Source organism: Thiomonas sp. DCM-2 (assembly GCF_056820905.1).
In genome coordinates this window covers 1,234,003-1,682,816 of record NZ_CM165962.1, presented here as the reverse complement: position 1 = coordinate 1,682,816, position 448,814 = coordinate 1,234,003, and the positions used below count along the sequence as shown (strand labels likewise).

Genomic DNA, 448,814 nt, shown 5'->3' with positions numbered 1-448,814 from the left:
CCCGAAGGCGCGTCGAGACGGGCAAAGCCGTGATCGGGCAGCACGCCGCGCGCCACCAGCGCGGCGCCGACGGTGATGTCGAAAGTCCCCATGCTCGCGCGCGACAGCGCCAACGCCTTGCGCAGCAGGTCCCAGGTCAGCGGATCGACCGCCTGCGGCTCGCGGTAAGCGTACAGGTTGATGCGGGTGAGCACGCTGTCCGGCGCATGAAAGCTCATGCGCTGCTGCACCCGCGCGATGCGCAAAAACGCGCAGCGCACCGCGCGCTCGACCCGCGCGGCGCGACCGGTTGCGCGAATTTCCACCCAAGTGCCCAGCAGCGGCTGCATGCGGCGGACGGTGATGGTCTCGCCCGCGCTCATTTGTGATCTTGCAGCGCGACCTGCTGCAGCACGAGCAACCGCTTGACCCCGTTCATCACATTGCGGCACGACAGCGTCGCACCGCTGATGTTGGGCACGTCCTGGTCGAGCTTGAACGGATCGGCCAGGGTCTTGCCCACCAGGGTCTTGCGCCAGTCGTCGCGGCGGATTTCATCGCCATAAGTTTCGCGAAAAATCAACACCTCCACCCCACGCACCTTGCCCTCGGGCTGCAGGCCGACCGCGTAGTGGATGAACTCGTGCTTGCCGACCACGTCATCGACGATGAACCAGCCGAGCAGCCTGCCGGCCTTTTCCGCACGCCAGACCTCCTGCTTGTCCCAGCGCTGCTTGACTCCAGATGTGTCCTCGATCGCCGCCTTTTGCTGCGCGGTGAGCTGCAGCGGCGCGGCGACGAAGCGGTCGGCGTCGGGGAAGATCGCTTTTTGCGCCTGCGCGACCGTCAGGTATTCGGTGGCGTAAGCCGGTGAGGCCACCAATACCGCCAGCGGCAGCAGTGCGTGTGCCTGCCAGTTGGTCATTGCCGCCCCCTTCAAAAGTTGTAGCCGACCTTGAGCCGCAGCTCACGCTTGGCGTGGTCGGCCAGGTGCAGCCCGGCGCGGTTGCCCTCGGCCTCGTTGGAGCCGCGCAGCTGCTCGGCCCAGGTGAAGGTCGCCCACCAGCGCTTGCCGCCGTAGTGGATCGACGGGCCGGCGAACGCGTCCCAGTGGTCGAACTCCCACGAACCGTCCGCCGGGCGCAGCACTTCCATATCGACCCAGCCCTCCAGCCCGATGAACCAGTTGGGCGCGAAGCGGTACGCGACCCCGGTGCGCAACCGCGGCGCGATCGCCACTTCGGTGGCGCCGCCCGCGTCAGGACGCCAGGTCTCGGCCTCGAGCTCCAGATTGGTCAGCCACTGCAGCTGGCCGTCGAGATAGGGTTTTTGCAGGATCAGCTTGGTCTCGAGTTCCCAGCCGCGCCCCTTCTCGCCGGTGATCGCATCGACCGTGTCGTAGCTCACCTCGCCGTAGAGCGCCACACCCAGATCGTCCTTGTAAGGTGATGCGAGCATTTTTTTCAGCTCGAACGACACGCCGCTGAACTGGGTGCCGTGCCTGCTGCCGGTGATTTCGGGCGCATCCAGCGGCCCGGCGCAGCCGGCCGCGCCGCAGTCGTAGCTGTGGCGATAGCCGTTGAGATAGACCGAGCCGCTCAGACTGTTGGTGATGCCGTACTCCGCCTCGGCGCGAAACTGCTGTGCCGAATAGCTGCCACGGCGCTTGCCCTGGTAGTCGGTGATCCAGAAATACGCCTCGGACTTGCCCTGCGGCAGGGTTTCGGCGCCGATGGTGTAACCCAGAAGGTTCTCGTCCGCCTGTGCGGTCAACGGCGCAGAGGTGCCGAACAGGCCCAGAAGCAATGCGAGAAAGACAGATTGGCTGCGTTTCAAAATGATCTCCGTTGTTGATAACGGTTCGCATTCTTGTTTTTATTTCAAAATGTGTCAAGCGTGTATCGGTCTGTGTGGAATGGGATTGAAGAGTGGGCACGCTGACGCTGCGCCGTGGCTGGACGCAGGCAGGAGGAATGCACGGAAATCCACCGCTGCGACATGCGCGCCGTGCGGCGGCTAGGGCCTGTTCACGCTATTGGTGCACCCGCGCAAGAAACGGGCGAGCGCCGAAATGTGAGTCGATCAGTGCGGGGGGCTCAGGCCCTGACGCAATCGACGAAGTAACGCCGGGTTCCGCCCGCGTCGGTCTCCGTCACCAGCCCGTGCACGTCCGTGGCAAATCCGGGAAACCGCAGATTGAAGTCGCGGGCGAACTGCAGGTAACGCATGATGGGCGCGTTGAAACGCTCCCCTGGAATGAGCAGCGGAATGCCCGGCGGATACGGCGTGACCAGCGCCGCCGTGATGCGGCCTTCGAGCTGGTCAATCTCCACGCGCTCGATCTCGCGGTGCGCCATCCTGGCGTAGGCCTCGGTCGGCGTCATGGCCGGTTGCAGATCGGACAGGTACATCTCGGTGGTCAGCCGCGCCACATCTTTTTCGCGGTAGGCCTCGTGAATCTGCTGGCACAGATCGCGCAGTCCGATGCGCTCGTAGCGAGGATTCTGCGCCACGAATTCGGGCAGGATGCGCCACAGCGGCTGGTTGCGGTCGTAGTCGTCCTTGAACTGCTGCAGCGCCGTGACCAGGGTGTTCCATCGCCCCTTGGTGATGCCGATGGTGAACATGATGAAAAAGCTGTAGAGCCCGGTTTTCTCGACGATCACGCCGTGCTCGGCCAGAAAGCGGGTGACGATGGCCGCTGGAATGCCGGTGGCATCGAAATCGCCGTTGATGTTCAGTCCCGGCGTGACGATGGTGGACTTGATCGGATCGAGCATGTTGAAGCCATCGGCCACGGCGCCGAAGCCGTGCCAGCCATCCTCGGCGTGCAGCAGCCAGTCGTCGCGTTCGCCTGTACCCTCTTCCGCCAGCGTGTCCGGCCCCCAGACCTTGAACCACCAGTCCCGGCCATAGTCGGCATCGACCTTGCGCATGGCACGGCGGAAATTCATGGCCTCCAGAATGCTTTCCTCCACCAGCGCGGTGCCGCCCGGCGGCTCCATCATGGCCGCGGCCACATCGCACGAGGCGATGATGGCGTACTGCGGCGAGGTGGAGCTGTGCATCAGATAGGCCTCGTTGAAGCGGTGAAAATCGAGTTGCTGGTTCTGCGCGTTCTGCACAAGAATCTGCGAGGCCTGGCTCAGACCCGCAAGCAACTTGTGGGTGGACTGGGTGGAAAACACCATCGCTTCCTTGGTGCGCTCGCGGTTCGGGCCGATGGCGTGCATGCCGCGATAGAAATCGTGAAAGCACGCGTGCGGCAGCCAGGCTTCGTCGAAATGCAGGGTGTCGATATGGCCGTCGAGCATCTGCTTGATGGTGTCCACGTTGTAGAGCACGCCGTCGTAAGTGGACTGGGTGATGGTGAGCACGCGCGGCTTGACCTTGCCCGCCAGGTGGCGGGTGAGCGGGTTCTCGGCAATCTTGCGGGCGATGTTCTCCGGCTTGAACGCCTCGCGCGGGATCGGGCCGATGATGCCGTAATGGTTGCGTGTGGGGGTGAGGAACACTGGCAGCGCCCCGGTCATGATGATGGCGTGCAGGATGGACTTGTGGCAGTTGCGGTCCACCACCACCACATCACCCGGCGCGACCGTGGAATGCCACACCATCTTGTTCGAGGTGGAGGTGCCGTTGGTCACGAAAAACAGATGGTCGGCGTGAAAGATGCGCGCCGCATTGCGCTCGCTTGCCGCCACAGGGCCGGTGTGGTCGAGCAACTGGCCGAGTTCGTCCACCGAGTTGCAGACGTCAGCGCGCAGCAGGTTTTCACCGAAGAACTGGTGAAACATCTGCCCCACCGGGCTCTTCAGGAAGGCCACGCCGCCGGAATGCCCGGGGCAGTGCCAGGAATAGGAGCCGTCGGCGGCATAACCCACCAGCGCCCGGAAGAACGGCGGCGGCAGCGAATCCATGTAAGCACGCGCCTCGCGGATGATGTGCCGCGCAACGAACTCCGGCGTGTCCTCGAACATGTGGATGAAGCCGTGCAGTTCGCGCAGGATGTCGTTCGGAATATGCCCCGAGGTGCGCGTCTCGCCGTAGAGGTAGATGGGGATTTCGGCGTTGCGGAAACGGATTTCTTCAATGAAGGCGCGCAGCGAGTGCAGCGCCGCGGGCTCGACACCCTCCTCGGCAGTCGCGAATTCTTCATCGTCGATCGACAGAATGAACGCACTCACCCGGCTTTGCTGCTGGGCGAAGCTGGACAGGTCGCCGTAGCTGGTCACGCCGAGCACCTCCATGCCCTCCTTCTCGATGGCCTGCGCCAGCGCGCGGATGCCGAGGCCGGAGGAGTTTTCCGAGCGGAAGTCCTCGTCGATGATGACAATGGGAAAGCGAAAATGCATGACGGCTCCGGCACGGAAGGGATAAAGTGCGAGAGTGTAGGAAATCCCGATGACCCAATGAAGAACGACGTTGCAACCCGGAAGGCGCACTGATGGACAACCCGACTGCCTGGTGGATACTGGCCGGATTTTTTGTCGCCATGGAATTGGCGAGCGGCACGTTCTACCTCCTCATGCTCGCCATCGGCGCGGTGGCTGGTGCGCTGGCCGCGCATGCCGGTCTGCAGCCCCCGCTGCACTGGGTGGCATTCACCGTGGTGGGCGGCGGTGCGGTGATTGCGCTCTACCTCAGCCGTCGTCTTCTGGGCAAACGCACTGCGGACGATGTACGGCACGACAACCTCGATCTCGGCGCCACCGTGGACGTGTCCGGCTGGTCTGCAGACGGCGTGGCGCGGGTGCATTACCGCGGGTCTGACTGGAGCGCCCGCCCGGTGCGGCGCGGGCCGCTGCACACCGGCCCGCACCGCATTGCCGGGCAGGATGGCAATGTGCTGCTGGTTGAACCTCTGCCCGCCGCGCTCAACCCCGCACCGGCCGACAGCAAGGCGCAACACCATCCGGGCTGAAGCACGCAGCAGCCCCCATCCTGATTCAACCCGAGGGAAACTCTCATGGAAATCGCCATCATTCTGGCCGTCATCGCCGTGCTGTTCGTCAGCCGAGGCATCAAGATCGTGCCGCAGCAAAACGCCTGGATTCTGGAGCGCCTCGGGCGCTACCACGCCACCCTGCAACCGGGTCTGAACATCATCATTCCCTTCATCGACAGCGTGGCCTACAAGCACTCGCTCAAAGAAATCCCGCTCGACGTGCCCAGCCAGATCTGCATCACCAAGGACAACACCCAGCTCACCGTGGATGGCGTGCTGTACTTCCAGGTGACCGACGCCATGCGGGCCAGCTATGGCTCGTCGAACTACATCGTCGCCATCACCCAGCTGGCGCAGACCACCCTGCGTTCGGTAGTCGGCAAGCTCGAACTCGACAAAACCTTCGAGGAGCGCGAATTCATCAACCACAGCGTGGTGAACTCCCTCGACGAGGCCGCCGCCACCTGGGGTGTGAAGGTGCTGCGTTACGAAATCAAGGACCTGACCCCGCCCAACGAAATCCTCCACGCCATGCAGCGCCAGATCACCGCCGAGCGGGAGAAGCGCGCCGTGATCGCCACCTCGGAAGGCGCACGCCAGCAGGCGATCAACGTGGCGGAAGGCGAGCGTCAGGCCTTCATTGCCCGCTCGGAGGGGCAGAAGCAGGCGGCCATCAACCATGCCCAAGGTGAGGCGGCGGCGATCGAGGCGGTCGCCAGCGCCACGGCGCACGCACTGGAAGTTGTTGCTGCGGCGATTCAGAAACCAGGCGGAACGGAGGCGGTGCAGCTCAAGGTCGCGCAGCAAGGGCTGGAGACCTACGCCAATCTGGCCAAGACCAGCACCACACTCATCGTACCGGGCGACATGAGCCAGGCGGCCGGCCTCATCGCATCGGCCATGACCGTGCTGAAGAAGACGCAGTGAGTGCAACCGTTTCTGCCGCGTCGCTCTCTGCCCGGGCCGTGGCCCTGGCTGCGCTGATCGAGCCCGATCCGTTGCGCAAGGCCCGGCTTGCTTCGACCTTGCGCGCCGAACTGGACGCGGGGCGAGCGTCCATCGACCCGGCGGCAGACGTGCAACCCGCAGCGGGCATCGCCCTGCCTGGCCGCCCGGAGAGACCCGAGCTGATTCCCGCGCAGCAAATGCCACGCCGCAATCCGCGCGACCCCAGAGGCCATGCCGCGCTGCTGCACTCCATTGCGCATATCGAATTCAACGCCATCAATCTGGCACTCGATGCCGTGTGGCGTTTCCCGCACGTGCCCGAGGATTTTTACCGCGACTGGATTCGCGTGGCCGCCGAGGAGGCCGAGCACTTCAGCCTGCTGCGCGAGCATCTGCAAGGCATCGGCGCTGAATACGGCGACTTTCCCGCCCACAACGGACTGTGGGACATGGCAGAGAAAACCCGCGCTGACCTGCTCGCCCGCATGGCGCTGGTCCCGCGCACACTGGAGGCACGCGGGCTGGATGTGAACCCGAGCATCCGGGCCAAGCTCGCCGCTGCAGGAGACCAACGCGGCGCGGAAATTCTCGACCGTATCCTGGCCGACGAGATCGGCCACGTCGCCATCGGCAACCGGTGGTACCACTGGGCCTGCGCGCGTGCGGGACGACCGCCGATCACCACTTATGACGAACTCGCTGCCACTTTCGGCGCACCGCGCATCAAACCGCCATTCAACCGCGACGCCCGCCTCAAAGCGGGTTTCAGCGCGGAAGAAATGGACTGGCTGGAGCGGGAGTCACATTGAGCAATCCGGCTTGAAATTCAGCCGTTCCGCCTGGAACCATGCTTTTCAGCGGCATATCGGCGGGGATTCATGGATTGACACCAGGGAGGTCCGATCCTTCAAACCCGCCCGCGTCAAATCCGCATCATCCGTACTGTCGTTGCCGCAGCGCGAAAATGCTGCCGTCATGGTTGTAATCTCGACAGGCAGATTCGCCAGGAGCAAACAGATGGGTTCCACGACTTTTCGTTCCCGATTCATGCATCTCGCCCTGGGCGCATGGCTGGGAACCCTGTTGCTTGCAGGCACTGCGCAGGCGCAGACGCTCAATCGGTCTCTTGCCGACCCAGCTTTGCTCAACGTCCTGAACCAGCCCTTGCGGGCCTGCAGTCATGCGCCGCTGACGGGATATTTGCGCGATGGCTCCTGCGCCGTGAGCGCACAGGACGCCGGCATGCATGGCGTGTGCGCGGTGATGAACGCGAAATTTCTGGCGTACACCAAGGCACAGGGCAATGACCTGTCCACTCCCAATCCCGCAACGCGATTTCCCGGCCTGAAGCCCGGCGATCACTGGTGCGTCTGCACCGGCCGCTGGCAGCAGGCGCTCGATGGCGGCGCCGCTCCCAAGGTTGTATTGGCAGCAACCAGCAAGGCCGTGCTGAACTCCCTGTTTCTGGACGACCTGGCCAAGCATGCGGTCGACCCACCCGCACACCTGCCGCCGCAGCCGATGCCGGGTCGCTGAGCCTGCGGGTTCAGCGCCCGGTGCGGTGGATGTAGCGATTGAGTTGCGCCATGTCGGACGAGGTGCGGCGATAGAGGTGATCCAGGCTGATGATGGCCACTTCCAGCAACAGCACGGCCAGCAGGGGGCGCTCCAGGCGCAGGCGGTTGTACATGGACCGACTGATGCGCAGCAGGCGGGTATCTTCGCCGGCGCGCAGGCGCACTTCGCGCGGCTTGCGGTCGAAAAAGCTCATTTCTCCCAGCATTTCGCCCGGCATGATCTTGCCGAGCTCCATTTCGCTCTCGGGCAGTTGCGCCATCAGGCAGCCTTGCCCCTCGAGGACGAAGAACAGGCTTTCGCCGACCTGACCGATGTCGGCAATGACTTCGCCCTTTTTCGGCGCCATCAGATCGCAGTAATCGAGAAAGTCGTGGATTTCTCGCCGTGTGAGAATGGTGGTGTCGACGAGTTGTCCGAGAAAGTGGGCCAGGGATTCGCGATCTTCGGAGGTGATGGTCAGGCGGTCCATGATGGGATTTCTAGAGTGGAAACAAGGATCGGGAAAGAATCAGAAACGCATCGTATCGACCACTGACCTGTTTTCATAGCATCTTGCTCACAGTCCAAAGTAGCTGCGGATGCCCGACAGCAGCATGTTGACCGCGATCGCGGTCAGAATCAGGCCCATGAGCTTCTCGGCGGCGTTCATCACCGAATCGCCCAGCCACTTGAGCAGGGTTTCGCTCATCAGCAACAACCCGCCGGTCACGGCCACTGCCGAGCTGAGCGCGCCCACCCAGGTCCAGATTTCGCCAGGCTGGCGCGAGGCCAGCAGCAGCACCGTGGCCAGAGCCGAAGGCCCGGCCAGCAGAGGGACCGCCAGCGGGAAGATCAGCGGCTCGCGCCCGCCTTCGCCACCGAAGATTTCGGACGTCGTGGAAAAGATCATTTTGATCGCCACGAGCAGCAGGATGACCCCGCCAGCCACCTCGATCGACGGCTGACTGAGGTTCATCAGCTTCAGAAAGCCGTGTCCGCCAAACATGAAGGCCAGCAACACGGTGTAGGCGATGCCGATTTCGCGCAGTGCCACCGGCAGTCGGCGCTTGGGTGGCAACTTGCGCATCACCGCGATGAAGAACGGCGTATTGCCGAACGGGTCGAGAATCAGCAGCAGCAATACAAAGGCGGACCAGAAATCGTCGTGTGCCATGTCGAGAGGCGCGTTTCAGGCGCGGGGGTGATGACGGGCGTGCAGCGTCTTCAGCCGCTCCCGCGCAATATGGGTGTAGATCTGAGTGGTGGAAATGTCGACGTGGCCGAGCAGCAATTGCACCACACGCAGATCGGCGCCGTGATTGAGCAGATGGGTGGCAAAGGCATGGCGCAGGGTATGGGGCGAGAGCGGGATGTCGATGCCGGCCTTGCGTGCGTGAGTCTTGATCAAGGTCCAGAACATCTGCCGCGTCATGCCCACGGACTCGCGTGCGCTGTGCCCGCTGCGCGCGGTGACGAACACGAAGGGGCTGTCGCGGCCCTGCAGCAAGGCATGCCGGGCGGTGTGCAGATAGCGCTGCAGCCATTCCTGCGCGGCGTCGCCGAAGGGCACCAGCCGTTCCTTGCCACCCTTGCCCGCAATCTGCACCACGCCCTGATCGAGCGACAGGCGGACCACCGGCAGCGCGACCAGCTCGCTGACGCGCAGTCCGCTGGCGTAAAGCAGTTCGAGCATGGCGCGGTCGCGCAGGCCCAGCGGGGTGTCCACATCGGGAGCGGCGAGCAGGGCTTCGACCTGCGCCTCGCTCAGGGTGTTGGGACGCCGGGCGGGTTGACGCGCCATGTCGAGCTGCAAGGTGGGATCATCGTGGCGAAGATGCTCGCGCAGCGCCCAGCGAAAGAAGCGCCGCAGCACCACCAGCCGCCGATTCGAGGAGGTGGCCTTGCTCTGTGCAAAGCGGGCGGCGATATAGCCCTGCACATCGCGCAGTTCAGCCTGCGCCAGCGCGGGCCGAGCCGTCTGCGCAAGCCAGCGGGCAAACAGGGTGAGGTCGCGGCGATAGGCCGCGAGCGTGTTGGGCGACAGGCCGTCCTCCAGCCACAGGGCGTCGCAGAATCGGTCGATCACTGCGGCACTCGCACCGGATGCTGGCGGCCAGTGCGCTGATGCCTGATCTTCAGGCATGGTGGCATGTCCCTTCATGCCGCAACAGCCAGCGCTTGATGCCCAGAAGGTGTCCGTTGCCATCGCTTGAATGCGCAAAACCGCCCAGGCCATGACGTGCCACAATGCGGTGACAGGGAACGACAGGTGCAAAAGGATTCGCAGCACACGCCTGCCCCACGGCCCGCGCGGCGCTGCGCAGTTCGACTGCGGCGTCACCATAGGTGCGGGTCTGGCCGCAAGGGATCTGTTGCAGCAAAGCCCAGACACGGCGCTGAAACGCGGTGCCGCTATCCGCCAGGGGCAGACTGAAAACATGCGACGGATCGGCGCAATAGGCATGTAACTGACTGGCAACCTCGCGGCAAAGAGCAGACTGTGGTGGGATAAGCGGCGCATCAGGCGCCAGATAGTCCAGCAGCAGAACCGCGTCCGCAGTGCAGGTCAGCCGCATGCGTCCAAATGGCAGGGCAATGACGGCACGCTGTGCATCGGGATATGACAAAACATCTGTGGAGCGCATGATGGCATGTTGAACGACAGATCAGGCAGACAGGATACCCCGGCGCCCTCTGGGGAACCGTCTTTGTTCGAAAATGTTCCGATGCTTTCGTCTTCTCCCGATGTTTCCAATGCGCTCCCACGCGTCGCAGCGGGTTGGCCCGCGCTCGATCAGTCCTATGCCGAATTGGGCGCAGCCTTCAGTGTGCCTGTGGCGGTCAACGCCCTCCCCGACCCTGTGCTGGTCGCCAGCAGCGCCGAGGCCGCGGCGCTGGTCGGCCTGACGCCGCCGCGCACTGCAGCGGAAGAACACGATTGGGCGCTAGCCTTTGGCGGCCATGTCGGGGCCATCAGTGGCCACAGCCGAGCCACGGTGTACGCCGGGCACCAGTTCGGCAACTGGGCTGGACAGTTGGGCGACGGTCGGGCCTTGCTGCTGGGCGACTGGCCCGACCGCAGCGGCGGCGTGCACAGCGGCGGCTACGCGAGCTGGGAAATCCAGTTCAAGGGCAGCGGCCTCACCCCGTTTTCACGCATGGGCGACGGCTGGGCGGTGCTGCGTTCATCCATCCGCGAGTTCCTTTGCTCCGAAGCGATGGCGGCACTGGGCGTGCCCACCACGCGGGCACTGTGTCTGGTTGGGTCGAGCCGACCTGTGCGGCGCGAGCGCATGGAAACCGCTGCCATGGTGACGCGGCTGTCGCCGAGCTTTGTGCGCTTCGGCCATTTCGAGCACTTCAGCTACAGCAGCCAGACCGCGCAGTTGCGCCAGCTGGTCGACTGGGTGATTGCGCGGTACTGCCCCCAGTGCGCGGCCGCCCCGCAACCTGCTCTTGCCCTGCTGGAATGGGTGGTGGCGCGCACTGCGCATCTCATCGCGCAATGGCAGGCGGTGGGTTTCATCCACGGCGTGATGAATACCGACAATATGTCCATCCTGGGCTGGACCATCGATTACGGCCCCTTTGCCTTCCTCGATGGGTACGACCCGCTGCACACACCCAACACCACCGACCGCGGCGGGCGGTACGCGTATGGCCGCCAGCCCGCAATCGCGCACTGGAATCTGCTGGCGCTCGGTCAATCGCTGCTGCCGCTGATCGACAAGCCCGAGCGTGCGCTCGAGGCGGTCGATGCCTTCCGCCCGCACTATGTGCAGGCGATGCAGCAGCGGCTCGCCGCCAAGCTGGGGCTGGAACGGCTGCTGCCTGACGATGGCGATCTGTTTCAGGATCTGCTCGATGTCATGGCCGCCAACCGCAGCGACTGGACGCTGACCTTCCGACTGCTTGCTGATCTGCCTGCCGATCCGCAGGCCCAGATTCCCGGCCCGCTGGCGGCGCAGTTCGCACGCAACCCCTTGGGGTTCTCTCAGTGGGTGGCCCGCTACCGCGCCCGCCTGCAGGCCGAGGCCCGCGACGCTGCCACCCGTGCGCGGGCCATGCATGCGGTAAACCCCGCCATGGTGTTGCGCCATCATCTTGCGCAGGCCGCCATCGTCCAGGCCGAGGGCGGCGATTTTTCCGAGGTCAGACGCTTGCTGGAGGCATTGCGCCGCCCTTTCGACGCGCAGGCCCTGCCCGCACACTACACCGCAACGCCGACGGACGAGACTCCACCGGCGCGCCTGTCCTGTTCCTCCTGAAAGGAAGCACCATGTCCAAGCCGACCACCGAAGACCCGAACGACGCCGTCTGGCGCAGCAAACTCAGCGCAGAGCAGTACCGCGTCACCCGCTGCAGTGCCACCGAGCCGCCGTTCACCGGCCTTTACTGGGATCATCATGGCGACGGCATCTACCGCTGCGTGTGCTGCGGCGCGCCCCTGTTCGACTCGCGGACCAAGTTCGAGTCGGGCAGCGGCTGGCCCAGTTTCTGGCAACCCACGGCGCAGGCGCTCATCCGTGAGGTGCGCGACACCACCCACGGCATGGTGCGTACCGAAGTGCAGTGCGCGCAGTGCGGCGCCCACCTCGGCCACGTCTTCCCCGACGGCCCCAATCCGACTGGCCTGCGGTACTGCATCAACTCCGCCGCGCTGGACTTCGCCGACCGCGCGTCGTCTGCCGACTGAGGCACCGCAACATCCGGGAACTGTTGCGGCCCGGGCGCACTCCATCCTTCAGCTGCAACGGCCGCCGCCTTGCGGCTTTTGCAAGAAAGGAGAAGGCGATGTCTCTGGCAGTCCTGGTGCTGTATCTGCTCGTTGTCGGCGTGATTGGCCTCGGGGTGGGTCTGGCGGTGCAATTCTGGCGCGATGCCCGTTCCACCCCGCCGTCTGCACCCAGGTGAATCAGGCGAGGTTGGTTGCCCCCATGGCTTGCGCCAGTCTGCGCGTCTGGGCAAGCGCCGCCGGATCGGGCTGGGCCTCGGTGTTCCAGCCCTGCAGATGCGTTTCAAGCAGACCGCTGAACGCCTGCGCCCAATGCGGGTCGGCGTTCAGGCAGTCGATGTAGCGGAAGGTCTTGCCGCCGCTGGACAGAAAGGCCTGCTTGCCCTCCATGGCGATTTCCTCCAGGGTTTCCAGGCAATCCACGCTGAACCCGGGACACACCACATCCACCCGGCCGACGCCGTCCTGCGCCAGCTTGCGCAAAGTGGGTTCGGTGTAGGGCTGCAACCATTCCTGCTTGCCGAAGCGCGACTGAAACGTCACCTGGTAGTCCGAGGCAGGCAGACCCAGTCGCTCGGCGAGCAGGCGGCCTGTCTGGTGGCATTCACAGTGATACGGATCACCGAGTTTGAGGGTGCGTGCGGGCATGCCGTGAAAACTCATCACCAGCTTGTCCGGCCTGCCGTTTTGCCGCCAGTCGGCGTCGATCTTGTGCGCCAGGGCATCGATGTAGGCAGGAACATCATGAAAGTGATTGAGCACGCGCAGCTCTGGCACGCGGCGGCTGCGACGCGTCCAGGCGGTCACTGCATCGAGCGTGGAGGCTGTTGTGGCGGCGCAGTATTGCGGGTAGAGCGGCACGAGCAGGAGGCGGGTGACGTTCTGCTGGGCCAGATCGTCCAGCACGCTGCTGACGGATGGATTTCCGTAGCGCATGGCATAGCGCACCTGAAGGTGATGTCCGCGTGCGGCCAGTTCTGCGGCGACGGCCTGCGTCAGGTCTGCGGTACCCGTCTGCAGAGGAGATCCACGCTCGGTCCAGACGGTCGCGTATTTCGCGGCGGACTTGGAGGACCGGATCGGAAGAATGATGCCGTTGAGAATCAGCCACCAGATGGGCTTGGGAATTTCCACCACACGGGGATCGCTCAAAAACTCGCCCAGGTAGCGACGCAGTGCCGACGTGGTAGGAGCGTCCGGGGTGCCGAGATTGACAAGCAGGATGGCGGTTGTTTTGGGCGCGCCGTGGAGGTAACCGGTCGGGTCGGAAAGGGGCATGGGCAGCGGATCAGTGCGGATGAATCTGGAACATGACGGTCGGCGCGGTCGGGTCGGTGGGTTTGGCGCCGAGGGTGATTTCGCCCTGCCCGTGCAGCACGCATTCGTTGCGACGCAAGGCCAGAGTGGTGTCGTTGCCGGTATAGCGCACCCAGGTGCCGTTGCTGCTGAGGTCGGTCAGCATGAAATAACTGCCGCGCCAGTCGATGCGGGCGTGCTGGCGCGATACCCGAAGGTCGTTCACCAGAAAATCTGCGCCTGTCGTGCGCCCGATGACGATGGGCATCTGGTCGGCTGCATAGTCCACGGCAAAATCGAGCCACGACAGGTTGAGCAACTGGCTGCTGTAGTCGATGCGCGAGGGGACCTGTGGCATGGTCTGTCCCATGTCGACCTGCGCCTCCCAGTCCACTTGATGCACCGGAACTGGAACGTCATAGCCGCGCAAGAAAATCGCCCCCAGGCTGCGCAGGCGCCCCAGCAATTCGAGCGGAAGCGCCTCCATCACGGCGTCGCCGATCAGAATCTGCCCGGCTCCAGCGGAGTCGGACAGGCGTGATGCGGCATTGACCGGGTCACCGAAGCAATCGCCCGGCGCCAGCACGACGAAGCCCCGAGAGATGCCGATTTTGAGTGGAAGCTTTTGTCGGGCCCCAGTGGCATCGACGGCGCCCGCCGCGGAACAGGTGCGCTGGATGTCGATGCAGGCATTGAGTGCCGGGGTGTTGTGCTCGAAGGTGGCGAGGATGCCGTCGCCCAGGGTCTTGACCACCTCGCCGCCCGCCGTTCTGAAACTGCGGGCCATGCTTGACACCACCTGGGTGACCAGCGCTGTGGCCTCGGTGTTGCCCAGGGATTGGAAAAGCGCGGTACTGCCAGCGACGTCGGCAAAGACGATGGTGCGGACAGCAGTTTTTCGCGCTTGAGTCATTCCTGAAGTCTAGCGTGTGCGCCCGCTGACTGTCCGGCCAGCGGGACGACGCGATCAGAGCGTGTCGAGGAAGCTGCGCAGCTTGTCGGAGCGCGTGGGATGCTTGAGCTTGCGCAGCGCCTTGGCCTCGATCTGGCGGATGCGCTCGCGCGTCACGTCGAACTGCTTGCCCACTTCTTCCAGTGTGTGGTCGTTGGCCATCTCGATGCCGAAGCGCATGCGCAGCACCTTGGCTTCGCGCGGGGTGAGCGAGTCGAGGATTTCCTTGACCACGTCGCGCAGACCCGCCTGCATGGCCGCCTCAGTAGGAGCCAGGGTGCCGGAGTCTTCGATGAAATCGCCGAGATGCGAATCGTCGTCGTCGCCGATGGGCGTCTCCATGGAGATCGGCTCGCGTGCGATCTTGAGGATCTTGCGCACCTTGTCCTCGGGCATTTCCATCTTCTCGGCCAGCACGGCGGCGTCCGGCTCGGTCCCTGTCTCCTGCAGGTGCTGACGCGAGATGCGGTTGACCTTGTTGATGGTCTCGATCATGTGCACCGGAATGCGGATGGTGCGCGCCTGATCGGCAATCGAACGCGTGATCGCCTGACGGATCCACCAGGTGGCGTAGGTGGAGAACTTGTAGCCACGACGGTATTCGAACTTGTCCACCGCCTTCATCAGGCCCACATTGCCCTCCTGGATCAGGTCGAGGAACTGCAGGCCGCGATTGGTGTACTTCTTGGCAATGGAGATCACCAGCCGCAGGTTGGCCTCGATCATCTCGCGCTTGGCTTCCCGGGCGGCCTGCTCGCCCAGACTCATCTGGGTGTTGATTTCCTTCAGGTCGTCCAGCGGCACCACGACACGGGTCTGGATGTCGATGAGCTTTTGCTGCAGTTCCTTGATGGCCGGCACATTGCGGCTGAGGATGACGGAGTAAGGCTTGTTCGCCGCGACATGCCTGTCCACCCACTTCAGGTCGAGCTGATGGCCTGGGAAGGACTTGATGAACTCTTCCTGTGGCATGCCGCAGCGATCGACCGCGTAACGGCGAATTTCGCGCTCGTAACGGCGCACCTCGTCCACCTGGGCACGCAGCAGGTTGCACAGCTTTTCGACGGTGCGGGCGGTGAAGCGCACTTCCATCAGGGCGTTGGAGATGGCCTCCTGCGCCTTGAGATAGCTGGCCGAGCGATAGCCGTCCTTGTCATAGGCACGGCGCATTTTCATGAACGCATCATGCACCTCGGCAAAGGCCTCGAGTGCCTTGCCCTTGAGCTCTTCGAGCTTCATCGACGTGGCACCGGCGCCGCCGTCCTCGTCTTCCTCGCCGCTTTCATCCAGCGAGTAGTCGACGTCTTCCTCGGCAACGTAGTCGTCGGACTCGTCGTCGGAGACCATGCCATCCACCACTTCATCGACCGGCAGTTCGCCGTTGTGAATCCGTGCGGCCATGGCCAGGATTTCTGCCACAGTGGTCGGCGAGGCCGAGATGGCCAGCATCATCTGGCGCAGACCGTCCTCGATACGCTTGGCGATCACGATTTCGCCCTCGCGGGTCAGCAGCTCGACCGTGCCCATTTCACGCATGTACATGCGCACGGGGTCGGTGGTGCGTCCAAATTCGGAATCGACGTTGGACAGCGCCGCCTCGGCTTCTTCTTCCGCCTCCTCTTCGCTCGACGCGGTGGGGCCGTGCTGGTTGAGCAGCAGGGTTTGCGCGTCCGGCGTGGTTTCATACACCGCAATGCCCACGTCGTTGAGCATGGACACAATGGTTTCCATCAACTCGGGGTCGGCCAGGTTGTCGGGAATGTGATCGTTGATCTCACCGTAGGTCAGGAACCCACGGGTCTTGCCCATCTTGATGAGACTTTTCAAGCGTGCGCGCCGACGCCCCAGTTCCTCGTCGGTGATGTTGGAGTCGTCATAGCCGAACTCCTTGAGCAACTGCTTTTCCCGGGCGCGAGAGGCCTTGCGGGTCTTGGGCGCGGGGACCGCAGCCACCTCCTCGACCACCTCGACCGCAGCGACTTCCACGTCAACCTCGGCAACGTCGGCATCCTCAGCCACGTCATCGGGCAGATCCTCTTCCGCCTCCACGATCTTGGCCTTGCGGCCACGACGCGCAGCGGGCTCCTCGACAACCGCAGGCGCGGCCACCTTGGCCGGGCGGCCACGCTTGGGCGCTGCGCTCACGGCGACGGCTGACGCGTCCGCAACCACAGCATTTGCTGCCGAGCGCTTGGCAGGCTTGGTCTCAACCACCGTGGACTTCCCCGCCACGGTACGGCTCTTGCCGTGCGGCTTTTCCGCAACAGCGCTCGCTTCGGTTTCGACCGCCGCCTTGCGGGATGCAGACTCCTTGTTGGGAGCCTGAGTTTTGGATTGCGCTTTCGTCATGGTGGACCTCAACCTGCTGTGATCGATCGGCAGGAAAAAAAGAAAGGAAAATCAGGTGCAGTATGTAGGGTGAAACGACAAAATTCAAAGTGCAATCAACCCGGCGCGCGCAAGAAAATCTCCAGTGCACCATCGACATGTCTTGCTGCGCATTGCTCGGTGCCCGATGTCGCGGTTGCTGAACATCCTGCGCTCCGGGGACTGAACAAGCCAAACGCGCATTGTCCCAACCGACGAACGAATGACATTCAAGTGCATGTTATAAATGCTGTTGAGGGTGCGCTTCCAAGGGGATGGTGCGGAGTTTCGGTCGGCAGGCACGCCAGTTTCTCATGCAACAGACTCGTTGCGTGCCTGGTTAGAGCGCGACCTGCGCACGCGGTTCTGGTTCTCTATCGCACAACACTTGTTTCAGATCGCTGACTTGCTCGCTGTGTTCATCGGCTGGCCTGTACGCTGCCCGCGTGGTGCTCGTATTTGTGCCAGTATCGGTGCCAGTATTGTTGCCCGTACGGCGACGCCGATGCTTGCTAAACGTGGATTTTACAAAAAACCCATCATTGTCTGCTGGCCCAGCCCCGGCGTCAACGTGCAATGGCCTGCTCTGATCTCCTTCCCTGAATTCGTCTGTCAAACGGGCAAGACGAAAGCGCATCGAACATCTGCAACAACGAACAGGACGCGCATTTGAAATCCCTCTCTTCCGGCTCCATGGTCTGGAGTGTCAGCGCATTGGTGCGGGCGTTTTCCGACGCACTCAATGCAAGGTTCAACAGCCTCACCATCAGGGGTGAAGTCTCGGGTCTGGTGCGCGCTTCCAGCGGACATCAGTACTTCAATCTCAAGGATGGCGTGGCGCAATTGCGTTGCGTGTTGTTTCGCCAGCGTGCGGGCGCCAGCGCGTTTGCACTGCGCGACGGGATCAGTGTGCGGCTTCGCGCCACCGTGGCGATCTACGAGCCGCGGGGCGACTTGCAGCTCATCGTCGAGAGTGTGCAGGCCGATGGCGAAGGTGCACTGCTTGAGGCGTTTTTGCGCCTCAAGGAAAAATTGCAAGCCGAAGGGCTGTTCGCGGTTGAGCGCAAGCGCGCCATGCCGTCCATGCCGCGCGCGATCGGCATCATCACGTCCCTGCAGGCCGCGGCACTGCACGATGTGCTGACTGCACTGCGCCGCCGGAGTCCACATGTCCGCGTGGTGGTTTACGCCGCGAGCGTGCAGGGTGCTCAGGCGCCGGGCGAATTGGTGGCCGCGCTGCAGCGTGCACAGGCCCGACGCGAGGTCGATCTGCTTCTGCTGGTGCGCGGTGGCGGCAGTCTGGACGATCTGTGGGCGTTCAACGACGAAGGCCTGGTTCGCGCAATTGCCGCCAGCATCCTGCCTGTTGTCAGCGGGGTTGGCCACGAGACCGATTTCACCCTGGCCGATTTTGCCGCCGACCTGCGCGCTCCCACCCCCACGGCCGCCGCCGAACTGGGCGTGCCCTCGCAAGCGGCGCTGTCTGGCGCACTCGATCATCTGGCGCACCGTCTGCACACCGCAGCGCGGCGTCATCTTCAGCGCGAACAGCAGCGCTGCGACCGCCTGGCCTTGCGCTGGCCCCAGCGGGCCGCCCTGCTCGCCGCACCGTTGAGCCGACTGGCGCAATGGCAGTGGCGGCTGCGACAAGGGCTGATCGGTCTGCCTCGCCTGCACGCGCAGCGCCTGCAACTGATGCAGAGTCAACTTGTGCAGGCGCTGCAACGCCGCCTGCCGCTGGAGCGCGAGCGGCTGAATCAACTGACGCTGAATCTGTCCAATGCCAAAAGTCGCCACCTACGCGAAACCGGGCACCGGCTCGACCAGGCCGCGCAACACCTGCAATTGCTCAGCCCCCGCGCCACGCTGGCGCGCGGTTATCTGCTTGGCATGGACGCAAGCGGCCGGGTGCTGCGCGACCTGTCGCAACTGCATGCTGGCGAGGCGCTGCAACTCGCCGACGCCCGGCGTGCCGTCCACCTGGACATCCAGCACATCCGTGAGCTGCCCCATCCGCTTGACTCGGAATGAGAGCCCGCGCGGGGATCCGGGCCAGATCCTTTGATGGAGAGAATGGAGCCGTCACGCAAACGCCCCGGGTGCTTGCACCGGGGTGATCGACCGCGCTGCGTGCAGTTCCATGGGCACTCTGGACAGAACGATCAGCCTGCGCGTAGCGCAAAAAAATCCCCCGTGTACCTGAGATATCGGGGGACTTTCGCAAAAAACAGGCTGCCGCATGAAGTGGCGGAGGCATCAGACTGGTAGGCGGTATTGGAATCGAACCAACGACCTCTTGCATGTCAAGCAAGCGCTCTAACCATCTGAGCTAACCGCCTACGAAGCCGCACATCATAGCATCATTTTTTGTGAACTCGAGCGATTACTTTCGCGACGCTTTGAGTACGCCGGGGACGTTGGCAATCAGGGTCAAGGCGTGCTTGAGCTTGGCACTGCTGGCAAGTTGCACAGTGAATCGCATCTGCGCCAGATCGCCGACCGAGCGGGTGTTCACCCCGATGACGTTGATGCGCTCCTTGGTCAACACATCGGAAATGTCGCGCAGCAGGCCCTGGCGATCACTGGCACTCACTTCCAGATCAATGGGATAGAGAGCGGCGCCAGCGTCCTGTCCGGCCCAGGTCACGGCAATCACGCGCTCGGGATGTTGCTGGGCGATGTTGCGGAAATTTGCACAGCTTGCACGATGCACCGTCACGCCCTTTTCGCGCGTGACAAAACCGCCAATGGCGTCTGGTGGCGCGGGCTTGCAGCACGCCGCCAGTTGGGTCAGCAGCGATCCCATGCCGACCACCAGAACCTGCCCAGCGGATTTTTTCTGCAAGGCGGCGCCACTGGCCAGTTGAATGGACTCCTCGGATGCAGGCGCAGACGGGTCAGCCCGCAGGTAGGCCTCGATCTGACGCTGGGAAAATTCGTCCTTGCCAACGCGTTCAAACAATTCATCGGCTGTGCGAAAGCCCAGTCCTTCCGCGAGAGCCTGCAGGCTGAAACTGGTCTTTCCCTCGCGCTGCAACAGCCGCTCCACCTGGGAGCGCCCTTTGGCGACGGTTTCCTGCTGCGCAATCTGGTTGAACCAGGCGCGAACCTTGGCGCGAGCTCGCGGGCTGCGCAGGTAGCCCAGTTCGGCGTTGAGCCAGTCTCGAGACGGCCCTCCCTCCTTGGCGGCGACGATCTCCACGGTCTGCCCGCTGCGCAGCGGTGTGGTCAGTGGAACGAGCGCACCGTCAACCCGCGCTCCGCGACAGCGATGCCCCAGATCGGTGTGCAGGGCGTAGGCAAAATCCACCGGCGTCGCGCCCTGTGCAAGCTCGACAATGCGGGCCTGTGGTGTCAGGACGAAGATGCGGTCTTCCGCGTCCTGTTTTGCAGAGGTTTCGGCGAGCGCGGCCGATGCCGATTCATGCGTTCCCGCAAGTTCTTGCTGCAAGGCCAGGAGTTGCCGCGCCAGCGCGATGCGCGATTGATAATCCCCGGCCTGCGACTGGCCCTGATAGCCCTTGGCCCCGGCCTCCTTGTAGGCCCAGTGCGCCGCGCTGCCCTGTTCAGCATAGGCATGCATGGCTTCGGTGCGGATCTGGATTTCAAACACCTGCCCGGCCTCGGTTCGCACCACCGTGTGCAGGGATTGGTAGCCATTCGGCTTTGGCTTGGCGATGTAATCGTCGAATTCTTCGGGCAAGGCAGTCCACATGGCATGCACCGTGCTGAGCGCGGCGTAACACGCGCTGACGTCGGCGACGATGATCCGCAGGGCGCGCAGGTCCATGACCTGCTCGAATGCGAGTTGCTTGCCTTGCATCTTGCGCCAGATGCTGTAGATGTGCTTGGGCCTGCCCACCACTTGCGCCGCAATGTGCTGGTGCTGCAATTCCGTCTGCAGACGGCCGATGGCCGCGGCAATGCCCTGCTCACGCTCGACGCGGCGCTCATCGAGCTTGCGGGCAATCTCCTTGTAGATGGTGGGCTGCGACAGACGGAAGGAGAGATCTTCGAGCTCCCACTTCACCTGCCAGATCCCCAGGCGATTGGCCAGCGGAGCGTAGACCTCCATGCTTTCCGCCAGAAAAGCTGCAGGCGCCATTTGTTTTGTGCGGGTGTAAAACCGCAGGGACTGCAAACGCGAGGCCAGTCGCAGCAAGGCAACGCGCAGATCGCGCGAGAACCCCAGCAGCAGGCGCCGCAGCAACTCGGTATGCCGACGCCGGAGTTCGGCCTCATCCGGCCCGCCGCGCGCCATGCGCGACACCTCGACCAATTTGCGGGTCTCGACAGCCAGGTCGGCCAGCGCATCGCCAAAATGCTTGCGCAACTGATCTTGCGGATGCGCCAGATGCGGCACGACGAGGTTGAGATAGGCAGTCGCCTGGGCTTCGGCATCTGCGCCCATATCGGCAAGGATGCTGCGCACGCCATCGGCATGCTCCAGCGCGGGCTCGCCGGTTTCGAGCACGACGGTGTCGATCAGCGCGACCGAGTAGGCGCGCGCCTGCACCACGCGCGCATCGGCGCAGGCGTGATGCGCAGCGGTGTCCAGCGGTTCGGGCGGGTTCGGAATCACGACAGCAGAAAATCGCGCACGATGCGCACCTGATCGTCCTGCACCAGAGTGGGCGCGTGGCCGACACCCGGCAGTTCCACCACGCGCGCCTTCGGGCCGCGCTGTGCCATGGCCTGCGCTGTCTGGCGGTTGAGAATGTCGGAGTCCGCGCCGCGCAGCACCAACGTGGGCGCGGTGATCTGATCAAAAGCCTGCCACAGGGCAACTTCGCCTGCGGCGATGGCCTGCGCGGTCGACGCGGTGAAGGGTTGGGACAGCGCCGGGTCGTAATGCAGCCGCCAGCCCTGCGCCTCGGGGCGGAGCATGGGCCGGGTCAATGCCATCCACTGCTCGGGGGTGTGAGGGCCAAAGCCCTCGGAGATCTCGCGTAGGGACGCGGCAGCCTGCTCAGGCGTGTTGAAATGCATTTTCCGCCCCACGTAACTGGCGATGCGCATCAGCCCACGCGGGTCCAGTGCAGGACCAACGTCGTTGAGCACCAAGCGTTCGATCGGGCTGTGCCGCAGGCCCGCAAGGCCAATGCCGATGAGTCCGCCCAGCGAGGTGCCCACCCAGGCGAGTCTGCGCGCACGCAAGCGGGCCAGCAGGGTGACCAGATCCGCCATGTATTGCGGCACCTGGTACAGCGCCGGGTTGTCGAGCCAGTCAGATTCACCGCGGCCAGGCAGATCCGGGCAGACCACGCGGCGGCCTGCTTGCAGCGCCTGCGCCAGCACATCGAAATCCCGTCCCTGCCGGGTCAGACCGTGGACGCAGACGACCACATCGTCACAGTCGGGGTCGCCCCATTCCCAATAGGCCAGACGATGCAGACCGCCGGGATGCAGGCATTGCACAGAGGCGAGACGGGGCTGGTTTTCCACGGCGATCAGGAGGGGCAAGACGATCGGGCCATCATACAGACTCACCCCGGCGACGCATGGGGCGCCCGCAATGCCTGATCGATTTCCTTGAGCCGCAGTGTCAGACCGCGGTACTCTGCACGGTCGGCCTCGTCCACCAATCCCCCGGCCACGAGCGCGTCCTGACGACGCAACAGGCCGGTGCGCTCCAGGCGCAGCAGCATGGCAAAGAGATCGTGCCGCGCGGTGGATTCATCCACTTCCAGCGGGTCGGGCGATTGGGCGAGGACCTCTTCGGGCGCGTGCCCCGCCCCCCGCAGCGTCTCCCATAGCGCGGCGGCAGAGATCCCGGGTTGATCTTCCAGAATGGACTCCAGCGCCATCACGAAGCCCCGCAGGGGGCTGGGCTCCTGGGACAGCAGCGCGTGTTGCGCCGGGCTGATCTCCCACCACAAGGCGGGCTGCGACAACAGCAAGGGCAGCAACATGCGCAGCAGGTCAGGCGGGGCGGCGAACGCGCGCAGGGCGTGGCGCCCCCCGCGCTGGCGCTGCTCCAGACGGTGCGGCGGGCTGCCGAATGTCTCGGCAGGCGCCGCCGGTTTGCGTGCGGGCGTGGACAGCCGCAGTACCTCACGCAATTCCGCGGTCGGCATGTCGAGTTGCCGGGCAAAATCGGTGAGCAACTGGCCCAGCAGCGCCGGAGCGGCGATCTGGGAAAACAGCGGCCCAGCATCATGAATCGCCTGGGCGCGTCCTTCGGCGGTCGCCATTGCGACGCCGTCGAACAGGCTGGCAAACAGAAACTCGGACAGGGGCTGCGCCCGGCCGATTTCGCGCTCGAAAGCCTCTGCGCCCTTTTCCCGCACATACGAGTCGGGATCATGCTCAGGCGGCAGGAACAGGAACTTCACCACCCGGGTGTCACTGAGCAGCGGCAAGGCGTTTTCCATCGCGCGGCGCGCAGCGCGGCGGCCCGCAGCGTCGCCGTCGAAGCTGAACACCACCTGCCCGGTATGCCGGAAGAGCTTTTGCAACTGCTGCACGGTGCATGCGGTGCCCAGTGTGGCCACCGCGTGCTCGACGCCGAACTGCGCCAGCGCCACCACGTCCATATAGCCTTCGACCACCAGCGCATAACCAGCGCGGGAGATGGCCGAGCGCGCCTCGAACAGACCATACAGTTCCTCGCCCTTGTGGAAGACCGCAGTTTCCGGCGAGTTGAGGTACTTGGGTTCACCCTGATCGATGATGCGCCCGCCAAAGCCGATGACCTCCCCGCGCAGGTTGCGGATCGGAAAGGTGATGCGGTCACGCAGGCGGTCGTAGCGGCGCTGCGCGCTGGCGAAGGATTCGGCCTGGGGATCGAGCGTGTCGCCCTGTGCGTCGCGCGCCACGACCAGCCCGGACTGCACCAGCGCATCGGCGTTGTAATTGGCGAACGCTCCGGCCAGCGGCTGCCAGTCATCCGGCGCGTAGCCCAGGCCAAAGCGCTTGGCGACCTGGCCTTGCAGACCGCGGGTGATGAGATAGTTCTTTGCCCGATCGCTGTGGCGCAGACGGTGCTGATAGAAGCTGTCTGCGGTCTGCAGCGCGTCGATCAGGGTGGCCTGCAGGCTGCGCTGCTGCTGCATCTGCCGCAACTGTTGCGGATCGAGGTCGGGCTCAGGCACGGTGAGGCCACAGCGACCGGCCAGATCCTTGACCGCATCGACAAATCCCATGCCCGCATAGTCCATCAGGAAGCCGATGGCCGTGCCGTGGGCGCCGCAGCCAAAGCAGTGATAGAACTGCTTGCTCGCGCTGACCGTGAAAGACGGCGTCTTCTCGCCGTGAAACGGACACAGCCCCTTGTAATTGCTTCCGGTCTTTTTCAGCTCGACATGCTGGCCGATGACTTCAACGATATCGGCGCGCGCCAGCAGATCCTGAATGAAACCGGGGGGAATGCGCTGCTGCATGATTCGGAACGGTGCGGCAGACCACCGCAGCACAACGTCTTATTTGGGCTGCATGCGAATGGCGCCATCGAGCCGGATGACTTCGCCATTGAGCATCGGGTTGGTCAGGATGGCTTCGACCAGTGCGGCATATTCCTGCGGCTTGCCCAGGCGTTGCGGAAACGGCACCATCTGCCCCAGCGCCGATTGCACCTCGGGCGGCATGCCCATGAGCATGGGCGTCTCGAAAATGCCGGGCGCAATGGTCATCACCCGGATGCCATCGCGCGACAGATCACGCGCCAGCGGCAGCGTCATGCCCGCGATGCCAGCCTTGGACGCGGCATAGGCAACCTGCCCGATCTGTCCGTCGAAGGCGGCCACCGACGCAGTGTGAATGATCACCCCGCGCTCGCCATCGGCAAGCGGCGCTTGCTGCGCCATCACGGCGGCGGCCAGCCGCGCCAGATTGAAACTGCCGATCAGATTGATGCGGATCACGCGCTCGAACAGATCGAGCGCATGCGGGCCCTGCTTGCCCAGGGTGCGTGCTGCCGGCGCAATGCCCGCGCAGCTCACCGCCACCCGCAGCGGCGCCAGTGCTTGCGCAGCATCGACCGCAGCCTGCACGTCTGTCTCGCTGGTGACGTCGCAATGCACGAAATGGGCGCCGATGTCTGCGGCAAGTGACTGACCGGCTGCGTCTTGCACATCGGCGATGACCACGTGCATACCGCGCTCAGCGAGCAAGGCAGCCGTTGCGGCGCCGAGTCCTGAGGCGCCGCCACTGATGACGGCGCTATGGCCTGAGAGTTGCATGATGGCGATCAGAAGGGAAATCAGCCCCGCAGGGCGGCAAAAATGCGCTGCTGCACTTCAGCCACTGGACCCACGCCGGAAATCGTGATCAGGCGAGGCGCATTCGGACGCCCCTGTGCCATGCGCTCGGCGTAGAACTTCACCAGCGGCAGGGTCTGGGCGTGATAGACCTCCAGACGCTTGCGCACGGTGTCTTCCTGATCGTCGGCACGCTGGACCAGCGGCTCACCCGTGGCATCGTCCACACCAGCGACCCGAGGCGGGTTGAACTTGACGTGGTAAGTGCGCCCCGAGGCGGGATGCACGCGGCGACCGCTCAGGCGTTCGATGATGTCGGCATCGGGCACGTCGAACTCAAGCACCACGTCGATGCCGATTCCCGCGTGCTCCAGACCCTCGGCCTGTGCGATGGTGCGCGGGAAGCCGTCGAGCAGAAAGCCCCTGGCGCAATCGGGTGCGGTCAGACGCTCACGCACCACGCCGAGCATGATGTCGTCCGGCACGAGCTGTCCAGACTCCATGATTTTCTGCGCCTGCTGCCCCAGGGGCGTGCCGGCCTTCACGGCGGCGCGCAGCATGTCTCCGGTGGAAATCTGCGGGATGCCGAAATGCTCGGTAATGAAGGCTGCTTGCGTGCCCTTGCCCGCGCCGGGCGCGCCCAAAAGAATCAATCGCATGAAGGTCTCTCAATCGTAAAAACGCAGCGTTTCAGAATAGCAGACCGCCCTGCCCCGGCGCTGACGCGCCGATGACTGCAGCCCGTTCAGCTCGTCCAGAGGGCGCGCACGCGTTCCAGATCGGCGGGGGTATCAACGCCCGGCCCCGGGGCGTGATCGGTGAGGTGCACCGCGATGGCATGTCCATGCCACAGCGCACGCAGCTGTTCCAGCGCCTCGGCCTGTTCCAGCGGCGCAGCGGGCAGAGCCGCGTAGCGGCGCAGAAATCTGTGGCGATAGGCGTAAAGACCGATGTGACGATAGACCGGATGAAGAGCCTGCCCATGGCGCTGCCAGCCGCCTGGGCGCTGCACATAGGTGTCGCGCTGCCAGGGGATCGGGGCACGCGAAAAGTACAGCGCACGGCCCTGGGCATCGAGGACCACCTTGACCACATGGGGATTGAAGATTTCCGCTTCGTCGGTGATGCGGTGGGCGCAGGTGGACATCTCGACCTGCGGCTGGGTCTGCAGCAAGGCGGCGCAGGCCGCGGGCAGTTCCGGATCGATCAGCGGCTCATCGCCCTGCACATTGACCACGATGGCATCGTCGGGCAGGCCCAGCAGCGTGGCAGCCTGGGCCAGCCTGTCGGTGCCGCTGGCGTGTTCAACCGCTGTGAGCACAGCCTGCACGCCATGTGCGGCACAGGCCTGCGCAATGGCTGGACTGTCGCAGGCGACCACAACACCCTGCGCTCCGCTGCGCTGCACGCGCTGCGCCACGCGCACCACCATGGGCGCGCCGCCGATGTCGGCCAGGGGCTTGTCGGGCAGACGGGTCGAGGCCAGACGCGCCGGGATCAGCACCCAGAAGGGCGCAACACTGCTCACGCCGGAGCGTCTGCGTTGCTGGCCTGCGCGGCAGCGGGGGCTTCGGGCGCGGGCAATGTCATGTCGCGCGCCAGATCGACCAGCATGAGCGGAATGTCGTCCCGCACCGGATAGGCCAGTTTGTCGCGCGGGCAGACGAGTTCCTGCGCCTCGCGGTCGAACTGCAGCGAACCCTTGCAAATCGGGCAGACAAGCAGATCAAGAAGTCGGGTGTCCACGCGCACTCTCCAGTTTTTGGTGTAGCCAGGGCAGCAGATCGTCGGGCAGTTCGAGCCGCAATCCGACAACCCAGAGACGCTCGCGCAGGGCGGGCGACAGATGCGCCGATTTTATGGCGTCTTTTTCCGTGATCAGAACCGGGCAGCTGGCGTCGAACGCGGCGAAATCGGTTTCGGCCAGAGGTTTGTGATCCCCCACCGCCACGCCGCTGACCTGCAGCCCGGCGGCGCGCAGCATGGAAAAAAACTGTCCGGGATGTCCGATGCCCGCCAGCGCGCCCAGAGGCTGGCCGGAAAAGCGCTGCGCGAACTGGGCCGGTGAAAGTCTTTCGTCGCCAACCACGCGGTGGAACGCACCCAGTGCGCGCGTCAGAACGACATGGCGCCCTCCCCCGTCGATGCGTTGCAGCGCCTCGGCCGGGCCAAGGGTGGCATCACGCCGCCGCCCGGGCAACTCGCGCAGAGGACCGGCGGGCAGCAGCAGACCATTGCCCCACAGGCGTTGATCGACCACAACCAGTTCCACATCGCGCGCCAGGGCGAGATGCTGCAGACCGTCATCACTGAGCAGGACATCGACTGCGGGATGCGCCGCCAGCAGGTCGCGGGCAGCCTGTACGCGCCTGCGTCCGACCTGGACTGGGCAGCCGGTGAACCGGGCCAGCAGCACGGGTTCGTCCCCGCACAGCGCGGGGTCGCTGTTCTCCTGAACTGCAAGGCTTGCTGCATCTGTCGGGTTGCGCCCATAGCCCCGTGAAATGATGCCTGGATGCCAGCCCATCTGCTGCAACCCGCGGGCCAGCGCCGCGATCAAGGGTGTCTTTCCCGAGCCGCCGACGGTGAGGTTGCCCACCACCACGACGGGCACGGCAACCCGCACCGTCTTGAGCAGACCGAGGTGATAGAGCGCGCGGCGAAAACCCGTCAGCGCGAAAAACAGAAGTGAGAGTGGCCAGAGGACCCAGGTCAGCAGACCGCGGCGCAGCCACCACGCAGGCCAGCCGCTGGGTGACGCGGGCTGCGCCATCAGGAGCCGGGAGACTTTTGCGTGGCGAAAGTCAGACGGCTCAGACCCGCTGCCCGTGCGGCTTCCATCACGTTCACCACCGATTGCTGCGTTGCCTGTGCATCCGCGCTGATGACCACCATGGACTCGGGCTTGCCCTTGGCGGCGTCGAGCAGAGACTGGGTCAGCGCCGCCACGGTGCGGCTGGGGAGGATCTGTTTGTTGATCGCGTATTCCCCGCTGCTGCTGACCGCCACGATGATTTCCTGCGGATTGTTCTGCAGCTTTTCGGCGTCGGCGGTAGGCAGGGTGATCTTCAGCTCGGTGAACTTGGAGTAGGTCGTGCTGATCATCAGAAAAATCAGAATGACCAGCAGCACGTCGATGAGCGGGATGAGGTTGACCTCGGGATCCTCGGAGTTCAGGCGCTTGAAATTCATGGCGGCAGGCGCGGCTCAGCGACGCGGAAGATAGGTCTGCAGGTGCGTGGCCAGACGCCGCGCAGCCTGTTCCAGATCGACGGTGTAGTCGTCCACCCGGCTGCGGAAATAGCGGTAGAAAATCAGCGAGGGCACGGCCACGATCAGGCCGAGCGCCGTGTTATAGAGCGCCACGGAAATGCCGTGTGCCAGCACAGTCGGGTCGGTGCCCGCAGTGGACTGCGAGCCGAAGATCTCGATCATGCCCACCACGGTACCCAACAGCCCGAGCAGTGGCGCGGCCGAGGCCACGGTGGCGAGAACGTTGAGATACTTCTGCAGACGGTAGACCTCGTGTCGGCCGGCGTTTTCGAGATCTTCCTGCAAGCCCGCTGCACTGGCATGCGGGCGTGCCACGGAGCGAAAGCCGCTGGCCAGCACAGCACCCAGTGGCGAATTGCGCTCCAGCTTGTCGATCACATCGGGCGCGGGCAACTGCTTGGACGACACGTTCAGCGCCTCGTCGAGCAGTTTGGGCGGCAGAATGCGGGCACGCCGCAAGGCGGTGAGCCGTTCAAAGATCACGGCCAGCGCCACGATCGAGCACAGGATCAGCGGCCAGATCGGCCAGCCTGCGGCTTGCACCATGTGAAACATGCGGTTGTCCTTTGCGTCTGCTCCGTCACCAGACGGAAATGGTCTCTCCGAACCCCAGCGCCGCATTATGCCGGGTGGCAAAAGCGGCACACAACCCGGGCACGCAACACGCGGGCAGAGGGCGATCCAGTTATCCCACCAAACTGTGGACAACTCTGTGGGCAAGCGCTGAATGGCGTGGCCAAATCCCGCAAAATCAAGACGTCCGCTTAATGTGACGCTTTTTTAAGCATCGATTTATCATTGAAAATCAATGGGTTGTCATGCACGCGCAGCATTTGGCGACATCTGCGCCGCGTGCCTGCCTGTTCGTCTGTACTGTGCACATCCCACGGCCACCAAGGCCGATTGCCGGGTCGTTTCAGTTGGATGATGCGCTTGGCGCAGGCTGCGGCTGGGGCAAATTGCCGGATGCCGTGCTTTGAATCTGCTCACGCAAGATCTGGCGATCCTGCGGGGTCATGACATGCGGCACAACGGGTGCGGAGGCGTCCGGGCTGAGGAAGTGCGTGCCGTGCTGTTTGCCTGCGGCAAACAGGCCGCCCTGCTGCTGGTGCAGCACGGTTTCGCTCGCCACGGGCATGCGTCGCGTCTGGCTCTGGAAAACGGCCGCGGCCGACGCGGATGTCGCAAGCGCCATCGCCACAACACACAGGTTCAGAGCAGGTAAGTTGCGCATTTGCGGCGGGGGCGTATCCAAAGTTTGCAATTGAAATTATCAAGGCGAACCGGCGCGAACCGGCCCGGTCTCGCAGTAAACTCTGTAACAAGCCTTAAGCTGACACATCGCTGCAAGGAAGGATGGCAGTTGCAACTGCCTCGTTTTTCATTTCGATAAGACGCTTCTATGGACCACGAAAAACCGAAAAAGCTGATGGTTGTCGATGATGACGCGCGCATCCGCGATCTGCTGCGTCGCTATCTCTCGCAGGAGGGCTATGAAGTCTTCGTGGCCGAAGATTCCAAGGCCATGTCGCGCATCATGGTCAAGGAGCGTTTCGACCTGATCGTGCTCGACCTGATGCTTCCGGGTGAAGACGGTCTGTCCATCTGCAAGCGCCTGCGCGCCTCCAAGGACCAGACCCCCATCATCATGCTCACGGCCAAGGGCGAGGATGTCGATCGCATCATCGGCCTGGAAGTGGGTGCCGACGACTACCTGCCCAAGCCGTTCAACCCACGCGAACTGCTGGCGCGCATCAGCGCGGTGCTGCGTCGCCAGCCTTCTCCAGAGCTGCCCGGCGCGCCGTCGCGCGAGGACGAAACCGTGGTGTTCGGCCCGTTCAGCCTCGATCTGGCACGGCGCGAGCTCAGCAAGAACGGCGAGGTCATCAGCCTGACCACGGGCGAGTTCGCGATGCTCAAGGCGCTGGTGCGTCACCCGCGCCAGCCGCTGTCGCGCGACCGTCTGGCCGAACTGGCCCGCGGCCGCGACTACGAGGCATTCGACCGCAGTCTGGACGTCGCCATTTCGCGACTGCGCAAGATCATCGAGACCGACGCGGCGCATCCGCGCTACATCCAGACCGTCTGGGGCGTGGGCTATGTCTTCGTCCCCGACAACGCCGAAGGCTGACACGCAGGACGGTTGCGCGGCGCCTCCCGCTCCAGCATCGGGTGTTGGTGTGCTCACCCGGCTGAAACGCTGGATCGGCGGCCTGTTCGGTCGCCTGTATTGGCGCACTTTCCTGCTCATCGTGCTGCTGGTCAGTGCCAGTCTGGCGACCTGGTTCCAGAGCTTTCGCCTGCTTGAGCTCGGGCCGCAGGTCACGCAGACCGCGCGCCAGATCACCAGTCTGATCGACCTCACCCGACTGGCGCTGATTCACTCCGCGCCGCAGTACCGCGTCTCCCTGCTGGAGGATCTGGCGAAAAAGGAGGGCATCTACATCTATCCGCGCAATGCCGCCGATCAGTGGATGCCGATGAACCATACCGACTTCACCAGGCGGCTCGAAACGGCCGTCGATTCGCGCCTGAACGAGCAACTCGACTTTGCCGATGTGGTCAACGACCGCCCAGGCCTGTGGATCGGTTTTCAGATCCAGGGCGACCCGTACTGGCTGCTGCTCGACCGTTCCCGCATCGACCCCTCGCTCAGCGAAACCTGGGCAAGCTGGGGCGTGATCGCTACCCTGCTGGCGCTCATTGGCGCTGCGGTGATCGCCAGCTTTGTCAACAAGCCACTGCGCGACCTTCGTCTCGCAACGGCGCGTGTGGGCGCCGGCAACTACTCGCAGATGCTGGACGAGCAATCCGGCATGCGCGAAATCCGCGAGGTCAACCGCGGCTTCAACCGCATGGCACGCAGCCTGCAGGAGGTGGAAGAGGAACGCGCACTGATGCTGGCCGGCATCTCGCATGACATCCGCACCCCGCTGGCGCGGCTGCGGCTCGAGGCCGAGCTCAGTGTGCCGGATGAGCAGTCGCGCGAGAACATCATCGACGACATCGAGCAGGCCGACCGCATCATCAGCAAGTTTCTCGAATACGCGCGCAGCATCACACCAAAGCTGGAGACGGTGGATCTCAACGCCCTGATCGACTTCGTCCGCGACCGCTACCAGAAAGATGAAACCGTGGTGCTGCATCTGCACACGCCGACAGTGCCTCTCGTGCAGGCCAACACACTGGAACTGCAGCGTGTCGTGGTCAACCTGGTGGAAAACGCCAAGCGCTACGCCCTGACCCCCGGTGAAGTGCATACCGATCTCGACATCAGCCTTCAGCCAGGCATTGATACGGTGCAGCTCACCGTACGCGACCACGGTCCCGGCGTTCCACAGGAACAGCTCGCTCAGCTCACGCGGCCCTTTTTCCGCGGGGATGCTGCGCGCACGTCCGCCAAGGGGACGGGACTCGGCTTGTCGATCGTGGACAAGACCATCGCTGCGATGGGCGGGCGGCTGGAACTCAGCCACGCCGAGGGCGGCGGGCTGCAGGTGCGCATCTGGCTGCCGCAGAAACCACAACATTCACCGTGAGTTGGCCAGCTCCACAAGCATGCGGACGCGCAGCTTCACCGCGTTGAGTCCGTCCTCGGCTCCGCCACGCAGCGGGCCGACACGCGACGCAATCGCCACGCGGACTCCTTGCTCTTCCGCCCATTGCAAGGCCTCCTGCAAGCGTTGATGCACGGTGCCGCCCCCCGTCCCCGCGACCACCAGTCCGCTCAGCGCGGGCTGCAGTGCGGAGTTCGCAACCAGACAACGCACCAGGGCACCGTCCGCACTGGCGTGACTGAGCACGATCTCGACCCGCGGCCAGGCATCGGCGGGCGGAATGGCAAAGGGTGCTCCCGGCTCGGTGTCAGGCCGACGCCAAAGCCGCAGGCTATCGCCATCGACCTCGCCCAACGGACCGCGCTCTCCTGATGTGAACGCATCCATCCGGTGCGTGCTGACCTTGGTGACATCGCGCGCGGCGTGAACCCGGCCATGCAGCACACACACCACACCGAGTCCGAGTGCCTGCGGCTGCACCGCAACCCGAACCGCGTCGAGCAGATTCTGCGGGCCGTCGGCGTCCAATGCGGTGGCCGGGCGCATGGCGGCAGTCAGCACGACCGGCTTGTGACTGCGCTGCACGAGCTGCAGAAAGTAGGCGGTCTCCTCCAGGGTGTCGGTCCCGTGGGTGATCACGCAGGCCGCGATCTCCGGCTGGGCCAGCCAGTGCGCCACCCGCTCGGCCAGGCGCGTCCAGACCGCGACCTCCATATCCTTGCTGTCCAGATTGGCGACCTGCTCGGCATGAATCTGCGCCAGCCGGGACAGGGACGGGATGCCCTCCAGCAAGGCGTCCACGCGCAACACCCCGGCTGTGTAGCCCGGCAGGGTGGGGTCGCCGGTTGCCGTTCCTGCAATCGTGCCGCCGGTGCCAAGCACCACGATCCGGGGGCGTGTGCCAGGTCCTGATGGGTTGTGCATCTCGAAATTCCTTTGCATTGTGGCTGTTATGAATTACAGTGCTGTGCAAATAACCAAGCTGATCAATCGCTCAGTGTGTCAGCAGCCTGCAGGGCTTGCGTCGTTTGTGCGCGTTGGTTTCATTGTGCATTTGCCGGGAGCCCCATCTCATGCGCCGACTCATTTCAAAACTGACCCCCCGCCAGCAGGAAATCCTCGACCTGATCAACGCGTCTGTGCGTGAACTGGGTTATCCACCCACGCGCGCCGAGATTGCGGCACGTCTCGGGTTTCGGTCCGCCAATGCTGCAGAAGATCATTTGCAGGCCCTGGCACGCAAAGGCGTGATCGAGCTCACTCCCGGCGCGTCGCGCGGCATCCGCATCACGGAACCGCACCGCGAGCGTGCGGGCCACGATCGTGCGGGTCAGCCAGCGCGCGCTCAGGGGATGTCGGGATTGCAACTCGCCTTGCCGGGCGCAGAGCAACTCTGTTTGCCGCTCGTCGGTCGGGTGGCAGCCGGCCATCCCATCCTGGCGCAGGAGCACATCGAGCAGACGCTCACGGTCGATCCGGCGGCGTTCTCGGTCCGCCCGGACTATCTGCTCAAGGTACGTGGCATGAGCATGCGCGACGTGGGCATCCTCGATGGCGATCTGCTGGCGGTCAAGAGCAGCAGCACAGCGCAGAACGGCCAGATCGTGGTGGCGCGCATCGGTGACGAAGTCACTGTCAAGCGACTGCGTACCCTGGCCGACCACATCGAACTGCTGCCGGCCAACCCGGAGTTCGAACCCATTCGAGTCTCCGCCGATCAGCCCTTCGCCATCGAGGGACTGGCTGTGGGATTGCTGCGCGGTGCGCTCAATTGACCGCTGATCATACCGCAGGCGTCTGCTGCCGCGACTTCCACCAGCCCCACACTGCAGGCAGCAGGGACAGCACGATGATGCCGACGGTCATCATGCCCAGATTGTGTTTGATCCATGGAATATTGCCGAACAGATAGCCCGCCATCACCAGCAGCCCGACCCACAGGGTTGCTCCCAGCATGTTGTAGGCGAGAAACTTGGCATACGACATCTCCGCAACCCCGGCGACAAACGGCGCAAACGTGCGAATGAAGGGCATGAAGCGCGCAGCAACGATGGTGATGCCGCCATACTTTTCATAGAACGCATGCGCCTTGTCGAAGGCTCGGCGGTTGAACCAGCGCGAATCCTGCCAGGAAAACACCTTGTGCCCGATCGCCTTGCCGATCTGGTAATTGAGGCTATCCCCAAGCACAGCTCCGAGCCACAGCACCGCCATGACCCCAGGCAAGCTGAGCGCGCCCGTGGCGGCAAAGGCCCCCACGACAAACAGCATGGAGTCGCCCGGCAGGAACGGCATGATCACCAGACCGGTTTCGATAAACACGATGCCGAACAACAGGCCATACACCCAGGGCCCGTACGACGAGATGAACTGTGCCAGATGCACGTCGAAGTGCAGGATGAGATCGATGAGCGAGTGAAGGTCCATGCGGCGAGTGCGAGGGGGCGAAATGGGCGACCAGGGTAGTCAGCAAAGGCAGAGAGACCGACCCGGAGGATGACCAGGCGGACTGCACCAGTTGCATGCTGCCGCCGGAAACTGAGCAGTGGCTGAGCAAGCCCGATTCTGGCCGCTGGGAGACGCGCTGAAAACAGCCTGAAAAGTATACTGAGCCCAGTTGTCCATTCGTCTGCGTGCGCCGGGTGACTGACCGCGCGCTCCTCCTGCCTTGCCGCAACCCCAACGTCCGATTCGTCCATTGCCGGACGTGCTCATCAGCCAGATTGCCGCCGGCGAGGTCATCGAGCGCCCGGCCTCTGCGCTGCGCGAACTGCTCGACAACGCCATCGACTCCGGAGCCAGCGCCATCACCGTGCGGCTGGAGCAAGGCGGCCTGGGCAGCATCCAGGTGGAGGATGATGGCTGCGGCATTCCTCCTGACGAGCTGCCGCTGGCTCTGCTGCGGCACGCCACCAGCAAGATCGCCGATCTCGACGAACTGCATCACGCCGCACATCTCGGGTTTCGCGGCGAGGCCCTGGCGGCCATGGCGGCAGTGGCCGAGGTCGAGATCATCAGTCGCCGTGCGGATGCCCGGGGTGCGGCCATCAGCGCCAGCGGCGGCCAGGTCAGCGGTGTGCAGCCGGCCGCAGCGCAGCCCGGTACACGCGTCACCTTGCGGCAACTGTTTTTCAATCTGCCGGCACGGCGCAAATTTCTCAAGTCGCCCAGCACCGAATATGCCTGGTGCGCCGAGGTGTTCAGACGCACCGCCATCGCTCACCCGCAGATTGCCCTGCGGCTCTGGCATGACGGCCAGCTCAAGCTGCAATTCGAGCGCGACAACTCCGCGCAGGGACTTGATCGCCTCGCTGCCGTGCTGGGGGATGCCTTCAGCGCCCACGCGCTGCCCGTGGTCACACAGGTCGGCCCGCTCACGCTGCGCGGTCTGGTGTGCAAGCCGACCGCTGCCCGCGCCCGTGCCGATGTTCAGCACATTCTGGTCAACAGGCGTTGGGTGCGCGACCGCACCGTAGCGCATGGCGTGCGTGCGGCCTACGCGGATGTGCTGCATGGCGCGCTGCAGCCGCAGTTCGCCCTGTTGATCGATCTTCCGGCCGAACTGGTCGACGTGAATGTGCATCCGGCCAAGTCGGAAGTGCGATTCCGCGACGGCTCCGCCGTGCATCAGGCGGTGCGCCATGCCGTCGAACAGGCGCTTGCCAGGGTCGGCGGCGCGACGCAACTTGAGCAAGACGCAGCGCATGCGGCCCGCGCCGAACTGCGGGCGCCATCCCCGCTGCCGACAACGACTCCCCTGCCCTTAAGCTATGCCCGCCCCAGCCCGCCGCCCTGGGATGCGGTCGCCCGTGCCCATGCGCCGCTCGGCCCTGCCACGACATGGCAGGCGCAGGACAGTGCCCTCGCAGGCGCCTATGCCAGCGAGTCCAGACCGCCTGCGTCCGAGCCAGATCAGCGCACCGATTTCCCCCTCGGCTTCGCGCTGGCGCAGCTTCTCGGCATCTACATCCTGGCGCAAAACCGGCAGGGGCTGGTGATCGTGGACATGCATGCCGCACATGAACGCATCGTCTACGAGCGCCTGAAGGCTGCGGAACAGGGCGGCGCACCCGTTGCCGTGCAGCCCCTGCTGATTCCCGCCGCCTTTGCCGCAAGCGATGCCGAAATCGGCGCCGTCGAAGACCATGCCGATGCCCTGCTCAGCCTGGGCATCGAACTCGACCGCGCCGGGCCCGGCAGCCTGGTGGTACGCGCCACCCCAGCGCTGCTCGCACATGCCGATCCCATCCGGCTCGCGCGGGGCGTGCTGGCCGATCTGATCGCACAAGGCACCAGCGCGCGTCTGCAGGAGCGGCGCAATGCCCTGCTTTCCAGCATGGCCTGCCACGGCGCCATCCGTGCCAACCGTCAGCTCACCCTGGCCGAGATGAACGCGCTGCTGCGCGACATGGAGCACACCGAACGCGCCGACCAGTGCAACCACGGACGCCCGACCTGGCGGCAGATCGGCCTGGCCGATCTGGACGCCCTGTTCCTGCGCGGGCGCTGACCATGACCCCGCTGCACGACAAACGGCCGGTCGCCTGCATCGTCGGGCCGACAGCAAGCGGCAAGACCGCCGCCGCGCTGCATCTCGCCCAGCAGGCGCAGACGCGAGGCCAGAGGGTCGAACTCATCAGCATGGATTCCGCGCTGGTCTATCGCGGCATGGACATCGGCACCGCCAAGCCGAGTGCCGAGGAGCGCGCCGCGTGCGCGCACCATCTGCTCGACATCCTCGACCCGGCGCAGGCCTACAGCGCCGCGCAGTTCGTGGCCGATGCACGTCGGCTGATCGACGACATCCGCCGACGCGGGGCGCAGCCGCTCATCGTCGGCGGCACCATGCTCTACCTCAAGGCGTTGCAGTCGGGCCTGTCCGCGCTGCCGCAGGCCGATGCGCAACTGCGCGCCCAGCTCGACGCCGACGCCGCGCGGCTCGGCTGGCCCGCGCTGCACGCGCGTCTGGCTGCGGTGGATGCACCCACTGCCGCTCGCCTCGCCCCGAACGATGCCCAGCGCATCCAGCGCGCGCTCGAAGTCTGGCTGCTCAGCGGCCGGCCACTGTCGGCGCATTTCGCTCCGCCCGCGCACCCGGAGCAAGCCCTTCCCCTGCGCATCCTGTCGCTCGAACCCTCGGACCGGAGTGTGCTGCATGCACGCATCGCTGACCGTTTTGACGCCATGCTGGCCGCGGGCTTTCTCGACGAGGTACGCGCCCTGCGCCAACGCGGCGACCTCAGCCCCGCGCTGCCGTCCATCCGTGCCGTGGGCTACCGGCAGGCGTGGAATCATCTCGATGGCATGACCTCGTCTGCCGAGTTTCGCGAACAGGCCATCTCCGCCACCCGGCAGCTGGCCAAGCGTCAGCTCACCTGGCTGCGCTCCCTGCCCCAGCGCGAGGTGTTCGACTGTCTCGCTCCGCTCAGTGACACCCTGGCCCGCATCGAGAAGTTTTGACCCCGCAGGCACGCCAGCAGGCCCGCGCCACGCCGGACAGATTCAAGTTTTCCCCGATCGGGCCGTTAGGTGGACTGTCAAACGCATTCCACGCCGCCCGCCAGTGCCAACGCCCCTGCCCCCCTCGCCGCCTGTTCAAGAGACCCCGTTGTGCAATGCGCAGTGGGCGGCGCACCCACTCTCAGGCTTTGGCCTTGTGTTTCAGCTCCAACAACGCGGCGGGCAGCTGCAATTCACTCAGGCCAGCGAATCGGCGCACATGGTGTGCGGCCTCAGTGCCGAGGCGCTGCTGCGCTCCAGCCTTTCCTTCATCGGTCGCATTCACGCAGAGGATCAGGCCGATTTCCACGCCTCGCTCCAGGCCAGCGCGCTGCATGGCGAGCCCTGGAACTGGGAGGGACGCATTCTGACGGAGGGCGAGATCAAGTGGATCAACATCCGCGCTGCCGTCACCCGCGCGGGCGCTGCGCAGGCGCAGTGGGACGGCATCATGATCAACATCAGCCATGCGCGCCGCCGCGAGTCCGATCTGCGCGACATGGCCGCGCACATGGAACATGCCCGCGAGCAGGAACGCGCCCGCCTCGCGCGCGACATGCACGACGAACTCGGCCAGTTGCTCACCGCGCTGAAAATGGACATCAGCCTGCTGCGCAGGCGGCTGGGCCCGGACGACGCGCAACTCAACAGCATGGCCAGCCTGGTGGACGCCGCCACGGCCGCGGGTCGGCGGGTGGCAGCACAGCTTCGTCCCGCCGTGCTCGACCTGGGCCTGACCGAAGGGCTGACCTGGCTGGCCGAGCAATTCACACAGCGCTATGGCGTCCCCGTTGTGCTCGATCTCGACAACGCGGGAACCCTGGACGACATGACGGCCATCCAGATTTTCCGCATTGCGCAGGAAGCCTTCACCAACATCGCCCGCCATGCGCAGGCCAGCTCGGTGCAATTCGCCCTCGCCCGCATGCCCGGGCTGATCGCACTGGACATCATGGACGATGGACGGGGCTTCGACAGCCAGACGCAGTCCAGCCAGACATCCTTCGGTCTGCGCGGCATGCGCGAGCGCGCGCACCTGCTGGGCGGCGCGCTGGAGTGCATCAGCGCGCCAGACCAGGGCACCAGCATCCGCCTGCGCGTGCCCTGCGCGGACTGATCGCCCATGGAAGCCATTCGCGTACTCATCGTGGACGACCATGCCCTGTTCGGCGCCGGGCTGGCCCGTGTGCTGGAGGCGGATGGTCTGCAAACGCAGTGGTGCGGCGATGCCGCACGCGCGCTGGACGCCATCCGCAACAGCAGCTGGAGCGTGGTGTTGCTCGATGTCTCCATGCCAGGCAGCGACGGTCTCGATCTGCTCAAGCGCACCAAAGCCGGCCATCCCAGCCTGCCCGTGCTCATGCTGAGCATGCACGCCGAACACCTGTTTGCCATGCGCGCCCTGCGCCATGGCGCGGCCGGCTATCTCACCAAGGACAGCGCCCCCGAAGTTCTGATCGACGCCATTCGCACCGCAGCCCATGGCAAACGCTATCTCACCGGGCCCGTGGCCGAGCAGCTCGCCAACCATTTCCAGGATGGTGAAGCCGCTCATGCCTTGCCGCACCAAACTTTGAGCGACCGTGAATTGCAGGTCCTGCTGCGCATCGGCGCCGGACGCACTGTGGGCGAAGTGGCGCGTGAACTGCACCTGAGCGTCAAGACCATCAGCACGCACAAGACCCATCTGATGCGAAAAATGGCCCTCGTGCGCGATGCCGATCTGGTGCGCTACGCGCTGGACCACAAACTGGTATGAAGCTGTCAGATGTCGGAATTTTCTGACAGCGCAAAGCGTCCCAGTCCGATGTTCCCTCGCGCCTGCGACCGATGGCTGTGAACCCACCAGCCCCGAACAATGGGTACACAATTCCTTTCTGAAGGCGGGCGCATGCAACTGATGGTGGTCGACGATTCCGCGCTGGTGCGCGAGCGCCTGGCGAATCTGCTGTGCGGCATTGCCGGAGTGCATGGTGTGTTGCAGGCCGACAGCGGTCAGCACGCCTTGGACCTTCTGGACGTTGACACCGCCGGAACCGTGCGTTTCATCGTGCTCGACATCGAGATGCCGGGCGAAAACGGGCTGCAGCTTCTTCAACGCATCAAGGCCAGCCGCAGCGATGTGCGCATCGCCATGTTCACCCAGCATGCCAACTCGCAGCACCGCGCTCGCAGCCTGGATGGCGGCGCGGATTACTTCTTCGACAAAGGCTCCGAAATCGAGCAACTCGAAACCGTCGTGCGCCAACTGGCCGCGCAATTCCACAGTCCCGCCCCTTGACCCCGCCATGACCGACTCCAACACCACACATCAGGTTGACGCCGCAGCACAAATCGACACCCTGTGCGCACAGGCGCTGCCCGTCCTTGGTCAGCAGATCGACGCTGGGCGAGCGCAGATGGAAACCGCCATCCTCGCGCTCAGCCAACGCTTTTCCAGTCTGTACACCAGGCTGGAAAACGCGGTCAAGGCGTCGCAGCAGGCAGCGGCCGGCATGGACGGCGGCGAAGGCGTCGTGGCGGTGTTCCAGCGCAGCGAAGGCGAACTCGGCGATGTGCTCGATCAGTTGCGCGCCGCGCTGGCCAAACGCGCCGCCATGGTGAGCGAAGTGCTGGGCATGTCGCGCTATACCGAGGCACTGGAAAAGATGTCCGCCGAAGTGGCCGCACTGGCGGCCAAGACCAATCTGCTCGCGCTCAATGCCGCCATCGAGGCCGCACGGGCCGGAGAAAACGGCCGCGGCTTCGCCGTGGTGGCCGACGAAGTGCGCAAGCTCTCGGCACAGTCGCGCGATACCGGCCGCAAGATGGGCGAGCAGGTGCAGATCATCACGGGCGCCATTCAGACCCTCACCCGCTCCGCTGAGCAGTCCCAGAAGGAGGAGCAGCAGTTCCTCAGCCGGTCCGAGTCGTCGATCGACCAGGTGCTCACCCGGCTGCGCAATGTCGCCACGGGGTTGTCCGAATCGAGTGATCTGCTGCAGCGCGAGAGCAGTGGCATCCGCGAGGAAATCGGTGACGTTCTCGTTTCGCTCCAGTTCCAGGACCGGGTCAGCCAGATCCTCACCCACAGCCGCGACAGTCTCGATGCATTGGTGGTGGAACTGCAGAGCTATCAGTCACGCCGCGCCGGCAATGCCACAGCGCCGCTGGACACCGCCGGATTCATGCAGCGCATCGCCAGCGGCTACACCACGCAGGAGCAGCGCCTGAATCACGGCGGCCTGTCAACGGTGGATGCGCAGGACGGCGGCGACATCACCTTTTTCTGAAGCACGTCATCGCTCAATTTCGTTCAACTCCATTCACTCGCACATTGCCATGGCCAAAACCATTCTCATCGTCGACGACTCCGCCTCACTGCGCCAGGTGGTCAACATCGCCCTCGCCAGCGCTGGCTACGAGGTCATCGAAGCCTGCGACGGCATGGACGCGCTGACCAAGCTCGATGGCCGCAAAATCCACCTCATCATCAGCGACGTGAACATGCCCAATATGGACGGCATCACCCTGGTGAAGGAGATCAAGCAAAAGCCCGAATACAAGTTCACCCCGATCATCATGCTCACCACCGAGAGCCAGAATGACATGAAGGCGCAGGGCCAGGCCGCCGGTGCCCGTGCCTGGGTGGTCAAGCCCTTTCAGCCTGCGCAGATGCTGGCTGCGGTGTCCAAACTCATTGCACCCTGAGCCCGCCGAAGGAGACACCGTGGACTTCATCGAACAACAGGCAGGGCCGGTCTGCAGTGTTGCACTGCAGGGAGCTCTGGACATCTATGCCGCCGCGCAGGTGCGCGAGCGACTCGCCAATCTGATCGCCCAGCATCCGCTCATTGAATTGCAACTGGCCGAAGTCGACGAGATCGACACCTCCGGCGTGCAGATCCTGCTTGCCGCCAAGCAGCAAGCCAGCACTCTGGAGCACAGCCTCAAACTCACTGCGCACAGCCCGGCTGTCATCGACGCGCTCGAACTCTGCGGCCTGCTGGCGTATTTCGGCGATCCGGTGATCGAGTTCGGCCGCAGTCCCCAGTCACAGGAGCGCACATGAACTTTGAACAGCAAATGCACCAGGCGATGCGCTCGTTCATCGTCGAAGCCCAGGAACTGCTCGAAGGCATGGAGCAGGGGCTGATGGAGCTGGAAACGCAGGCGCAAGGAGATGGCAGCGAACGCATCAACGCTCTGTTCCGCGCGGCGCACACCATCAAGGGCTCGGCCGGTCTGTTCGGGCTGGACGGTATCGTGCGTTTCACCCACCATCTGGAAAGCGTGCTCGATCTGATGCGCGACGAAAAACTGGCCGTCAGCTCCGAGATCGTGGCCGTGCTGTTGCAGGGCCGCGATCATCTTGCCCAGCTGATCGAGCAGGTGGACCAGCAAGGCGAATGCGTCAGCGGCACGACCGAAGAGCAGGCGCTGGTGGCCCGTCTCCTGGCCGCGCAGCAACCGGCTGGCGGAACGTTGGCGGTGGTCGCTTCGACTGAGGCGCTGGGGCCACCAGCCGCAGCCGCGGACCCAGTTACCGTCCTGCCTCACGGCGCTGCACTCACCGCCACCTGGCATCTGTCGCTGCGCTTTGGCCCAGACAGCCTGCGCAACGGCATGGACCCTCTGGCCTTCATCCGCTATCTGCGGGGTCTCGGCGAGATCGTCGGACTGGTCACGCTCACCGACGCGCTGCCCGCACTGGACATGATGGATGCCGAAACCAGCTACCTCGGCTTCGAGATCAATTTCAAGAGCGCGGCCAGCAAGGAAGAGATCGAGGCGGTGTTCGAGTTCGTGCGCGAAGACAGCACCATCCGCATCCTGCCAGCGCACAGCCGCATTGCCGACTATGTGCAGCTCATCCGCAGCATGCCGGAAGATGATCTGCGATTGGGCGACATCCTGGTGCAGGTCGGCACGCTGACGCAGAAAGAACTTGCAGACGCACTGAGCGCCCAGCATGACGCGCAGACTGGCGGTGCCGCCGTCGCCCCGTTGGGGGAAATTCTGGTGCGCGAAGGCGCCACCCATCAGCCCATCGTGCAGGCTGCGCTCGACAAGCAAAAGCAGGTCAAGGACAAGCGCAGCCGCGATAGCCAGATGCTGCGCGTTGCCGCCGACAAGCTCGACGCATTGATCAACCTTGTGGGCGAATTGGTGATTGCCAGCGCGGGCAACGCCCTGCATGCGCAAGGCGCCGCACAGCGCGAGGCGGCTGCGCAAATTACCCGGCTGGTGGAAGACATTCGCGAGCGCGCATTGAAATTGCGCATGGTGGAAATCGGCGAGACCTTCGCACGCTTCCAGCGCGTGGTGCGTGACGTGTCGAAAGAGTTAGGCAAGGACATCGCGCTGGTCATCGAAGGCGCCGACACCGAGATGGACAAGACCCTGGTCGAGCGCATCGCCGATCCGCTGATGCACCTGGTGCGCAATTCGATGGATCACGGCATCGAAGCGCCCGATATCCGCGTTGCGCGCGGCAAACCCGCGCAAGGCACGCTCAAGCTGTCGGCATGCCACGACTCGGGCAGCATCCTCATCACAGTGGCGGATGACGGCGGCGGGCTCAACCGCGAACGCATTCTGTCCAAGGCGGTGGAGCGCGGCCTGATCAAATCCGAACTGGCCGCCACCCTGCCCGACCATGAGGTCTGGACTCTGATTTTCGAACCTGGCTTTTCCACCGCCGACGCCATTACCGACCTATCGGGTCGCGGCGTGGGCATGGATGTGGTCAAACGCAATATCGAAGCCATCCGTGGCAGCATCGACATCCAGAGCGCAGCCGGCCAGGGTACCCAGATGCGCCTGCGCCTGCCGCTCACTCTTGCCATCATCGACGGCTTTCTGGTGCGCAGCGCTGCGCACACCTATGTGCTGCCGCTGGATGCGGTGGTGGAGTGCATGGAGTTCCACCCAGCTCAGCAGAAGCCGGGCTACATCAACCTGCGCGGGGAAGTACTGCCGCTGCTTTATCTGCGGGAGGCGCTGGGCGTTGGTGCAGATGACGACCTCCATACGAACCTTGGCGGCGATCACCAGCCCCCCAATGCCTTGCCCCGCAGCAACGTCGTGGTGACCCAGACCGCGGGCCAACGCGCTGGGCTTGTAGTCGACGCCCTGCTGGGGGAATACCAGACCGTCATCAAGCCGCTGGGCGCGCTGTTCACCCATCTGCAAGGCATCAGCGGCTCGACCATTCTGGGTAACGGTGAGGTGGCCTTGATCCTGGATGTTCCGGCCCTGGTGGGCCGTGCCTCCCGTCAGCCCCTCGAACTGAAACAAACGGCGGTGACGTCCTGAGACGACGTTATTTCCGAACTCTCTGAAAAGCGATCTCCATCATGTTCAACCATCTCAAAATCGGCGTCCGGCTCGGGCTGGGCTTTGGCACGGTTCTGCTCCTGCTCATTGCCACGGCGGTCATCGGACTGGTGCAGGCCGCACGCATCGACGCCAATCTGAACACCATCACCGAAAACAGACTGCTCAAAGAGCGCGCGGTGCACACCATGGAGCTCAACCAGTCGGCTGCCAACCGCATGCTGTTTCGCATCCTGCTGCAGCAGCGCCTGGAGTCAGACGATCTGCAGCACCTGCAAGCCACCAAAACCAGCAGTGATGCAGCGTACCAAGCCATCCTGGATCTCAAACCCAGCCCCGAGTTGCAGTCCATGTTGAGCAAGATGCACAACGCCATTCTGCAAGGGCGTGCCCTTCAGCAAGCCGCCATGGCGCAGATCAAGCTGGGCAATTTCGGCCAGGCGCAGGCCGACTATCTGAAGGTCGGGCTGGAAAACTCTCGCGCGGTGCGTGCTCAGTCTGAGCGCATCAGTCAACTGCTGCGCGAGCAGACCGACACCCTGACTGCGAAGAGCGCCGCCGACTATCGCGCGGCCCGCACGCTCAGCATTGGCCTAGCCGTGACCGCCGCACTTCTGGCGTCTCTAGCCGCGTGGCTCATCACCCGCTCCATTACTCGTCCTTTATCCGAAGCCGTCTCTGTGGCGCAGCGGGTGGCCGCAGGGGATCTGTCGGTGCAGGTGAGCTCACGTTCCCGGGACGAGACCGGTGCGTTGTTGCGGGCGCTGGAGGACATGGTGCAGCGCCTGACCGGGGTCATTGGCGCGGTGCGCTCCTCTGCCGAGCAGTTGCTCTCGGCCTCCACCCAGGTGTCGGCCACCTCGCAGAGCCTGTCGCAGTCATCCTCCGAGCAGGCGGCCTCGGTGGAGGAAACCTCCGCCACGCTGGAGCAGGCCACGGCCTCCATCCGCCAGAACGCCGACAACGCCCGGCTGACCGATGGCATGGCGCAGCAGGCGGCTTCTCAGGCTCGTGCAGGCGGTGAGGCGGTGCAAGGCACGGTCACGGCGATGCAGGCCATTGCCGAGCGCATCTCCATCATCGATGACATTGCGTATCAGACCAATATGCTGGCCTTGAACGCCGCCATTGAAGCCGCCCGTGCCGGAGAACATGGGAAGGGCTTTGCGGTGGTGGCTGCCGAGGTGCGCAAGCTGGCTGAGCGCTCTCAGGTGGCGGCCAAGGAGATCGGCGATCTGGCCGCCTCCACGGTCAAGCAGGCCGACGCCGCAGGGGCCTTGCTGGCGCAGATGGTGCCCGCCATCTCCAAGACCTCCGATCTGGTGCAGGAGATCACCGCCGCCTCGGAAGAACAGTCCATCGGCATGCAGCAGATCAATCAGGCGGTCTCGCAGCTCAATGCGGTGACCCAACAAAATGCCTCGGCCTCGGAAGAGCTGGCTGCCACGGCAGAAGAGATGAATGCGCAGGCCACTTCACTGCAAGACCTGATCGGCCAGTTCAGGATCGACGCCGAACCGACGCAAGTGGCCGCAGCCCACCGCGCACCGCCCTCCCCCGCGCCTCAGCCGCGGCGCATGCCCGGCCCGGCACTCGCTACCGCTGGTGCTGGCGACTTTGTGAAATTCTGACCACAGCCTAGACCTGAGGAATCCACCATGACGACCGCCCTAGCGAACCCGTCCCAAGCGACATCCGCTCCTCTGAGCCTGGCTGGAAAAACCCAGCCGGCCAGCGGCCAATACCTGACCTTCACCCTGCAGAACGAGGTCTATGGCCTGGACATCCTGCGGGTGCGGGAAATTCTGGAATACAGCCGCCCGACCATCGTGCCGATGATGCCGGCCTTCGTGCATGGCGTGATCAACCTGCGCGGCAATGTGGTGCCGGTCATCGATCTGGCGCAGCGCTTCGGCCGCGCGGCCACCACGCTGCAGCCACGCACCTGTGTGGTCATCATCGAGATCGACGGCGAAGACGGCCCGCTGGCCATCGGCATCCTGGTGGACGCGGTCAACGCCGTGCTCGACATGGACGCCGCGCAGATCGAACCCACCCCGAGCTTCGGCACCGGGCTGCGGCAAGACTTCATCCGCGGCATGGCCCGCACCGATGCCGGCTTCATCATCCTGCTGGATGTGGGCCGCGTGCTCTCGGTCGACGACATGGCAGCGATGGCGGAATGCCAGCCTTGATGCTTCCCCCTCCAAAAAAATTGTCACTCATTTATTCCTAAGTTTCTTTTATTGAGATTTACATAAAACATGACAACCAATAGCATACTCAAACGTTATCCGATCATCAGCGTGATTGGAGGTTGGTTGCATGAGAAAGAAGATGGACGAGGCAACACGCAAACGGGTGCGAGCTGGTCGATTGCTGCTGGCAGGCAAGACGCCCGCACAGGCAGCGGCGGCGGTTGGGGTGGCGCGCCAGACCGTGTACACCTGGAAGGCCCGGCTCGATGAAGGCGGCATCGATGCGCTGCGCGCCATGTCGCCAGGACGCCCGGCGCAACTGGATGCGCAGCAACTGGAGGGGTTGCGCCGCGCGCTGTTGCAGCGGCCCACCGAGCACGGATTTGGAACCGAGTGATGGACGCTCAAGCGGGTGCGTCTGCTCATCGAGCGTCTGTACGGCGTGTCCTTCAGCGAAGTGCATGTCTGGCGCATTCTGGGCGCACTGGGCTTTAGCCCGCAAAAGCCCGAGAAGCGCGCCATCGAGCGAGACGAAGAGGCTGTGCGCAGTTGGAAGCGCAGCACCTGGCCGGCGCTTAAAAAAAAGCCCAGCGAGAAGGTCGCCTGATCGTCTTCGTGGACGAATCGGGCATCAGCGAGCGCCCGACCCGGGTGCGCACTTGGGCGCCCAGGGGGCACACACCCATCATCCAGTTCCACTTCAACTGGAACCACGTCTCGGTGATCGCCGGCTTGACGCGCACCAACTGTCTGTTTCGGCTGCACGAGGGCAGCATCAAGAAGGAGGAGATCGTCGAATTCCTCAAAGCGCTCAAGGCCCATCTGAAGCAGCCGCTGCTGGTGATCTGGGATGGTCTCAAGGCGCATCGCAGTCGGCTCGTGCGCGAATACCTCGACAGCCTGGATGGGTACATCCAGATCGCGTTCCTGCCGCCCTACGCGCCGGACCTGAACCCGGTGGAGTACCTGTGGGCCTGGCTGAAGCGACACGCATTGGCCAACTACTGCCCCGCCGACCTGAGCGAGCTGCACACGACCGCGCGCAACAAGCTCAAGAGCGCTCAGAAACGCCCCTCGATCATTGCCGCATGCTGGATGCAGGCTACGCTCTGGTAGTGTCATTGATTAAGTAAAGATCAATAGTTTCATTTGTTTCTCCAAAAAACCCTGAAAAACATGCCGCTCGTATAACTTCCACGCGGCCACTTGCACACAAGGAGTTCTCATGTTCAGCCAGATCAAGATCGGTGCCCGCATGACGCTGAGTTTCGGCGCGCTGTTGCTGTTGCTGTTTGGATTGGGGTTGATCGCCCTGCTGTCTCTGGAGTCCATGAAGTCGGCCACGCAGGAAGCCACCCGGCAGGCCTGGCCCGAGGCGCATGCAGTGGCCGAGCTGCGCACCACGGTCATTGAAATCAGCGCCGACTGCCGCGACGTGCTGCTCAGTAACGACCCGGCGCAGCAACAACGCCAGATCGCCGCTCTGCGTGTCAGCCAGCAGTCCGCTGGCGAACTGCTGGCCCAATTGACGCATCTGGTGCGCGCTCCGGCCAACATCCCGCTGGTGCAGCGCATTGCGAGCGGGCTCCAGAGTTATACCCAGGCGCAGTCCGTGTGCTTTACCCAACTCGGCAGCAATGGAAGCGGGCAGGCCCTGGCGCAATTCAACCAACAGGTCGTTCCTGTGGAACACGCCTTGCGCGCAGATCTGAATGCATTGAATGGACGCCTGGTGCAGCGCTTCTCGGAAGCGACGACTCAGGCGGACAGCGCCTTCGCCACGGCGCGTAGTCTGATTGCCGCTCTGGGTCTGGCCGCCCTGGTGTTTGGCGCCGCGCTGGCCTGGCTCATCACCCGCTCCATCACCCGCCCCCTGAGCGAAGCCGTCGCGGTGGCGCAGCGCGTGGCCGAAGGAGACTTGTCCGTGCAGGTGGGACCAACGACGCGCGATGAAACCGGCCAACTTCTCGCAGCTCTGGCCGAGATGGTGCGCCGCCTCACGGCGACCATTGCCTCGGTTCGCTCCTCCGCCGAGCAGTTGCTCTCGGCTTCCACCCAGGTGTCTGCCACTTCGCAGAGCATCGCCCAATCCACCTCGGAACAAGCCGCCTCGGTGGAAGAAACCTCCGCCACACTGGAACAAGCCACCGCGTCGATTCGTCAGAATGCGGATAACTCGCGCCTTGCCGACTCCACCGCGCAACAGGCCGCGCAGCAGGCCAGGGACGGTGGCGCGGCTGTACAGCAAACTGTCGCCGCCATGCAGAGCATTGCCGAGCGCATTTCGATCATCGATGACATCGCCTATCAGACCAATATGCTGGCGCTCAATGCGGCAATCGAGGCGGCCCGTGCCGGCGAGCATGGCAAGGGCTTTGCGGTGGTGGCCGCAGAGGTGCGCAAGCTCGCCGAGCGCTCTCAGGTGGCGGCCAAGGAGATCGGGGATCTGGCGGCTTCCAGTGTGCGCCAGGCGAATACCGCGGGCGATCTGCTGGCCCAGATCGTTCCTGTGGCGAGCAAGAATTCCGAGCTCGTTCAGGAGATTTCCGCCGCGTCCGATGAACTTTCCACGGGTGTGCAGCAGATCAATCAGGCGGTGTCGCAGCTCAATACGGTGACGCAGCAGAACGCCTCGGCCTCGGAAGAACTGGCTGCAACGGCGGAAGAGATGAATGCGCAGGCGCAGGCCCTCCAAGACAGCATGGCGGGGTTCAAACTGGCGGCAGAGAGCGTCAGGGCGAACGCAGGGGAAGCGCAGCGCAGTTTCTCCCCCATGCAGCAAACTCTGCGCGGGGGGGTCCGCAAAACGGCTGATTTTTCAGCCGACTCATCCATAGAACTAATACATAGCGAAATTTTAATCTAACTTTCATTCAAATTTCTGAGAAATCGACGAAAGGCAGGCTCTCTGAGTACGGATCATCGCGATGCAAGTCTGGTCTCCCCTCCTGCTCGATCTGCTGATCGTCGCCCTGGCGCTGGCGGGGGTGCTGCTGCTTGGGCTGCATCTCCTCACCCACGTCTGGACGGCTGGTGGTGGCGTTCCCTACGCGCCGCTGGCCATGCTGTTTTCCTCCGCCACCGCGGCGGCACTGCGCAACAGGGTGCCGTGGCATCGGCGGGCCTATTGGCAGCGTGAGGACAGGCGGGTTCTGCTGGTTTCCGCCGTCACCCTCATGGTCGGCAGCGTGCTGGTGGCGCTGTTCAGCATCGGGGTGATGGCGGACGCCCACCGCCGCGGGCTGATCAACGATCTGCAGGTGCATCGCAACGCCATCATCGGCGGAATGGACGGCGCGGTGCGCGTGCGCAGCGGCGAAGTGGCGGCGCTCAGCAGCAGCCCGCAACTGCGCGCGCTGCTGGCCGACGCCACGCATGTTCCGCAACCCAACATCAGCGACTTCGTCGCCGCCCTGCATGTGCTGCAGCCCGCCGACTGGCGCGTCACCGACGTCAGCGGGCAGGTGGTCTACGGCGAGTCTGCCCCGCTGCCCCCACTGGTTGCGCTACCCGCTGTTGGCACCTCGCGGCTCGGCATCACCCTGGGGCGGCCACCGCGGAGCGCGAACCTGGAGCTGCGAGTACGCGCCGCCGTGCAGCAGAACGCGCGGCTGCTCGGCCATCTCACCGTCGATCTGCCGCTGCCCGCAGTCACCGGGCTGCTGCGCGGCCTGCAGCGCGAACACCCCGGCTCCTATATCCGGCTGTGCAGCAAGGCACCGGACGGCGCTGCGCAATGCATCGAAGACCGCGCCAACCGCCCGATGATCCAGCTTCCTGCCCCCGGGCCCGCGGCCTCTGCGCCCGAGCAGTTGAGCCTGTTGGGCCGCCACGCCTCGGCCGTGCTGGCGCAGGGAAGCGAGGTGCGCGCGGTGAGCTACGGCCAATTACCGACGTCAAGGCTCGGCCCGGTGGTCAGTACCCCGGCCAGCGCGCTGTTCAGCCCTGTGCTGCGCACCGCGCTGCTTCTCATCCCCGGGCTGGTGCTGCTCGGGCTGCTCGCGCTGGCCTGGCAGTTGCGCCCTCTGGTGCGCGACCTGCACCGCCAGCGCAATATGTTCAAGACCGTGTTCGACCACTCGGGCATGGGCATTGAGCTGGTCGACGCCAAGGGCCGCATCCTCGACTGCAACCCGGCGCTGGCGCATATGCTGGGCTACAGCCGGGAGGAGGTGCTGGCGTTGCCGGACGTCTACGCGCTGATTCCAGAAACCGAGCGCGACAAGGCGCGCGCCAACATCAGCCAGATGGCGCAGCACGAGGTTGGCGCGTACTGCACAGACCGCCCCTACCTGCACAGGAACGGGAACAGCCGCACCCTGCGCTGGCACGTCTCGCCAGTTCACGACGAGGCAGGGGCGATCCAGTTCATCGCCAGCTTCTGCGTGGATGTCACCGAAGCCAACGCCCGCGCGCAGGCGTTGGCTTTCCATACCGCGTTTCTCAATGCCGCGCTGGACGAACTGCACGACGCCATCTATGCCGTCAACGAGCGCGGGCTGGTGATCTATGCCAACCAGGCGGCGCACCGCGTGGGCGTGCCGTCTCAAATGAGCCTGAGCCGCGAGGAGCTGTTCCGGCTGTCTCCGGTGTACACCCTGCTGCACGAGCCCGCCGACATGAACACCCTGCCGCTCGCCTGCGCATTGCGTGGCGAACAGGTGCGCGAGCAAGACTATGCGATCCGCAACCCGGCGGGCGAGTGGCGGCAGCACCAGATCTCGGCCTACCCGCTGCGCAACCGCAATGGGGATCTGCTGGGCGCCGTTGGCGTGGCGCACGACGTCACCGCGCAGCGCGTCGCCGAGACCCGTCTGCGCTGGCTGGTCGAGCACGACGAGCTCACCCGCCTGCCCAACCGCTTCCAGGCGCAGCAAGTGGTGACGCGGCTGCTCGATGAGAATGGGCGTGGCGGCAACGACACCACGCTCGGTCTGATGCTGATCGACATCGACCGTTTCAAGCACATCAACGACAGCTACGGTCATGCCTTCGGCGACCAGCTCCTGCGGGCCGTGGCCGAGCGACTGAAAAGAGACTTCGAGCCTGAGGCCACGGTCTTCCGCCTGGGCAGCGACGAGTTCGCCATCGTCACCACCTGTCCGCGGCAGGGCATCGAGGGCTTGCTGGCGCACGAGGCACAGCGTGCCTTCGCCCAGCCCTTCATCGTTGCCGGGCAGACACTGTTCATCTCGGCGACCACGGGGCTGGCGTGCGCCCCGGAGGACGGACAGAATGCCGACACCCTGTTCGCCCGCGTCGATGTGGCGCTGTACCGCGCCAAAGCCATGCAGCCCGGCAGCGCGCTGCGCTGGCGTGCCGACATGGGCTGGCAGGGACGCCGTCTGGTGGAACTCGAAACCGATCTGCGCAGTGCGCTCGCGCAGGAACAATTCATCGTCTACTACCAGCCCAAGGTCTGCCTGCGGACCGGCGTGCTGCTCGGTGCCGAGGCCCTGCTGCGCTGGCGGCACCCGCAACGCGGCCTGGTTTCGCCGACGGACTTCATTCCGCTGCTGGAACAAACTGGGCTGATCGTTTCCGTGGGCGCCTGGGTACTGCGCACCGTGTGCCAGCAAGTGCGGCAGTGGCGCGATGGCGGGTTGACTGCCGTACCGGTCGCTGTGAACTGCTCGGTGCGGCAACTGCAGGGCGACCTGCTGCTGCGCCAGGTGCGCGAAGCGCTGGCGGCAAGCGGCATTCCAGCCGATCTGCTGGAACTCGAAGTCACCGAAAGCATGATGCTGGACGATCCGCAGCATGTCAGCGGTCTGATCGCGCAGTTGCGCGCATCCGGGGTGAAAACCTCCATCGACGATTTCGGCACCGGCTACTCATCGCTCGCCACCTTGAAGCGCCTGCCAGTGGCCGCGCTCAAACTCGACCGCGCCTTCGTCAAAGATCTGCCTGACGACCCCGACGACGCTGCGATCACCCGCGCCGTGCTGTCCATGGCGCAGGCGCTGCACCTGGACGTCATCGCCGAAGGCGTGGAAACCCTGGAGCAGGCTGCTTTCCTTGGCGCGCTGGGCTGCGCGTCCTACCAGGGCTATCTGTTCAGCCCGCCCGTGCCAGCGGAGCAGTTCGCCCGCTTCCTGTAACGCCAACGTCCGACCCATGACTTCCCTGAACGATACCGAACTCTCCGCCTTCTCCCGTCTAATGTTCGACGCCGCCGGCATCAACCTGGCCCCATCGAAAAAGGCGCTGGTCGAAGGCCGCCTGTCCAAGCGACTGCATGCGCTTGGGTTACCCAGTTTTACCGCTTACCTCCAGCATCTGCGCACCGATGCCGCGGAACGCCAGCAAGCGATCGACCTGCTCACCACCAACGAGACCTACTTCTTTCGCGAGCCGCGGCACTTCGCCTACCTGTCGGAAAACATCGTTCCTGCGATGGATACTTCGACTGCGTTGAGGGTCTGGAGCGCCGCCTGTTCCAGCGGGGAGGAGCCCTACAGCATCGCCATGGTGCTGGCCGAACGCATGGGTCAACAGCCCTGGGAGATCGTGGCCTCAGACATCTCCACCCGCATCCTGGATCAGGCGCGTCGTGCCATCTACCCGATGGAGCGCGCCGAGAAAATCCCCCAGTCCTACCTCAAGGCGTTCTGCCTCAAGGGCGTCGGGGCGCAGGCTGGCAGCTTCACCCTGCAACCGGCCATCCGTGAGCGCGTTCGGTTTCAGGCGATCAATCTCAATACCACCTTGCCTGACAACGGCTTGTTCGACCTGATTGTGCTGCGCAATGTGATGATCTACTTTGACGCCGATACCAAGCGCGCCGTGTGCCGCCGGCTGCTGGATGTGCTGCGCCCCGGCGGGCATCTGTTCATCGGTCATTCGGAGAGCCTCAACGGACTGGATCTGCCCGTGCACGCCGTTCAACCTGCGGTGTACCGCAAACCCGGATGAACACGGCAACTCCTCCGCAATCCCTCTCTCCCGAATCGGCCGAAGCCGAGCCGCTGGAGATCTTCCTTCAGCCGGGCGAACTGTATTTCGGCGAAGGTCGAACAAGGGTACGCACGCTGCTGGGCTCCTGTGTGGCCATCGCGGTCTGGCACCCCTGGCTGAAGGTCGGCGGGCTCTGCCACTACATGCTGCCGGGGCGCGGAACGCATCGCGCCGGTCACGGTGCCCTCGATGGTCGGTATGGCGACGAAGCAATGCTGCTTTTCCTGCGCGACATGCGCTCAGCCGGAACGCGACCTGAAGAGTATGAAGCCAAACTGTTCGGCGGCGGGCGGATGTTCGCGCACCATCACCCGCTGCGTGCAGGCCACTCAGATGTGTCGTGCAAGAACGTGCTGCGAGGTCGTGAACTGGTGCAGCAATACGGCCTACGCCTCAAGGCCGAGCATCTTGGCGGTGAGGGACATCGCAATCTGCTGTTCGAAATCTGGAGCGGCGATGCCTATCTGAAATTCTGGGGTCAGAACGCCCAGCAGTCTGCTGCCTGAACGCATCACACAACAAAGCACATTCGGGGAGATCAATCCGTGATCCGGACAGACAAGGTCAAAGTATTCATCGTCGACGATTCAGCCGTGGTGCGGCAAGTGCTGCAGGCCGTGCTGCTGCGCGACCCCGGTATTGCGGTCATCGGCACTGCGCCGGACCCACTGTTTGCGTTGCAGCGAATGCAGCAAGACGAGTGGCCCGACGTGCTGGTGCTCGATGTGGAAATGCCGCGCATGGACGGCATCACCTTTCTCAAAAAACTCATGGCCGATCATCCGCTTCCCGTGGTGATCTGCTCCACTCTCACCGAGAAGGGTGCGCAGATCACCCTGGACGCGCTGGCTGCAGGCGCTGTGAGTGTGGTCACCAAGCCGCGGGTGGGCCTGAAGGATTTCTTGCTAGAGCAGACAGCGGAGCTAACACAGACCATCAAGGCTGCAGCGCGAGCCAATCCGCGCAGCCTGAGCGTCATGTCCCGAGCGACAGTCACCACAAAAAACATTGCGCCCAGCGCGCATGTGCTCACCGACACAACGGAGAAGATCATCGCCATGGGCATGTCCACCGGCGGCACCGTGGCGCTGGAGCGCGTGCTCACTACCCTGCCCCGCACCCTGCCGGGCATCGCGGTGGTGCAGCACATGCCGGAAAAATTCACCGCAACCTTTGCCGAGCGCCTGAATACGGTCTGCGCTCTGGAAGTTCGCGAGGCGTGCGATGGCGACCGGCTGATTCCAGGACTTGTGCTCATCGCGCCTGGGGGACGTCACATGCAGGTGCGGCGCAGCGGCGCGCAGTATCACGTCGAAGTGCGCGATGGCCCGCCCGTCAACCGCCACCGACCATCGGTGGATGTGTTGTTCCGCTCGGTTGCGCAATGCGCAGGACGCAACGCCCTGGGCATCATCCTCACCGGCATGGGCGATGACGGCGCGCGCGGTCTCAAGGAGATGCACGACGCCGGCGCCCGCACCGTGGCCCAAGATGAAGCCACCAGCGTGGTCTACGGCATGCCCAAGGAAGCGGTGAAGCTCGGCGCCGCCGATCGCAGCCTGCCGCTGAGCGAGGTGGGGGCAGCCATGGTGGAGTATGGGCGTGGCTGAAGCAAAGTGCCGCGCAATCAGGGCAATTGCCTATGCCGACAGGCGCCTGATGTGCCGTTCGTTCATCATGCTTTCATCCACAAGACATCCATGAAATCGATCAACAATCTTCGCATTCGCACCCGTATGACCCTGGGTCTTATCGGCATGCTCGCAGTCATCGTCTTCAACGCAGTGCTTGCGCAACAGCAACTGGAGAAGTCGAATGCCAGGCTCGACACCATCATCCATGTCCAGAGCCAACGCATTCAATTACTCGACGCGTTCTTCGGGAATTTTCAAAACACGACCAGTGCGCTGTACCAGGCGCTGCTCAACCCGGTCAGAGACCAGGCTCAGCAGCACCTGCTGACTGAACAACTGGCCAGCAACCGCAAGGACACAGCGGAAATTTTCAAAACCTTGCAAACCTTGCCGCCCGATGCCGAAGTCAACGCGGAAATGGCAAAGATCAAAGGGTTGATGGAGCGGAACCGCGCGGTGCAACAACAGGTGATCGGACTGATGCATCAAGGTCTCTACCCCCAAGCGAGCACCATCTACACCCAGCTGGCCGCCCCGATCGTCGCTGCAATGCGTGAGCACATCCGCACCCTGATAGCGCACCAGAAAGCCGGCATGCAAAGTGCGTATGTGCAAAGCCAGGTCGACTACGCGCGTTCGATACGTGACACCGTGCTGATCACTCTGGGGTTCATCGTTGTGGCGATGGTTGGCGGCATTCTCATCACCCGCTCCATTACTCGTCCTTTATCCGAAGCCGTCTCTGTGGCGCAGCGGGTGGCCGCAGGGGATCTGTCGGTGCAGGTGAGCTCACGTTCCCGGGACGAGACCGGTGCGTTGTTGCGGGCGCTGGAGGACATGGTGCAGCGCCTGACCGGGGTCATTGGCGCGGTGCGCTCCTCTGCCGAGCAGTTGCTCTCGGCCTCCACCCAGGTGTCGGCCACCTCGCAGAGCCTGTCGCAGTCATCCTCCGAGCAGGCGGCCTCGGTGGAGGAAACCTCCGCCACGCTGGAGCAGGCCACGGCCTCCATCCGCCAGAACGCCGACAACGCCCGGCTGACCGATGGCATGGCGCAGCAGGCGGCTTCTCAGGCTCGTGCAGGCGGTGAGGCGGTGCAAGGCACGGTCACGGCGATGCAGGCCATTGCCGAGCGCATCTCCATCATCGATGACATTGCGTATCAGACCAATATGCTGGCCTTGAACGCCGCCATTGAAGCCGCCCGTGCCGGAGAACATGGGAAGGGCTTTGCGGTGGTGGCTGCCGAGGTGCGCAAGCTGGCTGAGCGCTCTCAGGTGGCGGCCAAGGAGATCGGCGATCTGGCCGCCTCCACGGTCAAGCAGGCCGACGCCGCAGGGGCCTTGCTGGCGCAGATGGTGCCCGCCATCTCCAAGACCTCCGATCTGGTGCAGGAGATCACCGCCGCCTCGGAAGAACAGTCCATCGGCATGCAGCAGATCAATCAGGCGGTCTCGCAGCTCAATGCGGTGACCCAACAAAATGCCTCGGCCTCGGAAGAGCTGGCTGCCACGGCAGAAGAGATGAATGCGCAGGCACAGGCGCTGCAAGAGAGCATGGCAGGGTTCAAACTGGCGCAGGAAACAAACGCACCCCAGCAGATGGCTCCCGTTGCGCCTCAGCCGCGGCGTATGCCCAGACAAGCCACCGCAGATGACCTGCCTGTGCTCACCACCGCTCAGCCGGAATTCGTGCGGTTTTGAGCCGTTCCTGTTCAGAAAACTCCAGAGACAACTTGAGCCTCCCAGGAGCCTGTCAAATTCGTAAAGGGCCCGTGCAGAAAGACCGCTCGGTGCCAAGCATCTCGCGTGCGCTGCAGCACCAGGGACTTTTGTTTGACGCTGCGCGCGAATTTTGCTACCTTTACTTCATGTTGATCGCGAGCGCGCCCGTTCTCCACCGCATTTTCAGTAATGCGCAAAGCGCTTTGCTGCTGGGTTCTCTCCTACTGGCACTGCCGTCCCGGACCGCGCGCGACTGATTCATTTTTGCAACCGACATCAAGCGCCCGCGGCCTCGCCCCAGGGCGCTTTTTTCTATGCGACTCTTCGCCATGAACCTGTTTTCCGATGCAAAACGACTACCCATCGGTTGCCGGGCCCTGCGCCTGCGACAGTCCGGCCGCCTTGTCGTCGCCTTCCTGTTCTGAACATTCGCATTCGTTTTCTGGAGATTGATTCATGTTGAAGCATCCGCAAACCAAATATCAGGCCTTCCCCCCCATCGGCTTGAAAGACCGCACCTGGCCCGATCAGGTCATTACCCGGCCGCCGATCTGGATGAGCACCGATCTGCGCGACGGCAACCAGGCGCTGTTCGAGCCCATGGATGCGCAACGCAAGATGCGCATGTTCAAGACGCTCTGCGCCGTGGGCGTGAAGCAAATCGAAGTGGCGTTCCCTTCGGCATCGCAAACCGATTTCGACTTTGTGCGCGAACTCATCGAAGGCGGGCATATTCCTGACGACGTCACCATCGAGGTGCTCACCCAGGCGCGTGAGGACCTGATCCGCCGCACCTTCGAGTCGCTGCGTGGCGCCAAGCGGGCCATCGTGCATGTGTACAACGCCACTGCGCCCAATTTCCGCCGCATTGTGTTCAACGTGGATGAGGCGGGTTGCACCCAGATTGCGGTCAATGCGGCCAAGCTCATCAAGCAGTTCGCAGCCGAGCAACCCGACACGCAATGGACCTTTCAGTACAGCCCGGAAGTGTTCAGCGGTACCGAGCTGCCCTTCGCCGTCTCGGTGTGCAATGCCGTCACCGAAGTCTGGCAGCCCACGCCCGAGAACAAGATCATTTTCAACCTCCCGGCCACGGTGGAAATGAGCACGCCGAACATCTATGCCGATCAGATCGAGTGGATGCACCGCCACCTCGACCGGCGCGACAGCATCATTCTCTCGCTGCATCCGCACAACGACCGTGGCTGCGCCGTGGCCGCTGCCGAACTGGGCGTGATGGCCGGTGCGGACCGCGTGGAGGGCTGCCTGTTCGGCAACGGCGAGCGCACAGGCAATGTCGACCTCGTCACCCTGGCGCTCAACCTGTATTCGCAGGGTGTGCATCCGGGGCTGGACTTCTCGAATATCAACGCCATCGCCCGCACGGTGGAGGAATGCACCCAGCTTCCGGTGCATCCGCGTCACCCCTACGCGGGTGATCTAGTGTTCACCGCATTCTCCGGCTCGCACCAGGACGCGATCAAGAAGGGGTTGGCCGCGCAGCGTCCGGACGCCCTCTGGGAAGTGCCTTACCTGCCGGTCGATCCGGCTGATCTGGGGCGCACCTACGACTCGGTGATTCGCGTCAACAGCCAGTCCGGCAAGGGCGGCATCGCCTATCTGCTCGAAGCGACTTACGGCCTGATCATGCCGCGCCGGCTGCAGGTCGAGTTCAGCGGCGTGGTGCAGAAGCACACCGACGCCACCGGCAGCGAAGTCACTGCGCAGCAACTCTGGAAGATGTTCAACGACGAATATGTCGCCGTGGCGCGTCCGCTCCACCTGATTTCCTATCACCTCACCGATCACGGCGAACGTCAGGGCATCCGGCTGGAGATCGATGTCGATGGCAAACGCCTGAGCCTCTCCGGCGAAGGCAACGGCCCGATCGACGCCGCGATCCACGCCCTGCGCCTGCCGCTGGCGGTGCACAGTTACGAGGAGCGCGCGCTGGGCCTCGGCGCGGATGCCAAGGCATCGGCCATCGTCGAAATGGCGATCGACGGACTGCCCACCAGCACGTATGGCGTCGGCATGGACGCCAACATCGTCACCGCATCGGTACGGGCGCTGGTTTCCGGCGCCAACCGTCTGCTGCATCGGCTGCCGACAGACGCCGCCGAACAGCGTCTCGACGCGCTGCGCGCTCCGCTGCGCGCCGTGGCCTGAAACGCGCAGCGCACGCGGCGCAGCGCCGCCCAGCAGCCGACAGCCGCCCGTCAGGGCGGTTTTTTTGTGATCGCGCGCGTGATGACCGCCTCCAGCGGGTTTCTAGAATCCGGCTCATCACGCTCTTGCGCCACCACATCCATGCAAAACCGCCAGTCCAGCATCCATCTCGCACCGCGCACGACCGAGGGCTGGCGCGGCTATTGGTACCGCGTGATGTACTTTCACGACACACGCGACGAAAAGCTGTTCGATCTGCTGCTGATCGGCTTCATTCTGCTGAGCGTGCTGATCACCATTCTGGATTCGGTGCAGGCGGTGCATGCACAGGCGCATGGTGTGTTCTACGTGCTGGAGTGGATTTTCACCGTGGCGTTCACGCTGGAGTATGTGGTGCGGCTTTCCGTGGTGCAGAACCCGTGGCGCTACGCTCTCAGCTTTTTCGGCATCATCGATCTGCTCGCCTTTCTGCCGGCGTATCTGGAATTGCTGTTTCTCGGCTCGGTCCATCTGAGCGTGATCCGCACCCTGCGGGTCCTGCGCATCTTCCGGATTCTCAAGCTGATGGAGTACACCAGCGCATCCAGCCAGATGCTCGATGCGCTGGCGCGCAGCAGGAACAAAATCTTCGTCTTCGTGCTCAGCGTGCTGACCCTGACCACCATTTTCGGTTCGATCATGTATGTGGTCGAAGGGCCGAGCAACGGCTTCACCAGCATTCCGCGCGGCATTTACTGGGCCATCGTCACCATGGCGACCGTCGGCTTTGGCGATATCACGCCCAAGACCACGCTGGGGCAGATCATCACCTCGGGCATCATCATCGTGGGCTACGGCATCATCGCGGTGCCCACGGGAATCTACTCGGCCGAACTGATCAATTCCTACCGCACCCAGCGCCGGGTCGAGGAACACCGGCAGGCGCAGGCGCTCGATGACGCGATCTGCCCGCGCTGCGGCCTGGTCGGGCACATGAGCGATGCCCGCTACTGCCGCCGCTGCGGCGAGCCGCTTGGGGGCATCAAGCCCCAGGACGATCGGGCAACACCTTCCCTGGATTCATCAGGTTCTGCGGATCGAGCGCCTGCTTGATCGCCCGCATCTGCGCCACCGCGACCGCATCGCCGTAGCGTGCGAGCTCGTCGCGCTTGAGCTGACCGATGCCGTGCTCGGCGGAGAAGGTGCCGCCGCAGGCCGTCGCGGCATCGAACACGATGCGGTTGCACGTGGCCTCATGTGCCCGGAGAAAACGTGCCGGGTCCATGTCCAGCGGCGCCTGCACGTTGTAATGCAGATTGCCATCGCCCAGATGGCCGAACACCACCAGCCGCGCACCCGGAATTGCCTGCTGCACCAGCTCGGCGGTGGATTCGACGAACGCGGCCATGTGCGACAGCGGCACGCCGATGTCGTGCTTGATGTTGAGTCCCTCCTGCGCCTGCGCCAGCGGAATCGATTCGCGCAAACGCCACAGCGCACGGCTTTGCGCAAGGCTCTGCGCCACCGCGGCATCTACCACCAGCCCGGCCTCCAGCGCCGCCGCAAGCAGGCCTTCCAGACGCGCCCTGCCCTGCATTTCGCCCTCGGCGTCGCTGGTCTCGAGCAGCACGCACCACGGGCTGGGCAGCGCAAACGGCAGCGTTTGCTGCGGGAAATGCTGCTGCACCAATTGCAGACTGTGTGCGCTCATCAGCTCGAAACCGGTCAGGCCACAGCCCAGCCGAGCCTGCGCCAGATCGAGCAGGCTGATGGCAGCGGCCATGTCGCGCACCGCGGCCAGCGCGGTGATCTGCGCTGCAGGCTGCGGAAACAGCTTGAGCGCCGCCGCGGTGATGATGCCCAGCGTACCCTCTGCGCCGATATACAGATCGCGCAGGCTGTAGCCGGTGTTGTTCTTGCGCAGAGTGTTGAGTGCATCCACCACTTCGCCCTGGGGCGTGACCACCTCCAACCCCAGGCAGAGATCGCGCGCATTGCCGTAGCGCAGCACCGCCGTGCCGCCGGCATTGGTCGACAGATTGCCGCCGATGGTGCAACTGCCCTCGGCGGCCAGCGACAGCGGGAACAGCTTGCCAACGTCGGCTGCGGCCTGCTGCACCACGGCCAGCACACAGCCGGCCTCGGCGATCAGGCTGCCGCCCGCCGCATCGATCGCGCGGATACGCTGCAGGCGACGGGTGCTGAGCACGAGTTGCTCACCACTGGCATCTGGCGTGGCGCCGCCTACCAACCCGGTATTGCCGCCCTGCGGCACGATGCGCACACTGTGCAGCGCGCACAGTTGCACCACCTCGGCCACCTGCGCGGTATCGCCCGGCAGCACCACGGCCAGCGCCTGCCCGCAATAGCGCTTGCGCCAGTCGGTGAGGTAGGAAGCGCAGTCCTGCGCATCCGTGAGCACATGCGACGCGCCGAGCAGCGCGCGCAGGGCATCGACAAAACGGGTGCGCTCAGCGGGCGTCATGGCGCGGAGCTCCAGACCGCAGGAATCCGGCAATGCAGACGAACAGCGCGAGCGACAGCAACAACTCGATCCATCCCAGGCCTCTGGACGCGGCGTGAGGATCGGTCAACGCGCGGGTCACGCCCTCGGCCGCGTAGAACCACAGCAGCAGACTCAGCCAGCGCAGCGTGAACGCCCTGCCGCGCAACACCCCAGGAACCGCCGGCAGCAGCGGCAAGACCTTGAGCACCAGCAGCGAGCCGCCCGGATGCAGCGGCGCAATCCAGATTTCCCACAGCACACAGAGCAGGATGAGCGCGAGCAGGCTGAGCACTGCACCACGGTGCCAGAGGTGCTGCCGGGATAGAGAGGAGGCCGACATGATCGATCGGATCAGTTGACCGCGAGCTTGAGTGCCGCCTGCGCCAGGCGCTGCCCCAAGGCAATCGCCAGGCGCCTTTCCTCCTCGCTGACCGCGAGCGAAGCGTCCGGCGCCGCATGATGACTCGCCCCATAGGGCGTGCCGCCGCTGCGCGTGGTCATCAGCTCGGGCTGGCCCGCATAGGGCAGGCCGACGATGAGCATGCCGTGATGCAGCAGCGGCAGCATCATCGACAGCAGCGTGCTTTCCTGCCCGCCGTGCAGGCTGCCGGTGGAGGTGAACACGGCAGCCGGCTTGCCCGCCAAGGCGCCGGAGAGCCACAGCGCAGACGTCTGATCGAGAAAATGCTTCAGCGGCGCAGCCATGTTGCCAAAGCGGGTGGGCGAGCCCAGCGCCAGTCCGGCACATTCCTGCAGATCGCTCAGTTCCGCATAGGGCGGCCCATCGTCGGGAATCGTGGGCGCGGTTTGCTCGGCCACGGTGCTGACCCGCGGCACGGTGCGCACCCGCGGCAGCGCTCCCGGCACGCTGGCCACACCCTGCGCAATGCACTCGGCCAGGGTGCGCGTGCCGCCGTGTACGCTGTAATACAGAACCAGAATGTCTTTCATGTCGCTATCGTATTGCCATGTCCCGTCCGCGCACCTCCGAAACGCACGCAAGCCAGCGCCGGGCCGCCCCAGGCTGGCTTGTTTCCCGTGGAGAGTCGGCCCGGGGGGCGCTCCTCCCTGTGCTGCGCACCCTGGCAAGACGCTTTGCACAGGACAATCTGGCGCAGACTGCGGGCAGCCTGACCTTCACCACCCTGATCTCTCTGGTACCGCTTCTGACCGTGGTGCTGGCGGTGTTTACCGCGTTCCCCGCCTTCGACCGGCTGCAGGGGCAGGTGCAGTCGCATCTGGCGCAGTCGATGCTGCCCGAGGCGCTGTCGGACAAGGTTTCTCACTATCTGAGCGATTTCGCCGCGCGGGCCAAGGGGCTGGGCGTGGTCAGCGTGCTCTTTCTGATCGTCACGGCCACCTCGATGATGCTCACGGTCGACCGCGCGCTCAACGCCATCTGGCGCACCCCGCGGCCCCGTCCGCTGGCGCAGCGGGTGCTGCTGTACTGGGCCGGTTTCACCCTCGGGCCGCTGGTCCTGGGCGCGAGCATCGGGCTGATGAGCTATGTCGCCGGGGCACACCGTGGGCTGTTGCATCACTTGCCCGGCGTCGCCAGTGTGTTGCTGAGCCTGGCTTCCTGGGCGGTGATGGCCACTGCGCTGGCGGCCATGTTTCGCTTCATCCCCAACACCGAGGTGCAGTGGCGCGACGCGCTGATCGGCGGCGTGGTCGCCGCAATGGCATTTAGCCTGGGCGGACGGGCGCTGGCGTGGTATTTCTCCTCGGTGACCACCTACACCGCGGTGTACGGCACGTTCGCCACCCTGCCCCTGCTGTTGCTGTGGATCGACTTCAGCTGGATCGCCGTGCTGGTGGGCGCGATGATTGCGGCCTATCTGCCCTCGCTGCGGGGGCGGGCGATCCGGCACGATGGCTACGCCGGGGCCGAATTTCTCGGCGCGATGCAGGTGCTCGAGCAGCTTCACCACGCGCAGCAGGCGCCGGATTGCGGGCTGTCGGCTGCTGCGCTGTCGCGGCGGCTGCAACTCGATCCGCTGCAGTTGCAGGACTTGCTCACCGTGCTGGAACGCCTGGGCTGGGTGGGCAAGATCGCACCAGGAGCCCGCGGGCCGTCGCGCTGGGCGCTGCTGTGCAATCCGAAGACCACCACGGTCGGGCCATTGATCGACGCGCTGTTGCTCGACAAGCAGCATGCGATGCGCACCTCGCCACTGCTCGGTCACCTGCTCAGCGACGACGAACGCGACTGGAGCCTGGATCGGCTGCTGACCGACCCCGCAGTCACAGCCGGTTCGTCAGCGTCTGCCACCACATCACCCAGTCCCCCATCAGACTGAACAGCGGGCGCTTGAAGGTGGCCGGGCGGTTGTGCTCGACGAAGAAATGCCCCGCCCAGGCAAAGGCATAACCGCAGACCACCGCCGCGAGCAGCCACCACGGGTTGCCTGTGAACACGAAAAAGAACAGGCAGATCAGCGCCAGCGTGGAGCCGATGAAATGCAGCCTGCGGTTGAGCGGGTGGCGATGCTCGGCCAGATAGAGCGGATAGAACTCGGCAAAGTGGCGCGCTGCGGCCAGTCGGGTTGGGTCGGGCGGTTGCTGCGCCGCAGGCAGGTCGTGGGGATGGTGACGTGCGCGCATGGTGCATCTCCGGTCGCGGTGATGCTGCAACTCTAGGCGATTTGGCAGCGATCAGCCGCCGCACAGCCGCAGCCGCGCGGCGCGGTATTCGGCGGACAACTGCTCCACCAGCGCCGCTGCACCCTGCACCTTGCGGACCGCGCCTATGCCCTGACCACAACCCCAGATGTCTTTCCACGCCTTGGCGCCGCCCAGCGCCGCCGCGAAATCCATCTTGCTCGGGTCGCCTTCGGGCAGGTGGTCGGGGTCGAGACCAGCGGAAGCGATCGAGCCGCGCAGGTAGTTGCCGTGCACCCCGGTGAACAGGCTGGAATACACGATGTCCTGCGCGCTGCTGGCGACGATCATCTGCTTGTAGGCGTCCACCGCGCGAGCTTCGTCGGTGGCGATGAACGCACTGCCGATGTAGGCCAGGTCTGCGCCCATCGCCTGTGCCGAAAGGATGGCGTTGCCGCTGGCGATCGCGCCAGACAGCACGATGGGCCCGTCGAACCAGGCGCGGGTTTCCTGCACCAGCGCAAACGGCGACTGCGTGCCGGCATGCCCACCCGCACCCGCAGCGACCACGATCAGGCCGTCGGCGCCCTTGTCGATCGCCTTGTGCGCAAAGGTCTGGTTGATCACGTCGTGCAACACCATGCCGCCCCAGGAATGCACCCCCTGGTTGACCTCGGGCCGCGCGCCCAGCGAGGTGATGACGATGGGCACCTTGTATTTCGCGCACAGCAGCATGTCGTGTTCCAGCCTGTCGTTGCTGCGATGCACGATCTGGTTGACCGCAAACGGCGCAGCCGGCTGGTCGGGATGCGCCGCGTTCCATGCCGCCAGCGCCTCGGTGATTTCGGCCAGCCATTCGTCGAGCTGCGACGCCGGCCGGGCGTTGAGCGCCGGAAAGCTGCCGACAATGCCCGCGGTGCACTGCGCGATCACCAGCTTGGGGTTGGAAATGATGAACAGCGGCGAGCCGATGACCGGCAGCCGCAAGGAGGACAAAAGTTGGGGCAGCGCCATGTCAGTTCCCCAATGCCGTTCGGAAGGAACTGACACCCCCCTCGGGGGGAAGCGAGCGCAGCGAGTCAGGGGACCTTTTCATCTCAGAACGCCTCCACCGGCAGGGTCATCACACTGTCTGCGCCGTGCAGCACCGCATCGCGCAACGCGCTGCAGCGGGGCAGGAGATGCGCGCAGTAAAACGCCGCCGTGGCACGCTTGGCCTTGGCAAATGCTGCATCCTCGGCGCCGAGCTGTGCGGTGGCCAGCCAGCTCTGCGCCAGTTGCCAGCCGGCAAGCAACGTTCCCGCGAGCAGCAGGTACGGCACGCTGCCGGCGTACGCGGCGTTCGGGTCGGTCTTGCCGTTGGCCGCGATGAAGGCAACGACCTGTGCGTAGGCCTGCCGCGCCTGCGCCAGTTGCTCCGCCATCGCCACCGCCTGCGCATCGCCGGTGGCCTTGAGCGCGTCCTCGGTCTTGCCCACGCGGCTGGCGAAGTTCATCGCCAGCGCGCCGCCGTCGCGCACGGTCTTGCGACCGACCAGGTCGTTGGCCTGGATCGCCGTCGTGCCTTCGTAGATGGTGAGAATGCGCGCGTCGCGGTAATACTGTGCGGCGCCGGTGTCTTCGATATAGCCCATGCCGCCATGCACCTGCACCCCCAGGCTGGCGACCTCGATGCTCATTTCGGTGGAAAAACCTTTCACCAGCGGCACCAGAAATTCATACGCCGCCTCGTGCGCCGCGCGCTGCTGCGCGTCGGGGTGCGCGCGGCCGACATCGTGCAGGCTGGCTGCCACCAGCGCAAGCGCCCGCGCGCCCTCGGTGAGAGCGCGCATGGTCATGAGCATGCGGCGCACATCGGGGTGGTGGACGATGGGCACCGCCTGCGCCGCGCTGCCATCGACCGGACGCGACTGCACCCGGTCCTTGGCGTAGGCCGCGGCCTTCTGGTAGGCCGCTTCCGCCACCGCCACACCCTGCAGACCCACGGCATAGCGCGCGGCGTTCATCATGATGAACATGTATTCGAGACCGCGGTTGGGTTCGCCGACCAACTCGCCGATGGCGCCTGGCCCCACCTCGCCCTTGCCGTCGCCGTACACCAGCACCGCGGTCGGGCTGGCCTTGATGCCCAGCTTGTGTTCGATCGAGGCGCACCACACATCGTTGCGCCGCCCGTCTTCCAGCATCTTGGGCACGATGAACAGCGAAATGCCCTTGACCCCCGGCGGCGCGTCGGGCAGGCGCGCGAGCACCAGGTGGACGATGTTCTCGGCCATGTCGTGTTCGCCGTAGGTGATATAGATCTTCTGTCCGAAGATCCGGTAGGTGCCGTCGCCCTGTGGCTCGGCGCGGGTGCGCACCAGCGCCAGGTCGGAGCCGGCCTGCGGCTCGGTGAGGTTCATCGTGCCGGTCCACTGGCCCGAGATCAGCCGCGGAATGTAGCGGCGTTTTTGCTCGTCGCTGCCAGCGGTGAGCAACGCCTCGATCGCGCCATCCGACAGCAGCGGGCACAGCGCAAAGCTCAGATTGGCGCCGTTGAGCATTTCGGTGCAGGCAGCGGAAATGCTCTTGGGCAGGCCCTGGCCGTCGAACTGCACCGGATGCTGCAAGCCCTGCCAGCCGCCTTCGGCAAATTGCTGGAACGCCTGCCTGAAGCCAGGGGTTGTCGTCACCACGCCGTTGTTCCAACTGCTGGGTTGCAGGTCGCCGGTGCGATTGAGTGGAGCGATCACTTCCTGGTTGAACCTGGCACATTCTTCCAGCACGGCGCGAGCGGTGTCGGGCGTGGCGTCCTCGAAGCCGGGGAGTTGGGAAATGGACGCCAGACCTGCGAGATGTTCAAGGTCGAACATCATGTCGCGGACGGGTGCGGTGTAGGCCATGCGAGTCTCCGGTTTGGGGCTGCTGATTCCGGCTGTTGACCGGTGCGGGCTGTTCTGTGCAGCCTCTGCGGTTGTGAACGGGCTGTAGCGCGGGTGTCAGATCTGCTTGACCATTTCCGGCACCGCGGTGAACAGATCGGCCACCAGGCCGTAATCGGCCACGCCAAAAATCGGTGCTTCCTCGTCCTTGTTGATGGCGACGATGACCTTGCTGTCCTTCATGCCGGCCAGATGCTGGATGGCGCCGGAAATGCCCACCGCCACATACAGCTGCGGCGCGACGATCTTTCCGGTCTGCCCCACCTGCCAGTCGTTCGGCGCGTAGCCCGCGTCCACCGCAGCGCGGCTGGCGCCCATGGCTGCACCGAGCTTGTCGGCCAGCGGGGTCATCACCGCCTCGAAGTTTTCCTTGCTGCCCAGACCGCGCCCGCCGGAGACGATGATCTTGGCCGCCGTGAGTTCGGGGCGCTCGCTCTTGGTGGTTTCGCGTCCGACCAGGCTGGACAGGCCCGCATCGGCCACGGCGGGAATGGTGTTGACCGTGGCGCTGCCACCACTGGCAGCCACCGGGTCGAAACCGGTGGTGCGCACGGTGATGACCTTGATCTTGTCGCTGCTCTGCACCGTGGCGATGGCGTTGCCGGCGTAGATCGGGCGATCGAAGGTGTCGGGGGCGAGCACGTGGATGATGTCGGACACCTGCGCCACATCGAGCAGAGCCGCCACGCGCGGCGCGATGTTCTTGCCGAAGGCGGTGGCCGGTGCCAGGATGTGGCTGTAACCCGGCGCCAGGGCAATCACCTGCGCCGCCGTGGTTTCCGCCAGCCCGTCAGCGAGCTGCGGCGCATCAGCGCACAGCACCTTGGCAACGCCTGCCGCCTGCGCGGCAGCCTGTGCCACCCCGGCGCAGCCCGCGCCTGCAACCAGCACATGCACCTGGGGATCGCACAGCAGCGCTGCAGCAATGGTGTTGAGGGTGGAGGGTTTGAGAGCCTGGTTATCGTGTTCGGCAATGACGAGTGCGGTCATGGATCATCCTTGAATGGTGGCAGATCGGCGGATCGGTCAAATGACCTTGGCCTCGGTCTTGAGACGGGCGATCAACGTGGCCACATCGGGCACCTTCACCCCGGCGCCGCGCTTGGGCGGCTCGACGACCTTGAGGGTCTTGAGGCGCGGCGCAACATCCACGCCGAGTTCCTCGGGCTTGAGGGTGTCGAGCGGCTTTTTCTTGGCCTTCATGATGTTGGGCAAGGTGACATAGCGCGGTTCGTTCAGCCGCAGGTCGGTGGTGATGACCGCGGGCAGCTTGACCGCAATGGTCTCCAGCCCGCCATCCACCTCGCGGGTGACCTGGGCCGAGTCACCACGCAGTTCCACCCTGGACGCAAATGTCGCCTGCGACCAGCCCAGCAAGGCCGCCAGCATCTGCCCGGTCTGGTTGCTGTCGTCGTCGATCGCCTGCTTGCCGAGGATGACGAGTTGCGCGCCTTCCTTGTCGATGACCGCCTTGAGCAGCTTGGCCACGGCCAGCGGCTGCAAGTCGGCATCGCTCTCCACCAGCACGCCACGGTCGGCGCCGAGCGCCAGGGCGGTGCGCAGGGTTTCGCCGCTGGCTGCAGTGCCGCAACTCACGGCGACGATCTCGGTCGCTGCGCCCTTTTCCTTGAGACGCACCGCCTCTTCCACGGCGATTTCGTCAAAGGGATTCATGCTCATCTTCACGCCAGCGGTATCAATGCCACTGCCGTCAGACTTGACCCGGATCTTGACGTTGTAATCGACCACGCGCTTGACCGCGACCAGCACTTTCATGCCCTGCTCCTGTGAATTTGGACTATGCGCTCAGTATAGGAAGCACCCCACCGGCATCCGGCGAAGCACCCATCATAATAGAACGACCGTTCGTTTTTGTCAGTGTAACGAGGGACGCATTCGCAGATCAAGCCCTTTCAGCGAACCTGCCGCGCCGACGTGATAGATTGCTGTCCGCATTGGGGAGTAGCCGCCCGCCGCAGCAATCGGTGGGGCTTGCGTCAACACACTTGGCCGTCAACGTCGCACAGCGACAGACGGCCGTGGCGCCTGCAGCGATCGCCTGGCAAGACCGATGCATCACGTCCGCTGGCTGCGGGGTCGTGATGCGTCTTGGATTTGCCGCAGCCGCTTTGCCTACCCACGCATGTCAGCTTTCCTCCTCAGCACTGGACTGGTCGCCCTGGCCGAAATCGGCGACAAGACCCAGCTTCTTTCCCTCACTCTGGCTGCACGTTACCGCAGGCCGTGGCCAATCATCTTTGGCGTGCTTGTCGCCACGCTCCTGAACCATGGCGTTGCGGCCGCGCTCGGCGATGCGCTGGCGCATGTGCTGACACCGCGCATCCTCGACTGGGTGGTCGTGTTCTCCTTCCTGATCATGGGCTTGTGGATTCTGGTTCCCGACAAGGCCGATGAGGACGACAACATGCCGCGCGGCTTGGGCATTTTTGCCACCACGATCGTGGTGTTCTTTCTTGCGGAAATGGGCGACAAGACCCAGGTGGCCACAGTCGCACTGGCTGCGCGCTATCAGGAATGGTTCGCGGTGGTGGCGGGGACGACGCTAGGCATGATGCTGGCCAACGTTCCCGCAATCCTGTTCGGTCATCGTTTTGCGGACCGGCTGCCCACGCGCCTGGTGCATGGCATCGCTGCCCTGATTTTCGTCGTGATGGGCGCCTATTCCCTGCACAAGGCCCTCACTGCGTGAGGCCACGCGCATCGGGCGGCCGCAGGCTGCTGTCAATCGCCGTCGTGGTCAGGCTCTGGCCGGTGTGCGGCCCCGGTTGCGTCTGCCTGAGGCCGCGTCACAGCGGGCGGCGGATTGTCCCCCGCCCATTGCACCACCCGCTGCGGAAACGGAATCTCGATGCCGTGTGCCTTCAAGGTGTGCCAGATGGCGAGGTTGACCTGCCCGCGCACGCCCAGAGTGCCATTTTCGGGGTCGGCGATCCAGTAGCCCACGGTGATGTTGAGCGCGCTGTCGCCAAAGGCGTCGAGCACTGCACTCGGAGCCGGGCTGTGCAGAACGCGCGGGACGGACTGCGCCGCCTCCTTGATGAGCGCGAGCGCCTGTTCCACATCGGTGTCGTAGGACACGCCTACGGTGGTGGACAGCCACACGTTCGGATCGTTGTAGGAAAGATTCTCGATGCGATTGGCGATCAGCAGTTCATTGGGCACGATGGAGTCGGTCCCCCCCGCGCTGCGCACCAGGGTGTAGCGGGTCTTGATGTCGATGATCTGGCCCTGAAACGCTTCGACTCGCACGTTGTCGCCGACGCGCAGACTGCGCTCGAGCAGGATGACAAAGCCGGACACATAGTTGGCCGCGATTTTCTGCAGACCCAGCCCCAGTCCAACACCCAAGGCGCCGCCGAACACACTGAGCACGGTGAGGTCGATCCCAACCATCTGCAGCGCCGTGAGCACGGCGACGAGCAGCACCACCGAGCGCAGCAGCCGCGTGAACACCAGCCGCAGGCTGGCGTCCAGCGGCGATCGCATCAGGCGCGACTCCAGCAGCGACGAGACCCACAGCGCCAGCAGCAGCGTCACCGCGATCGAGGCCACCCCCTTGAGCAGCGTCCAGCCAGACAGGCGTTGTTTGCCCAGGGTGATGGACAGGGCGTCCAGCGCCTCGCGAATTTCGGGCAGGATGCCCGCCAGATGCAGCGCCAGAGTGATCCACAAGCCGGTGTTGACCACCCGCACCAAATAAGGGATGCCACTGTCCCTGGAGAACCGGTGCCGCGACACCGAAGCGGCCAGCCGCACGAGCAGCAGCACCCCGAGCACCGGCAACGCCAGCTTGAGCAGAGGCAGATTGAGCAGAATGTGCGACCCATGGCGCACCAGAACCAGGGCGAGCAGGGCAACAAACGGAAACCCCAGGCCGTAACGCCAGCTCGCCTGAAATGCCTCGCGCCAACTCGGCAACTTGCGCGCCTGTTTTTCAAGTGCAGTGCCCAGCAGCGCACCGAGCAGGACAACGCCCAGCAGAATGCCGGCCTGCAAGCGCAATTGCTCCGGGGTCTGGTGGTAGAACGCTTCGATCAGGGGAGATTCAATCAACATGCGCGCGACAGCAAATGAGCAGGCGGGCATGGTAGCCCGCAACATCCCCGGGCAGGCTTGGACAGATCAATGCAGGGGCGCGCTGGGTGACGGCACCGGCAAGGGCGCGGCCTGCTTTTGCGCTGCGCTCTGGCGTGCCTGCGCCGCCTGCTTGTCGGCATATGCCTTCTGCTTTGCAGCGTAGTCTGCCTGCGCCTGGGCTGCCTGTGCGGCACGCTGGGCCGGCGTCAGCGCGGCTTGCGGCGCGGGAGCGGCAAACAGCCGGGGCGCAGGCGGAGCGGTCCTGGGGCGGGGGGACGGCGGCACGGCTCCTTGCGCTGCATCCGCTGCGGCTTGCCGGGCACGCTCGGCGGCTTGCTTCTCACGCTGAGCCAGAGCGGCCGCGCGCGCCGCGCTCTGGCGCTCGGCCGGGGCACTGTCGGGCTGTCCAGCCTGCGCTGCGGCGATGTTGGCCTGCACCTGCCGCAGCTCGGCTTCGGCGGCGCGCATCCGCGCGCGCAGCGCGATCGCCTGCAAGTCGGCATCGATGGGCGCAAGCGCTTTGCGTTCCTGTTGACGCGAAGCATCCAGACAGTCATTGACAAAGAACCGGTGCATGCACGCGGCCTGCTCGGCCTGATGACGTGCCTGCACCTGGGCGCGCTGGGCTTGCAGCGCAAGCTGCTGCGCTGCGTCTTGTTCGGGTGTGGGCTGCTGCGCCGCAAAAACCGGGACCCGCGTGAAGCAGGCCGACACGGCGAGCGCGCACAGCAGACGCGTGGTGTCGCGCAAGGTCATACCAGTTCCGCCTCGCCTTGACGCCGGCCTGCGCGCAGGTAATCGGCACTCTGCATTTCATGCAGACGCGAGACCGTGCGGGTGAATTCATAATCCAGCGGGCCGTGCTCATAGAGCTGCTCCGGCGGGACCGCAGCAGAGAGGATGAGCTTGATGCGCCGGTCGTACAGCACGTCGATCAGCAGGGTGAAGCGACGCGCGGCGCTGGCCATGTCCTCGGTCATCCGTGGCACATCGGACAGCAGCACGGTATGGAAGCGGCTGGCGATTTCGAGGTAGTCGTTCTGGGAGCGCGCGGTTTCGCACAGCTCGTGAAAACTGAACCACACCACGCCGCCCGCGCGCTGCAGCGCCATCACCTCGCGTCCCTCGATGGTCAGCACCGGGTCTTCCTCGGCGCTCGACGCCATGCGCTCGAATGCCTGCTCCATGCGGGATTGCGCTTGCTCGCCCAGCGGTGTGATGTAGAGGTCGAGTTCGCACAGCGCCTGATGGCGATAGTCCACGCCGGAGTCGATTTTGACCACGTCCATTTTCTGTTTGATGAGCGCGATGGCGGGAAGGATGCGGTCGCGGTGCAGGCCGTCGGGGTAAAGGTCGTCAGGGTGAAAGTTGGAGGTCGCCACCATCTGCACGCCATTGTCGAACAGACCGCCAAGCAGCCGGTGCAGGATCATGGCATCGGTCACATCGCTGATGTGAAACTCGTCAAAGCAGATCAGCCGGAAGCGCCGCGCGATACGGCGCGACAGCTCCGTGAGGGGATCCACCGTGCCCTGCAGCAAGGCCATTTCCCGTTGCACTTCGCGCATGAACTCGTGAAAGTGCAGCCGGGTCTTGCGCAGCAGCGGCACGGTGACAAAGAACGCATCCATCAACATGGACTTGCCCCGCCCCACACCGCCATACAGATACACCCCGCGCGGCAGCTCCGGATGAATGAGCGCCCGGCGGATGGCGCTGGAGCGGCGCGACTTGTACTCGACCCATTCGTCGTAGCACTGCTGCAGGCGAGCCACCCCGGCCAGTTGGGCCGCGTCTGCGGTGAAGCCGCGTTCCTGCAGCGACTGCTCGACGTATTCGGTGACGTTCATGCGCGCCTCAGAAGTTCAGCGTGCGGCCTGCCACGCCAAGCGCCGCTTCCTTCAGCGACTCCGACAGGGTGGGATGTGCGTGGCAGATGCGCGCAATGTCCTCGCTCGACGCCTTGAACTCCATCGCCACCGCAGCCTCGGCAATCAGCTCCGACGCCATGGGGCCGATGATATGCACGCCGAGAATCTCGTCGGTCCTGGCATCGGCCAGCATTTTGACAAAGCCAGTGGTGTCGCCCAGGGCGCGCGCGCGCCCGTTGGCCATGAAGGGGAAACTGCCCACCTTGTAGTCGCGGCCGGCCGCCTTGAGCTGCTGCTCGGTCTGCCCGACCCAGGCGATTTCCGGCGTGGTGTAGATCACCCACGGCACGGTGTTGAAGTCCACATGCGGCTTCTGACCTGCGATGCGCTCGGCCACGGCACTGCCCTCTTCCTCGGCCTTGTGCGCCAGCATGGGCCCGCGCACCACGTCGCCCACGGCCCAGATGCCCGGCAGATTGGTGCGGCAGTCGGCGTCCACCGCAATGAAGCCCCGCGCATCCAGTGTCAGGCCCACGGCCTCGGCGCCCAGGCAATCGGTATTGGGCTTGCGCCCAACAGAGACGATGAGTTTGTCCACCTTGAGGATCTGCGCCACGCCCTTGTTGTCTGTCCACTCGACGGTCACGCCGGACTTGCCCGCTTTGGTCGCGGTGATTCTGGCCCCGAGATGAATGGTCAGTCCCTGCCTGGTGAACTGCTTGAGTGCCTCCCTGGCCACCTGTGCGTCGGCCGCAGCAAGAAACTCCGGCTGCGCTTCGAGCAGCGTGACCTGCGCACCCAGACGGCGCCAGACACTGCCCATCTCCAGCCCGATCACCCCGGCGCCGATCACGCCCAGCGTCTCGGGTACCGCGTCGATGGACAGCGCGCCGTCGTTGGAGAGCACCTGTTTCTCGTCGAACTCCAGCCCCGGCAGGCTGCGCGGCACCGAGCCGGTGGCGAGGAGGATCTGGTTGCCCACCAGCGTCTGCTCGCCGTCCTTGCCCGTCACCGCAACCTGCCAGCCCTCCGTGCCACTGCCGCCCTTGAGCGTGCCCATGCCATGAAAAAAGGTGACCTTGTTTTTCTTGAACAGGTAGAGGATGCCTTCGTTGTTCTGCTTGACCACCAGGGCCTTGCGCTGTTGCATGGTGGGCACGTCGATGGACAGGCCGCTGACGCCGATGCCATGGGCGGCAAAGGCATGCCCTGCCTGCTCGAAATGCTCGCTCGACTGCAGCAGGGCCTTGGACGGGATGCAGCCCACATTCGTACAGGTGCCGCCAGGCGCCGGACCGCCCTGGGCGTTGCGCCAGGCGTCGATGCAGGCGACCTTCATGCCGAGTTGGGCAGCGCGAATGGCCGCGATATAGCCGCCGGGTCCGGCGCCGAGAACGATGAGATCAAAAGCCGATGACATGATGAGTTTCCTTGCAGCAGCGCGGCGCGAGCGCGCCCTCGCCTGGGGTGCGTTGGGTCAGGACGGGAGCCGGATCAGAGATCGAGCAGCAGGCGCGCCGGGTCTTCCAGCGCCTCTTTCATGGCGACAAGCCCGAGCACGGCTTCGCGGCCGTCGATCAGACGGTGGTCGTAGCTGAGCGCCAGATAGTTCATCGGGCGGATGACGATCTGGCCATCCTCGACCACAGGCCTGTCCTTGGTGGCATGAATGCCCAGGATGGCCGACTGCGGCGGATTGATGATGGGTGTGGAGAGCATGGAGCCGAACACCCCGCCGTTGCTGATGGAAAAGGTGCCGCCGGTGAGTTCTTCGAGGGTGAGCTTGCCGTCGCGCGCCTTGGCGCCAAAGTCGGCAATCGCCTTCTCAATGTCGGCGAAGCTCATCTGATCGGCGTTGCGCAGGATGGGCACCACCAGACCGCGCGGGCTGCCCACGGCGATGCCGATGTCGAAGTACCCGTGATAGACGATGTCATTGCCATCGATGGACGCATTGAGCAACGGAAACTTGCGCAGCGCATGCACCGCAGCGCGCACGAAAAAGCTCATGAACCCGAGCTTCACCCCGTGCTGCTTCTCGAACTTGTCCTTGTACAGATTGCGCAGATCCATCACCGGCTTCATGTTCACTTCATTGAAGGTGGTGAGGATGGCGTTGGTCGCCTGCGACTGCAGCAGCCGCTCGGCGATCCGGGCGCGCAAGCGGCTCATGGGGACGCGCTGCTCGGGCCGGTCGGTGTAGGCGGCCAGATCGAGATCGGCGTCGACCGGCTGCAGTGCCGGAATGGTGAGGCTCGGCATGCCCGCCGCAGAGGCGGCTGGATTCGGCGCAATGACAGGTGCTGGCGCAGCCTGCGGCCGGGGCGCACCCGCTGCCTGCAGAGCGTCGGCCTTGGTGATGCGGCCGCCGCGTCCGGTGCCCGTCACATCGGCCGGATGGACGCCCTGCTCCGCCAGGATCTTCGCAGCGGCCGGCATTGCCACTGGCGTGCCGGTCGGTGCCGTGGCGGCGGCAGGCGGTGGCGCAACAGGCGCTGCGGCCGCCGCAGAGGCAACAGGCGCGACGGCCAGCGGGCTGGTCTGCGCCACGGCCTCGGTGTCGATCCGGGCGATGACTTCGTCACTGGTGACCGATGCCCCTTCGTCTTTCACGATCTGTGCCATGACGCCTGCGGCGGGCGAGGGCACTTCGAGCACGACCTTGTCGGTCTCGATTTCAATCAGGATGTCGTCTTGCGCGACGGCCTCGCCGGGCTTTTTCTTCCAGGTCAGCAAGGTGGCCTCGGCCACGGATTCGGAGAGTTGGGGAACTTTGATGTCGATCAGCGCCATGATGGAGTCCAGTGTCTTTTTGGGATGCGCGCAATGGCTTGCCTGCGCGATGAGTGAACGGTTGTCTGAGGATCGTCGTGGAAACGGCCGGGCGGGCACGAAACCTGCCCGGCGTTGCATCAGCGGGTCAGCACGAAACCCTTGAGCTTGCCGAATGCCGCAGCCAGCAAATCCTTTTGCTGCTCCGCATGTTTGGCGTAATAGCCTACCGCGGTGGATGCGGAAGCCGCCCGCCCGGCATAGCCGAGCTTCTGGCCCTCGAGCATGTTTTCGTGGATGTGGTGCTGCACGAAAAACCAGGCGCCCTGATTCTGCGGCTCGTCCTGACACCAGACGATGTCGCGCGCATTGGGATAGCGCTTGACCTCGGCAGCGAAGGCCTTGTGCGGAAAGGGATAGAGCTGTTCCAGACGGATGATGGCCACATCGTCGATCTTGCGCTCCGCACGCGCCGCAATCAGGTCGTAGTACACCCGCCCTGTGCAGGCAATGACGCGCTTGACCTTGCTGGCCTCGATGTCCTCGGCTTCGGGCAGCACCACTTCAAAGCGGCTGTTCGCCAGATCCGACAGCGGCGACTTGGCCTGCGGGTGCCGCAGCAGCGACTTGGGCGTCATGATGATGAGGGGCTTGCGGAACGGCCGCAGCATCTGCCGGCGCAGCAGGTGGAAAATCTGCGCAGGATTGGTGGGCTGGCAGACCTGCATGTTCGTTTCGGCGCAGAGCTGCAGATAGCGCTCCAGCCGCGCCGACGAGTGCTCCGGCCCCTGCCCTTCGTAGCCGTGCGGCAGCATGAGGGTGAGGCCGGAGGCACGGCCCCATTTCACTTCGCCCGCCGAGATGAACTGATCGATCAGCACCTGCGCGCCATTGGCAAAGTCGCCGAACTGCGCCTCCCAGATGACCAGGGTGCGCGGATCGGCAGTGGAGTAGCCGTACTCGAAACCCAGCACCGCCTCCTCCGACAGAATGGAGTCGATGACAACGAACGGTGCCTGCCCCTCCGCCACGTTCTGCAAGGGGATGTAGGTGCCCACATCCCACTTTTCACGGCTCTGGTCGTGCAGCACGCTGTGGCGGTGGCTGAAGGTGCCGCGGCCGCTGTCCTCACCGGACAGACGCACCGGAAAACCGTTGGACACCAGCGAGGCGAAGGCCATGTGCTCGCCCATGCCCCAATCGAGCGGCATGTCGCCGCGGCCCATTTTCGCGCGGTCGGCAATCACCTTTTCCACCAGCGGGTGCAGCTTGAAATCTGGCGGAACGGTGGTGATGCGTTCGGCCAGGCGCTTGAGCTCGGTCAAGGGCAAGGCGGTATCGGCGTTGTCCGTCCAGCGGCGGTTGAGATACGGAGTCCAGTCGACCGCATACTTGCTCTTGTAGTTGGTCAGCACTGGCTCCAGACTGACCCCGGATTCCATCTCGGCGCGGAAGGCGTGCATCATCTGCTCGGCATCCGCCGCAGTGATCACGCCCTGACTGACCAGGCGATCGGCGTAGACCTTGCGCGTGCCCGGGTGCGCAGCGATCTTCTTGTACATCAGCGGCTGGGTGACGGCCGGGGTGTCCTGCTCGTTGTGGCCCAGCTTGCGAAAGCACACGATGTCCACCACCACGTCGTGATGGAACTGCTTGCGGTAGTCCAGTGCCAGACTGGTGGCGAAGGCCACGCTCTCGGGGTCGTCGCCGTTCACGTGCAGGATGGGCGCCTCGATCATTTTCGCCACGTCGGTGCAGTACAGCGTGGAGCGGGCATCGCGCGGATCGGAGGTGGTGAAGCCGATCTGGTTGTTGATGACGATGTGCACCGTGCCGCCCGTGGTGTAGCCGCGCGTCTGTGCCAGCGCCAGGGTTTCCATCACCACGCCCTGCCCGGCAAAGGACGCATCGCCGTGCACCAGCACAGGCAGCACGGTTTCGCCCCTCGGGTCGCCGCGGCGGTCGATCCGCGCACGGGTCGATCCCTCGACCACCGGATTGACGATTTCCAGATGCGACGGATTGAACGCCAGGCTCAGATGCACCGGGCCGCCAGGCGTGGACACGTCACTGGAAAAACCCTGGTGATATTTCACATCGCCCGATGGCAGGTCGTCGGCATGCTTGCCCTCGAACTCGTCGAACAAATCCTGCGGACGTTTGCCCAGGGTGTTCACCAGCACGTTCAGCCGCCCGCGGTGTGCCATGCCGATGACCAGCTCCTGGATTCCCAGCGTACCCGCGCGCTGCACCAGCGTGTCCATCGAGACAATGAAGCTCTCGCCGCCCTCGAGCGAAAACCGCTTCTGCCCGACATACTTGGTGGCCAGATAACGTTCCAGCCCTTCGGCCGCGGTCAACCGTTCGAGCAGATGTCTTTTCGCATCGGCATCGACATCCGGGCGGGTTCGGGTGGACTCCAGCCGTTGCTGCCACCAGCGCTTCTGATCCTGATCGCTGATGTACATGAACTCCGCGCCGATCGAGCCGCAATAGGTCTCGTGCAGGTTGTTGAGCAGCTCGCGCAGCGACAGGTTTTCGCGGTCGAAAAAGGTGTTGCTGACGTTGAACACCGTTTCCAGATCGGCGTCGGTGAAGCCGTAGAACGAAGGCTCCAGATCGGGAATGTTCGGTCGTTCGGTGCGCTTGAGCGGATCGAGGTCGGCCCAGCGCACCCCCACATTGCGGTAGGCGGCAATCAGTTGCTGCGCCGCGACGCGCTTGCGCGCCAATTCGCCATCGGCAACGGCCTGCAGGGTGCGGATCGGGCCGGATTTGGCGCGTTCTGCAAAGGCGGACACCACCGGTGCATGCGGCACGTCGCGGGCATTGCTGCCATCGAGCGCCGGCACATGCTGCAGCGCGTCGAAATACTCGCGCCAATGATCGGGAACCGAGCCGGGATTGGAGAGGTAGCTCTCGTACATCTCTTCGACATACGGGGCATTGCCGCCAAACAGATAGGAGTTGGCTTTGAATTTCTGCATCAACATATGCGCTCACAGTCTGCCGGGTACCCCGGCGCTCAGTGGGAAAACATCCTTCCGCGGCTCGGGCTGCCCGATTGGCGGATTGCGGCGGCTTCAGAAGGGCCTGAGCAGCACTCTAGCACGCAGAATTGATGCAGCGCAAAAGAATCTTGTAAGGCAGTTTTGCCGACACTGCGATCGCGCCGGTGCGCTCACAGCCCGGCAGCGGCATCCTGCTGCGCCTGCAGCGCTCGGCGCATGACGGCAATCTGCCGCTCGAACGCCTCGCGATCGTGCAGATAATCACGCAGCGGCACGATCAGACACAACTCCGGGCGCAACGTGCCGAACTGGCGACTTTGGCCGTAGCCTTCGATGCAGAAAAAGTAACGCAGGGCATCTTGCGCGTCTTTCGCCTGCGGAATGAAGAACAGGTGATCGCTGTCGCCGTAGTGCAAGACAAAGTCGATCGGCGCGTCCATCTTCAGCCTCCCCGCAGATGTGCTGCCAGCCATACCAGGCCGACGAACACCGGCTGGTGCAACAGGTAAACCCTCAGCGGCCAGCGCCCGAGAAACGACAGCGGCCTGACCACAGGCAGATGCCGCAGTGGGCGAAATTCCACCCGCTCCAGCAGCCAGCCCATCCCGGCGCCGATCCACAGCACCCCGATCCAGGGCAGCAGCGGCGCGTAGTCTTCGGTGATGGGTTTTTGCGTGATCAGCCCAGTCCAGTTCCACCACGGCGGGTTGAAAAACGCATGGCCCCAGAGCTGCGGCGCGGCAATCGCCACGGGCGCGAGCAGCAGAACCCAGGCGCGCAAGTGGCGGAACACCAGGCGGTGCAGCAACAGCATTGCCGCGATGCCCTGCAGAATGCCGAAATAGATGAAACTGTGCGGAAACGCGGCGTAGCTGCCGGCGGTGACCAGCAGCGAGGCGCCTGCGATCTGCGCCCAGCGCGTCCAGAACTGCCGTGCGGAGCGGCCGCTGAGATCGGTGAAGGTCTGTGTCAGCCCGGCGGTGAACACGAACAGGCTGACGATGGCGATGCGTTGGTCCAGCCACCACGGGCTGGTGTAGAAATCGGTATGGATGAAGCCGAACCAGTTCAGGTCGAAGCTGAAGTGAAACGCCATCATCCAGACGATGGCCAACCCGCGCAGGGTATCGACCCCACCGTAGCGCTGAGCCCCCACGGTCGGGCTCCGCCCTCCCTGCCCCCCGAGGGGGCTGCCGCCACCTTGAGGCGGCTCAGCGGTGAACACACGCGCCCCCACGGTCGGGCTCCGCCCTCCCTGCCCCCCGAGGGGGCTGCCGCCACCTTGAGGCGGCTCAGCGGTGGCGGCGCGGGCCTCCTTGCGCTGCTCAGCCACACCACACCCGCGCGTTGCGGAACATGCGCATCCACGGGCTGTCCTCGCCCTGCCCCGGCGCGGTCCAGCTCATCTGCACACTGCGGAACACCCGCTCGGGATGCGGCATCAGCGCGGTGAAACGGCCGTCTGGCGTGGTGACCGCGGTGATGCCGTCGGGGCTGCCGTTGGGGTTGAACGGATAGCGTTCGGTGGGCTTGCCGTGATGATCGACAAAGCGCATCGCCACCTGCAACAAAGCAGCGTCGCCCTGCTGCGAAAAGTCGGCCCGGCCTTCGCCGTGCGCGACCGCAATCGGCGCGCGGCTGCCGGTCATGCCCTGGAAAAAGATCGACGGCGAGTCGGTCACTTCCACCAGCGACAGCCGTGCCTCGAACTGCTCGGAGCGGTTGCGGGTGAAGCGCGGCCAGGCGCGGGCGCCCGGAATCATCGGCGCGAGCGCGGCCAGCATCTGGCAGCCGTTGCACACCCCCAGCGCGAAGGTGTCGGCGCGGCCGAAGAACCGTGCGAACTGGTCGGCCAGCTCCGGGTTGAACAGGATGGAACGCGCCCAGCCTTCTCCGGCGCCGAGCACGTCGCCATAGCTGAAGCCGCCGCAGGCGACGACGCCGCGGAAGTCGGCCAGCCGCGCACGTCCCGCCATCAGGTCGCTCATGTGCACGTCCACCGCATCGAATCCGGCGCGGTGCATCGCATACGCCATCTCGAGCTGCGAGTTGACGCCTTGTTCGCGCAGGATGGCCACCTGCGGCCGCGCGCCGTTGGCGATGAACGGCGCAGCAATGTCTTGCTGCGGATCGAAGGTCAAATGCAGATGCAGCCCGGGATCGTCGGCATCGGCCAGTGCGTCATGCTCGGCCTGCGCGCATGTGGGGTTGTCGCGCAGCTGGGCGATGCGCCAGGACACGCTGTCCCAGGTTTGCTGCAACTGCATGCGGGCAGCGGAGTAGACGCACTGCGTGTCGCGCCAGATCTCGATGACCTCACGGTCGTTGACCGAGCCGATGACGTGGATGTGCGCGGACAGGCCGTGCTGCCGCAGGGTCTGCAGCACCGCGTCGCGCTGCGCTGCCGCAACCTGCAGCACGACGCCGGGCTCCTCGTTGAACAGCGCCTTGAGCGTCTGCGCATGGCGCCGCGGGCCGACCTGCTTGGCCCAGTCCTTGGCATCGCCCCAGTCGTCGGCTTCGCCGCCGTCCATCGTGAGAATGTCGAGGTTCAGACTCACGCCACAATGTCCGGCGAAGGCCATTTCGCAAACTGCGGCCCACAGCCCACCATCGGACCGGTCGTGATAGGCCCACACCTGCCCGGCAGCGCGCAGCGCGGCCAGCGCCGCTGCGAAGGATGTCAGCAATTGCGGGCTGTCGAGATCGGGCGTGCGGTCGCCGATCGCGCCCAGGGTCTGCGCCAGAATGCTGGCGCCCATGCGCTTCTTTCCCTGGCCAAGATCGACCAGAATGAGGCTGCTCGGCGCATCAAGGCGCAGTTGCGGCGTGAGCGTGCCGCGCACGTCCGTCAGGGTGGCGAAGGCCGAGACCACCAGCGATACCGGCGCGGTCACGCTGCGCGGCTGCCCGTCCTGCTCCCAGCGGGTGTGCATCGACAGCGAGTCCTTGCCCACCGGCACGGCAATGCCCAGGTCCGGGCAGAGCTCGATGCCGATGGCATGCACCGCGTCGTACAGCGCTGCGTCCTGCCCTGGCTGTCCGGCGGCGGCCATCCAGTTGCACGACAGCTTGATGTCACCGAGCCGTTGCACCGGCGCGGCCAGCAGGTTGAGCACCGCTTCGCAGACCGCCAGCCGGCTCGATGCGGCGGGATCGAGCACCGCGACCGGCGCGCGTTCGGCCACGCTCATCGCCTCGCCGCGGTAGCCGGCGTAATCGGCCAAGGTCACGGCGCAATCGGCCACGGGCACCTGCCATGGGCCGACCATTGGGTCGCGGTGGCTCAGACCGCCGACGGTGCGGTCGCCGATGGTGATGAGAAAGCGCTTGCTCGCCACGGTGGGGTGGCGCAGCACGGCGTCGCAGGCCTGCGCGAGATCGACCGTGCTCAGATCCAGTGCCTCGCCCCGCACCGGCAAACGCTGTGCCTGCCGGTGCAGCCGCGGCGGCTTGCCCAGCAGCACTTCCAGCGGCAAGTCCACTGGACGGGCCTGGTCGGGCTGATCGGCGTGCAACGCATCTTCGACGATCAGGGTCTGTTCCTGCGTCGCCACGCCGACCACGGCGAACGGGCAGCGCTCACGGGCGCACAGCGCGGCAAACGCCTCGCGCTGCTCGGGAGCAATTGCCAGAACGTAGCGCTCCTGGCTTTCGTTGCTCCATATTTCACGCGGACTCAGGCCAGATTCCTCAAGCGGGACATCACGCAACTGGAACACCGCACCGCGTCCCGCGCCCTCCACCAATTCCGGAAAGGCGTTCGACAGCCCACCGGCGCCCACGTCGTGGATCGACAAAATGGGATTGGCCTCGCCCAGCGCACAGCAGGCGTTGATCACTTCCTGCGCGCGGCGCTGGATTTCCGGATTGCCGCGCTGCACCGAATCGAAGTCCAGATGCGCGGCGTTGCTGCCGGTGGCGAGGCTGGAGGCCGCGCCGCCGCCCAGGCCGATGCGCATGCCCGGCCCGCCAAGCTGCACCAGCAGCGTGCCGGCAGGGAACTGCTGCTTGTGGGTCAGACGGGCGTCGATCGAGCCCAGCCCGCCGGCGAGCATGATGGGCTTGTGATAGCCCCAGACCCTGCCGTCCACCGGTTGCTCGAACACGCGAAAATAGCCCGCCAGATTGGGCCGGCCGAATTCGTTGTTGAAGGCGGCGCCGCCCAGCGGGCCGTCGAGCATGATCTGCAAGGGGCTGGCGATGTGCCCGGGTCTGCCCAATTCTGCCGTGGCCGCCTCCCACGGTTCGGCCGCGCCGGGCAGCCGCAGGTTGGACACCGAGAACCCGGTAAGCCCGGCCTTGGGGCGCGAACCGCGACCGGTGGCACCCTCATCGCGGATTTCACCGCCTGCCCCCGTGGCCGCGCCGGGAAAGGGCGAGATGGCCGTGGGGTGGTTGTGTGTTTCCACCTTCATCAGCACATGCCGGAGCGCCTGCTGCGCGCCGTAGCGATGGGTGGCCGGATCGGGCTGCCACGCCTGCACCATGCCGCCTTCCATCACCGAGGCGTTGTCGGAGTAGGCCACCACCGTGCCCTGCGGCGCGCGCGCGTGGGTGTTGCGGATCATCTGGAACAGGGTGTGCGGCTGATCGACGCCGTCGATGGTGAAGCGGGCGTTGAAAATCTTGTGGCGGCAATGTTCGCTGTTGGCCTGCGCGAACATCATCAGCTCGACATCGGTGGGATTGCGCGCCAGCTTGCGATAGGCGTCGAGCAGATAGTCGATCTCGTCGTCCGACAACGCCAAGCCCTGCTCCACATTGGCGCGCGCCAGCGCCGCGCGCCCAGCGTCTGCGCTACCCGAGAGCACATCGACATGCTGCAGCGGCTGCGGCGGCAGTTCGGCGAACAGGCGCTGCAGTTCGTCGCGCTGGAACCCCACCGATTCTGTCATGCGGTCGTGCAGCAGCACGGCAAGCTGACGCAACGCGTCTTCGCTCAGCGGCTTGGCTGCACGCAGCAGGCCGCTGTCGAGCTCCAGGCGGTATTCCACCGCGCGTTCCACGCGGTGCACCGGCGCGCCGCACAGCCGGGCGATATCGGTGGCCTTGGAGGCCCACGGCGAAATCGTGCCCAGCCGGGGCATGACCAGCAGCGCCTGCCCCGCCGTCGGTCCGGTGTAGGGATCGCCGTAGCGCAGCAGGCCGTCCAGCTTGTCGCGAAGCGCCGCATCGGGGGCGGTGTCCAGCGCCACGGCGTGCAGGAACCGGGCATGGAGGCGGCGCACACGCGGCGCAAGCTCCGGAAACGACTGGCGCAACCGCGCCAGCAGCGCGTCCTGACGGAAGGCAGACAAGGCGCTGGCGCCTTCGAAAATAAGGATGTGCATGCAGGAACCCTGGACGGGTGGGCGAAGGTGGGGGACAGCGGCAAATTATAGGAAGCACACACTCCGGCCTTGCGCACCCCGTGCGGTCGCAGGGCACGACCACAGATTGCGGCAGTGAGATAATTGCATCATGAGCATCACCATCAAAACCCCTGAAGAGATCGAGAAAATGCGCGTGGCCGGGCGACTGGCCTCTGAACTGCTCGACTACCTCACCCCGCATGTTCAGCCCGGCGTGACCACCAAGGCGATCGACAAGCTGGCCTTTGATTACATCACCCAGGTGCAGCAGGCCATTCCCGCCCCGCTGAATTACGCGCCGCCGGGCTACACGCCCTACCCCGCCTCCATCTGCACTTCGGTCAACAACGTCATCTGTCACGGCATTCCGAACGACAAGCCGCTCAAGAGCGGCGATGTGGTGAACATCGACGTCACCGTGATCAAGGACGGATTTCACGGCGACTGCAGCCGCATGTTCAGCATCGGCACCGTGCCCAAGCACGTGCAACGGCTGGTGGACATCACCTTCGAGGCCATGTGGCACGGGATCGCGCTGGTCAAGCCCGGCGCGCGCCTGGGCGACATCGGCCATGTCATCCAGACCTTCGCCGAGAACGCGGGTTACAGCATCGTGCGCGAGTTCTGCGGGCACGGCATTGGCCGCAACTTTCACGAAGACCCGCAGGTGCTGCACTACGGCAAGGCCGGCACGGGCGAGGTGCTGCGCGAGGGCATGACCTTCACCATCGAGCCGATGATCAACGCAGGCCGCCGCGACATCCGCGAAATGTCCGACGGCTGGACCATCGTCACCAAGGACCGCTCGCTGTCGGCGCAGTGGGAACACACCGTGCTGGTCACGCCCTCGGGCTTCGAGGTGCTGACCACATCGGCCGGCTGCCAGGCGCCGCCGGCTTTCGTGCGCCAGGCTGCAGTGGCCGCCTGAGCCTGCGCCCTCAGCGCACGCGCGCCGTCACGCATATTTTCCACCCCGTCGCGCGTCCATGCCCCTCGCTCTCGCCAACCGTCCCGACAACGCGGCTCAAGTTTCCGCGATCGCCGAGATCCGTCAGAACTGGAAATCCGGGCGCGCGGCCCTGCTCGACACCTATACCCGCAATCCGCGTCTGATCGCTCCGCTGCTGCACGGCCTCACCCGCCTTGCCGACAGCACGCTGCAGGCGCTGTGGACGGCGACCGGTGTGCCGCAGCACGCCGCGCTGATGGCGGTGGGCGGCTTTGGCCGCGGCGAGCTGTTCCCGCACTCGGACATCGACCTGCTGCTGTTGCTGCCCGAGGCGCAGGGCAGCGACGCGGCCACCGACGCAGCGGCCGAGCGTTTCATCACTGCCTGCTGGGACTGCGGCCTGGAGATCGGTGCCAGCGTGCGCACGCCCAAGGCCTGCATCGACGAGGCTGCCAAGGACATCACCGTCCAGACTGCATTGCTGGAGTCGCGCGTCCTGTGTGGCAACCGCGCACTGGCGCAGACCATGCAGGCCAGTTTCTTTGCGCATCTCGATGCCCGCGCCTTTTTTCAGGCCAAGATGCGCGAGCAACAGCAGCGCCACATCAAGTTCGAGGACACCCCCTACGCGCTCGAACCGAATTGCAAGGAAAGCCCGGGTGGGCTGCGCGATCTGCAGGTGCTGCTGTGGGTGGCGCACGCCAGCGGCTTTGGGCGCACCTGGAAGGAACTCGCGGCCAGCGGGATCATCAACGCAAATGTCGTGCGGCAGATCCAGCGCAACGAGACCGTGATCAAGCGCATTCGCGCCCATCTGCACATTCTGGCCGGGCGGCGCGAAGACCGTCTGGTGTTCGATCAGCAATCGGCCGTGGCCAAGGTGCTGGGGTTTACCGCCACGCCAACCAAGCGCGCGGGCGAGTTGCTGATGCAGCGCTACTACTGGGCGGCCAAGGCCATCGAGCAGATCAACCAGATCGTGCTGCTCGACATCGAAGGCAGGTTGTGGCCGCAGTCCGTGGCACAGGCCCAGCCGCTGATCGGTATCGACGGCGTGCAAGACGGCCGTTACCTGCTGCGCGACGGCATGATCGAGCCGGCCGACCCCAACCTGTTCCAGCGTGAACCCTGGGCGCTGCTGGAAATCTTTGCGGCCTTTCAGCGTGCTCCAGGTGCGCGCGGCCTGTCGCCCAATGCACTGCGCGCCATCTACCTGGCGCGCAACCGCATGGACGGCGCCTTTCGCCACGATCCGCGCAGCCGTGCGCAGTTTCTGCGCATCCTGCAATCGCCGCAGGGCATTGTTCACGCCCTGCGGCTGATGAACCGCACCAGCGTGCTGGGTCGCTATCTGTGGGCGTTTCGCCGCATCGTCGGACAAATGCAGCACGACCTGTTCCACGTCTATACCGTCGACCAGCACATCCTGATGGTGGTGCGCAACATGCGCCGCTTTTTCATGCCCGAACATGCGCATGAATATCCGCTGTGCTCGCAGCTGGCGGCCAATTTCGATCCGCCCTGGGTCCTCATCCTGGCCGCGCTGTTCCACGACATCGCCAAGGGCCGCGGCGGTGACCACTCCGACCTCGGCGCCATCGAGACCCGCAAATTCTGCAAGGCCCACGGCATCGGCGCCGAGCACACCGAGCTGGCCGTCTTTCTGGTGCGCGAGCATCTGCAGATGTCGCGCGTGGCGCAGAAGGAAGATTTGAGCGACCCGGATGTCATTGCCGCATTCGCCCGGCGTGTGGGCGACGAGCGCCACCTCGTCGCTCTTTATCTGCTCACCGTGGCCGACATCCGCGGCACCAGCCCCAGGGTCTGGAACGCGTGGAAGGGCAAGCTGCTGGAAAACCTCTACCGCGCCACCCTGCGTGCACTGGGTGGGCAGACGCCGCAGCCGCATGCCGAGCTGCAGCTCCGCCAGCAGGAAGCGCAGCGCATCCTCAATCTTTACGCCCTGCCGGACGGCGCGCAAAAGCCGCTCTGGGACACACTCGACATGGGCTACTTCCTGCGCAACGATCCGCAGGACATCGCCTGGCACACGCGCAAGCTCTATGCCCGCGTCGCCAGTGAAACGCCGGTGGTGAGCGCCCGCCTGGCGCCCGAGGGCGAAGGGCTTGAAGTGCTGGTCTACGCGCCCGATCAGCCCGATCTGTTCGCCCGCATCTGCGGCTATTTCGATAGCCAGAATTTCAACATTCTGGACGCCAAGATCCATACCACCAACAACGGCTGGGCACTCGACAGCTTTGTCGTGGTCTCGCCGCATACCAAGGTGCATGACCGCGCGATGATCGGTGTGATCGAAACCTCGCTGCTCGAGGCCCTGCGCAGCACTGCGCCGTTGCCCGTCCCGCACCACGGGCGCCTGTCCCGCCGGGTGCGCAATTTCCCGGTCAGTCCGCGCGTTAGCCTGCGCCCGGACGAACGCGGTCAGCGCTGGATCTTGAGCATCACCGCACATGACCGCGCCGGATTGCTGTTCGGCATCGCCCAAGTACTGGCCCGGCACCGCATCGATCTGCAACTGGCGAAGGTCACCACGCTCGGCGAGCGCGTGGAAGACACTTTTCTCGTCTCCGGTCCCGGCCTGGGCGACGCCAGGGTCCAGAATGCCATCGAAAGCGAGTTGCTGCAGGCCATTTCCGATTGACCGCACGCCCGACGCCGCGCTCGTGAAACAATCCAGCCTTGGGAATTTTTACCGGCGCGCCGCCTCCCAGTAAAACGCCGTGGCGCTCCACCTCGACACCTCATCCCACTGACATCTTGAAACTCCTGTTCGATTTTTTCCCCATCATCCTGTTTTTCATCGTGTTCAAGCTGGCGGGCATTTACGCCGCGACGGCGGTGACCATCGCCGCCACCTTTGCCCAGATCGGCTGGGTGTGGTTCAGGCATCGCAAGGTCGAACCCATGTTGTGGATGAGCCTGGGCGTGGTGGTGGTGTTCGGTGGCGCCACCCTTCTTTTCCACAACGACACCTTCATCAAATGGAAGCCCACCGTGCTGTACTGGCTGTTTGCCGCCATCCTGTCGGGCGCGCAACTGCTGCAGGGCAAGAACCTGATGCGCGCGCTCATGGGCAAGCAAATGCAGTTGCCTGACGCCATCTGGACCAAGGTGAACTGGTCATGGGTTGCCTTCTTCGCGTTGATGGGCGTGCTCAATATTGCGATTGCCTACAACTTCTCCACCGATCTCTGGGTGGATTTCAAGCTGTTCGGCAGCCTGATCCTGACCCTGGTCTTTGTCGTCGGGCAGTCCCTGCTGCTGTCCCGACACATGAAGCTCGACGACAGCCTCTGATGTCCGCTCCGCCCCTGTCCCGCGCCGCGCGCATTCACGCCCTGCTGCTGCAGGCGCTTGAACCCGAAGTGCTCGACGTGACCGACGACTCCGCTGCCCACGCCGGACATGGCGGTTTCGACGCGCAGGGCAGCCATTTTCGGGTGCGCATCGTCAGCGCGCGCTTTGCCGGGCTGAGCCGTCTGGCGCGCCATCGCCTCGTGTATGATGCCCTGGCTTCGATGATGCACCGCGACATCCATGCGCTGGTGCTCGATTGCCAGGCCCCCGAAGATCCTTTGACCGCCAGTTCCCCTTGAGGACTGAGGCCCCGGTCTGGCAGGTTGTCCCCTCCCCCTTCTGGATGATTCCATGCTGAAACTCTCCCGCATTCTGGCTGCCACCGCGTTGAGCTGTGCGTTTGCCGCCCCCGTCTGGGCACAAAACATTGCCACGGTGAATGGCAAGCCCATTCCCCAATCCCTGGCCGACTCGGTTGCCAGCAGCATGGCCAAGCAACAGGGCCAGCCGGTCACACCTCAGCTCAAGGACATGGTCAAGAACGAATTGATCAGCCGCGAAGTGATGGTGCAGGAAGCCGACAAGCTCGGCCTGGATAAAGAGCCCGCCGTGCAGGATGAAATCCGCATCGCGCGCCAGAACATCCTGATCCGCTCCCTGTTCAACGCCTACCTGCAAAAGCATCCCATCACCGACGCGCAGATCAAGGCCAAGTACGACGAATTCGCCAAATCCTTCGGCACCACCGAATACAAGGCGCAGCACATCCTGGTGCCGAGCGAAAAGGAAGCGCAGGACATCATCGCCCAGCTCAAGAAAGGCGCCAAGTTCTCCGAACTCGCCAAGAAAGACTCCAAGGACACCGGCAGCGCGGCCAATGGCGGCGATCTGGGCTGGTCGTCCCCCGCCAACTACGTGCCGCCCTTCGCCAAGGCCCTCGAAGCCCTGAAACCCGGCCAGTACACCCAGACCCCGGTGCAGAGCCAGTTCGGCTGGCACATCATCAAGCTCGACGCCACCCGCCCGGCCAAGCCGCCCACCCTGGAGCAGCTCAAGCCGCAGATCCAGGCCGAACTGCAGCGCGAAGAAATCACCAAATACCAGAACGAACTGCGCGCCAAGGCCAAGATCAGCGAGTGAGCTGATCCGCATTCAGGACGGTTCGCCGCTGCAAAACGCCCGCCATCGCGGGCGTCTTCTTTGAGCAGGCCACGCTGAAAAACGTCGCGAGGATGGCCAGATGCAAGGCGCACGCAGCGCAGCGACCGCGACATAACAAAATAGACAGGCGAGGGAGCGAGCACCGCGAAACGCCGCAGATCGCCCGCCGCAGTCGTTTTTCAACGGACTGCGAGACACCTGCGCAGGTGGATTGCCGCTCAGGCCGGGTTTTCTCCCGCGTGCACGATCAGCACCGGCACGGTGCTGCGCTGCGCCACGCCCTCGGCGACGCTGCCCAGAATCATGCGGCGCACGCCGCTGCGGCCGTGACTGCCGATGACGATGAGATCGGCGCCCCACCGCCGTGCCTCGGACAGAATGGCATCTGCCACGCGCGGCATGGCCTGCGAGGTTTCAACCACTGCGGAACTCACATCCTGACCGGGCGCTTGCGCCTTGTTGACCCAGGTGTCGAGCAACAGCCGGGCATCGTTGCCCATGACGGTGAGCAGCTCCGGCGCAGAGGCCATCAGACCGTGCGCCTCGATGACCACGACAAAGCGGATGGCTGCCGCCTGATCGTGCGCCAGCGCCGTGGCCTGCGCGGCAGCGGTTTGCGCGGTCTGGCTGGCATCGATGGGAACCAGGATTTTTTTGTAAGTGGACATGATGGGCGGTAGGAATCGGGATGGTTGCGGGAAGAACTGGAGCGCACAACTCAGATGCCAAGCATCTGATCCTTGGCCTTGAAGTAGTGGCGGGCATGCGCGACCAGTTGGCCATCGCTCGGATGGTCGGCCGATTCGATGCCCAGCACATGCTCGGCCACCGCGGGGTCGTGGCGCTGCAGATGCTTGAACAGCGCCAGCTTGGCCTGTCCCGGCCCGGTAATCAGGATCTCGGGGACCGAGGCCAGCGCTTCGGCGACTGCGTGGTAGTAATGCTGGTCCTCGGGCGCCTTGCCGCTGCCGATGGTGCCGCTCATGATGTGCAGATGCGGATGCTCCTTGGGCATGATGATGGATTTTTCGATATCCGCGGTGTCGATGAACAGCACGCGCGCTTGCGAATGATCGACCCAGACGATGGCATGACGGTGTGACATGATGAACCTCCCAGTGAAAGATGAAAAACAACAAAATGCCCGCACCCATCAGGCGCCGGCGGAATGGTGGGGTTTGAACACGCGCTGCTTGAGCAGGCGCAGGAAATCGCGGTGACGCGGCGCTGTATGGTCGAGATGCTGGTGCACCAGCCGCTTGGCCCAGTCGGTCAGCAAAGACCACGCGATGGAATAGACCCAGATGATCGCGATCTCGCCCCAGGAAATCGGCGTGATCAGCCCGAGGCCCCAGGCGCATAGCAGCGTGGCCGCGACCTTGGTGAGAACCGCAGACCACACCATGATCGGCGCCGGATACGGCTTTTGCCAATACTTGCCCTTGGTGCGCGAGACGAACAGCGTCAAGTGCCCGGCCACCGCCATTTTCAGAAAGATGTAAGTCTGCACCTTGGCGATCGGCAGGTGCAGCCAGTCGAGCGCAAGCGCGAGCATCAGAAAGCTGCCTGCGGTGCCTGTCAGACCCATCACGGTCGCGACGGTGAGCACCCGCCGCATGTCCCAGCGCACCGGCTGCGGGTCGACTGCGGTGCGGTCGTAAGCGATGGTCATGATCGGCACGTCGTTGAAAAACGCCAGCAGGATGATCATCACCGCGGTAATCGGGTAGAAGTTGTAGATCAGCATCGCCAGCACGACGAACACCATGATGCGGATGGTCTCCGTGATGCGGTAGATGGCGTAGCTGTTCATGCGCTCGAAAATGCGCCGCGCCTCCTCCACCGCCTTGACGATGGTCGACAGTCCCGGCGCGGTGAGGATGAGCGCGGCGGCCGCGCGCGCCGCGTCTGTCGCGCCAGAGACCGCGATGCCCACGTCCGCCTGCTTGAGCGCCGGGGCATCGTTGACGCCGTCGCCCGTCATCGCCACCCGGTGCCCGGCCTCCTGCAGCGCCTTGACGATGCCGTACTTGTGCTCAGGGAACACCTCGGCAAAGCCGTCGGCGGCGTCGATGCGATCGGCCAGCGTCACGCCCGGCGGCTGCGTGGCCGCGCCGAACACTGCGCCAGCAGCGAGGATGTTGCGACCGATGCCGAGCTGCTCGCCGATTTCCCGCGCGATCGCGACGTTGTCGCCGGTCACCATTTTCACGGCCAGGCCATGCGCGCGCGCGTCGGCAATGGTCTGCTTGGAGTCGGGTCGCGGCGGGTCGAACAGCGACAGCAGGCCGTCGAGCTGCCAGGCGCCCTCGTCCAGCCTGCTTGCCACACCGAGGGTGCGCAGACCCTTGGCTGCTTGAGCCTCGATCCAGGCCTTGGCCTTGCCGCGGGCGGTGGCGTCGACCTGGTACAGGTCGAGAATGACTTGCGGCGCGCCTTTGGTGGCAGCGAACTTCTGACCTTGCGCGGTCGTCCAGCGGCCTTCGCTGCGCTTGCCTACCGGGTCGAAGGGTATGAAGCCCGCTGCGGTATAGCCCGCAGGCAGCGCGTTGCCGGGCAGCGCCGCATACACCGCCTGGTCGATGGCGTCGCCATTGTCGGACTGGCTGGCGAGAGCGGCGTGCAGGTTCAGCGTGGCCGCATCGGGCGCAGCGACCAGCAGCGGCTCGCCGAGGGTGAGCTTGTTTTGCGTGAGCGTGCCGGTCTTGTCCGAACACAACACATCCACCGCAGCCAGCTCCTCGATCGACTCCAGCCGCGAGACGATGGCCTTTTCCCTCGACAGCGCCAGCGCCCCAAGCGCCATGGTCACTGACAGCACCGCGGGCATGGCCACGGGAATCGAGGCCACCGTGAGGATGAGGGCGAACTGCAGCAGTTCGATCCACGGTAGTCCGCGCTGCAACTCGACCAGCACCAAAATGACCACCAGCCCCAGGCTGACGTAGATGAGATAGTCGCCGATGTTCAACACCGCCTTCTGGAAGTGCGACACGGCGCCAGCTTTCTGCACCAACTGCGCGGTCTTGCCCAGATAGGTGTTCACACCCGTGGCATAGACCACGCCGACCATCTCGCCCTGCTTGGCGATCGAGCCGGAATACACCACCTCGCCCACCCTGCGGCTGACCGGCAACGACTCGCCGGTCAGCGCCGATTGATCGACGCTGAGATAGTCGCCTTCGAGCAGTTTGATGTCCGCGGGCAGGATGTCGCCCAGGCGCACGCGCACGATGTCGCCCGGCACGAGCTGCGCGGTGTCGATCTGCAGCCACTGGCCGCCGCGTCTGACGCGGCACTTGAGCGCAAGCTGCTTCTTGAGAGCATCGAGCGCACTGCTCGCCTTGTATTCCTGCCAGAAACCGATGCCCGCGTTGAACAGCAGCAGCAGGGCGATGATGGTGAAGTCCGGCCAATGCCGCACCAGCGCCGACAGCAGCGCGGCCCCTTCGATCATCCACGGAATCGGCCCCCAAAAGTCATGCGCCAGACGCATGAACAGGCTGATGTGCTGCTCCGGCAGACTGTTGGGGCCGCCCTGCGCCAGGCGCTGCGCAGCTTCGCTTGCGGTCAGGCCGTTCGCTGTGCTGTGCAGGGTTTGCAGCAGCACCTCCGGCGCCATTGCGGCAACCGATTTCGCATCGGGTATGGGCGGTGCCTGGTTCATGTCGTTTCCTCCGGATGCGCCGCCAGCAGCGCGGCCTGCGCGTGGCGGGTGGGCAGACGCTGGGTTTGATGCTGTTCCAGCGTGAGGCCCTGGCCGTACATGCTGAACATCCAGGTAGTGAGCAGGCCCAGCATGCTGATGACGACCATCAGCGCCAGCACCGCGGGCACGCCGAAAACAGACTTGACCAGCGGCAGGGCAAACACGCCCAGCGTCGCCCCGACCTTGGCCACTGCCGCGGCGAAGCCGGACCCGGTGGCGCGCAACTGGGTGGGGTAGAGCTCGGTGGGCAGGATGTAGGTGGTGCTGTTCGGCCCCATGTTCATGAGCAGGTTGAACACCACGAAACCAGCAAAGACCAGCGGAAGATGCGCGGCTGAATCGCCGGGCAGTGTCGTGCTCAGCCACAGCAGCGCCATGCCCAGTGCCATGCCGGCAAAGCCGACGAGTTGCATGCGGATGCGGCCAAAGCGGCTCACTGCCCACAGGCCGAGCACAAAGCCCATCAGCAGGAACAGGTCGATCAGCCCAGTGCCACGGGCCAATGCCGCCACCTGCGGCACCAGCGGCAGATCGTGGCGCGTGAAGTGCATCTCGGCAAGCAGCACCGCGGTGAACAAGCCCACGCCGTAGGTCGCGATGTCCATCAAAAACCAGGGCACAGTGCTCAGCAGGGTGCTGCGCAGATACTCCGGCCGGAACAGCATGGCGTAACCAGGCGGCTTGGCCGTCTGCGGCACACGGGCCACATAGTGCACCGTGTCGCCCAAGCGTGAAGCCATGCGTTCGAGCTGGCGACGGTCTGACGGCACGAACCGTTCCAGCGTGTGCACCGCCTCGCGGTTGCGGCCCTGCCCCATCAGCCAGCGCGGGCTCTCGGGCAAGTTCAGCCGGCCCAGCAGGAACAGCAGCGCGGCCAGCATCTCCGTGGCGAAGAACCAGCGCCAGACCGACTGTTGGGGAGAAAGATGCAGCAGGGCCAGAGACAGCAGTGCGGCGAGCAGCAAGCCCACCGACTGGCAGGCGATGGTCGCCACCATCATGCGGCTGCGCTTTTGATGCGGCATGCATTCGGCCACATAGCTGCCGCTGACCGGAAAGTCCATGCCGATGCCCACGCCGACCACACACTGCGCCGCGATCAAGCCCCAGGCGCTCCAGGTCAGCGCGCTGAAGGCTGCAGCCGCGGCCAGCAAGGCCATGTCGAGCAGAAAGACGGATTTGCGGCCGATGCGGTCTGCCAGACGCCCCCCGGAAGCCGCGCCCAGGATGGCTCCTGCCACCAGCGCGGCACCGAGCAGGCCGGTCTGCAGTGGCGACAGCCCCAGGTTCTGCGTGAGCAGCGGAATGGCCATGCCGAGCATGAACACCGAGAGGCCATCGATCAGGGTGCCGCCGCTGGACAGCGCCCAGGCCAGATAGTGCGGCAGGCGCATGGGGGCGTCGTCGAGCAGCGCAATGATCTGCGCATGGTCGGGATGGACGGCGCCCGCTGCCGGGCTGCCGCTTGTCGCTGGAACGGAGGCCACCATGTTCCCGTTCCTCGCTGCGCTCAAGCCGCCACGCGGCCCTGGGTCACGGCATCATGGGTATAGCTGAACACCACATCGGGATCGGGGCAGAGCAAGCCGTGATCCTTGCCCGCGTAGTCGAGCCGGGTGAGCAAGTCCATGACGAGATGGATCCGCGCCAGCTTCTTGTCATTGGCGCGCACCACGGTCCACGGGGCGGTCGGCGTGTGGGTGCGGGCGAACATGGCGTTGCGTGCAACGCTGTAGTCCTTCCAGTGCTTCTGTGCCGCAGCGTCGATCGGGCTCATCTTCCACTGCTTGAGCGGATCGGTCAGCCGCGCCTTCAGGCGCCTGCGTTGCTCGGCCTTGTCGATGTCGAGGTAATACTTGAACAACTGAATGCCCGAGCGCACCAGCATCTGCTCGAACACCGGCACCGTTTCCATGAACTCCTCGTACTGCGCCTCGGTGCAGAAACCCATCACCCACTCCACCCCGGCGCGGTTGTACCAGCTGCGGTTGAACAGCACGAAGTCCTGCGCGGCGGGCAGATGGGGAACATAGCGCTGGAAATACCACTCCGATTCGTCGCGCGTGGACGGCTTGCCCAGCGCCACCACGCGCGTCTCGCGCGGCGAGAGGTGCTCGACGATGCGCTTGATGGTGCCATCCTTTCCGGCGCTGTCGCGCCCTTCGAGAATGATCAGGATGCGGTCGCCGTGCGCGATGAGGTGCTTCTGGAATTTCACCAGCTCGATCAGCAGCGCGCGCAGGGTCTTGCCGTAGCCCTGATCCGGATGGGATGCTGCCCGTTGTGGTTCGTTCTTTTTGCCCATTTCAGTCTCCCAGTGCCAGATCGGATTTCAGCGGTGAATCTTCGGGCCGATGTTCCGGCAAGGCATCGCTGCCGACGGGGGTGAGGTAATCGACCATGGCGTCCCAGGGTTTGCCTTCAGCCAGCTCCTCGTAGTAGGCGCGCGCCATCTGGCCGAGTTCGCTTTTTGGATCGAGCAGATCGCGCGACTGGGTGCCCTCCAGTCGCCCCATGGCCCGCCAGATGAACTCCTCGAACTCCCGCATCTTCACGGGCGACAGTGGTGCCTGATTCATGGATCAAACCTGAGCGGCCGCAGGCGGGCCGAATTCATCGATTGCCTTGAGCAGCGGTGTCATGTACATCATCGCCGGGCCGCCGTGCATCAGCACAGCAAGAAACCCAGCCTCGATCAGCTCATCGCGCTTCGCCCCGGCATGCATGGCCTGCTTGACGTGAAGGGCGATGCACCACTCGCACTGCGCCGCGACCGACAGCGCCACATTGGCGATTTCCTTCTGCTTGAGCGACAACGCGGGCCCGGCCTCGGCCTTGCCCATGAAATTCATGAAGGCCTGGACTTCGTTGGGATGGCTCTTGCCGAGGGTGGACAGCAGCGACTCGATCTCGTGCAACTTGTCGCGCATGGGGGTGTTCTTCATGACGCTCTCCTGTCTGAGGATGGTGGGTTCAATTGCTGCGCTTGCGCGCTGCAGAGGAGGTTTTCTTTGCAGCAGGCGCAAGGCTCTGCAACGGAGCGCTCATCAAGCCGCTGGCTTGTTGCTGCGCGTTCTGCATGGCCTCGACCGCCTGATTGGTGAACTGCATCGCACTCTGGAACAGCGCCTGCACCGGTTCGGCCCCGGCGGGCAACGCGGTCATGCCCTGCCCGACACTGTCCTGCAGGCTGGTCTGCAGACGGTTCAGGCTGGACTGCAGGGTCTCGGCCATTTCTGCCTGCGTGGCAGAGACGATCTGCGCCAGCTTCTGGACATAGGCCATTGCCGCCTCTCCCCCCGCCTGTGGCGCGTTTTGCGCCTGGGTGCTCAGCAAGGTCTGCACGTCCTGCGCGGACAGGGTGGACTCAACCGCCTGCGCAGCATGTTGCGCCATGTCGCGCATCATCTGCATCTGCAGCTGGGTCATCTGTTCAAACCCGCGAAACAGGGTCTGGCTCAGGGCAAAAGCAGACTCCAGCTCGGCTTTCTGAATGGCTTGCAACTGCTCGGTCGGGTTCATGGCACACCTCCGGAATTGTGAATCGATGTTTGCAGTGTGCTTGCTGCGCTGCCGCAAGCACTTGACTTACATCATGCCAACCGAATGTGTGTGAACTCTGCCTGTAAGCAGGTTTTGCAGCTCGCTCAATCGTGGGGGAACAGCAGCTTGTGGACCGTCTCGTTGTCGATGGGCTCGTCGAACAGATCGCGCACCAGAAGCTGGCTGCCGAGGAGTTGGGGCGCAAACAGCACGTCGGGCTGCACCCGGCGGATTTTGTTGACGTGCCGCACATCGTTGACGCCGGCAATCGTCTTCACACCGGGCGCAAGTTCCTTCACGGCGAGCACGGCGAAGGCGTTTTCGGCGTCGTCTTCGCGCAGGGTCAGCACCGCCTTGGCGTGCGGCACACCGGCCAGTTCGAGGGTCTCGTTGCGCGTGGCGTCTGCGGTGATCACGTCGGCAGAGTCTGGATAGGGGGAGGGATGCCCCGTCGGTGCAATCACCGTCACCGGCACGCCGCGGCTGATGAGTTCCTTCCACATGGCATAGGCCAGGCTGGACACGCCGATGATGACGTAATGGTTCTTGCGCTGTTCTTTTTGCATCTTGCCCTCCAGAGCCCGTTTGAGACTGCCCCCCACCAGCGGGCCAATCACCACCGACAGGGTGGTGGCAAACACCGAAATGCCCAGCACGATCATCGACACCGTGAACATGCGTCCCTGCGTGGTGTGCGGAACGATGTCGCCATAGCCCACCGTGGACATGGTCTCGATGGTGTAATAAAACGCGGTGGGCAGGCTCTTGATCGGCGGGGTGTAATCCTCTCCGAACCACAAGCTGCCCAGCGTGCCATAGATCAGCAGGCTCCCCACGCCGAGCAGCGCAAACAGCGAACTGGCCGCCAGGCTGCTGCGGGTGAAATGCCGCGAATAGACCAGCAGCACCAGCAGCAGCGCCGCAGACAGGATGACGATGCCGTCGGGTCGGCGGGCCGCCCAATAGGCCAGTCCGGCGGACAACAGGCTCAGCAACAGGCTGAGCACCCAGGCCACCCGGGCGCGCAGCAACAGGCCCGGCACCATCAGAATGAGCCCGGCGCCGATCATCACATGCGGAAAGGCCGCCAGGTCGGCCAACCCGGAAATGCCGTCGGCCCCGTGCTGCACGATGCCCACCACAGCCTGCCGGAGGTGGCCGAACTGCGGGCTGATCTGAAACGCACCGCCGAGCAGCGCGAGAAGCGCAGCCAGCAGCGACGGTCCGTAGGCTCTCCAGTCCTTCGCGGTCACTCGGGCGGAGGTGTCCAGCGCGGCCTTGAGCACGCGCCAGCGGCTGGCCTTGGGCAGCGGATCAGGCACTTTGGGTGGAGCGACAGAGGAAGGCATGCCGTAAGTATCGGCGATCTTGTCGCCTCGGGGCGCGCGCGCGTTCTACAAGGCGATCCAGGCGCGATGACCACTGCCGTCTTGAATCTGCGTCCAGCGGCAGTCGTACAGACCTTGCAGACGCTCGGCCTGCAGGGCGCTGTCGCACGGCGCGGCAAACCAGCCCCGCGCATCCCCCTGGACGCCCAGCCCCAGCACATGGGTCGCATGGCGCGCCACCCAGTTCACATCATGCGCGCAGAACACCACGATGCGGTCGGTCAGCTCTTCGAGCAGCGCGCCCACCAGGCGCTGATGCCCCGGGTCCTGAAACGCGACCGGTTCATCCAGCAGCAAAAGAGGGCAGCCCTGCACCAGGGCCTGCGCCAGCGCGACGCGCTGACGCTCTCCGGCAGACAGCGCCAGCACATCGCGATCGCGCAGTGCCCACCCATCCAGCCGCCGCAGCGCCTCGTGCGCCGACGCGGCGTCCACCCGGGGCTGCGCCAGTTCAAGCAAGGCCAGCACAGACAGATTGAAGCGATCGCGCGGCTGGGAGGGCATCAGCGTGCGCAGTGCAGCCAGACGCTCGGGACCGATGCTGTGCAGTGCCTGCCCGTCCAGTTGCACCTGCGCTGCCGCGCCGGACAGCGGCAGCAGCCCGGCGATCTGGCGCAACAAGGTGGACTTGCCGGTACCATTGCGGCCAATCAGCCCCAGCCTGTCCCCCGGCTGCAGGCGCAGTGCCACGCCGCGCGCCAGCGGTGGCAGATGCGGCGCGGCCACCACGTCCAGGCCATCGACCTGCAGCCAGGCTTCGCGCATCACCGGGCCCGCCGCAGCATGAGAATGAACACTGGCGCGCCCACCAGCGCGGTGACCGCGCCCACCGGCAATTCATACGGCATGGCCACGCCGCGTGCCAGCGTGTCGGCTGCCACCACCAGTGCGGCACCGGCCAGCGGAGCGGTCCAGGCCAGATCGCGCAGGCGCTGCAGGCCGACCAGCCGCAAGGCCTGCGGCACGACCAGTCCGACAAAGCCCACCGCGCCGGCCACCGCAACCGACACTCCGGTGGCCAATGCCGCAAGCAGCACCAGTTCCAGCCGCGCCCGCAGCACCGGCTCACCGAGCAGCCAGGCCACTTCGCTGCCCAGCATCAGCCGGTCATAGCGACGCTGACGCCACAGCAGCCAGCCCGCCAGCAAAGCGGCCAGGCCACAGAGCCAGTACCCATGCGTGGCGCCCGACAGATTGCCCACCAGCCAGAACATGGCACCGCGCAATTGCTGATCAGGCACCAGACTGAGCAGCAGAGTGGACAGCGCCCCCGCCAGCGCGGCCAGCATGGCGCCGATCAGAATGAGCTGGGCAGACGCCTCATCGTCCCGACTGGCCAGGATACGGCGACCAATGAGCAGCAACAGCAGCAGCGCGGCTGCGGCGCCCAGCACACTGCCCAGCCACAACGCCGCGCCGAGCAGCAAGGCCACGATCGCTCCCAGGCCCGCCCCGCCAGACGCCCCCAGCACATAGGGATCGGCCAGCGGATTGCGCAGCAGAATCTGCATCGCCAGTCCGGCCTGCGCGAGCAAGGCGCCCACGCCCACGCCGGCGAGGACCCGCGGCAAGCGGAGCTGCCAGACGATGGCCGCATCCCACCCGCCCTCGCCCACCGACAAGGCCACCGCCACCACCACAAGCAGCAGCAGCGGCAGGCCCCAGCGCCACAGACGCGTGCGCGGCACGGCCTTGCGCGGGGCGAGTTCAGCGTTCATGGCGTGCGCGTTTCGGCGACACTGCGCGAGCAAGTTCAGAGCGCCGGCCGCCAGGTCAGACCGACAAACACGCCCAGCGGCTCGCGGTTGTAGCCATAGACCGTCTGATACTTCTTGTTGAACAGATTCTGCACTCGGGCATTCCAGCTCCAGTCTTTCGACACTGCACCGCTGGCGGTCAGATCGACCGTGGTGTAGCTGCCCAATGTGACGCGGCCGCTGCTGCCATTGTCCCAGCGCGGGCCGCTGTAGTGCACTGTGGCGCCATACAGCACGCCCCCGAACTCGCGGTTCACCGACACATTGGCCAGGCTGCGCGCGAGACGCTGCAGCGTGGGGTCACCAGGCAGACTGGTGTCCACCGGCTGCTGCAGAGTGAGGTTGGCGTCATAGGCCCAGCCATTCCAGGCGCCACGGCCGGTTAGTTCCAGCCCCCGTGTACGGCTGCTGACGATGTTCTGGAAGGTGCTGGTGGTGAGGTCGTATTTCCACTGGTCGGTCATCTTGGTCTGGAACAGCGTGGCGCGCACGAGGTTGGTCCCCTGCGCCCACTGCAGACCGGCCTCGGCGGAATGCGCCTTTTCAGGCTTGAGGTTCGGGTTGCCGTAGTACGGCGCGTACAGATAGCCCAGTGGCGCGGCGTTGAACGCTGTGGAATAACTGGCAATCGCCTTGAAGCCGCCGCCAAGTTCGCGACCGTAGCCCAGGTAGCCCGTGTTCTGGCCCGAATAACCGTCGATCGCATCATGGCGCAGGTTCAACTGCAGTTCATTCGCGCTGAAGGTGCCGTTCAATCCTACGAAGGCAGCCTTCGCATTGCGCTCCTTGGCGGAGATCGAACCCGTGATCGAGCCGATGGACTGGCGCTGAAACTCCAGACCACCTGTCGCCGTCCAACCGCCACCCAGGTCCACCACATTGCGCCACAGCAGTTGCTGTACCCGGGTACGGTAGGTACTAGTGTAAGGATAGGAGCCGAAGCTTTGCGCGGTGTTGGTCGTGCTTTGTTGCGACGCGCTCAGGTGCGACTTCCATGCCGCAGTCAACTGGTTGTCGCTGAGCAGTTGATAAAGGTCTTGCGTCGTGCTGCTCAGATAGGTGTCGGTCGGGCTGGCGTAAGGGTTGTCGTAGCTGGCACGGCCTTCGCTGCGGAAGGCGCGCAAACCCAGTGACTGCCCCGGCGCGAGCGTCTGCACGATGGCGCCGTTCATCGTGGTGTTGCGGTAGCCGTTGGCATTTGGGTTGGCATTGGCCAGTTGTGCCGGGTTGATCGCGCTGATGCCCTGCGTGGTGTAACGGCTCACTCCCGCCTGCAGCGCGGTATTGCCCACCTGGCCGCTGGCGTTGGCCGAGACGGTTGCGGTGTTGCGGCTGCCCGCGCTCACGGAGAGCGACGCCTGCGGGGTTTTGCTGCCCTCCCGCGTGGTGATCAGCACCACACCCCCAATCGCGCCCGAACCGTAGATCGCCGAGACATTCCCGCGGATGATCTCGATGCGCTCGATCTGATCGGTGGTGAAGTTGTTGAGGTAGGCGGTTCCGGTCGTGTCCTGCGCGTTCATCGGCACACCGTCGAGCAGCACCAGCACATCCGTGCCGCCGAAGCCGCGCACGTACACATTGCCGGACTGTCCCGGCCCGCCGTTGCTCGTGACCTGAACGCCTGCCACCTGTTGCAGCAGGGTCGTGAGGTTCTGCGCGCCGGATTCCTCGATCTGTTCGCGGGTGATCACACTCACGCTGGGCAAGGCGCTGGCCAGCGGCTGCGGATAGCCCGTGGCCGACACGACCACAGGCGCGAGTGTCGCGGCATCGGATGGCTGTGCGGTCTGCGCCTGCGCGCTCAGGCCGATGAGACCGATGGACAGCGCCAGAAGCGTGCGCGCCCGAGGTGCGGCACGTCGTGCAGATGAGAGGGATGCGGGCTGACAGGACGCCATGGGCGCCGGAGCGGCGGCCCGTGCTGCGCCGCTTGCAAGGAACTGCTGAGACATGAAGGTTTTTCCGGTTCGATGAGCGCCGCCGTGTTCCCCCGCACGGCTGGCGCGGCTGAAGCACGCAACATCGGGGGCACCTGAACCCATCGCGACGGCACGGAGCGCATGCGCCACAGCGCAGTGCTCTGCGAGGTCGTGATGCGCCCCATCCACCCGAAGCTGCGCGTCTTCCCGTCGTTGGCCGGTATCCGGGCTGGCGACGCGATCCGGACCTCCTTCCCAAACCCGTGGGTTCAGTGGATTGCGTGTCCGAACGGAAGGCATGTGCCTTCGGTCGCTGACCGTTGCGGGGGCAGCACAGGCTGGAGCGTCTGCCGTGGGCATGGCTCTTCCTGTTTCCCGTTTAACTGCACGGCGTGAACCGCCGCGCGAGCACCAACGGACGCCATGTTACAAGGTGCGCTGCCCGCCAGACGACTGGCCCTAGAATCGGGCGGATGGACGAACGCCAGCTCTCCCCCGCCATTGCCCAGTTGCGCGAGCGCGTCGAGCGCCTGCTGCTGCGCCACGCTGAACTGCAGCGCACCAACGCGCTGCTCGCCGAGCGCCTGCAAGGCATGGAAGCCGAGCACGCCCAGTTGCGCCAGCGCCTGCACGACGCCACACAGCGCATCGACAAGCTGTTGCTGCGGCTCGATCAGACCCACTCGATACCGGGCACGCCCGACAACCAAGCATGAGCACGACCACTCTGGATGTGAACATCATGGGCCAGATCTACACCCTGGCCTGCCCCGCAGACGAGCAGGCCGCGCTCAAGGCCGCGGTGCGTGAGGTGGACACCGAAATGTGCGCCATCCGCGACATGGGCAAGGTGCGCGCCCGCGAACGCATTGCCGTGCTCGCCGCGCTCAACCTGGCGCACAGCCTGATCGAGGCGCGCCAGACCGCCAGCGCATCCCCCGCCGCTCACGCCGAGACGCAGACCACGCTGGCGCTGGGGACCGACGACGCCCAGGTTTTGAACCAGCTCACCCGTCAGCTCGATGAAGCCCTGGGTGCAGAGGGAAAATTGCTCTGAACTTTCCCCGATCGAGCAGGCACGCCCTACAATGCAGAGCGTCTGTCGGGCTCGGCTGAGTCGGCATTTCCTGAACCGATAAATTTGTGCCTCGGGCTTGGAAATTCTGTGTGTGCGCGTGACGTCTCGCGCAGACGTCCCCAAAGCGCAGTGACCTTGCCCACCTGTCCCACCAGGGTTCAGGGATCAACACTCAGTCGGGTTCCGGCAGACACCTCTCCCGCATGACCCTCCCCCTGCATCGCCCTGCCCTCTGCGTTCTCGACACGCAGGTGCTGCTGGACTGGGCGCTGTTCAACGATCCGCGTGTGCAACCCTGGGTACAGGCCCTGCAGAACCAGACCGTGCGCTGGATCTACAGCGCCGCGATGCAGGACGAAGCCCTGCGCGTGGTGCATTATCCGGCGCTGGCCAAGCGGCATGATCCTGCGTTGTCTGCGCAAAGCGTGACCGCCTGTTTTGCCCGCTGGGGCCAACTCTGCGCCACGCCTGCTGCGCAACGGCAACTGGTGTGCCGCGATCCCGATGATCAGATGTTTCTCGATCTTGCGCTGGCACAGCGGGCAACCCATCTGCTCAGCCGCGATCGCGCCGTGCTGCAACTCGCGCGGCGCGCCGGCCCGCTGGGTCTGCACATCAGCGCGCCCGAAGGGACGCCCGCGCCAATCTGAACTCAGGACGCCGACTGTCCCAAGGCCTGCAGCCGCGCCTGCCGCCGCAGCGCCCACCAGATCATGCCGCTGCCCAGCAGGATGAGCGGGATCGAGAGCAACTGCCCCATGGTGAGGTGAAACCACAGATAGCCGAGAAACGCGTCGGGCTGACGGAAGAACTCGGCGGTGAAACGTGCCAGTCCGTAGCCAAGGGCAAAGCACCCGGCGATGAAGCCGCGCGGACGTTCCTTGCGCGACAGCCACCACAGCACCGTGAACAGCACGATGCCTTCCAGAAACATTTCGTATAGCTCGGAAGGAAAGCGCGGCACCATGCTGCCGGACTCGGGATAGATCATCGCCCCCGGCCACCAGGCCGGCGCGGCACGGCCCCACAGCTCGCCGTTGATGAAGTTGCCGATGCGGCCAAACGCCAGCCCGGGCGGGATGAGCGGCGCGACAAAGTCCATGATCTGCAGCCAGGAGTAACGCCGCGTGCGCGCAAACCAGTAGGCCGCCACCATCACCCCCAGCAGCCCGCCGTGGAAGGACATGCCGCCGTCCCAGACCGCGATGATCTGGCTCGGATGCGAAAAGTAATAGTCCGGCTGATAGAACAGCACGTAGCCGGTGCGCCCCCCGAGAATCACACCCAGCACACCGGCGAACAGCAGGTCTTCGATGTCGCGCGAGGTCCAGCCCTGCCGCGCGTAAGGCTGATCCTTGAGGCGCTTTTGCGCCAGCAGCCAGAAGGTAATGAAGCCCAGCAGGTACATGATGCCGTACCAGTGCACCTTGATGGGCCCGAGCTGCAGGGCGATGGGATTGAAGTCGGGATGAACGAGCATGGGCGTGAAGTGTACGGGGTGAATCCGGAGTTTCCTCTCCGACCCAGCTGGCGCACGCCAAGATTTACCTTTCGATACCACTCCAGTCAGGCCCAGATGCGGCCGCCTTGCCGCTGCGGCGCGACAATGCAGGGCCTGTCGCCACAACCTCTCTGCCAGCCATGACCGAAACACTGCGTTCCGAACACATCACCGTCGGCGCGGAGCGCGCGCCCAACCGCTCCATGTTCTATGCCATGGGCTACAGCAAGTCCGACTTCCGCAACCCGATGATCGGCATTGCCAATGCGCACTCCACCATCACGCCGTGCAATTCGGGCCTGCAGCGTCTGGCCGACGCAGCCATCGAGGGCGTGCGCGCCGCGGGCGGCAACCCGCAGATGTTCGGCACACCCACCATTGCCGACGGCATGTCCATGGGCACCGAGGGCATGAAATATTCGCTGGTGTCGCGCGAGGTCATTGCCGACTGCGTGGAGACCTGCGTGCAGGGTCAGTGGATGGACGGCGTGGTCACCATCGGCGGTTGCGACAAGAACATGCCCGGCGCGATGATCGGCATGCTGCGCTGCAATGTGCCGGGCATCTTTGTCTACGGCGGCACCATCCTGCCCGGTCACTACAAGGGCCGCGATCTCAACATCGTCTCGGTGTTCGAGGCCGTGGGCGAGCACGCCGCCGGACGCATGAGCGACGCCGACTTCGACGCCATCGAACAATGCTCGGTGCCCACCAGCGGCTCCTGCGGCGGCATGTACACCGCCAACACCATGTCCAGCGCGATCGAGGCGATGGGCATGTCGCTGCCCTACTCCAGCACCATGGCCAATGTGCACGAAGAGAAGCTGCAGTCCGCACGCGACTCGGGCCAGGCGCTGCTGGCCGCGGTGCGCGCCGGTGGCCTCAAGCCGCGCGACATCGTCACCCGCAAGGCGCTGGAAAACGCCATTGCCGTGGTCATGGCCACCGGCGGCTCCACCAACGCCGTGCTGCACCTGCTGGCCATTGCCCACGCGGCCGAAGTGCCGCTGGCCATCGAGGATTTCGAGATCATCCGAAAGCGAACCCCTGTGCTTTGCGATCTCAAGCCCTCGGGCAAGTATGTCGCCACCGACCTGCACCGCGCCGGCGGCATTCCCCAGGTGATGAAAATCCTGCTCGAAGCCGGCTTGCTGCACGGCGACTGCATCACCATCAACGGCAGAACCGTGGCGGACAACCTCAAGGACGTGCCCGCCCAGCCCAGTGCCGAGCAGGACGTGATCCGGCCGATCGACAGGCCGATGTATGCCCACGGCCACCTGGCCATCCTCAAGGGCAACCTCGCCGAAGACGGCTGCGTGGCCAAGATCACCGGCCTGAAAAAATCCACCATGACCGGCCCGGCACGGGTATTCGACGATGAGCAGAGCGCGCTCGAAGCCATTCTGGCGGGCAAGATCGCGGCGGGCGACATCATGGTGCTGCGCTACCTCGGCCCGAAGGGCGGCCCCGGCATGCCGGAAATGCTCGCGCCCACGTCTGCGTTGGTGGGTGCCGGGCTGGGCGAATCGGTCGGCCTGATCACCGACGGACGCTTTTCCGGCGGCACCTGGGGCATGGTGGTCGGCCATGTGGCGCCAGAAGCAATGGTGGGTGGCACCATTGCCCTGGTGCACGAGGGCGACACCATCACCATCGACGCGCCCAGCCTGAACCTCACGCTGCATGTGAGCGACGCGGAGCTGGCCCGGCGCCGCGCCGCGTGGGCGCCGCCCGCCAAACGCTACACCCGCGGCGTGCTCGCCAAGTTTGGGGCACTGGTGGGGAGCGCCCATCAGGGCGCGGTGCTCGACGCCAATCTGCCCTGAACGGCCTGACTGGTGCCCACAAAATCGCCCGGAGTCCGGGCGATTTTTTTCGTGTCACAGAACCTAGGCCTTCATCGCGGCGATGCGATTGTGCGCGTCGAGCAGTGCGATGCGCGGGCGAAAGGTGCGGGCGGTGGCGTCGTCCATCGGCGCATAGGTGCAGATGATCAGCAGATCGCCCAACGCCGCGTGGCGCGCCGCCGAGCCGTTGAGCGTGACTTTGCCGCTGCCCGGCGCCTCGGCGATGGCGTAGGTGCTCAGGCGCGCGCCGTTGGTCACGTTGTAGATCTCGATCTGCTCGCCCGGCAGGATGTCGCAGGCATCGAGCAATTCCTGATCGATGCCACAGGAGCCTTCGTAGTACAGATCGGCGCCGGTGAGCGTGGCGCGGTGCAATTTGGCGCGCAGCATCACGCGCGCTGGCAAGGTGTGTGCAGGAAAACCGGGGGTGTGCGACTGGGTCATGGAAAGTCAGGGAAAACGCTGCAGTGCTGCGGAGGACAAGTCCGGCATCGTAAAAGACCGCCTGCCTCAAGCGCGAGCCTGACCCTCCCGCAACCGCTTCCAGCCGTGGGCGGCCAGATAGAGCGCGAAGCTCAGCGAGGCAATCCAGGTGCTTGCCGGGTAGCCGATGGCATACGCCGCAGCCAGTCCGGCCCAGGTGATCGCCAGCCCGAGCAGCATTGCCAGGCCAATGCCGCCGGCCACGCTGCGGCTGAGCGTCTGCGCGGCCGCTGCCGGACCGATGAGCAGCGCGAAAATGAGCAGCGCGCCGATCACCGGCACGGCAATCGCCACGGTGGCGGCCACCAGCAGGATGAACAGCAGATCGATCTGGCGGGTAGTGACACCGCGGGCTTGCGCGCCTTCTGGGTTGAAGCTGGCAAAGCACAGCGGGCGATACAACACCGCGAGCCCGCCCAGCCCAGCGAGACAAACCGCCAGCGACAGCGCGGCCTGACCCGCGGTGACGCCGACGATGCTGCCGAACAGAATGCTCATGGCCGACTGCGCGTTGGCGGTGTAGAGATTGAGGAACAGCACCCCCAGTCCGAGCGCAAACATCAGCACCATGCCGATGCCGATGTCGCGCTGGCGCAGGCGCTCGCCAGTCAACGCAAGAAGAACACCGCTGGCCAGGGTGAAGGCGAACAGCCCCAGATACGGACTCAGGCCCAGCAGAATCGCCCCCGCCGCGCCCGTGAAGCCCACATGCGACAAGGCATGCGCGGCAAATGCCTGCCGCCGCAGGGTGATGAAATAACCCACCGCCGCGCTGAGCACCGCAATCGCGCTGCCGGCCAGCAGCGCATGGCGCATGAAGCCGTATTCGAGGCCGAGGATCATGCGCTGCCTCCGTCTGTGGCGTGGGTGTGGTCATGGCCGCAGTGCGCCGCCTCCTCGGCCATGAAGCCCCCGGCCGGGTGAATGAACACATAACCCCCATCGCGCGCCACGGCCATCGGCAGGCCATAGAGTGCGGACAGCGCCGGGCCGTTGACCACCGCGTCCACCGTGCCCAGCCGTCCCTTGCCACCGGCCAGATAGAGCACCTGATCCATGTGCGGCAGCAGCGGGTTGAGATCGTGCGCGGTCATCAGCACGGTGATGCCCTGCTCACGGCAGAGGCGGTGTGCGGTCTGCAGAATGCGCTGCTGCGCCTGCGGGTCGAGATTGGCCAGCGGCTCGTCGAGCAGCAGCATGCGCACCGGGTTGACCAGCGCCTGTGCGATGCGCACCCGCTGCCGCTGCCCGCCCGAGAGTGCATCCAGGGGGCGCTCGGCCAGATCGAGCGCATCCACAGCGCGCAGCGCTGCCTCGACCGCCTGCGCCCGCTGTGCCCTTTGCCGCAGCCCCAGCCCCCAGCGCTCGCCCTGCCAGGCGGTGGCCACATAGCTGCGCACACGCACAAAACTGTCCGCTCCCACCGGGTCGCGCTGCGACACATAGCCCGCCTCGGTCCGCAGCGCCACGCCGTCGCGCCCGAGAAGACGCAGTCTGCCGGACTGCAGCGGCTGCAGCCCCAGCAAGGCGCGCAGCAGCGTGGTCTTGCCCGCGCCATTGGCGCCGAACACGCCGACGAACTGACCGGCGCCGATGCGCAGGTCGATGCCGTCAAGCACGACGCGCTGGCCGAGCACGCAGCGCAGACCCAGTGCCTCGATCGCCCAGTCGTCCGTCGGCTTGTCGGCTTTATCTGCTGGTGTTTGCACGGCAGCGCTCAAAGTCCCGCCCATTTCTCTCGCTAACGCGCAGGATGCGCCTCCACCCCACTTGTGGAGGAGGTCGGAAGGAGGGATGCGTGCAACCCCTCGCGTGCCAGGTCGCTCGCATCGCTCACCTGGACTTGCCCAGCGCCTGTTGGATGGCGCGCACGGTCTGCAGTTGCCACTGCACATAGCCTGTACCCGGCGGGACGAATTCATCGACCCCGACCACCGGCACGCCCGACGCCTGCGCCAGCGCGCGCAGGCGGTTGGTCAGCGGATCGTTGACCTGACGGTTGTAGAACAGCAGCGCCACCTTGTGCTGTCGCAGATTGTCCTCATACCGTGCCACCTCGACGGGAGACGGTTCGGTGTCGTTCATCACATCGAACTGGAACTTCTCGCCCAGGCTGGTCCAGCCCAGTTGCCGCAGCAGATAGCCGACCACCGGTTCGGTCGCGGTGACCCTGAGCCCCGGGTAGGCCTTGCGCAGCGCGGCCTGCGCCTGAGTCAGGCGGGCCAGATCGGCCTTGAACGCCTGCAGATTGCGCGCAAACAGCACCGCGTCCGCCGGGGCGATGCGCTGCAACACCGCGGCCAGGCGCTGCGCGACCAGCAACGCCATCTGCGGGTCGTAGAACACATGCGGGTTTTTGTCGGGCAGGATCAGTGCCGGGTCGAGCTGCGCCACATGGATCACCTGCCGGTTTGGCGCCGAGCTGGCAGCGAGCATCTTGTCCATCCAGTCGTCATAGCCCAGTCCGTTGAGGAGCACGATCTGGGCCCGCGCCACCTTGCGCGCCACTGCGGGCGTGGCCTCGAAGCTGTGCGGATCGACATTGGGGTTGCGGATGATGCTGTCCACCGCAACCTTGTCCCCGCCGATCGCCTGCGCGATCACCCCGTAGGTGCTCTCGGCGGCGACGATGGACACCGGCGCAGCCCGTGCCACGCCAGCGAGCAGCAGACCGAACACAAGGGCTTGGACAACGCGAACAAGAGGATGGCGCATGGCGGGTATCGGCAAGGGACAGGTTCGTTACTTTATAACATCCTGGTGTGCCGCACTGTATCCAGATGCAAGCACCGGTTCATGTCCGGCGCCACAGCCACGCCGCACCGCGCACCCCGGAGGAGTCGCCATGCCGCGACGGCAGCAGGCGCGTGGACACGGTGTCGGAAAACACCCACGCGTCCCAGCGCAGCGGCACTTCGGTAAACAGCTCGGCCACATTGCTCATGCCGCCGCCGAGCACGATGACCTCGGGGTCGAGCAGGTTGATCACATGCGCCAGCGCCCGCGCGAGGCGGTCGCTATAGCGGATGAAACTCGCGCGCGCCGCAGCGTCCCCGGCGCGCATCGACGCGATGATGTCCTGCGGGATGCACTTCCGGCCGGTGTGCCCGGCATGGTCTGCCGCAAAGCCCGGGCCGCTGAGCCAGGTTTCGATGCAGCCGTGCTGTCCGCACCAGCATCGCGGCCCCGGCACCTCGCCCCAGGCCGCTGCGCGCGGCCACGGCAGCGGGTTGTGTCCCCACTCGCCAGCCACCGCGTTGCACCCCAGCCAGTCGCTGCGGTCGATCGCAATGCCCGCGCCCACCCCGGTGCCGAGGATCACCCCGAACACCACGCGCGCGCCCTGCCCCGCGCCATCCACCGCCTCGCTGATCGCCAGGCAGTTGGCGTCGTTGTGCAGCCGCACCGGGCGGCCCAGCCGCTGCTGCAGGTCTTGCAGCAGCGCGCGGCCGTTGAGTATGGTCGAGTTGGCGTTGCGGATCAGGCCGGTGCGCGGCGACACCGACCCCGGAATCGCCACCCCGAGCGGCAGCCGCTGGCCGATCGCGGCATCGGCCTGCGCCACCAGCGCGGCGATCGCCTCGATGGTGCCGGCATAGTCGCCCTGCGGCGTGGCGCGGCGCGCGCGCAGCACAAAGCCGCCGCTCGCATCGAGCACCGCGACCTCGATCTTGGTACCGCCGAGGTCGATGCCGAGCAACGGCCCTTCAGCCATCGCCGAGCAGCGCCTTCAGCGCGGCCTCGTCGATCACGGTCACGCCCAGTTCCTGCGCCTTGGCGAGTTTGCTGCCGGGATCGGCGCCGGCAACCACGTAGTCGGTTTTTTTCGACACCGAGCCGGTCACCTTGCCGCCGGCGGCTTCGATTCGCGCCTTGGCCTCGTCGCGGCTCCAGTGCGGCAGCGTGCCAGTGAGCACGAAGGTCTTGCCCGCGAGCGGCTTGGGCGCCGCCGCGTCTGCCGACGCGGATTCATCCCAATGCACGCCGCAGGCGCGCAGTTGCTCGACCACCTCGCGGTTGTGCGGCTGGTCGAAAAAGGTGCGGATGCTCTGCGCGACCACCGGCCCGATGTCGGGCACGGCCTGCAGTTGTTCGAGGCTGGCGTGCATCAGCGCGTCCAGGCTGCCGAAATGCTGGGCGAGCACTCTGGCAGTGGCCTCGCCGACATGGCGGATGCCCAGCGCGTAAATGAAGCGCGGCAAGGTGGTGGACTTGCTGCACTCGAGCGCGGCGATCAGGTTGGCAGCGCTCTTGTCGGCCATGCGGTCGAGCGCGGCGAGTTTCATCAGTCCCAGCCGGTACAGATCGGGCAGGGTGCGCACGATGCCGCCATCGACCAGCTGATCGACCAGCTTTTCGCCCAGCCCCTCGATGTCCATCGCGCGGCGGCTGGCGTAGTGCAGGATCGCCTGCTTGCGCTGCGCCGGGCAGTACAGCCCGCCGGTGCAGCGCCAGTCGGCCTCGCCTTCCTCGCGCACGATGGCCGATCCACACACCGGGCAGCGGCCGCCGAGCTGCTTGTACAGATCGAACGGCGCGCCGACGTCGGCAGGGCGGCGGTCGAGCACCACGGCGACGACCTCGGGGATCACGTCACCGGCGCGGCGCACGATCACGGTGTCGCCCACGCGCACGTCCTTGCGCCGCACCTCGTCTTCGTTGTGCAGTGTGGCGTGGGTCACGGTCACGCCGCCGACGAACACCGGCTCGAGCTTGGCCACCGGGGTGAGCTTGCCGGTGCGACCGACCTGGATGTCGATCGCCAGCACGCGGGTGCTGCGCTCCTGCGCCGGGTATTTGTGCGCCACGGCCCACACCGGCTCGCGGTTGCGATAGCCCAGCCGCTGCTGCAGCGCGAGGCTGTCGACCTTGTACACCACGCCGTCGATGTCGAACGGCAGGCTGTCGCGCTGCGCGGCGATGCGCGCGTGAAAGTCGATCAGCGTCTGCGCGCCGGGGCCGTGCACCCGCTCTTTGGCCACGGGCAGGCCGAAAGTCTCGAGGGCATCGAGCATGGCGTGGTGGGTGTCGGGCTGGTCGTCCCAGCCGACGATCTCACCCCAGCCGTAGGCGTAGAACGCCAGCGGGCGCTGCGCCGCCACTGCAGGGTCGAGCTGGCGGATGCTGCCGGCGGCGCCGTTGCGCGGGTTGACCAGGGTGGGCAGACCCCTGGCGCGCTGGCGGTCGTTGTAGCGCTCGAAATCGGCGCGGTGCATCAGCGCCTCGCCGCGCACCTCGAGCACGGCCGGCGCGCTGCCTTGCAGCCGCAGCGGCACGCGGCGGATGGTGCGCACGTTTTGTGTCACGTCCTCGCCGGTTTCGCCGTCGCCGCGGGTGCTGGCCTGCACCAGCACGCCGTGCTCGTAGCGCAGATTGATCGCCAGCCCGTCGAACTTGAGCTCGGCGCTGTAGTGCACCGGCGGGTCGTCGGCATTGAGTCCAAGTTTGTTGCGCACACGCTGGTCGAACGCCACCGCACCCTGCGGCGTGGTGTCGGTTTCGGTCTGGATGGACAGCATCGGCACCGCATGCCGCACCGGGGCGAACTGCGGCAGCGGCGCGCCGCCGACGCGCTGCGTGGGCGAGTCGGGGGTGCGCAGCTCGGGGTGCGCTGCCTCGAGCTGCTGCAACTCACGGAACAGCGCGTCGTAGTCGGCATCGGGCACCAGCGGGGCGTCGAGCACGTAGTAGGCGTGATCGAGACGCTGGATTTCGGCGCGCAGCGCAGCCGCGCGCTCTGCAGGCGGAACGGCAGGCATGCCGATCCTCAGGAAAACAGGCGCTGCGCCGCGGCGGAACCCGCAGACAGGCCGTGTTGATCGAGCACCCCGTAGAGCACGTCGAGCTGCTTTTCGATGTGGTCGAGCGCGGCGTCGGTCAGCGGTGCGTTGTTGTCATCGACCACGGCGGCGTCGAGCGCAGCGCTCAGATCGCGCGCGGCCTGGCGCATGCGGGCAAAGGGCTTCTGCGCTGCCGGAGCCTGCGGCACTTCGAGCAGCAGCGTGGCATGGCTGACGGCTGCTGCACTGTCGGCCAGATCGGCGCGGGCGTCGAACTGCAGGTGCACCAGCGGGGTGGGAGGCTGATCGACGTCCTGGTACAGCAGCACCATGCGCCCGGCCTCGACGCCCGGAACGAAGCCCGCCGCCTGCGCACGCTGGCGCAGAAAGTCGATCCCCCAAGGCACGCTGCGGGCACGCAGGGTGATGGAGAGCTGCGCGTCGTTGGCGCCGGCAAAGGTGTCGAGCTGCCGCGCCTGCTCCAGCGCCTCGGCCATGTCGGGAAGGTCGGGCGGCACGCCCAGTGCATCGCCGAGTTCATGGCATTTGGCAATGAATTCCGAGAACTCGATGGCGTTGATCGGCCCGGCACGATTGCTCAATTGCACTGCGGCCTGCAGCTCTGCATAGTGGTTTTGCGGCTGCAGCGGTTCCCATTGACCGGTCTCGGCATGGCGGCCCTCGAACAACATGCGCTTGGCGCCGGCACGCGCGGCCTTGGGCAGGCGCGGCAACAGCACGTCGCCAGAGCGCACCGGATCGAGCAGATAGCTGGCAATGGCGTCGATCAGCGGGTCGATCTGCAGCGGCAGCAGGCGCGGGCGCGGACCGACTTCCGGGGACAGCGGCACGGGCTCCAGTGGCTCGCCGTCCACGCTCAGGGCATCGAGGCCGCCGGGCTCGACCGGTTCGCCGCGTCCTGCCGCATCGGCATCGATCGCGGCACGCTGGCGCTTGAACTTGCCCGACTGCCAGGTGTTGTAGGCGATGACGGCGCCGATGATGATGGCACCGATGACGATCAAGGCTATTTGCAACTGTCCCATCCAGGAATCCTCGGGGTGTGAGTGTGTGCGGTGCGTTTGTGCGAATCAGGCGGCTTGGGCAAAGCGTAGCGCCGCGTCCATTTCGACGGCAACGGTGCGCGAGACGCCCTGCTCCTGCATGGTCACGCCGATGAGCTGGTCGGCCATTTCCATCGCGATCTTGTTGTGCGAGATGAACAGGAACTGGGTGCTGGCCGACATGTCCTTGACCAGCCGGGCGTAGCGTTCGGTGTTGGCGTCGTCGAGCGGCGCGTCCACCTCGTCGAGCAGGCAGAACGGCGCGGGATTGAGCTGAAAGATGGCAAACACCAGCGCGATGGCCACCAGCGCCTTTTCCCCGCCGGACAGTAGGTGGATGGAGCTGTTCTTCTTGCCCGGCGGCTGCGCCATGACCTGCACCCCGGCATCGAGAATTTCCTCGCCGGTGATGATGAGCCGCGCATTGCCACCGCCGAACAGCAGCGGGAACATGCGGCCGAAATGCGCGTTGATCTGCTCGAACGTGCTGGCCAGCAGATCGCGGGTTTCGGCGTCGATCTTGCGGATCGCGTCCTCCAGGGTGGTGATCGCGGTCTGCAGGTCATCGTGCTGCGCATCGAGAAACTGCTTGCGTTCGCGCGCCTGCCCCAGCTCGTCGAGCGCGGCGAGGTTGACCGCACCGAGCGCTGCGATGTCGCGCTGCAGACGATCGAGCTCGCGCGCCAGCGCCGGAATTTGTGCGTCGCTCGGCAGGCTCGCGCGCACCGCATCCATGTCGGCCTGGGCCTCGCCAAGCTGCTGCGCGAACTGCTCGGCCTGCAGGCGGAATTCCTGCTCCTTGAGCTGCAGTTCGGTGATGCGCTGGCGCAGCGGATCGAGGTCGCGGTCCAGCGTCAGCCGGGCCTCCTCGCGCTGGCGCAGTTGCAGGGCGATGTCGTCGGCTTCACTGCGGCGAGCGCCCAGCACGGCCTGCGCCGTTTCCTGCTCGGTCAGTGCCGATTGCAGGCCGGTCTGCGCGCCCTCCGCACTGAGTCGGGCCAGCTCGGCCTGCGCGGCCTCGCGCGCGCTGTCCTGACGGGCAATCTGCTCCAGCGCCATTTGCGCCTCGCGCTGCAGATCGGCCAGCTTTTGCTGCAGGCTGCGCACTGCATAGCCACTCTCGGCGGCCTGCGACTCGAGCTGGCGCTGCTGCGCCCGCGCATCGGCCAGCGCCTGCTGTGCCGCGATCACCTCGGTTTCGAGGTCAGCCTGCAGTTGCTGCTGGTCAGCCAGACGCGCGTCGAGTTCCTCGAAGCGCGCCTCGCTCTCGGCCTGCTGCGCCTGCAACTCTTCCATCTGGGCGTCGATGTCGCCCAGATCGGCGGCGATCTGACTGTTGCGCGCAGCGCTCTGTTCGGCCTGCTGGGTGAGCTTGAGCAATTCCACCTGCACGGTGTGCAGTTGCTGCGTGTCCTGCTGCTGGCGGCGTTGCAGCGCGGCGATCTGCTCCTGCGCCTGGCCGAGATCGTGCTCGGCCTGGTGCAACTGCGCGCGGCTTTGCTCCGCGATGAGCTGTTCGGCCTTGATCTGACGCTCCAGGTTGTCGATCTCCTGCTGCCGCGCCAGCACGCCGGACTGCTCGGAATCGGGCGCGTAAAAACTCACGCTTTGGCGCGACACGGCATGACCTTCCGCTGTGACCAGGAGGGCCTGCTGCGGCAGGTCGTGGCGCAGGGCAAGCGCCTGCTGCAGCGAGGGAGCGATGAACACATGAACCAGCCAGTCGTCGAGCAGACTGCCCAGCGCGGCGTCGCCGCAGCGCACCGCGTCGCGCAGCGGGCGACAACCCACAGGCGCCGAGGCTTGCGTTACTACAGAGGTTTGCACCGACGCCGAATAAAACGCCAGCTTGGCCGGTGGCGCCGCACTGGCAAAGCCAGCGGCCATGTCGAGCTGGCGCAGCTCCAGCGCGGACAGACGCTCGCGCAGCACGGCTTCGAGCGCGGTTTCCAGACCGTTTTCCACCTGCAGACGAGGCCAGAGTTGGGGCAGTCCATCCAGCCCGTGCTTGGCCAGCCAGGGCCGCAGCTTGCCCTCGGTCAGGACCCGCTCCTGCAGCGCCTTGAGGGCGGCACTGCGCGCGGTGGTGGCCGCAAGCTGGGCAGCGGCCGCCTGCTGCGCCTGCTGCGCCTGCTGACGGGCCTGCTGCAGCACAGGCAGGGTGTCGTCGAGATGCGCGCGTTGGGCGCGGGCGGTATCAAGCGCGTCACTGAGCATGTCTTGCTGGCGCTGCAGATCGGCCAGACGCAGGCTGTCGGGCGCGACAACCGTGCGCTGCTCGGCGCGCAGGCGCTCGGCGCGCTGCTGCAGCTGCTGAATCTGCTGTCCCATGCTGCGCTGGCGCGCGGCCTCGGCCTGCAAGGCCTGTTGCGCACCGGCAGCCTGGGCGCGTTCGTCTGCGGCGCGCAACTGCGTCTCGCTCCAGGCGGCTTCGAGAGCCGGCAGTCTTTCTCCGTGATCCTGTGCGCGGGCCTGCGCCACCTCGGCCTGCACCTCGGCATCGGCCAGTTGCGTGTGGGTGCGATCCGCCTGCTCCACTGCTGCAGCGTGCCGCTGCTGCCATTCCTGCGTCTGGATGTCGATGGCCTGCAGCGTGGCTTCGGCGCGTTGGCGTGCCTCGAGCACGAAGCGGATTTCTGCTTCCAGCTGGCTGACGCGCGACTGCGCCGCGTAGAACGCCGCCTGTGCGCGGTTGAGGGTGTCGCCGCTGGCGAACTGCGCCTGCCGCAGCGCCTCGATCTCGGCCTCGATGCCGCGCTGTTCGGCGATGCGGGCTTCGAGCGCATTCATCGCCTCGCCACCGGCCAGGGTGATCTGCTGGCGGCGGGCCTGCGCCTCGTCATGACGCAGCACCCACAGTTGGTGCTGCACGCTCGTGGCATCGGCCTGCAGCGTCTGGTAGCGCGTGGCAACCTCGGCCTGCTGCTCCAGCCGACCCAGATTGCTGCCGAGTTCGCGCAGGATGTCCTGCACCCGGGTGAGGTTCTCGCGGGTGTCGTGCAGGCGGTTCTCGGTTTCGCGGCGGCGCTCCTTGTACTTGGACACGCCGGCGGCTTCCTCGAGCATCATGCGCAGGTCTTCGGGACGCGATTCGAGGATGCGGGTGATGGTGCCCTGACTGATGATGGCGTACGAGCGCGGCCCCAGGCCGGTGCCGAGAAAAATGTCGTGCACATCGCGGCGGCGCACTGCCTGGTTGTTGATGAAATAGCTCGACGTGCCGTCGCGGGTGAGCACGCGCTTGATCGCGATTTCGGTGAACTGCCCCCACTGGCCGCCGATGCGGTGGTCACTGTTGTCGAACACCATTTCCACGCTGCAGCGGCTGGCCTGTTTGCGCTGCGCGCTGCCGTTGAAAATGACATCCTGCATGGACTCGCCGCGCAACTCGCTGGCCTTGCTCTCGCCCAGCACCCAGCGCACGGCGTCGATCACATTCGATTTTCCGCAGCCGTTGGGGCCGACGATGCCGCTGATGCGGCCGGGAAACGGCAGCGTCACGGGCTCGGCAAACGACTTGAAACCGGCCAGGCGAAGGGAGGTCAAACGCATCGAAAGTGTCTAACTCTATGATTTAAAAAAGAAATTGTGAATTTCGCAGCAGACGGAAATCATACCATCGCCACCCTGCCCCGCCACCGCAGCGCCGCGTGGCGCAACGCCGCGCGCCTATCATCGTGCCGCATGAAATCCGCCCAGATCCAGACCCTGTTCGAGCGCTTCGCCGCCGCCAACCCCGCGCCGCGCACCGAACTGGACTATCGCACCCCATTCGAGCTGCTGGTGGCCGTGATGCTGTCTGCGCAGGCCACGGATGTCAGTGTGAACAAGGCCACCCGCCCCCTGTTTGCCGTGGCCAACACCCCGCAAGCCCTGCTTGACCTCGGCGAAGACCGGCTGCGCGAGGCCATCCGCACCATCGGCCTGTACAAGACCAAGGCGAAGAACGTCATCGCCACCTGCCGCATCCTGCTGGACCAGTACGGCGGCGAGGTGCCGCGCACGCGCGAGGCGCTGGAAGCCCTTCCCGGTGTGGGGCGCAAGACCGCCAATGTGGTGCTCAATGTCGCGTTTGGGCAGGACACCATCGCAGTGGACACCCATATTTTCCGCGTGGCCAATCGCCTGGGCCTCGCCCGTGGCAAGACGCCGCTGGAGGTGGAAACCAAGCTGGAGAAAGTGATTCCACCGCAGTTTCGGCAGCATGCGCACCACTGGCTGATCCTGCACGGCCGCTATGTCTGCAAGGCGCGCAAGCCGGAGTGCTGGCGCTGCGGTGTGGCCGATCTGTGCGCCTTCAAACCCAAGACGGCCGCACCGCAATGAGCCGCCGGCTGTTTCTGGCCGTCTGCGCCACCCTGCTGCTGGTCTGGGCGGCCCCGAGCCAGGCGGCGGTGCAGGTGACGGACGACGCAGGCCATGCGCTCACCTTGCCGCAGCCCGCCCAGCGCATCATCGCACTGTCTCCGCAGCTGCTCGAACTCAGCGCGGCGGCCGGGGCGAGCAATCGGGTCATTGCCACCATTCGCGGCGCGGACAATGTGCGCTGGGCGCGCAAGCTGCCGCTGGTGGGAGATGCGTTCGCGCTCAACCTCGAAGCCATCGCCCGGCTCAAGCCCGACCTGATCCTGGCCTGGGAATCGGGCACGCCGCCCCGCGAGGTCGCCCGGCTGAAGTCACTGGGCATCCCGGTGTACTGGAGCCAGGCCAACACCTTTGCCACCCTCGCCTCGACGGTGCAGCGCATCGGCCAACTGGCGGGCACGCCCGCCCCAGCCGGGCGCTGGGTGCGCGATTTCGACACCCGGCTCGCCGCGTTGCGCGAGCGCTACGCCGCACTGCGGCCACAGGTTCGCGTGTTCTACCAAGTCTGGAACCGGCCGCTGATCACGGTGGGCGGGCCGCAACTGATCAATCAGGCCATCACCCTGTGTGGCGGTCGCAACGTGTTCGGCAATCTGTCGGTGCTGTCGCCCACCATCAGCACCGAGGCCGTCCTCCAGGCCGATCCGCAACTCATCGTCACCGCCAGCCCGCGCGGTGCGACGTGGCTGCAGGACTGGAAGCGCTACCCCGGGATCAGCGCCGTGAAGCACGACCAACTGGTGGCGCTGTCGCCCAACACCCTGCCGCGCATGGGTGTGGATGTGCTCGACGGCGTGCAGCAGCTCTGCAGCGCAATGGCCACCGCGCGCAAAGCCATGCATTGAAAGCAACCGGCGGCGACACGCCGCCCATGAGTGCCCCCAGGATCGGCTCGCCGACCCGCCCCCCAAGGGGGTCAAGGAAACCTGGGGCGGCCCGGCGTTTCCTTGATCGCCACGGTCTCTGCGCAGGTATTGCGCAAAACTGTGCATTTGTTGTCATGCCAGCCGGGGTTTGCCTGCCTATGATGCGACGACAAAAGACAGGCCATGTTGCGCAGTTGAACCGGCGCGCCCCCGTTTGGCGGGATTGTCCGCAGAGGGTCCACGCCCGCATCATGCGGCCTGGAAATGCCCTTGCGCGCGCCCTTGCCAATCAACCGCATCCCTCGCCCACACAACACGCTGATGGCCCCGCCACTGGAACTGCTGCCCCCGGAGCAGGACGCGATGCCCCTGAACCGGATTGCTGCGCCACCCATGCCGCAGACCCAGGCACTGGAGCGCCCGCGGGCGCGCGATGTGCATGTCTGGGAACTGAACCTGGATGAGCCGCCGCCGGGCGCCGTTCACTTGCTCGACACGACCGAGCGCACCCGCGCGCAGCGTTTCGTCCATGACCTGCACCGCAACCGGTACATTGCCGCGCATGCCGGGATGCGCCTCATCCTGGGGCGCTATCTGAACCATGCGCCGCACGCGCTGCAGTTTGTCATCGGCCCGTACGGCAAGCCGGAACTGAGCCCGTCGCAGCAGCCCTGTGCCGACGCCGCCCCGCTGCGGTTCAACCTGAGCCACAGCAACGACATCGCCCTGCTCGCGGTGAGCACGGACGTGGCGATCGGCGTGGACATCGAAGCCCTCCGCCCCGGCCTGCCCGACGCCGCGCTCGCCACTGGGGTGCTGACCGCAACCGAACTTGCGGAACTGGAGCAACTGCCAGCGGGGCAGCGCACCGAGGCGTTCTTTGCCTGCTGGGCGCGCAAGGAAGCCTGCATGAAGGCCCTCGGACTGGGTCTGGCGCTCGAGCCCAGGCACCTGCATGTCGGCATGGCAGCGCAACGTCAATGGGTGCAGCACCGACAGGGCCATGCTCCGCTTGATCTCGCCCCGCTGCCCTGCCGAGCCGGTCATGCCGCGGCACTCGCCGCGGTGGGCGGCTTCGGCCGCGTGACCCTGCACGCGTCGGGCGAACTTTCCCGGAGCCTGCATTGACCCCATTGCGCATCCTCAACGGCAGCCGCGAGCTGGTGGGCATCTATCTCGAGCCGGCAGCCGACATGCCGCCGCAGCACCATGCGGTTCTGCTGTGCAATCCGTTCGGGCAGGAAGCCATCCGCGCGCACCGGCTGTACCGGGTCATGGCCGATCGGCTCGCTGCGGCCGGTTACCCGGTGCTGCGCTTCGACTATTACGGCAGCGGCGACTCCGCTGGCGAGGACGAGGACTGGGACCTTCTCGGCAGCATCAGCGATGCCCAGGCCGCGCTCGCGGAGTTGCTGCGCCGCAGCCATGCGCCGCGCTGGTCGGCTGTCGGTCTGCGCCTGGGCGGCACCATCGCGCTGGAAACCGCGCGGCGTGCCGCGCAACCGGCCCAGGTTCTGCTGCTGATCGAACCCGTGCTCGATGGGCGAAGCTATCTGGACAGTCTCGCCGCCTCCAATCTGGTGGCGCTCAACCGCGGCTACGGCGTGCGCTGGCCGCTGAGCGCCCGCCTGCGGCACACCATGCTGCCTGCGCCGCAGAGCGAGGCGCTCGGCTTCGTTCTCACTGCGGCCTGCCGTGCGCAGATCGAAGCGGTTGCGCCCGCCAGATTGCTGCCAGTCCCGGCCGCGCACCTGAGCCTGCTCGCGCCCAGCGCGCAGACCACCATGCAGACCCTCGCGCAAGCTGGCGTGCACCTGCCGGCACATGCGACCATCGCCGACAGCGAAGCAAATATCGACTGGGCCACGGACAGCGCCGCTGCCACCGCCATCGTGCCGATGCACTGGATTCGCCATCTGATCGGGGCGCTTGCCCTGCCCGAGCATGCTTGAGACCACCATGACCTTCGGTCCGCAAGGCGACCTGCTCGGAACGGTCTCGTTCCCGGCAACGGGGTCGGCGTCGACGCCGCCCTTCGGCGTGCTGCTGTTCAATGCCGGCGTGATCCACCGCGTGGGCTCGCACCGGCTCAACGTCAAGCTGGCGCGGGTGCTGGCCGCAGACGGCGTTGCCACGCTGCGATTCGATCTGCACGGCATGGGCGACAGCGTCCGCGCCGATGGTCGACTGTCTTACAAGGAGCAGGTCGTGGCCGATCTGCGCGCCGGCATGGATCTGCTGCAGAACCTCACCGGCACACGGCACTTCGCGCTGGTCGGGTTCTGCTCCGGGGCCATGCCCAGCTACTGGGCCGCGCAGGCGGATGCCCGCGTGAGCGCCATCGTGCTGTACGACGCGCTGTATTTCGCGACCGCTCGCAGCGTGCTGCGCTACGCGGGTGTGCGCCTGATGCGCCATGGCTTCGGGCCGAAGGCCTGGGCGGTATGGTCGCGCGTTGCGCTGCGTGGTGCCATGGGCGCATGGGGCCGAATCGGTCGGCTGTTCCGCCGCAACAGCACGACCGGCTGGGTGGAGACGGCCAACGCCGATTCGGACGCCGATGCCCGCATCGATCCCCAGGCGCTCGGGCAGAACCTGCTGGCCCTGGCTCAGCGCGGCACGGGAGTCATGGTGTTCAGCGCCGGAACCGATTTCAGCGCAGTCAACTACGCCGGGCAGTTGCGCGAGTCCCTGGGCCTTGCGCAGACCGAGCATGAGCGTCTGCTGTTCACCCACCTGCCCGACATCGACCACGCCGTCACCACCCGCGTGGCGCAGCAGCAGTGGATCGACACCGTGCATCGTGGCCTGCTGCGGCTTGCCCCCACGGCGCAGGAACCCACGTCATGATGACTGTCGCGCTGTTCTGGGCCGCCGCCCTGTTCATCCTCTACACCTACGTCGGCTACCCGGTGCTCATCGGCCTGCTGGCCAGGCGCCGCCCGCTGCCCGATTGCCCCCTGCTCGACGATGCCAGCCTGCCCCACCTGACCGTGGTCATGGCCGGGTACAACGAGGCTGCACGCCTGCCCGGCAAGATCGCGAATCTGCGCGCCCTCGACTATCCGCAGCACAAGGTGGACATCCTCGTCGTCTCCGACGGCTCCACCGACGCCAGTGCCCAGGTGCTGTCCAGCATGCCCGGGGTGCGCACCCTGAGTTACGCCCAGCGTCAAGGCAAGGCCTACGCCCTCAACCTCGCGCTCACCGAGGTGCGGAGCGAATTCGTGGTGTTCTGCGATGTGCGCCAGGACCTCGAACCCGGCGCAGCGCGGCGTCTGATGTCCGACTTCTGCGACCCTGCAGTCGGCGCCGTCAGCGGAGAACTGGTGCACCGCCCCAGCGGCTCGCAGACCGGGCAGAACATCGGCCTGTACTGGCGCTACGAAAAGGCCATCCGCAAGGCCGAGAGTCGGTTTCACTCCACCGTCGGCGCCACCGGCGCGCTCTACGCCATTCGCACCCGCGACTTTGTCCCCATTCCGCCCGACACCATCCTCGACGATTTCGAAATCCCCATGCGCATCACCCGCATGGGCAAGCGCACCCTGATCGAGCCACGCGCCCATGTCTATGACGTGCTGCAGACCGAGTCCGCAGCAGAAAAAAAGCGCAAGGTCCGTACCCTGACCGGAAATTTTCAGACTTTTTCGAGAAATTTTTGGCTGTTCAGCCCGGTGCAGAACCCGGTATGGTTCCAGTTCCTGTCACACAAAGTGTTCAGACTGATCGTGCCCTACGCCCTCATCCTGACCTTGCTCACCAGTGCGCTCATTCCTGCTGCCTTCTATCGCGCAGTCTTCGCGCTGCAACTGGCGTTTTACCTGCTGGCCGCTGCAGGCCAATGGATTCCCTCGACCCGCCGCAACAGATTCGTCAGCTTCGCCCATGTCTTTTTCGACATGAACGCCGCCGCCATCCTTGCCCTGATGACCTTCCTGTCCGGACGCGCCGACGCCAAATGGGAAAAGACATGAAACGGCTGAGCATCCTGATGTACCACGCCCTGTACGCCACCGAGGCGCAGCGTCTGGCCATCGATCCAGAGGACCGGCCCTACGCCATCTCCACCGACACCTTCGCCCGGCAACTCGACCTGCTGTCCAAGGCCGACATCCCGGTGATTTCCCCGCACGCGCTGGAACAACCCGCCGCGCCTGCACCCGGTGGTGTTCTGCTCACATTCGACGACGGCCACGCCAGCAATGCCGAACTCGCCCTGCCGCTGCTCAGGCAGCGAGGCCTTGCCGCCCTGTTTTTTGTCACCTCCGACTTCATCGGTGAACGCCCTGGCTTCTGCACCTGGGATCAGGTGCGCGCGCTCTCCCGTGCAGGCATGACCATCGGCGGCCACGGACAGACCCACCGTTTTCTGAGCGATCTGCCCGACCCCGAACTCCGCCGCGAACTGGAGCAGTCGCACAATCGCATTGCGCAGGAGTTGCAGGTCCCGGTGATGCAGATGTCCTTCCCTGGCGGTCGCTACGACGCCCGATGCCTGCGGATTGCCCATGAGGTCGGTTACCGCGTGCTGCATGGCTCGGACATCGGCACCCTGCCGACCCAGCACGCGGCGCCCCAGCATCGGCCGCTGCCGCGTCTGGCCATCCGGACCAACACACCGGACTCCGTGTTTCTGGAATTTGCTCGGGCTGCGCCAGCGCGGATGCTGCAGGCACAGGCCACTTCGCGAGCCAAGGCCTGGGCCAAACGCCTGATCGGAAACCAGCGCTACCACCGCCTGTACGCGCGGCTCAAGGGCGCTCCGAGCGCGTGACCATGAGTGCAGCCAGCCCCCATCCCCGCCAGAAGCCCGGAGTGCAGAGCAACCGCATCGTGGCTGCATCGCCCGCTGCGGCCCAGGCACTGCCGGTCCAGGCCGACGCCAACTGGGTCGGCACCGAGTTGCGCTCCACCCTGCGGCTTCTCGCGGTACCGGCCCTCTTCGTCCTGAGCATCATCGTGTTCAAGCTGCACCCCGGCAAAATCGGGCTGTACGGCTTTGCCCTGTTTTTCGGTGTTCTGCTGCTGGTGCAGTTGCGCAAGGGCCCCGAGGCGCTGCTGGCCCTGATGGTGATCTATTACCCGTTGAGCAAGCTGTATCCGGTGCTGCTTGCGCCCGGACTCAACGGCACAAACCTGCTTGAGCTGTTTCTCATCTCGGTGTGGGTCGGTCTGTCCATCAAACACAAGAAAAAGTTATTTCAACCGTTTCCCTTCACCCGCCTGGTTGGAGTCTGGTTCTGGCTGGCTGTGATTTCCGTCATCACGGCAATTGTCAACATCGGACTGCATCCTTTCATCTGGAATTACCTTTTGTCTGTGCGCGGATTCTTCGACCAGTTCATCGTCTTCTTTCTGGTGATCAATCTGATTCAAGATAAAAACATGGCCCGTCGGATTGTCATTTACATGATGTTTTCAGCTGCGGTCATTTTTCTTTACGGCATTCAGGAATGGTGGTTTACCCGTGGCGCGAGCAGTATTGAGAAATCGCGTCTGCTCGGCCCTGTTGGCCAGCCCAACGAATTTGCGGCGCAGATCATCTACGCCTTTGCTCCACTGCTGGCATATGGCGCCTATTATTTCCCGCGCTGGAAATCTCTGCGGCTCGCGCCCATTGTGCTGATCGGGTTGCGGGTGCTGCTGGCCGCGTTTTCTCGCGGCGCCTATCTGGCTTTCGCGATGGAGGTGTTCACGCTCTCGTTCGTCAAGAGCAAGAAATTTTTCGTTCTGGTGCTGCTGGTCGTCGGCTCGATCTACTTTTTCATCCCCTCGCTGGTGCCCAATTCGATGAAGGCGCGTGTGGCACAGACCTATGAAGACCGCGAATCAGGTGCAACCATCGACAAAAGCGCAGACTCTCGCATTTTGCTGTGGTATGCCGCGCTCGACATGACCAAGGAATCGCCCATTTTCGGCAAAGGCTTCGACCAATTCCACAGCCTGGTGCCAAATTATGTTCCTGGTTTTTACGACGGTTCGACCGGCGACGCCACGGACAATCAAAACATGTTTCTGTATGCCGCCTCCAATATGGGCGTGCCTAGCCTCATGACTCTGCTGCTGATCATCGGTCTGCTGGCGTGGCGCGGCTGGGCCATCTACCGCAAGGCAGCGCTGGACATCGATCGCATCATCGGCCTGGGCGCCGTCACCATGGTGGCCGGATTTGTTGGGGTCAATATGTTTGGCACCCATCTGATCGATACTGCGGTGGATATTTTTGTCTGGATTTACCTCGCTGTGGTTGCCCGGCTTTACGCCCCCGCACAGAATTCCCCTGCAGAAACCCAACATGGCCGCCCGCAATAAATCCCAGCCCCTGATCGTCCACATGATCGACGAGCTCCCCCGCGATGGCGCGGAGATGCTGCTGGTCGACCTGATGCGTTTGCGCATGCCTGGTTATCGCTACCAGATCGTCTGCCTTGTCCGCGGCGGTCCGCTGGAGCAGGAGTTCGAGCAGCTGGGCATCCCCGTGAAGATTTTCGGGCGCAGCAGCAGGTTCGATCTGAGCCTGATCTTTCGTGTCGCCGCCTGGCTGCGAGAGCAGAAGGTCGACGTGGTGCATACCCATTTGTTCACCGCAGACACCTATGGCCGTCTGGCTGCGCGTCTTGCGGGTGTGCCTGCGGTTTTTTCCACCGTGCACAACATCGTCAATCCATGGAAAGGCGCGGGTCGCAAGGCGATCGACCGGTTGTTCGCCACGCTGAGCACTGCGGTGATCGGCTGCAGTGAGGAAGTCACGCAGACATTGGCCTCGCGCGACAAGATTCCGGCCGACAAGCTGGTCTCCATCCCCAACGGGATCGATCTGCAGAAGTTTTCCAGCTTTTCCGGCGACGGGGTCCGCGAGGAGTTCGGTCTGCCTGCGGATCATGGGCTCATCGGGGTGGTGGGTCGCCTGCATGAACAAAAGGCGCATGGCGACCTGTTTCGTGCGCTGGCCTTGTTGCCTCAGGCGCGCGCCGGGCAGTTGAACTGTCTTGTCGTCGGCACGGGAGACCTGCTCGACCCGCTGAAACAGAAGGTGAAGGAGCTAGGCCTGGAGCAGTGCGTGATCTTCACCGGCATGCGCAAGGATGTCCCCCGGCTGGTTGCTGCGCTGGACGCATTTGTCATGTCATCCCACTGGGAGGGCTTGCCAATTGCCCTGCTGGAAGCCATGGCGAGTTCCAAGGCCGTGCTGTGCACGCGTGTCGGGGGAATTCCCGACGTCGTGATCGATGGGGACAACGGACTGCTGGTCGACGCCGGAGATGTTCCCCACTTTGCGCAGCAACTCGACCGTCTGCTTCAGGACGCCACGCTGCGGCAGCGGCTCGGCCAGCGCGCGCGTGAAACAGTGATTGCGCGCTTTGACGTATCGCGCACTGCCGCGGCCTACAACCAGTTGCACAGCCAGGCCCTCGGGTTGCCGCCAGTACCCAATGCAGCGTTCGTCGCCCCCACGGAATAAGCCATGCGCAAACTGCTCGCCACCTCCCTGCTGCCCTACGCCAAGCTGCGCAATGCCTTGCGTCCTGGCCTGCGCATTCTGATGTATCACCGTGTCGCGCAACTTGCCGCCTACGACCAGCTCACGGTGTCTCCTGCCCGCTTCGCACAGCAGATGGAGGAGCTGGCACGGCACGAAGTGGTCAGCCTGGAAGACGGCTTGCGCGCGCTGCAATCCGGCCCCTTGCGCAAGCCACTGTTTGCCGTGACATTCGACGACGGCTACCTGGACAATCTGACCGAAGCGCTGCCGGTGCTGCAGCGCTACCAGATTCCCGCCACAATCTTTGTCACCACCCAGTTCTGTGACCAAGCCATCAGCCATCCCCGCTATGGCAGCCAGAGCGCACAGCGCCTGCATCTCGACTGGGACGACGTGGCCGCACTCGCCCGCGCACCGGGCATCACCATCGGCTCGCACACGCTCACCCACCCTTACCTGCCAACCATCAGCGACACGCTGGCGCAGCAGGAAATCGCCACCAGCCGCACCGTGATCGCCTCGCACCTGAACCGGGCCGTCGATTATTTCTGCTATCCATCGGGCGACCTGAGCGCGCGAGAGCTGCGGCTCGTGCGACAGGCCGGCTATTGCGCCGCAGTCAGCGTGGCGCCCGGGGTCAATGACCAGCACGCCGATCGGTATCAGCTCAGGCGCACCGAGATCACCGACCGGGATGACGTCGCCCAGTTTCGTCTCAAGCTCGCCGGGGCGTTCGATCCCATGCATCAACTCCTGCATGCGCGGCGCACCCGGCGCTTTGCGCAAAGACACCGCAAGCCCAGCGCTTCCTTTGAGGCCACGACACTATGAGAATCCTGTATCTGATGACCGAGCCCTTTGGCATCGGTGGCGTGCAATCCGATGTGCTCACCCTGACGGAAGATCTCACCGCCAAGGGCCACATCGTCTATGTGGCCACCACGGAAGGCGTGCTGCTGCAAGAGTTGATCGGCAAGGGTGCGATTCATGTGGACATCGACTTTCATTTCAGCGGAGCCGTGCAGTTTGTCCGTGCGCTCAAGCAGCTTCGTCAGGTGGTTGCGCGCGAGGGCATCGAACTGGTGGCGCCGCAATCGGTGCGCTCGTCCATGGTGGCCTATGCGGCGCTGCGGGTCATGCCGTTTGGCTACCGCGTGGCGGCCACGTCCATGCGCGTGCCCATCGTCACCACCATCCACAACATCCACAACCCGAAAAACTTCAAATGGGCTGGCCGCATCCTGCGGCAAAGCGCCGACTTCATCATTTTTGAATCGAATTACGAGCGCAACCGCCTGCTGGCCCACGGCTTGCCCGCCGCGCAGTCCACGGTCATCCACAGCGGCATCGACCTCGATCGCTTTTCCACCGCCCCGCGCACCGCCGAATTCGCGCGGCAGTACGGTCTGGAGCCGGGACGCCATCTCGTCTTCGGCATCGTCGCCCGCCTTTCCGAGGAGAAGGGCCACAACTATCTCGTGGACGCTTTCGCCAAAGTCGCGCAGGCCAAACCTGAGACCCGCCTGCTGATCGTCGGCGACGGCCCGCTGCTGGAGCAGACGCAGGCGCAGGTCGCCCGCCTCGGCCTGCAGAAGCAGGTGATCTTCGCCGGCATGCAGCGCGACATCCCCTCCCATCTGGGCCTGTTCGACGTGTTCGTGCTGTCGTCCACCCGCGAGTCGTTTCCGCTCTCCGCGCGCGAAGCCATGGCAGCTGGTCGCTGCGTGATTGCACCGCGCATCGGCGGCTGCGGCGAAGTGGTGGAAGACGGTGTCACCGGCCTGCTGTTCACGGCAGCCGATGTGGACGATCTCGCTGCGAAGATGCTCACCTTGAGCGATCGCGCCACGGTGGCCGCCATGGGTGCCGCCGGACGGCAACGCGCCGAGCGCCTTTTCTCCCGCCATGTCTGGGTGGATGGCGATGAACAGGTCTATCTCGACTGGGCTGGCCTGGGCTCCCGCGCCGCACCCTCGGTCGCACTGTCCTGACCGCATTGAAACTGACCCTCGAACTCCTGCTGTCTCCGGTTGGCCTGACTGCATGCGGCCTGATTCTGCTGACCGTCCTGGTGAGCTGGCGTCCTCACCGCCCGGCGGTGCGGTTGCTGATCTATGCCAGCACCTTGTTGTTCATCTGTGCAAGCATGCCGCTGACCGCCAACATGGCGCTCGGCGCGCTGGAACAGAAAGCGACCCAGGAAAGAGTCTGTCCACCTCCGCCGCCCGCCAGCGTGATTGTGGTGCTGGCCGGCGGCATCAATGGCAACCCGGCGAGCGATGCGGACGTCGCCGCGCTGAAGGCAGCCAGCCTGCGCAGACTGCTTTCCGCCGTGCAACTCGCCCAACAAGTGCCGGACAGCACTCTGCTCATCTCGGGGGGCTGGGGCAAATCGGTGCGCGAAGCCGATCTCATGGGCGCCCTGGCTGAGAAAATGGGATTTCCAGCAGCGAGAATCGTGCTCGACACCCAATCCCGAACGACATTCCAGACCGCACAGAACATCCGGCAACGCCTCTCCCATGTTCCGCCTGGGCAGCGCTATCTGGTCACGTCGGCCGATCACATGCCGCGCGCCATGATGGCCTTCGCGCACGAAAATCTATCGATCTGCGCCTGGCCGGTGGACTATGAGGCCCTGCCCCTCCAGCCACTTGACATGCTGACACCGCAAATCAGCGCCTTGGAAAAGTCCACACGGGTGGTGCATGAACTGCTGGGAATGCTCTACTACCGGCTTGTCAAGTTTCAATGACCCTCACGTCACACACGTCATGACCTCGCTCGATCACAACGTCGAAACGGCAGAAATCGACAAATTCAGTGCCCTGGCGCATCGCTGGTGGGACGAACACGGCGAATTCCGTCCGCTGCATCAACTCAATCCGCACCGCCTGCAGTGGGTCCAGCGCCACGTCGATCTCAAGGGCAAGGCCGTGCTCGACATTGGCTGCGGCGGTGGCATTCTGTCGGAATCCCTGGCTGCCGCGGGCGCCAGGGTGACCGGGATCGATCTGGCCGAGCCCTCGCTGCAGATCGCCCGGCTGCATGCGCTCGACGCCCATCTCGACATCGATTACCGCCTGGTCAGCGCCGAGCGCCTCGCAACCGAATCGCCCCAGACATTCGATGTGATTACCTGCATGGAAATGCTGGAACACGTCCCCGACCCGGCTTCCATCATCAAGGCCGTAGCCAAGCTGGTTCGGCCCGGGGGCTGGGTGTTCGTCTCTACCATCAACCGCACGCCAAAGGCCTATCTAGCCGCCATTCTTGGCGCCGAGTATGTGCTGCGTCTGCTGCCCAAGGGCACGCATGACTACGCCAAATTCCTGCAACCTGCAGAGATTTCCGCAATGGGCCGGGCCTGCGGCCTGGACACTGCCGACATCGCCGGTCTGCACTATCAGCCCCTCTCCCAGCGCTTTCGGCTGACTTCGGATCCGAGCGTCAACTACCTCCTGGCCCTGCGCCAGGCCGCCTGATGACGCCCTCCCAACCAGTACAGGCCTGCCTGTTCGACCTGGACGGCACGCTCGCCGACACGGCCCCGGATCTCGCAGCAGCGCTCAACCATGTTCGCGCGCAACATGGCCTTGAGGCGCTGCCCCTCGAAGTCCTGCGCCCCATGGCCTCCCACGGGGCACGCGGACTCCTCGCCGTGGGCATGCAAGTCGCAGTGGATGATCCTCGTTACCCCGCCCTGAAGGATGCCTTTCTCGCGCGGTATCTCGCGATGATCCGCGTGCAGACCGTGCTGTTCGACGGCGTGAATGCGCTGATCGAGCATCTCCACAGAGCCGCCATTCCCTGGGGCATCGTGACCAACAAGCTCAGCACTTACACCAATCCGCTCGTCGCCCAACTCCCCTGGCCCCACCCGCCTGGATGCGTTGTCAGCGGAGACACCGCTGCACACCCCAAACCCGCCCCGGATCCCCTGCTCTACGCGGCCAGCCAGCTGCAGGTCGCGCCTGAGCACTGCGTCTATGTGGGAGACGATCTTCGCGACATGCAGTCCGCCCGCGCCGCAGGCATGCGCGCCATCGCCGCCGCATACGGCTATTGCGGCCACTCCGAGCCCAGGAACTGGGACGCGGATGCCATCATCACCCACCCCCTTGATTTGCTCTCACTCGACCTCATCTCCTAACTACGAAAGCACTGAACAAGGTGCGGACGTACAATCGCTTAGAGATTGGGGCCGACCCGGTTTCGACGTGGATAGCAAAACAGACAGGTGCATGCCGAGCCCCAGTACGCTCGATAAACCACTGGAAACAAAGTAACTGCGAACGATTCTTCGTACGCCCTCGCCGCTTAAACCCGGCGAGCCTCGCAACGGTTGGCCGATGGGCCGGGGTGGCAACACCTGCGAGGTCATACACATTGGCTCGAGTTGAATTTCGCCACGCGATTCAGCCCTAAACTCAGTGGATCGCCCCAAATGAAGCGCGTACACCCGCGTCATCGGGGTTAAAACCAAATGGTGTTACTAAGTATGTAGATCCTGCTGTGGAGTGTTCGCGGACGGGGGTTCAATTCCCCCCGGCTCCACCACCGCCTTGTCTTTTGGGTTTCAAAGATGCTCAAAAACGCCTTTGAGATCAACAATTTAGGGCTGATTCAGCCCGCCAGATGTTCAATGGTTGTCAGTAACTTTCATTGCTTTTCGGCGCACACTTCCAGTAACCTTGCCAGTAAGCCCGATGTGGGCGTTACCGGTTACTGGAAATGGCTTCTCACTTACTGACAGACGCGGCCTTGCGCCGCGCCAAGCCCGCTGACAAGCGGCAACGCTTGAACGATGGCGACGGCCTCTATCTCCTGCTCCTGCCCGATGGAAAGCGCTGGTGGCGGTTCGATTACCGCTGGCATGGTCGCGACAAGACCCTGAGCCTGGGCGTTTACCCCGACGTGAGCTTGTCTCGTGCGCGTGCGCGCGCAGATGAGATCAGGCAGCAGCTGCTGGACGGTATAGACCCCAGCGCTGCGCGCAAGGCGGCCAAGGTTGCGGGCGCTGCTCCAGAAGGCACGCCGCCCGATGCATTCGAGAACGTCGCGCGGGAATGGTTGGCGCGTGTGCATGCTTTGAAAGTGTCGCCCGGTCATGCGGAGCGCACCCGGCTTCGGCTGGAGCAGAACGTCTTTCCTTGGCTTGGCCAGCGCCCCATCAGCTCGATCAAGCCTCCCGAGCTACTGGCCTGCCTGCGCCGTGTCGCAGATCGCGGCGCGCTCGAAACCGCACACAGGGTTAAGCAGGCCGCCGGGCAAGTCTTCCGTTACGGAGTCCCCCCTGCAAAACCCCTGCACCCCGCATGAATGCTGGCTTTTTTGTGTTTTTCGGTGCACCGAATCCCTTGAGAAACGTTATGGTGGAGGCGATTTTCTGAGGGATTTCTGGATGGCAACGCCCGACTTTTTCCGCAGCCGCATCGACGCGATGATCAACCTGGGCGACCCGCTGGCGGTGCTGGCCACACGACTGCCCTGGGCGCAACTGGAGGCGGCCATTGCCGAGAAGTTTGCGCGCCAAGTGCGCGCAGGCACCGTGGTCGAAGGCATGGACCTGTTCGGCCCCAATCAGGCACTTGTGGGTGCAGGCGCCAGTGCTGCGGGTCGTCCACGGCTGCCCCTGCGGCTGATGATCAGCCTGCTGTATCTGAAGCACACCTTCAACGTCAGCGATGAGGAACTGGTCGTGCGCTGGAGCGAGAACGTGCTGTGGCAGTTCTTCTCGGGCCAGGCGTACTTTGAACACCGCCTGCCGTGCGACGCGACCCAGGTCGGGAGGTTTCGCTGCGCCTTGGGGGAAGACGGCCTGGAAGAACTCCTCAAGGCCACCATCGACACGGCTGTGGCCACCCGCGCCGTGCAGCCCCAGGAGCTGCAGCGGGTGATCGTCGACACCACCGTGCAGGAGAAGGCCATCGCCCACCCCACCGACAGCCGCCTGCTGGAGATCGCCCGCCACAAGGTGGTGCGCAGCGCCAAACAAGCAGGCATCCCCCTCAAGCAGACCTACGCCAAGGAAGGCAAGGCCTTGCGCTTCAAGGCGGCAGGCTATGCCCACGCCAAGCAATTGCGGCGTCTGCAGCGCGTGATCAAACGCCAGCGCACGATCCTGGGGATTGTGCTGCGCGCGGTGCAGCGCACGCTTCAGGCGGCGGACTTTGTCCCGTCTTCCCCCAAAGCGCTGGCTGCGCTCCAGGAGTGGATGGCCCGGGCTGAAGCCGTGCGCACGCAGCAACCCAAAGACAAGAACAAACTCTACGCCCTGCATGCCCCGGAGGTGGAGTGCATCGGCAAGGGCAAGGCGCGCAAGCCCTACGAGTTTGGGGTGAAGACGGCCGTGGTGGTCTCGCACCAGCAGGGGCTGATGCTGGGGGCGCGCACCTTCCCCGGCAATCCCTATGACGGCCACATCCTGCATGCGGCACTGGAACAGGCCACCATTCTGATGCAGGACTGGGCCGTGACCATCCAACATGTCGTCGTCGATCTGGGCTTTCGCGGGGTGGATGCCGACAACCCGGGCCGGCACATCCTGCACCGCGGCAAGTTCAAGCGCCTGACTGCACAGCAGCGCACCTGGCTGCGCCGCCGCTCGGCGGTAGAGCCGGCCATCGGACACTTGAAGGCCGATCACCGCCTGGATCGCTGCTGGCTCAAGGGGGCGCTGGGCGATGCGCTGCACGCCCTGAGCTGCGCGGCGGGCTACAACATCAAATGGCTGCTGCGCGCCATCGTCCGTCTGGGCCTGGGCCCGGTTTTTTTGCGCCTGCTGCGCCAGGCGCTGGGGGGTGCGCGGGCGATGGGCGCCTCACCGCCCGCCCGCGGCCCCGCTTGGGCACTGGCCTGAGACTGTGGGCTCGCCGCCCCAATCCCGACGCGGCCGTCTCATGGGGTGGCGTTCCGTCCGGTTGGGGAACGGAAAACGAATTTTGCAGGGGCGACTACATGTGGGTCTATCGCAGCGCCCAGCAGCCGCTGGTGGTCTACGACTACCGCAGCAGCCGCGGCGGTGTGCACGCGCGTGAATTCCTGTGCGGCTGGTCAGGCACGCTGGTGGTGGACGACTTCAGCGGCTACAAGGCGCTGTTCGCCGACGGCGCCATCCGTGAAGCGGGATGCTGGGCGCACGCGCGGCGCAAGTTCTTCGAGGCGCACAAGCTCACCGGCAGCGCCCTGGCCGCCCAGGCCCTGGAGCGCATTGGCGAGCTCTACCGCATCGAGCAGGACATCCGCGACCTCGATCCCGACGAGCGATTGCGGCGACGCCGCCAGGAGACCCGGCCGCGGTTGGACGCGTTGCATGTCTGGATGATCGAACAGCGGCCGCGGCTGGCCCGGGCTGACGCCACCGCGCGGGCGATCGACTACGCCCTGGGGCGGTGGACGGCACTGGGCGTGTTCGCCACCGACGCCCTGGTGCCCATCGACAATAACGCTGCCGAGCGCGCCGTGCGGCCGATTGCGCTGGGTCGCAAGAACTGGCTGTTCGTCGGATCGCGCCAAGCTGGCGAGCGCGCCGCAGCGCTCATGACCCTGATCGAATCGGCCAAGCTGTGCGGCCTCGATCCCTGGGCCTACCTGCGCGACGTGTTCGCCAAATTACCGACCTGGCCAAATCGTCGGCTCCAGGAACTGCTGCCACATCGATGGGTCGGGGCCTCCTCGGCCCCGACGTCGCACACCGCCTGATACACAACCTCGCGGGCCGGATCGACGTCAAGACGGGTTCGCTAGCCGCTTACTGAGATCGACCTGGACGGCGCTCTGTGGACGATCCCGCCTGATCGCATGAAGCGCACCAAGCAAGAGAAGATCAGCGGTCAGCCGCACCTTGTACCGCTGGCCAGGCAGGCCGTGGAGTTGCTGCGGGAGATTTACCCGCTATCGGGGCGCAGCGAATGGGTGTTTCCCTCTCCGCGCAGCTATCACCGCCCGATCTCTGAAATGTAACCGGTAAGCCAGCGGCGTTCTTTCGTTCGTTTCGGATCCCACGAAGAATGTTTCCCATCGCAGGGATGAGGAGACATTCGAGATGGAGAACGACGCGGCAGAGGTGGCCGAGGTCAAGCGGCGGCGGCACCTGGACGAGGCGTGCTGGCGCGACGTGATTGAGCGTTTCCCGGCCTCGGGGCTGACGCTCAAGAGCTTTTGTCGGCAGGAGCGAGTGTGTGTGAGCAGCTATCGGCGCTGGCGTGAGCGGCTGTCGGGCAAGGTGAAGGCTGCGCCCGTGACGGCCAAGACTGGGCGTATGGAGCAGCGTGCCGCGGGGTTCATCGAGTTGGGCGAAGTCGGTACCGGCGGCATGCATGCGCCCATGGAGTTGCGGCTGGACCTGGGCGGCGGCATGAGCCTGCATCTGGTGCGCCGCTGATGTTCTTTCCTGAGGGGCGCATCCGGGTCTTCTTGTATGGGCAGCCTGCCGACATGCGCAAGTCCTACGACGGGCTGTACGCGCTGGCGCGCCAGGGCTTTGAGGTCGACCCGCTGGGCGGGCATCTGTTCGTGTTCGCGAACCGTCGGGCTGACCAGATCAAGGTGCTGTACTTCGATCGCAGCGGCTGGTGCGTGTGGAGCAAACGGCTGGAGGCCGGCCGCTTTGTGCGCGACTGGGGCGGGCAGCGCAGCGCCGAGATCGACTTCACCGCGCTCAAGCTCCTGCTCGAGGGGCTGCAGGTGACGCGGCAGTTCAAGCGGCATCGACACGTGGAGTGGCGATAACGGGTTTTGCAATGTGGCAAAGCCCGATTCCCTTCGGGCTTTGCCATGGGCACAATGCTTTCATGCGTGCAGACCCCGCTCAAGTGCAGACCTATACCGCCCAGATCGTGGCGGGCATGGCGGTTGAGGCTCTCGTGCGGTTGCTGCAATCGCAAGCGCAGACCATCGTTGAGCAGCAGCGGCAACTGGCGTGGTTCAGGCGACAGATCTTCGGCAGCAAGAGCGAACGGCTGCAGAGCGTGGCCGATGCGCAGCAACTTCATCTCGGCCAGATTCTGGGTGATCTGCCGATCCCGCCACAAGCCCCCGAGGCTGGACGCCAAGTGGCCGGGCACACGCGGCGCGCACGCACGACAGATTGTGCTGGCGACCAGGACGCGACGGCGTTCTTCGACGCCGAGCGGGTCGAGGTGCAGGTCATCCACCTGCCGTGCGCCCAGGCGCAGGGGTTGCGTGCCGAGGAGTACGAGGTCATCGGCGAGAAGGTCAGCTACCGCCTGGCGCAGCGCCCGGGCGCCTATGTGGCGCTCAAGTACGTGCGCCCGGTGATCAAGCGGCTCGACACCGCGACCCTGCACTGCGCGCCGGCGCCGGCCAGCGTGTTCGAGGGCAGCCGCGCCGACGTGAGTTTCGTCGCCGGCATGGCGGTGGACAAGTTCCGCTACCACCTGCCGCTGTACCGCCAGCATCAGCGGCTGGCCGATGCCGGCTTCAAGCTCAGCCGGGCCTGGTTGACCCAGCTCATGCAGCAGACTGCGGCGCTGCTCGAGCCCATCGTGGATGCGCAGCTGGCCTCGATCCTGGGCGGGCATGTGATCACGATGGACGAGACCCCGATCAAGGCCGGCCGCGCCGGGCCGGGGAAGATGAAGGGCACGTACTTCTGGCCGGTGTATGGCGAGCACGACGAGGTGTGCTTCCCCCACTTCGCCTCGCGCCGCCATGAGCATGTGAGCCAAGTTCTTGGACAGTTGCCCAGTGGCACGGTGCTGCTGAGCGATGGCTACGCGGCCTATGCCCGCTATGCGAGGCAGACCGGAGTCACCCACGCGCAGTGCTGGGCGCACGCGCGGCGCCTGTTCTTCGAGGCGCAAGACGCCGAGCCGCGGGCGGCCACGCAAGCCTTGCAGCACATCACCGCGCTGTACCGTATCGAGGCCGAGATCCGCGCCGCCGGGTGGGAGGGTGCGGCCAAGCTGGCGCATCGCGCCACCCACAGCCGGGCGCGGGTGCAGGCGTTCTTCGCCTGGGTCGAGCAGCAGTTCGCGCAGCAGGGCCTGCTGCCGAGCAATCCGTTGACCAAAGCGCTGGCCTACGTGCGAGAGCGACGGGCAGCGCTGTCAGTGTTCATCGATGACCCGGCGGTGCCCATCGACACGAACCACATCGAGCGCGCGCTGCGTCCGATCCCGATGGGGCGGCGCAACTGGCTGTTCTGCTGGAGCGAGGTCGGCGCACGCCATGTGGGCATCCTGCAAAGCCTCATCGCCACCTGCGTGCTGCAGGGTATCGACCCGTACACCTATCTGGTCGACGTGTTGCAGCGCGTGGGCCGACATCCCCAGTCCCGGGTGGTCGAACTCACCCCCAGGCTGTGGACGCAGCACTTCGGGCAGGACCCGCTGTGCTCGGACCTGGACAGGGCCGCGCCCCGATGACGCAGCGGATCTCCACGCGCATTGTTGCCCAGGCGATCCTCACCGTCGACCGCATGGATCTGCGCGCGCGCGAGGCGCTCGCCGACGAGATCCATGCGCACCAGCCCACGCTGCTTGCCAGTGTGCTGGTCCTGCCGCGCCTGGGCGCCAGGCTGGAGCAGGTCGAGATTATCCTCAACATCCTCTTCGTGGTGTACCAGGCGATGAAGATCAGCGGACATGCATGGCCGATGGTCTGCGAGGATCTGCAAGATCGCTGCCTCGACCGCCTCGTGGCGAAGATGCTCTTCCTCGACGGCTTGACCACGCTGCAGCAGGCGCAGGCGCTGCAGCAGCAGATCGACTCCCACGCCGAGCCCAACCTGCTGGCGTTCGTCTACAGCCGCCTGCAGGATCACGACCTGCTGGACGTGAAAACCGATGCGATCAAGTTCATGCTTCTGGCAGCGGTGAACCTCACCGAGTGCGTCGCAGCAGTATGCCCATCGCACACCACCAAGGCGGTGCAGCGGCGCACTGCCCGACGCGTGAAGACTGCTGCCTGATGCTGCTGCATCTACCCACCCAATAGCTCGAGCGCAATCACGCCGCTGGCTGAACGCTTACTCTGAAATCGCCGTGCTGTCCGCGCTCAAGCGCATGGGGTTTGAGGCAACGGCGCACGGATTCCGGGCATCGGCTCGCACGATGCTTGCCGAGCGCTTGGGGTTTGATGATCGGGTCATCGAGGCCCAGCTGGCGCACAGCGTTCCTGATGCACTCGGCCGCGCCTACAACAGAACCGAGTTTGTGCAGCAGCGCCGGGAGATGATGCAGGCATGGGCGGACTACCTGGACAAGCTCAAGGCGGGATCAATCATCGTCAAGTTGCGGGCCTGACAAGTGTACCGGCTCGGATTGATTGGACACGGTTTTGCAACTCAGGCCGCCTTGAGCGCAGCATAAGCCTGACGGGCTTCGAGGGGTGACATGAAGCCCAGTTTTTCAAGACGCCAATGGCGGTTGTAGTGGTCTCTGAACGCGGTCACGGCGGCACGCACCGCCTCGACGTTTTTGAAGACGCGACCGTGAATGACCTGCTCCTTGAGTGTGCGGTTGAAGCGCTCGGCAACACCATTGGTCTGGGGTTGGGCGACAAACGCGAAGCTTGGCGCAATACCCCAGAACTTGACCTGGTTGAGGAAGTCCTCGGCGGTGTATTGCGTGCCATTGTCCATGCGTAGGGTCAGCCCGCGTCCGGCATCGGCGCCGGTGGTGCCAAACTCGGCCAGCAGACCCTGGGAGATGGGCTGCAAGGCCGCGAAGCGGCTGCCGATCTTCGCCACATGGATGCCCACGCAGCAGGCATCGAAATGATCGACCGCCGAGAACACCCAGGCCCAGCCCTCATCCATGGTCTGGATACGAATGCCGTCGGTGCCCCACATCTGATTCGGGCGATTCGTGGTGATGGTGCCGTCATGCAGATTCGGTGTGCCTCGGGGCTGGCGATGCGGCGAGAGCAACTGGTTCTCGCGCATGAGGCGCAGCACCCGCGCTCGCGATACACGAATGCTGCACAGAACGCGCAGCCGCGCCCAGACCTTGCGGTGCCCCTCGCCGGTGAAAGGCGAGGTGGCCAGATCGGCCCGGATAGCGGCCAAAAGATCGGCATCCGACACCTTGGGCCTGGTCCCGCGTCGCGCCGGATGCAGCGGCACAAGCTTGGCCGTTTGCCGCCTGTGCTGGGCATAGATCGTCGAGCGGGGGAATTCGAGCACACGGCAGACGCGTTGCAGGCCGTAGGGCTTGCCGGTGCCCGCGCAGGTCTGGCGGCTCATCGCGACGACCTCCTGCCGACCAAAGGGCGTTTGGCCCGCCTTTCATTCTGCAAAATCTCCACTTCCATGACCAGCTCGCCGATGCGCCGCCTGGCCTCGTCGAGCTGTTTTTCAACCGGATCGTCTTCACGCTCTTTGAGGCCGGCATCGATGCCGGCCAGCGCCCGCTCTTGCCACGCTTGCAGCCGAAAGATGGGCACGCCCAGTTCGCGCGACAGGGCATCTACGGATTCGCCGCGCAGCAGGCGCAGCACGACCTGCTTCTTACGCCCAGCCGACCAGCGCTTGACCTCGGCCGCCGCGCTGGGCGCGCTTGCACTCGCGCTACGCGCTCCTTCCAGCGCGCCCAGCGCAACCCCTTCCACCTTCCATTCATTCAGCATTTCACAGCTCCTTCTTCAGACACGATTGAACCCCAAATTCGTGTCGAAAAAAATCGGAGCCAGCTCAAGCGCAGCGGCGCCGAGTCTGTTGCAGGCAAAACACATCGGTAAAGTCTTGTTTTATCGTAGTTTTTCTGGCCTGCCCGACTGGATTCGAACCAGTGGCCTACGGCTTAGAAGGCCGTTGCTCTATCCAACTGAGCTACGGGCAGATCGGTGAAGCCTGCGCGGATCAACACCGTGAGGACCAGCAGTATTGCCGAAACCTGTGCATGCTTCGATGCCACCCCATGCGCAACGCGCCAAGGCTGTGTAATGGTCGGGGCGAGAGGATTCGAACCTCCGACCCTCTGCTCCCAAAGCAGATGCGCTACCAGGCTGCGCTACGCCCCGACGAAACTCTGCATTCTACCGGCTTGCGGCAGGTTGCCTGTCTTCGCCCTGTGACAGGGCCCACTCGATGTGCTCGCGCAGCAGCACACTCGCGGCTGGAACCATGCGGTGCAAAGCGAGCCTGGCGTTCTGGCACCAGGCCGGGTCGGGGTTTGCACGCAGGCCGTTGCCAATGGCGACCGCCAGATTGCGCTGCCAGCGAACAAAGCCGATGCGGCGGATGGCACTGCCCTCGGTGCGCTGAAGAAACTGCGCTTCGGTCCAGTCCCACAGTTCCAGCAGGCCGGCTTGATCGAGTCCTTGACGCGGATTGAAATCCGGCAGGGTGCTCCGCTGGGCATAGCGGTTCCAGGGGCAGATCAGCTGACAGTCGTCGCAGCCGTAGATTCGGTTGCCCATCAGGGGGCGCAGTTCCACGGGAATGGGCCCAGCGTGTTCGATGGTAAGGTAGGAAATGCAGCGACGGGCATCGAGCTGTTCGGGGCCGAGGATGGCCTGGGTCGGGCACACGGTGATGCACCGGGTACAGCTGCCGCAGTGCGCGCTCACCGGTGCATCCACTGGCAGTGGCAGGCCGATGAAGATTTCTCCGAGAAAGAACATCGACCCGCCATCGCGGTTGAGCAGCAGGGTGTGCTTTCCGCGCCAGCCCAGACCGGCGCGCGCGGCCAGTTCCACTTCAAGCACCGGGGCGGAGTCGGTAAAGACGCGTACAACCCCCGGCTCGATCCGCGCCGCGATGAAGTCAGCCAACTGTTGCAGTCGTGCGCGCAGCACCTTGTGGTAGTCGCGCCCTCTGGCGTAGAGCGAGACGGTTGCGGCAGTCGGCTGCGCCAATTGCCGCCACTCCGCATCGCGCCAATCCGGCTGTGCGTGGCGCGGCAGATAGTCCATGCGCGCTGTGATGACGCGCAGCGTTCCTGGCACCAGTTCTCCAGGCCGGGCGCGCTTGAGGCCATGCCGCGCCATGTAGCCCATGTCGCCATGATGCCCGGCGGCCAGCCACGCAAGCAGCGGCGCCTCGGCCTCGGGCAGTTCCACGCCGCTGATGCGGATTTGCGAGAATCCCAGCGCTCTGCCTTGCTGTTTGATGTCTTGCACCAGCGTCTGCAGGTATTCGGTCGATGCGCTGCGTTGCTCCATCCTGACCATTCTAGAAACCCGCCATGCCCCTTGCCGCCCTGGATCTGCTGCTCGCCGACGAATCCGCCACCCACGCACTGGCGCAGGCCCTGGCATTGGCGTGGACGCAACACCCTTGCCCTCGCCTGCTCATGACCCTTGAAGGCGATCTCGGCGCAGGGAAAACCACCTTCGCCCGCGCCTTTCTGCGGGCATTGGGTGTGCAGGGCCGCATCAAAAGCCCAAGTTTCAGCCTGGTGGAGGAGTACACGGTCGACATTCCCGACCTACAATTGAAGGGAACTCTTCGGACTACTGCCTATCACATTGATCTTTATCGATTTTCTGACCCCCAGGAATGGGAAGACTCTGGGCTGCGCGATGTGATTGGCGGACCAGGAATCAGTCTGGTCGAGTGGCCGCAACGTGCGCAAGGCATGCTGCCTGCCGCCGATCTGGCTGTGCATCTGGAGCCGGTGGGTGAAGAACGTCGTTGCGTCGTCCAGGCTGCAACCGAAGTGGGATCGAACGTGTTACGCGCCTTGCCGGAGCGACTGAATTCCGGCTGATGCCGTGGTTGGCTCCTGCAGCCCCGGCTTTTGAGCAGGAGTTGAAGAATGACCTCGCCACGCCGCCGCTTTCTCGTGCAATCGTCCAGCCTGGCGCTGCTGCTGACCACGCCCATGCTCGCGCGCGGGGCCACGCTGATGTCCATTCGCGTCTGGCCCGCGCCGGAATACACCCGGCTGACCCTGGAGTCCGACGGCCCCCTGAGCGCCACGCATCAGGTGCTGTCCGATCCGCCCCGGCTGGTAGTGGACATTCAGGGCCTGCAGCTCGACAACCAGTTGCGCGAGCTCGCGGGCAAGGTGAAGTCGGATGACCCGTTCATCAAGGATGTGCGCGTCGGCCAGTACAAGCCCGATGTCGTGCGGCTGGTGATCGATCTGAAACAGGCGGTCAAGCCCCAGGTGTTCAGCCTGCTGCCGGTGGCGGCCTACCAGAACCGGCTGGTATTCGACCTGTACCCTGCGCATTCCGGCGACCGGCTGATGGCCTTCATGCAGCAGCAGGAGGCGCTGGAGCGGGATCGCCTCACCGGCGCGGCCGCGCCACCGCAGACCGTGGCGCAGGCCCAGACCGGGCAGCAGGATTCGCTCGGCGACTGGATCCGCAAGCACCGCAGCGAGCTTGACGATCCGCAAACCGCGCCGCAGTCTCCGCAAGTGCTCGCCGACAACACGCCTGCCCAGCGCGCCGACCCGGTGCGCCGCGATCGGCGCAACTTCCACAGCGTGCTGCTGGCCATCGACCCCGGCCATGGCGGTGAAGACCCCGGCGCCACCGGGCCCAGCGGGGTGCATGAAAAGGATGTGGTGCTGCTCATCGCCCACCACCTGCGCGACCTGGCGATGAATACCCCGAACATGCGGGTGATGATGACGCGCGACAGCGACTACTTCGTTCCGCTGTGGACGCGCGTGGAAAAGGCGCAGTCGGCCAACGCCGACCTGTTCACCTCCATCCATGCCGATGGCTGGTTCACGCCGGAGGCGCGCGGCGCGTCGGTGTATTGCCTGTCGGATGGTGGCGCCTCCAGTGTGGAAGCGCGGCTGATGGCGCAGCGCGAAAACGCGGCCGACGCCATTGGCGGCATCGACATCAATTCGCGCAGCTACCAGGTGGCCAAGGTGTTGCTCGACATGTCCACCACAGCGAAGATCAACGCCAGCCTGAAAATGGCACGCCCGACCCTGAGCAAGATGGGGGAGCTGGTGCACCTGCACTCCAAGCAGGTGCAGCAGGCCGGATTTGCGGTGCTCAAGTCGCCCACCATTCCGTCGATGCTGGTGGAAACCGCCTTCATCAGCAACCCGGAAGAAGAGGCGCGGCTGCAGACTCCGGCCTATCGCAAGCAGATTGCGCGCGCCATTTTCGAGGGTCTGCGCGCCTATCTCGACACCAATCCGCCTCTGGCGCGGCGCCGCGTCCTGACCTGAGGCGCCTCAAAGCGCGAGCCCGAGGGGCTCGCGGCTGACGATCACCCCGTCCTCGTCGGCATAGAGCCATTCTCCGGGCCGCACGATCACGTCCTGAATGCTTACCACGGCTTCCGTCATGCCCTTGCCGTGCTTGTCCGGCGGGGCAGGAATGGAGGCCAGCGCCAGCACGCCAATGGGCACCTGCTGAATCTCGCTGACATCGCGCACACAGCCGTTGATCAGCACGCCAGCCCAGCCGTTGCGATTGGCCAGCGCGGCAAGGTTGCCGCCGAGCAGTGCGCGCTTCATCGATGCGGCCCCATCGACCACCAGCACCCGCGCCAGCCCCGCGGTCTCGAGCACTGCGCGCACCAGCGCGTTGTCGTCGCGGCATTGCACGGTGGCGATCTGACCGCGAAAGCGGGTGATCTTGCCGTAAGACCGAAACACCGGCGGCAGCACGCGCAGCACATCGCTATGCAAGGCATCGCGGTGCGCATCGCACAGATCACAGGTTGAAAACAAGGCGTGCATGTGTATTCCTCCAGGTGCAAAGACACCGCTCTGAAGCATTGAAGCAGACACCCCGCGCTGTCGGGCTGTGTCAGGTCAAGTCCTCTACGATGTCGGCCTGTCTCCCCGACTGCCACGTCTGCCGTATTCCATGCCCACCATTGCGCTCAAGATCGATGTTGACACCCTGCGCGGCACCCTCGAAGGCGTGCCTTCGCTGTTGCGGCTGCTCGACAGGCATCAGCGGCGCGCGACGTTCCTGTTCAGCCTCGGCCCAGACCATACCGGGCGGGCGCTCAAACGCGTGTTTCGTCCCGGTTTTCTCGCCAAGGTGCAGCGCACTTCGGTCACAAGCCACTACGGCCTGAAAACCCTGCTGTATGGCACCCTGCTGCCCGGGCCGGACATCGGCCGGCGCGCGGCCGCACCAATGCGCGATACCCGGCGCGCAGGCCATGAAACCGGCGTCCACACCTGGGACCACATCCTGTGGCAAGACGCCGTGGTGCGCAAGGATGCCGACTGGACCCGCCGCCAGCTCCAGCTGGCCGCCGACCGCTATGCCGAGATTTTCGACGCCCCACCGCGTGTGCACGGCGCCGCCGGCTGGCAGATGAACGAGGCCGCCTATTCTCTGGAGCAGGAAATGGGCTTCACACTGGCCTCCGATGGGCGTGGCAACCACCCCTTTCTGCCCGTGGTGCAAGGCCGCACATTGTCTGTGCCGCAGTTGCCCACCACGCTGCCGACGCTCGACGAACTGATCGGCGTGGACGGCCTGACTGCCGACAACGTCGCCGATCATCTGCTGCGCCTGAGCTGCGATGGCCGCGACCATGTCTACACCCTGCATGCGGAACTCGAAGGCGGCCAGCTCGCTCCGGTGTTCGATCGGCTGCTGCAAGGCTGGAAGGCGGCAGGCCTGCTCTGCACCACCCTGCGCGGGTATGCCGACACGCTGGATCTGTCCGCCCTGCCGCATCACCGCGTCGGCCTTGGCCGTGTTGCCGGGCGCAGTGGAACGCTCGCAATCCAAGGCGCAGCCGCATGAACAACACGTTGCCAGACGCCCAGGATGCGTCCGACACACCCTGCGTCGGCGTCTGCTCCACGGGCTTTGACGATGTCTGCCGAGGCTGCCTGCGCACTGCGGTCGAAGTGGGCCGCTGGGTGGAAATGAGCCCCGCCGAAAAGCGCGCCGTGTGGACGCGCATTCTCGCTGCGGGCTACAAACCCCGCAGGCCCGGCTGAGGCAACCCGCACAGCACCCCACCCGTTTCCATTGGCTTGCTGCGCTGCGCTCTCTCACATTCCCTTGTTAGCATCGATGCCATTCCTTTGCCCTTGATGACCACCATGCCTCCGACCATCACCAAAGCCGTCTTCCCTGTCGCAGGCCTTGGCACGCGGTTTCTGCCCGCGACCAAAGCCACCCCGAAAGAAATGATGCCCGTGGTGGACAAGCCACTGATCCAGTATGCCGTCGAGGAGGCTTTTGCTGCGGGCATCACCGAGATGATCTTCGTGACCGGCCGCCACAAGCGGGCCATCGAAGACCATTTCGACACGGCCTATGAGCTGGAGCACGAACTCGAGGCCGCCGGCAAGCAAACCCTGCTCGACATGGTGCGCAGCGTCAAGCCCGACAGTGTGCAGTGCGTGTTCGTGCGCCAGCCAGTGGCCAACGGCCTGGGCGCCGCCGTGCTGTGCGCCGAGCGCCTGGTGGGCGACGAGCCATTTGCCGTCATCCTTGCCGACGACCTGCTGGTGGGCACGCCGCCGGTGATGGCGCAGATGGTGGACATTCACAACCGCCACGGCCGCAGCGTCATTGCCACCGAGGACGTGCCGCGCGAACACACCAAGCGCTACGGCATTGTCAGTGGCCAGGAAATCACCCCGGGTCTGACCTCACTGACTGGCATCGTGGAAAAACCCGCACCTGAAGTCGCCCCGTCGACCCAGGCCGTGGTTGGCCGCTACATCCTCAGCCCGCGCGTGTTTCATCATCTGCGCCACGGCAAGCCTGGCGCCGGCGGGGAAATCCAGCTCACCGACGGCATTTCAGCGCTGCTGCGCGAAGAGGCCGTCTATGCCTACCGCTACGCTGGCCGCCGCTTTGACTGCGGCAGCAAGCTCGGCTACCTCGAAGCCACGGTGCAACTCGGCATGACCCACCCGGAAACCGGCCCGGAATTCAGCGAGTACATCCAAGGCCTGCGCAACGGCGACTGAGCGCGGGCCGGTGATCCGTTGCGCTGCGAAACACGCTCGCGGTGAACGGCACTGCGCGCTGCTGCTCAGCGCCGCCGAAGAATGTGGTGGTACTCGCCGCCCTCGGTCTTCTGCTCGACCATGGTGTTTCCCGTCTGGCGGGCAAAGGCCTGAAAGTCCTTGACTGAACCGCCGTCGGTGGACACCACGCGCAGCACCTGGCCGCTCTGCATCTGCGCGAGCGCCTTTTTGGCCTTGAGGATGGGCAACGGGCAGTTCAGTCCGCGGGTATCCAGGTCGACATCAATCACGGGGTGTTCCACTCGGGTCTCCATCGATGAAATCTATTGCGCCGATTCTAAGAGCCACTTTGCAGGCGTTCGTTTTCCTGCGGACAATGGCAGGGATTCCCATGATGGAGATGCCATGAATCTGACCGCGTTGTTTGCCATGCCGGGCCTGGCGCGCAATACCGCCACACTGGAATTTTCCAGACTCACCGAGCAACAGTTGCTTGCACTGGCCATCTCGCTCGAAGAAGACGACGCGCGCATCTACAGCCAATACGCCCAGGCGCTGCATGCCGACTATCCCGACACCGCCGCGCTGTTCCGCGGCATGGCGGCCGAGGAAAACACCCACCGTCACCGCCTGCTCGAGCTGTACCGAAAGCGCTTTGGCGAGCAGATCCCGTTGATCCGCCGCCAGGACGTGCGCGGCTTCATCGAGCGCAAGCCGCTTTGGCTGGTGCAGCCCATCGATCTCGACAAGTTTCGCGCCCAGGCCGAGATCATGGAGGCCGAATCGCGCATGTTCTATGCCAAGGCCGCGCGGCAGGCGACCGAGGCCGGCATCCGCGAGTTGCTGGGCGATCTGGCTGCGGCGGAGGCCGTGCATGAGCAAAAGGCCGAGTCACTGGGTAACAGGTTCATCACCCCCCAGACCATTCATACCGAACGCGAGACCCAGCGCCGCGCCTTCGTGCTGCAGTTCGTCCAGCCGGGCCTGGCCGGCCTGATGGACGGCTCGGTCTCCACCCTGGCACCGCTGTTCGCAGCGGCCTTTGCCACCCACGACACCTGGGCGACATTTCTGGTCGGCCTGGCCGCAGCGATCGGCGCCGGCATCAGCATGGCGTTTGCCGAAGCCATGTCCGACGACGGCTCGCTCACAGGACGCGGCAGCCCGTGGCTGCGCGGCGGTGTCACCGGGCTGATGACCGCGCTGGGCGGACTGGGTCACACCCTGCCCTACCTCATCCCGCAGTTCCACCTCGCCACCACGCTGGCTTTCATGGTGGTCGCCATCGAACTGGTGGTCATCGCCTGGATCCGCAAGCGCTACATGGACGCCTCGTTTGGCATGGCCATGCTGCAGGTCGTGGTCGGCGGCGCGCTGGTGTTCGCAGCGGGCATTCTGATCGGCAGCGCATAAGGCAGAAGCCGGGCGCGACCCTTTTACACAGCGGCTTCTGGTGGCAAAGGCAAGGCGATGCCGCGCTGCTGGAAGACTTCCTGCGCCGCAAACAGTCCATTGAGTGCTGCGGGAAAACCGGCGTAAACCGCCATTTGCATGATGACCTCCACCACTTCGACCGGCGTGCAGCCCACATTGAGCGCGCCGTTGATGTGCACCTTGAGTTGCGGCTGCGCATTGCCCAGAGCGGTCAACGCCGCGACAACGGCGATTTCCCGAGACTTCAAGTCCAGACCGGGCCTGGAATAAATGTCCCCGAATGGAAATTCGATCAGATAGTGCGCGAAGTCCGGGGCGATGGCGCCGAGTGATCGGATGACGTTTTCACCCGCCTCGCCGTCGATCTCACGCAATTTGGACCAGCCGCGTTGATACCGTTCACTTGTTTGCATGGTGCGTCCTTCGCTGTGTGGAAACGGGTGTGGGTGTGTGCTCCAGCGCGCTGCGATACCGCACGATCTTGGAGTCGATGGCATCGAGGTTCTTCTGCAGATCGGCGATGCGCTCGATCAGGTTGTCGCGGTGCTGTTCCAGCACATGCAGACGGGGAGCGATGGTGCCATCGCCCTGCGCTCTCAGCCTGGCGTACTCGCGGATCTGGGCGAGCGGCATTCCCGTGTGCTTCAGCCGCAGGACGAATTCGATCCATGCCACATCATTTTTGTTGTACCGCCGGTGACCGTTCGCGGCCCGGGCGACGGGGCGGAGGACGCCGATTTTTTCGTAGTAGCGCAGGGCATGCGGCGAGAGACCGGTCACAGCGCCCATTGCGCTGACGGATAGGTTTGATGTCTTCATGGCGGCAATGCTAAAAGTTGGAGCGCACTCGAAGTCAAGCGCTCTGTTCATCCGTGCTGCACTGAAAGAAGATGCCCCTTCAAAAATGGCCTTGACTCATTTCGACATTTCGATAAACTTTGAATAATGGAAACGAAAGCCGCTTTACTCGCCCTCGCCGCCCTGTCCCAAGATTCGCGCCTACGTGTGTTCCGCACCCTGGTGCAAGCCGGACCTGCGGGGCTGGCGGCGGGGCGCATTGCCGAGTTGACCGGCATGGTGCCGTCGTCGCTGTCGTTTCATCTGAAGGAACTCGCCCATGCCGATCTGGTCGAGTCGCGGCAGGACGGGCGGTTCGTGATCTATACCGCGCGCTTTGACACCATGAACGCGCTGATCGGCTTTCTCACCGACAACTGCTGCGGCGGCAACCCCTGCAGCCCAAGTGGCGCCGCTTGCGCCACGGCGCCCGCAGCCCAACCAGAGGACATCACCCCATGAAACGCTTCCATGTCCACCTCAGCGTGCCCGCGCTGGACGACGCCATTCGCTTCTATTCCACCCTGTTCGCCGCCGAGCCCACGGTGCGCAAGCCCGATTACGCCAAGTGGATGCTCGACGATCCGCGAGTGAATTTCGCCATTTCGCAGCGCGGCGCCGCGCCCGGGCTGAACCATCTCGGCATCCAGGTGGAGAGCGACGCCGAACTGCTGGACATGCAGCAGCGCGTCGAGGCCACCGATACCGAGGCAATCGCCGAACTCGGCACCGCCTGCTGCTATGCCCGCTCCGACAAATACTGGGTCAACGACCCGGTGGGAATCGCCTGGGAGACCTATCACACCCTGGACACGATTCCCATGTTCAATGATGCCGCACAGGGCGCAGGCTGCTGCGTGCCAACGGCCGCAGCGTCAGCTGCGGTCGCGAACGGGCGCGGCAGCGCCGCCTGCTGTGGCACAGCGACTGGCGGCAAACCAGCCAAATCATCCTGCTGCTGAATTTCAACTCGAGGAGTCTTCATGGACAACAAGGTCTACAACGTGCTGGTGCTGTGCACTGGAAATTCTGCCCGCTCCATCATGGCGGAGGGGCTCATCAATGTGCTGGGCAAGGGTCGGTTCAAGGCCTACAGCGCAGGCAGTCATCCGGGCGGGGTGGTCAACCCGTTTGCCATCGCGCAGCTCAAGTCCATCGGCTACCCCACCGACACACTGCGCAGCAAGAGCTGGGACGAGTTCTCCGTCCCTGGTGCGCCCGTGATGGACTTCGTGTTCACCGTGTGCGACAAGGCGGCAGGTGAAGTCTGCCCGATCTGGCCCGGACATCCGCTGACTGCGCACTGGGGCTTCGAAGACCCCGCCGCGGCGCAGGGCAGCGACGAAGAGAAGCGCCGCGTGTTTCAGACCATCTTCCGCCAGATCATGTGCCGCGTGCGCGCATTCGTGAGCCTGCCGCTGGACAAGCTCGACGAAGCCGCGATCAAGCAGGAAATCACCGCGATCGGCAAGATTCCGGTCATGCCCCTGCCAGAGCAGTGCGCGCAAGAGCCGCTTGCCATGACAAGCAAGTAAAGTCTCACCGATCTCGTCTGGCCCCTGGGGCTGGCGCATACGGCGGCAGTCTCTGCGATCTGCCGCCTTGTTTTTTCTCCCCCTGCACTTCGCTGCCCGCATGCTTGCCGCCCTGCTGATCTTCATCGTCACCCTCATTTTTGTCATCTGGCAGCCGCGCGGGCTGGGCATCGGCTACAGCGCCCTGGGCGGCGCGGCGCTGGCGCTGGCCACCGGTGTGATCCACTTCGCCGACATCCCGGTGGTGTGGCACATCATCTGGGATGCCACCTTCACCTTTGTCGGCCTGATCATCATCTCGCTCATCCTCGATGAAGCCGGCTTCTTCCACTGGGCCGCGCTGCACGTGGCACGCTGGGGTGGCGGGCGCGGGCGGCTGCTGTTTCCGCTGATCGTGCTGCTGGGTGCGGTGATCTCGGCGCTTTTCGCCAACGACGGCGCCGCGCTCATCCTCACCCCCATCGTGCTGGCCATGCTGCTGGCACTGGGCTTCGGGCCGGCAGCGGCGATGGCCTTCGTCATGGCCTGCGGCTTCGTCGCCGACACCACCTCGCTGCCGCTGGTGATCTCCAACCTGGTCAACATCGTCACTGCGGGGTATTTCGAGATTCCCTTCGATCGGTATGCCGCAGTGATGGTGCCGGTGGATCTGGTGGCGCTCGCGGCCACGCTGCTGGTGCTCTACGTCTACTTCCGCCGCGACATCCCGCAGCAGTACGACCTGGCCAGACTCGACACCCCGGCCAGCGCGATCAAGGACCCGCTGGTGTTTCGCTGGACCTTTCCGACGCTCGCGGTGCTGCTGGTGGCCTACTTTGTCACTGCGGCGTATGCCGTGCCGGTATCGGTGGTCACCGGGCTGGCCGCGGTGTTGATGCTGGCTCTGGCCGGCCGTTGGTGGCGCGGCGGACAGGGCGCGCAGATCGACGTGCGCAGCGTGATCCGGCACGCGCCGTGGCAGATCGTGCTGTTCTCTCTGGGCATGTACCTCGTGGTCTATGGCCTGCGCAACGCCGGGCTCACAGCCAATCTGGCGCTGGTGTTGCAAGCCATCGGCCAGCATGGCGTGCTGGCCGCAGCTGTGGGCACGGGGGTCATCAGCGCCATGCTGTCGTCGGTGATGAACAACCTGCCCATGACCCTGATCGGCGCGCTGGGCATTCATCACGCGCAGGGGCTGGACCCGGCGGTGCGCGAGGCCATGATCTACGCGCATGTCATCGGCTGCGATCTCGGCCCCAAGTTCACCCCCATCGGCAGCCTGGCCACGCTGCTGTGGCTGCACGTGCTCGACCGCAAGGGCATGCACATCGGCTGGGGTTATTACATGCGGGTGGGCCTCATCCTCACCACGCCCGTGCTGCTGATCACCCTGCTGGCGCTGGCCTGGCATCTGGGTTGAAGCCAGCGTCCGCCCCCAGGACAATGCCGGCATGATGGCGTTTTGAGCGCCCCCAGGGTCGGCTCAGCGCCCGCCCCCTCCAGTGGGGGTTAAGGAAAAGCCGCCGCGCACCACCTGGCGCGGCACGCCGCGGCACGCGCTGTGGCTGCGCGATCCGCATCGATCACAGCCCCGCCTGCGGCACATCGCGCAATGTGCTGACGCTCGGCGATGGATCACAGCGCCTGTTGGCGGCCTTGTGCCTGTGCATGCTGCACGGTGTCGTGCGGGCCACAGGTGCGGTTGCGGCCCTGCTCCTTGGCCCGGTACAGGGCCAGATCGGCCAGATCGAGCAGCTTGCCAGCCGGGGTCTGCAAGGGAAAACAGGCCAGCCCGATGCTCACGGTCAGCGCGTCCATTCCCAGATCGGCCTCCCAGTCCTTGCTCTCCAGCGCCGCGTGAATGTCTGCCGCGATGGCAAAGGCGGTCTCGGGCTGCACGTCGGGCAGCAGCAGGATGAACTCTTCACCACCCGAGCGGTACACATAGTCACAGGGACGCAGGGTCTGGCGCAGCAGGGTGGCCACCTGGTGCAGCACCGCGTCGCCCTTGGCATGGCCGAACTGGTCGTTGACAGCCTTGAAGGCGTCGATGTCGAGCACGCCGACACACAGGGGAAGCCCGCCGCGCTGCGCCAGCTCCACCTGGTGCGCCAACATCGCCATGCCGGCGCGGCGGTTGGGAAGTTGTGTCAGATCGTCGATGCTGGCCATCTTTTCCAGCCGCAGTTCGAGCAGCTTGCGGTCGGTGACGTTCTGCACCATGCCGACCATGCGCGTGGGCTGACCCTGCGCATCGCGTTCGCAGATCTGGCCGCGGTCGTGCACCCAGACGTCATGGCCGTTGCGGTTGCGCAGGCGGTATTCGGCCTCGAAGCGCATCAGCCGGCCGCGCAGATGCTGGTCGATCAGCGACATCACCTGATCGCGGTCATCCGGGTGGATGTTGTGGGCCCAGGTGTCGACATGCGGCGTCATCTCGTCCGGGCCATAACCCAGCATGCGCTTGAGTTGCGGGCTGAAATACACCGCGCCGCTGACCACGTCCCAGTCCCACAGGCCATCCATGGCCTGGTTCAGCGCGAAGCGCAGGCGCTCGTCGCGGGTGCTGGTCTGGGGGTCGAGTGTCAGGCGCTTGCTGATGTTGCGCGCCACGGAGAGGAAGTAATTGCGCCCGCCCCACGCAAAATGCGTGGTGTTGACTTCGACCGGCATCTCGCCACCATCGGCATGACGATGACGTCCGACAAAGGTGTAGCAGTCTGAAGCGCGAATGACCTGGGCGATGTCCGACCACTGCGGCAGCCCGGTGACATCCTTCTGCAGGCTGAGCACCGAGTGGTTGAGCACCTCCTGCGCGGCGAGTCCGAGGTCGGCGTAGGCAGCGCGGTTGCACCACAGAATATGGGAGGACTCCGGGTCGAGCAGATACACCGCGTCGGCCATGTGATCAAACAAGATGTCCAGCGACGGCACGCCGTCTTGCTCCGCAATGACCATGGTGGATTGCTCAGACAGGATCTCCCGGACAGTTTGGGAGCGTCGGCCCGGGATGACCTGACGTTCGCAGTGGGCTGCAGCCATGCAACGCAAAGGGGTAGTTTAACCACACGCCCGGCAGGGCCAACCACAATCAGACGTGCCGGTGACGATGGTGCGCGTCCGGGGCATGCGGGTGATCATGGCGCAAGGCCACGTGGACATGGGCATGGCGGCGACGACTCCGCCCCGTGCCGCAATGCACGAAATGCACGCACGCTGGCCAGCACGATGCCGGAGCCGAGATCAAGCAGCTTGGCAAGCGGCGTGCTGGCGCCAAACAGCAGGGCGGCACCAAGCGCCATGCCGATCCCTTGGTTGCGACGCCATTGGGCAAGAGACGGTGTCATGGAACGAAAGCGGAGAACAGCCCTGTGTTGCCTGAACGATCTTGTCAAAAGGTATTCCTTGTGACCCTTGGTGATTCCGCCTTGCGTGCTGCGTTGCAGCAACTAATTTCGGGACATCCATCGACCAACACGCAAGTGCGCATCATGGGAACCAAAATCTATCTGACAGGCCTCGGCATTCTGCTTCTCGTTTGTCTGGGGATCGGCTTCAGTCTGGGCTATGGCCAGGTGTTCCGCCCCGGCGCGGACGGCGTTCCGGATCAGGGCGTGGCGCAGATGCCGACTGTGCATGCCAGCAGCACGCCGCACAAGCCCACGCAACAAGGCTGACCCCGCAAGGCTGCGCTTCGGAGAGGAGCCGTTCAGGCCGGAAACACCCCGGTGCTCAGATAGCGGTCGCCCCGGTCGCAGACGATGAACACGATGGTGGCGTTCTCCACCTCGCGGGCAATGCGCAGCGCCACTTCCGCAGCGCCCGCCGCACTGATGCCGCAGAACAGCCCCTCCTCACGCGCGAGCCTGCGCGCCATGTTTTCGGCGGCGGTCTGGCTCACATATTCCAGCCGGTCCACGCGCTGCGGCTCGTAAATCCTGGGCAGGTACTCCTGCGGCCATTTGCGGATACCAGGAATGCTGGAGCCTTCTTCCGGTTGCGCGCCGATGATCTGCACGGACGGGTTCTGCTCCTTGAGGTAGCGGGACACGCCGGTGATGGTGCCGGTCGTGCCCATGGCACTGACGAAATGCGTGATGCGCCCTTCGGTATCGCGCCAGATCTCGGGTCCCGTGGTCTCGAAGTGGGCGCGCGGATTGTCGGCATTGGCAAACTGGTCGAGCACCAGTCCCTTGCCGTCGCGCTGCATCTGCTCGGCCAGATCGCGGGCATATTCCATGCCGCCGGTCTTGGGGGTGAGGAGCAGTTCGGCGCCAAAGGCCTTCATGGTCTGGGCGCGTTCGATGCTCAGGTTTTCCGGCATGATGAGAATCATGCGGTAGCCCAGAATGGCTGCAGCCATTGCCAGCGCAATGCCGGTGTTGCCCGAGGTGGCCTCGATCAGCGTATCGCCGGGCTTGATGGTGCCGCGCTCCTGGGCGCGGCGAATCATCGACAGCGCCGCGCGGTCCTTCACCGATCCCGCCGGATTGTTGCCTTCGAGCTTGCCCAGAATGACATTGCCGCGCCGTGTGTTCTCGGCGCCAGGCACGCGCTGCAGTTGCACCAGAGGGGTGTTGCCGATCACCTGATCGACGGTGAGATAGCGCATGGTGTCTCCGTGTCCGAAACCCGGCCCGTGCGGGCTCAGGCGTTTTTATTCTGCGGCTCGATTGCCGCCAGATCGATCGCCGCAGCGCGCCAGTGGCGTTGCGCCTGATCTTCGCGCTCGATGCCTTCGAGCAAGTGCGCCAGCGCCGCGTGGATCTGGCCGCGCAGCCGCCGCTCGTCCTCGCCGCAGGCCTGGATGGCCTTTTGCAGAGATTGCTGCGCCTTGCCCCAGAGCTGCAGTTCAGCGCAGGCCGCACCGGCCAGATACAGGGCCTGCGCCTCTTGCGGCCAGCGTCCCATCCACTGCTCTGCCTGCGAAACGAAGCCGGCATCGATGCCCTGCAGCATGCCGCGCAGGGTGGGCATGAACAGCGCGGGTTCAGCCTGCGGGCGGTTGAGCGCGACGATGAGCAACTGCCGCGCCTCATCCAGCGCGCCAGCCGCGGCAAAGCCGCGCGCCGCCGCCACGACCAGCGCCGGTTCGGCGCGCTCCTGCGCGGTCAGCTTGTTCCAGGTGCTGCGCAGGGCCTGCGGATCGTCGCCGGCCTGACGCAGCAGTCCGGTGGCCGCGGTGTGCAGCATGGCCTGCGCTGCCGCGGGATGCAGCGCACCGTGCTTGAGCAGGGTGCGCGCCAGGCGCAGCACGTCGGCGTGGTCGTTGATCTTGCGCGCGGCCTGCAACTCGATGCGCAGGGCATGGGTGCGCCGCCGCACCCCGGCGGGCAGGGTCTGCAGCAGCGACAGGGCTTCGCGCGGTTGCTTGGAGTCGAGCTGCCATTGCGCCTGCAGCAGCACGGCGGCGTCGCGCGCGTCCTGCGGCAATTGGGCGAGATAGGCGTCGCGCCGGTCATAGGCCTGGAGTTGCTGCGCCGACTGTGCCGCGGTCAGCAGCGCGGCAGGAGCAAAGTCGGTGAACTCGGCAGCGCGCTGCGCTGCACGCTCGGCACGGCGAAAACGTCCCCCAAAGTAGTCGGACATGCCGTTGTGCAGGGCCTGCGCCGCCAGCCGCAGGCGCCGCCGCGCACGAAACTCGGCCGCGGCACGCGGCATGCCGAACAACAGCGACAGGCCGCGCAACGCCAGGTAGAACGCGACAAACGCCAGCAGCAACAACAGCAGCGCGAAGTTCAGCGACACATCCACCCGCCAGGGCGGAAGCAGCACCGCCACATTGCCCGAATTCAGGGTGGAGCCCAGCGCCAGCAGCACGGCGGCGACAGCCAGAACCAGGATCCAGACGAGCCAGCGCATCAGGGCGCTCCGGTGTCCAGGGTGGAGAGAACCGCCAGCGACTCCAGATTGGCTGCCGGATTGGCCGACAGATCGAGCTGCGCGGCCTGCCGTGCCAGGGACAGCGCCTGCACCATGCGCGGCTGGCGCCGGTCGAAATAGGTGTTCAGCGCCTGGGTGATGCCGGCCATGTCGCTGCGGTAGGCCACGGCATTGCGCGACAGCAGATCGAGACGCGCGTTGAGGATGCGCAGCTTGAGGTTTTCGCGCAGGAACTCGCCCTGCTGCGGCGAGGCCAGCAAGGCATCGCGCGAGCCGACGCGGGTGATGCCAAAGAGCTGCACCAGACTGGCGCGAAAGCGCTCGAACCAGGCGCCCAGCCAGGGCGCCCAGCGTGGCCCGGGCAGCGCGGCAGAAGCCGTTTGCACCGGGGGCTGCGTGGCTGCATGGCCGGTCTGCAGCGGTGCGGCGGAAGACACCAGACGCAATTCATCCACCAGCGCGGCCAGGTCGTTGAGCTTGTGCGCCGCGGCAGCGATGTCGGGCGTGACCGCGCTGCGCAGCCGGGTGAGATCGGCCTGCACCGCGCGGCGCAGGATTTGCGCCTTGGGGTTGGGCGAGCGCGCCAGCCGCACATCGGCGCTTTGCAGCGTGGCAATCAGCGGCTGCACATTGCCGATGAGCTGCGCCTGCTGCTGCGCCAGCGCGATGAGCTGCCCGGTTTCGGACAGGCGCGCCTGATCGCGGCTCTTGGCAAAGTCTTCGTACAGGGTTTCCAGCGCCTGCCGCTGCGCGGCAAAGTCTTGCTGGCGCGATTCGAGCACGGCAATGCGCGCCGTCAGGTCACGCACCGAGTCGCTGGCCTGCTTGGTCAGAGTCTTGGCCTCGATGGAGTTGGTCGTTGCGGCCTGCAGGCGCTGCGCAATTTCAGACTGCGTGGCATACAGGCGGCTGTTGAGCCACCACGCCATCGCCACCAGCGCCGCGACGAGGGCAATGAGCACCGGCCAGACCCAGCGCGCAGCGGGCAATGCCGCAGGCTCTGGCTTTTGCACTGCGCGCGGCGGCGTGGGTGGCGCCGAATCAGGCGCTTGTCTGGCCGCCTGAGCAAGCTCTGCTGCCGGGGGCTGTGCGTCAGGGCGGGTGTCGAGCTCGGTCATGAAGGCATTCTAGGAGTTGACAGGCGCCGCAGGGTGGAAAGCACCGCCTCGGGCGGCGCGCTGGTCAGCTCCACCAGGCCAAATCCGGCCTCGCGCAGGGTTTGGGCAATGCGCGGGTGGATGGCCAGCGCGCGCTGCTGCTGCAGCAGCGCCGGGGCAATTGCAGCCTGCGCCAGCAGTCCCTGCAGATTGCGCACCGCCTCGGAAGATGAAAACAGCCACCAGCCGCCACTGCCCAGCGCAGCGTGCAGTTGCACGACGGTCTGGGCATTGAACTCGGGGGCCAGACGGCTGTAGGCCTCGATGATCTTGACCTTCGCTCCGGCTTCCTCGAGCCTGCGCGCGAGCAGGTCGCGGCCCGGGCCTCCGCGGAAAATCTGCACAGATCGCCCCGCCCACGGGAACGACGCCACCGGCCCCGGCGCGAATGCAAGCTGCAGGGCGCTCCACAGGGCGTCCGAATCGCCCTCGCCAGGCGGTTCCTCGCGGGTGTCGGGCGCGATCAGCCGCGGCCACGGAAGGTCGTCGGGCTGCGCCGCAAGCGCGCGGCGCACTGCACGCAGGCTGCCTTCGCCCACGACGCCGATGGCGCAACGCGCGGGCCACGGCCCAGGCAGTGCGGCAAACACCGCAGCCACCGCCGTGGGGCTGACAGGCACGGCCAGATCGGTCTGCGGCAACGCTGCCAACGCGGCGTGGAACCGCGGCAAATCCGGCGGCGGGCCGATGTGCTGCAGCGGAAAGTCGAGCACCTGCACCCCGGCAGGCGCAAAGATCTTCCGCGCGTCGCCGGATTGCGCGGGCACGCGGGTGACGATCAATGTGGTGTTCAGCATGGCCGTCCCGCCGGCGGGGGCGTCAGTGCGTGCCGAGCTGCGCCAGCAGCGCGTCTGCGCCCTGGTCGCGCAGTTGCTGCGCCACCTGCTGCCCCAGCGCCTCGGCCTGCGCCAGATCGGTGACACGCGCCTGCGCCTGCGCCCGCAGCGTGCGGCTGCCATCAGGCAGTCCCAGCAGGGCACGCAGCACCATGTTCTGTCCGTCCAGCGTGGCGTGCGCGCCCATCGGTGTGGTGCAACTGCCGCCCAGCCCGCGCGACACGGCGCGTTCCGCATGCGCGCACAGCGCGGTGGGGAGATGATTGAGCGGCGCCAGCGCCTGCGCCAGATCGGGCCGGTCGGCGCGAATTTCGATGCCCAGCGCCGCCTGCCCGACTGCCGGCAGCATCTCGTCGGGATCGATTACCGCACGCACGCGCTCGCCCAGGCCCAGGCGCTTGAGCCCGGCTGCGGCCAGCAGAATGCCCGCATAGCGCCCTTCGTCGAGCTTGCGCAGCCGGGTGTCGAGGTTGCCGCGCAGCGGCTCGACGCGCAGATGCGGATACCGCGCGCGCAGTTGCGATTCGCGCCGCAGACTGGACGTGCCGACCACGGCGCCTGCAGGCACCTCGGCCAGGCTGGCATGGCGCGGGCTCACCCAGGCGTCGCGCGGATCCTCGCGCTCCATCACTGCGGTGAGGGCAAAGCCGGGCGGCAGCACCATGGGCACATCCTTGAGCGAATGCACCGCGAGATCGGCGTGGCCCTGCTCCATCGCCACTTCGAGTTCCTTGACGAACAAGCCCTTGCCGCCGATCTTCGCCAGCGACTTGTCCAGAATCTGGTCGCCCTGCGTGGTCATGCCGAAAATCCGCACGTCGCATGCCGGGTACAGCGCCTTGAGCAAGTCGCGCACATGGTGCGCCTGCCACAGGGCGAGGCGGCTTTCGCGCGTGGCGATGACGAGGGACGAAGGAGGGGTGAAGGTCGAAGTCATGCCCGGATTCTATGAGCCCACCCTGCCGCTCCCCAGGAGTCTGTCGGGCTTGGGGCGCGGATGGAGAAAGAGGGCTGTGCAGCCCGCGATACCCAAATCAGACAGACTCCGTGCAGAGCCGCGACATGTTGCGCCATGCGAAAAGCCGCCCTCCCGCGCCTGCGACAACGCAAATCCCGGAGCGATGCAGGCGCGCATCTTGCTTCGAACCGGGCATGCGCTGATAGCATCACGGCGCCCCATCTTCGTGCACACTCCGCCAACGCCCCGCCATGTCGACACGCACCACCGCAGTCCGCAACGCTTCCGACCCCGATGCCGCGTTGTTCGACGACATCCGCTTGCTCGGCAGACTGCTCGGCGACCTGATCCGCGAGCAGGAGGGGCAGGAGATGTTCGACATCGTCGAGACCATCCGCCAGCTGTCGGTCAAGTTTCACCGCGACGGCGATGCCAAGGACCGCCGCGCCCTCGACAAGCTGCTCAGCAGCCTGAGCCGCGACCAGGCGGTCAGCGTGATCCGCGCCTTCAGCTACTTTTCCATCCTGGCGAACATTGCGGAAGATCACCACGTGCTGCGCCGCGCAGAACAGGATGCCGAACGCGGTGCGCCGCCGCAGCGCGACAGCGTGCGCGCCGCGCTGGAGGTGCTCAAGGCCAGCGGCGTGCAGCGCAAACAGCTGATGCAGTTCTTCGACCAGGCGCTCATCTCTCCGGTGCTCACCGCCCACCCCACCGAAGTGCAGCGCAAGAGCGTGCTCGATGCCGAGCGCGCGCTGGCCAAGCTGCTGGTCGCGCGCGACGCCACCCGCCTGCCGCAAAAGCGCGCCGATATCGAGGACGCCATGCGGGCACGCGTGGTGCAGCTCTGGCAGACGCGGCTGCTGCGCTATGTGAAACTGCGGGTATCCGACGAGATCAAGAATGCGCTGTCGTTCTACAACGCCACATTTTTCTCGCAATTCCCGCGCCTGTACCGCGATCTGCAGCGCGACATCGACGACCTGTTCCCCGCAGACCAGGACGAGCCGGCCAAGGCCGATCTGCCGGCCTTTTTCCGCATGGGCCACTGGATCGGCGGCGACCGCGACGGCAATCCCTTCGTCACCGCCGAGACACTGAGCTACGCGCTGCGCATGCAGTCGCGCACCGCGATCGAGTACTACATGGCGGAGGTGCACGCCATTGGCGGCGAACTGTCGGTCTCGGCCCTGCTGGCCAGCGCCAGCCCAGAACTCATGGCGCTGGCCGAGCGCTCGCCCGACCTGTCCGAGCACCGCAGCGACGAGCCCTACCGCCGCGCGCTCATCGGCATGTACGCGCGCCTGGCCGCCAATCTGCGCAAACTCGCCGGCGTGGATGCGGTGTTGCCCGAAGTGGGCAGTGCCGAGCCCTATGCCAATGCAGACGAATTCATCTCCGACCTGCGCACCATTCGAGCCTCGCTGCAGAGCCATCATGCCGAGGCGCTGGCGCGTGCGCGCATCGACCCGCTGATCCGCGCCTCGGGTGTGTTCGGTTTTCGCCTGGCCACCATCGATCTGCGGCAGAGTTCGGATCAGCACGAAGCCGTGCTGCGCGAACTGCTCGCTGCCGCCGGGCTGTGTCCCAATTACACCCATCTCGACGAGGCCGCGAAGCAGGCACTGCTGATCCGCTGCCTCAACGACCCGCGCCCGCTGCGCCTGCCGCACCACACCTATTCCGACTGGACCCGCAGCGAACTGGCCGTGTTCGACCGCGCCTACAGCGCCCGGCGCGACTTCGGCCCGCGCGCCATTCGCCAGTACATCATCTCGCACTCCGAGACGGTGAGCGACCTGCTCGAACTGCTGCTGCTGCAAAAAGAGGCCGGACTGTTCCACGGCACGCTCGGCAGCGCCGACAGCTACGCCGAGCTGCTGGTGGTGCCGCTGTTCGAGACCATCGACGACCTGCGCAACGCCCCGGCCATCATGCGCGAGTTCTACGCCCTGCCCGGCATCATCGGCCTGGTGCAGCGCTCCGGCGGCGAGCAGGAAATCATGCTGGGCTACTCCGACAGCAACAAGGACGGCGGCTTCTTCACGTCCAACTGGGAGCTGTACTGCGCCGAAGTCGCGCTGGCCGAGCAGTTCGACCAGCTCAAGGGCGAGCACGGCATCACCCTGCGGCTGTTCCACGGCCGCGGCGGCACGGTGGGACGCGGCGGCGGCCCGAGCTTCGACGCCATCCTGGCGCAGCCGCCGGGCACGGTCAACGGCCAGATCCGGCTGACCGAGCAGGGCGAGGTCATCACCAGCAAGTACGGCAATCCCGACATCGGCCTGCGCAATCTCGAAACCCTGGTGGCCGCCACGCTGCAGGCCACGCTGCTGCCGCAGACCAAGACCGCGACCAAGCCCCCGGTGCGCTTTCTCGACGCCGCCGCAGCGCTGTCGGAGGCGTCGATGGCCGCCTACCGCAAGCTGGTGTACGACACCCCCGAGTTCACCGACTACTTCTACAGCGCCACACCCATTTCCGAGATTGCCGAACTCAACATCGGCAGCCGCCCGTCCTCGCGCAAGGCCACCCGTGCCATTGCCGACCTGCGTGCCATTCCGTGGGGTTTCTCGTGGGGCCAGTGCCGCGTGGCGCTGCCGGGCTGGTACGGCTTCGGCAGCGGAGTGCAGGCCTTTCTCGATGCCGAACCCGACGGCCTGAAACTGCTGCAGCGCATGGCGCGGCAATGGCCGTTCTTCGCCACCCTGCTGTCGAACATCGACATGGTGCTGGCCAAGACCGACATGCGCGTGGCCGCGCGCTACGCCGAACTCGTGCCCGATGCAAAAACCCGCCAGAAGGTGCTCAAGGCGCTGCAGCGCGAATGGCAGCTCACCACCGAGATGCTCACTGCGATCACCGGCAATACCGAGCGCCTGGCCGACAACCCCACGCTCAAGCGCTCGATCCGCGCGCGGTTTCCGTACATCGACCCGCTCAACCACCTGCAGATCGAGCTGCTCTACCGCTTCCGCGAAGGCCAGACCGACGAGCGCACCAAGCGCGGCATCCACCTGAGCATCAACGGTATCGCCGCGGGTCTGCGCAACACCGGCTGACACCGTTACTGCGACGGATTCTGGCGCTTCCAGAGATCCAGTGCCTCCAGCGCAGCGGCGTAGCCGATGTCGATGGCCTCGTCCGCGCGGCCAAATTCCAGAAAGCGGATCTGCCCCAGTGCGGGGCGGATCAGCACGTCCGGCGGTTCGATCAGCAGACGCGTTTCGGTGATGCGCATTTCCATCACGTTCACTGCGGCCAGCAGCACCTCGAACACATTGGGCAGCGGTTCCTGACTGTCGGCCCAGCGCGAAAACTGGGCCTTCGCAGGCGCACTCTGCGCCAGCAGGCGCGACTTGAGATCGGCCATGACCCGGTGATAGTCGCCCACCCAGCCCGCGCCCTGCCCTTGCGCTGCAGGCCTGGACGCGGGCCGGGACGCGCTCAGCCGATTGAGATTGTGTCCGCCCACCACACCGTGATTGAGATCGACCGCAATCACCTGCTCCGCCCCCATGGCCCGCACCGCGCTCACCGGCACCGGGTTGCTCAGGCCGCCGTCCACCAGCACCCGTCCGGCCAGCCTGACCGGGGTGAAGATGCCGGGCACCGCAACGCTGGCGCGCACTGCGTCGATCACATCGCCCGAGCGCAGCACCACCTCGGCGCCGCTGAGCAGATCGGTGGCGATGGCGGCAAACGGAATGCGCAGTGCCTCGATCTGCGTGGCCGGCAGATGCTCGCGCACCAGCGCGGTCACCTTGGCGCCATCGATCAGCCCTGAGCGCGGAAACACCACATCGAAAAACGACAGGGTGCGCTTCCAGTCGAAAGTCTTGAACGTGGCCTCCAGCCCGTCGGTACTGCCCGAAGCGGCAATGGCGCCCACCAGCGCACCGATGCTGCAGCCGGCAATGCAGTCGATCTGCACCCCGGCATCGGCAAACGCGCGCAGCACGCCCAGATGCGCCATGCCGCGCGCCGAGCCGCCTCCAAGCGCGAGGCCCAGCCGGGGACGCTTGCGGCTCTGTCTGGAGATTGCGGCAGTCTGCTTGGCCGGATGCTTGTGCATGCCGCAAGCATACGGCGCGTCCTATGTCTTCGCTAAGACTCGCCCTCTAGAGTGCAGGCACGCCAATACGGCGCGCATCTCAGGGAGTTTCATCATGTTCAAACGCAAATCCACTCTGGCCCTCGCGGCCCTTGCACTCATCTCGGCAGCCGCTGGGGTGAGCGTCTATGCCGCGGGCGACGCGGGCAACGATGCCCGCACCATCCCCAACGCCAGGTTCAGCCTTGCACAGGCGGTCACCGCCGCCGAGCAGCACGTGGGCGGCACCGCGTCCAAGGCCGAGGTCGAGCCGCATGGCGGCAAACTGGTCTACGACGTCGAAGTGGTCAAGGGCCCGCAGGTGTTCGATGTGAAAGTCAGCCCCGATCAGGGCACGGTCATCGCCGCCACCGCAGACAAGGCGGACCGCGACAACCACGACCAGCAGGACTGAGCGCTGTTCGCTGCCCCTGCCCAGCATGCGGGCAGGGGCGATTTTCGGTTCGACGATGTTCTCAAGCCCATGCTCCACTTCCCCGCTTTCTGGAACGCATTCAATCTCAACCTGTACGTGCACTGGGCGGCATCCGGCAGCGCATCGCAGGTCAGCGTGGGCATCGCCCTGCTGCTTGCCAAGGACGCGATTTTTGCCGTGCCGCTGCTGCTGGTCTGGGGCTGGCTGCGCCGCCCCGAGGCGCTGCGTCTGCCGCTGCTGCAGGCGGCTTTTGCTGCGCTGCTGGCGCTGGGCATCAACCAGCTCATCGGGTTGGTGGTGTTCGAGCCGCGGCCGTTTGCCATCGGTCTCGGCCCGGCGCTGCTGCCGCACGCGCCCGACAGCGGCTTTCCCAGCGACCATCTCACCGTGATCTGGTCCGTAGCCGCAAGCCTGATGCTTTGCGCGCCCTGGCGCCGCGCCGGGTTGCTGCTGGCGCTGCTCGGTCTGCCGGTGGCCTGGGCGCGGGTGTATCTGGGCGTGCACTGGCCGCTGGACATGGCCGGCGCCGCGCTGGTGGGGCTGGCCGCCGCCCTGCTCACCCACCGCGCGGGACAGTGTGTGCTCGCCACCGCAATGCCGCTGCTCACCCGCGTCTATCGCAAGCTGTTCGCCCCGGCGATCCGTCACGGCTGGGCCATACGATGACACCTTTGTCGGTACCCGAGCGCCTGCCCATGCCACGACGCTGCCTGCTCCACAGCGCCCTGCTTGCCGCCCTGCTGCTGGGCGGCTGCGCCAGCTACCACCCCGACCCGCTGCCCACTGCGCCGCATCTGGCGGCTTCGGTGCAGGGCCTGCAGGTGGCGCGCAGCCGCATCGCCCTGCCCGTGCTGGCGCACTACGACTTTGACCCGAACAAACCGCTCGACGCCACCGGGCTGGCCATCCTCGCGGTGCTCAACAACCCGCAGCTCAAGGCCGAGCGCGCCAAGCTGGGCGTGGCCCGTGCGCAGGCGTTCGATGCCGGGCTGCTGCCCGACCCGCAGCTCAGCCTGACGCGCGACTTCCCTGGCAACAGCGTGGGCGCCACGACGTCGGCGTTCAACCTCGGCCTGTCGTACGACATCGCCGCGCTCATCACCCACCATGCGGCGTCGCGCGCCGCGCAAAGCGCCGCGGCCCAGGTCGATCTGCAGGTGCTGTGGGCCGAGTGGCAGACGGTGGCGCAGGCGCGGCTGCTCTACACCCGCATCACCGGCAACGCTGCGCGCCTGGCGCTGCTGGAGCAGGAGCGCGCGCTGTTCCAAGAGCGCCTGCAGCGCAGCCAGGCCGCGCTGGCGCAGGGCAATGTCACCCGGCTGGACGTGGACGCGCAGCTGGTGCCGCTGCAGGTGCTGACCCAGACCATCCAGGGCACCCAACGCCAGCAGCTCGCGCTGCAGTCACAACTGCACGCGCTGCTCGGTCTGCAGCCGGGTGTGCCGCTGCCGCTGGCCCCCGCCACACCGCAGCCGCTTCCCGACGCAGCGCAGGTCGATGCCGCGTTGCAGAACCTGCCGCGCATCCGCCCCGACCTGATGGCGCTGCAAGCCGGCTATGCCGCGCAGGAACAGAAGGTCTGGCAGGCCGTGCTCGGTCAGTTCCCCGCGGTCAACCTGGGCTTCACCCGCGCGCGCGACACCGCAGGGGTGAACACCATCGGCTTCGGGGTGAACATCAGCCTGCCGCTGTTCAACCGCAACCAGGGCGTGATCGCCACGCAGCGCGCCACCCGGGCGCAACTGCGCGCCGACTATCAGGCCCGGCTCGACCAGGCTGATGCCGATGCGCGCCTGGCACAGGCCGATCTGGCGCTGCTGCAGCAGCAACGCCAGGCGCTGCGGGCCGCTCTGCCCGCGCTGGAATCGGCCGAGGCCGCAGCGCAAGTCGCGCTGCAGCACGGCAGCATGACCCTGCTCGAATTCATCAACCAGCGCACCGCGCTGCTCGACCAGCTTCTGGCGCTGCAGGCCAATGCCCAGCAGACCGAGGAACAGGCGCTGGCGCTGCAGCTGCTCACCGGCCTGGGGCCGTACCGCCCGGCCGCGCAGGCCACGACCTCTTTGACCACACATCAGCCATGAATCTCTCCGCCCGCACCCGTCTGCTGCTGCTTGCCGCCTGTCTGTTGCCCGCCGCACTCGGCAGCGCGCGCGCAGCCGAACCCGAGGTGTCCGCCCTGGTGCAGACCGCGCCGTTGCAGCGCGGCGAACTGCTGCACACCCTGCGCGCCTATGCCGTGGTGCAAGTGCCCACCAGCCAGACGCAGACGCTCGCCTTCCCGCATCCGATGCAGGTGCAAAGCCTTGCGGTGCACGCCGGGCAGGCAGTGCGCAAAGGCCAGTGGCTCGCCACCCTGCGCACCGACCCCAGCAGCACGCTGGCCTACACCCAGGCGCAGACCGCGGTGCGCTTTGCGCAACGTGAACTGGAGCGCGTGACCGCGCTCGAAGCGCAGCAGCTCGCAACACGCTCGCAGGTGGACGCCGCGCGCAAGGCGCTGGCCGACGCGCAGGCGCAGTTGCGCACCCTGCAGCAACAGGGTGCGGGGCAAAGCGAAACCCGCGTGACCGCGCCAACAGACGGCATCGTGCTCGTGGTCAACGCCGCCCCCGGCGACCTGCTCGCCGCGGGCAGCCCGCTGCTGCAGCTCGGGCGCGGCGGCAGCGTGCAGGCGGCTGCCGGCGTGCCGCCAGAGGACGCGGCGCGGCTGCAACCGGGCCAGCCGGTGCGCCTGCGCGCGGTGTTCGACCCGGCGCAACAGTGGACGGGGTCGATCCGCAGCATCGGCGCGACGATCAACCCCAAGACCCAGCGGCTCGACGTGCTGATCGCGCTGCCGTCGCAGCCCCATATGCCCGCGCCGGGCACCAGTGTGCAGGCCGAGATCGTGCTCGGCCGCTGGCGCGGCTGGGTGGTCCCGCGCGACGCGGTGCTGCAGGACGAACGCGGCGCGTACGTATTCCAGGACGATCATGGCCGCGCGCGCCGCGTGCCGGTCGAGATCGCGATCGAAAGCGGGCTGCAGACTGGCATCACCGGCGCGCTGAACCCGGCGCTGCCGCTGGTGGTCGCCGGCAACGATGTGCTGCGCGACGGCATGGCGCTGCGTGTTGCCGGAGCCGCGCGATGAGCGGCGCGGCGATCTGGCTGCAGCGCCACCGGCGCTCGGTGCTGTTCCTGCTCGCGCTGCTGGCCGCGGGCGGCGTGTTCGCCGCGTTCAAGCTGCCGGTCGGGCTGTTTCCGAACGTGGACTTTCCGCGCGTGGTGGTCAGCGCCGACGCTGGCGACCGCCCGGCCAGCCAGATGATGCTGCAGGTCACCCAGCCGCTGGAGCAGGCGGTGCGTCGCGTGCCCGGCGTGGTCGATGTGCGCTCGACCACCAGCCGCGGCACCGCCGACATTTCGGTGAGCTTCGACTGGGGCACGCCGATGGCGCTGGCCGCAGTCCAGGTCAACGAGGCGGTGACGCAAATGCTGCCGCAGCTGCCGCCGGGCACGCAGGTGTCGAGCAAGCGCATGGACCCGACGGTCGATCCGGTGATCGCGTACAGCCTGACGTCCGACAACCTCACCCCGACCCAGCTCTACGACCTGGCCGAGTTCCAGTTGCGACCGCTGCTGTCGAGCATCGGCGGGGTCGCGCGGGTGCAGATCCAGGGCGGCGCGCGCGAGGAATACCACGTCATCCTCGACCCGCTCAAACTCCAGGCGCTGGGGCTGGCGCTGCAGGACGTGCGCAACGCGGTGGCCGCCGCCAACGGCGTGCAGGCCGTCGGCCACCTGCAGGATCGCTACAAGCTGCTGCTCGCCCTGGCCGATTCGCGGCTGCACGACGCGCGCGACATCGGCAACATCGTGCTGCGCGCCGGGCCCGACGGCGTGGTGCGGCTCGAGGACGTGGCGCGCATCACCCGCAGCACGGTGCCGCAGTGGGTAAGGATCACCGCCGCAGGGCCGCCCCAAGGGGGTGATGGCCCCCTCGGGGGGCAGCGAGCAAACGCGAGCGTGGGGGCACATTCCCCCGATGATGGCAAAGACGCTGTCCTGCTCAACATCTACCAGCAGCCCGGCGGCAACACGGTGCAGATCGCCCGGCATGTGCGCGAGCTGCTGGCCAAAACCCCACTGCCGCCCGGCGTGCGTCTGGCGAACTGGTACGACCAGAGCACCCTGGTGGTCGACAGCGCCGCCAGTGTGCGCGACGCCATCCTGATCGGCGTGGTTCTCGCCGGGCTGGTGCTGCTGCTGTTTTTGCGCAGCCTGAAAATCACGCTGATCGCGATGATCACCGTGCCCGCGGTGCTCGCCGCCACCGTGGTGCTGCTGGACGCGCTGGGCATGAGTTTCAACATCATGACCCTGGGCGGCATGGCCGCCGCGGTCGGGCTGGTGATCGACGATGCGATCGTGATGAGCGAGCACATCATGCGGCGGCTGAGCGAAACCGCGCCGCAGGGCAACCCGCAGCAGCGCCACGGCGGCATCCTGCTTGCGGCGATGGAATACCTGCGGCCGCTGGCCGGGTCGAGCGCATCGACCGTGGTGATCTTTTTGCCTCTGGCGTTTCTCTCGGGCGTGACCGGGGCGTTTTTCAAGGCGCTGTCCCTGACCATGGCCGCGGCGCTGGTGATCTCGTTTTTCGTCGCCTGGCTGGCGGTGCCGCTGCTGGCCGACAAGCTGCTGTCGCCCAAAGACATCTCCAGCGAGGCGCAGCGCGAACATGGCCGCTGGCTGTCTGCGGTACAGCGTGGCTATGGCCGCGTGCTCGCCGCGGCGCTGCGCCGCCCTTGGCTTGCGGTGCTGGGCGTGCTGCCGCTGCTGCTCGCGGGCTGGCTGGCGTATGCGCAGGTGGGCAGCGGCTTCATGCCGCATATGGACGAAGGCGGGTTCATCCTCGACTACCGCACCCGGCCGGGAACGTCGCTCGCCGAGACCGACCGCATCCTGCGGCAGGTCGAGCACATCCTGCTCACCACCCCCGAGGTGCAGACCTTCTCGCGCCGCACCGGGGCGCAGCTCGGCGGCGGCGTGACCGAGGCGAACGAGGGCGACTTTTTCGTGCGGCTGAAACCGCCGCCGCGCAAGTCCATCGACGCGGTGATGGAAGACGTGCGCCGGCGCATCGAAACCCAGGTGCCGGGGGTGAAAATCGAACTCGCGCAACTGATGGAAGACCTGATCGGCGACCTCACCGCGGTGCCGCAGCCGGTGGAGATCAAGATTTTCGACGACAACCCGCAGCAGCTCGCGCAGCTCGCGCACCGCACCGCGCAGGAAATCAGCAAGATCCCCGGCATCGTCGATGTGCGCAGCGGCATCAAGCCGGCGGGTGACGCGCTCGACATCCGCATCGACCCCACCCGCGCCGCGCTCGAAGGCGTCGATCAGGCGCAGGTGCAACAGCAGCTGGCGACGCTGATTGGCGGCAGCGTGGTCACGCAGCTGCAGCAGGGCCCGAAAATGGTCGGGGTGCGGCTGTGGACGCCGCTGGCGCTGCGCCAGACCACCGACGACATCGCGCAGTTGCCGCTGCGCGCGCCCGACGGCCATGTGTTCACCCTCGGGCGCATCGCCACGCTCAAAATCCTCACCGGCCAGCCGGAAATCCACCGCGAGAACCTCAAGGCCATGGCGGCGGTGACCGCGCGCATCAGCGGGCGCGACCTGGGATCGACCATCGCCGCGGTCAAGCGCATCATCGACGCCCCCGGCTACTTCCCCCCCGGGGTCTATGCCCAGCTCGGCGGGCTGTACAAGCAGCAGCAGATCGCGTTCAAGGGCTTGCTGCAGGTGCTCGCCGCCGCGGTGCTGCTGGTGTTTTTACTGCTGCTGTTCCTGTACGAGCGCTTCAAGGTCGCCGTGGTGATTCTGGCCATGCCGCTGCTGGCGCTGCCCGCGGTGTTCATCGGGCTGTGGACAGCAGGCATCGAGCTCAACATCTCGGCGATGATGGGCATGACCATGATCGTCGGCATCGTCACCGAAGTGGCGATTTTCTACTTCAGCGAAGCGCAGGCGCTGCAGCGCGCGCAACCCGGCCTGTCGCTCGACGCCGCGCTGGTGGCCGCCGGGCAGAACCGGCTGCGGCCGATCGCGATGACCACGCTGGCCGCAATCCTCACCCTCGCGCCGCTGGCGCTGGCGCTGGGACAAGGCTCGGCGATGCAGCAGCCGCTGGCCGTGGCGATCATTTCGGGGCTTGCGGTGCAGATGCCGCTGGTGCTGCTGCTCATGCCGGTGCTGTTCAAGCTGCTGCGCGGGCGGCTGGACGACGCGCAAGACGGCGACAATTCTGCCCAGCCCGCCGTTTCTGCCATCACCGAATGAACCATGCGCATCCTCTTGGTTGAAGACGATCACATGCTGGGAGCCGCCACCCGCCAGGCGCTGCGCGACGCCGCGCACGCGGTCGACTGGGTGCTCGACGGCGCCTCGGCGCTGGCCGCCGCGCAGGGTGGCGAGTACGAACTGATGCTGCTCGACCTGGGCCTGCCCAAGCGCGACGGCCTGTCGGTGCTGCAAGCGCTGCGCCAGGCCGGCAGCGCCATGCCCGTCCTCATCCTCACCGCGCGCGACGGGGTGGAAGACCGCGTGCGCGGACTCGACCTCGGCGCCGACGACTATCTGGTCAAGCCATTCGAGAGCGCCGAGCTGCTCGCGCGCATCCGCGCGGTGGCGCGGCGTCAGGGCGGGCAGGCGCAGCCGGTGCTGAGCAATGGCGTGATCGCGCTCGACCCGGTGACCCGCGAAGTGCAGTATCAGGGCCAGACCCAGCGCCTGACCGCGCGCGAATACGCGCTGCTGCACGCCCTGCTGCTGCGCCCTGGCGCGATTCTGTCGCGCAGCGAACTCGAAGACCGCATCTACGGCTGGAACGAGGAGGTGGAGAGCAATGCGGTGGAATTTCTGATTCACAGCCTGCGCAAAAAGCTCGCGCCGGAAGTGATCAAGAACGTGCGCGGTGTGGGCTGGCTGGTGCCGCGCACCGATCCCGCGGATAAGCCATGAGCCCGCTGGTCGCGATGCGCCACTGGGGCGCGCAATCGCTGCTGCGGCGGCTGTGGCTATGGATGACGGTCAGCGTCGTCGCCGTCGGCCTGGGTACCGCGGCGCTGTCGTACTTCTTCGGCTACCAAGAGGCCAACGAACTGCAGGACGCGCAACTGCGGCAGATCGCCAGCCTGGTGCACCGCTGGGGCAACTTTCCCGACAGCGCGCTCAACCCTGCAGGCGCCGATGTGGACAAGGACGCGCGCATTGTGGTGCAGCGGCTGGGTGCGCCGGTCGGCCCGCAGGGGCTGCAACTGCCCGCGCATCTTGCCGACGGCATGCATGTGGTGCAAAGCGGCGGCCATGCCTGGCGGGTGTTCGTGCGGCAGGGCGACCAGGGGCGCATCGCCGTGGCGCAACGCACCGACCTGCGCACCGATGCCGCGATCGACAGCGCGCAGCGCACGCTGTTTCCGCTGCTCGCGCTCATCCCGCTGCTGGCGCTACTGTCGGCGTGGGTGGTGCGGCGCGCACTGCGGCCGCTGCGGCAGATGGCGCAGGGCGTGGACGCGCGCAGCGAGTCCGATCTGCAACCCCTGCCCGAGGCCGATGTGCCGCAGGAAGTGCTGCCCTTCGTGCGCTCGATCAACCGGTTGCTGCAACGCCTGCATGCGGCGATGGAACAGCAGCGCCGCTTTGTCGCCGATGCCGCACACGAGCTGCGCACGCCGATCGCCGTGCTCAGCATGCAGGTGGACAACCTCAAGCCGCTGCAGCTCGAACCCGAGGCGCACACACGCATCGGCGCGCTGCAGCAGGGCCTGCGCCGCGCCCGCGCCGTGGTCGAGCAACTGCTCAGCCTGGCGCGCTCGCAGGGCGAGCAGTCCACCGCCTGGCAGCACATCGACCCGGCGCAGGTGGTGCGCGAGGTGATCACCGATGTGCTGCCACTGGCGGAAAGCCGCAACATCGATCTCGGTCTGGACCGCGCCGATGCGGTGCAGGTACGCACCGACCCGGCGCAGCTCTACACCCTGCTGCGCAACGCGGTGGACAATGCGCTGCGCTACACGCCGGAGGGAGGCCGCGTCGATCTGCGGGTGCTGGCGGCGGAGGATGCTCTGGTGATCGAAGTGCAGGACACCGGCCCAGGCATCCCGCCCGATCTGCTCGAACAGGTGTTCGAGCCCTTCGTGCGCCTGCCGGGTACAGAGAGCGAAGGCAGCGGCCTCGGGCTGTCCATCGTCCGCCAGATCGCGCAGCGCCTGGGCGGCAAGGTGACACTGCAAAACGCGCCCGGCGGCGGGCTGATCCTGCGCTACCGCCAGCCGCTCGCACCGCTCACTGCGGCCAGATCAGCCCAAAATTGAAGGTGATGCGGCACTTGCCAAGATCGAAGGTCACGGTTTCATCCACCATATCGCCGAGCTTGACGTAGCGCCCATCGAGAAGGCGATAGACCTTGCAGACCCGGTCGTCGACATTGACCATGACGTAATACCGCACGCCCTCGGTCTCGTAGATCGTGAACTTGGCGTTTTGGTCTTTCAGCGCAGTGGACTTGGAGAGGATTTCGAACACCAGCTCGGGGGCGCGGGTGAGGTAGGCACCCTCCACTGGATGGCAGACCACCAGGTTGTCGGGCTGCACCACGGTGTCGTCGCGGATGCGCCAGTCCACCGGCAGCAGGGCGCGGCATTCGGCGCAGTCTTTCAGCGCGTCCTGCAACAACCAGGCGATGCGGTTGCTCACGGTCTGGTGCGCGATCGACGGCGCGGGCGACATGGCGTAGGGCACACCGCCGATCAGTTCCCAGCGGCCTTCCCAGAGCTTGTAGTCGTCGTAGGTGTAGTGCGGCGGGTCGAATGCGTAGGCTCTGGACATGCTTTGCTCCTGTCTGTTGCCGATGGTAGCGTGGCGCCTCAAGCCGGCTGCACCCGGTAAATCTTCGCCGACGCGCCGTCCGAAACCAGGTACAGCGCCCCGTCCGGCCCCTGGCGCACGTCGCGGATGCGTTCTCCCAGTTCGACGAACAGCACCTCGCGCGCCACCACCTTGTTGCCGTCGAGCTGTAGCCGCCACAGCGCCTGTCCGGCGAGCGCGCCGAGGAACAGGCTGCCGCGCCATTGCGGAAACAGGCTGGCGGTGTAAAACGCCATGCCGCATGGCGCGATCGAGGTCGGCACCCAGTCAGTCAGCGGCTGCTCCATGCCCGGCGCGCTGGTCGCCCCGCCCACCGGGGTGCAGTTTCCCACCGGCGCGCCATATTCACAGCCGTATGAAATCTTCGGCCAGCCGTAGTTGCGCCCGGCGCGGGTGATGTTGACCTCGTCGCCACCCTGCGGGCCGTGCTCGTGGGTCCACAGTTCGCCGGTCGCCGGGTGAATGGCCGCGCCCTGCACGTTGCGGTGGCCGTAGCTCCAGATTTCGGGCCGCGCATCTGCACGGCCGACGAAGGGATTGTCCGGCGGCACGCTGCCGTCCGGGCGAATGCGCACCACCTTGCCCAGGGTGTTGGACAAATCCTGCGCCGCGTCGCGCTGGGTGAAGCGGTCGCCCAGGGTGACGAACAGGCTGCCGTCCGGCGCAAACACGAGCCGCGAGCCGAAATGCGCGGTGCTGTCGATCTTGGGCGTCTGGCGGAAGATCACCTGCACCGCGTTCAGCCGCGTGCCGTCCGCAGACAGCACGGCGCGCGCCACTGCGGTGCCGTTGCGCCCGGCATCCGCGCCACTGCCCGCCTCCGCGTAGCTCAGGTAGATGCGGCGATTGCTGGCAAACGCGGGGTCGAGCGCGACATCGAGCAGCCCGCCCTGCCCGCGCGCGTCCACCACAGGCACGCCGGCGATCGGCGCGCCGATGCGCCCGTCGAGCGAGACGATGCGCAGCGCCCCGGTGCGCTCGGTCACCAGCATGCGGCCATCGGGCAGGAACACCAGCGCCCAGGGCCGCGACAGGCCACTGGCGACGATGCGCACCGTGGGCTGCGGGTTGCGCGCCGCCGGGCCGGACGCCGCCGAGGCCGCTGATGCCGGAAACTCGCCCCAGACCAGCACCGCCCCGCCGCCGCAGGCGGCAAGCGCGGTGCTGCCCATGCCGGCGCCAAGCCAACGCAGCGCGCGGCGGCGCGGTGGGCTTGGCAGTTGCTCGACATGCGTCATCGCGTGCTCCTCCTTGCGGTCAAGACTGGCCGCGCGCAACGGCCGAATCAGGCGATCTGCTGCGCATCGGTATCGTGATCGTCACCGCCGCCGAACACCCGCTGGCGCAGCGCCGCGAGCTGATCGCGCACTCGCGCGGCCTGTTCGAACTCCAGATTGCGGGCGTGCTCGGTCATGCGCTTTTCCAGACGCTTGATTTCGCGCGCCACGTCCTGCGGGTTGTCGATCTGCAGTTCCGCGATTTCACGCTCCACGCTGCCAGCGCGCAAGCCCTTGCCCGGGGTCTGCACCACGCCGTCGATCAGATCGCGCACCGACTTGTTCAGCGCCGTTGGCGTGATGCCATGCGCGGCATTGAAGGCAATCTGCCTGGCGCGGCGGCGCTCGGTTTCATCGATGGCACGGCGCATCGAATCGGTGATGCGGTCGCCATACAGAATGGCCATGCCGCTGACATTGCGCGCAGCGCGGCCAATGGTCTGGATCAGCGAGCGCGTGGAGCGCAGAAAACCCTCCTTGTCCGCATCCAGAATGGCCACCAGCGACACCTCGGGAATGTCCAGCCCTTCGCGCAGCAGGTTGATGCCCACCAGCACATCGAACACGCCCAGCCGCAGGTCGCGCAGGATTTCCACCCGCTCGACGGTGTCGATGTCGGAATGCAGATAGCGCACCTTCACCCCGTTCTCGTCGAGATAGTCGGTGAGCTGCTCGGCCATGCGCTTGGTCAGGGTGGTGATGAGCACGCGCTCGCCCTTGTTCACCCGCAGGCGGATTTCTCCGAGCACATCGTCCACCTGCTGCGTGGCGGGCCGCACCTCGATCAGCGGATCGACCAGCCCGGTGGGCCGCACCACCTGCTCGACCACCTGATCGGCATGTTGCTCCTCGTAGTCCGCCGGGGTGGCGGAAACGAACACCGTCTGCCGCATCTTGCGCTCGAATTCCTCGAACTTCAGCGGCCGGTTGTCCAGCGCCGACGGCAGGCGAAAGCCGTAATCGACCAGCGTTTGCTTGCGCGCGCGGTCGCCGTTGTACATGCCGTTGAACTGGCCGATGAGCACGTGGCTCTCGTCGAGGAACATGATGGCGTCGGGCGGCAGATAGTCCACCAGCGTGGGCGGCGGCTCGCCCGGCGCAGCGCCCGAAAGATGCCGCGAGTAGTTCTCGATGCCCTTGCAATGCCCGATCTCAGTGAGCATTTCCAGATCGAACCGGGTGCGCTGTTCCAGCCGCTGCGCCTCCACCAGCTTGCCCATGCCGGTGAGCTCCTTCACCCGGTCGCGCAGCTCCAGCTTGATGCCTTCCACCGCCTCGAGCACCTTCTCGCGCGGGGTGACGTAATGCGAACTGGGGTAGATGGTGAAGCGCGGAATCTTCTGCCGCACCACGCCGGTGAGCGGGTCGAACAGGCTGAGCGACTCGATCTCGTCGTCGAACAGCTCGATGCGCACTGCCAGCTCGGCATGCTCGGCGGGGAAGATGTCGATGCGGTCGCCGCGCACGCGAAAGGTGCCGCGGGTGAAGTCCACCTCGTTGCGCTGGTATTGCATGCGCACCAGTTGCGCAATCACGTCGCGCTGGCCGATGCGGTCGCCGGTGCGCACGGTGAGAATCATGGCGTGATAGTCCGACGGATTGCCGATGCCGTAAATCGCGCTGACGCTGGCCACGATCACCACGTCGCGGCGCTCGAGCAGGCTCTTGGTGGCCGACAGGCGCATCTGCTCGATGTGCTCGTTGATCGCGCTGTCCTTCTCGATGAACAGATCGCGCTGCGGCACGTAGGCTTCGGGCTGGTAATAGTCGTAATAGCTGACGAAATACTCCACCGCGTTCTTCGGAAAGAACTCGCGGAACTCGCTGTAGAGCTGCGCCGCGAGCGTCTTGTTCGGCGCGAACACGATGGCCGGGCGCCCCATGCGGGCAATCACATTGGCCATGGTGTAGGTCTTGCCCGAGCCCGTCACACCCAGCAGGGTCTGAAAACTCAGGCCGTCACCCAGCCCTTCGGTCAGTTGCGCAATCGCCGTGGGCTGATCCCCAGCCGGTGGATAGGGCTGGTAGAGCCGAAACGGGGAATCGGCGAAGCTGACAAACTTGTCCGGGTCGAGCGATGGAACGGGTTGCGGTGCGGACATGGGCGGATGATCGAAGCAGGTTGGAGGGGCCGTCTGCACGGCGCAACAGCAGGCCCGGGGCGACAGGCACGGGGCGTAAAATTGCGAGACTTGACCGCGCTTGACGGAAGTTAATTGTCCCGCAAGCGCGGTTTTTCCGTCACCTCACCCCACATCTCCCATGACCCAGTCGCTTTTTTCCCGCGTGGAAATGGCCCCGCGCGATCCCATCCTCGGCCTGAACGAACAATTTGCCGCTGACCCCAACCCGAACAAGGTCAACCTGGGCATCGGCGTCTACACCGACGCCGACGGCAAGCTGCCGCTGCTGGCCTGCGTCAAAGCCGCCGAGGCGCAGATGATGCAGGCTCCGAAGCCGCGCGGCTACCTGCCGATCGACGGCATCGCCGCCTACGACAAGGCGGTGCAGGGGCTGGTGTTCGGTGCAGGCAGTGAGGCGGTCACCTCCGGCCGCGTTGCCACGGTGCAGGGCCTGGGCGGCACCGGCGGGCTGAAGGTGGGCGCGGACTTTCTCAAGCGCGTCAACCCGAACGCGCAGGTGCTGATCTCCGACCCGAGCTGGGAAAACCACCGCGCGCTGTTCGAGGCCGCAGGCTTCACGGTGGGCACTTACCCGTATTACGACGCCGCGAAACAGGGCGTGAACGTCGACGCCATGCTGGCCACGCTGAACGCAGCAAGCGCAGGCACCATCATCGTGCTGCACGCCTGCTGCCACAACCCCACCGGCTACGACCTCACCCCGGCGCAGTGGGATCAGGTGATCGCCACCCTCAAGGCGCGCGGCCTGGTGCCCTTCCTCGACATGGCCTATCAGGGCTTTGGCGAAGGCATCGCCGAAGACGGCGCCGTCATCCAGCAGTTCCTCACCTCCGGCATGGACTTCTTCGTCGCCACCTCGTTCTCCAAGAGCTTCTCGCTCTATGGCGAGCGCGTGGGCGCGCTCAGCGTGGTGTGCGCCAGCAAGGACGAAGCCGCCCGCGTGCTGTCGCAACTCAAGCGCGTGATCCGCAGCAACTACTCCAACCCGCCCACCCACGGCGCGCAGATCGTCGCCACCGTGCTCGGCTCGCCCGAACTGCGCGCCCAGTGGGAGCAAGAGCTTGCCGGCATGCGCGAGCGCATCCGCACCATGCGCTCCACCTTGGTGGACAAACTCACCGCCGCCGGGGTGAGGGGCGATCTGTCCTACATCACCCGGCAAAAAGGCATGTTCAGCTATTCGGGTCTGAACCCCGCGCAAATGGAACGCCTGCGCACCGAATTCGGTGTCTACGGCGTGTCCACCGGGCGGATCTGCGTTGCCGCGCTCAATCTGCACAACGTCGACTACGTCGCCAAGGCGATTGCCGCGGTGATGCAGTGATTCTGGTGGGTCGGGTTTGGATTGCTCGGTGCAGCGATGCCAGACCTGACCCCGCGCTCACCGACCCGACTTCGGCACTGTGAACCAGCGCACCACGCCAACCGCAGTGCTTGGCGCGGTGCGGTGCGCGAGTGAGCAGGCCTATTTTTTGCCTTTGATGCTGTCGAGGTAGTCGGCGATCACGCTGACCTGATCTTCCGGGATCGGCGCCTTGAAAATATTTTTCATTTTGTTCACCTCGACCAGCCACGCCGCTTTGGGCAGGTCAGGCTGGTTCATCACCATCCCGGCGGAATGGCACATCAGGCAATAGGTATTTGCGGCCTTGGCGCCGGTGCTGTCTCCGGGAAAGACCCGGCTGCTCGTTGGCAGTTGGACACTCTGGGTTTTGAGTGTCAATGCGCTGGCCGCTCCGGTCGGCAGGATGGTCAGGCCGATGGAGAGCAAGACCGCGGACAGCAGGCGGTGGCTTTGCGGAAGGCGTTGGTTGAACTTGGTCATGTCGATCTCCCGGTCAGACGGCAATCAGTTGTGTGGACTCGACCACATTGCGCATGAATCCGCCCGGATTCCAGTTGGGTGTCATCGGCTGTTGCAGTCCGTCGGTGTTGGTGCAGCGCACCAGCAGGGTCTGCTCACCTTTGGACAATTTGATGTGCGTGCTCCACTGCCGGAAGCTGTATTTGCCGTAGTCGCGGCCGAGCTGTGTCGGCGTCCAGGTCTTGCCGCCATCGAGCGAAACATCCACGGACCTGACGCCGGTGTCGCCGCCGAACGCGATGCCGCGCATGAGTTGCGGGCGCCCAGCGCCAACCTTGTCGCCGTTGGTCAGATTGGTCACGAACGAGCGCGGCACCATGCGGTTGATCGGGACGAATTTCACGTCCTTTTCACCCGGTGTCATATTGGCCTGGGGCCAGTTGTCCGGGATGGTGTAGGCCGGATGCATCCAGAAATTGGTGTCCTCCTGATCCAGCACGCGGATGTGCTGAAGCATCTTGGTCCAGTAGGTGGCATACCAGCCCGGAACCACCAGGCGGAACGGGAAGCCATTGAGCAAGGGCAGCGCCTGACCGTTCATTTCCCAGGCGATCATCACCTCGCCATCGCGCGCATGATCGACCGAGAGGGATTTTTTCAGGTTGGGCGCGGTAGGAATGACTGGGCGTTCAGAGCCCTCGAACTGCACCTGCACTGCGCCCGGCTTGACACCGGCGGCATCGAGCACATCCTTGAGCCGCACGCCGACCCAGCGTGCGTTGCCCATCGCGCCGTTGCTCCACTCACCGCCAGGGACACGCGGCTGAAAGAAACCGCGCGAATTGCCCGAGCACTGGTTGACCGCGGCCAGCTCGACATGCGGGAATCGCTTCATCAGGTCGAACACGGTGAACTCCAGGGTTTTGTCCACATGTCCGCTGATGCGCACTTTGTGCGTATGCGGGTTCATCGTCGTCGGGATGTCCGCCCAGTGCCAGCGCACATAGAACGCATCGACCGGCGTGAACACCCCCTTGTCATAGACCGACCAAGGCGTTTCCAGAAGCGGCGGCCGGGTGCGCTGCAGAATCATCTGCCCCTTGCCCGGGAATGCCGTGGTCAACCGCCGGGTGTCAGGACCGCCGGGAAGCGGCAATTCGACCGTCTCTGCAGCCAGCGCATGACGCGACAGCGCCAGCAGTCCCAGCCCGGTGGCCGTGGTTTGCAAAAATTGCCGGCGCGCACGCCGCTCATCTAGTAAAGGGTGTGGGGTCATCGCTCTTTCTCCTCGGTGTGGTCGGACCGCATGTCGCAGATGGTTGCGTCCGGTACCCGTTATAACCGGAGAAAAAGGCCCTGGAAAACAAAATCAATCTATTGATCTGATCGATTTTTTGGTTTTTTCAGGCAGCCACTTTCATTATGTTCAAATAACTATATCGAATTTTTAACCCATTGATTTAATGATGATTTTTTCATTTGTTGCATTTGTCTTTGCTTATATAACAAATAGCCGATGAAGAAAACTCGACCAATGCATGATGGACAACTTTTTTCAACGATCTTTTGTTACACATTTTTTAATTTATGACTCTTCCCAGTGGACGATTCTGCAGTCACGGACATTCATGGTCGTGCCTGCTTTCGCTCGGCCCTTCAGGCAGCCGCGCTGCGTGCCGTTGAACAGTCATGGCGTAGGCAGGGTGTATCCCCCTACTGCGCGTCGGTCCGGCGGAGACTAAGATTTGTGCATTGCAACAAGAACGAGTCGGAACCCATCATGGTGTATGACCTCTATGAAACCCAGCGCGCGCTGATGCGGCCGCTTGCCGACTTTGCCGAGGCGGCTGCGAAGTTCTACGCCCACCCGGTGTGGCCTGCGGTGCCGCACACGGTGACGCAGCGGGTCTCGGCCAGCTACGACCTGATGCATCGTCTGCTCAAGGATTACGAGAAGCCCGAGTTCGGCATCGATACAGTCCACATCGACGACAAGGCGGTGGCAGTGCAGCAGCAGGTGGTGATCGAAAAGCCGTTTTGCCGCCTGCTGCGGTTCAAGCGGTTTTCCGACGACGTGTCTCTGCTGGGCAAGCTCAAGGACGACCCGACCGTGCTCATCGTGGCCCCCCTGTCGGGCCACCATGCCACGCTGCTGCGCGACACGGTGCGCACCATGCTGCAGGATCACAAGGTGTTCATCACCGACTGGACCGACGCACGGATGGTGCCCACCGAGCGGGGCCGTTTCAGCCTGGATCACTATGTGGCCTACATCCGTGAGTTCATCGCAGCCATCGGCCCGGACGTGCATGTAATGTCGGTGTGTCAACCCACGGTGCCGGTGCTGGGCGCCATTTCGCTGATGGCCACCGCAGGCGAGATCGCGCCGCGCAGCATGATCATGATGGGCGGCCCCATCGACGCGCGCAAGTCGCCCACGGCGGTGAACAACCTGGCGATGAACAAGAGCTATGCCTGGTTCGAGAACAATGTGATCTACCGCGTGCCAGCGAACTATCCCGGCGCCGGGCGGCGCGTGTACCCCGGCTTTTTGCAGCACACCGGGTTTGTGGCGATGAATCCCGACCGGCATCTGTCGTCGCATTACGACTATTTTCTCGACCTGATCCGCGGCGACAACGACGACGCCGAGGCGCATCGCCGCTTCTACGACGAATACAACGCCGTGCTCGACATGGACGCCGATTACTACCTCGACACCATCAAGCTGGTGTTCCAGGACTTCGGCCTGGTCAACGGCACCTGGACGGTGGAGGGAAAGCCGGTGCGCCCGCAGGACATCCACCGCACGGCCTTGCTGACCATCGAGGGCGAACTTGACGACATTTCCGGCGCCGGGCAGACCGAGGCCGCGCACGATCTGTGCACGGGCATCGCCGAGGTCAGCCGCCAGCATTACGTTGCCGAGGGCGCGGGGCATTACGGGATTTTTGCCGGGCGGCGCTGGCGCGAAAAAATCTACCCGGTGGTGCGCGATTTCATCGCCGCGCACCCGCAAGGCGCTGCGGGCGACCCGCCGCGCAAGTCTGTGCGCTCGCGCACGCCGGCCTGATCAACCCCTCGCTCATGCCGAACGCACCGGGCGCGCTGGCCGCGCAAATCGATGCTCTGCTGCCGCAGACCCAATGCACCCGTTGCGGCTACCCGGATTGCGCCGCCTACGCGCAGGCGATCGCCTCGGGTGATGCCGAGATCAACCGCTGCCCGCCGGGCGGCGCCGAAGGCATTGCGCGGCTGGCCGCGCTGCTGCACCGCCCGGCAGCGCCGCTGGACCCAGAATGCGGCGCCGAAGGTCCCAGGCTGCTTGCGGTCATCGACCCGGCGCAGTGCATCGGCTGCACGCTGTGCATCCAGGCCTGCCCGGTGGACGCCATCGCGGGTGTGTCCAAGCGCATGCACACCGTCATTGCGCGCTGGTGCACGGGCTGCGCACTCTGTCTGCCACCCTGCCCTGTGGACTGCATCCGCATGGAACCGCTGCCAGATGCCGCCCTGGCCACCCAGACCGGCTGGAATGCCTGGACTGCGGCACAATCCACCGAGGCACGGCAGCGCTACAACCGTCATTTAGAGCGCCATCCACGCCAGCTCGCCCAGGCTGCTGCCGCCGAGCAGGCACAGACGGAACCGCCTGCTGCATCCGCGCCGTCTGCCGACCGCAAGGCGGCCTTGCTGCAAGCGGCACTGGAGCGCGCCCGGCGACGACAAGGCACCATCACATGACCCCAGAAACCTCCAGGATCTGACAACAACATGACGACAAAACCCAGCAAATCCCTGCAAACCTTCCCCAACCCTGCACCCGGGCGCGATTACCACATCCACATGCAGGTCCCCGAGTTCACCTGTCTCTGCCCGCTCACCGGCCAGCCGGACTTCGCCCGCTTCGACATCGATTTCATTCCCGACAAGAAGTGCGTCGAACTCAAGAGCCTGAAGCTCTACATGTGGAGCTACCGCGACGAGGGCGCCTTTCACGAGAAGGTCACCAACACCATCCTCGACGACCTGGTCAAGGCGATGTCGCCACGCTTTCTGCGCGTGACCGCGCGCTGGTATGTGCGCGGCGGCATCTATACCAATGTGGTGGTCGAGCACCGCAAGCGCGGCTGGAAACCGGCCCCGCGGATCGATCTGACGCAGTTCGACGCCGCCGACCCGACAGCGGGTTAGAAGCAGAAGCTCAGGTTTTGAGCGGCGTTGCCAGCTCAATGCGCAGGATGGCGTTCATTCCGGTGACCAGTACCGAGCCATCGGCCAGCGCCTGCACGCCGTAAGGCTGATGCAGCGTGCCCGGCAGGGCACCGGGTGTGACCTTCTCGCCCTCTCCGTTGCCCGCCAGCGTGCTCACCGTGCCGTCCGGGGCAATGCGGCGCACGCGGTTGTTGCCGGTATCTGCGACGATCAGGCTGCCATCGGGCGCAAACGACAGGGTTTGCGGGTGCAAAAACAGCGCCTGCGCAGCCTTGCCATCGGCAAAACCGCCCTTGCCCGGTTGACCGGCGAAGGTACTCACCTGGCCTGCCGGGGTGATTTTGCGGATCACGTTGTTGAAGTATTCGCTGACGAACACATTGCCCTGCGCGTCCAGCGCCAGGCCCACCGGGGTGTTGAACCGGGCCTGTGCGCCCGCGCCATCGCGCCAGCCGGTATCGCCCGCCAGGCCCGCCAGGGTGCTGACCACGCCTTTTGCGCTGATGCGACGCACCGTGCTGTTGTAGGCGTCGGCCACGTAGACCACGCCCTGCGCGTTGACCCCCAGCCCGACCGGGTGATTGAACCGCGCCTTGCTGCCGGGGCCGTCGGCAAAGCCCTCGACATCGATCTTTCCGGCCCAGGTGGTCACATTGCCGTCGCGACCGATGCGGCGCACCGTGTTGCTGCCCGAATCGCTGACGAACAGCGTGCCGTCCGCAGCCACTGCCACGCATTCCGGCGAGTAAAAGCGGGCCTGCAGCGCCGGGCCGTTGCGCGCGTCGCGCTGTTCCACCTGCCCGGCAACGATGCTGACCTGCCCGTCGATGCCCAGCTTGCGCACCACGCTATTGACATAGTCCGCGACGAACACATTGCCCTGCGCGTCGCGCGCCATGCCGCGCGGGTCGTGAAACCGGGCCTGGGCGAAGGTTCCAGCGTTGTACTCCCCCGGGCCGATGGCCCCGGCGTAGACCGAAAGTGTGCCGTCGACCTGGGCGGCCAGCGCGCGGGGCGTGAGAGAAAACAGGCCGCTGGACAGAGCCAGCGCCCCAGCGGATTGGATGAATTGGCGTCGCTGCATGATGGTTCAGGTGAGTGCGCTGGCGCGAGAGCGCGCGGGCGGGGTGGCAAATCCGGGAGCTTATTGCAACCGCGCGGGCGCTGCTCAGGTGCCGCGCCGGTCCACCAGCGCGCGGGCAATGGTGCCCAGATCGACATATTCCAGCTCGGCGCCAGCCGGCACGCCACGCGCCAGGCGGGTGACGCGCAGACCGCGCGGGCGCAGGGTCTCGGCGATGACATGCGCGGTGGCCTCGCCCTCGTTGGTGAAGTTGGTGGCCAGAATCACCTCGTCCACGACACCATCGAGGGCGCGGGCGATCAGGCGGTCCAGGCCGATTTCCCTTGGCCCCAGGCCATCGAGCGGGCTGATGCGGCCCATCAGCACGAAATACAGGCCGCGGTAGGTCAGCGTCTGTTCCACCGCGGCCAGGTCAGCCGGGCCTTCGACCACGCAGAGCTGACGCGCATCGCGGCGCGGGTCGGCGCAGATGCTGCACACCGTGTCTTCGGTCAGGGTGTTGCACCGGGTGCAGCGTTGCACCGCGCCCAGTGCTGCATCGAGCGCCCGGGCGATGTGCAGCGCGGCCTCGCGGTCATGCTCCAGCAGGTGATAGGCCATGCGCGACGCCGACTTCGGGCCGACGCCGGGCAACCGCCGCAGCGCATCGATCAGCGCGTCCAGCGCCGGAACATGACCGGGAGCGGCCTCAGCCATGGGCTGTCTGCAGCGCCGGTCAGAACGGCAGTTTCATGCCGGGCGGCAGCGGCATGCCCGCGGTGGCGGCAGCCATTTTTTCCTGCGTGGTGGCTTCAGCCTTGCGCACGGCGTCGTTGAACGCAGCGGCCACCAGATCCTCGAGCATGTCGCGGTCTTCGGCGACCAGGCTGGGGTCGATGCTCACGCGCTTGACGCCGTACTTGCAGGTCATCAGCACCTTCACCAGTCCGGCGCCGGACTGGCCTTCGACCTCGATGGTGGCGAGCTCGTCCTGCACACGCTTGAGGTTGTCCTGCATCATCTGCGCCTGCTTCATCAGGCCGGAGAGTTGTCCTTTGTTGAACATGGGGTGTCCTTGGGTTGTGAGATGAAATGGCCGCCTGCGCGGCACTGCCGCATTGTCGGTCAGGCGGATGACGCCTGCGCCGTGGGCGGCAGGGGCTTGAGGCTGCCGGGAACGATTTGTGCGCCCAGATCCTGGATGAGTTGCTGCACCAGCGGGTCGCTGCGGATGGCGGTCTCGGCGTCGGCCTGCGCCTGGGCCTTGGCACGGAGATCGCGCTGGGTGGCGCTGTCGGTCACGTCGCCGGTTTCGACGCGCAGGGTCACGTCGCGTCCCAGCGCGGCGCGCACGGCAGCCTGCAGCTTGTCGAGCGCACCGGCGCGAGTGAGTTGCTCATTGGGCGCGCGCAGCAACCAGGCGTCGCCCTCGATCGCGCGCAGCTCGCTCTGCTGCGCCAGCGCGCGCGGCAGACCGGCCGGCAGTTCCAGCCGCTGCACCAGCGCGGGCCAGTCGGTGTCCGGCGTGATGTGCACCGGGGCGCTGGTGGAGGCGGGCTGTGCGGCCTCTGCGTCGGCCTGCACAGCCTCTTTGGGCTCCACGCGCGGCTCATCGTCGGCTGCGGGCAGCTCCTGCGCTGCAAGGCTGGACGCTGGTGGCTTGAGCGGGGCGCTGCGCACCGCGGCATCGCGTGGCATGGTCTCTGCCGCAGTCTGCACCTGGGCGGGCGAGGCAGCGACCGGTGCGGCAGCGGGCTCGGCGGCTGGCGCTGCTCTGCCCTGCTGCAGCGGCACCGCATCTGCGCGGGGCAGCGCAATGCCGCCCGGCGGCAGGCTGCCCGCGACCACCGGCGCGAACGCCAGCAGGCGCAGCAGGGTCATCGTGAAGCCGGTGCGGTCATCAGGCGCGAGGGACAGCTCGTTGCGCCCGTGCAGCACCGTGGTGTAGGCCAGCTGCACCAGCTCGGGGCTGAGCTGCGCCGCGAGCTGGGCCAGCGCCTCGTGCTGCGGATCATCGGCATCTGCCGCCTGCGGCACGAGCTGCAGCAGCGCGATGGTCTGCAGCAGTGCGGCCAGTTCCTCCAGCGCAGCGCCGAAGGACAGGCTGCGCGCCTCCAGCGCGTCGGTCTGCGCGATCAGCGCCACCCCGTCCTGCGCGGCCAGCGCCTGCAGGATGTGCAGCAGATCGCTGCGATCGACCGTGCCCAGCATCTGTTGTACCGCGGCGGTCTCCACCCGCCCGGCGCAGTACGCCAGCGCCTGGTCGGTGAGCGACAGCGCGTCGCGCATCGAGCCATGCGCGGCGCGGGCGATCAGCCGCAGCGCGGCCTCGTCCGCCGGCACGCCTTCGGCCTGCAGGACCTCTTGCAGATGACTGACGATGGCAGACGGCATCATCGGCTTGAGGTTGAACTGCAGGCAGCGCGACAGCACGGTCACCGGCACCTTCTGCGGATCGGTGGTGGCGAGCACGAACTTCACATAGTCCGGTGGCTCCTCCAGCGTCTTGAGCATGGCGTTGAAGGCGTGGTTGGACAGCATGTGCACTTCGTCGATCATGTAGACCTTGTAGCGCCCGGCAGTCGGCTTGTAGACCGCCTGTTCGAGCAGCGTGGTCATGTCCTCCACCCCCCGGTTGGACGCGGCATCGAGTTCGATGTAATCGACAAAGCGCCCGGCGTCGATCTCGGTACATGCCGGGCAGACGCCGCAGGGCTGGCTGGTCACCCCGCCCTGCCCGTCTGGGCCCGTGCAGTTGAGCGCCTTGGCCAGAATGCGCGACACCGTGGTCTTGCCCACCCCGCGCGTGCCGGTAAACAGATAGGCGTGATGCAGGCGATTGTGGTCGAGCGCATGGGTCAGCGCCCGCACCACATGATCCTGCCCCACGAGCGAGGCAAACGATTTGGGGCGCCACTTGCGCGCCAGCGCGACGGAGGTCATGGGCAGGATTCTATGGAGACTGCGCCACGCGGTCTCGCTCGGCGCCGGTTTCGTGGAACCACGCGGTCAGCTTATCCGCATGCAGTCCGATTGTTTCTTTTTGTAACATTTGCAACGTTATAACTTTGTTAGACGTGATGCAAAAACCTCTTTCCCACCGCAAAACGCTGATCGCCCTGTTCCTTGCCTCCTCGACATCCGCAGGGATGTGCGCTGCTGTCGAGCAGCCCGCGCTGCGTATCGAACCGTTCGCCATTGTCGGCGGCGTCGCCTATGACGACTCGGCGCAAGGTCGCGGCGCTGGTGACATCCAGAATGCCAATGGCATTTTCAACGTGCATTCCGATGCCGGGGGCGCACACAGCCACGGCGGCGACTTCCGCCGTGGCCTGAATCTGCAGACACTCGAAGCCGGACTGCACGCGCACGCGCCGGGCTGGGGCGAGGCAGGATTGCGGCTGACCAGCGACGCCCATGCCGTCGAACTCGAAGAAGCCTGGCTGCGCAGCCGCGTGCTGCCCGGCGGTGTGCAGGCGCAGGGCGGGCGGTTTTTCAGCGCCATCGGTCTGCAGAACACCCTGCACCCGCACGCCTGGGCATTCGTCGATCAGGCCCTGCCCTATCAAATGCTGCTGGCAGGTGGTCTGCGCGGCGACGGCCTGCAACTCAACTGGCTTGCGCCGCAGGCCGGTGCCTGGCACCTGCGGCTGGGCGCCGAGGCCCTGCAGTCCGACAACGCCGGCGTGGCGGCGCAGACCGGCAAGGTGACCGGCTACCGCACCACCAGCGGCAAGACCGTGGACATTCCGATGGGCGACAGCGCCCGCTTCCCGCACGTGTGGACCGCCTACGCCAAGGCAGACTGGGCATTCGCCGAGGGTCAGACGCTGTTCGGCGGTCTGGCCACCATCCGGGGCCGTCAACATCAGGAACTGCACACCTACCACCCCGGCATCAACGACGCCGATCATGCACTGCAAGGCAGCAGCCGCACCGACGTGATCTCGCTGGGCTGGCAGCGCGAGAGCGCGGGCGAACACGGCGCGGGCGACCTGCAGATCACCGGCGAATACTTCCGGCAGACCAAGGACCTGCTGCTCACCTACCACGACACCAAGCCGTGGAATATCGGCATGCCGCGTCAACTGCGCATCGACGGCTACGTGCTGCAGGCGCTGTATGGCGTGGCGCCGCGCTGGCAGCTCGGCGTGCGTTTCGACAGCGCGGGCAATGTGCATGAAGCTCTGCGCAGCGCATCCCCAGTGTTTTGCGCACCGCCCTATCAAACCCTGCGTTGCCCACGGCAGAACAGCGCCTTCGAGGCCCTGCAGCGTGCCAGCCTCGTGGCCACCTGGAACCTGGACCCGCATCAACGCCTGCGCCTGCAGATGTTCCGCGCTCACGTGCCAGTGGCTGAAGACATCAACGGCGATGGCCGATATGACGCGGTGCGCAAGCGCTTCAATCAGATCTTCCTGCAGTATCAGATCAGCTTCGGCGGCGCACACGACCATGCACACTGACTTGCTGACAGACGCCCCCTGATGAATCCAGAATGTCCGGCGGTTCGTAGGTTGGAGGCAAGCCCATCGACCCTCACCCCGCTCCGCCATGCCCCTTGCCCAAGCTGCGCGCCTGTCCACCCGCCTGTTCCTGGCCACCCTCGCCCCGCTGCTGGCTGCCTGCTCGCCGGTGGTGATGATCGACCGCCTCACCCCGACCGACACCTATGTCTTCCGCGGCGACATTGCCTACGGCCCAGCAGCGCGGCAGCGGCTCGACATCTACCGGCCACGCGCAGCTGCGGGCAGCACACCCCAGCCAGGCGGCGCGCCGGTGGTGGTGTTTTTCTACGGCGGCAGCTGGAGCAGCGGCGACCGTGGCATGTACCGTTTCGTTGGCGAGGCGCTGGCCGCGCGCGGCATCGTCACCGTGATCGCGGATTACCGGCTCTACCCCGCGGTGCGCTATCCCGACTTTCTGCAAGACTGCGCCCGCGCGGTGGCCTGGACGGTGCAGCATGCGGCGCAGTTTGGCGGCAACCCGCGCCAGCTCTACCTCATGGGCCACAGCGCCGGCGCCTACAACGCCGCCATGCTGGCGCTCGATCCGCGCTGGCTGCACGCCGTGGGGCTGCACCGCACCGACCTGGCCGGATGGATCGGGTTGGCCGGGCCGTACGACTTTCTGCCCATCACCGACCGCGCCGTGCAGCCGGTCTTCCACGATCCAGACTATCCCCCGGACTGCATGCCCATCGACTTCGTTGGTCACGGCCACCTGCCACGCACCTTTCTTGGGGCGGCGCGGGCAGACAGCCTGGTCAACCCGCAGCGCAACACCGTGCAACTCGCGGACAAACTTCGGGCCGACGGCGCGCAAGTCACCCTGGATCTTTACACCGGCGTCAACCACCAGACCCTGATCGGCAGCTTTGCCCTGCCGCTGCGCTGGATGTCGCCGGTGCTGGACGACGTGGTGCGCTTCGTGCAGGAGGGGCAGGCCACATGAGCCGCCGCCCTGCCCCAGCCGCACCCACAGCCGCGAACAGTCGAGCGACACGTTGCAGGGCCGAGGGCGATGTGGTGCGTCTCGGCGTGAATTGTGTGCAGCGGATTCAGCCCCGCCAGCCTGCCGCCTCGCGGCGGGCGCGGCCCAGCGCGGCCAGGGTGTCGAGGATGCGCGGCAGGCTTTTTTTCCACGCGCCGCGGCCTTTGAAGTGCGCGGCGATGGCGGCTTCGGGCAGCGGCTGGGCGCTGGCGGCAAGCAGATCGGCCACCGCGCGCATCTGCTCGGGCAGGGTGGCGGGCCAGGGCTGGGCGCTCGGCGCGGCGGCGGGCGCTGCGGCGGGCTGCGGCGGGCGGGTTGCGGTGTCGATGTCCAGCGCGGCCTGCGCGGGCAAGGCGGCCTGCGGGTTCTGCAGCGCCGGGCGCAGCCAGCGCACGGTGCCTGCGGCCTCCTCGGCGGCGCGGGCGTGGTTGAGCGCGAGCAGCCGGGTGAGGAGTTCGGCGCGGGCGGCGGTGGATTGCGGCGGCTCGCCGGGCGCTGCGGCGGGGTCGGGAAGCGGGGCCAGGTCGGCCCAACCGTACGCGGCGAGCACCGCGGCGTCGAGTTCGTCGTGCAGCTCGCGCAGCACGGCGACCAGCCCGTGGGTGTGGACGGTACGCTCCTTGGCGCTGAGCGCGCGGCCGGCGCGCAGCGCGGCGAGTACGTTGTACAGCGCGGTGAGGGTGAGCGTTTCCGGGTGTTGTGCGAGCACGCGTTTGCGGTGCGCGTCGATCTGCTCGGCCAGCTCGGCGATGCGCTGGCGCAGCTCGGGGCTCAGCCCGGTGTCGGCGTCGGGAAACGGGAAGGTCTCGAAGCAGCGGGTTTTGACATAGACCGGATCGTTGCCAACCCCGAGCCAGCCACCAGTGCCCAGCGCCCAGGCGATATGCACGCTGCTTGCGAGCACGCCGAGGTGGAAGGCGTCGTCGAGGGCGATGGCGATCAGCTTGTTGTCGGGCAGGATCGCGGCGTCGAGGAACTGGAAGGTGCGGTGCTTGGCGGTTTCGACCGTGGCGATATAGCGCGGCAAGCCGGCGAGCGCCTTGCGCAGTTCGCGGCGCGGCTCGCCGAAAATCCACCAGTTGTCGCGGTAGCTGGCGCGCTGGTTCTGATCGCGCTCGGGCTTGACGCGGTCGAGCAGCCATTGATAGACCGCCGGGTAGCGGCTGCGCACCTGCTCGGCGGTGAGGCCGAACAGGTCGATCACCATCACGCCGCGCGGGGTGTCGGTGAGGTCGCGGCCGTTGCGGTAGGGGCGCACCACCTCCCCCTCCCAACCTCCCCCACCCGTGGGGGAGGAGAGAACAGCGCCCGGCGCCGGGGCGGGCACCTCCGCCGAGGCCTGCCAGGCTCCCTCCCCACGAGTGGGGAGGGTTGGGGTGGGGAGCAGCGCGGCAGCCTGCCCGGGGGTGACGATGAAACCGGCGCCAAACAATTGAACGCCTCGGTTGCTCAACCCGAGATTGGCCCGGAGCGCCCGCGCCGTGAGCAAATTCGGCCCCACGGTCAGATCGGCGTGGATCAGACCGATGCGCTCGGTGACGTCGACGCGCATTTCGCCGTGCTCGCCGGGAGTTTCGGCCACGACGGTGGCCAGCCGCCCTTCGCCCTGCCCGGCGGCGGCAACCGTCATCGCGATGCGCACCGCAGCGCCGCTGGCGCTGTCCACCCAGGGGTGGTCGGGGATGGCGTATTGCAGGGACAGCCCGGAGTCGAGCGCGGCCTGCACCACGCGGCGGTTGAACGTCTGCCGCAGGCTGTTGGTGGTGATGAAGCCAAAGCGCCGCGCCCCGCCGGCGGTGGCCAGGCGCGCCGCGGCGTGCCACCAGTACATGACGAAGTCGGCGCTTTCGGGAACGTCGCTCCAGACGCGGCGCAGCGCGTCCACATAGCCGTCGCCGAGCGCGGCGCGCATCGCCGCAGCGCCGATGAACGGCGGATTGCCGATGATGACCTCGGCCTGCGGCCACTCGGCGCGGCGCGGCTGCAGGTATTCCCACTGCGGCACTTGCGCCGCGGGGTCGGGAACGAGCTCGCCGGTGGTGGGATGGGGGATGTAGCTGCGGCCATCCCAGCGGGTGCGCAACTGGCCGTTGGCGTCGCGCGCGGGGCGCTGCTCGGCCCAGGCGAGCACGGCGTCGCGGCACTGGATGTTGCCGTAGTCGTGCACCACGGGCTCGGACACGGCGCGGTTGCCGCGGGTGCGGATGTGCCATTGCAGATACCCGATCCACAGCACGAGTTCGGCCAGCGCCGCAGCGTGCGCGTTGACCTCGATGCCGAGCAGCTGCGCCGGGGTGACGGTCTCGCCTTCGAGCGCGAGGCTGTCTTGCGTCTGGCCGAGTTCGGCGAGCTGGTTGAGCACTTCGCCTTCGAGGCGCTTCAAGTGTTCGAGGGTGACGTAGAGAAAATTTCCGCTGCCGCATGCCGGGTCGAGCACGCGCAGGGCGCACAGGCGGTGGTGAAAGCGGCGCAGTTCGGCGCGGGCTTCGTCCATCTTGGCGTCGCGCGCGCGGCCTTCGAGTTCGGCGGCCTCTTGCGCGCGCATGAGGGCTGCGGCCTGCGCATCGCTCCATTCGGCGCGCAGCGGGGCGATCACCGTAGGCAGCACCAGACGCTCGACGTAAGCGCGCGGGGTGTAGTGCGCGCCCAGCGCGTGGCGCTCTGCGGGGTCGAGCGCGCGCTCGAGCAGGGTGCCGAAAATCGCCGGTTCGACCTCGCGCCAGTTGGCGCGGGCTGCGGCCAGCAGCAGATCGACCTGCGCGCGGGTCAGCGGCAGCGAGTAGGCGTCGTCGCCCGCGCCCTTGAACAGCTTGCCGTTGAAGCGCAGCACGGTGTGCGCCAGCGCAACCGAAAATCCGCCGCGGTCCATGTCGGCCCACAGCGCGGCGAGCATGCGCTGGAGTGTCGCGGGGTCGTCGCGGTGGCGTTCGAGCAGCGCGACAAAGCCGCCCTGATCGCCGCTGGCGGGTAGCAGCCCGACATCCTCGGCGAACATGGAAAACAGGCAGCGGGTGAGGTAGGCGGCCACCTGCTGCGGCGCGTGGCCGCTGGCCTCCAGACTGCGGGCCAGCTCGGCCAGGCGGGCCGCGACCTCGCGGGTGACGCGGGCGCTGGCGCGGGCGGGGTCGAGGCTGAGCGGGTCGAGCCAGATGCGGCGCAGCGTGTCGCGCACCTCGGCGCGGGCGAGGTCGGCCAGGCGGATGCGGTGGCTGCGCGGATCGGGGAACGGGGTGTAGGTCGCGCCGCTGCGGGTGAACTCGGCGTAGACCTCGATCACCTGCCCGACATCGACCACGAGCAGGAACGGCGGGCGGCCGCCGGCGGCGATCTCGGCGGGTTCGAGCGCGCGGGCGTAGTTCTCGGCCTGCGCGCGGGCGCGCAGCATGGCGTCGTCGAAGCGCCGGGTGTCGCTCGCGGCGCGCAGCTTCTTGGCTTCGAGCACGAAGCAGCCGCGGCGGTAGCAGTCGATGCGCCCCGGGCTGGTGCTGCCGTCGCCGTGACGGAAGGTGACCGGGCGCTCGAACATGTAGTCCTGCTCGGGCGTGGGGTGCGGCGCGGGCAGATCGAGCAGCTCGCACAGCTCGCGCACGAAGCTCTGCGCGGTGGACAGCTCGGAAGCGGCCACCCCGCTCCAGCGGGAGATGAACGCGGCGGCGCGGGGGTCGGAGGGGTGAGGGGCGTTGGAATCGGCAATCATGGCGTTGGGTGCTCGACCGTGATGGTAGAGGCGCGACACGCCCCGCCCCGCACGTTCAAGCGAAACGGCCCGCTGACTCGCTGCGCATTTGTCCTCGGCGATGTGGGCTCGTTCTGGACGGCTGGATGAAGCCGACTTGCGGCAGCGCGACGGGCCGCTGGTTTGGATGCAAAATGAGCTGATGGACAGCAAACTTGATCTTGCGGTGGGCCACCTCAACGCGGCAGTTGGCCCGGTGGTCCGCGCTGAGGATCTGAGGCGGGCACTGCGTGATGGCAGCGTGGCGCATGTGGCGAGCGGCCAGCGCACGGCACTGGTTCGTGGATTGCTGCACAGCCTGTTTATCGAGATCGAGCCCGCGCTGATCTTGAGTTGCGCGCGTGAAGCGCAATCAGACTGGCAACATGCGCACAGGCTTTACTCTGAAGCCGTGGCAGGCGGCATGCCGCGCGTCAAGGCCTGGGAACAATTGGTCGCGCAATGGACATGACGACACTGAGCGACGTGTTGCAATTCAAGAAAAGCGGCTCCTGGCGTGGGCTTGTCCGTGTCGCGTTCGAGATGGTGAGGGATGCAGAGCAACGTGCTGGCGTTGCGATGCACCCCAAACTGGGCGGTGGAACAAGGCTGATGCTCGCCTTCGACCATCGCATCGGATCAGTGACGACATCGATCTGTTCATTCGCGATCCGCAGTGGATCGGCTATCTCACTCCACGACTGAATGATCGTTTCGAGTCGCTCGCAAGAGGGTATGAAGAATCGGCCAGCTCGCTCAAATTGCGATTGCCGGACGGGGAGATCGATTTCATCGTGAGCATGTCCTTACTGGGTTTGCCAGATGAGCGCGCAGCCGATGTGCCCTTCGCGCTCGAGCCGGTGGATGAAGTGCTCGCCAAAAAATTGTTCTATCGCGGCTGGGCCTTGACCCCACGCGATCTGTTTGACTGGCGGACGGTGGTTCAACACGGCTCCCCTGGGCTTGTGGGCCAGCGGATGGCCGGGCTTCTTGTCGGCGGCCGTCTGGCGGCGATCCGGGATGCGCTGCTTTCCATGAAGGCATCAAGGGCGGCGGCTGCATGGGAGGCGATTCGCGCCCCCGACAAACCCGCGCTGGGGGAGTCGATCGGGTGGGCGTTGACCGAGATCGAGGGTTACGCGCGACCGGCTTGCGCGTAGCGACGGCAGGCCGGGCTGGAGACTGCAGTCAAGCCGCCGCAGCGCGCATCCTCCCGTGCGCCAGCCAGCGTTGCACCGCGGCCAGCAGCAGGCCGTAAAGCGGCAGGATGCCGAGCGCGGCCATGATGAGCTTGACCGCGTAGTCCACGAGCGCGATTTCGACCCAGTGCGCGGCCATGAACGGATCGCTGCTGGCGTAGAAGGCGATGGAGAAGAACAGCACGCTGTCGACCAGATTGCCGAGCACGCTCGCCGCTGCGGGCGCCAGCCACCAGTGGCGGCTTCCGGCCAGCGTGGCGCGCAGCCGCGAGAACACGGTGATGTCGAGCATCTGCCCGACGGCATACGCGATGAAGCTGCCCAGGGCGATGCGAAACACGAACGGGTTGAACCCGGAGAGCGCCGCCCAGCCGGCGAACGCGCCGTCGTGAAACAGCACCGAGATGACGTACGAGAGCGCAAGCGCCGGCAGCATCACCCTGCGCACCACGCGCCGCGCCGCGCCGGGGCCGAGCAGCCGCGCGGTGAGGTCGGTGGCCACATAGACCAGCGGGAAGCTGAATGCGCCCCAGGTGGTGTGCAGGCCAAGGAGGGTGACCGGAAATTGCACCAGAAAGTTGCTGGCGATGATGATGGTGACGTGCAGCGCGGCCAGGGCGGCGACGATGCCGCGCTGACGCGCGGCGCTCAGGTGGAGCGTGGACAACATGGATGACCTTTTTGGTTGAGCGGCGGGTAAGGGAACCACCGGGCGACAGACCACGCGGCCGCAGTCTGTCAGACAGAGAAAGTCACAATTTTACGGCAGCGGCATGCCACTGCTGGCGCCGATCAATACCGCCCGAGCACCGACTGCCCAAAGCCCTGCAGCGGCCCGAGGGGATTGCGGGTGGTTTCCACCTCGGAAATTTCAGGCTGCCCACCCCAGAGCTTGTAGACAACGCGGTCGTTCACCACGAGCAACAGCATGTTGAAACGCCAGCCGGTGGTCACGGTTTCGCGGCGGAAGTCGAGAAAGTCGAGCCAGAAATTGCCCACCCGCTTGCGGTCGATGTGGCGCTGGTCGATCTCGTAGCCCCGACAGGCCGTCTGCGCCTGCATGCAATCACGGATGCCTGGGTCGAGTGCGATGTCGTTGCTGGATGGCGGCAGCAGCCGCCGCACGAGATCGGCGTAGTTCAGGATCGTGATGTTGGGCGTGGTCAGCGGGTCGATGCCCTGTTCGCGCAACTGCGCGGTGGTGGTGACATAAGGCTGGATGCGCTCATACGCGGCATGCGCCTGGTTGAAGTCGCTCCAGGGTTTGCTGGTCTGCGCCGCGCCGCGCGGCAGCAGGGAGGCGCAGCCGCCAAGGGCCACAGCCAGACACAGGCTGGTCAGTCCGACGAGGCAGCGCCGGACTGGGTGCGGTTCAAGGCGATGACGGAATGCTCGGCTCATGTGGTGAGTGTATGTCGGGGCGCCCTTAAAATCGTCTGCTTTGCGTCAAGACACACGGTGTGCCGCACCCGACGCCAGGCTTTCCAACCGCGGCACGCTGCCGCGCCCCAACCCATCCCCATGACCGAACTCGCCAAATCGTTTGAGCCCCACAACATCGAAGCCCGCTGGACGCAACGCTGGGAAGAACTGGGTGTGTTCGCCCCCACGCTGGACGCCGCCAGGCCGTCGTTCTGTGTGCAGTTGCCGCCGCCCAATGTCACGGGCACGCTGCACATGGGCCATGCGTTCAATCAGACGGTGATGGACACCCTGGTGCGCTATCACCGCATGCGGGGCGACAACACGCTGTGGGTGCCGGGCATGGACCATGCGGGTATCGCCACGCAGATCGTGGTGGAGCGGCAGTTGCAGGCGCAGGGCATCAGCCGCCACGATCTGGGCCGCGAGGCCTTCGTGCAGAAGGTGTGGGAATGGAAGCAGCAGTCGGGCAACACCATCACCGGGCAGATGCGCCGCATGGGCGACTCGGTGAGCTGGGCGCACGAGTACTTCACCATGGATGCCAGGCTGTCTGACGTGGTCATCGAGACCTTCGTGCGGCTGTATGAAGAGGGCCTGATCTACCGCGGCAAGCGGCTGGTCAACTGGGACCCGGTGCTCAAGAGCGCGGTCAGCGATCTGGAGGTGGAAAGCCAGGAGCATGACGGCTTCATGTGGCACATCCTCTACCCGTTCAGCGACGGCCCGATCGACGGCGTGCGCGGCATGCACATCGCCACCACACGCCCGGAAACCATGATGGCCGACGGCGCGCTGGCGGTGCATCCGGATGACGAGCGCTATGCCCGGTTCGTGGGCAAGTTTGTCGATCTTCCGCTGTGCGACCGCAAGATTCCCATCATCGCCGACAGCTTTGTCGAGCGCGATTTCGGCTCGGGCTGCGTGAAGATCACCGGCGCGCACGACTTCAACGACTACGCGGTCGCGCTGCGCCACGACATCCCGCTGATCACCATCTTCACCGACGACGCGCACATCAACCAAAACGGCCCGAAGGCGTATCAGGGACTGGACCGCTACGCCGCACGCAAGGCGCTGCTGCGCGACCTGGAGGCCGGTGGCTATCTCGAAAAGGCGGTGCCGCACAAGAACATGGTGCCGGTGTGTGCGCGCACCGGGCAGATCGTCGAGCCCATGCTCACCGACCAGTGGTTTGTCGCCACCACCAGGCCGGGGGCGGACGGCAAGAGCCTGGCGCAGAAGGCCATCGACGTGGTGGCCCGCGGCGAGGTGAAGTTCGTCCCCGAGAACTGGGTGAACACCTACAACCAGTGGATGGGCAACATCCAGGACTGGTGCATCTCGCGCCAGTTGTGGTGGGGCCACCAGATCCCGGCGTGGTACGGCGAGAACGGCGAAATCTTCGTCGCCCGCAACGAGGCCGAGGCGCGCGACAAGGCCACCGCCGCGGGCTACAACCGCACCCTCACCCGCGACCCGGATGTGCTCGACACCTGGTATTCCTCCGCGCTGGTGCCCTTCTCTACCCTGGGCTGGCCTGCGCAGACCAGGGAGATGGACCTGTTCCTGCCGTCGAGCGTGCTGGTCACGGGCTTCGACATCATTTTTTTCTGGGTGGCGCGCATGATCATGATGACCACCCATTTCACCGGCAAGGTGCCGTTCCGCCATGTCTACATCCACGGCCTGGTGCTCGACGCGCACGGCAAGAAAATGAGCAAGAGCGAAGGCAATGTGCTCGACCCGGTCGATCTGATCGATGGCATTGCCCTCGGCCCGCTGCTGGACAAGCGCACCACAGGTCTGCGCAAGCCCGAAACCGCCCCGGCGGTGCGCAAGGCCACGGAAAAGGAATTTCCCGACGGCATTCCGGCGTATGGCGCGGACGCGCTGCGCTTCACCTTCGCGTCGATGGCCACGCTGGGGCGCAACATCCACTTCGACACCAAGCGCTGCGAGGGCTACCGCAATTTCTGCAACAAGCTGTGGAACGCCACCCGCTTTGTGCTGATGCAGGTGGACGGCCTGGACGCCGCGCAGCGCGGCGTGCTGCCGTGCAACCACGACTGCGGCCCCGATGCCGCGCTGGACTTCAGCGCCGCAGACCGCTGGATCGTCTCGCTGCTGCAACGCACCGAGCAGCAGGTGGCGCAGGGCTTTGCCGACTACCGGCTCGACTTCGCCGCGCAGGCGATCTACCAGTTCGTCTGGGACGAGTTCTGCGACTGGTATCTGGAAATCGCCAAGACCCAGATCGCCCACGGCACCCCGGCGCTGCAACGCGGCGCGCGCCGCACCCTGCTGCGCGTGCTCGAAACCGTGCTGCGCCTGGCCCACCCCATCATGCCCTTCATCACCGAGGAGCTGTGGCAGACCGTGGCGCCGCTTGCGGGGCGTGGCGGCGACAGTCTGGCGGTGGCGCCGTATCCGCAGGCGCAGCCCGAGAAAATCGACACGGCCGCCGAAGCCGAGATCGCCGCATTCAAGCAACTGGTGGAGTCCTGCCGCAATCTGCGCGGTGAGCTCGGCGTGTCGCCGGCGCAGCGCCTGCCGCTGCTGGCCTGCGGCGACGTGGCGCTGATCGAACGCCATCGCCCTGCCCTGCAGGCGCTGGCCAAGGTGTCGGACATTCAGCTTTTTGCCAACCCTGCCGACTGGAAATCGGCCACCCAGTCGGCGCCCACCAGTGCCCTGGGCGAAACCCAGTTTGCCCTGTTCGTCGAGGTGGACCGCGCCGCAGAACGCGAGCGGCTGCGCAAGGACGTGCAGCGGCTGGAGAGCGAAATCGCCAAGGCGCATGCCAAGCTCGCCAATCCCAGCTTTGTCGATCGGGCCCCTGCTGCCGTGGTGGAGCAGGAACGCGCACGACTGCGCGACTTTGGCGCGGCGCTGCACAAGGTGCAGGAACAGATCGCTCGCCTGGGCGACGCCTGACCACCACGCAACCCACCTGCTGCGCACCCACGCCGCAGGCGGGTTGCACGGCCTCCCACCGCCAGACGCCCCCGCAGATTCCCTGCGGGCGCTGTGGGGCACCGGCACCGCGCACGCCGGGTGCGCCAGTCAACCGTCAGTGCCACTTAACTCGCTTTGGAAAATTCGTGAATTTTCCTGATGCATCGGCCTGCCTATAGTGTTTGTTTTCGGATAAACAGCTTTGCATATATAGCAAAAGTCAGATCTCCGAAGTTCATCCACTCAGGAGCCCAGCATGGATCAATCCGCACGTTACGCCGATCTCTCACTCAAGGAAGAAGAACTGATCAAAGGCGGCAAACATGTCCTCGTCGCCTACAAAATGAAGCCGAAGGCCGGTTACGGCTATCTCGAGTCTGCCGCGCATTTCGCTGCCGAATCGTCCACCGGCACCAATGTCGAGGTTTCGACCACCGACGACTTCACCAAGGGGGTGGATGCGCTGGTCTATTACATCGACGAGGCCACCGAAGACATGCGGATCGCCTACCCGATCGAACTGTTCGACCGCAACGTCACCGACGGCCGCTTCATGCTGGTGTCCTTCCTGACGCTGGCCATCGGCAACAACCAGGGCATGGGCGACATCGAGCATGCCAAGATGATCGACTTCTACATGCCCGAGCGCTGCATCCAGATGTTCGACGGCCCGGCTACCGACATCTCCAATCTGTGGCGCATTCTTGGTCGCCCGATCAAGGACGGCGGCTACATTGCCGGCACCATCATCAAACCCAAGCTCGGCCTGCGCCCCGAGCCCTTCGCGCAAGCGGCCTATCAGTTCTGGCTGGGTGGCGACTTCATCAAGAACGACGAACCGCAGGGCAACCAGGTGTTCTGCCCGCTGAAAAAGGTGCTGCCGCTGGTGTATGACGCCATGAAGCGCGCACAGGATGAAACCGGCCAGGCCAAGCTGTTCTCGATGAACATCACCGCCGACGACCACTTTGAAATGTGCGCCCGCGCCGACTACGCCCTCGAAGTCTTCGGCCCCGACGCCGACAAGCTGGCCTTTCTGGTCGACGGCTATGTGGGCGGCCCCGGCATGGTGACCACCGCCCGCCGTCAGTACCCCGGCCAGTACCTGCACTATCACCGCGCGGGTCACGGCGCCGTCACCTCCCCCAGTTCCAAGCGCGGCTACACCGCCTTCGTGTTGGCCAAGATGAGCCGTCTGCAGGGGGCCTCGGGCATCCACGTCGGCACCATGGGCTACGGCAAGATGGAAGGTGAAGGCGACGACCGCAACATCGCCTACATGATCGAGCGCGACGAGTGCCAGGGCCCGGTGTACTACCAGAAGTGGTACGGCATGAAGCCCACCACCCCGATCATCTCCGGCGGCATGAACGCGCTGCGTCTGCCCGGCTTCTTCGAAAACCTGGGCCATGGCAACGTGATCAACACTGCCGGTGGCGGCTCTTACGGCCATATCGACAGCCCGGCGGCCGGCGCGATCTCTCTGCGTCAATCCTATGAGTGCTGGAAGCAAGGCGCCGACCCGATCGAATTCGCCAAGGAGCACAAGGAGTTCGCGCGCGCGTTCGAATCCTTCCCGGCCGACGCCGACAAGCTGTACCCCGGCTGGCGCGAAAAACTCGGCGTGCACAAATAAGCCTGCTCAGCCGAGCACCCCGCTTCGGCGGGGTTTGTTTTTTGTTTTCCGTTGGAACCCTGCCGTGATCGACCAAGAACAGTATTTGATTCGTGCCGAACCGTTTTATCAGCCGCAGAAGCGGGAAGTCGCGCTGTATGAGGCGGCTTACCGCAGGCGTCTGCCCGTCATGGTCAAGGGACCGACAGGCTGCGGCAAGTCGCGCTTCATCGAATACATGGCCTGGAAACTGGGCAAGCCGCTGATCACCGTGGCCTGCAACGAAGACATGACCGCCAGCGATCTGGTGGGCCGCTACCTGCTGGAGGCCAACGGCACGCGCTGGCTCGATGGCCCGCTCACCACTGCGGCGCGCATCGGCGCGATCTGCTATCTCGATGAAGTGGTCGAGGCAAGGCAGGACACCACCGTGGTGATCCACCCGCTGACCGACCATCGCCGCATGCTGCCACTGGACAAGAAGGGCGAACTGCTGCCGGCCCATCCGGATTTTCAGCTGGTGATCTCGTACAACCCCGGCTATCAGACCCTGATGAAGGATCTCAAGCCCTCGACCAAGCAACGCTTCACCGCGTTTGATTTCGACTATCCCGACGCCGCGCTGGAAGCGCTGATCCTCACACGAGAGACCGGGCTGGATTCGGCCCTGGCAGAGCGTCTGGTGACCATCGGCGCGGTGGCACGCCGCCTCAAGGGACACGGGCTGGATGAGGGCATCTCCACCCGGCTGCTGGTCTACGCCGCCTCGCTGATCCAGGACGGCGTCGAGCCGCGCGACGCCTGCCAGATGGCGCTGGTCTCTCCAGTCACCGACGATGCCGACATCCGCGCCACGCTCGAACACGCCATTGCCGCCACGTTTGGCTGAGCATCGCGCCATGCATCCCAGCGCAAACAATCGCCAAGCCCTGCTGCAGCACGCCTGGCAGCGCCTGGACACGCGCTTTGCGCAGGTCGAGTCCGTGTTCGAGGGGCTGATGGATGGCGCGCTCGCCGTGTTCACTCCGGACGCGTTTGACGCCTATCTGGATGCCGCCCGCCAGATCGGCAAGCTCGGCCGCGGCGCCGAACCCATGCTGATCTTCCTGGAGGAATGGCCCGAAGCCGCCCAGGTGCTTGACCAGCCGGATGCAGCGCTGGCCGGGCTGATGATCCTGGTGCATCGCATGCAGAGGTCGCCGAATGGCCGCACCATTGCCGCGCTGCTGCAAACCCTTGCGCCGGTTGCACGGCGGCTGCAGTCGGCGCAGCAATTGCAGGCGTATTTCGATCTCGCGCTGAACCTGATGGAGCGCACCACCGGCTCCATTCACGGCCATCACACCACGTTCCCCAGCCCAGGTCTGCCAGACTTTTTTGTCCAGGCGCCCGCTCTGCTCGATCAATTGAATCTGACGGGGCTGGCCAATTGGGTGGACTATGGCGTGCGCAATTACGCCACCCATCCCGAGCGGCAGAAAGACTATTTCAGCGTGCAGTCGGCGGACAGCCGCGCCGTGCTGCAGCGCGAGCGGCATGGCACCCTGCTGACGGGCGTCGAGCGCAAGCTCGATCTTTACCTGCGCGGCCTGTGGCAGGACAGCGCCATGCTGATCCCCTATTCCACGGGGTTCTCTCAACTGCGTCAGCCGATGCCATATTTCGACGCCCTCGGCATCCGCCTGCCCGATGTGTACGACGACCTGTCGGGCGTCAGCGGTCTCGACCGCTATCGCGCGGCGCTCGCCCACATGGCAGGTCACCGGCGCTGGAGCCAGCCGCTGATCGCCGACAACTGGAGCCCGTTCCAGCGTCTGGCGGTGGAGTGGCTGGAGGACTGCCGTATCGACACCCTGCTGATCCGCACCTGGCCCGGCCTGCGCTCAACGCTCCTCGCCCTGCACCCGACGCCTGTCGAAGATGCTTGCGATCCGCAGACCACCTCCTGCCTGCGCCACCGCCTGGCGATGCTGTCGCGCGCCTTGCTCGACCCGGCGCATGGCTATCGCCATGCCGACATCCACGCCTTTGCCCACCGCTTTCACGCCCTGATGGCGCAGGGCACCAGCTCAACCCGCGAGATCGCCGCGCTGGCGCTCGATTATGTCACCCGAACCCGCCGCCCCAGCGACCAGTTCGCCCAGGTGCATTTCGCCGATACGGTGGTGGGGTACCGTGACGACAATCGGCATCTGTGGACGTTCATCGAGCGCGGCGATGAAGAGGAAACCTTCGAGGACAGGCCTGCTTCCCGAACCGAGCAGGAGCTCCACGCCCTGCCCCCGCGCCACTACCCGGAGTGGGACGACAACAGCCAGACCTGGCGTCCGGACTGGGTGAGCGTGTATGACGTGCTGCACCCCAGCGGCGATCCCGCGGACATCGACCGTCTGCTGCAAAAGCACAGTGCGCTGGCCAAGCGCCTGAAGCGTCTGCTCGATCTGCTCAAGCCGCAGGACAGGGTGCGCATCCGCTATCAGGAGGACGGCAGCGAACTCGATCTCGACGTGGCCATCCGTTCCCTCATCGACTTCAAGAGCGGCGCCGCACCCGACCCACGCATCAACCAGCGACACCGCACCGATGGCCGCGACATCGCCGTGCTGCTGCTGCTCGATCTGTCCGCCTCGCTCAACGACCCGGTGGCGGGCAGCTCGCAAACCATTCTCCAGCTCAGCCAGGAGGCCGTCTCGCTGCTGGCCTGGGCCACCGAGACCCTGGGCGATCCGTTCGCCATTGCCGGATTTCATTCCAATACCCGGCACGAGGTGCGGTTTCTGCACATCAAGGGCTATGCCGAACCCTGGGGCGATCCCGTCAAGGCCCGATTGGCCGGCATGCAGGCCGGGTGGTCCACCCGCATGGGCGCCGCACTGCGGCATGCAGCGCACTACCTCGGCGCACGCAAGGCCGACAAAAAACTGCTGCTCATCCTGACCGACGGCATGCCCTCGGATGTCGATGTGCACGACCCCCATTTGCTCGTCGCCGATGCCAGACAGGCCGTGAAGGAACTCGACCAGCAGGGCATCTTCGCCTATTGCATCAGCCTCGATCCTCAGGCCGATGCCTATGTGGGCGACATTTTCGGTCGCAGCTATGCGGTGATCGATCAGATCGAACGCCTGCCCGAGCGGCTGCCCCAGATGTTCATGGCACTGACGCGCTGAGCCGGGTCAGCCGCACAGCGCGCGACAACACGGAGGCTCAATGCAGTGGTGCCGCCACGCCCTGCGCATGCGCGGAGCCAAGTGCCTGAAAATGCGCGGCCAGCAGTGCGTCGCCCTGCTCCAGGATGAAATGATGAAAGCGCTCCGCCGCGGGCGTCATCTGGCGCGTCGGGCTGCGCGCAACGGACCACTGCCGGGTCAGCGGCAGTCCCTCGACCTGGGGCGCGCAGAGCAGCCCGCTGTGCAATTCCAGCCCGGCAGTGTGCAGACTCAGGAACCCAACACCCAGACCCGCCATTGCCGCCTGCTTGATGGCTTCATTGGTGGGCAGTTCCAGGACGTTGGGCAGGTGGATGCGATGCTGGTGCAAATAAGCGTCGAAAGCGGCGCGGGTCACAGAGCCCGGCTCTCGCACGATATAGCGAAACTGGGCCAGCGCATCCCGCGGCACGAAGGCGAACGTTTGCATGGGATGATCCGGCGCGGCGACAAAACCCAGGGGATAGTCGGCAAACGCCTGCACATACCCTGCGATCTGGTGCAGCGGACGCGACACAATGGCCAGATCGATCTCGCCAACCTGCAGTTGCTGCAGCAACTGTTCGCCACTGCCCTGCACCAATTGCACACTCACATGCGGATGCACTTCCTGGAATCTGGCCAGGAGCAAGGGCACGATGTATTTGGTCGTGCGCACCAGACCGACGGTGAGATGTCCCGCATCGACCTCGCGGAATTTGCTGATCGCTCCCTTCGCCTCGCGCAGCGTGGAAAAGATCTTTTGCGCATACACGAGAAAGTATTGCCCGGTCGCGGTCAGCCGCAGCGACTTGCCATGCCCACGGCGCTCGAACAGCGCAAGCCCGACCTGTGCCTCCAGTTCGCGAATCTGGATGGAAATCGCCTGGGGAGTCAGATCGAGTTCTTGCGCAGCCTTGCCAAAGTTCAAATGACGCGATGCAACCAGAAACGCGCGGAGTTGACGCAAAGTGACGTTCTTCAGAGAAACATCTGAAGAACGCGCCTGAATATCCATGGGAGCCTCCGCCGCTTGGGCACCTGCAGTTGCCTCGGGTGAATCTGTCTTGCGTTATACCGCCAGTCTCGGCCCGGCATCAAGATCCATCGACCGATTCCCGCATCTCAGACTTGCAGGCCGTCAAGCCGACGTGCCGACGCTTTGCTTGCCGCTTCTTCGCGCCGTCCCGGCCACGGTCGGCTGGGCGCTGCTTGCGTTGCATCGTGCGCGCAGGGTCTGGAGCAAATGAATCAGGCTGCGCGAGCGGTGGGCGAAATCACCGTGATCGACAGACTGCAAGGCACTCTCCGACGCGCCGGTCTGCACCAGCGTCACCACCACGGCGGCCTTGTGATGAAAATCGGCATGCTCCTGCCGGATCTGTGCGATCTGCTCGGCGCATTCTGCGGACGGCAGTGTCGGCCGTTCCAGCCACAGACCCAGGCTGCAGGCATCGGTGCGGCAGACTTGCACCGGATCAAGAAGCTCCTGCCTGTCGCCATGCCCATAACGCTTCAGCCGTGCGGTCCACTGCAGATGGTTCTCGATGGCTGCATCGAAATCGAGCAGAGGCGATTTGTGCGCAACAGATTGCCGCGACGCGCCGAAGTCGGCGTGACTGGCGATTGCGCGCTGAGGTTTTCCATGGGTTTCGGGCACAAGTCCGGTGCCAGCGCCGCCTCTGTCGGTGCGCCACCACCAGAGCAGCCGCCTCAGAATCTGCAACCGACGTGCCGGCATGGCGCCAACAGATTGCTGTCCCATGGCATGCCGTGGATCATTCGGCCAGGGCAACAGCGTCCGACGCCCCGGATCCGTCTGGCTTCTGACTGGGTGTGGCCGGGTAGTCCGCCAGCTCGCGCAGGGTCTTTCCAGGCTTGAAATGCGGGATGCGCTTTTCCGGAACCGCCACCTGCTCGCCTGAGCGGGGGTTGCGTCCGATGCGCGCAGGCCGATGGCTCACGCTGAAGCTGCCAAATCCGCGAATCTCCACCCGGTGCCCGTCATTGAGCGCCTGAGACAGCGCATCCAGAATGGTCTTGACAGACAGTTCTGCATCACGGTGCGCCAGTTGGGGAAACTGAGCCGCCAGAATTTCAACGAGATCGGAACGAGTCATGGGAAGTACAGGTAAAAACGGCGGCCTAGGTGTTCACCCAGACCGCCGCAATCAGCAAGGTCTCAGACGCGTGCCGCCAAGGGCCGCACGCGCTGTCGCGGATCAGGAACCCTTGTCCATCTTGGCACGCAGCAAGGCGCCCAGGTTGGTTGTACCGGCTTCGCGGGTATCGCCAGCCAGACGGTCCATGGCCTCCTGCTGCTCGGCGGCATCCTTCGCCTTGACCGACAACTGGATGTTGCGGGTCTTGCGATCGATGTTGATGACCACGGCGGAAACCTGGTCGCCTTCCTTGAGCACGTTGCGGGCATCTTCGACGCGCTCGCGCGAGATTTCCGAGGCACGCAGATAGCCTTCGATGTCATTGCCCAGGTCAATGGTGGCGCCCTTGGGATCAACCGCCTTGACCGTGCCTTCGACGATCTTGCCCTTGTCATTCAGCGCAGCGAACGACATGAACGGGTCGTCGAGCATCTGCTTGATGCCCAGCGAAATACGCTCGCGCTCGATGTCGATGGCCAGCACCACGGCCTCCACATCCTGACCCTTCTTGTAGTTGCGCACTTCAGACTCGCCCGTGTCGTTCCAGGACAGGTCGGACAGGTGGATCAGGCCGTCGATGCCACCGGGCAGGCCGATGAACACGCCGAAGTCGGTGATCGACTTGACCGGGCCCGAAACCTTGTCGCCACGCTTGTGGTTGGCGGCGAACTCGTCCCAGGGGTTGGGGCGGCACTGCTTCATGCCCAGGCTGATGCGGCGACGGTCTTCGTCGATTTCCAGCACTTGCACTTCGACTTCGTCGCCCAGCTGAACCACCTTGCTCGGCGCCACGTTCTTGTTGGTCCAGTCCATTTCGGAGACGTGGACCAGACCTTCGATGCCTGGCTCGATTTCGACAAAAGCGCCGTACTCAGCGATATTGGTGATCTTGCCGAACAGACGGGTGCCAGCGGGATAGCGACGCGACACGCCATGCCACGGATCGTCGCCCATCTGCTTGAGGCCCAGGGACACACGCCCCTTCTCGGCGTCGAACTTGAGCACTTTGGCGGTGACTTCCTGACCCGGAGTGACCACTTCGCTGGGGTGACGCACACGACGCCAGGCCAGATCGGTGATGTGCAGCAAGCCATCGATACCGCCGAGATCGACGAATGCACCGTAGTCGGTGATGTTCTTGACCACGCCGGTGACCAGCGCGCCTTCCTGCAGGTTTTCGAGCAGCTTGGCGCGTTCTTCGCCCTGGCTGGCCTCCACCACGGCACGGCGCGACAGCACCACGTTGTTGCGCTTGCGGTCGAGCTTGATGACCTTGAACTCCATGGTCTTGTTTTCGTACGGCGTGGTGTCCTTCACCGGGCGGGTGTCGAGCAGCGAGCCGGGCAGGAAGGCGCGGATGCCGTTGACCATGACGGTCAGGCCGCCCTTGACCTTGCCGGTCGTGGTGCCTTCGACGAACTCGCCGGTTTCCAGGGCCTTCTCCAGAGACAGCCACGACGCCAGACGCTTGGCCTTGTCGCGCGACAGCACGGTATCGCCACGACCGTTTTCGAGGGCATCGATGGCAACCGACACGAAGTCGCCGACGTGCACATCGGCTTCGCCCTGATCGTTGTAGAACTCCTCGATGGGGATGTAGGCGTCGGACTTCAGCCCGGCATTGACCACGACAAAGTTCTGATCGACAGCGACGACTTCGGCGGTGATGACTTCGCCGGCACGCATGTCGCGCGATTGCAGGGATTCTTCAAACAGTGCGGCAAATGAATCGGGGGCGGCAGCACTTGGAGAGGCAGTGGACATTGAGTAGAAACTTTCAAACCACGAAGACCGTGGGGTTGGGGGTGGATAACTGAAGCCGCGGGCGCGAGTTCAGGCGGTTTGATGCCACATCTGCAAGACCGCATCGACCGTTTGCGCAAGGCTCAGATGGGTGCTGTCCAGCAGTTTGGCATCAGGTGCGGGCTTCAGAGCGGCGACAGCGCGCTGTGTATCGCGCGCGTCCCGCTGCTCCAGGTCCGCAAAAACGTCGGCAAGTATAGCGGCAATTCCTTGTGAAATCAATTGCTTATGCCGCCGCTCGGCACGGCTGCGGGCGCTTGCGGTGAGAAAGACCTTGAGCGGCGCATCCGGAAAAATCACTGTGCCCATGTCGCGTCCGTCGGCCACCAACCCGGGCGCGCGCCGCAGCTGTCGCTGCAGGGCCACCAGCGCCTCGCGTACCGGGGGCAGCGCTGCAATGGTGGAGGCCGCCCGGCCGATCTCCTCCGTGCGCAGTTCGACCGGAAGGATGCGGGTGCCGTCCACCAGAATGGTTTCCTTGTCGAAACGCAGTGCCAGACCAGCGGCAAGGGCGGCCAGGGCGGGCGCGTCGTTCAGTGGCACGCCGCGCCGCAGCGCCAGTAGCGCGGTGAGGCGGTAGAGCAAGCCGGAGTCGAGGTTGGCAAAGCCCAGATGCTCGGCCACCGCCGAGGCAATGCTGCCCTTGCCCGACGCGGTGGGCCCGTCGATGGTGATCACCGGCACGGGCCGGGCGATGCGGGCGAAGTCGGCGAAGTAGCCGGGATAGGTCTTGGCGACGCAGCCGGGATCGAGAATGCGGATGTCGGCATTGCCGAAGCTGGCCAGCGAAAAGCACATCGCCATGCGGTGGTCGTCGTAGGTGGCGATGGTGGCACTGCGCCACTGCTGCGGCGGCAGCGGATGCACCCGCAGCCAGTCCGGCCCGGATTCGACCTGCGCACCCAGCTTGGCCAGCTCGGTCGCCATTGCGTGGATGCGGTCAGTCTCCTTCACGCGCCAGCTGCCGATCGACGTCAGCGTGGTCGGTTCGGCGGCGAACAGCGCGGTCATCGCCAGGGTCATCGCCGCGTCGGGGATGGCGATGCAGTCGATCTCTCCGCCGCGCAGCGCGGTCAGGCCGGGCTGCAGGCCGAAGGTCTCGATGAAATCCTCGCCCCAGCGCACCTGCGCGCCTAAACGTTCGAGCACCCGGGCGAATTCCACATCACCCTGGATGCTGCTCTGCCCCACGCCTTCCACCCGCACCGGCGCCCCCTTGCCGTGCAACTGCCCCAGCACTCCGGCGGCGAGGAAATACGAGGCCGACGACGCGTCGCCCTCGACCGCGATCCGCCCCGGGCTGCGCAGGCGGCTGCCCGCCGGGATGACGAAACGCTGCCAGCCCTCGCGTTGCACGTCCACGCCGAAGCGCTGCAGCAGCCGAAGGGTGATGTCCACATAGGGCTTGGAAATCAGCTCGCCCTGCACCGCGATCGCAATGTCCTGCTGCGCGGCCTTGAGCGGCAGCGCCAGCAGCAGCGCGGTGAGGAACTGGCTGGAGACATCGCCGCGCACGGTCACATCGCCTCGCAAGGCGAACGCACTGGGCCCGATGCGCAGCGGAGGATAGCCCTCGCGCCCGGTGTAAGCGATCTGACAGCCGAACTGGCGCAGCGCATCGACCAGATCGCCGATCGGCCGCTCGTGCATGCGCGGCACGCCGTGCAGCGCGTAGTCGCCACCGAGCAGCGCCAGCGCTGCGGTCAGTGGGCGAATCGCGGTACCGGCATTGCCCATGAACAGGTCGGCCTGCGCCGCGGCAAAGCGCCCGCCTGCGCCCTGCACGCGCGCCGTGCTGCCGTCGCGCGTGACCTGCACGCCCAGCGCCTGCAGGGCGGCGAGCATCACCCGGGTGTCATCGGAATCGAGCAGGCCGGTGATCTCGGTCTGACCTTCGGCGAGCGCCGCCAGCAGCAGCACCCGGTTGGAAATGCTCTTGGAGCCGGGCAGACGCACTGTGCCGCCGGCGCCGATCAGCGGCGGCAGGTCGCGGGCCTCGGGCACATGGTTCTCAGGCGTCATCGTCGGCGCAAGCGGGAGCGTCCCAACCCTGGCGCACCTGGCTGGCACGGCGGATCAGTGCCTCCACCGCGGTCCAGTTGCCCTGGCGCATCTGCGCCTCGAAACCGGCGAGCGCCTGCTTGTAGATCTGCAACTGGCGCAGCACCTCGTCGCGGTTGGCATCGAGGATGTCGCGCCACATGTGCGGGTCGCCCCCGGCAATGCGGCTGAAGTCACGAAAGCCGGGGCCTGCCAGTTGCAAAAAGGCGCTGCCCTGCGGCTGGCTGGTGAGCGCATAGACATAGCTGAACGCCAATAGATGGGGCAGATGGCTGACCGCGGCGAACGCGGCGTCATGTTCCTCGGGCGACATCACGGACACCACGCCGCCGATCGACTCCCAGGCCTGGGTGGCGATGTCCACCAGGCTGTCGGTATTGGCCGCCAGCGGGGTGATGACCACGCGCTTGCCGTCGAACAATCCGGCCTCGGCATGCAGCACGCCGCTTTTTTCCTTCCCGGCGATCGGGTGACAGGGCACGAACTGGCTCTGCCGTGCGCCCAGTTGCGCCTGCACCGCAGCAACGACATTGGCCTTGGTGCTGCCCACATCCATCAGCAGCGCGTGCGGCTCCAGGCCGTGGCGCAGCTGCTTGAGCAGATCGCCGGTGGACACCACCGGCACGGCCAGCAGCACCAGATCGGCGCCATGAACCGCACGCAAGGCCGAGTCGGCCTCCTCGTCGATGACGCCGCGTTCCAGCGCAGTGCGCGTGGTCGTGGGCGACTTGCTGTAGCCCACGATGCGCCGCGCCAGCCGGGCGCGACGCGCGGCGAGCGCGAAGGAGCCGCCCAGCAGACCGACGCCGAGAATGGCAAGACGTTCGAACTGCACTGTGGCCTCGTCGCCATCCGCGCCGGTGACAGTGTCCATGCCATCAGCCCCCGACATCATGCGCGCGCAGCGCCGCAATGCATGCGGCGTTTTCTGCCTCGGTGCCAATGGAAATGCGCAGCCACTGCGGCAAGCCGTAGTTGTCCACCGGCCGGGCGATGACTCCACGTTGCAGCAGGGCCAGATTGACCCGCGCACCGGCGCCGTCGTCGTCGCCCACCTTCACCAGAATGAAATTGCCCTGCGAGGGGATGTAATGCAGCCCCAGCGCGTCAAACGCTGCGGCGAGCTGCGCATGACCGGCACGGTTGACGGTATAGGCCCGGTCGATGAAATCCTGATCGTCCAGTGCCGCAAGAGCCGCAGCCTGGCCCAGCGAACTGGTGTTGAACGCCGAGCGCACGCGGTTGAGCACATCGGTGAGGGGTGGTTGCGACACGCCGTAGCCGATACGCAGACCCGCGAGTCCATAGGCCTTGGAGAAGGTGCGCGAGACGATGAGATTGGGAAACTCGCGTACCCATTGCATGCTGTCGTAGCGCAGCCCGGGCTCGGTGTATTCCCCGTAGGCCTCGTCGAGCACCACGGCGGTGTGCGGCGGGACTTGCCGCAGAAAGCTCAGCAGCGCGTCCGCATCAAGGAAGGTGCCCGTGGGATTGTTCGGGTTGGCGACATAGATCAGCTTGGTCTGCGGTGTGATCGCGGCCAGCATGGCCGGCAGGTCATGGCCGAAGTCGCGGTCGGGCACGACCTGGTGCGTCGCACCCACGCCCTGCACCGCCTGGGTGTAGACAATGAAGCTGTAGCGCGCATACATGCCGGCATCGGCATCGGTGAGCAGCGCGCGGGCGGCCATCTCCAGCAGGTCGCTCGACCCATGTCCCAGGGTGATCCAGGCCGCAGGCACGCCGAGCTTCTGCGCCAGCGCCTGCTTGAGCGCATAGCCGTCGTTGTCGGGATACCGGGTGCTGTCGCTCATGGCTGCCAGCACGGCATCGCGCGCCCTGGGCGACATGCCCAGCGGGTTTTCGTTCGAGGCCAGCTTGACGATGCGCTCGGGCTGCAGGCCGAACTGGCGGGCCACCTCGGCGATGGGCTTGCCCCCCACGTAGGGCGAGATCGACCGGACGTAGTCGGTCCCCCAATGGGCTTGCTGGACGTTGTTCTGTTGCATGGTGTTCAGGAAAGTGCGGTACGCGATCAGAGGTCGCGGGGCTTTCTGTCGATGGGGTAGGAGCCGAGACATTTGTACATGGCACAGACCGACTGCAACTCACGCAGCGCGGCAGACACCTTGGGCTCGTCCTGGTGCCCTTCGACATCAATGTAGAAAGCGTATTCCCAGTCGCCCGATTTCGCTGGACGCGATTCGAATCGGGTCATGCTCACACCGTGTTCCGCCAGCGGCTTGAGCAAGTCGTACACCGCCCCTGCGCGGTTGGGGACGGACAGGATGAGACTGGTGCGGTCTGCCCCCGTCGGCTCGGGCTGGGCCGCGCCGAGCACGACGAAGCGCGTGGTGTTCTGCGCCTCGTCCTGAATGGCACGCGCCACCACGTGCAGGCCGTAGAGCACCGCCGTCGACTCGGCCGCAATCCCGGCGATGCGCGCGTCTTCCGCAGCCAGCCGGGCACCTTCCGCATTGCTGGAGACCGGGCGCAGCTCAACCCCTGGCAGATGCGTGCGCAGCCAGCCTGCGCATTGCGCCAGCGCCTGCGGGTGGGCGGCGACGATCTGGAGCCCCTGCAGATCAGGCGTCTGCCGCATCAGGAAGTGCCGCACCGGCAGGCTGACCTCGCCGCACAGATGCACCGGATGCGCGAGAAGCAGATCCATGCTGCGCGCCACCGCGCCCTCGGTGCTGTTTTCCACCGGCACGATGGCGAACTCGCTTTCGCCGCTCAGGTAGCTGCGAAACACATCGTCGATGGTGGCACAGGGAAAGCCCTGCGCACTGGCGCCGAAAAACCGCCGTGCCGCCTGTTCGCTGAATGTTCCCGCCGGGCCGAGAAACGCCACGCGCTGCGGCGCTTCCAGCGCGCGGCAAGCCGACATGACCTCGCGCCAGATCGCGCTGACGCCGGCGTTCAGCAGCGGCCCGGTGTTGTGCTCGTGCAATTTCTCGATCACCTGCCGTTCCCGCTCAGGGCGGAAGACCGGCATGTTCAGCCGCTGCTTGATATGCCCGATCTGCTGCGCTGCCTTGGCACGCTGGTTCAGCAGGGCAAGGATCTGCCTGTCGAGGGCGTCGATCTGGTCGCGCCAGGGGCTCAGGTCATCTTGGGAATCTTGACTCATCAGGGTTCAGGCGCGGTGCTTTTCAAAGTCTTGCAGGTAATTCACCAGGGCCTGCACACCCTCCAGTGGCATGGCGTTGTAGATCGAGGCCCGCATGCCGCCGACCGACTTGTGGCCCTTGAGCTGCAGCAGCCCAGCCGCATCGGCTCCCTGGAGGAACGCGGCGTTCAGCGTGGTATCGCGCAGATGAAACGGCACGTTCATGCGCGAGCGGGCTTCGCGCGCCACACGCGTCTCATAGAGTTGCGACGCATCGAGCGCGTCGTACAGCAGATGGGCCTTCGCAATATTGCGCGCCTCCACCGCGGCCAGCCCCACCAGATCGCCAAAACGCTGGCGCTTGATCCACTGCAACACCAGCCCGGCGATATAGATCGCATAGGTCGGCGGGGTGTTGAACATGGAGTGGTTGGCCGCCACCAGGGCGTAATCAAAGGCGCTGGGGCACTGCGGCAGGGCGTGACCCAGCAGGTCGCGGCGAACGATCACCAGGGTCAGCCCGGCCGGGCCGATGTTCTTCTGTGCTCCACCATAGATACAGGCATAGCGCGCCACGTCCACATGGCGCGACAACAGATGCGAGGACATGTCGGCCACCAGCGGCACGCCGTGGCTGTCGGGCACAAAATGAAACTCCACGCCGTCGATGGTCTCGTTGGTGCAGACATGCAGATACTGCGCGTCCGGGCGGATGCTCCACGCGGCATTGTCTGGAATGCTGCCGTAGCCCTGTTCGTCATGCGCACTGGCGCTGAGGTGCACGTCGCAATACTTGCGGGCTTCGAGCTGGCTTTTCTGCGACCAGCTGCCGGTGACCACATAGTCTGCCTTGGCACCACGCGAGAGATTGAGCGGAACGATGGCGTTCTCCGCAATGGCGCCGCCCTGCATGAACAGCACGGCGTAATCGTCGGGGATGCCCAGCAGCTCGCGCAGATCGGCCTCGGCCTGCGCGATGATGGACTCGAACTGCGGGCCGCGGTGGCTCATCTCCATCACGCTCATGCCGCTGCCATGCCAGTCGAGCATCTCGGCCGCCGCCTGCTGCAGCACCTCTTCAGGAATGGCCGCAGGCCCGGCGGAAAAGTTGTAGGGACGTTGCATCATCGCCCTCGCCTACTCTGCCGCCGCATCGGTTTCGGAGGGTGCGTCGTCTTCCGTCTCTGCCTCCACCACGGGCTGCACCTGGATGAGTTTGGCCTTGGCATCGAGCGCAATCAGGGTCACGCCCTGCGTCGCACGGCCCAGTTCACGGATCTCTTCCACGCGGGTGCGCACGAGCACACCGGTATCGGTGATCAGCATGATCTCATCGCTGGCCCGCACCAGACAGGCTGCAACCACCTTGCCGTTGCGCTCGGAGGTCTGGATGGCAATCATGCCCTTGGTGCCACGGCCGTGGCGGGTGTATTCGGTGATGGACGTGCGCTTGCCATAACCGTTTTCAGTGGCGGTGAGCACACTCTGGGTTTCATCTTCGGCCACCAGCAGGGCGATGACGGCCTGATCGGCTTCGAGCTGCATGCCGCGCACGCCGCGGGCTTCGCGCCCCATCGGCCGCACATCGGATTCGTCGAAACGCACCGCCTTGCCGGCATCGGAAAACAGCATCACGTCGTGCCGGCCATCGGTGATCGCCGCACCGATGAGATAGTCGTCATCGTCCAGCCCCACGGCGATGATGCCCGCGGTGCGGCGATTGACAAACGCCGACAGCGGGGTCTTTTTCACCGTGCCGCGGGCGGTTGCCATGAACACGAAATGCTCTTCGTCGAAGGTCTTGACCGGCAGCACCGTGGTGATCTTCTCGCCAGCCTGCAGTGGGAACAGATTGACCAGCGGCTTGCCGCGCGAGCCGCGCCCGCCCATCGGCGCCTCATAGACCTTCATCCAGTACACCCGGCCACGGTTGGAGAAGCACAGCAGCATGTCGTGGGTGTTGGCAACGAAGAGTTGCTCGATCCAGTCGTCTTCCTTGGTGCCGGTGGCCAGCTTGCCGCGCCCGCCGCGACGCTGCGCCCGGTACTCGGCCAGCGGCTGGCTCTTGACGTAACCGGAATGCGAGATGGTGACCACGAGGTCTTGCGGGGTGATGAGGTCTTCGACGTCGATGTCGTACGCGTTGACCTCGATATGCGAGCGCCGCGCGTCACCGAACTCGGCGCGCAGCGTGCTCATTTCGGTCGTGATGATGTCGGTCATGCGCTCGGGCTTGGCAAGAATGTCGAGCAGATCGGCGATCTGCGCCATGACCTCCTTGTACTCCCCCACGATCTTGTCCTGCTCCAGCCCGGTGAGGCGCTGCAGGCGCATCTGCAGAATTTCCTGCGCCTGGGTGTCGCTGAGCCGATAGCCCTCGGCCTTGAGGCCGAAGCGCGGATCCAGATCATCGGGCTGAAACAGGGTGATGTCGCCCTCGACACGCGACAACATCGCCCGCGCCTCGCCCGGCTCCCAGATCTCTGCCAGCAGCCGCTCCTTCGCCACAGGCGGCGTGGGTGCCGCCTTGATGAGTTCGATCATGCGATCGACATTGGCCAGAGCCACCGCCAGGCCTTCCAGCACATGCCCGCGCTCGCGCGCCTTGCGCAGATCGAACACGGTACGGCGGGTGATGATTTCGCGACGATGCGACAGAAAGGCCGCAATCATCTGCTTGAGGTTGAGCAGGCGCGGCTGGCCATCCACCAGCGCCACCATGTTGACACCGAAGGTGTCCTGCAACTGCGTCTGCTTGTAGAGATTGTTGAGCACCACCTCGGGCACTTCGCCGCGCTTGAGCTCGATCACCACACGCATGCCCGACTTGTCGGACTCGTCCTGGATGTGGCTGATGCCTTCGAGCTTCTTTTCCTGCACCAGTTCGGCGATCCGCTCCAGCAGGGTGCGCTTGTTGACCTGGTACGGCAGCTCATCGACGATGATGGCCTGACGCTGGCCCTTTTCCAGGTCCTCGAAATGACAGCGCGCGCGCATCACCACGCGGCCGCGCCCGGTGCGATAGGCATCGCGCACGCCGGATGTGCCGTAGATGATGCCCGCCGTGGGGAAATCCGGCGCGGGCACACGCTCCATCAGCTCTTCGATCGACGCGTCTGGATTGCGCAGCAGATGCAGGCAGGCATCGAGAACCTCGCCCAGATTGTGCGGCGGAATATTGGTGGCCATGCCCACCGCAATCCCCGAAGATCCGTTGATCAGCAGATTCGGCAGGCGCGCCGGCAGCAGCAGCGGTTCCTGCTCGGAACCGTCGTAGTTGGGGCCAAAATCGACGGTTTCCTTGTCGATGTCGGCGAGCATTTCGTGCGCGATTTTCGACAGCCGGATTTCGGTGTACCGCATGGCCGCCGCGTTGTCGCCATCCACCGAGCCGAAGTTGCCCTGACCATCGACCAGCATGTAACGCAGGGAAAAATCCTGTGCCATCCGCACAATGGTGTCATACACCGACTGATCGCCGTGCGGGTGGTACTTACCAATCACATCCCCGACGATGCGGGCCGATTTTTTGTAGGGCCGGTTCCATGCATTGCTCAGTTCGTGCATCGCAAACAGCACGCGGCGATGCACGGGCTTCAAGCCGTCGCGCGCATCGGGCAAGGCGCGTCCCACGATCACGCTCATGGCGTAGTCCAGATAGGAGCGGCGCATTTCCGACTCTAGGCTGATCGGGAGAGTTTCTTTGGCGAAGACGGACATGAGTGGATGTGGTGCAGCAGTTGTTCACACGTCGGCTCAACCCGGAATGGTGCCGACCTGGCCCAGCGCGCCCTTGTCAGCACGGGCGCCCCAAGTCAAGCAGATCATGTTAGCAGCCCGGATTTCCAGGACCGTCCACCGCACGGGCACAGGCTTGGCGGGCGATCGGGCGCGCAAAAACGTCTGTCCGTTGCGAGATGGCAACAAATCAAACCAGTCAGGGAGGCAGACCGTAAACCATGCTGCCACGCCGATTGATCGTCATGGTCGCTGTGGCACAATCACTTCGGGTTAACTAGGTAGCAATGCTGAGCGGCGGGCGATCTTGAAGGTCGGCATCGCATGAATGCTGTCATTGACGAGGCGCTCTCTCGCTTATCATGGGCACACGCAGTTCAAGCTGCGATGAACGATCAACGACCGAGAGGAAAAAACATGATCCACAACCAAAAAATCGCAAAATTGTTCGCGGCAGCCGTCTTCGCTGCGTCTTCCCTGACCGCTGCGCACGCTGCGGAGAGCCGCAGCATCAACAACTGGCAAGACCCTTACGGTCTGACCTGGATGAACGGCGACAACAAGCTGTGCTGGCAAGACAACTTCTGGACGCCTGCCACCGCATCCAGCGAGGCTTGCGGCCTGCCGGTGGTTGCCAAGGCTGAGCCAGCCCCCGCTCCGGCCCCGGCTCCTGCTCCGGCCCCTGCCCCCGCTCCGGCCCCTGCACCGGCCCCTGTGCCTGTCAGCGAAAAGATCACCTACTCTGCTGATGCATTCTTCCAGTTCAACAAGGCTGTTCTGCTGCCTGCAGGCAAGGAAAAGCTTGACGATCTGGCTGAAAAAATCAAGCCGATCAACCTGGAAGTCGTGATCGCCACTGGCTACACCGACAGCTTCGGCAGCGTCGCCTACAACCAGAAACTCTCGGTGCGTCGTGCCGAAGCGGTCAAGGCCTACCTGGTGAGCAAGGGTGTTCCGGCAGACAAGATCTATGTCGAAGGCAAGGGCAAGACCGATTTCCGTGTCGATCCGAAGAGCTGCAAGGGCTCCTTCAAGAGCCAGGTGGAATGCCAGGCCCCCAACCGTCGTACCGTGGTTGAAGTTGTCGGTACCCACATGGTCACCAAGTAAGTTTCACGCTGTACAGAAAAAGCCCCGCAGAGCGGGGCTTTTTCTTTTTCCGTGTCGCGTTCGTCGTGTCCGCACGCCTTGGTTATATTTGAGTCGCCAGCAAACTCATCCATTCCACGTTTGCGTACAACACCGTTCACAGGAGAATCTTCATGGATCAAGCCGAACTTCAGCGTTCTGGCGCCATTGCCGAGTTGCCGTCGATGGAACAACTCTGGATGCCGTTCACTGCCAATCGCCAATTCAAGGCCGCGCCACGCCTGCTGGTCAGTGCTCAGGGCATGCATTACCGTGCGCATGACGGTCGCCAGATTCTCGATGGCACCGCTGGACTCTGGTGTGTCAACGCGGGACATGGCCGCCCTGAAATCAGCGCAGCGATTGCGCATCAGGCGCAAGAGATGGACTATGCACCGCCATTCCAGATGGGCCACCCCGTGCAATTCGAAGCGGCCAATCTGCTGGCCGAAATCGCTCCGGCCGACCTGAAAAAGGTGTTCTTTACCAATTCCGGTTCGGAATCGGTCGATTCCGCACTGAAAATTGCACTGGCTTATCACCGCGCACGTGGTGACGGCACGCGGACCGTATTCATCGGGCGCGAGCGCGGTTATCACGGCGTCGGCTTTGGAGGGATTTCAGTGGGCGGCATGGTGGCGAACCGCAAGGTCTTTCGCGGCTCGCTGCTGCCCAATGTCGATCATTTGCCGCACACCTATTCGGCCGAACACCAGGCCTTCACTCGCGGAGAGCCTGCATGGGGCGCCCATCTGGCGGACGATCTGGAACGCATCGTGGCGTTGCACGACGCCAGCAATATTGCGGCAGTGATCGTCGAGCCTGTGGCCGGGTCGACGGGGGTGCTCGTGCCTCCCAAGGGTTATCTGGAGCGCCTGCGCAGCATCTGCGACAAATACGGAATCCTGCTGATCTTTGACGAGGTGATCACCGGCTATGGCCGATTGGGCACGCCTTTTGCCGCGCAGTACTTCAATGTCACACCCGACATCATCACCACGGCAAAGGCGGTCAACAATGCGGCGGTTCCGCTCGGAGCGGTGTTCGTTCGCAACGGCATCTACGACACTGTCGTGAACGGCTCTCCCGACGGGGCGGTAGAGTTTTTCCACGGTTACACCTATTCCGGTCACCCGCTGGCCATGGCTGCTGCCGTTGCAACGCAACAGATTTACAAGCGCGAAAAATTGCTGACCCGCGTCCGCGATGAAGGCATCGGCCAGTATTGGCAGGAGGCACTGCATGCCCTGAGCGACGCACGCCATGTCAAGGACTTGCGCAACATCGGGCTGATCGGCGGCATCGAACTCGATTCGCGTGCCGGAGCCGTGGGCAGACGAGCATTTGAAGCCTTCGTCGGCTGCTATGCGCGTGGCGTCCTGGTCCGTTACACCGGGGACACCATCGCGCTGTCGCCGCCCTTGATCATCGAACGGGGTCAGATCGACCAGATCATGTCCACCATACGCGATGTCCTTCGCACCATCGCCTGACCTGCGCTGAATCCGTTGCAACCCGGCCGTGCGCCGGGTTTTTCATGTCTTGATGCTGACATAATCTTGCGCACACCCGCGCCACGCTACAGTGTGGGCTGACCCGATCATCCAAGACGCCTCACTCTGCATGGACGCCCTGCTGCGCTGGTTCATTCCCTGGGAACTCTCTCCCACAGCACTCGCGCTGCTTGCAGTGGCTGCGGTTCTCTATGTGCGCGGCTGCCGCCGACACAGGCCGTCCCTGTCGCGCCAGATCCGCTTCTGGCTAGGCTGGGTGCTGATGTGGCAGGCCTTTCAGACGCGCTGGGATTACTACGCCGAACACCAGTTCTTCGTCCACATCCTGCAGCAACTCTCCCTGCACGATTTCGCTCCCTTGCTCCTCATGTGGAGCTATCCGCTCAGCACGCTGCGTGCAGGCATCCCGCTGATATGGCGGCTGCGCTGGCTTCGCCCCATGAACCGCAGCGCGGTGATGCGCGGGATCAAATTGGTGTTGTTCAATCCAGTGGTTGCCGCTGTTTTATTTGGCGGCATGGCGCTGCTCTGGCTCATACCGTCGTTCCATCCCTTTGTCATGCTCAATGCGCCAACCTACCGGCTGATGAACTGGAGCATGGCGCTCGACGGTCTGCTGTTCTGGTGGCTGGTGCTGGACACGCGCCCAAGCCCGCCGGCGCATCTCTCTTCGGGGAAGCGCGTGTTCCTGCCTTTGCTGGCCATGCTGCCAACCATGGCCTGGGGCGCAATTCTTGCGCTCAGCATGACCGATTACTACCCCATCTATGAAATCTGCGGACGCGCCCTGAGCCTGGATCCCCTGACCGACCAGCATCTGGGCGGCTTGATTCTGTGGATTCCCGGATCGTTTGCCATGGTGCTGGGGAGTCTGATTGCACTGCGCATCTGGATGCGCCTATCAGAACGTGGCCGCCTTCCACCCCGCGACAAGGCCGTCATTCCCACTTCGGCGGCCACGGTTACACGGCCCACAGTCTGAAGCGAATCAACCCACCGGGTTCGATGGGCCTCAGCGTACGCGACTGCGCGGCCCGTTGGGCTTGCCGCCCTTGCCTGTCTTGCGCCCTGCCGCCGCCTTCGCTTTGGCCGGTCGGGCTGGCGACGTGGAAGCTGCCGAGGCCTTGACGGGTGCCGACGCGCCACGACGCTGGCTCTTTCCAGTTGGATTTGCCGTTCCTGGCGAGGTTCTGGATTTGCGCACGCCAACCGATGTTTGCGGGTTCAGCGCAAATACATCCTCATCGAGGCCCTTGATCTCGCCGGAGGTCGGAAGAGGCTTGCTCGACGGATTGGTTTTACCGCCCTCGCGCACCAGACGGAAATCAATCTTGCGGCCATCGAGATCGACACGGCTGACCTGCACGAGCAAGCGTCCGCCCAGTGCGTAGCGAATTCCCGTGCGCTCGCCGCGCAGTTCCCCGCGTGCCTCGTCATAACGGAAGTAGTCGGCACCGATCTCGGACACATGCACCAGGCCTTCCACAAACAAGGCATCGAGCTGCACGAACAAGCCAAAGCCGGTCACGGCGGTGATGGTGCCCGCATACTCCTCGCCGAGTTTGTCGCGCATGTACCAGCACTTCAGCCAGCTCTCGACATCGCGGCTGGCCTCATCGGCTCTGCGCTCGTTAGCCGAGCAATGCACGCCTGCAGCTTCCCAGATCGGCATGTCCTTGGCTTGCTCCTTGGACACCGGCGCAGCGGGCGCCACACTTGTGGCATTGCGCTGCGGAGCGCGTCGGGCATTCTGTTCGCCACGATTCATCTCCACCCGCTCACTGAATTTCGGGGTGTAGTGCTGCCCCTGCAAAATCGCCTTGATGCCTCGATGCGTGAGAAGGTCGGGGTAGCGCCGAATCGGGCTGGTGAAGTGGGTGTAAGCGGGGTATGCCAGACCGAAGTGACCGCTGTTGTGCGGCGTGTAGATTGCCTGCTGCATGGAGCGCAGCAGCAGTGTCTGGATCTGCAGGGCGTCGGGCCGGTCTTCGATGGACTTGGCCAGCGCCTGATAATCCGCAGGCTCTGGCGCCTCCCCCTTGCTGCCCAGGGTCAGCCCCAAATTGCGCAACAGGGTGCGCAAGGTTTCCAGCTTTTCCGGCGTTGGCCCTTCATGCACACGATAGAGCGCGAGCTGCTTGTTGCTTTCCAGAAAATGCGCCGCGCAGACGTTGGCCGCCAGCATGCATTCTTCAATCAGTCGGTGTGCATCATTGCGGTGGCGCGGGACGATGGCTTCGATCTTGCCCGCAGCGTTCACCACGATCTGCGTCTCGGGAATGTCGAGGTCGAGAGCACCGCGCACCTGGCGCGATTGCAGCAATGCATTGAACACGGCGTGCAGGTTGAGCAGGTGGGGAACCAGAGCGGCACGCTCGCGGGCCAGCTTGCCTGCCGTGTTGGACAGAATATCCGCCACTTCGGTGTAGGTCAGGCGCGCCTGCGAGCGCATCACCGCAGGGTAGAACTGATACGCCTTCATGTCGCCTTGCGCTGTGATCAACACATCGCACACCATGCACAGCCGGTCCACCTGGGGATTCAACGAGCACAGACCATTGCTCAGTTTCTCCGGCAACATGGGAATGACCCGGCGCGGAAAATAGACCGAGGTTGCCCGCTCCAGCGCATCGGCATCCAGCTCCGTGCCCTCGCGCACATAGTGCGACACATCCGCAATCGCCACCAGCAGGCGCCAGCCCTTGGCGCGGCCGATCCTGGCAGGTTCGCAGTACACCGCATCGTCAAAATCGCGCGCGTCCTCGCCATCAATCGTGACCAGCGCGACATCGCGCAGATCGATTCGGCCCGCGATATCCGCATCGCGCACCGCATCGGGCAAGGCAGCGCTCTCTTTCGACGCGCCAGGCGAAAACAGATGCGGCACACCGTACTTGCGCACCGCAATTTCGATCTCCATACCGGGATCGTCCAGTTCACCCAGCACCTCCAGGACGCGTCCCACGGGCTGCACATTGGGCAAAGGCGGCTGCGTGATCTGCGCACTCACCACCTGCCCGACCCGCGCCTTGCCCACGCCATCCGGAGAGATCAGGATGTCCTGCACATAGCGGCGATCTTCCGGCGCCAGCAACCAAGTGCCACCCTCCTGCAAAAGCCGCCCGATGATCGGTCGTGTGCTGCGCTCCAGGATGCCGATCACCTGGCCTTCGATCCGCCCGCGTCGATCCGGCTTGCCCACACGCACACTCACCCTGTCCAAGTGAAGCACGGTGCGCATTTGCTGCGGCGGCAGATACACATCCGGCCCGCCATCATCGGGGGTGACAAAACCATGACCATCGCGATGACCGCGCACGATACCTTCAACAATCACGGAAGATCCTTTGTCTTGCAGCAGAACGCTGCCTTGTCTCGGCCCAATCGCCACACGGAGATGAAGCTCAGTGTTGTTCTCTGTGCATTATCGCCGCTCACGCACCCTTCGCCCCGCCGGGCGGGGGTTCTTTACATCCGAAAGGATTATGCTATGATGCACAGCTTGATTGCCCAGATGGCGGAATTGGTAGACGCACTAGTTTCAGGTACTAGCGCTGCGAGGCGTGGAGGTTCGAGTCCTCTTCTGGGCACCAACAATTTTGAAGGCAAATGCGGGGGATTTCGGTTCCCCGTTTTGTTTTCCGTTGTTTGCAGCACCACATCCCAGCCGGGATGGCGGAATCGGTAGACGCACTGGACTCAAAATCCAGCGCCCTTAAAAGCGTGCGGGTTCGAGTCCCGCTCCCGGCACCAGAAAAAACAAGCACTTACAACGATTCGCTGTATCTCAATGGCGCATCGCTTCCGGGATTGCTTCCTGGTCACTTCCGGGATGACCCATCAGCCGCGCGTGCACAGCGTCATACCCTCGCTGGGAGAGAGTGATCTTCCAGAAATCACTGCCCTGCCCGCGCGTCCCACTGGCGCAGTGCGTCGATGCGTGCCGCGCAGGTGTCGTACATCTGGCGCGCCGTCACGATCCACCCGGCGATGTCGCGCTCGCTGGCGGCAGGCTGGCCGGGATCGGGGGCAGCGGGGGCAGCGGCTGCAGCAAGGCTTGCGGCACGCGCGGGCAGACGCAGGCCGGGGTTGCCTGCACCGGGCGCTGCGGGGGTGTTGAGCAGGCGCACAGCAGCGCCAGACAGGCAAGGGCGGGTAGCAGACGTAGCGGTTTCAAGGGCATGGCGTAACTCCTGGGCTTTGCGGTCGGCAGCGGCAGCGCGGGCGTTGGCTGCCACCACGGCGGCATCTGCCGCGGCGGCGGCCTGCGCGATGCGGGTGCGGTTTTCGCGTTCGGCCTGGGCGAGCAGATCGGCGGCCTGCGCGTCGCGGGTGCGTTGTGCCGCCATCAGCGCCTGCACGCGGGCCTCGGCGCGCCAGCCCTGCGCCACCCACCCGGCAGCAAAGCCACCGAGCAGCAGCGCAGCGGCCACCAGCGCGCGGGCGGTGAGGTCTGGCATCATGCTGCGTACCCCGGCAGCTCGATCACATAGGTGTCCACTGCGGCATCTGGCTTCACCACGGGCGCGCGCGGATCGCCGTCACCCCAGTCGCTCTGCACCAGGATGCGCGTGCCGCTCGGGCTCAGGGTGACGTTGGGTTGCGCCCAATAATTGCTCTGCGGTGCGCTGCTCCAGTTGCCGGTCGAGCGGTGATGCGCCACACGGAACACCTGCTTGGTGTCCACATTGGCCAGCAACACTTCCTGATCGAGATAGGTGGCCGACTGCATTGGCTCGCCCACAATGCCAACGGCGCACCAGCCGGGCGCTTTCCAGGCGCCTGCGCCCACCAGGGTGCCGGTGCGCGGATAGCCGTCGCCCGACTTCTCTCCGATGATGGTGTAAACCTCGCCGGTCGTGAGGTTGGCCACCATCAGATTGCCATTGCCGTTGCCGTGCGCATCGTCATACTGCGTGCCCACGAGCAAGTCCTCGCCCTTGGCGTTCACCGCGCTGTCCAGGTGCTCGATGGCATCGAATTTCACCGTGCGCACGATGTTGCCGTTCAGGTCGAACACCACCGTGGTGTGGTTTGCCCAATCGGGCCAGGCCCAGCCCTTGCCACTCTTGAGCGGGAAAGGCGTGGTGCCGCGCGCCTGCGCCACAGGAATGCCGCTGTAGCGGGTGAGCTTGCCGGTCTTGGCGTTGAACCCGAAGGCGTTGAGCCCGAGCTGTCCGCTCACGTCGGGGATGCCGCCTGCGCCGAGCCCCCACAGTTCGAGATCGCCTCCTGCGTAGAACGGATAGCCCGCCCGCACCGGGCCGGTGGTGGGCCAGCCCTGCGCCTGGATGTCGGGCAGAAAGTCGTGCAACACGGTCTGAGCGCCCGTCTCGACGTTGACCTCCATCATGCGCATGATGATGGCGCCGCTGCTCTCGCGGTTGTCGATATAGACCAGCTTGGTCGGATCAGAGTGGCTCCAGTAGAACTGCTCCACGTCGCCCGGATTGATGTCGAGGAACTTGAGGAAGGCGTAGGTCTTGCCGTCGTACATGGCATAGCCGCGCTGGCCGCCTGCACGCGCATTGGTCACATACAGCACGAAGCGCGATTCGTCGCAGTTCCAGGCCTGCGTCGTGGGATAGGCGGGCACAGCCACGTTTGCATTGAAGTCCGCGTTGCAGTCGGTGATGCGCACCATCTTCGTGCCGGGGAAGTCGGGCTCGTTGAAGCGCACGCCCTTGGCGGGCTTGGCCAGCGGGGTGAACGGGCGCGCGTTGCGTCCGTAGTCCACCAGGCCCACGGCGGGCGATACACCTGGAGCAGGTGCCGGGGTTGGAGCGGGAACGGGTGCCGGTTCGGGCAGCGGAATCGGCGCTGGAGTCGGTGCCGGTTCGGGCGCTGGTTCTGGGGCCGGTGCATGGGTCGGTGCGCCCTGCTGCAGCAGCGCCTCGATGCGCGACTCCAGCGCGGCAGACCCGGCGCTCAGTGCGTCGATCTTGTCGCCCAGGGTGGCAATGGCATCAAGCAGCGCCGGATTGCTGCCCGCGCTGGGTTGCGGCAACCTGGCAATTGCCGATGCCAACTCGGTCTTGATGAGGGTTTCCAGGGCATCGGCGTTGACCGTGCCATTGAGGGTCATTCGCAGTGTCATGCGGGGCTCCTAGTGCCGCGAGGCGTAAATGGCAAGCAGAATCCCGGCAACAACCGCGCCGGGGACAAGAATCGAGGCCATGTCAACAAAATCCATGTCAAGGCTCCTTTGGTGGTGTGCTGGATGTGCCGAACCAATAGCCGAGCACCACGCCCGCCGGGCCGCTGAAGGTGGCCAGCGCCGTGGGATAGGCCAGCGCGCCGGTCACCAGGCCATAGCCCACAGCGGCCAGCCAGGCCAGCACGATCAGCAGGGTGATGGCGCCGCGCATGTTGAGTTGGGCGCGGGTGGTGTCGGTGGTCATATTTCCGTCTCAGAGGGCTCTGCTGCTGCGGCTTGCGCAAACATCTGCGCAATCAGCGGCGGGATGTTGTGTTCACGGGGGAAGATCAGCAGCTCGGTGTAAGGCTTTTTTGCTGCTTGATTGATGGTGCGCACGCGCGGCACCTCCTCGATGCGGCAGTCGGCGTAAAGCGCGCGGATCAGGGGGTGATCTCCATAGGCGACGATCCAATGCCCCTGCAATGTGGCAAGCCGCTCGCGCAAGGCGCGGTGATCTGCCTCTGAAAACGCATCCTCATAGGTCTCTTGATCGCCGTCGGCATACGGCGGATCGCAGAAAAACAGCGTTTCTGGCGAGTCGTACAGGTCAAACATGCGCTCCCACGGCAGGCTCTCAATGACAACCGACGCCAGCCTGCGCGACACCGCGCGCATCTGGGCAATCAACACATCGCGCGGTCTTAGCGCCCTTTGCTTGCTGACATAAAACCCTTTATCTGCGCCGCCTTGAAACCCAGAGTGGCGCACCATGATCCAGCGCGCGGCGCGCTGGATGTCTGTTTCTCCAGGGCAGATGTCGCGCCACCGCAGCCTTTCCTCGCGGTGCATCAGCATGAATTGCAATTCATCTGCCAGCGCATCCGGGTGATATTTGACAATGCGCATGACGTTGGCCAGGCCGCCGTTGATGTCGTTCCAGACCTCGATTTCGCTTCTCGGCTTGGCCAGCAACACGGCGCCCATGCCGCCAAAGGGCTCCACATAGCAGGTGTGTTGCGGCATGCTGGCGATGATGCGATCTGCCATCCAGCGCTTTCCGCCTGCGTAGCTGAGAAATGGGGTTGTGGTGTCGGTGGTCATATTTCCGTCTCAGAGGGCTCTGCTGCTGCGGCGAAGATCACAAGCGCTGCAGGCAGCGCGGCGATGGTGAACAGGGTGGCGAGGATGCGGCGGGTCATGGCGCGCCCCCGATCAGCTCGCGCCCCAAGGCCTGATAGACCGGCGCCAGTCCGTTGCTGCGAATGCCGCGCTGGCGTTTGCCGCTGGGGTCGTCATAGTCGATCCAGATGAACGGCACCACGGCCACGATCTGCGGGTCGGCATGCGCCGCACGGCGAAAGGCCTCGGGGCTGCCGCGGAACGGGTCGCACCCGCCTGGGATCAGGAACACGCGCTGCTCTGGCCGCAGCGTGGCGCGCAACCCTCGGTAGGGTGCGCCGGTGAGCATGTTGCTGTCTTGCGGGTAGTCGTCCAGGCCCACCCAGTCGAGCGCTTGCACGCCGGGGTAATGGCCCTTGTTGGCGTAGCAGCAGGCCAGCACCGTGCCGCCCAGGTCGGGGTATTCGGCGGCCACCAAACGCACTGTGGCGCATACGGCCGTCATGTCGGCGTCCGACGCGCCCCACAGGTCGGGCTCGTCGAGGATGTAGAAGCCGATGACCTGGTGAATGACGCCTGCGCTGCGCAGCGTGTCGAGCGTCTGCCGCAGCAGCGCCTGCGCTTGGTCTGCCGGGCGTGGGGTCTTTGTGTCTGCCCAGCATTCGCTGGTGACGGCAAGCACAGTGCGCAGCGGCTGTTTGCGCATGCGCGCAATGGTGGCCTCCAGCGCGTCCCAGCGCAGTTCTATAACAAGGTTGACCGTGCCTGCGGTGTCGTCGCACTGCGCGTCGTCGCGCCCGTAGTAGCCGTAGAGCAGATCGGTGCGCAGCCTGGCGGGCGGCGGGGGCATGAAGCGCGTCTGGCGACGGCGCCAATACACGACAGCCGCCATGGCGAGCAGCACAATGGCAACGGCGGCAATCCAAAGCACGTTCACGGCTGGGCTCCCATGCACTGTTGATATTCGGCCTGCCTGCGGCGCACCAGGCCGGGCAACACTTTGCCGCCTGCGCGGTTCCAGAGCAGGATTTGCTGACAGGCGCCGAGGTAGTCAGGCGGCTGCCGGTGCAGCAGCTTGACCAGGGTGGACGTGCAAAACCGGGGCGTGCCGATGTTGTAGGCCAGGCTCACATAGGCGTCGAACTCGCCCTGCGACAGCGGCACCGGGCCGATGCAGGCGGCAATGGCGCGCCCTGTCGCGTCGGCATCGGCTGCAAGCTGGCGCACGGCGCGCACGGGGTCGGTGCGGTCGCCTTTTTGCACCGGCGTGCCGTCTGTGCGCCGCGTGCTGCCGAAACCCACGGTCTGCACGCCGACGCCGTCGTTGTAGGCGGTGTCGCGGTAGCTCTCCCAGCCCGCAATGCTGGCCAGCGCCAGGGCAGACGCCACCAGGGCCGAGGCGATGCGCCGATCAGCCATTGAGACCCTTTTGCGCCACCAGGCGCGCCACCAGCGCGGCGAACGTGAGCCCGGCCAGCAGCGCGGCAAACAGGCGCCGGTCGAGCGCGTCGGAGAAGAATGGCAGCACCGCCTCGGCGGCAGACAGAATGCCCGCCAGCAGCATCAGCCGCACGCTCCAGGCGCGGCGCAGGATGTCGCGCCAGTTGGGGTCGAGTTGCATCATGGCCATGTCGATCTCCCTCAAACAACCGGCACGATCACCGGGCAGATGGGCGCAATGGCCGGGTCTGCGGTCACGCCACGGCAGCGAAATTTGTAGCTGTCGCCCCGCTGCCCCGCCCCGGCGGGAAACTGCAACTGCACATAGCGCCGGGCCGACACCCTGGCGCCCGTGGGCAGCACGGCGTCGGTCTGCCCCACTTGCGGCTGCAGCGCGGCGGCCCATGTGGGCAGCTCGGCATCGGTACCCACCAGGGGCGCCACACCCACCAGCGCGGCGCCGGTGAGGGCCACGCCGGTGGGCAGCGCCTGGTCAAAGTCGAATGTGATGAGCGCGGACTCGTCGCGGTCTTTTTCTTCGGTGGTGTCGATCTTCATGGTGTGCATCCGTAGTACGCCAAGAAACCCCCTGGCAGGCAGTGTGGAAAGGAAGGCGCGCAGCGCACTGGCGCCGACAAACGCTCGCGCTGCCAGAGCTGCCAGGTAGCGCGGGTCAACGTGGGCAAACTCGGGGAGTTGGGCCAGCCAGGCCGCCAGCACATCGGCGCGGGCGGTGGTCAGCGCATCGGCGCGCAGCGCGCTTTGCGCGCTGGCAGACGGGGCGTCGCGCTCCACCAGCAGCGCCCCCGCCAGCAACGCCCCGCCCGCTGCGGCGCGCAGGGTGTCTCTGGCTTCCATGCCCTCAAACGCCAGCACCCCGGCGGCTTGCGGCGTGAGCCCGGCGGTAAACGCATCGAGGCTTTCTGCCAGCGCGGTAGCGGCACGCAAGGACGTGACCGCCGCGCCTGCGGCCGCATCGCGCTGTGCGGCCAGACTGGCCGCGGTGACCAGCAGCGCCGCAGCCTGCGCGCCGAGCTGGTCTGCCACGCCGCTCAGCAGCGCCTGCGCGCCGCTGCGCGTTGCGGCGGTGGCGCCGAATGCGTCGTGCGGCTCGTTCAGCAGCGCATCGATGGCGCCGAGAATCTGCGGCACAAGCTGCGCGCTCAACGTGTCGCGCCCGTTGGCCAGCGCGGCAGTGCCGAAACCGCTCAGGGCAGACTGCGCGGCCACCCCATCGCGCGGCAGGGTCGTGGCGGCTTGCAGCGCGGCCAGCACGGCGGCCTGCAGCGACGCGCTGTCGCGCCGGTCTGCCAGCGCGGCCTGCGCACCGGCCTGGGCTGCAGCGGCTGCGGCCAGGGTGTTGCGCACATCGCTCAGCGCAACCAGCGCAGCACTGGCCAGCGTGGCGCTGCCGCTTGCGGCGTCTTGGCGCTCGGTCAGTGCCGCGTCGAGCACGGCAGATTGCACCGCAGACAGCGCGCTGCTCAGCGCGTCGCGCAGTTCGGTGGTGTTGCGGTCTGCGCGCAGCAGCGCGGCCACCTGCGCGCCTTCTGCGTCGCGTGGTTCAGCGGTTGCGCGTGCCACACCCAGCAAAGCGGCGCCCTGCCCGGCTGCGACATCCCGTTTTTCTGCGCCGGTGAATGCGACGCCAAGCAGAGCCGCACTTTGCCCGGCTGCCGTGTCGCGCAGCTCCAGCGCGGCGCGCAGCACGGCAGCAGAGGCCACGGCAGAGACGGCCAGCGCGTCGCGCGGCTCGATGGCGGCAAACGCTGCAGCCAACGGCGTGAGCCCGCCTGCCGGGTGTTGCGTGCTGTCCATGCTGGACAGCGCCGCCGCGTCGAGCGTGGCGGTGGTGGTGGCAAAGTCCCACGCGCTTGCCACGGCTTACTCCAGCAGGTAAATGGCCGGGCAGTTTCCGGTGCCGTCTGCCAGCGAGGTGGCTGCGGTGGCGGGCAGTGTGCTGCCGCTGCCACCCGCCCACAGGTGGGTGATGGCCGTGGTGTTGTTGGCCGTGCGGCCGAGTGCGCAGCCCACGCTGCCCACGGCGAGCGCGCGCACGGTTGCGGCTGCGCTGGCGATCAGGCTCACCCAATACAACACGCCGGGCTGCAGCGTATAGTTGAAGGCGCCGGTCTTGTCGCCCGTGGCGCCGGTGTCCAGCCCGGTGGCCGAGGCCAGCAGCGCGCCCGGCGCATCGTTGCCGCTGACCACGGCATTGCCGTACACCCCCACGCTGGCCGTGCCTGCGCTGGCCGTGGTGACGCTGATGCGCAGGCCGGTCAGTGCCACGGCGCGCGGCACGACGATGGGCACGAAATACTGCCGCGACGCCACGAGCGCCTGGGTGGCAAGCGCGGTGCCCGCCGCATCTCCGGCAATCTTGGGGGTGGCGCTGCGCTTGGGGAACGCGACAGGCAACACGGGCGCAGGTTGTGGCGCCAGTGGAATGGGCATTTCAACGCCCGCCATTGCCGCAACAGCCTCAACAATGCGCGGCGTGTTGGCAACGCCACCGGCGATGTACCCGGCTGGCGTGGCGTGCTGGGTGCTGCTGTTGATGTAGATCGGGTAATTGCCCGTGCCTGCGCCGACAACGGCTTGCGGCAGCGCTGCGGACACGATGCGGACAAATGCGGTGTAAGGGTCGTTCAACGCGGCAATTGCCGTGGCGATGGCATTTTCCGATGCGCTCATGGCCGCCGTGGCACCTGAAAGCGCCGCCTCTGCGACTTCCAGGTCTGTGAGGTAGCCGGTAATGAAAATCGGCACAGAAGCGCCAAGCGCCGCACGCACGGCCTGCACTTCTGCTACCGCTGCAGTTGCAATCTGCTGCGCTGTTGCTCCTGCTTTGAGATCATTGGTGCTGCAGGCAAACGCGATGGCATCGGCCGCACTGCTCTGCCAGTCGGCCCGGCGCTGGCTGTAGGCGTAGCTGCTGCCGCTGTTCGTCGCAAGAAAGCCCGTGCCAAACACGCCGCAGGCCCACACGTCCTGCAACCCCATGAAGTCACCATAGACTGCGCCAGGCCCATCGCCCTTGAGCGTGATCCCGTAGGCCTCCAGGTCGCTGTCGCCAATCAACACTAGGCGCGGCTGCGCGCGCTGCGGCATCAGCAGGGTGTCTGTATCAGGCACGGCCGCACCCCAAAACCGCAGCGCGCCATACCCCTCGACCGTGACGGTACGCTTTGCGCGCCACGGAAAGGTGAGCGTGTACCACCGATCTGCGCCCGATCCGCTGACCGTCCCGGACAGACTGAGATATTGCCCGTCCACCAGAAACCGATATCCGCCGTCCGCCGTGGCGTCGCTGTCAAGGTGGAACGCAATCTGCGTGCCGTCGAGAACGGTCGTCACGCGCCAGTGTCGGCCGATGCGCGTTGTTCCGCTGGGCGTGACCACGGGAAAGCTCGTCGCCCCTGCGCTGGTTGCAGGGTTTCCGCCGCCCGCCGTGAATGGTGCGCCCGTGTTGCCGAACACATAAGAGCGGGTGAACGTGCCCGGCACCGCAGCGCCTGATGCACCCACCGCGATGCCGACAGGGTAGCCATACAGGCCAGACAGGCGCGGATTGTTCCAGGCGTGCAGCGCGTAGCCGTCCAGGATCGAGCGCAGCACGGCGGGGATTTTCCCGCCGCTTGTGGCGTACAGCTCGGTGAAGTTGGCGTTGATCTTCTCGCCTGCTGCGCGCGGCGTGTCGCCCGTGCCGTCGTCTGGCGCGGCGCCGAGGTTGATGGTTTGCTGCGCCATGCCAGCCCCGATCAGGCGTTGCCGTCCGTGTTGGTGAAGGTGTTGATGGTCACCTGCTGGCCAGCGGCAATGTTGGTGTTGTCAATCGTGGCCTCGACCGGGCCGACGTAGGCCCACACCACGGAGCCATCAGTAATGCCCGTGCCGGTGCCAGTGGGGCCGCCGCTCGATGCGCTGGTGCCTGCCGTGGTGACACGGTAGACGTTGCCGTTGTTGTGCACCTGGATGCCCACGGCGGGGTAATTCTTGCTGGCTGTCCACGGCTCGGAGATCAAAAAATCCCAATGGTTTGTCGTGCCTGCGTTGTCCTTGATGCGCACGGACTTGGCATAGCCGCCCGGCGCAACGCCGGTCAGCGTCCAGGTTCCGGCCTTGGTGAGCACACCGCCCGATTGCGTGGCCCAATCCGCAGGCAGGGTGCCGCTGGCGATCTGCGTGCCGGGGTCGGCATCGGTCATGTTGGTGCTGGGCAGTGCGTCGAACACAAACATCTTCGGCGAGGCGCCGATGGCGGTTTCGATGGCCGCCTGCTTGGCGGTGCGAACGGCGGTGGATTGACGGGCCATGATGCGGGTCTCCTAGAGGTGCGGTGAGTGGGGCAGGTGGTGGGCGGAAATTCAGGGGCGTTGCCGGGCGGTGTCGAGCTTGTCCTCGATGCGGCTCAGGCTGGCGCGCATGAGGGCCAGCTCGCGCTCCAGGCGCTGGTCTTGCTGGGTGTCGATGGTGTGTTGCGCCAGTGCGGCCTGCTCAAGAATGGCCACGCGCTTGTCGAGCGTGCTCCAGCTCACGAAGATCGTGGCGATGAAGCCCACGAACGTGAGCACGTGGCCGAGGTTGATGGTGGTGTCGAATCGCGGTTTGAGTTCGTCTGGCATGGAGCCCTCTGCGTCGATCAAGGGGTTTCGCCCGGGCCGGGCGGGGTGTTGAGAATTTCTGCTGCGCGACCCGCGCCGATGAGCCCTGCGGTCTCCAGCATCTGCACGCCAGCCACTGTCACCGGGTCATCGAGATCGATGTAGCGCGCGGTGGCCACGTCGGCCATGTAGGCGCGAAGCATGGCGGCCTGCTGCCGGGTGGCCATCGGGGCGCTGGGGTCGTCGAGCTGGGCAATCTCCAGCGCCACGCGCTCGGCGGCGGTGAACCGCTGGCGCAAGGCGCGCGGGGTGATGTGGCGCATCGGCGCGGGCACTGCGGGCGCGTGCCACGCGGCGCCATCCCACGCGTGGCCAAGCAAGCTGGCGTCGTAGGCATCGAGCGGGACAATGTGCGGGCCGGTGAGCGGCTCTGGGGTTTCGGTGACGGCGATGCAGACGCCAGCGGCGTCGAGTTGGGCGGCGTAATGGCTCATCAGTAGTACTCCACAAGTTGCCAGGCGATCACAGACGTCGTGTTGCTGCCACTTGTCCCGCGCGTTGCGGTGATGGTGGTCGAATTGGTCAGATTCAACCGCGGCAACGCGCCTGCGTCAGAATTCAGCATGCTGACCCCGAGGTAGTGCAATACCGACTTGGACGTGTTGACGGGTGAGATGGTCACGGTCGCGTTCAACGCTGCTAGCGTGATGCCAATTTCTCCGCGCTGAATGCTCTTGATGCTGCCGGAGCCGAAAACTGATGCAAGATCGCTCATGGTCACACCCACTTCCCGTTATTGGCCTTGAACACGTACCGAAACCCGGTGATGCTGATGCTGCTCACGCCGGTGAGCCCATGCAGCGCAGCGGTTCCGGAGTCGATCAGCGCCGTAGCGCCTTCTACCCCCGGCGCCAGAGACAGCCCCACCACATACCCGGTCACGCAGGACGGGAGCGTGAGCTTGCAAGGGGCGGTCATGTAGTAATCCACGAAAGGCGATGCCACGGTGTCTGCGGAAATTTCCTTGACCGGCATCACCGGGGAGAACACCGCCCAATCTGCGGACACGCCGGGTTGACTCGCGGCCACGTTGGACAGGTCGTTGAGCAGCATCCAGTAAGAGCCCTGATGCAACACGGCGGCGGGCTTGGACAACGCGCCACTGAGGCTGGACCAGGCGCCCTTGAAATTGGCGGTAAGCGCCGCCGTGTTGGCGCTGCCCGCTGCGCTTGAGGCCTGCGCCGCGGCGCTGGAGGCGGAAGCCGCAGACGCGCTGGCACTGGAGGCGGCGGCGGCGGCGTTGCCTTGCACCTCGGCGGCCTGCGCATTGGCCTCTGACGCGAACTGCGGCAACGCACCCAGGAATGCGTCGGCGCGGGCGTTGAAGTTGACGGGGTCTGCGCTGCTTGGCGGCGGCGGCAATGGGGTGATGGACATCAGATCAATCCTTCCAGGGTCATGTCGCCCGTCACGAGCGTGGGGTAGGCAATGGTTTGCGACCAGTCGCGCACCCAGCCGTAGATGGTGAGCGCTTCCTCGGTGTCATCCACAATCCAGATCGCCGGCCTGGCGCGCAGGCTGGCCAGCAAATTGGCAAAGGCATCGACCTGTTTGCGCGGCAGGGCAAAGCTCACCTGCGCACGTTTGGCAAAGGCGCGCTCGACCACCTCGGTCACGCCGAAGGTGTTGGTCTCCTTGGCGCTGTAGTCGATGATTCCCAGCGAGGTGCCGTACTGCGCCGCGCCGTATTCGTGCTGCAGCCCGATGGCCAGCACGCCCAGCGAGGGCGCCGCGCCGGTGCAGGTGATGGTGAGCTGGTTGGTGGTGGCAATGGGCAGGTCGTTGAACAGCGCTTGAGAGGCGATGATGATGGGCGCAAAAAAATAGTCCAGCCAGTTGTCCACTAGGCGGCTGGCGCGCAGGTCGACGGTCTTGTCGTAGGTAGTGACGGCGCCTTGCTGGCTGCGCACGCGCACGGTGTCGATGCCGCTGAGTTCCAGCAGCGCCACGGCGTTGTTGCTCTGCCCGGGGGCCAGCACGATTTCCAGCGGAGAGGCGCCGCTGCACGCGGTGCCGATGGCCTGGTCAAAGACAGCCCAGCGCTTGGTGGGGCCGATGTCCGTCCACCACGTGGGGTCGAGCAGGCTGCGGCCTGTGTTGCTGGCCTGTGCGCTTTGGTAGACGCGGTGCCCGGATATGACCTTGGCCCCGGCAGCGTAGGTGGTGGTGGCGCTATAGGCCGGGGCGTCATTCTCCGCCACCGTGCTGCTCACCAGCATGGCGTCGGTGATGGGGATGGGCGGGATGATCTTCATGTGAGCACCCGCACGGAGAGCGCATCGGGGCTTTGGTTGGCGCGCGTGAGAATGAGCAAAATGCGGTTGAGCAGCGCCACGGCGGCGCGGTTTTCTGCGCCGTTCTCGGCGCGCAGGTTGGCCAGCTCTTGCGCCAGGGCGCCGTCGTCTGCGGACATGGCGGCGCGCGTCTGGCTGGCGGTGTACACCCGGCCCGGCGCGGAGAAGTTGACCAGCTCGGGCCCGCGCTCGCCCACCAGCGCCCAGCCATGCGCCAGGCCGCCATCGGCAAACTGCGGCAGCGGCACATTGCGCGCCCCCAGCACCTGCGACAGCCCGGCCAGAATGCTGCTGGTGAGCTGGGCCTGATCGGCTGCCGTGGCGCTCCATTTCTGGCCTGCTGCAGAGAGGTCTTTGGCAAGCTGCGGCAGATTGTTTGCCGCGTCGATGTCGCCCGCCTTGGCTTGCGCGGTGGCAATGGTGAACTGCGCCTGCAGTTGCGCCAGGCTTTGCGCGCCGGTGCCCAGCAGCGTGGTGCGCAGGTCTTTCATGGTGCTGACGATGGCGTCGGTGGCTTTGGTCCATGCGTCGAGCGCGCTGCTGAAGCCGCTGCCTCCACCACCCCCTCCACCGCCGCCGGAGGAAGCGGCCTGCGATTGCGCTTGCATGGCGTCGGTTGAATTTTTGACGATGCGGGCAAATGTGTCGGCGTTGGTGAGCAGATCCTTGAGCCCATTGGCTGCAGTGGCGTCGCCTGCGGCTGCGGCAGACGTGGCCTGCTCGACCAGGGACCGATAGCCCGCGGTGGTGTCGGGCATGGCCACGCCGTAGCTGTCGAACAGCTTTTGCAGGTTGCCTCTGTCGCGCTGGTCGATTTCTGCCTGGCTGTAGAACGACAGATTGTTGGCAAAGCTGCGCAGGCTGCTGGCCATGTTGGCCAGGTTGGCAATGCCGCCGGCGGCCTGCCCCAGCGCGGCGGCGGCGTCTGCGCTCATGTTGGCCAACTCGGCAAAGGGCAGCGACTGCATCGCTGTGCGGAAGCTGTTGACGGCGTCGATCTGCTGTTGCAGCCCGTCGATCAGCGCGGTGGCGGTGTCTTTGGTGAGGGACTTGGCGTCCACGCCGTCGAGCTGCGCCTTGATGTATTTGGGGATGTCTGTGGCGGCCTGCAGCGCCTGCACCGTGGTCTGCATCAACTCGGTGCTGAAGTTGTCCAGCGCGGTCTTGGAGTCTGGCGAGGTGCTGAAGGCCTTGTCGTACAGCGTGCCCGCGTAGTTGTCGCCCAGCCCGCTCAGGCCGAATGTGGCACCGGTGGACAGAGTGCCCCCGGCATACACGCCGCCCCGGCCTTCGCCCGAGCTTTCGAGCCCGGCCTGAAAGCCTTTGACCGCGGCCTCGCTGCCTGCGGCCTTGAGCAGTTGGTTGATGCCGTCCACGGTCTGCTGAATGCTGGTGCGCACCGCGTCCCCGGCAATCTCGCCACCGCTTGGGCCGCTGACCAGCGACAGGCTGGAGAAGGTTTGCGGCGTGCCCACGCCGTGGTTATTGCGCAGAAAGTCGCCCACGGCGTATTGGCCACCCTGCCGGGTTTCGCCACCGTTCATGCCGTTGACAAGGGCATAGAGCGCCAGAGCTCCTGCAACATAGGGCGCGGCAGCCGCCAGGGAACCAAACACCGAGCTGCCCGCCGCGCTGGCCGTGGCAGACAGGCCTGCGCTGCCAAACATGCCGGTCTGCGAGGCCAGCATGGCGGCCTGGGAGCCTGCGCCGAAGCTGGTGGTTCCGAGCGCCGCGCCATAGGCGGCGCTGCTGCCAAAGAGCCCGGCACCCCCACCGCCAAACAGGCTGTAGAGATTGCTGCCGGTGCTGAGCAGGCCACCCGCCCCGCCGGTGAGGCTGGCGGCCTGCGCGGCACCCGGGCCACCGAGCAGACCGGCAATGCCCATGCTCACGGGCGACAGGGCAAGCTGCACAATGGGCCGCAGCACCAAGGTGTTGAACAGGCTCTTGAGAGCATCGCGCAGATTGGCGGCAAAGCCCTTGCCCGCCTCGAAGCCGCGCATCAGCGCGTCGGTCAGTGACCGATTGATGTCCTGCGCGGTCTGTTCCCAGTATTTGCGGATCGCTTCGATCTGATCTTGCTGAGCCTGCAGCGCGTCGCGCACAGAGACCTGATCTTTCAGCTTTGCGATGTAGGCGTCATACGCCTGCGTGCCAGCCACGATGCCCTTGCGCTCGAGGTCGTGCGCCAGGGTGAGCTGATCGACCTCGGCCTTGGTCTTGCCGATCAGGCTGATCTGAAACGCGAGGTCGTCGGAGTATTCGCGGGCGCCCTTGATCTGCTGCTCGTTGGTTTCGTAAGCCTTCTGCCACGCGGCAATTTCGGCATCGATGGCGGCCGTGTTGGCCTTGGCCGCCGCCTCGATGGCGGCCTGCTTGTCTTTCTCCAGCTTGATCGCAAACGGCTGTTGCTTGATGTATTGGCCCTGCAGGTCGATGATCTGCTGCATGGACAGCCCAGCCTTGGCGCCCTGGGTGGCGAGCAGTTGCATGTTCTCGTAGAACTTCGGATCGAGGCCAGATGACTTTCCTTGGATCTGGTCGATCAGATCGTTGTACTGCTTGGCAATCCTCTGCGCTTCGGATAGCGCTTTTTGCGCAGCGGCCTGGCGTGCTTTTGCTTCCTGGTCCGACTCGTAGTTGAAATTCTTTTTGTTCTGGTCGTACCCCGACTGATACCTCTTGTCAAGCAATGGGTTGGTTGGATTTGCAACGTTCCATTGCGCCTGTGCATCCTTGCGCGCATTGAGCGTGCGCTGGTCGGCTGCATCGAGCTCGGCGCGGGCGGCCTTGGCCTGCTTGATGGCGTCGTCGCGAATGGCCATGGCTTGTTGCCAGTCCGACTTGGCCCCGGCAATGTTGCCGCTCAGGAGGCTGGCTGCTGCGCGCGACATGGCTTCGCCCTGCGCAAAGACCGCGCCAATTTCCGTGCCGACCGCCTTGAATACGAACACCACATTGCGCGCCAGCACGGCGACCGCCTCCAACGCCGTGCCCACGCCATCCATGGCGTCGCCCAGCAGTGAGGTTTGTGCGGCAGTCTGCCCTGTCGTACCGCGCACGGATTCCAGAATGGCGATGTATTCCACCAGCTTTGGGATGGCCTCGCTGGCAAGCTGCTGGGTGAACAGGGAAGAGCGCAATCGAAGCTGGCCGATCTGGTCTTCGAACGCTTTTGCCGCGGCGGCGGCATCGGCGCTGACGCCGGACATCTCGTCGATGTGCTGGGCGTAATCGGACAGAAACGGCAGCATCTGCGCGCCATTTTTGCCGAGCAGGTCGGTGACAAATGCCACCTTGTTGGCGTCGTCCTGGTATTGCGCCAGTTTCTTGGCAACCTCATCGAACACCACGGACCCGGAACGCAATTGCCCGGTGGCATCGCGGCTTTTGACGCCCAGCGCCTCCAGCGCATGGCTGGCTGCGCTGGTGCTTGTAGCCATCTGCGCCGACATGCGAGCGATTCCCTGCTGGACTTCTTGGAAATCTCCGCCATAGGCCACGGTGATCTGCTGCATCTTGCTGAGATCGGCCACGCTGCTGCCGGTCCTTTTGGCGGCATCGTCAAGCTCGGCCAGGGTGGAGATGGCGCTGCGCACAGACGCGATCATGGCCCCCGCGCTGAACGCCGAGGCAAGCCCCAGCAGCGCGGCCTTGGCCATGCCAGCAGCCGCCTCCATGGCGCGCGTGGCTTCCTGCACGCTGCGCTTGGCGGCGTCCATGTCTTGCTGCAGCCGGGCAATGTTGGCATACAGTTGGATTTCCAGCGCGCCGGCGATCATGCGGGGGCTCCCTTGGGGTTGTGCCGGGTGGCTGCGGCAATCAGCGCCGCATCCATGGCGGCCAGGGTGTCAGCCTCCCAGGCGGTCAGGCGCACGCCGCGCAGGGTGCACCAGGCCAGGGTTTCGGTGGCGCCCACAGGCGATGGGCCAAACCCGCCCGATGGGCGCGAGAGGTTGATCTGCCCGAACAGGTCCCACAGCGGACGGCCTTCGGGCGGGATGTGCAGGTCGAGCCGCGCATCGCGGCGGCCGGTGTTTTCCTGCAGGCGCAGCAGGTGCTGGCGCAGGGTGGCACCATCTGGCTGCTGTTGACCGAGCTCCACGTCGCGCTCCACGGCGTCGATCAGTTGCTGGCGGAGCGCCTGATAAAAGACTGCGCATCGCCCAGGAAGGTGCGCACCTGGTCGCGCAACCAGCGGCGGCCTGGGTCGGTGTAGAGCTTGCGCGCTTCGTCCGCACTGAAGGCCAGCGCGGCGCCGCCCCGGCTGATGCCTGCCCAGCCCAGGGTGCAGGCCACGAGCAGATCGGTTTCTGCGGCTTCGTCGTCTTCGGGGTCGTCGAGTTGCACCTTGCCGCTTTTCATCATCGAGGCGCGCATGCGGCGGGCCTTGTCGAGCAGGATGCGGCGGTGAATGGGATGCTCCGGGCCTGCCAGAGTGATGCGCGCCGTTGTGGGTGCGCCGGTTTCCGGGTTGCGCACAAGCATGTCGGCGGTCTGCACGGTCTCGAAGGCGTCGAGGTTGAGGTCGTCTGTTTTCATGGTGGCTGAATGGGGTTAGGCGGCGGTGTCTTGCACGGTCAGGGTGGTGAGCTCGGTGGCGAGGCCGGTGCCGCCTGCGGTGTTGAGCAGGGCGGTGAACGGGATGGTCTGGACCAGGCCGTTTTCGCCGTCGTTCTTGGTGCTGCCACCGAGCTTGATGCGCGGCATGGCGAAGGCAATGGCTGGAGCCGCAGCGGTGTTGTCGGCGGTGAACGCGGCGATCAGGTCGATCTCGCTTTCGTTGAGGAAGGCATCGCGCAGCGCCACGCTGTCGAAGTAGGCGGTGGCCTGCCCGCTGATCTGCACCCGGCCGGCGTATTGCGTGGGCACGACGTTGGAGCCCACCACCGGGTCGCCCTTGAAGTTGGCGTTGATGTCGAACGACAGCCCGGTGAGGTTGGCCACGGCCTGGCCACCGATGCGGCACACGCCGTTGACCGCGGCAAAGATGCCGGTGGTGGTTTGCGCCGTGGGCGAGGTGAAATACTGCGCGGCGGCGGTGGTGACGTTTTGTCCCAGCACGTCCATGTCGACCGTGGCCATGCCGGTGGGCGGCAGAGCCAGGGCCAGCTTGCTGATCTTGCAGCCGGTGAACACCTCGCTCTGACCGATGTCGCTGTACCAGTGTTCGATGCTGAAGCTGCGGTCGGTGTGGCCCGATTGCGGAATCCACGTCTTCTTGCCCGGCGCGCTGACGGTGCAGCCGGTCACCGGGCCCTCGGCGACAAGAGAGCCGCCGTTGAGCGGCATGACCGTGGCCACGGTGGCGGTGAGCGCCACCACCAGCAGGTTGCGGTTGATGTTGGCGGCGTTGAGCGCGCCCACGGACAGGCGCACGATGTCGCCTACCTTGAACCCGTCGGTGAGGTAGCTGCCCGAGCCGCGGGTGACGGTGTAGGTGGGGCCGGTGCCCGCGATGGTCAGCCCCAGGCCGGAGGCGGACACGCCTGCGGTGAAATCGCGCTTGAGAATGGCGGCGAAAAAGTCGGCATAGGTCTTGCCGGAGAGTTCGCCGCTGATCTTGCCGCCGACCTTGCGCACGCCGTGGCGCATGTCGGCTACCTGCAGGTCGGTGCGAATTTCGTTGGATTGGTAGGCATCTTTTGTGAGGTCGATCGTGCTCTGCACGCGACGCAGGGCCTGCGCCCCTGCAGCGGCTGGGGCGGTGCCATAGGTGGTCTCGGCCTTGTAGGCGAGCTGCTTGAAAATTCCGGAGGCTGCGGGCATGGTGGGCTCCTACTGTTGATGAATGACGATGAAATCGAGGGGCTGCTGAAAAATCTGCGCATCGCCATCGCGCAGATCCGGCCCGGTGGACTCGAGGACGATGCTGGCAACGGTCTGGCCCGCAATGACGCCTCGGTGGTATTCGCAGGCGGCGCGGGCCAGGGTGGCAACGGCTTTCTGCTGGGGGTAATTGGCCGCGCTGACGGTGACCTGCACGCGGGTGCGCATGAGGGCGTAGGCCTGCGCGTCGATGGTGGGCTGCGGCACCGAGGAGATTTCCTCGATGGCCAGCGCGGGCAGCGCCACGCCTTGGGGCAACAGCCCGGCAACAATGCGCGCTGGCGGCACCACGGCGCCAAGCGCCACGTCCGCCACCAGCAAGGCGCGCACCACAGCGGCGGTCATTGCGGGTCTCCTTCGTCTGGCAGGTCGATGCCGGCCTTGGTGAGTCGGGCGCGAATTTGCGCGGCAATGGCCGCCACAACGGCAGTCGAGTTGCTGTCGATTGCAGGCCGCATGAAAGGGCGCGGGCGCACCCCTGGATGGTCGACCGACTTGACCGGATGACCGCCCATCAGGAACGCCAACACTTTGCCTTTTCCTGCGGTGATGACATGCGCCTGCGTGCCGTATTCCATCCACTGCGCCAGGTACGCATGTTTGCCGGTGGTGACCACGCTGACGCGCGCTGTGCCGTAGCGCAGGCCGCTTTTGATCTTGATGCCGTCGCGCAGGGTGCCGGTGGCCATTGGCACGCGGGTGCGGGCGTCTTGCTGAATAACGCGCGCGCCCTTGCGCAGTGCGCTGCGCAAGATGTTGGCTTCCATCTTGGCGGGCAGGGTTTCGAGGAGGCGTTGCAGCTCGGCACCGCCCTTGATGACGGTGTCGTCGCTCATTGCGCGCCTCCACCGGATGTGCTGTAGTCTTCGGCCAGGATTTCCAGGCCCTGGCGCACGCCGATTTCTGCCAGCCCAATGATCTGCAGCACGCGAGAGCCGAAGCGCAGGCGCATGGTGGCGTCGATGCGGTCGTTCCAGCGGCCGGTGAGTCGGCAGGGCCGGGTGTACTGGCGCATGCTGTCTTGCGTGGCTTCCTTGCCGATGATGTCGAGCGCGCTGGCCCACCAGGTGCACACGGGAGTCCATGTGGTGACCGGGGTGCCATAGGTGGGGTCTGGCGTGGTCACGGGGCGCTCCACGGTGATGCAGCGATTGAGGCGACCGGCGTTGTGCAGCATGATCAGGCCACCGGAATGCGGTAGGGGTCGAGCAGGCCGTCGACAAACTGGCGCGGCGGCGGGCTGAACTGGCCTGGCAGCAGGAACTGCCGCACCTCGGCGCTGCTGATGGCGCGGTGAATGATCCACAGCCGAATGCCTGCGGGCACGCTGGCCACATCTGCCCAGCCGCACACCACGGTCAGCACGCCGTCTGCGGGGGCTGTGCATGTGGGCGGCAGGCCATCGACCCACGGCACATCGACGCCCGCTTGCTGGATGCGCTGCACCGGGGACAGGCCCCAGAGCTGCACCACATCGCCTGCGTGCACGTCGATTTCCCAGGTCTGGGTGAGGAACCGCCGCCCGGTGGCATGTTCGGCTTCTTCGCGCGCCTGCTGAATGGCAATGCCGAGCACGGCGCCGTCTTCGGCGCTGTCGATGCGGCCCCACGACAGCACGTCACCGGGGGTGACGGGCTCTTGCATGGGTGCATGGATTTGACGGGTGGCCATGGCGGTGCGGGTTATGCAATGGGCTGCTCGAGGTCAGCGGGGACAGCTTGGGCGGCGGCGTTTGCCTGCGCACCGGGATGGATCTGCAGCGACTTGCCCAGCGTTTCGCGGCAATAGGCCACGGCATCGGGGTGCGGGTCGACGGAGCCGTCGTCGGCATAGCTGGCAATCTGGTCTGGGGGGAACTGCACCAGGTCGTCAACGGCATACGACACGCCGTCCACCGTGAGAGCCAGCAGCACGCGGCAGGCAGTGGGTTGCGTGGGTTTTGGTGTCTTGGCCATGAGTGGGATTGGGGTTGAGTGAACGGGCCCGGGCGGGTTGCTGAGTGGCTGCGCACCGCCCGGTGCCGGGTCAAGATCAGGTTGCGGAATGCTGGTAGGCCTTGACGGCGCCACCCACGTCGATGAAGTTGCCGCCCATGCGCTGGAACGCCACAAAGCCCACCTGCCCCTTGAGGGTGAAGGCCGAGTCGGTCATGCGGAACACCGTCAGGTCCATGACGCGGCGCAGGACGTATTTGTCGAGCTTGCCGAACAGGATGGACTTGGCGCTGGCGGCAGGCACCGGAATGCCTTGGTCGATGTAGATGGGGCGGCCCATCAGGCGGTCGGGGGCGCCGCCGTTGACCATGGCGTCGGCCTCGTAGCCCGGCACAAAGATGGGGCGGTTTTGCGAGTCTTTCACCTTGCGCACCATGCGCAGGGCGGCGTCGGACATGAGGTAGCCCACGCCGTTCATGCTGCGATAGGCCGGATCGACGCTGTGTTCCAGATCGACCAGGTCGTCATAGGTGACGGTGGTGGTCTGGCCTGTGGCGCCCGCTTTGCCCACAGAGACGGCAGTGACAATGCCGCGGGGTTCGCCGGTGCCGGTGCCGGTGGTGATGCCTTGCGCCAATTTGCGGCCCAGGCGGGTGGCGAGCACGCTCTGGATGTAAGCCTCGATGTCCAGGAAGCTGTCCTGAATGAGCTCGAACGGCAGGGCAATGCTCTTGGAGCTGTACTTGAACACGCTCAGCGTGATGTTGCCGAACGTCGTGTCGCCGGTGGAGACCTGCGTGTTTTGCCCGACGATCTCGCCCACATCGGCGGTGGCATCGGCCGTGGGGAAGTTCATGTCGGTGCCGGTGGCGGTAGCGATGGAGCTGGCCACGTTCATCAGTCCGCCGTAGGCTTTCATGGCCACTTCGAGCGCCTTCATGTATTCGAGCGCCGTGGTGTAGCCGCCTTCGGTGGTGGTGGTGGTGGACATGGCATTGCGAATGTCCGGGTTTTGGCGCGCGGCCATTTCGGCGCGCTGCGCATCGCTCAGCCCAGACAGGCCGCCGCGGAAGTAGGCGCGCAGGGCGCTGGCGGTTTCGCTTTGCTTGCCGGGCAGCACGGTGGCGGCGTTCATGGCGGCCTCGTGCGCGGCGGCGGCGTTGTCGGCCATGAGTTGATGCGCGCGGTTGAGGCGGGCGATGTCGGCGTCGACCGCTTCGATCTGGTTGAGCAGTTCATCCAGGCGGGTGGCGTCGTCGGACGGCATGCGCTGGTCGGCGGGATATTTGGCGTTGAGGTCCTGGGCGGACTTTGCCAGGGTGTTGCGGTGGGCGCGGAGTTCTGCAATGGTGGCCATGGTGGGGCTCCTGATGAGTGGGGATGAGTGAGGATCGGCGCGTGTCAGACTGGTTGGAGGTAGGCCAGCTCAGCCACGCGCGTGCGCTGAGACTGTCGAGCACGGACAATGCGGGCATCGTCCGGATGGGGTTGCGCCGCTGCAGCAGCGGCTGGTGCTGGGGCAGCGGCCTGGCGCGGCGTCCAGGCGCGCGCGGGGGCATGGGCAAAGGCGGACAGGTTCCAGGCGGCGCGGGCAGAGGGATCGGCGGCGGAGAGCTGGGTCATGCCGTCTGCAAACTTGGCGGCGATGGCTTCCTCGGCGGTCATCCAGGTTTCTTCTGCCATCATGGCGAGCACGGCAGAGGCATCCAGGCCGGTGCGCTGGGCGTAGGTGTCGGCGATGGTGCCGTCGACCTTGTCGAGCAGATCGGCGGTGGCGAGCAGGTCGTCGGCATTCCCGGCGGCAAGTGTCCAGGCCTTGTGAATCATCATCATGGTGCCTTCAGCCATCAGCACTTCGTCAGCGGCCATGGCCAGCACGGAAGCGGCGGATGCGGCCAGGCCGTCGATCTGGCACACCACGCGCGCGGCATGATCGCGCAGGGCGCTGGCCATGGTGCGCGCAGCAAACACGCTGCCGCCAGGGCTGTCGATGTGCAGGCGGATCTGCGGCGCGTCGATGGCGGCAATGGCCTGTGTGAAGGCTTGTTTGCTCACGCCGCCAAACCATTCGGCCTCGATGTCAGAGTCGACAATGACGTCGTAGACGTAGACGTGCGCTTCTTGCGCGCCGGCCAAAGCCTGCACGCGAAAGGCGTTGGCGGCTGCAACGCGGCCGCGGTTTTCAGACAGCAGGCGCAGGTACGGGTTCATGGGTGGCTCCTTGGGCGGACGCGCCGCCCTGATTGATGTCGTCTCCGTCCGCAATGGGCGGCATGTTTTCGCGCATGCGCACTTCGTTCTGGGTCATCCAGCCGGGCTCGCCTGCGCGACCAAGGGCCACGCGGTAGGCGTTGAATCGCGCGGCCATGTCGGTGCGCTCCAGACCGGAGAGGTCGAACTCGGCAAACCAGCGGTCGCGCACGGGCCAGACCTTGCGGTTGATCTCTTGCGTGAGGGGCTGAATGTGACGCATGAGCGTGTAGCGAGAGAACGAGATGCCCTGCTGCTCGATGCCGGTGCCGAAACTGGTGGACTTTTCCTGGTGACCGACCATGTGCGGCGGCACACCAAAGAACCGGGCAATGTCTTCCACAGAAAAGCTGCGGCTGGCCAGGATTTCCGCGTCGCGGGGGTTGACGCTGAGTTGCGCTGGCTCCAGCCCACCTGTGAGCAGCAGGGGCCAGCGGCTGTTCCCCCCCTGCCGCGCGGCAAGGCTGGATTTGAGTGCGGCAATCTGATCTTTGTTGAGGTTGCCTGTGGTCTTGAGTGCGTAGTCGAATGTGGCGCCTTCGCTGAACAGCTTGGCCATGTAGGACTCGGCGGCAACGGCAGATCCCACGGCTTCGCGCGCGGCGGCGGTGATGACGGAGGGGCTGCGCATGACCACAGGGTCGTACCCCAGCGAGGACAGGTGCAGCATGTCGGCGTCGTAGACGATGTACGCGGGACCGAGCGGCGGCTGCACGCGGTAGAACTTTTCGCCGGTGACGGTGTCGCGCAGCGGCCAGACGCGCCCCGGGTGATGCGGGAAAAGCGATTTGATGGGGCCGGTGCGGTTGACGCCGCCGCGCACGAGCTCGATGTAGCCGTCGCCATAAAGCAGCTTGGCGGCAATGGCGTAGAGCATGGCGTCGAAGCTGGTCATCTCGGCGTTGGCCTGCTCGTTGAACAGCCACCAGATGGAGCCGCTGGACTCGGCATCGACCCGGCGCCTGACGCTGCCGCTGGTGCGTTCGTAGATGGCCACGGGCAGCGAGGCAATGGCCCCGGCAATGATGGATACGCAGGCGTAGACGGTGGACACCCGCATGGCCAGCTCGGGAGTGACGGACACGCCCGATGCGGTGATCTGCGACAGGCCCAGCACCTGCGACAATTCTTCGGCAGTGAGGCCGGAGGTGGGAATCTGGCCAAGCGCCTTGGGGCGCACGGCATTGAGCAGGCGAGCGAACAGACCGGCCATCAGGTGACCTCCAGGTCAACGATCTGCGGCGTTGGGGCGTCGCTGTGGTGAATGGCGCGGTTCATGGCCATGATGGCGGCAACCACGCCGTCGATCTTGTTTTCTGGCCGTTCCTTGCGGGGGTAGATGTTGTCCTTGGCGTCGTGGTGGCACACCACGTTGGACACCATCCAGGTGGTGATGGGGTTGCCGTCGTGCACCAGCTTGCCAGACAGCACCAGGGCTTCGAGCTGTTTCATGGGCTCGGAAAAATTCATCACGGACGGGCGGACTTCGATCATGGGCACGTCGCGGTTGAGCAGGTTGCCGGCCAGTTGAGTGGCCTGGTACGGGTCATACGCGACGGACTGCAGCGCGTAGGTGCGGGAGTCGTTGTAGATGTCGGTTTCGATTTGCTGCAGGTCGGTGATGTCGCCCGGTGTGACGGTGAGATGGCCGGTGCGGGCCCAGCCGGAATACTGGCTGTTGGTGTTGTTCTCGACGGTGCGGTCTGGCAGGTAGTAGCTGCAGAGCAGGTAGTAGCGATCGGCCTCTGTGTCGACAAACACTTTGGCGCATGCGGCAATGTCGACCTTGCTGGCCAGGTCGAGCCCGCAAAAGCAGGGCAGATGCGCAACGTCGTTTGCGGTCAGGCCGGGGCGCGCACAGCGGTCCCAGGCGCGCATGTCCATCCAGGCGGTATCGGCGTTGACCCAGACGTTGAAGCGTTTGGTCAGGAGGTTGTTGACGGCGCTGGCCATGGTGCTGGCCTTGCTGACAGCGGCGCGCAGGTCTTCGATGTTGACGCTGATGCCCAGGGATGGGTTGGCCTTGATCCAGCAGGACTCATCGGTCCAGTCGTCGCCATCGTCAAGCGTGTAGATCACGCCAAATACGCGCTCGTCTGTGGCGGCGCCCTGCAGGATCTTGGTGACGTGGGTGCGGCGCTCGTAGCAAATGCCGCTGCGGTCGGTGCCTGCGGTGGTGATGGCCCAAAGCAGGGACTGTTCGCGGGCGCCGCGGGCGGTATCGATCACGTCGTAGACGGCGCGGCTCTTGTGGGCGTGGAATTCGTCAATGATGGCGCCATGGATGTTCAGACCGTCGAGCGTGCTGCCTTCTGCGCTGAGTGCACGGAACACGCTGGCGGTATGCGGCTGGCTGACGGAGTGCTCGAGCACGGTGAGGCCGAGGGCATGCTGCATGTCGCGGTCGCGCAGGCACATCTGTTTGGCATCATCGAACACGATGCGCGCCTGGTCGCGTGTGGTGGCGGCGCTGTAGACCTCGGCGCCCGGCTCGCCATCGGCAAACCCCAGGTAAAGCGCCACACCAGAACTGATGGTCGACTTGGCGTTCTTGCGGGCCACCTCGAGATACACCTCGAGGAAACGCCGCAGGCCTGTCTGGGCATGCAGCCAGCCAAACACGGTGGTGAGAGCAAAGCATTGCCAGCCATCAAGCTCGATGCGGGCGCCTTCGCGTGCCCACTTTCCCTTGATGTGCGGCAGCATTTCGATGAAGGCGCAAACGCGCTCGGCGGCCAGGTCGTCAAATTTCCACGGGAAATCTGCCGAGTTGCCTACGCGCTGCAGATCTGCACGTTGACGCTGGCATGCCATGCGCACCCATTGACAGGCCACGATGCTTCCGTCGAGCACGCCATCAATGTAGGCGTTGGCGCGGGCAAGGTAGTAACCGGGTTCGCGTGTCATGGGGTTACCGTTGAGCGAAGCGGCTCCAGCCTTGCGGTGGCTCCATACCGGGCAGCGTCTGCTGCTCCATGTTGCGCGACGGTGTCACACGCGAACGCGCAGACGGAGACAGCCCAAAGGCGTCGCCAAATTTCTTGACCTGGTCGCGCAAGCTGTTGAGCAACTGCACATGGACGCTCTGCACTTCGTATCCATTGGGCGTTGTGGCAATGAACGCTCTTGCCGGGTCGGACCCCTGCTCTGCCAGCGCGTCCATGCGCGCCTGCAGGCTGCGCTCAAGCAAGGCAAGCTGTGCAGCAGCCTGGCAATAAGCCGCGAATTGCTCCGTGTCGAGCCGACTGATCAACCCCACGGCGGCCAGCTCGCGACCATCGCGCCGCCAGATTTTGCGGGCAGCATCGCTGAGGTATTTCGGTGGAGTCGGCATCGCCACTTCGGGGTTGACGCCGTCTGCCAGGTCGAGCGCGCGCCGACCCGGGTTTCCCTGGATCAACTTCAAGCGCGTCGGCTTTGGCTGCGGCCCTCTCAATCCCATCAATCGCTCCGTTATCCAACCATCCTGTCACTACCCCCCCTCAAAAACCTGCGCTCACAAAAATTTGGCTGCGGACGCGGTCGTGTGGGGGAACGGTTAACCTTTTGCTGCCCCCCCTGTGCGCGTGCTATTGCCGAATCCGCCATCCTCTTGCGCCGTTTTCTTGGCGTGATGGGAGTGACATAGCGGCTGCCAGTTGCTCCGATTCCAGAACAGCGTCATGTCACCGCGGTGCGGGATGATGTGGTCGACGTCTGTTGCCGTTGTCATTCGGTGCTCTTGCATGCACATCACACAAAATGGGTGCTCTCTCAGGAACTGCTCCCGTGCCCGACGCCATGCGCTGGAGTAGCCACGCTTGTTGCTGCTCTCCCGCCTGGCATCAACTTCACGCCGCACGATGCGCTGGTGTGCGTCGCAATAGCCGGGCTGCTGCACAAGGGCAGAACAGCCTGGATAGCGACACGGACTCAGCGGTCTAGCGGGCATGAAAAAACCCGCAAGGCTTGCGCCGTGCGGGCTGGGTAAGGAACGGTTCGATGATGACTGAAATCTACCGGAATTTTCTAATGGCTAAAACTCTTTTGTGCACCACCTGCTTTCCGCGACGAAGGTGCACATAGGCGGTGCTGAGTGCGCATCCTGCGCGACTGGCCACTGCACGCATGGGCATGGGGCGGCGTTGAGTCTCTGCGACATCTGGATCGCCGAGATAGTGGCAATGCAGCACCAGCCACGCTTTGGCGTCTGTGGTGCGCAGGCTGGCTATGGCATCGTCAAGCGCGGCAGATTGCGCATCGCCAAGTGCCACAGATCCGGCCCGCGCGTGCGGTGCCAGCCTGGTGAACGCAGCGGCACCGGGAAACCCTGCCCCGCCAATTGCACGGCGAGCCCGCCACTTTGCCCATGCGCCCAGCAGAAGGTCCGTCAGATCATGTGGCATGGGTTGCCTCTTTGCTCTTGAGCATCAACAGCGGCTCGCCGCGCAACGCATCCCACGCGCCAAGCTCCTGCAGCACGGTTTCGTGCTCGCTGCCAACAAAAGGTGTTCCCACGGCAATGGCACCTTCCCGCGCATAGAACCAGCCGGGCTGGTTTTCCAGCACCCCGCGCCGCCAGCACAGATTCACATGCGCGGTGCCCATCTCAAGTCGACGCTGTTGCACCAGGTCAGCCACCTTGGGCATTGCCTCTCGCATCCAACTCCAATCCTGCTTTCTGTCCATATGTCCGTGATCTCTCTATAGATCATGTGAAGATGCACACTCTCGCCCGCCCGGGCGCGCGCAACGCGCACACGCACGCCTACACATCAAGGGGTTGACACCCAAACCACCTGCGCGCATGTCTCCCTGTGATCGCGCAAGATGCTCTGAAACTGCTGCATCGTTGCCACGACTCCCTGATTTCTCACGGACACACGGACAGATGGCCGGAGCGCCGGCACGCAACCCCGCTACATGGCGCACGCCTGAGCCGTCCAGACCTTTTCCGCATCGCCATGCGATCGCTGGTCTGCAAGACGGCCGCTGTCGGCCCTCTCTGGTAAATGCCCCGGCGCGGGGCGTTGAATGGTCATGTCATACCGGGCATTCGCCCTCTCCATTGACATCAGGCTGCGCGTCGCCGTCCCGTGGGCGGCGGTAGACACGCGGGCGGCCTGGTCGGCTGCTGCGGGCCTCGATCCACCCCAGACGGCGCAATGCCGCACCGGCCTGCTTTTCGTGATACCTGCCGGGCCCCAGGCGATCAATGCCAATGCCCAGCTTGCCAAGCAGCTCCACAATGCTGATCTCATCGACCATCTGGCCTTCCGCGTTGTCGTAAAGCCAACGCGCGGCGGCCGTCTCGATGGCGTTTTCCACTTGCCTGCCCTGCTGCTGCGGCACAAACAGCTCGCGTTCCTCTTCCAGCGTCGGGTGCATGCGCTTGCCCGTGCGCACCCGCTCCATGGCCTCCGCAAAGAGTTGATCGCGCACCTGCACAACCCACTCAATGTCGATCTGCCGCGTGATGCGCACGGGCCACAGCCGCCGATTGCCGGTGGTGTCGATCATGTAGTGAAATTCATTGGTCGTCCCGCCGAACACACACTGGCGTGGATAGTCGCCAGCGCGGCGGTCAAAGCTGGCCCGAAAGCGGTCCACGCTGCTGGCCACAAAGCTCTTCACCTTTGTCACGTCGGCTTTGCCCAGGCTGTCGAGCTCGGCGAATTCGTACACCCACTTGCCCTGCAGGTTCTGGTAGCTGTCCTTGTCGCCCAGCACCAGGCCGGTGTCGGCAAAGTACATGCCGCCCAGTGCGGCAAACAGGCTGCTCTTGCGCATGCCCTGCTCACCCTCGAGGATGAGCATGTAATCGAACTTGCACCCTGGCTGCATGATGCGTGCGCACATCGCCTGAATGAACCACGTACCCACCCGCGCCAGATAGCGCTGCAGCGGGTCGCGCATGTCCCACTCATCCTCCACCATGCAGGCGCGCTGCAGCCAGGTTTCAAGGCGGCGCTGTCCATCCCAGCGCAGGCCTTCGAGATAGGCCCGCACCGGGTGAAATCGATGGTTGTGCGCCACGATGCGCACCGCTTCTTCGAGCGTGCTGCGGCTGCAACTGGGCATCCAGTGATTGCGCACCAGATATTCCCCCATCTTCAGCTCGTCCACCTCGCTCCACACCCCGGCGGGAGAACCCCATGGCGCATCGCGCAACAACACCACGTCGTTCGTGAATTCGTTGTAGCCAATCACCCCCTCGCACCCCGGCGCCGGGGCCACCCCCAGGCTGGGGATTCCGTCGAGGGCCAGCACAATGTTTTCGCGCACCGGCTTGATCGCGCCTTGCGCTGTCAGCAGCAAATGGGCGCGCCAGGCGCGTTCGCCATCGCGCTGGCCCGCGCCAGCCTCAGCAGGGGTGGACGCACGCGGATTGCCCCGTCCCACCCCGCCAGCCAGCGCGCCATCCTGCACCACAAAAGGCACCGCCTTGGCAATGTGCGCCTGCAGATCCTGCGCAGTCCACCCGGATGCAATGGCATCGGCAATGTCCCATCCATCTGGCTCAGTCTGCTGTTCTGTCGCGGGCAGTGGCACCATGCGCACCGTACAGCCGTGTTCGGCCTGTAGCGTTGCCAGAATGCCCGCCATCGCCGCATAGCCCGGCTGCCTGTCCAGCTGCTTGAACGGTTTGCTTGATGGGTCGACGCCCTGCTCTTTCTCCGTGCGCGTCAAGGGTTCGCGCTTGAGGTCGGCATCTGCCCATGCCGTCACAGTGGCGCCGGCCAGCCACGCCCAATCCGATTTGTTTGCCGCCTGGCAACCACCCGGCCACGTCACACAATCAAACAGGCTGCCCAGAAGCCCATGCGCGGCGTCGGCGCACTTCTCGCCCTCCACCAGCAACACGGGCAGCCCACGCAATGCGCCTGCGGCAACGTAGAGCGGGCGGGGTTCGTCAAATTGCTTCCAATGCCACTTGCAGGTGCCGCGCGCGTCGGATTCGTCCACGCACCACGTCAGCGGCATGATCTCTTTGCCACCCTCCTGGCGGTCAAATCGGCACACATAACCCATGCGCTGAGCGCCATCGCGCGTACGGTACTCCCATACCGCCGAGGGCTCGCCATAGTGAAAATGCGTGAACGTTGCTTTCGGCGCCGTCTCGGGCACCGGCACAATGGCCCGCCACATGCTGCGGCGCTTTTCAGGTGTGGGCTCGGCGCGTGGTGCGGCAGACGTTCCGCGCGTTGCGCTGGCCAACCCCATCTGCTCGGCCAGCTCGCGCCCCGCGTCTCCCTGGCGTCCGTTGCAGTAAATGGCGGCGTACAGGCTGACCAAGTCGCCCCCCGCATCGCCAGACTGAAAATCCTTCCAGACGCCACTCTCCATGTTGACCGAGCAGCTCGACCCGGCCCCGCCCGTGAGGTCTGCACACACCCACTCTTTGCCCCGCTTGACGCCGCCTGGCAACCACTGCGGCACCAGCACCTGCGCCCGGTTCAACAACGCCGCATTGAGCGCCTGAAAATCGATCCGCTCTGCGCCCCCCCTGCCCGCATCAGCCATGCCACCTCCGTGCCTGCGAGGGAAGCGCCGCCGTTGCGGAAACGCCGCATGGGTTTTTCATCGTCCGTCCCTTGGTTTTGTTGTCTGTTGGTGTTGTGTTCAGCGGCCGTGCCAGGCGCGGATTGCCTCATTGAGCAAACTCTCCTGGCTCTGCCCGTCTGTGGGCTCCTGAGCCGGGGCATACAGCGTCATGGGCCGGTTGCTGCTGCCGGGCACCGTGCCCACCACGATCAGCTCCCCGGCAGCGGCCAGGTTTCGGCATGTGGCCCGTGCCACATCGCGCCCCACCATGGCCGCCTGCGCCACATCCAGCCAGGTCCCCACGCCGCCAGGCAGCACGCGAAATGCACTCACCACCGCCTGCCGAATTTCGCCACGCGGCCTCATTGCCCTGCCTCCAGCCGTTGCAACTGCTTGCCCAGCCGCTCCGCCGCGCCAATGGCGGCAATGAACTGGCGCTGCAGCTCGGCCTTCTGCTCGTCGCGCTCGGCCGGTCGCGGGGACACATAGCCACACTCGCCCGCAAGCCAGCGCATCCCGGCGTGATAGCCCACATCGCGCGCCCGCTTGAGCAGAAACACCACCTGCTGCGGCGAAAACAGCTCCCGCCTGTCGGCGTTGAGCCGGTCGCGCACATAACCCGCCGCCTGGTCGATGGGCAGATCGGGGCGCAACAACGCGCCCACCTTTTTGGCGCCGCCCAGGGCCAGCACCACACCAGCGAGCACCTCGTCAATGTTGTCGAACAGCTCCAGTTCATCCATGGTCAACCCCCGTGCCCGCGCCTGTCCGTCATTCACGGACACGCACGGACAGCCATTTGCGCGCAAAAAAAATAGGCTTCTCCCCATGGAAGCCCGCATGGAAAAGCCCGCCGCCGCCCCAGCGCAACCCGCGTGGAGGAGTGGACACGCCGACGCCCAGGGAGGGATGGACGCCGAACGCTGGAGCGGCGCCGGAATGCGCCGGCACGCTGGCGGAAAACAGATGCGCCTGCATGGTTCAGGCGGCTTGTTCCGTGGTGGGCTGCACGACCGGCGGCCACGGGTGCGCGGCGTCGATCAGCTCGGGCCAGATGTCGCCCCAGTCGTTGGGGCGCAGGGTGCGGCGGCTGATGCCAAACTTCTGTTCAATGCGCACGGCCATCGGCACAGATACAGCCGTGCGCCCCGTGGCAAGTTGATAGATCAGCGGTGGCGTGACGCCGAGCTCTTTTGCCAGCGCTGCTTTACTGCCAGCCTGGTCGATTGCTTGGAGGATTGCTTCCATGCACACAGCATAGTCGCACTATCGCGGTTTGCGCAAGTCCCGCTATTTCATTGCAGGAATAGGATTGCTACATGAGCAAACCCACGGTCAATCCCGATGATGTTGAGCGCCTGAACACGCTCATCAAGTCGCGCCTTGAAGGCATTCCGATCACCAAGTTTGCAGAACGCGCTGGCGAGCCGATCAGCCCCAGCCTCATCTATCAGCACCGAACCGGTCGCATTCCCATTGGGCTGGAGGCTGCAATCGCATATGCCGAGGGCTTCGGCGTCCCGATTGCCGATATTTGCCCCCAATACGAGCCGCTCTTACGTCGTGGCGCCGCATGCCTGACCACGCCACCGGCAAACCCTGCTCCATTTTCCTTGCAGGAGCCACGCGCTGCTTACCGAACCTCTCGCGAGCAACAGTTGATCGACGTGTTTCGCGCTCTGCCGGAATCGCTCAGAGAGCAGCTTTTGTCCTACGCGAAAGGAATGGAGGCGGCCTCACACGCGGCCTCCAAAAAAATCGGCTGAGATTATTCCGTTTCCTCGGGAACTGATGCCCGGCGCGCCAACCAATGGCGACGTCTAGACCCCATCGGGTTTTGCCTTTATGGACTGACCTTCTCCGAGCCTCGCCAACATTGCCGCCCCCGCCGGTGACTCCGCGGGAACCAGGCGGGTGCTGCCGCATGCAGGGCAGACATAACGGCGCGATGTGAGGCGCCAAATGCTGTAGATCACCCCAGGCAGAATGAACAGCAGCCAGAGCGCAACCTCCAGCGCAATGTGACCGCGCGTTTCCCTCTTTGCCCTGGCGCGCGTGCCGCAATCCAGACACACCCGATCCGGCCCCTTGGCCGGAGCAAACAGGCCCCGCAGGATGGTGAACAGCAGATAAAAGACGCCGAGCACGATTGCCCAGGCCACCAATCGAAGCAACGTCAGTTCTGTTTCCATGGCTACTCCCTGTGAAGTGCGTTCAGCGCCCAACAAGCCAGCATCGCACCTTGTTGATACAGATCGAGAGTTTGCCCGATCTGTGAGTGAATGCAACAAATTTGCCCAATAAAATAGTTGGGCTATTGCGCATTGCCGATAGCAGCACTATAGTAGGCTCCACACATCATCTGGAGCCCCCCATGCCCTGTCACCCCCACTGCAACCAAGGCCGCCACTGCGACGGCACCTGCCAGCGCGGCGCGCCGCGTCCCTTGCCTGAAATCTTCGGCCCCGCCCTTGCCGTGGCGGGCTGGCTGGTGCTGGTGCTCTGGCTTGCCGCCAAGGTGTGGGGCTGAGCCCCGCACGCCCGATCAACCGCCCTCACAGGAGACCGACATGACCCATCCCAGCCCCGCAGCGCGCCCGGTGCACATCGGCAAGCTGTACCGCCCCACGCACTTCGAAGTGCGCACGCCCACCACCTACAGCGCCCGCCTGCCCGCGCCCGGCATGGACGCCGCCCTGCTGCAGCGCGCTTTGCTGCGCGCACCGCTGGCCGTGGTGCCCGAGCCGGAGGACGAGCCCTCCGTCATCCTCGACCGCATGGTCGCCTGGGCCGCCGTGCTGCTCATCGTCGCCGTGCTTTTTGCCGTGCAACTCCACCTCATCTGACCCCACCATGAAAACCGCCCACCGCCAAGCCGCCCGCGCCAAAGCTGCGCGCAAATACACCCTCATCGACCCCGCCACAGAAACCGCTCGCTGCGCCGAAGACATGCGCCAGCGCCGCAAGGGCGAGCGCCCCGCCGTGCCGCCAGACGCCTGGCAAGCCGCGTGGCAGCCCCTGGCGCCCGCACCGGCTCCCGTGCGTCGCCCCGGCGCAGACGACTACCTGCGCCACCCCAGCCGCGTGGGCGAGCGCCGCATGCCCTACCACGTCGCCCAGCCCAGCGAGGCCGCACCATGCCCTACCCGACCCTGACCGACGCGCAGGCCCTGGCAGCGGCCCGCAGCCTGCACTTGCGCCAGCCCGACGCCGTGCTGCGCAGCCCCCTGCTGCGCCAGGCCGTCGAACTGGCCCACTGGGCACGCCAGCGCACCGCAGACGCCGCCCTGCAGCGCTACCGCGCCCAGCCCGACTTCAAGCGCATCGCGGCGGGCGATGGCAACCGCTGAGCGCCCCATCAGACCAACCCCCATGCGCCCCAATCACACCCTCCTCAACCCCATCGCCGTGGCCGCAGAAGGCGCAAGCCTGCTGCCCGCCACCCAGCGCGACGCCATCGTGCAGAGCAATCTGCAGGCCCTCTCTGCCCTGCGCCACCGCCGCGCCCAGTTTGACGACATCAAGCGCCTGAGCCTCGCCCTGATGATGGCCGACACCCTGGCCGCCGTGGCCCCGCTGGCCCGCGCCAATCGCCCGCGCGAAATTGCCGCAGGCATTGACGCCCTGGCCGCCATCACCCGCCGCCACGCCCGGCACTACGCCTACACCGCCCAGCCCGACGAGCTCGACGCCCTCAGCGACGCGCTGGCCGTGCATCACATCCAGGTCGAACACGCCACCGTGAGCGAAATCGAGCGCGCCCAAACCCGCATCAACGCCCAGCGGCGCACGCTGCTTGGAGCGCGCAAGTGAGCGCGGCGCGAGCGCAGCGGGTTGCAGATGCGCAAGCGTCTGCCTCCCGGTGCGGTTGCACCACAAGGCTGGGCCAGTCCGGGCTGGGCGGGGCTTGGCTGGGCAAGGGCTGCGAATGCAGCGGGTTGCAGATGCGCAAGCGTCTGCCTCCCGGTGCGGTTGCACCACAAGGCTGGGCCAGTCCGGGCTGGGCGGGGCTTGGCTGGGCAAGGGCTGCGAATGCAGCGGGTTGCAGATGCGCAAGCGTCTGCCTCCCGGTGCGGTTGCACCACATGGAAAGGAGGGGCAAGGAAAGGCGCGGCGAGGCGGGGCTGGGCTTGGCTTGGCAAGGGCTGCGATTGCAGCGGGTTGCAGATGCGCAAGCGTCTGCCTCCCGGTGCGGTTGCACCACATGGAAAGGAGGGGCAAGGAAAGGCGCGGCGAGGCGGGGCTGGGCTTGGCTTGGCAAGGGCTGCGATTGCAGCGGGTTGCAGATGCGCAAGCGTCTGCCTCCCGGTGCGGTTGCACCACAGGGCCGGGCGCGGCGAGGCAGGGCATGGCTGGGCAAGGCTTGGCGTGGCAAGGCAAGGGCTGCGAATGCAGCGGGTTGCAGATGCGCCAGCGTCTGCCTCCCGGTGCGGTTGCACCACGAGGCGTGGCTTGGCAGGGCCGGGCGTGGCTTGGCGAGGCAAGGCAAGGGCCGATTTCGGCGGGCAGCGCATCACGGTGCGCTACCCGACGCGATTGGGCGTCACACGGCAAGGAGTCAACGACATGAAACAACTCACATTCACCATCAAGGGCATCGCCCCGCTGCTCACGCATAACGAACGGCTGGCCAACCCATTTGACGATACAACCCGCGCCATCAAGGCCATCAGCGGCAAGCGAAAAAAGACCGAAGACGACCTGCTGGAAATGGCGCGTCTGGAATGGTTGGGCGGCCTGTATTACGACGAAGAAACCGGCCCCTATGTGCCGGGGTACAACATGCTGGCCGCGCTGGTCGGTGCGGGCAAGGTGCACAAACTCGGCACCGCCATCAAGCGCGCCGCCGTGGTGCTCGAAGACAGGCTGCCCATCGAATACCCAGGTCCGCGAGACCCTGAAACCATGTTTGCCGACAAGCGCTTGGTCGACATGCGCAGCGTCAAGGTGGGCACCAGCAAAATCGTGCGCGCGCGCCCGCGCTTCAACGACTGGAAACTGCGCTTCACGGTGGCCTTTGACGAATCCACCCTGCAGGCCGCCGATCTGTCCATGGCCCTGCAGACCTGCGGCTCCATGATCGGACTGGGCGACTACCGCCCCCGCTTCGGCCGTTTCGAGGTGCTGGCATGAGCCCCGAAGAAAACGACTTCCCGCTCTACCCCGCCTGGCGCGAAGCCCTGCGGCAGTTGCGCGCAGCCGGGCGCATTCGCCCCGGCGAGCAGATCACCCGCGCCGAGCTGGAGGCCATTTTCGGCATCAAGCCCGCGCTGAGCATTGCGCAGCACGAACAAAACCGGCTGCGCTTTTTGCAGCAGTTTTCCGAAATGCGCGCCGCGCTGTTGCAGGACGATCAGGCCATGCTGCGCCCCGTCAGCGGGGTGGGCTGGGAAATCGTGCCGCCGCAAGAGCAAACTCAGCGCGCCATGGACGACCGCATGCGTGCCATCCACCGGCAAATCGCCATGCTGTCCTCCGAGGTCAGCAACATCCGCGCCGATGCCCTGTCCAGCGCTGATCTGGCAGAAAACGCCAACGCGCGCGCCAAGGTCGGCCAGCTTGCCGCCATGCTGGGCGCGCGCGCCCGCATCCCCAGCGCACCCAACCCCGCACTGACCCACCAGAAAAACGCCACCCCATGACCCACGCACCCACCGACCTCACCACCCCGCTTGCCACCTTCGCCAAGCGCCTGACCGATCCAGACGATCTCGGCTGGGCCGTCAGCACCGAAGTGCGGAATATCGCCCGTAATCTGCTCTGCCACCTGCCCGAGCCGCACGACCGTTGGGTGTACCTCGCAGGCCCCATGTCCGGCCTGCCGGGTTACAACCACCCAGCATTTTTCGAGGCCGAGGACGCACTGCGCGCCGCTGGCTACGTGCCCGTCAACCCCGCCCGCAACGGCCTGCGCGCAGAGAGCGAATGGCACCATCACCTGCGCCGCGACATCGGCCTGCTGCTGGCCTGCGCCGGTGTGGCCCTGCTGCCCGGCTGGGAATCCAGCCGCGGCGCGCGCCTGGAGGTGAGCATTGCCGACGCGCTGGGCATGCGCGTGTGCGGCGTGGCGGATTGGGCTTGACTTGCGAGGATCCCCCATGACCCGCCACCCCTGGACGCCCGAACACATCGCCCTGCTGCGCGTGCTCTACCCCGACCACGCCACCGCAGACATCGCCGCCCGCCTGGGCCGCGCACCGGCCAGCGTGTACAACAAGGCGCACGCGCTCGGCCTGCGCAAGTCCGCCGCATTCCTTGCGAGCGATCGCAGCGGGCGCGTGCAGCGCGGCAGGCAAGACCCGCGCATGACCGCGCACCAGTTCAAGGCTGGCATGACGCCGTGGAACAAAGGCACGCACTACCAGGCCGGAGGCCGCAGCGCGCTTACCCAATTCAAGCCCGGCAGGCCGCCGCACGAGGCCCGCAACTACAAGCCCATCGGCAGCCTGCGCCTCAACAAAGACGGCTATCTGGAGCGCAAGGTGAGCGACGACCCGCGCCTGGCACCCGTGCGGCGCTGGGTGGGCGTGCATCGACTGGTGTGGGAGCAGGCACACGGCCCGATCCCGCCGGAGCATATCGTCGTGTTCAGGCCCGGCATGCGCACCGCCGATCTGCTGCACATCACTGCCGACCGGCTGGAGTGCATCAGCCGCGCCGAACACGCGCGGCGCAACCACCCGATGAACAAATCCCCCGAGCTGGCGCGCCTGGTGCAGCTCAAGGGCTGCATCACCCGCCAGGTCAACCGCCTCACCGCACAGGAGCAAACATCATGACCAAGCCCATCACCATCAACGACATGCGCGGACACCTCATGGAAACGCTGGCCGCGCTGCGCGACCGCAACAACCCCATGGAGCCCGACCGCGCCCGCGCCGTGCCGCAAGTGGCGGGCGTGCTGGTGGACAGCGCCCGCGTGGAAATCGAATACCTGCGCGCAACCGGCGCAGACGCCACCAGCGCCTTCCTGCCCAGCGCCCCCGCGCTGCCCGCCACCAGCGAAACCCGCACCGGCACCCTCTCGCGCACCGACAGCGGGCTGGTGCACCGGATCAAGGGGTAAGGCGATGGGCACACAGGAGATCACCCGCAGCATGACCCAGGAGCCAGGGCGCAGGGGATTTGTCGGGCTTCCACGCGCCGAAGTCTGCGCGCGGAAGATTGATTACCGCTGGTGCTATGCCTATTCGTTCTTCACCCACTTGGGAGGCCATGGATTTGCGCCGCTGCCGAAGTGGGGCCATTTTGCTGACACGGGCGAGAGCGCCATCAGAGCCGCCGCGCTTGCGCTCATCGCCGATGTGCTCAAGAGGTTCCCGCACACCGACGAAGGCCGCCAAATCTGCGCCTGGGCGCAAAGCCTGTTGCATGGCGAGCAGATCGATTTGTTTGAGGGGATTGCAGCATGAATCTCCCCCTCGACATCGCCCGCTGCTTCGGCGCAGGCCAGCCCGTGTGCGATACCTGCGCACGGCGTGAGCTCCCTGTTGATAACCCGCCACGCGTCTGGTTTTACCCTGAGCCGAAACCGACGCGAGATTACTGTCCTGAGATACTGGAGGAACGGAAATGATTTTCACTAAAGAGAACGCACGCGACTATATCCCGCTATTTGAGGCGCTGGCCGATGGCGAGTTGCAAATCTATCACCCTGTCAAGGGCTGGACAGACATAAACGAGACTTTATTTTCTGCTGATATTAAGAATTATCGCCGCAAGCCGAAGCCGGTGAAAATTTACGTTGCGACTTGGTTTGATAAGTATGGAGAAAACGCAGCATGGTCTAAGAGTGAAGACCACCTTATTAAGCATTATAGCGCCCAAACTGGTTTCAAACTCCACGAGCTTGATTGCGGAGAAAAGCCATGAGCACTGAACTCCTGATTCGCGCAGCTTCAGCGATAAAAGAGGCCCAAGATTCTTTGATTGTGTTGAGTCATCCTCGTTTTGGTCGTTTGAACGCTGAACTTACAGCCATTGCCGCCGAGCTTGAGGCGATGGCGGAGCGGAACCCCCATCCAGACGATGTTGCAGTCGATTTGTTTGCTGCCGCCATGAAAGGCAAATTGGCGAAATCAAGAGCGAAAGGGCGATCAGGGTGGCAACACCCAAGCTGGACACCGGTGCAGATCAGTAAAGCACTACGCGAACATGTCGAGAAAGGCGACCCAATTGATGTCGCAAACTACTGCATGTTTTTATTTGCACGCAACGCGGTTATTCATGCACAACCTTCGCCACAACCTCAAATCCCCGAAGGCTGGGAGATGGCTGCGGAGAGTTGGCGTGATGTGGAGGCGTTCTGTCGCCAGCATCCCGGCGAGCGCGTCACGCTATTGGCTGTGCCGGAGGTGCAGAAATGAATCGCCTTGACATAATCTTGACGGTATCCGCTATTGCGCTATCTACGATTGCGATTACGTTGTTTTTGTTTTTCCTGCCAATCGTGCTTAGCCAGGCTTATAACGAGGGGTATTTTGTAGGGAAAATGACGGCTTGTGAAAAGGTGCAGAAATGAGCCAGACAGAAGAAATTCCATACGCCCTGCGCCTCGCTGACGAATGCGAGGAAAGCGCAAAGGCATGGGCGAACGAGGTCGCCACCAGAGAGCGCGCCGCTGCGGAATTGCGACGCTTGAGCGCAGAAGTCGAATTGCTGAAAGCGGGAATCAAGGCTGCAGCGCCGCAATGGACCCCGCTGACCGTCGAAGAGTGCGCATCGGCATTTGGGGTGATGCCAGACAGCATGGATGGGTTCCTCAAGAAATGGGGGTGGCTGCACTTCGCCAAGGAAATCGAACGGCGGTGCATGGAGAAGAACGCGCCGCAGGAGCAGCCGAAATGACCCCCCTCGTCCTCACGCACGCCGAGCTGGTCGAGATCACCGGCAAAGAGTCCGGCGCAGCGCAATGCCGCGCTCTCACGCGCATGGGCTGGGCATTCGAGCGTGTCGGCTCGCGCCCGCTGGTCAGCCGCGCCTATGCCGAGCGCCGCCTGGCTGGCGAGCAGCCGCGCGCGCCCGCTGGATTTGATCTGGCCGCAGTGCGATGATGCGGCATGGGCAAGCTGGCACGATTTCGCACGCGCATCCGCCGTGGCAAGAACGGCCAAGTGTGGGTGTGCTACTACTGGGACGGCACCAGTCAGGGGCGCGGTGAAGTCTCGCTCGGCACCGACCATGCAGCAGCGGTGCGCAAGTGGGAGGAACTCGAAGGCCTGCGCGACACCGGCGCCGGAACGCTCAAGGCCGCGTTTGACCGCTTCGAGCAGGACATCCTGCCCACCTACCGGGCGACAACGCAGGCCGACTACCGCAACAGCCTCAAGGCCATGCGCCCCGCGATGGAGCGCGCCACCTGGGAGGCCGTCACGACGCCGATGCTCGCCGCCTACCGCGACAAGCGCTCAGCCAAGACGCGAGCGAACCGGGAGCTTGCCGTCCTTGGTGTGATCTGGAAATTCGCCCGCGAATGGGGCTACACCGCCCTGCCCTACCCCGGCCAAGGCATGCGCAAGAACGCCGAGAAGCCGCGCCGCGTCGATGTGCCAGACGCCGTGTTTGAGGCGATCTACAGCCATGCAGACACCGTGTTGCGCGACGTGATGGACTGGATGACGGCCACCGGCCTGCGCCTGACCGATGTGCTGGCCCTGTCGCTCACAGACATTCGGGGCGACGTCCTGCGCGTGACAGCCAGCAAGACCGGCAAGACGGCGGACTTCATCATCTCCGAGTCCGCCGTCATCCCCCGCTTGATCGAGCGCCGCATGGCGAACAAGCGCGCCATGCACCTGCGCATGCTCACCACTCCCACCGGCGCGCAGGTGACTCAGCGCATGCTGCGCACCCGGTTCGATGCCGCCCGCGACAAGGCCGCCGAACAGACGCCGGAACTTGCAGACGCCATCCGCGCAACCATCCTGCGCGACATGCGCAAGCGCGCCGCGAACCTCGCTACCGATATGGCCGCCGCGTCAAAACTGCTCGGCCACAGCAGCCAGGCGCTCACTGAGAAGCACTACCGCACCGAGGGCGAGCGCATCCGCCCAGTGCGCTGAAAATCACTTCCGGGATCGCCCTGCGGCCCGCATGAATGCTCGCTCGATTTTTGCGCGAAACCCGGAAGCGATCGCCCCGCAGCCCGCATGAATACTGGATTTGCATAGGGGACTCAAAATCCAGCGCCCTTAAAAGCGTGCGGGTTCGAGTCCCGCTCCCGGCACCAAGTCCAGCAAAACCGCCCATCACTGGCGGTTTTTTCGCGTCTGGGCGTCTCGCTGACTTCTGCAAAATAGCCCGAATTGCGATCCGCAGTCGGGCTATTTTTTCTTGGCGGAGAGAGGGGGATTCGCTTACGCGACACTCTTAACGCCTTGATTTTATTGAATTTTTCCGCCACCCCGGGCGAATGTACAACGCCATGTACAACAAGCCCCGCAACGGTTTTCAGCATATCCCAGACCTCGCTCTGGGTAAAGCCGTCCCGTTCGCCCGCCCATCATTTGTGACAGCGCAGCAGCGCTGGGAACATGCGCAGCCACTCTGCGCATTGATTTGCAACGTACGGTCGCAGTCAAAAAAAACGCCGACCCCAAGGGAGTCGGCGCACGAATCAACGAAGGGGTGTCCTGTCGTCTCACGGGGGATGACTTTCAGGTTCAGTCGCCCCCCAGGTTTATCGGCACACATTCCGCCCCGTGACACACCACCGCCCATCGCTTGAGGGCACCTGCGCCGGGCTGCAGGTCCAGGGGATACCTCTGCAGCAGCATGGCCGCCTCGGCCACCGCTGTCAATTGCTCCTGCTCGTTCGCTCCAAGCGGGGCGTCTTGCAGCAGCGCGCGCATCTGCTGCCACTTGGACGAGTTGAGGTCGAGAATTGGCGCCCGGGAAAGCAGCACTTGGTGATGCGAGGGCGACTGCACCACCCACTGCAGGCGGCGGTGCACCTCGACTCCATCGAGCACCCAGCGCAGCGACAGCGTATCGACCACCGGCACCAAGCCCGCGAGTTGCACCCGGCCGGACTGCAACAGCAGTCCTACGACACGCGTCTGCGTCTCCTCGCCCAGCACAAGCAATGCCGACTTCAGCGGCCCGGCCGTCAGGCGGCGCAGCAGCTTCGCCGAGACCGACGCCCACAGCCCGCCTGCACCTGTGACAACCCCCTTGAAGGTTGCCATCTCCTGTGGCGCCAACAGCCGCCCATTTTGCAATGTCATCTTACAAGCCATGATGTCCTCCTTGTTCAGTGATGGCCTGCAAGGTGTAGTCACCGCTGTTTCGCTTCGGCGGAAGAAAGGAGGCAGCCAGCCGATTCACCCCTCGGCGCTATCCCGGCGCTTGCGTTTGACATAGCCGGCGTCCTGCAGGGCGCGCAGCAGACTGCCCGGGTCGTCGCCTTCCATCGCCTGCTGCAAACGCTCCCACGACTGATACACCGCGGTGCCGCGCACGTTGTTCTTGGGCGGCGGACCATAGTGCCCTGCGGCCACCGCTTTGGCGGCTTGTACGACCGCGTCCGCTGCGCGCGCGAGTGGGTCGGGCGCGGTGGTCGCGGTGGTGGTATCACCCTTTGCGCTCTGGCCGGGAGAGGGGTGCGCAGGCAGACCGCGCAGGGCGGCGTGCAAGGCTTGCAGCACGTCCGGAAGGACGTCTTGTGCTGCGCACAACGGGGCGGCTTCCGCAATGAGGGCGCTGGCCTGGCGCAGTCGCCAGTTCGGGTCGATGGCCTGTTGATGGGCGTGTTCCTGCGCCTGCCGGGCGGCTTCGCGCGCCGGTGCGCACACGCGTTTGTCGACCAAGGCACGCTCAGACTCAGTCAGCACGGCGGCGAGCGGCTCGGGAATATCCTGCGCATCCCGGGGCAGGCTGCCCACGTAGTGCGCGTGGCTGAATCCATGGGTGTTGCCCTGCGTGCCCTTGCGCACCCATTCGGTGCGGTAGAGCAACACAAGGTGGTTGCGGGTTTTGAATTGCATGACACGGTCTTCCGGAAACAGGGAGACCGCGTGTAGTCCGCTGTTTTATCCCGGTGCTGTCGCGCAGACACCGGCCAGCGCGTCGTGGGCATGGCAAGGGGCGGGGGGCGCCGTGGCACTGGTGAGCGTCATCTCGTGGCTGAAAACCCATGCTGCGTTGCAGCAATTTCATGCACTTCCCCGGCTTGAGAATGCGGGTGCAGCCTATAATTAGGGTTATCCCTAGTTTCTTTGTGAGGCTCCCCACGAGGGAGTGATGTCATGCGCACCTTCAAGCAGTTTCTGAATCAGTTGTTTTCTCCCCTTGATGCACAGCAGCAAGCCGAGCAGGCCTATCTGGCCAAGGCGGTGGATGCCGCGGACCTGGAGCGGCGTATCCACGACCTCGAGTATCACGACGCACTCTCCTGGCAAAGCACCGCCTGGACGGATTTCGCCGAGGTACAGAGCGTGCGGCGGCCTTGGTGAAGACAAGCTTGCCCGCCGCGATGTCGGCAGGGTACGGGGCTAGAGGGTCGGCGTGTTGTCACTCTTCATGCCAGAGGCCCTACAGGAGTGGCGAGTACAGGGCAGCCCGGTCAAGGCCAACCGCGAGACACGCATCAACTGCTAGAAGAGTTCGCTGTGCGACCCTGTTCGGATGAGCCTGAGCGAGCCACCCTTGAGGTGCCCCACCTTGTCGTAAATGAGAAGCCAGTCCGGTGCGACGTGGCACTCGCGGACACCCGCATACTCGCCTGAGAGCTCATGGTCTCGGTGCCTCGGGTCCAGCGGGCGGTCGTTCATCAGTTCCTTTACGACATCGCGCATCTCCTGCCAGTCGTAACGACCGGAACCCTTGACGCGCTTCTTGTCCCGCTTGAACTGACTGGTCTCCTCAAGCGTTCGCGGCACGCTCAGAGGTCCTCAAGCGTCGTGGGCGTCGTCTTTCCGGCTTTGGCGTCCCGAATGGCGGCCAGGGTGACAGGATTGGCGCGTGGCAGTTCCATGGGAAGCCCGCCTTTCTCGACGACGCTGCGCAGGAACAAGCGAATGGCGGTGCTCACGTCCAAGCCGGCGGCCTTCAGAACCGCCGTCGCCTCACGTTTGAGCTCGGGCTCGACGCGGGAACGAACATCAACGGTCAACATGGTGAACTCCTTCATTGGTAGCACCGATAGTACCACAATGTAGCTACGTTGTGACTCTTGTGCCGACGACCGGCCCGGAAATCGTCCCAAGCCTCATTGCGGCGTAGAGCACTGAAGACGCTGGTCAACTCCAACCCAGGTACCGACTGCGTCAACACATTGGCTCACCGCTCAACGCGTTGCCCCGGGGATGAATCTTTCCGCGCGGAAACTTTTTGCACGCACCGCCCCTTGACGCCCACCCCCAGGCGCCTCCTAGAATTCCCCACATGAACTGACCCACCCCTTGCAGGCGCACGGCCTGCAGACCTTCAACGGATGCGCACGACAGGGGTCGTGCGTCCGTCACAAACGAGGTCAGTCATGTCATCTTCCCATGCGTTGCATACCGTGCTGCAACTGCTCGCCGACGGCGCGTACATCGAGCAAGTGTCCGAAGCGCCGCTCACCTTCCGTATCTCCCACGACCGCAGCAGCGCGCCCCTGCCGGGCGGCCTGATGCAGCAGCTGCTGGCCAGCGGGGCCATCAAGGCCAGCTGCCGGGTCAGCGGTCGGCTGCGTTACGTCGCCGCTCCCTCACGGCGGTAACGCGGAGCTTCCCGCAGCGACACCGCCTGTGGCACTGCGCGACACAAAGGTGGTGCCCCCGCGGGCATCCCACCGTCACCGCAGTGCCACCGGCTGCGGCGTACTGGCGGTACCCTCCCCCTTGTCCCATACGGCATTCCGACACGCCCGGCCCGAGGGCACCGCACAGGCACTCCCGAGGGCAGCCGCGGGCGGACGGCTCTGCGTCCAGCAGAGGCCCCTGAAGGGCAGCTGCCGCGTGTGGGGGTCACCTGCGCTCCCGAGGGCAGGCCCAGGGGGCACAGTTGCACGCGACTGCACCCGGCTTCGCCGGTGCGAACCCCCGCCGGCCCCGCGCAGCCCGCCTTGGGTGAGACGGCCCACGCCGAACGGCGTGCGGCGGCAAGCGGCGTGGGCCCCGGACGGTTGGCGAGAACCCATCCGGGTGGGCCTTGGCCCACGGGAGGCCCTCTGCCCAACCGTCTGGGCACGCTGCGACCGCACGGCTGCTGAGGAGACGGTCGCCTCCGACGTCGCAGGGACAGTGGCCTGGATGACCGGTCTGGGACGGCGGGGGTTCGCACCGGCGAAGCCGGGTGGCAGCACAGTCGCCTGCGAAAGGACGTCGCGTCGGATACGGGAACGCCGCGCGCCCCAAGCGCGCGAGGGTGGGTGCTGGGAGAGCACCTTCAGCCCCCTGCCAGCGCACGCCCGTGCGGTCCGCCCCGAGGAACCCAACACCTGCGCGAGAACCGCGTGGTGTGCACGCCCGCAGGGTGCGTTCGCGCGGTGCTCGCTACACAGGACAAGCTCCGTCGGCGCGCCTGCAAGGGAACGCCCGGCGGCCTTGCAACCGTCCGCCACCGAAACCACGTCATGCCCACGCCCTCCCTCGTCACCACCACCCGCCCCACTACCCGCCCCACCACCATCGTGCAAAGCCGCCACGGCAGCGCAGAACACACCCCTGCGGATACGCCCGTGCACCCCAGCGACATGCCGGCCGTGCTCCCGCAGACACCGCTGCAGGTGCCGCGTGGTCAAACCGGGCAGCACCGCGCGCCGCAGCGCGGGCTGTCCGCGCGGGTACCCAGCCTGTGTCTGCGCGACACGATTGCAGCCCACGCGCTGCGTGTAGTCGACCGCTTCCGGGTAGTGCGCACTCTGGACATTGCCGCGGCCTGTTTCCCCGAGCGCCCCTTCAAGGCGGCGCTGACCGCTGCGCAGCGGGCGGTGCGCGGTCTGGTCAAGCAGGGGCTGCTGCGACGCTACAAGACCGAGCGCTTCCAGACGGTCTATGGGTTGACGCAGCGGGGTGCGGACTGGCTGGGCGAGCGGGGGGATGCGGCGTCGGCCTCGGTGCGCCGGGTCAGCGACATGACCAACCCGGAGCACCGCCTGTGGGCGCAGTTCCTGGTGCTGTGCGCGCAGGCGCGGGGCTGGACGGCGCTGACGGAAAGTGAGCTGTTGCACCAGCTCAGCCAGAAGCAACCACCGGCCCAGGGGTATCTGACGGTGGAGGTCTGGCACAGCGGCCAACGGGTCAGCAAGAGCTTGCGCCCCGATGCGGTGGCCGTCTTCCCCGGTGGCAAGGAGGTGGGCTGGTTTGAAATCGACCGCAGCAAACGAGGGTCGCAACGCCTGTCAGATTTGGCGGCGCTGGCGCGCGCCGTGGGCCGACGGCTGGCCGATGGCCGGGTGCTGCGGCTAGTGTCGGTGCAGGGCAAGACCGAGCGCATCGCCCGCGATGCGGTGCGTCTGCTCGAGCAGCTGGCGGCCGAGTCTGCCAAGCAGCAGCTGGTTCCCGGACGGCGCCAGTTTCGCAGGGTCGACGACGGGGTGTACGCGGTGTGGGCTTCGCTCGAAAAAACCCACCCCGATGGCCGCGTCAGTCTGGTCGATGCCTGTGTCGGCCATGTGGTGGTTCAGTTGTTGCCCGTCTGGATGCCCAAGCTGCGCGTGACCGCAGCGGCGCCGACGCATCCGCCGGGGTGGTTCGAGGACAACCTGCTGCCGTTCAGGCGGCCGTCCTCTCTGGGGGCGTGGACGGCGCCGGTGTCACCGCTGCTGCCGCTGCAGAACGCAACGGACTGAGCGGCTGGCGTGGTCGAAAAGGTGGTTGCTATATGTCGTGATGGCATGTGCCATCGCCACTCATTCAAGGACACAGCATGCAAGTGTTTGGAAATATCGCCACCGAGGCCACCCGCAAGGAAAGCAAGACCACCGGCAAGGGCTACTTCGAGTTTCGCCTGGCCGAGAGCCAGCGCGGCGTCGACAAGGAGCCCACCTGGTACACGGTGCGGGTGATGAAGGATGAAGACCCGGGCCTGGCCAAGGGCGACTTCGTCAAGGTCACCGGCAAGCTGAAAACGGATTTTTATCTTTCCCGCGAGGGCAAGCCCACAGGAACCCTGCTCATCATCGCATTCGAGGCCAGCAAGGTGGCGCGTGCGGCGGTCAAGTCCGCCGTCGAGGCGGGTACAGCCGACGACTAGGCCAGCAGCAGCCCACAGGAAGACACCGAGCCTCATCCGTCCGTCAAGCCCCTTGTAACCGGTAAGCCAGCGGCGTTCTTTCGTTCGTTTCGGATCCCACGAAGAATGTTTCCCATCGCAGGGATGAGGAGACATTCGAGATGGAGAACGACGCGGCAGAGGTGGCCGAGGTCAAGCGGCGGCGGCACCTGGACGAGGCGTGCTGGCGCGACGTGATTGAGCGTTTCCCGGCCTCGGGGCTGACGCTCAAGAGCTTTTGTCGGCAGGAGCGAGTGTGTGTGAGCAGCTATCGGCGCTGGCGTGAGCGGCTGTCGGGCAAGGTGAAGGCTGCGCCCGTGACGGCCAAGACTGGGCGTATGGAGCAGCGTGCCGCGGGGTTCATCGAGTTGGGCGAAGTCGGTACCGGCGGCATGCATGCGCCCATGGAGTTGCGGCTGGACCTGGGCGGCGGCATGAGCCTGCATCTGGTGCGCCGCTGATGTTCTTTCCTGAGGGGCGCATCCGGGTCTTCTTGTATGGGCAGCCTGCCGACATGCGCAAGTCCTACGACGGGCTGTACGCGCTGGCGCGCCAGGGCTTTGAGGTCGACCCGCTGGGCGGGCATCTGTTCGTGTTCGCGAACCGTCGGGCTGACCAGATCAAGGTGCTGTACTTCGATCGCAGCGGCTGGTGCGTGTGGAGCAAACGGCTGGAGGCCGGCCGCTTTGTGCGCGACTGGGGCGGGCAGCGCAGCGCCGAGATCGACTTCACCGCGCTCAAGCTCCTGCTCGAGGGGCTGCAGGTGACGCGGCAGTTCAAGCGGCATCGACACGTGGAGTGGCGATAACGGGTTTTGCAATGTGGCAAAGCCCGATTCCCTTCGGGCTTTGCCATGGGCACAATGCTTTCATGCGTGCAGACCCCGCTCAAGTGCAGACCTATACCGCCCAGATCGTGGCGGGCATGGCGGTTGAGGCTCTCGTGCGGTTGCTGCAATCGCAAGCGCAGACCATCGTTGAGCAGCAGCGGCAACTGGCGTGGTTCAGGCGACAGATCTTCGGCAGCAAGAGCGAACGGCTGCAGAGCGTGGCCGATGCGCAGCAACTTCATCTCGGCCAGATTCTGGGTGATCTGCCGATCCCGCCACAAGCCCCCGAGGCTGGACGCCAAGTGGCCGGGCACACGCGGCGCGCACGCACGACAGATTGTGCTGGCGACCAGGACGCGACGGCGTTCTTCGACGCCGAGCGGGTCGAGGTGCAGGTCATCCACCTGCCGTGCGCCCAGGCGCAGGGGTTGCGTGCCGAGGAGTACGAGGTCATCGGCGAGAAGGTCAGCTACCGCCTGGCGCAGCGCCCGGGCGCCTATGTGGCGCTCAAGTACGTGCGCCCGGTGATCAAGCGGCTCGACACCGCGACCCTGCACTGCGCGCCGGCGCCGGCCAGCGTGTTCGAGGGCAGCCGCGCCGACGTGAGTTTCGTCGCCGGCATGGCGGTGGACAAGTTCCGCTACCACCTGCCGCTGTACCGCCAGCATCAGCGGCTGGCCGATGCCGGCTTCAAGCTCAGCCGGGCCTGGTTGACCCAGCTCATGCAGCAGACTGCGGCGCTGCTCGAGCCCATCGTGGATGCGCAGCTGGCCTCGATCCTGGGCGGGCATGTGATCACGATGGACGAGACCCCGATCAAGGCCGGCCGCGCCGGGCCGGGGAAGATGAAGGGCACGTACTTCTGGCCGGTGTATGGCGAGCACGACGAGGTGTGCTTCCCCCACTTCGCCTCGCGCCGCCATGAGCATGTGAGCCAAGTTCTTGGACAGTTGCCCAGTGGCACGGTGCTGCTGAGCGATGGCTACGCGGCCTATGCCCGCTATGCGAGGCAGACCGGAGTCACCCACGCGCAGTGCTGGGCGCACGCGCGGCGCCTGTTCTTCGAGGCGCAAGACGCCGAGCCGCGGGCGGCCACGCAAGCCTTGCAGCACATCACCGCGCTGTACCGTATCGAGGCCGAGATCCGCGCCGCCGGGTGGGAGGGTGCGGCCAAGCTGGCGCATCGCGCCACCCACAGCCGGGCGCGGGTGCAGGCGTTCTTCGCCTGGGTCGAGCAGCAGTTCGCGCAGCAGGGCCTGCTGCCGAGCAATCCGTTGACCAAAGCGCTGGCCTACGTGCGAGAGCGACGGGCAGCGCTGTCAGTGTTCATCGATGACCCGGCGGTGCCCATCGACACGAACCACATCGAGCGCGCGCTGCGTCCGATCCCGATGGGGCGGCGCAACTGGCTGTTCTGCTGGAGCGAGGTCGGCGCACGCCATGTGGGCATCCTGCAAAGCCTCATCGCCACCTGCGTGCTGCAGGGTATCGACCCGTACACCTATCTGGTCGACGTGTTGCAGCGCGTGGGCCGACATCCCCAGTCCCGGGTGGTCGAACTCACCCCCAGGCTGTGGACGCAGCACTTCGGGCAGGACCCGCTGTGCTCGGACCTGGACAGGGCCGCGCCCCGATGACGCAGCGGATCTCCACGCGCATTGTTGCCCAGGCGATCCTCACCGTCGACCGCATGGATCTGCGCGCGCGCGAGGCGCTCGCCGACGAGATCCATGCGCACCAGCCCACGCTGCTTGCCAGTGTGCTGGTCCTGCCGCGCCTGGGCGCCAGGCTGGAGCAGGTCGAGATTATCCTCAACATCCTCTTCGTGGTGTACCAGGCGATGAAGATCAGCGGACATGCATGGCCGATGGTCTGCGAGGATCTGCAAGATCGCTGCCTCGACCGCCTCGTGGCGAAGATGCTCTTCCTCGACGGCTTGACCACGCTGCAGCAGGCGCAGGCGCTGCAGCAGCAGATCGACTCCCACGCCGAGCCCAACCTGCTGGCGTTCGTCTACAGCCGCCTGCAGGATCACGACCTGCTGGACGTGAAAACCGATGCGATCATGTTCATGCTTCTGGCAGCGGTGAACCTCACCGAGTGCGTCGCAGCAGTATGCCCATCGCACACCACCAAGGCGGTGCAGCGGCGCACTGCCCGACGCGTGAAGACTGCTGCCTGATGCTGCTGCATCTACCCACCCAATAGCTCGAGCGCAATCACGCCGCTGGCTGAACGCTTACAGCCCCTTTGCTTCTTTCGCCCCCGATGCGTCGGGGGCTTTTTTTTGCAACGGACAGCGCGGCGCTTCAGGGGATGCCATCTCACCTTAAAGCCGAGCGCCTTGGAGGCTTTAACTCCACAGGGTGCCTACACACGCCAGCTGATGCCTGAACGCGGCGCAGCCGGCACGGCACGTGGACGTCGGACGCGCTTTGCCTTCCCATGACACCGGCGCATCAAGAGGTTCAAAATGACAAGACAATCAGTTCGCTTTCGCCCCCATCAGTACGTCGTCGCGGCGTTGGCCACGCAGCACTGGGCTGTGCAAGGCAATGTGTTGTATCGGTGGAATGACACCCATTGGTCGGTCGTCGAGCAGGAGGATGCCGCGCGCGACGCTTACGCCTGGTTGGTCGCGCAAGATGCGTCCTGGGCCGGCTCAGAAAACGCCACAAGCGCCGTACAAGCCTTGCGCCTGGCTGCGCCGCGCCTTCCGAAGCGGACCATGGACATCGTCGTGCCCACGCAAAACGGCTATGTGCATCTGGACTGCGGGGCGCTGATGCTCAAGCGTCCAGACCCGGCGCTTGGATTGACGCACTGCCTCAATTGCCAGTACGCGCCCGGGCAGACCTCCCCGCGCTTCACGGCTTTCCTCCACCAGGTGTTGCCTGACCCGGAGGTGCAACGACGGGTGCAGGAATACGTCGGCTACACCCTGATATCGGATGCGCGTTACCAGCGCGCGCAGTTCTGGGTCGGGCAGGGCGCAAACGGCAAGGGCGTGCTGGCCAACATCGTCCAGTCGCTGCACAGCCGTGTGGCGGCGATTGCGCTGGACCAGCTCAAAGGCTTCCGTTTGTCCAACTTGGTGGGAGCCAGCCTGGTCTATGTCGATGAGGCGCCTCGAAAACTGATTGACGAGCAGCTGCTGAAATCGCTGATTGCGGGGGAGATGATTCAAGTCGACCTGAAGTACCGCGACCCGCTAAGTGTCCCCGTGCAGGGCAAGTGGATTGTGCTGGGCAATCACCTGCCGGCCATCACGGACCACAGCGTCGGCTTCTGGCGCCGCTGGGATATCGTGCCGTTCTCGGTCACGGTTCCCGAGCGGGAGCGCGACCCGCTGCTGGCCGAGACCATCATCCGCGAGGAGTTGTCCGGGGTGTTGAACTGGGCCCTCGAGGGGCTGGTGCGCTTGCAGGCCCGTGGAGCATTCGACCCGGTGATGCCGCAGGCGATGCGTGAGCTGCTGCACGAGGCCAAGGTGGAGACCAACTCGGTGGTGGCCTGGATGGACGACGAGGGCATCACACTCAAGGATTCCATCGACACGCCGAAAGCGCAGGTGTTCGCGAGCTATGCGGCCTGGTGCGAGAACAACGCGATGCGCGCGGTCAGTTCGGTGCAGTTCTGGAAGCGCATGCGTGAGCAGTTCCCCCGACTCGCGGAGGCGCGCACGCGGTCAGAGGGAGGTGTCACGCGCAGGGTCAATGTGCACTTGCCGACGCACACGGTTAGAACACAGTAAGCCGCAGACCCTGAAAACCCTGAAGCAAAAGAGCGCGACCATCGGTCGCGCTCTTTTGCTTTCTTCAAGGTCATGCCACTGTGCCGGGTGTGTCAAGTGAAATCCAATTGTTCTTCCGAAATCAGTAGTTCATATAAAAAATGATTCGTCGTGAAAGTTTGTCGAATTGACCCGGTTCACTTGGCACAGAGAAATTTCTTGTGAAGAGACGAGGACTTAGCGGAGCACGGGGTCCGGCGTCACTCGACGCAGGGCGACACAACACGGTCAGCGGGCCAGGCGTGCAGCGCTCTTCAAGGCCCAGAACAGCATCCAAGGGGAGGCCCGTGTCAGGTCGCCGCGCCGGACAACGAGCGGACGGAGCGATGACCAGGTCAAGCGCGTCGGCGGAGGCGACACCGGGGGATGGGTGAGAGAAACAGCAGCCATGGACAACTCGGCCAGAGGCCCCTGGCCTGGCCCTGAGGTTCAGCGGGCAGCGGTGGCTACACCGCATGAGGGGCGACTTTGCCCTTCTTCAGAACCCCTCCCCCTTCAGGAAAGGTCAAGCAAGATGGCAATTCTCAAAATCCCAAGGACAAGCTCCACTAGGCGCACCCCAGCTCCCCCGAAATCCCACAGCGACATGCAGCAGCACACTCCCGCTGGGGGACGGTTGATGGCGGCGTTGACGGAGACGGCGACACGGCGCGGGCACAACCTGACCGATTTGGCCAAGGCACTGAACGTAACCTATGGCTATCTCGTGCAACTGCGCAGTGGCTCGCGCTCACCGGTCAACATCTCCGATGACTTTGCCGCCCGCTGCGCGCGCTACCTCGCGCTGCCGCGTCTGTCGGTGCTGCTGCTGGCTGGGCGCCTCAGCCCGGCGGACGTGTTCGGCGAACAGGCCATGAACGAAGCGAGTTTGTCGCAGGCGTATGGCTACCTCCTTGCCGACCCCATCTGGGGCGCGCGGGTGCCGGAGCTCTCCGAGCAAGCATTGCAGCAGTCCAAGGACTGCGTGCTGGCGATGGTCTGGCTCTATCAGGAGCTCAAGGGGGTGCGCCTGCTGCCTAGCCCCGGCACTGTGCCGGAAGGCGGCGATGCCACTCCTTGAGAAGGAAAGGCAGGCTAGTCGTCAGGTCACCCTCCTCTACCCTAGACAAGGCCAGCCCACCCGATTCGGGATTTCTTCGCAGCCAAGGCGTCGCCTTGGCTGTTTTTTGTGCGGGACACCACACCCTACTCGAAACTCCCGCCCCCGCGTGCTCAACCGCCCCAGCAAGGGCGTCAAATCCTCCAGATACCCCGCAATCAGATTGGCCGTCTCCCCCTCGCGCTGCCAGGTGCCCGCCACCGCCATCAGCCGTGCGTGCAGCAGCACACTGCGATGCCGCTGCCACAGCCCCTTCCAGCAAATCACCTGCACCGTCCCCGCCTCATCCTACAGCGACACAAAGTTCGCTCCCTTGACTGAATCGCCCCGGGCTTTCTAGACACTTCCGAGCCGTTTGGAATCTTTCACTACCTTCGTAGTGCATCGCGCTTCTCAAACGCCCTGTACACCTGCTTCGCCAGCATTCCCATCATGGCCGTGAACACGCGCTCGTCTTTGAGCAACTGACCCGCAATGGCGTTGTGCCCGTCTTGGCTGTCAATGATGGCGTCGGTCATGATGTCTTTGAAATCGCCCATGACGAACTGCTGCTCGCTGTTGTTGCGCGCCTGCTCGGCCAAGGCTTCGCTCTCCATCAGTTTCTCCGTGATGGTGGTCACGTAACCGACCATGTCAGCCTCAGTCAGATTGCCTGAGAACAGGTCGTTCATCACGCCCACGATTTCGGCAAGCTGCTTTTTCTCGTCCTCATCTGCTGCGCCAGTTCCCGCCTCAGACACTGGCTTGAGCTTGACCACTTCGCCGGAGGCCAGGTCCAGGGTTTGCTCTCCGATTTTCTGCAGCCGGTAGTGCGTCAGGCGCACGTCGGAGTCCAACTCCAGGATGCTCGATGAGCCGCGCTCGAGGATGCGCGGCATCAGGTTCTTGCCGAAGGCATAGAGCCTCTCCAGGTCAGGGTCGTCGTAGGGGACGATTTGCGACAGGAAGTCGTACATGCGCAGGAACGTCCCCAGGTCCTTGCGGAACTGGTCGGCGTCCTCCGGCGTGGTCTCGGACAGCTCGGCGAACCGGTCCGCAGCAGGTTTGAGATAAGCGTGCAGCCCGGCCTGTTTGCGCCTCGGGTCGAAGAACGCTTCGGCAAACAACTCCACCTCACTCGGCAGGTAGACCCCGGCCTGGTCGAGCTTGATATGCAGCTCATGCACGATGTTGGGGTCCGTCACTTCTTCCAGCTGGGCCGTGCGGTAATAGGGCTGGAAGGCGGCGAGAATTTCATCTGGTTTGTTGACGAAGTCCAGCACGAAGGTTTCATCCTTGCCGGGGTAGGTGCGGTTCAAGCGCGAGAGCGTCTGCACGGCCAGCACCCCCGACAGGCGCTTGTCGACATACATGGCGTACAGCAGCGGCTGGTCAAAGCCCGTCTGGTATTTGTTCGCCACCAGCAGCACCCGGTAGACGTTCTCCTTGAACGCCTCGGCCGGGTCCTTGCCGCGGATGTCCGGGTTCATGTTGGACTCATTGAACGGGTCCGGGCCGGAATCCAGGTCGTCGACATTGCCGGAGAAAGCCACCAGGGCGCGCATGTCCTTGTCGTAGCCTCGCTCCTTGAGGTACTTGTCCATCGCGAGCTTGTAGCGTACCGCGGCCTTGCGGCTGTCGGTCACCACCATGGCCTTGGCCTTGCCGCCAATCTTGGCGGCCACGTGGTCGCGGAAGTGCTCGACGATGACCACCACCTTCTGGGCGATGTTGTACGGGTGCAGTACGGCGTAGCGCGCCAGGACCTTCTTGGCTTTCTTCTGCGGCACGAGCTTGTCGTCGGCCATCGACCCCAGCTTGTAGAACATCCTGTAGGACGTGTAGTTGCGCAGCACGTCCAGGATGAACCCCTCCTCGATGGCCTGGCGCATCGAATACACATGGAAGGGTTCAGGTTTGCCGTCCGCGCCCGGTCGGCCGAAGAGCTCCAGCGTCTTGGATTTGGGCGTGGCGGTGAAGGCAAAGTAGCTGACGTTCTCCGGGCGCTTGCGGCCCTCGAGCACGCCGTTGATGACGTCCTCGGAGGTGAGGTCCTCCGCGTCGATGTCGTCGTCGACACTGACCTCGACTGTCTTGCCGTCGACGTCGACCTGCATGACGGTCTTGGGCTTCTCCCCCTTGGTGAGTGCGGAGCGCAGCTTTTGTGCGCCGCTGCCGGATTGGCTGGAATGGGCCTCGTCAATGATGAGCGCAAAGCGCTTGCCCTTCAGCGCGCACACCTTGTCGATGATGTGGGGGAACTTCTGCAGCGTGGTGATGATGACCTGGGTGCCGCTGTTCAGTGCCTCGGCCAGTTGGGCGCTGTTCTCGTCAATCTTCTGCACCACCCCGGCTTTGTGCTCGAACTGGCTGATGGTGTCCTGCAGCTGGCGGTCCAGCACCCGGCGGTCAGTGATGACGATGACCGAGTCAAAAACCTTATCGTCGGCAGCGTTGTGCAGATTGGCCAGGCGGTGCGCACTCCAGGCAATCGTGTTGGATTTGCCCGAGCCTGCCGAGTGCTGCACCAGGTAGGCGTGTCCCGCCCCTTCGTCGCCTGCGGCCTTGACAAGGCGCAGCACGGCGTCGAGCTGATGAAAGCGCGGAAAAATGAGCGTTTCCTTGGTCGACTTCACGCCCGTGTTCGGGTCGACCTCGGTCTTGACCTCCAGGTGCAGGAAGTTGCCCAGGATGTCGAGCCAGACGTCCTTCGACCAGACGGCTTCCCACAGGTAGTACGTCGGATAGCCCTTGTCCTTCGGGGCGGGTGGGTTGCCGGCGCTGGCGCCACCATAACCATCGGGGCGGCCGAGGTTGAAGGGCAGGAAGAAAGTCTTGTCGCCATCGAGCTTGGTGGTCATGAACACTTCGTCCGTGGACACGGCGAAGTGCACCAGGGCGCGGGTCTTGAACTGCAGCAGGGCCTCGGGCTCGCGGCTCTTGGGGTCCTTGGTTGGGCGGTCCTTCTTGTACTGCCGGATGGCGTCGGTGATGTTCTGGGTCAGGTCGGTCTTGAGCTCGGCGGTGGCCACCGGCAGACCATTGACGAACAGCACCAGGTCGATGCTGTTCTCGTTGTGCAGGCTGTAATGCAGCTGGCGGATGACGGTCAGGCGGTTCTTCCCGTAGTGCTCCCAGAGCCGTGGGCTCTTCTTGTGCGCCGGGCGGAACTGGCACAGGGTAAAGCGGGCATTGCGGTCCTTGAAACCGTGGCGCAGCAGGTGCAGGGTGCCGTGCTTGTCCAGCTGCTCGGCCACGCGCTTGACGAAGACCGAGTCCGAATTGCCGTTGTGCCAGGCCTTGAATTTGCCCCACTCCGCACCTTGCGTTTCTTTCACGAACGCCAGCAGGTCATCCGGGAACAGGGCGAGTTCGCGGCTGTAGCCGGTGGCGTCCTTGAGGTGCGTGCGCACGGTCCAGCCGTCGGCGGCCAAGTGGTCACAGAGCTCGTTCTCGAAAATGCGTTCGGTGTGGACGTTAGTGAGCTTGGGCATAGGTGGCTTACTTGTTATTCGCTGGGTGAGGCAGGCACATTGCCGCGCTTGAGCTCGTCAAGCGTGACACCTTTGTCTGTTTTCCACTCACGCCACCCATTGGACGCCGCACCAACGACGATGGCAGAGGCTCCGCTTGGAGAGGAAAACAGAACGTCCTGCCTGAACACGAGCATGCCCTTGTCGATTGCGGCCTTACCCTGCGCTATCAGCTCATCTCTGCGTTTTGCAAGGGCTGGGTCTACAAGGCCCTTAGCCGGCTCCACTCGGCCTTTGGAGCCTTTGAGTACAACAAAACCTTCCTCTGTGTACTCGCCCGTTGCATTCGTGCCGGCGCGATTACAGTAGAACAGCTGGCGGCCTGCGGGCGAATCCGTTGGTTTTGCAACCGGGTCAAATGCCGGGTAGCCAAGGGTGGCAAGCAGTGTGCGGCCGGTCTCGAAAATCTCCTGGCAATCCGCCTCGAGAGGTGCCGGGGTGTGCGGTTTGCTGCCATCGTTCCCGTTATCGGTGACATAACGCCCCGCCGCTTTCGCCTCTTGGATGCACAGCCATTCCAGGAAAAGTGCGTGGGTCTGGGTGAGGCTATTGGTCTTGGAGATAAGCACCAGGGCGCGTTGCCAGAAATCCTTCTCTTTGTTGTGCTTGACTAGGCGCTTCCGCAGGTCGCCGGTTTGGCCGATGTAAATGCGCTGAGCGTGACCGTCCTCATCTTGGCCAAACAAGAAATACACAGCGACCTGGTCACTTTCAGCCATCTTTAGGAAATCTGCCAATAGGCTGCGAGGGACCTCGATAACCTGGACGATGCGGGTGGTGATTTCCGCAATGCGAATTCCGCGCGCGTCGCCTGCCGGGAGAAAGATTTGGATAGTCTGCGCTCGTGAGGTCATTTCTTAAGCCCAGTCAGTCATGACGCGTTCAGTTGCCGAGCCTGGAATTCATCAATGTTCAGCTGGCCCGTGACGGCGGCTGAAATCAATGAGGAGCGGTACTCACGTAGGCGGTCGATGTGTTCCCTTATATGGGCCAGAAGACTAGCCGTTGCCTCTTCAGACCTCCGCACCTCCGTCAAGATGTCGGTAACCGGTAAGCCAGCGGCGTTCTTTCGTTCGTTTCGGATCCCACGAAGAATGTTTCCCATCGCAGGGATGAGGAGACATTCGAGATGGAGAACGACGCGGCAGAGGTGGCCGAGGTCAAGCGGCGGCGGCACCTGGACGAGGCGTGCTGGCGCGACGTGATTGAGCGTTTCCCGGCCTCGGGGCTGACGCTCAAGAGCTTTTGTCGGCAGGAGCGAGTGTGTGTGAGCAGCTATCGGCGCTGGCGTGAGCGGCTGTCGGGCAAGGTGAAGGCTGCGCCCGTGACGGCCAAGACTGGGCGTATGGAGCAGCGTGCCGCGGGGTTCATCGAGTTGGGCGAAGTCGGTACCGGCGGCATGCATGCGCCCATGGAGTTGCGGCTGGACCTGGGCGGCGGCATGAGCCTGCATCTGGTGCGCCGCTGATGTTCTTTCCTGAGGGGCGCATCCGGGTCTTCTTGTATGGGCAGCCTGCCGACATGCGCAAGTCCTACGACGGGCTGTACGCGCTGGCGCGCCAGGGCTTTGAGGTCGACCCGCTGGGCGGGCATCTGTTCGTGTTCGCGAACCGTCGGGCTGACCAGATCAAGGTGCTGTACTTCGATCGCAGCGGCTGGTGCGTGTGGAGCAAACGGCTGGAGGCCGGCCGCTTTGTGCGCGACTGGGGCGGGCAGCGCAGCGCCGAGATCGACTTCACCGCGCTCAAGCTCCTGCTCGAGGGGCTGCAGGTGACGCGGCAGTTCAAGCGGCATCGACACGTGGAGTGGCGATAACGGGTTTTGCAATGTGGCAAAGCCCGATTCCCTTCGGGCTTTGCCATGGGCACAATGCTTTCATGCGTGCAGACCCCGCTCAAGTGCAGACCTATACCGCCCAGATCGTGGCGGGCATGGCGGTTGAGGCTCTCGTGCGGTTGCTGCAATCGCAAGCGCAGACCATCGTTGAGCAGCAGCGGCAACTGGCGTGGTTCAGGCGACAGATCTTCGGCAGCAAGAGCGAACGGCTGCAGAGCGTGGCCGATGCGCAGCAACTTCATCTCGGCCAGATTCTGGGTGATCTGCCGATCCCGCCACAAGCCCCCGAGGCTGGACGCCAAGTGGCCGGGCACACGCGGCGCGCACGCACGACAGATTGTGCTGGCGACCAGGACGCGACGGCGTTCTTCGACGCCGAGCGGGTCGAGGTGCAGGTCATCCACCTGCCGTGCGCCCAGGCGCAGGGGTTGCGTGCCGAGGAGTACGAGGTCATCGGCGAGAAGGTCAGCTACCGCCTGGCGCAGCGCCCGGGCGCCTATGTGGCGCTCAAGTACGTGCGCCCGGTGATCAAGCGGCTCGACACCGCGACCCTGCACTGCGCGCCGGCGCCGGCCAGCGTGTTCGAGGGCAGCCGCGCCGACGTGAGTTTCGTCGCCGGCATGGCGGTGGACAAGTTCCGCTACCACCTGCCGCTGTACCGCCAGCATCAGCGGCTGGCCGATGCCGGCTTCAAGCTCAGCCGGGCCTGGTTGACCCAGCTCATGCAGCAGACTGCGGCGCTGCTCGAGCCCATCGTGGATGCGCAGCTGGCCTCGATCCTGGGCGGGCATGTGATCACGATGGACGAGACCCCGATCAAGGCCGGCCGCGCCGGGCCGGGGAAGATGAAGGGCACGTACTTCTGGCCGGTGTATGGCGAGCACGACGAGGTGTGCTTCCCCCACTTCGCCTCGCGCCGCCATGAGCATGTGAGCCAAGTTCTTGGACAGTTGCCCAGTGGCACGGTGCTGCTGAGCGATGGCTACGCGGCCTATGCCCGCTATGCGAGGCAGACCGGAGTCACCCACGCGCAGTGCTGGGCGCACGCGCGGCGCCTGTTCTTCGAGGCGCAAGACGCCGAGCCGCGGGCGGCCACGCAAGCCTTGCAGCACATCACCGCGCTGTACCGTATCGAGGCCGAGATCCGCGCCGCCGGGTGGGAGGGTGCGGCCAAGCTGGCGCATCGCGCCACCCACAGCCGGGCGCGGGTGCAGGCGTTCTTCGCCTGGGTCGAGCAGCAGTTCGCGCAGCAGGGCCTGCTGCCGAGCAATCCGTTGACCAAAGCGCTGGCCTACGTGCGAGAGCGACGGGCAGCGCTGTCAGTGTTCATCGATGACCCGGCGGTGCCCATCGACACGAACCACATCGAGCGCGCGCTGCGTCCGATCCCGATGGGGCGGCGCAACTGGCTGTTCTGCTGGAGCGAGGTCGGCGCACGCCATGTGGGCATCCTGCAAAGCCTCATCGCCACCTGCGTGCTGCAGGGTATCGACCCGTACACCTATCTGGTCGACGTGTTGCAGCGCGTGGGCCGACATCCCCAGTCCCGGGTGGTCGAACTCACCCCCAGGCTGTGGACGCAGCACTTCGGGCAGGACCCGCTGTGCTCGGACCTGGACAGGGCCGCGCCCCGATGACGCAGCGGATCTCCACGCGCATTGTTGCCCAGGCGATCCTCACCGTCGACCGCATGGATCTGCGCGCGCGCGAGGCGCTCGCCGACGAGATCCATGCGCACCAGCCCACGCTGCTTGCCAGTGTGCTGGTCCTGCCGCGCCTGGGCGCCAGGCTGGAGCAGGTCGAGATTATCCTCAACATCCTCTTCGTGGTGTACCAGGCGATGAAGATCAGCGGACATGCATGGCCGATGGTCTGCGAGGATCTGCAAGATCGCTGCCTCGACCGCCTCGTGGCGAAGATGCTCTTCCTCGACGGCTTGACCACGCTGCAGCAGGCGCAGGCGCTGCAGCAGCAGATCGACTCCCACGCCGAGCCCAACCTGCTGGCGTTCGTCTACAGCCGCCTGCAGGATCACGACCTGCTGGACGTGAAAACCGATGCGATCAAGTTCATGCTTCTGGCAGCGGTGAACCTCACCGAGTGCGTCGCAGCAGTATGCCCATCGCACACCACCAAGGCGGTGCAGCGGCGCACTGCCCGACGCGTGAAGACTGCTGCCTGATGCTGCTGCATCTACCCACCCAATAGCTCGAGCGCAATCACGCCGCTGGCTGAACGCTTACAGATGTCGCGCCTTTCCTCCTCGGGAGGCATAGGAATTGGGAGCTCCCGGACGTTTGATTGGTTGATGGAAGCAAGGTTGGTGCTTTGCTTCGACCTGAGAAAGAAGTAGGTTCGTGCAGCGTCGGTCGAAGTGAAGCGCGCGACCCACTCCCCCAACTCCGCATTCCGTAGGCGCACTGCAAAGACGTGGTTTTGGTGGACGCACGGCGCAATCTGACCTCCCCACACGGTTCCGCGCCCGAGCTTGTCGTTGTCGCCGCCTTCGTTCATGAGGACATCACCTGCGCGCAGCAAGTATCGGTCGACCTCTCTGGAACCTACCTCGATTTCCTGCACATCGGTCAGGTCAACATAGCCGTCCTGAACGTTCGCGACACGCAAGTACGGCAACATCACGGTGTCGCGTTCACCATAGTCTTTCCCTTTGGCAATTCCCGAGCGCACTTCGCCTAGGAATTTGAGACGCTTAACGCTCCAGTGAGCCGGGACTTCCCCCAGTTCTTGGAAGGTGGTCTGCATCCGAGGCGCCGTGGCAGCAAGGCCATGAGTCATCAAGCGCGAGAGATATGCGCGCCGATGCTCTTCTAGCGCATCGAGCAGTCGCTCCTTCTCTGCAATCAAAGCATCAATCCGCGCCGTCTTTTCGTCGAGGAAGTTGGCGATGCGTTCTTGGTCTGTGAGTGACGGAAGATGAATCGGCGTCATGCCCAGGTCCTGTATGCCAAGAGCGTATCGGCTGATTCCTGTCGCGGTGGTGGCATAGTAGGTCTGCACCTCTGCAGACTGGAGTGCCCAATGCAAATAGGCCCCATGCAGCCGTCCGGGCTCTGGTCGGATGACAGCTAGGTGGTAGCCGCAAACCACTCCCGGAATAGCCTCGGGTACGTATGCTGGAATGCCAATATCCGTGGGTTCTTCGGAGTCCTTTGTGACTAATACGTCGTGTGCTTGCAGGGTAAAGCGGGCAATCTGCGCGTCAGTCGCTGTGGCCTCCATGAAGTCAATGGCATCCGTGATGCGCTCGTTCTTGTACACATCGACATAGTTGCAGAGGCTCACGGGTCTCTCGTCTTCAACTGAATGTTTGTCGATGTTGCTCGGCATGACCGCTGCCAAGCGCTTCAATGAAACGGCGTTCGAACTCACGCCACCACCCCCTTCATCAACTCCAGGAACCGTGCCTCCATCGCCCGAATTTCCTCGGCAATCACCTCTGGCGGGCGCGGCGGCTTGTAGACATAGAAGTAGCGGTTGAAGTTGATTTCATAGCCGACCTTGCCGACCTGGCCGTCCTTCTCGTCCTTGATGTCCTCGTTGACGAAGGCGTCCGGCACGTGCGGTAGCACCTCGCGCGTCATGTAGGCGGCGATGTCCTCGCCCAGCGGGATGCTCTCGGTGTCGCGCAGGTCTGGGTCGTAGGGCTTCTGCCCCTTCTTGAACTTGACCTTCACCTCCTTGCCTGGCTGCGGCGGGCGGTCGACCGTCACCTTGCGATAGCCGAAGAAGGTGGTGGGGAAGATTTTGGATACCACGCGTGGTGGTTCATCCTCGGCCTGGCAGCTGGCGGCTCCATGGCCGTTACCTTTGAGCGGCTCCCTGAACTCCAGGCCAAAGGTGGCGCCATCGAGGTTGCCGGCATAGGTCGCGACGATTTCGACAATCTGCTCCTCGGTCAGGTACACGCGCTTGTTGCCCAGACTCTTTTTCATCTTGGCGTACATGCGCGTGGCGTCGATGAGCTGCACCTTGCCCTTGCGGTCGGGGCACTTGTGGTTGTCCAGAATCCAGATGTAGGTGGCGATGCCGGTGTTGTAGAACAGGTCATTGGGCAGCGCGATGATGGCATCCAGCAGGTCGTTCTCCAGAATCCATCGCCGGATTTCCGATTCGCCGGAACCGGCGTCCCCGGTGAACAAGGGTGACCCGTTGAGCACGATACCGATGCGGCCACCACCCTCGGCAGCGGGCCGCATCTTGGCGATGAGGTGCATCAGGAACAGGAGGGAGCCGTCCGACACACGTGGCAGGCCTGGCCCGAAGCGCCCGGCATAGCCCCGACGCTCGTGCTCGGTCTTGACCACGTCCTGCACCTTCTTCCAGTCCACACCGAAGGGTGGATTGGCGGCGCCGTAGTCGAAGGTCTCGCCCACGAAACCATCGGCCGAGAGGGTGTTGCCGCGCACAATGTTCTTGGGGTCCTGCCCCTTGATGAGCATGTCGGCCTTGCAGATGGCATAAGACTCGTCGTTGAGTTCCTGGCCATAGAGGCGGATGACGGCGGAGGGATTGATGCTTTTGGCTACTGCTTCGCCGACCGATAGGATGCCCCCAGTGCCTGCTGTAGGGTCGTAAAGGGAGCGGATGACGCCCGGCTTGGACAGCGCCTCATCGTCCTTGGCGAACAGGCAGTGCACGATGAGCGAGATGACCTCCCGCGGGGTGAAGTGCTCCCCGGCGGTTTCATTCGAGGCTTCCGCGAACTTGCGGATGAGCTCCTCGAACACCAGACCCATCGTCTCATTCGGGACCGCGTCAGGGTGCAGGTCGATACCGGCAAATTTCTGGACGATTTGGAACAACAGGTTCTTGTCGTCGAGCTCGCCAATGCGGTCGAGGAATTTGAACTGGGCAAAGACGTCCATCGCCTCGGACGAGAACTCGCCAATATAGGCGATGAGGTTCAGGCGAATGTGCTGGGGGTCGGCCAGCAGGCCGGGCACGGTGAACGGGCTGGTGTTGTAGAACGCTTGCTTGCTTTTTCGGGTGAGGTAGACGTCCAGGGCCATCCCCCCGTCTGCCTTGCGCCGTTTGAATTCTTCCAGCACGTCGTGCTTGGTGCTCTCCAGCACGCAATCCAGCCGCCGCAGCAGGGTGAAGGGCAGGATGATTTTTCCGTAGTCGGCCTGCTTGTAATCCCCGCGCAGGATGTCGGCAACAGACCAGATGAAGTTGGCGAGTTCGGAGAAAGACTGGGCCATAGTTTGCGATGTTTGAGCTTTGGGTGAAGGAAACTGAGGGCACACCAGCTTGCGCGCCCCTTTTTGCATCAGTTTGGCTCAGCGCCCCATCTGAGTTTACGGGCAGCCGTAGAAATGTAACCGGCAGAAATGTGACCAGGGGTACCGGCCACGAGCTGCCTCGGTTTCAAGAGCCGATGCGACGCATCAGCGACGGCTCCATTGAAAGTCTGTCCCAGCTCTGCCGGGAGCCTCCGCTTTGGCGGTCCGAGGCACTCTGCGCGATGTGCTGCGGGCTTCGTTACCCATCAAGAACCCGCCATTTGTGCCGCTAAAAAATGGCACCTGAGCGTACCCAAGTCATTACCGCCGTTTAGCAGACCGCCCACATGAGCGACTCCACAACACGATGCCTATCGCCCACCCTGAGCCCATAACAGAGTCAATCAGTTTCCGGGAACTGGCAAACAGAATTGCCACTGAGAGCCTTCCCGCATTTGGCTTGACCTTGCAGGAGGTCCTAAGCACCACACAAGACGATGCCGTGTCGGGTCAGCCTGTTGCCGAGGTGATTTTGCGCGACCCGGCGCTCACATCGCGCGTGCTGCGCGCCGCCAACGCGGCCTATTTGGGTCATTTGGGAGGAAGCAAGGTTGTCACGGTCAGCCGTGCCGTGGTGGTGCTGGGCATCAATACCATTCGCTCCCTGTGCATCTCGGCCATGGCCATGGAGAGTGTTGCAACGGCTGTTGCATTCCGGCACCGCGTCCAGGCTGCGCTGGGTCGGGCACTGCACGCCGCTGTGCAGGCCCGCGACATGGGTCTTCTCAGCGGGGCCCGCCGGGAAAACGCCGAGCAGCTCTTTGTCGAAGCCTTGCTCTCCAGCATCGGCGAGATGGCGTTCTGGTGTTACGGCGCAGCCTACGCCGAGCGTCTGGACCGTGCGCTGAAGTCAGGCACGCCTCCCGCGACAGCTGAAAGGGAGGTCTTGGGCACCTCCCTGCAGCAGTTCAGCAAAACGCTCTTGCAGTCCTGGAATCTCGACTCTGTCATGCAGGCGAGTCGCGAGGTTGCACTCGCCCAGCGCTTGAGTATGGCCACGCAACAAGGATGGCTCACTCCGGAGGCGCGCCTGGCTACGCAGGCCATCGGAGACCTGCTCAAACAGTCAGAGGTCGATACGCTGCAGCGGTTAAAGCGCAACGCGCAGCAAGCGGCTGCTCTGGCGACAGCCCTCGGCGCCAACGGGGCGGTGCAATGGATTCCTGACGCGGTCACGCAATCGGCAGAGCTGCAGGGCCCGCAGGACTCAGTGGAGTCGGCCGCGGGATTAGGACCCGTCTATCCCGAGCCAAATCTGCAATTGCAGTTGCGCATGCTGACTGAAATGGCGAAGGTTGCCAACACGCGCAAGGACTTGCCGATGCTATTCGCCGCATGCCTGGAAGGCATGCACCGCGCCGTCGGACTAGACCGCTGCGTGCTGTGCCTGCTCACGCCCGCACGCGACCAGCTCCTGGGGCGCATGGCCGCAGGCGTTGATGTGTCGGGCCTACGCTCACGCCTCCAAGTGAACTGGACGGCATCCATGGAAGCGGAGCTTGGGGCCGGATGCGCATTCTGGTTCTCGGTCAAGGCGCCTCCTCTCCCATTTTTGCTGGAGGCCGGTGGAGTGACCGATTGCTTCATCGCGACCTTGGCGGTTGACGGCAAGACAACTGGCCTGTTCTATGCGGATTGCCAGCCGTCGGGACGCCCGTTATCAGACGATGGATTCGAGAGCTTTCGCGGTTTCGTCACCCAGGTCGAGATGGTCGTGCGTGCCTTGCCCAGGTGATGCTTCGTCCACTAGCTAGGCCGCAGTACAAAGGGCGGGGCCGTTGCGCGCCGTGACGAACTCGGCGCGGGCGTCATAGAGCGGTACAAGGTGATTCTTATCACTTTGAACCACGATTCGACCGGGGGGAGCTGACATCTCGAATCTCAACGCGTTCCGCCCCCACGGCATTGGCCACCATCAAGAAAAACGCGAAACCAAATGTTCCACGGTTGATGCGGTTGGCTAGCACCGTGGGGTCGATGTCCACGCCCTTCGCCTGAAGAAGCCTGGAAATCTCCTTGTAGGTGTAGCCGTGCCGCGCAATCAGCGCTTTCAGGATACGCCGAGCTTCTCGCTCCCATACCTGCAACGAATCAGTCGTCGGCTGATGCGAATTGCTGGCTGGAGATGTCATGGGCGGTCACTTTAGAAAATGTTCATCGAATATCGTACCAAAATCATCGATTGTTATTTTATTTTCATCATTATTGATGATATGAAAAACCCAGTCTCTACACGTTTGACCAGCACATAAAGGTCAACACGCCCCGGAGCTGGTGCCGGGGCTCAGGTAGAGCAACTTGGACACCTTTGAGCACGAAGCAGAGCAGACGCTGTACACGCGCCTTGTGGAATTCATCGCACTGCAAGTCAATCCTGTGACTGACTCGCCAGCAATCGCGGTGCGAAACGAGAGCCCAGTCGCCAAGCGCACCCTTATCCGTGTCAATGAAGATGTCGTTCGCCGACTGGAACGCTCGATTCTGCGCGGCGCCCTGCAGGAGTTGCAGGCTGCCGCCACCGACATGCGCGCGCTCGGTGAAGCCGCATTCGACGCGTTGATGGAAAAATTGCAGAACGCCCGCAAGTCAATTCGAGACCAAACTCGGCGCGGTGTCGAAACGCCAGCTCTGGCACTTCTGGAGCGCATGCAAGTGCGGCACAGCTTTACGCTGGTGCCCGAGTCCACAGGCGACAGTCGCACCCTCGTGGACGGCATCAACAGTGCGCGCGGCAAAGTAGTCGACAAATGGATGGCAGTCCTGGCCGGTGATACGACCGTCGCAGAGGAATTGCCTCGCGCAGAAGATGGGCTGCAGTTGGAATCGCTTACTGGCCACTCGCCCCTGGATTGCTTGGAGCAGTGGGCACGCAGCAAGGGAGGTCAGCGCAACCTTAAGACTTACGACAAATTCCGCGGTATCGCCGAGGACCTGGCTGGCCTACTGGACGGCAGATGTGTGGAGGCTCTGACTGCAGACGACGTGCTGATGTATGCGGACTATCTGCGCGCCAAGGGAAACGGGCTAGGCACAATTCATGGCAAGCTGGGCATCTGCGCCACACTGTTGAGTGGCTGCGAAATCTCGCGCACAGCGAGAAGAGCTTTTTTTGATGTACGTCCGCCGAAATCGCGCGTAAAGCAGCACAGCGCCCCCCGCGCCCCCTTTGACACAGAACAACTAGGCAACCTGCTGCAGGCGGTCTTTGAGGATACCTCGCTGCCGCCAGACGACCGCGTGATAGTCGCCTTGCAGGCGCTTTCGGGAGCACGTCTGGAAGAAATTTGTTCGCTGCGTGGCTCGCAGTTGTCGTGGAACGGCAAATATTGGTGCATCGACTTTGTCGAAGCCGACGTTCCGACGAAAGAGACAAAACCAGCCTCGATGCGCCCGAAGACTGAAACACTGAAATGCAAGGACTCCGTCCGCGCCATTCCAGTTGTCGTCAACGCGGTGTGTGGCCTGCATGAGCGGCTGGTCGCTCTAAAAAAAATGGCTGGCAAGGGAATGCTGTTCTCGCATCTCAAGGCCAACGTCTATGGCCAGTACGGCGGCGCCGTTGGCAAGCGGCTCAACAAGCGCATCGACGACGCAGTCAGCAAAGACCGTCGCCTTGTGCTCGAAAGTCTGCGCAATACGGCAGCTCCTGCCATGCGCCATGCCGGAATTGATGCTGACGAACGGCGTCTGTTCCTCGGGCATGCGCCATCGGACCTGCACGCCAAGCACTATGACCGCCCCACAACCGAGGACCTGGTCCGCGCAGCACGCGCGGTCAGCGAGATGGTCGCAAAGGCGCTGGCTGGACGGCACTACCCCGCTTTGGACGAGCAGTACAGAGCCCGGCCACATCTCAAGGCGCGCCACACCGGCATCAGCACCGCGCACGCCAAGTCGACGCGTCCGGGTGCACGCTCAGCAACTTTGGATGAGCGGCAATCGAATAGGAGGTTCGATGCTGCGCAGGGAAGCCACCAAGACGTCAGTGGGCATGGTGCCGTAGTGTCGTCCGATGTGGCCGTTACTATGCCCGGTGAGGGCATCGTGGACATCCTCGGGAATCCGAGCCGCTCGGCACAAGGTCTTGAATGTGTGCCGGAAGGCGTGAAAGACCAATCCTCTGTCCTTGATGCCACACCCCGCGTCCTCGCGCAGGTAGCGACCCCACCACTTGCTCCAGTTGCCGGAGCGCTTGGAAAAGCGGTCGGGAACCAGTTGCGGGAAGAGCCACTCGTCCCCAGCCGAACGCCTGATGTCGAGATAGCGCCGCAACCCAATGCGTTCCAGCTCGGGATGGACGGGAACGATGCGAATCGAGGAATCGTTCTTGACCCTGACGGTCAAGCCATCAGGGCGGATGTGCAACAGCAAGCCATGCATTGGGTCCAGTTCCACGTCGCGGACCCGCAACTGGCAGAGCTCCTCGAGACGGCAGCCGGTGAGCAGACCCAGCGCAGGAAGCCACGCACAAGCCTCCCCTCCACCGGCTCGAGGCCGAAGCCGCTCGGAAAAGACCGGCGAGGAGAAGACCTGCTCCAGTTCCTGGGAGGTGAAGGGGCGCCTCCCGGCCGATTGTCCTTCTTGCCGCGGAACACGCAATCCCCGAACAGGATTGACCTCCTGCAGGCCGGCGTCGACCGCGGCCTGAAGAATGGCGCCGAGATGTCCCAGTTTTTTGGTCACGGTCTTGGGATGAAGCGCTGTTTTAAGCAGCGAATCCCGATAGGCGGCGACGATTCGACGGTCAATCCCAGACACGGGTCGATTGACAAACCCGTCGAAGTCCTTTGCCGTTGCCTCAAACGCAATGACAGTCCGCAAGGGGCGGTTGGGGTTTAGGTCGCGCCAATACTCGAACAACGCGAAAAAAGTTTGTTCTTTGGCAACCGGAGTCGCGTCGACCTCGGGAACAGTAGAGACGGCAGGCGCCGTTGGCGCCGTGCGTTCTGGACTCTGTCCGACGGCCGGGACTACAGACAATTCGGGCGGCGCGCGGTCGGACATGGCGCCACCAAGTATTGCAGGCAACTGCAATCCCGAGAATCGCGCCAGCCACTGAGCGGCCAGCGCCATCGACAGGACACGCGCGACCTCGCGGTCGTGGGTATTGAGTTGGACTCGGATAAGTTCGCCGAACTCTGCGCGGTGCTTGCGCGGCACGCGCATTTGGAAGAAATACGCACCGCGCTGCTGGGTCATGTACACCATTTCGTGGCCTCCACAAACGTTAGAAAACAACGTCGCGAAGCCTTGGCGCCGAATGGCATGTACAACAAAAAGTACAAAAACCAGGGGGACGGCGTCACTGACCCATAATTTTTCCCTTATGAATCAATGACTTACTAAACCAATGGCGGAGAGAGGGGGATTCGAACCCCCGAAGGGCTATTCACCCTTACACGCTTTCCAGGCGTGCGACTTAAACCGCTCATCCATCTCTCCGGCAACCCACAACTATAGCAGGATCGCACTTGGGCAGACCGAAAGTAATGGTCAATGCGCCTTGCCGAGTTGGTCGAGGATGGCGGGGTTTTCCAGGGTGGAGGTGTCTTGCGTGACGGCTTCGCCCTTGGCCAGCGAGCGCAGCAAACGGCGCATGATCTTGCCGGAACGGGTCTTGGGCAGGTTGTCGCCGAAGCGGATGTCTTTTGGCTTGGCAATGGGGCCGATTTCCAAACCGACATGCTGACGCAGTTCATTGGCAATGGCCTTGGCCTCATCCCCTTCGGGCCGGGTACGCTTGAGCACGACGAAGGCGCAAATGGCTTCTCCGGTGATGTCATCGGGGCGTCCCACCACCGCCGCCTCGGCGACGAGAGGGTGCGACACCAGGGCCGACTCGATTTCCATGGTGCCCATGCGGTGGCCCGAGACGTTGAGCACGTCGTCGATGCGGCCAGTAATCGTGAAGTATCCGTCGTTCGCATCGCGGATAGCGCCATCGCCAGCCAGATAAAAACCGCCGAGCTCTTCCGGGTAATAGCTTTTCTTGAAGCGCTCGGGGTCTCCGTAGATATTGCGGATCATCGACGGCCAGGGCTTTTTGATGACCAGGATGCCCCCAGTTCCCCACGGGACGTCATGGCCGGTCTCATCCACGACCTCCGCGATGATGCCGGGCAACGGCAGGGTGCAGGAGCCGGGCACCATGGGGGTCGCTCCGGGAAGCGGCGTAATCATGTGGCCACCGGTTTCGGTCTGCCACCAGGTATCGACCACCGGGCAGCGGCCGCCGCCGATGTGTTCGAAGTACCACTCCCAGGCGGCGGGATTGATGGGTTCGCCCACAGTGCCGAGGATGCGCAGGCTCTCGAGTCTGTAATTGCGGGGATGAACGGCGGCGTTGGTTTCCGCCGCCTTGATGAGCGAGCGGATGGCTGTCGGCGCCGTGTAGAAGATGGTGACTTTGTGATCTTGAATCATCTTCCAGAACCGGCCGGCGTCGGGGAAGGTGGGCACACCTTCGAACACCACTTCTGTGGCGCCGCAGGCCAGGGGGCCGTAGGTGATGTAGCTGTGGCCGGTCACCCAGCCGATGTCGGCAGTACACCAGAACAGGTCATCGGGACGAATGTCGAAGGTCCACAGCATGGTCAGCTTGGCCCACAGCAGATAGCCCGCGCTGGAGTGCTGCACGCCCTTGGGCTTGCCGGTGGAGCCCGAGGTGTAGAGCAGGAACAGCGGGTGCTCTGATTCCACCCATTCAGGCGGGCAGTCGGCTGACTGGGCTGCAGAGAGTTCGTGCATCCAGAGGTCGCGCGGTGCAGTGAACGCCACATTGCCACCCGTGCGGCGATACACCACGACATGGCGGATGGAATCGCACCCACCCAGGCTCAGGGCCTCGTCCACGATGGCCTTGAGCGGCAGCGACTTGCCACCGCGACGCTGCTCGTCCGCGGTGATGACCAACACGGCGCCGGCATCCTCGATGCGATCGCGCAGCGACTGCGCGGAGAACCCACCGAACACGACTGAATGCGTCGCGCCGATGCGCGCGCAGGCCTGCATGGCCACCACACCCTCGACCGACATGGGCATGTAGATCACCACCCGGTCGCCCTTTTTCACGCCCAGGCTCTTGAGGGCGTTGGCGAAGCGGCTCACTCTGTCGAGCAGTTCGGCGTAGCTCACACGGCTGACCGTGCCGTCATCGGCCTCGAACACAATGGCGGTCTTCTCGCCCTTGCCGGCCTGCACATGCACGTCCAGGCAGTTGTAGGACACATTGAGCTTGCCGTCATCGAACCATTTGAAGAAAGGCGCCTGGCTGTCATCGAGCACCTGCGTGAACGGCTGTTGCCATTGCAGGTTCTCCCGCGCCAGACGAGCCCAGAATCCGGTGTAGTCGGCATCGGCTTGCGCACACAGCGCGCGATAGGCGTCCATGCCGGATATGCGGGCAGACTGCACTGCCTGCTGGCCGGGGTAATAGACCTTGCGTTCGTGCGGGTGTGCGGTGGTGTCGCTCATGACAGTCTCCTTCGTTTTTTGGGAAATCGCAGCAAAAAGGCGCGGGCAAAAACAACGCTATCTGAATTTTGCGCCCTTACGCAGCCCTGACGCTGCAGATCGGTCATTGTGCGCAATCAGGCCGGATACGCCAGCGGCCTGCTACGGCCGCGCCTCCTAGAATTGCGGACTTGTCATCGATCACGCACTACAGACCCCATGGCCCGACCTCCCGACATGCCTCAGATCCCGTTCATCCCCCGGTTGCTGTTCCTGAGCCGCTGGCTGCAGTTGCCGCTGTATGTGGGGCTGATTCTTGCGCTCGGGGTCTACGTCTTCCACTTCTGGGTCGAGCTGACCGATCTGGTCGGTGCCGCCTTCGGCAACCAGACATCTTTGGCGCATCTGCTCGATGCCGTGGCGGTACGCAACCCCCTGCCGTCCGCAGCAAAGGACGCGCTGGCGCATGCGGCCACCCCCAAGCTCACGGAAACCACCATCATGCTGGTGGTGCTCAGCCTGATCGATGTGGTGATGATCGCCAATCTGCTCATCATGGTGATCGTGGGTGGCTACGAGACCTTTGTCTCGCGCATGTACCTCGAGGGCCACCCGGATCAACCGGAGTGGCTGTCGCATGTGAACGCCTCGGTGCTGAAGGTCAAGCTGGCCATGGCCATCATCGGCATCTCGTCCATCCACCTATTGCGGACCTTCATCAATGCCGACGCCTACAGCGTCAAGGCACTGATCGCGCAGACCTCCATCCATGTGGTGTTCCTGCTGTCGGCCATCGCCATTGCCTACACCGACCGCATGATGACCCGCACCATGCTGCTCGGGCACGCCAGCCCGGACGAAGCGCACTGAGCGCCCTGGGCATCCTCCCCGTTTTCACCACAACAAGACGTTCACAGCATGACAACCCGCATCCACGCCAACGACCTGCGCGACAGCATTGCCGCCGCGCTCCAGTTCATCAGTTACTACCATCCGGCCGACTACATCGCGCATCTGGCGCGCGCCTACGAACGCGAGAAGTCGCCCGCGGCAAAGGATGCGATTGCCCAGATTCTGACCAACAGCCGACTGTGCGCCGTGGGCCACCGTCCCATCTGCCAGGACACGGGCATTGTCAATGTGTTCCTCGATATTGGCCTGGACGTGCGGCTCGAAGGCTTTGACGATGGCCTGGACGCCGTGGTCAACGCCGGGGTGCGGCAGGGCTATCTCGACCCGGACAATGTGCTGCGCGCCTCCATCGTCGATGACCCGATCTTCGACCGCAGGAACACCCGCGACAACACCCCGGCGGTCATCAACGTCAAACTCGTGCCCGGCAACACCATTTCGGTCAAGGTCGCGGCCAAGGGGGGCGGAAGCGAGAACAAGAGCAAGTTCATCATGATGAACCCCAGCGACAGCATCGAGGACTGGGTGCTCAAGACAGTGCCGACCATGGGAGCCGGCTGGTGCCCGCCGGGCATGCTGGGCATTGGCGTGGGCGGCACGGCGGAGAAGGCCATGCTGCTGGCAAAGGAAGCGCTGATGGAGGACATCGACATGTCCGACCTGCTGGCCCGCGGCCCGCAGAACAGGCTGGAAGAACTGCGTATCCGCCTTTACGAGAAAGTCAACGCCCTGGGCATCGGCGCGCAGGGTCTGGGTGGCCTGTCCACCGTGCTTGATGTGAAGATCAAGACCTACCCCTGCCACGCCGCCAGCAAGCCAGTGGCCATGATTCCCAACTGCGCGGCAACCCGTCACGCCCACTTCGTGCTCGATGGCAGCGGCCCCGCCTATCTGGAGCCGCCGAGCCTGGACCTCTGGCCGCAGGTCAACTGGGTGCCCGATGCCGCGACGAGTCGCCGCGTGCATCTCGACACGCTCACCCGCGACGAGGTGGCGAGCTGGAAGCCGGGCGAAACGCTGCTGCTGTCGGGTGAGCTGCTCACCGGGCGCGACGCTGCGCACAAGCGCATCGCTGACATGCTGGCACGCGGCGAAAAGCTGCCGGTCGATTTCACCAACCGGGTGATCTACTACGTCGGCCCGGTCGACCCGGCGCGCGACGAGGTGGTCGGGCCCGCAGGGCCGACCACGGCCACGCGCATGGACAAGTTCGTCGAGACCATGCTGGCACAGACCGGGCTGATTGCCATGATCGGCAAGGGTGAGCGTGGCCCGGCGGCCATCGAGGCGATCAAGCGGCACCGCAGCGCCTCGCTGATGGCCGTGGGCGGCGCGGCCTATCTGGTCGCCAAGGCGATCAAGGCGGCGCGCGTGGTCGCTTTTGAAGACCTGGGCATGGAAGCCATCTACGCCTTCACCGTGCAGGACATGCCGGTGACCGTCGCGGTCGATGCGCAGGGCACCTCGGTCCACGAGACCGGCCCGGCGCTGTGGAAGGCGCGCATTGCGCAGATTCCGGTCTCCGCTGCCTGACGCCCTGCCATGACAGCACCGGCCTGCGACCCTGCGCGCTGTCCGCTGTGCGGCGAGCCGAACGGGTGCACGCTGGTGGATGGCGAACCTGCAGGAACGCCGTGCTGGTGCAGCAGCGTACAGATCGCGCCGCAAACCCTGGCGCACATTCCCGCATCCTGTCGCGGGGTAGCCTGCATTTGCCAGCGCTGCGCAACCGTCGAGACCACAACGTCATCCCGTCGACCATGAGCCCACCCGCCAGCATCGGCGTGTTCGATTCCGGCGTGGGCGGCCTGACCGTGCTGCGCGCGCTGCGTGCGCAACTGCCCGGCGTGCCCTTCCTCTATGTCGCCGACTCCGCCAACGCGCCCTACGGTGACCGGTCCGATGCCTTCATTCTGGAGCGCTCGCGCGCGATCACTCGGTTTCTGATCGACGCGGGCGCACGTCTGATCGTCGTCGCCTGCAACACCGCGACTGCGGCGGCCATTGCCGCGTTGCGGGCGGAATTCGACGTGCCCTTCGTCGGCATCGAGCCCGGCATCAAACCCGCGCTGGCGCGCAGCCAGAGCCGACGCGTCGGGGTCTTGGCCACCCCGTCCACGCTGCGCAGTGCCAAATTCCGCAGCCTGCTGCGCACCCACGCAACGCAAACCGAACCCGTGCTGCAAGCCTGTCCTGGCCTGGCAGACGCGGTGGAGCGCGGTGATTTGCAGGCCCCCGACCTGCGCGCCTTGATCCGCCAGTGCTGCGCCCCGCTGCGCGCCGCCCACTGCGACACCGTGGTACTTGGCTGTACCCATTACCCGCTGGTCGCCGCGCATATTCAGAACGAACTCGGTGCGCAGGTGCATCTGCTCGACACCGCCGAGCCCGTGGCGCGCCAGACCGCACGTCTCTGGACGCACGGCACACCCTGCGCCGCCGCTCCGCCACAGCTCTACTCCAACGGCGATGTCGCCGTGCTGCGGCGGGTGGCCGCGCTGTGCGGGCTGGAAGATGCCCAGTTTCACCACGGGCTTGCTGCCGCCTTTCCCCCGCCCGCTGCCTGACAGGCGACCCTGCCCTGCAGAGCTTGGCAGATCTGGCGAAAATGCGAGGGCTTTTTCACGCGCTGTCTGCACAACGTCCATGACCTCCACCCTGTTCTCGTCCTTTGCCCTTGGTCGCCTTGGGCTGCGCAACCGCATCGTCGTCAGCCCCATGTGTCAATACAGCGCGGTCGACGGCAATGCCACGGCGTGGCACCGCGTGCATCTTGGACAGCTTGCGCAAAGTGGCGCTGGCCTGCTGTTCATCGAAGCCACGGCCGTGGAAGACATCGGCCGCATCACGCCCGGCTGCCTGGGCCTGTACTCGCCGGACAATGTGGCGGCGCTGCGTGCGGTCTTGGACGATGTGCGCAGTGTCAGCGACATGCCCATCGGCATTCAGCTCGGCCACGCCGGGCGCAAGGCATCCAGCGCCCGGCCATGGGATGGTGGCCAGTTGCTTCCGGCATCGCAGGGCGGATGGACGACCGTGGCACCTTCCGCCCTGCCGCATGGCGCGCAGGAAGCCGCACCACAGGCGCTGGACGCGGCGGGACTGGAACGCATCCGCAAGGCCTTTGTGCAAGCCGCCCTGCGCGCGGCCGAGCTCAAGCTGCAGGCGGTGGAATTGCACTGCGCGCATGGCTATCTGCTGCACCAGTTCCTCTCGCCGCTGTCCAACCAGCGCGACGATGCCTTTGGGGGCCGTCTCGACAACCGCATGCGCTATCCGCTGGAAGTCTTTGACGCGGTGCGCGACGCACTGCCTGCCGAGATTCCCCTGGGTGCGCGCGTCTCCGCCACCGATTGGGTGGACGGCGGCTGGGATCTGGAACAGACCCTCGCCTTTGCGCACGCGCTCAAGGCACGCGGCTGCGCGTGGATCGACGTGTCGTCCGGCGGACTCTCCCCCAAACAGCAGATCCCCGTCGGCCCTGGCTATCAGGTGCCACTCGCCCGCGCCGTGCGCGCCGCCACCGGCTTGCCGACCATCGCGGTCGGGCTGATCACCGAGGCCGAGCAGGCGCAGCGCATCGTGCAGGACGGCAACGCCGATCTGGTGGCACTGGCTCGCGCCCTGCTGTGGAATCCGCACTGGCCCTGGCAAGCCGCCGCCGCGCTCGGCGCCCAGGTCAAGGTGCCGCCGCAGTACTGGCGCAGCGAGCCGCGCGAGGCGCGGGGCGTCTTTGCCAACGCTGCCATCGGGCAGCGCTGAAACCGAACCGCCTCCACGCCCCGTCCTGGGGCATGCAGTTTGCGCCGGCCTGTTGCGCCGTCATGGCTGACTGTAAGTCGGCAATTGCGAGATTGCGCCCGATCAAATCAGGTCAATGCCATGTGTCGTGGCGAATGGCGCGTGCCGAAATTCAGCCGAAATTCCGCAATCCGCGTAAACCCTGATTTTTCAGGGCTGAAAAGCGGTTTGTGACTGCTGTCACGCACACATAGAAAAACCTGCAAGTCTCGATTTGCTCTTTGCGAAAAATCAAATCCCTACTCCAAGCGTCTGCCGATACTCCAGCCAGTAACAAATTGTCGCTATTGGCAACATTGTGGTGCACATCGCACCAAGACAAGGAGTCGAGATGGATTGGGTCGGGCTTTATCCCACCTGGTATGAACCGGGTGTGGGCAGTGGCTGGGTCGTCGGCATCATGGCCACCATTCATGTGCTGGCATCGCACACTTCGGTGGGCGCGGCCATACTGTTTGCGTATCTGGCGGTCATCGCCTACCGCCGCAATCAGCCGCAGCTGCTGGACTACATCCGCAAGTACGGCATGTTCCTGCTGGTGTTCTCGTACGTCATCGGGTCGATCACCGGCCCCGGCATCTGGTACACCACCACCATCGCCAGCCCGCGCGGCATTTCGGCGCTGATCCACAGCTTTGTATGGAAGTGGGCCACCGAGTGGGTGTTCTTCGTCATCGAGGTGGTCGGCGTCTATCTGGTCATCTACCTGGTGGGCCGGGTGGATCAGCGCACACACATGCGCATCGCCGTGATCTTCGGCATGGCGTCTTACACCACCATGCTGATCATCCTGGGCATCCTGTCGTTCATGATGGTGCCGGGCAAGGAGATCTGGTACGCCGAAGGCGGCTATCTCAACGGGTTCTACGGCAGCAACACCTTCGCCCAGCTTGCGATGCGCACCGCGTTCATGTTCACCATGACGGCGGTCGTCGGCGGCATTGTCGCAGCGCGCATCACCGATCCGGCGTTCAAGCGGGAAATCTCGCGCAAGCTGGCATGGCTGGGCATCGTGTCGTCGATCACCGGCGCTGCGCTGTTCCAGTGGTACATCCGCACCCTGCCGGAAACTGCGCATCTGGTGATGGACAACCGCCTGCCCGCGTACTTCCAGCCGGCCATCATCACGGTGCTTCTGGGCATCCTGGCGTATTTTGTGATGACGCTGATCTCGTCGCGCACCCTTGTGGTCTGGGGGGCCTCGACCGCGACCGTGGCCATTCTGCTGTTTGGTCTCTGGCCCGAGGAAGTGGCACGCGAATCCATCCGCAAGCCCTGGGTGGCCGGGCAATACGTGTACTCCAACCAGGTCATCGGCCGCGACGTGCCCGGCATGAGCATCAAGAGCGAAATCCCGCTGCTGGAAGCACATGGCTTTCTCAAGACGCAAGTGTTCCTGCCGGACAACCTGCGCGTGGTCTCACCGGACAACATGCTCAAGGTCGGTGAATCGCTGGCGCTGACCACCTGCTCCAACTGCCACTCGCTCAGCGACACCGGCATGCGGCCGCTGCACAAGTATTTCGGCGGAACGACCAGCGTCAGCGAGGTCGAAGCCTATCTGCGCGGCGCCCTGTCCACCGGCACCACGATGTACATGCCGATGATTCCGCTCAAGCCCGAAGAGGCCGAGGCGCTGGCGGTATTCATCGTGCACATGAAGCAGCCGCAGGCCGCAGTCGCCCATCTCCAGCACAAGGCGGCTCTGGCGCAAGCCGGCAAGACTGCCGCAATGCCCGCAACCCTGACCGAGGAGGTTCGCTGACATGAACTCCGACATGCTCTATGCCCTGCGCGATGTCGCAGGCGTGCCTTCGCATCCGATCATCTTTCTGACCCTGGGCGTGCTGACTTTCGCCCTGCACATCGCCGCGGTCCACGTCATGCTGGGTGGGACCGCCCTGGTGCTGGCCAATGCCTTCAGCAACAACCCGATGCGGCGGCGCCTGGCCGCAGCGATGACCACGACCGCCAAGATCGCCGTGTCGGTGGCCGTGGTGCTCGGCGTGGCCCCGCTGCTGTTCGTGCAAGTGACCTACGACCCATTCTGGTACACCAGCAACGTGCTGTCGGCCTGGTGGGTGGTGGGCTTCATCGTGCTGCTGATCGCGGGCTACATGGCGCTGTACTACTTCTACAGCCGCAACCATCACCTGGACGATCCGCAGCACGCGGTGCGCTCGGGCTGGAGCATGGTGGCGGCACTGGCGCTGTTTCTGGTGGTGGGCTTCATCATGCATGTGCTCACCAACCAGATGCTCAGCCCGGAAAAGTGGATGCAGTGGTATGCACCCGGTGGGGTGATCGATCCGCGCGGCCACACCCTGCACGACTACAACCTGTGGCGCTTCGGCTTTTTCATCGCCCTGGCCGCCCCAGTGACCGGTGCCTGGCTTTTTGCCTATCGCCGCTATCTCGGCGCAGGTCAGCTGGCTGATACCGCCTACCTGCAATGGGTCGGCAATCTGGCGGGCAAGATGCTCAACCTCGGTGGCGTGGTCGCACTGGTGTTTCTCGGCGGCTGGATGGCCACGCTGCCCGCCAACATCGCCGCCTTTGCCACTTCGCCCGTGGTATTGCTCAGCGTCGCGCTGCTGCTGCTCACCGTGGCTCTGCCCACCCTCTTGGGTCAGCGCACGCTCAACACCTCGCTGGGCTACGCACCGTTTGCTCTGGGCGCCGTGGCGCTGATCGCCGTGGCTGCGCTGCGTGAAGTGCTGCGCTACACCGTGTTGCAGGGCGTACACGGCTATGACGTGTTCACCTACCCCGTGCATCTCGACTGGTACAGCAACATCCTGTTCTTCACCACGTTCGCACTGATCGGTGGCAGCACCCTGGCGTACTTTCTCACCATCGCGTGGAAGGTGGGACAAACCCCCAAGGGCCAGATCTACACCCCCTCACCCGCCATCGACCGCATCGGCACCGCTTCGATATGGCTGGTGGGCATCTGGATCGTCCAGTTCTTCGTCGTTGGCTTCATTGTCTGGGCGCGTTAAGGATTTGTATGCGACTCCAACACCTCACCCTCATCCTGATCGGCATCGTGTTCACCATCGGTCTGCTTGGTGCCACGGCCCCGGTCTTCGCTGCTCCGGCTGCCGCAACTGCGGCACCCGGACCTGTCGTACCCGCTGCGCTGCCCCCCGGACCCAAGTCCCCTCCGAGCGGCGCTGCAATTGCGCAGACCTGCGCCGGTTGCCATGGCACCGAAGGTCAATTGAAAAGCGCAGCCTTCATGCCCCTGGCCGGCATGCCCAAGGCGCAATTCGTGCAGGCCATGCACGACTTTCGCAGCGGCAAACGCCCCGCCACGCTGATGCGCCACGTGGCAGAAGGCTTCAGTGACGCCGAGATCGACGCCATGGCGAGCTACTTTGCCAAGGTCAAACCGGAATGAACATCATGCACTCACGTCGTCAATTCCTGCTCGCAGGCGCCGCCTCCCTGGGGCTGGGCGCCTTCCCCGCCATCGTCCGCGCGGGCCAGGCGTCTGCCCGCATCGTCATCATCGGCGGTGGCGTCGGCGGCGCCACCGCCGCCAAGTACCTGAAAATGGCCGACCCCAGCCTGCAGGTCACGGTCATCGAAAAAAATCCGGTCTATATCCGTCCCTACGGTTCGAGCGAAGTGCTCAACCAGCATGCCACCATGCAGGCCCTTGAAGTGCGCTATGACGCCCTGCAACAGAAACACGGCGTCGCCTTCGTGTTCGACGCGGCCAAGAGCCTCGACCCGGTGCGCAAGACCGTCACGACGGCGTCCGGCAAGGTGCTGGCCTATGACAAGCTCATCGTCTCGCCCGGCATCAAGTTGCGCTACGAGAGCCTGCCGGGCTACAGCGAGCAGCTCGCCGAAACCCAGGTGCCCAGTGGCTGGATTGCCGGCGCGCAGACTGCACTGCTGGCCAAACAGTTGCAGGGCATGCGCGATGGCGGCACCTTCGTGCTGGCCGCACCGCCCAACCCCTATCGCTGCCCGCCAGGTCCCTACGAGCGCGCTGCGCTGATGACCGAATGGTTTGCCAAGCACAACCCGCGCGCCAAGGTCATCATCGCCGACCCGAAGGACAGCTTCGTCACCGACGAAACCGCGATGCTCGGCTGGAACCGTCTCTATGGCTTTCAACCGCCAGCCGAATACCGCAGCAAGATCAAGGCCGAGCTGCTGCCGGCAGGCAAGCCCTGCGCGCTGGAGTGGATTCAGGCCAAGGCCGGCGGCACTCCGCAACGCCTGGATGCCAAGACCATGACCCTGCACACTGCGGGCGGCGCGATCAAGGCGGATGTGATCAACATCATCCCGGCCATGGTCGCCGGACAGATTGCGTTCGACTTCGGCCTGACCAACGACAGCGGCTTCTGCCCGGTGCATCGCACCACGTTCGAGTCCACTCTCCACAAGGACGTGCATGTCATCGGTGATGCCAGCGTGGCCGACGCCATGCCCAAGTCCGGCTTTTCCGCCAACACGCAGGCCAAGTGGGTTGCCCGGGTCATCACCGACCAGCTTGCAGGCCGCAGTTCCGGCACCCCGGTGTGGGAGAACACCTGCTACGCCCTGGCCGGCAAGGACTACGGTCTGTTCGTCGCCGACGTGTTCAAGATCAAGGACGACGGCAAGATCGGCCGGGTCAACAAGGCGCGTTACCTGCCGTTCGATGCCACACCCGCGCAAATCCGCCTGTCCGCCGTCTATCAGCAAGCCTGGATCCAGGCCTTCACTCAGGACATCTTCGCATGAGCACCGCATCCATCCTCAACACTTGGCGCGCACTCGCCACAGCCGCATGGCTGACCACGGGTTTGGCCCTGGCTGCCCCTGCGCACGCCAGCGAGCACGCCCCAGCGACCATCCAGCCGTGGAGCCCGGTCACCCTGCAAACCGCGCTCAAGGAACTACCCAGCGGCAATGCCGCCGCCGGGAAGAACGTGCACGACGCCATGATGTGCGCATCCTGCCACGGCGCGAGCGGCAATGCCTCCACCATGAACTGGCCCAGCGTCGCCGGGCAGCGCTTTGACTACACCGCAAAGATCCTGCTCGACTATCGCAGTGGCTTGCGCGATGAGGACGAACGCGCCGGGCTGATGACCAGCATCGCCCGCCTGATGACGCCGCAGCAGATTGCCGATGTCTCGGCCTATTACGCCAGCCTGCCCAGGCCGGTCGCGCCGCAGGCACAAGCCGCGCTCGCCGCCCCGCTGAGCGCTGCGGAACACAAACGCGTCGAGCAACTCGTGCGCAAGGGAGATGCCAGCCGCCTGATCACCGCCTGCGCCTCATGCCACGGTCTGCACGGTGAAGGCAAGGGCACGACCCCGGCGATCGCAGGTCAGACAACGGACTATTTCATCCGCACCATGCGCCTGTATCACAGTGGCGAACGCCACAACGATGTGTACAAGGGCATGAGCCAGTTCAGCAAGCGCCTGAGCGATGCCGACACCCTGCTGATCGCGCACTATTACGCCAGCCTGGGGCAAAGCCGCACGGCGAAGGCCGACTGATCGCCCCTGCGCCGCTGGTTCACGGCGCGGCACTCTCGCTCAGGGCCGCGGCGCGGGCCTTGGCGATTTGCGCCGCGGTGCTGCGATACACCTCAGGATGCGGCTTGTCCAGTCGCAACGCCACATCGATCGCCCCTTGCGCGGCCTTCCAGTCTCCGGCCGCCAGCAAGGCCTGGGCCAGATTGTTCATCGGATCACCATCCTGGGGCTGCAACCGCGCCGCCTGGGCAAAATGAATGGCTGCACGTGGGTAGTCCTTCCGTGCGTAGGCCAGATTGCCCAGCCCCATCATTGCAATCCAGGACGCAGGCCAGTGCCTGAGCGCCGCCTCGTATGCCGCATGCGCTGTCTCTGGCGCCACACCTTCCAGCGGCGCCACCGCATGCAGATAGCGCGGCTCGGCGATGTCCGGCGGGAACTGTCCAGGTTGGATGGTGATGAACGCCCATCGACCTCCCGCAGCCCAGGATCGATCGAACTGCTCGATCGAAAGCTGCAGGTCCCGTGCAGTGCTGGAACGCAAGGTCACACGATCTGCAGGCAGGTCATACTCGACCAGCACGGCGTAATGCCAGTCACGCGCGCCCAGACCAACCTTCTGCAGCACCACGGCCGGATAGCCCGCAGCCACCTGGGCGAACAGCACGCCCAGCCTGGGCGGCAACACAATCGGGATGCGCCCTGCGCGGCGCGCGGCCCCCAGCAAGTCGAACTGCAGACTGCCCTCCAGCCCCGGGGTGAACACCTGCGCAATCAACTGCTGGGGCGCGATCTGGACCCCACTGAACACCAAGGCCGAGGCCAGCGATGCCGGGCCGCAATAGTGGCTGTCATCCGGGAAAAACGGCACCCCCGCCACATGGGCAGCGGCAGGCAGCCCCTCGGGCGCATCGACCAGCTTCCCATGCTGGAACTGCAGGGGTGCGGTGGACAGCATGCCGGGCGGCAGCGCCGCACAGCCGCCCAGAATCAGGCTCAGCGTCAAACTCAGACGACGTGCAATCCGCAAGCCAGACTCCATCAGGTCCGGTCGCAGCAGGGAAAACCCCCGAAGCGCACCGAACGCCTTTCACCTCGGAGGGCGTTCATAGAGCCAGAACCACCAGGATCGCGACCAACAGAATGATCACCATCTCCTGGAATCCCAGGGCTCCGGCTGCGGGCATGCTGTTGATCCGGCCGGCCAGCTGCGCCACCTCTGCATCACTGAGCGCCGCCAGACGCTGCTGGGTGACCTCCTGGCTCAAACCCATTTGTTCGAGCTTGGCCTGCACGTCAGCACGTGCCATGAAACTGTCCAGCGTTGCGCGATCCTTTGCAAAGGTCCCGGAGTCCTGCGCAGTGGACTCTGTGAGTTGCTGCGTACCGATCAGTTCTGCGCGCGCAGCCGGTGCTGCGGCCATCAAACTGACGCCCAGGGTCGCCACAAGAATTTGACGGGAAATTTGGGAAGGAAACATACCTCGGCCCTTTCAAGTGTGGAGTATTTCAGCAAGCGCCCACCAAAAAACGGAACCAGTTGGCGCACGGTGCAGTTTAACGGCACACCGCGCGCCTACCCGCCCATGGCAATCAACACGCCGACGAACACCAGGAACGCTGCAAACACCCGCTTGAGCGACGCTCCAGAAATGCGGTGCGCCACCCGAACCCCATAGGGCGCAAGCGCCATCGAGGCCACAGCGGTCAAGGCGGCTGCCGGCAGAAACACATAACCCAGCGAACCCGCCGGAAGCGGATGCGCCGGCGCATGGACCGACAGCATGTAGCTCAGTGCGCTGGAAATCGCGATTGCCAGCCCGCACACCGTGCTCGTTGCCACGGCCTTGACAGGTTTGACCCCGAGGGCGACGAGCAGAGGAACCGTCATCGACCCCCCACCGATCCCGACGATTGACGACACCGCACCAATGCCGATGCCCGAAGGCAGCAGCCAGGGCGAACGCGGCACATGCTCCTGACCCTCGGCAACCTTGCGGCTCTTGCCCATCGCCATCTGCACGGCCATCACCGCACAAAATCCCGCGATGACATAGCGCAGCGCCTGACCGCTGAGCATCTGTGCCAGATGCGCGCCGGCAAAGCCGCCCAGCACCATCCCCGGCGCCAGCCAGCGCCAGCTCGGCCACAGCACGCCGCCTCGGCGGATGTGCGCGGTCGCCGACGAAATGAACGTGAGCACAATGCTGGCCATCGACGTGGCCACGGCCACATGAATGACTTCATCGGCCGGAATCCCCAGCGCTGGCAGGGCAAAACTGAGTGCGGCCACCAGCAGAAGTCCGCCCCCGATACCCAGCAGACCGCCAAGGAATCCCGCCGAGGCACCGGCCAATAAAAAGATCACAAGGGAAAGCAGCATCATCGTCTCTTTGCGCGTCGCTCACGAAACCGCCGGACTTGACCGGCCAGTGCGCGAGAGCCTAACTGGCCAGACCCGATCCTGCTCGCGCGTGCCGCAGCGCAGGGCGAAAAAAAACCCGCAGTCCGTCACGACTGCGGGCGGCTTGCGAAACGAAAGAAATCAGTTTTTGCGTTCCGGGTGCAGCAGACGCTCCATGCCGATGAGTTTCATCATGTACTTCTCGTAGATCGGCTCGGAATTGCCCTTCTTCATCTTGCGGATGAAGTATTTTTCAAAGGCAATCTTCGCCAGGTGCACCCACTTGCCCTCGCCGAACCAGTTGACGTTGCGCGGCGGGATTTGGGGAATGGCCACGAACGCTGCGCCGGTGTTGCCGAAGTCGGCCAGGCAGATGGCCTGCCAGGTGCCGCGGTGCGTCGGCTGCTTGCCGGCGAGTTCTTCCTCGAGGTTGTGCACGATCGCGGTCACCATCGATTCGATCATGTAACCCGTCTTGGGCACGCCGCATGGCACGGGGGTCGGGCCAGTGGGCGGAATGGCAATGCACACACCAGCGGAGTAGATGTTCTTGTATTTCGGGCTGCGCTGATGCTGATCCACGATGACAAAGCCGCGCGGGTTGCAAAGCCCCTCCACCGCCGCCACCGCATCGACCCCCTTGAAGGCCGGCAGCATCATGGAGTGCTTGAACGGCAATTCATGCTGCTTGACCAGATTGCCCTGCATGTCGAGTTCATCGACGAACATCTTGCCGTCTTCCACCTTGGTGGTCTTGGCATTGGTGATCCAGCGGATGTCATGGCTGCGGAATGCACTTTCCATGATGCCCTTGGAGTCGCCCACGCCGTCAAGCCCCAGGTGGCCGATATAGGGCTCGGCGGTCACATAGGTGATGGGCACCTTGTTGCGAATCTTCTTCTTGCGCAGCGCGGTGTCGAGCACCATGGTGTACTCATAGGCCGGACCGAAGCAGCTCGCACCGGGCATTGCGCCGATGATGACCGGCCCCGGGTTGGCCACCAGCTTCTCGTAGTCGGCGTAGCATTTTTCTGCGTGATCAATGGTGCAGATCGAATTGGTGTAGCCACCATGCGGCCCGGAGCCCGGCACTTCCTCGAACGAAAGTTTGGGGCCGGTGGTGATGATGAGATAGTCGTAATTGACCTTGGCACCATCCTGCAGCGTCAAGGTGTTGCTCTCCGGCTCGATCTTGGTCACCGCCTTGGCAATGAAATCGATGCCCTTGCGCTCCAGGTAGGGCTTGATTGCAAAGATCACCTCATCCCGGCTGCGCCAGCCCACCGCCACCCAGGGATTGGATGGCACGAACTGGAAGTAATCCACGGAATTGATGACCGTGATCTTGTGTGATTTACCGAGCGCTTCACGCGCCTCGTAGGCCGCTGGCATGCCGCCAATCCCGGCGCCCAAAACAACGATATGTGCCATACCCTGGTCTCCTGGTGTGCAAGTCAATGCCCGAATGCGCTCGGGCGGCGTTCGACAACATCAGATTCATCCAGCGACGCGTGTGAGTTCACGCGTCCGAAATGCCATCTTCCAGTCGGTAGAGGAAGAGAACTCTCGCCGGTGCAACACCTCACCGACAGGACCGACGACCTCCTCTCGAGTATTCAAGCATATCTATACAGCCCCTTTCACCTCGGGGATTCCCTTCAGGCTTGCCAAATAACATTGATTAAACGCAATTTATTCAAGGACGCATCGGTGTTAGTCCTAGTCTGGAAAAACCCTAATACTCCCGGAAGCATCGTGAAATCTTTCCTATACTTGATTTGAGACAAGTTGATCAGTCGATCAACACGGCGGTTGCACACACAGATGTCGCCGCACACCACCTGGAGGAAGCCAATTCATGCGCAATTCACCTCGTCCTCTCTGGAACCCTTATGTTGCCGGGGTTCTGCTGGGTCTGGGACTTCTGGCAACATTTCTGGTCACTGGAAATGGCTATGGCGTCACCGGGGCGACCACCCTGGCCACGGCTGCTGTTGCAGGCAAGGTCGATCCCAACACGGTTGCGGCTCATACTTACCTGCACAACCTGTTTGAAGTCGGCCTGAACCGCTGGATCGTCTGGGAAGTCGTTGGCTTGGCGATCGGCGGCTTGATCGGCAGCGTGCTGGCGGGCCGATTCAAGCTGCAGATCGACGGGCCTACCCAGGCCGGGCGTAGCCTGCGACTCATCCTTGCTGTCATCGGGGGCATCGTTGCTGGTTTTGGAGCCCGCCTGGCACTGGGCTGCACCAGTGGCATGGGACTCTCCGGTTCTGCCACCCTGGCTGCGGCCGGCTTTTTGTTCCTGATCGGCTTTTTCATTGCTGGCGCCGTGTTTGGCCAACTGACGAAAGGACTCTGGAAATGAGCTTCCCTCTTGGATACACCGGCCCGGTATCGGGCATCATTCTCGGCCTGATCTTCGGCTACATCCTCGAAAATGCCGGTTTCGGCAGCGGCTGCAAGCTCACTGCACAGTTGCGCTTCAAGGACTGGGCCGTGTTCAAGGTCATGTTCACGGCCATTCTCGTATCGGCAGGGGGCCTGTATCTCCTGCAGGGTCTGGGTTTGATTGCCGTTGACAACATGTTCATCCCCTCGGTCATGCTCTGGGGCACCACACTGGGTGGCGTGGGCATCGGCATCGGCATGGCGGTCGGGGGCTACTGCCCCGGCACATCGGTCGTCGCACTGATGTCTGGCAAGATCGACGGGCTGCTGTTCCTGCTGGGCATTGGCATCGGCACCCTGGGGTTCAATTCCGTGTTCAGTTCCATCGAAGGCTGGGCATGGAAGCAGACAGGGCCGGATGGGCTGACATTGCCGCAACTCCTACATCTCCCGGCCTGGGCTGTCTGGGGCCTGCTGTTCGCAGTGCTCGTGATTGTGGGCTACCTCACACGCACCGGCACGTCTGCGCGCAAGGCCACCAGCAACAAATCTTCTGGCGCGTTTGCTCCACAAAACAGCTAAATTGCACCGCGCTGTCAGCGCTCGGCCCTGTCCATACGTTGCTGATGTACAGGGCCGTACCGGTTGCCCTGGATTCGCTGACCCACTTTTTTAACCACTCATCAGGAGTTCCACATGGCTAAAGCCCGTATCAAACTGTCTCAAGCTCTTCCCGCCCTGGCCCTTGCTGCGGCCGTCGTCGCTCCCATGCCGCAAGCGCTGTCCAGCTTGTCTGCCACTGGTGTCGCGCAGGCAGCAAGCAACCCCTGCGCTCCTTCCAAGAGCGGCAATCCTTGCGCGCCCTCCAAGAAAATGGACAAGAAGATGGAAAAGAAGAGCAGCAACCCTTGCGCTCCTTCCAAGAGCAGCAATCCTTGCGCGCCGTCCAAGTAATCTGACTTGACCACATGGCGCAGTGCTTGTGCTGCGCCATGTTCATCCATGACCCAGTCCTCTTCCCTGTTGTCTGGCCACGCGCCGAAAGGCCGACGCTTTACCGTCGACCTGTTGCGCAAACTGGCTCCCCAAGAGCGAAGCGATCTGTACGCCTCCGGCCTCAAGGCGCTCGAGGCCACGCAGTCCCTGCTGCAGCAGGGCAAGACGGTGATTTCCGAAATCATCGGAAATGCAGCATTTGTCGAGTGGGAGCACTACCCCCCGCGCGATGCCAAGAGCCGCAGCGGGGCTTTGTTTTATTACCACGCGCACGCTGCTGCCCAAAGAATGCCAGCAGAGCATGGTCATTTCCATGTTTTTGCCCCAAACAACCGTGCCGACTGTCCATCCGACCAGCGTTATACCCATATCGCAGGGCTGTCGGTTGATGCGCGCGGCATGCCGTTGCGTGTGTTCACGACCAATCAATGGGTCACCGCAGAATGCTGGGAAGATGCCGATCGCGTCTGCACGCTGGCGCGGCAGACCGCGCTCAAGGACGCCAGACCGCACAATGTCGGAAAGTGGCTGGATGCCGTCTTGAATTTTTTCCGCCCGCAGATCGATCTAGTCACCCACATGCGCGACGCGCGTGCCAGGGCACTGATGGAACGCGGACGCACCCACTTGCTTGAGGACCGACGCACCCACATCCTCAGCCAGTGCCGTATTGATTTTTCGACGCAGATTGTTGCGTTGGAGGAGTTGGGCGCAGATGCGCCCTCAGCAGCAGCTCGCAAGAGCCGGGCGGGTACACGCCCTGAAACATGAAGTTCGACCAATCCAAACGAGGAGCCAACATGAAACTGAAGCACCTGATCGGCATGAGCATCATCGCCATCGCCGCCGCACAAACCGCCGGAGCAGTCACCCTGCCTGGCCCGCTGGTCACGCCCCAATGGCTCAACGCCAACAAGGACGCGGTCACCATCATCGACATCCGCGATGAGCCGAAGACTTTCACCGAAGAACCCAAGTTCGAGGTGGACCCCAAGACCAAGGTCAAGACCCTGGTGAAGACCGGCGGTCACATTGCAGGCGCCATTCCTGTGGACTTTGGCAAGATCCGCGAAGAGCGTACGGTCGATGGCGTCAAGATCAAGGCCCAGTTGCCCACCGCTGAGTTTTTCACCAAGGCCATGGATGATGCCGGCCTGAACAAGACCGACAAGCCCATCGTCATCGTGCCCACGGGCGAAAGCGTCGACTCCATGGACATGGCCACCCGCCTGTATTTCCAGTTGCGCTACTTCGGTGAGCCGCGCGACAAGCTTGCCATTCTCAACGGCGGTGTGAACGCCTGGATTCAGGCTGGCTTGCCGGTGTCCACCGACAAGGTCACCCCCGCCAAGGGCAACTGGACAGCTGGCGCAGAAGACAAGGCCATTCTGGCAACCATGCAGCAAGTCAAGGAAGGCCTGCAAGGCGGAAAGGATCAGTTTGTCGATGCCCGCCCGACCGCTCAATTCCTCGGCATTGTGAAAAAGCCGATCAACAAGACCGGCGGCCATCTGCCGGGTGCACGCTCCTTCCCGACCGACGCCATCGTCAAGCCGGTTGGCGCAGCGCATGAGTTCATGAGCGCAGACGACTACAAGAAGATCTACGCCGAGTTCAACATCCAGCCCGATGCCCCAACCGTGACCTACTGCAACACCGGCCACCTGGCTTCTGGCGCCTGGTTCGTGACCCACGAAATTCTCGGCAACAAGAACTCCAAGCTCTACACCGGCTCGATGATCGAGTGGACCAACCTGGGCAACCCGACGGTTGGACTGCCGCAGTAAATCACGTTGACGCCGCCTCGGCGGCACCTCTTCAGCGCCCGGGCCCTCCCGGGCGTTGTCGTTTGATCCCCCGCATTCAGGCGGGAAACGCACGAGCTGGGTCACGGAAAGGTCGTCTGCACAGTTCTGACTGAAGAAGCCGTGAGATATTTCACAGCCTGTCCGACGCAAAACCCGATCAAATAAGGGCTTGTGCCACCGACACTGGCCTTCCACAATCTGGTGGTCGTTTCATCCTTCCATCGACTCCACTGAGGTCAAGCATGTCTATCCGCAATTCCCGTACCAGTCTCTGGCGCATGGCCGTTGCCTCCTTCGCAGCGCTGCTGCTGGGGGCCTGCGCTGTGAACAACTACCCCCCAGCGCCCAGCAAGGTCAACCAGGAGGCCTATCACTACAAGGTCGGCGCGGGAGACACGCTCAATATCAACGTCTGGCGCAATCCGGACCTGTCGATGTCGATCCAGGTGCGCCCGGACGGAAAGATCTCCACGCCGCTGGCCCCGGATGTGCAGGCAGCAGGGCAGACGCCGGGCGAGATTGCCAAGGAAATCGAGACGCGACTGTCAAAATATGTGCGTGACCCGGTGGTTTCCGTCGTCGTGACGGGCTTTCATGGCCCGTACAACCAGCAGATCCGAATCGTCGGCCAGGCCGTACGCCCGACCGCCATTCCGTACCGCGAAAACATGACCCTGCTCGACGTGATGATCGCAGCCGGCGGCCTGACCGAATTTGCCGACGGCAATGCGGCCATCCTCGAGCGCCACGGCAAGACCTACAGCATCCGGCTCGGCGACCTGCTCAAGCGCGGCCAGATGTCGGCGAATGTGCCGGTCGAACCGGGCGACGTCATCATCATTCCGCAGAGCATGTTCTGACCTTGCCGCAACGCCCTCCTGAACCCACCGAACCGCCCCAGCCATGCAGACCAAAAGCCGCACCGTCCTCTTCGCGCTGACCCCGCTGGCTTTCTGCCTGCTGCAGGCAGGATCGGCTCATGGGCAAACCATCCCCGGGCTTAACACCACGGTGCCTGGCGGGGTGGGCCTTCCGCAGCAAATCAACGGCGGCGACACGCAGGGCGGTGGCCTTCTGGCACCTCTGGCCGGGGCAAGTGCCCCCACCGTTCCGCGCGGCAATTTTGTCCAGCCCACTCTCGGCATGTCCGTGGTGCAGACCAGCAATGCCTATTTCGGCACCGCCACACCGGCCAGGTCGGACACCATCATCAGCGTCACTCCAGGCATCGCGTTTCAGACCGAGGGCCCGGACCTGCGCACCTACGGCAACTTTGCGCTCAATGGGCAGTATTACGCCCGGGGCTCCTACAGCAATACGGTGCTGCCATCGGGCGTTTTGGGGCTGAGCGCCCGGCTGGTGGACCAGTGGCTGTATTTCGATGCGGGCATCACCTCGCAACAAAATGCCCTGCTCACCATCCCGACCCAGTCGACCGGAACGGCGACCTACACGACCACGCAGTATCGCGTCAGCCCCTATATCGACCATCGCTTCAATGACGATCTGCGGCTGCGGGCGCGCAGCGACAACATCTGGACGCGGATCAGCGGCAATCAGACGGGGCAGGCGCTGAGCAATGGCCGCTATGGCCTGCAGTCCGTCCAGCTGGATCGTCGCCCTACCCCGTTGGGCTGGGGTCTGGACGCCAGACAGGAAGAAACGGTTTACACCACGAGCGGGGCACTGACAGTGCGCGACGAGATTGTGCGTGCTCGCGGCCTTTATGCCTTCACACCACATGTCGAGGCCGGCCTCATTGGCGGCTACGAGCATTACTCCACGTCCTACGCCAGCCTCGGGCACAGCATTTACGGCGTGCAGGCCGACTGGCGGCCCAACGTGTTCACCCGGCTCGACGGCGTGGTCGAGCGGCGCTTCTTCGGCACGGGCTGGAACATCAATGCATCGCAGCAGATCCAGCGGCTCAGTCTGCGCATGAACTGGAATCGCGGCCCCTCGACCTTCCTGGCGGGCCTGCAGACCATCCCCTCGGGCGTGAGTCTGTCCACCCTGCTCGACGGCATGCTGGCGTCGCAATACCCTGACCCGACGGCGCGCGCGCGCGCCGTGCAAAATTTGCTGGCGGTCACCGGGTTGCCGTCCACCCTGCCCAACGCCATCAATTACTACACCCAGTCGGCAACCCTGCAAGACACCTTCACCGCAACGGCCGTGTTGCTGGCCGAGCGCAACAGCTACTCGGCATCCCTGTTCCATACCAAGACGCAGGACCTGGTTCTTCCGGGTTCGCCGCCCCTGAACAACCTGCTCATCGCCTCTGCCAACTATGTTCAGAACGGCATTGGGCTGAGCTATGGCCGACGCCTGAGTCCGGTGATGAGCCTGAACGTCGGCGTGCTGCGCGCGCTGAGCACCGGCTTTGGCCTCAACCAAGGCGTCAGCACCCGCCAGACCAGTTTCATCGTGCAGATCAATCGCCGGCTCTCCCCGCAGACCATCCTGGTGCTTGGCGCCCGCAGGCAGCTTCTCGACACCGCCAATACGGGCATCCTGAACGCCAACGAGTCGGCGATCTACGCGGGTCTGACGCATCAATTCTGATTCCGGCCATGTACGCAGCACACTTCGGCCTGAGCGCACCGCCTTTCCAGCTCAACCCAGACCCCAGCTTTCTGTTCGAGAGCAAGGGTCACAACTACGCCCATCAATACCTGCGCTTCGGCGCGATGCAGGGTGAGGGCTTCATCATCGTCACGGGCGAGATCGGTGCGGGCAAGACGACGCTGGTCCGCGCCCTTCTCAACGAGCTGGACCCTGCCAAGGTTGCCGCCGCACAGATCGTCAGTACCCAGCTCGAAGCCGACGACCTGCTGCGCGCGGTGGCAAACGCGTTTGGCATTCCGTCCAAGAACACTTCCAAGGCCGAACTGCTGGCCGCCATAGAAGCGCACTTCACCACCCTGATGCTGCAGAACAGACGTGCGCTGCTGGTCATCGACGAGGCGCAGAACCTCAACTCCGCAGCCATTGAAGAGCTGCGCATGCTGTCGAACTTTCAGTATGGCAACCGGGCTCTGCTGCAAAGCTATCTGGTCGGACAGCCGGAGTTGCGCGACGTGCTGCGCGCCCCCAATCTGGAGCAACTGCGTCAGCGCATCATCGCCAGTTGCCATATCGGGCCGATGGACGCCGACGAGACCCGCGCCTACATCCTCCATCGCCTCAAGCGGGTCGGATGGACCGGCAGGCCGCAGTTCGACGATGCGGCGTTCAATGCCGTTCACAACTGGACGGGCGGCTTGCCCAGGCGCATCAACATGCTGTGCAACCGCCTGCTGCTCTCCGCCTTTCTCGACAACACCGACCAGATCGACGCCCAGCGAGCCGATACCGTCGCCCGGGAAATCCGCGAGGAAATCGGTGGCCTGCTGCATCCGGCCGAACCCGCAGAGCCGCAGGCACCCACCATCACGGCCCCGGTTCACCGCCCTGGCTCCGCATCGCCTGCAACGCACGTCAAAGAGGACGACTCCACACCGGGCCTGCCCATTCTTCGCGATGTTGCCGAGGCCCTCACCCGCGCGCCCGCACCGCCCAAGCCGGGCGAGCCCGGGCCGCTGCTCTGCATCACCCAGTCACTGGAAGATCGCATTGCCCTGCAGCCCCTGATGCAGAAAATGAAGTCCCATTCCGGGCTGCCGCTGCCGCTCCTGGTCGGGCTGGAGCAACTCTCCACATCGGTCGTTGCCAGCGATGCGGCGCTCGCCGACATCGATCTGGCGCTGCTGCCGGACGCGCAGGATACCCAGCCCGGGCTGGCCGCCTGGGTGAACTGGCTCGACCAGATTTTCGCCACCTACCGTCCGGCGGCCGTCCTCACCTTCTCACACAGTGACGCCGCGCTGGCGGCCGGTCTGGTTGCCAAGCGGCAGGGCCGTTCTCTCGCGCACATCGAATCGGGTCTGCGCCACGGCCAGCGCGCAGACCCCGAGGAAATCGACCGCATCCTCATCGACCAGTTGGCCGATCTCCATCTGCTCATCGGCCCGGACTCCTCCGCGCCGCTGCTGCATGACGGCGTGCCGGCCGATTCGATCCGCGTGGTGGGCAATTTGCGAACCGACGCACTCATCCAGGCGCTGGGCAGTCTCCCTGACCCCCGGATCTTTGCCCCGGACATCGGCGTGCCCAAGACCTATCTCGCCAACACCCAGGGCTATGCCCTGCTGTTGCTGCAGGATACCGCGTGGGCCGCGTCACGCGAGAGGATGATCGACATGCTGGCCAATGCCAAGCGCCTCAGTCGCATCCTCCCCGTGATCTGGCCTGTGCCCGCGAACATTCACAGCCGCATGCTGCAGTACGGCCTGAACAATTCCCTGCGGGGCGCGCGTGTGGCCTGCGTGCCGGAACTCACCTACGGCCAGACCCTGGCGCTGCTCAAGCCGGCCACCTGTCTGCTGACCGACCGTCCCAATCTTCAGGACGCCAGCACCTATCTGGGCGTGCCCTGCCTGACCCTGAGCGAATACTGCGCCCGCAGCCAGACCATCCAGCTCGGCAGCAATCTGGTGGTCGGGCGTGATTTCCGGCGCATCTTCCAGGCCATGGGAGACATTCTGGAAGGCGACCAGACATTCCGCCAGAATCCGCTCGGCTGCGATGGAGGGGCTGCCGAGCGCATCGCCCAGACGCTGGAAACCTGGTTGATGACCCAATGGGAAAACCAGGTTCTCGAAACCCTGGAGGTTCAGGCATGATGCTTGCCCATCCCACCCCATTCACAGACTGCCCGCACGATGGACGGCTCGCGCCGCCCCTGCTCTCTTTCCGCAAGGCCATGCCATGAACGATTTGTTGCGCCCACTTTTCAACCTCCTGCCCGGCATGTGGGACAGGCGCTGGATCGGGCTGATCACGGCCTGGGTCGTGCTTGTTCTGGGCGGGGTCGGCGTGGCCCTGTTTCACGAGCGCTACATGGCCTCGGCGCGGGTCTATGTGGACACGCAGACCCTGCTCAAGCCGCTGATGCAGGGCCTCACGGTGCAGCCCAACATCGACGATCAGGTTGCCATGGTGGCGCGCACCCTGCTCGCCCGTCCCAACCTCGAGCGGCTGGTGCGCGAGAACAATCTCGCGCCCAACGACGGCAAGCCCGACGCGATGAACCGTGCCGTCGATCAGCTGTTCAAGAGCCTCAAGCTCAACATCAATGCCCGCGAAAACCTCTACAGTGTCAGCTATGCCAACCCCGACCCCAAGGTGGCGCTCCACGTGGTGAGCGATCTGGTCAACATGTTCCTCACCTCCGGCATCGGCGGCAAGCAGCAGGACACGCAGCAGGCGCTGAACTTTCTTGACGCCCAGGTGGCCGACTACGGCCGCCAGCTCAGCGCCGCCGAGCAGAAGCTCAAGGACTTCAAGACCGCTCACCCCGGCTACTCGGGGGCGGCGAATGTCGATTACTACACCCGCGTCAACCAGGCGTCCGACCAGCTCTCGCAAATGCAGGGGCAACTCAGTGCCGCCATCGCCGCGCGCAACGCCATCGCCGGCCAGATGCGCGGCGAGTCGCCCACCATCACGGTCACCTCACCCTACGTGGGGCCCGCTGCGGTCACCCCATCCGGCCAGACGGTTCCTGCGGATGTTCTTGACATCGAGCGCCAGATCCAGACCCAGCGCAACAGGCTCGACGACCTGCTTCAGCGCTACACCAACGACTATCCCGACGTCATCAGCGCCCGCCAGACCCTGGCCCGGCTGGAGGCGGAAAAGAAATCCCGTCTGAAGGCCGCTGCGGAGCACCCAGCCCAGGCTGCTGCGCAGGCTCCGACCAGCAATCTGCTCAGTACCGCCAACCCGGCCTATCAGCAGCTTCGCGTCCAGGTCGCCCAGGCCGACGCCAATGTGGCCTCGCTGCAGGCCCAGGTGGCCGAAGCGCAATCGCGGCTGAACCAGCTGCGCAGCCAGGCCGGACAGATGCCCGCGCTCGACCAGCAGTACGCCAGCCTGATGCGCGGCTATGACGTCATCCGCAAGAGCTACGACGACCTCGTCGCCCGCCGTCAGTCTGCAGGACTCACGCAAAGCGTGGACGCCTCGTCGCAGCTCGCGGTGTTCCGCGTGGTCGATCCGCCGCGGGTGGAACAGCACCCGCTGTTTCCCAGCAAGCCCATGCTGATCGCGCTGCTGGTAGTTTTCTCCCTGGTGTGTGGCGTGGTCGCCAGTTTCGTGGTGTCGCAAGTGATGCCGACCTTCCACAGCCCGCGCCACCTGCGCGAAACCATCGACCGGCCGGTGCTTGGCAGCATTTCCATGCTGAATTCGCCGGACGTGATCAGCCAGGACAGGAAGAACAATCTGAATCTGGCCCTCAGCGTTGCCGGCATCATCGTGATCGGTTTGCTCTGGGCCGTCTGGGCGCATTTCACCCGACTGGCGAGCGTTTAAGGGAACACCATGAGCACCATCGAACAAGCCGTCAAACGACTCGAGGAACTCCGCGCCGCCGGGGTGGACGTGCCCTGGGCCGCAACCCCAAACGCCGACAGCGCACCCGCGCCCGCGACAGCAGTACCGCAGCAATCGACCAGCGTGCGCCCGCTGCCGACGGCGGTCAAGCAGGCAGAACCGGCGCCGCAAGAGGCCAAGCCGCAGGACATGGGCACACGCTCCAAGCAGGTGGAGATCGACCTCAACAAGCTGGCAGCGCTGGGCTACATCGTGCCGCACGCGACCCGGTCCCTGCTGGTCGATGAGTTTCGCGTCATCAAGCGTCCGCTGCTGGGCAACATCACCGGGGCCGCCGCGGGCAAGATCGACCGGCCGAACCTCATCATGGTGACCAGTTCACTGCCTGGCGAGGGCAAGACCTTCGTTGCGGCCAACCTTGCCATGAGCATCGCCGCTGAACTCAACCACACCGTGCTGCTGGTCGATGCCGACCCCTCGCGCAGTTCCCTGCTCGAGCGGCTTGGCATCCCTCCTGCGCAGGGGCTGATCGACAAATTGCTCCACCCCGATCTCGATCTGTCCGATCTCATTCTGGCCACCAATGTGCCCAAGCTGGCGGTGCTGCCCGTGGGGACGTCCAACGCGCAGGCCACCGAGCTGTTTGCCAGCGCCTCGATGGACCTGCTGCTCGAAGAAATGGCGCACCGCTATCGCGACCGGGTCATCATCCTCGACGCCCCGCCGCTGCTGCCCTCGGCCGAGGCGCGCGCGCTGTCGCTGCATGCCGGTCAGATCCTGTTCGTGGTGCAGGCCGGACGCACCCACCAGGGCACGGTGCAGCAGTCCCTCGGCATCCTGCAGGATCACCCGATGGTCTACACCCTGCTCAACCAGAGCCGCGGGCCCAAGGCGGGGTCGCCTTACGGCTACTACGCATACTGAGTGACCCGGGGCGGTGCGACGCCTCCCTCGGAGCACCGACCTCCAGAGCGCCTCGTTCCCTCGGAATGCGGCGCTTTCATTTTTGTCAGATTGGTGAAAATTTCACGAAACAGGCGCCTGAATCGCCTTTCACCCCAAATCAGGGACTAGCCAATCGGGTTGCTGCGCAGTGCAATCCAGTCAAGAGAAAGTCGGTCGGACGGGGGGTTCGGCACGGTCTTTCCACACGACCAAGGTGGTCCTTGTGCGCAATCCAAACGACAGCGGCGTCCGCTCTCAGATGCGTCTGAGTGATCTTGCACCACGTGCAACTGCACAACAACGCACGCTGCAGCGCGACACGCTGAGGCTGCCCTCCGGCCCGGGAACTGCGGAACTGCAGAACGTCTGGATGGCCGCCGCCGCCATCGTGATGCAGCGCCTGTGCGGCACCGAACACGGGCTGCTGGTGCTGCCGCCGCAGGCTGCGCCGTCCTTTCTCGGCTGTGCCGCACAGGAGGTGGTGCAGCACGTCGTCGACCGCGCGCAGGCGCTCTGTGCAGACAATGCCCCAGACCAGGCCGCCGAATGGCCAGACCTCGACGCCATCGATCTCGTCTGGCTGTGCAGCGCAACGCAGGAATCCAGCGCGCTCGTGCAGTTTCCGTCTGCGCTGCTCCTCACACCCGGCACGCAAGAGGCAGCCTTGCACTGCGTTTGCAACGGCCCGTACCCGCAAGCATTCGTCCAGACTCTGCTGCGCACCATCCAGCACGCAGCGCAGGCCATCCGGACTGACCCCGCCCTGCGTGTCGATGACGTCGATCTGCTCGGTGCGGAGCAGCGCGGCGAGCTGCTGGCGCTCAATCCCGCCTGCCGCCCCGCGCCCGACGTGCCAAACGTCCCCGCCCGGTTTGATCAGAAGCGCGCCGCACACCCCGAAGCGCCCGCCGTGCGCTGGCCTGGCGGCCAGTGGAGCTATGCCCAACTGCACGCCAAGGCCCAAGCGGTTGCGGCCGCGCTGCAGGCGCAGGGCGTCGTCCCGGGCGATGTCGTCGCACTCGCGCTCGACCGCAGCCCGGCGTCCATCGCCGCCCTGCTTGGCGTGCTGATGGCGGGCGCCGCCTATCTGCCCATCGATCCCAAGTTTCCCGCCGAGCGTGTGGCGTTCATGCTGCACGACGCGGAGGCGCGGCTCGCCATCCACCAGCCCGGCACCGCGCATCTCTTCACCGCATCGCTGCCCGCCTTCGATCTTCACACCCTGCTGGACCACGCCGCCACTGCACCGCAGTCGGGCCGCGCTGACAGTCCGAGCACGCCCGAGTCCATCGCCTATGTGATGTACACCTCTGGCTCCACCGGCGCGCCCAAGGGCATTGCCATTCCGCACCGCGCCATCCTGCGTCTGGTGCTCGGCGCCAGCTTCATGCAACTGGATGCGCAGACCGTCATGCTGCACGCTGCTCCGCTGGGCTTCGACGCCTCCACGCTGGAGATCTGGGGCACGTTGCTGAACGGCGGCTGCTGCGTACTGCATGACGAAGTCATCCCCACCGGCCCGGGCATCGCCCGCAGCATTGCCACGCAGGGCGTGAACAGCGCCTGGCTCACCGCCGCGCTGTTCAACGCCATCATCGATGACGACCCGGCCTGGCTGCGCGGCCTGACCCAGTTGCTCACTGGCGGCGAGGCGTTGTCAGTCGCTCATGTGCGCCGCGCCCTGAACACGCTGCCCGACACCGCGCTGATCAATGGCTATGGCCCCACCGAGTGCACCACCTTCACCGCCACCTACCGCATCCCCCACGACCTGCCGCCGGACACAATTTCCATCCCCATCGGCCAACCCATCCAGGACACGCATGTGCTGGTCTGCAGCGCCAGCGGTGAACTGCTGCCGCGCGGCATGGTGGGCGAGCTGTGCGTGGGCGGACGCGGCGTGGCGGGCGGTTACCTCAACCGGCCCGATCTGAGCGCCGAGCGTTTCATTGCCGACCCACTGAACCCGCAGGGCAGGCTCTACCGCACGGGCGACCTCGTGCGCTGGCGGCCCGACGGCGCGCTCGAGTTTGTAGGCCGTGCGGACGGTCAGATCAAGATTCGCGGCTACCGCATCGAGCTTGGAGAGATCGAGTCCGCGCTGGCCGCGCAGCCCGGCGTGCAGGCCTGCGCCGTGGCCGCTCATCAACATGCCGCGCTCGGCCCGCAGCTCGTCGGCTATGTCGTGCCGCAGCCCGGCGCGGCATTGCGCGCAGAGGCCCTGCTCCCCGCCCTCACCGCCCGCCTGCCCGACTACATGGTGCCCGCGCACCTCATGGTTCTGGAGCGCCTGCCCGTCACCCTCAACGGCAAGCTCGACCGCAAGGCCCTGCCCGCGCCACCGCGCGCCGCCACAGGCAACCAGGCGGCCCACAGCGCGCCTGCCGGACATGCCCAGCAGGTTGCCGCCGTCTTCGCCGAAGTGCTCGGTCTGGATCATGTCGAGACTTCCGACAACTTCTTTGCCCTCGGCGGCAATTCCCTGCTGGTGCTGCGCGCGCTGGCCATGCTGCGCCAGCGCGGGCATGGCGAGCTCAGCGTGGCCGCCTTCTTTGGCGACCCGACTCCGCGCGGCATTGCCGCGCAGATCGACGGCCACGTGGGCATTGCCGCCAACCGGCTGACCGCAACGCACCGCAACCCGGACCATGCGAACACCTTGCGCGACGCACCCATTGCCCTCATCGGCATGGCCGGGCGCTTTCCCGGCGCGCCCACCATCGAGGCCTTCTGGAACCTGCTGGAGCAGGGGCAGGAGGGCATCCGCTTCTTCCGCCCTGATGAGCTCGACGCCAGCATTCCCGCCGCGCTGCGCGCCGATCCGGCCTATGTGCCCGCGCGCGGCGTGCTGCAGGGCGTGACCGAGTTCGACGCGGCCTTCTTCGGCATCAGCCCGCTCGAAGCCGAGCTGATGGACCCGCAGCAGCGCGTGTTTCTGGAGCTGTGCTGGGAATGCATGGAGCGCGCTGGCCATGTGCCGGGCCAGACGACCACCCCGGTCGGCGTGTTTGCCGGCATGTACAACGCCACCTACTTTCAGCGCCATGTCAGCGCCCATCCCGACAAGGTGCAGCGGCTTGGCGAATTCCAGGTGATGCTGGCCAACGAGAAGGACTACATCGCCACCCGCACCGCCAACCGGCTCGATCTCACCGGCCCAGCAGTGAGCGTGCACACCGGCTGCTCCACCTCGCTGGTGGCCATTGGCGTCGCGGTGGACAGCCTGCGCGCTGGCCAGTGCGGCATGGCGCTGGCCGGCGGCAGCTCGATCACCTGCCCGCCCAACAGCGGCTATCTCTACCAGGAAGGGGCAATGCTCTCGCCCGACGGCCATACCCGCACCTTTGACGTGAACGCGCAGGGCACCGTCTTCTCCGACGGCGCGGCCGTGGTGCTGCTCAAGCCGCTGGCCGATGCGCTGGCCGACGGCGACACCATTCACGCCGTCATCCGCAGCGTGGCGATCAACAACGACGGCGGCAACAAGGCCAGTTTCACCGCGCCCAGCCTGGACGGGCAGGCCGCAGTGGCCGCCAGCGCAATGGCCGCCGCCGCAGTGCAGCCACAAGACATCAGCTATGTGGAGACCCACGGCACCGCCACACCGCTGGGCGACCCGGTCGAGGTGCAGGCACTCACCCGGGCGTTTCGCCTCGGCACGGCGCAAACCGGGTTTTGCCGCATCGGTTCGGCCAAGAGCAATGTCGGGCATACCGTCATCGCCGCAGGCGCCACCGGGGTCATCAAGACGGCCCTGGCACTGCAGCACGAGCGCATTCCCGCCACCCTGCACTTCACCGCGCCCAACCCCAAGCTCGGGCTGGACGCTTCACCCTTCACCGTCAACGACCGCCTCACCCCCTGGCCGCGCGGCAACAGGCCCAGGCTGGCCGCGGTCAACTGCGCTGGAGTCGGCGGCACCAACGCCCACGCCATCCTGGAAGAAGCGCCGCTGCGTGCGCCCAGCCCACCGGCGCAGGGGCCGTTCATCCTGCGGCTCTCCACCCGCAGCGCCAGCGCGCTGAGCAACGCCGCCGAGCAACTTGCTGCGCATCTGGCCGCCCATCCCGACACGCCGCTGGGCGACGCTGCCTATACCTTGCGCGTCGGTCGCAAGGCCTTCGGCCACCGCCTCAGCGTCGTTGCCAGCGACGCGTCGGAGGCCATCGCCGCCTTGCGCGACGCGCAGGCTCCGCAGCGTGCGCAGCGCCAGACGCCCGCCGCACCGTCCCCCATCGCCCTGCTGTTTCCCGGCCAGGGCGCGCAGTACGGCGCGATGGGCAGCGGCCTTTACGCCGCGCTGCCCGAGTTCCGCGAGGCGCTCGACGCCGCACTCGCCGCCTTCGCGCCGCATACCGCTTTTGATCTCAAGGCCCTGCTGTTCGGCGGCGACGCCGCCGCGCTGCAGGCCACCGCCGTCACCCAGCCCGCCACCTTCTGCATCGAATACGCGCTGGCGCAATGGTGGCTGCAACGCGGGCTGCAGCCCAGTGCGCTCATCGGCCATTCGGTGGGCGAATTCGTCGCCGCGGTCCTTGCCGGGGTGTTCAGCCTGGAAGACGCCGCCGCGCTGGTGGCGCTGCGCGGCCAGCTCATGCAGGCCCAGCCCGCTGGTGCCATGCTGTCGGTGCGGCTGTCGGCGCAGGCCCTTCAGCCCCATCTCACGGACGCGCTCGATCTCGCCGGAGAAAACGGCCCGCAGGCCAGCGTGGTGGCGGGTTCGTTCGAGGCCATCGCTCGGCTGCAGGCGCGGCTGGATGCACAGGGCATCGTCAGCCGCCCGCTGCAGACCTCGCACGCCTTCCATTCCGCCATGATGGATGCGGCGCTCGCCCCGTTCGAGGCCGCGGTGCGTGCCGTGCCGCGTTCGGCGCCGCAGCGCACCATCGTCTCCACCCGCACCGGCCAGGTGCTCACCACCGAGCAGGCCACCGACCCCGCCTACTGGGCCAGGCATCTGCGCGACACCGTGCGCTTTTCCAGCGCGGTGCAGACCGCGCTGGGCATGCAGCCCCATCTGGTCAGCATCGAATGCGGCCCGCGCGGCACGCTCAGCACCCTGGTGCGCCAGCATGCGCGCGCAGGCCAGCCCGCGCCCATCGCCCTGCCCAGCCTGCACGACACCGCCGACAGCGAGTTGCGCCAGCTCGCCAGCGCAGTGGGCCAACTGTGGACGCTGGGGCACGACATTCCCTGGTTTGACGCCGCAGAAACGCGCCAGCGCATCGTGCTGCCCACCTATCCGTTCGAGCGCAAACGCTGCTGGCTGGACGCCGCAGCACCGGCCAGCGCGCCGCCCGAAGCGGCGCCCCAGTGCGCATCCCCCATTGCCGCCACCTTGGCCTCTCCCACCGAACAGACCGCCGCCATGACCCAAGCCGCCACCTCCCGCCTGCCCGCGCTGATCGCCCGCCTCAACGCCCTGTTCGAGGACAGCTCCGGCATTGAACTTGCCGAGACCGACCCCACCGCCGCCTTCGTCGAGCTCGGTCTGGACTCGCTCACCCTCACCCAGGCCGCGCTGCAGATCAAGAAAGACTTTGCCCTGCCCATCACCTTCCGCGACCTGATGGAGCGCTACCGCAGCGTGGACGCGCTCGCGCGGCATATCGACAGCCAGCTTCCGCCCGAGCTTGCCGCACCCGCAGCCCCTGCCGCCCCGCAAACCACACCGCCGCAAGCCCCGCCCGCACAGGCGCTTGCACAACCCGCTGGAGCCGCCATGTCCCAAGCCGCCCCCGCCGTCATGTCCCAACCCGCTCCCCTGAACGTGGCAGCCAATGCGCCCTTCATGCAGCAGCTCATCGCCCAGCAGATGCAGCTCATGGCGCAACAGCTCGCCCTGCTGGGCGGCGCGCCCACGGGGTTCAGCGCCCCCGCCGTGGCCGCAGCGCAGACCGCGCCCGCGCCTGTGCAAACCGCAGCACCGGAAGCAATCGCCGCACCGGCTGCCATGCCATCCGCCGCCAGCGCGCCGCTTGCTGAAGATGAAAGCCCCACCGCCAACGCCCGGTACGACGTCAAAAAAGCCTTCGGCGCCATCGCCCGCATCCACACCACGCCCACCGGAACACTCAGCAGCCGACAGCAGGCGCGGCTTGACGCCTTCATGCGCCGCTATATCGAGCGCACCAAGGCGTCCAAGGCCTACACCGTGCGCCACCGCCCGCATCTGGCAGACCCGCGCGTGGTCAACGGCTTCCGTCCGCAACTCAAAGAGATCATTTATCAGATCGTCATCGCCCGCTCCGCCGGTTGCCACATGTGGGACCTCGACGGCAACCAGTACGTCGACGCCCTCAGCGGCTTCGGCATGAGCCTGTTCGGCTGGCAGCCGCCGTTCATCCTGGACGCCGTGCGCAAGCAGCTCGACGACGGCTACGACATCGGCCCGCAGCATCCGCTGGCCGGCGAGGTGGCCGAGTTGATCTGCGAACTCACCGGCGCCGACCGCGCCGCGCTGTGCAACACCGGCTCCGAGGCCGTGATGGGCGCGGTGCGCATCGCCCGCACCGTCACCGGCCGCAGCAAAATCGCCATCTTCGCCGGCGCCTATCACGGCATCTTCGACGAAGTCATCGTGCGCGGCACCAAGAAAGGCCGCTCCATTCCCGCCGCGCCGGGCATCATGCCCAACACCTCCGAGAACGTGGTCGTGTTCGACTACGGCACGCCGGAAACCCTGTCCGCGCTCAAAGACCGCATGGACGAATTCGCCGCCATCGTGGTCGAGCCGGTGCAAAGCCGCCGCCCCGATTTCCAGCCCCGCGAATTCCTCCACGCCCTGCGCGACCTCACCGCGCAGGCCGGCACCCTGCTCATCTTCGACGAAGTGGTCACCGGCTTCCGCTCGCACCCTGGCGGCATCCAGGCGCTGTTCGACATCCGCGCCGATCTGGTGAGCTACGGCAAGGTGGTCGGCGGCGGCTTTCCGATCGGCGTCATCGCCGGCAAGCGGCAATACATGGACGCGCTCGATGGCGGCCAATGGCAATACGGCGACGACTCGGTGCCCACCGTCGGCGTGACCTACTTTGCCGGCACCTTCGTGCGCCACCCCCTCGCCCTGGCCGCGGCCAAGGCCGTGCTGCTGCACCTCAAGGCCGCAGGCCCCGAACTGCAGCACACCCTCACCACCTCCACCGCCGCCATGGTGGACGAACTCAACGCCTACTGCCGCGAAGTGGGCGCCCCCATCGTCCTCAAATCGTTCTCCTCGGTGTGGAAAATCTTTTTCACCGAAGACCACCCCATGCAGGACCTGCTGTTTGCCATGATGCGCAGCCGCGGCGTGCACATCCTCGACAACTTCCCCTGCTTTCTCACCACCGCCCACACCCCGCAAGACATCGCCGTCATCAAGACCGCGTTCAAGGAAGCCGTGGCCGAACTGCAGGAAGCCGACTTCATTCCACGCCACGCCGATGCCGCCCCCGCGGCCTTCGACGCCGCCCGCCCGCCCGTGCCCGGGGCGCGCATCGGCAAAGACCCCAGCGGCAACCCCGCCTGGTTCGTCCCCAACCCCGCGCAGCCGGGCAAATACCTCCGCCTCGACGCATGACCATGGACACCCACACCCCTGCCGCCGCGACCGAGGTCGACTACGACCCCTTCGCCGAATCCGCCCCCGTCGCCCGCGTGGTGCCCACCACCGAGGCGCAACGCGAAATCTGGCTCGCCTGCCAGCTCGGCGGTGACGCCACGCTGGCGTACAACGAGTCGGTCACTTTGCACCTGCGGGGCGCCGTCGACCTGCAAAACCTCAGCGCCGCGGTGCGCAGCCTCACCGACCGGCACGACGCGCTGCGCGCCACGGTAAGCGCCGATGGCCAGCAGTTGCTCATCGCAGAGCATCTCGCGCTCGACATCCCCGTGGACGATCTGCGCGGACTCACTGCCGAACAGCGCGACAGCGCCCTGCGCGACGCCGCGTCTCAAGCGGTTGCGCAGCCGTTCGATCTCCAGCGCGGGCCGCTGTGTCGTGCCCGCCTGCTGCAACTGGCCGACGACCACATCGCCCTGCTGCTCACCGCGCACCACATCGTCTGCGACGGCTGGTCGTTCGGCGTGCTCGTCAATGAACTCGGTGCCCTCTATTCAGCACGCCAAGGAGATGCGCCAGAGCCAGACGCGCCCGCCAGCTTCGCCGCCTTTGCCCAGGCGCTGACCGCGCGCCAAGACACCGAGGACCATCGTGCCGACGAGGCGTACTGGCTCGAGCAATACAGCAGCGTGCCCGCCGCGCTGGAGCTTGCCTGCGACCACACTCGCCCCGCCACCCGGGTGTTCACCTCCCGGCGAGTCGATCATGTCCTGCCCGCTGACCTGGTGGCTGCCGTTCGCCAGCTCGGCGCCCAATCCGGCGCCAGCCTGTTCTCGACCCTGCTCTGCACCTTCGGCGCGCTGCTGCAACGGCTTTCCGGCAGCAACGACGTGGTCGTGGGCGTTCCCGCCGCCGGGCAAACCCTGCCGGGCTTCGAGACCGTGGTCGGTCACGGCGTCAACCTGCTGCCCGTGCGCCTGCGTCCCGACCCCGCGGCCCCGCTGTCGCAAACGCTGCCCGCGGTGCAGTCCGCCGTGCTCGATGCCTTCGAGCACCAGCATTACACCTTCGGCACCCTGTTGCAAAAACTGCTGATCGAGCGCGACCCGTCGCGCGTGCCGCTCGCCCCGGTGATGTTCAACCTGGATCAGGCCATCGATCTGCGCAGCTTCGGCCACCTGCAGGTCAGCGTGACGTCCAACCCGCGCCAGGCGGAGAACTTCGAGCTGTTCGTCAACGCCGTGCCGCAAAACGATGGCAGCCTGCGGTTCGAATGCCAATACGCCGCCGCATTGTTCGACGACGCCACCGTGCGCCGCTGGCTGGCGAGCTACCAAACGCTGCTGACGCATCTGTGTGCGACGCCCGAGCGCGCTCTGGGCGACATCGACATCGTCACCGACGCAGACCGGCAGCAGCTCGCGCGCCTGAACGCCACCGCATCGCCTTTGCCGCCAGGACTGCTGCTGCACCAGCTTCTGCATGCCCAGGCGGTGCGCACGCCCGACGCCACCGCGCTGGTCTGCGCGGACACCGCGCTGACCTATGCCGAGCTGTGGGCGCAGGCGCACCGCATTGCGCATGCGCTGCGCGCACGCGGCGTGCGCCGCGGCTGTCGCGTCGGCCTTTGCCTGCCCCGCGATGCCGACATGGTGCCCGCCTTGCTTGGCGTGCTGGTCGCAGGCGCGGGCTATGTGCCCCTCGACCCGAGCTTTCCCGCCGCGCGGCTGGCCGACATGGCAGGCGATGCCGACCTCGCCCTGCTGATCGCCAAATCGACCACTGCCAACGCCCTGGCCTGGCCGCGCGAGCAAAGCCTGTGGCTCGATGCGGACGCCGCCGACATCGCCACCCAGCCTGATACTGCACCCCAGCCAGACACACAGCGCGACGCCACCCCCGATGCGCTCGCCTACATGATTTACACGTCTGGCTCCACAGGCAAGCCCAAGGGCGTGATGCTGCCGCACCGCGCCGTGGTCAACTTTTTGCTGGCCGCGATGCAGCGGCCCGGTCTCGAGGCGGGCGACATGCTGCTGGCGGTCACCACGCTGTCGTTCGACATCGCGGTGCTCGAGCTCATGCTGCCGCTCGCCGTAGGCGCCACCGTGCTGCTGGCCACCAGGGAGCAGACTGCCGACGGCCATGCCCTGCGCGACCTGCTCGAGCGCCTGCCGGTCACTGCGCTGCAGGCCACGCCAAGCACCTGGCGCCTGCTGATGGGCGCGGGCTGGGAAGGCCGCCGCCTGCTCAAGGCGCTGGTGGGCGGTGAACCCCTGCCCGCCGATCTCGCGGTGCAATTGCAGCGGCATTGCGGCGAAGTGTGGAATATGTACGGCCCGACCGAGACCACCGTGTGGTCAAGCTGCTGGCGGGTTCAGGGCGACGGCGCGGACATCGCCATCGGCACGCCGCTGGCAAACACCCAGGTCTGGGTGCTCGATCCGCGGGGCAACCCATGCCCCATCGGCGTGCCCGGTGAAATCCACATCGGCGGAGCCAGCGTGGCACTGGGCTACTGGAAGCGCGACGCGCTGACCGCCGAGCGCTTCGTCCCCGATCCGTTTTCTGCCGAGCCCGGCGCCCGCATGTACCGCACCGGCGACCGCGGCCGCTGGCGCAACGACGGCCAGCTCGAACACCTCGGACGGCTGGATTTCCAGGTCAAGCTGCGCGGCTTCCGCATCGAACTCGGCGACATCGAGTCGCACCTGACGCAGCATCCCGGCGTGGCGCAGGCCGTTGCGCTGGTGCGCGAAGACACACCGGGCGATGCGCGGCTCATCGCCTATATCGTGTCACCCGCTGGCCATGCCGCCCCCTCCGCGGCAGAGCTGCGCACGCACCTGTCCACCAGCCTGCCCGCCTACATGGTGCCGCAGCACTTCATCCCACTGCAGGCATTGCCGCTGCTGCCCAACGGCAAGATCGACCGCAAGAAGCTGCCCTCACCTCAGCCCCAAGAGGCTGGGGCGGAGGCAGAGCGCGTCGCTCCACGCAATGCAACCGAGCAAGCTGTGGTTGACATCATGGAAAGAGTGCTCAAACTCCCTGCAATGAGCGTGCACGACGACTTTTTCGCCATGGGTGGGCATTCCCTGCTGGCCGCGCAACTCGTCGCACAACTCAGCAAACGATTCGATCTTCATCTGCCGTTTCGTCTGGTGTTTGAAGCGTCTACAGCCGAGCGACTGGCGCAGGACATTGAGCAACGTCGGCTTGGCAGCACCGCCAAACGGATCGCTTTGCGCCACGATCCATCCCGCAAGATCGCCCCACTGACTGCGCAGCAGCAACGCATCGCGTTCATGGAGGAACTCTACCCAGGCCGAGTGACCTACAACACGCCTTCGGCGCATCGCTTGCGCGGCTCTTTTGATCGTGCCGCATTTGAGGAGTCCTTGCGCGCCATGGTGCGCAAACAACCGGCATTGCGCACGATCATCCAAAAGACAGACGAGGGGCCGATCCAGAAAATTTTCGATGAAGTAGAGATTTCCATTCCCTTCGAAGACCTCAGCGCAATTCCCGATACCGAGCGCGAAGCTGCCCTGATGCAACGACTGCAGGCGATTGTCGATCAGCCCATCGACATTCACACCGCACCGCTGTTCCGAGCAGCATTGTTCCGGTTGGGGCCGCTGGAACATGCCTTTTTGTTCATGCCGCATCACATCATCTGGGACGGCTGGTCGTTCGATCTGCTCTACACCGAATTGGCGCAGGAATATGCGGCACGCACCACAGGGGCGACCACATCGCAATCGCCCCTACCCGCCAGTTACGCAGACTATGCCCATTGGCAGGCAGAGTGGATGCAAAGCGACATGTTTCACCAACAGTTGCGGTCCTGGAATTCCCATATCAACAGCCTGCCGGTTCCCAAAGCTCCGAACACCGACAAGCCACGCACCCCTGGCATGACTGGGGAAGGCGCTTCAGCCTGGGTGAAGATCGACAAGGCCACCACCGAATCTCTGCGCGGTATTGCATGCGCGGCAGACATCACGATGACCATGCTTGCGCTGGGCATTTATGCCGCCATGATGGCTCAGGTCGCAGGTAGCCAGACGATTTGCATAGGCGTCCCTGTGCGCGGGCGAACCCTGGCGGAAGTCGAATCCGTCATGGGTTTTTTCAACAACCTCGTGCCCATCCAGTTGCAGATCGACCCCGAAGAATCCGTCAATTCGCTCCTGGGACGGGTCAAACAAGAATTTCTCAGTGGACTGAACTATCAGGACATCCCATTCGAGCGTCTGGCAATGGAAGCCGAGATGGTGGCGCGCTCAAAGCGGGTCGGTCTCTATCAGGCATTGTTCTCCTTCCAGGACGCCCGCGAGCGCACACGTCAATGGGGTGAACTCACCCAAAGCGGCATCCTTATCTTCCAGAAGGGCGCCACGGAAGACCTCGGACTATGGCTCATGGAAGTGCCAGGCGGGCTTGAAGGCGGAATGACCTATAACGCGGACATCTATACCGCGACAACCGCAGAAACTCTGCGGTCGCGGTTTCTCGAACTCGTGCAGAGACTGATTGCCAAGCCAGACCAGACTGTGCGCGAATTGCTTGATCAGTCCACGTCGGCCGCCGCGAAAGCCCTTGCACATCTGGCTTCGTCAGACACACCTGAGCGAATGGAAAGGCAACAGCGCAAACCCGCGCCGAACACCCGTGCCCTCAGCGCGACAGAACAAACGCTTGCCGACATCTGGGCTTCGCTGCTGGGCATCCCAGCGCATGACATCAAACCCCAGGACAACTACTTCGATCTGGGGGGCGATTCAATGACTGCACTGCAAGTCATCGCCCTGCTGCACGAACGCACTGGTTTGCGCGCGAACGCGCGACTTCTGGTGTTTGAAACGTTCGAACAGTTTGCGCGCAAGCTCGATGCCGCAGTGCCAGATGCGCCAGTGCAGAAGCAAAAAGCCGGGCTGGTCAAGCGGCTGTTCGGCAGCCTGTCCCGCAACGCCTGAACCCGGCCTACCCCCGCCCCGCCGCCTCCACCCCCTGATTGGCGAGCTGGTCGGCCAGTTCGTTGCCGGGGTCGCCGGTGTGGCCGCGCACCCAGGCCCAGCGCAGGGTGTGGGGTGCGGCGGCTTGTTCCAGGCGCTGCCAGAGGTCGACGTTTTTCACCGGTTTCTTGTCGGCCGTGGTCCAGCCGCGTCGCTTCCAGCCCACGATCCATTCGGTCATGCCCTTGAGCACATACTGCGAGTCGGTATGCAGCAGCACCCGGCTGGGACGCTTGAGGGCTTCGAGCGCCTGAATCGCAGCCATCAGCTCCATGCGATTGTTGGTGGTTTGCTGCTCGCCGCCGAACAGGGTTTTTTGGTGTGCGCCGCTGCGCAGCACCACGCCCCAGCCGCCGGGGCCAGGGTTGCCTTTGCAGGCGCCGTCTGTGTAGATGATGATGTCGGTGTCGGATTCGGTGGTCATGGGGGTCAATCTGTTTTTGCCCGGCGCTGGGCCACGGGCTGCAGCGCCACGGCGCGGCGCTTGGTGCGCATGTGCACCTTGCCAACCAGGCGCATGGCGGGCACGCGCTTGATGGCGGCCAAAAAATACACCGCGCCGAACACCGGCCACCAGCGGTCGCCCGCCTTGTCCATGAAGCGCCAGCGATGCAGCCACAGCGGCGAGCACAGCGCCGGCCGGTAGCAGCCGAAGCGGCCCTGGGTGACCTCAAAGCTGAGCAGCCGCAGCCAGTCGCGCACACGGCGCGGGGCAAGAAATTCGCCGTGCTGCGGCAGATACCAGCCGCCGCCCACGCGCCCGAACTGCTGGCGCACACCCCACAGGCTCCAGGTGTTGAAGCCGCTGATCACCACTTGCCCGCCGGGCATGAGCACGCGGTCCACTTCGCGCAGGCAGGCGTGCGGGTCGTCCACCCACTCCAGGGTGTGTGGCAGCACCACCAGATCGAGCGACTGGGCCGGAAAGGGCAGCGCGGTGAAATCGCACTGCAGGTGTTCGACATGGATGGCATGCGGATCGGCAGGCACGGGTTCTGGCGGTTGCTGGGCGCTTTCGGCCGCCACGCCCACGGCATCGACCAGCCCGGGCTCGGCGTACACCGGCTCGCCGCCGTAGTGCTCAGGCAACAGGCAGGCGGGACGCACGCCCGGCAGATCCAGCCGCACCTGTTCGGCATCGTCCAGCGCCAGCCAGCGGTGGGGCATGCGGTTGTGCGACAGCCCTTGCAAGGCCGGGTTGCCCAGTTGCAGCGCGTGATAGCCGAAAATGTCGCTCACCACCCGGTCGATCTGCGCCTGCTCCCAGGCCAGCGCGTAGCGGCCAGGCGGCGTCTGCAGCCAGTGCTGCAAGCCCATCGCGGGCCACAGATCGGAGTCACCATGCATACAGAAGCGCTTGCTGCCTTTCGGGATAACTACATCTGGTTGATCCGGCCCGAAGCGGACGATCCGCGCACCCTGGTGGTCGATCCCGGGGATGCCGCGCCGGTCATCGACGCCCTGGAACGGGAAGGACGAGAACTGCGCGGCATTCTAGTCACCCACCACCACAGCGATCATGTGGGCGGCATCGCGGAGTTGCTGCGCTGGCAGGCGGGCAGGCAGCCCGGCACGCAGGTTCCGGTGTGGGGGCCGGCGGCGGAACACATCCCCGGCCGCACCCATGCGCTGCAGCACGGCGATGTGTTCTCGCCGCAAGGCTGGGCGCAGCGCTTTGCGGTCATCGCGGTGCCCGGCCACACCCTCGGCCACATCGCCTACTTCGTGACCTCTCCCGAGCCGGACACGCCACCTGCGCTGTTCTGCGGCGACACGCTGTTTTCCGCCGGATGCGGACGCCTGTTCGAAGGAAGCCCGGCGCAGATGCTCGACTCCCTGAACAAACTGTCGCAACTCCCTGAAAATACGACAGTAAATTGTGCCCACGAGTACACCCTCTCTAATCTACAATTCGCCCGTGCTGCAGATCCCTCGAACACGTGGGTCGTGGCGCATCAGGCCCGGTGCCTGGCCCTGCGCGCGCAGGGCCAGCCCACGCTGCCCAGCAGCATCGGCCTGGAGAAATGCATCAATCCGTTTCTGCGCACCGCACAACCCGGGGTGGTGCAGGCGCTGGAACGGCACAGGGGCCACAAGCCCGAGGATGCAGTGCAGGCCCTGGCCTGGCTGCGTGAGTGGAAGAACAATTTCAAGGGATAAGAACCGATGCGGCAACTGAGACGACTGCGATTTTGGGCTCTGGGTGCAATGGTCGCCATGGCCGCCGGATGTGCCACCGTCCCTCCCCCGGAAAAAGCTGCCGCAGTCGTTCCCCCGCCAAGCAGCGCGTCTTCTCCCTCCACCGCCTCCGCCGCCCCCGGCACCCCGCTTACCGCAGTCACCGTCTCCAGCAGCAGCGTCACCCCCACCGAGCAAACCGCGCTGCAGGACGACACCAAGGACATCACCCCACAATACAGCGACATCTGGCAGCGTATCCGTGCCGGTTTCGCCATTCCCGACATGGACAGCCCGCTGGTGGACCAGGCCGCGCAGTGGTATGTCACCCGCCCCGACTACGTGGCCCGCATGACCGAGCGTGCGCGCAAATATCTCTACTACACCGTGCAGGAAGTGCAAAAGCGCGGCATGCCCACCGAGTTGGCGCTGCTGCCCTTCATTGAAAGTGCCTACAACCCCGACGCCAAGTCGGTGGCGCACGCCGTGGGCATGTGGCAGTTCATTCCGTCCACCGGCAAGCACTACAACCTGAAGCAGAACATGTTCCAGGACGACCGCCGCAGTGTGCTGGCCTCGACCAACGCCGCGCTCGATTACCTGCAGAACCTCTACAACATGTTCGGCAACTGGCAGATCGCGCTGGCGGCGTACAACTGGGGGGAAGGCAGCGTGCAGCGCGCCATTGCCTACAACAAGGCGCACAACCTGCCGGTCGATTATCAAGATTTGCGCATGCCCAATGAAACCCGCAACTACTACCCCAAGCTGCAGGCGGTGAAAGACATCATCTCCAACCCGGCCAAGTATGGCATCACCCTGCCCGACATCCCCGACCATCCCTACTTCAAGGCGGTGACCATTACCCGCGACATCGACGTGTCACTGGCCGCCAAGCTCGCCGGCATGACCACCGAAGAGTTCCGCTCGCTCAACCCCGCCTATACCAAGCCGGTCATTCTGGGCGCCACCAACCCGCGCATCCTCATGCCCTACGACAACGCCACACACTTTGCGCAGGCGCTGCAGGCCTACAACGGCGCCCTGTCCACCTGGACGGCCTACACCGTCAAGGCCACGATGTCGCCGCAGCAGCTGGCCCACAACCTGGGCGTCAGCGAAGCGATGCTGCGCGACACCAATGACATTCCGGCGCGCCAGCTCATCAAGGCGGGCTCCACCGTGCTCATTCCCAAGGCCGATGACGACAGCAACAAGAATGTGAGTGTCGCCGTGGCGGAAAACGCCGTGCTGGCGCTGGCGCCCGAGGCGCCCCCGGGCCGCCGCCTGGTGCTGCGCGTGGGCAAGTATGGCGATTCGGTGGAACGCGTGGCGCATCGCTATCACCTGAGCCCGCTGCAGGTGGCGCAGTGGAACCGCACCACCGAGCGCGGCACGTTCCGCAAGGGCCAGTTCGTCACGATTTACGTCACCCACACTCCGCGCATCTTTGTTGCCGAGCGCAAGGACGACAAGCGGCCGATGGTGGCCGAGCGCAAGACGGACAAGCGCCGCATGGTGGCCGAGCGCAGGCCGCAGACCAAGCGCCGCGAGATCGTGCACCGGCCTGTCAGGGTGGCGGAACGTCAGCGGGTCAACAGCAAGGAACTGCACTACAGCGTGCAGACCCGCGACAGGCATCCGCTGTATCTGGCCAAGCAGTGAGGTCAGTGCGGCTGGGGCGGGCGTGAACCTGCCGGGTTCAGATCACCCCGTCCTGGCGTAGCGCGGCAACCTGCGCCGCGTCCAATCCCAATTCAGCAAGAACCGCATCGGTGTGCGCGCCCAGCGCCGGACCGAGCCAGCGCGTGGCGCCGGGCGTGGCCGAAAGCCTGGGCGCGGGCGCGGGCAGATCGACCGGCGTGCCGTCTGCCAGGGTGTGCGGCTCGATCATGCCGCGGGCACGGAACTGCGGATCGGCCACCACATCCGCGATGCTGTAGATGCGCGTGGCCGGCACCTCGGCGGCGCGCATGGCCTGCACAATGGCGTCGGGCTCCTGCTGCGCGGCCCAGGCCTGAATGGCAGCGTCGATGTCGTCGGCCCGCGCCATGCGGCCCGGGTTGCGCGCCAGGCCTGGATCGTCGGCCATGTCGGCGCGGCCGATGGCCAGCATCAGGCGCTTGAAAATCGCATCGCCATTGCCGGAAATCTGCACCCACTCGCCGCCCTTGCTGCGGTAGACATTCGATGGCGTGATGCCCGGAATGCTGGTGCCGGTGCGCTGGCGCACCGTGCCGTCGTAGCTGTATTCCATCAGCGTGCTCTCCATCATGTTGAACACGCTCTCGGTCAGCGCCACATCGACCACCTGGCCCTCGCCGCCGTGCCTGCCGTCCCAGCGTCCACCTGTGGCATCGCGGTGGCGCAGGGCGATGAGCGCGCCCATCACCGCATGCAGCGCGGCAATCGAGTCGCCCAGCGACAGATTGGCGCGCATCGGCGGGCGGTCCGGGTCGCCGGTGACATAGCGCATGCCGCCCATCGCCTCGGCAATCGCGCCAAAGCCGGGCTGCAGGTGCATCGGCCCGGTCTGACCAAAGCCAGAGATGCGCACCATCACCAGACTGGGGTTGACCGCGCGCAGTGCATCCCAGCCCAGGCCGAGCTTTTCCAGCGCGCCCGGCCGCATGTTCTCCACCACGACATCGGCGCGCGCGGCCAGTTGCAACACCAGATCGCGCCCCTGCGGATGCTTGAGGTTGACCGTGATGCAGCGCTTGTTGCGCGCCTGCGCCGTCCACCACAGCGACTCGCCCTTGTGCAGCTTGCGCCAGCTGCGCAGCGGGTCGCCGCCGGGGTCGTCGCCGCGCGCGGGCGACTCGATCTTGATCACATCGGCGCCGAACTCGGCCATGAGCCGCGTGGCAAACGGCCCGGCAATCAGGCTGCCCAGCTCAATCACGCGCAGACCGCCCAGCGCGCCGCTTGGCTTGGAAGTCGCGATGTCATCCATAGAACGGGGCAAACAGCAGGGCAATGTTGATCAACACTGCGAACGACCACACCAACGAACGCAGCGAGGCCCTGTCGTTCAGATAGCACCACAGATACGCCGCGCGCAGCACCAGCCAGGCCACGAGCAGACCGTTGACCAGTGGCAGCGGCGCTTTCAGAAAAAGCGCGAACAAGGCCGCGGCAAACAGAAACGGCAGCGCCTCGAAGCTGTTGGCCTGCGCGGCATTCGCCCGGCGGCGGCGCGGGTCGGTCTGGCGCTCCAGCCAGAGCCGGGGTTCGTTGTTGTCGTAGCGGTTTTCCGTGGAACGAAACGTGCCCGACTTGGCCATGCCGGCCGCGACGATGGGCAGTTGCGAAGCGATGAGCAGCAAAACAGCGGTGAGCAGCATGAGGTGTCCTGGATCGGCGGAGTGCACAGGATACAAAAGCCGAGGGCCGACGTCTGTCGGCCCTCGGCAACTGCGTCAGGTTGGAACCTGATCTTCAGGGAGCGAAGCTTATCCTGCGTAATCTGCCGCAACCGTGGCGTCAGCGTCATTCGACGCTCCCACCATGCGGATGACCACGGTGGCGACAATGGCCACCACGAAATTGAGCACCAGGGCGTACAAGCCGATGTAGGCCGGAATCACCATGCCCGCAATGTGCAGTGCATAGCCTGACTTCTGAAACCCGGTGAGCGACGCTGCCCAGATGCCCCAGGCCAGACCCGCCGCCCAGCCCAGCAGCAGCGCCTTGGCATCGAACCAGCGGGTGTAGATGCCCGAGACGATGGCCGGCAGCGTCTGCAGGATCAGGATGCCACCGAGCAGCTGCAGCTGAATCGCATAGGTCAGCGGCAGGAACACAATGAACAGCAGCGCGCCGAACTTGACGATCAGCGACACCAGCTTGGCCATGTCGGTTTCCTTGGCGTGAGAGCACTCGGGGTTGATGTAGGCCTTGTAGATGTTGCGGGTGAACAGATTGGCCGCAGCAATCGACATGATGGCCGCAGGCACCAGCGCGCCAATGGCCACAGCAGCAAACCCGATGCCGACGAACCAGCTCGGGAAGTAATGCAGCAGCAGCCCAGGCATGGCGAACTGCGGGCCATACTGCTTGAAGTACGGCGCCAGATCAGGCATCTTGGCAATGCCCGAAGCGTAGGCCATATAACCCAACAGCGCGATCAAGCCCAGCATGAACGAGTACGCCGGCAGAAACACCCAGTTGCGGCGCAGGGTGTTCGGCCCCTTGGCCGACAGCACTGCGGTGGTGGCGTGCGGGTAGAGCATCAGCGCCAGCGCCGAGCCGAACGCCAGGGTGGGATAGAACGACTGCAGCCCCAGGTTGCCGTCCTTCACGGGCGGCAGCAGCAAATGCTCTTTCGGAATCGCGGCAAAAATGTTGGCAAAGCCGCCGAGCTTGATGGGCACCACGATGATCAGCGCAATCACCGTGATGTACACCAGCAGATCCTTGACCACGGCAATCGACGCCGGTGCGCGCAGGCCGCTGGTGTAGGTGAACGCCGCGAGAATGACAAAGGCGATGACCAGCGGGACATCCCCCATCAGCCCCTGCGTGGAAAAGCCCAGCCCGCCGATCACCACCTGAATGCCCACCAGCTGCAGCGCGATGTACGGCATGGTGGCCACGATGCCCGTCACCGCGATCGCCAACGCCAGCGCCGGGCTGCCGTAGCGCCCCGCAACAAAGTCCGACGCAGTAATGTAGTTGTGCTTTCTCGCCACGATCCACAGACGCGGCAGAATGGCGAACACCATCGGATAGACCAGCACGGTGTAGGGCAGCGCAAAGAAGCCCAGCGCCCCGGCACCGAACACCAGCGCCGGGACTGCGACAAAGGTGTAGGCGGTGTAGAGATCGCCGCCGATGAGGAACCAGGTGATCCAGGTACCAAAGCGGCGCCCGCCCAGACCCCATTCATGCAGGTGGTTCATGTCGCCCTTGCGCCAATGCGCCGAGGCGAAACCCAGTACCGCGATGCCGACGAACAGCGCGACAAAGACAACCGTAGCAACGACATTCATGGCATCAGTCTCCGCTTCCGGCCGGGACGACCATCTTGTAAACAATGGCGATGAACACCCCGGACAGCGGCACCCAGACCAGTTGCCACCAGTAGAAGAACGGAATGCCGAACACGCTCGGTTCCAGTTTGTTGAAGTAGGGAATGATGAGCACGGCAACGCAGGGTATCGCCAGCAGAATGAACTGCAGCGGCCCCAGTTTCTTGGGTGTGGACATGGAACGGTCTCCTGGACTTGAGCGGCGCGTTTGTGACGGCCTTCGCTTGTGTTTTAGGCCCCGGAGGCTATCTCCGGTGCGCTGACTGTCCCAGATTAGCCCAGGCGTTTACAAATGCGTGTATCTGAATGCGTCAGACGCAAGCAAACGAAAATGCACGACCGTTCGTGCGGGTAAATCCTGATGCCCCGCAACCGTCAAGAGCGCGATCGGCCACAGGTCGCGCATCTGTCATGCACCTCCCCGCCGGCGGGGAGGGAGGAGAGAACTGGGAACTGCGTGCGGCAATTCAGGCCGCGTTGTCGGAGGCCACACCCCAGCGGCGCAGCGCGGCGTCGTCGGATTCGCGCGCATCCACCCAATGCGCGCCTTCAGGCGTGGTTTCCTTCTTCCAGAACGGCGCCTGGGTCTTGAGGTAGTCCATGAGGAATTCGCAGGCAGCAAACGCCGCAGCGCGGTGGCTGCTCGCCACGAGCACCAGCACGATGTCGTCGCCCGGCAGCAAACGCCCCACGCGGTGAATCACCGTGACCCCGAGCAGAGGCCAGCGGCTCTGCGCGTCCCGCACCATGTCGGCAATGGCGCGCTCGGTCATGCCGGGATAATGCTCCAGTTCCATGGCCTGCACATGCCCCGGATCGCACACCCCCGGGTGGTGGTCTCGGCACAGACCGATGAAACTGGCAATCGCCCCCACCTCCAGTCGACCGGCGCGCAGCGCCTGCGTTTCAGCGCCAAGGTCGAACGGTTCGGTCTGGATGCGAATGTTGACCGGCACCATGGCTCAGCCCCCTGTCACCGGCGGAAAGAAGGCGACTTCGCAACCGGGCTGCAGGGCCGTGTCGGCGTCGCACATCACCTGGTTGCAGGCAACGCGCAACGGCTTGCCAGCAGCCAGCGCCAGGGCATAGCGCCCGCCCTGCGCGCGCAGCCAGTCGCGCGCCTGGCCGACAGTCTGCACCGTGTCTGGCAGATCGTGAGTCTCTTGCGCCAGACCGACGATTTCGCGCACGCTGGCGAAGTAACGCACTTGCACGCGCATGATTCAGCCTTGCAACAAAGAGGAGAACGGCAGGTAGCGCAGCATGTCGCCGCGCTGAATGGGATGCTGCGGCGGGTTGTCCACCAGCCCGTCCGCCCAGACGGTGGAGGTGAGCACCGCCGAGTTTTGCGATGGGAACAGTTCGGCCTCGCCCTGGGCATTGAGCCGCACGCGCAGGTATTCCCGCCGCCTGTCAGGCCGGGGCCAGTCGAACGCCGCACGCACCGGCAGGGCAGTCGGCGCGACCTGTGTCACACCTTGCAGTGCGAGCAGATAGGGCCGGACGAACAGCAGGAAAGTGACGAAGCTCGACACCGGATTGCCCGGCAGGCCGATGAACGCAGCCTCACCCTGCCCTGCCTCGCGGCGCACCTGACCAAAGGCCAGCGGCTTGCCCGGCTTCATGGCGATCTGCCACAGATCGAGCGTGCCCTCTGCCAGCACGGCGGGTTTGACATGGTCTTCCTCGCCCACCGACATGCCGCCGGTGGAGACGATGAGGTCGTGCTGCTGTGCGGCCTGTCGCATCACGGCGCGAGTGGCATCCAGCCGGTCCGGGACGATGCCGAAGTCTGTGGCCTCGCAGCCCGCCGCCTGCAGCAGGGCCTGGATGACAAAGCGGTTGGAGTTGTAGATCGCACCGGGGCGCAACGGCTCACCCGGCATCGCGAGTTCGTCGCCAGTGAACAGCATGGCAACGCGTGGCTTGCGCCGCACGCTGAGCGTTGCCACACCGACGGACGCCGCCAACCCCAGATCCTGCGGGCGCAGGCGCTGCCCCGCAGCCAGCACCACGCTGCCCGCCTGCACGTCCAGGCCGCGCCGCCGCACCCAGTCGCCGACATGCGGCACGGTGTTGATGCGCACCGCGTTGCCCTCGGCGGTGCATTGCTCCTGCATGACCACGACATCGGCCCCCGGAGGAATGAGCCCGCCAGTGAAGATGCGCGCCGCCGTGCCGGCCTGCAAGGGCTGCGGCACCGCACCGGCCGGGATGCGCTGGCTCACCGGCAGCAGCACGCCAGCAGTCGGCACATCGGCACTGCGCAGGGCGTAGCCGTCCATCGCCGTGTTGTCTGCCGGCGGCACGTCGATGGAAGAGCGCACGTCTGCGGCGAGCACGCGCCCCAACGCGGCGGAAATGGGCAGGGTCTCGGTTTCAACGATTGCGCTTGCCGCAGCAAGCAGGCGCTGCAAGGCGAGATCCGGATCGATCAAGGCAGAGGCAGGAGCATTCATGGCTGGTACGCGAATTGGCATGCATTGTCCAACAACCAGGCGGCCACGGCAGACGGCGTGTTGATGTCGAGGATCGCCGCAGGGATAGGCGCCGGAAGGTGCTGAGGCGAGTCGGTGGCGAGCGCCAGAATCTGTGGATCGTCGGGATAGCACAGCGGCCGCCCGGTGCTGGCTCGCCAGACTTCGACCTTGGGCAGACGGGCCTGTTTGAAGCCTTCGACGAACACCCAGTCGACCTGCGGATCGAGCATGGGCAGCAGTTCGGGCACGCCGAGTTCCTGCGGCTGCGGCAGGCGGCGCTGCAGCGCAATCAGGGCGTCGGATGCGGCCAGCACCTCATACGCGCCCGCCTCGCGGTGCCGCCAGGTGTCCTTGCCCGGATGGTCGATGTCGAAGCGGTGATGCGCATGCTTGAGCACCGACACCCGCAGGCCATCGAGCACGAAATGCTGCACCAGCGTTTCGACCAGCGTGGTCTTGCCACTGCCGGAAAACCCGGCAAAGCCGACGACTTTCATCAGACGACCGTTGCCCCTGTGGTGCAGTGCATGGCGATATACGACTTCACCGCCTCCACCTCGGCGGGCATGACCGCGAAGCGCTGCGGTCGGCGTTCCAGATCCTCCAGCCCGGCGGGCCGGGGCGGTGCGATGCCCAGCGCCTCTTGGATGGTCTCGGGGAATTTGGCGGCCAGCGCGGTTTCGAGCACCAGCATGGGCACACCCGGCTCCAGGTGTTCGCGCGCAACCTTCACGCCGTCGGCGGTATGGGTGTCGATCATCCTCTGGCTGCCCTGCCAGACGCTGCGGATGGTGGCCAGACGGTCGGCATGGGTGCTGCTGCCGGAGGCGAAGCCGTAGTCGCTTGCCACCCTGGCGAATGCCGCATCGGCCGACAGATCGAACAGGCCTTTTTGCTGCAGTTCGGTGGAGAACAGCGCGTTCACCCGCCGGGCGTCCCGGCCCAGCAGATCGAACACGAAGCGCTCGAAATTCGAGGCCTTGGAAATGTCCATCGACGGGCTGGAGGTGTGATGGGTTTCGGCCGACTTGCGCGGGCGGTAGAGACCGGTGCGGAAGAACTCGTCGAGCACATTGTTTTCATTGGTGGCCAGCACCAGCTTGCGGATCGGCAGCCCCATCATGCGCGCCACATGCCCGGCGCAGATGTTGCCGAAGTTGCCCGAGGGCACGGTGAAACTGACCTGCTCGGCATTGCTGCGCGTGGCCTGGAAGTAGCCGGCGAAGTAGTAGACGATCTGCGCTGCCAGCCGCGCCCAGTTGATGGAATTGACCGTGCCGATGCGCCAGCGGCGCTTGAAGTCGAGGTCATTGGACACGGCCTTGACCATGTCCTGCGCATCGTCGAACACCCCTTGCACCGCGATGTTGTGGATGTTGGGATCGGCGAGCGAATACATCTGCGCGGTCTGGAATGCGCTCATCTTGCCGAAGGGCGAGAGCATGAACACGCGGATGCCGCGCTTGCCGCGCATGGCGTATTCGGCCGCGCTGCCGGTGTCTCCCGAGGTTGCGCCCAGGATGTTGAGCTCGGCGCCCTGCCGCGCCAGCGCGTACTCGAACAGATTGCCGAGCAGTTGCATGGCCATGTCCTTGAACGCCAGGGTCGGCCCCTCGGACAGGCCAAGCAGGGCCAGGCCCGGATCGCCCTGCAGGGGCTTGAGCGGGACGATGCGGGCATCCCCGCCAAACACGTCGGCGGTATAGGTCTTGGCAATCAGGCCGCGCAGATCGTCTGCGGGAATGTCGGTGATGAAAAGCGACAGGATTTCATGTGCCAGATCGACGTAGGACAAATCGCGCCAGCGCGCCAGCGTGGCTGCGTCGATCTGCGGATAGTGCTCGGGCAGGTAGAGGCCGCCATCAGGCGCGAGGCCCTCGAGCAGGATGTCGGAAAAGCCGCGGGTCGCGGACTCGCCGCGGGTGCTCAGGTAACGCATCAGCGCAACTCCTCTTTGCGAATGCGCACGATGGGCGCGTGCACGCTGGGCAGGGCCTGCATGCGGGCCATGGCGGCATTCATGCGCGCCTCCTGGGTGTCGTGGGTGAGGATGATGACATCGGTCTGGTGCTCGCCCTCCCCGGCCTCGCGCTGGATCAGACCATCGATGGAAATGCCCCCGTCCGCGAGGATGCGGGTGAGATCGGCCAGCACGCCGGCACGATCGGCAACCCGCAGCCGCAGGTAATAGGCCGTCACCACCTGGTCCATCGGCAGAATGGGCAGATCGCTCATCGCATCGGGCTGAAAGGCCAGATGCGGCACGCGGTGCTCGGGGTCGGCCGTGTGCAGCCGGGTCACGTCCACCAGATCGGCAATCACCGCGGACGCCGTGGGCTCGGAGCCTGCGCCCTTGCCGTAATACAGCGTGGGTCCCACGGCATCGGCCTGCACCACTACGGCATTCATCGCCCCCTCGACATTGGCGACCAGCCGGGTGGCCGGAATCAGGGTGGGATGCACGCGCAGTTCGATGCCCTGCGCCGTGCGCTTGGTGATGCCCAGCAGCTTGATGCGGTAGCCCAGTTGCTCGGCGTAGCGAATATCGGCGGACTGCAAGGCGGTGATGCCCTCGACATAGGCCTTGTCGAACTGCACCGGCACGCCAAACGCGATGGCGCAGAGGATGGTGGCCTTGTGCGCCGCGTCCACACCCTCGATGTCGAAGGTCGGGTCGGCCTCGGCGTAGCCCAGCGCCTGCGCCTGCTGAAGCGCACTGGCAAAGTCCAGCCCCTTGTCGCGCATTTCCGACAGGATGAAATTGGTGGTGCCGTTGATGATGCCCGCAACCCATTCGATGCGGTTGCCTGCCAGCCCTTCGCGCACCGCCTTGATGATGGGAATGCCGCCGGCCACCGCCGCCTCGAAGGCCACCATCACGCCCTTGGCCTGCGCCGCCGCGAAAATCTCGTTGCCATGCAATGCCAGCAGCGCCTTGTTGGCCGTGACCACATGCTTGCCCGCGTCAATGGCTGCCAGCACCAGTTCGCGCGCCGGACTGAAGCCACCCATGAGTTCCACGACGATGTCGATATCGGGCCGTGTGGCCAGGGCCATGAAATCGGTGGTGATGGGCAGCGCATCCCCCAGGGCAGCGCGCGCCTTCGCAGGGTTGCGCGCGGCAATCGCCTCGATCGCAATGCCACGCCCGGCGCGTCGCTGGATCTCTTCCTGGTTGCGCGCAAGCACCTTGACCACACCGCTGGCCACTGTGCCCGCGCCGAGAAGGGCAATCTGTAAAGGTTTCATAGAGAACGGGAGTGGAGATCAGGCCGAGGCCGAGGCAACGGCGCGGTTGCGCTTGCGGAGGTGTTCGAGGAATCGCGCGATGCGGCCGATCGCCTCGGTCAGATCATCGGCATTGGGCAGAAACACCAGCCGGAAATGATCGGGCTGCGGCCAGTTGAAGCCGGTGCCCTGCACGATCAGCACTTTCTCCTGCGCCAGCAGGTCGTAGGCAAACTGCTGGTCGTCGGTGATGGGATACACCTTGGGATCGAGGCGCACAAACATGTACAGCGCCGCCTTCGGCTTGACCACGCTGACGCCCGGAATCTGCGACAGCAGTTCGTACGCCAGATCGCGCTGCTTGGTCAGCCGTCCCTGCGGGGCCACGAGATCCTTGATGCTCTGGTAACCGCCCAGTGCGGTCTGGATGGCCAGCTGACCCGGCGTGTTGGCGCACAGGCGCATCGACGCCAGCATGGTCAGTCCCTCGATGTAGTCGCGGGCATGCCGCTTGTTGCCCGACACCACCATCCAGCCCGAGCGATATCCGCAGGAGCGGTAGTTCTTCGACAGGCCATTGAACGTGATGAACAGCACATCGTCGGCCAGCGAGGCGATGCTGGTGTGGGTGTTACCGTCGTAAAGCGTCTTGTCGTAAATCTCGTCGGCGAACACGATCAGCTCATGCTCGCGCGCCACCTGCACGATCTCCTCAAGCAGTTCGCGCGGATACAGCGCCCCGGTGGGATTGTTGGGGTTGATCACCACGATGGCCCGGGTATGGGGCGTGATCTTGCTGCGGATGTCGGCAATGTCGGGATACCAGTCCGACTGCTCGTCGCAGATGTAGTGCACCGGGTTGCCGCCCGACAGCGCCACCGAAGCAGTGTAGAGCGGATAGTCGGGCGCCGGAATCAGCACCTCGTCACCGTTGTTGAGCAGCGCGTTCATCGCCATGTTGATGAGTTCGGAGGCACCGTTGCCGATGAACACATCGTCGATCCCCACCCCGGCAATGCCCTTCTCCTGGGTGTAGTGCACGATGGACTTGCGCGGCGCGAACAACCCCTTGGAGTCCGTGTAGCCCGCGGCGCTCGGCAGGTTGTGGATCATGTCCTGCACGATCTCGTCGGGCGGCTCGAAGCCGAATACCGCCAGGTTGCCGATATTGAGCTTGATGATCCGCTGACCATCCTCTTCCATCTGCCGCGCCTTGTCGAGCACGGGGCCGCGGATGTCATAGCAGACATCGGCCAGTTTGTCGGACTTACGAAATTCGCGCACACGCACCTCACTCGATCGACTTCGAAAACGCCCCACATCGCGCGGCCAGGCGCCGGATCCGCCCCCGCTGGGCCTGGGGACTCGGGCCGACGCCCACCTGCAAACCCTAGGGCGAACCCTATAATTTACCTCCATCTGCAAACCCGGCCATTGGAACTCCCTGCGTTTTCACGGAATTTTCAACCGGAAAATCGCCAAAGCGGCCACCGCAGCAGCCATGAAACTCCAGCCCGATTTCGCTCCCGACACGCAGATGGTCACCGCCTACGGGCCTGGCTATGTCACGGTCAACGGAGTACGGCACACCACCGCCTGCCTGTTTGCGCCGCAGCAAGCCCCACAGCCCTGGGGAGTGGACAGTGTCCATGCGCTGCAGGCCGCGCACATCCAGACCTTGCTGGGGGAGCCGCTGCCCGAACTCGTGCTCATCGGCACCGGCACGCGGCAGCATCTTCTCCCGCCTTCCCTGATGCGCCAGCTCATTGCGCAGCGCATTGGCTGGGAGGTCATGGACACCGCAGCCGCCTGCCGCACCTACAACATTCTGGCCGGTGAAGGCCGCCGGGTTCTGGCCGCCTTGATCATCGAGTGAGGCCGCATTTTGCGGCGCAAGATAAAATAAGGTTTTACGTCCGACCGTTCTCTGCCGCGACAATCAAAACTGATCACAGCGCGTGGACAAAACGATGCAGCAGCCCAGCAGGAGACTTCATGGCTTTGGTCTTGAATAAAGTGGTTCCCGATTTCGAAGCCGCCGCCACCAGTGGCGTGCAATTCAGCCCGAAAAACTATCTGGGCAAAAAAATTGTTCTCTACTTCTACCCCAAGGACATGACTCCCGGTTGCACCACCGAGTCCATGCACTTCCGCGACAACTTTGCAGCATTCGAGGCAGCGAACGCCGTGATTTTCGGCATCTCGCGCGACAACCTGCTGTCGCACGAAAAGTTCAAGGCCCACCTCGAACTCCCTTTCGACCTGATCGCAGACACCGAAGAAAAGCTCTGCCACATGTTTGGCGTGGTGAAGAACAAGATCATGTACGGCAAGAAAGTCAAGGGAATCGAGCGCAGCACCTTTGTCATCGACGCCGAAGGGGTGCTGCGCCAGGAATGGCGCGGTGTCAAGGTGGCCGGGCATGTGGACGAAGTGCTCGACGTCATCCAGAAACTCTGACTCGGCAATCCCTCCCAGCGCGGCGCTTTGTCTTGAACATCCGATTCCGCTGCACAACAGTCCTTGGCAGAGATGGCCATCTCTGCATCGCTCACCAAGGCGATGCGCAGACCGTCACGCCCCCCATCCACAACGAGCTGAACGCCGCCGTGCTGTGACCCAACAGTCGGCGGTTTTTTATTGTCCACGCCGCGCGCCTTCCAACCCTTCAACCGACTGCCCACGCCATGCCCCTGCCTCCCCCACCAAAGTCCATGGGTAGCCTGCTGACACAGGCTGTCAAGCCCGCTTCGGCCTCGGCCCAGCCGGAAAGGCCTGCGCGCAACAGAGCCACGACAACCGCCAGGCAGGCTGTCAAACCCCCGGAGGCAGCGCCGCTGGCGCACGCGCCGGAAGGCATGCCCGTGGCGGTGGCCGCGACGAGCGCGGCTGTGGAGCGCCCGAACGAAAAGCCCGCAGCGGCCAAGCGGGCAGCAGCGCGTCTGGAACCTGCCAAGCTCTTCGTGCTCGACACCAATGTTCTGCTGCATGATCCGATGTCGCTCTACCGCTTTGAGGAGCACGACATTTATCTGCCCATGGTGACGCTGGAGGAACTCGACGCGCACAAGAAGGGCTTGTCGGAAGTGGCGCGCAACGGGCGCCAGGTCAGCCGGGAGCTGGACGCGCTGGTGGCCGATACCGGCAGCGCCATCGATCAGGGCATCGCCCTGAGCCGCACCGGTCATGCCGAGGCCAAGGGCCGTCTGTTCTTCCAGACCCGCGCGCACGATGTGGAGTTGCCCATCGCCCTGCCGCAAGGCAAGGCGGACAACCAGATTCTTGCCGTGCTGCAGGATCTCACGCGCATCCATGCCGATCGCCCGGTCGTGCTGGTGTCCAAGGACATCAACATGCGGGTCAAGGCCCGCGCCCTCGGACTGCACGCCGAGGACTATGCCAACGACAAGACGCTCGACGACGTCGATCTGCTCTACACCGGCATGATGGTGCTGCCGCCCGATTTCTGGGATCGGCAGGCCAAGTCGGTGGAAAGCTGGCAGCAGGGCGGCAACACCTATTACCGCGTGCAGGGCAAGTTCGTCAGTCAGATGCTGGTCAACCAGGCGGTGTACTGGGAGAGTGGCAGCGCCCCACCGCTGTATGCCCGCGTCAAGGAGATTCGGGCCAACACCGCTGTGTTGCAGGTCATGCGCGATCATGCCCATCAGAAGAACGCCGTCTGGGGCGTCACGGCGCGCAACCGCGAACAGAACTTCGCCCTCAATCTGCTGATGGACCCGGAAGTCGATTTCGTCACCCTGGCCGGTCAGGCCGGCACCGGCAAGACGCTGCTCGCGCTGGCCGCCGGCCTGTCGCAGGTGCTCGACGCGCGGCGCTACAACGAAATCATCGTCACCCGCGTGACCGTTCCCGTGGGCGAGGACATCGGCTATCTGCCCGGAACCGAAGAGGAAAAGATGGGCCCCTGGATGGGCGCGCTCGATGACAACCTCGAGGTACTCAACCAGAGCGAAGGCGGCAACTCGGGCGGCGAATGGGGCCGCGCTGCCACACAGGAACTCATTCGCTCGAAAATCAAGATCAAGAGCATGAATTTCATGCGCGGACGGACCTTCCTCAACAAATACGTCATCATCGACGAAGCGCAGAACCTCACGCCCAAGCAGATGAAGACGCTGATCACGCGCGCCGGTCCGGGCACCAAGCTGGTCTGCATGGGCAATATCGCGCAGATCGACACCCCGTATCTGACCGAAGGGAGCTCGGGCATGACCTTCGTCGTCGACCGTTTCAAGGGCTGGGCACACAGCGGCCACGTGACCCTCGCCCGTGGCGAGCGCAGCCGCCTGGCCGATTACGCCAGCGAGGTGCTGTAGGGGTTGTCAGCAGGAAAACGGCGCGCGCTCTCAAGGAAACACAGGGCCCCTCCAAGTTTCCTTTCCCCCACTGGGAGGCGGGACGGCGAGCCGCCCCTGGGTGCGCTCAGAACTCGCGCGTCAGGTTTTCGAAGCGGGTCAGCGGTTTGATGAAGGCAAGGTGCACGACGCCAATCGGGCCGTTGCGCTGCTTGCCGATGATGACCTCGGCCACCCCGGCATCCTTCGAGTCCTTGTTGTAGACCTCATCGCGGTAGATGAACAGGATCACGTCCGCATCCTGCTCGATGGCGCCCGACTCGCGCAAGTCGCTCATCACCGGGCGCTTGTCGGTACGCTTTTCCAGGTCCCGGTTGAGCTGCGACAGCGCGATGACCGGGCAATGCAATTCCTTGGCCAGCGCCTTGAGAGAACGGGAGATCTCCGAGATTTCCGTTGCGCGGTTTTCGCCGTCGCGCGAGGACGACATGAGCTGCAGGTAATCCACGACGATCAGGCCTAGCCGCCCACCAAACTGGCGCGCCAGACGACGCGAGCGCGCGCGCAGCTCCAGGGGGTTGAGCGCCGGAGTCTCGTCGATGTGCATGTGCACGTCCTGCAGGCGTTCGATGGTTTCCGGCAAGCGGGTCCATTCGTCTTCGGAGAGCTGACCGGTGCGCAGATGGCTCTGATCGATCCGCCCCATCGAACCCACCACCCGCAGCACCAGCTGCGAGGCGCCCATTTCCATGCTGAACACGGCCACGGGCAATTGCTCATTGATCGCCACGTGCTCGGCAATGTTCAGCGAAAACGCGGTCTTGCCCATGGACGGACGACCAGCGACGATGACCAGATCGCCGGGCTGCAAACCGGCCGTCATGCGGTCGAGGTCGGCAAAGCCGGTGGGCACGCCCGTGGTGTCCGTGCCGCCCCGCTCGGCCAGCTCGCTCACGCGCTTGAGCAGATCCCCCAGCAAGCCCTTCATCGACTGAAAACCGGCAGCGGATTTGGCGCCCTCTTCCGAAATGGCAAAGATGCGCGACTCGGCCTCGTCGAGAATCTGCTGCACACCGCGGCCCTGCGGGTTCAAGGCGTTCTGCGCAATGTCATCGCTGATGGTGACCAACTGGCGCAACACCGAGCGCTCGCGCACGATCTCGGCATAGCGCCGGATGTTGGCCGCACTGGGCACACATTGCGCGAGCGAATTGAGGTAAGGCAGACCGCCGCACTCCTCGTGCTTGCCGATGGATTGCAGCGCCTCCAGCACAGTGATCACATCGGCCGGCTTGTTCAGGTTGATCAGATCGGCAATGGCCTGGAAGATGGCGCGATGCTCGTAACGATAGAACTGCGCCGCGACCAGCAGATCGGCCACCTTGTCGAAGGACTGGTTATCGAGCAGCAAGCCGCCGAGCACCGACTGCTCCGCCTCGATGGAATGCGGCGGCGTGCGGATGGCGTCGATGGCTTGGTCTTGCATGGCGGAGGCAAACAGGAAATGGGGCGCGGAAACTCGAAATGGCATTGTGCCGCAGCAGGCCAGGCCGCAGCGCAGACGACAAGGGCCGCATGCGCGGCCCTTGTCTGCAGCGATGATCAGCCAAACAACTTACATCGCTTCAGCCTTGACATGCAGGGTGATGTCAGTGACGACATCGGTATGCAGGGCGATCGACACCGGATGTTCCCCGGTCGTCTTCACATGGCCTGCGGGAAAGCGCACCTGCGCCTTGCTCACTTCGAAGCCCTGCTTGGTGAGCGCTTCTGCCACGTCGCCATGGGTGACCGAGCCGAACAGACGGCCATCCACCCCAGCCTTCTGGACCAGGGTGATGACCAGGCCAGCCAGCTTTTCGCCAGTGGCTTGTGCCTGGGCCAGCTTGTCGGCGGCGTGCTTTTCCATCTCGGCGCGGCGCGCCTCGAACTCCGCCATGGCTGCCGCAGTGGCGCGGCGGGCCATTTTTTTCGGGATCAGGAAGTTGCGGGCATAACCGTCCTTGACCTTGACCACATCGCCCAGGTTACCGACGTTCAATACTTTTTCGAGAAGAATGATTTGCATGATGTCGTCCCCGGATTAGCCCTTGTGCAGGTCGGTGTAGGGCAGCAAGGCCAGAAAGCGCGCGCGCTTGATGGCGGTGTTGAGCTGGCGCTGGTAGTGGGCGCTGGTGCCGGTCAGACGGGCGGGAATGATGCGGGCGTTTTCAGCGATCAGATCCTTGAGCACATCAACGTCCTTGTAGTCGATCTGCTCGACCTTGGCGACGGTGAAGCGGCAGAAGCGCTTGCGCTTGAACAGCGAGGACTGCTGGTTGCGACGGGCGCGCTTGGGATCGTTCTTTTTGTCAAACTTGCGTGGTGGTGCCATGGTTAAACCTCGATGTATTGTGTGACGTGCAGTTTCATCTGGCGCGAGCCGCGACGTGTTGCACGCAAAAAACCGGAAACGCGCAGGACTGCTCCCGGGCTCAAGCGCTGAAGTTCGCGTGCGATCAGTCCAAATCCGACACAGCCGATGTCCAGCTGCACATCACAAGGCACTCCGGCCTCGGACTGGGTGGATTGATGCTGCAACACGAAGTCCAGCGCTTCGATGCCGGCCGGGGTGTAACGCAGTTCGCTGCGTTCGGCCAGAGTGCCCTGGAGATCGAGCCGATTGATCAGGCCGTTTGCTCCTGTTGCGCCTTGCGGGCTTCCTCGCGCTCGACATGCTTCATCATGATGGACGGCGCGGTTTCCGCCTTGTCCATCTTGATGACCAGACTGCGCAACACGGCGTCGTTGAACTTGAAGCTGTGCTCGAGTTCACGCAAGGTGTCGAGGTCGCATTCGATGTTCATGCAGGCGTAATGCGCCTTGGCCAGCTTCTGGATGGGATAGGCCAGTTGGCGGCGACCCCAGTCCTCGACCCGGTGCAGCTGCCCCCCCTTGGCGGTGACCGTGGCTTTGTAGCGCTCGATCATCGAGGGCACTTGCTCGCTCTGATCCGGGTGAAAAATCAACACGATTTCGTAGTGACGCATGCAGACTCCTTCAATGCGGCAACGCAGCATCTGCACCAGCCCTTTGGCCAGACAGTGCGCTGTCCTTGTGGATAAAAGCCGCCCGGGGCAGCCAGAGCGTCAATTCTGGCAACTTGGCCGGTGCGGCAAGGAACCAAGCATTATATACAGACCGTTCCCGCTTGAGAGGCTTACTTTTTGGCAAGCTGCTGCCAGGTGGCAATCACTGTGTCCGGGTTGAGGGAGATGGAAGAAATGCCCTGCTCCATCAGCCACTGCGCGAGGTCGGGGTGGTCGGACGGCCCCTGTCCACAAATGCCGACGTATTTCCCTTCGGCGCGGCAGGCGGCGATCGCCTGCGCCAGCAGCACCTTCACCGCTGGATCGCGCTCGTCGAATGCCTGCGCCACCAGCCCGGAGTCGCGGTCCAGACCCAGGGTGAGCTGGGTCAGGTCGTTGGAGCCGATGGAGAACCCGTCGAAGTACTGCAAAAAATCCTTGGCAAGCACCGCGTTGGACGGCACTTCGCACATCATGATCACGCGCAGGCCATGGTCTCCACGCTTGAGCCCGTGGCGGGCCAGCAAATCGATGACCCCCTTGGCTTCGCCGAGTGTGCGCACAAAGGGCACCATGATTTCGACGTTGTCCAGCCCCATCTGTTCGCGCACGCGCTTGAGCGCGACGCACTCCATCTCGAAGCTTTGCGCGAAGTCGGGCGAGACATAGCGTGATGCGCCTCGGAATCCGAGCATGGGGTTTTCTTCGTCCGGTTCATAGCGAGAACCGCCGATGAGCTTCTTGTACTCATTGGACTTGAAGTCGGACAGGCGCACGATCACCGGCTTGGGATAGAACGCCGCAGCGATGGTGGCAACACCCTCGGCGAGCTTGTCCACGTAAAAGGCACGTGGGCTGACGTGACCGCGCGCCACGCTTTCCACGGCCTTTTTCAGATCGGCATCAATGTTCGGATATTCGAGCACCGCACGCGGGTGGACACCGATGTTGTTGTTGATGATGAACTCCAGCCGTGCCAGCCCGACGCCCTGATTGGGAATCTGCGAAAAATCGAAGGCCAGGGTGGGATTGCCCACGTTCATCATGATTTTCGTCGGGACTTCGGGCATGGTGCCGCGCTGCACCTCGGTGACCTCGGTTTCCAGCAGCCCGTCGTAAATCTGCCCGGTATCTCCCTGGGCGCACGACACCGTGACCAGCATGTCGTCCTTGAGAACTTCGGTGGCATGGCCGCAGCCGACCACGGCGGGAATGCCCAGTTCGCGCGCGATGATCGCAGCGTGACAGGTGCGCCCGCCGCGGTTGGTGACAATGGCCGCCGCCTTTTTCATCACCGGCTCCCAGTTCGGGTCGGTCATGTCGGTCACCAGCACGTCGCCAGCCTGCACATGATCCATGTCGGCAATGGAATGCACCACGCGCACGGGACCGGCGCCGATTTTCTGGCCGATCGCGCGCCCGGTGATCAGCACCGCGCCCTTGCCCTTGAGGGTGTAGCGCTGTTCGGTGTGCGCCTGGCCGCGTGATTTCACCGTCTCCGGCCGGGCCTGCAGGATGTAGAGTTGGCCGTCCACGCCATCCTTGCCCCATTCGATGTCCATCGGACGCTGGTAATGCGCCTCGATGGTCAGTGCAAAACGCGCAAGTTCCTGGGCCTCGGCATCGGTCAGGCAATAACGGTTGCGCAGTTCGGACGGCGTGTCTGTGGTCTGTACCAGATGCGGCGAGCCGGGCGGTGCGAACTCCATGCGGATGAGCTTGGAGCCGAGATTGCGACGGATCACCGCGTCCTTGCCCGCGCGCAACGTCGGCTTGAACACATAGAACTCGTCCGGGTTGACCGCGCCCTGTACAACAGTCTCGCCCAGACCATAGGACGCGGTGATGAACACCACATCGGGAAAGCCCGATTCGGTATCGAGGGTGAACATCACGCCGGAGACCGCCTTGTCGCTGCGCACCATGCGCTGCACCCCGGCCGACAGGGCGACATCGCTGTGAATGAAGCCCTTGTGCACGCGGTAGGAAATGGCACGGTCGTTGTAGAGCGAGGCGAAGACGTGCTTGATCTTGTCCAGCACGGCGTCGATGCCGCTGACGTTGAGATAACTCTCCTGCTGTCCGGCAAACGAGGCATCCGGCAGGTCTTCTGCCGTGGCGGACGAGCGCACGGCAAACGAGGTTTCGGGTTGCCCCGCAGTGAGGTCGGTGTAGGCCTGGCGCACGGCCTGTTCCAGATCGGCGGGCAGCGGGGTGTCGAGCACCCACTGCCGGATTTGCGCACCGGTGCGCTCCAGCGCGCGCACATCGTCTGCATCCAGCGCCTCGAGCGCCGCATGGATGCGCTGATCCAGGCCACCGGCGCGCAGGAATTCGCGGAATGCATACGCCGTGGTGGCAAAGCCACCGGGAACGCGCACCCCACTGCTGGACAACTGCGTGATCATTTCTCCGAGTGAGGCATTCTTGCCGCCCACCTGATCAATATCACTCATGCGCACATCTTCCAGCCGCAGAATGAGCTCTTTGCCGCTATGGGCCGTGTTTCGTTGAGTCATGACGAAAGTCCTTCATAGAATGAAAAAAATCGTGCGCAGCGCTGAATGTGGCGAAAATGACATATTTCGTTCGGGTTATCTCGTCGTCTTCGCACGTCACACTGACAATGGAAACCATTCTAGGTTTCGAACCCTGACTCATGCCTAACCGCTCGGTTTTTTTCGTCTCGGACGGCACCGGCATCGCCGCCGAGACGTTCGGCAACTCCATCCTGGCCCAATTCGACGTCCAGCCGCACCGCATCCGGCTGCCGTTCGTCGATACCGTTGAAAAGGCCGTGCATGCGGTGGATCGCATCAACGAGGTCGAGCGCGCCGAGGGCAAGCAGCCCATCGTGTTCGTCACCCTGGTGCACCCGGAGGTTCTCGACATCATTCAAGGTGCGCGGGCGCTGGTGCTCGATCTGTTCAACAGCTTCGTGCAGCCGCTGGAAGTGGCGTTTGGCGCCAAATCCAATCACCGCATCGGCCGTTTCTCGGACGCGGCGTACAGCCCGCAGTACCACAACCGCATCGATGCCATCAATTTTTCGCTGATGCACGATGACGGTCAGTCCACCCGCAATCTGGCCGAGGCCGAAGTCATTCTGGTGGGCGTGTCGCGCTGCGGCAAGACGCCCACGTCGCTCTATCTGGCGATGCAGCATGGCGTGCGGGCGGCAAACTATCCGCTCATTCCGGACGATTTCGAGCGCATGCGCCTGCCCGATGGGCTGAGCGGTCTGCGGCACAAGCTGTTCGGGCTGTCGATCACCCCCGAGCGCCTGAGTGAAATTCGCACGGAACGCCGTCCGAACAGCCGCTACGCTGCGCTGGACAACTGCCGATACGAGGTGAGCGAGGCGGAGAAGCTCATGCGCCGCGAAGGCATCCGCTGGCTGTCGTCCACGCACAAATCCATCGAAGAAATCGCCACCACCATCCTGCAGCAAATCCGCCCGGATCGACTGGAGTACTGAAAGCATCTCGCCATGCGTGAAGACGACAAAAACGCCTACCTCCTGGGATTCGCCTCCACCCAGCAGAAAATCCCCGAGCGCGAGGAAGCCCTGCCGATCGACCCGGACCGCGCGCTGCATCCGCTGATCGGGCTGATGGTGGACGCGGGCACCGATCTGTCGGGCACGATGGCTGCCGACCGGCGCGTGCGCATTCTGCCGCTGACCATCCAGTGGCCCGGGCGCACCCTGCTGGACAAGGGAACCGCCGAGGTGCGCACCGTGGCGCGGCAGCTCAGCCACGAGCGCATCCGCAGCGCCGAGGTCAGCGCGCCCTCGGTCGATGCGTTGAGCTACCGCATGCATCCCCATCTGGCGCTCAATTTCGATCGCCTGCTGCTGCTCGCCACCCATCCGGCGCTGGTTGAAGCCAGCCGCAGCGTCGAGCAGATGGTGCAGCAGCACGAGGAAGAAATCACCCATCTGCGCCGCGAGCGCCAGCTCAGACCCGACTACGCCCTGCAGGTCGTCAACAGCCGCTCGCTGCTGAGTGGCCCTGCCCTGCAGGCGCGCCTGTTGCTGCACGCTCCGGAACTGATCGCCGGCGATCTCCCCGGTCTGGCACGCTTTGCCAACACCCTGGCCGAGCAGACCGAGGTCTGGCTGGCGCCAGGCCATCCGGCAGACATTGCGTTCACCCTGGGCAGACTGGAACACCCCGATCTGGCGCCCTGGGTGCAGGCCTGCAGCCCGCGCCTGACCCAGATCATGCACCGCTATCCGGTGCTGAGCTGCACGGCGGGGCGGTTCGGTCTGGAATCCCGCACGAGCAAATGGAAGTCGGCCGCTGCACAGGTCATTGATGCTGCGGCGCTTGCGATCCGCTCGGGTCAACTGCGTTACCCGCTCATCCAGATCAGCTATGACGGCAGCATTCGCGAGTTGCGCGACTGGCCTGAAATGCAGGCGCTGAAAAAACTGGCCGCCGAACATGAAGTCAAGCTCCATGTCACCCACATGAGCCTGGGCGGACGGGTCTGGGCTTCGGCGCAGTCGCTCTCGCTGGCCCTCATCCGTCAAACGTCGGATTGAAGAAGCCGTTCAGCCGGCCATGCTGAACTGGGATTGGCGCACGCCTTCGTAGAGGCAGATCGCAGCTGACGCCGCGACATTGAGCGACTCGATGCCGTCGGCCTGCGGAATGCGCACCAGTGCCGAGCACTTGGCCACCAGCGCATCGGAAATGCCCTGCCCCTCGTTACCGAAAATCCAGGTGACGGGCTGCTTCAGATCGAGCTCGTACAGCACCGTGTCCGCCTGCATGTGCGTGGCGTAGATCGGGCGCGGGACGATGTTGAGCACCTGCTCCCAAGGCGGATCTTCAAACACCGGAATGACGAAGTGCGCGCCCATGGCCGCGCGCAGGACCTTGGGCGACCACACCCCAGCGCAGCCGCGCAACAGATAGACCGCGCCGCAACCCGCCGCTGCCGCAGTGCGCAACATGGTGCCGACATTGCCGGCGTCCTGCACCCGGTCGAGAATGAGGGCGGTGCCGGGCTTGGGCTTGCCGGTCTTTGGGCGCGCGATCAGCATGCCCACCGGAGGACCGTTTTCGACCGCAGTGATCCAGTTGAACAGCGCCTGATGCAGCACCACGGTCTGCGTCGTGCCGACGCGCTCCACCAGGGCGGCGATTTCCGGGTCGAGCAGGCCGGTATCGGTGGTGATCAGCGGCTCTGCCGCATGGCCTGCAGCCAGCGCGGCCTCGATGAGATGAATGCCCTCCAGCCAGACCTGCCCGTGCTTGCGCACCGCGCCGGGTTCTGTGGACAGGCTGCGCAAGATCTTGATCAGCGGGTTTTCAGCCGAGGTAATGCGCTTCAAGGCAGGGCATCCTTCAACGAGGGGGCGTGAGCAAACGCCGGATGGGAGCAAAGCTGCGACGATGTGCCGCACAGGGTCCCAGTGTAAGCAAAGCGGCCTGATGCGCCGCCGTTCCATAGCCGCTGTGGCGCTCGAAACCGTAGCCCGGATAGCGCTTGGCAAGATCGGCCATCAGGCCATCCCGATAGACCTTGGCAATGATCGAGGCCGCACTGATGGCAGGGTGCGACGCATCTCCACCCACGATCGCGCGGCAGGGCATGGACACGGTGGGCGTCTGGTTGCCATCGACCAGCAGCAGGTCGACCGGGCACTGCAGTCCGGCCACGGCGCGCTGCATGGCCCGCAGCGTGGCCTGGAGAATATTGAGTCGATCGATTTCTTCGACACTGCATTCGGCAATGTTCCAAGCCAGGCTCTGCGCGCGGATCTGCGCGTCGAGCTGCACGCGGCGGCGCGCGCTCAGCGTCTTGGAGTCGGCCAGCCCGGCGATGGGCCGGGCAGGATCGAGCACCACGGCGGCAGCCACCACGGGCCCCGCCCAGGGGCCGCGGCCCACCTCGTCGCACCCGGCGATCAGGCCGTCTGGCGCGGCTCCGCCTGGCCCGAACAGTGCAGTCTGCGTCATGGGGCCGCCACCATGTCGAGAATTGCCTGCGCGGCGAGTGCCGCCGTGTCACGCCGCAGGCTGAGATGCATCTCCATGAAACGGTCGTGCAGTTGACGCTGCTGCGCGGCATCGTCGAGCAGGCCATTGGCAGCCTGCGCCAAGGCCTCGGGTGTGCAGTCATGCTGCAGCAGCTCGGGCACCAGGCGGGTGCCCGCGAGAATGTTGGGCAAGCCAACATCGGGCAGATAGCCGCGTCCGGACATCATCCGCCAGGACAACGCCGACATGCGATAGCCAATCACCATGGGCCGCTTGAACAGGGCGCATTCCAGTGTGGCGGTGCCGCTGGCGACAATGGCCAGATTGCAGGCCGCCATGGCGACATGCGACTGGCCGTCGATCAAGATCAGAGGCAGAGTGGGATGCGCTGCGGCAGCCTGGAGCACCATGGGCTTGAGACTGGGGTGTGCAATCGGCACCACCACGGAAGATGCCAGGCCGCGCTGCACCAGCAGGGCGGCGGCGCCGAGGAAAGGAGCGATGAGATGCCTGACTTCGGCGCGGCGGCTTCCGGGCAGCACCGCGAGCACCTGTGCGTCTGCCGACACCCCCAGCGCGCGACGCGCCGCGCCGCGGTCGGGATCGAGCGGAATGACCTCGGCGAGCGGATGGCCGATATACGTGGCCTTCACCCCGGTCTCGGCGTAGATGGCGGGCTCGAACGGGAAGACGCACAGCATGTGATCCACCGCCTGCCGGATGAGGTCGATGCGTTCACGCCGCCAGGCCCAGATCGATGGGCTCACCATGTGCACCACCGGAACACCGACCTGCCGCAGGCGGCGTTCGAGCTGCAGATTGAAGTCGGGGGCATCGACGCCGACAAACACCGCAGGCGGCCGGGCCGTGAGCCGCTGACGCAGCTTGCGGCGCATCAGCAGGAGCTCTGGCAGGCGGGCCAGCACGTCGGCATAACCATTGACCGCCAGGCGCTCGCTCTGCCACCAGGCGTCGAACCCTGCCGCCTGCATGTGTGGGCCGCCGATGCCGACCATGCGCATGTCCGGCGCCCTGGCATGCAGGGCGTGCAACACATGCGAGGCCAGCAGATCGCCGGACGACTCCCCCGCGACGAAAGCCAGCGTGCCGGAAGCCATCTCCTGCTCAGGGGCGGACGATGCCGCGCCCGGGGTGCGAGAGAAAGTTCTGCAGCAAAGCCAGCGCGTCTGCGGCCTGCGCGTGATCCGACGCGAGATCCGCCAGCGCGCCGCGTGCCTGTTCCAGCGTCAGTCCCTGGCGGTAGAGCAGACGGTAGGCTGTGCGCAGCGCGGCGATCTGCTCGGCAGAGTAGCCACGGCGGCGCAGCCCTTCGGTATTGATGCCATGCGGCTTGGCTGGATTTCCCGCGACCAGGGTGTAGGGCGGAACATCCTGCAGGATGACCGAACTGATCCCAGTCATCACATGGGCGCCGACACGCACGAACTGATGCACCCCGGTGTAGCCGCCCAGCACCGCCCAGTCCCCGACCTGCACATGACCAGCAAGCTGTGCGTTGTTGGCGAAGATGGTGTGGCTGCCCACCTGGCAGTCGTGGGCAATGTGCACGTAGGCCATGATCCAGTTGTCGTCGCCCACACGGGTGACGCCACCGTCCTGCACCGTGCCGATGTGCAGGGTGCAGTACTCGCGGATCACATTGCGGTCACCGATCTCCAGCGCGGTGTCCTCTCCCTTGAACTTCTTGTCTTGCGGCTCGCCGCCGATGACGCTGAACGGATGCAGGCGGTTGTCCGCACCAATGCGCGTGCGCCCTTCAACGATGACATGCGCACCGATGCGCGTGCCTGAGCCAATGCGCACCTGAGGGCCGATCAGCGCATAGGGACCGATTTCGACGTCATCGGCAATCTCCGCGCGAGGATCGACCTGCGCCGTGGAATGAATCGTCGGCATGCTGGTTCAGGATACGCTGCGTTCGGTGCACATCAGATCGGCCTGTGCGACCACGCGCCCATCCACCGAGGCTTCCGCAGTGAACTTGTAGATGCCGCGCATGTTGCGCGTCATCTCGACATAGAGGTGCAGTTGATCACCCGGCACCACTGGCTGCTTGAAACGCGCGTTGTCGATGCCCACGAGGTAATACAGCGATCCTGCCGCCGGGGTCTTGCCCACCGAGCCAAACGCCAGAATGCCCGAAGCCTGCGCCAATGCCTCGAGGATGAGCACGCCGGGCATGATGGGCTTTTGCGGAAAGTGGCCCGTGAAGAACGGCTCGTTGACTGTCACGTTCTTGTAGGCCTTGATGTACTTGCCATTGACTTGCTCGACCACGCGATCGACCAGCAACATGGGGTAGCGGTGCGGCAGGAGTTCAAGAATCTGGAGGATGTCGTGCGTGGTCGTCATGTCGTTTGGTCTGTTTTCAAGGACGCGAGTTGATGTTCAAGGCTGCGAATGCGGTCGCGCAACTGGTGCAACTGACGCACCGTGGCGGCATTGCGTTCCCAGTTGGCGTGGGTGTCCAGCGGAAAGGCGCCGGTGTACATGCCGGGCTGGTGCACCGAGCGCGATACCAGCGACATGCCGCCGATGACCACGCCATCGGCAATGCTCAGATGCCCGGCAATGCCCACGCCACCACCGATGAAGCAATACGCACCGATCTGCGCACTGCCGGACACGCCGACACAGCCGGCCAGCGCCGTGTGCGCGCCGATGCGCACGTTGTGCGCGATCTGCACCAGGTTGTCGATCTTCACCCCCGTGCCGATTTCGGTATTGTCGAGCGCGCCGCGGTCGATGGTGCTGTTGGCGCCCACTTCCACATCATCCGCCAGCACAGCAATCCCGACCTGGGCGATCTTGACGCCTGCGCCCTCCGCGTCGCGCGCATAGCCAAAGCCATCGCTGCCGACCACAGCCCCGGACTGCAGCACGCAGCGCGCGCCCAGAATGCAGCCCCAACCCACCACACTGCGCGGATGCAGCACGGAGTCGGCGCCGATCACCGCATCGCGACCCACATGACTGCCCGACCCGACGTGCACGCCCTCGGCAATGCGCGCCCCGGCCTCGATCACGGCAAACGCATCGACCCGTGCCAGATCGGAGACCTGAGCCGACGGATCGATGTGTGCGAGCGGGTGACGGCCAGCCTCAAACGCAGGCTGGCGCAGCCGCCAGAACCATTGCGACAGACGCGCGTAATAGAGATAGGGATCCTGCGCAAAGATGGCATTGCCCGAAGGCGGCAGTTCGCCCCTCAGTGCGGCAGGCAGGATGATCGCTGCTGCCTGGCTCTGTGCGATTTGCGCACGCAGCTTGGGGCGGCTCAGAAAGGTGATGCCCGTCCTGTCGGCTGAACCGATGGGCTGGATACGCTCAACCCGCGTTTGCGGGTTTCCGACCAACTCTCCGCCAAGGCGGGCAACGATCTGCTCAAGCGTCAACCCGTCCATGGAACTACCGGGCATCGGGACTGCAGGTGGGCTCACTTGCCCGACTGTGCGTCCAGTGCCTTGAGCACCTTGTCGGTGATGTCGATCCGCGGGTTCACGTACACCGCTTCCTGGAAGATGATGTCGTAGTGATCTTTCAGGGCAATGTCGCGCACCACCTTGTTGGCCTTGTCCAGCACCGAGGCCAGTGCTTCATTGCGGCGCGCATTCAGATCTTCCGAAAACTCGCGTTGCTTGCGCTGAAACTCGCGGTTCATGTCGACGAGGTTCTGCTGCGCCTTGATGCGATCGGCGTCCGACATCACCGGGCCGTTCTTTTCAAGATTCTCGTTGGCGGTCTTGATCTTGGCCGCCATGTCCTGGAGTTCCTTGTCGCGCTTGGAAAACTCCGACTCCAGCTTTTGCTGTGCCGCCTTGGCCAGGGTGGAATCCTTCAGCACCCGCTCGGTATTGATGAAGCCGATTTTCATCGGCGCATTGGCGGCCGCACCCGATGCGGGCGCGGCAGTTTGCGCCATGACCGGGGTGCAGGCAAGGAAAGCAGATGCACAGACTGCGGCAAGAAGTGAACGTGACATGGTGTGGAATTTCATGGAAATCAAATGAGGTTAGAACCCGGCGCCGACAGTGAACTGGAAACTCTGAAGTTTATCGGTGGTTTTGTCGCGAATCGGCTTGGCGATGCTGAACTTCAACGGCCCGATGGGCGAAATCCAGGACACCCCGATGCCGATGGACGAGCGCATGTCGCTCAGGCTGACTTTCTGGTTCTCTCCCCAGACATAGCCGTTGTCATTGAACACCGACATGCGCAGGGAACGGTCTGCCCCGGTGCCGGGGAACGGAAACTGGTATTCGAAATCGGCAATCAGCATCTTGCCGCCGCCCAGGGCATTGCCTTGCGCATCCTGCGGGCCGAGAGAGCTTTGCTGGAAGCCACGTACCGTGCCGATGCCGCCCGCATACAGATTCTTGAAAATGGGCAGTGGCTGGCCATTGAGTCCATGCGCGTAGCCCACCAGGCCGTTGAAGGCAAGATTGGTGTTGCGGGTGATGGGCTGGTATTGCTGATACTGATAGGTGATCCGGTCATAGCGCAAGGTGCTGAACGGACTGATCTCGAAACTCAGGCGCTGATAACGGCCGTCGGTCGGCACCAGGGCGCTGTTGCGGCTGTCACGCTGCCAGCCGATGGTCAGCGGCACACCGCTGGACGTCTTGCCAAACTGGTTGACGTAGGCAATGTAGGACGCAGGTGCGCCCGGCGACAGATCCAGCGTGTAGCGCTCGAACCCGGCGCCGAAGAACACCCGGTCGACTTCGGTGAACGGAATGCCGAACTGCAGATTGAAGCCCGGCGTGACGATCTTGTAGTTGTTGCCCTGGCTGGTGTAGGGCTGGATGGTGCGGTAGTAGGCGTTCACCGTGCGGCTGATGCCGTCTTCCGTGAAGTACGGATTGGTGCTCGACACCGACAGGGTGCGGTAGTAGCTCGAGGTATTGAAATCGACCGCGAGGTTGTTGCCGCTGCCGAAGATGTTGTCCTGACTGATCCCGGCGTTGAATGACAGCTTGTCTGCACTGGAAAACCCCACACCGAGCGACAGGCTGCCCGTGGGTTTTTCTTCGACGTTCATGTCGAGATCGACCTGGTCGTTGGTGCCGGGCACCTCGCGCGGCTGCAGGGTCACGCTCTTGAAATAGCCCAGTCGATCGACCCGGTCGCGAGACAGTTTGATGCGGTCGGTGTCGTACCAGGAGTCTTCGTATTGCCGGAACTCGCGGCGGATCACTTCGTCGCGCGTGCGGGTGTTGCCTGCAATGTCGATGTGGCGCACATAAATGCGCTTTCCCGGCTCTGCGGTGATGGTGAACGCAACCTGATCGGTCGCCCGGTCGATCACCGGCTTGGCCTCCACCCGGGCGAATGCGTAGCCATAGACACCGAACTGGTTGGAGATGGCCTTGACGCTGTCGTTCAGGGCCTGCGCGCTATAGGTCTCGCCGGGCTTGAGCTTGACCAGAGCGCGGAATTCATCATCCTGTCCGAGATAATTCCCGGCAAGCTGATAGGAGGAGACCGTGTACTTCGGCCCTTCGTGAATGTTGACCGTGATGTAGATGCCGTCCTTGTCCGGCGACAGCGCCACCTGCGTGGACTCGATGCGAAAGTCGAGATAGCCGCGATCCTGGTAGTACGAGCGCAGGGTTTCCAGGTCGGTATTGAGCTTGGCCTTGGAATACTGGTCGTCCTTGGTATACCAGCTCAGCCAGCCTGGTGTGCTGAGCGAAAACAGGCCCAGCAATGTGCCTTCGCTGTACACCTTGTTGCCCACCACGCGAATGGCCCGGATCTTGGCAATCTGCCCCTCGACCACGGTGAACAGCACATTGACCCGGTTGCGGGGCAAGGGCGTTGTGGTGACATTGACTTCGGTGTCGTAGAAGCCCTTGGCCAGATATTGCTGCTTGAGTTCCTGCACGGCCTGGTCGATCAACGCCTGGTCATACGGACGCGCCTCGGCCAGACCAACCGCAGCCAATGCCGTGGTCAGCGCCTTTTTGTCGAACTCCTTGGTTCCGGAAAATTCGACCCCGGCAATCGTCGGCCGCTCTTCCACGATGATGGTCACGACATCGTTGTCGGTCTCGATGCGGACGTTCTTGAACAGGCCCGTGGCGAACAGCGCGCGGATGGCTGCCGCGCCGCTTTCAGGCGTGTAGGTCTGGCCTACACGAAAAGGCAGATAGCTGAAGACTGTGCCCGGCTCGGTTCTTTGCAGACCGTCGACCCGGATGTCCTTGATGGTGAACGATTCAGCTGCGTGTGCTTGCACGCCTGCAACGGCAACCACAACCGCCGTCGCACAACGAAGTGCGGGAGAAAACCTCAAATTGACCTCGAGCTGGATTAGTGCATCTGCCCGAGCAAGCGGGTCAGATCGTTGTAGAGGGCGATGGCCATCATCGTGGCGATGACCGCGAGACCGCCTTGCTGCAGCCTTTCCTGCCAACGCTGCGAGACGCTGCGCCGGGTCAATCCCTCGTACGCATAATACAGGAGATGCCCCCCATCCAGAACCGGCAGAGGCAGCAGATTGAGCACGCCAAGACTGACGCTGACCACCGCCAGAAAGCTGAGGTAAGCCATCCATCCCAGCTCGGCGCTCTTGCCTGCGTAGTCGGCAATGGTGACCGGGCCGCTGAGGTTCTGCAACGAGGCCTGACCGATCACGATGCGGCCCAGGGTCTTGAGCGTCAGCACCGAAAGATCCCAGGTGCGCTGCGCGCCGTTCTGCAATGCCTGCAGCGGATTGCGCTCCACCTTGACCGTGGGAATGTCGCCGCCGAGCAGGGCCTCGATGCGCCACACACGCTTGCCGCCCACAAGCACGGACGTGGGCTGCAGCTGCGCACTGAACACGGCATCACCGCGGCGCACCTGCAATTGCAGCACCTTGCCGCCGGATTGCTGGATGGCACGCATCAATGCATCCGCGGTGGTGATTGGCTTGCCATCCACTGCAGTGATCCGGTCTCCGGCTCGCAGACCACTGCGCTGCGCCGGCCCGCCTGCGACCACTTCACGAATTTCGGCGGGTGGGCTCTGCAGATGCAGGCCGAAACTGGTGAGGAACCCGGCGCTTTCGGCAGCCCCTGAGCTGGCGGAAAAATCCAGCGGAATCTGGCGTTGCAGCGTCTGTGCAGGGGATTGAACGATGAGATCGAGCCGGTCACCATTCATCGCCGCGTTCAGCAGCCTCCAGCGCAAGTCGGTCCAGCTTTTCACCTCCAGGGTGGTACCTGCCTGCGCAATGGCTGTCACGCGCTCACCGCCCTGCACACCGGCAATTGCTGCCGGAGACTGCGCGGGCGGCGCACCCAGAATGGCAACGGGTTCACGCACGCCAACCATCGCCACCACGGCGAACAGCGCGACAGCGAGCAGGAGATTGGCAGCAGGTCCGGCAGCCACGATGGCCGCACGCCTGGACAGACTCTGCCGGTTGAACGCACGCGGCAATTCGGCCTCGGCCACCGCGCCCTCGCGCTCGTCGAGCATGCGCACATAGCCCCCCAGCGGGATGGCCGCGAGGACAAATTCCGTCTTGTCTGCGCCCTGCGTCCAGCGCAGCAGGGGTTTGCCAAAGCCGATGGAAAATCGCAACACCTTGACACCGGAGGCGACCGCGACGCGGTAATGGCCGTACTCATGGATGGTGATGAGCACACCGAGTGCAAAGGCAAACGCCAGCAGGGTAATGAGCAGGTTCATGGTCTCGTCTCAGGCAATTGGCGCAGCACACCGCTCGGATCAGACCGATAGCCGCACGACACGCTGTTGCGCCTGGAGCCGGGTCTGGGTGTCGAGTTCAGCCAGGGCATCCAGGGAATCGCACTGCGCGCATTCTGCACTGGCGAGCAAGTCGGCATTGATGCGGTGGATATCGGTGAAACGGATGCGCTGGCGCAGGAACGCATCGACCGCCACTTCGTTGGAGGCATTGAGCACCGCGCAGGCGCCGACCGGCATGCGCAGGGCATCGAATGCCAGTGCCAGCCCGGGGAAGCGCTGCGCATCGGGCTGCTCGAAGTCCAGCCGACCGATGCGCGCCAGATCCAGCCAAGGCGCACCCGATGCGATGCGCTCTGGATACGACAGCCCGTAGGCGATCGGCGTGCGCATGTCGGGCTGGCCGAGCTGGGCCAGCACCGAGCCGTCGAGATAGTTGACCATCGAATGCACGATGCTCTGCGGGTGGATCAGCACCTCGATCTGCTCCGGCCGCATGCCGAACAGATAGTGCGCCTCGATGACCTCCAGCGCCTTGTTCATCATGGTGGCGGAATCAACCGAAATCTTCGCGCCCATGCTCCAGTTCGGATGGGCGCAGGCTTCCTGCGGCGTGACCGCATGCAACGATTGCGGATCGCGCTGGCGGAACGGCCCGCCGGACGCGGTCAGCACAATGTTGCGCACGTCCGCCTGCCAGCGGCTTCGGTCTGCGGGCAGGCTTTGCAGGATGGCACTGTGTTCGCTGTCGATGGGAATCAGGTCGCCACCGCCTTGCTCCAGCGCGGTCAGCAACAGGTCTCCGGCCACGACCAGAGACTCCTTGTTGGCGAGCAACAGACGCTTGCCCGAACGTGCCGCCGCCAGGCTTGCGGCCAATCCGGCCGCGCCGACGATGGCGGCCATCACCAGATCCACCTCAGGCGCGGAGGCGACATCCTCCAGAGCACGCGGGCCGCTCAGAACCTCCGTCGCGCAGCCCGCGGCGCGCAGACGCTGCTGCAGATCACGGGCAGCAGGTGCATCGCCCAGTACCGCATACACCGGATGAAACGCCAGGCATTGCGCCAGCAGCTTGTCGGCATTGCTGTGCGCCGCCAGCGCAAACACGCGAAAGCGCTCGGGATGCAGCGCCAGCACGGACAGCGTGTTGGTTCCGATGGACCCCGTGGAGCCGAGAACGGTGATTGTCTTCATAGCGCCAGCAACAGCAGGGCCAGGGGCAGCACGGGAAGCAGGGCATCGATCCGGTCGAGAACGCCACCGTGACCCGGCAGCAGCTTGCCGCTGTCTTTCACTCCGGCTGCGCGCTTGAGAAGAGACTCGAACAGATCCCCTGCGATTGCAAAGACCAGCAGCGCAACCACGACCAGCAACAGACCAGCCCAGCCGAGGCGGATTTGAATCTGCGAAAAATAATTGGGCAGGCGGGACGACAACCCCACGCAGATGGCCGCGTAGAGCAGTGTGGCTGCCAACGCAGTCCAGGCACCGGCGCGGGTCTTGCCCGGGCTGATGGCCGGCGCGAGCTTGCTGCGCCCCCAGGCCCGCCCACCGAAATAGGCCGCAATGTCCGCTGCCCACACCATCGCCAGGAGCGACAACAGAAAGACCGCGCCCTGCGCGCGCAACTCCACCAGCGCCAGCCAGGCAGCCAGCAGCAGCAGAAAACCAAGCAGTGTCAGAACGCCCGGGTGGCGCAGCCCGGCAGGCACGCGCGCGCGCGGCAGACTCAGCCCCAACAGCAGCAGCCACGCGCCACTGCAGGCCGTCCAGAACCAGATCCAGTCCGCGGACATGAGCCAGGCCTTCTGCCGCAACAGCCAGAGCAAGGCACCTGCAACCACACTCCAGGCAAGCGACCACGCGAGCAGTGCGCTCCAGCGGCGGTAGCCCGCCAATCGCACCCACTCGCCCATGCCCACGGTGCAGAATGCCAAGGCCAGCAGGGCGAACGGCAAGGGATCACGCAGAAACAGCGTGGGCAGGAGCAGTGCCATCAGCACCAAGGCCGTCAGGATGCGCTGTCGCAGCATGTGATGCAGTCTTGCTTGCGGCCGCTTCAGGCCGCAGCGCGGGATTTGGCTTCAGGGACGCCACCGAAACGACGCTGACGATGCGCGAAGTCGGTCAGTGCCGCATCGAACGCTTCGGGACTGAAATCGGGCCAGAGGATGTCGGTGAAATACAGCTCGGTATACGCCAGTTGCCAGAGCATGAAATTGCTGATGCGATGTTCCCCGCCGGTGCGGATCAGCAGATCCGGGTCGGGCGAATGCGCCAGTGCCAGATGCCGCGCAATGCCCTCTGCCGACGGAACCTCGCCAGTCGCAGCCAGAGCCTGCGCCGCCTGCAGCATGTCCCAGCGGCCGCCGTAGTTCAAGGCGACATTGAGCACCAGGGTTGTGTTGTCGCGGGTCAGCGCTTCGGACTGCGCGATCAGTCCGCGCATCTCGTCGGAAAACGCCGACAGATCGCCAACCACACGCAACCGCACGCCCTGCTTGGCCAATTCAGGTGATTCGCGCTGCAGCGCCTTGACGAACAGATCCATCAAGGTCTGCACCTCCTCGGCCGGTCGTGTCCAGTTTTCCGAGGAGAACGCAAAGACCGTGAGATGCGCCACGCCGATTTCTGCGCAGTGGCGCACAATTTTTTTCAGCGCATCCACGCCGAATTTGTGCCCCGAGGAGCGCGGCAGGAATCGGCGCTGCGCCCAGCGACCATTGCCATCCATGACCACCGCCACATGCCGCGGCAGGGTGGAGGGCTCGCGCTTGTGGTCTGGTTTCTTGCTCATGCGTTGGAGTTGGGGTCAGGGCAGCGGAAAGACCGGGCTGTGCATGCAACAGGCTCAGACCGCCATGATCTCGGCTTCTTTCTGCGTCAGCAGCTTGTCGATCTCGACAATGCAACGATCGGTGAGCTTTTGCACGTCGTCCTGCGCACGGCGCTCGTCGTCCTCAGAAATCTCTTTTGCTTTGACGAGGTCTTTGAAACTTTGGTTCGCATCACGTCGCAGATTGCGCACCGCGATCTTGGCCCCCTCGCCTTCCTGCTTGATGACCTTGACCAGATCGCGGCGGCGCTCCTCGGTCAGCGCGGGCATGGGGACACGAATGATGTCACCCTGCGTTTGCGGGTTGAGACCGAGATCGGATTCGCGAATCGCCTTCTCCACGGCCTGCACCATCTTCTTTTCCCACGGCTGCACGCTGATGGTGCGGGCATCGACCAGGTTCATGTTGGCCACCTGATTGATCGCCATCATCGTGCCGTAGTAGTCGACCATCACATGATCGAGCAGGCCGGTGTGCGCGCGGCCGGTCCGCACCTTGGCCAGATCGAGCTTGAGCGCCTCGATCGACTTGTGCATTTTTTCTTCGGTTGTCTTCTTGATCTCTGCGATTCCCATGATGCACTCCACAAACGGTTTGTGATGTTCAGACGTAGACGTCCGTCCCTTCGTCAGCGCCCTGCACCACGCGCATCAGGGCGCCCGGCTTGAAAATGCTGAACACGCGGATGGGCATTTTCTGATCACGGCACAGTGCAAAGGCCGTTGCGTCCATGACCTGCAGGCGCTGGGCGATGGCCTCGTCGAAACTGATGCGCGCATAGCGCTGCGCGTTGGGATCGCTTGCCGGATCGGCCGTGTAGATGCCGTCCACCTTGGTGGCCTTGAGCATGACCTCGGCGCCGATCTCGGCAGCACGCAGTGCAGCCGCCGTATCGGTGGTGAAAAAGGGGTTGCCGGTACCGCCGGCGAAAATCACCGACTTGCCTTCATCCAGATATTGCAGCGCCTTCGGACGCACATACGACTCGACGACCTGGTCGATCGCAATGGCCGACATGACGCGCGGCTGCAGGCCGGCATGTTTCATCGCATCGCTGAGCGCCAGCGAGTTCATCACCGTGGCCAGCATGCCCATGTAGTCTGCGGTCGCCCGGTCCATGCCGACCGCACCGCCGGCCACACCACGAAAAATGTTTCCGCCGCCGATGACGATGCCCAGTTGCACCCCGGAGTGCACCACCTCGGCAATGTCGCGCACCATGCCCTCGATGGTGGAACGGTTGATGCCGTAGGCATCGTCGCCCATCAGGGCCTCGCCCGAAAGCTTGAGCAATACACGTTGATAACCGGACATGGTTACTCCAGGCAGGCTAGAAAAAACATTCAGCGCAAGTCAGGAACGGCTGTCGCGCGCTCGACCACAGGCGACCTCTGCCTGGGTCAGGCGCGCAACCGCGTTCAGCCTTGCTTGGCCGCAGCCATTTGCGCGGCCACTTCCTCGGCAAAATTCTCCGACTTTTTTTCGATGCCTTCGCCCACGACGTACATGGTGAATCCGTGCACCGTGGTGTTGGCTGCCTTGAGCATCTGCGCAACGGTCTGCTTGTCGTTCTTCACGAACACCTGATCGAGCAGCGAGACTTCCTTCAGATACTTCTGCACCGAACCCTCCACCATCTTGGCGACGATGTCGGCCGGCTTGCCGGACTCGGCCGCCTTCTGCGACGCAATGGAGCGCTCTTTCTCGACAAGGTCTGCGGGCACCTCGGCGGACGACAGCGCCACCGGCTTCATTGCCGCGATGTGCATCGCCACGTCCTTGGCCGCCACGTCATCGCCGGTGTACTCGACCATCACGCCGATGCGTGTGCCGTGCAGATAGCTCACCAGCTTGCTGTTGCCCGCAAAGCGCTTGAAGCGGCGAATGGTCATGTTCTCACCGATCTTGCCGATCAGCTTGCTGCGGCGCGACTCAATGGTTTCGCCGTCCAGGGTCAGCGCGGACAGCGCCGCCACATCTGCCGGGTTCTGCTCAGCGATCAGCTTGGTCAGGTCTTTGCCAAAGGCGAGGAAATCATCATTCTTGGCAACGAAGTCGGTTTCGCAGTTGAGCTCGACCAGTGCGCCCGTGGTGCCGTTGATGAATGCCGCCACAATGCCTTCTGCCGTCACGCGCGATGCCGCCTTGCTGGCCTTGCTGCCCAGCTTCACGCGCAGGATTTCCTCGGCGCGATCCATGTCGCCCTCAGCCTCGGTCAGCGCCCTCTTGCACTCCATCATCGGGGCGTCGGTCTTGGCACGCAGTTCGGCCACCATGCTTGCGGTAATTGCCGCCATCGTTGAACTCCTTGAAATCAAAAACTGGAAATGCGATTGAAAAAAAGGGGCTGTGTGTCGCAGCCCCGGATTGGTTCAGGCCTGTGCAGCGGGCCGTTGCAGGGTATTCATGTCGCCATCAGGCTGCAGGGGACTCTTCCTGGACTTCGACAAATTCGCCTTCGCCCTCGGAGACGGCTTGCACGACCTCGTTGACCGCATCGTTCTTGCCTTCGAGGATGGCGTCCGCCATGCCCTGGGCATACAGTGCAACCGCCTTTGCCGAGTCGTCATTGCCCGGAATGATGTGGCTCACGCCCAGCGGCGAATGATTGGTATCGACCACGCCGATCACGGGAATGCCCAGGGTTTGTGCTTCGGCGATGGCAATCTTGTGATAGCCGACGTCGATGACAAAGAGCGCGTCCGGCAGCGCGGCCATGTCCTGAATGCCGCCGATGGATTTTTCCAGCTTTTCCATCTCGCGCTGAAAGGTCAGCGCCTCCTTCTTCGTCATCTGCTCGAGCGCACCTTCGGCCACCTGAGCCTGCATGTCCTTGAGCTTCTTGATCGAGGTCTTGACCGTCTTGAAGTTGGTCAGCATGCCACCGAGCCAACGCTGGTCGACATACGGCATGCCACAACGCTGGGCTTGCTCGCGGATGATCTCGCCCGCCTGGCGCTTGGTGCCGACAAACAGGATGGTGCCACGGCGAGCAGCCATCTGACGGGCGAACTTTGCCGCCTCGAGAAACATCGGCAAGGTCTTTTCGAGGTTGACGATGTGAATCTTGTTGCGATGGCCGTAGATGTACGGAGCCATCCTGGGGTTCCAGAAGCGGGTTTGGTGACCGAAGTGCACCCCGGCTTCCAGCATTTGACGCATAGAGACTGTCATGTTGTTTCCAATCCAAGTTGGGTCTGAAATCCGGCCCCGATTGACGCACTGCCCTGACGCTGCCCGGTGATATTCCGAGGAGATGCCGCAGTGTTCAACACCTGGTTGAGCCGGTTTGCGAGTGGTGAAACCTTGAGAGTGAGGAATCTCTTGGCACGTGAACAGATCGGGCAGGTACCGCACATCCACTCCTGTCGCCATTTGTGTCTGCTGGCCCTTGCTCGTTACCATTCGTGTCTTGCACGCAACAGATGTCTTTTTTCTGCCTTGCACAAAACCCGAGCATCATAGCAGTTCTGTGCACCGACCACTCGCACACCAGCGCGCCCAGCCCAGATCGACCCCGACATGTCCGAGCATCCCCTACGCCATCAGCTTCACAACGAGATTCATGCCCGCCCCTACGAGCGGGTGGGCGCGCCCGCGCAGATCAGCCATCAGGTCATGCTGGTGAACCCTTCAGAGTCGCAGCAGGCTTATGAGCACCTGTGCGAGCTGCTCGCCAACCTGCACCTGGCTGCGCCCAATGCGAACAGCATGTTCCATACCGAGCAAATCGGTCCGGTGCGCCTGCGCTGGGAGCGCCACGGCGAATTCATCAGCTATACCTTCATCACCCACGAGCAGATCGGCCCGGAGGGGCCGCTGTTCGAGCGCTGCGCCTGCGACCGCATTTCCGCCGACTGGCGCGCCCGCATTCCTGGGCAACTGCTGTGCGCCAATCATGTGGCCGTCATGCCAGAGAGCGAACTGGACTGCGACGCGCTGCCCGACTTTTCCGCTGTGCTGGATGTGGATGCGCTTGTCGGCGCCGACGTTGCCGACGGGCACGCGCAGGTATTCACCGATCTGCGCATTGCGTCCGATGGTTTCACCCGGTTCATTGTGCTGAGCAAACCCATGTCGACGCGGCGACGCGGGCGCCTGGTGCAAAGGCTGCTGGAGATCGAGACCTATCGCCTGCTGTCGCTACTGACCCTGCCCCTGGCACGCGAACTCACGCCCCAGCTCAATGTGTATGAGCAGGATCTGATGAGCATCATGGATGCGATCGGTGGCAATGGCGCCTCCGACGATGCCGAGGCGCAGCGCGACCACAAGACCCTGGATCGCCTCACACAACTGGCCTCCACGGTCGAGGGCGTGTACGCCGCGTCGCACGGCCGGTTCACCGCGGCCAATGCGTATTACGACCTGGTCAACCGACGCGTGACGGATCTGCGTGAACGACCCATTTTCGGTCTGCAAACCATCGGTCAGTTTCTCGAGCGGCGGCTGGCGCCCGCCATGCAGACCTGTGCCTGGGCGGCGCGGCGCCAGCAGGCGCTCTCCGAACGGGTGGCGCGTTGCAGCAATCTGCTGCGCACTCGGGTGGAAGTGGCCATGCAGCAGCAAAACCGCAGTCTGCTGGCCTCGATGAACCGCAGGCAATACCTGCAACTGCGGCTGCAGCAAACGGTGGAAGGGCTGTCGGTGGCGGCGATCACCTATTACATGGCGTCGCTCGTCGGCCACTTGTTCGAGGCGGCAGAACCCTGGCTGCACATCAAGCCCAAGCTGGCCGAGGGCCTGTCCATCCCGGTCATTGCCCTGCTGGTATGGATTGCGCTGCAGCGCATGCACCACCGCCTGGAGCGGGCCAGCGAAAACCGTTAGCCAGCGCGTCGGACGCGCCGCTGGCGCACCGCTTCAAACAGACACACCCCGGCGGCAACAGACACGTTGAGGCTCTCCACCGCACCAAGCATGGGGATCTGCAAGAGCTGATCGCAGGTTTCGCGCACCAGCCGGCGCATGCCTGCACCTTCGGCGCCCATCACCAGCACGGCAGGCTGTGCCCAGTTGGCCGCATAGACCTCGTCGGTCGCGGCCTCGTCGGTGCCCATGACCCAGAGCCCGCGATCCTGCAGTTCCCGCAGGCTGCGCACCAGGTTGGTCACCATGAGGTAAGGCACGGTTTCCGCCGCACCGCTGGCCACGCGGGCAACGGTGGGGTTGAGGCCGACCGCACGGTCTTTGGGGGCAATGACTAAATGCACGCCGGCAGCATCTGCGGTGCGCAGAATGGCGCCGAGATTGTGCGGATCGGTCACGCCGTCGAGCGCGAGAACGAGTGGCGCGCCTTCCACCGCATCGAGCACCGCGTGCAGGTCCTGCACACTGGGCAGATCGTCCACTTGCGCCACCACGCCCTGATGACGATCCGTACCGGCGAGCGCGGCCAGGCGCTCTGCGCTCAGGGTCTTGAGTTCCACACCAGCGGCCTCGACCTTGCGCAGAAACTGCTGCATGCGCGCATCGCGGCGGCTGGCGTCCACATAGACCGCATGGACGGAAGCTGGCGCGGCCCGCAGCCGTGCGCCCACGGCATGAAAACCGTAAAGCGGCTTCATGCGGTCACCGCCTGCGCCGGCTCGGTCAGCCGACCCGCATGCATGGTGCAGATGCGGTCGCAACGCGCAGCCAGCGCCGGGTCGTGCGTGACCAGAACCAGCGTCGCGCCTGTCTCGTCGCGCAGCCGGAACATCAGATCCATGATGCGCGCGCCGGTCGCCGCATCGAGATTGCCTGTGGGTTCGTCGGCCAGCACCAGCCGAGGCCTGCCGACAAATGCGCGCGTCAGTGCCACGCGCTGCTGCTCGCCGCCAGACAACAAGGCCGGGCGGTGATGCAGCCGCTGCCCCAGCCCCACGGCCTGCAGCAGGGCGGTGGCAAGATCGACCGCGCCCTGCGGCCGACCTGCGATTTCCAACGGCAGCACGACGTTCTCCAGGGCGGTGTAGTGGTCGATCAGCTGGAAGTTCTGGAACACGAAGCCAATTTTCTGCGCACGCAGGTCGGCTCGTCCGTTCTCGTCCAGACTCGCCAGGTCGACGCCGTCAATCAGCACCCGTCCCGCGCTGGGCAGGTCCATGCCCGCGAGCAGCGCCAGCAAGGTGGATTTGCCCGAGCCCGACGCGCCGGTAATCGCAACGGTCTGCCCCGAGGGAATGCGGAGCTGGACCCCGGAAAGGATGGTGAGCGCATCGCCAACGTCGGAGACGGTCTTGCCCAGATCCTGCGCGACAATCACATCGACCGTCATGGAAGCCTTGTCATGGAAAATGGAATGCAGTCGATTGTAGAAACCTCGTCCCCGGTGTCGCGGCGCAAGGCTTTGGCTCTGCTGCTCGGCGCCGTGGTTGTGGCGCAGGCGCAGGCCAGTACGGCGCCCAAGCCAACCTTGCTGGTGGTCGGCGACAGTCTGTCCGCCGGCTATGGGCTGGAAACCGGCAAGGGCTGGGTGGATCTGTTGCGCAAACGCATGGAGGCAAAGCGGCCCGGCTGGTCGGTGATCAACGCCAGCATCAGCGGTGACACCACCGCCGGCGGGCTGGCCCGCCTGCCCGCGCTGATCGCACGCGACAAGCCGCGCGTGGTCATCATCGAACTGGGCGGCAACGACGCGCTGCGCGGCCTGTCACTGCAGCAGACTCAGGACAACCTCTCTCGCATGGTGATCCTTTGCAAGCAGGCTGGGGCCGGTGTTTTGCTGGTCGGCATGCAGATTCCGCCAAACTATGGTCCGGCGTACACCGCGCGCTTCGCCGCCTTGTTTTCCGAGGTGGCCAAGGCGCAGCGGGTCGCCCTGGTTCCCTTTCTGCTCTCAGGCGTGGTGACGCATCCAGACTGGTTTCAATCCGACAACATCCATCCCACCGCACAAGCGCAGCCCATCATGCTCGATACCGTCTGGCCTCACCTGCAGCCCCTGATCGGCTTGAAGTCCGCAAAAGGTGCGCGATGAATCCGCGCGCGATAGAGGCCACCGAGGCTCTGCAGACGCTTGGATCGTTCAGTGCCGTAATCGATGTGCGCAGCCCGTCCGAATTTGCGCTGGATCACATGCCGGGCGCGCAAAACTGGCCGGTACTCGACGACGCGCAGCGTGCCGAGGTCGGCACGCTCTACACCCAGGTCGATCCGTTTGTCGCCAACAAGCGCGGTGCGGCACTGATTGCCCGCAATATCGCCGATCACATCGAAGCGCACGCGGATGCACTCCCCAAATCGTGGTCGCCGCTGGTGTATTGCTGGAGAGGCGGCAATCGATCCGGCGCAATGGCGCACATCCTGGCGCGAGTCGGGTTTTCCGTCGTCCTGGTTCAGGGCGGCTACCGCGCCCTGCGCCGAGCGCTGCGCGCGGATCTGGAGCAACTGCCTCGACAACTGCAATTCCACGTTCTCTGCGGCCGCACCGGCTGCGGCAAAAGCCGTCTGTTGCGCGCATTGCGTGTCGCGGGCGCTCAGGTGCTCGACCTCGAAGCATTGGCGCAGCACCGTGGCTCTGTGCTTGGGCTGGAACCCGGAGACGAACAGCCCTCGCAAAAATTGTTCGAATCGCGCCTGTGGGCGCAACTGCACAGCTTCGATCCAAACAGACCGGTGTTCGTCGAAGCCGAAAGCAAGAAGATCGGCCTGCTCCACGTTCCCGACGCCTTGATGGAGCAGATGCGCAATGGACGCTGCGTGTCGCTTGAACTCGATTCCGCCTTGCGCGTGGAGTTTCTGCTGCAGGACTACTCCGCGCTGTCCGCAGACCGTGCGCTGCTGCTGCAACGCCTGGACAGCTTGCGCGCCCTGCGCGGCGCTGAGGTGGTGAAACGCTGGAAAGATCTGGTTGCGCAAGGCGATCTGCGGGCATTCACGGCGGACATCCTGGATCAGCACTACGACCCCAGCTATTTACGTTCCATGACCCACAATTTCCACCAGTTTGAATCTGCTCCCTGCATCCAGCTCGGAGGGATTGACGAAGACGCCTTCGCCCATGCTGCTGCGCAGGTGCTGAGCATGTCAGAGGCGCCAACACGATCCGCTCTTCCTCGCAATCAGACACAAGCCGAATCCAGCAATTGTTGATCCCCGGGCGGATCGGCATCGCACGCCGCAGACAAACGGGCGTCGCGCGCACGCTTGAAAAGATCGGTCACTGACAGCGTGGACAAGAGATTCGAGTCGCTCAAGACCTGCCGCCACAGCCGACCGCCAGGCTCTCCTTTCCAAAGACTCAACATATGGCGCGTAATGGACTGGGGATGCAGCCCACGGCTCTTCCACTCTGCAATGTAGCGACACATCTGCTCCTCCACATCCTCACGTCGCAGGAGCACCGCTGCTGACGGGCCGAGGAGCGCCGAATCCCACTGCGCCATCATCCACGGATCTTGATAGGCGGCACGCCCCACCATGACCCCATCCACCTGCTCCAGCCACTCGCGCACTTGCGCATGGGTCTTGACGCCCCCGTTCAGAACAAAACGCAACTGCGGGAAATCGCGCTTGAGCTGCAAGACGAACTCCGGCCGCAAGGGCGGAATTGCGCGATTCTCCTTGGGGCTCAGCCCATTGAGCCAAGCCGCACGTGCGTGCACGATAAAGGTGGCACAGCCACCCTCAGCAACTGTGCCCACAAAATCTCGAACAAAGCCATAGCTGTCCTCAAGATCAATCCCAATACGGTGCTTGACCGTCACAGGAATTTCTCCAGCGACGGCATCTCGCATCGACGCCACAGCGTCTCGCACCAGAGCTGGCTCAGCCATCAAACAGGCACCAAAAGCCCCTCGCTGCACACGCGGGCTCGGGCAACCGCAGTTGAGGTTGATTTCGTCATACCCCCAATCCCGCGCCAAAGCGGCACACCGCGCCAGATCGCGTGGTTCACTGCCCCCAAGCTGAAGCGCAATCGGGTGTTCACTGTCCGAATAATCGAGATGCCGTGAAACGTCCCCAAACAGTAACGCCCCTGTGGTCACCATCTCGGTGTAGAGCAAAACGTGTGAAGAAATCAGCCGGTGGAAAAAACGGCAATGCCGGTCTGTCCAATCGAGCATCGGTGCGACAGAAATTTTTTGATGCATGAATTAAAGAAATTTCGGCGAATATCCAGACACTCACAGAAATTCGCCATGCGAGGAAAGGAACCGTCACGGCAGCCATCTGTACGCCCTCATTAAAGAAAACGACAAAAGTCGCATCTAACAAGCAAGGACCAAATTTGGTTCAGCCAAAAGCACAGGCGTGCCCAATGCGGCATCAACTCTTCGCGCGCACCGACTGGACGGCACGCATCAAAAGATTTCTGATCTGCGCATCAAAAACAATGACCAAAACAGAATAAACAATGGCACCAGTAAAGATCTGCAGAAAAAGTCGATAAAAAGCAGCAGAAGGATGCACAGATATGACGATGTAATACATGAACATCGAAAACAGACTGTATTTTACAAAATCAATCCAAGGCATTCTTATTTGAATCACTTTGCGTCCATAATAAGCCGCCAGCGCAGTATACAAAACATAACTCACAAGTGCAGCAAACGCTGCACCCTCGATGCCAAATGGACGAACAAGCACAGTCGTCAGTACCAGATTGACAGCAGCGGCCACAAGTACAGAATACATGACAACCTTGGTCAATTTATTGATGTAGATACCTGCACTGAAAATTGGAGTACCGCCAGAAACCAGCATGCCACCCACAATGAACACGATCAGCTCAGTACTGACTGCATATTTCGAGGATGCGAGCAGACGCAATAATTCAGGACCAACTGCCGCCATGCCAGCGAGAATCGGAAGAGCCAACGCAAGATAATATTTAAGCGCTTGCTGGATGAAATCGATGGTTTTTTCCCGACCTTGCTGCTCCCACATCCTGAAGTACATAGGTACAACAGCTTGTGCAAATGAAGCGGTCAGGACACCTTGCAAGTAATCACTGAAATTGAATGCAGCCGAAAAAGCACCAAGGGGCTCCGGCCCAAGCTGATAGTTGATAATATAACGTCCACCCATATTCAGCAAGAGCATGGACAATTCGCTCGCAAGCAGCGGCAGTCCGAATATCAACATGGACAGAAAGAGTGGCTTGTTGAATTCGCGGAAGCCGAACACATGTTGCCTTGCGTAATACACTATGATGACAGAAACAGCAATCAATTCGCCAAGAATAGAAGATACAAAAAAACCCTCCAAAGTCCTGGAGACATAAAACAACACAAAGAAAATCAATCCCAGCCCGAGGTATTTTCTTACAGTGAAATAGGTACTGTATATCCCACTCTTCTGCTGCGCACGCAGCATATTATACAGCGCACTATCGACCACACGAATAAAAACCAAAGGAGAAGCAACGATGATCAGGTGCTTGGTTTGCTCGTTGGATAGCCACGCGGTCGGAAGAAAGAAAACGATAACGACACTCAGGATTGTCACCGCAAGACCAACCCCAATCATTCCAAACAACACGGTGGAGAAAAACTGCCTTGTCGTATTTTCTCGTGTGCCAGCTTCCACTTCGCTGTAATAACGCACAACAGAATGTTGCAGCCCCAGTTTTCCAACCCCAACCATGAAGAGTATCGTCGACGTGACTAGCGCCATGGTTCCGTATTCTGCCACCGTAAAGAGACGCGTCAGAATCGGAAATGAAATGATACTGGCCAGCATGACAAGAATGCTGCCAATGGAATAGTTTGACGTATGCTGAAAAAGCCGCAGCAACACACCGCGCTTGCTGCCTTTTGTCACCAACGGCGATTCATTTCTGGTCTGCATGTCGAGAAAAATCTGCGTCAAATGCTCTAAGCAGGCTTCTTGTACAGCTTGGCCAGAGATTCGAGTACGGTTGAAGTTGAGAATTTACTCTCGACATATTTTCTTGCAGCGACACCCATTTCCACTCGCAATTCCTGTTGGTGTGCCAATCTATTCAATGCGGTAGATAGTGCAAGCGGATCGTTCGGTGGAACCAAAAAGCCGGTTTCTTCATCAGTAATGATGTCTTCGTGTCCGCTTACACGCGTTGCCACCACCGGAAGCGCACAGGACATCGCCTCAAGGACTGCATTGGGCAACCCCTCTTGGTGAGATGCCTGGACGTACAGATTGTTATCACTCAACAATGCAGGAACATTCTGGACAAGCCCAGGAAATTTCACACTCTTCTCTATGCCGAGTTCTTTGGCCATGGCAATCAGGCGTTCCCGCTCGGGCCCATCCCCTGCAATCGTGAGTTGAGAGTTCGCAGGCCACTCCCCAAGGGCCCAGGCCTTGAGCAAAACATCCAAGCCCTTGACCGGGACGTGTCGACCTACGAACACTGCATGCAAACCGGTTTGATTGCGCACAGGGGGGGGCTTGAATCGCGCTAAATCGACTGCATTTGGAACATAATGCAATCGCCTAGCTGGGAAACCCGCTTCTTCCATAATTTTCACCGTGCGCAAACTGATGCACTGATAGGAATCCAACCGTTGCGCACCTCGAAGCAGGATGCGTTGCACCGTGCCGGTCCGTAAGGCTGGATCGAGAATCCCTCCCTGAAACTCTGCTGCACCTGATACCTTAGCGACGACTTGGGGTTTCAACCAGGGTTTGAGCCAACCAGCCGCAGCAGCCAAGTTATGCATCATGTGAATATGAATCGCATCGAAGGATTTCTGTCGGCGCAGAAGCCAGAGGGCAAATCGAATGTTAAGTAACACTGCACCCAGCCCCTTGATTCTGGGATAGGAAAGCCGGGTTACAGGAATACCGTCGACGTGGCCCTGGACGGGCAGCGATCTGTCGAGATGAGGCACAAGGACATGCACTGCATGCCCGGCCGCAGCAAGCGATGAGCTGAGCAATCTTGCCTGCATCTCCGCCCCGCCCGTAGCAGGATAGCGCCCATCGACAACCATCAAAACACGCAGTGGCCGTTTCAGTACACCCGGGTTGACTGAATCCGTCCTGATGGTCTCTTTCTGCGCAACACTGTTGGACATATCAACCCTGCTGATCAATCATTGATCCACAAATGAGATAAAAAATTCATTCAATCAGGCAATATCTTGTCATTTCATATCAAACCGAGTTGTCTCCGTGAATAAAAAGACCACTTGTGGACTTTTCAGAAATGACTCGTGCAGGAATTCCGCCAAGTGTCACATTACCGTCTGGGAAACTTTTATTAACCACGGCATTGGCCCCTATGGCCGTATTGTCTCCAATTTCCACCCCACCGAAAATTTTTGCGCCAGGTCCGATATAACAATTGTTTCCTATTTTCGGCACGTCAGAACCCTTGCCGAGCTGAGCACCAATATTGACCCCGGTATGGATTCTGCAATTAGATCCGATGCGTGCTCCTGAATTCACGACGATCGTTCCGTAGTGCAATATCGCAAGCCCCGGGCCAAAAACATTGATTGGAATGGAAAATCCAAGCCTGATAGAAATTTTACGAAAGCGGTAAACAGCGATGATGCGTCGAACCGAATTTTTCTTGCAATTTGTGAGAAATTCGACCTTTCGCAGCAGACGCTGAAATTGCAAAATTTCATCATAGAGAAATGCCCAGCGGGAACGCACCCCCAAAGCGATGCGATCCGCCTGCAGGTACCTCCTGTAGTCTTCATACGATCTGATCAAGGCACGCCCTTCCACTGTAGACATTCTTTTGTCTCAGACCGCTATTCTTACACTGCAAATGCAAATAGCACCCCCTCAACCGGGTTCCTGATTGCAAATCTTCATCCACGAGGAACCTCATCTCGCGAGCTGCGCGCGACAGTGAGATGTCCGTCGTCATCCGCCAGGACGCATGGAGACAAGACGACAGACGCAAAAAAGCCCACAATGTGCGTGGGCTTCTTTTCTAGACCTGATCTTGATGTGTTGGCGGAGTGGACGGGGCTCGAACCCGCGACCCCCGGCGTGACAGGCCGGTATTCTAACCAACTGAACTACCACTCCATGCAGATTCGTAGCGCAGAATCTGGCGTCCCCTACGAGATTCGAACTCGTGTTATCGCCGTGAAAGGGCGGTGTCCTAGGCCTCTAGACGAAGGGGACTAAACCTTCGATTTGGTTGCTTGGTGGAGGTAAGCGGGATCGAACCGCTGACCTCTTGCATGCCATGCAAGCGCTCTCCCAGCTGAGCTATACCCCCAAAAGCAAAACATACATTCTATACCGTTGAGATTGTCATTTGCAAGAGCATCGCGCTCTTTTTGATGATGAGGGTCTCAATGTCTCGTGCTGTCGACAACGGGCGCCTCGATCGCTGCGGCGGCGACCTCTGCAGGCTTGGTGGGTGCATCGTCTTCAAGTGCCACCGGCACGCGCTCCAGGGCGAGATCGAGCACTTGATCGATCCATTTCACGGGAATGATCGTCAAACTCGCTTTGACATTGTCTGGCATCTCCTGCAGGTCCTTGACATTCTCCTCAGGAATCAAGACCGTCTTGATACCCCCTCGAAGCGCGGCAAGCAGCTTTTCCTTCAGCCCACCGATTCCGAGAACTTCTCCGCGCAGAGTGATTTCACCCGTCATTGCGACCTCCGCCTTGACTGGGATTCCCGTCATGGCAGAGACGATGGCGGTCGTCATCGCGATACCGGCACTTGGCCCATCTTTCGGTGTTGCACCTTCCGGGACGTGGATGTGCAGATCACGCTTTTCAAACAGTTCATCCTTGATCCCGAGGCGACGTGAGCGCACACGCACCACAGTGCGAGCGGCCTCGACGGATTCCTTCATCACATCGCCCAGAGATCCGGTGCGCAGAATCGCCCCCTTGCCGGGCATGGCCGTCGCTTCGATGGTGAGCAGGTCGCCGCCCACCTCAGTCCAGGCAAGTCCAACCACCTGACCGACCTGATTTTGCTTTTCGGCCATGCCGAAGTTGAACCGGCGGACGCCGAGAAAATCGTTCAGGTTGTCTTCGGTGACGACAACCTGCTCGGTGTAAGTCTTGAGCAGGCGCCCCTTGACGGCCTTGCGGCAGATCCGGGAAATTTCGCGCTCCAGCGAGCGCACGCCTGCCTCGCGGGTGTAATAGCGGATCAGGCCACGAATCGCACTTTCGGTGACGTCGAGTTCACCCGCGTCGACCCCGTTGTTCTTCATCTGCTTGGGCAGAAGGTAGCGCTGGGCAATGCTGACCTTTTCGTCTTCAGTGTAGCCAGCCAGGCGGATGACCTCCATCCGGTCGAGCAGGGCTGGCGGGATGTTGAGCGAGTTCGAGGTCGCGACGAACATGACATCGGACAGGTCAAAGTCGACCTCCACGTAATGGTCGCTGAAGGTGTGGTTCTGCTCCGGATCAAGTACCTCGAGCAGCGCGGACGATGGATCGCCACGGAAGTCCATGCCGAGCTTGTCCACCTCATCAAGCAGGAACAAGGGGTTGCGCACCGCCACCTTGTTCAGGCTTTGGATGATTTTTCCCGGCATGGCGCCAATATAGGTCCGGCGATGGCCACGAATCTCGGCCTCGTCACGCACACCGCCCAGGGCCATGCGAACAAACTTGCGGCCGGTCGCGCGGGCAATGGATTGCCCGAGCGATGTCTTGCCGACGCCCGGAGGACCGACGAGGCAAAGGATCGGCGCCTTGACCTTGTCCACGCGCTGCTGCACTGCGAGGTATTCAAGAATGCGCTCCTTGACCTTCTCCAGACCGTAGTGGTCTTCTTCCAACACCTGTTCGGCGAAAGCCAAGTCGTGACGCACCTTGCTTTTTTTCGCCCAGGGCAGACTAACCAGCACATCGAGATAGTTCCGCACCACCGTCGCCTCGGCGGACATCGGCGACATGAGCTTGAGCTTCTTGAGTTCGCCCTCGGCCTTTTTCTTGGCCTCCTTGGGCATGCGCGCCGCCTTGATCTTTTTCTCGATTTCCTCGATGTCCGCGCCGTCTTCGCCTTCGCCGAGTTCCTTCTGGATGGCCTTGACCTGCTCGTTCAGGTAGTACTCGCGCTGGCTTTTTTCCATTTGACGGCGCACCCGGCCGCGGATGCGCTTCTCGACCTGAAGAATGCCAACTTCGCGCTCCAGTTGTTCAAGCAGATTTTCCAGACGCGCATGCACATCGTGCAGATCGAGCACGGACTGCTTCTGCTCCAGCTTGAGCGGCAGGTGCGCGGCGATGGTGTCGGCAAGACGACCCGGATCATCAATGCCCGAAATGGACGTGAGAATTTCGGGCGGAATCTTCTTGTTCAGTTTGACATACTGGTCGAACTGCGCAACGACCGCGCGGCGCATGGCCTCGGATTCGGCCGTGTTTTCCGAACTTGAGGCAATGGGAACGGCTTCGCAGGCGAAAAAATCCCCGTTGTCGCGGATGTTCAGTGCATTGGCACGCTGGGCCCCTTCGACCAGAACCTTCACGGTGCCATCCGGCAACTTGAGCATTTGCAGAATGCTCGACAGACAACCGACTTCGAACAGGTCGTCTGGCTTGGGTTCATCCTTGGCAGCGGCCTTCTGGGCGACCAGCATGATCTGCTTGCCACTTTCCATGGCAGACTCCAGCGCCTTGATCGACTTGGGTCGACCAACGAACAGCGGAATCACCATGTGGGGGAAGACCACCACATCACGCAAGGGCAGCAAAGGCAGCGCGGTCAGATCGGAATTGTGTTCAGGGGTATCGGACATGAAACTCACCCAAAAGGAAGTTGGACTGCAAATGGGGACTCGGGCAGAGATTGCAAGCAGACGGCCGCAGACGTCTGCCCGACTTCGTCAAGCCCCCGAGGCCTTGGCTGCATCCTGATAAATCAACAGTGGCTTGGCGCCGCTTGTGATCACATTTTCGTCAACCACCACACCGGCAACATTCTGGGCATTGGGCAGATCGAACATCAAATCGAGCAAGGCCTGCTCGACGATGGAGCGCAAGCCACGCGCACCGGTCTTGCGCTCCAGAGCTTTGCGCGCGATGGCTTCGAGCGCGGCAGGACGGAATTCCAGCTTGATGTGATCCATCTCGAACAGCTTCTGGTATTGCTTGACCAGGGAATTCTTGGGGGCAGTGAGAATCTCGATCAACGCGGCCTCATCGAGTTCTTCCAGCGCGGCAACCACAGGCAGACGGCCAACGAGTTCAGGAATCAGGCCGAACTTGATCAGGTCTTCCGGCTGGGCCTGGAGGAAGGTTTCGGACAGACTGCGTTGTGACTGGGTCTTGACCGTTGCGGAAAAGCCGATTCCCGATTTTTCCGAGCGATTGCGAATGACCTTTTCCAGACCATCGAACGCACCGCCGCAGATGAACAAGATATTGGTCGTGTCGACCTGGATGAAATCCTGGTTCGGATGCTTGCGCCCGCCCTGCGGCGGCACCGACGCCATGGTGCCCTCGATGAGCTTGAGCAGCGCCTGCTGCACGCCCTCTCCCGAGACATCGCGGGTGATGCTGGGGTTGTCGGACTTGCGCGAAATCTTGTCGATCTCGTCGATGTAGACGATGCCACGCTGCGCCCGCTCGATTTCGTAATTGCAGTTCTGCAGCAGCTTCTGGATGATGTTTTCGACATCCTCCCCCACATAGCCCGCTTCGGTCAAGGTGGTGGCATCTGCAATGACAAAAGGCACGTTGAGCAACCGGGCCAGCGTCTGCGCCAACAGCGTCTTGCCCGAGCCCGTCGGGCCGACCAGCAGGATATTGCTCTTCGCGAGTTCCACATCGCTGGTCTGACCAATATGCTTGAGGCGCTTGTAATGGTTGTACACCGCAACGGCCAGAATGCGCTTGGCCGCTTCCTGCCCAATCACATACTGATCGAGGATGGCCTTGATTTCCGAGGGCGTCGGCAGATCGGAACTGACCACCTTGCCGCCAGCATCCGTGGTGCTGATTTCATCGCGGATGATTTCGTTGCACAGGTCGATGCATTCATCGCAGATGAAAACCGATGGACCCGCGATCAGTTTTTTCACCTCATGCTGACTCTTGCCGCAGAAGGAGCAATACAGGGTCTTTTCACCAGAGGACGATTTTTTCTCAGCCATGGGCGTGTGCGTTCAATTCAGGTTCAGGAGCGTTTGGCAATGACTTCGTCGATCAGGCCGTAGTCCTTGGCCTGGTCGGCAGACATGAAAAAATCACGTTCGGTGTCAATGGCAATTTTCTCCAGCGGCTGGCCCGTGCGCTCGGCCAGAATGCCGTTCAGGCGTTCGCGCAGGTAGAGAATCTCGCGGGCCTGGATTTCGATGTCGGTCGCCTGCCCCTGGGCGCCGCCCGAAGGCTGGTGGATCATGATGCGGGAATTGGGCAGCGAATAGCGCTTGCCCTTGGCACCGGCCGCCATCAGAAAAGCTCCCATGCTGGCCGCGATGCCGGTACACAAGGTGGACACATCCGGCTTGATGAATTGCATGGTGTCGTAAATGGCCATGCCGGCCGACACCGACCCTCCAGGCGAATTGATGTAGAGCGAGATGTCCTTGTCCGGGTTCTCGGACTCGAGGAACAGCAATTGCGCAACCACCAGATTGGCCATCTGATCGTTGATCGGCCCGACCAGGAAAATCACCCGCTCGCGCAGAAGCCGCGAATAGATGTCATAGGCGCGCTCGCCGCGGCCACTTTGCTCGATGACCATGGGCACCAAGCCCAGGTTTTGAATGTCAGTTGCGCTCATGGAAGGATCAAACGTGAAGGTAGATACAGATTAGCACGCAGTTCGCGAGGTCGACGCAAGGGTGTGGGATTTCCGCAAGCAATTTGCGGGACGACGCGCCAGGAGCTGGAGACTCGCCTTGGGCAGCTCACAAAAAAGCCGCTGCGCGCCGGAGCACACAGCGGCTTGCATCGCAGAGCGAAGGTTATTTCTGCCCCATCAACTCGTCGAAGCCCAGCGCTTTTTCCGTGGTCTGCGCCTGTGCAAACACGAAATCGGTCACATTGTTTTCCATCACGATCGCTTCAGCCTGTGCCAGGCGCTCCTGGTCGGCGTAATACCAACGAACCAGTTCTTCAGGCTGTTCGTAGCTGGCGGCCAGTTCTTCCACATAACTGCGCAGTTGTTCCGGCTTGGGCTGCAGGTCATGCTGCTTGACCAGCTCGGAAACAATCAGGCCCAGACGCACGCGGCGTTCGGCCTGCTCCTTGAACAGTTCAGGCGGCAGAGGTGCCTTGTCGGCATCCTTCATGCCGCGCTCGGCCAGATCCTGGCGGGCGCTGGCCATCAGCTCGTTGATTTCGTTCTGCACCAATGCACTCGGCAGATCAACAGGCACGGCCTTTTGCAGCACGTCCATGACCGCCAGCTTGTTGCGCTGCGTCAGGCGGGCTTTGACTTCGCGCTGCAGATTGCTGCGAATATCGTCGCGCAGCCGCTGCACATCGCCGTCGGCCACGCCAAGCGCCCTGGCGAAATCGGCGTTGACCTCCGGCAGCAGCGGCCATTCCACCTTGGTGACCGTGAGGGTGAACTGGGCGGTCTTGCCCGCTACCGCACGGCCTTGATAGTCCTCGGGAAAGTGCAGCTCAAAAATCTTGCTCTGTCCGGCCTGCAGACCTTTGGTCGCCGCTTCGAATTCAGGCAGCATGCGGCCTTCACCCTGCACAAAGCTGAAGCCTTGGGCCTTGCCGCCCTCGAATGCAGTGCCGTCGATGCGGCCTTCGAAGTCGACGGTGACGCGGTCGCCGTCCTGCACTTCCAGGCCTTCGGAGGTCTGGCCATTGGCAGCCGCTTGGCCGCGCACGACAAATTCTGTACGTTGCTTGCGCAGCACGTCCACGGTTCTGTCGATGGCCGCCTCATCCACGGTGGCAGTCACACGCTCGATGGTTTGCGACGACAGATCGGGGATCTGCACATCGGGATAGACCTCGAACGTGGCATCGAACGCCATGACGTCGGCCTCGACGCCTTCGGTCTTGGGGGTGAACTGCGGCATACCGGCCACGCGCAGGCGGGCACCAGTGGTCATCTCGTAAAACGCATTGCCGATCTTGTCTTGCAGCACTTCCATTTCCACAGACGGCGCATAGCGCTGCGTCACCATGGACATGGGCACCTTGCCCGGACGGAACCCCGGCAGGCGCAGTGTGCGGCTCAGATTCTTCAGGCGGGCGTTGATTTCAGTTTGCACGGCAGCCTTCGGAACCGTCACGGTCACGCGGCGCTGCAGTTTGTCCAGGGTTTCGACAGTCATGAAAAAGTCCAGTGTTCGATGAAAGGGATCCATTCCCGCCAAGCGCTTGCTTGTCGGCTGGTGCGAGGGGGGGGACTCGAACCCCCACGCCGGTGAAGGCGTCAGGACCTAAACCTGGTGCGTCTACCAATTTCGCCACCCTCGCCGGGTGATCTGCTGCCCGCATCAATGCGCCATTCGGCCCGCCTGCACTCCAGACCCCGCACGCCAGACCCCGCACGCCAGACCCGTTTCCCAAGCTTCATTGATTTTCAGGCAATCGGCTATTCTAGCCTCGCTGCGTCAACCTGCTGGACACAGCGCATGCCATGCCCGCCACTGATTCAACAGATGCACCAGTCGGCCCGCCGCCAGGGTCGTCCGTCTACTACGCCTTGCAGCGTTGCCCTGTGCCGCAGCGCGCGGGATTGACGGCGCTGCTGCGGTTTCATGTGCAGATCCGCGCCATCGTCACCACGGTCAGTGACCTGTCCGTGGCGCAGGCCAAGCTGGCGTGGTGGGACGCGCAACTCGGCGCCATGGAAAGCGGGACGGCAGAGCACCCGACCCTGCGTGCACTCGCGCCGTTTGCGCAGCGAAGCGGTCTGACTGCGAAAGCGCTGCATGGGGTCATCGACAGTGTGCAGATCGATCTGCAGCAAAACCGCTGGATCGACCGCCCCGCCCTGCTGCACTATGCCAGAGCAGGCAGCGGCCAAACCCTGCGCAACAGCGCCATCCTCCTCGGTCTCGACAGCGAGGCAGCGCAAGTGTCTGCGGAGCAACTCGGCATGGGTTTGCGCCTGATCAGTTGCATCCGGCACCTCGGACGCGACGCGGCGCAGGGCCGGATCTATCTGCCGCTGGACGCACTGCAGCGCCACGGCATCACGGCTGCGCAGTTGCAGCAGCGCCGCATGGATGCCGGTGTGGCCGCCCTGCTGGCCGAGCAGTCCGCGCTGGCCCGCCAGACCCTGGAGCAGGCGCTTGCGGGGCTGGCGCCGTTTGCCCGCGGGCAGACCGCGCCGTTGCGCGCGTTGGGCGCAATGGCGCTGGCGCTGCTGCGCGAGATCGAGCGGTCCGATTACGCCGTGCTGCATCAGCGCATCAGCCTCACGCCGCTGCGCAAGCTGTGGATCAGCCGCACCTGCCGGTGAGCCCTGCGCTGTGGCTCAGGCGCGTTCGAGTTCGGTACGCAGCGCGCGGTATTCGTCGAGCGCCTCAGGGTTGGCCAATGCCGCGACGTTCTTCACCGGCTCGCCGTGGATCAGATTGCGCACCGCGATTTCGACGATCTTGTTGCTCTTGGTGCGCGGAATGTCGTGCACCTGCACCACGCGTGCAGGCACATGGCGCGGCGTGGTGTTGCTGCGGATCTGGCGCTTGATGGTCTCGATCAGCGCGTCGTCGAGCACCAGCCCGTCGCGCAGCCGCACGAACAGCACCACGCGCACATCCCCAATTGCCCCGGGCGGCCAATTCTGCCCGATGACCAGCGATTCCAGCACGGCGTCGATGCGTTCGACCTGTCGATAGATCTCCGCGGTGCCGATGCGCACGCCTCCAGGGTTCAGCGTGGCGTCGGAACGGCCGAAAATGATGTAGCCCCCGTGCGACGTGCGGGCGATGAAATCGCCATGCCACCAGACGTTCGGGAATTGCGCGAAGTAGCTCTCGAAATACTTCTGCGCGCCGCGCTCCAGGCTGCCGTCCACCAGAAAACCCAGCGGCATCGACGGAAAGGGCTTGGTGCAGACCAGTTCGCCCTTCTCGCCGTCGGGCAAGGGCTTGCCGTCGTCGTCCGCGACGATCACCGCCATGCCCAGTGCGCAAGCCTGCAGTTCTCCGCGCCAGACCGGGTTCATCGGCGAGCCGACGATGAAGCAGGCCACCAGATCGGTTCCGCCGGACATGGAACTCAGGCAGACGTCGGGCTTGACCTTGTCGTACACATAGTCGAAGCCCTCGGGCGCCAGCGGCGACCCGGTGGACATGATGGTGCGCAGACTGGCGAGCTGGTGCGTTCGCCTGGGTTCGAGTCCCGACTTGCCCAGCGCCTCGATGAACTTGGCCGAGGTGCCCAGATGCGTGAAGCGCACGGCGTCGGCGTAGTCGAACAGAATGGCGTTGTCGCGCAGACCCGGCGAGCCGTCGTACAGGCAGACCGTCGCCCCCTGGCTGAGGGCGGACATGAGCCAGTTCCACATCATCCAGCCACAGGTGGTGAAAAAGAACACCCGGTCATCGGCGTGAATGTCCACCTGCAGTCGCAATTCGGCAAGATGCTTGAGCAATACCCCGCCTGCACGGTGGACGATGCATTTTGGCGCGCCCGTCGTGCCGCTCGAATAGAGGATGTAGACCGGATGATCGAAGGGCAGCGAGAGGAATTGCACCGTCTGCGGTGCAAAGGGCAGCAGCGCGTCTTCCCAAGTCTGCGCACCGGGAATGGCCGCGATATCGGGCACCTGCCCCAAGGCCTGCGCCACATAGGGCACGATCACAGTCCGTATCACCGAGGGCAGTTGCCCAACTAGTGCGGCGAGCTTGTCGAGGTTGGAAAAGGTCTTGCCGTTGTAGAAATAGCCGTCGCACGCAATGAGCACCTTGGGCTGGGTCTGGCCGAAACGGTCGAGCACGCCCTGCGTGCCGAAATCGGGCGAGGCCGAGGTAAAGGTGGCGCCGATACTCGTGGCCGCGAGCATCGCGATCACGGTCTCGGGCAGATTGGGCATGTAGGCCGCCACCCGGTCGCCGGGCATCACGCCCCAACTGCGCAAGGCCTGCTGCAGGCGCGAGACTTCGGCGTGCAGTTGGCGCCAGCTCACACTGCGCCGCACCCGGTCTTCACCCCAGAAATGCAGCGCGATGGCGTCGTCATTGCGGCGCAGCAGGTTCTGCGCGAAATTGAGTTGCGCGTCCGGGAAGAAACGCGCGCCGGGCATGCGGTCTGCGTCGATCAGGACCCGCTCGCCCTTGTGCTGCGCGATCACGCCAGAGGTCTCCCAGACGGCGTCCCAGAACTTCGCCTGCTCGGCCACAGACCAGTCGAGCAACGCCTGGTAATCCTGCAACTGCAGACCATGCCGAGCGTTGACCCAGAGGCGGAAAGATTCGATGTGCGACGCGGCAATGCGCTGCGGCGACGCACGCCACAAGGGGTGGGCTGGCGCGGGTTCGGACATGATGTTCTCCGGCGAATGTCAGGTGTTTGTCGAAGTCGAGGCCTGTGTCAGCAGCGCGCGCAGCATGTCGGGCAGAGGGACGCTTTTTCGCTGCGGAAAGTCCACCCAGACCACGCGCGAGCCGCCGCTGGCGTAAATGGTGTCAGGGTCATCGGTGCGGCTGAGCAGGGTGTAGGTATCGAAACTGGTGCGTCCCACGCCTGCGGTGTAGAGCCGCGCGAGCACCTCGCCGGGAAAACTCAGCTCGGTCTGGAAGTTGCAGAACGCGTTGACGATCACCGGCCCCAGTCCCTTGGGGTTGGCGGGCACTCCGGCGGCCAGCATCCACTCCAGGCGGATGATTTCCATGTAGCGGAAATAGAGGGTGTTGTTCACATGGCCCATCACGTCCATGTCGCCCCAGCGAATGGGCATGGTCATGGTGTAGACCAGATTTTTTTGTTCAGGGATGTCGAACCGCATGATGCTGCCCTTCAGATGCCGAAGCCGTCGTCAGCGGTGACGATGGCGCCGTTGATCAGACCACTCTGCCCGCTGGCGAGCAGAACGAGCAGCCCGTCAAGGTCTTGCGGTTTGCCCAGACGCTTGCGCGGCAGCATCTGCATCAGGCGCTGGCCCGATTCAGTCTGCCAGTGATGGTGATTCATCTCGGTGTCGATATAGCCGGGGCAGATGGCATTGACATTGATGCCGTACTTGCCCCACTCCACCGCCATGGCCCGCGTCATGTGAATGACCGAGGCCTTGCTCATCGCATAGACCCCGAGCTTGGGCATGACACGCAGCCCGGCAACCGATGCGATGTTGATGATCCGCCCGCCGGCCCAGGTGCCCGGCGTGACGCCGAGCGATCGCGCCACCATGCGGCGAGCAACCTCCTGCGCCACGAAAAACGCGCCGCGCACATTGGTGCCGAACACCTCGTCGAAATCGTCGCTCGTCACGTCCAGCAGTTTTTGCTGCAGTGACACCCCAGCGTTGTTCACCAGAATGTCGATCGGCCCCATCTCGGTTTCCGCGTGTGCAACCGCAGCCTTGATGCTGGCCGGGTCGTTGACATCGAGTTCCACCACATGCGCGTCGCCGCCCTGTCCTTCGATGCGGGCACGCAGTTCCTTGAGCCGCTCCATGCGGCGCCCGCTGAGCACCACGGCCGCGCCGGCCTGCGCCAGCACTTCGGCAAAGCGCCAGCCCAGACCGCTGGAGGCGCCTGTGACCAGGGCGACGCGCCCGGAGAGTTCGATCGAATACGTCATTGTGTGTCCTTGTAGGTGGCGCGCAGAGGCCGGGCTCCTGCTCCCCAGACCTGCGCGAATGCCACAATGGTAGAGCGATGCCGTCTTGCCCTAAGTCTGCGGTGAAACAATCCGGCTCGCGCCATCCACGACGTCCACGACGAGAGTCCCGTACATGCACCAGCGACAGTCCAGCCTGCTCCATCGCTACCTGCACTGGGAACAGGCGCTCACCATTTCGGCCAACCGGCTGAGCAGGCAGGCGTGGGTGCGCCGCCTGTTTACCCTGATCAGCCGACTGGGCAACGGTTGGGGCTGGGCGGCCATTCTTTTTGCGTTGTTGATGCAGGGCGGGCGGGAGGCGGTCCTGCCCATCTTCTGGATGCTGGTGACAACCGTCATCGGCATCGCTCTGTACGGGTCGATCAAGCGGCTGGCGGCCCGCCCCAGACCGAGCGAGCACTGTCACCGGATCATGGTCAGCGAACCACCGCTCGACCAGTTCAGCTTTCCCTCCGGTCACACCCTGCACGCGGTGAATTTCACGCTGCAGATCCTGTTTTTTGCCCCCGTTCTTGGGTGGATCGCCGTGCCGTTCGCGCTGCTCATCGCGGCTTCACGCCTGATTCTTGGGCTGCACTATCTGTCGGACGTGGTGGTTGGCGCCGTGCTGGGCATGCTGCTGGCCACATTTGCACTGGCCTTGCAAATCACCGTGATGTGAGAATGTGAAAGGCCATCGCCCCATCTTTGCCGATAATGGCGACATGTCCGAACGCATCATTCCCATCGTCGATCATCTTTACGCCGCCAGCGTGCCCGAGGTCCCCGCGCACGCTGCCGATGCGCAAGGGCAGCCAACGGATCGCCTGCACCGCCCGCTGCACGACCTGCGGATCTCGGTGACCGATCGCTGCAACTTCCGCTGCACTTACTGCATGCCGAAGGAGATTTTCGACAAGCACTACGAATTTCTGCAGCATGCCGATCTGCTGAGTTTCGAGGAAATCACCCGCGCCGCGCGGGTGTTCATCGATCTGGGTGTGCGCAAAATCCGGCTGACCGGCGGCGAGCCGCTGCTGCGCAAGCACCTGGAGCGCCTGGTGGAAATGCTGCACGGGCTGCGCACGCTGGACGGCACCCCGCCCGAACTCACCCTGACCACGAACGGTTCCATCCTGGCGCGCAAGGCACAGCAACTCAAGGACGCGGGACTGGACCGCGTCACCGTGAGCCTGGACGCGCTGGACGACACGGCCTTTCGACGGATGAATGATGTGGACTTTCCCGTGGCCGACGTGCTGCACGGCATCGACGCGGCAATCGCCGCAGGACTTGCGCCGGTCAAGGTCAACATGGTGGTCAAGCGCGGCACCAACGATGCGCAAATCCTGCCAATGGCCGAGCATTTCCGCGGGACGGGGGTGGTGCTGCGCTTCATCGAATACATGGACGTGGGCAACACCAACGGCTGGCGCATGGACGAGGTTCTGCCCTCGCAGCAGGTGATCGACCGCATCCATGCGCTGCACCCGCTGCACCCGCTGGAGCCGCACAGCGCAGGCGAGACCGCGCAGCGCTGGGCCTATGACGACGGCGCGGGCGAGATCGGCGTGATCTCCAGCGTCACGCGCGCGTTCTGCGCCAGCTGCAACCGCGCCCGGCTGTCGATGGAGGGCAAGCTCTACCTCTGCCTGTTCGCCTCTCACGGCCATGACCTGCGCGCGCTGCTGCGCGGCGATCCACGCACCGGCCTGGCGCCGGTCAGCGACGCCGAGCTGCGCGCCGCGCTGGCGCAGGTCTGGACACAGCGCGACGACCGCTACTCGCTGCTGCGCGGCACCGCGGCCGGCCAGTCGCTGCGCAACGAGCGCAAGGTCGAGATGTCGTATATCGGCGGCTGAACGCGATGTGCGGCATCGCCGGGCGGCTGAACTGGAACGCACCGATCGACCCGGCGCAGCTCGCCGCGATGATCGCGCAACTGCAGCACCGCGGCCCCGACGAGCAGGGCTTGCACACCCAAGGGCCGATCGGCCTGGCGCACGCCCGCCTGAGCATCATCGACCTGTCCAGCGGCACTCAGCCGATGACCAACGAAGACGGCACGGTCTGGGTCACGTTCAACGGCGAAATCTTCAATTACCTCGAACTGCGTGCCGATCTGCTGCGGCGCGGCCATCGCTTTTCCACCCAGTCCGACACCGAGGTGCTGGTGCATCTCTATGAGGAGCATGGCGACGCGCTGGTCGAGCAGCTCAACGGCCAGTTCGCCTTTGCGCTGTGGGACAGCGTGCGCCAGCGCCTGCTGCTGGCGCGCGACCGCACCGGCATCCGCCCGCTGTTCCATGCGCGTGTGCCCGGCGGTCTGGCGTTCGCGTCGGAAATCAAGGCGCTGCTGGCTCTGCCCGAAGTGCCGCGCCGCATCGACGCCCGCGCGCTGGGCGAGGTGTTCACGTATTGGGCGCCGCTGCCGCCGCATGCGGTGTTCGAGGGCATCGAGTCGCTGCCGCCCGGCCATGTGATGACGGTCGATGCGCAGGGCACCCGCCTGCGCCGCTACTGGGACTGGACCTTTCCCCCGGCGCCGATCGCAGCCGACCGCAGCGCCGACGCCTACGCCGAGGAACTGCGCGATCTGCTGATCGATGCGGTGCGGCTGCAACTGCGCGCCGACGTGCCGGTGGCGGCATATCTCAGCGGCGGGCTGGACTCATCCATCGTCACCACGCTGATCCGCCACTACACCGACACCCCGCTGCACACCTTTTCGCTGACCTTCGACGACGCCGAGTTCGACGAAAGCGCCTGGCAGCAGCAGCTGGTGCAGCATCTGCACACCGAACACACCACAGTGCACTGCACCCGCGCCGACATCGCCGCGGCCTTTCCCCGCGCCATCGCGCACACCGAAACCCCCATCGTTCGCACCGCCCCAGCGCCGATGATGCTGCTGGCCGACGGCGTGCGCGCTGCGGGCTACAAGGTGGCGCTCACCGGCGAGGGCGCCGACGAGGTGTTCGGCGGCTACGACATTTTCAAGGAGGGCCGCGTGCGCCGCTTCATCGCGCGCCAGCCCGACTCGCGCTGCAGGCCGCGTCTGCTCGAGCGACTCTACCCCTATCTCAAACACTCCCCGGCGGCGGGCCGGGCGATGACCGAGCGTTTTTTCCGCGAAGGCGAGGCACGGTTTCGCGCGCCCGGATTCGCCCACCTGCCGCGCTGGACCACCACCCGGCGCATCACCGCGTTCCTGTCGCCCGAGCTGCGCGCTGCCGCCACCATGTTCGACCCGGTCGATGCCCTGCACCTGCCTGCCGAGCTGTCGCGCTGGGAGCCGCTGAACCAGGATCAGTACATCGAGGCGCACACCCTGATGTCGGGGTATCTGCTGTGTTCGCAGGGCGACCGCATGGCCATGGCCGCATCCATCGAGACGCGGTTTCCGTTTCTCGATCACCGGCTGATCGCCTTTGCCAGCCGCCTGCCGCCGCGCTACAAGCTCATGGGTCTGGTTGAAAAGTACCTGCTCAAGCGCAGCATGGACGGCCTGCTGCCCGACGCCCTGCGCCACCGCACCAAGCAGCCCTACCGCGCGCCAGACAGCCAGAGCTTCTTCCACGACGGCGAGCCGGTCGACTATGTGGCCGAGCTGTTCAGCGCGGCGCGGCTGAAGGAAGCCGGGTATTTCGACGTGCCGGCCGCCATCCGCCTGTTCGACAAGGCGCGCGCCGGAAAAGTCATCGGATTTGGTGACAATATGGCGTTTGTCGGCATGCTCTCCACCCTGCTGCTGCACGACCAGTTCATCCGGCGTTGAACGCCATCACTTTCGTCCACCATGACCGCTGCCGCGTCCAGTTATGCAGCCCTGCCCGCCGATCTGAGCACCGATCGCAGCACCATCGTGTCGCTCTGGGCCAGCAATCTGGGGCATCCAGAGCGCCGCCAGGACAAGTTCGACTGGTTTTACCTGCGCAATCCGGCTGGGGCACCCCATGTCCTGCTCGCCCACTCTCCTGCCGAGCACGGCGTGCCGATTGGCGTCATCGGCCTGGGCACGCGACACATGCGGCTGGCTGGGCAACCCATCGATGCCGGCTTGCTGGCAGACTTTGGCGTGGTTGCAGAACACCGCACCCTGTATCCGGCCATGCTGCTGCAGACCTCCTTGCGCGACCGGTTTCTGCCCCAACTCGGACTGATCTATGGCTTCCCAAACCCCAAATCCGAGCCCGTGGTCAAGCGACTCGGCTATGCGGTGGCCGGGCCGATGGTGCGTTATGTGCGCGTGCTGCGCAGCGCCAATTACCTGCCGGCACGACTGCCCCGCTTCATGCGTCACACCCTGGGAGGAACTGCCGACTGGTTGCGGCACACCTTGCGCCGCACGCAATACGCGCACGACTTCAGCGGCATGTTCGCCCAGTGGATGGATCAGCCAGACGCCCGGTTCGACGCCCTGTGGAAAGCCCAGGCGGGCCAGGCCCTGTTGATCGGCGTGCGCGACCGTCGTTACCTGGCCTGGCGCTTCGAACAAAAACCCTGGAAGAAATTTCGCTTCCTGACCATGAACTCCCGGACGCACGGCCTCATCGCGTACGCCGCCACCGAAGTCATCGGCCCTGTGCTGCACATCCGCGATCTGTTGTGCCACCCCGACCACCCGAACAGCCTGGGCCTACTGCTTGATACCCTGTTCCGCGACGCCCACAGCGATGGCCGCGCCAGCGTGTCATTTGAATTTCTTGGCCCCGCCCACACGCAGCAGACCCTGCGGAGCCTGGGCATGGTGGCACGCGGGCAACGCAATGTGATGTTCACCTCGTCGGGCCCCAAGGCCGACGCCATTCGCCAGACCCCGTGGTACCTCACCAGCGCAGACGAAGACTATTAGCGCATGCCTGAACTGGCCGCGCTGTTTCAGTCTGCTGTACAGAAATACGTCAGACCGGACAGCGGCCTGTGATTTTGGCGGAAGCGGTGAGATTCGAACTCACGAACGGTTGCCCGTTGCCGGTTTTCAAGACCGGTGCAATCGACCACTCTGCCACGCTTCCGGTGCATGGTCCGGATTGCGGACCAAACCGACATTCTAAACCGCCATGCTGCTTCATTCGGGCAGGAAACTCTCCAGCACGTCGTTGAGCATGTCGAATCCGATAGGGGTTGTTTGCAGTGCGGCTGGGTCACGGATCAGCAGGCCCTTGTCCTGCATGGTCTGCAGCGGCTTGGCGATCGCGGAGGGTGCAAGCCCGGTGCGTTCGGCAAAGAGCGTTGCCGGCACGCCCTCGCGCAAGCGCAGGGCGTTGAGCATGAACTCGAAGGGCAGGTCACGCCGCGCGACTTCGTGTTCGGTTTCTGCCGCCGCGCCCTGCATGGCCTGGTCCATGTAGCGCTGCGGGTGACGCCAGCGGGTTTGCCGCACGATGCGGTGGGCAAAGCTGATCTTGGAGTGCGCTCCTGCCCCGATGCCCAGGTAGTCGCCGAATTGCCAGTAGTTCAGATTGTGGCGGCAACGATGGCCAGGAAGGGCATAAGCCGAGACTTCGTATCGCTGCAGTCCAGCGGCCTGCGCCCGGCTGGCGACCGCCTGCTGCATGTCGGCGCTCAGGTCCGCGTCGGGCAATGGGGGCGGTTGCGTGGCGAACAGCGTATTGGGTTCGAGCGTCAACTGGTAGAGCGACAGGTGCGGCGGCTGATGCGCCAGCGCGGCCTGCAGATCGGCTTCGCAGGCGGCCATGTCCTGCTGCGGCAGGGCGAACATGAGATCGAGGTTGAACGTGGGGAAGTGTTGTGCCGCTTCGTCCACCGCCTCGTGCGCCTGCTGCGCATCGTGCACCCGGCCCAGCGCCTTCAGGCGGGCATCATCGAAGCTCTGCACGCCGATCGACAGGCGATTGACCCCGGCCTGCGCGAACGCGGCAAACCGGTCGCGCTCGAAGGTGCCGGGGTTGGCTTCCAGGGTGATTTCGACATCGGGCACGAGTGGCAGCCGTGCCCGGATATCCGCCAGCAGTTGATCAATCGCATCGGGGGAAAACAGGCTGGGTGTGCCCCCTCCGATGAAAACGGAGATGACCCGCCGTCCCCAGATCAGCGGCAGGGCCGCGTCGAGATCGGCGCGCAGCGCGGCGAGATAGGCCTGCTCCGGAATCGCGCCGCCAGCGCGCCATTCATGCGAGTTGAAATCGCAATAGGGACATTTTTTGAGGCACCACGGCAAGTGCACATACAGGCTCAACGGCGGCAGCGCGGTGAGCTGCAGGGTGCCGGGGCGCATGTAGTGCGGCAGAGCCTGTGCAGAATGCGCGAGCACCGCATGGCCGTCTGGTGGTCCGGGCGGAGCGCTCGGCGTGATGGGGATGCGCCTGGAGGTCACGTCGCAAAGCAGGCCGTCATGCGGAGTGTCAGACCGCTGCGTTCCGCCCCCAGACATCCTGCAGCAGCGGCAGCAGCCTGCGCATGGCCTGTGCGCGATGGCTGATGCGGTTTTTCTCCTGCGCGTCGCACTGGGCGAGCGTGCGGCCATCGCTCAGGACGAACAGCGGGTCGTAGCCGAAGCCACCCTGCCCCAGTGGCGCCCGGCCGATCTGGCCGATCAACTCACCCTGGGCGATCAGGGGTTCGGGATCGGCCGCATGCCGCAAGGCCACGATCACGCTGACAAAACGCGCGGCCCGGCTGGATGCATCGCCCAATTGCTGCAGCAGCAAGGCGTTGTTGGCCGCGTCCTGTTGTGGACGCGACGCGCCGCTCAGCGGGGCAAAGCGTGCAGACCGCACGCCGGGAAGTCCGCCCAGTGCATCGACGCACAGCCCGGAGTCGTCGGCCAGCGCGGGCAGGCCGGTGTGAAAGCTGGCATGACGCGCCTTGGCCAGCGCGTTTTCGATGAACGTGGGATGCGGCTCGTCGGCCTCTTCAAGATGGAATTCGCTTTGTGCGCGAACCTGCCACCCCAGTGGAGACAGCAGAACGGACAGCTCGGCCAACTTGCCTGGATTGCCCGAGGCGAGAACGATCTGCCTTGCGAATGCAGCCTGACCTGCCATGCTCACAGTCCGAGCGCTGCGCGCTGCAGGGCAACCAGTTCGGCAATGCCCTGCTGCGCCAGATCGACCAGCCCGTCGAGCTGCGCGCGGGTGAACGGCGCGCCTTCGGCGGTTCCCTGCACCTCGATGAGCGCGCCGCTGGCAGTTCCGACCACGTTCATGTCGGTATCGCACTGGCTGTCTTCGGCGTAATCGAGGTCGAGACGAAATTCGTCTGCAATCAGACCGACAGACACCGCGGCCACCAGTTGTCGCATCGGCTGCTGCGCCACGCGCCCTGCGTCGATCAGCCATTGGCAGGCGTCCCAGGCGGCCACTGCCGCACCGGTGATCGCAGCGGTACGCGTACCGCCATCGGCCTGCAGCACATCACAGTCCAGGGTGATCTGGCGCTCGCCCAGCGCGGAAAAATCGAACACCGCGCGCAGCGAGCGCCCGATGAGCCGCTGAATCTCCTCGGTTCGGCCCTGCTGCTTGCCGCGCTTGGCCTCCCGCTCAGAGCGGGTGTGGGTGGCTCGCGGCAGCATGCCGTATTCCGCCGTCACCCAGCCCTGGCCGGTGCCGCGCCGGTGCGGCGGCACGCGCTCTTCGACAGAGGCGGTGCACAGCACCCGGGTGTGGCCGAAGGCAACGAGCACAGAGCCCTCGGCATGACGGGTGAAATGGCGGTCGATGGTGATGGCGCGCAGGACACGGGGCCCGCGTCCTTCACGCACAGCAGGCGTGTTTTGCATGGTGTCGTGTGAGTTATTTGCGCCCCGCGCTCTGGCGGATGGCGGCATTGATTTCGGCGATCGAGCGCTCGATGGTGGCGTCGTCCATTTCATCCACCTGCAGGTCACCCAGTTCGCTCTGGATGGTGGATGTGAACCCGCCCTTTTGCATGGATTCGGTTTCGATGCGCAGCGAGGTTTCCAGTTCCTCGGGATCGGCCTCCCACTCCACGCCCAGCGCAGTGACGTTGTCCGAGTCTGCCCCGCCCTGGCGCAGGGCCATCTCGACCACTTCCGGAACCGCGTCGGACAGCACCTGCTGGCCGAACTGGCGCACCAGCACCGACTCGGGAATCTGCCCCCAGAGTCCGTCGGAACACAGCAGCACAATGTCGCCCCGCCGCATGGCCTGCGGCAAGCCCACCTCGATCATCGGCAACTGGCTGGAACCCAGGCAGGTGAACAGCATGTTGCGTGTCGGCCCGTCGGGCTGCAGCAGTGCAAGACCGTGGATCTGGTCTTTCTTGTGCTGCTGCTCCACGTGCGAGTGGTCGCGGGTGCGAGTCAGCATGGCGCCGTTGCGGATGAAATACAGCCGTGAGTCACCGACATGCGCCCAGTGTGCCGCACCGTTCTGCAACACGCAGACCACCACGGTGGTCCGCGGCGAATCGGCGAGTTTCTGCTCATGGGCGTAGCGCTGAATCTGCTCATGCGCACGGAAGATGGAGCGCCGCAGAAACTCCTGCGGGTCGCGCAGGGTTGGGCGCGCCTCCTGCTGAAAAATATTGGCAATGGTCTGCAGCGCGAGGCGTGCCGCCACGTCGCCGCGCGGGTGACCGCCCAGCCCGTCAGCCAGGGCAAACAAGGCACTTTCACGCGTATAGCAATACCCCATGCGGTCCTGATTGCTCGCACGCGCACCGCGACGGCTGACCTGGTAGACAGAAAACTTCAATTCCGCTCCCTGGCGGCTGGTTTGCCCTGTTCAGGCGAAGGGCCTGGCACGGCTTGAACAGGTGCACCGAACCGGGTGACATCGCGCACTTTCTGCACCTGCGATTTGGTGTCATTGACCAACTCGTCGATGTGCAGCCGCAATTTCTCGCCCATGGTCAGATTGGTGTAGCGGCGCGCACTTTCCGCGCCGAGTTCGCGCTGCAGATTGAACACGCTCTGCGGCCGCGCCATGGCGTCGAGCGACATGCACCACTCCACGATTTCGATCAAGTTGTCGGAATACACCCCGCGCAACTTGGACAACTGGGCCTGCAGCCGGTCTTTCTCCAGCCGTTGCGGCGCTTCGTACGGCGGGTAGCCGGTCATGCAGGCGTAAATGCAGGCGCCCACGGCATAAATGTCGGTCCACGGGCCGAACGCCCCCTCGCGCTTGTACATCTCGGGCGCGGCAAACCCTGGCGTGTACATCGGGCGAAAGCGCTTGTCCTGCTGATTGAGCACCTCGCGCGCCGCGCCGAAGTCGATCAGGATGGGCTTGTTGTCGTCGGTGATGAAAATATTGGCCGGCTTGATGTCCAGGTGCAGCATCTTGTGCTGATGCACCACGCGAAGACCCTGGAGAATGTCGTCGAACAGCGAGCGGATGGTCGATTCGCGAAAAATCTTCTTGCGCTTGAGTTCGCGTGCGGTGATGACGAACTCCTGGAGGGACGCCCCTTCCAGGTAATTCATCACCATGTAGACGGTATCGTTTTCGCGGAAAAAATTCAGCACGCTGACCACGCTTGGATGCGAGATCTGCGCCAGCGACCGACCTTCCTCGAAAAAACTCTTCAGGCCCAGGCGATACAGCGCCAGCTTGTCCGGCGGCACGACCGGGCTCGCCTCTCCCGGACCACGCTCCACCAGTGAAGCCGGCAGATATTCCTTGACAGCGACACGCTGACCGTCCGGACTCAGCGCGAGATACACCACGCCGAAACCGCCGCTGGCCACCTTGCGCACGATGCGATACCCGCCCACCTGCGATTCCGGCGCAAGCGGTGCGGGTTTGGATTTGTGCGTAGTGGCCATGAAGACGAAGGCTAGCAGCCAGCGATTGAATCGAGTGTGGAAAAATGCACGCAAAGGGGATGCGTGTGAAGCCAATTTATAGCATGACTGGCTACGGCCAAAAGAGTGTGCAACTGCCCAGCGGCGCGAAGATCCACATCGAGTTGCGCTCGGTCAACAGCCGATTTCTCGACATTGCATTCCGCCTGCCCGAAGAATTGCGCAGCAGCGAGGCCGCCATGCGGCAGGCGCTCACCCAGGGACTGCGGCGCGGGAAAATCGACTGCCGCGCGGTGTTCGAGGCGCCGCAGAGCACACCCGCGCTGCCCGATGCCGCCGCAGCGGCACCCCTGCTCGCGGCGGAGTCCGCTCTGCGCGCCATCGCGCCGCATCTCACGCCGCTGTCGGTGGGCGAGGTGCTGCGCTTCATCGGCAGCGCGCAGGAAGCGCATCTCGACGCCGCAGAAATCGCAGTGGCCGCCCAGAACGCGCTGGAACAGGCCCTGGCCGTGCTCATCGAGGCGCGCGCACTCGAAGGAGACCGCCTGCGTACCCTGCTGCTGGATCGCATCGGGCAGATCGCCCAGCATGCTGCGCGCGCCCGCGACATCGTTCCTCTCGCCGTGGAGCGGCAGCAGGCGCGGTTCACCGCCCGCTGGGAAGACGCGCTGCGCGCACTGACTGGCGTGGAGACCAGCGCCGAGACACTGAACGACCGTCGCCTGCAGGAGGCCGCCAGCTTTGCCATCCGCATCGACGTCGCCGAGGAACTCGACCGCCTGCAGGCGCACCTGCAGACCCTGCGCGAGTTGCTCATGCAGGGCGGGGAACTCGGCAAGCGGCTGGATTTTCTGATCCAGGAATTGCACCGGGAGGCCAACACGCTGGGGTCCAAGTCTGCCGCACTCGAACTCAGCGAAATCTCGCTCGAACTCAAGGTCCTGATCGAGCAGATGCGCGAACAGGTTCAGAACATCGAATAAGGCAAGGTTCAACGTGTCTGCCAATTTCCCCGGAAACCTGTTTGTGGTCGCTGCCCCCAGCGGGGCCGGCAAATCCAGTCTGGTCAATGCCCTGCTTGCGCAGGACAGCGGCATCCAGCTCTCGGTCTCGTGCACCACGCGTGCGCCACGCGGCGCCGAGGTCGATGGCGTGCACTATGTGTTCATCGACGGCCCGGAATTCCAGCGCCGCATCGCGGCCGGCGAATTTCTCGAATGGGCGGAAGTGCATGGCAACCTCTACGGCACCTCCAGGCGCTGGCTGGAACAACGCATGACCGACGGCATGGACGTGCTGCTGGAAATCGACTGGCAAGGTGCCGCGCAGGTCCGGCAGCAGTTCGACAACGCCGTGAGCATTTTCATTCTGCCGCCGTCGTTCGAGGAACTGCGCCAGCGCCTCACCCGCCGTGCCGAGGACTCGCCAGAAGCCATCGAGCAGCGCCTGCGCGAAGCGCGCATCGAACTGGCGCAGGCGAAGAACTTCGACTTTATAATTGTGAATCAAGACTTTACGACCGCCCTGAACGACCTCAAGCAAGTCGTCGCGGCGCAACGGCTACGCTACGCAGCGCAACGCCTTTCCCATCCCGAGGTTTTTCGCGCCCTCGGCATTCTTTGAACTGGAACTCTGACATCATGGCTCGCATCACCGTTGAAGACTGTCTGGAAAAAATCCCCAATCGTTTCCAGCTCGTGCTGGCCGCGTCCTATCGCGCCCGCATGCTGGAACAGGGCCATTCGCCCAAGATCGAAACAAAGGACAAGCCGGCCGTCACCGCCCTGCGGGAAATCGCTGCGGGTCTGGTCGGAATTGAAATGCTGAAAAAAGTGCCGACCTGATCCGAACATGCCCAACAGCCCCGCCGCCACGCCAGGCCCGAAGTCTTCGGTCTCCGGTTCGGCTGTGCCTGCGGTGGTCCAACCAAGAGTCAAACGCGCGCGCGCTGCCGCCGCATCGGCAACAGTGGGCAGACCAGCTGCAGAACCTGAGCCTTCAGCCAGCAGCGCGGCCACCAGCGGCGTGGCAGCGCGGCACAACACGGTCAGCCTGGCCAGCCTGCTTGAAAAGCTGCAGGTTTACCTGCCGGAAAATGATCTGCAGAAAATCCGCGAGGCCTATCGTTTCGCGGACGCGGCACATCTTGGTCAGTACCGCGCCAGTGGCGAGCCGTACATCTCGCATCCGGTGGCTGTGGCCGAGCTGTGCGCCGACTGGAAGCTCGATACCCAGGCCATCATGGCCGCGCTGCTGCACGACACGGCGGAAGACAAAGGCATCACCCAGGCGGAATTGATCGAGCATTTCGGCACCACCGTGGCCGATCTGGTGGACGGCCTGACCAAGCTCGACAAGCTGCAGTTTTCCAACCGCGAAGAGAACCAGTCGGAGAGCTTTCGCAAAATGCTGCTGGCGATGGCGCGCGACATTCGTGTCATCCTCGTCAAACTGGCTGACCGTCTGCACAACATGCGCACCCTGGGCGCAATGGCGGCGAGCAAGCGGATCCGCATCTCCCGCGAGACGATGGACATCTACGCGCCCATCGCCCACCGTCTGGGTCTGAACCTGGTGTACCGGGAACTGCAGGATCTGGGCTTTGCCAACAGCCACCCGAGCCGCTACACCGTGCTGTCGCGTGCGGTGCAGGCGGCGCGCGGAAACCGGCACGGGCTGGTGGAAAAAATTCTCGCTGCAGCGCAGACCGCGCTGGCCGAGGCGCATGTGCAGGCGCAACTCTCGGGGCGCGAAAAGACGCTCTATTCGATTTACCGCAAGATGCGCACCAAGCATCTGAGCTTTGCGCACATTCAGGACATCTTCGGCTTTCGCGTGCTGGTGCCTGACGTGCTCGACTGCTACCGGGCCCTGGGTGTGCTGCATGGTCTGTACAAGCCCATGCCGGGCAAGTTCGAGGACTACATCGCCATTCCCAAGGCCAATGGCTATCAGTCGCTGCACACCACCCTCATCGGCCCGAACGGAAACCCCATCGAATTCCAGATCCGTACAGAAGCCATGCACCGCATCGCGGAAAGCGGCGTGGCGGCGCACTGGCTTTACAAGACGGCGGAGGACAAGCCCGCACCGCAACAGATGCAGGCCAACGCCTGGCTGCAATCGCTGCTCGACATCCAGACCGAGACGCGCGACTGGGCCGACTTCCTTGAAACCGTCAAGGTCGATCTGGCGCCGGATGCGGTGTATGTGTTCACCCCCAAGTCGCGCATTCTGGCGCTGCCGCGCGGCGCCACACCGGTGGACTTTGCCTACGCCATCCACACCAATCTGGGCGACCAGACGGTGGCCGCCAAGGTGAACAACGCGCTGGTTCCACTGCGTACCGAACTGCGCAGTGGCGACGTGGTGGAAATCATCACCGCACCGGCATCGCGTCCCAACCCGAACTGGTTGAGCTTTGTGCGCACGGGCCGGGCACGCTCCAAGATTCGCCACGCGCTGCGCACCACGCAGCAGGCCGAGTCGATCGAGCTGGGCCGCCGCCTGCTGCAGAGCGCTCTGCGGCATGAACACCTTGAGCTGGCCACCCTCGACCCTGCCGTGTGGGACAAATTGCTGCGCTGGACCGGCTTCAAGTCGCGCGAGGATCTGTTCGCCGACATCGGCCTGGGCAAGCGCGTGGCAGACATTCTGGCCAAGCGTGTGGTGGCACTCGCGTCGCCACAGGACGCCTTGTCGGCTCCGCTGCTCGACACCATCGAGCGCCTGGCAAGCCGGGCCGACGCCGATGCCCAATCTGTGCTGCAGCTCGACGGCAGCGAGGGTGCTTCGGTGCGTTACGCCACCTGCTGCCGCCCGATCCCTGGCGATGCGGTCATCGGCTATCTCGGCAAGGGCGAAGGGCTGATCGTGCATCAGCAGGATTGCGACGTTGCGCGGCGCCTGTTCCAGAAAGACCCGGATCGCTGGATCGATCTGAACTGGGCTGCAGAGTGCACGCGCTCGTTTGAAACCGGCCTGAGCGTGATCGTGGAAAACTCCAAGGGCGTGCTCGCCCGCGTGGCCGCGGCCATCAGCGAGCATGACAGCGACATCGCCCACATCACCATGGACGAAGACATGCAGCAGGCCACCACCGAACTGCGCTTCGTGGTGCAGGTGCGCGACCGCAAGCATCTGGCCGACGTGCTGCGGGCGCTGCGCCGCCTCAAGTTCGTGGTGCGCGCCAGCCGGGCCCGCAACCGCAACCCGTCCAGCGGCCCATCCAGCAACTGATCGCCACCGGCCCTCAAGCGCGCGGCGGGTAGCGCACCTCCAGAATTTCAAGCGTGGCGGTGCCGCCCGGTGTGGGCAGACTGACCGTGTCGCCCTCGCGCGCCTTCAGCAGCGCACGCGCCACCGGGGAAATCCAGCTGATCCGGCCTTGCAGTGGCTCGGTTTCGTCGATGCCGACGATGGTGATGGTGTGCTCCTCGCCAGCGTCGTTGGCATAGCGCACCGTGGCGCCAAAGAAAATCTGGTCGTTGCCATGCTGCAGGCTGGGATCGACCACTTCGGCGATGTCCAGGCGCTTGGTGAGAAAGCGCAGCCGCCGGTCGATTTCCCGCAGACGCTTCTTGCCGTAGATGTAGTCGCCATTTTCCGAGCGGTCGCCGTTCTTCGCCGCCCACGACACGATCTCCACCACCTTCGGACGTTCCACCTCGACCAGCTCCTTCAGCTCGGCGCGCAGTCGGGCGTAGCCTTGCGGCGTGAGATAGTTCTTCCCGCCGGGCGGCAGAGGGGGGAGCTGGACGCCGTCGTCCTCGTCGGCGTCGGTGCTGTCTTCGCGGACAAAAGCCTTGTTCATGGAGTCGTCAGGGAATGAATGCGCGCCAGAAGTCCGCTGGAGCGGCGCGTGACGCGCAGGATGCCTTCATGCAGGGTTGACGCGTCGGCGCAGGCCAGGGTGAAGGCGCTGCGGGCGCGGGTCAGCCCGGTGTAGATGAGTTCACGGCTGAGGGCGGCGCTGCGCTCGGGCAGGACCAGCACGGTGTGCGCGAATTCCGAGCCTTGCGACTGATGCACGGTCATGGCAAAGGCGGTCTGCACATCGGTCAGGCGGCTGATGCTCACCGAGCGCAGCGACTGGCCGTTGGCGAACACCACGCGCAGCCCATCCCTTGGTGTGGGCAGCACGATGCCCACATCGCCATTGAGCACGCCCAGATCATGATCGTTGCGCGTGACCATCACGGGACGCCCCGCGTACCACGCGTCACGGCAGCGCAACAGGCCCAGTGCGTCGAGCCGGGCGGCAATCGCGGCATTGAGCGCGTGCAGGCCCCAGGTGCCGTCGCGTACCGCGCACAGCACCCGACATTGATCGAAAGCGGCGAGCACAGCGCGCGCCCACTCGTCCCATTGCGCCGCCGTCGCGCTGGCGGGTGGACTGCACTGCAGCAGGCGCGCATAGTGCGCAAACCCGCTGGCCTGATCGCGACCACTGACGGCCAGGTCGACCAGCTGCGCGGCGAGGTCGGGCGTGGCCGGGAGTAGCCGCACGTCGGCATCCGGCGGATTGCGCAGCAGTGCCATCGCTGTGTCCGCATCGCCCGCGTGCACTGCGCGGGCGAGCCGGCCGATGCTGCCGCCAAAGCGGTGGCTGTGGCGCAGCATCACCACATGCTGCGCCAGCGCGCTGCCTGTGGAGTCGATCAGCGCGGGCGGGATGCGCTGGCCGCTGATCTGCTCCAGAGCCTGCGCGGTGGCTGGCCAGTAATGGCCGCCTTCGGCATCGGCGCACAGCTCGCCCAGCACGGCTCCTGCCTCGACGGACGCGAGCTGATCCTTGTCGCCCAGCAGAATGAGCCGCGCCGTCGGCGGCAACGCGTCGAGCACGGCGGCCATCATTTCCAGATGCACCATCGACGCCTCGTCGATCAGCAGCACGTCGACCTCCAGCGGATGCGCCGCGTTGCGGGCGAAGCGGCGGGTATCGGGCCGCGCACCCAGCAGGCTGTGCAGCGTGCGCGCCGGGCCGATGTGCTGCGACAGGTTGGCCAGCCCGTGCATTGCAGGCAAGGCGGGCAGGGTCTGCAAGGCCTGGTCGATGGATTGTTTCAGCCGCGCAGCCGCCTTGCCCGTGGGCGCGGCCAGCGCCACACGCAGCCCGGCCGGGTGTTCGGCGGTGGCGTACAGCAGCGCCAGCAGGCGCGCAGCGGTATAGGTCTTTCCCGTCCCGGGCCCGCCGGTGAGAATGGTGAGGCGGCTCCGCAGCGCGAGCGCAGCGGCCAGCCGCTGCCAATCCACCGCATCGCCGTCCGCTGGGGCAAAGAGCTGCGACAACGCCGCTGCCGCGGCCTGGTCATCGACCATGACCGCCTGCCGCAGACGTCGATCAACCTGCGTGGCTACACGCAGTTCGTCGCGCCAATAGCGGCGCAGATACAGACGGTCTGCGCTGAGCACCAGCGGCGCACCGGTGTCCGGGGTCGTGCCTTCCTTGAACACGGCTGAGCAGGCGCCCAGCGCGAGCGCCCATTCCTGCGGCGAGGCGACGTCTGCGATTTCCGCTGCGGGCACGGCAGCACGCGCCGCGCGCTCCTGCAGCGCCATGAAGTGCTGCGACAACGCGTCCAGCAACACGCAGGTGTGGCCGCGCCCTTCCAGATCGGCCAGCACGACGACCGCCGCCAGCACGTGCGGTGCGGCGTCCGGGCACAGGTCGGCGATGAACCGCGCCAGCGCCGCATCGAGCCGACGCAGCACGCCCTGCTCGGCCCAGAGCCGGAAGACCTCGAGCAATTGCTGGCTGCGCGGATCTGTTGCGAGGGTAGGCGCCTGGTTCATTGAACGCCCTCCCCGGCCTGCGCGAAAACGGCGTCGAGTGCATCGAGCAAGGCCACATCGGGCGGAATATGCACGCAGCCCGACTGCGGCCCGCGCACCCCGCGCAAAAACAGGTCAAGTGCGCCGCCGAGTTGCTGCAACGGGTCGTACGCCGCGCCCAGGCGCGCGCGCAGCAGGCGATGCAGGGCCAGCATGTAGAGCGCGCATTGCACGTCGTAGCGGTGATCGAGCATGGCAGCCTCCAGCGCGTCCTGGGTGTAGTGCGCATCGTCCGGCCCCAGTGCGTTGCTCTTGTAGTCCAGCACCCAGAAGCGCCCGGCATGGGCAAACACCAGATCGGCAAAACCCATCACCATGCCGTGCAGCACGCGCGCGGTCAGCGCCGGGCGTGGCTTTCCGGGCAGGATGAAGCGGCAGCACAGGGCGTCGATCTGCGCGGCGCTGGCCTGCGCGACCGGGAACCAGAACTCCATTTCCGGCAGGACCGCGTCGAGCTGCGGCAGCGTCGCCTCGATGGGCTGCAGCGGAGTCTCCAGCACCTCGCCCAGCCAGTCCAGCACATCGTGCGCGCGTTGCGCATCCCAGCCCTGCCGCGCGCAGCGCTGCAGCAGGCGCTCCTGCAGCGCAGGGTCAGACTGCAGCGCGAAGGCGTTTTCCGCCAGCCAGGCAAGCTGTTCGTGCACGAACTTGCCGGCCAGAGCGCCACGCGGAAAGCGGTGGCGCGCCGCGTCTTGCAGCGCCTGCGGCATGGCCTGGGCAAAGTCCGGCTCGGTGTCCGGCAGCTCATCCTGCAAGGTGGGCGGCGGTGCAGCCTGCTGGATGGAACGCGGCACCAGATCGCGCACCAGCGCGGAAAAGCTGCCGATGCCCCAGTTGCGCTCGAACACCCCGTCATAGACTGGGGCATCGCGCAATGTCAGCGGCGCCGCGGTCGGCTGCAGGCGGTGGAGATCGGCCTGTTGCGTTGCATCGTCGATCTGCACGGCGGGCATGCCCAGGAACACCTGATCCAGCAGACCGCGAATCTCCGCACCGGTGCGCGCCACGTCGCCCCCCAGCAGATAGCCGATCGCGCTGTGATGGAAGATGCAGGCCTTTGCATTGCCCACCTTCAACGCCGCGACGCCCACCCAGAGCGCATGGCGCGCGCGGGTCAGCGCGACGTAGAGCAGGCGCAGATCTTCGCGCAGCCTGTCCCGGTCGCGCGCGGCGTCCTCGTGGATCTTGCAGGCGGTGGAAAACGGCACGAACACCAGCGGATATTCCAGCCCCTTGGATTTGTGGATGGTGACCACGCGCACCAGATCGGCCTCGCTTTCCAGGCGGATGGTGTGCTCCTCGTCACCCTCGTCATCCAGTTGCCCCTGCAGCCAGCGGATCAGCGCCTGCTCGCCGTCGAGGGTGCTGCTGGCAGACTGCAGCAGCTCGGCCAGATGCAGCACATTGGTCAGCCGCCGCTCACCATCCTCTGCAGTCAGCCAGCGTGCCGGCAGGTTCAGACGGTGCAGCGTCTGGCGCAGCATGGGCAACACGCCCTGCCGTTGCCAGATGCCATGCAGTTCGCCCAGCAGTTCGAGCCGCTGCTCGAACACGGCGTCGTCCGTGGCCATTGCGGCCAGTTCGGCGAGAGTGAGCCCCAGCGTGATGGTGGCGAATGCGGCGCGGGCCAGCCGACCATCGCGCGGTTCGGCCACGGCACGCAGCCAGCGCAGCAGATCGGCAGCCTCCTGCGAGGCAAACACCGAGTCGCGGTCGGACAGGTAAACCGAGGCGACGCCGCGGCGCTGCAACGCGGCACGAATGGCCCGGGCTTCCTCGCCGTCGCGCACCAACACAGCGAGATCGACAGGACGCAGGCGTTTGAAGCTGCCGTTTGCATGCACAAACCCGGCTTGCGGGTCGTTGAGCAGATCGACCATGCGCGCCGCCGCGTGTGCGGCAAAGCGCTGTCTGGACGCACTCTTCGCCTCGAGTTCGGTGCACACACTGAATTGCAGGGCGGGCACCGCACCCGTGCCGCTGACCAGTCGCTCCGGTCGGCCGTGGGCGTTCACCGCGATGAAGGGCACCGGGTTGCTCTCCTGCGCGCCGTCCGTTTCACGGTACAGGAACGCCCCAGCTCCCTGGGCCGATTCGCGGTGCGCGAACAGCCGGTTGACACCGTCCACCAGGGCCGCGGTGGAGCGGTAATTGATGCCGAGCACCGCATGTCGTCCCTCGGTGGCGGTGCGCGCCCGCAGATAGCTGGCGATGTCGGCCCCGCGAAAGGCGTAGATGGACTGCTTGGGATCGCCGATGAGCAGCACCGCGCCCACCTGGGGCGACTGGGGCGGCGCGCTGGTGATGGCATACAGACGGTCGAACACGCTGAACTGCAGCGCCGAGGTGTCCTGGAATTCATCGATCAGCGCCACCGGGAATTGCTCTTTGATGCGGCTGCGCAAGCGATCGCCCTGCGGCCCTGCCAGCGCGGCGTCGAGGCGTTCGAGCAGGTCGTGGAAACTGAACTGGCCTGCGGTGTTCTTCAACGCGCGCAAGCGGGAGTCGACCTGCGCGGCCGCGTAGGCCTGCAACTCGGCTGCGCTGTCGGGCAGCGCCAGCAGGCTGGCGTGCAACGACGCGACGTCCTGAAACGCCGCGGGCACGTCCACGCTCCGGCCTTTTTTGCACTTGGCACGCAGGCCCTCCGGGCTGAGCTTGTCCCAGTCCTTGTCCGCGATTGCGGGCCGCACCATTCGGGGGTCGTTCAGCCAGGCCTCGAGCGCGTCGAACCAGCCGCGCACGCTGTGTTCGGCATACGACGTCTTGCTCAAGGGGCAATCCGGGGATTGCACCAGCGCCAGCAGCCATTGGCGCATGGCGGCAATGCGTTCGGCCCACTGGGTCTTGAGCGCACCGAGCGTGGCCAGCCGCTGCGCACGCAGACGCTGCCACAGCGCCTGCAGGCTGGCGTCTGCGGGTGCCGACTTCGGTGCGCCGCTTTGTGCGTCGCTCCGCGCGGCGCGGCGCAGGGCGGCCACGCTGCGCGCCAGCGCCTCCAGGCTGGGCCACACACCCAGCAGGTCATCCAGGTCTTCGCCCGTCAGGGGATAGATCTGCTGACGCCAGAAATCGCGCACCGCCTGGCGCTCCAGCTCGGTGTCGTTGGCCAGCAGGGTCTCATCGAACGCCTGCCCGCTGTCGAATGCATGTTCGCGCAGCATGCGCTGGCACCAGGCGTCGATGGTGAGCACGGCCGCCTCGTCCATGGCCTGCGCGGCCATCGCCAGCCGCCAGGCCGCGCCTTCCCGCACGCTGCCCGGCGGATGATCGTCCAGGAGCTGCTGCAGGAAGCGGTCGCCCGGCTGGGGTTGGCGCACACCCTGGAAACATTGCGCCGCCTCGACCAGGCGAGCGCGGATGCGTTCGGCCAGTTCGCGTGTGGCGGCACGAGTGAAGGTCATCACCAGAATCTGCTCGGGCATCAGCGGGCGCCCGAACGCCGAAGCGGACACGCCGTGCCCCAGGACCAGCCGCAGGTAGAGCGCGGCAATGGTCCAGGTCTTGCCGGTGCCCGCACTGGCTTCGATGAGGCGGCTGCCCTGCAGCGGCAGATGCAGAGGATCGAGCACCGCGGTCATTCGGCCTCCCCCGGGGTGGCGAGCGCCTGACCGTGAGGCACCACACGGCAGGTCTGCGTCCAATCGAGCAGGGGTTGAAACAGCGCGTCCTTCCAGCGGTCGAACCGACCGTCGGCCCGCAGGGCGTCAAAGTCGGGGAACATCCGGGCCAGACAGGGTTCCTCGACCTCGCCAGATGTGTTGAACCCTCCGTCATAGGTCGCTTCGCCAGCGCCATGCTGCAATTCAGCCAAGGCGGTGCGCGCCGGTACCGGCAGGGGCGCGGCCATGCCCGCGTTCCAGGCTTCGAGCAGGACTTGCAGATGCGCCCGGGCGACGCGTTGCTCCAGCGGCGGGAGCTGCAGGGCGGCGTCCGGGCCGATGAGCCAGCCTTCGACCGCCTCACCGCAGGCGGCACACGCGAGCTGGCGCACCCAGGCGTCGATCAGCTTGTCGACGCGCGGTGCCTGCTTGCTGCCCAGCAGACGCGAGGCGGTGAGTTGCATCCAGGCCCGGCCTTGCGGACCGGCACGCAGTCCGCCGAGCCCATCGTGGATCTGCACCCCGGCATGGGCGAAGTCCAGGGGCACGTCGGCCTGCTCGGTGGCGTAAAGGTGCTGCAAATCGTCCCAATGTTTCAGCATGGGCAGGGCCTCCTGCTGCAGTTGCTGCGCCACGCGCGCACCCAGCGCGCGCATCGGCAACACGCCGCTGCCCTGCAAGCGATGCAGGCGGCGCGCGATGGCGTGCTCCACCTCGTCGCGCACGGCAGTCTGTGGATCGTCGAGCAGGACGCCCAGCACACCATGATGCGACAGCCCGTCGAGTGCGAAGACTTCGTCATCGTCCTGCGCGTCCAGATCGTCGAACACCACGTCGAGGCGGATGCGGAAAAAGGCCTTGACCGGGTTTTTGAGGAAACGGGCGAGCTGCTGCAGGTTCAGTGCCTCGGTCAACGGTTCGAAGGTGGGCGGGCCTTGTGGCGGAGCCGCGCCTTCGGCGTGTGCCGGGCGCCATTCACGGGCATAGGTGAACAGTGCGGCCGCGTCGTTGGCCCCGCCGATACCTTGCTCGAAGTAGCGGCGGCTGAAGGGCTGCAGGGGATGCTCGGTGGTGCGCTGCGCCAGCAGGTCGCCCCCGTCCTCGCCGCGCCAGCCTGCGGCGAGATAGTCCCGCAGCTGCGCCACCAGCACCGAGGGCGGCTGTGCGGTGTTGTCGCGCGGGCTGCGCCCGGCCCAGCTGATGTAGAGCATGCGCCGCGCCGACAGCAGGGCCTCGAGCATGAGGTACCGGTCGTCTTCGCGGCGAGCGCGGTCGCCGGGACGATACTGCCCGGGCTGGCGCATCAGATCGAAGTCGCTGCGCGGGCTCTGGCGCGGGTAGTCGCCCTCGTTCATGCCCAGCAGGCACACCACCTCGAACGGAATGGAACGCAGCGGCATGAGGGTGCAGAAGGTCACGCCACCTGCCAGAAAACGCCCGCCACCCGGGGCCTCATCCACCGCGCCCAGCCAGCCGTCGCGCAGCACCGAGAGCGGCACGGGTTCGTCGAAGGCGGCCGATGCGCAGTCGTCGAGCCAGGCGGACAGTGCGTCGTCGATGCGGGCGCGGGCCTGGCGCTCGGCCAGATCCTGCGGCAGCGTGAGGGCATCGAGCAGGTCACGGGCATGCTGCGCCCATTGCTGCGGCGTGGCAGTGCCACATGCGGTTTGCCACCAGGCCTGCAGCACGTCCAGCAGATCGGCCAGCGGGCCGACCAGTGCGGCGTCCAGCCCACCGATCTCGTGATAGGGCACGATGTCGGCAAAGCCGTCCTCGCCTGCACCGGCGTAGCCCAGCAGCATGCGGCGCAGACCGAAGCGCCAGGTGTTCTGCTCGCCGCACGCGGCCAGGCCGAGGTGCGCGCGCTGTGCGGCATCCAGCCCCCAGCGCACCCCGGCGCCGGCAATCCATTGCGCCAGACGCGGACGGTCTTGAGGCTGCAGACCAAAGCGACGGGCAATGGCGGGCACGTCGAGCAGATCGCCCAACTCCGAGCCATGCACGCGCTGATCGGGCAGACGCAGCAACCAGTCCAGCGCGAGCAGCAGCGGCTCGGTGGCGCGCGCCGGCAGGTCGGCGATGTCGTAGGGAATGTGGCGCGCATCGCCCGGCGCATATTGCCCGAACACCGCGCGGATCGCCGGGGCGAACGGCGCGATGTCGGGCACCATGACCACGATGTCGCGCGGCCGCAGCGGACTGGGCTCGCCATGCTGTGCCAGCAGGCGCAGCAACTGGTCGTGCAGCACCTCCACCTCGCGCTGCGCGCTGTGGGCCATGTGAAAGACGACCGAGCGATCTGCCGATGGAATGGCGTTGTGCGGGTGCTCGTGCAGCGGCAGCAGATCGCGCACGGCAGCCTGCACCTGTTGCAGCAGCGTGACATCCGGGCTGTCGTCAAACAGGCCTTCGCGCGGCAACTCCGGCTCGTCCTGCGCCGTGGCGCGGGCGTCGAAGGCATCGAGCTGGCGCATGAAATCGCGCCCCTGCCGTCCCCACGCGGCCAGCAAGGGATGCGCATGGGCATGCATCGCCTCCAGGCTGATTGCGGCCAGGTCGATGTCCTTGCGCGCCGCGCGCCGCCTGGGCGCAGCACGCAGCAGCTCGCGTCCCTCGATGATGTCGGCCCAGTGGTAGCGGCAGGGGTTGGGCAGCGCCACCAGCACCTGCATCTGCCTGGAGAGCGCGACCAGCGCGTCGAGCAGCGCCCCCGGCAGATGCGAGGCGCCGAACAGCACCACGCGGCGCGGCAACGCGATCCGCCCCGCGTCAGCCTCCTGCAGCGCCTGCAGCATGGCGCGCTGCACCTGCGGTCGGATGCCGGCACGCTGCGCGTCGCTCAACTCGTTCAGTACAGCACGCCACAGCAGCGCCTGCCAGCGCTGATCTGCAGCCAGAGGCGAAGCCGTCCCGTTGACATCGAGCAGGACCTCGCGGCCATCCGCCCAGGCATCCAGCCAGTCGCTGCGGTAAATCTGGTACTGATCGAAGAGGTCGGCGAGCTTGCGCGCCAGTTGCAGCCGCCGCTGCGCGTCGTGCCCGTGCAGGTATTGCGACAGGGGAGCGAAACCCGGCTGAGACAGCAACTGCGGCAACAGGCGCATCAATCGCCAGGTCAGAACGGCCTTGTCCACTGCCGAGCGCGGGGGCACCGCCGCGTTCCCCAGAACCTGACGATAGGTGCGCCACAGAAAACGCGCGGGCAGTTCCACCCGGGTGGCTGCGCAAATGCCGCGCTGCGCAGCCAGGGCCATTTTCAGCCACTCCGCCGCGCCGTTGCTCTGCACCAGAAAAATTTCTTCTTCCAACGGCGCCAGCGGCTGCTGCGCCAGCCAGTGCAGCACGGCATCGCGCAGCAACTCCAGCCGGTTGCCCTGCAGAATGAGTAGGCCGGGGCGAATGTCGTGGGTCATGGCATCGGAGGAAGTCGCAGACGCTATTGTGGCCTGCCGCGCCGGGCACGAAACGGACGCCGCACACACGCCGCCCGTTGGTGCAGCCTGCCGATGCATTGCAAGGCGCATGGAGATCCTCGGCATCTTGCATCGCAGGCATGAAAAAGGGGATGCGCGTCATCGCACATCCCCTTCTTGGTTCAACTGGTGCGCCCGGCAGGATTCGAACCCACGACCCCTTGGTTCGTAGCCAAGTACTCTAATCCAACTGAGCTACGGGCGCCAAAAAAGAAGGCAAATTATAGACACACTTTTTCTGGCGCGTAAAGTCCCCGGATCCAAGTCGGCGCAATCGGCGCCAACGTGACTGGCGGACTGCGGGCACCAACCAGGCTGCAGTCGCCCGAACTGCGGCGGCGTGACAGGGCAGTGGCGAGGCACAATGCTCGCCCATGTCCGTCCTGCGCGTCTTCTCTCTCAGCTTGCTGCTGCTCGCGGCCAGCCGACTTCTGGGCCTGGTGCGCGACGCGGTGGTGGCCACTCAGTTTGGCCTGACCGGACATGCCGATGCGGCGCTGGTGGTGCTGTCCTTCCCCGATCTCGCCGTCAGTCTGTTGTGGGGGGCGGCGGTGCCTGCAGTGATGGTGCCGCGCATGGCAGGACACAGTCTGCAGCACATCGCCAGCGAAGGGGCGCGATGGTCGCGTCTGGCCATGCTGTTGTTCGGTGTTGCGGGCGTGCTGGTGTGGTGGTGGCAAGGGCTGATCGTGCGCGCGCTCGCGCCGGGTCTGAGCGCTGCAGACGCGCAACTTGCGGCGCAGGCGCTGGGCTGGTCCGCGCTGGTCGCGCTGCCTGCGGGGGCGGTCGTGATGGTGAGCAATGCCATGCTGCAGGCGCAGAGCCGCCTGCAGTGGCAGTACACCGGGCAGGTGGTATTCAACCTGGGACTGATCGGTGGTCTGATCGTGGCGGCGCAGACCGGACAGTTTGTCTGGGTGGCCCTGGGCGTGGTGGCGGCTGCCCTGGCACGGCTGGACCTGATGCGTCAGGTGAGCCGAACCGGTCTGCCAGCCCATGCAGATCGCGGCCGCGCCTTTCCAGACGCCCTGAGCTTACGCGCCCTTGGCATGGCGCTGGCGGCATCCGGCCTCACGGTGTTCTACACCCTGGCGGCGCGGTCGCTGATGTCGGACGCCGGGCCGGGGCAACTCGGCGTGTTTCAGTACGCGCAGCGCGTGGGCGAGTTGCCGCTGCACACGGTGTTCGCGGTCGCCTCCGCGCTGGCTTTGGCGCGCCTGAGTGCCGCCGAAAGCCGGGGCGACAGCGCCACAGCGCAGCAGGAAACACGGCAATGGCTGCGCGCCATGCTGTGGCTGTCTGCCCTCATCGCGCTCTCTGGCATGGTGGCAGCGCCGGGCATTGTGCGTCTGCTGTTCGGCTGGGGACGCATGACATTCGAGGCGCAGCAGCAGGTGGCCGATGCCATGCGCTGGATTCTGCTGCTGCTGCCGCTGCAGGCCGCGCAACTGGTGCTGTCGACGCGGCTCAACAGCCACCGCCGCATTGCCGATCAGGTGCTGGGCTACGGCGCAGGCCTGCTGGCCTTGGCAGCGGCTGGCGCGCTGCTCCCTGTCAACGACTGGCGGGGACTGGCTGCGTATGGCGCGGCCTGGCTGGTGGCGGTTGCGGTGTTGTGGTGGCGGCTGGCGCGGCATCAGGCCGATGCGCAGTGGCGCAATGTCGGCGTGCTGCTGGCGACCCTGCTGGTGCTGGGCACTTGCAGCTTGGCCCTGCATGCCGTCGCCCTGCCCTGGCCGCTGGGCCTGGTTCTCGCGGCTGTGCTGTTTGCTGCCGGCGTGTGGGCCCTGCTGCGTTTCGACTCGCTGGGGCGGCTGGTGCGCGATCGCTACACTTCCCGTCGGCAGCGCCGCGCTTTCTGACTTGTCGACCCGATGGACTTCATTCAAATCACCAACGATCCCGGTTTCGCCGCTTTTGCCGCGCGCTGCGGCGTGGCGCGGATCATGGTCGATCTGGAACGGCACGGCAAGCAGGAGCGGCAGGGCGGTCTGGGCACGTTCATCTCGGACCACCAGCCACAGGATGTGGCCCTGGTGCGCCGCGCCGTGCCGCAGGCGGAGCTGATCGTGCGGGTGAACCCGCTGCACGCGGCGAGTGCGGCCGAAATCGAGCAGGCCGTTGCCGATGGCGCCAGCCACCTGATGCTGCCGATGTTTCGCCGCGCGGAGGAGGTTGCGCAGTTCGTCGCGTTGGTGGCGGGTCGGGCGCAGACCATCGCCCTGCTGGAAACCCGCGATGCGCTGGACAGCATGGCGCAATGGGCGGGGCTGGACGGGCTGGATGAAATCTATGTCGGCCTCAACGACCTGCACCGGGAACTGGGCATGCACTTCATGTTCCAGCCGCTGGCTGCCGGCGTGGTCGACCGGGTCGCGGCGGTGGCCAGACAGCACGGCAGGCGCCTTGGCTTCGGCGGCATCGCCCGGCTGGATGAAGGTCTGCTGCCGGGGCGTGTGGTGCTGGGCGAGCATCTGCGGCTGGGCTCGCGCAGCGTGATCCTGTCGCGCACCTTCAACCGCGAGCGCATCGAGGCGCCCGACTCAGACTGGCGCGGCATTTACGCCGAGGAGATCCGCCGGTTGCGCCATGCGGCGCAAGTGCTCGCGCAGCGCGAACCCGCCGAGATCGAGAACGACCGCCTGCTGGCGATCGACCTCATCAACCGTGTGGCGCGCACGCTGAATCCGTCCCCCGCGACACACTGAACTTCCGTGGCCAAACGTCTGTTCGATGTGCTGCTGGCACTGTGCGCGCTGCTGCTGCTCTCTCCGCTGATGCTTGCTGCCGCGCTGGCCGTGTGGCTCGATTCTGGCCGACCCGTCCTGTTCGCGCAGCAGCGCGTGGGGCTTGGCACACAGCCCTTTCGCCTCTACAAGTTTCGCAGCATGGTGGTGGACGCCGCGCAGCGCGGCTCGCACAGCACCGCGCAGAACGACCCGCGCATCACCCGCGTCGGTCGCGTTCTGCGGCGCAGCAGTGTGGATGAACTGCCGCAACTCCTCAACGTGCTGCGGGGCGACATGAGCCTGGTCGGCCCGCGCCCCGATGTGCCTGCGCAGCGCAGCAACTACACCGAAGAACAATGGACATTGCGCCACAGTGTGCGTCCCGGCATCACCGGCCTGGCACAGGCGCTGTACCGCTCGCGCGCCACGCCGCAGCAGCGTCTGCAGGCCGACCTCGACTACGCCCGCAACCACGGCCTGCTGCGCGATCTGCACATCCTCGGACTGACCGTGGGGCAACTGTTGCGGCGCAGCGGCAACTGAGCACCGCAGACCAACCGAGATCCTCTGCCCATGTGTGGAATTTACGGAACCTTTGACCGCACCAGCGGCCCGCTGAGCGCCCAGGCCCTCGCCGCGATGGACTGCAGCCTCGTGCACCGCGGCCCCGACGACAGCGGCGTGTTCTCCGCCCCGGGCGTGGCCATCGGCAACCGGCGGCTGTCCATCATCGACATTGCCGGTGGGCATCAGCCCTTTGTGAGCGACGACGGCAAGATCGCCCTGGTGCAGAACGGCGAGATCTTCAACCATGTGGAGCTGCGCGCCGAATTGCAGCGCGAGGGCGTGCGCTTCGCCACCGACCACAGCGACACCGAAGTGCTCTTGCGGCTGTACGAGCGCGAGGGGCTGGACTTTCTGCCTCGGCTCAACGGCATGTTTGCCATCGCCATCTGGGATGGGCGCGCACCGGGCCATCCACAGCTTCACCTGGTGCGCGACCGCATCGGTGTCAAGCCGCTGTTCGTGCACGACGATGGCGGGCGCGTGCTGTTCGGCTCCGAGATCAAGGCCATCCTGGCGGCGCAACCCGGCAGGCCCACGCTCGACCTGGCCGCGCTGCAGCACTATCTCGCCTACAACTACGTCCCGCCGCCGTTCACGCTGTTCACGTGCATTGAGCATGTGATGCCCGGCACGGTGCTGACCATCGACAGCACCGGCAGCCACTCCCGCCGCTGGTGGAGTCTGGCCGAGCAGACCGCGCAGCCACACACCTTCACCGCGTGGCAGGACGCGTTCCTCGCCCTGCTCGACGATGCCGTGCGCCTGCGGCTGCGCGCCGACGTGCCCTTCGGCGCCTTTCTCTCCGGCGGGGTGGACTCCAGCACGGTGGTGGCGCTGATGGCGCGGCATGTGCGCGAGCCCGCGCGCACCTTCTGCATCGGCTTTCCCGATCCGCGTTTCGACGAATCGCCCTACGCCCGCGAGGCCGCACAGCGCTTCGGCGCCACGCACCGCGAGCAGATCGTGCAACCCGACATGCTCGACGACTGGGGCAGCGTGCTGTGGCATTGCGACCAGCCGCATGGCGACGCCTCGTTCATGCCCACGCGCAAGGTCAGTCAACTTGCCGTTCAGGATGTCAAAGTCGTCCTCACCGGCGACGGCGGTGACGAGCTGTTCGCCGGTTATGACAAGTACGCCGGTTTCATGGCCGACCCCGCGCTGCGCGATCTGCCCCCGGCCGACTTTGCGCGGCACTATGTCGAGCACACCGGCCTGTTCGGCGCGCAGGCCCGCGCTGCTCTGCTCCAGCCCTGGCTGCGCGCCAGACTGGCGGGTGTGGACAGCGTGCGCGACGTGGCTGCGCCGTGGTTCGAGCAGGCGGCGCACTTCGACCGCGTCAACCAGATGCTGTTTCTGGACATGATGTTGCTCTTGCCCGGCAACAACCTCGTCAAGCCCGACCGCATGGGCATGTCGGTCTCGCTCGAAGCCCGCACGCCCTTTCTCGACTGGCGCCTGATGGAGTTCGCCTTCCGCGCGCCGGGCAACACCAAGCTGCATGAGGGCGACAAGAAGCACTGGTTCAAGCGCGCGGTCGAGCCGCTCATCGGCGCCGACCTCGCGCACCGCAAGAAGCAGATGTTCACCGTGCCCATCGGCGAGTGGTTCCGTGGCCCGCGTCGGCAATGGCTGTTTGATCTGCTGTTCGCGCCCAACGCCCTCGGCGCGCAACTGTTCGACATGGCGCAGGTGCGCAAGCTGTTCGACGACCACGTCAGCGGCGCGGCCAACCACACCCGCGAGCTGCGCGCGCTGGCCGCGCTGGAGCTGTGGGCGCAGCAATTTCAGCCCCAGATTCCCGCATGAACACCGCAGCCCCCGCGCACACGCATCCATGCACCGCGCCGTGCATTCTCGCGGTAGCCTATGGCGGTGGCCACATCGCCATGATGCTGCCGGTGCTGCGCGCCCTGCGTGCGCGGCGGGCCGATCTGCAGATCACCCTGCTGGCCCTCACCACCGCCGCCCGCGTGGCACGCGACGCGGGCGAAACCCCGCTGGGCTATGCCGACCTGCTGCACCTGCTGTCCCCCATTGAGCAAGCACAGGCGCTGGCTCTGGGACGCGCGCAGCTGCCGGGCAATACCCACCCTGACATTGCCGAGGCGGAGACGATGGCCTACCTCGGCATCAACGCCTGGGACCTGCAGCAGCAGTTCGGCGTGGAAGCGGCCCAGGCCCTGCTCGATGTGAAGGGCAGACACGGCTTTCATCCCCTGCACTTTTTCCGCAGAGTGCTCAAGCACCTCGAGCCCGATCTGGTGCTGGCCACCAATTCCCCGCGCAGCGAGTTCGCCGTGGTCGACGCCGCCACCGAAATGGGCATTCCCAGTCTGGCGATCCTGGATTTGTTCGCCCTGCCCGGCGACGCCTTCGCCGCCCGCACCCGCTTCCCCAGCCGCGTCTGCGTGCTGTCCGAGGCCGTGCGCGACAACCTCGTCGCCGCAGGCTGGCCGCAAGGCACCATCGCGGTCACCGGCAACCCGGCATTCGATGCGCTCAACACGCCGCAAGCGCGCGCCCGAGGCGCTGCCCTGCGCAACGCGCTTGCTGGCCCTGTCGCGGCCAACGACACGCGCCTCATCCTGCTGGCCCTGCAGCCCGAGCCGGTGACGCACCCCGCCTCTGCGGGCAAGCGAGGCGACCCGTCCCTGCCCGAGCGCATCCTGCAAGCCAGCATCGCCTGTGTGCGCCAGCATCCCGACTGGCTGCTCATCGTCCGCCCCCACCCCTCGCAGCCCATGCCTGCACTGCCCGACGATGCACAGTTGCGCGCCTCACCGCCGACCGAGCCGCTGCACCCGCTGCTGCACGCAGTGGACGCGGTCATCACCGGCACGTCCACCGTCGCACTGGAAGGCCACCTCGCCGGGACTCGCGTGCTGCAACTGCTCGACTCCATCGCCGCGCCCGCCATGCCCTACCGCGCGCTCGGCGTGGCGGGTGCCGCCTGTCACCTGTCCGATCTGCCGCAGACGCTGGCTGCCCTGCTCGCCCAGCCCAAGCCCGCGCGCGCCGCTGCCGACACGCAGACCGCTGCAGACCGCGTGAGCGCGCAGGCGCTGGACCTGCTCGCGTCCCAACCCACAGGCGTCCACGACCCGTCATGACCACCATCGCCACCATCTGCGCCCGCGGCGGCAGCAAGGGCCTGCCGGGCAAGAACATCCTGCCCTTCGCCGGACAGCCCCTGATCGTCCACAGCATCTGCTTCGCGCTGCAGCACCCCGCCATCAGCGCCGTGTATGTGTCCACCGACGACGCCGACATTGCCCGCATCGCCCGCGAAGCCGGGGCCATCGTGCCCCATCTGCGGCCGGCGGACCTGGCGCGCGACGACACCCCCAAGCTGCCGGTCATCGAGCATCTTGTGGCCCATCTCGAAGCGCAGGGCCAGCACATCACCCGCATCGTCGATCTGCAGCCCACCTCGCCGCTGCGCATCCCGGCAGACCTCGACGGTTGCCTCGCCCGCGCCGATGCCCCCGACGCACCGGGGCTGGTGCTCAGCGTGTTCGACAGCGGTTTCAACCCCTATTTCAATCTGGTCGAAGAGCAGCCCGACGGCCGCGTTTCCATCAGCAAGGGCGGCGGCCTGGGCGCCCGCCAGAGCGCGCCCAAGGTCTGGGCGCTCAATGGCTCGATCTATGTCTGGCGGCGCGACGCGCTGGCCCACGCCGCGCAGCACGGCCTGTGGAGCGTGCCCGTGGCCGCGCACGCCATGCCCCCGCAGCGTTCGGTGGACATCGACACTGCCGACGATTTTGCCCTGGCCGAATGGCAGTTTGCCCGGCTGCACGCGCCCACCTGAACCCGAAGCCCATCATGTCCACCGACCGCGTCTTTCTCATTGCCGAAGCCGGCGTCAACCACAACGGCCTGCTCGATCTCGCCCTGCAACTGGTCGATGCCGCCCACGCCGCCGGAGCCGATGCGGTGAAGTTCCAGACCTTCCGCGCCGAAGACCTTGCCCTGCCCGGCACCGCCACTGCCGCCTATCAGCAGGGCGCCACCGGCGAGACCGATCAATTCGCCATGCTGCGCAAGCTCGAACTCAGCGCCGCGCAGCACCAGATCATTGCGGCGCACTGCGCACAGGTCGGCATCGAATTCATGTCCACCCCGTTTTCGGAAGAGGCGGTGGATCTGCTGGTCAGCCTCGGGGTGCGGCGGCTCAAGCTGTCGTCCGGTGAAATCGTCAACCGCCCGCTGCTGGCCAAGGCCGCCGCCACCGGCTTGCCGCTCATCCTCTCTACCGGCATGGCCACACTGGATGAAGTCAGGCAGGCGGTCGGCTGGGTGCGGACGGCGTGGGCGCAGCGCGGCGCGCCTCTCGCCGAACACTCGCCAGACCCCGCCGCCGGGCCGCCCCAAGGCGGGGTCAGCCTCCTCGGGGGGCAGCGAGCGCCAGCGAGTGTGGGGGCGCCCCTCACCCTGCTGCAATGCACCTCCGCCTACCCCGCGCCCGACGACGCGCTGAACCTGCGCGCCATCGCCACCCTGCGCACCGAGACCGGCCTGCCCACAGGCTATTCCGACCACAGCCTGGGCAACACTGCCGCGCTGGCCGCCGTGGCCCTGGGCGCCTGCGTGATCGAGAAGCACATCACCCTCGACCGCGCCCTGCCCGGCCCCGACCACCGGGCGTCGAGCGAACCGGCCGAGTTTGCCGCGCTGGCGCAGGACATCCGCCGCATCGAAGCCATGCTGGGCGACGGCATCAAGGCGCCGCGCCCCGACGAGATCGACGTACGCGCCGTGGCCCGCCGCAGTGTGGTGCTGGCTGCCGCCCTGCCCGCAGGCACCGTGCTGCGGCGCGAACACCTGCAACTGCGCCGCCCGGCAAGCGGCATCCCTGCAGCCGAGTTGGACTCGGTCATCGGCCAGCGCCTGCGCATCGACGCGCAGGCGGGCACGGTCTTGCAGTGGCAACACCTCCAGGGTGGGGACTGCGCCTGAAACGGTTTCAGACTTCAGGAACCCAATCATCCAAAAAAGCCAGAACGCGCGTGCGCAACACCGGCAAAGCGTTCTGCATAATGAGTCGAACCGTACTCGGGTTGATTGCGCCAAGAAGCCAGACTGACCCTTCACTGCTTCACTTCACGGCTTCACTGCTGCTCGCCATCCCCCCCATGCCCCGCCGCATCCTCTATCTCTCCGGTACCCGCGCCGACTTCGGGCTGATACGCCAGACCTTGCGCACCGCTGCAGCGCATCCGGGGCTGGAGGTGGCGGTGGCGGTCACGGGCATGCATCTGCACCCCGACTTCGGACACACGGTGGACGAGATCGCGGCCAGCGGGCTGCGGATTGCGGCGCGCATTCCGAGTGATGTGGGGACGCGGGATGATGCGGGCATGGCACGTGCGATCAGCCAGACGCTGGCCGGGCTGGTGCCGGTGCTGCAGGGCGAGCGGTTTGATGCGCTGCTGCTGCTGGGCGACCGCGGGGAGATGCTTGCCGGAGCGATTGCCGCGCTGCACCTGGGCGTCCCAAGCGTTCACCTGCATGGCGGCGAGCGTTCGGGCACGGTGGACGAGCCGGTGCGTCATGCGATCAGCAAGCTCGCCGCGCTGCATTTCTGCGCCACGGCGCAGTCGCGCGAGCGCCTGATCGCGATGGGCGAAGACCCGCGGCGCATCCATGTGGTGGGCGCGCCGGGGCTGGACGATGTGGGCGATGCACTGCACACGCCACGCGACGCCGCGCTGCGCGCGTTGCAGGCGGCGCTGGCACAGCAGTCTCCCCACCCCAACCCTCCCCACGTCTGGGGAGGGGGCAACGATGCTGCATTGAGAGGGTTTACTCCTCCCCCAGCCTTGGGGGAGGCCGGGAGGGGGCGCCTCGCCGAACGCCCCTACGCCCTCGTTCTTTTTCACCCCGTAGTGCAGGAGGCGGGCGACGCTGCCGCGCAGACCCAGGCGCTGATCGACGGCCTGCAGGCTGCGGGGGCGGGCTCGGTGTTTAGCGTGGTGTGGCTGGCGCCCAATGCCGATGCGGGCTCGGGGCATATCGAAGCCTTGCTGCGGGCGCAGCAGTGGCCGGGGTTTCACCGCATCACCCATCTGCCACGGGCCGACTACCTGGCCGCGCTGCGCCACGCTGCGGTGCTGGTGGGCAATTCGTCGTCGGGCATCATCGAGGCGGCCAGTCTGGGGACGCCGGTGGTCAACGTCGGCAGCCGGCAGAATCTGCGCGAGCGCAATGCCAACACGGTAGACGTGCCACCGCAGGCTGGCGCCATTGAAGCCGCCGTGCGGCAGGCCATCGCGCATGGGCCATGGCCGCCGCACAATGTCTACGGAGAGGGGGGCAGCGCTGCGCGCATCGCGCATCTGCTGGCCACCCTGCCCTTGTCGCCCGAATGGCTGCGCAAGGTCAACCGCTATTGAAATCCTCATGTCTGCACCTTCCGAAAAACCTGTCCTCATCGTGTTCGGCGCCGGTGGCCACGGCCGCGTGGCTGCCGACGCGGCGCTGCTGAGCGGAGCGTTCGCGCGCGTGGTCGCTTCAGACCGCAACCCGGCCACCTGGGGGGGCGAACTGCTGCCCGGCGTGCCCGTGCTCTCGATCGATGAGGCCAGCGCCCTGCCCGGCCTGCGCGCGGTGCATGTGGCCATCGGCAACAACCCGGTGCGGCGCGACGAGGCAGCACGGCTGGCGTCCATCGGGCCGCTGGCCACCATCATCCATCCGCACGCCAGTGTGGCGGCGTCGGCGCGCATCGGGCCGGGCTGCCTGATCACCGCGCAATGCGTGGTCGGACCGCTGGCCGAGCTGGGTGCTGGCGCCATCGTCAACCACGGCGCGGTGGTCGATCACGATTGCCACATCGGCGCGTGGGCGCACATCGCTCCCGGCGCGCGCCTGGGCGGCGCGGTGCAGGTGGGCGAGGCCGCGCTGGTGGGCGCAGGCAGCACGGTGCTGCGCAACTTGCGTGTGGGCGCGGGTGCCACGCTGGGCGCGGGCGCAGTGCTGCTGCAGGATTTGCCAGACGGCGCGGCCTGGGCTGGTGTGCCGGCACGGCCTCTGGCGCAGGCAAGCGCGTAAAACTGCACGGCCACGTCCACGCCGCGATGTACACTTCGCTGTACATTTTCCCCGGAGCCCTGCCATGCGCGACACCACGTTCACCGAACTGCGCAACCACGCCCGCGCGTTTTTCGACCTGGTCGAAGCCGGCGAAACCGTGCGCGTGCTGCGCAAAGGCAAGCCCATCGCCGAGATTCACCCGGTGGCGCCGCAAGTGCCCTCCTGGAAGCGGCGCACGGCCCGCCCGCTGCAGATTTCGGGTGAGCAGATCAGCCGCATCATTCTCGACCAACGCTGATCGCTGCGGCCTCTCCAGCACCATGCGGGTGTATTTCGATTCCTCGGCTCTGTCCAAGCGCTATGTCGACGAAGCCGGCTCGGCCGAGGTGCTGCGCTGGTGCGATGCGGCCAGCGTGCTCGCGCTGTCGGTCATCGCAGTGGCCGAGCTGATCTCCGCCTTCAATCGCCTGCTGCGCGAAGGTCGCATCGACGCGCAGCAGTACCGCACCATCAAGACCGACCTGCTCGCCGACATCGAGGATGCCCTGGTCTGCGACACATCGCCCGACGTCGTCGGCCACGCCGTGCGCGCGCTCGAGGCCCACCCGCTGCGCGGCATGGATGCGCTGCACATCGGCGCCGCGCTGGCTTGCGAGGCCGAGGTGTTCGTCTCAGCCGATCAGCGCCAGTGTGGCGCGGCGCGCGCCCTCGGTCTGCGCGTGGTTTCTGTCTGATTGCCGTCTGATTGCCCGCTGCCATGCCCCTTCTCCCACTCGCCCAACTTTGCCTGCCCCCCAGCGCCACGTTGCACGACGCGCTGGCGCGTCTCGATGCCACAGCGCAGGGCATTCTGCTGGTCACCGACGAACAGGGCTGGCTGCTGCGCACCGTCACCGACGGCGACCTGCGCCGCGCCGCGCTCGCCGGCATCGCGCCGACCGCGCCGCTGTCGGCCCTGCCCACGGCCCACGCGCCGCACACCGTGGGCCTGCAAGCCAGCCAGCGCGATGTGCTGGCGCTGATGGACGCGCACCGCATCGACCATGTGCCGGTGATCGATGCAGACGGACGCGCGGTCGATCTCATCACCCGGCGCGAGCTGTCGCAGCGCGTCTGGCTGTCGTCGCCGCATCTGGGCGAAGACGAGGTGGCGCTGGTGCAGGAGGCCTTCACGAGCAACTGGATCGCCCCGCTGGGCCCCCATGTGGACGCGTTCGAGCGCGAACTCGCCGCGCTGGTGGACGTGCGTCATGCTGCGGCAACGAGTTCGGGCACCGCGGCGCTGCACCTGGGGCTGCGGCTGCTGGGCGTCGGACCCGGCGATGTGGTGCTGTGCTCCAGCCTCACCTTCGTCGCCAGCGCCAACCCGATCAAGCAACTCGGCGCCACGCCGGTGTTCATCGATTCCGATCCGCAGAGCTGGAATATGTCGCCGCAGGCGCTGGCTGCAGCACTCGAGGCGCTGCACGCCGAAGGCATCACGCCCAGGGCCGCGGTGGTGGTCAACCTGTACGGCCAGAGCGCCGAAATGGACGCCATCGTTCCGCTGCTCGAACGCTATGGTGTGCCCATGCTGGAAGACGCAGCCGAATCCCTGGGCGCGAGCTACAAGGGCCGCCCCAGCGGCAGCTTCGGCAAGCTCGCCGTGTTCTCCTTCAACGGCAACAAGATCATCACCACCTCGGGCGGTGGCATGCTGGTGGGCAACGACCCGGCGCTGATCGACCATGCGCGCAAGCTCTCGACCCAGGCGCGCGAGCCGGCGCGGCATTACGAGCATGTCGAAGACGGCTACAACTACCGCCTGTCCAACGTGCTCGCCGGCATCGGCCGCGGTCAGTTGCGCGTGCTCGAGCAGCGGGTACAGAGCCGCCGCGCGATCTTTGCGCAATACCGCGACGCGCTTGCCGCCGTGCCGGGGTTACGCTGGATGGAAGAACCCGAAGGCCACCGCTCGACCCGCTGGCTGTCGGCCTTCGTGCTCGAGGGCGACGACGCGCAGGCCCGCCGCGACGCGCTGCTCGACTTTCTCGAACGCCACAACGTCGAAGCCCGCCCGGTGTGGAAGCCGATGCATCTGCAGCCGCTTTACTCCGGCAGCCGGTATTTCCCGCACGACGCGGGGCAGGACGTCAGCCGCGCGCTGTTCGAGGGCGGGGTCTGCCTGCCGTCTGGATCGAACATGAACGCGGCGCAGCGCAGCCGGGTGTGCGAGCTGGTCGCGCGGGGTCTGGGCGTGGCGGTGCGGAGCGCTGCATGAGGTTTTTCAGCCGCGCCCTCTGGCGCCCTGCCGCAGCCGACGCCGTTCTCGTCGCCCTCACCTGGCTGCTCGCGTTTTTGTTTCGCTTCAGCCTGCTGCGCAACGACGCGCCGGCCAATCTGGCGCAAATCCTGTGGATCAGCACCCCGCTGGCAGCGGCGGTGTGGGTGGCGGCGCTGGCCGGGCTGGGCGCGTACCGCACCCCCTGGCGGCACACCAGCGTGCCCGAGTTCAAGCGCCTGGCCTCGGCGATGCTGGTTGCGGCGCTGGCGCTGGCCGCCGTGCTGCTGCTGCTGCGGCTGCCCAATTTTCCGCGCTCGATCGTGCTGCTGCATCCGCTGTTTGCGGCCGCCGTGCTCCTCGGGCTGCGGCTGGGCGCGCGCATTGTGGCCGAGGGCCGACTGACCCGCTCAACCGCGCAGGGCAAGCCGCTGCTGGTGCTGGGCACGCTCGACGACGCCGCGCGCGCGCTGCAGACCCTGCGGTCCGGCAAGGGCTGGCAGGTGGCGGCGCTCGTCAGCCCGGATCGCGCCGAGGTCGGCCGCAGCGTGCAGGGCGTGCGCGTGGCCGGCAGTGTGGACGATCTGCCGCAGGTGGCGCAAGCGGTGGGCGCCAGCCATGCACTGATCGCCAGCGAACCCGGCAGCCCCGCGCGCCGTGACCTGCTGCTGCGCGCCAGCGACGCACGGCTGGCGCTGCTGACCCTGCCGCGCGCCGACGACTGGCTGCACGGCGGCGGCAGCGCCAGCGCGCCGCGGCAGGTCGAACTGGCCGATCTGCTGGGGCGCGCGGCGGTCGAGCTCGATGTGCGCGGGCTTTCCGGATTGCTGGCCGGGCAGGTGGCGCTGGTGACGGGCGCAGGCGGCAGCATTGGCTCGGAGCTGTGTCGGCAGATCGCGCGCTTCGGCGTGCGGCAGCTGGTGTGCATCGACGCGTCCGAGATTGCGATCTACGCGCTCGAGCAGGAATTCAAGGCGCGCTTTCCCGAACTGGCGGTGCGCTACTACACCGCGAATGTGCGCGAGCCCGAACGGCTGCGTGACCTGTTCAACCTGCACCGTCCTGCCGTGGTGCTGCACGCTGCGGCGTACAAGCATGTGCCGCTGATGGAGGAGGACAACGCCATCGAGGCGCTGCGCACCAATGTGCTGGGCACACTCAACGCCGCGCGGGCGGCAAGCGCCTGCGGCGCGCAGCGCTTCGTGCTCATCTCCACCGACAAGGCGGTCAACCCGACCAATGTGATGGGCGCGAGCAAGCGGCTGGCCGAACTCGCGCTGCAGGCGCACGCGGCGCAATTCCCCGAGACGCATTGCTGCGCGGTGCGGTTTGGCAATGTGCTGGGCTCCAGTGGCAGCGTGGTGCCGCGCTTTGCCGCGCAGATCGCCGCTGGCGGCCCGCTGACCGTGACCCACCCCGAGATCGTGCGCTACTTCATGACCATCCCCGAGGCCGCGCAGCTGGTGCTGCAAGCCGGGCTGATGGGCAAGAGCGGCGAAATCTACGTGCTCGACATGGGCGAGCCGGTGAAAATCGTCGATCTGGCACGGCTGATGATCCGGCTGTCGAACAAGACCGAGGACGACATCCCGATCCACTTCACCGGGCTGCGCCCGGGCGAGAAGCTCTATGAGGAGCTGCTCGCCGACGACGAAACCACCCTGCCCACCCCGCATCCCAAGCTGCGTGTGGCGCGGCAGGCCAAGCTGGATGCGCTCGACCTGCCAGCGCTGCAGGCCTGGATTGCTGCCAGTGGCGCCGCGTCCCCCACGCAGATCAAGGCCGCGCTGCATGCGCTGGTGCCGGAGTATGCGCCGCAACACAATCGCTGACCCTTCCATTCACACCATGACCCCTCCCATCCTGCTGGCCGAACACGTGCGCAAGCGCTACACCGAAGGGCCGCAGCCGGTCGAAGTGCTCAAGGACGTGAATCTGCGCCTGGACGGTGGGCAGACGCTGGCGATCATCGGCGCTTCCGGTTCGGGCAAGAGCACGCTGATGCATCTGCTCGGCGGCCTGGACCGGGCCGATGGCGGCAGCGTGCAGGTCTGCGGGCGCGACTGGGCGCAGATGAACCCCAAGGCGCAAGGCGCATGGCGCAACCAGCATGTCGGCTTTGTCTATCAGTTCCACCACCTGCTGATGGAATTCAGCGCGCTGGACAACGTGGCCATGCCACTGCGCATCCGCCGCACACCGGCTGAAGCGGCGCACGCGGTGGCCGCGCAGATGCTGCAGCGCATGGGCCTGGGCGCGCGGCTGCAGCACCGGCCAGGGGAACTCTCCGGCGGCGAGCGTCAGCGCGTGGCCATCGCCCGAGCGCTGGTCACCCAGCCGCAGCTGGTGCTGGCCGACGAGCCCACCGGCAACCTCGACAGCGACGCCGCCGCCGTGGCGCTGGACATGCTGCTCGACGTGGCGCTGGCACAGGGCGATGCGGTGATCATCGTCACACACGAGGCTGCAGTGGCTGCGCGTTGCCAGCGGCAGTTGCGGCTGGTGAACGGCATGCTGCAGGACGCCTGAGACGCTGCGCGCGCGCCCGGGTGGCGCCGCGCACCGATCCACTACGATTGTCGGATTGCCGATTCCCCCATTTGCGCTGACGCTTCGTTTGTCCATGTCCCGCTCCAAGACCACCTTGTTCGAACTGCGCAGCGGCGCCATCGACGCCGTGCATCTGGTGGTGAAAACGCCTGATTTCGCCGCGCTGACCGAGGCGCTGCAGCAGCGCTTCGACGCCGCACCCGAATTCTTCTCCGGCGAGGCGGTGGCCATCGACCTGCGCCGTCTGGCAGAAGACGCCACACTGCCGCTGGATGCGCTGATCGCGCTGCTGCGCCGCTTCAACATGCGGCCCTTCGGCGTGGTGGCGCAGGCCGCACAGCACGATTGGGCTGCCGCGAGCGACCTGCCACTGCTCGACAGCCGCGACACCCGCAAACCCGCAGAGAACGCCGAGGCTGCCGCGCCATCACAGCAGCCCCCAGCCCCGCCCACACCTGCCGCCGCAGCACCAGAACCCGTTGCGGCCATGCTGCCCACGGTGCTCATCGACCGGCCGCTGCGCTCGGGACAGCGGGTGTATTCCCAGGGCGATCTGATCGTGCAGGGCGTGGTCAGCCATGGCGCCGAGGTCATGGCCGAAGGCCATGTGCACATCTACGGCGCGTTGCGTGGCCGGGCGCTGGCCGGGGCGCGCGGCAACACGGACGCGCGAATTTTCTGCACCAGCTTCGAGCCCGAACTGGTGGCCATTGCCGGCATCTACCGCACCGCCGAACAGGAACTGCCGGCGGGCGTGCGCGGCCAGCCGACCACCGTGCGCCTGCAGGGCGAGCAGTTGCTGATCGAGCCACTGGCTCTCAAATAATTTTTCTAGGAAACACTCATGGCAAAAATCATCGTGGTGACTTCGGGCAAGGGTGGCGTGGGCAAGACCACCACCAGCGCCAGCTTCGCCTCCGGGCTGGCCCTGCGCGGCCACAAGACCGCGGTCATCGACTTCGACGTCGGCCTGCGCAACCTCGACCTCATCATGGGCTGCGAACGCCGCGTGGTGTACGACCTGATCAACGTGATTCAGGGCGAAGCCAAGCTCACGCAGGCGCTGATCAAGGACAAGCAGTGCGACAACCTGTTCATCCTGCCCGCCTCGCAGACCCGCGACAAGGACGCGCTGACCAAGGAGGGCGTGGAAAACGTGCTCAAGGAGCTCGACGAGATGGGTTTCACCTACATCGTCTGCGATTCGCCCGCCGGGATTGAGAGCGGCGCGCTGATGGCCATGCACTTTGCCGACGAAGCGCTGATCGTCACCAACCCGGAAGTCTCCTCGGTGCGCGACTCCGACCGCATCCTGGGCATGCTGTCGAGCAAGACCAAGCGCGCCATCGAAGGCGGCGAGCCGATCCGCGAGCACCTGCTCATCACCCGCTACAACCCCAAGCGCGTCAGCGACGGCGAGATGCTGTCGCTCACCGACATTCAGGACATTCTGCGCATCCAGCTCATCGGTGTCATTCCCGAGAGCGAATCGGTGCTGCAGGCCTCCAACCAGGGCACACCGGCCATTCACCTCACCGGCAGCGACGTGGCCGAGGCCTATCAGGACGTGGTGGCACGCTTCCTCGGCGAAGACAAGCCGATGCGCTTCACCGACTATCAGAAACCGGGCCTGTTCAAGCGCCTTTTCGGCGGTTGAGGGAGGCACGCACCATGTCATTCCTCTCTTTCTTTCTGGGCGAAAAAAAGAAAACCGCCACGGTCGCCAAGGAGCGCCTGCAGATCATCCTCGCGCACGAACGCGGCGGCAACGGCGCCCCCGCCGACTGGCTGCCCGCGCTGCAGCGCGAGCTGGTGGATGTGATCTCGAAGTATGTCAAGATCGACAGCAACGACATCCAGGTCAAGCTGGAGCGCCAGGACACGCTCGACGTACTGGAAGTGAAGATCGAGATTCCACCGCGGGTGTAGAAACCCACCGCACGCCGCGCACAGGCCCGGGTGCACTCGGCGCTGATTGCCTCTCCCCCACAAGGGGGAGAAGGCTGAGGCGAACCGGCAAGGCGATCTTCCAGGACTTCCACCGCATTCCACCCAACCCCTCCCCGCGAGCGGGGAGTGAGACGCCATGCGCGGCGCTCTAGCCACAGCTGCCGATGTACCCGCAGTTCTCGCACCGGTCGCAGCCGTCGACCCGGCGCAGGAAAGGGCCGCCGCATTCGGGGCAGATGCGGCCGCCGGGAAGCAGGTCGGGGGAGGCATCGGCAGATTCGAGGTCGATGCGCAGGGCTTCGGGAACGTGGGCGCGTTGCGCCAGCGAGAGCAGCGATTGCTCGCGGCCCGAGGCATCGAGAAATCCACGCCGCCGCAAGAGTTCCTGCAACGCGTAGGCAATGGCCGCCACTTCGGACTGGTGAAAGCGCGGTGCGCGGCTGCCGTCGGCCTTGATGACTTCGCCGCAGCGCACCGGGCCCTTGTCCCACACCACTTCGCGCATGTTCTGCAGGCTCTTGGCGATCGATCCACCCGAGCGCGCCACCAGCGACAGCAGCCGCATGTTGGAGGCGATCCATTGCTGGCCTTCATCGCGCTGGCCCGCTGGCATGAAGAACTCGATCGGCCGCTCGATGCGCACCGGCTTGCCGTCTACCCGGCCCTCCACCTCGGCGAACGACACCGACAGATAGACGGTCTTCTGCCCCTCGGAGGTCATGTAGCTGATCTTGCTGGTGACGGCCTGCAGGTCCCCTGCGGGGCGGCCTTCGATGCGGCGGGTCAGCGGGTCGATGTCGGTGGGCGCAGCGCTGGGCGCAGGCGGCGTGGGCGCAGGCGCTGCCTGCAGCACCGCGCCGAGCACGGTGTTCGGACGGTAGGTGGCCAGTCCCTTGAGCCCGGCCTTCCAGGCCTGCAGGTAAAGATCCTTGAACTCGTCGTAGGGATAGTCTGCCGGGACGTTGACCGTCTTGCTGATGCTGGTGTCGATGAAGGGCTGCACGACCTGCAGCATTTTCATGTGGTCGAGCGCAGACATTTCCAGCGCAGTGACGAAGGCCGGAGGCAACTCTGTCATGTCATGGCCGAGGCTGCGGTACAGCCGCCAGGCGTGGTCGGCCACCTCGTAGTCGCGGGTGGAGTTGTCGGGCATGCGCTTCTTGCGGGTGTAGACCCAGGAGAACGCGGGCTCGATGCCGTTGCTGGCGTTGTCGGCAAACGCCAGGCTGATGGTGCCGGTGGGCGCGACCGCGAGCAGGTGCGAGTTGCGGATGCCATGTTTGGCAATCGCATCACGCAGTTCTTCGGGAAGGCGCTTGGCAAAACCGCTGGCAAGATATTTCTGCGCATCGAACAGCGGGAATGCGCCCTTTTCCTGGGCCAGCTCGACGGACGCGGCATACGCGGTGTCGCGCAGGCTGCGGGCCATGTCGGCGGCAAAGCGCCGGGCGTCGTCGCTGTCGTAGCGCAGGCCGAGCATCACACAGGCATCGCCCAGGCCGAGAAAGCCCAGGCCGATGCGGCGCTTGTTCTGCGCCTCGTCGTGCTGCTCGAGCAGCGGCCAGTAGGTCACGTCGAGCACGTTGTCGAGCATGCGCACCGCAGTGCGGGCAACGGCCTGGAAGTGCTCGAAGTCGAAGCGCGCCTGCGGTGTGAACGGCGCGCGCACGAAGCGGGTGAGGTTGATCGAGCCCAGGCAGCAGCAGCCGTAATCGGGCAGGAATTCCTCGGCGCAGGGGTTGGTCGCCTCGAAGGTTTCGCAATACCAGAGGTTGTTGTCGGCGTTGGCGGTGTCGAGAAACAGAATGCCCGGCTCGGCATGGTCGTAGGTCGAGCGCATGATCTGATCCCACAGCGCGCGCGCCCGCACGGTGCGATACACCCACTCGCCACCTGCGCGCTGATGCGCGCCCGCGGCGATCTGGTCGTCGCCCGGGCGGGCCTTGTGCACCAGATCGATTTCGGCATCGGCCTCCACCGCCTGCATGAACGCATCGCTCACGCCGACCGACAGGTTGAAATTCTTGAACGCGCCCTGGTCCTTGGCATGGATGAAGGCTTCGATGTCCGGGTGGTCGATGCGCAACACCCCCATCTGCGCCCCGCGTCGACTGCCTGCGGATTCCACGGTTTCGCATGAGGCGTCGAACACCCGCATGAACGACAGCGGGCCGCTGGCGCGGCTGTGCGTGCCGCCGACATGCGCGCCAGCGGGGCGGATGCGCGAAAAGTCGTATCCCACCCCGCCGCCGCGTCGCATGGTCTCGGCGGCCTGCGCCAGCGCCTTGTAGATGCTGGGTTTGCCGTCCTTGTCGTCGGACACCGAATCGCCCACGGGCTGGACGAAGCAGTTGATCAGCGTGGCCTGGATGTCGGTGCCGGCGGCCGACATGATGCGCCCCGCCGGGACGAAGCCATCCTCCAGCGCCTGCAGGAACAGCGCCGCGCTGCGCGCCGGGTCGGCCTCCTCGGCGGCGAGCGCGCGGGCGACGCGGGCATGGATGTCGGCAATGCTGCGCTCGCCTTCCTTGGCGTATTTTTCCGCGAGGACGTCGAGGCTGATTTCTTGCGCTTGCATGGTGTGAACGGCGGCTGACGAAGCGCCCGTTATAGCGCGCTTTGCGGGTCGTCGGCTTCGACCTCGGTCAATCCCAGGAGCGTCTGCGTCTGGTCGGCGGGCAGCGCCTCGACCGTCTTGAGCTGGCGGGTCATCGCGCGGGTGCGGGTTTCCGCCTGGCCGATGGTGTTGCTGGCTTCGTCGAGCTTCTTGCGCGTTTTTGCAAGAACGTCGCCGAACTTGGTGAACTCGGTCTTGACCGCGCCCAGCACCTTCCACACCTCGGTGGATCGCTGCTCGAGCGCCAGGGTGCGAAACCCCATGTGCAGGCTGTTGAGCAAGGCCAGCAGCGTGGTCGGCCCGGCAAGCATCACCCGGTGTTCGCGCTGCAGCGCCTCGACCAGACCGGGACGGCGCAGCGCCTCGGCGTACAGCCCCTCGGTGGGCAGGAACAGAATGCCGAAGTCGGCGGTGTGCGGCGCGGCGATGTATTTGGTCTGGATGGTCTTGGCCTCCTCGCGCAGCCGCAGCTCGAGCGCCTTGGCCGCGGCGTCGGCAGCCGCCTTGTCGGCCTGTTCCTGCGCATCGAGCAGGCGCTCGTAGTCCTCGCGCGGGAATTTGGCGTCGATCGGCAGCCACACCGGGCCGTCGCCCTTGCCGGGCAGGCGGATGGCGTATTCCACCCGCTGGCCGCTGCCGGGCACGGTTTCCACGTTCACGCCGTATTGCTCGGGGGTGAACACCTGCTCGATCAGCGCGGCGAGCTGGATTTCGCCGAACACCCCGCGCGACTTCACATTGCTGAACACCCGCTGCAAGTCGCCCACACCCTGCGCCAGGGTCTGCATTTCGCCCAGCCCCCGGTGCACCAGCTCGAGCCGCTCGGCCACCTGCTTGAAGCTCTCGCCCAGACGCTGCTCCAGCGTGGCGTGGAGTTTTTCGTCGACGGTGGCGCGCATCTGCTCGAGCTTTTTTTCGTTGTCGGCCTGCAGTTCGCGCAGCCGCAGCTCGACCGTGCCGCGCATCTCAGCGAGATTCTTGTCGGTGGACTGGCGCAGCGCGTCGAGTTGCTGCACCAGCTGTGCCTGCAGCGCCTGCAGGCTTTGGGAGTTGGTCTGGGTCAGATGCCCAATTTGCTGCACCAGGGTGTCGCCGACGGCTTTTTGCAGGCTTTGCAGCTGCAGCGCCACGGCGTCGAGCTGGGCGTTTTGCGTGCGCGTGCTCTCGCCCTGCTGGTTGAGCAGCATTTGCTGGAACTGCGCGAGCTGCCCGGCGTGTTCGGTGCGCAGGCTCTGGCCGCTGGCCTGCACCGCGGCGCGCAGTTCGCGCTCCAGGCGTTCGAGCGGTGGCGCGAGTTCGGTGGCGATGTCGCGGCGCAGATCGCCTGCGCCGCGCAGCCGGGCGAGCAGCACCGCGCCGATGCCAAGCAGTGCGAACAGCAACAGCGCGATGAGCAAAAGCAGGATGAGTTCGAGCGACATGCGATTTCAGGCGGTCACGGGAGTCAGCGGCGGCCGGCCCTGCAGCACCGCCATCAGGTTGTCCACCGCGAGTTGCGCCATCGCGCGGCGGGTCGGGATGCTGCTGCTGGCGATATGCGGGGTGAGCACGCAGCGCGGCGCGGCAAGCAGCACGGGATGGACCTGCGGTTCGCCCTCGAACACATCCAGCCCGGCGGCGCCCAGATGCCCGCGGTGCAGCGCCGCAGCCAGCGCGGCCTCATCGACCACGCCGCCGCGGGCGATGTTGACCAGCGTGGCCCCCGGGCGCATCAGCGCGATTTGCTGCGCGCCGATGAGGTGATGCGCCTGCGGGCTGTACGGCAGCGCCAGCAGCACGTGGTCGCTGTCGCGCAGCAGCCCGGGCAGGTCGCGGTACGCGGCGCGGCATTCGGCCTCGATCTGCGGCGGCAGCCGGCGGCGGTTGTGATAGAGCACGCGCATGCCAAATCCCAGCGCGGCGCGGCGGGCGATCGCCTGGCCGATGCGCCCCATGCCCACGATGCCCAGCGCGCTGCCGTGCACATCGGCCCCGGCAAACAGATCGACGCTCCATTTGCTCCACTGCCCCGCGCGCAAAAAGCGCTCGGCATCGCCGATCTGGCGCGCGGCGGCCAACAGCAGCGCGAAGCCGAAGTCGGCAGTGGTCTCGGTAAGCACATCGGGCGCGTGGGTGACGACGATGCCGCGCGCGGCGCAGGCGGCCAGATCGATGTGATCGACGCCCACGGTCATGGTGCTGATGACCCGCAGATCCGGGCAGGCGTCGAACAGCGCGGCGTCGATGCGCTCGCTGCCGGTGATGAACGCACCGTGCTTGTCGGCCAGGCGCTGGCGCAGCACCTCGGGCGGAGAGATCGCGTCATCTGGCGTGGTCTCCACCTCGGCAACGGCGCGGAGTGGATCGATGATGTCGGCAAACACCGCGCGCGCCACCAGCACGCGCAGCAGCCCATCGGCAGGAAGGCGGTTCATCGGAAAAACACCACGGTGAGTACCACAAAGCACGGCAGCAGAACGGCAAACGACCAACCCACATAGCCGAAAAACGACGGCATGCGCACCCCGCGGTGTTCGGCGATCGCCTTGACCATGAAATTGGGCGCGTTGCCGATGTAGGTGACCGCGCCCATGTACACCGCCCCCGCCGAAATCGCAGTCAGCGTCGTGGCCTGCGCCATCAGGTGCGCTGCATCGCCGCCGGCAAGGTTGAAAAACACCAGATAGGTCGGCGCGTTGTCGAGAAACGCAGACAAACCTCCGGTCAGCCAGAAGTACGCCGCGGCGATGGGCTGACCCTGCGCATCGGTGGTCAATCGCACCAAGGCGGCCAGCGCACTATCCGGCCCTGCGCGCAGGATGGCAATCACCGGAATGATGGTGAGAAAGATGCCCAGGAACAGCTTGGCCACCTCGACCATCGGCGCCCAGGTGAACTGGTTTTCGTGCCGTGCCTGCCACGGCGTGGTCGCCAGAGACAGCAGCGCGATGCCGATCAGCGCCGCGTCGCGCACGAGGTTCTGCAACTCCAGTTGCTGCCCGAGGATGGTCACGGTCACCTGCGGCTTCCAGATGCCGCTGTGCAGCACCGCGAGCACGATGGCGAACAGCCACAGCACATTCCACGCCCCGACGATGCCCAGCGCACTGTCAGGGGTGGGGTCGCGCGGCGCGCGCTCGTCCGCGCGGCTCCAGGACCAGCGGTCGAGCAGGTAGAACAGCGCGAGCAACAGCGCGCACAGCAGCGCGGTGGGGGCGAGCATGTGCCGCAGCGTCCAGAAAAAATCCACGCCTTTGAGAAAGCCGAGGAACAGCGGCGGATCGCCCAGCGGGGTGAGCGCGCCGCCGGCGTTGGCAACGAGAAAGATGAAAAACACCAGCACATGCGCGTTGTGGCGCCGCGCGTCGTTGGCGCGGATGACCGGGCGCACCATCAGCATCGCCGCGCCGGTGGTGCCCATGATGCTGGCGAGCACGGTGCCGACGGCCAACAGCAGCGTGTTTTGCGCCGGGCTGCCGTGCAGATTGCCGCGCACCGCGATGCCTCCGCTCACCGTGTACAGCGCGGTCAGCAGGATGACGAAGGGCAGGTATTCGTGCAGCGCGGTGTGCAGCATCGCGTCCCAGGTGGCGTGCAGCCCGAAGCGCACGGCGTACGGCACGAGAAACAGCGCGGCCCACAGCGCGGCGATCTTGCCCTGGTGGTGGTGCCACAGCCGCGCGGCAAACAGCGGCAGCAGCGCGATCGACAGGAGCATCGCGGCAAACGGCAGCCCCCACCACAGGCTGAGCGTGGACGGATCGGGGCCGGACGCGGCGAAGGCGGTCGCCGGCATGACGCTGCACGCCGCGAGCAGCAACGGCGCCCACCGCAGCGCAGCGCGCAGGCGTTCAGTGCGCATCGACGATCACCACATGCACGCGGTACGGCCCGTGCGCGCCGAGCACGATGGTCTGCTCGATGTCCCCGGTGCGCGACGGGCCGGACACGGTGGACAGCGCGCGCGGCAGCTCGCCGAGTTCAGCGCGCAGCAGCGCGTAGGCGTCTTCCAGCGTGGCGACGATGCGCGCCGCCGGCACGATGGCCACATGGGTTTCGGGCAACAGATGGGTCGATGCCGGAGTCGCGGGGGAACTGGCGAGCACCACCGACCCGGTCTCGGCCACGGCGCAAAAACACCCGGTGATGCCAAGTTTGTCTTCGTCTCGCGGCGGACGGAATGCGAGCGCCAGCCCTGCATCGGCCCAGGGCAGATCGGCCAGGGTCTGCCAAGCCACGCCTTGCCTCTCCAGAGACTGCTCGCGCAGATACGCTGCCACCGCCTGCGGCACCGCTCCCGGACTGGCGGCATGCGCCACCGTGGTCTGCAGCGACCGCGCCTGCGCGGTGAACGCGGCGACCAGATCGTCGCCGAGCTTGGGCTGCGGGCCGCGCACATGCCGCGCGATGTCGGCCTCGACATCCTGCGCCTCCATCGCGCGCAGCGCTTCGGGTCGCCCTTGACGGGCACGGATCTGCGCCAGGATCGCAGCGCGGGCGGAGTCGGTGTTCATGAGGGCGTCTGGATAAGGGTTGTCGGTGTACGCAGAAAGATCATTGTTCAGACCTGGAGATTGAAGCCCAGATCGACTTCGGATGCAGGCTGACCATGCAGGCCCCAGTTCTCAAGCGGCGGCTCGATCAAAACGATCAGGATGTCCGATGCCTGAATGCCAAGCAGACCCAGTCTGCCGACGATGCCCTGGTACAGCCTGCGCTTGGCTTCGAGCGACCGGCCCGGAAAGAGCAGGAATTCCACAAAAGTGTAGTTTTCTGTCTTGCCTGGAGGGATAGGGCAGTGCTCAGGCTTGTGTTCAATGTAGCGGATCTGCTTGTCATCTTCCGGCACCTTGAGCGCCTCGATCTGGGCTTGGTAAACAGCCTCGATCAAGGCGGCGACCCTCTCGGGAGGATGCAAGCGGCACACTTCGATTTTTGCGATGGGCATGATTCATCTCCTCTATAGGCAACTGCAACGGCTCACCCATCCTCCGCATCATGCTCGACGCGCTGGCTGTCCGGAATCTGGAACACCTCGCGCAAATAGGCGAGGTATTTGGGGTCATCGCACATGTTCTTGCCCGGGGCGTCGCTCACCTTGGCCACCGGCTGGCCGTTGCAGCGAGTCATTTTGATCACCATCTGCGGGGCCTCATGGCCGAGGTCGTGCATCAGGTTGGTGCCGATGCCAAAGGCCAGACCGACCCGGGCGTGAAACTGGCGGTACAGCGCGATGACCTTGGGGATGGTGAGCATGTCGGAGAACACCAGGATCTTGGTCCGCGGATCGACGCGGTGCCGGGTGTAGTGCGCAATCATCTGCTCGCCCCATGAAAACGGGTCTCCCGAGTCGTGCCGTGCGCCGTCGAACAGCTTGCAGAAATACAGGTCGAAGTCGCGGAGGAAAGCCTGCAGACCATAGACATCGGCGAGGGCGATGCCGAGATCGCCGCGGTATTCGCGCGCCCACATGTCGAACGCGAACACCTGGGTGTCGCGCAGCCGGGGTCCGAGCGCCTGGCAGGCCTGCAGGTATTCGTGCGCCATGGTGCCCAGCGGCGTGAGGCCCATTTCCTTGGCGAGCAGCACATTGCTGGTGCCGGCCAGCTGCGGCCCCAGCCCGGCCTGCAACCGTGTGAGCACCTGCGCCTGCCAATGACGGGAGTAGCGACGGCGGGTGCCATAGTCGGCGATGCGGCAGTCCTGAAGCTCTGGGGTGCGCAGCAGCGCGATCTTGTCGTCGACGCGCTGCAGCCCGGCGCGCTGATCGGCGTCGGCATGGGCGTGGCGGGCATGGACTTCGCCGACGATGGCCAGCACCGGCACCTCGAACAGAATGGTGTGCAGCCACGGGCCACGGATGATGATGTCGATCTCGCCACGGGCACGCGCGGCCGGGTCTGCCGCCGGGGTGGCGCTGATGCGCTGGCGGTTGAGGCGGAACAGCGCAAGAAAATCGACGAAGTCGCTTTTGATGAACCGCAGGCTGCGCAGAAAATCGAGCTCGTCGGGCTGGAAATGCAGGGTGCACAGCGCGTCGAGCTCGGCATCGATCTCGTCCAGCCGCGACACTAGATCGACTCCCGGCGTGCGGCATTTGAAGCGATATTCCACCTGCGCCCCGGGAAAGTGATGCAGCACCACCTGCATCATGGTGAACTTGTACAGATCGGTGTCGAGCAGCGAGGTGATGATCATGGCGTGTTGCGGTCGCGGCGCTGGCGGGCGAGCGCCCTGGCCCAGAGCAGGCGGAGTGCGGCGCGTTCGCGCTGGTCCTGCGCGGTGTCTGCCGGGGCGCGGCGGGCGCGCTCGAGCAGTTCCAGTCCGAGACGCGCTTGCGCTTCGAGCGCGCCGTCGCGCAGCGTGAGATCGAGCGGGCGGCAGGCGCCGGGCAGGTTGTCGAGCTTGCCATCCTGCACCGCCTGCGCGATGCGGACCTCGCCGATCCAGGCCAGCGCATTCATTGGTCGACAAAGCGGGCGAACTCGGCCACCGGTGCGCGCTCGGTGACCAGGGTGTTTTCGATCGCAGCGGGATCGGCCCAGCCCAGCGCCATGCCGCACACCACTTGCTGCGCGCTCGCATCGAGCCCGAGTTCGTCCTCGATGATGCGATGGAACTGGTTGAACGCCGCCTGCGGGCAGGTGTCGAGCCCGCGGCCGCGCGCCGCCACCATGATGTTCTGCAGGAACATGCCGTAGTCCAGCCAGCTGCCCTGCTCCATCACCCGGTCGATGGTGAAAATCAGCCCGACCGGCGCGTCGAAGAACACATAGTTGCGGCCATGCTGCGCGTGCATCGCGGCCTTGTCGCCTTTCGCAATGCCGAGCAGCCCGTACAGATCCCAGCCAACCTTGCGACGCCGGTCGATGTAGGGCGAACGCCACTCAGAGGGGTAATAGGCGTAGTCCTCGGTGTGCTGCGCGGCCTGCGCGGGGTCGTCGTAGGCGGCGAGGATGCGAGCCGACAGCCGCGCCTTGGCCGCACCGCTGAGCACATGCACCTGCCAGGGCTGGGTGTTGGTGCCCGAGGGTGCGCGCGCGGCCACCTGCAGAATGGCCTCGATGGTCTGGCGCGGCACCGGCGTGGGCAGGAAGCGGCGGATCGAGCGGCGCGAGGTGATCGCGGCATCCACCGCCGCCTGCATCTGCGCACGGGGCGCCTGAGACGCAACAGGCTCGGCGGCACGTGGCGCGGGGGGATGGGTTTGGTGCATGCGGGTCTCGAGACTTTGGCGTTTGCGCCAGTCTATCCGCCGTCATGCAGACAGGGGGTTCCACCGGGTTTGGGGGTGGGCAATCGCGCGAGGCGGGCCCATCATGGTGCGAGGTCTTGTTGTGACCGGACATGACACGCTGCAAGGAGACATTGCGAGATGAAGCGCATCGCCCTGTTTGCCGACGGCACCTGGAGCAAGCCCGACCAGAATGACGGCCACACCCCAACGCCGACCAATGTGGTCAAGCTCTCGGTGGCGGTCGCGCCGCAGGATGCGTTCGGCGTCGATCAGGTCGTGTTCTACCAGAAGGGCCTGGGCGAACAGGGCGGGCTGTGGGACAGGCTCACCGGCGGCGCGTTCGGCATGGGCATCTCGGCCAATATCCGCGCGCTCTACCTGTTTCTGGTGCAGAACTATGCTCCGGGCGATCAGCTCTTCCTGTTCGGTTACAGCCGCGGGGCCTATACCGTGCGCAGCGTGGCCGGGATGATCCGCAATTGCGGCATCCTGCGGCCGCAGTTCGCCGATCGCATCGGCGACGCCTACGCGCTCTACCGCGACCGCACGCCCGACAGCCACCCGGATGCGCCGCAGTCGGTCGTCTTCCGCGAGGCCTATTCCTGGCCGGATGCGCCGATCGAGCTCATCGGGGTGTGGGACACGGTGGGCGCGCTGGGCATTCCGGTCACGCCGCTGCGCTTCTGGACCAAGCATCTGTATGAATTCCACGACGTGGCACTGAGCAGCCATGTGCGCTACGGCTATCAGGCCCTGGCGCTGGACGAGCGGCGCAAGCCCTTCACCCCCACGCTGTGGCAGACCCAGAGCCATGCCACCGATCAGGTGGTCGAGCAGGCCTGGTTTCCCGGCGTGCATGGCGACGTCGGCGGTGGGCAGACGCTCACCGGCCTGTCCGACGGCGCGCTGCTGTGGATGGCCGACCGCGCCAGCCGCTGCGGCCTGGCGCTGGACGCATCGCTGCTGCCGCCACACGGCGACCCCGCTGCGCCGATGGGCGACAGCATGACCCTGTTCTACCGCCTGCTGGGCCAGCGCGAGCGCCAGCCGGGGCAGACCAATCCGGTCGGGCGCGAGGGCGTGCATACCTCCACGCTCAGCCGCCACTCGGCGCTTTCGGACTACCGCCCGCCCGCGCTGGAGCGTTTTCTGGCAATGCGGCCGGTGACCTACCTGCCCTGAGGCACCGCAGCGGGCACGGCGGCGGGGGACGCCGCCGCGGCCGGGCCAGCCGCTGACGCTGTGCCCAGGCCCAGCTTGAGCACCACGTCTTTCTGCGCCCCGTTCTCGTTCTCTGTCCTGGCGGCGGGGCCGATCTGCACCCGCGCGGCCGGCAGTGCACCCGCGCCGGTGGTCAGTGCCGCAGCCACGGCCCTGGCCCGCGCCTGTGCCAGCGCATCCAGTGCGGTCTGCGGAATGACCACGGCCTTGGCCAGTTGCGCCAGCAGCGCATGCTGCAGCGGGTGTTCTTCCTTGCCGTCCTTGGGCAGCGATTTTTTCAGTGTGTCGAGCGCACTGGTCGGCTGCTGGTCGAGGAAGAGCGCATCGATCGCATTGCGCGTGCGCGCGCTGCCCAGATCGAGCGGGCCCGGGTTGGCGTCGGGCGGCACGGTCACGCCCAGCCGGGCCAGCACCTGCCGCCGCACTGCGGCGTCCTGCAGCGCGGCGGTATCGAGCGCGGGATCGAGGGCAGGCGGCACCTGCAGTTCCAGACGGGGACGCTTGGCCAGCGCCTGCGCGATCTGCAGCAGCTTTTCGCGCTCTGGCGGCGACAGCTCCGCGCTGCCGGGCGCGAAGTGCACATCCTGCGGTGGATGGCCGCTTCCGCCGCCGAACAGTGCACCCAGGGCGCGGAACGGCGCGGTGACGATCTTGGTCAGCACGTTGACAATGGCCTGCCAGATGATGCCGCCGTAGCTGAACTTGGGGTTGTTCAGGTCGCCATGCACCGGCAGGTTGATGTCGATCACCCCGTCGCTGTTTTCCAGCACGGCAATGGCCAGGTCGAGCGGCAGGTTCACCGCGCCGGGGCTATCGACATGGGGGCCGAGCTTCAGGCGGGTGATGGTGAACTGGTTGTCGCCCTGCATCTGCGCCTTCTGGATCTTGTATTCCAGCCGGGCATCGAGCCGCCCCGACTCAATCGTGCGCCCGGCGAACTTGCCCGAGTACGGCGAGATCGCCGCCATGTCGAGGTTGCGCAGATCGAGCGTGACGTCTGTGGCGTTGGTCGCGCGAAAGGGCTGCAGCCGCCCGCGCACCTTGGCCTGGCCGTAGTCGTTCACCTGGCCGTCGAGTTCGATCTGCGCGCTGCTGTCCGGCGCATCGGACAGGCCGTTGATCACCCCGGAGAGTTTCTGCATGCGCACGCGGAAGTCCGGCTTGATCGACTGGTCGGTGAAGTCCACATCGGCGTCTTCAATCGCAGTGCGGTCGATGCGCAGCGCCAGCGGCAAGGGCTTGTCCTCGCCGTGCTGTTCACTCGCCGCGGGCGTCGGCACTGCCGCCGGTTTGCGCGTCAGCAGAATGGCCTGCACATTCAGGGTGCGGTCCGGGTTGAGGACGATGCGGCCATAGGGCTGCACCGCCTGCAGATCGGTGATGGCCACCGACAGTGGCGCGGTGCCCATGGTCATGCCGCTGGCGGCGAGCTTGCGCCAGCCGAGAAACGGCGTGCGCCCATCGGGTTCGACCAACGCGAGGTTGTCCACCTGCGCGGCGCCCTGATAAGTCACCTGCGGCGCGGCGCCCTGGCCTGCGCGCAGGCGCAGCGTGCCATTCGCCGAGGCCGTGCCACTGGTGAGCAGCAGCCGCACATAGGGCTTGAGCAGACTGCCGAACGGCAACAGCGCGAATTGCTGCATCTGCACCTGCAGGTTGCCGGCCAGCGGCTGCGGTGCGATTTGCCCGCGGGCGCTGAACTGCCCGCCCTGCTTGAGCGCAAAGCGCAGTTGCACCGGTACGGGCTTGCGCAAGTCGAGGCTGAGGTTTTGCGCGCTGGCCTGGCCCTGAATCAGGTCGAGGCGGATCGGCTCGGGCGCGGTGCGGTCGGTGAGCTCGGCAGACAGATTGCGCAGCGTCAGGCTCTTGAGCACGACATCAGGGGACGTGGAGGACGGAGCTGCCTTGCCGGGCTTCACGGCAGCCGCTACCGGCCTGAACGCCTGCGCCCAGTTCAGCCCGGATTGATCCAGCAACACCTGGGCATGCAGCCCGTCCACGCTCAGCGCCCCGGCCTGGATGCGCGGCGCGCCCGCGCCGGGAAGGTCGATCTGGGTCGGGCCGAGTTGCACGCTGCTCCAGCGCGCCAGAGGCTGGGCACTGCTTTCCGCCTGCATCGCACCGAGCTTCAGCCGCAGATCGCTGGCCTGAAGCTGCGCCGGGCCGCCTGCGGGCAGCGTGGCCCGGATCGCGGTATCGATCGTCGCATCCTTGAGTTGCAGGTGAAACGGCGACTGAAAACTCTGGTCGGTGTAGTCCACGGTCTGCAGCCGGGTGGCGACGCGCTGCACGGCCACAGTCCAGCCCGCCGCCGGGCTTGCGGCGGTCTTGCCCGGCGCCGTCGGCTGTGGCGCGGGCGTCCCCGTCTTGGCCGCAGCGGTGCGCATGGCCTGCAACAGATCGATCTGTCCGTTCGCAAGCCGCGCCAGCCGCAGGCTGGCGGCGTCGAGCTGCACCGCGCCGAGCTGCAGGTGGTGCTGCGCCAGATCGGCCTGCAGCGCATCGACCTCCAGCGTGGGCAAGTCCAGCCAAGGCGCTGCCTTTCCCTGCTGCGGCTGCACCCGGAGGTCCTGCAGCGCGGCCTGCGGCAGTTGCACGGTCTGCTTGGCCAGATCGACCGTACCCGGCTGGGTCTGCAGACTGGCCGCCTGCACTGCGGCCTGGCCGATCTGCCCGTGGACTGCCAGCAGCCGCAGCGGCCCGAAGCCCGCCTGCCGCATGCCCCAGTTGAGCTGTGCGCCCTGCAGCTGCACCGCCTTCAGCGCCAGCGCGTTGGCCCCCAAGGTGGCCTGCAGATCGTCGAACGCCAAGCCCTGCAGCGACGCGGTCTGCGCCGAGCCGTCGATGCGGGCCTTGTTCAGTTGCAGGGTTTGCCATTGCAGATCCGCACCCGCCGCCTTCGCGCGGAGAGTCCGAACCTGCGCGCCCAGATCGTTGACTGCCCATTGCACCCCGGTGTTGCCCAGCACCACGCTGTAGGCCGCGCGGATCGCTGCGGTGCCGCTGGCGATCTGCACGGATCTGGCCAGATTCGGCACCGCGCGCGCGGCCGCCGCCAGATCGAGCCCGGTGAGCTCCGCCTCGCCGCCCGAAACCAGCGGGTTGATGCCGATGTAGCCCGTCCATCGCAGCGTGGCCTTTTGCTGCGGCAGCAGCAGACTCAGCGCGTACCGCCCGCGCGCCTTGGGCAGCGTGGACAGATCGCTCACCTGCAGGTTCAGCGGAGTGAGAACAGTCTCAAAGGGATGATCGCGGTTGGCGTCGGCGTAGCGCAGTGTGCCGCCTGCGATCTGCAGCTGCTCGATCACCACGCGGGGAATGGTGTCCGAGGGCTTGGCCGGCTTGGGGCCACGTCTGAGTGCACGCACCAGCGCATCCCAGTTCATCGCACCGCCCTGCGCAATGGCCACATTCACCTGCGGCCGGTCGATGCGGATCTGGTGAAAGGTCCAGGCCCAGCGCCACAGGCTCTGCGGCGCGAAATCAACGAACAGTCGGCCGAACCCGGCCAGCGGCACGCCCTGCGGCGTGGTCAGGCGCAGGTTGTCCACCGTCAGATCGAGCCGCAGCGGATCGAATGCCACCTTGCCGACAGTCGCTCGGCTGTCGAGTTGCGACTGCGCCAACCTGGGGATGTAGTGCGCGGCCAGCGGCCCGACAGCCAGATAGCCCAGCGCCACATAGAGCACGAACAGCCCGGCGGCGATCAGCACCGGCAGGCTCAGGACGATGCGGCGCAGCCTGTTCCAGATGGGGTGTGCTGTCGTGGACATGCGGGCTCTCGAAATCGGCGATGCCCTGCATTATGGCGCGACAGAGCACGGTTTCGGCATCCCGGCCCCGTCGCGCAAGCCGGGCAGTCGCGCTGCTCCATCCCGTTTGATCCGGGGTGCCGATACCATGGACGAAACGTCTCGCAACATCGCCCCAGCCCATGCCCGATACCACCCCCGCTTTCGTTCAGTACGTCGGCGCCGCGCTGTTCGCCATCGCGGTGATCCACACCTTCTCGACCAAGTTCTTCGAGCGCCTGGCGCACCGCCAGCCGGCGCACGCCGGGCTGTGGCATCTGCTCGGCGAGGTCGAGGTGGTGTTCGGCTTCTGGGCCATGGTGCTGATGGTGTTCCTGTTCTTCGCCATGGGCCAGCATGAGGCGGTGGCATATCTCGATACGCGCAACTTCACCGAACCGCTGTTCGTGTTTGCTATCATGGTGGTCGCGGGCACCCGGCCCATCCTGCAGGTGGCAGGCGATGTGGTGAATCTGCTCAGCCGGGCGCTGCCGCTGCCCGGTGCGCTGATGTTCTATCCCCTGGTGCTGATCGTGGTGCCGCTGCTGGGCTCGTTCATCACCGAGCCTGCAGCGATGACCCTGGCCGCGTTGCTGCTGCGCGAGCGCATCTTCGGCGCAGCGGTGCCGCTGCGGCTGAAATACATCACCCTGGGCGTGCTGTTCGTCAACGTGTCCATCGGCGGCACGCTGACCCATTTCGCTGCACCGCCGGTGCTGATGGTCGCCTCGACCTGGCAGTGGGACCTGGGCTTCATGCTCACGCACTTCGGCTGGAAGGCGGCCCTTGCAGTCGGCATCAACGCGCTGGGCGCCACGCTGCTGTTCCGCCGCGCGCTGGCCCGGCTGCAAACCAACACCGCCAACGCCGAACAGACCGTGCTGCGCGCACCGCCAAGCGTCATCCTCGTGCATGTGCTGTTTCTGGTCGGGGTGGTGGTGTTTGCTCACCATCCGCCGGTGTTCCTGCCGCTGCTGTTGTTCTTTCTCGGCTTCGTCACCGCCTACGCGCGGTACCAAGACCCGCCGATGCTCAAGGAAGCGATGCTGGTCGGCTTTTTCCTCGGCGGTCTGGTGGTGCTGGGTGGCTTGCAGCAGTGGTGGCTGCAGCCCCTGCTCACCCGCATGGATGCCACCGCCGTGTTCTTTGGCGCCACGGCGCTGACCGCGATCACCGACAATGCGGCGCTCACTTACCTCGGCTCGCTGGTGCAGGGCCTGAGCCCGGAGTTCAAATACGCGCTGGTGGCCGGCGCGGTCAGCGGTGGCGGGCTGACAGTCATCGCCAATGCGCCCAACCCCGCTGGCATCGCATTGCTGCGCAGCCAGTTCGACGAGGGCGCGGTGCATCCGCTGGGCCTGCTGGGCGCGGCCCTGCTGCCCACCGCCGTTGCCATGAGTTGCTTCTGGCTGCTCTGAATCCCCTCTTTCGCCTCCCTTCAACCATGAGCACACAGACCACTGCAGACACGACCGCGACCTCCGTCACCTTCCTCGGCCTGGGCGTCATGGGCGACCCGATGGCCGGGCATCTGGCCCGCGCCGGGCACCGGGTCACGGTCTACAACCGCACCGCCAGCAAGGCGCATGACTGGGTGCGACGCAACGGCGGCACGTCCGCGCCGACGCCGCGCGAAGCTGCCGTGAGCGCCGCATTCGTGTTTTGCTGCGTCGGCAATGACGACGACCTGCGCGCCGTGACCCTCGGCCCGGATGGTGCCTTCGCCGGCATGCAGCCCGGCACGGTGTTCGTCGACCACACCACCACCTCGGCCGATGTGGCGCGTGAGCTGGGCGCCGCCGCGCGCCAGCAGGGGCTGTGGTTCATCGACGCCCCGGTCTCGGGCGGGCAGGCCGGCGCGCAGCATGGCACGCTGACCGTGATGTGCGGTGGCGATGCGCAGGCGTTCGAGCGCGCGCAGCCCATGATTGCCGCCTACGCCCGCGCGGTCAACCGCCTGGGTGACAACGGCGCCGGGCAGTTGTGCAAGATGGTCAACCAGATCGCGATCGCCGGCGTGGTGCAGAGCCTGGCCGAGGCGCTGGCCTTTGGCGAGCGCGCCGGGCTCGACCTGCACACCGTGCTGCAGGTCATCGGCAAGGGCGCGGCGCAGAGCTGGCAGATGGACAACCGCGGCCCGACCATGATCGAAGGCCGCTATGACTTCGGCTTTGCGGTCGATCTGATGCGCAAGGACTTCGGCCTGTGCCTGAACGAAGCCCGCAACAACGGCGCGCGCCTGCCGGTGCTCGCGCTGGTCGATCAGTTCTACGCCGATGTGCAGGCCGCAGGCGGCGGTCGGCTGGACACCTCGTCGCTGCTGATCCGTCTGCGCGACGCCAAGCCACGCGATTGATCCGGCGCAAAGAACATCGGGGACCGAATCGATCGGCGTCGGTCGTCAGTCTTTCGCGCGCATCGCCAGCAACGCGGCGCCGACGATCAGCAGCGCGGCCAGACCGATCCAGAGGGTGAACGCCCGCCCGGTGACGAGAATGAGCAGCAATGTGGAGGCCAGCGGGGTGATGTAGCTCAACACCCCGATGGTGCGCGGGTCGCCGAGCTTGAGCGCGCGGTCCCACAACAGAAATGCCCCGCCCAGCGGCCCCAGCCCCATCAGCACGATCAGCGCGCCATCGCGCAGATTCAGATGCACGGCGGGTTCGAGCAGCGCATGGCAACCCAGCGCCAGCCCGCCCGACACCAGGCCGAACAGCCCCAGCGCCACGGTGGGAAACCCGCGTCCAGCCTGCGCCATGCGGCGGCTGCCGAGTGAAAACGTCGCCCACACCAGCGCCGAGCCCAGTGCGGGCAGGTAACCCCAGGCCCAGGCCGCGTTGAGCGAGCGCCCGCCCAGGATCGCCAGCGCCGCACCCACAAAACCCAGCCCTGCGGCCAGCACATGGACAGGCCGAAGGCGCAGCCCTGGCAGCAGCAGCGGCGCCAGCACCACGATGAACAAGGGCCACAGATAGTTCACCAGATTGGCCTGCACCGGCGGCGCCGAGCGCAGCGCGATGAACAGCAGAAAGTGAAATCCGAACAGCCCGTACACGCCGAGCGCGAGCGCCGCGCCCGACACCCGCCACTGTCGCCAGCGCGCCCAGGTGGGCAGACTGCCGACAATCAGCGCCAGCCCGGTGAGCGCAAACGCCGGGACGTGCGACAGCGCCACGCCCAGCGTGGCCAGACTGGCCCACAGCGCAATGGCGCCGAGGGCGTAGAGGTTGGCTTGGGCGGTGCGCTGCATCTGGCGGATGGTAGTGGGCGCGTCCGTCACAAACGCGTCACGATGGTCACGCAGACTGCTGCCCAGTCTTCTTCACCCGCCCGTGTCCAGTTCCACCAAACACTCCGTCCTGTCGCTGCGGGCGATGTCCCGTTCGCTGTTGAACGGTGGTGAGTGACGGCTCCGGATTGGGATGCTACGCGACGCGCTGAACGCCCTGTGTGGTGTCAGCAGGTGAGCGCTGTGCGAGGGCGTGCAACAAGGTCGTCATCTGGTCGCAGCCGCGCAATCGGCGCATGCGAGGAGCGGCGTCGTTCAAGGCGCTGGCAACCCAGCGCAGCACCATGGCCCCGTCGCTCCAGCGCTTGACGTTTCGGGTGTAGCTGGCGACCAGTCCGTTGAGGTTCTCGATCGGGTTGGTCGTGCGCAGGGTGCGGTACAGCGCGCCGGTGATCCCCAGGGTCTGCAAGGTCAGTGTGTCCTCCAGGCCCTCGCGCAAGCTGGTGGCAGCCCCGGGGTGCCTGGAGGCCAGAGAGCTGGCCAGACGTTGCAGCTGGCGCCGAGCCAGGTCGGCGTCGCTGGCCGCATAGGCATCGCGCAGCGCGCGGTTGACGCTGGCGTGCAGGGTCTTGGGCAGGTGATCGAGGACGTTGCGACGCTTGTGCTCCTGGCAGCGCTGGATGAGGGCTGCGGCGCCGAAGGTTTGCGTGATGGCGCGGCGCAGCGCCTTGCCGCCGTCGACCACCCACAGCCGTGGGCGCTGGGCATCGAGGCCGCGGTCGATGAGATCGGACAACAAGGCGGCCACGACGCGGGCGGCTTCGCTGGAGCCCTCGCGAATCCCCAGGACATGCTTGCCCGCGCGCGCATCGACCCCCAAGGCGATGAGGACCACGCGATCGGCAAAGTGGATGCCATCAATCATGATGACGGGCAGATCCAAGGTGTCGAGCCGCCGGTTCAGCCAGGCGTCAAGCTGCTGCTGGCTGAGTTCTTTGAAGCGGCGCGACACGGCGCTCTTGGACGCACACGAGCGGCGCACCTTGGGTGGCAGCGGACCCAGCGTGCTGGCGTAGCGCCGCGTGGACACCCCAGCGGCCACCGCCGACAGCGTGGCCGCATTGAGCGGGTCGGCCCCTGCCGCCCAGGCAAACGTGGGCAGGGGAAGTTCCCCGCCATCGAGGGCGCGTGCCCTTGGCCGGCGAATGTCGATGCGCTGCCCGCCCAGCACCACGCGGCTGCTGGTGTGCCCGCCGCGCACGGCGCGACGCTGGGCATCGGGCACGCCCTTGGGACCGCACAACGCCTCTCGGTCGGCTTCCATCATCACGTCCAGAACCCGCCGACCGGCTTCGATGCACAGCCCGTAAAACGCTTGCTGCACGTCCTGCAAAACGCCTTGTAATGGCATCGAGATCTGAACTTGGGGCTGCGCGCATGCGCGCGCCTTGGACTTCGTGCGAGACTTCATCTTGGTGGCTCCTTTCTTTGCTTGCGAGGCACCCGCATGCTCGCATGCGGGTGAAAGGAGCCGCCACCTTCACACTATCCGTTCAACAGAGTTCGGGACATCGCCGTCGCTGCGCTTCGCCTCTGCAGCCGCATCGTGCCAGGATGGCAATAGCCAGCCGGTCGATGCCGACGAGGCGCTGCACCGCCTGCAGACCGGCGACGCCTGGGCCGTGCTGGCCGCCAGTGGCGAGGATGTGCAGGCGCTGACCAACTGGCTGATGCGCCTGCGCCAGCGTGTCGGTGGCAGGTTGCCGGGGGTCATCGTCTTTCTGCCGGACTGCGCCTCACCAGGCGCCATGGCCGCACTGAAAGCCGGCGCAGACGCCCTGCTGCCCCTCGACAGCCCACCGCTTCTGATCCGCACCCAGCTCGCCCGCCTGCGCGAACGCATCGCCCCGCAGCCCGAGGGCAGCATGCAATTGCTGCCGCACCTGCAACTGCACGCCCAGACCCGGAAACTCCACCTGCAGGGTAGCCCGTGGCTGCACCTCCCGGCGCAGCAGTTCCACCTGCTGTGGACTCTGGGCGCGCGGGTCGGCGAGGTGCTGAGCACCCAGGAACTGCGGCTGGCCATGGACATTCCGGCGCGGGCGCACGCCGAGACCGTGCACACCGCAGTGGCCCGCTTGCGCCGCCTTTTGCGTCCCCTGGGTCTGCATCACCGGGTGCAGACCGTGCACGGCGCGGGCTACCGCTGGGCCGCAGCGGACATGCCGACAGGTCACGATTGACCGGCATCGCTGTGTGAATCGCACCAATCGGGCAGGCAGCAGAGAAACATTCGTACTGTCAACATTTGTGTACATCTTCGACAGCGTCGGACAGATTTCGGTCAGGTTCCTGCAACCCTTCGGACATATCCGAGGAATGGAATGACGGCATTCGTCAACCCACTCCCGCCGATTGTCCAA

Annotated in this window: 414 protein-coding genes, 12 tRNA genes, 1 other RNA gene, 3 pseudogenes and 2 riboswitches (1 of these 432 running past the window's edge); of the genes and pseudogenes, 198 read left to right on the top strand and 232 right to left on the bottom strand. The window is 65.0% G+C overall.

The genetic code is table 11. From position 1 onward, the window contains the following. The 4 genes from AC1ZQA_RS08115 to AC1ZQA_RS08100 all read right to left on the bottom strand — a co-directional run. On the bottom strand, positions 1–362 hold the beginning of the coding sequence (locus AC1ZQA_RS08115; RefSeq protein ID WP_482676477.1) for an FAD:protein FMN transferase. 496 nt of this gene lie to the left of the window's left edge; only the first 362 of its 858 coding nucleotides appear in the window; its start codon is at positions 360–362; the stop codon falls past the left edge of the window. Continuing rightward, the gene (locus tag AC1ZQA_RS08110) at positions 359–904 is read right to left on the bottom strand and encodes an FMN-binding protein (protein ID WP_482676476.1); all 546 of its coding nucleotides are present in this window, start codon (positions 902–904) and stop codon (positions 359–361) included. The genes AC1ZQA_RS08115 and AC1ZQA_RS08110 overlap by 4 nt, the downstream gene beginning before the upstream one ends. A gap of 11 nt (positions 905–915) precedes the next feature. After that, on the bottom strand, positions 916–1,815 hold the full coding sequence (locus AC1ZQA_RS08105) for a DUF6662 family protein (protein WP_482676475.1): 900 nt from the start codon (positions 1,813–1,815) through the stop codon (positions 916–918). 260 nt (positions 1,816–2,075) lie between these two features. Beyond that, positions 2,076–4,334, bottom strand: coding sequence for an Orn/Lys/Arg family decarboxylase (locus AC1ZQA_RS08100; protein ID WP_482676474.1), 2,259 nt, complete (start codon positions 4,332–4,334; stop codon positions 2,076–2,078). A gap of 92 nt (positions 4,335–4,426) precedes the next feature. Between AC1ZQA_RS08100 and AC1ZQA_RS08095 the strand changes: the two genes are divergently transcribed. From AC1ZQA_RS08095 to AC1ZQA_RS08080, 4 genes are read left to right on the top strand one after another with little or no spacing between them, the layout of a single operon-like run. Then, a complete protein-coding gene (locus tag AC1ZQA_RS08095; RefSeq protein WP_482676473.1) occupies positions 4,427–4,903 on the top strand; it encodes an NfeD family protein in 477 nt (158 codons plus the stop codon). Between the two features lie 45 nt (positions 4,904–4,948). Further along, a complete protein-coding gene (locus AC1ZQA_RS08090; RefSeq protein WP_482676472.1) occupies positions 4,949–5,854 on the top strand; it encodes an SPFH domain-containing protein in 906 nt (301 codons plus the stop codon). Beyond that, on the top strand, positions 5,851–6,684 hold the full coding sequence (locus AC1ZQA_RS08085) for a ferritin-like domain-containing protein (RefSeq protein ID WP_482676471.1): 834 nt from the start codon (positions 5,851–5,853) through the stop codon (positions 6,682–6,684). Before AC1ZQA_RS08090 ends, AC1ZQA_RS08085 begins: the two co-directional genes overlap by 4 nt. Positions 6,685–6,694: 10 nt before the next feature. Continuing rightward, positions 6,695–7,411 carry a DUF2237 family protein gene (locus tag AC1ZQA_RS08080; protein WP_482676470.1) on the top strand — a complete coding sequence of 239 codons (717 nt, stop codon included), beginning with the start codon at positions 6,695–6,697 and terminating at the stop codon, positions 7,409–7,411. Positions 7,412–7,421: 10 nt separating this feature from the next. Here AC1ZQA_RS08080 and AC1ZQA_RS08075 read toward each other — a convergent pair whose 3' ends face one another. The 4 genes from AC1ZQA_RS08075 to AC1ZQA_RS08060 form a co-directional block, all read right to left on the bottom strand. After that, positions 7,422–7,922 (bottom strand): Crp/Fnr family transcriptional regulator, encoded by a 501-nt coding sequence (locus AC1ZQA_RS08075; protein ID WP_482676469.1) that lies wholly within the window; start codon positions 7,920–7,922, stop codon positions 7,422–7,424. Between the two features lie 87 nt (positions 7,923–8,009). Beyond that, on the bottom strand, positions 8,010–8,606 hold the full coding sequence (locus AC1ZQA_RS08070) for a MarC family protein (protein WP_482676468.1): 597 nt from the start codon (positions 8,604–8,606) through the stop codon (positions 8,010–8,012). Between the two features lie 15 nt (positions 8,607–8,621). After that, positions 8,622–9,575 (bottom strand): site-specific tyrosine recombinase XerD, encoded by a 954-nt coding sequence (xerD, locus tag AC1ZQA_RS08065; protein ID WP_482676467.1) that lies wholly within the window; start codon positions 9,573–9,575, stop codon positions 8,622–8,624. Next, entirely contained in the window at positions 9,568–10,077 is a 510-nt protein-coding gene (locus AC1ZQA_RS08060) for a methylated-DNA--[protein]-cysteine S-methyltransferase (protein ID WP_482676466.1), read from the bottom strand. The genes xerD and AC1ZQA_RS08060 overlap by 8 nt, the downstream gene beginning before the upstream one ends. Before the next feature lie 81 nt (positions 10,078–10,158). On the opposite strand from AC1ZQA_RS08060, the gene AC1ZQA_RS08055 reads away from it, so the two are divergent. Next, positions 10,159–11,700 (top strand): protein adenylyltransferase SelO, encoded by a 1,542-nt coding sequence (locus AC1ZQA_RS08055; protein WP_482676465.1) that lies wholly within the window; start codon positions 10,159–10,161, stop codon positions 11,698–11,700. Positions 11,701–11,711: 11 nt separating this feature from the next. Then, entirely contained in the window at positions 11,712–12,128 is a 417-nt protein-coding gene (msrB, locus tag AC1ZQA_RS08050; protein ID WP_482676464.1) for a peptide-methionine (R)-S-oxide reductase MsrB, read from the top strand. Between the two features lie 219 nt (positions 12,129–12,347). Here msrB and hemH read toward each other — a convergent pair whose 3' ends face one another. From hemH to rpoD, 3 genes are read right to left on the bottom strand one after another with little or no spacing between them, the layout of a single operon-like run. Further along, complete coding sequence (hemH, locus tag AC1ZQA_RS08045) at positions 12,348–13,445, bottom strand: ferrochelatase (protein ID WP_482676463.1); 1,098 nt, start codon at positions 13,443–13,445, stop codon at positions 12,348–12,350. Between the two features lie 10 nt (positions 13,446–13,455). Further along, positions 13,456–14,376 (bottom strand): adenylate/guanylate cyclase domain-containing protein, encoded by a 921-nt coding sequence (locus tag AC1ZQA_RS08040; RefSeq protein WP_482676462.1) that lies wholly within the window; start codon positions 14,374–14,376, stop codon positions 13,456–13,458. 54 nt (positions 14,377–14,430) lie between these two features. Further along, positions 14,431–16,764 carry an RNA polymerase sigma factor RpoD gene (rpoD, locus tag AC1ZQA_RS08035; RefSeq protein WP_482676461.1) on the bottom strand — a complete coding sequence of 778 codons (2,334 nt, stop codon included), beginning with the start codon at positions 16,762–16,764 and terminating at the stop codon, positions 14,431–14,433. A gap of 265 nt (positions 16,765–17,029) precedes the next feature. Between rpoD and AC1ZQA_RS08030 the strand changes: the two genes are divergently transcribed. After that, positions 17,030–17,455 (top strand): hypothetical protein, encoded by a 426-nt coding sequence (locus AC1ZQA_RS08030; protein WP_482676460.1) that lies wholly within the window; start codon positions 17,030–17,032, stop codon positions 17,453–17,455. A gap of 20 nt (positions 17,456–17,475) precedes the next feature. Beyond that, entirely contained in the window at positions 17,476–18,813 is a 1,338-nt protein-coding gene (xseA, locus tag AC1ZQA_RS08025) for an exodeoxyribonuclease VII large subunit (RefSeq protein ID WP_482679296.1), read from the top strand. Between the two features lie 231 nt (positions 18,814–19,044). Here xseA and AC1ZQA_RS08020 read toward each other — a convergent pair. From AC1ZQA_RS08020 to AC1ZQA_RS07965, 12 genes are all read right to left on the bottom strand, one after another. Next, positions 19,045–19,121, bottom strand: a tRNA-Val gene (locus tag AC1ZQA_RS08020). A gap of 44 nt (positions 19,122–19,165) precedes the next feature. After that, on the bottom strand, positions 19,166–21,364 hold the full coding sequence (locus AC1ZQA_RS08015) for a RelA/SpoT family protein (RefSeq protein ID WP_482676459.1): 2,199 nt from the start codon (positions 21,362–21,364) through the stop codon (positions 19,166–19,168). Continuing rightward, the gene (locus tag AC1ZQA_RS08010) at positions 21,361–22,236 is read right to left on the bottom strand and encodes an alpha/beta fold hydrolase (RefSeq protein WP_482679295.1); all 876 of its coding nucleotides are present in this window, start codon (positions 22,234–22,236) and stop codon (positions 21,361–21,363) included. The genes AC1ZQA_RS08015 and AC1ZQA_RS08010 overlap by 4 nt, the downstream gene beginning before the upstream one ends. 32 nt (positions 22,237–22,268) lie before the next feature. Further along, positions 22,269–24,164 carry a DNA primase gene (gene dnaG / locus AC1ZQA_RS08005; protein ID WP_482676458.1) on the bottom strand — a complete coding sequence of 632 codons (1,896 nt, stop codon included), beginning with the start codon at positions 24,162–24,164 and terminating at the stop codon, positions 22,269–22,271. A 39-nt stretch (positions 24,165–24,203) separates the two neighbouring features. Then, the gene (locus tag AC1ZQA_RS08000; protein WP_482676457.1) at positions 24,204–24,962 is read right to left on the bottom strand and encodes an SDR family NAD(P)-dependent oxidoreductase; all 759 of its coding nucleotides are present in this window, start codon (positions 24,960–24,962) and stop codon (positions 24,204–24,206) included. A 20-nt stretch (positions 24,963–24,982) separates the two neighbouring features. After that, positions 24,983–25,639, bottom strand: a complete 657-nt coding sequence (adk, locus tag AC1ZQA_RS07995) for an adenylate kinase (RefSeq protein WP_482676456.1) — start codon at positions 25,637–25,639, stop codon at positions 24,983–24,985. An 86-nt stretch (positions 25,640–25,725) separates the two neighbouring features. Beyond that, positions 25,726–26,508 (bottom strand): 3-deoxy-manno-octulosonate cytidylyltransferase, encoded by a 783-nt coding sequence (gene kdsB / locus AC1ZQA_RS07990; RefSeq protein ID WP_482679259.1) that lies wholly within the window; start codon positions 26,506–26,508, stop codon positions 25,726–25,728. Further along, the gene (locus tag AC1ZQA_RS07985; RefSeq protein ID WP_482679258.1) at positions 26,505–26,726 is read right to left on the bottom strand and encodes a Trm112 family protein; all 222 of its coding nucleotides are present in this window, start codon (positions 26,724–26,726) and stop codon (positions 26,505–26,507) included. Before AC1ZQA_RS07985 ends, kdsB begins: the two co-directional genes overlap by 4 nt. Continuing rightward, positions 26,707–27,753 carry a tetraacyldisaccharide 4'-kinase gene (gene lpxK / locus AC1ZQA_RS07980; protein ID WP_482679257.1) on the bottom strand — a complete coding sequence of 349 codons (1,047 nt, stop codon included), beginning with the start codon at positions 27,751–27,753 and terminating at the stop codon, positions 26,707–26,709. The genes AC1ZQA_RS07985 and lpxK overlap by 20 nt, the downstream gene beginning before the upstream one ends. Continuing rightward, positions 27,753–28,172 carry an ExbD/TolR family protein gene (locus AC1ZQA_RS07975; protein WP_482679256.1) on the bottom strand — a complete coding sequence of 140 codons (420 nt, stop codon included), beginning with the start codon at positions 28,170–28,172 and terminating at the stop codon, positions 27,753–27,755. The genes lpxK and AC1ZQA_RS07975 overlap by 1 nt, the downstream gene beginning before the upstream one ends. Positions 28,173–28,187: 15 nt before the next feature. Next, on the bottom strand, positions 28,188–28,808 hold the full coding sequence (locus tag AC1ZQA_RS07970; protein WP_482679255.1) for a MotA/TolQ/ExbB proton channel family protein: 621 nt from the start codon (positions 28,806–28,808) through the stop codon (positions 28,188–28,190). Positions 28,809–29,169: 361 nt separating this feature from the next. Next, positions 29,170–29,391 (bottom strand): hypothetical protein, encoded by a 222-nt coding sequence (locus AC1ZQA_RS07965; protein ID WP_482679254.1) that lies wholly within the window; start codon positions 29,389–29,391, stop codon positions 29,170–29,172. A gap of 264 nt (positions 29,392–29,655) precedes the next feature. On the opposite strand from AC1ZQA_RS07965, the gene ompR reads away from it, so the two are divergent. Both ompR and AC1ZQA_RS07955 read left to right on the top strand, forming a co-directional pair. Then, positions 29,656–30,384 (top strand): osmolarity response regulator transcription factor OmpR, encoded by a 729-nt coding sequence (gene ompR, locus AC1ZQA_RS07960; RefSeq protein ID WP_013105699.1) that lies wholly within the window; start codon positions 29,656–29,658, stop codon positions 30,382–30,384. Then, the gene (locus AC1ZQA_RS07955; RefSeq protein WP_482679253.1) at positions 30,353–31,792 is read left to right on the top strand and encodes an ATP-binding protein; all 1,440 of its coding nucleotides are present in this window, start codon (positions 30,353–30,355) and stop codon (positions 31,790–31,792) included. The genes ompR and AC1ZQA_RS07955 overlap by 32 nt, the downstream gene beginning before the upstream one ends. Here AC1ZQA_RS07955 and AC1ZQA_RS07950 read toward each other — a convergent pair. Next, positions 31,784–32,734 carry an asparaginase gene (locus AC1ZQA_RS07950; RefSeq protein ID WP_482679252.1) on the bottom strand — a complete coding sequence of 317 codons (951 nt, stop codon included), beginning with the start codon at positions 32,732–32,734 and terminating at the stop codon, positions 31,784–31,786. The two genes, AC1ZQA_RS07955 and AC1ZQA_RS07950, sit on opposite strands and share 9 nt — an antisense overlap. 161 nt (positions 32,735–32,895) lie before the next feature. On the opposite strand from AC1ZQA_RS07950, the gene lexA reads away from it, so the two are divergent. Further along, a complete protein-coding gene (gene lexA, locus AC1ZQA_RS07945) occupies positions 32,896–33,585 on the top strand; it encodes a transcriptional repressor LexA (protein WP_482679294.1) in 690 nt (229 codons plus the stop codon). Positions 33,586–33,592: 7 nt separating this feature from the next. Here lexA and AC1ZQA_RS07940 read toward each other — a convergent pair whose 3' ends face one another. Continuing rightward, positions 33,593–34,237: a DedA family protein gene (locus AC1ZQA_RS07940; protein ID WP_482679251.1), complete on the bottom strand. Its 645-nt coding sequence runs from the start codon at positions 34,235–34,237 to the stop codon at positions 33,593–33,595. 241 nt (positions 34,238–34,478) lie between these two features. On the opposite strand from AC1ZQA_RS07940, the gene mutL reads away from it, so the two are divergent. The 21 genes and pseudogenes from mutL (at position 34,479) to AC1ZQA_RS07835 (ending at position 59,399) form a co-directional block, all read left to right on the top strand. After that, positions 34,479–36,320 carry a DNA mismatch repair endonuclease MutL gene (gene mutL / locus AC1ZQA_RS07935; protein ID WP_482679250.1) on the top strand — a complete coding sequence of 614 codons (1,842 nt, stop codon included), beginning with the start codon at positions 34,479–34,481 and terminating at the stop codon, positions 36,318–36,320. A 2-nt stretch (positions 36,321–36,322) separates the two neighbouring features. After that, positions 36,323–37,270: a tRNA (adenosine(37)-N6)-dimethylallyltransferase MiaA gene (gene miaA, locus AC1ZQA_RS07930; protein WP_482679249.1), complete on the top strand. Its 948-nt coding sequence runs from the start codon at positions 36,323–36,325 to the stop codon at positions 37,268–37,270. 196 nt (positions 37,271–37,466) lie between these two features. Then, on the top strand, positions 37,467–38,426 hold the full coding sequence (locus AC1ZQA_RS07925) for a sensor histidine kinase (protein ID WP_482679248.1): 960 nt from the start codon (positions 37,467–37,469) through the stop codon (positions 38,424–38,426). A gap of 6 nt (positions 38,427–38,432) precedes the next feature. Beyond that, entirely contained in the window at positions 38,433–39,068 is a 636-nt protein-coding gene (locus tag AC1ZQA_RS07920) for a response regulator (protein ID WP_482679247.1), read from the top strand. Positions 39,069–39,200: 132 nt separating this feature from the next. Beyond that, positions 39,201–39,590, top strand: coding sequence for a response regulator (locus AC1ZQA_RS07915; protein WP_482679246.1), 390 nt, complete (start codon positions 39,201–39,203; stop codon positions 39,588–39,590). 7 nt (positions 39,591–39,597) lie between these two features. Then, positions 39,598–40,581 (top strand): methyl-accepting chemotaxis protein, encoded by a 984-nt coding sequence (locus AC1ZQA_RS07910; protein ID WP_482679245.1) that lies wholly within the window; start codon positions 39,598–39,600, stop codon positions 40,579–40,581. 49 nt (positions 40,582–40,630) lie between these two features. Next, entirely contained in the window at positions 40,631–40,999 is a 369-nt protein-coding gene (locus AC1ZQA_RS07905) for a response regulator (protein WP_482679244.1), read from the top strand. Positions 41,000–41,018: 19 nt separating this feature from the next. Then, positions 41,019–41,360 carry an STAS domain-containing protein gene (locus tag AC1ZQA_RS07900; protein WP_482679243.1) on the top strand — a complete coding sequence of 114 codons (342 nt, stop codon included), beginning with the start codon at positions 41,019–41,021 and terminating at the stop codon, positions 41,358–41,360. After that, positions 41,357–43,606, top strand: a complete 2,250-nt coding sequence (locus AC1ZQA_RS07895) for a chemotaxis protein CheA (protein WP_482679242.1) — start codon at positions 41,357–41,359, stop codon at positions 43,604–43,606. The genes AC1ZQA_RS07900 and AC1ZQA_RS07895 overlap by 4 nt, the downstream gene beginning before the upstream one ends. A 41-nt stretch (positions 43,607–43,647) precedes the next feature. Next, complete coding sequence (locus AC1ZQA_RS07890) at positions 43,648–45,258, top strand: methyl-accepting chemotaxis protein (protein ID WP_482679241.1); 1,611 nt, start codon at positions 43,648–43,650, stop codon at positions 45,256–45,258. Between the two features lie 27 nt (positions 45,259–45,285). After that, positions 45,286–45,822, top strand: coding sequence for a chemotaxis protein CheW (locus tag AC1ZQA_RS07885; protein WP_482679240.1), 537 nt, complete (start codon positions 45,286–45,288; stop codon positions 45,820–45,822). A 130-nt stretch (positions 45,823–45,952) separates the two neighbouring features. Next, positions 45,953–46,941, top strand: a pseudogene (locus tag AC1ZQA_RS07880) (IS630 family transposase). A 109-nt stretch (positions 46,942–47,050) separates the two neighbouring features. After that, complete coding sequence (locus AC1ZQA_RS07875; RefSeq protein WP_482679239.1) at positions 47,051–48,691, top strand: HAMP domain-containing methyl-accepting chemotaxis protein; 1,641 nt, start codon at positions 47,051–47,053, stop codon at positions 48,689–48,691. A 61-nt stretch (positions 48,692–48,752) separates the two neighbouring features. After that, a complete protein-coding gene (locus AC1ZQA_RS07870) occupies positions 48,753–51,926 on the top strand; it encodes an EAL domain-containing protein (RefSeq protein WP_482679238.1) in 3,174 nt (1,057 codons plus the stop codon). A gap of 16 nt (positions 51,927–51,942) precedes the next feature. After that, positions 51,943–52,740 (top strand): CheR family methyltransferase, encoded by a 798-nt coding sequence (locus AC1ZQA_RS07865; RefSeq protein WP_482679237.1) that lies wholly within the window; start codon positions 51,943–51,945, stop codon positions 52,738–52,740. Further along, the gene (locus AC1ZQA_RS07860; protein ID WP_482679236.1) at positions 52,737–53,288 is read left to right on the top strand and encodes a chemotaxis protein CheD; all 552 of its coding nucleotides are present in this window, start codon (positions 52,737–52,739) and stop codon (positions 53,286–53,288) included. The genes AC1ZQA_RS07865 and AC1ZQA_RS07860 overlap by 4 nt, the downstream gene beginning before the upstream one ends. Before the next feature lie 39 nt (positions 53,289–53,327). After that, the gene (locus AC1ZQA_RS07855; RefSeq protein WP_482679235.1) at positions 53,328–54,392 is read left to right on the top strand and encodes a protein-glutamate methylesterase/protein-glutamine glutaminase; all 1,065 of its coding nucleotides are present in this window, start codon (positions 53,328–53,330) and stop codon (positions 54,390–54,392) included. A gap of 90 nt (positions 54,393–54,482) precedes the next feature. Further along, on the top strand, positions 54,483–56,117 hold the full coding sequence (locus tag AC1ZQA_RS07850; RefSeq protein WP_482679234.1) for a methyl-accepting chemotaxis protein: 1,635 nt from the start codon (positions 54,483–54,485) through the stop codon (positions 56,115–56,117). A gap of 71 nt (positions 56,118–56,188) precedes the next feature. After that, the gene (locus tag AC1ZQA_RS07845) at positions 56,189–56,395 is read left to right on the top strand and encodes a hypothetical protein (protein WP_482679233.1); all 207 of its coding nucleotides are present in this window, start codon (positions 56,189–56,191) and stop codon (positions 56,393–56,395) included. A 199-nt stretch (positions 56,396–56,594) separates the two neighbouring features. Continuing rightward, complete coding sequence (gene leuA / locus AC1ZQA_RS07840; protein ID WP_482679232.1) at positions 56,595–58,307, top strand: 2-isopropylmalate synthase; 1,713 nt, start codon at positions 56,595–56,597, stop codon at positions 58,305–58,307. Positions 58,308–58,448: 141 nt separating this feature from the next. Continuing rightward, a complete protein-coding gene (locus AC1ZQA_RS07835; RefSeq protein WP_482679231.1) occupies positions 58,449–59,399 on the top strand; it encodes an ion transporter in 951 nt (316 codons plus the stop codon). Here the strand turns inward: AC1ZQA_RS07835 and AC1ZQA_RS07830 are convergent. The 3 genes from AC1ZQA_RS07830 to wrbA are packed head-to-tail and all read right to left on the bottom strand — an operon-like array spanning position 59,329 to position 61,743. Beyond that, complete coding sequence (locus AC1ZQA_RS07830; RefSeq protein WP_482679230.1) at positions 59,329–60,771, bottom strand: FAD-binding oxidoreductase; 1,443 nt, start codon at positions 60,769–60,771, stop codon at positions 59,329–59,331. The genes AC1ZQA_RS07835 and AC1ZQA_RS07830 overlap by 71 nt on opposite strands. After that, positions 60,758–61,132: a DUF2069 domain-containing protein gene (locus tag AC1ZQA_RS07825; RefSeq protein WP_482679229.1), complete on the bottom strand. Its 375-nt coding sequence runs from the start codon at positions 61,130–61,132 to the stop codon at positions 60,758–60,760. The genes AC1ZQA_RS07830 and AC1ZQA_RS07825 overlap by 14 nt, the downstream gene beginning before the upstream one ends. Before the next feature lie 11 nt (positions 61,133–61,143). Then, complete coding sequence (gene wrbA / locus AC1ZQA_RS07820; protein ID WP_482679228.1) at positions 61,144–61,743, bottom strand: NAD(P)H:quinone oxidoreductase; 600 nt, start codon at positions 61,741–61,743, stop codon at positions 61,144–61,146. 17 nt (positions 61,744–61,760) lie between these two features. Here wrbA and AC1ZQA_RS07815 point away from each other — a divergent pair, with 17 nt between their 5' ends. Beyond that, a complete protein-coding gene (locus AC1ZQA_RS07815; protein WP_482679227.1) occupies positions 61,761–63,092 on the top strand; it encodes a YihY family inner membrane protein in 1,332 nt (443 codons plus the stop codon). Here AC1ZQA_RS07815 and AC1ZQA_RS07810 read toward each other — a convergent pair. From AC1ZQA_RS07810 to AC1ZQA_RS07790, 5 genes are all read right to left on the bottom strand, one after another. After that, positions 63,037–63,396 (bottom strand): Mpo1-like protein, encoded by a 360-nt coding sequence (locus tag AC1ZQA_RS07810; protein ID WP_482679226.1) that lies wholly within the window; start codon positions 63,394–63,396, stop codon positions 63,037–63,039. The genes AC1ZQA_RS07815 and AC1ZQA_RS07810 overlap by 56 nt on opposite strands. Before the next feature lie 51 nt (positions 63,397–63,447). Further along, the gene (locus tag AC1ZQA_RS07805) at positions 63,448–64,407 is read right to left on the bottom strand and encodes an NAD(P)H-dependent flavin oxidoreductase (protein WP_482679225.1); all 960 of its coding nucleotides are present in this window, start codon (positions 64,405–64,407) and stop codon (positions 63,448–63,450) included. A gap of 83 nt (positions 64,408–64,490) precedes the next feature. Continuing rightward, positions 64,491–66,275 carry an acyl-CoA dehydrogenase gene (locus AC1ZQA_RS07800; protein WP_482679224.1) on the bottom strand — a complete coding sequence of 595 codons (1,785 nt, stop codon included), beginning with the start codon at positions 66,273–66,275 and terminating at the stop codon, positions 64,491–64,493. Positions 66,276–66,371: 96 nt separating this feature from the next. Next, on the bottom strand, positions 66,372–67,304 hold the full coding sequence (locus AC1ZQA_RS07795) for an electron transfer flavoprotein subunit alpha/FixB family protein (RefSeq protein ID WP_482679223.1): 933 nt from the start codon (positions 67,302–67,304) through the stop codon (positions 66,372–66,374). Positions 67,305–67,340: 36 nt separating this feature from the next. Then, positions 67,341–68,090 (bottom strand): electron transfer flavoprotein subunit beta/FixA family protein, encoded by a 750-nt coding sequence (locus AC1ZQA_RS07790; RefSeq protein WP_482679222.1) that lies wholly within the window; start codon positions 68,088–68,090, stop codon positions 67,341–67,343. A 169-nt stretch (positions 68,091–68,259) separates the two neighbouring features. Beyond that, positions 68,260–68,449: riboswitch (yybP-ykoY riboswitch) on the top strand. Between the two features lie 8 nt (positions 68,450–68,457). On the opposite strand from AC1ZQA_RS07790, the gene AC1ZQA_RS07785 reads away from it, so the two are divergent. Further along, entirely contained in the window at positions 68,458–69,024 is a 567-nt protein-coding gene (locus tag AC1ZQA_RS07785) for a TMEM165/GDT1 family protein (RefSeq protein WP_482679221.1), read from the top strand. 32 nt (positions 69,025–69,056) lie between these two features. Here the strand turns inward: AC1ZQA_RS07785 and AC1ZQA_RS07780 are convergent, their stop codons facing one another. The 9 genes from AC1ZQA_RS07780 to purL form a co-directional block, all read right to left on the bottom strand. Beyond that, complete coding sequence (locus AC1ZQA_RS07780; RefSeq protein ID WP_482679220.1) at positions 69,057–70,391, bottom strand: mechanosensitive ion channel family protein; 1,335 nt, start codon at positions 70,389–70,391, stop codon at positions 69,057–69,059. Between the two features lie 66 nt (positions 70,392–70,457). Further along, a complete protein-coding gene (locus AC1ZQA_RS07775) occupies positions 70,458–71,168 on the bottom strand; it encodes a hypothetical protein (RefSeq protein WP_482679219.1) in 711 nt (236 codons plus the stop codon). Further along, positions 71,165–72,262 carry a cell division protein ZapE gene (zapE, locus tag AC1ZQA_RS07770; protein ID WP_482679218.1) on the bottom strand — a complete coding sequence of 366 codons (1,098 nt, stop codon included), beginning with the start codon at positions 72,260–72,262 and terminating at the stop codon, positions 71,165–71,167. The genes AC1ZQA_RS07775 and zapE overlap by 4 nt, the downstream gene beginning before the upstream one ends. A gap of 7 nt (positions 72,263–72,269) precedes the next feature. Further along, positions 72,270–73,703 (bottom strand): dihydrolipoyl dehydrogenase, encoded by a 1,434-nt coding sequence (gene lpdA / locus AC1ZQA_RS07765; protein ID WP_482679217.1) that lies wholly within the window; start codon positions 73,701–73,703, stop codon positions 72,270–72,272. 74 nt (positions 73,704–73,777) lie between these two features. Then, entirely contained in the window at positions 73,778–75,076 is a 1,299-nt protein-coding gene (gene odhB / locus AC1ZQA_RS07760; RefSeq protein ID WP_482679216.1) for a 2-oxoglutarate dehydrogenase complex dihydrolipoyllysine-residue succinyltransferase, read from the bottom strand. Between the two features lie 119 nt (positions 75,077–75,195). After that, positions 75,196–78,048, bottom strand: a complete 2,853-nt coding sequence (locus AC1ZQA_RS07755) for a 2-oxoglutarate dehydrogenase E1 component (protein ID WP_482679215.1) — start codon at positions 78,046–78,048, stop codon at positions 75,196–75,198. Positions 78,049–78,236: 188 nt separating this feature from the next. Next, positions 78,237–78,506 (bottom strand): hypothetical protein, encoded by a 270-nt coding sequence (locus AC1ZQA_RS07750; RefSeq protein ID WP_482679214.1) that lies wholly within the window; start codon positions 78,504–78,506, stop codon positions 78,237–78,239. 2 nt (positions 78,507–78,508) lie between these two features. Beyond that, positions 78,509–79,222 carry an acetyltransferase domain-containing protein gene (locus AC1ZQA_RS07745; protein ID WP_482679213.1) on the bottom strand — a complete coding sequence of 238 codons (714 nt, stop codon included), beginning with the start codon at positions 79,220–79,222 and terminating at the stop codon, positions 78,509–78,511. A 169-nt stretch (positions 79,223–79,391) separates the two neighbouring features. Further along, complete coding sequence (gene purL / locus AC1ZQA_RS07740; protein ID WP_482679212.1) at positions 79,392–83,399, bottom strand: phosphoribosylformylglycinamidine synthase; 4,008 nt, start codon at positions 83,397–83,399, stop codon at positions 79,392–79,394. 130 nt (positions 83,400–83,529) lie between these two features. Here purL and map point away from each other — a divergent pair, with 130 nt between their 5' ends. From map to AC1ZQA_RS07715, 5 genes are all read left to right on the top strand, one after another. After that, on the top strand, positions 83,530–84,348 hold the full coding sequence (map, locus tag AC1ZQA_RS07735; RefSeq protein ID WP_482679211.1) for a type I methionyl aminopeptidase: 819 nt from the start codon (positions 83,530–83,532) through the stop codon (positions 84,346–84,348). 58 nt (positions 84,349–84,406) lie between these two features. Further along, positions 84,407–87,031, top strand: a complete 2,625-nt coding sequence (locus AC1ZQA_RS07730; protein ID WP_482679210.1) for a [protein-PII] uridylyltransferase — start codon at positions 84,407–84,409, stop codon at positions 87,029–87,031. 116 nt (positions 87,032–87,147) lie between these two features. Continuing rightward, complete coding sequence (locus AC1ZQA_RS07725; protein WP_482679209.1) at positions 87,148–87,687, top strand: septation protein A; 540 nt, start codon at positions 87,148–87,150, stop codon at positions 87,685–87,687. Further along, positions 87,687–87,986 (top strand): BolA family protein, encoded by a 300-nt coding sequence (locus AC1ZQA_RS07720; RefSeq protein ID WP_482679208.1) that lies wholly within the window; start codon positions 87,687–87,689, stop codon positions 87,984–87,986. The genes AC1ZQA_RS07725 and AC1ZQA_RS07720 overlap by 1 nt, the downstream gene beginning before the upstream one ends. A 52-nt stretch (positions 87,987–88,038) precedes the next feature. After that, a complete protein-coding gene (locus AC1ZQA_RS07715; RefSeq protein WP_482679207.1) occupies positions 88,039–88,827 on the top strand; it encodes a peptidylprolyl isomerase in 789 nt (262 codons plus the stop codon). Between the two features lie 239 nt (positions 88,828–89,066). Here AC1ZQA_RS07715 and AC1ZQA_RS07710 read toward each other — a convergent pair whose 3' ends face one another. From AC1ZQA_RS07710 to AC1ZQA_RS07655, 12 genes are all read right to left on the bottom strand, one after another. Further along, positions 89,067–89,516, bottom strand: coding sequence for a universal stress protein (locus AC1ZQA_RS07710; protein ID WP_482679206.1), 450 nt, complete (start codon positions 89,514–89,516; stop codon positions 89,067–89,069). 50 nt (positions 89,517–89,566) lie between these two features. Beyond that, a complete protein-coding gene (locus tag AC1ZQA_RS07705; RefSeq protein WP_482679205.1) occupies positions 89,567–89,953 on the bottom strand; it encodes a translational machinery protein in 387 nt (128 codons plus the stop codon). A gap of 48 nt (positions 89,954–90,001) precedes the next feature. Beyond that, complete coding sequence (locus AC1ZQA_RS07700; RefSeq protein WP_482679204.1) at positions 90,002–92,515, bottom strand: plasma-membrane proton-efflux P-type ATPase; 2,514 nt, start codon at positions 92,513–92,515, stop codon at positions 90,002–90,004. Beyond that, the gene (locus AC1ZQA_RS07695) at positions 92,512–94,047 is read right to left on the bottom strand and encodes an MFS transporter (protein WP_482679203.1); all 1,536 of its coding nucleotides are present in this window, start codon (positions 94,045–94,047) and stop codon (positions 92,512–92,514) included. Before AC1ZQA_RS07695 ends, AC1ZQA_RS07700 begins: the two co-directional genes overlap by 4 nt. 20 nt (positions 94,048–94,067) lie before the next feature. Further along, the gene (gene ppk2, locus AC1ZQA_RS07690) at positions 94,068–94,862 is read right to left on the bottom strand and encodes a polyphosphate kinase 2 (RefSeq protein ID WP_482679202.1); all 795 of its coding nucleotides are present in this window, start codon (positions 94,860–94,862) and stop codon (positions 94,068–94,070) included. Position 94,863: 1 nt separating this feature from the next. Next, the gene (locus tag AC1ZQA_RS07685; protein ID WP_482679201.1) at positions 94,864–95,136 is read right to left on the bottom strand and encodes a hypothetical protein; all 273 of its coding nucleotides are present in this window, start codon (positions 95,134–95,136) and stop codon (positions 94,864–94,866) included. Positions 95,137–95,139: 3 nt separating this feature from the next. Then, the gene (locus AC1ZQA_RS07680) at positions 95,140–95,502 is read right to left on the bottom strand and encodes a carboxymuconolactone decarboxylase family protein (RefSeq protein ID WP_482679200.1); all 363 of its coding nucleotides are present in this window, start codon (positions 95,500–95,502) and stop codon (positions 95,140–95,142) included. Between the two features lie 28 nt (positions 95,503–95,530). Beyond that, positions 95,531–96,079, bottom strand: coding sequence for a TIGR01841 family phasin (phaP, locus tag AC1ZQA_RS07675; protein WP_482679199.1), 549 nt, complete (start codon positions 96,077–96,079; stop codon positions 95,531–95,533). 125 nt (positions 96,080–96,204) lie between these two features. Beyond that, on the bottom strand, positions 96,205–97,449 hold the full coding sequence (locus AC1ZQA_RS07670) for an NAD-binding protein (protein ID WP_482679198.1): 1,245 nt from the start codon (positions 97,447–97,449) through the stop codon (positions 96,205–96,207). Between the two features lie 45 nt (positions 97,450–97,494). Then, entirely contained in the window at positions 97,495–98,253 is a 759-nt protein-coding gene (locus AC1ZQA_RS07665; RefSeq protein WP_482679197.1) for an ABC transporter ATP-binding protein, read from the bottom strand. Beyond that, positions 98,253–99,206: a FecCD family ABC transporter permease gene (locus AC1ZQA_RS07660; RefSeq protein WP_482679196.1), complete on the bottom strand. Its 954-nt coding sequence runs from the start codon at positions 99,204–99,206 to the stop codon at positions 98,253–98,255. Before AC1ZQA_RS07660 ends, AC1ZQA_RS07665 begins: the two co-directional genes overlap by 1 nt. Before the next feature lie 35 nt (positions 99,207–99,241). Continuing rightward, on the bottom strand, positions 99,242–101,200 hold the full coding sequence (locus AC1ZQA_RS07655) for a TonB-dependent receptor domain-containing protein (protein WP_482679195.1): 1,959 nt from the start codon (positions 101,198–101,200) through the stop codon (positions 99,242–99,244). Positions 101,201–101,365: 165 nt separating this feature from the next. After that, positions 101,366–101,598: riboswitch (cobalamin riboswitch) on the bottom strand. 42 nt (positions 101,599–101,640) lie between these two features. On the opposite strand from AC1ZQA_RS07655, the gene AC1ZQA_RS07650 reads away from it, so the two are divergent. The 3 genes from AC1ZQA_RS07650 to AC1ZQA_RS07640 all read left to right on the top strand — a co-directional run bounded on the left by AC1ZQA_RS07650 (position 101,641) and on the right by AC1ZQA_RS07640 (position 102,895). After that, a complete protein-coding gene (locus AC1ZQA_RS07650) occupies positions 101,641–101,883 on the top strand; it encodes a hypothetical protein (RefSeq protein WP_482679194.1) in 243 nt (80 codons plus the stop codon). Further along, positions 101,880–102,224 (top strand): cell division protein ZapA, encoded by a 345-nt coding sequence (locus AC1ZQA_RS07645; protein ID WP_482679193.1) that lies wholly within the window; start codon positions 101,880–101,882, stop codon positions 102,222–102,224. The genes AC1ZQA_RS07650 and AC1ZQA_RS07645 overlap by 4 nt, the downstream gene beginning before the upstream one ends. A 224-nt stretch (positions 102,225–102,448) precedes the next feature. Beyond that, positions 102,449–102,895: a putative toxin-antitoxin system toxin component, PIN family gene (locus tag AC1ZQA_RS07640; RefSeq protein ID WP_482679192.1), complete on the top strand. Its 447-nt coding sequence runs from the start codon at positions 102,449–102,451 to the stop codon at positions 102,893–102,895. A 2-nt stretch (positions 102,896–102,897) separates the two neighbouring features. Here the strand turns inward: AC1ZQA_RS07640 and lgt are convergent, their stop codons facing one another. Beyond that, positions 102,898–103,725 (bottom strand): prolipoprotein diacylglyceryl transferase, encoded by an 828-nt coding sequence (gene lgt, locus AC1ZQA_RS07635; protein WP_482679191.1) that lies wholly within the window; start codon positions 103,723–103,725, stop codon positions 102,898–102,900. A gap of 161 nt (positions 103,726–103,886) precedes the next feature. Between lgt and ilvD the strand changes: the two genes are divergently transcribed. Beyond that, positions 103,887–105,575, top strand: coding sequence for a dihydroxy-acid dehydratase (ilvD, locus tag AC1ZQA_RS07630; protein ID WP_482679190.1), 1,689 nt, complete (start codon positions 103,887–103,889; stop codon positions 105,573–105,575). A gap of 63 nt (positions 105,576–105,638) precedes the next feature. Here ilvD and panD read toward each other — a convergent pair whose 3' ends face one another. The 8 genes from panD to smc form a co-directional block, all read right to left on the bottom strand. Beyond that, positions 105,639–105,986, bottom strand: a complete 348-nt coding sequence (panD, locus tag AC1ZQA_RS07625; RefSeq protein WP_482679293.1) for an aspartate 1-decarboxylase — start codon at positions 105,984–105,986, stop codon at positions 105,639–105,641. A 120-nt stretch (positions 105,987–106,106) separates the two neighbouring features. Continuing rightward, a complete protein-coding gene (locus tag AC1ZQA_RS07620; protein ID WP_482679189.1) occupies positions 106,107–106,922 on the bottom strand; it encodes a metal ABC transporter permease in 816 nt (271 codons plus the stop codon). Then, positions 106,919–107,788 (bottom strand): metal ABC transporter ATP-binding protein, encoded by an 870-nt coding sequence (locus tag AC1ZQA_RS07615; protein WP_482679188.1) that lies wholly within the window; start codon positions 107,786–107,788, stop codon positions 106,919–106,921. Before AC1ZQA_RS07615 ends, AC1ZQA_RS07620 begins: the two co-directional genes overlap by 4 nt. A gap of 124 nt (positions 107,789–107,912) precedes the next feature. Beyond that, on the bottom strand, positions 107,913–108,794 hold the full coding sequence (locus AC1ZQA_RS07610; protein ID WP_482679187.1) for a metal ABC transporter solute-binding protein, Zn/Mn family: 882 nt from the start codon (positions 108,792–108,794) through the stop codon (positions 107,913–107,915). 79 nt (positions 108,795–108,873) lie between these two features. Next, the gene (locus AC1ZQA_RS07605; RefSeq protein ID WP_482679186.1) at positions 108,874–109,794 is read right to left on the bottom strand and encodes an ROK family protein; all 921 of its coding nucleotides are present in this window, start codon (positions 109,792–109,794) and stop codon (positions 108,874–108,876) included. After that, a complete protein-coding gene (ligA, locus tag AC1ZQA_RS07600; RefSeq protein ID WP_482679185.1) occupies positions 109,787–111,838 on the bottom strand; it encodes an NAD-dependent DNA ligase LigA in 2,052 nt (683 codons plus the stop codon). Before ligA ends, AC1ZQA_RS07605 begins: the two co-directional genes overlap by 8 nt. 8 nt (positions 111,839–111,846) lie before the next feature. Beyond that, a complete protein-coding gene (locus AC1ZQA_RS07595) occupies positions 111,847–112,905 on the bottom strand; it encodes a cell division protein ZipA C-terminal FtsZ-binding domain-containing protein (RefSeq protein WP_482679184.1) in 1,059 nt (352 codons plus the stop codon). A 45-nt stretch (positions 112,906–112,950) separates the two neighbouring features. Continuing rightward, positions 112,951–116,475 (bottom strand): chromosome segregation protein SMC, encoded by a 3,525-nt coding sequence (gene smc, locus AC1ZQA_RS07590; RefSeq protein ID WP_482679183.1) that lies wholly within the window; start codon positions 116,473–116,475, stop codon positions 112,951–112,953. Positions 116,476–116,607: 132 nt separating this feature from the next. Here smc and nth point away from each other — a divergent pair, with 132 nt between their 5' ends. From nth to AC1ZQA_RS07470, 24 genes and pseudogenes are all read left to right on the top strand, one after another. After that, entirely contained in the window at positions 116,608–117,249 is a 642-nt protein-coding gene (nth, locus tag AC1ZQA_RS07585) for an endonuclease III (RefSeq protein WP_482679182.1), read from the top strand. After that, on the top strand, positions 117,246–118,133 hold the full coding sequence (locus AC1ZQA_RS07580; protein WP_482679181.1) for a cobalamin-binding protein: 888 nt from the start codon (positions 117,246–117,248) through the stop codon (positions 118,131–118,133). The genes nth and AC1ZQA_RS07580 overlap by 4 nt, the downstream gene beginning before the upstream one ends. A gap of 342 nt (positions 118,134–118,475) precedes the next feature. After that, on the top strand, positions 118,476–119,282 hold the full coding sequence (locus AC1ZQA_RS07575) for a 4'-phosphopantetheinyl transferase family protein (RefSeq protein WP_482679180.1): 807 nt from the start codon (positions 118,476–118,478) through the stop codon (positions 119,280–119,282). Further along, the gene (locus AC1ZQA_RS07570; RefSeq protein WP_482679179.1) at positions 119,279–120,106 is read left to right on the top strand and encodes a serine aminopeptidase domain-containing protein; all 828 of its coding nucleotides are present in this window, start codon (positions 119,279–119,281) and stop codon (positions 120,104–120,106) included. The genes AC1ZQA_RS07575 and AC1ZQA_RS07570 overlap by 4 nt, the downstream gene beginning before the upstream one ends. Further along, a complete protein-coding gene (locus AC1ZQA_RS07565; RefSeq protein ID WP_482679178.1) occupies positions 120,099–121,004 on the top strand; it encodes an alpha/beta fold hydrolase in 906 nt (301 codons plus the stop codon). Before AC1ZQA_RS07570 ends, AC1ZQA_RS07565 begins: the two co-directional genes overlap by 8 nt. Continuing rightward, complete coding sequence (locus AC1ZQA_RS07560) at positions 121,001–122,131, top strand: glycosyltransferase family 2 protein (RefSeq protein WP_482679177.1); 1,131 nt, start codon at positions 121,001–121,003, stop codon at positions 122,129–122,131. Before AC1ZQA_RS07565 ends, AC1ZQA_RS07560 begins: the two co-directional genes overlap by 4 nt. Then, positions 122,128–122,931: a polysaccharide deacetylase family protein gene (locus AC1ZQA_RS07555; RefSeq protein ID WP_482679176.1), complete on the top strand. Its 804-nt coding sequence runs from the start codon at positions 122,128–122,130 to the stop codon at positions 122,929–122,931. The genes AC1ZQA_RS07560 and AC1ZQA_RS07555 overlap by 4 nt, the downstream gene beginning before the upstream one ends. A gap of 254 nt (positions 122,932–123,185) precedes the next feature. After that, positions 123,186–124,469 (top strand): O-antigen ligase family protein, encoded by a 1,284-nt coding sequence (locus tag AC1ZQA_RS07550; protein ID WP_482679175.1) that lies wholly within the window; start codon positions 123,186–123,188, stop codon positions 124,467–124,469. Further along, positions 124,453–125,619 carry a glycosyltransferase gene (locus tag AC1ZQA_RS07545; RefSeq protein ID WP_482679174.1) on the top strand — a complete coding sequence of 389 codons (1,167 nt, stop codon included), beginning with the start codon at positions 124,453–124,455 and terminating at the stop codon, positions 125,617–125,619. Before AC1ZQA_RS07550 ends, AC1ZQA_RS07545 begins: the two co-directional genes overlap by 17 nt. Positions 125,620–125,622: 3 nt before the next feature. Then, positions 125,623–126,471, top strand: coding sequence for a polysaccharide deacetylase family protein (locus AC1ZQA_RS07540; protein WP_482679173.1), 849 nt, complete (start codon positions 125,623–125,625; stop codon positions 126,469–126,471). After that, entirely contained in the window at positions 126,468–127,631 is a 1,164-nt protein-coding gene (locus tag AC1ZQA_RS07535) for a glycosyltransferase (RefSeq protein WP_482679172.1), read from the top strand. Before AC1ZQA_RS07540 ends, AC1ZQA_RS07535 begins: the two co-directional genes overlap by 4 nt. Positions 127,632–127,738: 107 nt before the next feature. Continuing rightward, a complete protein-coding gene (locus AC1ZQA_RS07530; protein WP_482679171.1) occupies positions 127,739–128,395 on the top strand; it encodes a YdcF family protein in 657 nt (218 codons plus the stop codon). Between the two features lie 19 nt (positions 128,396–128,414). Beyond that, positions 128,415–129,125, top strand: coding sequence for a bifunctional 2-polyprenyl-6-hydroxyphenol methylase/3-demethylubiquinol 3-O-methyltransferase UbiG (gene ubiG / locus AC1ZQA_RS07525; RefSeq protein WP_482679170.1), 711 nt, complete (start codon positions 128,415–128,417; stop codon positions 129,123–129,125). Then, complete coding sequence (locus AC1ZQA_RS07520) at positions 129,125–129,793, top strand: HAD family hydrolase (RefSeq protein WP_482679169.1); 669 nt, start codon at positions 129,125–129,127, stop codon at positions 129,791–129,793. Before ubiG ends, AC1ZQA_RS07520 begins: the two co-directional genes overlap by 1 nt. A 47-nt stretch (positions 129,794–129,840) precedes the next feature. Continuing rightward, positions 129,841–130,200: a transfer-messenger RNA gene (ssrA, locus tag AC1ZQA_RS07515) on the top strand. Positions 130,201–130,374: 174 nt separating this feature from the next. Continuing rightward, entirely contained in the window at positions 130,375–130,962 is a 588-nt protein-coding gene (locus AC1ZQA_RS07510) for a tyrosine-type recombinase/integrase (protein WP_482679168.1), read from the top strand. 82 nt (positions 130,963–131,044) lie between these two features. Next, positions 131,045–132,502, top strand: a complete 1,458-nt coding sequence (locus AC1ZQA_RS07505) for an IS5 family transposase (protein ID WP_482679167.1) — start codon at positions 131,045–131,047, stop codon at positions 132,500–132,502. Between the two features lie 95 nt (positions 132,503–132,597). Continuing rightward, positions 132,598–133,344, top strand: a pseudogene (tnpC, locus tag AC1ZQA_RS07500) (IS66 family transposase); the annotation flags it as partial. A 99-nt stretch (positions 133,345–133,443) separates the two neighbouring features. Then, complete coding sequence (locus AC1ZQA_RS07495) at positions 133,444–133,605, top strand: hypothetical protein (RefSeq protein WP_482679166.1); 162 nt, start codon at positions 133,444–133,446, stop codon at positions 133,603–133,605. Between the two features lie 82 nt (positions 133,606–133,687). Beyond that, complete coding sequence (tnpA, locus tag AC1ZQA_RS07490; protein WP_482676863.1) at positions 133,688–134,026, top strand: IS66 family insertion sequence element accessory protein TnpA; 339 nt, start codon at positions 133,688–133,690, stop codon at positions 134,024–134,026. Next, a complete protein-coding gene (gene tnpB / locus AC1ZQA_RS07485; RefSeq protein WP_482676862.1) occupies positions 134,026–134,373 on the top strand; it encodes an IS66 family insertion sequence element accessory protein TnpB in 348 nt (115 codons plus the stop codon). The genes tnpA (AC1ZQA_RS07490) and tnpB (AC1ZQA_RS07485) overlap by 1 nt, the downstream gene beginning before the upstream one ends. Positions 134,374–134,435: 62 nt before the next feature. Then, positions 134,436–136,031, top strand: coding sequence for an IS66 family transposase (gene tnpC / locus AC1ZQA_RS07480; RefSeq protein ID WP_482676861.1), 1,596 nt, complete (start codon positions 134,436–134,438; stop codon positions 136,029–136,031). Beyond that, entirely contained in the window at positions 136,028–136,576 is a 549-nt protein-coding gene (locus AC1ZQA_RS07475) for a hypothetical protein (RefSeq protein WP_482677032.1), read from the top strand. The genes tnpC (AC1ZQA_RS07480) and AC1ZQA_RS07475 overlap by 4 nt, the downstream gene beginning before the upstream one ends. 61 nt (positions 136,577–136,637) lie before the next feature. Beyond that, positions 136,638–136,910: pseudogene (locus AC1ZQA_RS07470) on the top strand (tyrosine-type recombinase/integrase); the annotation flags it as partial. Between the two features lie 41 nt (positions 136,911–136,951). Here AC1ZQA_RS07470 and AC1ZQA_RS07465 read toward each other — a convergent pair. The 5 genes from AC1ZQA_RS07465 to queG form a co-directional block, all read right to left on the bottom strand. Next, positions 136,952–137,851: an IS3 family transposase gene (locus AC1ZQA_RS07465; protein WP_482679165.1), complete on the bottom strand. Its 900-nt coding sequence runs from the start codon at positions 137,849–137,851 to the stop codon at positions 136,952–136,954. Further along, complete coding sequence (locus AC1ZQA_RS07460; RefSeq protein ID WP_482679164.1) at positions 137,848–138,234, bottom strand: transposase; 387 nt, start codon at positions 138,232–138,234, stop codon at positions 137,848–137,850. Before AC1ZQA_RS07460 ends, AC1ZQA_RS07465 begins: the two co-directional genes overlap by 4 nt. A gap of 135 nt (positions 138,235–138,369) precedes the next feature. Beyond that, positions 138,370–138,446, bottom strand: a tRNA-Arg gene (locus AC1ZQA_RS07455). 104 nt (positions 138,447–138,550) lie between these two features. After that, a tRNA-Pro gene (locus tag AC1ZQA_RS07450) sits at positions 138,551–138,627 on the bottom strand. A 15-nt stretch (positions 138,628–138,642) separates the two neighbouring features. Further along, positions 138,643–139,770, bottom strand: coding sequence for a tRNA epoxyqueuosine(34) reductase QueG (gene queG / locus AC1ZQA_RS07445; RefSeq protein ID WP_482679163.1), 1,128 nt, complete (start codon positions 139,768–139,770; stop codon positions 138,643–138,645). 23 nt (positions 139,771–139,793) lie between these two features. Between queG and tsaE the strand changes: the two genes are divergently transcribed. Together tsaE and AC1ZQA_RS07435 are read left to right on the top strand one after the other, a co-directional pair. After that, positions 139,794–140,318 carry a tRNA (adenosine(37)-N6)-threonylcarbamoyltransferase complex ATPase subunit type 1 TsaE gene (tsaE, locus tag AC1ZQA_RS07440; RefSeq protein ID WP_482679162.1) on the top strand — a complete coding sequence of 175 codons (525 nt, stop codon included), beginning with the start codon at positions 139,794–139,796 and terminating at the stop codon, positions 140,316–140,318. A gap of 48 nt (positions 140,319–140,366) precedes the next feature. Further along, entirely contained in the window at positions 140,367–141,749 is a 1,383-nt protein-coding gene (locus AC1ZQA_RS07435) for an N-acetylmuramoyl-L-alanine amidase (RefSeq protein ID WP_482679161.1), read from the top strand. Positions 141,750–141,755: 6 nt separating this feature from the next. On the opposite strand, the gene rraA is transcribed toward AC1ZQA_RS07435, so the two are convergent. Further along, positions 141,756–142,265 (bottom strand): ribonuclease E activity regulator RraA, encoded by a 510-nt coding sequence (rraA, locus tag AC1ZQA_RS07430; protein WP_482679160.1) that lies wholly within the window; start codon positions 142,263–142,265, stop codon positions 141,756–141,758. A gap of 130 nt (positions 142,266–142,395) precedes the next feature. On the opposite strand from rraA, the gene AC1ZQA_RS07425 reads away from it, so the two are divergent. The 3 genes from AC1ZQA_RS07425 to galU all read left to right on the top strand — a co-directional run bounded on the left by AC1ZQA_RS07425 (position 142,396) and on the right by galU (position 144,479). Continuing rightward, positions 142,396–143,295, top strand: a complete 900-nt coding sequence (locus AC1ZQA_RS07425) for a polysaccharide deacetylase family protein (protein WP_482679159.1) — start codon at positions 142,396–142,398, stop codon at positions 143,293–143,295. After that, on the top strand, positions 143,292–143,495 hold the full coding sequence (locus tag AC1ZQA_RS07420; protein ID WP_482679158.1) for a DUF1289 domain-containing protein: 204 nt from the start codon (positions 143,292–143,294) through the stop codon (positions 143,493–143,495). Before AC1ZQA_RS07425 ends, AC1ZQA_RS07420 begins: the two co-directional genes overlap by 4 nt. Before the next feature lie 105 nt (positions 143,496–143,600). Then, complete coding sequence (gene galU, locus AC1ZQA_RS07415) at positions 143,601–144,479, top strand: UTP--glucose-1-phosphate uridylyltransferase GalU (RefSeq protein ID WP_482679292.1); 879 nt, start codon at positions 143,601–143,603, stop codon at positions 144,477–144,479. Between the two features lie 65 nt (positions 144,480–144,544). Here the strand turns inward: galU and AC1ZQA_RS07410 are convergent, their stop codons facing one another. Beyond that, the gene (locus AC1ZQA_RS07410; RefSeq protein WP_482679157.1) at positions 144,545–144,793 is read right to left on the bottom strand and encodes a sulfurtransferase TusA family protein; all 249 of its coding nucleotides are present in this window, start codon (positions 144,791–144,793) and stop codon (positions 144,545–144,547) included. Positions 144,794–144,884: 91 nt separating this feature from the next. On the opposite strand from AC1ZQA_RS07410, the gene mbfA reads away from it, so the two are divergent. Then, positions 144,885–145,892, top strand: a complete 1,008-nt coding sequence (gene mbfA, locus AC1ZQA_RS07405; RefSeq protein WP_482679156.1) for an iron exporter MbfA — start codon at positions 144,885–144,887, stop codon at positions 145,890–145,892. 23 nt (positions 145,893–145,915) lie between these two features. Here the strand turns inward: mbfA and AC1ZQA_RS07400 are convergent, their stop codons facing one another. Together AC1ZQA_RS07400 and AC1ZQA_RS07395 are read right to left on the bottom strand one after the other, a co-directional pair. Beyond that, positions 145,916–146,326 (bottom strand): carboxymuconolactone decarboxylase family protein, encoded by a 411-nt coding sequence (locus tag AC1ZQA_RS07400; protein ID WP_482679155.1) that lies wholly within the window; start codon positions 146,324–146,326, stop codon positions 145,916–145,918. Further along, positions 146,313–146,732: a MerR family transcriptional regulator gene (locus tag AC1ZQA_RS07395; RefSeq protein ID WP_482679154.1), complete on the bottom strand. Its 420-nt coding sequence runs from the start codon at positions 146,730–146,732 to the stop codon at positions 146,313–146,315. The genes AC1ZQA_RS07400 and AC1ZQA_RS07395 overlap by 14 nt, the downstream gene beginning before the upstream one ends. A 126-nt stretch (positions 146,733–146,858) precedes the next feature. Between AC1ZQA_RS07395 and AC1ZQA_RS07390 the strand changes: the two genes are divergently transcribed. From AC1ZQA_RS07390 to AC1ZQA_RS07375, 4 genes are all read left to right on the top strand, one after another. After that, positions 146,859–147,212, top strand: a complete 354-nt coding sequence (locus AC1ZQA_RS07390) for an ArsR/SmtB family transcription factor (protein WP_482679153.1) — start codon at positions 146,859–146,861, stop codon at positions 147,210–147,212. Further along, on the top strand, positions 147,209–147,712 hold the full coding sequence (locus tag AC1ZQA_RS07385) for an ArsI/CadI family heavy metal resistance metalloenzyme (RefSeq protein ID WP_482679152.1): 504 nt from the start codon (positions 147,209–147,211) through the stop codon (positions 147,710–147,712). Before AC1ZQA_RS07390 ends, AC1ZQA_RS07385 begins: the two co-directional genes overlap by 4 nt. Positions 147,713–147,733: 21 nt before the next feature. Then, positions 147,734–148,285, top strand: a complete 552-nt coding sequence (locus AC1ZQA_RS07380; protein ID WP_482679151.1) for an arsenate reductase ArsC — start codon at positions 147,734–147,736, stop codon at positions 148,283–148,285. A gap of 100 nt (positions 148,286–148,385) precedes the next feature. Further along, the gene (locus tag AC1ZQA_RS07375) at positions 148,386–149,687 is read left to right on the top strand and encodes an arsenic transporter (protein ID WP_482679291.1); all 1,302 of its coding nucleotides are present in this window, start codon (positions 148,386–148,388) and stop codon (positions 149,685–149,687) included. Between the two features lie 215 nt (positions 149,688–149,902). Here AC1ZQA_RS07375 and AC1ZQA_RS07370 read toward each other — a convergent pair whose 3' ends face one another. Next, positions 149,903–151,225, bottom strand: coding sequence for a sensor domain-containing diguanylate cyclase (locus tag AC1ZQA_RS07370; protein ID WP_482679150.1), 1,323 nt, complete (start codon positions 151,223–151,225; stop codon positions 149,903–149,905). 230 nt (positions 151,226–151,455) lie between these two features. Between AC1ZQA_RS07370 and AC1ZQA_RS07365 the strand changes: the two genes are divergently transcribed. Beyond that, a complete protein-coding gene (locus AC1ZQA_RS07365; RefSeq protein WP_482679149.1) occupies positions 151,456–151,944 on the top strand; it encodes a hypothetical protein in 489 nt (162 codons plus the stop codon). A 32-nt stretch (positions 151,945–151,976) separates the two neighbouring features. On the opposite strand, the gene cysM is transcribed toward AC1ZQA_RS07365, so the two are convergent. The 5 genes from cysM to hemC are packed head-to-tail and all read right to left on the bottom strand — an operon-like array spanning position 151,977 to position 157,080. Further along, the gene (cysM, locus tag AC1ZQA_RS07360) at positions 151,977–152,879 is read right to left on the bottom strand and encodes a cysteine synthase CysM (protein WP_482679148.1); all 903 of its coding nucleotides are present in this window, start codon (positions 152,877–152,879) and stop codon (positions 151,977–151,979) included. A gap of 35 nt (positions 152,880–152,914) precedes the next feature. Further along, the gene (locus tag AC1ZQA_RS07355) at positions 152,915–154,129 is read right to left on the bottom strand and encodes a heme biosynthesis HemY N-terminal domain-containing protein (RefSeq protein WP_482679147.1); all 1,215 of its coding nucleotides are present in this window, start codon (positions 154,127–154,129) and stop codon (positions 152,915–152,917) included. Then, complete coding sequence (locus tag AC1ZQA_RS07350; protein ID WP_482679146.1) at positions 154,129–155,268, bottom strand: uroporphyrinogen-III C-methyltransferase; 1,140 nt, start codon at positions 155,266–155,268, stop codon at positions 154,129–154,131. Before AC1ZQA_RS07350 ends, AC1ZQA_RS07355 begins: the two co-directional genes overlap by 1 nt. Continuing rightward, positions 155,265–156,104 carry a uroporphyrinogen-III synthase gene (locus AC1ZQA_RS07345; RefSeq protein ID WP_482679145.1) on the bottom strand — a complete coding sequence of 280 codons (840 nt, stop codon included), beginning with the start codon at positions 156,102–156,104 and terminating at the stop codon, positions 155,265–155,267. Before AC1ZQA_RS07345 ends, AC1ZQA_RS07350 begins: the two co-directional genes overlap by 4 nt. Positions 156,105–156,126: 22 nt before the next feature. Next, positions 156,127–157,080, bottom strand: coding sequence for a hydroxymethylbilane synthase (hemC, locus tag AC1ZQA_RS07340; protein ID WP_482679144.1), 954 nt, complete (start codon positions 157,078–157,080; stop codon positions 156,127–156,129). 272 nt (positions 157,081–157,352) lie between these two features. On the opposite strand from hemC, the gene ppc reads away from it, so the two are divergent. After that, entirely contained in the window at positions 157,353–160,163 is a 2,811-nt protein-coding gene (gene ppc / locus AC1ZQA_RS07335) for a phosphoenolpyruvate carboxylase (RefSeq protein ID WP_482679143.1), read from the top strand. 5 nt (positions 160,164–160,168) lie between these two features. Here ppc and AC1ZQA_RS07330 read toward each other — a convergent pair whose 3' ends face one another. After that, positions 160,169–161,176 (bottom strand): patatin-like phospholipase family protein, encoded by a 1,008-nt coding sequence (locus tag AC1ZQA_RS07330; protein WP_482679142.1) that lies wholly within the window; start codon positions 161,174–161,176, stop codon positions 160,169–160,171. A gap of 94 nt (positions 161,177–161,270) precedes the next feature. Here AC1ZQA_RS07330 and AC1ZQA_RS07325 point away from each other — a divergent pair, with 94 nt between their 5' ends. The 7 genes from AC1ZQA_RS07325 (at position 161,271) to AC1ZQA_RS07295 (ending at position 169,993) form a co-directional block, all read left to right on the top strand. Then, a complete protein-coding gene (locus AC1ZQA_RS07325; protein WP_482679141.1) occupies positions 161,271–161,609 on the top strand; it encodes a PepSY domain-containing protein in 339 nt (112 codons plus the stop codon). Between the two features lie 69 nt (positions 161,610–161,678). Further along, the gene (locus AC1ZQA_RS07320) at positions 161,679–162,296 is read left to right on the top strand and encodes a phosphatase PAP2 family protein (RefSeq protein ID WP_482679140.1); all 618 of its coding nucleotides are present in this window, start codon (positions 161,679–161,681) and stop codon (positions 162,294–162,296) included. 29 nt (positions 162,297–162,325) lie between these two features. Beyond that, entirely contained in the window at positions 162,326–163,714 is a 1,389-nt protein-coding gene (locus AC1ZQA_RS07315) for a TolC family protein (protein ID WP_482679139.1), read from the top strand. Beyond that, positions 163,711–164,763, top strand: coding sequence for an efflux RND transporter periplasmic adaptor subunit (locus AC1ZQA_RS07310; protein WP_482679138.1), 1,053 nt, complete (start codon positions 163,711–163,713; stop codon positions 164,761–164,763). Before AC1ZQA_RS07315 ends, AC1ZQA_RS07310 begins: the two co-directional genes overlap by 4 nt. Next, positions 164,760–167,960, top strand: coding sequence for an efflux RND transporter permease subunit (locus AC1ZQA_RS07305; RefSeq protein WP_482679137.1), 3,201 nt, complete (start codon positions 164,760–164,762; stop codon positions 167,958–167,960). The genes AC1ZQA_RS07310 and AC1ZQA_RS07305 overlap by 4 nt, the downstream gene beginning before the upstream one ends. A 3-nt stretch (positions 167,961–167,963) precedes the next feature. Beyond that, positions 167,964–168,641, top strand: coding sequence for a response regulator transcription factor (locus tag AC1ZQA_RS07300; RefSeq protein ID WP_482679136.1), 678 nt, complete (start codon positions 167,964–167,966; stop codon positions 168,639–168,641). Next, a complete protein-coding gene (locus tag AC1ZQA_RS07295) occupies positions 168,638–169,993 on the top strand; it encodes a sensor histidine kinase (RefSeq protein ID WP_482679135.1) in 1,356 nt (451 codons plus the stop codon). The genes AC1ZQA_RS07300 and AC1ZQA_RS07295 overlap by 4 nt, the downstream gene beginning before the upstream one ends. Here AC1ZQA_RS07295 and AC1ZQA_RS07290 read toward each other — a convergent pair. From AC1ZQA_RS07290 to uvrB, 3 genes are read right to left on the bottom strand one after another with little or no spacing between them, the layout of a single operon-like run. Beyond that, on the bottom strand, positions 169,965–170,507 hold the full coding sequence (locus tag AC1ZQA_RS07290) for a Uma2 family endonuclease (protein WP_482679134.1): 543 nt from the start codon (positions 170,505–170,507) through the stop codon (positions 169,965–169,967). The genes AC1ZQA_RS07295 and AC1ZQA_RS07290 overlap by 29 nt on opposite strands. 38 nt (positions 170,508–170,545) lie before the next feature. After that, positions 170,546–171,784: a PQQ-dependent sugar dehydrogenase gene (locus tag AC1ZQA_RS07285; RefSeq protein WP_482679133.1), complete on the bottom strand. Its 1,239-nt coding sequence runs from the start codon at positions 171,782–171,784 to the stop codon at positions 170,546–170,548. Positions 171,785–171,831: 47 nt separating this feature from the next. Then, positions 171,832–173,925 (bottom strand): excinuclease ABC subunit UvrB, encoded by a 2,094-nt coding sequence (gene uvrB / locus AC1ZQA_RS07280; RefSeq protein WP_482679132.1) that lies wholly within the window; start codon positions 173,923–173,925, stop codon positions 171,832–171,834. A gap of 160 nt (positions 173,926–174,085) precedes the next feature. Here uvrB and AC1ZQA_RS07275 point away from each other — a divergent pair, with 160 nt between their 5' ends. Beyond that, a complete protein-coding gene (locus AC1ZQA_RS07275) occupies positions 174,086–175,291 on the top strand; it encodes an amino acid aminotransferase (RefSeq protein WP_482679131.1) in 1,206 nt (401 codons plus the stop codon). A 141-nt stretch (positions 175,292–175,432) separates the two neighbouring features. Here the strand turns inward: AC1ZQA_RS07275 and AC1ZQA_RS07270 are convergent, their stop codons facing one another. Continuing rightward, positions 175,433–175,792: a cytochrome c gene (locus AC1ZQA_RS07270; RefSeq protein WP_482679130.1), complete on the bottom strand. Its 360-nt coding sequence runs from the start codon at positions 175,790–175,792 to the stop codon at positions 175,433–175,435. Positions 175,793–175,805: 13 nt separating this feature from the next. Further along, complete coding sequence (locus AC1ZQA_RS07265; protein WP_482679129.1) at positions 175,806–177,047, bottom strand: molybdopterin-dependent oxidoreductase; 1,242 nt, start codon at positions 177,045–177,047, stop codon at positions 175,806–175,808. A gap of 504 nt (positions 177,048–177,551) precedes the next feature. Here AC1ZQA_RS07265 and AC1ZQA_RS07260 point away from each other — a divergent pair. Genes AC1ZQA_RS07260 through queF form a run of 3 tightly spaced genes read left to right on the top strand, consistent with a single transcriptional unit; the run spans position 177,552 to position 179,965 of the window. Continuing rightward, complete coding sequence (locus AC1ZQA_RS07260) at positions 177,552–178,844, top strand: polyhydroxyalkanoate depolymerase (RefSeq protein ID WP_482679128.1); 1,293 nt, start codon at positions 177,552–177,554, stop codon at positions 178,842–178,844. 14 nt (positions 178,845–178,858) lie between these two features. Continuing rightward, positions 178,859–179,515 carry an electron transport complex subunit RsxB gene (gene rsxB / locus AC1ZQA_RS07255; RefSeq protein WP_482679127.1) on the top strand — a complete coding sequence of 219 codons (657 nt, stop codon included), beginning with the start codon at positions 178,859–178,861 and terminating at the stop codon, positions 179,513–179,515. A 30-nt stretch (positions 179,516–179,545) separates the two neighbouring features. Beyond that, entirely contained in the window at positions 179,546–179,965 is a 420-nt protein-coding gene (queF, locus tag AC1ZQA_RS07250; protein ID WP_482679126.1) for a preQ(1) synthase, read from the top strand. Positions 179,966–179,975: 10 nt separating this feature from the next. On the opposite strand, the gene AC1ZQA_RS07245 is transcribed toward queF, so the two are convergent. From AC1ZQA_RS07245 to dnaX, 4 genes are all read right to left on the bottom strand, one after another. Then, on the bottom strand, positions 179,976–181,070 hold the full coding sequence (locus AC1ZQA_RS07245; protein WP_482679125.1) for an NHL repeat-containing protein: 1,095 nt from the start codon (positions 181,068–181,070) through the stop codon (positions 179,976–179,978). Between the two features lie 84 nt (positions 181,071–181,154). Beyond that, positions 181,155–181,766 carry a recombination mediator RecR gene (recR, locus tag AC1ZQA_RS07240; protein ID WP_482679124.1) on the bottom strand — a complete coding sequence of 204 codons (612 nt, stop codon included), beginning with the start codon at positions 181,764–181,766 and terminating at the stop codon, positions 181,155–181,157. A 19-nt stretch (positions 181,767–181,785) separates the two neighbouring features. Beyond that, entirely contained in the window at positions 181,786–182,115 is a 330-nt protein-coding gene (locus AC1ZQA_RS07235; protein WP_482679123.1) for a YbaB/EbfC family nucleoid-associated protein, read from the bottom strand. Positions 182,116–182,174: 59 nt separating this feature from the next. Continuing rightward, positions 182,175–183,992 carry a DNA polymerase III subunit gamma/tau gene (dnaX, locus tag AC1ZQA_RS07230; RefSeq protein ID WP_482679122.1) on the bottom strand — a complete coding sequence of 606 codons (1,818 nt, stop codon included), beginning with the start codon at positions 183,990–183,992 and terminating at the stop codon, positions 182,175–182,177. A 137-nt stretch (positions 183,993–184,129) separates the two neighbouring features. On the opposite strand from dnaX, the gene AC1ZQA_RS07225 reads away from it, so the two are divergent. Next, positions 184,130–185,515 carry a hypothetical protein gene (locus AC1ZQA_RS07225; protein ID WP_482679121.1) on the top strand — a complete coding sequence of 462 codons (1,386 nt, stop codon included), beginning with the start codon at positions 184,130–184,132 and terminating at the stop codon, positions 185,513–185,515. Between the two features lie 88 nt (positions 185,516–185,603). Continuing rightward, positions 185,604–186,503, top strand: a complete 900-nt coding sequence (locus tag AC1ZQA_RS07220; protein ID WP_482679120.1) for an alpha/beta hydrolase — start codon at positions 185,604–185,606, stop codon at positions 186,501–186,503. A gap of 106 nt (positions 186,504–186,609) precedes the next feature. Here the strand turns inward: AC1ZQA_RS07220 and AC1ZQA_RS07215 are convergent, their stop codons facing one another. Continuing rightward, a complete protein-coding gene (locus AC1ZQA_RS07215) occupies positions 186,610–190,239 on the bottom strand; it encodes a class I SAM-dependent DNA methyltransferase (RefSeq protein ID WP_482679119.1) in 3,630 nt (1,209 codons plus the stop codon). An 88-nt stretch (positions 190,240–190,327) separates the two neighbouring features. Between AC1ZQA_RS07215 and AC1ZQA_RS07210 the strand changes: the two genes are divergently transcribed. From AC1ZQA_RS07210 to AC1ZQA_RS07200, 3 genes are all read left to right on the top strand, one after another. Continuing rightward, positions 190,328–190,729 (top strand): hypothetical protein, encoded by a 402-nt coding sequence (locus AC1ZQA_RS07210; RefSeq protein WP_482679118.1) that lies wholly within the window; start codon positions 190,328–190,330, stop codon positions 190,727–190,729. Beyond that, positions 190,720–190,962 carry a hypothetical protein gene (locus AC1ZQA_RS07205; RefSeq protein WP_482679117.1) on the top strand — a complete coding sequence of 81 codons (243 nt, stop codon included), beginning with the start codon at positions 190,720–190,722 and terminating at the stop codon, positions 190,960–190,962. Before AC1ZQA_RS07210 ends, AC1ZQA_RS07205 begins: the two co-directional genes overlap by 10 nt. Before the next feature lie 95 nt (positions 190,963–191,057). Beyond that, complete coding sequence (locus AC1ZQA_RS07200; protein WP_482679116.1) at positions 191,058–191,417, top strand: hypothetical protein; 360 nt, start codon at positions 191,058–191,060, stop codon at positions 191,415–191,417. 28 nt (positions 191,418–191,445) lie between these two features. Here the strand turns inward: AC1ZQA_RS07200 and AC1ZQA_RS07195 are convergent, their stop codons facing one another. After that, positions 191,446–192,126: a 7-cyano-7-deazaguanine/7-aminomethyl-7-deazaguanine transporter gene (locus AC1ZQA_RS07195; protein ID WP_482679115.1), complete on the bottom strand. Its 681-nt coding sequence runs from the start codon at positions 192,124–192,126 to the stop codon at positions 191,446–191,448. Between the two features lie 122 nt (positions 192,127–192,248). Continuing rightward, a complete protein-coding gene (locus tag AC1ZQA_RS07190; protein ID WP_482679114.1) occupies positions 192,249–192,857 on the bottom strand; it encodes a hypothetical protein in 609 nt (202 codons plus the stop codon). Between the two features lie 120 nt (positions 192,858–192,977). Between AC1ZQA_RS07190 and AC1ZQA_RS07185 the strand changes: the two genes are divergently transcribed. The 4 genes from AC1ZQA_RS07185 (at position 192,978) to AC1ZQA_RS07170 (ending at position 200,621) form a co-directional block, all read left to right on the top strand. After that, positions 192,978–195,815 carry a valine--tRNA ligase gene (locus AC1ZQA_RS07185; RefSeq protein WP_482679113.1) on the top strand — a complete coding sequence of 946 codons (2,838 nt, stop codon included), beginning with the start codon at positions 192,978–192,980 and terminating at the stop codon, positions 195,813–195,815. A 277-nt stretch (positions 195,816–196,092) separates the two neighbouring features. Beyond that, complete coding sequence (locus AC1ZQA_RS07180) at positions 196,093–197,472, top strand: ribulose-bisphosphate carboxylase (RefSeq protein WP_482679112.1); 1,380 nt, start codon at positions 196,093–196,095, stop codon at positions 197,470–197,472. A gap of 64 nt (positions 197,473–197,536) precedes the next feature. Further along, a complete protein-coding gene (locus AC1ZQA_RS07175) occupies positions 197,537–198,340 on the top strand; it encodes an AAA family ATPase (protein WP_482679111.1) in 804 nt (267 codons plus the stop codon). 10 nt (positions 198,341–198,350) lie between these two features. Beyond that, positions 198,351–200,621 carry a nitric oxide reductase activation protein NorD gene (locus tag AC1ZQA_RS07170; RefSeq protein WP_482679110.1) on the top strand — a complete coding sequence of 757 codons (2,271 nt, stop codon included), beginning with the start codon at positions 198,351–198,353 and terminating at the stop codon, positions 200,619–200,621. 37 nt (positions 200,622–200,658) lie between these two features. On the opposite strand, the gene AC1ZQA_RS07165 is transcribed toward AC1ZQA_RS07170, so the two are convergent. From AC1ZQA_RS07165 to gyrA, 10 genes are all read right to left on the bottom strand, one after another. After that, a complete protein-coding gene (locus AC1ZQA_RS07165) occupies positions 200,659–201,609 on the bottom strand; it encodes a LysR substrate-binding domain-containing protein (RefSeq protein WP_482679109.1) in 951 nt (316 codons plus the stop codon). 171 nt (positions 201,610–201,780) lie between these two features. Next, entirely contained in the window at positions 201,781–202,404 is a 624-nt protein-coding gene (locus AC1ZQA_RS07160; RefSeq protein ID WP_482679108.1) for a CZB domain-containing protein, read from the bottom strand. 13 nt (positions 202,405–202,417) lie between these two features. After that, positions 202,418–202,759, bottom strand: coding sequence for an integration host factor subunit beta (locus AC1ZQA_RS07155; protein WP_482679107.1), 342 nt, complete (start codon positions 202,757–202,759; stop codon positions 202,418–202,420). A gap of 102 nt (positions 202,760–202,861) precedes the next feature. Beyond that, a complete protein-coding gene (gene rpsA, locus AC1ZQA_RS07150; RefSeq protein ID WP_482679106.1) occupies positions 202,862–204,565 on the bottom strand; it encodes a 30S ribosomal protein S1 in 1,704 nt (567 codons plus the stop codon). Positions 204,566–204,634: 69 nt separating this feature from the next. Continuing rightward, positions 204,635–206,626 carry a bifunctional 3-phosphoshikimate 1-carboxyvinyltransferase/cytidylate kinase gene (locus AC1ZQA_RS07145; RefSeq protein ID WP_482679105.1) on the bottom strand — a complete coding sequence of 664 codons (1,992 nt, stop codon included), beginning with the start codon at positions 206,624–206,626 and terminating at the stop codon, positions 204,635–204,637. Further along, complete coding sequence (locus AC1ZQA_RS07140) at positions 206,616–207,539, bottom strand: prephenate dehydrogenase (protein WP_482679104.1); 924 nt, start codon at positions 207,537–207,539, stop codon at positions 206,616–206,618. Before AC1ZQA_RS07140 ends, AC1ZQA_RS07145 begins: the two co-directional genes overlap by 11 nt. A 4-nt stretch (positions 207,540–207,543) precedes the next feature. Further along, positions 207,544–208,674 (bottom strand): histidinol-phosphate transaminase, encoded by a 1,131-nt coding sequence (gene hisC, locus AC1ZQA_RS07135; protein WP_482679103.1) that lies wholly within the window; start codon positions 208,672–208,674, stop codon positions 207,544–207,546. A gap of 26 nt (positions 208,675–208,700) precedes the next feature. Further along, a complete protein-coding gene (pheA, locus tag AC1ZQA_RS07130) occupies positions 208,701–209,798 on the bottom strand; it encodes a prephenate dehydratase (protein WP_482679102.1) in 1,098 nt (365 codons plus the stop codon). Positions 209,799–209,804: 6 nt separating this feature from the next. Further along, positions 209,805–210,902 (bottom strand): 3-phosphoserine/phosphohydroxythreonine transaminase, encoded by a 1,098-nt coding sequence (serC, locus tag AC1ZQA_RS07125; protein WP_482679290.1) that lies wholly within the window; start codon positions 210,900–210,902, stop codon positions 209,805–209,807. 12 nt (positions 210,903–210,914) lie between these two features. Next, positions 210,915–213,497 carry a DNA gyrase subunit A gene (gene gyrA, locus AC1ZQA_RS07120; protein WP_482679101.1) on the bottom strand — a complete coding sequence of 861 codons (2,583 nt, stop codon included), beginning with the start codon at positions 213,495–213,497 and terminating at the stop codon, positions 210,915–210,917. Positions 213,498–213,932: 435 nt separating this feature from the next. Between gyrA and ompA the strand changes: the two genes are divergently transcribed. The 3 genes from ompA (at position 213,933) to AC1ZQA_RS07105 (ending at position 217,139) form a co-directional block, all read left to right on the top strand. Then, a complete protein-coding gene (gene ompA / locus AC1ZQA_RS07115) occupies positions 213,933–214,625 on the top strand; it encodes an outer membrane protein OmpA (RefSeq protein ID WP_482679289.1) in 693 nt (230 codons plus the stop codon). 152 nt (positions 214,626–214,777) lie between these two features. Continuing rightward, on the top strand, positions 214,778–216,136 hold the full coding sequence (aptA, locus tag AC1ZQA_RS07110) for an omega-aminotransferase AptA (RefSeq protein ID WP_482679100.1): 1,359 nt from the start codon (positions 214,778–214,780) through the stop codon (positions 216,134–216,136). A gap of 130 nt (positions 216,137–216,266) precedes the next feature. Continuing rightward, positions 216,267–217,139, top strand: a complete 873-nt coding sequence (locus AC1ZQA_RS07105) for a cytochrome c oxidase assembly protein (protein WP_482679099.1) — start codon at positions 216,267–216,269, stop codon at positions 217,137–217,139. Between the two features lie 30 nt (positions 217,140–217,169). On the opposite strand, the gene rnr is transcribed toward AC1ZQA_RS07105, so the two are convergent. Further along, complete coding sequence (gene rnr, locus AC1ZQA_RS07100; RefSeq protein ID WP_482679098.1) at positions 217,170–219,494, bottom strand: ribonuclease R; 2,325 nt, start codon at positions 219,492–219,494, stop codon at positions 217,170–217,172. 171 nt (positions 219,495–219,665) lie between these two features. On the opposite strand from rnr, the gene AC1ZQA_RS07095 reads away from it, so the two are divergent. Further along, positions 219,666–219,750, top strand: a tRNA-Leu gene (locus AC1ZQA_RS07095). Between the two features lie 73 nt (positions 219,751–219,823). After that, positions 219,824–219,910, top strand: a tRNA-Leu gene (locus AC1ZQA_RS07090). A 143-nt stretch (positions 219,911–220,053) separates the two neighbouring features. On the opposite strand, the gene AC1ZQA_RS07085 is transcribed toward AC1ZQA_RS07090, so the two are convergent. From AC1ZQA_RS07085 to AC1ZQA_RS06910, 36 genes are all read right to left on the bottom strand, one after another. Continuing rightward, positions 220,054–220,620 (bottom strand): hypothetical protein, encoded by a 567-nt coding sequence (locus AC1ZQA_RS07085; RefSeq protein WP_482679097.1) that lies wholly within the window; start codon positions 220,618–220,620, stop codon positions 220,054–220,056. Next, positions 220,617–222,254, bottom strand: coding sequence for a hypothetical protein (locus AC1ZQA_RS07080; RefSeq protein WP_482679096.1), 1,638 nt, complete (start codon positions 222,252–222,254; stop codon positions 220,617–220,619). The genes AC1ZQA_RS07085 and AC1ZQA_RS07080 overlap by 4 nt, the downstream gene beginning before the upstream one ends. Positions 222,255–222,351: 97 nt before the next feature. Continuing rightward, entirely contained in the window at positions 222,352–222,558 is a 207-nt protein-coding gene (locus AC1ZQA_RS07075; protein WP_482679095.1) for a hypothetical protein, read from the bottom strand. Beyond that, on the bottom strand, positions 222,555–223,397 hold the full coding sequence (locus tag AC1ZQA_RS07070) for a DNA adenine methylase (RefSeq protein WP_482679094.1): 843 nt from the start codon (positions 223,395–223,397) through the stop codon (positions 222,555–222,557). The genes AC1ZQA_RS07075 and AC1ZQA_RS07070 overlap by 4 nt, the downstream gene beginning before the upstream one ends. A gap of 94 nt (positions 223,398–223,491) precedes the next feature. Then, positions 223,492–224,352, bottom strand: coding sequence for a hypothetical protein (locus AC1ZQA_RS07065; protein WP_482679093.1), 861 nt, complete (start codon positions 224,350–224,352; stop codon positions 223,492–223,494). Then, positions 224,349–224,834 carry a lysozyme gene (locus AC1ZQA_RS07060; RefSeq protein ID WP_482679092.1) on the bottom strand — a complete coding sequence of 162 codons (486 nt, stop codon included), beginning with the start codon at positions 224,832–224,834 and terminating at the stop codon, positions 224,349–224,351. The genes AC1ZQA_RS07065 and AC1ZQA_RS07060 overlap by 4 nt, the downstream gene beginning before the upstream one ends. Continuing rightward, complete coding sequence (locus tag AC1ZQA_RS07055) at positions 224,827–225,045, bottom strand: DUF7940 domain-containing protein (RefSeq protein ID WP_482679091.1); 219 nt, start codon at positions 225,043–225,045, stop codon at positions 224,827–224,829. The genes AC1ZQA_RS07060 and AC1ZQA_RS07055 overlap by 8 nt, the downstream gene beginning before the upstream one ends. An 11-nt stretch (positions 225,046–225,056) precedes the next feature. After that, positions 225,057–226,736 carry a hypothetical protein gene (locus tag AC1ZQA_RS07050; RefSeq protein ID WP_482679090.1) on the bottom strand — a complete coding sequence of 560 codons (1,680 nt, stop codon included), beginning with the start codon at positions 226,734–226,736 and terminating at the stop codon, positions 225,057–225,059. 3 nt (positions 226,737–226,739) lie between these two features. After that, a complete protein-coding gene (locus AC1ZQA_RS07045; protein ID WP_482679089.1) occupies positions 226,740–228,605 on the bottom strand; it encodes a hypothetical protein in 1,866 nt (621 codons plus the stop codon). Between the two features lie 11 nt (positions 228,606–228,616). Next, complete coding sequence (locus tag AC1ZQA_RS07040; RefSeq protein WP_482679088.1) at positions 228,617–229,171, bottom strand: hypothetical protein; 555 nt, start codon at positions 229,169–229,171, stop codon at positions 228,617–228,619. A 51-nt stretch (positions 229,172–229,222) separates the two neighbouring features. Next, positions 229,223–229,480, bottom strand: coding sequence for a hypothetical protein (locus AC1ZQA_RS07035; protein WP_482679087.1), 258 nt, complete (start codon positions 229,478–229,480; stop codon positions 229,223–229,225). Positions 229,481–229,497: 17 nt separating this feature from the next. Continuing rightward, complete coding sequence (locus AC1ZQA_RS07030) at positions 229,498–229,953, bottom strand: hypothetical protein (protein WP_482679086.1); 456 nt, start codon at positions 229,951–229,953, stop codon at positions 229,498–229,500. Next, positions 229,953–230,234: a hypothetical protein gene (locus tag AC1ZQA_RS07025; protein ID WP_482679085.1), complete on the bottom strand. Its 282-nt coding sequence runs from the start codon at positions 230,232–230,234 to the stop codon at positions 229,953–229,955. Before AC1ZQA_RS07025 ends, AC1ZQA_RS07030 begins: the two co-directional genes overlap by 1 nt. A gap of 2 nt (positions 230,235–230,236) precedes the next feature. Continuing rightward, the gene (locus AC1ZQA_RS07020; RefSeq protein WP_482679084.1) at positions 230,237–230,896 is read right to left on the bottom strand and encodes a hypothetical protein; all 660 of its coding nucleotides are present in this window, start codon (positions 230,894–230,896) and stop codon (positions 230,237–230,239) included. Next, positions 230,896–231,774: a hypothetical protein gene (locus tag AC1ZQA_RS07015; RefSeq protein WP_482679083.1), complete on the bottom strand. Its 879-nt coding sequence runs from the start codon at positions 231,772–231,774 to the stop codon at positions 230,896–230,898. Before AC1ZQA_RS07015 ends, AC1ZQA_RS07020 begins: the two co-directional genes overlap by 1 nt. Next, entirely contained in the window at positions 231,771–235,595 is a 3,825-nt protein-coding gene (locus tag AC1ZQA_RS07010) for a hypothetical protein (RefSeq protein ID WP_482679082.1), read from the bottom strand. The genes AC1ZQA_RS07015 and AC1ZQA_RS07010 overlap by 4 nt, the downstream gene beginning before the upstream one ends. Then, positions 235,592–235,930, bottom strand: a complete 339-nt coding sequence (locus AC1ZQA_RS07005; protein WP_482679081.1) for a phage tail assembly chaperone — start codon at positions 235,928–235,930, stop codon at positions 235,592–235,594. Before AC1ZQA_RS07005 ends, AC1ZQA_RS07010 begins: the two co-directional genes overlap by 4 nt. Positions 235,931–235,938: 8 nt before the next feature. Next, positions 235,939–236,355, bottom strand: coding sequence for a hypothetical protein (locus AC1ZQA_RS07000; RefSeq protein ID WP_482679080.1), 417 nt, complete (start codon positions 236,353–236,355; stop codon positions 235,939–235,941). 15 nt (positions 236,356–236,370) lie between these two features. Then, on the bottom strand, positions 236,371–237,582 hold the full coding sequence (locus AC1ZQA_RS06995) for a phage tail tube protein (protein ID WP_482679079.1): 1,212 nt from the start codon (positions 237,580–237,582) through the stop codon (positions 236,371–236,373). Positions 237,583–237,591: 9 nt separating this feature from the next. Next, the gene (gene gp17 / locus AC1ZQA_RS06990) at positions 237,592–237,987 is read right to left on the bottom strand and encodes a tail completion protein gp17 (protein WP_482679078.1); all 396 of its coding nucleotides are present in this window, start codon (positions 237,985–237,987) and stop codon (positions 237,592–237,594) included. Beyond that, positions 237,984–238,478: an HK97-gp10 family putative phage morphogenesis protein gene (locus AC1ZQA_RS06985; protein WP_482679077.1), complete on the bottom strand. Its 495-nt coding sequence runs from the start codon at positions 238,476–238,478 to the stop codon at positions 237,984–237,986. Before AC1ZQA_RS06985 ends, gp17 begins: the two co-directional genes overlap by 4 nt. Then, on the bottom strand, positions 238,475–238,819 hold the full coding sequence (locus AC1ZQA_RS06980; RefSeq protein WP_482679076.1) for a phage head closure protein: 345 nt from the start codon (positions 238,817–238,819) through the stop codon (positions 238,475–238,477). The genes AC1ZQA_RS06985 and AC1ZQA_RS06980 overlap by 4 nt, the downstream gene beginning before the upstream one ends. Positions 238,820–238,821: 2 nt before the next feature. Further along, positions 238,822–239,313, bottom strand: a complete 492-nt coding sequence (locus AC1ZQA_RS06975; protein ID WP_482679075.1) for a head-tail connector protein — start codon at positions 239,311–239,313, stop codon at positions 238,822–238,824. 11 nt (positions 239,314–239,324) lie between these two features. Next, positions 239,325–239,597: a hypothetical protein gene (locus AC1ZQA_RS06970; RefSeq protein WP_482679074.1), complete on the bottom strand. Its 273-nt coding sequence runs from the start codon at positions 239,595–239,597 to the stop codon at positions 239,325–239,327. Between the two features lie 76 nt (positions 239,598–239,673). Next, a complete protein-coding gene (locus AC1ZQA_RS06965) occupies positions 239,674–240,933 on the bottom strand; it encodes a phage major capsid protein (protein WP_482679073.1) in 1,260 nt (419 codons plus the stop codon). Positions 240,934–240,977: 44 nt separating this feature from the next. Continuing rightward, positions 240,978–241,787: a head maturation protease, ClpP-related gene (locus tag AC1ZQA_RS06960; protein ID WP_482679072.1), complete on the bottom strand. Its 810-nt coding sequence runs from the start codon at positions 241,785–241,787 to the stop codon at positions 240,978–240,980. Continuing rightward, positions 241,759–243,039: a phage portal protein gene (locus tag AC1ZQA_RS06955; RefSeq protein WP_482679071.1), complete on the bottom strand. Its 1,281-nt coding sequence runs from the start codon at positions 243,037–243,039 to the stop codon at positions 241,759–241,761. Before AC1ZQA_RS06955 ends, AC1ZQA_RS06960 begins: the two co-directional genes overlap by 29 nt. After that, positions 243,039–244,733: a terminase large subunit gene (locus tag AC1ZQA_RS06950; protein WP_482679070.1), complete on the bottom strand. Its 1,695-nt coding sequence runs from the start codon at positions 244,731–244,733 to the stop codon at positions 243,039–243,041. Before AC1ZQA_RS06950 ends, AC1ZQA_RS06955 begins: the two co-directional genes overlap by 1 nt. 4 nt (positions 244,734–244,737) lie before the next feature. Continuing rightward, positions 244,738–245,232: a P27 family phage terminase small subunit gene (locus AC1ZQA_RS06945; RefSeq protein ID WP_482679069.1), complete on the bottom strand. Its 495-nt coding sequence runs from the start codon at positions 245,230–245,232 to the stop codon at positions 244,738–244,740. 132 nt (positions 245,233–245,364) lie between these two features. Further along, positions 245,365–245,553: an HNH endonuclease signature motif containing protein gene (locus AC1ZQA_RS06940; protein ID WP_482679288.1), complete on the bottom strand. Its 189-nt coding sequence runs from the start codon at positions 245,551–245,553 to the stop codon at positions 245,365–245,367. A 647-nt stretch (positions 245,554–246,200) separates the two neighbouring features. Continuing rightward, positions 246,201–246,467, bottom strand: a complete 267-nt coding sequence (locus AC1ZQA_RS06935; RefSeq protein WP_482679068.1) for a hypothetical protein — start codon at positions 246,465–246,467, stop codon at positions 246,201–246,203. Positions 246,468–246,848: 381 nt separating this feature from the next. Further along, complete coding sequence (locus AC1ZQA_RS06930) at positions 246,849–249,329, bottom strand: VapE domain-containing protein (RefSeq protein WP_482679067.1); 2,481 nt, start codon at positions 249,327–249,329, stop codon at positions 246,849–246,851. A 99-nt stretch (positions 249,330–249,428) separates the two neighbouring features. Beyond that, a complete protein-coding gene (locus tag AC1ZQA_RS06925; RefSeq protein WP_482679066.1) occupies positions 249,429–249,716 on the bottom strand; it encodes a hypothetical protein in 288 nt (95 codons plus the stop codon). Next, complete coding sequence (locus AC1ZQA_RS06920; protein ID WP_482679065.1) at positions 249,713–250,093, bottom strand: hypothetical protein; 381 nt, start codon at positions 250,091–250,093, stop codon at positions 249,713–249,715. Before AC1ZQA_RS06920 ends, AC1ZQA_RS06925 begins: the two co-directional genes overlap by 4 nt. A gap of 28 nt (positions 250,094–250,121) precedes the next feature. Further along, entirely contained in the window at positions 250,122–250,328 is a 207-nt protein-coding gene (locus AC1ZQA_RS06915; protein ID WP_482679064.1) for a hypothetical protein, read from the bottom strand. Positions 250,329–250,331: 3 nt separating this feature from the next. Then, on the bottom strand, positions 250,332–250,598 hold the full coding sequence (locus AC1ZQA_RS06910; protein WP_482679063.1) for a YdaS family helix-turn-helix protein: 267 nt from the start codon (positions 250,596–250,598) through the stop codon (positions 250,332–250,334). A 71-nt stretch (positions 250,599–250,669) separates the two neighbouring features. Here AC1ZQA_RS06910 and AC1ZQA_RS06905 point away from each other — a divergent pair, with 71 nt between their 5' ends. Beyond that, positions 250,670–251,116, top strand: coding sequence for a helix-turn-helix domain-containing protein (locus tag AC1ZQA_RS06905; RefSeq protein WP_482679062.1), 447 nt, complete (start codon positions 250,670–250,672; stop codon positions 251,114–251,116). A gap of 54 nt (positions 251,117–251,170) precedes the next feature. On the opposite strand, the gene AC1ZQA_RS06900 is transcribed toward AC1ZQA_RS06905, so the two are convergent. Next, complete coding sequence (locus AC1ZQA_RS06900; RefSeq protein WP_482679061.1) at positions 251,171–251,542, bottom strand: hypothetical protein; 372 nt, start codon at positions 251,540–251,542, stop codon at positions 251,171–251,173. 182 nt (positions 251,543–251,724) lie between these two features. Between AC1ZQA_RS06900 and AC1ZQA_RS06895 the strand changes: the two genes are divergently transcribed. From AC1ZQA_RS06895 to AC1ZQA_RS06815, 17 genes are all read left to right on the top strand, one after another. Next, positions 251,725–251,880 carry a hypothetical protein gene (locus AC1ZQA_RS06895; RefSeq protein ID WP_482679060.1) on the top strand — a complete coding sequence of 52 codons (156 nt, stop codon included), beginning with the start codon at positions 251,725–251,727 and terminating at the stop codon, positions 251,878–251,880. Positions 251,881–251,920: 40 nt separating this feature from the next. After that, the gene (locus tag AC1ZQA_RS06890; RefSeq protein ID WP_482679059.1) at positions 251,921–252,196 is read left to right on the top strand and encodes a hypothetical protein; all 276 of its coding nucleotides are present in this window, start codon (positions 251,921–251,923) and stop codon (positions 252,194–252,196) included. Positions 252,197–252,203: 7 nt separating this feature from the next. Next, positions 252,204–252,506, top strand: a complete 303-nt coding sequence (locus tag AC1ZQA_RS06885) for a hypothetical protein (RefSeq protein WP_482679058.1) — start codon at positions 252,204–252,206, stop codon at positions 252,504–252,506. Further along, positions 252,488–252,700, top strand: a complete 213-nt coding sequence (locus AC1ZQA_RS06880) for a hypothetical protein (protein WP_482679057.1) — start codon at positions 252,488–252,490, stop codon at positions 252,698–252,700. Before AC1ZQA_RS06885 ends, AC1ZQA_RS06880 begins: the two co-directional genes overlap by 19 nt. A gap of 22 nt (positions 252,701–252,722) precedes the next feature. Continuing rightward, positions 252,723–253,163 (top strand): hypothetical protein, encoded by a 441-nt coding sequence (locus AC1ZQA_RS06875; RefSeq protein WP_482679056.1) that lies wholly within the window; start codon positions 252,723–252,725, stop codon positions 253,161–253,163. Between the two features lie 753 nt (positions 253,164–253,916). After that, positions 253,917–254,483, top strand: coding sequence for a hypothetical protein (locus AC1ZQA_RS06870; protein WP_482679055.1), 567 nt, complete (start codon positions 253,917–253,919; stop codon positions 254,481–254,483). Continuing rightward, positions 254,480–254,992: a hypothetical protein gene (locus tag AC1ZQA_RS06865; RefSeq protein ID WP_482679054.1), complete on the top strand. Its 513-nt coding sequence runs from the start codon at positions 254,480–254,482 to the stop codon at positions 254,990–254,992. The genes AC1ZQA_RS06870 and AC1ZQA_RS06865 overlap by 4 nt, the downstream gene beginning before the upstream one ends. Next, complete coding sequence (locus AC1ZQA_RS06860) at positions 254,989–255,432, top strand: DUF4406 domain-containing protein (RefSeq protein ID WP_482679053.1); 444 nt, start codon at positions 254,989–254,991, stop codon at positions 255,430–255,432. The genes AC1ZQA_RS06865 and AC1ZQA_RS06860 overlap by 4 nt, the downstream gene beginning before the upstream one ends. A gap of 16 nt (positions 255,433–255,448) precedes the next feature. After that, positions 255,449–256,129, top strand: coding sequence for an HNH endonuclease (locus tag AC1ZQA_RS06855; protein WP_482679052.1), 681 nt, complete (start codon positions 255,449–255,451; stop codon positions 256,127–256,129). Then, positions 256,126–256,416 (top strand): hypothetical protein, encoded by a 291-nt coding sequence (locus tag AC1ZQA_RS06850; RefSeq protein ID WP_482679051.1) that lies wholly within the window; start codon positions 256,126–256,128, stop codon positions 256,414–256,416. The genes AC1ZQA_RS06855 and AC1ZQA_RS06850 overlap by 4 nt, the downstream gene beginning before the upstream one ends. Positions 256,417–256,420: 4 nt before the next feature. Further along, complete coding sequence (locus tag AC1ZQA_RS06845) at positions 256,421–256,762, top strand: hypothetical protein (protein WP_482679050.1); 342 nt, start codon at positions 256,421–256,423, stop codon at positions 256,760–256,762. Between the two features lie 160 nt (positions 256,763–256,922). Next, complete coding sequence (locus AC1ZQA_RS06840; protein ID WP_482679049.1) at positions 256,923–257,222, top strand: hypothetical protein; 300 nt, start codon at positions 256,923–256,925, stop codon at positions 257,220–257,222. Continuing rightward, positions 257,219–257,716: a hypothetical protein gene (locus AC1ZQA_RS06835; protein ID WP_482679048.1), complete on the top strand. Its 498-nt coding sequence runs from the start codon at positions 257,219–257,221 to the stop codon at positions 257,714–257,716. The genes AC1ZQA_RS06840 and AC1ZQA_RS06835 overlap by 4 nt, the downstream gene beginning before the upstream one ends. Continuing rightward, positions 257,713–257,871 (top strand): hypothetical protein, encoded by a 159-nt coding sequence (locus AC1ZQA_RS06830; RefSeq protein ID WP_482679047.1) that lies wholly within the window; start codon positions 257,713–257,715, stop codon positions 257,869–257,871. The genes AC1ZQA_RS06835 and AC1ZQA_RS06830 overlap by 4 nt, the downstream gene beginning before the upstream one ends. Then, positions 257,868–258,197, top strand: coding sequence for a hypothetical protein (locus tag AC1ZQA_RS06825; protein WP_482679046.1), 330 nt, complete (start codon positions 257,868–257,870; stop codon positions 258,195–258,197). The genes AC1ZQA_RS06830 and AC1ZQA_RS06825 overlap by 4 nt, the downstream gene beginning before the upstream one ends. After that, complete coding sequence (locus AC1ZQA_RS06820) at positions 258,194–258,403, top strand: DUF4224 domain-containing protein (protein ID WP_482679045.1); 210 nt, start codon at positions 258,194–258,196, stop codon at positions 258,401–258,403. Before AC1ZQA_RS06825 ends, AC1ZQA_RS06820 begins: the two co-directional genes overlap by 4 nt. 6 nt (positions 258,404–258,409) lie before the next feature. Continuing rightward, positions 258,410–259,411 carry a tyrosine-type recombinase/integrase gene (locus AC1ZQA_RS06815; protein WP_482679044.1) on the top strand — a complete coding sequence of 334 codons (1,002 nt, stop codon included), beginning with the start codon at positions 258,410–258,412 and terminating at the stop codon, positions 259,409–259,411. A 600-nt stretch (positions 259,412–260,011) separates the two neighbouring features. Here AC1ZQA_RS06815 and AC1ZQA_RS06810 read toward each other — a convergent pair. After that, positions 260,012–260,587 (bottom strand): hypothetical protein, encoded by a 576-nt coding sequence (locus AC1ZQA_RS06810; RefSeq protein ID WP_482679043.1) that lies wholly within the window; start codon positions 260,585–260,587, stop codon positions 260,012–260,014. Between the two features lie 84 nt (positions 260,588–260,671). Further along, positions 260,672–261,334, bottom strand: coding sequence for a hypothetical protein (locus AC1ZQA_RS06805; protein WP_482679042.1), 663 nt, complete (start codon positions 261,332–261,334; stop codon positions 260,672–260,674). Positions 261,335–261,595: 261 nt separating this feature from the next. On the opposite strand from AC1ZQA_RS06805, the gene AC1ZQA_RS06800 reads away from it, so the two are divergent. Then, positions 261,596–261,802, top strand: a complete 207-nt coding sequence (locus AC1ZQA_RS06800; RefSeq protein WP_482679041.1) for a DUF3563 family protein — start codon at positions 261,596–261,598, stop codon at positions 261,800–261,802. 141 nt (positions 261,803–261,943) lie between these two features. On the opposite strand, the gene AC1ZQA_RS06795 is transcribed toward AC1ZQA_RS06800, so the two are convergent. Both AC1ZQA_RS06795 and AC1ZQA_RS06790 read right to left on the bottom strand, forming a co-directional pair. Beyond that, positions 261,944–262,228 (bottom strand): type II toxin-antitoxin system YafQ family toxin, encoded by a 285-nt coding sequence (locus AC1ZQA_RS06795; protein ID WP_482679040.1) that lies wholly within the window; start codon positions 262,226–262,228, stop codon positions 261,944–261,946. A 2-nt stretch (positions 262,229–262,230) separates the two neighbouring features. Further along, positions 262,231–262,464 carry a type II toxin-antitoxin system RelB/DinJ family antitoxin gene (locus tag AC1ZQA_RS06790; RefSeq protein WP_482679039.1) on the bottom strand — a complete coding sequence of 78 codons (234 nt, stop codon included), beginning with the start codon at positions 262,462–262,464 and terminating at the stop codon, positions 262,231–262,233. 363 nt (positions 262,465–262,827) lie between these two features. On the opposite strand from AC1ZQA_RS06790, the gene AC1ZQA_RS06785 reads away from it, so the two are divergent. The 9 genes from AC1ZQA_RS06785 to AC1ZQA_RS06745 all read left to right on the top strand — a co-directional run bounded on the left by AC1ZQA_RS06785 (position 262,828) and on the right by AC1ZQA_RS06745 (position 271,229). Continuing rightward, on the top strand, positions 262,828–263,052 hold the full coding sequence (locus AC1ZQA_RS06785; RefSeq protein WP_482679038.1) for a hypothetical protein: 225 nt from the start codon (positions 262,828–262,830) through the stop codon (positions 263,050–263,052). A gap of 855 nt (positions 263,053–263,907) precedes the next feature. Then, positions 263,908–265,125, top strand: a complete 1,218-nt coding sequence (locus AC1ZQA_RS06780; protein WP_482679037.1) for a DNA-binding protein — start codon at positions 263,908–263,910, stop codon at positions 265,123–265,125. Between the two features lie 77 nt (positions 265,126–265,202). After that, positions 265,203–265,529, top strand: coding sequence for a single stranded DNA-binding domain-containing protein (locus tag AC1ZQA_RS06775; RefSeq protein WP_482679036.1), 327 nt, complete (start codon positions 265,203–265,205; stop codon positions 265,527–265,529). 140 nt (positions 265,530–265,669) lie between these two features. Continuing rightward, positions 265,670–266,008 carry an IS66 family insertion sequence element accessory protein TnpA gene (gene tnpA, locus AC1ZQA_RS06770; protein WP_482676863.1) on the top strand — a complete coding sequence of 113 codons (339 nt, stop codon included), beginning with the start codon at positions 265,670–265,672 and terminating at the stop codon, positions 266,006–266,008. Further along, positions 266,008–266,355: an IS66 family insertion sequence element accessory protein TnpB gene (gene tnpB / locus AC1ZQA_RS06765; protein WP_482676862.1), complete on the top strand. Its 348-nt coding sequence runs from the start codon at positions 266,008–266,010 to the stop codon at positions 266,353–266,355. Before tnpA (AC1ZQA_RS06770) ends, tnpB (AC1ZQA_RS06765) begins: the two co-directional genes overlap by 1 nt. A gap of 62 nt (positions 266,356–266,417) precedes the next feature. Further along, positions 266,418–268,013: an IS66 family transposase gene (tnpC, locus tag AC1ZQA_RS06760; RefSeq protein ID WP_482676861.1), complete on the top strand. Its 1,596-nt coding sequence runs from the start codon at positions 266,418–266,420 to the stop codon at positions 268,011–268,013. Continuing rightward, on the top strand, positions 268,010–268,558 hold the full coding sequence (locus tag AC1ZQA_RS06755; RefSeq protein ID WP_482676860.1) for a hypothetical protein: 549 nt from the start codon (positions 268,010–268,012) through the stop codon (positions 268,556–268,558). The genes tnpC (AC1ZQA_RS06760) and AC1ZQA_RS06755 overlap by 4 nt, the downstream gene beginning before the upstream one ends. 342 nt (positions 268,559–268,900) lie before the next feature. Continuing rightward, positions 268,901–270,130 carry a DNA primase family protein gene (locus AC1ZQA_RS06750; protein ID WP_482679035.1) on the top strand — a complete coding sequence of 410 codons (1,230 nt, stop codon included), beginning with the start codon at positions 268,901–268,903 and terminating at the stop codon, positions 270,128–270,130. Positions 270,131–270,755: 625 nt separating this feature from the next. Then, on the top strand, positions 270,756–271,229 hold the full coding sequence (locus AC1ZQA_RS06745) for a DNA-binding protein (protein ID WP_482679034.1): 474 nt from the start codon (positions 270,756–270,758) through the stop codon (positions 271,227–271,229). A gap of 407 nt (positions 271,230–271,636) precedes the next feature. Here AC1ZQA_RS06745 and AC1ZQA_RS06740 read toward each other — a convergent pair whose 3' ends face one another. Together AC1ZQA_RS06740 and AC1ZQA_RS06735 are read right to left on the bottom strand one after the other, a co-directional pair. Next, positions 271,637–274,741, bottom strand: a complete 3,105-nt coding sequence (locus tag AC1ZQA_RS06740; RefSeq protein ID WP_482679033.1) for a type I restriction endonuclease subunit R — start codon at positions 274,739–274,741, stop codon at positions 271,637–271,639. A gap of 14 nt (positions 274,742–274,755) precedes the next feature. Continuing rightward, a complete protein-coding gene (locus tag AC1ZQA_RS06735) occupies positions 274,756–275,634 on the bottom strand; it encodes a GIY-YIG nuclease family protein (protein ID WP_482679032.1) in 879 nt (292 codons plus the stop codon). A gap of 275 nt (positions 275,635–275,909) precedes the next feature. On the opposite strand from AC1ZQA_RS06735, the gene tnpA (AC1ZQA_RS06730) reads away from it, so the two are divergent. From tnpA (AC1ZQA_RS06730) to AC1ZQA_RS06715, 4 genes are all read left to right on the top strand, one after another. Continuing rightward, positions 275,910–276,248 carry an IS66 family insertion sequence element accessory protein TnpA gene (gene tnpA / locus AC1ZQA_RS06730; protein ID WP_482676863.1) on the top strand — a complete coding sequence of 113 codons (339 nt, stop codon included), beginning with the start codon at positions 275,910–275,912 and terminating at the stop codon, positions 276,246–276,248. After that, positions 276,248–276,595, top strand: coding sequence for an IS66 family insertion sequence element accessory protein TnpB (gene tnpB, locus AC1ZQA_RS06725; protein WP_482676862.1), 348 nt, complete (start codon positions 276,248–276,250; stop codon positions 276,593–276,595). The genes tnpA (AC1ZQA_RS06730) and tnpB (AC1ZQA_RS06725) overlap by 1 nt, the downstream gene beginning before the upstream one ends. A 62-nt stretch (positions 276,596–276,657) precedes the next feature. Beyond that, positions 276,658–278,253, top strand: a complete 1,596-nt coding sequence (gene tnpC / locus AC1ZQA_RS06720; RefSeq protein ID WP_482676861.1) for an IS66 family transposase — start codon at positions 276,658–276,660, stop codon at positions 278,251–278,253. Next, the gene (locus tag AC1ZQA_RS06715) at positions 278,250–278,798 is read left to right on the top strand and encodes a hypothetical protein (protein WP_482677032.1); all 549 of its coding nucleotides are present in this window, start codon (positions 278,250–278,252) and stop codon (positions 278,796–278,798) included. The genes tnpC (AC1ZQA_RS06720) and AC1ZQA_RS06715 overlap by 4 nt, the downstream gene beginning before the upstream one ends. Positions 278,799–278,809: 11 nt before the next feature. On the opposite strand, the gene AC1ZQA_RS06710 is transcribed toward AC1ZQA_RS06715, so the two are convergent. Beyond that, on the bottom strand, positions 278,810–280,006 hold the full coding sequence (locus AC1ZQA_RS06710) for a restriction endonuclease subunit S (RefSeq protein ID WP_482679031.1): 1,197 nt from the start codon (positions 280,004–280,006) through the stop codon (positions 278,810–278,812). Further along, positions 280,003–281,838 carry a type I restriction-modification system subunit M gene (locus AC1ZQA_RS06705; protein ID WP_482679030.1) on the bottom strand — a complete coding sequence of 612 codons (1,836 nt, stop codon included), beginning with the start codon at positions 281,836–281,838 and terminating at the stop codon, positions 280,003–280,005. Before AC1ZQA_RS06705 ends, AC1ZQA_RS06710 begins: the two co-directional genes overlap by 4 nt. Positions 281,839–282,226: 388 nt before the next feature. Here AC1ZQA_RS06705 and AC1ZQA_RS06700 point away from each other — a divergent pair, with 388 nt between their 5' ends. Then, positions 282,227–283,654 (top strand): HDOD domain-containing protein, encoded by a 1,428-nt coding sequence (locus tag AC1ZQA_RS06700; protein ID WP_482679029.1) that lies wholly within the window; start codon positions 282,227–282,229, stop codon positions 283,652–283,654. Between the two features lie 100 nt (positions 283,655–283,754). Here AC1ZQA_RS06700 and AC1ZQA_RS06695 read toward each other — a convergent pair whose 3' ends face one another. The 5 genes from AC1ZQA_RS06695 to acs form a co-directional block, all read right to left on the bottom strand. Beyond that, entirely contained in the window at positions 283,755–284,051 is a 297-nt protein-coding gene (locus AC1ZQA_RS06695) for a DUF6471 domain-containing protein (protein ID WP_482679028.1), read from the bottom strand. Between the two features lie 1,351 nt (positions 284,052–285,402). Then, a complete protein-coding gene (locus AC1ZQA_RS06690; protein ID WP_482679027.1) occupies positions 285,403–285,621 on the bottom strand; it encodes a hypothetical protein in 219 nt (72 codons plus the stop codon). A 213-nt stretch (positions 285,622–285,834) separates the two neighbouring features. After that, positions 285,835–287,085: a site-specific integrase gene (locus AC1ZQA_RS06685; protein WP_482679287.1), complete on the bottom strand. Its 1,251-nt coding sequence runs from the start codon at positions 287,083–287,085 to the stop codon at positions 285,835–285,837. Positions 287,086–287,270: 185 nt separating this feature from the next. Further along, positions 287,271–287,361: transfer RNA gene (locus AC1ZQA_RS06680), tRNA-Ser, on the bottom strand. Positions 287,362–287,412: 51 nt separating this feature from the next. Next, positions 287,413–289,392 (bottom strand): acetate--CoA ligase, encoded by a 1,980-nt coding sequence (acs, locus tag AC1ZQA_RS06675; protein ID WP_482679026.1) that lies wholly within the window; start codon positions 289,390–289,392, stop codon positions 287,413–287,415. A gap of 198 nt (positions 289,393–289,590) precedes the next feature. Between acs and AC1ZQA_RS06670 the strand changes: the two genes are divergently transcribed. From AC1ZQA_RS06670 to AC1ZQA_RS06625, 10 genes are all read left to right on the top strand, one after another. Next, positions 289,591–290,241 (top strand): YqhA family protein, encoded by a 651-nt coding sequence (locus AC1ZQA_RS06670; protein ID WP_482679025.1) that lies wholly within the window; start codon positions 289,591–289,593, stop codon positions 290,239–290,241. 48 nt (positions 290,242–290,289) lie between these two features. Next, positions 290,290–291,816: a fumarate hydratase gene (locus AC1ZQA_RS06665; RefSeq protein WP_482679024.1), complete on the top strand. Its 1,527-nt coding sequence runs from the start codon at positions 290,290–290,292 to the stop codon at positions 291,814–291,816. A 9-nt stretch (positions 291,817–291,825) separates the two neighbouring features. Then, positions 291,826–292,047, top strand: a complete 222-nt coding sequence (locus AC1ZQA_RS06660; RefSeq protein ID WP_482679023.1) for a cysteine-rich CWC family protein — start codon at positions 291,826–291,828, stop codon at positions 292,045–292,047. After that, positions 292,044–292,850, top strand: coding sequence for a glutamate racemase (murI, locus tag AC1ZQA_RS06655; protein WP_482679022.1), 807 nt, complete (start codon positions 292,044–292,046; stop codon positions 292,848–292,850). Before AC1ZQA_RS06660 ends, murI begins: the two co-directional genes overlap by 4 nt. 79 nt (positions 292,851–292,929) lie before the next feature. Continuing rightward, positions 292,930–294,045: an NADH:flavin oxidoreductase/NADH oxidase gene (locus tag AC1ZQA_RS06650; protein ID WP_482679021.1), complete on the top strand. Its 1,116-nt coding sequence runs from the start codon at positions 292,930–292,932 to the stop codon at positions 294,043–294,045. Positions 294,046–294,415: 370 nt separating this feature from the next. After that, positions 294,416–295,849: a cytochrome c gene (locus tag AC1ZQA_RS06645; RefSeq protein WP_482679020.1), complete on the top strand. Its 1,434-nt coding sequence runs from the start codon at positions 294,416–294,418 to the stop codon at positions 295,847–295,849. Position 295,850: 1 nt separating this feature from the next. Then, on the top strand, positions 295,851–297,086 hold the full coding sequence (locus AC1ZQA_RS06640) for a hypothetical protein (protein WP_482679019.1): 1,236 nt from the start codon (positions 295,851–295,853) through the stop codon (positions 297,084–297,086). Between the two features lie 8 nt (positions 297,087–297,094). Then, positions 297,095–297,487 (top strand): c-type cytochrome, encoded by a 393-nt coding sequence (locus AC1ZQA_RS06635; RefSeq protein ID WP_482679018.1) that lies wholly within the window; start codon positions 297,095–297,097, stop codon positions 297,485–297,487. A gap of 5 nt (positions 297,488–297,492) precedes the next feature. After that, positions 297,493–298,830, top strand: a complete 1,338-nt coding sequence (locus AC1ZQA_RS06630) for an FCSD flavin-binding domain-containing protein (RefSeq protein ID WP_482679017.1) — start codon at positions 297,493–297,495, stop codon at positions 298,828–298,830. After that, on the top strand, positions 298,827–299,597 hold the full coding sequence (locus tag AC1ZQA_RS06625) for a c-type cytochrome (RefSeq protein WP_482679016.1): 771 nt from the start codon (positions 298,827–298,829) through the stop codon (positions 299,595–299,597). Before AC1ZQA_RS06630 ends, AC1ZQA_RS06625 begins: the two co-directional genes overlap by 4 nt. Before the next feature lie 19 nt (positions 299,598–299,616). On the opposite strand, the gene AC1ZQA_RS06620 is transcribed toward AC1ZQA_RS06625, so the two are convergent. The 4 genes from AC1ZQA_RS06620 to AC1ZQA_RS06605 all read right to left on the bottom strand — a co-directional run bounded on the left by AC1ZQA_RS06620 (position 299,617) and on the right by AC1ZQA_RS06605 (position 303,411). After that, the gene (locus AC1ZQA_RS06620) at positions 299,617–300,606 is read right to left on the bottom strand and encodes a PA2778 family cysteine peptidase (RefSeq protein ID WP_482679015.1); all 990 of its coding nucleotides are present in this window, start codon (positions 300,604–300,606) and stop codon (positions 299,617–299,619) included. Between the two features lie 76 nt (positions 300,607–300,682). Next, positions 300,683–301,057 carry a PA2779 family protein gene (locus tag AC1ZQA_RS06615; protein ID WP_482679014.1) on the bottom strand — a complete coding sequence of 125 codons (375 nt, stop codon included), beginning with the start codon at positions 301,055–301,057 and terminating at the stop codon, positions 300,683–300,685. Positions 301,058–301,152: 95 nt separating this feature from the next. Continuing rightward, complete coding sequence (locus AC1ZQA_RS06610) at positions 301,153–301,959, bottom strand: sulfite exporter TauE/SafE family protein (RefSeq protein WP_482679013.1); 807 nt, start codon at positions 301,957–301,959, stop codon at positions 301,153–301,155. Positions 301,960–302,121: 162 nt separating this feature from the next. Continuing rightward, positions 302,122–303,411 carry an NAD(P)/FAD-dependent oxidoreductase gene (locus AC1ZQA_RS06605; protein WP_482679012.1) on the bottom strand — a complete coding sequence of 430 codons (1,290 nt, stop codon included), beginning with the start codon at positions 303,409–303,411 and terminating at the stop codon, positions 302,122–302,124. Between the two features lie 427 nt (positions 303,412–303,838). Here AC1ZQA_RS06605 and AC1ZQA_RS06600 point away from each other — a divergent pair, with 427 nt between their 5' ends. Both AC1ZQA_RS06600 and AC1ZQA_RS06595 read left to right on the top strand, forming a co-directional pair. Continuing rightward, positions 303,839–304,348 carry a YeeE/YedE thiosulfate transporter family protein gene (locus AC1ZQA_RS06600; protein WP_482679011.1) on the top strand — a complete coding sequence of 170 codons (510 nt, stop codon included), beginning with the start codon at positions 303,839–303,841 and terminating at the stop codon, positions 304,346–304,348. Beyond that, positions 304,345–304,953: a YeeE/YedE thiosulfate transporter family protein gene (locus AC1ZQA_RS06595; protein ID WP_482679010.1), complete on the top strand. Its 609-nt coding sequence runs from the start codon at positions 304,345–304,347 to the stop codon at positions 304,951–304,953. The genes AC1ZQA_RS06600 and AC1ZQA_RS06595 overlap by 4 nt, the downstream gene beginning before the upstream one ends. A 140-nt stretch (positions 304,954–305,093) precedes the next feature. Here the strand turns inward: AC1ZQA_RS06595 and AC1ZQA_RS06590 are convergent, their stop codons facing one another. Then, positions 305,094–305,375 (bottom strand): hypothetical protein, encoded by a 282-nt coding sequence (locus tag AC1ZQA_RS06590; RefSeq protein ID WP_482679009.1) that lies wholly within the window; start codon positions 305,373–305,375, stop codon positions 305,094–305,096. Here AC1ZQA_RS06590 and AC1ZQA_RS06585 point away from each other — a divergent pair. The 9 genes from AC1ZQA_RS06585 (at position 305,374) to AC1ZQA_RS06545 (ending at position 327,083) form a co-directional block, all read left to right on the top strand. After that, complete coding sequence (locus AC1ZQA_RS06585; RefSeq protein WP_482679008.1) at positions 305,374–306,138, top strand: DUF6969 family protein; 765 nt, start codon at positions 305,374–305,376, stop codon at positions 306,136–306,138. The genes AC1ZQA_RS06590 and AC1ZQA_RS06585 overlap by 2 nt on opposite strands. 29 nt (positions 306,139–306,167) lie before the next feature. Continuing rightward, on the top strand, positions 306,168–307,154 hold the full coding sequence (locus tag AC1ZQA_RS06580; RefSeq protein WP_482679007.1) for a sulfurtransferase: 987 nt from the start codon (positions 306,168–306,170) through the stop codon (positions 307,152–307,154). A gap of 263 nt (positions 307,155–307,417) precedes the next feature. Then, positions 307,418–308,035, top strand: a complete 618-nt coding sequence (locus tag AC1ZQA_RS06575) for an XrtA/PEP-CTERM system exopolysaccharide export protein (RefSeq protein ID WP_482679006.1) — start codon at positions 307,418–307,420, stop codon at positions 308,033–308,035. A gap of 43 nt (positions 308,036–308,078) precedes the next feature. Next, a complete protein-coding gene (locus AC1ZQA_RS06570; protein WP_482679005.1) occupies positions 308,079–309,740 on the top strand; it encodes a TIGR03016 family PEP-CTERM system-associated outer membrane protein in 1,662 nt (553 codons plus the stop codon). 8 nt (positions 309,741–309,748) lie between these two features. Continuing rightward, entirely contained in the window at positions 309,749–311,899 is a 2,151-nt protein-coding gene (locus AC1ZQA_RS06565; protein WP_482679004.1) for an XrtA/PEP-CTERM system-associated ATPase, read from the top strand. Positions 311,900–311,984: 85 nt separating this feature from the next. After that, positions 311,985–313,592, top strand: a complete 1,608-nt coding sequence (locus AC1ZQA_RS06560) for an XrtA system polysaccharide chain length determinant (RefSeq protein WP_482679003.1) — start codon at positions 311,985–311,987, stop codon at positions 313,590–313,592. A 9-nt stretch (positions 313,593–313,601) separates the two neighbouring features. Further along, the gene (locus tag AC1ZQA_RS06555; protein ID WP_482679002.1) at positions 313,602–314,537 is read left to right on the top strand and encodes an XrtA-associated tyrosine autokinase; all 936 of its coding nucleotides are present in this window, start codon (positions 313,602–313,604) and stop codon (positions 314,535–314,537) included. Between the two features lie 280 nt (positions 314,538–314,817). Further along, entirely contained in the window at positions 314,818–322,119 is a 7,302-nt protein-coding gene (locus tag AC1ZQA_RS06550; RefSeq protein ID WP_482679001.1) for an amino acid adenylation domain-containing protein, read from the top strand. Next, entirely contained in the window at positions 322,116–327,083 is a 4,968-nt protein-coding gene (locus AC1ZQA_RS06545; RefSeq protein ID WP_482679000.1) for an amino acid adenylation domain-containing protein, read from the top strand. The genes AC1ZQA_RS06550 and AC1ZQA_RS06545 overlap by 4 nt, the downstream gene beginning before the upstream one ends. 7 nt (positions 327,084–327,090) lie before the next feature. Here the strand turns inward: AC1ZQA_RS06545 and rnhA are convergent, their stop codons facing one another. Both rnhA and AC1ZQA_RS06535 read right to left on the bottom strand, forming a co-directional pair. After that, on the bottom strand, positions 327,091–327,546 hold the full coding sequence (gene rnhA / locus AC1ZQA_RS06540; RefSeq protein ID WP_482678999.1) for a ribonuclease HI: 456 nt from the start codon (positions 327,544–327,546) through the stop codon (positions 327,091–327,093). 5 nt (positions 327,547–327,551) lie between these two features. Continuing rightward, complete coding sequence (locus tag AC1ZQA_RS06535; protein ID WP_482679286.1) at positions 327,552–328,439, bottom strand: class I SAM-dependent methyltransferase; 888 nt, start codon at positions 328,437–328,439, stop codon at positions 327,552–327,554. A gap of 24 nt (positions 328,440–328,463) precedes the next feature. On the opposite strand from AC1ZQA_RS06535, the gene gloB reads away from it, so the two are divergent. Beyond that, positions 328,464–329,282 carry a hydroxyacylglutathione hydrolase gene (gloB, locus tag AC1ZQA_RS06530; protein WP_482678998.1) on the top strand — a complete coding sequence of 273 codons (819 nt, stop codon included), beginning with the start codon at positions 328,464–328,466 and terminating at the stop codon, positions 329,280–329,282. A 57-nt stretch (positions 329,283–329,339) separates the two neighbouring features. Further along, positions 329,340–330,965 (top strand): transglycosylase SLT domain-containing protein, encoded by a 1,626-nt coding sequence (locus AC1ZQA_RS06525; protein ID WP_482678997.1) that lies wholly within the window; start codon positions 329,340–329,342, stop codon positions 330,963–330,965. Between the two features lie 37 nt (positions 330,966–331,002). Here the strand turns inward: AC1ZQA_RS06525 and AC1ZQA_RS06520 are convergent, their stop codons facing one another. The 11 genes from AC1ZQA_RS06520 to AC1ZQA_RS06470 form a co-directional block, all read right to left on the bottom strand. Then, entirely contained in the window at positions 331,003–332,256 is a 1,254-nt protein-coding gene (locus AC1ZQA_RS06520; RefSeq protein ID WP_482678996.1) for a CaiB/BaiF CoA transferase family protein, read from the bottom strand. Beyond that, positions 332,249–332,647 carry an MAPEG family protein gene (locus AC1ZQA_RS06515; protein WP_482678995.1) on the bottom strand — a complete coding sequence of 133 codons (399 nt, stop codon included), beginning with the start codon at positions 332,645–332,647 and terminating at the stop codon, positions 332,249–332,251. The genes AC1ZQA_RS06520 and AC1ZQA_RS06515 overlap by 8 nt, the downstream gene beginning before the upstream one ends. A 108-nt stretch (positions 332,648–332,755) precedes the next feature. Next, the gene (mctP, locus tag AC1ZQA_RS06510; RefSeq protein WP_482678994.1) at positions 332,756–334,294 is read right to left on the bottom strand and encodes a monocarboxylate uptake permease MctP; all 1,539 of its coding nucleotides are present in this window, start codon (positions 334,292–334,294) and stop codon (positions 332,756–332,758) included. Between the two features lie 4 nt (positions 334,295–334,298). Further along, entirely contained in the window at positions 334,299–334,511 is a 213-nt protein-coding gene (locus AC1ZQA_RS06505; protein ID WP_482678993.1) for a DUF3311 domain-containing protein, read from the bottom strand. 289 nt (positions 334,512–334,800) lie between these two features. Then, positions 334,801–335,292, bottom strand: a complete 492-nt coding sequence (moaE, locus tag AC1ZQA_RS06500; RefSeq protein WP_482678992.1) for a molybdopterin synthase catalytic subunit MoaE — start codon at positions 335,290–335,292, stop codon at positions 334,801–334,803. A 3-nt stretch (positions 335,293–335,295) separates the two neighbouring features. Further along, a complete protein-coding gene (moaD, locus tag AC1ZQA_RS06495; protein WP_482678991.1) occupies positions 335,296–335,553 on the bottom strand; it encodes a molybdopterin converting factor subunit 1 in 258 nt (85 codons plus the stop codon). A gap of 3 nt (positions 335,554–335,556) precedes the next feature. Beyond that, complete coding sequence (locus AC1ZQA_RS06490) at positions 335,557–336,792, bottom strand: molybdopterin molybdotransferase MoeA (protein ID WP_482678990.1); 1,236 nt, start codon at positions 336,790–336,792, stop codon at positions 335,557–335,559. Further along, a complete protein-coding gene (gene mobB / locus AC1ZQA_RS06485) occupies positions 336,789–337,310 on the bottom strand; it encodes a molybdopterin-guanine dinucleotide biosynthesis protein B (protein WP_482678989.1) in 522 nt (173 codons plus the stop codon). Before mobB ends, AC1ZQA_RS06490 begins: the two co-directional genes overlap by 4 nt. Then, the gene (gene thrC, locus AC1ZQA_RS06480) at positions 337,310–338,752 is read right to left on the bottom strand and encodes a threonine synthase (RefSeq protein ID WP_482678988.1); all 1,443 of its coding nucleotides are present in this window, start codon (positions 338,750–338,752) and stop codon (positions 337,310–337,312) included. The genes mobB and thrC overlap by 1 nt, the downstream gene beginning before the upstream one ends. Next, positions 338,752–340,062, bottom strand: coding sequence for a homoserine dehydrogenase (locus tag AC1ZQA_RS06475; RefSeq protein WP_482678987.1), 1,311 nt, complete (start codon positions 340,060–340,062; stop codon positions 338,752–338,754). Before AC1ZQA_RS06475 ends, thrC begins: the two co-directional genes overlap by 1 nt. 18 nt (positions 340,063–340,080) lie before the next feature. Beyond that, positions 340,081–341,325: a pyridoxal phosphate-dependent aminotransferase gene (locus AC1ZQA_RS06470; RefSeq protein WP_482678986.1), complete on the bottom strand. Its 1,245-nt coding sequence runs from the start codon at positions 341,323–341,325 to the stop codon at positions 340,081–340,083. Between the two features lie 217 nt (positions 341,326–341,542). Between AC1ZQA_RS06470 and AC1ZQA_RS06465 the strand changes: the two genes are divergently transcribed. The 3 genes from AC1ZQA_RS06465 (at position 341,543) to AC1ZQA_RS06455 (ending at position 344,381) form a co-directional block, all read left to right on the top strand. Beyond that, positions 341,543–341,917, top strand: coding sequence for an Mth938-like domain-containing protein (locus AC1ZQA_RS06465; protein WP_482678985.1), 375 nt, complete (start codon positions 341,543–341,545; stop codon positions 341,915–341,917). Between the two features lie 119 nt (positions 341,918–342,036). After that, a complete protein-coding gene (locus tag AC1ZQA_RS06460; protein ID WP_482678984.1) occupies positions 342,037–342,501 on the top strand; it encodes a peroxiredoxin in 465 nt (154 codons plus the stop codon). A gap of 227 nt (positions 342,502–342,728) precedes the next feature. Beyond that, the gene (locus tag AC1ZQA_RS06455; RefSeq protein ID WP_482678983.1) at positions 342,729–344,381 is read left to right on the top strand and encodes a PhoH family protein; all 1,653 of its coding nucleotides are present in this window, start codon (positions 342,729–342,731) and stop codon (positions 344,379–344,381) included. 106 nt (positions 344,382–344,487) lie between these two features. On the opposite strand, the gene dnaB is transcribed toward AC1ZQA_RS06455, so the two are convergent. The 6 genes from dnaB to ppsA all read right to left on the bottom strand — a co-directional run bounded on the left by dnaB (position 344,488) and on the right by ppsA (position 349,947). Next, positions 344,488–345,846 (bottom strand): replicative DNA helicase, encoded by a 1,359-nt coding sequence (gene dnaB / locus AC1ZQA_RS06450; protein WP_482678982.1) that lies wholly within the window; start codon positions 345,844–345,846, stop codon positions 344,488–344,490. Positions 345,847–345,975: 129 nt separating this feature from the next. Further along, the gene (gene rplI / locus AC1ZQA_RS06445; protein WP_482678981.1) at positions 345,976–346,428 is read right to left on the bottom strand and encodes a 50S ribosomal protein L9; all 453 of its coding nucleotides are present in this window, start codon (positions 346,426–346,428) and stop codon (positions 345,976–345,978) included. Between the two features lie 15 nt (positions 346,429–346,443). Further along, positions 346,444–346,734 carry a 30S ribosomal protein S18 gene (rpsR, locus tag AC1ZQA_RS06440; RefSeq protein ID WP_013106369.1) on the bottom strand — a complete coding sequence of 97 codons (291 nt, stop codon included), beginning with the start codon at positions 346,732–346,734 and terminating at the stop codon, positions 346,444–346,446. A gap of 2 nt (positions 346,735–346,736) precedes the next feature. After that, the gene (gene priB, locus AC1ZQA_RS06435) at positions 346,737–347,027 is read right to left on the bottom strand and encodes a primosomal replication protein N (RefSeq protein WP_482679285.1); all 291 of its coding nucleotides are present in this window, start codon (positions 347,025–347,027) and stop codon (positions 346,737–346,739) included. Further along, on the bottom strand, positions 347,027–347,389 hold the full coding sequence (rpsF, locus tag AC1ZQA_RS06430; protein ID WP_482678980.1) for a 30S ribosomal protein S6: 363 nt from the start codon (positions 347,387–347,389) through the stop codon (positions 347,027–347,029). The genes priB and rpsF overlap by 1 nt, the downstream gene beginning before the upstream one ends. Before the next feature lie 170 nt (positions 347,390–347,559). After that, on the bottom strand, positions 347,560–349,947 hold the full coding sequence (gene ppsA, locus AC1ZQA_RS06425; RefSeq protein ID WP_482678979.1) for a phosphoenolpyruvate synthase: 2,388 nt from the start codon (positions 349,945–349,947) through the stop codon (positions 347,560–347,562). A 140-nt stretch (positions 349,948–350,087) separates the two neighbouring features. Between ppsA and ppsR the strand changes: the two genes are divergently transcribed. Further along, entirely contained in the window at positions 350,088–350,906 is an 819-nt protein-coding gene (gene ppsR / locus AC1ZQA_RS06420) for a posphoenolpyruvate synthetase regulatory kinase/phosphorylase PpsR (protein WP_482678978.1), read from the top strand. Between the two features lie 12 nt (positions 350,907–350,918). Next, on the top strand, positions 350,919–351,977 hold the full coding sequence (locus tag AC1ZQA_RS06415; protein ID WP_482678977.1) for a hypothetical protein: 1,059 nt from the start codon (positions 350,919–350,921) through the stop codon (positions 351,975–351,977). A gap of 9 nt (positions 351,978–351,986) precedes the next feature. Here AC1ZQA_RS06415 and AC1ZQA_RS06410 read toward each other — a convergent pair whose 3' ends face one another. From AC1ZQA_RS06410 to rpsB, 16 genes are all read right to left on the bottom strand, one after another. Beyond that, positions 351,987–352,772, bottom strand: a complete 786-nt coding sequence (locus AC1ZQA_RS06410; protein ID WP_482678976.1) for a TrmH family RNA methyltransferase — start codon at positions 352,770–352,772, stop codon at positions 351,987–351,989. A 13-nt stretch (positions 352,773–352,785) separates the two neighbouring features. After that, positions 352,786–353,400: a ribonuclease HII gene (gene rnhB, locus AC1ZQA_RS06405; protein WP_482678975.1), complete on the bottom strand. Its 615-nt coding sequence runs from the start codon at positions 353,398–353,400 to the stop codon at positions 352,786–352,788. Continuing rightward, positions 353,397–354,539, bottom strand: a complete 1,143-nt coding sequence (gene lpxB / locus AC1ZQA_RS06400; protein WP_482678974.1) for a lipid-A-disaccharide synthase — start codon at positions 354,537–354,539, stop codon at positions 353,397–353,399. The genes rnhB and lpxB overlap by 4 nt, the downstream gene beginning before the upstream one ends. 7 nt (positions 354,540–354,546) lie before the next feature. After that, the gene (gene lpxA / locus AC1ZQA_RS06395; RefSeq protein WP_482678973.1) at positions 354,547–355,338 is read right to left on the bottom strand and encodes an acyl-ACP--UDP-N-acetylglucosamine O-acyltransferase; all 792 of its coding nucleotides are present in this window, start codon (positions 355,336–355,338) and stop codon (positions 354,547–354,549) included. Positions 355,339–355,344: 6 nt separating this feature from the next. Then, positions 355,345–355,794, bottom strand: a complete 450-nt coding sequence (fabZ, locus tag AC1ZQA_RS06390) for a 3-hydroxyacyl-ACP dehydratase FabZ (protein WP_482678972.1) — start codon at positions 355,792–355,794, stop codon at positions 355,345–355,347. Next, positions 355,791–356,846 (bottom strand): UDP-3-O-(3-hydroxymyristoyl)glucosamine N-acyltransferase, encoded by a 1,056-nt coding sequence (gene lpxD, locus AC1ZQA_RS06385; RefSeq protein ID WP_482679284.1) that lies wholly within the window; start codon positions 356,844–356,846, stop codon positions 355,791–355,793. Before lpxD ends, fabZ begins: the two co-directional genes overlap by 4 nt. A gap of 32 nt (positions 356,847–356,878) precedes the next feature. After that, on the bottom strand, positions 356,879–357,424 hold the full coding sequence (locus tag AC1ZQA_RS06380; RefSeq protein WP_482678971.1) for an OmpH/Skp family outer membrane protein: 546 nt from the start codon (positions 357,422–357,424) through the stop codon (positions 356,879–356,881). A 30-nt stretch (positions 357,425–357,454) separates the two neighbouring features. Beyond that, complete coding sequence (gene bamA / locus AC1ZQA_RS06375; protein WP_482679283.1) at positions 357,455–359,758, bottom strand: outer membrane protein assembly factor BamA; 2,304 nt, start codon at positions 359,756–359,758, stop codon at positions 357,455–357,457. Continuing rightward, positions 359,758–361,122 (bottom strand): RIP metalloprotease RseP, encoded by a 1,365-nt coding sequence (rseP, locus tag AC1ZQA_RS06370; RefSeq protein WP_482678970.1) that lies wholly within the window; start codon positions 361,120–361,122, stop codon positions 359,758–359,760. Before rseP ends, bamA begins: the two co-directional genes overlap by 1 nt. A 39-nt stretch (positions 361,123–361,161) precedes the next feature. Further along, positions 361,162–362,337: a 1-deoxy-D-xylulose-5-phosphate reductoisomerase gene (gene ispC / locus AC1ZQA_RS06365; RefSeq protein ID WP_482678969.1), complete on the bottom strand. Its 1,176-nt coding sequence runs from the start codon at positions 362,335–362,337 to the stop codon at positions 361,162–361,164. Beyond that, positions 362,334–363,176: a phosphatidate cytidylyltransferase gene (locus AC1ZQA_RS06360; protein WP_482678968.1), complete on the bottom strand. Its 843-nt coding sequence runs from the start codon at positions 363,174–363,176 to the stop codon at positions 362,334–362,336. Before AC1ZQA_RS06360 ends, ispC begins: the two co-directional genes overlap by 4 nt. 26 nt (positions 363,177–363,202) lie before the next feature. Next, positions 363,203–363,940, bottom strand: a complete 738-nt coding sequence (uppS, locus tag AC1ZQA_RS06355) for a polyprenyl diphosphate synthase (RefSeq protein WP_482678967.1) — start codon at positions 363,938–363,940, stop codon at positions 363,203–363,205. Positions 363,941–363,994: 54 nt separating this feature from the next. Next, positions 363,995–364,555 carry a ribosome recycling factor gene (gene frr / locus AC1ZQA_RS06350; RefSeq protein ID WP_482678966.1) on the bottom strand — a complete coding sequence of 187 codons (561 nt, stop codon included), beginning with the start codon at positions 364,553–364,555 and terminating at the stop codon, positions 363,995–363,997. A gap of 28 nt (positions 364,556–364,583) precedes the next feature. Then, positions 364,584–365,294 carry a UMP kinase gene (gene pyrH / locus AC1ZQA_RS06345; RefSeq protein ID WP_482678965.1) on the bottom strand — a complete coding sequence of 237 codons (711 nt, stop codon included), beginning with the start codon at positions 365,292–365,294 and terminating at the stop codon, positions 364,584–364,586. Positions 365,295–365,398: 104 nt separating this feature from the next. Next, positions 365,399–366,277 carry a translation elongation factor Ts gene (tsf, locus tag AC1ZQA_RS06340; RefSeq protein ID WP_482678964.1) on the bottom strand — a complete coding sequence of 293 codons (879 nt, stop codon included), beginning with the start codon at positions 366,275–366,277 and terminating at the stop codon, positions 365,399–365,401. Positions 366,278–366,395: 118 nt separating this feature from the next. Next, positions 366,396–367,154, bottom strand: a complete 759-nt coding sequence (rpsB, locus tag AC1ZQA_RS06335; protein ID WP_482678963.1) for a 30S ribosomal protein S2 — start codon at positions 367,152–367,154, stop codon at positions 366,396–366,398. Between the two features lie 348 nt (positions 367,155–367,502). On the opposite strand from rpsB, the gene AC1ZQA_RS06330 reads away from it, so the two are divergent. Next, the gene (locus tag AC1ZQA_RS06330) at positions 367,503–368,810 is read left to right on the top strand and encodes a DUF3422 family protein (RefSeq protein ID WP_482678962.1); all 1,308 of its coding nucleotides are present in this window, start codon (positions 367,503–367,505) and stop codon (positions 368,808–368,810) included. Here the strand turns inward: AC1ZQA_RS06330 and rlmB are convergent. Both rlmB and AC1ZQA_RS06320 read right to left on the bottom strand, forming a co-directional pair. Then, positions 368,807–369,547, bottom strand: a complete 741-nt coding sequence (gene rlmB / locus AC1ZQA_RS06325) for a 23S rRNA (guanosine(2251)-2'-O)-methyltransferase RlmB (RefSeq protein ID WP_482678961.1) — start codon at positions 369,545–369,547, stop codon at positions 368,807–368,809. The two genes, AC1ZQA_RS06330 and rlmB, sit on opposite strands and share 4 nt — an antisense overlap. Further along, on the bottom strand, positions 369,544–370,239 hold the full coding sequence (locus AC1ZQA_RS06320) for an ABC transporter ATP-binding protein (protein ID WP_482678960.1): 696 nt from the start codon (positions 370,237–370,239) through the stop codon (positions 369,544–369,546). The genes rlmB and AC1ZQA_RS06320 overlap by 4 nt, the downstream gene beginning before the upstream one ends. A 24-nt stretch (positions 370,240–370,263) precedes the next feature. On the opposite strand from AC1ZQA_RS06320, the gene AC1ZQA_RS06315 reads away from it, so the two are divergent. Both AC1ZQA_RS06315 and mnmH read left to right on the top strand, forming a co-directional pair. After that, positions 370,264–370,941, top strand: coding sequence for an arylesterase (locus AC1ZQA_RS06315; RefSeq protein WP_482678959.1), 678 nt, complete (start codon positions 370,264–370,266; stop codon positions 370,939–370,941). Next, on the top strand, positions 370,938–372,056 hold the full coding sequence (gene mnmH, locus AC1ZQA_RS06310) for a tRNA 2-selenouridine(34) synthase MnmH (RefSeq protein WP_482678958.1): 1,119 nt from the start codon (positions 370,938–370,940) through the stop codon (positions 372,054–372,056). The genes AC1ZQA_RS06315 and mnmH overlap by 4 nt, the downstream gene beginning before the upstream one ends. Here the strand turns inward: mnmH and dusA are convergent. The 12 genes from dusA to AC1ZQA_RS06250 form a co-directional block, all read right to left on the bottom strand. Next, entirely contained in the window at positions 372,026–373,057 is a 1,032-nt protein-coding gene (gene dusA / locus AC1ZQA_RS06305; RefSeq protein ID WP_482678957.1) for a tRNA dihydrouridine(20/20a) synthase DusA, read from the bottom strand. The genes mnmH and dusA overlap by 31 nt on opposite strands. Positions 373,058–373,232: 175 nt before the next feature. Continuing rightward, positions 373,233–374,756: a lipopolysaccharide biosynthesis protein gene (locus AC1ZQA_RS06300; protein ID WP_482678956.1), complete on the bottom strand. Its 1,524-nt coding sequence runs from the start codon at positions 374,754–374,756 to the stop codon at positions 373,233–373,235. 26 nt (positions 374,757–374,782) lie between these two features. After that, positions 374,783–375,967 carry a glycosyltransferase family 4 protein gene (locus tag AC1ZQA_RS06295; protein ID WP_482678955.1) on the bottom strand — a complete coding sequence of 395 codons (1,185 nt, stop codon included), beginning with the start codon at positions 375,965–375,967 and terminating at the stop codon, positions 374,783–374,785. 79 nt (positions 375,968–376,046) lie between these two features. Further along, positions 376,047–376,637 (bottom strand): serine O-acetyltransferase, encoded by a 591-nt coding sequence (locus AC1ZQA_RS06290; protein ID WP_482678954.1) that lies wholly within the window; start codon positions 376,635–376,637, stop codon positions 376,047–376,049. A gap of 223 nt (positions 376,638–376,860) precedes the next feature. Then, a tRNA-Asp gene (locus AC1ZQA_RS06285) sits at positions 376,861–376,937 on the bottom strand. 23 nt (positions 376,938–376,960) lie between these two features. Next, a tRNA-Glu gene (locus AC1ZQA_RS06280) sits at positions 376,961–377,036 on the bottom strand. Between the two features lie 21 nt (positions 377,037–377,057). After that, a tRNA-Ala gene (locus tag AC1ZQA_RS06275) sits at positions 377,058–377,133 on the bottom strand. 76 nt (positions 377,134–377,209) lie between these two features. After that, positions 377,210–379,630, bottom strand: coding sequence for an endopeptidase La (gene lon / locus AC1ZQA_RS06270; protein ID WP_482679282.1), 2,421 nt, complete (start codon positions 379,628–379,630; stop codon positions 377,210–377,212). An 87-nt stretch (positions 379,631–379,717) separates the two neighbouring features. Continuing rightward, positions 379,718–380,986: an ATP-dependent Clp protease ATP-binding subunit ClpX gene (gene clpX / locus AC1ZQA_RS06265; RefSeq protein ID WP_482678953.1), complete on the bottom strand. Its 1,269-nt coding sequence runs from the start codon at positions 380,984–380,986 to the stop codon at positions 379,718–379,720. A 23-nt stretch (positions 380,987–381,009) separates the two neighbouring features. Continuing rightward, entirely contained in the window at positions 381,010–381,618 is a 609-nt protein-coding gene (clpP, locus tag AC1ZQA_RS06260; protein WP_482678952.1) for an ATP-dependent Clp endopeptidase proteolytic subunit ClpP, read from the bottom strand. Between the two features lie 184 nt (positions 381,619–381,802). After that, a complete protein-coding gene (gene tig / locus AC1ZQA_RS06255; protein ID WP_482678951.1) occupies positions 381,803–383,137 on the bottom strand; it encodes a trigger factor in 1,335 nt (444 codons plus the stop codon). Positions 383,138–383,195: 58 nt separating this feature from the next. Then, positions 383,196–383,282: transfer RNA gene (locus AC1ZQA_RS06250), tRNA-Leu, on the bottom strand. A 163-nt stretch (positions 383,283–383,445) separates the two neighbouring features. On the opposite strand from AC1ZQA_RS06250, the gene AC1ZQA_RS06245 reads away from it, so the two are divergent. Continuing rightward, positions 383,446–384,273, top strand: coding sequence for a squalene/phytoene synthase family protein (locus AC1ZQA_RS06245; protein ID WP_482678950.1), 828 nt, complete (start codon positions 383,446–383,448; stop codon positions 384,271–384,273). A 15-nt stretch (positions 384,274–384,288) separates the two neighbouring features. Here AC1ZQA_RS06245 and AC1ZQA_RS06240 read toward each other — a convergent pair whose 3' ends face one another. The 3 genes from AC1ZQA_RS06240 to AC1ZQA_RS06230 are packed head-to-tail and all read right to left on the bottom strand — an operon-like array spanning position 384,289 to position 387,557. Further along, the gene (locus AC1ZQA_RS06240) at positions 384,289–386,301 is read right to left on the bottom strand and encodes an acetoacetate--CoA ligase (RefSeq protein ID WP_482678949.1); all 2,013 of its coding nucleotides are present in this window, start codon (positions 386,299–386,301) and stop codon (positions 384,289–384,291) included. An 18-nt stretch (positions 386,302–386,319) separates the two neighbouring features. Then, positions 386,320–386,763, bottom strand: coding sequence for an acyl-CoA thioesterase (locus AC1ZQA_RS06235; protein ID WP_482678948.1), 444 nt, complete (start codon positions 386,761–386,763; stop codon positions 386,320–386,322). 11 nt (positions 386,764–386,774) lie between these two features. Further along, positions 386,775–387,557 (bottom strand): SDR family oxidoreductase, encoded by a 783-nt coding sequence (locus AC1ZQA_RS06230; protein WP_482678947.1) that lies wholly within the window; start codon positions 387,555–387,557, stop codon positions 386,775–386,777. 154 nt (positions 387,558–387,711) lie between these two features. On the opposite strand from AC1ZQA_RS06230, the gene AC1ZQA_RS06225 reads away from it, so the two are divergent. From AC1ZQA_RS06225 to AC1ZQA_RS06210, 4 genes are read left to right on the top strand one after another with little or no spacing between them, the layout of a single operon-like run. Further along, complete coding sequence (locus AC1ZQA_RS06225) at positions 387,712–388,260, top strand: phosphatase PAP2 family protein (RefSeq protein ID WP_482678946.1); 549 nt, start codon at positions 387,712–387,714, stop codon at positions 388,258–388,260. Positions 388,261–388,303: 43 nt separating this feature from the next. After that, positions 388,304–389,440, top strand: a complete 1,137-nt coding sequence (moaA, locus tag AC1ZQA_RS06220) for a GTP 3',8-cyclase MoaA (protein ID WP_482678945.1) — start codon at positions 388,304–388,306, stop codon at positions 389,438–389,440. A 5-nt stretch (positions 389,441–389,445) separates the two neighbouring features. After that, entirely contained in the window at positions 389,446–391,356 is a 1,911-nt protein-coding gene (gene asnB / locus AC1ZQA_RS06215; RefSeq protein ID WP_482678944.1) for an asparagine synthase (glutamine-hydrolyzing), read from the top strand. A gap of 21 nt (positions 391,357–391,377) precedes the next feature. Beyond that, positions 391,378–392,433 carry a GNAT family N-acetyltransferase gene (locus AC1ZQA_RS06210; RefSeq protein WP_482678943.1) on the top strand — a complete coding sequence of 352 codons (1,056 nt, stop codon included), beginning with the start codon at positions 391,378–391,380 and terminating at the stop codon, positions 392,431–392,433. Between the two features lie 75 nt (positions 392,434–392,508). On the opposite strand, the gene AC1ZQA_RS06205 is transcribed toward AC1ZQA_RS06210, so the two are convergent. The 6 genes from AC1ZQA_RS06205 to AC1ZQA_RS06180 all read right to left on the bottom strand — a co-directional run bounded on the left by AC1ZQA_RS06205 (position 392,509) and on the right by AC1ZQA_RS06180 (position 397,335). Continuing rightward, positions 392,509–392,596: transfer RNA gene (locus tag AC1ZQA_RS06205), tRNA-Ser, on the bottom strand. A 53-nt stretch (positions 392,597–392,649) separates the two neighbouring features. Continuing rightward, positions 392,650–393,819, bottom strand: coding sequence for a radical SAM family heme chaperone HemW (gene hemW / locus AC1ZQA_RS06200; RefSeq protein WP_482679281.1), 1,170 nt, complete (start codon positions 393,817–393,819; stop codon positions 392,650–392,652). A 127-nt stretch (positions 393,820–393,946) separates the two neighbouring features. Next, positions 393,947–394,588 (bottom strand): RdgB/HAM1 family non-canonical purine NTP pyrophosphatase, encoded by a 642-nt coding sequence (gene rdgB, locus AC1ZQA_RS06195; RefSeq protein WP_482678942.1) that lies wholly within the window; start codon positions 394,586–394,588, stop codon positions 393,947–393,949. 2 nt (positions 394,589–394,590) lie between these two features. Then, positions 394,591–395,322, bottom strand: a complete 732-nt coding sequence (rph, locus tag AC1ZQA_RS06190; protein ID WP_482678941.1) for a ribonuclease PH — start codon at positions 395,320–395,322, stop codon at positions 394,591–394,593. Between the two features lie 13 nt (positions 395,323–395,335). Beyond that, positions 395,336–396,259, bottom strand: a complete 924-nt coding sequence (locus AC1ZQA_RS06185; RefSeq protein WP_482678940.1) for a PP2C family protein-serine/threonine phosphatase — start codon at positions 396,257–396,259, stop codon at positions 395,336–395,338. Continuing rightward, complete coding sequence (locus AC1ZQA_RS06180) at positions 396,256–397,335, bottom strand: serine/threonine protein kinase (protein ID WP_482678939.1); 1,080 nt, start codon at positions 397,333–397,335, stop codon at positions 396,256–396,258. Before AC1ZQA_RS06180 ends, AC1ZQA_RS06185 begins: the two co-directional genes overlap by 4 nt. An 83-nt stretch (positions 397,336–397,418) precedes the next feature. Here AC1ZQA_RS06180 and AC1ZQA_RS06175 point away from each other — a divergent pair, with 83 nt between their 5' ends. Genes AC1ZQA_RS06175 through AC1ZQA_RS06160 form a run of 4 tightly spaced genes read left to right on the top strand, consistent with a single transcriptional unit; the run spans position 397,419 to position 401,553 of the window. Next, entirely contained in the window at positions 397,419–398,297 is an 879-nt protein-coding gene (locus tag AC1ZQA_RS06175) for a YicC/YloC family endoribonuclease (protein ID WP_482678938.1), read from the top strand. Between the two features lie 13 nt (positions 398,298–398,310). Beyond that, complete coding sequence (gmk, locus tag AC1ZQA_RS06170; RefSeq protein ID WP_482678937.1) at positions 398,311–398,937, top strand: guanylate kinase; 627 nt, start codon at positions 398,311–398,313, stop codon at positions 398,935–398,937. 17 nt (positions 398,938–398,954) lie between these two features. Further along, the gene (rpoZ, locus tag AC1ZQA_RS06165; protein WP_482678936.1) at positions 398,955–399,158 is read left to right on the top strand and encodes a DNA-directed RNA polymerase subunit omega; all 204 of its coding nucleotides are present in this window, start codon (positions 398,955–398,957) and stop codon (positions 399,156–399,158) included. Positions 399,159–399,165: 7 nt separating this feature from the next. Continuing rightward, positions 399,166–401,553 carry a RelA/SpoT family protein gene (locus AC1ZQA_RS06160; protein WP_482678935.1) on the top strand — a complete coding sequence of 796 codons (2,388 nt, stop codon included), beginning with the start codon at positions 399,166–399,168 and terminating at the stop codon, positions 401,551–401,553. 13 nt (positions 401,554–401,566) lie between these two features. On the opposite strand, the gene greB is transcribed toward AC1ZQA_RS06160, so the two are convergent. The 5 genes from greB to AC1ZQA_RS06135 all read right to left on the bottom strand — a co-directional run bounded on the left by greB (position 401,567) and on the right by AC1ZQA_RS06135 (position 411,428). Then, positions 401,567–402,127, bottom strand: coding sequence for a transcription elongation factor GreB (greB, locus tag AC1ZQA_RS06155; RefSeq protein ID WP_482678934.1), 561 nt, complete (start codon positions 402,125–402,127; stop codon positions 401,567–401,569). Continuing rightward, positions 402,124–404,109, bottom strand: coding sequence for an exodeoxyribonuclease V subunit alpha (gene recD / locus AC1ZQA_RS06150; protein WP_482678933.1), 1,986 nt, complete (start codon positions 404,107–404,109; stop codon positions 402,124–402,126). Before recD ends, greB begins: the two co-directional genes overlap by 4 nt. After that, on the bottom strand, positions 404,106–407,729 hold the full coding sequence (recB, locus tag AC1ZQA_RS06145; protein WP_482678932.1) for an exodeoxyribonuclease V subunit beta: 3,624 nt from the start codon (positions 407,727–407,729) through the stop codon (positions 404,106–404,108). The genes recD and recB overlap by 4 nt, the downstream gene beginning before the upstream one ends. Then, positions 407,726–411,163 (bottom strand): exodeoxyribonuclease V subunit gamma, encoded by a 3,438-nt coding sequence (gene recC, locus AC1ZQA_RS06140; protein WP_482678931.1) that lies wholly within the window; start codon positions 411,161–411,163, stop codon positions 407,726–407,728. Before recC ends, recB begins: the two co-directional genes overlap by 4 nt. Positions 411,164–411,350: 187 nt before the next feature. After that, a tRNA-Arg gene (locus AC1ZQA_RS06135) sits at positions 411,351–411,428 on the bottom strand. A 169-nt stretch (positions 411,429–411,597) separates the two neighbouring features. Here AC1ZQA_RS06135 and AC1ZQA_RS06130 point away from each other — a divergent pair. From AC1ZQA_RS06130 to minE, 17 genes are all read left to right on the top strand, one after another. Next, a complete protein-coding gene (locus AC1ZQA_RS06130; RefSeq protein WP_482678930.1) occupies positions 411,598–413,085 on the top strand; it encodes a lipid II flippase MurJ in 1,488 nt (495 codons plus the stop codon). Positions 413,086–413,097: 12 nt separating this feature from the next. Then, complete coding sequence (locus tag AC1ZQA_RS06125) at positions 413,098–413,931, top strand: aldolase/citrate lyase family protein (RefSeq protein WP_482678929.1); 834 nt, start codon at positions 413,098–413,100, stop codon at positions 413,929–413,931. A 6-nt stretch (positions 413,932–413,937) separates the two neighbouring features. After that, entirely contained in the window at positions 413,938–414,495 is a 558-nt protein-coding gene (locus tag AC1ZQA_RS06120; protein ID WP_482678928.1) for a sugar transferase, read from the top strand. Between the two features lie 30 nt (positions 414,496–414,525). Continuing rightward, a complete protein-coding gene (gene asnB / locus AC1ZQA_RS06115; protein WP_482678927.1) occupies positions 414,526–416,328 on the top strand; it encodes an asparagine synthase (glutamine-hydrolyzing) in 1,803 nt (600 codons plus the stop codon). Then, positions 416,325–417,632, top strand: a complete 1,308-nt coding sequence (locus AC1ZQA_RS06110) for a UDP-glycosyltransferase (protein WP_482678926.1) — start codon at positions 416,325–416,327, stop codon at positions 417,630–417,632. Before asnB (AC1ZQA_RS06115) ends, AC1ZQA_RS06110 begins: the two co-directional genes overlap by 4 nt. Beyond that, positions 417,629–418,333, top strand: a complete 705-nt coding sequence (locus AC1ZQA_RS06105) for an acylneuraminate cytidylyltransferase family protein (protein WP_482678925.1) — start codon at positions 417,629–417,631, stop codon at positions 418,331–418,333. Before AC1ZQA_RS06110 ends, AC1ZQA_RS06105 begins: the two co-directional genes overlap by 4 nt. A gap of 14 nt (positions 418,334–418,347) precedes the next feature. Beyond that, positions 418,348–419,481: an N-acetylneuraminate synthase gene (gene neuB / locus AC1ZQA_RS06100; protein WP_482678924.1), complete on the top strand. Its 1,134-nt coding sequence runs from the start codon at positions 418,348–418,350 to the stop codon at positions 419,479–419,481. Between the two features lie 176 nt (positions 419,482–419,657). Further along, on the top strand, positions 419,658–420,917 hold the full coding sequence (locus tag AC1ZQA_RS06095) for a UDP-N-acetylglucosamine 2-epimerase (RefSeq protein WP_482678923.1): 1,260 nt from the start codon (positions 419,658–419,660) through the stop codon (positions 420,915–420,917). Between the two features lie 7 nt (positions 420,918–420,924). After that, positions 420,925–421,575, top strand: a complete 651-nt coding sequence (locus tag AC1ZQA_RS06090; protein ID WP_482678922.1) for a NeuD/PglB/VioB family sugar acetyltransferase — start codon at positions 420,925–420,927, stop codon at positions 421,573–421,575. A gap of 64 nt (positions 421,576–421,639) precedes the next feature. After that, positions 421,640–421,855, top strand: coding sequence for a type II toxin-antitoxin system Phd/YefM family antitoxin (locus tag AC1ZQA_RS06085; RefSeq protein WP_482678921.1), 216 nt, complete (start codon positions 421,640–421,642; stop codon positions 421,853–421,855). A gap of 22 nt (positions 421,856–421,877) precedes the next feature. Next, positions 421,878–422,291 carry a type II toxin-antitoxin system VapC family toxin gene (locus AC1ZQA_RS06080; protein WP_482678920.1) on the top strand — a complete coding sequence of 138 codons (414 nt, stop codon included), beginning with the start codon at positions 421,878–421,880 and terminating at the stop codon, positions 422,289–422,291. A gap of 23 nt (positions 422,292–422,314) precedes the next feature. Further along, on the top strand, positions 422,315–423,817 hold the full coding sequence (locus AC1ZQA_RS06075) for an aminotransferase class I/II-fold pyridoxal phosphate-dependent enzyme (RefSeq protein ID WP_482678919.1): 1,503 nt from the start codon (positions 422,315–422,317) through the stop codon (positions 423,815–423,817). Further along, positions 423,814–425,649: a polysaccharide biosynthesis protein gene (locus AC1ZQA_RS06070; protein ID WP_482678918.1), complete on the top strand. Its 1,836-nt coding sequence runs from the start codon at positions 423,814–423,816 to the stop codon at positions 425,647–425,649. The genes AC1ZQA_RS06075 and AC1ZQA_RS06070 overlap by 4 nt, the downstream gene beginning before the upstream one ends. Before the next feature lie 16 nt (positions 425,650–425,665). Beyond that, a complete protein-coding gene (locus tag AC1ZQA_RS06065; RefSeq protein WP_482678917.1) occupies positions 425,666–426,346 on the top strand; it encodes an ABC transporter ATP-binding protein in 681 nt (226 codons plus the stop codon). A gap of 94 nt (positions 426,347–426,440) precedes the next feature. After that, positions 426,441–427,193: a septum site-determining protein MinC gene (gene minC, locus AC1ZQA_RS06060; protein ID WP_482678916.1), complete on the top strand. Its 753-nt coding sequence runs from the start codon at positions 426,441–426,443 to the stop codon at positions 427,191–427,193. A gap of 18 nt (positions 427,194–427,211) precedes the next feature. Beyond that, entirely contained in the window at positions 427,212–428,024 is an 813-nt protein-coding gene (gene minD / locus AC1ZQA_RS06055) for a septum site-determining protein MinD (protein ID WP_482678915.1), read from the top strand. A gap of 14 nt (positions 428,025–428,038) precedes the next feature. Then, positions 428,039–428,296: a cell division topological specificity factor MinE gene (gene minE, locus AC1ZQA_RS06050; protein WP_482678914.1), complete on the top strand. Its 258-nt coding sequence runs from the start codon at positions 428,039–428,041 to the stop codon at positions 428,294–428,296. A gap of 169 nt (positions 428,297–428,465) precedes the next feature. Here the strand turns inward: minE and AC1ZQA_RS06045 are convergent, their stop codons facing one another. The 9 genes from AC1ZQA_RS06045 to AC1ZQA_RS06005 are packed head-to-tail and all read right to left on the bottom strand — an operon-like array spanning position 428,466 to position 438,129. Then, positions 428,466–430,895 carry an adenosylcobalamin-dependent ribonucleoside-diphosphate reductase gene (locus tag AC1ZQA_RS06045; RefSeq protein WP_482678913.1) on the bottom strand — a complete coding sequence of 810 codons (2,430 nt, stop codon included), beginning with the start codon at positions 430,893–430,895 and terminating at the stop codon, positions 428,466–428,468. A gap of 29 nt (positions 430,896–430,924) precedes the next feature. Continuing rightward, entirely contained in the window at positions 430,925–432,355 is a 1,431-nt protein-coding gene (locus AC1ZQA_RS06040) for a DNA recombination protein RmuC (RefSeq protein ID WP_482678912.1), read from the bottom strand. Between the two features lie 6 nt (positions 432,356–432,361). Then, complete coding sequence (locus AC1ZQA_RS06035) at positions 432,362–433,348, bottom strand: 2-hydroxyacid dehydrogenase (protein ID WP_482678911.1); 987 nt, start codon at positions 433,346–433,348, stop codon at positions 432,362–432,364. Further along, on the bottom strand, positions 433,345–434,775 hold the full coding sequence (locus AC1ZQA_RS06030; protein WP_482678910.1) for a sodium:proton antiporter: 1,431 nt from the start codon (positions 434,773–434,775) through the stop codon (positions 433,345–433,347). The genes AC1ZQA_RS06035 and AC1ZQA_RS06030 overlap by 4 nt, the downstream gene beginning before the upstream one ends. Continuing rightward, a complete protein-coding gene (locus AC1ZQA_RS06025) occupies positions 434,765–435,427 on the bottom strand; it encodes a LutC/YkgG family protein (protein ID WP_482678909.1) in 663 nt (220 codons plus the stop codon). Before AC1ZQA_RS06025 ends, AC1ZQA_RS06030 begins: the two co-directional genes overlap by 11 nt. A gap of 47 nt (positions 435,428–435,474) precedes the next feature. After that, entirely contained in the window at positions 435,475–435,861 is a 387-nt protein-coding gene (locus AC1ZQA_RS06020; RefSeq protein WP_482678908.1) for a tautomerase family protein, read from the bottom strand. Positions 435,862–435,893: 32 nt separating this feature from the next. Then, entirely contained in the window at positions 435,894–437,111 is a 1,218-nt protein-coding gene (gene pncB, locus AC1ZQA_RS06015) for a nicotinate phosphoribosyltransferase (RefSeq protein ID WP_482678907.1), read from the bottom strand. Continuing rightward, entirely contained in the window at positions 437,108–437,377 is a 270-nt protein-coding gene (locus AC1ZQA_RS06010; protein ID WP_482678906.1) for a DnaJ family domain-containing protein, read from the bottom strand. Before AC1ZQA_RS06010 ends, pncB begins: the two co-directional genes overlap by 4 nt. Then, a complete protein-coding gene (locus tag AC1ZQA_RS06005) occupies positions 437,374–438,129 on the bottom strand; it encodes a nitroreductase (protein WP_482678905.1) in 756 nt (251 codons plus the stop codon). Before AC1ZQA_RS06005 ends, AC1ZQA_RS06010 begins: the two co-directional genes overlap by 4 nt. Positions 438,130–438,288: 159 nt before the next feature. On the opposite strand from AC1ZQA_RS06005, the gene AC1ZQA_RS06000 reads away from it, so the two are divergent. Next, on the top strand, positions 438,289–439,332 hold the full coding sequence (locus tag AC1ZQA_RS06000) for a DUF2235 domain-containing protein (RefSeq protein WP_482678904.1): 1,044 nt from the start codon (positions 438,289–438,291) through the stop codon (positions 439,330–439,332). Here AC1ZQA_RS06000 and AC1ZQA_RS05995 read toward each other — a convergent pair. Continuing rightward, a complete protein-coding gene (locus AC1ZQA_RS05995; RefSeq protein ID WP_482678903.1) occupies positions 439,320–443,144 on the bottom strand; it encodes a DUF748 domain-containing protein in 3,825 nt (1,274 codons plus the stop codon). The two genes, AC1ZQA_RS06000 and AC1ZQA_RS05995, sit on opposite strands and share 13 nt — an antisense overlap. Before the next feature lie 161 nt (positions 443,145–443,305). Here AC1ZQA_RS05995 and AC1ZQA_RS05990 point away from each other — a divergent pair, with 161 nt between their 5' ends. Both AC1ZQA_RS05990 and AC1ZQA_RS05985 read left to right on the top strand, forming a co-directional pair. Beyond that, on the top strand, positions 443,306–444,580 hold the full coding sequence (locus AC1ZQA_RS05990) for a putative Na+/H+ antiporter (RefSeq protein WP_482678902.1): 1,275 nt from the start codon (positions 443,306–443,308) through the stop codon (positions 444,578–444,580). A 26-nt stretch (positions 444,581–444,606) separates the two neighbouring features. Next, complete coding sequence (locus AC1ZQA_RS05985) at positions 444,607–445,518, top strand: NAD(P)-dependent oxidoreductase (protein WP_482678901.1); 912 nt, start codon at positions 444,607–444,609, stop codon at positions 445,516–445,518. Between the two features lie 45 nt (positions 445,519–445,563). Here the strand turns inward: AC1ZQA_RS05985 and AC1ZQA_RS05980 are convergent, their stop codons facing one another. Further along, the gene (locus tag AC1ZQA_RS05980; protein ID WP_482678900.1) at positions 445,564–446,412 is read right to left on the bottom strand and encodes a DMT family transporter; all 849 of its coding nucleotides are present in this window, start codon (positions 446,410–446,412) and stop codon (positions 445,564–445,566) included. 175 nt (positions 446,413–446,587) lie between these two features. Next, positions 446,588–447,862: an IS256 family transposase gene (locus AC1ZQA_RS05975; protein WP_482678367.1), complete on the bottom strand. Its 1,275-nt coding sequence runs from the start codon at positions 447,860–447,862 to the stop codon at positions 446,588–446,590. Positions 447,863–447,866: 4 nt separating this feature from the next. Between AC1ZQA_RS05975 and AC1ZQA_RS05970 the strand changes: the two genes are divergently transcribed. Beyond that, on the top strand, positions 447,867–448,634 hold the full coding sequence (locus AC1ZQA_RS05970) for a winged helix-turn-helix domain-containing protein (protein ID WP_482679280.1): 768 nt from the start codon (positions 447,867–447,869) through the stop codon (positions 448,632–448,634). Positions 448,635–448,814: the final 180 nt, after the last annotated feature.

Excerpts from the sequence above, each read along its gene's own strand:
- AC1ZQA_RS08110 (WP_482676476.1), bottom strand. The coding sequence starts at position 904 with ATGACCAACTGGCAGGCACACGCACTGCTGCCGCTGGCGGTATTGGTG.
- AC1ZQA_RS08100 (WP_482676474.1), bottom strand. The coding sequence starts at position 4,334 with ATGCATTTTCGCTTTCCCATTGTCATCATCGACGAGGACTTCCGCTCG.
- AC1ZQA_RS08095 (WP_482676473.1), top strand. The coding sequence starts at position 4,427 with ATGGACAACCCGACTGCCTGGTGGATACTGGCCGGATTTTTTGTCGCC.
- AC1ZQA_RS08090 (WP_482676472.1), top strand. The coding sequence starts at position 4,949 with ATGGAAATCGCCATCATTCTGGCCGTCATCGCCGTGCTGTTCGTCAGC.
- AC1ZQA_RS08075 (WP_482676469.1), bottom strand. The coding sequence starts at position 7,922 with ATGGACCGCCTGACCATCACCTCCGAAGATCGCGAATCCCTGGCCCAC.
- AC1ZQA_RS08070 (WP_482676468.1), bottom strand. The coding sequence starts at position 8,606 with ATGGCACACGACGATTTCTGGTCCGCCTTTGTATTGCTGCTGCTGATT.
- xerD (WP_482676467.1), bottom strand. The coding sequence starts at position 9,575 with ATGCCTGAAGATCAGGCATCAGCGCACTGGCCGCCAGCATCCGGTGCG.
- AC1ZQA_RS08060 (WP_482676466.1), bottom strand. The coding sequence starts at position 10,077 with ATGCGCTCCACAGATGTTTTGTCATATCCCGATGCACAGCGTGCCGTC.
- AC1ZQA_RS08055 (WP_482676465.1), top strand. The coding sequence starts at position 10,159 with ATGCTTTCGTCTTCTCCCGATGTTTCCAATGCGCTCCCACGCGTCGCA.
- msrB (WP_482676464.1), top strand. The coding sequence starts at position 11,712 with ATGTCCAAGCCGACCACCGAAGACCCGAACGACGCCGTCTGGCGCAGC.
- hemH (WP_482676463.1), bottom strand. The coding sequence starts at position 13,445 with ATGCCCCTTTCCGACCCGACCGGTTACCTCCACGGCGCGCCCAAAACA.
- AC1ZQA_RS08040 (WP_482676462.1), bottom strand. The coding sequence starts at position 14,376 with ATGACTCAAGCGCGAAAAACTGCTGTCCGCACCATCGTCTTTGCCGAC.
- rpoD (WP_482676461.1), bottom strand. The coding sequence starts at position 16,764 with ATGACGAAAGCGCAATCCAAAACTCAGGCTCCCAACAAGGAGTCTGCA.
- AC1ZQA_RS08030 (WP_482676460.1), top strand. The coding sequence starts at position 17,030 with ATGCTGTTGAGGGTGCGCTTCCAAGGGGATGGTGCGGAGTTTCGGTCG.
- xseA (WP_482679296.1), top strand. The coding sequence starts at position 17,476 with ATGGTCTGGAGTGTCAGCGCATTGGTGCGGGCGTTTTCCGACGCACTC.
- dnaG (WP_482676458.1), bottom strand. The coding sequence starts at position 24,164 with ATGCAGCAGCGCATTCCCCCCGGTTTCATTCAGGATCTGCTGGCGCGC.
- AC1ZQA_RS08000 (WP_482676457.1), bottom strand. The coding sequence starts at position 24,962 with ATGCAACTCTCAGGCCATAGCGCCGTCATCAGTGGCGGCGCCTCAGGA.
- adk (WP_482676456.1), bottom strand. The coding sequence starts at position 25,639 with ATGCGATTGATTCTTTTGGGCGCGCCCGGCGCGGGCAAGGGCACGCAA.
- lpxK (WP_482679257.1), bottom strand. The coding sequence starts at position 27,753 with ATGGCGCAGCCCGCGTCACCCAGCGGCTGGCCTGCGTGGTGGCTGCGC.
- AC1ZQA_RS07975 (WP_482679256.1), bottom strand. The coding sequence starts at position 28,172 with ATGAATTTCAAGCGCCTGAACTCCGAGGATCCCGAGGTCAACCTCATC.
- AC1ZQA_RS07970 (WP_482679255.1), bottom strand. The coding sequence starts at position 28,808 with ATGTTTCACATGGTGCAAGCCGCAGGCTGGCCGATCTGGCCGCTGATC.
- AC1ZQA_RS07965 (WP_482679254.1), bottom strand. The coding sequence starts at position 29,391 with ATGCCCGTGGCGAGCGAAACCGTGCTGCACCAGCAGCAGGGCGGCCTG.
- ompR (WP_013105699.1), top strand. The coding sequence starts at position 29,656 with ATGGACCACGAAAAACCGAAAAAGCTGATGGTTGTCGATGATGACGCG.
- AC1ZQA_RS07955 (WP_482679253.1), top strand. The coding sequence starts at position 30,353 with ATGTCTTCGTCCCCGACAACGCCGAAGGCTGACACGCAGGACGGTTGC.
- AC1ZQA_RS07950 (WP_482679252.1), bottom strand. The coding sequence starts at position 32,734 with ATGCACAACCCATCAGGACCTGGCACACGCCCCCGGATCGTGGTGCTT.
- AC1ZQA_RS07940 (WP_482679251.1), bottom strand. The coding sequence starts at position 34,237 with ATGGACCTTCACTCGCTCATCGATCTCATCCTGCACTTCGACGTGCAT.
- miaA (WP_482679249.1), top strand. The coding sequence starts at position 36,323 with ATGACCCCGCTGCACGACAAACGGCCGGTCGCCTGCATCGTCGGGCCG.
- AC1ZQA_RS07920 (WP_482679247.1), top strand. The coding sequence starts at position 38,433 with ATGGAAGCCATTCGCGTACTCATCGTGGACGACCATGCCCTGTTCGGC.
- AC1ZQA_RS07915 (WP_482679246.1), top strand. The coding sequence starts at position 39,201 with ATGCAACTGATGGTGGTCGACGATTCCGCGCTGGTGCGCGAGCGCCTG.
- AC1ZQA_RS07910 (WP_482679245.1), top strand. The coding sequence starts at position 39,598 with ATGACCGACTCCAACACCACACATCAGGTTGACGCCGCAGCACAAATC.
- AC1ZQA_RS07905 (WP_482679244.1), top strand. The coding sequence starts at position 40,631 with ATGGCCAAAACCATTCTCATCGTCGACGACTCCGCCTCACTGCGCCAG.
- AC1ZQA_RS07895 (WP_482679242.1), top strand. The coding sequence starts at position 41,357 with ATGAACTTTGAACAGCAAATGCACCAGGCGATGCGCTCGTTCATCGTC.
- AC1ZQA_RS07890 (WP_482679241.1), top strand. The coding sequence starts at position 43,648 with ATGTTCAACCATCTCAAAATCGGCGTCCGGCTCGGGCTGGGCTTTGGC.
- AC1ZQA_RS07885 (WP_482679240.1), top strand. The coding sequence starts at position 45,286 with ATGACGACCGCCCTAGCGAACCCGTCCCAAGCGACATCCGCTCCTCTG.
- AC1ZQA_RS07875 (WP_482679239.1), top strand. The coding sequence starts at position 47,051 with ATGTTCAGCCAGATCAAGATCGGTGCCCGCATGACGCTGAGTTTCGGC.
- AC1ZQA_RS07870 (WP_482679238.1), top strand. The coding sequence starts at position 48,753 with ATGCAAGTCTGGTCTCCCCTCCTGCTCGATCTGCTGATCGTCGCCCTG.
- AC1ZQA_RS07865 (WP_482679237.1), top strand. The coding sequence starts at position 51,943 with ATGACTTCCCTGAACGATACCGAACTCTCCGCCTTCTCCCGTCTAATG.
- AC1ZQA_RS07860 (WP_482679236.1), top strand. The coding sequence starts at position 52,737 with ATGAACACGGCAACTCCTCCGCAATCCCTCTCTCCCGAATCGGCCGAA.
- AC1ZQA_RS07850 (WP_482679234.1), top strand. The coding sequence starts at position 54,483 with ATGAAATCGATCAACAATCTTCGCATTCGCACCCGTATGACCCTGGGT.
- leuA (WP_482679232.1), top strand. The coding sequence starts at position 56,595 with ATGTTGAAGCATCCGCAAACCAAATATCAGGCCTTCCCCCCCATCGGC.
- AC1ZQA_RS07835 (WP_482679231.1), top strand. The coding sequence starts at position 58,449 with ATGCAAAACCGCCAGTCCAGCATCCATCTCGCACCGCGCACGACCGAG.
- AC1ZQA_RS07830 (WP_482679230.1), bottom strand. The coding sequence starts at position 60,771 with ATGACGCCCGCTGAGCGCACCCGTTTTGTCGATGCCCTGCGCGCGCTG.
- AC1ZQA_RS07825 (WP_482679229.1), bottom strand. The coding sequence starts at position 61,132 with ATGTCGGCCTCCTCTCTATCCCGGCAGCACCTCTGGCACCGTGGTGCA.
- wrbA (WP_482679228.1), bottom strand. The coding sequence starts at position 61,743 with ATGAAAGACATTCTGGTTCTGTATTACAGCGTACACGGCGGCACGCGC.
- AC1ZQA_RS07815 (WP_482679227.1), top strand. The coding sequence starts at position 61,761 with ATGTCCCGTCCGCGCACCTCCGAAACGCACGCAAGCCAGCGCCGGGCC.
- AC1ZQA_RS07810 (WP_482679226.1), bottom strand. The coding sequence starts at position 63,396 with ATGCGCGCACGTCACCATCCCCACGACCTGCCTGCGGCGCAGCAACCG.
- AC1ZQA_RS07805 (WP_482679225.1), bottom strand. The coding sequence starts at position 64,407 with ATGGCGCTGCCCCAACTTTTGTCCTCCTTGCGGCTGCCGGTCATCGGC.
- AC1ZQA_RS07800 (WP_482679224.1), bottom strand. The coding sequence starts at position 66,275 with ATGGCCTACACCGCACCCGTCCGCGACATGATGTTCGACCTTGAACAT.
- AC1ZQA_RS07795 (WP_482679223.1), bottom strand. The coding sequence starts at position 67,304 with ATGACCGCACTCGTCATTGCCGAACACGATAACCAGGCTCTCAAACCC.
- AC1ZQA_RS07790 (WP_482679222.1), bottom strand. The coding sequence starts at position 68,090 with ATGAAAGTGCTGGTCGCGGTCAAGCGCGTGGTCGATTACAACGTCAAG.
- AC1ZQA_RS07785 (WP_482679221.1), top strand. The coding sequence starts at position 68,458 with ATGTCAGCTTTCCTCCTCAGCACTGGACTGGTCGCCCTGGCCGAAATC.
- AC1ZQA_RS07780 (WP_482679220.1), bottom strand. The coding sequence starts at position 70,391 with ATGTTGATTGAATCTCCCCTGATCGAAGCGTTCTACCACCAGACCCCG.
- AC1ZQA_RS07775 (WP_482679219.1), bottom strand. The coding sequence starts at position 71,168 with ATGACCTTGCGCGACACCACGCGTCTGCTGTGCGCGCTCGCCGTGTCG.
- zapE (WP_482679218.1), bottom strand. The coding sequence starts at position 72,262 with ATGAACGTCACCGAATACGTCGAGCAGTCGCTGCAGGAACGCGGCTTC.
- lpdA (WP_482679217.1), bottom strand. The coding sequence starts at position 73,703 with ATGTCATCGGCTTTTGATCTCATCGTTCTCGGCGCCGGACCCGGCGGC.
- odhB (WP_482679216.1), bottom strand. The coding sequence starts at position 75,076 with ATGGCGCTGATCGACATCAAAGTTCCCCAACTCTCCGAATCCGTGGCC.
- AC1ZQA_RS07755 (WP_482679215.1), bottom strand. The coding sequence starts at position 78,048 with ATGTTGATGCAGAAATTCAAAGCCAACTCCTATCTGTTTGGCGGCAAT.
- AC1ZQA_RS07750 (WP_482679214.1), bottom strand. The coding sequence starts at position 78,506 with ATGGACGCGCCGATCGACTTTGTCTTGCACTACGGCGACAGCGATCAC.
- purL (WP_482679212.1), bottom strand. The coding sequence starts at position 83,399 with ATGCACATCCTTATTTTCGAAGGCGCCAGCGCCTTGTCTGCCTTCCGT.
- map (WP_482679211.1), top strand. The coding sequence starts at position 83,530 with ATGAGCATCACCATCAAAACCCCTGAAGAGATCGAGAAAATGCGCGTG.
- AC1ZQA_RS07730 (WP_482679210.1), top strand. The coding sequence starts at position 84,407 with ATGCCCCTCGCTCTCGCCAACCGTCCCGACAACGCGGCTCAAGTTTCC.
- AC1ZQA_RS07720 (WP_482679208.1), top strand. The coding sequence starts at position 87,687 with ATGTCCGCTCCGCCCCTGTCCCGCGCCGCGCGCATTCACGCCCTGCTG.
- AC1ZQA_RS07715 (WP_482679207.1), top strand. The coding sequence starts at position 88,039 with ATGCTGAAACTCTCCCGCATTCTGGCTGCCACCGCGTTGAGCTGTGCG.
- AC1ZQA_RS07710 (WP_482679206.1), bottom strand. The coding sequence starts at position 89,516 with ATGTCCACTTACAAAAAAATCCTGGTTCCCATCGATGCCAGCCAGACC.
- AC1ZQA_RS07705 (WP_482679205.1), bottom strand. The coding sequence starts at position 89,953 with ATGTCACACCGTCATGCCATCGTCTGGGTCGATCATTCGCAAGCGCGC.
- AC1ZQA_RS07700 (WP_482679204.1), bottom strand. The coding sequence starts at position 92,515 with ATGAACCAGGCACCGCCCATACCCGATGCGAAATCGGTTGCCGCAATG.
- AC1ZQA_RS07695 (WP_482679203.1), bottom strand. The coding sequence starts at position 94,047 with ATGGTGGCCTCCGTTCCAGCGACAAGCGGCAGCCCGGCAGCGGGCGCC.
- ppk2 (WP_482679202.1), bottom strand. The coding sequence starts at position 94,862 with ATGGGCAAAAAGAACGAACCACAACGGGCAGCATCCCATCCGGATCAG.
- AC1ZQA_RS07685 (WP_482679201.1), bottom strand. The coding sequence starts at position 95,136 with ATGAATCAGGCACCACTGTCGCCCGTGAAGATGCGGGAGTTCGAGGAG.
- AC1ZQA_RS07680 (WP_482679200.1), bottom strand. The coding sequence starts at position 95,502 with ATGAAGAACACCCCCATGCGCGACAAGTTGCACGAGATCGAGTCGCTG.
- phaP (WP_482679199.1), bottom strand. The coding sequence starts at position 96,079 with ATGAACCCGACCGAGCAGTTGCAAGCCATTCAGAAAGCCGAGCTGGAG.
- AC1ZQA_RS07670 (WP_482679198.1), bottom strand. The coding sequence starts at position 97,449 with ATGCCTTCCTCTGTCGCTCCACCCAAAGTGCCTGATCCGCTGCCCAAG.
- AC1ZQA_RS07665 (WP_482679197.1), bottom strand. The coding sequence starts at position 98,253 with ATGCGCGAAGCCTGGCTGCAGGTCGATGGCCTGGACGTGGTGGCCGCG.
- AC1ZQA_RS07660 (WP_482679196.1), bottom strand. The coding sequence starts at position 99,206 with ATGAACGCTGAACTCGCCCCGCGCAAGGCCGTGCCGCGCACGCGTCTG.
- AC1ZQA_RS07655 (WP_482679195.1), bottom strand. The coding sequence starts at position 101,200 with ATGTCTCAGCAGTTCCTTGCAAGCGGCGCAGCACGGGCCGCCGCTCCG.
- AC1ZQA_RS07650 (WP_482679194.1), top strand. The coding sequence starts at position 101,641 with ATGGACGAACGCCAGCTCTCCCCCGCCATTGCCCAGTTGCGCGAGCGC.
- AC1ZQA_RS07645 (WP_482679193.1), top strand. The coding sequence starts at position 101,880 with ATGAGCACGACCACTCTGGATGTGAACATCATGGGCCAGATCTACACC.
- AC1ZQA_RS07640 (WP_482679192.1), top strand. The coding sequence starts at position 102,449 with ATGACCCTCCCCCTGCATCGCCCTGCCCTCTGCGTTCTCGACACGCAG.
- lgt (WP_482679191.1), bottom strand. The coding sequence starts at position 103,725 with ATGCTCGTTCATCCCGACTTCAATCCCATCGCCCTGCAGCTCGGGCCC.
- ilvD (WP_482679190.1), top strand. The coding sequence starts at position 103,887 with ATGACCGAAACACTGCGTTCCGAACACATCACCGTCGGCGCGGAGCGC.
- panD (WP_482679293.1), bottom strand. The coding sequence starts at position 105,986 with ATGCTGCGCGCCAAATTGCACCGCGCCACGCTCACCGGCGCCGATCTG.
- AC1ZQA_RS07620 (WP_482679189.1), bottom strand. The coding sequence starts at position 106,922 with ATGATCCTCGGCCTCGAATACGGCTTCATGCGCCATGCGCTGCTGGCC.
- AC1ZQA_RS07610 (WP_482679187.1), bottom strand. The coding sequence starts at position 108,794 with ATGCGCCATCCTCTTGTTCGCGTTGTCCAAGCCCTTGTGTTCGGTCTG.
- AC1ZQA_RS07605 (WP_482679186.1), bottom strand. The coding sequence starts at position 109,794 with ATGGCTGAAGGGCCGTTGCTCGGCATCGACCTCGGCGGTACCAAGATC.
- ligA (WP_482679185.1), bottom strand. The coding sequence starts at position 111,838 with ATGCCTGCCGTTCCGCCTGCAGAGCGCGCGGCTGCGCTGCGCGCCGAA.
- AC1ZQA_RS07595 (WP_482679184.1), bottom strand. The coding sequence starts at position 112,905 with ATGGGACAGTTGCAAATAGCCTTGATCGTCATCGGTGCCATCATCATC.
- smc (WP_482679183.1), bottom strand. The coding sequence starts at position 116,475 with ATGCGTTTGACCTCCCTTCGCCTGGCCGGTTTCAAGTCGTTTGCCGAG.
- nth (WP_482679182.1), top strand. The coding sequence starts at position 116,608 with ATGAAATCCGCCCAGATCCAGACCCTGTTCGAGCGCTTCGCCGCCGCC.
- AC1ZQA_RS07580 (WP_482679181.1), top strand. The coding sequence starts at position 117,246 with ATGAGCCGCCGGCTGTTTCTGGCCGTCTGCGCCACCCTGCTGCTGGTC.
- AC1ZQA_RS07575 (WP_482679180.1), top strand. The coding sequence starts at position 118,476 with ATGGCCCCGCCACTGGAACTGCTGCCCCCGGAGCAGGACGCGATGCCC.
- AC1ZQA_RS07565 (WP_482679178.1), top strand. The coding sequence starts at position 120,099 with ATGCTTGAGACCACCATGACCTTCGGTCCGCAAGGCGACCTGCTCGGA.
- AC1ZQA_RS07560 (WP_482679177.1), top strand. The coding sequence starts at position 121,001 with ATGATGACTGTCGCGCTGTTCTGGGCCGCCGCCCTGTTCATCCTCTAC.
- AC1ZQA_RS07555 (WP_482679176.1), top strand. The coding sequence starts at position 122,128 with ATGAAACGGCTGAGCATCCTGATGTACCACGCCCTGTACGCCACCGAG.
- AC1ZQA_RS07545 (WP_482679174.1), top strand. The coding sequence starts at position 124,453 with ATGGCCGCCCGCAATAAATCCCAGCCCCTGATCGTCCACATGATCGAC.
- AC1ZQA_RS07540 (WP_482679173.1), top strand. The coding sequence starts at position 125,623 with ATGCGCAAACTGCTCGCCACCTCCCTGCTGCCCTACGCCAAGCTGCGC.
- AC1ZQA_RS07535 (WP_482679172.1), top strand. The coding sequence starts at position 126,468 with ATGAGAATCCTGTATCTGATGACCGAGCCCTTTGGCATCGGTGGCGTG.
- ubiG (WP_482679170.1), top strand. The coding sequence starts at position 128,415 with ATGACCTCGCTCGATCACAACGTCGAAACGGCAGAAATCGACAAATTC.
- AC1ZQA_RS07520 (WP_482679169.1), top strand. The coding sequence starts at position 129,125 with ATGACGCCCTCCCAACCAGTACAGGCCTGCCTGTTCGACCTGGACGGC.
- AC1ZQA_RS07510 (WP_482679168.1), top strand. The coding sequence starts at position 130,375 with ATGGCTTCTCACTTACTGACAGACGCGGCCTTGCGCCGCGCCAAGCCC.
- AC1ZQA_RS07505 (WP_482679167.1), top strand. The coding sequence starts at position 131,045 with ATGGCAACGCCCGACTTTTTCCGCAGCCGCATCGACGCGATGATCAAC.
- AC1ZQA_RS07495 (WP_482679166.1), top strand. The coding sequence starts at position 133,444 with ATGAAGCGCACCAAGCAAGAGAAGATCAGCGGTCAGCCGCACCTTGTA.
- tnpA (WP_482676863.1), top strand. The coding sequence starts at position 133,688 with ATGGAGAACGACGCGGCAGAGGTGGCCGAGGTCAAGCGGCGGCGGCAC.
- tnpB (WP_482676862.1), top strand. The coding sequence starts at position 134,026 with ATGTTCTTTCCTGAGGGGCGCATCCGGGTCTTCTTGTATGGGCAGCCT.
- tnpC (WP_482676861.1), top strand. The coding sequence starts at position 134,436 with ATGCGTGCAGACCCCGCTCAAGTGCAGACCTATACCGCCCAGATCGTG.
- AC1ZQA_RS07475 (WP_482677032.1), top strand. The coding sequence starts at position 136,028 with ATGACGCAGCGGATCTCCACGCGCATTGTTGCCCAGGCGATCCTCACC.
- AC1ZQA_RS07465 (WP_482679165.1), bottom strand. The coding sequence starts at position 137,851 with ATGAGCCGCCAGACCTGCGCGGGCACCGGCAAGCCCTACGGCCTGCAA.
- AC1ZQA_RS07460 (WP_482679164.1), bottom strand. The coding sequence starts at position 138,234 with ATGCTGAATGAATGGAAGGTGGAAGGGGTTGCGCTGGGCGCGCTGGAA.
- queG (WP_482679163.1), bottom strand. The coding sequence starts at position 139,770 with ATGGAGCAACGCAGCGCATCGACCGAATACCTGCAGACGCTGGTGCAA.
- tsaE (WP_482679162.1), top strand. The coding sequence starts at position 139,794 with ATGCCCCTTGCCGCCCTGGATCTGCTGCTCGCCGACGAATCCGCCACC.
- AC1ZQA_RS07435 (WP_482679161.1), top strand. The coding sequence starts at position 140,367 with ATGACCTCGCCACGCCGCCGCTTTCTCGTGCAATCGTCCAGCCTGGCG.
- rraA (WP_482679160.1), bottom strand. The coding sequence starts at position 142,265 with ATGCACGCCTTGTTTTCAACCTGTGATCTGTGCGATGCGCACCGCGAT.
- AC1ZQA_RS07425 (WP_482679159.1), top strand. The coding sequence starts at position 142,396 with ATGCCCACCATTGCGCTCAAGATCGATGTTGACACCCTGCGCGGCACC.
- AC1ZQA_RS07420 (WP_482679158.1), top strand. The coding sequence starts at position 143,292 with ATGAACAACACGTTGCCAGACGCCCAGGATGCGTCCGACACACCCTGC.
- galU (WP_482679292.1), top strand. The coding sequence starts at position 143,601 with ATGCCTCCGACCATCACCAAAGCCGTCTTCCCTGTCGCAGGCCTTGGC.
- AC1ZQA_RS07410 (WP_482679157.1), bottom strand. The coding sequence starts at position 144,793 with ATGGAGACCCGAGTGGAACACCCCGTGATTGATGTCGACCTGGATACC.
- mbfA (WP_482679156.1), top strand. The coding sequence starts at position 144,885 with ATGAATCTGACCGCGTTGTTTGCCATGCCGGGCCTGGCGCGCAATACC.
- AC1ZQA_RS07400 (WP_482679155.1), bottom strand. The coding sequence starts at position 146,326 with ATGCAAACAAGTGAACGGTATCAACGCGGCTGGTCCAAATTGCGTGAG.
- AC1ZQA_RS07395 (WP_482679154.1), bottom strand. The coding sequence starts at position 146,732 with ATGAAGACATCAAACCTATCCGTCAGCGCAATGGGCGCTGTGACCGGT.
- AC1ZQA_RS07390 (WP_482679153.1), top strand. The coding sequence starts at position 146,859 with ATGGAAACGAAAGCCGCTTTACTCGCCCTCGCCGCCCTGTCCCAAGAT.
- AC1ZQA_RS07385 (WP_482679152.1), top strand. The coding sequence starts at position 147,209 with ATGAAACGCTTCCATGTCCACCTCAGCGTGCCCGCGCTGGACGACGCC.
- AC1ZQA_RS07380 (WP_482679151.1), top strand. The coding sequence starts at position 147,734 with ATGGACAACAAGGTCTACAACGTGCTGGTGCTGTGCACTGGAAATTCT.
- AC1ZQA_RS07375 (WP_482679291.1), top strand. The coding sequence starts at position 148,386 with ATGCTTGCCGCCCTGCTGATCTTCATCGTCACCCTCATTTTTGTCATC.
- AC1ZQA_RS07370 (WP_482679150.1), bottom strand. The coding sequence starts at position 151,225 with ATGGTCATTGCGGAGCAAGACGGCGTGCCGTCGCTGGACATCTTGTTT.
- cysM (WP_482679148.1), bottom strand. The coding sequence starts at position 152,879 with ATGCGCTATCTCACCGTCGATCAGGTGATCGGCAACACCCCTCTGGTG.
- AC1ZQA_RS07355 (WP_482679147.1), bottom strand. The coding sequence starts at position 154,129 with ATGCGCTGGCTCGTCTGGATCCTGGTTCTGGCTGTCGCCGCCGTGCTG.
- AC1ZQA_RS07350 (WP_482679146.1), bottom strand. The coding sequence starts at position 155,268 with ATGACCGAGCTCGACACCCGCCCTGACGCACAGCCCCCGGCAGCAGAG.
- AC1ZQA_RS07345 (WP_482679145.1), bottom strand. The coding sequence starts at position 156,104 with ATGCTGAACACCACATTGATCGTCACCCGCGTGCCCGCGCAATCCGGC.
- hemC (WP_482679144.1), bottom strand. The coding sequence starts at position 157,080 with ATGACTTCGACCTTCACCCCTCCTTCGTCCCTCGTCATCGCCACGCGC.
- ppc (WP_482679143.1), top strand. The coding sequence starts at position 157,353 with ATGTCGACACGCACCACCGCAGTCCGCAACGCTTCCGACCCCGATGCC.
- AC1ZQA_RS07330 (WP_482679142.1), bottom strand. The coding sequence starts at position 161,176 with ATGCACAAGCATCCGGCCAAGCAGACTGCCGCAATCTCCAGACAGAGC.
- AC1ZQA_RS07325 (WP_482679141.1), top strand. The coding sequence starts at position 161,271 with ATGTTCAAACGCAAATCCACTCTGGCCCTCGCGGCCCTTGCACTCATC.
- AC1ZQA_RS07320 (WP_482679140.1), top strand. The coding sequence starts at position 161,679 with ATGCTCCACTTCCCCGCTTTCTGGAACGCATTCAATCTCAACCTGTAC.
- AC1ZQA_RS07315 (WP_482679139.1), top strand. The coding sequence starts at position 162,326 with ATGCCACGACGCTGCCTGCTCCACAGCGCCCTGCTTGCCGCCCTGCTG.
- AC1ZQA_RS07310 (WP_482679138.1), top strand. The coding sequence starts at position 163,711 with ATGAATCTCTCCGCCCGCACCCGTCTGCTGCTGCTTGCCGCCTGTCTG.
- AC1ZQA_RS07305 (WP_482679137.1), top strand. The coding sequence starts at position 164,760 with ATGAGCGGCGCGGCGATCTGGCTGCAGCGCCACCGGCGCTCGGTGCTG.
- AC1ZQA_RS07300 (WP_482679136.1), top strand. The coding sequence starts at position 167,964 with ATGCGCATCCTCTTGGTTGAAGACGATCACATGCTGGGAGCCGCCACC.
- AC1ZQA_RS07295 (WP_482679135.1), top strand. The coding sequence starts at position 168,638 with ATGAGCCCGCTGGTCGCGATGCGCCACTGGGGCGCGCAATCGCTGCTG.
- AC1ZQA_RS07290 (WP_482679134.1), bottom strand. The coding sequence starts at position 170,507 with ATGTCCAGAGCCTACGCATTCGACCCGCCGCACTACACCTACGACGAC.
- AC1ZQA_RS07285 (WP_482679133.1), bottom strand. The coding sequence starts at position 171,784 with ATGACGCATGTCGAGCAACTGCCAAGCCCACCGCGCCGCCGCGCGCTG.
- uvrB (WP_482679132.1), bottom strand. The coding sequence starts at position 173,925 with ATGTCCGCACCGCAACCCGTTCCATCGCTCGACCCGGACAAGTTTGTC.
- AC1ZQA_RS07275 (WP_482679131.1), top strand. The coding sequence starts at position 174,086 with ATGACCCAGTCGCTTTTTTCCCGCGTGGAAATGGCCCCGCGCGATCCC.
- AC1ZQA_RS07270 (WP_482679130.1), bottom strand. The coding sequence starts at position 175,792 with ATGACCAAGTTCAACCAACGCCTTCCGCAAAGCCACCGCCTGCTGTCC.
- AC1ZQA_RS07265 (WP_482679129.1), bottom strand. The coding sequence starts at position 177,047 with ATGACCCCACACCCTTTACTAGATGAGCGGCGTGCGCGCCGGCAATTT.
- AC1ZQA_RS07260 (WP_482679128.1), top strand. The coding sequence starts at position 177,552 with ATGGTGTATGACCTCTATGAAACCCAGCGCGCGCTGATGCGGCCGCTT.
- rsxB (WP_482679127.1), top strand. The coding sequence starts at position 178,859 with ATGCCGAACGCACCGGGCGCGCTGGCCGCGCAAATCGATGCTCTGCTG.
- queF (WP_482679126.1), top strand. The coding sequence starts at position 179,546 with ATGACGACAAAACCCAGCAAATCCCTGCAAACCTTCCCCAACCCTGCA.
- AC1ZQA_RS07245 (WP_482679125.1), bottom strand. The coding sequence starts at position 181,070 with ATGCAGCGACGCCAATTCATCCAATCCGCTGGGGCGCTGGCTCTGTCC.
- recR (WP_482679124.1), bottom strand. The coding sequence starts at position 181,766 with ATGGCTGAGGCCGCTCCCGGTCATGTTCCGGCGCTGGACGCGCTGATC.
- AC1ZQA_RS07235 (WP_482679123.1), bottom strand. The coding sequence starts at position 182,115 with ATGTTCAACAAAGGACAACTCTCCGGCCTGATGAAGCAGGCGCAGATG.
- dnaX (WP_482679122.1), bottom strand. The coding sequence starts at position 183,992 with ATGACCTCCGTCGCGCTGGCGCGCAAGTGGCGCCCCAAATCGTTTGCC.
- AC1ZQA_RS07225 (WP_482679121.1), top strand. The coding sequence starts at position 184,130 with ATGCAAAAACCTCTTTCCCACCGCAAAACGCTGATCGCCCTGTTCCTT.
- AC1ZQA_RS07220 (WP_482679120.1), top strand. The coding sequence starts at position 185,604 with ATGCCCCTTGCCCAAGCTGCGCGCCTGTCCACCCGCCTGTTCCTGGCC.
- AC1ZQA_RS07215 (WP_482679119.1), bottom strand. The coding sequence starts at position 190,239 with ATGATTGCCGATTCCAACGCCCCTCACCCCTCCGACCCCCGCGCCGCC.
- AC1ZQA_RS07205 (WP_482679117.1), top strand. The coding sequence starts at position 190,720 with ATGGACATGACGACACTGAGCGACGTGTTGCAATTCAAGAAAAGCGGC.
- AC1ZQA_RS07200 (WP_482679116.1), top strand. The coding sequence starts at position 191,058 with ATGTCCTTACTGGGTTTGCCAGATGAGCGCGCAGCCGATGTGCCCTTC.
- AC1ZQA_RS07195 (WP_482679115.1), bottom strand. The coding sequence starts at position 192,126 with ATGTTGTCCACGCTCCACCTGAGCGCCGCGCGTCAGCGCGGCATCGTC.
- AC1ZQA_RS07190 (WP_482679114.1), bottom strand. The coding sequence starts at position 192,857 with ATGAGCCGAGCATTCCGTCATCGCCTTGAACCGCACCCAGTCCGGCGC.
- AC1ZQA_RS07185 (WP_482679113.1), top strand. The coding sequence starts at position 192,978 with ATGACCGAACTCGCCAAATCGTTTGAGCCCCACAACATCGAAGCCCGC.
- AC1ZQA_RS07180 (WP_482679112.1), top strand. The coding sequence starts at position 196,093 with ATGGATCAATCCGCACGTTACGCCGATCTCTCACTCAAGGAAGAAGAA.
- AC1ZQA_RS07170 (WP_482679110.1), top strand. The coding sequence starts at position 198,351 with ATGCATCCCAGCGCAAACAATCGCCAAGCCCTGCTGCAGCACGCCTGG.
- AC1ZQA_RS07160 (WP_482679108.1), bottom strand. The coding sequence starts at position 202,404 with ATGGGACAGCAATCTGTTGGCGCCATGCCGGCACGTCGGTTGCAGATT.
- AC1ZQA_RS07155 (WP_482679107.1), bottom strand. The coding sequence starts at position 202,759 with ATGACTCGTTCCGATCTCGTTGAAATTCTGGCGGCTCAGTTTCCCCAA.
- rpsA (WP_482679106.1), bottom strand. The coding sequence starts at position 204,565 with ATGTCCACTGCCTCTCCAAGTGCTGCCGCCCCCGATTCATTTGCCGCA.
- AC1ZQA_RS07145 (WP_482679105.1), bottom strand. The coding sequence starts at position 206,626 with ATGACGCCTGAGAACCATGTGCCCGAGGCCCGCGACCTGCCGCCGCTG.
- AC1ZQA_RS07140 (WP_482679104.1), bottom strand. The coding sequence starts at position 207,539 with ATGGACACTGTCACCGGCGCGGATGGCGACGAGGCCACAGTGCAGTTC.
- hisC (WP_482679103.1), bottom strand. The coding sequence starts at position 208,674 with ATGCAACAGAACAACGTCCAGCAAGCCCATTGGGGGACCGACTACGTC.
- pheA (WP_482679102.1), bottom strand. The coding sequence starts at position 209,798 with ATGAGTCAAGATTCCCAAGATGACCTGAGCCCCTGGCGCGACCAGATC.
- serC (WP_482679290.1), bottom strand. The coding sequence starts at position 210,902 with ATGCAACGTCCCTACAACTTTTCCGCCGGGCCTGCGGCCATTCCTGAA.
- gyrA (WP_482679101.1), bottom strand. The coding sequence starts at position 213,497 with ATGTCCGTCTTCGCCAAAGAAACTCTCCCGATCAGCCTAGAGTCGGAA.
- ompA (WP_482679289.1), top strand. The coding sequence starts at position 213,933 with ATGATCCACAACCAAAAAATCGCAAAATTGTTCGCGGCAGCCGTCTTC.
- aptA (WP_482679100.1), top strand. The coding sequence starts at position 214,778 with ATGGATCAAGCCGAACTTCAGCGTTCTGGCGCCATTGCCGAGTTGCCG.
- AC1ZQA_RS07105 (WP_482679099.1), top strand. The coding sequence starts at position 216,267 with ATGGACGCCCTGCTGCGCTGGTTCATTCCCTGGGAACTCTCTCCCACA.
- AC1ZQA_RS07085 (WP_482679097.1), bottom strand. The coding sequence starts at position 220,620 with ATGATGCCAGACCTCACCGCCCGCGCGCTGGTGGCCGCTGCGCTGCTG.
- AC1ZQA_RS07080 (WP_482679096.1), bottom strand. The coding sequence starts at position 222,254 with ATGACACTGCGAATGACCCTCAATGGCACGGTCAACGCCGATGCCCTG.
- AC1ZQA_RS07075 (WP_482679095.1), bottom strand. The coding sequence starts at position 222,558 with ATGACCACCGACACCACCCGCGCCCAACTCAACATGCGCGGCGCCATC.
- AC1ZQA_RS07070 (WP_482679094.1), bottom strand. The coding sequence starts at position 223,397 with ATGACCACCGACACCACAACCCCATTTCTCAGCTACGCAGGCGGAAAG.
- AC1ZQA_RS07060 (WP_482679092.1), bottom strand. The coding sequence starts at position 224,834 with ATGGCTGATCGGCGCATCGCCTCGGCCCTGGTGGCGTCTGCCCTGGCG.
- AC1ZQA_RS07055 (WP_482679091.1), bottom strand. The coding sequence starts at position 225,045 with ATGGCCATGATGCAACTCGACCCCAACTGGCGCGACATCCTGCGCCGC.
- AC1ZQA_RS07045 (WP_482679089.1), bottom strand. The coding sequence starts at position 228,605 with ATGGCGCAGCAAACCATCAACCTCGGCGCCGCGCCAGACGACGGCACG.
- AC1ZQA_RS07040 (WP_482679088.1), bottom strand. The coding sequence starts at position 229,171 with ATGGCCCGTCAATCCACCGCCGTTCGCACCGCCAAGCAGGCGGCCATC.
- AC1ZQA_RS07035 (WP_482679087.1), bottom strand. The coding sequence starts at position 229,480 with ATGCCAGACGAACTCAAACCGCGATTCGACACCACCATCAACCTCGGC.
- AC1ZQA_RS07030 (WP_482679086.1), bottom strand. The coding sequence starts at position 229,953 with ATGAGCCATTACGCCGCCCAACTCGACGCCGCTGGCGTCTGCATCGCC.
- AC1ZQA_RS07025 (WP_482679085.1), bottom strand. The coding sequence starts at position 230,234 with ATGAGCGATCTTGCATCAGTTTTCGGCTCCGGCAGCATCAAGAGCATT.
- AC1ZQA_RS07020 (WP_482679084.1), bottom strand. The coding sequence starts at position 230,896 with ATGTCCATCACCCCATTGCCGCCGCCGCCAAGCAGCGCAGACCCCGTC.
- AC1ZQA_RS07015 (WP_482679083.1), bottom strand. The coding sequence starts at position 231,774 with ATGAAGATCATCCCGCCCATCCCCATCACCGACGCCATGCTGGTGAGC.
- AC1ZQA_RS07010 (WP_482679082.1), bottom strand. The coding sequence starts at position 235,595 with ATGATCGCCGGCGCGCTGGAAATCCAACTGTATGCCAACATTGCCCGG.
- AC1ZQA_RS07000 (WP_482679080.1), bottom strand. The coding sequence starts at position 236,355 with ATGAAAACAGACGACCTCAACCTCGACGCCTTCGAGACCGTGCAGACC.
- AC1ZQA_RS06995 (WP_482679079.1), bottom strand. The coding sequence starts at position 237,582 with ATGCCCGCAGCCTCCGGAATTTTCAAGCAGCTCGCCTACAAGGCCGAG.
- gp17 (WP_482679078.1), bottom strand. The coding sequence starts at position 237,987 with ATGACCGCCGCTGTGGTGCGCGCCTTGCTGGTGGCGGACGTGGCGCTT.
- AC1ZQA_RS06985 (WP_482679077.1), bottom strand. The coding sequence starts at position 238,478 with ATGAGCGACGACACCGTCATCAAGGGCGGTGCCGAGCTGCAACGCCTC.
- AC1ZQA_RS06980 (WP_482679076.1), bottom strand. The coding sequence starts at position 238,819 with ATGCTGCACAACGCCGGTCGCCTCAATCGCTGCATCACCGTGGAGCGC.
- AC1ZQA_RS06975 (WP_482679075.1), bottom strand. The coding sequence starts at position 239,313 with ATGGCCACCCGTCAAATCCATGCACCCATGCAAGAGCCCGTCACCCCC.
- AC1ZQA_RS06970 (WP_482679074.1), bottom strand. The coding sequence starts at position 239,597 with ATGGCCAAGACACCAAAACCCACGCAACCCACTGCCTGCCGCGTGCTG.
- AC1ZQA_RS06965 (WP_482679073.1), bottom strand. The coding sequence starts at position 240,933 with ATGGCCACCATTGCAGAACTCCGCGCCCACCGCAACACCCTGGCAAAG.
- AC1ZQA_RS06960 (WP_482679072.1), bottom strand. The coding sequence starts at position 241,787 with ATGAACCCGTACCTGCGCCTGCTGTCTGAAAACCGCGGCCGCGTTGCA.
- AC1ZQA_RS06955 (WP_482679071.1), bottom strand. The coding sequence starts at position 243,039 with ATGGCCGGTCTGTTCGCTCGCCTGCTCAATGCCGTGCGCCCCAAGGCG.
- AC1ZQA_RS06950 (WP_482679070.1), bottom strand. The coding sequence starts at position 244,733 with ATGACACGCGAACCCGGTTACTACCTTGCCCGCGCCAACGCCTACATT.
- AC1ZQA_RS06940 (WP_482679288.1), bottom strand. The coding sequence starts at position 245,553 with ATGCAAGAGCACCGAATGACAACGGCAACAGACGTCGACCACATCATC.
- AC1ZQA_RS06935 (WP_482679068.1), bottom strand. The coding sequence starts at position 246,467 with ATGCGAGAGGCAATGCCCAAGGTGGCTGACCTGGTGCAACAGCGTCGA.
- AC1ZQA_RS06930 (WP_482679067.1), bottom strand. The coding sequence starts at position 249,329 with ATGGCTGATGCGGGCAGGGGGGGCGCAGAGCGGATCGATTTTCAGGCG.
- AC1ZQA_RS06925 (WP_482679066.1), bottom strand. The coding sequence starts at position 249,716 with ATGAGGCCGCGTGGCGAAATTCGGCAGGCGGTGGTGAGTGCATTTCGC.
- AC1ZQA_RS06920 (WP_482679065.1), bottom strand. The coding sequence starts at position 250,093 with ATGGATGAACTGGAGCTGTTCGACAACATTGACGAGGTGCTCGCTGGT.
- AC1ZQA_RS06915 (WP_482679064.1), bottom strand. The coding sequence starts at position 250,328 with ATGCAGGCGCATCTGTTTTCCGCCAGCGTGCCGGCGCATTCCGGCGCC.
- AC1ZQA_RS06910 (WP_482679063.1), bottom strand. The coding sequence starts at position 250,598 with ATGGAAGCAATCCTCCAAGCAATCGACCAGGCTGGCAGTAAAGCAGCG.
- AC1ZQA_RS06905 (WP_482679062.1), top strand. The coding sequence starts at position 250,670 with ATGAGCAAACCCACGGTCAATCCCGATGATGTTGAGCGCCTGAACACG.
- AC1ZQA_RS06900 (WP_482679061.1), bottom strand. The coding sequence starts at position 251,542 with ATGGAAACAGAACTGACGTTGCTTCGATTGGTGGCCTGGGCAATCGTG.
- AC1ZQA_RS06895 (WP_482679060.1), top strand. The coding sequence starts at position 251,725 with ATGCCCTGTCACCCCCACTGCAACCAAGGCCGCCACTGCGACGGCACC.
- AC1ZQA_RS06890 (WP_482679059.1), top strand. The coding sequence starts at position 251,921 with ATGACCCATCCCAGCCCCGCAGCGCGCCCGGTGCACATCGGCAAGCTG.
- AC1ZQA_RS06885 (WP_482679058.1), top strand. The coding sequence starts at position 252,204 with ATGAAAACCGCCCACCGCCAAGCCGCCCGCGCCAAAGCTGCGCGCAAA.
- AC1ZQA_RS06880 (WP_482679057.1), top strand. The coding sequence starts at position 252,488 with ATGCCCTACCCGACCCTGACCGACGCGCAGGCCCTGGCAGCGGCCCGC.
- AC1ZQA_RS06875 (WP_482679056.1), top strand. The coding sequence starts at position 252,723 with ATGCGCCCCAATCACACCCTCCTCAACCCCATCGCCGTGGCCGCAGAA.
- AC1ZQA_RS06870 (WP_482679055.1), top strand. The coding sequence starts at position 253,917 with ATGAAACAACTCACATTCACCATCAAGGGCATCGCCCCGCTGCTCACG.
- AC1ZQA_RS06865 (WP_482679054.1), top strand. The coding sequence starts at position 254,480 with ATGAGCCCCGAAGAAAACGACTTCCCGCTCTACCCCGCCTGGCGCGAA.
- AC1ZQA_RS06860 (WP_482679053.1), top strand. The coding sequence starts at position 254,989 with ATGACCCACGCACCCACCGACCTCACCACCCCGCTTGCCACCTTCGCC.
- AC1ZQA_RS06855 (WP_482679052.1), top strand. The coding sequence starts at position 255,449 with ATGACCCGCCACCCCTGGACGCCCGAACACATCGCCCTGCTGCGCGTG.
- AC1ZQA_RS06850 (WP_482679051.1), top strand. The coding sequence starts at position 256,126 with ATGACCAAGCCCATCACCATCAACGACATGCGCGGACACCTCATGGAA.
- AC1ZQA_RS06845 (WP_482679050.1), top strand. The coding sequence starts at position 256,421 with ATGGGCACACAGGAGATCACCCGCAGCATGACCCAGGAGCCAGGGCGC.
- AC1ZQA_RS06840 (WP_482679049.1), top strand. The coding sequence starts at position 256,923 with ATGATTTTCACTAAAGAGAACGCACGCGACTATATCCCGCTATTTGAG.
- AC1ZQA_RS06835 (WP_482679048.1), top strand. The coding sequence starts at position 257,219 with ATGAGCACTGAACTCCTGATTCGCGCAGCTTCAGCGATAAAAGAGGCC.
- AC1ZQA_RS06830 (WP_482679047.1), top strand. The coding sequence starts at position 257,713 with ATGAATCGCCTTGACATAATCTTGACGGTATCCGCTATTGCGCTATCT.
- AC1ZQA_RS06825 (WP_482679046.1), top strand. The coding sequence starts at position 257,868 with ATGAGCCAGACAGAAGAAATTCCATACGCCCTGCGCCTCGCTGACGAA.
- AC1ZQA_RS06820 (WP_482679045.1), top strand. The coding sequence starts at position 258,194 with ATGACCCCCCTCGTCCTCACGCACGCCGAGCTGGTCGAGATCACCGGC.
- AC1ZQA_RS06815 (WP_482679044.1), top strand. The coding sequence starts at position 258,410 with ATGGGCAAGCTGGCACGATTTCGCACGCGCATCCGCCGTGGCAAGAAC.
- AC1ZQA_RS06810 (WP_482679043.1), bottom strand. The coding sequence starts at position 260,587 with ATGGCTTGTAAGATGACATTGCAAAATGGGCGGCTGTTGGCGCCACAG.
- AC1ZQA_RS06805 (WP_482679042.1), bottom strand. The coding sequence starts at position 261,334 with ATGCAATTCAAAACCCGCAACCACCTTGTGTTGCTCTACCGCACCGAA.
- AC1ZQA_RS06800 (WP_482679041.1), top strand. The coding sequence starts at position 261,596 with ATGCGCACCTTCAAGCAGTTTCTGAATCAGTTGTTTTCTCCCCTTGAT.
- AC1ZQA_RS06790 (WP_482679039.1), bottom strand. The coding sequence starts at position 262,464 with ATGTTGACCGTTGATGTTCGTTCCCGCGTCGAGCCCGAGCTCAAACGT.
- AC1ZQA_RS06785 (WP_482679038.1), top strand. The coding sequence starts at position 262,828 with ATGTCATCTTCCCATGCGTTGCATACCGTGCTGCAACTGCTCGCCGAC.
- AC1ZQA_RS06780 (WP_482679037.1), top strand. The coding sequence starts at position 263,908 with ATGCCCACGCCCTCCCTCGTCACCACCACCCGCCCCACTACCCGCCCC.
- AC1ZQA_RS06775 (WP_482679036.1), top strand. The coding sequence starts at position 265,203 with ATGCAAGTGTTTGGAAATATCGCCACCGAGGCCACCCGCAAGGAAAGC.
- tnpA (WP_482676863.1), top strand. The coding sequence starts at position 265,670 with ATGGAGAACGACGCGGCAGAGGTGGCCGAGGTCAAGCGGCGGCGGCAC.
- tnpB (WP_482676862.1), top strand. The coding sequence starts at position 266,008 with ATGTTCTTTCCTGAGGGGCGCATCCGGGTCTTCTTGTATGGGCAGCCT.
- tnpC (WP_482676861.1), top strand. The coding sequence starts at position 266,418 with ATGCGTGCAGACCCCGCTCAAGTGCAGACCTATACCGCCCAGATCGTG.
- AC1ZQA_RS06755 (WP_482676860.1), top strand. The coding sequence starts at position 268,010 with ATGACGCAGCGGATCTCCACGCGCATTGTTGCCCAGGCGATCCTCACC.
- AC1ZQA_RS06745 (WP_482679034.1), top strand. The coding sequence starts at position 270,756 with ATGCAGCAGCACACTCCCGCTGGGGGACGGTTGATGGCGGCGTTGACG.
- AC1ZQA_RS06740 (WP_482679033.1), bottom strand. The coding sequence starts at position 274,741 with ATGCCCAAGCTCACTAACGTCCACACCGAACGCATTTTCGAGAACGAG.
- AC1ZQA_RS06735 (WP_482679032.1), bottom strand. The coding sequence starts at position 275,634 with ATGACCTCACGAGCGCAGACTATCCAAATCTTTCTCCCGGCAGGCGAC.
- tnpA (WP_482676863.1), top strand. The coding sequence starts at position 275,910 with ATGGAGAACGACGCGGCAGAGGTGGCCGAGGTCAAGCGGCGGCGGCAC.
- tnpB (WP_482676862.1), top strand. The coding sequence starts at position 276,248 with ATGTTCTTTCCTGAGGGGCGCATCCGGGTCTTCTTGTATGGGCAGCCT.
- tnpC (WP_482676861.1), top strand. The coding sequence starts at position 276,658 with ATGCGTGCAGACCCCGCTCAAGTGCAGACCTATACCGCCCAGATCGTG.
- AC1ZQA_RS06715 (WP_482677032.1), top strand. The coding sequence starts at position 278,250 with ATGACGCAGCGGATCTCCACGCGCATTGTTGCCCAGGCGATCCTCACC.
- AC1ZQA_RS06705 (WP_482679030.1), bottom strand. The coding sequence starts at position 281,838 with ATGGCCCAGTCTTTCTCCGAACTCGCCAACTTCATCTGGTCTGTTGCC.
- AC1ZQA_RS06700 (WP_482679029.1), top strand. The coding sequence starts at position 282,227 with ATGCCTATCGCCCACCCTGAGCCCATAACAGAGTCAATCAGTTTCCGG.
- AC1ZQA_RS06695 (WP_482679028.1), bottom strand. The coding sequence starts at position 284,051 with ATGACATCTCCAGCCAGCAATTCGCATCAGCCGACGACTGATTCGTTG.
- AC1ZQA_RS06690 (WP_482679027.1), bottom strand. The coding sequence starts at position 285,621 with ATGCCCGAGGAACAGACGCCGTTCGTCAGCATCAATTCCGGCATGGCG.
- AC1ZQA_RS06685 (WP_482679287.1), bottom strand. The coding sequence starts at position 287,085 with ATGCGCGTGCCGCGCAAGCACCGCGCAGAGTTCGGCGAACTTATCCGA.
- acs (WP_482679026.1), bottom strand. The coding sequence starts at position 289,392 with ATGAGCGACACCACCGCACACCCGCACGAACGCAAGGTCTATTACCCC.
- AC1ZQA_RS06670 (WP_482679025.1), top strand. The coding sequence starts at position 289,591 with ATGGCCCGACCTCCCGACATGCCTCAGATCCCGTTCATCCCCCGGTTG.
- AC1ZQA_RS06665 (WP_482679024.1), top strand. The coding sequence starts at position 290,290 with ATGACAACCCGCATCCACGCCAACGACCTGCGCGACAGCATTGCCGCC.
- AC1ZQA_RS06660 (WP_482679023.1), top strand. The coding sequence starts at position 291,826 with ATGACAGCACCGGCCTGCGACCCTGCGCGCTGTCCGCTGTGCGGCGAG.
- murI (WP_482679022.1), top strand. The coding sequence starts at position 292,044 with ATGAGCCCACCCGCCAGCATCGGCGTGTTCGATTCCGGCGTGGGCGGC.
- AC1ZQA_RS06650 (WP_482679021.1), top strand. The coding sequence starts at position 292,930 with ATGACCTCCACCCTGTTCTCGTCCTTTGCCCTTGGTCGCCTTGGGCTG.
- AC1ZQA_RS06645 (WP_482679020.1), top strand. The coding sequence starts at position 294,416 with ATGGATTGGGTCGGGCTTTATCCCACCTGGTATGAACCGGGTGTGGGC.
- AC1ZQA_RS06640 (WP_482679019.1), top strand. The coding sequence starts at position 295,851 with ATGAACTCCGACATGCTCTATGCCCTGCGCGATGTCGCAGGCGTGCCT.
- AC1ZQA_RS06635 (WP_482679018.1), top strand. The coding sequence starts at position 297,095 with ATGCGACTCCAACACCTCACCCTCATCCTGATCGGCATCGTGTTCACC.
- AC1ZQA_RS06630 (WP_482679017.1), top strand. The coding sequence starts at position 297,493 with ATGCACTCACGTCGTCAATTCCTGCTCGCAGGCGCCGCCTCCCTGGGG.
- AC1ZQA_RS06625 (WP_482679016.1), top strand. The coding sequence starts at position 298,827 with ATGAGCACCGCATCCATCCTCAACACTTGGCGCGCACTCGCCACAGCC.
- AC1ZQA_RS06615 (WP_482679014.1), bottom strand. The coding sequence starts at position 301,057 with ATGTTTCCTTCCCAAATTTCCCGTCAAATTCTTGTGGCGACCCTGGGC.
- AC1ZQA_RS06610 (WP_482679013.1), bottom strand. The coding sequence starts at position 301,959 with ATGCTGCTTTCCCTTGTGATCTTTTTATTGGCCGGTGCCTCGGCGGGA.
- AC1ZQA_RS06605 (WP_482679012.1), bottom strand. The coding sequence starts at position 303,411 with ATGGCACATATCGTTGTTTTGGGCGCCGGGATTGGCGGCATGCCAGCG.
- AC1ZQA_RS06600 (WP_482679011.1), top strand. The coding sequence starts at position 303,839 with ATGCGCAATTCACCTCGTCCTCTCTGGAACCCTTATGTTGCCGGGGTT.
- AC1ZQA_RS06595 (WP_482679010.1), top strand. The coding sequence starts at position 304,345 with ATGAGCTTCCCTCTTGGATACACCGGCCCGGTATCGGGCATCATTCTC.
- AC1ZQA_RS06585 (WP_482679008.1), top strand. The coding sequence starts at position 305,374 with ATGACCCAGTCCTCTTCCCTGTTGTCTGGCCACGCGCCGAAAGGCCGA.
- AC1ZQA_RS06590 (WP_482679009.1), bottom strand. The coding sequence starts at position 305,375 with ATGGATGAACATGGCGCAGCACAAGCACTGCGCCATGTGGTCAAGTCA.
- AC1ZQA_RS06580 (WP_482679007.1), top strand. The coding sequence starts at position 306,168 with ATGAAACTGAAGCACCTGATCGGCATGAGCATCATCGCCATCGCCGCC.
- AC1ZQA_RS06575 (WP_482679006.1), top strand. The coding sequence starts at position 307,418 with ATGTCTATCCGCAATTCCCGTACCAGTCTCTGGCGCATGGCCGTTGCC.
- AC1ZQA_RS06570 (WP_482679005.1), top strand. The coding sequence starts at position 308,079 with ATGCAGACCAAAAGCCGCACCGTCCTCTTCGCGCTGACCCCGCTGGCT.
- AC1ZQA_RS06565 (WP_482679004.1), top strand. The coding sequence starts at position 309,749 with ATGTACGCAGCACACTTCGGCCTGAGCGCACCGCCTTTCCAGCTCAAC.
- AC1ZQA_RS06560 (WP_482679003.1), top strand. The coding sequence starts at position 311,985 with ATGAACGATTTGTTGCGCCCACTTTTCAACCTCCTGCCCGGCATGTGG.
- AC1ZQA_RS06555 (WP_482679002.1), top strand. The coding sequence starts at position 313,602 with ATGAGCACCATCGAACAAGCCGTCAAACGACTCGAGGAACTCCGCGCC.
- AC1ZQA_RS06550 (WP_482679001.1), top strand. The coding sequence starts at position 314,818 with ATGCGTCTGAGTGATCTTGCACCACGTGCAACTGCACAACAACGCACG.
- AC1ZQA_RS06545 (WP_482679000.1), top strand. The coding sequence starts at position 322,116 with ATGACCATGGACACCCACACCCCTGCCGCCGCGACCGAGGTCGACTAC.
- rnhA (WP_482678999.1), bottom strand. The coding sequence starts at position 327,546 with ATGACCACCGAATCCGACACCGACATCATCATCTACACAGACGGCGCC.
- AC1ZQA_RS06535 (WP_482679286.1), bottom strand. The coding sequence starts at position 328,439 with ATGGGCTTGCAGCACTGGCTGCAGACGCCGCCTGGCCGCTACGCGCTG.
- gloB (WP_482678998.1), top strand. The coding sequence starts at position 328,464 with ATGCATACAGAAGCGCTTGCTGCCTTTCGGGATAACTACATCTGGTTG.
- AC1ZQA_RS06525 (WP_482678997.1), top strand. The coding sequence starts at position 329,340 with ATGGCCGCCGGATGTGCCACCGTCCCTCCCCCGGAAAAAGCTGCCGCA.
- AC1ZQA_RS06520 (WP_482678996.1), bottom strand. The coding sequence starts at position 332,256 with ATGGATGACATCGCGACTTCCAAGCCAAGCGGCGCGCTGGGCGGTCTG.
- AC1ZQA_RS06515 (WP_482678995.1), bottom strand. The coding sequence starts at position 332,647 with ATGCTGCTCACCGCTGTTTTGCTGCTCATCGCTTCGCAACTGCCCATC.
- mctP (WP_482678994.1), bottom strand. The coding sequence starts at position 334,294 with ATGAATGTCGTTGCTACGGTTGTCTTTGTCGCGCTGTTCGTCGGCATC.
- AC1ZQA_RS06505 (WP_482678993.1), bottom strand. The coding sequence starts at position 334,511 with ATGTCCACACCCAAGAAACTGGGGCCGCTGCAGTTCATTCTGCTGGCG.
- moaE (WP_482678992.1), bottom strand. The coding sequence starts at position 335,292 with ATGGTGCCGGTCAACATTCGCATCCAGACCGAACCGTTCGACCTTGGC.
- moaD (WP_482678991.1), bottom strand. The coding sequence starts at position 335,553 with ATGCGCGTGCAAGTGCGTTACTTCGCCAGCGTGCGCGAAATCGTCGGT.
- AC1ZQA_RS06490 (WP_482678990.1), bottom strand. The coding sequence starts at position 336,792 with ATGAATGCTCCTGCCTCTGCCTTGATCGATCCGGATCTCGCCTTGCAG.
- mobB (WP_482678989.1), bottom strand. The coding sequence starts at position 337,310 with ATGAAAGTCGTCGGCTTTGCCGGGTTTTCCGGCAGTGGCAAGACCACG.
- thrC (WP_482678988.1), bottom strand. The coding sequence starts at position 338,752 with ATGCGTTACCTGAGCACCCGCGGCGAGTCCGCGACCCGCGGCTTTTCC.
- AC1ZQA_RS06475 (WP_482678987.1), bottom strand. The coding sequence starts at position 340,062 with ATGAAACCTTTACAGATTGCCCTTCTCGGCGCGGGCACAGTGGCCAGC.
- AC1ZQA_RS06465 (WP_482678985.1), top strand. The coding sequence starts at position 341,543 with ATGAAACTCCAGCCCGATTTCGCTCCCGACACGCAGATGGTCACCGCC.
- AC1ZQA_RS06460 (WP_482678984.1), top strand. The coding sequence starts at position 342,037 with ATGGCTTTGGTCTTGAATAAAGTGGTTCCCGATTTCGAAGCCGCCGCC.
- AC1ZQA_RS06455 (WP_482678983.1), top strand. The coding sequence starts at position 342,729 with ATGCCCCTGCCTCCCCCACCAAAGTCCATGGGTAGCCTGCTGACACAG.
- dnaB (WP_482678982.1), bottom strand. The coding sequence starts at position 345,846 with ATGCAAGACCAAGCCATCGACGCCATCCGCACGCCGCCGCATTCCATC.
- rplI (WP_482678981.1), bottom strand. The coding sequence starts at position 346,428 with ATGCAAATCATTCTTCTCGAAAAAGTATTGAACGTCGGTAACCTGGGC.
- rpsR (WP_013106369.1), bottom strand. The coding sequence starts at position 346,734 with ATGGCACCACCACGCAAGTTTGACAAAAAGAACGATCCCAAGCGCGCC.
- rpsF (WP_482678980.1), bottom strand. The coding sequence starts at position 347,389 with ATGCGTCACTACGAAATCGTGTTGATTTTTCACCCGGATCAGAGCGAG.
- ppsA (WP_482678979.1), bottom strand. The coding sequence starts at position 349,947 with ATGACTCAACGAAACACGGCCCATAGCGGCAAAGAGCTCATTCTGCGG.
- ppsR (WP_482678978.1), top strand. The coding sequence starts at position 350,088 with ATGCCTAACCGCTCGGTTTTTTTCGTCTCGGACGGCACCGGCATCGCC.
- AC1ZQA_RS06415 (WP_482678977.1), top strand. The coding sequence starts at position 350,919 with ATGCGTGAAGACGACAAAAACGCCTACCTCCTGGGATTCGCCTCCACC.
- rnhB (WP_482678975.1), bottom strand. The coding sequence starts at position 353,400 with ATGACGCAGACTGCACTGTTCGGGCCAGGCGGAGCCGCGCCAGACGGC.
- lpxB (WP_482678974.1), bottom strand. The coding sequence starts at position 354,539 with ATGGCTTCCGGCACGCTGGCTTTCGTCGCGGGGGAGTCGTCCGGCGAT.
- lpxA (WP_482678973.1), bottom strand. The coding sequence starts at position 355,338 with ATGCCGACGATTCATTCCACGGCGCAGGTCGATCCTCGCGCGGAGATT.
- fabZ (WP_482678972.1), bottom strand. The coding sequence starts at position 355,794 with ATGACGACCACGCACGACATCCTCCAGATTCTTGAACTCCTGCCGCAC.
- lpxD (WP_482679284.1), bottom strand. The coding sequence starts at position 356,846 with ATGGACGGGTTGACGCTTGAGCAGATCGTTGCCCGCCTTGGCGGAGAG.
- AC1ZQA_RS06380 (WP_482678971.1), bottom strand. The coding sequence starts at position 357,424 with ATGTCACGTTCACTTCTTGCCGCAGTCTGTGCATCTGCTTTCCTTGCC.
- rseP (WP_482678970.1), bottom strand. The coding sequence starts at position 361,122 with ATGAACCTGCTCATTACCCTGCTGGCGTTTGCCTTTGCACTCGGTGTG.
- ispC (WP_482678969.1), bottom strand. The coding sequence starts at position 362,337 with ATGAAGACAATCACCGTTCTCGGCTCCACGGGGTCCATCGGAACCAAC.
- AC1ZQA_RS06360 (WP_482678968.1), bottom strand. The coding sequence starts at position 363,176 with ATGCTGCGACAGCGCATCCTGACGGCCTTGGTGCTGATGGCACTGCTC.
- uppS (WP_482678967.1), bottom strand. The coding sequence starts at position 363,940 with ATGAGCAAGAAACCAGACCACAAGCGCGAGCCCTCCACCCTGCCGCGG.
- frr (WP_482678966.1), bottom strand. The coding sequence starts at position 364,555 with ATGGGAATCGCAGAGATCAAGAAGACAACCGAAGAAAAAATGCACAAG.
- pyrH (WP_482678965.1), bottom strand. The coding sequence starts at position 365,294 with ATGTCCGGTTATCAACGTGTATTGCTCAAGCTTTCGGGCGAGGCCCTG.
- tsf (WP_482678964.1), bottom strand. The coding sequence starts at position 366,277 with ATGGCGGCAATTACCGCAAGCATGGTGGCCGAACTGCGTGCCAAGACC.
- rpsB (WP_482678963.1), bottom strand. The coding sequence starts at position 367,154 with ATGACAGTCTCTATGCGTCAAATGCTGGAAGCCGGGGTGCACTTCGGT.
- AC1ZQA_RS06330 (WP_482678962.1), top strand. The coding sequence starts at position 367,503 with ATGTCCGAGCATCCCCTACGCCATCAGCTTCACAACGAGATTCATGCC.
- rlmB (WP_482678961.1), bottom strand. The coding sequence starts at position 369,547 with ATGAAGCCGCTTTACGGTTTTCATGCCGTGGGCGCACGGCTGCGGGCC.
- AC1ZQA_RS06320 (WP_482678960.1), bottom strand. The coding sequence starts at position 370,239 with ATGACGGTCGATGTGATTGTCGCGCAGGATCTGGGCAAGACCGTCTCC.
- AC1ZQA_RS06315 (WP_482678959.1), top strand. The coding sequence starts at position 370,264 with ATGCAGTCGATTGTAGAAACCTCGTCCCCGGTGTCGCGGCGCAAGGCT.
- mnmH (WP_482678958.1), top strand. The coding sequence starts at position 370,938 with ATGAATCCGCGCGCGATAGAGGCCACCGAGGCTCTGCAGACGCTTGGA.
- dusA (WP_482678957.1), bottom strand. The coding sequence starts at position 373,057 with ATGCATCAAAAAATTTCTGTCGCACCGATGCTCGATTGGACAGACCGG.
- AC1ZQA_RS06300 (WP_482678956.1), bottom strand. The coding sequence starts at position 374,756 with ATGCAGACCAGAAATGAATCGCCGTTGGTGACAAAAGGCAGCAAGCGC.
- AC1ZQA_RS06295 (WP_482678955.1), bottom strand. The coding sequence starts at position 375,967 with ATGTCCAACAGTGTTGCGCAGAAAGAGACCATCAGGACGGATTCAGTC.
- AC1ZQA_RS06290 (WP_482678954.1), bottom strand. The coding sequence starts at position 376,637 with ATGTCTACAGTGGAAGGGCGTGCCTTGATCAGATCGTATGAAGACTAC.
- lon (WP_482679282.1), bottom strand. The coding sequence starts at position 379,630 with ATGTCCGATACCCCTGAACACAATTCCGATCTGACCGCGCTGCCTTTG.
- clpX (WP_482678953.1), bottom strand. The coding sequence starts at position 380,986 with ATGGCTGAGAAAAAATCGTCCTCTGGTGAAAAGACCCTGTATTGCTCC.
- clpP (WP_482678952.1), bottom strand. The coding sequence starts at position 381,618 with ATGAGCGCAACTGACATTCAAAACCTGGGCTTGGTGCCCATGGTCATC.
- tig (WP_482678951.1), bottom strand. The coding sequence starts at position 383,137 with ATGACTGTCGAAACCCTGGACAAACTGCAGCGCCGCGTGACCGTGACG.
- AC1ZQA_RS06245 (WP_482678950.1), top strand. The coding sequence starts at position 383,446 with ATGCCCGCCACTGATTCAACAGATGCACCAGTCGGCCCGCCGCCAGGG.
- AC1ZQA_RS06240 (WP_482678949.1), bottom strand. The coding sequence starts at position 386,301 with ATGTCCGAACCCGCGCCAGCCCACCCCTTGTGGCGTGCGTCGCCGCAG.
- AC1ZQA_RS06235 (WP_482678948.1), bottom strand. The coding sequence starts at position 386,763 with ATGCGGTTCGACATCCCTGAACAAAAAAATCTGGTCTACACCATGACC.
- AC1ZQA_RS06230 (WP_482678947.1), bottom strand. The coding sequence starts at position 387,557 with ATGACGTATTCGATCGAACTCTCCGGGCGCGTCGCCCTGGTCACAGGC.
- AC1ZQA_RS06225 (WP_482678946.1), top strand. The coding sequence starts at position 387,712 with ATGCACCAGCGACAGTCCAGCCTGCTCCATCGCTACCTGCACTGGGAA.
- moaA (WP_482678945.1), top strand. The coding sequence starts at position 388,304 with ATGTCCGAACGCATCATTCCCATCGTCGATCATCTTTACGCCGCCAGC.
- asnB (WP_482678944.1), top strand. The coding sequence starts at position 389,446 with ATGTGCGGCATCGCCGGGCGGCTGAACTGGAACGCACCGATCGACCCG.
- AC1ZQA_RS06210 (WP_482678943.1), top strand. The coding sequence starts at position 391,378 with ATGACCGCTGCCGCGTCCAGTTATGCAGCCCTGCCCGCCGATCTGAGC.
- hemW (WP_482679281.1), bottom strand. The coding sequence starts at position 393,819 with ATGCGCCCCGGCACCCTGCAGCTCACCGCGCTGCCGCCGTTGAGCCTG.
- rdgB (WP_482678942.1), bottom strand. The coding sequence starts at position 394,588 with ATGGCAGGTCAGGCTGCATTCGCAAGGCAGATCGTTCTCGCCTCGGGC.
- rph (WP_482678941.1), bottom strand. The coding sequence starts at position 395,322 with ATGCAAAACACGCCTGCTGTGCGTGAAGGACGCGGGCCCCGTGTCCTG.
- AC1ZQA_RS06180 (WP_482678939.1), bottom strand. The coding sequence starts at position 397,335 with ATGGCCACTACGCACAAATCCAAACCCGCACCGCTTGCGCCGGAATCG.
- AC1ZQA_RS06175 (WP_482678938.1), top strand. The coding sequence starts at position 397,419 with ATGACTGGCTACGGCCAAAAGAGTGTGCAACTGCCCAGCGGCGCGAAG.
- rpoZ (WP_482678936.1), top strand. The coding sequence starts at position 398,955 with ATGGCTCGCATCACCGTTGAAGACTGTCTGGAAAAAATCCCCAATCGT.
- AC1ZQA_RS06160 (WP_482678935.1), top strand. The coding sequence starts at position 399,166 with ATGCCCAACAGCCCCGCCGCCACGCCAGGCCCGAAGTCTTCGGTCTCC.
- greB (WP_482678934.1), bottom strand. The coding sequence starts at position 402,127 with ATGAACAAGGCTTTTGTCCGCGAAGACAGCACCGACGCCGACGAGGAC.
- recD (WP_482678933.1), bottom strand. The coding sequence starts at position 404,109 with ATGAACCAGGCGCCTACCCTCGCAACAGATCCGCGCAGCCAGCAATTG.
- recB (WP_482678932.1), bottom strand. The coding sequence starts at position 407,729 with ATGACCGCGGTGCTCGATCCTCTGCATCTGCCGCTGCAGGGCAGCCGC.
- recC (WP_482678931.1), bottom strand. The coding sequence starts at position 411,163 with ATGACCCACGACATTCGCCCCGGCCTACTCATTCTGCAGGGCAACCGG.
- AC1ZQA_RS06130 (WP_482678930.1), top strand. The coding sequence starts at position 411,598 with ATGTCCGTCCTGCGCGTCTTCTCTCTCAGCTTGCTGCTGCTCGCGGCC.
- AC1ZQA_RS06125 (WP_482678929.1), top strand. The coding sequence starts at position 413,098 with ATGGACTTCATTCAAATCACCAACGATCCCGGTTTCGCCGCTTTTGCC.
- asnB (WP_482678927.1), top strand. The coding sequence starts at position 414,526 with ATGTGTGGAATTTACGGAACCTTTGACCGCACCAGCGGCCCGCTGAGC.
- AC1ZQA_RS06110 (WP_482678926.1), top strand. The coding sequence starts at position 416,325 with ATGAACACCGCAGCCCCCGCGCACACGCATCCATGCACCGCGCCGTGC.
- AC1ZQA_RS06105 (WP_482678925.1), top strand. The coding sequence starts at position 417,629 with ATGACCACCATCGCCACCATCTGCGCCCGCGGCGGCAGCAAGGGCCTG.
- neuB (WP_482678924.1), top strand. The coding sequence starts at position 418,348 with ATGTCCACCGACCGCGTCTTTCTCATTGCCGAAGCCGGCGTCAACCAC.
- AC1ZQA_RS06095 (WP_482678923.1), top strand. The coding sequence starts at position 419,658 with ATGCCCCGCCGCATCCTCTATCTCTCCGGTACCCGCGCCGACTTCGGG.
- AC1ZQA_RS06090 (WP_482678922.1), top strand. The coding sequence starts at position 420,925 with ATGTCTGCACCTTCCGAAAAACCTGTCCTCATCGTGTTCGGCGCCGGT.
- AC1ZQA_RS06085 (WP_482678921.1), top strand. The coding sequence starts at position 421,640 with ATGCGCGACACCACGTTCACCGAACTGCGCAACCACGCCCGCGCGTTT.
- AC1ZQA_RS06080 (WP_482678920.1), top strand. The coding sequence starts at position 421,878 with ATGCGGGTGTATTTCGATTCCTCGGCTCTGTCCAAGCGCTATGTCGAC.
- AC1ZQA_RS06075 (WP_482678919.1), top strand. The coding sequence starts at position 422,315 with ATGCCCCTTCTCCCACTCGCCCAACTTTGCCTGCCCCCCAGCGCCACG.
- AC1ZQA_RS06070 (WP_482678918.1), top strand. The coding sequence starts at position 423,814 with ATGAGGTTTTTCAGCCGCGCCCTCTGGCGCCCTGCCGCAGCCGACGCC.
- AC1ZQA_RS06065 (WP_482678917.1), top strand. The coding sequence starts at position 425,666 with ATGACCCCTCCCATCCTGCTGGCCGAACACGTGCGCAAGCGCTACACC.
- minC (WP_482678916.1), top strand. The coding sequence starts at position 426,441 with ATGTCCCGCTCCAAGACCACCTTGTTCGAACTGCGCAGCGGCGCCATC.
- minD (WP_482678915.1), top strand. The coding sequence starts at position 427,212 with ATGGCAAAAATCATCGTGGTGACTTCGGGCAAGGGTGGCGTGGGCAAG.
- minE (WP_482678914.1), top strand. The coding sequence starts at position 428,039 with ATGTCATTCCTCTCTTTCTTTCTGGGCGAAAAAAAGAAAACCGCCACG.
- AC1ZQA_RS06045 (WP_482678913.1), bottom strand. The coding sequence starts at position 430,895 with ATGCAAGCGCAAGAAATCAGCCTCGACGTCCTCGCGGAAAAATACGCC.
- AC1ZQA_RS06040 (WP_482678912.1), bottom strand. The coding sequence starts at position 432,355 with ATGTCGCTCGAACTCATCCTGCTTTTGCTCATCGCGCTGTTGCTGTTC.
- AC1ZQA_RS06035 (WP_482678911.1), bottom strand. The coding sequence starts at position 433,348 with ATGAACCGCCTTCCTGCCGATGGGCTGCTGCGCGTGCTGGTGGCGCGC.
- AC1ZQA_RS06030 (WP_482678910.1), bottom strand. The coding sequence starts at position 434,775 with ATGCGCACTGAACGCCTGCGCGCTGCGCTGCGGTGGGCGCCGTTGCTG.
- AC1ZQA_RS06025 (WP_482678909.1), bottom strand. The coding sequence starts at position 435,427 with ATGAACACCGACTCCGCCCGCGCTGCGATCCTGGCGCAGATCCGTGCC.
- AC1ZQA_RS06020 (WP_482678908.1), bottom strand. The coding sequence starts at position 435,861 with ATGCCCATCGCAAAAATCGAAGTGTGCCGCTTGCATCCTCCCGAGAGG.
- pncB (WP_482678907.1), bottom strand. The coding sequence starts at position 437,111 with ATGATCATCACCTCGCTGCTCGACACCGATCTGTACAAGTTCACCATG.
- AC1ZQA_RS06010 (WP_482678906.1), bottom strand. The coding sequence starts at position 437,377 with ATGAATGCGCTGGCCTGGATCGGCGAGGTCCGCATCGCGCAGGCGGTG.
- AC1ZQA_RS06005 (WP_482678905.1), bottom strand. The coding sequence starts at position 438,129 with ATGCACCAAACCCATCCCCCCGCGCCACGTGCCGCCGAGCCTGTTGCG.
- AC1ZQA_RS06000 (WP_482678904.1), top strand. The coding sequence starts at position 438,289 with ATGAAGCGCATCGCCCTGTTTGCCGACGGCACCTGGAGCAAGCCCGAC.
- AC1ZQA_RS05995 (WP_482678903.1), bottom strand. The coding sequence starts at position 443,144 with ATGTCCACGACAGCACACCCCATCTGGAACAGGCTGCGCCGCATCGTC.
- AC1ZQA_RS05990 (WP_482678902.1), top strand. The coding sequence starts at position 443,306 with ATGCCCGATACCACCCCCGCTTTCGTTCAGTACGTCGGCGCCGCGCTG.
- AC1ZQA_RS05985 (WP_482678901.1), top strand. The coding sequence starts at position 444,607 with ATGAGCACACAGACCACTGCAGACACGACCGCGACCTCCGTCACCTTC.
- AC1ZQA_RS05980 (WP_482678900.1), bottom strand. The coding sequence starts at position 446,412 with ATGCAGCGCACCGCCCAAGCCAACCTCTACGCCCTCGGCGCCATTGCG.
- AC1ZQA_RS05975 (WP_482678367.1), bottom strand. The coding sequence starts at position 447,862 with ATGAAGTCTCGCACGAAGTCCAAGGCGCGCGCATGCGCGCAGCCCCAA.